Raw genomic sequence first — 461,373 nt, 5'->3', positions numbered from 1 at the left:
TCACCACCGATAATGACCACCTAGCCGATCGTTTGCGTGTACTGCGCAATCAGGGAATGCGTGCGCGCTACGAGTACGAAATGGTCGGTCAGAACTATCGGATGACGGATTTGCAGGCCAGCCTTGGGCTCCCACAACTGCGTGGGTATCTCGATCAAGTGGAACAGCGCAGGCGTAACGCGGACATGCTGGCGATGGGGTTGAAGGATGTTGCCGGTCTGCGAGTTCCGAGCGAGCTTCCGGGACGCGGCCATGTGTGGCACCAGTTCACTCTGCTCATCGACGAAGACAGTCCTGTAGATCGCAACGAACTGGCTGTTCGCTTGGCCGACAAGGGTGTCGGCAGTGGAATCTACTATCCGAGGACGGTATACGACTACGAGTGCTATCGGTCGCATCCCCGTGTTGTGATCGAAGAGACGCCGGTCGCGTCCTCGATCGCAGCGCGGTGCCTGAGCATCCCGGTGCATGCCGCTCTCGAACCCGCAGATATCGATCAGATCATCGCCTCCGTCCGCAACGCCTTGGAGGTCTGAATATGAACGCCGTTCCGAAGATTGCATTGATCGGCTCAGGCCGTATGGGTTCGCTGCACGCCAGGGTGCTCGCTCAGTCCAATGATTGTGAACTGAGTCTGCTCGTAGAACCGCGGGAACAGCAGGGCAGGGAAATCGCCGATCGTTTCGGATGCCGCTGGGCCGAAGACTTCGAAGATTTGGCCGATATCGACGCTGTCGTCGTCGCCGCGGCCACTCCGACACACTACGACATCGCGGGACGAGTGCTCGACCTCGGTAAGCCAGTTCTGGTCGAAAAGCCTTTGGCTGCAACGTATGAGCAGAGTCGCGATCTCATCGAGCGTTCCTCGGCGCAGGGAATTCCATTGATGTGTGGCCTGCTCGAACGTTTCAATCCCGCAGTCCGAACTGCAAAGGAGTTCGTGGGGGAGGTATGGCAGGTCAACGGCATCAGGCATTCGCCATTTGTCCCGCGGATAACCACCGGGGTTGCGACCGACCTGTTGATTCATGACGTCGATTTGGCCATTCACTTCGTTGGGTCGCAACCGAGCGTCGTTCGAGGCGACTTCGGGTTCTTCCATGAAACGTCCAAGGCCAACCGGTCCGAGGACTGCGCCGACACGATCCTTCGTTTCGACTCAGGAGCGATCGCAACCATCTCGGCGAGCCGTGTGAGTCAGCGTAAAATCCGCCAGATCTCGCTTCTCGAAGCCGATCGTCTGATCGAGATCGACCTACTGCGACGCGACATAACAATCTATCGCCATGTCGACGAGGAACTACCGGCAGATCGAGATGGGTACCAGCAACAGACCATTATCGAGATTCCGGCGATTCGGTACAGCGAGGAACCACTCGCCGCGCAGCTACGCAGCTTCCTCGCGTTAGTGGACGGCACCGGCGATGCCGACCGTGAGCGGGCGTCCGTTCTACCGGCTCACGGCGTTGTCGACGAGGTGACTTCATCGGCTTCGGTCCGAACCGCTTGATTCTGGCGTCGGCGCATTACCGAGTAAAGGATTGCCTGTCCCAGGGCGGCCGCCAATCCTAAAGCAGCCAAACCGATTCCGAGGGCGCGTCCCGGTGGAGCGTACGTCAAGTCCAGGGAACTCCCACCCTTGGAAGTGGACGGAAGATCTACTTGGATAAGCCCCCCAGGTGTTGCGGTGATCGGTACTTCGGTGCCGTCCACGGTTGCCGTCCATCCCGGCCAGGCCAGCAGAGCGAACGTTGCGGTGCCTGATCCGCTGTACTGCACGGTTTCGCTTGTGTCGGTGGCAGCGGAATCGTCCTCGATGGTTACATCGGGTCCGACGGCCGACAGTCGTCCATCGGGCCAGGGCAATGGGGCATTCCGCCGAGCTACGGTGACACCTCGACTCTTGTCGATCGTCCACTCGTCAGGTGAGAACGAATCGAATGCATGGTAGCCGCCATATGGCCCACTGTTCTGGACGACGACAGTTTCGAGCTTCAACGCATCGAGCCAACTCACGTCGGTTCCGGGCGCCGTGGCGTCTAGTCGCAGGACGGCATCCGGACAGGTCACTCCGCCGTAGTAGTTCAGGCAGAGGGCCTTCACGAAGTCGCCGTAGCTGATTCCGGCGTAGCTGTTTATCGCGCGTACTCCTGCGGGTTGCCAGGCATTGCCGAAAAGCAGATCGCCCCACTGGCCAGTGGGGTCGTCTGGAGAGATGTATTTCGTATCGGCAACGACGAATGTGTTACCGGTGTAGCGATTCTCGAATCGATCCTGCATGAATCCGATCTGGCGAGGGAAGCGCCAGGGCGTCACGTTGTCGTTGCCCGGAAACCATGCAACCGTTTGCAGCGACAATATGGTCAGCGTTCCAAGGACTAGCCCTCCGACAACGCCTTTCGGGTATCGACAGGCCGACAAAATAACGATTGCGGTCAAGACTGCACATACCAGAAGTGACAGCGCGTGAATCCCGAGGTCTTCTGGCACGTTCGACCAAGACAGGTAGAACTGTGCCAACAGCAGGACTGCGCTGATCAGCGCTCGGACTTTGGCGCGATCGCGATAAAGCCCAGCACTCGCAGCGACCGCGAATGCGATGACGATCGGAAGTTGCCCGTATCCGATCAATCTTGCCGGCCAACGGAAGAGCCATAAGTTGGAGGGGCCGAGTAGCAGTACGAGATAGATGCCGAAGAAAACCAGAAGCGAAGGTCCCTGGCGTGTCAAGAACTTCAGTTCGGACCACTTCAGCCAGGGGGCCAACGGGATGATGAACCACGCAAGAAAGCCGAGAGGGATAGTGGTGTAGGACGAACCGAACACCGATACGAGCGGCAAATTGCTGGGCGCGCTCAGGTTGAGCAAATCACCGAGATCTGGACGCAGGGCGCCGTCGTTGGAGACGCCGGATTGCGTTCGGACGGACACGCCGGTGGTGAATGCGAGTGGTAGATAGACGATCAGCGCCATGGCCAGTACGGCCGCACCGCTCCACACCATAGACAAAATTCGGCGGGCTCTTCCCGTGAAGATGCACTCCGTTGCCACCGCCAGGTACACAACAGCAACACCGACAGCGCCGTAAGGGTTTCCTGTCGTCATCGCCAGCAGACCGAAAACGACGGATACGAAGGGGTTTACCGTTCCACGGGCCGCTGCGCGCGTCGACCACCAAACATGGGGCAGCCACGCAAAGGCGATCAATCCCGATGCCCAGCTCGATGCGTCGAAGTACAACGTGTAACCGGCGAACGGCATTGCGAAGCCTGCAACGAATGCCATGGATTGTCGTGCGCCGAACTGCCGCGCCAGTACATAGACGCCGACGGCGAGAATTGCCATGAACTGCATCTTGACCAGAGTGATTCCGATGGCAAGGTTCGGTATGAGTGCGATGACGACGGAATCTGCCAGCAGTACTGGGTTGTACGTGCCGTACAGGGCTTCGGCGGTGATGTTCCCGCCGGCCCACATCTCCGGGATCAAGGTCGGCCACGAACCGGCAAGAAGACGTTCGCCGATGGTGTGCCACGCCGGCGCGAACGCTGCCGCACTGTCGTCCCAGTAGTAGAACCAGCGATTGGACAGCAACGGAATGGCGGCGGTGAGAGCCACGGCGAGCGCGAGAAGCATCGGTGGAGCAACCCGTTTGGTCAGGGGAAGTGCAGTGTTCACGAGACGCCTTCGTCGATGGTTGTTGCCTGGAACTGGTGCGCTTCGATGCAGCGTAGTATTTCCGCTGACCATCCAACCGTGGTGGGTTGAAGGAGTTGTTCGGTGGGTACGTCTGCACCCCTTCCCCAGGGGAAGTCTCAGCTCGATTTGTCGATCGTCATCCCCGCCCACAATTCTGGACGGGTCCTGGAAGCCACGGTCGGGCGCTTCGGCGATTACCTCACCGGGATACCGGCCGAGATCATTGTGGTGGAGAACGGATCCACCGACGACACCGCACTGATCTGCCGCCGACTGGAGCAGGAGTGGAACCATCCAACGGTCGCTCTGCGACTGTTCACCAGCGACAAAGGAATGGGCAATGCGCTTCGGGTCGGCTCGTCGAACAGTCGCGGTGCTCAGGTACTGCTCACCGCGGACGATCTTCCGTTCGGCTTCGACGATCTCGACGCGGCACGAGTACTCACCGAGAGCATGGGGCACGCGCCGCTGCTCATGATCGGGTCCAAGGGACATCCCGAGTCTGTGATCGACCGCGGACCGATGCGATCGACGATGACGCGAGGCTTCTCGATTCTTCGCCGCCTGATTCTCGGCACCCGCGCCAAAGACCCGCAGGGGACGTTCCTGATCGACGGAGACCTCCTGAGATCGCTCGTCGGTTCTCTCGCCGAACCCGGTTTTCTTTTCACTACCGAACTCGATTACGCCTTGGAGTTGGCCGGTGTTCAGCCCGTGGAGGTGCCCGTGCGGCTCTCCAATGCGCACCGCGACCAGCCGAGTCGAGTGGCCGGCGGCGATGTCCTCGCAATGGCGCGGGGGCTGCTGTCCCTTCGTGGGCGCAAGGACGAACTGAAGGCTGCGGCTACCGCTGGTTTATGAGTCCCGCGGCGCGATGAAGGTAGGACGCGTGTCCGTTGATAGCCTGGGCACCGGTCGGGCTGCGCCAATCGTGCAGCCCAGCACAGCTTTGAAAGGTAGTCGACTGTATGGAGAAGCCTGACGTGTCGCTTGTCGGACGACTGGAGGTCGGGATCGATTCCGACCTCCGATCGACAACGCCGGGATCCCTGACCGCGCAGCGCCTGCTCTTCGACGGACCGTCCCCACTGGTCAGCGCCGATATGTATGCGAATGTTGCGAAGGGAAATGCCGAGCGTTCGCGCTACGTCGCCGTACTCTCCAAGCGCACCACCGTCGACACCAACAGCTACTTCGGACGGTTTCCGGCCAGTTACTGGCAGCGTTGGACCGATGTCACCGAGGTCAGATTCGACGCTGCGGTTACCGGGGCAGGGCGCATCGACCTCGTTGCGACCGACTCGAAGGGCCGTAAGCGGACAGTGTCGAGCACCACGGTCGACACCGAAGGGCAGTCGAGTCGTCTCAGCATGGCAGTGAAGGTTCAGCAGTTTCTCGACGGCGGCGCCTTGTTCGTCCGGTTCTCCACCAGCTCGGGTGAGCTGACCGTGGAAGATGCCGATTGGTCGGTCGACGCACCGGAGAAGCTGCGTCCCACCTCGGTTGTCATCTGTACTTTCAACCGCGCCGACGACTGCGCGAACACCTTGGCCGCGATGGCGGACGATCCGATCGCGCTGAACGGAGTCGACAACGTATATGTGGTCGATCAGGGCACGGATCAGGTGCAGACACGCGCGAAGTTCCAGCGAGTTTCGGCCGAGCTCGGCGACCAACTGGTCTACATCACCCAACCCAACCTCGGTGGTGCCGGCGGATTCACCCGCGGCCTGTACGAGGTGCAAGGTAAGGGTGGGGATCCCGCGAACGTCATCTTCATGGACGATGACGTGCTGTGTGAGCCCGAGGCGCTCGTCCGGATGAATGCATTCGCGAACAAGACCGTCGAGCCCGCGATCATCGGCGCGCAGATGCTGTATCTACTGCATCCCGATCGTGTGCACGTAGGCGCCGAGGTTGCCAATTTGCAGAAGATCGAAGCCGGTCTTCACGTCAAGGACGCGATCTCGGACAAGAGCGCGCTGAAGAAGAAGCAGGACATTCGCGTCGACGCCGGTTACAACGGTTGGTGGTCGTGCCTGATCCCGTCGGAGATCGTCTCGCAGATCGGCTACCCGCTACCTTTGTTCTTCCAGTGGGACGACATCGAGTACGGCTACCGCGCTCGCGCAAACGGTTTTGCCACCGTCACCCTTCCCGGTGCTGCTGTGTGGCATGCGGACTTCGCGTGGAAGGACTGGGACGAGTGGCACCGGTACTTCAATCTCCGCAACGGTATGATCACCGCCGCGTTGCACGGAGGCCTCGACGGTAGAAAGCTTGCGCGCCAGCTGAGTACCGATCTGTTCCGCTACCTGGTCTCGATGCAGTACGGGATGGCGTTCACCTTGATCAAGGCCATCGAGGATTTCCTTGCCGGTCCGAGCAATCTTGTCGATGGCGGCATGGAAGCCGCCGGGGCGATTCGCCGTGAGCGGGCAGCATATGGGGAGACCAAGCGGCACAACGCTAATTCGGTGCCCGACGTTCGTCCAGCAGACATGTTCATCACCCCTGCAGGTCCTACTCCGAACAAGAATCTGGAATGGGCTGTGCTGGCCAAGCGGGTCCTCAATCAGTGGCGTGGGCGAGTACACCCCGGACCGGTTGCGATCTCGGCGGACGACGCACATTGGTGGCATGTGTCCCTGTTCGCACATGCAGTTGTCACAGATCGCTCGCAGGAAGGTGTCCGAGTTCGCAAGCGCGACAAGGATGCTGCCAAGACGCTGTTCAGGCGCGGAGTGCAGGCACTGCGTCGTCTGCGGACCGAAACCGCGGACGTGTCCGACGCTTACCGAATCGCAATGCCCGAACTGACGAGTCGTGAGAATTGGGCCCGGCTCTACAGCTGACGAGGTTGCCAACGACGGCTTCCGTTGGATCACCTTGACCCCTGCCGAGCAGCCCGAAATCGAGATCGTCCTGTCGCAACCTCATGCTGGTCGGTCGGCGGAACTCGGCGACGAGTTGGCGGCTCTACTGGCGAAGGGCGAGCTTCCCGGGGTGCTGCTCCGTACCGACAACCTCGATGCGACGTTGGAAAAGGTGCGGGCAGCGGGTAACGCCGAAATCCTGCAGGAACCCGCGAGTCAGCCGTGGGGTGTCCGTGACGCCGCGTTCCGTGACCCGGCAGGAAACCTCGTCCGAATTTCTCAGGCCTGATCGGCCCTGCTCGCCTGCAGCGTCGGAGCTCGCCGGATCCGCACGACCACCTGCTCGTTGTCCGCGGTGTAACCGAGGTAGTCGAATTCGGTCCCCGTGCGTGCGACGAACTCCGTCCAGGCGCGGTACTCGTGATTACGCCAGCCCGGGAAATTGAAGTACTCGTCGAAGGCAATGACGGTCCCGACTACGAGTCGGTCGGCGACCAGGTCGAGCACCGTGATCGTCGACGAGTACAAGTCTGCATCGAGGTGTAGAAACGCCAGGTTGTCGTCGTGGTGCTTCAAGAACTCGGGCAGCGATTCCTCGAACAAACCGGGCACGATTTCGGCGCCGGGGACCTGGGGCAGGTTCTCCTGCTCGAACAGGCCTTTCGGGAATCCGCTGCGCCAGGTTTCGGGTAGCCCCGAGAAGACATCGAAGCCGGCGACGATCGTCACGTCCTTCTTCGACGCGGACTCCTCGGCAATGATTTCCAGGGTGGTGCCGCTGGCTACCCCGAATTCGAGCGCCATGCCGGGGACGGACACTTCACCGAGCGCGAAGCGGAGCGTTGCGTGCGGACGGAGGAAGGTCGGCGCCTTGGGCATGACCTCCTCGGCGAACTCGGCGCTCTGCGCCGCTGCCTCGACGTCGGATGCGTACGGGATGTCACGTCGCATACGCATTTCCAGGCCGCGAATGAATGCGTGGAGGTCGTCGATCTCTCGGCGTTGACGGTCGAGGATCTCGAGAAGCTTGGCTTGCTGAGTGCCCGTCTGCTCGGCCAATTGGGCCGTCTGCTTGTCGAGAACTTCGCCGATTGTCCGCTGAATTTTCTCGCGTGCCGAATGCCGAAGTCGATCCGTCAGCTTCCGAGGTTCCGTCATGCGCACACGGTAGCCGAGGATGGCAAGTGTCACATGCCCAGGTCCACCGATTTACCGTCGGAAATGCTCCCGACGGCCGAGGCGCCGAAGCCGCAACCACTCGGCGAGACCCTTCGGGTTGTGAGTCGTCACAAGGAAGTACCAGCCGAACCGAATCCATTCCTGCGGCAGCAGCTTTCGCATTCCGGGTTGCGACATCAGGTATCCGCGATTTCGGTACGTGAAGTACCGCTTCGTCGCATCGTCCGGATACTGCGTGTGCATACGTCCGCCGAGGATCGGCTTGAATTCCGCGGAACCGTTGGGATGCACATACGCCGTCGTCAAGCAGGTGCCGAACTTCAGGCCCGAGCGCTGCAACCGTCGATGCACCTCGACCTCGTCGCCGCGGACGAACAGTCGCAGATCCGGTACCCCCACCGCATCGATGGTCGACGCCTTGAACAGCGCTCCGTTGAACAGCGAAGCTATGCCTTCGAGTAGATCGTCTTCGGGGTTCTGCGGGTCGATCAATTCCGAACGAAGACGTCGCCACGACGTTCCGCGGCGCAACGGGAACGCAAGCCGATCGGGATCGTCGATGTCGCAGACGACGGGGGAGACCTCGTCGAGGCCGTGCTTCTGGGCACAGGCGTAGAGCGTCGCCAGGACGTCGGGCCCTTCGGGTCTGCCGTCGTCGTCGGCGAGAAATACCCAATCGGCCCCGAGGGACAGCGCGTAGAGAATGCCGAGTGCGAAACCGCCGGCTCCACCGAGATTGTGATGTGACCCAAGATAGGTGGTCGGGATGTCTGACGACTCGACGAGTGTGCGGACCGCGTCCTCGTGCGCATTGTCGACAACGATCAGATGATCGAGCGGTCGGCTCTGGTGCGCCACGACGTCCAGCGACAGGGCTAGGAGCTCACGACGCTTGTGGGTGACGATCACCCCGACAATTTTCTCAGGCACTGTCGCGCTCGAGTTCCTTCAGAATCGTCGCGACGTGATCGCCTGCGTCGTCACCCTCGTAGGCCCGGACGACCTCCTCGATTCCGCCTTCCTGACGGATCTCCCCGTGATCGATCCACATCGCGCGATCGCACAGTTGGGCCAGGAATTCGTTGGAGTGGCTGGCGAACACCAGAATCCCGGAGCGCTTCACCAGCTCCTGAAGGCGGATACGGGCCTTCTTCATGAACTCGGCATCGACGGCCCCGATACCCTCGTCGAGCAGCAGAATCTCTGGGTCGATGCTGGTGACGACGCCCATCGCGACGCGCACCCGCATACCCGTCGAGTATGTCCGTAGCGGCATATCGAGGTAATCGCCGAGCTCGGTGAAATCAGCGATCTCGTCCATCTTCGCGAGCATCTGCTTGCGTGTTTGGCCGAGGAAGAGTCCGCGGATGATGATGTTCTCGTAGCCGGAGATCTCGGGGTCCATTCCGACGCCCAGATCGAACACCGGCGCGACGCGGCCACGGATCGAGGCACTGCCCCGGGTGGGCTCGTAAATGCCCGACAGCAGCCGCAAAAGCGTCGACTTGCCTGCGCCGTTGTGTCCGACGAGCCCGATCCGGTCGCCGTCCTTCAAGTTCATCGTGATGTTCTTGAGCGCCTCGACCACGACGACGTCGGAGGAGTTTCGGTCGATGGCCCCACCGGCCTTGCCGAGGAATGCCTTCTTCAACGAACGTGTCTTGGCGTCGAAGATGGGGAAGTCGACGCAAGCGTCGTGCGTGCTGATGCTGACAGACAAAGTTTCAGACCCCTAAACCCAGTAGGGCACGCGGGCCCGGTACTTCTTGAGCGCGAAGATGGCGAGCAGCCAGCCGACAATCGTGAACGCGATCACGATGTACCAGTGGTACAGCTCCTGAGTTTCGCCGAGCATAGGTGCCCGGATGATGTCGAGATAGTGAAAGAGCGGGTTGAGCTCGACGAGCTTGGCCCGCTTGGCTGCGTCGCCGCCCATCGATTCGAGGCCTGCCGTGGTCCACACGATCGGAGTCATGAAGAACAACAGCGTTACCATGCTGCCGAGAATCGGTGCGATGTCGCGGTAGCGGGTGGAGACGATGCCGAACAGAATGGACACCCACAGCGCGTTCAGCGAGATCAAGGCGAGTGCCGGAATTGCAGCCAGATCCGACCAATGGAAACCGTTCGGCGGGAAGAACACGGCGATGATGATCACGTAGATCAGCAGGTTGTGGCCCAGCAGCAGCAGTTGACGCCACACCAGCCGATAGATGTGCACACTCAGCGCGCTGGGTAGCTGCTTGATCAGCCCCTCGTTCGCGACGAACACGTCGGCACCTTCGAGGATCGACGCACTGATCAGACCCCAGATGATGAGGCCGACAGTGACGTGCGGCAGGAAAGTCTTCAGGTCGACGTCGAGAAGTACCGAATACAACAAGCCCATCGCGACGGCTTGGACGCCGGTTGCGATGGTGATCCAGAAGGGTCCGATCACCGATCGGCGGTAGCGCTGCTTGATGTCCTGCCAGCCGAGATGCAGCCACAGCTCGCGCTGGCTGAGTCCTGTCGTCAGGTCGCCGAAAGCGCGCTTGAACGTCTGTGAGTCCGAAACAGGAACGGGAACGGACACGCGCTCTCCTGCTTCGCTCTCGGAATTCTTCGGTGGGGCCGACACGACGGTCGACCCTACCCGTTTACAGGTACTGACCGGTACCGCCTCCGCCACCAGGGCCGCCCATGCCGGGGTTCAGCATTCCCCCTGCCGGTAGTGCGCCCTGACGCATCTGCTCGAGCTGGGCGCGTGCGGCCATCTGCTGAGCGAACAGTGCCGTCTGAATTCCATGGAAGAGACCTTCCAGCCACCCGACGAGCTGGGCCTGTGCGATCCGCAGTTCGGCGTCGGAGGGAATGGCGTCCTCTCCGAAGGGCAGCGCCAGGCGTTCGAGCTCGTCGCGTAGTTCAGGCGCCAAGCCCTGCTCGAGCTCGCGAATCGACGACTGATGGATGTCTTTGAGTCGGGTTCGGCTGGCGTCGTCGAGGGGCGCGAGGCGCACTTCCTCGAGTAACTGTTTGATCATCGTGCCGATGCGCATGACCTTGGCGGGTTGCTCGACCATGTCCGACAGGGGTGGCTCGGCGTCGGCCGGATCGACGTTCCGATGCGGCCCGTTTCCTGCTGCTCGTGCGGCTGCAGCGGTTGCCTCCGCGCGGCTCAGTGCGAGAGGCTCTCCATTGGGGCCGATCACGACGACATGGTCACCGGCTTCGGGATTCGAGTTCGAGTCCGATTGCGTCATAACGCTATCCTTGCGCGTTGCCAGGTATTGCGCGACGAGCGGGTCCAATTATCCTGTTTGTGGGGCGGGATCGGGGGAAACAACCGTGCGAGTCGACAGGGCGGCGGATGCGAATAAGGGATGTGGAAAACACGCTCACGAAATCGACGCTTAGAGTGTCCGGCATGGGGTACGACGTCGCACGTGTCAGAGGGTCGATTCCCTCACTGGGCGACGGCTGGATTCACCTCGATCCACAAAACGGGATGCAGATCCCCGATCGTGTGTCGACCGCGGTGTCGACGGCGTTTCGTGGAAGTGCGCCGAATCACAACTCCGGACACATGTCCTCGCGTCGGAGCGCCGGGCTCCTCGAAGCAGCCAGGCAAGCGATTGCCGACCTCGTCGGCGGTGACCCGGCAGGGGTAGTGCTCGGGCCCGATCGCGGAACGATGCTGGCGTGGCTGGCAGAGTCGCTGTCGACCCGTCTCGGGCTAGGGACCGGTCTGGTTCTCTCTCGGCTCGACGAGGAAGCGAATGTTGCGCCCTGGCTGCGTATCGCCAATCGCTACGGCGCACGCGTGAGCTGGGCCGAGGTCGAGATCGACACCTGTGAGCTACCCAGCTGGCAGTTCGAGGAGCTCATCACCGCCAGTACCCGTCTCGTAGCCGTCACCGCTGCGTCACCGATCGTCGGCTCGGCTCCCAACGTCCGGGTCGCGGCCGATCGTGTTCACGCCGTCGGCGGCCTCATCGTCGTCGATGCTGCAGGTGCGGCGCCGTACGCCCACGTCGACATCGAAGAACTCGGAGCCGACGTCCTTGCCATCAACGCTTCCGCGTGGGGTGGGCCTCAGGTCGGTGCGCTCGTGTTTCGTGATCCCAGCTTGATCGACCGCATTCCGTCGATGTCGCTCAACCCTTTTGCGAAGGGCGCCGAGAGGTTGGAGGTCAGTGGGCATCAGTACGCATTGCTCGCCGGTGTCGTCTCCTCCATCGACTATCTCGCCAACCTCGACGAGGAGGCCACCGGAACGCGACGCGAACGCCTTCAGATGTCCATCGGTTCGCTGCAGGACTACCACGACAAATTGTTCGACTACTTGATCCGGCGACTGGCAACGCTCGATCATGTGATGGTTCTCGGCGACTCTCCCAGCCGCATTCCCACGCTCAGCTTCACAGTCTCGGGAACTTCTGCCGAAAAGGTTGCCGAGCACCTCGCTCAGGCCCGAATCGGAACGGTCAGCGGAATCCACAGCGGAAGCCGGTTGCTCGACGCGTTGGGTGTCAACGACGAGGGTGGTGCCGTCACCATCGGGCTCGCTCCGTATACGACGCGATACGAGATCGATCAACTCGTCGAAGCGTTGTCCAAGCTGGCGTAGACGCCCGACCGCACGAGGTAGGTGCCGCCGGGCCTCCACTGCACGATTACTGCACTCGCAGGATCACCTTGCCGATGGTGTCTTCGGCGTCGAGCATTCGATGTCCCAGGGCCGCATCGGTAATCGGAATTTCGGCGTGGATGATGGGACTGATTTGTCCCTCGCTGATCATCGGCCACAGGCGAGCGGTCATGTCCGAGACGATGTTCGCTTTACTCGAAGGTCCGGTTTCGGGTCTGCCGCGTAATCCGGCGGCGTGGATGGTTCCGCGTTTGCCGAGGAGTGCGCCGAAGTTCAACTCACCCTTGACTCCGCCCTGCATGCCGATCGTGATGAGAGTGCCATCCATTGCGAGCGCATTCACGTTGGGCTGCAGATACTTTGCACCCATGTTGTCGAGTATCAGATCGGCACCGTGGCCGTCGGTTTCGGACCGTAACACCTCGACGAAATCCCGGTTCTTGTAGTCGATGGTGATGTCCGCACCGAGCGTTCTACAGAAGTCGAGTTTGTACGTCGAGCCGGCCGTGACTGCGACGGTGACGCCGAATGCCTTTGCTACCTGGATGGCATGCGTGCCGATGCCGCTACCTCCGCCGTGGATCAACAGGACCTGTCCGGATCGCATGCCGCCGTACATGACGAGATTCGACCAGACAGTCGACGCCACCTCGGGAAGTGCCGCTGCCGCATGCAGATCGAGTTCACCGGGAATGGGAAACAACTGGGTCGACGGCACGAGAACCTGCTCGGCATACCCGCCCCCCGCGAGTAATGCGCACACACGGTCGCCGACCTTCCAGTCGTGCACGCCTTCACCGAGCTCGGAAATCACGCCCGAACATTCGAGCCCCATAATTTCGCTCGCGCCCGGAGGCGGTGGATAGTTGCCTTGCCGCTGCATGAGATCGGCACGGTTGATCGCGGTGGCAGCGACGTCGACGACGACTTGGCCACGGCCCGGGCGCGGATCAGGGACCTCGGTCCACGCCATGACGTCGGGGGACCCGAACTCGGTCAGTGTGATTGCGTGCATGCCTTCCAGCGTAGGCGCGGCGCTGTAGTCGCATTCAACGTCCCAGCGGTGTGCAATTCCCGGCACGGTTTAGGCAAACATTGTCAGGACAAATCGGACATCAATGGCAGGGATCTACTAACCAGTAGCAGTCCTTGCCTAATATGGTCGGGTGACGGCCGAAAGATCCTTTGGTCCAGGGGGGGACCCGCAGTGGCTCGATGCTGCGGAAATGAGAGCGTGGCGCGCCTATGTAGACGGCGGCCAACGATTGATGGGGGTACTCAACAACGATTTGCAGGACGCACATGGCCTGACAATGGCGGAATACCGGATTTTGGTGATGCTGTCCGAATCACCGGACGGATCAGTACGTATGAGCGATCTCGCCGACGGCGTCCTCTCCTCGCGTAGCCGGCTGACCCACCAGATTCGCCGCATGGAAGGCGACGGGATGGTCTCGCGGAACACCTGCGCCGACGACGGCAGAGGCGTGCTTGCCGTCATCACCGACGAAGGCGCCCGCAGGCTCGCCGAAGCGGCTCCGACACATGTGTCGAGCGTCCGGAAGCATCTGGTCGATCTGCTGACACGGCGGCAGCTGACGGTGCTCGGCGACATCTTCGAGGAGGTAGACGCAGCGATGGCGGAGTCGGAGGTACAGGCGCGCTGACCGACGCGATTCGCCCCGCGGCGCACGGGGCGTTTAGTATCTTCTACGGAAGCGTGGCAGAGCGGCCCAATGCACTCGCCTTGAAAGCGAGAGACGTGTAAAAGCGTCCGGGGGTTCAAATCCCTCCGCTTCCGCCACCAAGGCCCTGATCTCACCAGTCGGTGTAGGTCAGGGCCTTTTGTCTGCCGAGAAGAGAACGGCCAGTACCGTCGCTGTTTCATCCGCGACGGATGATGTGGCGGGCCGCAGTCAGCGGGATGCTCGTCTGCATGAAACGCACCGCGGCGATGAAGCGCACTGTGGCCATGTCCGCATTCTGTGGACTCGTATTGTTCGTAGGGGCATGCAGCGACAACGACACCGAGAACGCGAACTCTACCGACGCATCGGCGAGCAGCACTCGCGAAATCGCGTCCAGTGTCGCGAGCGAGGTGCAGGGTAGCGCCTCGGCAGCGGCCAGCAGTGTCAAGGCCACCGCGTCGGCTGCGGTGGGCAACGTCCAGGACACCGCGTACCTTCAGGCGCTCGAAAGCCAGGACATCAGCTTCGGGAGCACCGAAGATCGAGTCGCGGCGGCTCGCACCGCCTGCGACGAGCTGTCCGGCGACACCAGCCTCGACGCCACCAGAGTCAAGATTGCGGAAACGACCGGACTCGACGACGCCCAGTCCCGCACGTTGATCAACATCGCCGTTCCGATCTACTGCACGACGAACGTCGGAAAGCTGACCGTCAACTGACGTCGGCTATTTATCATGCGGAAGTTCACAGATGCCGTCGAAGCCGGCGATCACAGCGCAGTGGAGGCACTCCTCGCCGAGAACGTGCGATTCACCAGCCCGGTTGCGTTCGAACCCTATGACGGTAAGGCGATTACGTCGGCCATCCTGCATGGCGTCCTCCGCGTATTCGAGAATTTTCACTACACGGAGACGATCGAGAGCGGCGATGAACGCGACCATGCGCTTATTTTCGAAGCGATGATCGACGGCAAGACGATCAACGGATGCGATTTCCTCCACCTCGACGAGAACGGCTTGATCGACGACTTCGTGGTTATGGTCCGCCCGCTGTCCGCGGCGATGGCCTTGTCCGCGGCGATGGGTGCTCAGTTTCCGCAGATTACTGCAGAGGCTGCGCAGTATCGCCTGGCGCATTAAAAGTTCACGATGCGCTGTTCGCGATCGAGAACGTTTCGGCCCATGCTTTCACCGGCACGGCGAGCTCCGCGATCAATGGTCGAGACCTACTGGTCAGCGAACTCTCGTGCTTCGTCAGCGAGGTCGTCTGAAGTGGCGTCCATGCGGGCGATCTCGCGGTCGCGAACTGTCAGGACAGCGACGATCGGCACTGCCAATGCGAGAAGTCCGAGGACGAAGACTGGAAAGATGAACGGGAACAACGCAAGTCCGACGGGTGCGGATGCGGACGTGTCGCTGACGAGTTCCACTGCGGCCATTCCGGTGTAGTGCATGCCGACTACGGCGAGGCCCATGACCGGACCGGCGATCAATCGCAGGGTGGTGGATCCCATCACCATCGTGAACCACAATGCAGCCGTGGCGCCGACAACACCGATCACGAATGAGAGCACGACGAAGAGCGAGTTGTAGTTGATCTGGCCCTGAAACTGCAAGGCTTGCATGCCCGTGTAGTGCATGACGCTGATCGCCATGCCGATGAGGAAGCCGGAGGCTAGGAGTCTCGACCAATTGAACTCGGTTCCGAGCACGTACAAGCCGGCAAAGACCACGATCACGGCAATGACAGCCGAGATGATCGTCCACGTCAGACTGTAGCGAAGGGGACTGCCGGGTACCGCAAACCCGAGCATCGCGACGAAGTGCATCAACCAGATACCTACACCACCGATGGACAATGCCCCCATGAAAAACCAGCGCATTCGCACCGCAGGACGAGTAGTCGCCATGCCGTGTCGGGCACACGCCAAACCGATGACCGATCCCGAGACTGCAACCGCGAACGCCAACCCGAGCAGCCAGAGCCCCATGGAGAAATGGTTCATTTCATCCGACATGCCAGTTCCTTAGGTTCGTTGTATTCGGTGTCAGAGGGATGCTGTCGCCGCGATACGTTCGAGTGCGTATTCGGTGATCGTGATCAAGGCCTGCTTCGACGATTCTCGGTTACGCGCGTCGATGTCGATCATCGGTACGTGGTCGGACAGCGCGAGAGCCTGACGGAGGTCATTCGTTGCATGTACGGGCGCATCGTCGAATCGGTTGACTGCCACGATGAACGGCAAACCACGGGCTTCGAAGAAGTCGACAGCAGCGAAACTGTCTTCTAGGCGGCGCGTGTCGACAAGGATGACCGCGCCGATCGCACCCGTGATGAGGTCGTCCCACATGAACCAGAATCGCCGCTGGCCGGGTGTGCCGAACAGGTAGAGAACCAGGTCATCGGCGAGTGAGATACGGCCGAAATCCATCGCGACTGTCGTTGTCTCTTTGTTCGGTGTCGAGCTGAGGTGATCGATGCCGTCGCTGGCGTCGGTCACCATCGCTTCGGTGCGCAAGGGGACGATTTCGGAGACCGTCCCGACAAGGGTGGTCTTACCTACGCCGAATCCTCCGGCGATCACGATCTTTGTCGACGTGACGCGAGACGGCGCGTCAGAGTTGCCGAAGTCCACGGAGGGTCCTTTCGATCAATTCGCGGCGCTCGACCGCAGTCGCATCGCTTCGCAGAGTGGCTTGCACTTTCAATGCCCCGCTGACTACAAGATCCGCCACCAGAACCCGAGCCACCCCGATCGGTACACCGAGATATGCTCCGATTTCCGCAATCGAGATGCGCTGCCCGCAGAGCGCAACAATCGACGAACGAATGTCTTCGGGCGCCAGGCCGCTGGCGATGACATCCTCTACAGTTGCGACGATCGCTTCGAGCGGAAGGTCGATGGACGGCTTCGTCCTACCTTCGGTGATGGCGTACGAGCGAACGAGACTCGGTTCAGGATCAGCGTGCTCGGAGTAGTTTTGTGGCATCGAAGTCAGGTATCCCGACCTGATCTAGGAGCGATGTCCATGGTCGTTCCGACTCGATCGACCAGCGTGACCATTTCGAATCCGATCTGACCGATGTCGCATCCCGCTACGGCAAGCGCTGCAAGATAGGCGCCACTTCCGACGCCCATGAGGAGGAGGTAGCCGTTTTCCATCTCGACCACCGATTGCAGAACTGCTCCGCCGTCGAACAGCCGAGACGCACCCGCGGAGAGACTGGCGAGTCCAGAGGTCACGGCCGCCAACTGGTCCGCGCGATCGAGAGGAAGGTGTGAGCTCGCCGCGCTCAACAGTCCGTCGGCAGAGACGATGATGGCGTGGCTTACTCCCGGAACGTCGCGTGCAAAACCCGACACCAACCAGTCGAGTGCGCGAGGAGTTTCTGGGGCTCCGACAGAATTCACTGTTCTCCTTCGTCATTCTGCACATGCGTTATCGAGTGCAAGGCTGTGTTGTTCTCACTGCTGATGTGCCGGCGTCCCCGGCTGAGGCCGGATTGGTAGTCACTCCACCCGCGTCTGATCGTTTCCGGGTCGACTCGCTGCCGGTGGGATCCGGAACGGGTAGAGCCATTAGTGGGCTTGACAGCCCCGGGAACCAGCCGCGCACCGCGGTCCCGGATCGGGAGCCCCGAATCGGCCATCTTGCTGGAGGGTCTGTCCGTCGACGCGTGAGCGGCAACCCATCCCTCGTCCGCTTCGGTTGTCCAGATGCTTCCGTTTGTGGCACCGGTCTTGTCGTCCGTCGGGTCGATCAGCCACTCCGACACCATCCCGGCAAAGATCGGCGATGCAGGCGGTCGAACGTCGGACCCAGCCTCGGGAGCGTTCGCGCTGAAGACGCCCGCGGGTGGTGGAGTCGGGTCCCGGGGCGGAGTCCAGTCGCGTGGTGGTGTCGTTTCGCGCGGTGGGGTCGGGTCCCGGGGTGGAGTCCAGTCGCGTGGTGGTGTCGTTTCGCGCGGTGGGGTCGGGTCCCGGGGCGGAGTCCAGTCGCGTGGTGGTGTCGTTTCGCGCGGTGGGGTCGGGTCCCGGGGCGGAGTCCAGTCGCGTGGTGGTGTCGTTTCGCGCGGTGGAGTCGGGATGCGACGCGGTGTCGAGTCGCGCGGCCGGGACGAGAAGAACGCCGCTGTGACGTTCGGGTTCGGAGCGCCGAACGGGGCTCTCGGCATAGGCCTAGCGGCGGGGAACTCGCCTGTATCCGGTTGAGCGACAGCAATTTCCGGCGTGGGTGGCGGCGGAGCTATCGGTTGGGTCGTAAAGGCATTGGCGGTACCGGGTACCCCACTGCTTCCGGGGGTACGGCGTGGGAGTCCGTTCACCATGGGAAGCGCGACGGGGCTGGCCTGCGAAGCAAACGCGGCGGGCGCAGCTGAAAAAGCTGGCGGCATGGTGGTAGCAACAGGCTGTGGAGACTGACGATGGGGTAGCCAGTTCCCCGATGCCACCGCAGCTTCGGCGTTGTGGACGCTTGCTGCCTGGTAGGGGAGTGCACCCTGACTCGATGTAGGTGCACCCGCCGCAACAGACTGGACCGGCGATGCTGCGCGAGCCTGAGAGGCAAGTGCGGCCGTCGACGTTCTGATCGCCGTGTCGCGTGACGCCTCGAGAAGTGCAATCGGCAGATGAACCATCGCAGTGATGCCACTGCGATCGGATATGCCTGCCGACGGACGTAGACGTACCGAAATACCGTATCGACTACTGATGCGACTGACGACGAACAGTCCCATGTGGCGGGCGGTGTCGGGGCTCATCTCGCCGCCGGAAGAGAGGCGTCTGTTGGCGTCGAGTAAGTCGTCCGGAGACATTCCGATACCGAGGTCGGTAATTTCTACGAGCACGGAACCGTCGTTGGTGCGTGCGGCGTCGATCGTCACCGTTGTTTCGGGCGGTGAGTAGCGCAGGGCGTTGTCGAGGAGTTCGGTGACGAGGTGCACTACGTCTGCACTTGCCTGGCCACTGACGACTGCAGACAGAATTTGTCCGAGTTCGACACGCAGGTAGTCCTCGACTCCGGAAGCTGAGGCGCGTAGAGCGTCGGCAAGAGCGATCGGTGCGGTTCGTGCGCGTCGTCCCTCGTTGCCGGAAAGGATGAGGAGATTATCGCTGTTTCGTCGCATTCGGGCGGCGATGTGATCGAGGCGGAAGAGATTCTCGAGGCGATTCGGGTCGTCTTCGTCCTTTTCGAGTTGCTCGATGAGCACGAGCTGTTGCTCGACGAGGGACTTGTTTCGACGGGAAAGCGTCTCGAACATGTCGTTGACCTGGCGGCGGAGAGTTGCCTGCTCGCCGGCCAACGTAATCGCCTGCCCATGCATGTCGTCGACTGCGCGTGCGAGTTGCCCGATCTCCTCGTGTGTCTCTACAGGTACACGAGGTATCTCGAGGTCGACTATTCGCTCGCCGGCGCGGATTCTTTCGATCGCCTCGGGGAGTCCATGGCGTGCTGCTGTGAGCGCGGCGAAACGTAGGCGCTGGATAGGTTCGACCAGCGAGCGACTGATGACGAGTGCGAGGACGAGGGCTGCGAGGACGGTGCCGACGACCAGCGCGGCATCTCGAAGCGCTGCGGATTGGGCGGCGCTGGTTTCGGCGATCACGGTGGGGACGAATCGGGCGATTGCGGCATCTGTGATGGCGTCGTACTGATCGCTACTGGCTTGGAGCCCGAGGCCGATCTCCCTGCTCAAAGGGGACGTCGAGGGCGTGGCACCGATCGCGCCGAGACGGCCCTGTGTGGACGCTTTCAGAGAGTTCAGCCCGGCCATAGGATCTTCTCCACCGGCCGTTCCGGTTGGCGGCAGCACTCCACCAGGCACGGCCAGTGGAATGAGTCCACCGAGGCTGGCAAGTTCTGCGCCGGCAGTGGAAGCGAAAATGGTTCGCATCTGCGGATCCAGGTCACCGGTGCCGTACAGAATGTGCTGATTGGCGAGCGTTCGACGGGCACCCCACAGAGGCGTCAACTCGGCACCACGCTCACGCAGAAGTGGTAGCTCGGATTTGCTCAACAGATCGGCGAACGGAATCCAGAGCTCGGTCGACACCTGGCTGTAGCGCGCGACCAGTTGGATGGGCCGCTCGGGGCTGGTTGGAACCTCGTCGATGAGCGCGCGGCTGTCCTGCATGGCCTTGTCGACCAGGTTGCTGAGCGATGCGTCGGTTCGGAACACGTTTGCCGCAACACCGAATTCCTGCAGTGCGGTTGTGGCTCGAGCGGTGGCTGTGCCGGTGTCGGCACCGGAGGAGGCCGCGACTGTCACTGCCTTGAGAGCTTGTTCCAGCCGAAGTGCCGCAGGAACGGCGAATGTGCGTTCGGCCGATGTATTGAGGTCCGCGGCGTCGGTCAGTTCGCTCTGGATCCGGAGGCCACCGAACAGGACGGCGACGAGCATCGGAACCGCGAAAACTGCGATAACCTTCCAGCCGAGGCGCCATTCGCCGATCGACCACCACGAGGTTGTCTGTGCATCGTGTTTCATGCGGTCAAATGCCTCTTCGCGTCTGCCATTGAAGTCTGTTATCCCCTGTTGGACATTGACTAACTTCCCCGACCAATCTCAGTCGTAGGAAATCGATTTGAACCGTAACAGAATGATGTCGATTTATCAGGTTTGCAGTCTTTAATGTCTGGATTTAAGCGACTGTCGCCCTGTTTGCTAACGATTTTCGGTATCGAGTGCTGGAGAAAATAGCTTTTCGATGAACCGAATCCGGCCCCCTGTGGCGCCGCGTCGATTAGCGGGTATCGAATCGAGACGAGCGGGTACTACCTGCGGATGAGCGAAGAAGCGCGACGTAACGACGGCGACAACGACGGTCCGCTCGAAGAGGAACTCGAGGAGAGCTTCGATGCCGTCGTCTCCGAAGGTGGTGAGCGTCTGCACCGAACCGTGCGCACGGTGCTGATCACAGGATTCTTCGGCGGTCTGGAAGTTGCACTGGGTGTCATGGCCTACCTAGCGGTGCTGTACGAGACCGAGAATCATCTACTGGCAGGGCTTGCGTTCGGAATCGGCCTGGTGGCGATCTTCCTGGCCCACGGTGAGTTGTTCACTGAGGACTTCCTCATGCCGATCGCGGCGTTGGTCTCCCGCAACGGCACACCTGCGCAATTGGCGAGGCTGTGGATCGGAACATTGTTGTCGAACTTGGCGGGTGGGTGGTGTGTGATGTGGCTGGTCGCGCATGCTTTCCCACAATGGCTGTCGGTGCTGTCGGAATCCGCGCACCACTTCGTCGACGCCCCGCTGAACCTGCAGTCGATCTGCCTGGCGATCCTCGGCGGCAGCACGATGACCCTGCTGACCCGCATGCAGCAGGGAACCAAATCCGACGTCGCGAAGATCATCGCGGCGATGTCGGCTGCCTTCCTGCTGGCCGGATTGCAGCTCTTTCACTCGATCCTGGACTCCCTGCTGATCTTCGGTGCCATCCACGCGGGCGCAGACATCGGCTACCGAGCATGGCTCGACTGGTTCGGCTACACAGTCGGCTTCAACATCATCGGCGGCGTCGGGCTGGTCACCGCCTTGCGTCTCGTACGAACCAAGGAACTGGTGAAGTCCGAGCGTGATCGCCATCCAGATTGATACGCGAACGGAATCAGGCACTCCGGAACGACACCGAGGGCATTCGACCGGCGTTCGGTGGGAGGCCCTCGGTGTCGTCGGCAATCCCCCTACTCGCAGCCGACACCGTCATTGTCGCGGTCCAAATGCGGACCGTATCCGTACTCGTCGCGATAGACGGGCGCAGCACCGGCGTCACGTGCCTCGGTGCAGTTCTTGTACTGGAACGTGCTGGGAGCGGGAGCGGGCGGTGCATTCTGCGGGGCCGGGGACGGGGCCGGGGCCGGAACCGGCGGGGGCGGTGGGAGGAGCGGTGCGAGCGGCGGCGGGCAGAACTGTGCCGAACCGGTGCCGCATAAGAAATCGGTGATTGGATCGGCTGCGGCAACGGCCGGGGCAGTCATCATCGCTGCGGCGAGTACGACGCTACCTAGTCCAATTCGTGCGAAGAGGGTTTTGCTGGTCATTCATAGCTCCTGGCAGAGGGGGTTGTCGGGTGTCGATCTTCTAGGTTCGGCGCTTGAACAGTCAACGAAGTCATTCGACCGAATGACGCGTGCGAGAACCCGCATACCCGCGTATGCGGAACGAGCAGGCGAAGCGTAGGGGTGAGTGATCTCACGATCGAACTGTTGCGACGCTGCTCATGCGGGTTGTTTGGAGATGTCCCAAAGAATCGACAGAACTTTTGTACGACCTCTATCACGGCTACTGTGGGCGGCACCGCAACTACAGCAGGTCCACCTACTGGTGGGTCAGGTCGAATTCGAAGTTGCTCGTGTTGCGCCCGAAGGGGTGCGGCGGAGGAGGATTGATCAGTCGAATGCACCGTCGTGTTCTGGCAGCGCTGGGAACCAGCATTGCGCTGTCGATACTGGGGACCGGTGTGGTGTCTGCTCAACCGATGCCCGGGACCGGAAGCTCCGATGGTCCCGTGACGACCTTCGGTGAGTCCTCACAGTCGTCTTCTGTTCGTATCGACCATATCGAGATGATCACACCCCGTCGTGCTGCAGTTTTCGTGCAGTCTCCATCGATGAACAAGATCGTTCAGGTTCAGGTGTTGTTGCCTGCAAGGGGCGGCCCGCGCCCTACCCTCTACATGCTCGACGGCGTCAGTGCCGGCAAAGAATCCGACTATGCCGAGAGCACGTGGACGCAGAAGACCGATATCGTGGACTTCTTCGCGGACAAGGACGTCAACGTCGTCCTCCCCATCGGTGGTTCGAGTAGTTACTACACCAACTGGAATGCCCCGGACCCCATCCTCGGCGTCAATATGTGGGAGACGTTCCTGACCTCGGAGCTACCACCGCTGATCGATGCCCGGTTCTCCGGCAACGGTACCAACGCGATTGCCGGCGTTTCCATGGGTGCTCAAGGTGCAATGGATCTGATCACCCGTCACCCCGATCTCTATACCGGTGTGGCAGGCCTGAGTGGCTGCTATGACAACTCGCAGCCGAACCTGAAGGATGCTGTTCGTGCCACTGTCGCGACCAATGGCGGTAACGCGACCAACATGTGGGGTGAGAACGACGATCCGAAGTGGGTCGAGCATGATCCGTCGCGTAACGCAGAAGCCTTGCGCGGCAAGGATGTCTATGTTTCTGTCGGCACCGGTTTGCCCGGCCCATACGAACTCGGACCGGGTGGCACGGGCATCGAGTCGGCCGCCATGGGCGGCCCGCTCGAAGCTGCCGCGCTTTACTGCACAACGTTGTTCGACACCAAACTTCGATCCATCCGCATACCGGCCAAGTTCGTCTATCGGCCTTACGGCATCCACCAGTGGCCGTATTGGCAAGACGATCTGCGCGAGTCCTGGCCGACGCTCCGCGACGCTCTGAACATCTAGGACTCGCGCGACCGGGTCAGATCGCCGAGAAGTGCGCGAGCACGTGCTCGGCAACGGCTGCGGGTTGCTCGAGCGATACCGAGTGGCCCGCAGCTTCGACGCTCCGGTAGTTGCCACCGGATGCCTCGGCGATGTTGACGTCCGAGATGGGCGGCGGGTATGCGTGATCTTCCGTGCCGGAGATCGCGAGCACCGGCACCGTGCAACCGTTCAATTCCTCGACGATTCGCGACCGGTGAATCACCTGGTAGGCAGAGTCGCCGATGCTGGGCTTCAGCTCGGCGATCCGGCCACGCCACTCCTCGACGGCGGGTGTGCCTGCGGACAAGCTGGTGTCTCCGAACATGATGTACAAAACGATGTCGATGTTCTCGCGCCCCCCGATGTCGGCCAGTTGCTCCACGAGGGGAGCGAACGCCTCCAACTGATGCTCCTCCTCAGCCGACGAGCCCATTGCGACGGCGGACAGCAGCAACTCGGGCCGCCTTGCCGCCAACCGAAGCGCGACGAATCCGCCTAGCGAGTTTCCCAGAAAATGCACGCGACCCAGTCGCAGTTCTTCGATGAAGGCAGCAGCGTCCTCGGTCAGGATGTCCACGGACACCTCGGCGCGCGGATGCGTCGAACTCTCGCCGTGGTTGCGGTGGTCGTACGCGAAGACGCGGTGCCCTGCGGACGTCAAGAGTTCGGCCAACGCGTCGAACATTCGATGATCGAAGAACAGTGAATGGCTGAGGACGACGGGGGTGCCGTCCTCCGGTCCTGATACCTCGTAAGACAGCGTCGCGCCGTTGACCTGGATCGTGTTCATGTCGGACTCCTGACCGATTCTTGCCGCCGTTGTGACCCCCGATGTGATGGAGGACACGTGTACTCTCTGCACGGTAAGGCGCATGTATGCGACGGGTCTGCCGGTGACGCGCACGGAATCGACGGCCGGACGCACGGATTCAGGCGCGAAAGGTACAACTTATGACTACCGCAGCGGATTACGTCGTGTCGACCATCGACACCACATTGTTGCCTGCCAGGGATCGGCCGGGCTTCTGGCGTGAACACGTTCGCTTCAACCATGGTGGTCTCGATTTCGCCTTCGACGAAACGATGGGTTTCAGTGGAAAGACCGTCGTGCAGCGGTCCGAAGAATTTCAACTGGTGGAGTTCAGTTCCGATGCCATCGTCTACTCGAGGAGCGCCGTAGCCGCTCGCTCCGACGACGATCGGAGCCTGCGCGTCGTGGTCCCTCGGGCGGGCACGTTTCGATGTGCGCACGGTGACGATCGCGCCATCGTGGGCCCGGGCGCCGCGGTCGCGATGTCGATGGCGGCACCGTTCTCCATCGAGCACGGTCCGGGTGCGCGAGCATGGGTGGTGAGCGTGCCGGAATCGGCCTGGCCGCGTTCGGTCGTTCCCGTGAAGCCGCGGGTTCTCGACCTTGCCTCGGGTATGGGGGCCGTGGCAGCTGCAATGACCGAGCAGCTATCGGTACAACGAGATACTCTCTCGGCGAACAGTTTTCGCGAGGTATCCGATGCGCTCACCAGGATGCTGGTCGGTGTCGCATCCGATGTGTCCCGGTGGCCGGATGTCGCGCAGGCCGCGTCGGCGCTCGTGAAAACGCAGTCCGACGACCCGACTCTTACCCCGAAAACCCTTGCTCGACGCCTCGGCTGGTCGCTGCGGCATGTGCAGGCCGTGACGCAGTCGGTGGGCACCAACCCTTCGGAGATGATCCGGACCAGTCGACTCGTCCGCGCGCGTGCTCGGCTCGACGATCCCGCCCAGTGTCACCGGACGGTCGCCGAGATCGCCCATCAGTCGGGTTTCGGCTCGGTCAGTACCTTCAACGCGGTGTTCCGTGAGGAGTTCGGGATGAGTCCTCGGCAGGCGCGGGTCATCAATGAGCCGCGGTAGCTGCGTATTTCAGGTAGGCGTCGTTCTCGTGTGGGTCGCCGATGGTGATGCGAACCCCGTCGTTTCCGTAGGCGCGCAACAGTATTCCAGCTTCTGCCGCGGCTTCGGTGTAGGGGCCGGAGAGGGCCCCGAGTGGTAGGAACACGAAGTTCGCCTCCGAAGGCGCGACGTCGTAACCCAGCTCGATCAGTGCAGTGCGAACCCGTTTGCGTTCTGCGACAAGGGTATCGGTACGGGTGAGGAGCTCGTCCTTTGCCTCGAGCGATGCCAGCGCTGCCTGCTGTGCAACGGAGCTCACCGCGAATGCGATGCGAACTTTGCTCATCGCGGTGATCACCGCCGAATCACCGACGGCATATCCCACGCGTAGTCCGGCCAGCCCGTACGCCTTGGAAAACGTGCGGAGAACGAGAACGTTGCGACGGTCGCGGGCCAATTCGACACCGTCGGTGTACTCACCCTCCGGGTTGTCGCGGGCGTACTCGAAGTAGGCCTCGTCCAGTACCACGAGGACATGCGCGGGCACCGCGTCGAGGAATCGCTCGAGTGCAGATCTGGCCACGACGGTGCCGGAAGGATTGTTCGGGTTGCAGACGAATATCACGCGGGTGCGCTCGGTGATCGCGGCGAGCATGGCGTCGAGATCATGCACGTGCGCCGCGTTCAGCGGGACCTCTACCGGCGTCGCACCGGCGACGCGCGCGATGATCGGGTACGCCTCGAAGGACCGCCACGCATACATCACCTCGTCGCCGGGGCCGCACATGATCTGGACGACTTCCTGGCACAGTGACACCGATCCGTTGCCTACTGCGATATTGGCCGGGTCGACCTTCACATGCGCGGCGACGGCGTCCACGAGGGCAGTGGCCCGGATGTCGGGGTAGCGGTTGACGGTGTCGACCGACTCGGCGATCTTCTCGCGGACCCCAGGGAGCGGACCCTGCGTCGTCTCGTTGCTGGCCAGCTTGATCGCGCCCGGGAAGTTGCGTCCGGGTACGTAGGCGGGGATTGCGTCGAGGTCGGTGCGGATGCGAGCGGTCACGGCTCACATTATGCGCCAGGTGGAGCTGATCATTTCCTGTGCGTCCGCCGGTAATCCAGCGGGGCGTGCCCCGCCACACTATTTTGGTGTCATGTCGGGAATCTTCACGGATGTGGCAGTGCTCCGAATCGACGCGGAAGACGATGAGCAACCGCCTGGGCAGCTCAAGGTGCCGCTGACGGCCATCTCCCCCGAAGGGTACGTCCGAGGCGGGATCGTAGTGCTGCACGAATCTCGCGAACTACCGGAATCGCTACTGGACTTGCTGCGCGCGCTCGCACTCGAAGGATGGCTGGCCGTCGCCCCGAACTTGTTCCATCGAGGCACCGAGGGTGATGAAGTTTTCGGCGAAAACCTGTTCTCCGATTTCGACGCAACCTTCGACTGGCTCACTTCCCGAGGTGTCTACCCGGACTGCGTCGGGGTCATCGGATTCGACGACGCCGGAACTGCGGCGCTGATCGTCGCAACGAATCGACCGATCGGTGCCGCCGTCAGCGTTGCGGCGGCGGGCATCGTAGAACCACTGAACGCCGACGCCATCGCATTGATCGAAGCCGCGCCCTCGCTCCAGGCGCCCTGGTTGGGTCTGTACGGCGAGAACGACCCCAGGACCCCACCGGAGCACATCGAGGGCCTCCGTGACGCAGCCACACGGTCGTCCGTAGCCACCAACGTCGTCAGCTACAGCGGACTACGCCACCGCGCCGACGAACCGCAGCCGTCACCCGGCAGTACCGAAGACGGTGATCCGGCGGCGGCGGCCCTGATCGAAGCTCAGGCCAGAATTTTCGATTGGTTCGACTCGTTCCTCAGGTGAACGTGATTTGACCTGGCGTTTTGCGTTCTCCTCTCAACCGTGTGTAATCTCGTTCCTCGGCGGTCCGAGAGGGCCGGCAGCCTAGGAGGCGTGCCAGAGCGGCCGAATGGGAGTCACTGCTAATGACTTGACCCTTCACCGGGTCCGGAGGTTCAAATCCTCTCGCCTCCGCCAAGCTGATCCGCAAGGACCAGCCAGTTTGACGCAGGACCGTTGATTCGTAAGGATCAACACAATTGAACATGCGCCCGTAGCTCAACGGATAGAGCACCTGACTACGGATCAGGAGGTTAGGGGTTCGAATCCCTTCGGGCGCACAAGAAATAGCCTCGTACTTGCGGAAACGCACAGTGCGAGGTTATTTTTCTGTCTTTGATTCCGAGGACCCAGGGTGTCCGTTTCGATGGGTTCCGACCGAGCGGACGTAAGCGTCTGTCATGATCGGGGGATGCTTGGACTCATTGGATTGTTACTCGTTGTGTGGCTGGTGTTCGTCATTCTCGGGTTCGTTGTCAAAGGCTTGCTCTGGTTGGCCGTCCTCGGGATCGTGTTGTTCGCAGCGACCGCGGCGTGGGGTTGGCTGAAGCGAAACACTCGCACCTGACGCTGGGCTGATTCGCTCATCGAGAATGCGGACGAGCTCAGATTGCATCCTCGGAGTGGCGAGGTGTCGATGTTGCGAGGGCAGCAACGACTTGAAGAAGATTCGCGGCACTGAAGCTTTCGGGCCTACGTACGACGTCTATCGCAGCTCCTTGGATGAGCGCGACGAGTGTGGACCGGAAAGCGTCGGGATCGAGATCGTGTTCCCGGGCGAATCGGTCGGTGACGGGGTGAATCGCGTCGGTATACAAACGGAGACCCGTGTCGATCTGGTCACGAAAATCGATGCTTCTTCGGAAGAAATAGAACTGGAAAAGTAGGTCGACTTCATCACGCTGAGTGTGGAGGCCTTCCAGTTCTGTGGTGATCATCTCGTGGAGGGCGACGTCTGCGGGAAGGTCCTCGCCGAACCCGTCTTCCGGCCCGTCCAAGGTTGTTTCGAGTAATCGAGCAAGCAGAGCGTGCAGCAATCCGTTCTTGGTTTGGTAGTAGAAGTAGACGAGGCCGCTGGAGAGATCAGCTTCCGCAGCGACAGTCCGGGCCGTGACTGTCTCCAGTCCGCCATCGAGCGCCACCAATTTTGCGGCGGCGAGGATGTCACTGCGCCGCTCGAGTTCTGACTTCTTTGCTCCGACCACTCTCGAGAGCCTAGACCTGCGCAAGTGTATGGCCAGCAGGTATGAGGTGGCCGAGAGTCACATTGCGCTCATTGACCGGTTGGTCAATACTGGAGGTATTGGTGTTGCTTCATCGCCGTCTACCGCTAGGAGAAGAATTGTGTCCCATTCCCTGAGGAACCAAACCGTCTTGGTCACCGGCGGCGGCAGTGGTATCGGCCGACTTCTTGCCCTGGGTGCTGCTGAGCGTGGGGCCCGGGTCATCGTGTGGGATCTTTCCGACGAGGCCGGCAGGAAAGTCAGCCGGGAGATCGTTGCCGCGGGTCACTCCGCCGAGGCCTACACCGTCGACGTGTCCGATCGCGATTCCGTCCAGGCAGCCGCGAAGCTAACGGGGCCTGTCGACGTTCTGATCAACAACGCGGGGATCGTCACCGGCAAGAACCTCCTCGACGCCTCCGACGAAGCCATCGAGCGAACGATCCGCGTGAACACGCTTTCCCTCTTCTGGGTCACCCGGGCCTTCCTCGGCAACATGATCGAGAACCGTCGCGGTACCGTCGTCACCGTTTCCAGTGCTGCGGGGCTTGTGGGGGTCGCCAAGCAAACCGACTACTCCGCGAGCAAGTTCGCCGCCTTCGGTTTCGCTGAATCACTCCGTGTGGAACTCTCGAAAGCCAACGCAGGTGTCAACTCGTTGGTTGTGTGTCCGTACTTCGTCAGCACCGGGATGTTCAAGGGTGTGCAGACGAAATACCCACTCCTCCTGCCGATCCTCACGCCCGAGTTCGTGGCGGAGAAGACTTTGACAGCGATCGAGAAGGGCCGGCAGGAGTTGATCATGCCCCGATTCGTGAACCTGTTGTCACCGGCTCGCGTGCTCCCGGTTCGCTGGTTCGACAAACTCATGAATCAGCTCGGCGTCAACAACACCATGGATCATTTCGTCGGCCGCGTCGAGGCGAAAAACAAGAATTGACGATCTTTGCAATGGGCAAACCAAAGCTGCAACAAGAGTGATGAGTCCCCAACTGCCCGGTCGTCTCGGATATAGGGTGATCTTGTAGCAGTGATAGGCGGAGTGTTCGACCTGAATTCGACTCACCTCACGGCCGTCTCGACGGCGGAGAATGCCGGTTCGCTGGTCGACTCCGGCCTTGTACTTTCGCCGGAATCGAGGAGTCGTAGATGTCTCACGTCATCGTCAAGGCATCGACAGTGATCACCGTCGACGCCGAACGTCCGCGCGCGGAAGCAGTTGCGGTGGACACCGAGACCGGTGTGATCATTGCGGTAGGCACCTTGGCTGACTGCCAAGGTGCCTCTCCCGATGCGACGGTCACCGACCTGGGGTCCAGCGTTCTGCTGCCTGGTTTCATCGACTCGCACAATCACCCAGGACTCTCCGGGCTTGTCACGCAGGCACCGGCCTATTGGATTGCTCCCTACGTCGGTTACCCATCATTCGCCGACGTCGAGACGCTCTTCCATAAGGCCAACGCAGAGGAGCCCGCTGGTCAGCCACTGTTGTTCAACGGTCTCGATCGAATGCTTCAAGGAGCTCCGGAGCTCGATCGGGTGCAGCTCGACGCCTATTTCCCTGATCGAGCGGTGATCGTCTTCGACAACTCGGGCCACGAGGTGTACTTCAACTCGGGCGTGATCGCCGCGCTGGGCTGGCCGAACGGCACACCCCCAGCGGATCCTGCCGGCGCGTCGTTCGGTCGCAACGAGGACGGCTCCTCGAACGGACTCGCTTACGAAAGCACGGCGATCGCACAGGTCCTGATGCCTATGTTGCCGAAGATTGTCAGTCATCCGCTGCACTCGTGCGCCCAGTGGTATGCGCTCATGGCTCGCCACGGAGTGACCGCGACCTCGGATCACTCATATTCCGATGAAAGTAAGCCCATCTTCGAGGCGCTGGCCTCGACGTCGGATTGCCCGATTCGGATTTCGCTGTATCACGTGTCGACCGAATCGACCTGTGGCGAGCCGTTCAGCTCGCCGGTCCCGGACAACATGCTGCGCAAACAGGGCATCAAGCTGTGGGCGGACGGCGCGCCCTGGGTCGGAACGATCGCGATCTCGTTTCCGTACCTCGATACCGCGACCACTCGTAATGCGCAGATCGTTCCCGGCGCCACCTACGAGACCAAGATGAACTACTCGCGAGCCCAACTGGATGCGACTCTTGCTTCCAACGCCGACAAAGGATTTCAGTTCGCGTTCCATGTCAACGGCGACGTCGCTCTCGACATCGTTCTCGACGCTTACGAGCGCGCGCTGGATGTCAACGGCCTGACCGGAACAGATCACCGATGGCGGGTGGAACACCTCGGTGCCTGCCGGGGAGACCAGTTCGAGCGCGCCGCAAATCTTGGCGTCGTGCTGTCGATGGGGCCTTACCAGTTGATCTATTGGGGAGACTTGCTGGACGGCGAGATCTTCGACAGCAAGATCGGGGCGCAGTGGCAGCGGATCGGGGACGCGTTCCGTGCAGGCGCTGTCGTGGCATTTCACAATGACGGCATGGTCAGCCCGCCCGATGTGCTGCTGAACATTCAGACCGTGATCACGCGGAGGACTCCATCCGGACAGCTACATGGCGCAGAGCAGATCATCAGTCTGGATGACGCCATCAAAGCCCAGACGATCAACGCCGCGCACGTCCTGCATCGAGACCACGAGATCGGCTCGATCGAGGTCGGAAAACTCGCGGACTTCACAGTGCTTTCGCGCGACCCCTACGAAGTGGAGGCCTCCCGGCTGACTACCGACGTGGCGGTCGAGGGGACCTGGGTGGGTGGCAAGCCGATCGACCTCGACGTATTCCTCGAGCAGGTACGCGCAACTGACCCGACCGAGCACCACGCGGCAATCGCGGGCGTGAGTGCGGGCATTCACCGCTGCTGAAGCGAGGCACCGGCTACAACCGCAACGCTCCAGTCCGCTGACCCGTTGGTGTAAGTGATCGGTGGTGACGTCTTCGAGGATCGTGTCGATCACTTCGCCGTGGCTCCGACAAGCGGTGAGAGTTGTGATGCGATCGGGTTGAGATTGAGTTTGTCCGGATCCACCTTCGGCTTGCGATCCCAGGGCTGCGGAGTTCGAGGATCCGCGAAGACGATCCGGTTAGCGCTGCGGACGCCCGTCACACTGCCCTGGGGTGTTGCACAGTTGGCCTGGAGGTTCAGCGGGTAGCTTCCTTGGGTGATGTCGAAGTTGGGATCTTTAGCTTTCTCCTCGTCGAGGACTGCCTGCGAACCCTCGTAGCCGATGGTGCACGGTGGCGGATTGTTCGTCTCCAACACAAGTCCCAGGTGAGCTGTGCCGTCATTGGGCACGATAGTTCCGGCTCCTGCAGCAAGGGAGGGTAGAAAGATCAGCAGCGGTCTGAGCGCGACGGCTTTGAGACCTGTGAGTTCGGTGACCGAGTTGATGTTCGCCAGGTCTGCCGTCAGAGCGGGACCACCTTCGGCGATCAACGCGCCAACCTGATCGCCTGCTGCAGTACCGGTCTCGATGAGCTGCCTGATGTCGGGGTCGTTGCTGCGCAGCTGGGCAGCAACCGAGTCGAGACCGGTACTGAACTGACCGATAGCAGAGGCCTGTGCGGACTGGGTGTCGAGCACAGTCCTGCTGTCCCTGATGAGTGAGAGTGTCTCTGGCAGAGCTTCGTTGGCGTTCTCGGACAGCGATCCGAGAGTATCGGCCAACATCTGCAGGTCGTCACCCCTGCCGTTCAAGGCATTACCGAGCTCACGTACGACTGTCGTCAGGTTTTTCAAAGGAACCGTTTTCACGAGCTGATCGACGCCGGCTAGAACTTTTTCGACAGGTACAGGTGTTTCGGTGTTCTCGAGCCCGATCGTGGAACCGTCGTCGAGATAAGGCCCGTCCTCGCTTGTCGGCTGCAGATCGACATATTGCTCTCCGACCATCGACCGGTTGGCGACGACCGCTTTCGCCGAATTCGGGATATTCGGTCCGTTGCTGTCGAGGAGAAGCTCCGCGTCGATTCCGTTGTGTGTCAAGGATAATTTCCCGACGGTGCCCACTGGCACCCCACGGTAGGTGACTTCCGCGTTCGTGAAAATGCCGCCGGAGTCTTCGAATTCTGCGTTGACTCGGTACTGTCCGAAACCGAGCAGGTTGTCTATCCGAACGTACTTCGCACCGACAAAGGTCGTCCCCACTGAAGTAACGACGAGCAGTGCAATGAGCTGCAGCCTGACCTGCCGAGATATCACAGAATACCTCCCGGTTGCTTTACCACTACCGACCTCCACCGAACGGTGGCCACCGTCTGGCGCTGGTCATTCAGGCGAACCCGACTGCGCTTGTACCCGTTCGAGTTCGCGCATCAGAGCAGTGACCTTCCGGTCGCGTGCCAGCTTCCATTCGAGGACGGGGTTGAGAATTCCGCGGAGCCAGAAGTACGGCAGCCAAACAGCAGGCGCGACCATCCGTGCGCCGCGAGTTCGGACGGCCTCGAGGAGTAGATCTGCCGCTCGGTCAGCGGGCAGTCTTCTGTTCAGTGGCCAGGGGAGAAGCTGACCGATTCGCTTTCCCATCGGGTCGTTGTCGAGCGTGTTTCGCGCCAGGCCGGTGTCCACCACTCCGAAGTACGCGAGCCCGGCGGAGGCTCCGAATGCCGCCAGTTCGATGCGCAGTCCGCGGCCGAGTTGTTCGACAGCGGCCTTGCTCACCATGTACGGGGCCCCACCCATGCCAGGGGTGAACGCGGCGCACGAGGACACCAAAAGCATGTGCCCGCCGCTGGCGACGATCTCATCTGCCGCAGCCCGCACGATGTTCAGCACGCCGCCGAAATTGACGGCCATCACGGAGTCGAAGACATTGCGGTCGACAGTCCGAATCGTCGCCGGTGGCGGGGTGATTCCCGCGTTGGCAACTACGATGTCGAGTGTTCCGAAGGTCTTCACCGTCCGTCGGACGCACTCCACCATCGCCTCGGAGTCGGTCACGTCCGCCGCGAGGAAGAGGACTCGTTCGGATGGATGCGCATGTGGAGGTATGTCTCGATCGACAACGACGACATACGCGCCTGCCGCTAGCAACTTCTCGACGGTCGCAGCGCCGATTCCCCGCGCTCCGCCCGTCACCAGCGCAACTTTTTCGGGAAGAGATATGTCTCCTCTCATGAGCGGCCCTCCAACCGTGTTGGATTGGTGGCCGCGGTCGGTTTTTTCGCATCGGAAGCACTTCCGATGCGGTACTCGTAGTGGCCGAGTTCGATCGTGGACATGCGGCGGGTGAAGTTACGTACGGAGCCTGGCCAGTAGGTGACATTCCGCCCCGATGGACTCAGGTAGTAACTACTGCACCCGCCGGAGTTCCATACCGAACCCGCGAGTGTGGCATCGGTGTAGTCGGCGAACTCGGTCTGCGCCTGCTTGCTTACCTCCAGCGATCGAATCTTGTTGGTGTCCATAGCCCGTAGGGCATCGAGGATGTAGTTCACCTGGGCTTCGATCGTGACCACCTGCGATGTGTAGACGACCGAATTGGGCCCGAGCAGCATGAAGAAGTTCGGGAATCCGTGCACGGTCGTACCTCGATAGGAAGACATCTCTCCCGACGGCCACACATCTGCCAACGACTGTCCATCGCGGCCCCGTATGCGGCGAAAACCCGAGTGGCCGGCGACGGTGAATCCAGTTCCCAGCACGATGGTGTCCACCTCGTGAGTTCGCCCGTCGGTGGTCACGATCCCAGCGGAAACAACCCGGGCGATACCGGCTGTTTCGACGGCGACATTGTCCCGAGACAGTGCCGGATAGAACTTGTTCGAGAACGTCGGTCGCTTGCATCCGAACGCATAGTCCGGAGTGAGCTTCCTTCGCAACACGGGATCCTTCACCTGGCGACGCAAATGCGCTCGTCCGAGCACTGTGAGGGGTGTGAGTAGCGATCGATGGTGAATGAGACCGGGTACCAGGGCTTCTTGGAACAAGTCGAACGTGCGCCGCATCGTGCGTTGCAGCAGTGGGAACTTTCGGAGCATCGATCTACCTGACTTCGAGATCGACCGGTCCGGGTGCGGCAGTATCCACGTCGGGGTCCGCTGAAACACGGTCAGATGTGCGGCTTCGGGTGCGATGCGCGGGACGAATTGCACGGCGGAGGCTCCGGTGCCGATCACTGCTAGTCGACGACCCCTCGCGGAGTGTTCGTGATTCCATTCCGCGGAGTGGAATACTGATCCCGAAAACGATTCCAGTCCAGCAATATTGGGTTTGGCGGGCTCGCTGAAGGGCCCGAGTGCGCCGACGAGTATTCGCGCCGACCAGGTTCCCGCCGACGTCGTCAAGAGCCACCTGGCCTCTTCGTCGTTCCAGGTGGCGTCAAGCACCTCGTGACCGAAGCGGATCCGGTCTCTGATGTCGAACCGGTCCGCGCAGTCGTTCAGGTAGGCTTCGATTTCGGGCTGGAGGGGATAGAGGCGTGTCCAGTCCGGATTGGGCGCGAAAGAGAACGAGTACAGCGCAGAAGGTATATCGCACTGGGCACCGGGGTAGGTATTGACGTGCCACGTTCCACCGACTGCGTCATCGCGTTCGAAGATCAGAAAATCTTTGCGCCCTTCCTGCTGAAGGCGGATCGCTGCACCGAGGCCACCGAATCCGGCCCCGATGATGGCGACATCGATGAGGATGACTGCCGGGTGGTTGGACGCCACATCATGCTCGGCGGCAGACGTATCCGAAACGGCAGAGGTCATGAGATTTTCAACTCCATTTCTTACAGATCGAGGACGACGACTTCGCCGCCGGCAGCAGCTCGCGAAACACACGGTGTGAGCGCGGTCTTCCGCTCGGTGGCATCGAGTACGCGGTCGCGATGATCGACCCGGCCTTCGACGAGTCCGACGACGCAGACCCCGCAGAAGCCCTGACGACACGAGTACGGTTGATCGGGCCTCGACCGGCGAAGTGCGTCGAGTGCAGTCTCCTGTGCGCCAACGGCAATCGTTTCACCAGAACGGTTCAAGTGGAGCGTGAAGGGTTTACCGTCGGTTACTGCGGGCGGAGCGAAAAGTTCGGCATGAAACTCCTGAATTCTGCTGTTTCGTATGGACTCGTCGCGAAGCTTTCTTGAGAGCGCCGCCGGTCCGCACACGTACATTGCGGAGTCGACCGCCGCGAGTTCGATGATCGTTTCAGGATTAGGTAGACCGTCGATATCGTCGGCCGCGAGAATCAGGCGGCCGCCCGATGTCAGAGCCAACCGACTCAGCTCGGCGACGAAAGGAAGGGTTGCGCGAGATCGTCCGTGGTAGTAAAGAGTCCATGGAACTTTGTCCACTACGGCGCGCTCGATCATAGAACGAATAGGCGTGATGCCGATTCCTGCTGCGACGAAGAGGTAATTGTCGGCCCGTGCCATCGGAAAGGCATTGCGAGGACCGCGAACTCGAACGAGATCGCCGCACTCGAGGTTGTGGATCTCGCTGGACACTCGGCCACCAGGAATTCTGCGAACACTGATTCGATAATGCTCGCCCCCAGTGGGGAGGCCGGCGAGCGAGTACTGACGCAATTCTCCCGACGGTGTGGTGATGTCGACGTGCGCGCCGGGATGCCACGTGGGGAGTGGTGCGCCGTCGCGTCGGCGGAGCAAAAGTGATCGGACGTCCTCTGTCTCCTCGACGATGTCGTCGATGATCATCTCGAACTCGTACCCAGTGCTTCTTCGTGGGCGAGCCGGGGAGAGGGCGGTGACGATCGAGGAGTCCGTCACAAGTTTGGCGTAGATCCGAGATACGGCCCCGATAGCTCTGAGTCCGACACCAGGATCGGTGACGGTGGTATCGCCCAAGTGGCTCCGGGTTTCGACCGATGTCGGCTGTTGAGTCATGTTGTCTCTGCTCACTGTTGCGTTGCCAATGCTGCGGGAGACTTGGCCAGATATTGCACAGCTTTATTGATGTCGCCCATGCCCGAGGGGTGGAAACCTGGACGGATATACAGCGCGAGCTGCACGAAGAGAAACGATAGTCCTGGAATCAATTGTTTACGTGAGGCTTTCGCGAACGCGAGAGGCCAAGGTGTGTGAAGGCGCCGACGTAGGCGGCCTTTGCCTGAGCGCGGAGTGGCAACCGGGTTCTTGTACAGATATGCCGCTGTGCTGAACCACAGAAGGGCCAGCCCGGCGCTCGCCGCGACAGCAGTCCGGGCGCGTCGAAATCCACCTCCGTCTACGTACTGGAATGCATCGAATGCGACGTTGCGGTGCTCGAGTTCTTCCGCACCGTGCCAGCGCAGCAGATCCAGCATCGTCGGATCTACTCCGAGTCGGTCGAATTCGGTGTTGTCGAGCAACCATTCACCTACGACGGCGGTGAAATGCTCTGCAGCCGCATAAATGCCCAGGCGTTCGTTCAGCCACATCTTCCCTGCTCGGCCAGTCAGGCCATGGTCACCGAAAACCACCCCTACTGCGAATCGGATGCGCCGAAGGATGGGTTCGATGTCCACTCCGTGAGCGATCAGGTAGTCGCGAAAGCTTTCGTGCGAAGACGCGTGAGTTGCTTCCTGCCCCACGAAACCGACCACTTCTTCGCGCAACCGGGGGTCGTCGATGAAGGGCAGGGCGCGCGCGAAGACATCGGCCATGGCGCGTTCACCCTCGGGCAACACCAGGTGCATCACGTTCCAGAAGTGCGTGGCGTACCACTCCCCAGGGATGTATTGAAGCGGGACGTTCGACCAATCGAATTTCACCGCGCGCGCGACGATCGCGTAGGACTCGTCGGTGTGCGCCTTGCTTGTCGTGTCGACCGCGTTGTTTCGAGACATCCGAACTCCATTTCTGCGGGTAATGTTCTCGTCGATGTTACATTGCAACAATCTGTGTTGCAATGATGCAAAAGGCGGATGGTCGACGAACAGGTGGCCGCTAAGATCGAACAATGCATCCCGACGGAGACGATGGCCCCATTCTCGATGCCGCGTTCGAGCTGTTCGGGCAGGTCGGCATCGCTCGTACAACGATCGGAGACGTCGCAAAGCGAGCCCGGATCAACCGGGTGACCGTCTACCGCCGGATCGGGTCCAAGGACGAGTTGGTGCAAGCTGTCATGGCACGCGAGTCATCACGGCTTTTTGCGTCGCTGGCGAAGTCGGCCGCGGAGCAATCTTCGCGAGAAGACCGTGTCGCACATGGTTTCGCGACGACGATCGACTCGGTCCGTACCAATCCGGTGTTGTTGAAAATGTTCGATTCCGAGAGCCCCGTGGTGTTGGAACAGCTGACTATCAATGCGTCGGCCCTGCTCGAGCCTGCTATCAGGGCCGCAACTCAGATTGCGCTAGACGAATCCGGCACGAAGACATTCGCAGTGCCTGATGCGCCGGAAATCGTTGCACGCGTCGTGCATTCGATCTTATTGACGCCTTCGGCAGGCGCTCCGCTCGAGACATACGAGGACCTGCTCACGTTTGCGCACCGCAACATCGTCCCGTTGCTCGTCGCAGAGCGCACCGCATCGAAGTCGTAGAAATCACTGCAGATCATGCGCGGTGGCGGATCCAGAGCAGGCGGTCGATCAACTGCGCCACCCAGCGTTTGCGACGCAGGGTGACCAACTCGAAGCCGGGGATGTCGAACATCTTGCTCACGCGACTTCGGGTTCGACAGAACTCTGCAAATCCTTCGTCGCCGTGCACCCTGCCGAATCCGCTGGCACCGACGCCGCCCATCGGGACCGAGCCCATTCCGGCAAACGCGATCACCGAGTTCACGGTCACCTGACCGCATACCAGTCGGACCGCAATCTCCTGTCCGCGGCGGCGCGAGAAGACCGACGCTCCGAGCGCGTATCGATGGTCGTTGGCGCGGCGGATCGCCTCGTCGAGATCGTCGACTTCGCAGACTGTGACGGTGGGACCGAATGTCTCCTCACGAACTGCCGAGCAGTCCTCGGGAGTGTCGACCAACACGGTCGGCCCGATGAACCGCGGCCCGATCGAATCGAGCCCGCCGATCAACGCCCGGCCCCCCGCTGCCGCGGCATCCTCGAGATGTCCTCGCACGATCTCGATTTGAGCGGGCATCGTCATCGGCCCGTAGGTAGCGGACGCGTCGCCACCCGGTCGAATTCGGCGCGCATGCTCGACGAGTCCGGCGATGAACTCGTCGGAGACGCTGCGCTCGACGTATACGCGCTCGACCCCGATACACGTCTGGCCACCATTGGTGAATGCGCCCCAGGCGACCGCCTCAGCGGCGGCCGCGACATCGGCGTCGGCGGCGACGATCACCGGATCCTTACCGCCACATTCCATGACGACCGGAGTGAGCGTCTCGGCGCACGTGGTCATGATCTTCGAGCCGGTGCTGGTCGAACCGGTGAACGCGATCTTGTCGACTCCGCTGCGGCACAGCGCGGCACCGGTGTCTCCGAATCCCGTGACCAGCGAGAGTACCCCGGTGGGCAACGTCGGATTTGCGTCGTGAAATGCCTGAACGTATCTGGCCCCGACAGCCGGGGTGTACTCGCTCGGTTTGAACACGACGCAGTTGCCTGCTGCCAGCGCCGAGGAGATGGCGCTGTTCGGCGCATACAGTGGGTAGTTCCACGGCCCGATGACGCCGACGACTCCGAGCGCGACCTTGTCGACCCGGGCAGAGTAGTTGGCCAACAGCAGACCGGGATTGACGCGGCGAGTCCGTAGCAGTCGCGGTGCATGGCCCTCTGCCCATGCGATGTGCTCGAGGGTCAGCACGATCTCGAGCAATGCGTCCTCGGCAGGCTTCCCGTTCTCCCGATGGATCAAATCGATGAATTCGGTTCTTCGACTCCATATTTCGTGACGCCAGGCCCTGAGATGACGAATCCGTGACCTCGGTGGGAGCGAAGACCACTCGAGCTCGACGCGACGTGCCTCTGCGACCACTGCTGCTACGCTCTCCGCCGACGCCTTGTCGAAGGTGCCGATATGGCGGTCATCGATCGGCGAGACCGAATCGAAACTGGTCGACTTCGATGTAGGGACAGTCGACCCCTGGACAGTCGAAGTCTGCCGAGTCACGGGGAGACCTCGAGCCCGGTCTTGGATTCGTGTGCAGTACGGAGTTCACGCTTCATGATCTTGCCTGCGCCGCTCATCGGTAGCGCGGTGACGAACTCGATGGTGCGCGGTGTCTTGTAACCGGCGACGTAGCTTCGGGTGTGCTCGCGGAGTTCCTCCACGGACGGTGAAAGACCCTCTGTGAGAACCACGCACGCATGGACTCGTTCGCCCCACTCCGGATCCGGCACGCCGATTACCGCGCAAGCCAATATCGCGGGATGCAGGCTGAGCGCACTTTCCACTTCGGCACTGTAGACGTTCTCACCACCGGTGATGATCATGTCCTTCAGACGATCCACCACGAACAGGAAACCATCGTCGTCGAGGTACCCTACGTCGCCGGTGTGCATCCAGCCGTCACGAATGGCGGCCGCTGTCTCCGCAGGTTTGTTCCAGTAGCCCAGCATGACATGTCCGCCGCGGACGCAAATTTCGCCGACTGCCCCGGTTTCCACGGGCCTATCGGCAGGATCGAGAATTTGAATTTCGGAGTGTGGTGCTGCCCTGCCTGCCGATCCGATACGTTCCCCCACATGATGTTCGGGCCACAGGAGGGAGGCAACGGGAGCAAGCTCGGTCATACCGTAGGCCTGGGTGAGCCGGGCCCGCGGAAGTCGAGACTGAGTGCGCTCGAGGACTCCGGCCGAGATGGGGGAGCCACCGTAGAGCACCCGGCTGAGCGAGGATGTGTCGAAGGTGCTCAGCGAAGGGTGGTCGACGAGTAGCTGGATCATCGTGGGCACCAACAAAACGTCTGTGATGGAGTGCTTTTGGATAGCTTCGAGTACGGCGGTGGGCTCGAAGAACGGAACCATCACGTGCGTTCCACCGAGCATGACCTGCCCTACCCATGCCGCAAGGTCGGCGAGGTGGAACATCGGTGCGGCGTGCAGAAGAATCGAGGCGTCGTCGAGCAATTGCCCAGTGGCGACAGTCCCCAAACCCGAGGTGACGAGGTTGGTGTGCGAGAGCATTACACCCTTGGGGAACCCAGTGGTGCCGCCGGTGTAGAACAGTCCGGCCAGTTCATCTCCGCTGCGTCGCGCATCGGAAACGGGGTCGTTGGACTCGACGAGGTTCTCGTACGAGACCATGCCTTCAGGTGTGGGGCCGTCGCCACAATGGACGATGGTCTCGAGGTTCGCACATGCTGCGCGCAGTGCAGGTGCCATGGCCGCGAAAGTGTCATCGACCAGGAGAACCTTGGTATCCGAATCGTTGAGGGCGTAGGCGACCTCGACGGGTGACCAGCGGATGTTGACCGGGTTGAGTACGGCATCGGCCCAGGGCACTGCCAGTAGGTATTCGGAGTAGCGGTCGCTGTTGAACGCCAACATGGCCACCCGGTCGCCGCTCTCGACGCCGATCGAGTGCAGTCCAGCGGCGAATCGAGCTACGCGGTCGATCTGCTCGGCAAAGGTGCGTACCCGGTCACCGATAACAGTGGCGGCTCGGTGCGGGGTTGTTACTGAGGCTCGGTGGAGGCCTTGAGTGAGATACATGGCGGAGTCCCTTGTGGCGAGAGGGGGCAAATGCCCGGAGTGAATACGGTCACATTCCCACCTTATTGGCACCGTGTCAATAGGGATGTTGTGGGGATGCCGCACAGCAATCGCAATTTGCCGAAAATAACTGTGCTGCTATAGCTCTCGGTTGTCCTCAGTGGCCATGGATTGCGCCGTTGCGAGAACGGTGACGAGGACGTCCGTCAGCAATCTCTCGACCTGCCCCCTGGTCAGGGTTCCACGGATCAGCCATTCACGGCCGGCGGCCTTGACCATTCCACCGAACACACGCACCGCCGACGTGGTGAGGATGCGATCGCCACGCCCTCCCTGGAAGGCCGTGGCGTCGAGCACGCGTTCGGCGGCGAGATCGTCCGCTTCGTCGAGGATCTGGGCGACCTGCTCGTCGACACCCGAACCGCTCGCCATGGACACCCATGCCGTGCCATGGGTCTCGATGACCCCCACCAGCCAATGCACGCTGCCTCTGGCACGTTCCTCGAGCGATCCTGTCGGCAGGTTCACGGCCTCGATCGGCGGGACGGTGACCAGGAAGCGCACGCTCTCGAGGTACAGATCGCGCTTGCCACCGATGTAGTGGTGGATGAGTCCGCGGGCAACCCCCGCGGACTCGGCGACATCGGCCATCGAGACTTCGGCATACGGCTTGTCGCCGAACAAACGAACGGCGCTGGCCAGGATTTGCGTCCGTCTTTCGTCTGGTTCCAGTCGACTCCATTTGGGTGTGTTCACAGCGGGCATAGATTTCATGATCGCATCGCGCCGACTGTGTGAGACGTCAGAGGTACCGCTCGGTGCGCGCGCGCAGTGAGGACGGCACGATGAAGCGATCACCGTAGCGTGCCCGTAGTTCGTCGGCTCGATCGACGAATCCGGCCAGACCGCCGTCGAACTGGTTGACGAATTGGAGCACCCCCCCGGTCCAAGCGGGATAACCGATTCCCATGATGGAGCCGATGTTGGCGTCCGCCACCGTACGCAGCACACCCTCGTCGAGACACGCGATCGAGTCCAGCGATTGCGCGATCAGCATTCGATCCATCATGTCCTCGAACGGAATTCCATGATCGGCGCGGAGGTAGTGCTCGACGAGACCGGGCCACAGCCCTGCTTTGGAACCGTCTTCTGCATAGTCGTAAAAACCGCGTCCCGACTTGCGCCCGGGACGCTCGAACTCATCGACCATGCGGTCGACCAGCGCGTAGGACTTCGAGCCGATCCAGTCCCGACCGTCTACGCGAGCAGCGTCGGCCATTCCCTCGCGGATGTGGCGGGAGAGTGTCAAGGAGATCTCGTCCATGAGGGCTAGGGCCCCGGACGGGTAGCCGGCCTGGAGGGCAGCCTGCTCGACGGTTGCCGGATGCACGCCCTCGGCGATCAGGGAGATCGCCTCGTCCATGAAGCGGCCGATGACTCGAGTAGTAAAGAATCCGTGACTGTCTCCGACGACAATCGGGGTCTTGCCGATCAGCCGAACGAAGTCGAACGCGCGCGCCAGCGCAGAGTCGCTGGTGTGCTCGCCCACCACGATCTCCACCAGAGGCATCTTGTCCACCGGAGAGAAGAAGTGCGTGCCGATGAAATCCGCCGTCCGCGCAACACCCTCGGATAGCGAAGTGATCGGCAGAGTTGACGTGTTGGAGCACAACAGGGCATCGACGGTGAGGTATTTGTCGACTGCCTCGAACGCATCCTGCTTGACGGCCGGATCCTCGAACACGGCTTCCACGACCAGATCGCAGCCCTCGGCATCTGCTGCATCCGCACTCGCGGTGATGAGTGAAAGGACAACGTCTGCGGCCTGCTGCGTCGTTCGGCCTTTGGCAACAGACTTGCCGAGAATCGAACGAGCGTAGTCTTTTCCGCGCTCAGCCGATTCGAGGGACACATCGCGCAGTACGACGGGCACCTTTGCCGAGGCGACGACGTATGCGATGGCTGCACCCATCATGCCTGCGCCGATCACCAAGACCTTTTCCGGCACGCGGTGCGGCTCAGCGGTGGGACGCGAAACACCCTTGTTGATCGAACCGAGATCGAAGAACATCGACTGAATCAGATTTCCTGAGACGGGTCCGCACGCGAGGGATGTGCAGTGCCTGGTCTCCACGCGCGAAGCCGAGTCGAAATCCAGTACCGACCCCTCCACAGCGGCGGCGACCACTGAAATGGGTGCCGGCATCGGTGCGCCCTTGACTTGCTTACGAACGGTAGCGGCGACAGCCGGCAACTGAGCCGCCATGCCGGACGATGCCGCCGTTCCTCCAGGTATCTTGAAACCTTTCCGGTCCCATGGCTGTGAAGCGTCAGGATTGGCGACGATCCAAGCCCGAGCCGCGGCCATCATCGCATCCTCGGTGTCGGCGACCTCGTCGACCAATCCGAGTTCGAGTGCCTGAGCGGGCCGATACCGTTGCCCTTGCCCGATCACCTGAGTCAGCGCTGGGACGATGCCGAACATTCGAACGGTCCTGGTGACGCCTCCGGCGCCGGGGAGAAGTCCGAGGGTCACTTCGGGAAGTCCGAAACGAGAGTTCCGCTTGTTCAGTGCGATTCGATAATGACAGGCGAGTGCGATTTCGTAGCCTCCGCCGAGTGCTGTGCCGTTGAGCGCGGCCACGACCGGCTTGCCCAGCTGCTCGAGACGCCGGAACTTGTCCTTGGTGAAATCGAGCGCTGCCGCTATCGCCGCGTGATCGCTCGGACCGGCGTCACGTAGCAACTCGAGATCGCCACCGGAGAAGAAAGAGTCTTTTCCCGAGGTCATGATGACGCCGTCGAAGTCGTCACGGTGTGTCTCGAGCCAGTCGATCGTCGACGCCAGCGATTGACCGAATGCGTCGTTCATGGTGTTGGTGGACTGTGTCGGATCGTCGATCGTCAGTACGAGCACTCGGTCGCTGCCGACCTCGCCGTTGATCGTGGGTGTCCGCACAGCAACAGGTGTGCTCATTGAAGTCCTTCGGGCATTGTAATGGTGGTTGATCGAAAGGTGGCGAGCTCTAAAGTCGTTCGATGATGGTGGCGACGCCCATTCCGGCGCCGATGCACAATGTCACCAGCGCGTACCTTTCACTGCGGCGTTCGAGTTCGTCGAGTGCTATGCCGGTGAGCATTGCACCGGTCGCCCCCAACGGATGTCCCATGGCGATCGCTCCGCCGTTGACGTTGATGCGGTCGTGATCGATATCGAGCTTTTTCGCGTAATTGAGTACCACTGAAGCGAACGCTTCGTTCACCTCGAACACCGCAATGTCATCGAGGGTGAGGCCGGCGGCCGCCAGTGCCTTATGGGTCGCTGGGACCGGCCCGGTGAGCATGAGTGTCGGATCGGACCCAGCAACTGCACCGGCAACCACTCGACCGCGAGGAGTCAATCCTCCTGCGCGGCCTGCCTCTTCGGAACCGACGAGGACCATTGCGGCACCGTCGACAATGCCCGAGGAGTTACCGGCGTGATGTACGTGGTCGATGCGCTCGACTTCGGTGTACTTCTGCATAGCGACCGCGTCGAAGCCCGCAAGTTCACCGATCTTCGCGAATGCCGGCTTCAACGCACCCAGGCTGGCCGTCGTGGTCTCGGGCCGCATGAGTTCGTCGTGATCGAGCATCAGCTGACCATTCGAGTCGAACACCGGGATCACTGATTTCTCGAAGTGGCCCATTGACCAGGCGTGTGCCGCCCGCTGCTGGCTTCGGACCGAGTAGGCGTCGACCTCATCGCGATCGAACCCCTCGATCGTCGCGATGAGGTCGGCGCTGACTCCCTGGGGTACGAAATAGCTTCCGTAGCTGGTCAGGGGGTCGCATGGCCATGCGCCGCCATCGGCACCCAACGGCACACGGGACATCGATTCGACTCCGCCGGCGACGATGAGTTGGTCCCATCCGGACCGGACACGTTGTGCAGCGGTGTTCACAGCTTCGAGTCCGGATCCGCAGAATCGGTTCAACTGGACTCCCGCGACGCTGTCAGGGAGGCCGGCGACCATGGCGACGGTCCGGGCGATGTCGCAGCCCTGATCGCCGATCGGGGTGACGACACCGAGAACGATGTCGTCGATCAGCGCTGGATCGAGCTGAGAATGACGAGAGAGCAAGGCAGACAATGTGTTCGCGGCTAAGTCGACCGGTTTTATGGTATGCATCGAACCGGAACTTTTGCCGCGGCCACGCGGACTTCGGACTGCGTCGTACAGGAACGCCTCCATGAGGGCGGTACCTTTCTTTTGGAATCAGAGCGAACGGGAAATGAGGTCTTTCATGACCTCGTTGGCACCGGCGTAGATTCGGGCGATGCGGCCGTCGACGAACATGCGCGCGATGGGGTACTCCTCCATGTAGCCGTAGCCTCCGAAGAGTTGCAGGCACCTGTCGACCACCTCGAACTGCCGATCCGTGGTCCAGTACTTGACCATGGCAGCAGTGGTGACGTCGAGCTCTGCGGCAACGTGTTTGGTGACGGCGTCATCGACGAAGGTACGCACGACCCGCCCGATGGTGGCGCATTCCGCGAGCTCGAATTTGGTGTTCTGAAGGTCGAACAGGGTTTTACCGAACGCATTGCGTGACTTGGTGTACTCCACTGTCTGCTGTACTGCGGCCTCGATCATCGCGGCCGCGGCTATTCCGCAGATCAGTCGCTCTTGGGGGAGTTGCTGCATGAGCTGGGCGAACCCTTTGCCCTCCGCGTCCCCCAATAGATTTGCCGCAGGAATTCGCAGGCCGTCGAACGACAGTTCGGTGGTGTCCTGGCCTTTCGTCCCGATCTTGTTCAGAATTCGTCCGCGGTGGAAGCCGGGGGTGTCGTCGGATACCTCGGCAACGAGCAAAGACAATCCTCGTGCGCCGGCTGTCGGATCTGTTTTCGCAGCGATGATGAGCAGATCGCAGTGAGCTCCATTGGAGATGAATGTTTTGGCACCGGTTACCACGTAGTCGTCGCCGTCGCGCACTGCACGGGTAGCGATTCCTTGGAGGTCGGAACCGGTTCCCGGTTCGGTCATCGCGATCGCGCCGATCCAGTCACCGGAGCAGAGCTTCGGCAACCACTGCGCCCGATTCTCTTCGGATGCATAGGCGAGGATGTAGTGCGGGACAATGCCGGTGTGAACTCCCAGTTGCATAGATGAGTCGCCGGCGCGAACCTGTTCCTCGAACAGAACCGCCTCGTGACGGAAGTCGCCGCCTCCGCCGCCGTAGGTCTCCGGTATCGACATGCCGAGCAAGCCCAGCCGTCCCGCCTCGCTGTACACCTCGCGGCTCGGGCGGCCGGCGGCAGCAAATTCCTCTCGGTGCGGTACGACCTCTTTCTCGAAAAATCCTCGAGCGAGTTGTCGCACGTCATCGAGTTCGGTGGCGAGTTCACGGCTGGTGCTGTCTGCGAGTGCAGTCATGGGCATCCCTTGGTCGGCAAACTAGCTTGTTGGCACTATGCCAACAACTTTGCTCGTGTTGAAGTGCGATGTCAAGGTGGTGTCGCAATCGGTTGAGACATCCCGTTCGACGGGTCGGTCTCGCGGATATGGGGGCATCGTCCTCGACTCGCTCGTCGAGTCAGCGGCCTGAGCGCGTGAACAGGCTGTCGTCCGTCCGAGCCTCGACGGCGAGAATCGTCAGATCGGGATCGCACTCGTACGTCGGATTTCCCGGCATCGGGCCGGTGTGGGCGCAGATGTCGCTCTGGGCGCCGAGGCGCACGGTCATCGGAGGCTCCGGAACCCACTGAGCACCTTTTCGGATGGGTCCAAACCTGTTACTGCGCGACTGATTCCGATCAGGATTGCAGTCGCCGAGCCAAGTAAGGTCCCGTGATGCTGTCCGCCGACGCGGCCACCTCGGTGGGTGTCCCCGTGGCGACCACGGTGCCGCCCTTGTCGCCACCGCCGGGTCCGAGATCGATGACCCAGTCTGCGGAGGCTATGGCGTCCAGATCGTGTTCCACCATCACGACGGTATTGCCCGTGTCGACCAGGCGGTGGAGCTGACGCATGAGCAGGGCGACGTCAGCGGGATGCAGCCCGGCGGTGGGTTCATCCAGTAGGTACAGGGCGTTGCCGCGTCGGGTGCGCTGCAATTCGTTGGCGATCTTGATGCGCTGTGCTTCGCCGCCGCTGAGCTCGGTCGCAGGCTGGCCGAGCCGCAGGTAGCCGAGCCCGATATCGAGTAGCGTCTCGAGGCTGCGGGAAACGCCGGTGATGTCGGCGAAGAACCCGGCCGCTTCGTTCACCGACATCGCCAGCACGTCGGCGATGGTTTTGTCGCGCCAGGTGACTTCGAGAGTTTCGGGGGCGTAGCGGGCGCCGTGGCAGGTGGGGCAGGGGCCGTAGGTGCCGGGAAGGAAGAGGAGCTCCACCTCGACGAAACCGTCACCCTGACACGTCGGGCAGCGTCCTTCGGGGACGTTGAAGGAGAACCGGCCGGGCGCCCAGCCGCGGGCCTTGGCCTCGTCGGTGTCGGCGAACAGTTTGCGCACGATGTCGAACATTCCGACGTAGGTGGCCAGTGTCGAGCGGGGTGTGCGGCCGATGGGGCGCTGATCCACCCGGACCAACCGGTTGAACTCCTCGAATCCGTCGACGTCGGCCACGTCGATCTCGATCTGCGCGTCGACGTCCTCATCTGCCGCAGTATCGAGTCGATGACGCGCCACCTCGAACAAGACTTGGGTGACGAGTGTCGACTTCCCAGAGCCCGACACACCCGTCACCGCGGTCAGCACCGTCAAGGGGAATTGCACGGACAACCCGTGCAGGTTATGACGGGTTACGCCGGTCAGAGTAAGCCAGCCGTGGGGCGGTCGCGCCACACGATGCAGGGACTCCGCGCGTCCGAACAGGTGGCGCCCGGTAACCGACTCCTCGATCTGCTCGAGCCCGGCCACCGGGCCGCTGTACAGCACCCGGCCACCGCCTTCGCCTGCAGCGGGTCCGATATCGACCACCCAGTCGGCCCGTCGGACCACGTCCATATCGTGCTCGACGACGAACAGAGAGTTGCCGGATTCCTTCAGCCGATCCAGGACGTCGAGCAGCGGTTCGGCATCGGCCGGATGCAGGCCGGCAGAGGGTTCGTCCAGGACGTACACCACACCGAAAAGCCCGGAACGGAGCTGGGTGGCGATCCGCAGGCGCTGAGCCTCGCCGGGGGACAGCGTCGTCGAGCTGCGCCCCAACGCCAGGTACCCCAGACCCAGTCCGAGCAGCACCTCGATCCTGGCGAGCAGGTCGGCAGTGATGCGTACCGCCACTTCCGTGGCCTCACCGGAGGAAGCCGTCGGGGTTGCGGCTGCCATCTCGGACTGTTCGGCGATGGGCCGCAACACTGCGGCAACCTCGGTCAGGGAGAGTGCGTTGATCTCGGCTATCGAGTATCCGGCGACGGTGACCGCCAATGCGTCGGTCCGCAGCCCGCTGCCCGAGCACTGTGGGCAGCGGACACTCTCGGTGAATCGCAGCGCGCGTTCGCGCATCCGCTCGCTCGTGGAGTCCGACAGGACATGCATGACGTGGCGGCGAGCGCTCCAGAACTTGCCTTCGTAACTGTGGTCGACGCGGTCGGCCTGGGGTTCGATGAACACCTTCGGTTGCTCGTCGGTGTAGAGGAGCCACGTGCGGTCCTTCGCGTGGAGCGTTCGCCACGGCGCATCGATATCGATACCCAGGCCGCTGACGATGCTACGTAAGTTCGCACCCTGCCAGGCGCCGGGCCAGGCCGCGATCGCTCCCTCTCGGATGCTCAGCGACGGGTCGGGAACCAGTAATTCAGTTGTCACGTCGTGGAAGACGCCGAGCCCGCCGCAACGCGGGCACGCACCGGCGACGGTGTTGGGGGAGAACGATTCCGCCTCGAGACGTGACGCCCCGTCCGGGTAGGTACCGGCGCGGGAATAGAGCATCCGCAGCAGGTTGGACAAGGTTGTGATGGTGCCGACACTGGAGCGTGAACTGGGCGCGCCCCGGCGTTGCTGCAGCGCCACGGCTGGAGGGAGTCCGGTGATGGAAGCAACGTGCGGTGCGCCTACTTGTTGCAGGAGCCGACGGGCGTACGGGGCCACCGACTCGAAGTAGCGTCGTTGAGCTTCGGCATACAAGGTGCTGAACGCCAGCGAAGACTTGCCTGATCCCGACACGCCCGTGAATGCGACGAACGCGTTGCGAGGGATATCGACATCTACTGCTGCCAGATTGTGCTCGGTGGCGCCGCGAACGCGCACATACTCGTCCCACGATGTGCCCGTCATCCTTCCGACACTAGTGCGGGTGGCTCGGGTCGGAAGGATTCATTCTTTACGCGGTCAACTTGCTCGACGAGGCTTAGCGTGGGTGCTTGCCATCGGGTGCGCCCGCGGGGGAGGGCGAGTGTCGTCGATGTCCGGGTCCGGGGGATAGCTGCGAGTGGGAGCATGCCCGACGTCCTGGTGAGCCATCACGCCCTTCCACCAGTCGTCCATCGAATCTGTTCTCGGCCACACGATCGGTTCCATCAACGACCCTCCGCTGCATCAGCTAATCGGGAAGTGCCGCAGCGGATTCGAGCTACTGATTGACTGCGTTATCTGCACGGTCAATACGGCTGACGGCTTGAGCGATATGAGTCCAACCTACGCCCTTAGCGCGTAGGACACCACCTCATCAGGTCCTTCTCGCTGCTACAGATTCGATCCGGCGGATTCGAGGGTGACATGCATGGCAAGAGAGCCTCCTGCGTTGTTTACGCACGTCATCGCAGGGGTGGGGAGTGACGATGACGTGCAGCGGTATCCCACGGCCGCTGCCCGACCTGATGTCGGCCGAACCGGGCTTCACCCTCGTCGAATTGGCCGAGTGGCTCGGGCCGTGTTCCACGGTTCATGCCGATGGACCTGTACAAGGTCGACGATCGCTACATTCTGAGTGTTGACCTGACCGGTGTCGATCCGGGCTCGATCGACGTCGATGTGGACCGCGTGACACTGACTCTCACCGCGCATCGAACTGCACCGGAAGCTAATGGAGTGCAGGGGATTTCCTCCGAACACTTTGCCGGTACGTTCCGCCGTCAGGTTTCACTGGGTGAGGGAATCGACGTCGAAAATATCTTGCCGACCGATGTGATCGAACAACATCGAGACGAGCCATTCGACGACGACGAATATCCCCGCACGACAAGCCGAGATCCGATGGCTGTTGCATGACTCGGCTGGCCGCGTAACTTCGAGGCAGTCAGCGAAATCGAGGGGTGCGCGCAACGGCATGGTCGCTCGACCATGCCGTTGCGTACCCCCAGTCGGCAGGGGAAGAAGTTATGGCAACCAAATTCTCAGTAGGCGACCACGTGCGTTGGAACTCCGAAGCCGGACACGTACAAGGCACGATCACGCGAGTCCACACCGAAGACGCCGACTACAAGGGGCATACCCGCCGCTGCAGCCCGGACGAGCCCCAGTACGAAATCAAGAGCGACAAGACCGACCACATGGCGATGCACAAGGGCAGCGCGTTGACGAAGATCTGATTCTCTGTAGTTTCACCTCACGTGGCGTGATGTTGTGCAGGCGACCCCCCGCTCGCCCTCCTGTGGTCTCTCATCCTTTTCTCCTTGTTGAGCGAGGAACCATCTCGCGGTCCATCGACGCAGGTGATATGAGTTCGATCGATATCCTCGGGGGCGACGCCGATGTGTCGCTCTGGTGGTTCGCTGGTCGCGACCGAAACAGAACCAATCGGATTGCATTGCTCCAGCAACTAGAACGTGTTCTAAGCTCATGTCACCCGCCTCGAGATCGCGGCGCTGTCCCTTGAAAGGAATGACGATGCAGTTCAACCTTGCCGACGTTTTCGAGACAGTCGCCGATGCCGTACCCGATCGCGTTGCACTGACCTACGAGGGCGAGAACCTCAGCTACGCCCAGTTGGACGCGGAGGCCAACAGGACCGCCCAGCTGCTCACGCAAGCCGGCATCTCCCGAGGCAACCATGTCGCACTGTTCCTCAAGAACAGCGTCGAGCACGTAGCTTCCATCCTGGGATTGCTCAAGATTCGCGCGGTCCCGATCAACGTCAACTACCGGTACACGCCCGCCGAACTCGAGTACATCTTCGTCAACTCCGATTCGGCCGCGGTGGTCGTCGAAATCTCCGAGCATCAGCGCGTCCTTGCTTCCCTCTTGGATGCGTGCCCGATGATCCGGACGGTAATCGTGGTCGGCGAGATCGCCGCCGAACTGTTGTCCGCCGCGAACGAGCACGCAGTTTCCGTGGTTTCACTCGCCGACGCTCGTGAATTGTCGCCCACAGCCGAGTTCGATTCCCGCACGGGCGACGACCTGTACCTGCTCTATACGGGAGGGACCACTGGATACCCGAAGGGTGTCATGTGGCGGCAAGACGACTTTTTCCGCAAGCCCCTTTCCGGCGGAAACCCATACGGCGAGGGGGCGCGAGAAAACCTCGCCGAGATCGCCAGTGCTGCAAAGCAATTTCCCGAACTCTCGTTCCTCATCGCAGCGCCCCTGATGCACGGTGCGGCGTTGTACTCGTTGTTCACCTTTTTCACCCTCGGCGCTCGCGTGGTCCTTCGGCGCGACTTCGATCCGCGGAAGGTCGTGGAATCGATCGAGAAAGATTCGGTGCAGGTGATCCTGATCGTCGGCGATGCTATGGGGCTGCCGTTGGTCGATGAGATGGAACGCCGAAAGGGCGAGGTCGATCTCAGCTCCCTGTTCTCGATCACTTCGGGTGGCGCGATCTGGTCCACCAGCGTTCGGGACCGCATGCTGGCGGTCAAACCGGACCTGCTGTTGCGGGACAACTTCGGCGCCTCGGAGTCTGGGAACGACGGCGCCTTCACCATCGACGAGGTCGGCACTTTGCGAATGCCACCCTCGCCGAGCATGACCCTCGTCGACGAGTCTTTGAACGAGATTGCTGCCGGCTCCGAGGAAGTGGGCTACATCGCCCGCATCGGCAACGTCCCTCTCGGCTACTACAAAGACGAGGAGAAGACCGCCCGGACGTTCCCGACACGCAGTGATGGCACGCGACTGTCGGTGCTCGGCGACATGGGCAAGGTGGAAGCAGACGGCACGATAGTCTTCCTCGGACGCGGCTCGCAATGCATCAACACCGGCGGCGAAAAGGTCTTCGCCGAGGAGGTCGAGGCTGCCCTCCACGCGCACCCGTCGATCAGCGATGCGCTCGTCGTCGCCGCACCTGACCAGCGCATGGGCCAACGGGTTGCCGCGGTGATCGCAACCTATCCCGAGTCACCCGAACTCACCCTCGACGATGTTCAGGAGCACTGCCGCAAGACGCTGGCCGGCTACAAGATCCCACGTTCGATCGTGCTGGTCGAGGAGGTCAAGCGAACCCCAGCAGGCAAAGCGGACTACCGCTGGGCGGCGACAGTGGCGACGGACGTGTCCTGACCGCATATCCGTCGAGAAGCGAAAGAGTCATCGCTGAACCACGCAACCTCGCTGTACCCGAAACGGGTGTTTCACACCCGTCACCAACCATCGGTTCACGCGCGCGTGTCCAGTGCTGAGCCGACCCCGAGGTAGTAGTCCCGAACCAGGCCCTGTTACCGAGCAGGGAGATTAGGTTGGGAAGTATGACCGATGACGTGGGAAAGCGATGGCATGACCCTGGGGGGTCCGGTGGTGTACGCCGTGCAGCCCTGTTCACCGTCTCGGTCATCGTCAGTGCGCTGGTGGTGATGGTCGGATGCATCATGTGGGCGGCCTGGGGACCGCACTCGGGTCAGTGTCGCGACGCGGCGTTTGCGGTGTGCGCCGAGCCCGAGCGAACGATTCTTCTCGTTGTGCCGTCCGCTCTGTTGCTGATCGGGGGATTGTTTGCGTTCGTTCAGACGTATCGGGTGTGGCGCAGAGGTGGAACTTGGCCGATTTGGCAGGGAGCCGGGTGGGCCCTGTTGGTCTCCATGGTCATCTACATGTCGATGTCGTTGAGCGTGTTGAGTCCGTGACGGTCGTGGTGGCCCTGAATCGAGACGGTCGACGGCAACGCCATCAAAGAAATGGTGCCGGTTTCGCCTCTACATCCGCCGGGTAGCTACCTGTCGACACCTCGACAAGGAGCCACGATGAACGAACGGCCTCAGCAGCCCGACACCACCACAACAACTTCTACGCAACCCGGGGCGCGTTCCTCTCATAGCGCAACGCGAATCCTCACCGGAGTTGCCGCTGTATTTTTGGTGATCGCGTTGGTGATATTCGTATTACAGAACACAGAAAAGGCGCACGTCGAATTTCTCGGGTTGAACCTCGATGTCGCCCAGGGTGTTTCGCTACTTCTAGCCGCGGTCGTCGGCTTTCTCATCGCAGTCCTCGGTAGTGGTGTGATGCGCCTGCGACGCCGGGTGCACAACCGCCGCTGAACCAGCCGTAGCTAGGAAGCCAGCTCTGCCATCAACGCCCGGATAGTAGGACTGTTGTCTGCGCTGATTCGCCATACTGCGTACACATCTCGCTTCGGCTCACGGTGCAACTCTCTGAAGATCAGATCCTCACCCAGCGGCGGACGCGCCAGTCGGGGGATCAATGCGAGAACATCGTGCGTGGAAACCAGTGCCAGCTGAGTGGAGAAGTCGTCGATCAGGTGACGCACATCGGGCTCATGAGGGAGGTCGGCGAAGAGGCGCCGGAACCACTCGTGGCAGAGAGTCCCGCGCGGGCTGGTCACCCACGCATAGTCGATGAGATCGGCACTGGTGAGGGGCTCGGCCGCAACTGCTAGCGGATGTGTTCTTCGCATGACCACGTCGCCGACATCCGTGTGCACCAATTGCTTGGTCATCGACGCAGGCAAAGGGCGCGGCATTCCGTCGGTGTTGTGCACGAGTGCGAGGTCGGCGGTGCCTGCCTCGACGCTGGAGAGCGCCTTTCCGGGGTCCTGCTCTTCGATGTTGATCCGAACGTCTGGATATCGTGAACCCAGCGCTGGCAAGATCGGTGCCAACAGTCCGCGCACCGCCGTCGAAAACGCAACGACTCTGAGTCGGCCATGTGGCAAACCCACCGAAACCGATAGTGCTGCCTCCGTGCATCGCTCGAGAGCTTGGAACACATCAGGAGCGGTGGCGACGAGCATTCGACCGGCAGGCGTCAGCGTCAACGTTCTTCCCGCGGGCACCATCACCGCGACGCCGAGTTGGCGTTCGAGCCGCTTGATCTGTTGTGACACCGCGGAGGCGGTGTAGCCGAGTTCCTCGGCCGCCTTCGCTATCGTTCCAACGAGTGCAACCACGTGTAGTGCACGGAGTGCACCGACATCGATCATGAAGCCAAGCTACGGTATTCCCGTAAAAAAGTATTGCTGGTTCTAGGTGGACATGACGTGCAGGATCATCGACTGTGACGATTCCTTTTCAGCCGGCCGAGCGATTCTTCGGGACCAATCTTGTGGCAATGGCTACGCCGATGAATCCCGACGGGTCGCTCAGTGCGTCGGGCACTGATGCTTTGGTCGACCACCTCCTCTCCACCGGATGCGATGGTCTCGTCGTTGCTGGCACAACCGGTGAGTCGCCCACCCTCACCGAGAGCGAGTCCGTTGCGCTCGTGCAGGCAGTTTCGGCGCGCGCATCCGGACGTGGACGGGTGATCGCCGGGGTGGGGACGTACGACACGGCGGCCACGATTCGTCGAGCCCGCGACGCCGAGCGGGCGGGTGCTGATGCTCTTCTCGTCGTGTGCCCGTACTACTCCCACCCGACTCAGGTTGGAGTGCTTGCGCATTGCCTCGCTGTCGCCGATTCCACCGAGCTGCCCGTCATGGTCTACGACGTTCCGGCGCGGACTGGTATGGCCATCGACGCAGCAACGTTGATCGAGATGTCGGCGCATCCTCGGATCCTGGCCGTCAAGGATGCCAAGGGTGATTTGTTCGAGGCAATGTCCGTCATGGAATCGACTTCCCTTGCCTACTACTGTGGACTCGACGAGCTCAACCTTGCGTACCTCGCATGTGGGGCTACCGGATTGCTCAGTGTGATCGGCAATGTCGCTGCGGCACACACCGGAAGGCTCATAGCGGCGGTCCGTGCCGGCGAGCTCGACTCGGCACGGACCATCCAGCGATCTTTGATCGGCTTGACCGAAGCGATGCTTTGCTCCGGGCAGGGCGCAGTCATGGCCAAGTCTGCGCTGGTGCACCTCGGCGTCATCGGCCATGCGACAGTTCGTCTTCCGCTAACCGATCCTCCGGTCGTCGATGTGCAACGCCTCGTCGATGCCCTCACGATCGCAGGTTGGCCCGCTGTGTCAGCTCGTCCCAGCGGGCAGAGTCGACGGGTCAGGAATACAGGTCACTGATGTCGGCTCGGTGAACTTCGTGGATGATGTTGCGCTTGAGTTTGAGTGTCGGAGTCAGTTCGCCGCTCTCCTGGGTGAAGTCGCGTTCGAGGATCGTGTACTTCTTGATCTTTTCGGGGTTGGACACTTTCTTGTTCGCCTCCGCCACTGCCGTATCGATTTCAGCGATCAAATCCGCGTTGGACACCAGCTCGGAGGTTGTCGTGGTGGGAGGAAGGCCGTTCCGCTCGACCCAAGCGGGTAGGGTTTCCGGGTCGAGTGTGATCAGTGCGCCGATGAACGGCTGCGCGTCACCGACCACGATGCACTGGCTGATCAGTGGGTGTGCGCGCATCGAATCTTCCAGGCCCGCCGGCGCGACGTTCTTGCCACCCGCGGTGACGATGATTTCCTTCTTACGACCGGTGATCGACACGAATCCCTCATGGTCGATCGAGCCGAGGTCACCGGTGTGGAACCAACCGTCGATGATCGATTCGGCAGTTGCCTTCTCGTTCTTCCAGTAGCCGGCAAATACGACCGGACCGCGAAGGAGAAGTTCGCCATCGTCGGCGATACGCGCGGTGTGGCCGTCGACCGGTTTGCCTACCGTGCCGATGCGCTGCGCATTGGAAGTGTTGATGCTGAAGGCGGCGCTCGATTCGGTGAGTCCGTATCCCTCATAGATCGGGATGCCGACGCCGCGGAAGTAGTGACCTAGGCGTGCGCCGAGCGCGGCACCACCGGAGAATGCTTGCTTGCACTCGCCACCGAGAGCTGAGCGCAGTTTCGAATAGACGAGCTTGTCGAATATGGCGTGCTTGAGCCTGAGTGCTATTCCTGGGCCGCCCTTTTCGAGGGATTCGCTGTATTCGATTGCCGTTGCTGTTGCTCTGTCGAAAATACCGGCCTTGCCGTTGTCCACGGCCTTTTGGCGCGCCGAGTTGTAGACCTTCTCGAATACGCGGGGCACCGAGAGGATGAAGGTGGGCTTGAAATCGGCGAACTGGTCGAGGAGCGTCGTCAAATCCGAGGTGTGGGCAACGGTTACTTTCGACTCGAACGCGCCGAATGAGATCGCTCGCGCGAACGCATGGGCGAGCGGCAGAAACATCAGGGTCTTCTTGCCCGGGATCATCGAATCCGGAAGCGCCAGCTGACAAACGGACGCCTGAGCATAGAAGTTGGCATGCGTCAGCTGGACACCCTTGGGGCGTCCTGTTGTGCCGGAGGTGTAGATCAGGGTCGCGGGTGAGGCTGCAGTGACCTGATTACGACGAGAGTGCAGTTCTTCGTCGGTGATTGTGCAGCCACGGTTGGCGAGCTCGTCGATCGCACCCGATTCGATGACCAGAACCTCGCGGAGGGCGTCGGCGCCGTCGGTGACTTCCTGGTGGATCTCCGCATGCTTGGTCGTCTCGACCACGAGAAGCGTTGTGGCGGAATCCTCGAGGATCCACTGCGCCTGATCGGGCGAAGATGTCTCGTAGATCGAGACTGTGCATCCGCCGGCAGTCCAGATGGCATAGTCGAAAACGACCCACTCGTAGCGGGTCGAAGAGAGGATGGCGACGCGGTCGCCGAGCTTCAGCCCCGACGCAATCAGACCCTTTGCGGTTGCGGACACTTGCTTCGCGAATTGAGCTGCGGTGACGTCGATCCATCCACCGTTCGACCGCCGCTTGAACGGCACGAATGTGGGGTCTTCCTGAGCATGGCGAAACACGGAGTCGGCCATCGACACGTCGGCCGGAATCGAGAACGACTGAGGAACTGAGAACTCACGCACTATTGACTCTCCAATGACGGCACTGTCGGCTGATTCGGTAAGAGGGGTGTCGCTGAGCTTGGGTTCATTGAATATCCAAGAAAGGCAATGCTATTCGAAAATTTTTGATAGTTGAACGTCACGCTGTCGTTACTCTTGCGACGCTTCCACCATCTGGTCACGTTCGACGACTTTGATGCGTTCGCGGCCTTCGGTTTCGCCGAGGCTGCGTTCGTGGGCGTCGAGGCGGTACCAGCCGTCCCAGGTGGTGAAGGGGACTTTCTTGTTTTCGAGGAAGTCGGTGACGGCCTGTTCGGTGGGTTCGGGGGCTGCGGTGAAGTTCGGTGCGTCTTCGAGGAGGTTGGCGACGGTTTCGTTGGCGTCGCCTTTGGTGTGGCCGATGAGGCCGACGGGTCCGCGTTTGATCCAGCCGGTGACGTAGGTGGCTGGTACGACGGTGTGGGAAGAAGCCGATTCGACTACGCGGCCTGCTTCGTTGGGGATGGTGCCGGCTTGGTCGTCGAAGGGGAGTTGGGCGATGTTTTTGGAGAGGTAGCCGACGGCGCGGTAGACCGCTTGGACGTCCCAGTCGTTGTATTTGCCGGTGCCTTTGACGTTGCCGGTGCCGTCGAGTTCGGTGCGTTCGGTGCGTAGGCCGGTGACTTTGCCGTCTTCTCCGAGGATTTCGGTGGGGGATTCGAAGAAGTGGAGGAACAGTTTGTGGGGGCGGTTGCCGACGTCGCGGATGGCCCAGTCTTGGAGGGTGTTGGCGACCATGTCGACTTGTTTGGATCCGCGGCGTGCGGCTTCGGAGCCTTCGTCGTAGTCGATGTCCTCGGGGGCGACGATGACTTCGATGTTGGTGGAGTGGTCGAGTTCGCGGAGTTCGAGGGGGGTGAATTTGGCTTGTGCGGGTCCGCGGCGTCCGAAGACGTGGACTTCGGTGGCTTTGTTGGTTTTGAGGCCTTCGTAGACGTTGGCTGGGATTTCGGTGGGGAGGAGTTCGTCGCCGGTTTTGGCGAGGACGCGTGCGACGTCGAGTGCGACGTTGCCGACGCCGAGTACGGCGACTTTTTCGGCTGTGAGGGGCCAGGTGCGGGGGACGTCGGGGTGGCCGTCGTACCAGGAGACGAAGTCGGCGGCGCCGTAGCTGCCGTCGAGGTCGATGCCGGGGATGTTGAGGTTGCGGTCGGCGTTGGCGCCGGTGGAGAAGATGACGGCGTCGTAGAAGCGGCGCATGTCGTCGAGGGTGATGTCGGTGCCGTAGTCGATGTTGCCGAGGAGGCGGACTTGTGGTTTGTCGAGGACTTTGTGGAGGGCGGTGATGATGCCTTTGATGCGGGGGTGATCTGGTGCGACGCCGTAGCGGATGAGTCCGAAGGGGGCGGGCATGCGTTCGAACAGATCGACGCTGACGCCGTTGCCGGCGATGTTGTAGTCGGACTTCATGAGTGCGTCGGCGGCGTAGATGCCTGCCGGTCCGGCGCCGACGATGGCGACGCGAAGTGGACGCAGGTCATGCCTCTCGAACGGTTCAGCTGTTGTTGCACTTACGTTTTCACTGTTCATGACGATGCTCGGTACTTTCTATCGGTGGTTCCGATCGTGCGGACTCTCAGCTGTGACGCGCCCGCTCCTCGTAGGCCTGCCGAGCAGTGATGTCGACGTCGTCGAGAAATACCTTGTCCGTGTGGAGCGCACGGTTGAGGGCTTCGCCGATCCGCCGCGGAAAGAACTTTTGACTTGCAGCGAGGGCACCGACGAGCTTGGTCACCCGCACCTTCGGTTTGGGGTTTTCGATCAGTGAGACGATCGCGCGTGCAATGTCCTCCGGCTCGGCGTTCTTGAGTCCGGGAATCCCCTTGGTGCCGGCAGTGAGCTCGGTGTTGACGAAAGATGGTAGCACTGCGGAAAACTCGATTCCGGTGCCGCGGTGCTCCACCCGAGCCGCGTCAGTGAAGCCGACGACGGCATATTTGCTGGCGCAGTAGGTGGCCAGACCCGGTGTGTAAATCTCGCCTGCAAGTGAGGCGATGTTGATTACGTGGCCACGGCCGCGCGGCAACATTCGCCGAGCCGCCAGTTTGGAACCGGTGATGACTCCGAGGACATTGATATCGAGGATCCGGCGAGTGACCGCATCGGGCTCGTCCACGATTCGGCCCGCAGGCATGATGCCGGCGTTGTTGACGAGCACGTCGATAGGTCCGAGCTTTGCTTCCACGTCGTCGAGGAAGGCCTCGAACGATTCGGTGTCCGTTACGTCGAGCTTGCTGTAGCTGAGCAGGTCGAGTTCGGTCGCGGACTCTTTCAGTTTGACGTCGTCGATGTCCCCGATCGCAACTTTTGCGCCGAGTTGGGTCAGGGCCGTGGCAGTAGCGAATCCGATTCCTCGGGCACCGCCGGTGATCGCGATGACGCGACCACGCAGAGAATTGGTCATGTTCCGTCCTTCTATGGTCGTTACAGGGACTTCGAGCGGCTTGTCACGGACAAGCGACGGCGCGGGTCACGGGCGACGAGGGCTCTCAGGACGCGGCCGACGAGTCGACCGCGGATCGGCGAGTACGGGTACCACAGCAACTCGCGCTTCAATTTGGGTCCGCGCGGTACTGTGATCGCTTGCTGCCGAGTGTATTTCCGAATTCCGTACTCTCCACCGAATCGTGCGCCGAGACCGGATTGCTTCCAGCCTCCATGTGGTAGTCCCAGCGCGAACAGGTTGGAGAAGGCGTCGTTGATGTTCACCGCGCCGGCTTCGAGTCGGCGGGCGATCTCCTCGCCGCGGGCTCGGTCCCCGCACCACACGGTTGCGGACAGTCCGTACTCGGAATCATTGGCCAAGCGCACGGCTTCATCGGCATCGGCCACCTTCACGACTGGGATCGTCGGCCCGAAGGTCTCCTCTCGGATGCAGGCCATCGACTGATCGACGTCGACGAGGACTGTCGGCTCGAAGAACGTGCCGGTGCTGCCGGCCTTGCCACCGGTCAGCGCAGTGGCGCCGCCCTCGACAGCGTCGGCGACGTGCCGCGCGACAAGGTCGCGCTGAGCCGGGGTAGCCAAGGCGCCGATGTCGATTCCATATCCATCGTCGTCGGCTCCTTGACGCAGCGAGCCCACGAGCTTCGCCAGTCTTGCGACGAAGTCGTCGTACACCGGCGCTTCGACGTAGACGCGTTCGATGGACACACACACCTGTCCGGCGTTGAACAATCCACCCCAGGCAATTCCGGCGGCTGCACGGTCCAGATCCGCATCCGCCAGCACGATGGCCGGATCCTTGCCGCCGAGTTCGAGACTGCAGGGCACCAGTCGCTCGGCAGCCCGTACCGCGATCGCTCGGCCGGTTGCGGTGGAACCGGTGAACTGCACGAAGTCCACTGAATCCACGACCGATGCACCGGTGTCACCGCGGCCGGTGAGTACCGAAAAGACTGGGGGAGCGCCGATTTCCGACCATCCCCGCGCCAGCTCTACCGCTGCCAGTGGCGTGACCTCGGATGGCTTGAGCAGCACAGCGGCACCAGCAAGCAGAGCTGGAATGATGTCCATCGCCGGCATCGCGAGCGGGAAATTCCACGGCGTGATCACACCCACCACCTGATACGGGCGGAAGGTCTTGATCAGTCGTTTGCTCATCGACAGAGGGCCATGCGGCCGCACTCGCTCGTCGGCGAGAAACTTGCCGGCGTTGTCTGCGAAATAGTTGATCAGATCGCATGCAAGCGCAGGTTCGATGGCTGCTTCTGCGCGTGGCTTGCCGGTCTCGGACTGCAGCACGTCGATGAGGTGGCGCTCATTGTCGAGGAGCCAGTCCCGCAGCTTCCGTAGCCACGTGGCTCGTCCTTCCGGGCCTAGCGCCTCCCACTCGGATTGGTGGGTGCGCAAGCTTCGGACCGTATCGGTTACTGTCGCGGCACCCTCGTCCGGGACAGATGCGACGAACCGGCCGTCTGCGGGGCAGTGCACGTCGATGCTCTCGTGGTTCGTGTGCACTGTGGTCTCCGATGTCATGCGAGCACCGCCTTCTGTGATGTAAGACATTGACTATTACGATTGCACAATTGTCACACCGATTCTTGGCCAGTTTGGCTAAATGAACCGGCAATATATGTGTTCGAAGTCCAATATGAAGGCGGTGTCGGCGTGTCCGCTGATGACATGGTCGTTGCTTGGCTCCGGGACTTCGCAGCGGAGGCGCTGGTACCGGAAACGTTGGACGGCCTCGTTGTGCGCTTCGCCGCCGCTATCGCGGCCGAGGTCCCCGAGGTTGCTGCGGACCGAGAGCTTCGAAGAGATTTGGGCATCAGCACTCGTGAGCAGGGACGCGCATTGCTTGTTTGGCTCACCGGTGAATCCTCGGAGGTGGAACCCCCGCCGGCGGCGCACGATCTTGCACGCACAATCGCTCGCCGGGGTATGCATCTGAGGGTGCTGATGCAGATCTACCGCGTTGGGCAGAAGGCGCTGCTGAAATTCGCGGCGGAGACTGCGAGTGAGCGCATCACGGACCCGGTTCTGGAACCGAAAGTTCTGATTCGATTGCTGGAGCGGGCAAGTCATTGGCTCAACGTCTCACTGGAGGTGCTCGCCGACACCTACGGGCAAGAGAGAGAACGGGGATTGAGCGGCGCGTTCGCCCGGCGGGCGGAAACCGTGCAGGCGATCATACGCGGTGAGATCGCAGACATCGGGACGGCGTCGAACCGGTTGGACTACCCGTTGCTTCGGCACAACACTGCCCTTGTGCTGTGGTTCGAAGGCTCGCAGCCGGAGCCGGCCGAAGACGGTATCGGCCTCTTGGATTCCGCTGCCCGTTCGCTCGCTGCAACAATCGGGGTTCGGCAACTGGTGACGGTGCCATCTGGATCGCGCGGTCTGTGGGCATGGATGTCCGCGGATTGCGAACCGGACCTTACTGCGCTGGCCGTCGGCGAGGATGTTCCGGCCGGCATTCGGATGGCGATCGGTAACCCCGGCGTTGGCATCGAAGGATTTCGTCAGAGTCATACGGAGGCTATTGCTGCTCAGCATGTTTCGGAGTCTCATCCTGGTCGATCCCATCTGATTCACTACGCGGACATCGAGATTCTTCACTTGCTCGAAGGTAATACTGGCGCGGCCAGGGCAATGGTGTCCCGTGAACTCCGCGGCCTCGACGGTAGCGATGCATCCTCGGAGATGCTCCGTCGTACGTTGCGCAGCTATTTGGCGGCGAATCGCAGTCCGGACGCGGCCGCGCGGTCCCTCGGCGTCCACAAGAACACCGTGCGCTACCGCATTCAGCGCGCCGAGGAGTTGCTCGGCCGTCCAATCGGACCGAACAGGCTGAAGCTGGAACTCGCGCTCGAGTACGCCGACACCTACGGGCCGGTAGTCCTGAACGAGTGACGAAGCACCCCCCGCCCGCGAGCGCATCCCCTCATCGCCGGCCCGGCGCTTTCGTAGATGCCGACGTTGAGTTCGTACAGCGCGCCGACCGAGCGCACACTGTGAAGACTGTGCGCATCGAACCCGGTCTATTCAGGAGGTCATCAGGATGAGCAAGTCCACTGTGGTAATCGTTGGGGCAGGCTCCGGCATAAGTGCAGGCATTGCCCAGAAGTTCGGCAAAAAAGGATTCACGGTTATCCTCCTTGCCAGAAATGCAGAATCACTGCAGTTGCAGGTGTCAAAACTCCAGAAGGAAAATATCGAAGCCCATGGGATCGCTGCCGACGCCTCGGTATCGGATACCTTGATCTCCGCGTTCGGCCGCATCACATCAGAATTCGGGACACCGGACGTCTTGGTCTACAACGCGGGATCCAACACGATCAGCGAACCGTCGACCTTGGAGCAAAAGGCGCTACTGAGCGACTTCACAGTCAATGTCATGGGCGGTCTGACGTCCGCGCAACAGGTCATCCCCGGGATGATCGAACGAAAGTCCGGAACCATCCTGTTCACCGGCGGCATGCTTGCGTTGAACCCCGTCCCTTCGCGAGCGTCTGCCTCGATAGGTAAAGCCGGATTGCGAAATCTGTCGTTCACCCTGGCCGAGGAACTGGCACCGCATGGCATCACTGTGGGTATCGTGACCATCGGCGGTGTAGTCCAGCCAGGCACCTTCTTCGATCCGGATTTGATTGCCGAGTCGTACTGGGAACTGTTCACCAACGGCCACCCGAAGGAAATTCTCTACACGCAAACGTAGTCGAGGCTGCTGCGCTGCTCGAGCGTCCCGCAGTTTGTCCGAAACTCGGCCAGTCCGGCCACCAGCAATCTCGTGCACCGCAGTTCTGCGCGCTGTTCGCCGCTCACTCCGGGTACGAGGGGTCATGGAACGACATATTGACAGATGCGATCACTGTGACGCAGACTACGATCATCTGACAGGACGCGCTGTCAGATAGGAACGAAGTCGAGGTTTCGTGATGTCCAAAGTCCTGGCCGCCCCACCCGCTGGCTCGAACCTGCGCCCGATCTCGGGGCGATCCGGGATCCCCGGCGTCGGGCACTCGTTCGAATACATCCGCGACCCACTGGCATTGATGCAAAAGCAATGGGACCGATACGGCGAGGTCTCGTGGTTCTCGATGGTCGGGAGGCGTTGGGTTGCGGTGCTGGGGCCGGACGCGTGCCAGGAAGTGCTGCAGAACAAGGATCGGGCATTCGCAAACGGCGACGGTTGGTCGGTGCTGATCGGCCCCTTCTTTCACGGTGGTCTGATGCTGCTCGATTCCAAGGAACATCTGCGGCACCGTCGCATCATGCAGCAGGCGTTCACCCGATCGCGGCTCGAAAAAACTGTGGACGTGCTCAATCCGGCGCTGGACTCGGCGCTCGACGCGTGGACTCCGGTAACCGGATTCCGCGCCTACACTGCCCTCAAAACCCTCACCCTCGATCTCGCCACCGAAATCTTCATGGGCGGCGCGGAAGACTCTACCGCCAGCGAAATCGCCTTGGTGAAAGAAGCTTTCGTCGATTGTGTGCAAGCGGCTACCTCGGTGGTCCGCTACCCGGTCCCGGGTACGAGGTGGAAGCGGGGGCTCGATGGCCGTCAGGTGCTCGAGGACTTCTTCCGGCACTACCTACCGGCACGTCGAGCCAGCGAAACGGACGATCTGTTCTCCGTGCTCTGTCACATCGAATCGGAGGACGGTCAACGCTTCAGCGACGACGAGGTCATCGATCACATGATCTTCCTTCTGATGGCCGCCCACGACACCTCCACGATCACCATTTCCACGATGATGCAGTACCTGGGTCAGCACCCACAGTGGCAGGAAAGATGCCGGACGGAGTCGCTCGCGTTGGGAACGTCGGCGCCCAGCTATGGCGATCTCGATGAACTGAGCAGCCTCGATCTGGTCATGAAGGAATGCCTCCGGCTTGTCTCGCCGGTGCCGGTGATGGCGCGCCGAGCAGTGCACGACACCGAAATACAGGGGCATTTCGTCCCCGCGGGAAGCTACGCAGCGGTGGTTCCACACTTCACCCATCACATGTCGCAGTACTGGCCCGAACCCGAACGGTTCGATCCCGAGCGCTTCGCGGACGATAGACGTGAAGACAAGGTGCACCGTTACGCTTGGGAGCCGTTCGGCGGCGGTGTACACAAGTGCCTCGGCATGTCGTTCGCCGGTGCCGAGATCAAAACGATCATGCATCACCTGCTGCTCCGATACGACTGGCACGTCGGCGCGGATTACGTTGCACCACTGGACTTCACCTCGTTACCGTTCCCCTCGGACGGCCAACCGATCGATCTCCGTCGACGCGAGGTATGACCTCCTGTCTTGCGAAGCAGGATAGTTCGAAAGGGTATTGCGATGGCCGACGCTGACGGATGCGGTCATCGATCCTGATCGTCCGGGTCATCGACGGCGGCTCTGAAGAATTCTATCGTTGGTACGACAATTCAATGGGTGCAACGGAGTTCAGAAAAGGACACGGTGCATCGACGTAGTGGGAGATGGCATGGAACGTACTATTTTCGAACCCGAGCACGAGCTCTTTCGGGAATCCTTCAAGAAGTTCTTGGCGCAACACGTCGCGCCATTTCACGAGAAGTGGGAAGAGCAGAATATTGTCGACCGCGACGTCTGGGTGGAAGCCGGCAAGCAAGGATTTCTCGGGATGGACGTTCCCGAGGAATTCGGTGGCGGTGGAGTCAAAGACTTCCGATACAACGTAGTCATCACGGAAGAAGCCACCAAGGGTGGTTACAGCGGTATCGGATTCATGCTCCATAACGATGTCGTCGCTCCATATCTGATCGACCTCTGCAACGAAGAGCAGAAACAGCGTTGGCTCCCGGGATTTGCATCGGGAGAACTGATCTCTGCTATTGCCATGACGGAGCCCGGAACCGGTAGCGACCTGCAAGGGATCAAGACCCGCGCAGTTCGCGACGGCGATGATTGGATTCTCAACGGCTCCAAGACTTTCATTACCAACGGCATCAACGCAGACATCGTGATCGTCGTGGCGTGCACCGATCCCGACAAAGGAGCACAGGGGTTCAGCCTCTTCGTCGTGGAACGAGGAATGCCAGGTTTCGAACGTGGCCGCAACCTCGACAAGATCGGGTTGAAGGCACAGGACACCGCAGAATTGAGCTTCACCGACGTCCGAATTCCCGCAGCCAACATGCTCGGCGACGAAGGACAGGGCTTTCTCTATCTGATGAAAAACCTGCCGCAGGAACGGTTGTCCATCGCAGTCGTAGCTGCTGCGGTCATGGAATCCGTCCTGGAGAGCACCATTCAATACTGCCGCGACCGTAAGGCTTTCGGTAAGTCGATCGGCAAGTTTCAGAACACACGATTCGTGTTGGCGGAGGAGGCCACGATGGCCACAGCCGTCCGCATCCTCGTGGACAAGTTCATCGAACAACTCAATGACGAGAAGCTGACCGTTCAAGAGGCAGCCATGGCCAAATGGTGGACAACCGAGGCGCAGGTGAAGCTGATCGACCGCTGTCTGCAACTTCACGGTGGCTACGGTTACATGAAAGAATACCCAGTAGCCAAGGCGTTCATGGATTCTCGTGTTCAGACCATCTACGGCGGCACGACCGAGATAATGAAGGAAATTATCGGACGTTCCTTGAACCTTTGATCGCATGTACGAAAAGGATGACGACTCGGCATGGAGTTCGACGAACCGCCCGACAGATTTTCGCGATGCTGCGCTCGCACGGTGGAATACTCGAATTGCTCGAAAATACCCCACCCCGCACCACTGCGAACGACTGATCAGTGACTCAGAGTCCGAGCATCTTGCAGATGATCTCGTTCATGATTTCGGTAGTTCCACCACCGATGCCCAGGACTCGGGCATCGCGGTAGTGCCGTTCGACCTCTGACTCGCGCATGCAACCGAGTCCGCCGAATAATTGGACGGCTTCGTAGACAGCGTGGTCGCAGACTTTGACCGCGTTGTTCTTGGCCATCGCTGTTTCGGCGAGCATGCCTCCGTCGTCGACCCACCGCACTGCTACCGATCGGCAGAACTCCTCGGCGGCAGTGATTTCGGTCGCCAACTCGGCGATGCGATGGCGCACGACCTGGCGGGTGGACAGTGGGCGTCCGAAGGTTTCGCGTGAGCGCACCCATTCCGTGGTCAGGTTCAGGCATCGACGGGCGGTTGCGACGGCCTGAAATGCCAACGACAGTCGCTCACCTTGGAACTGTTGGGCGATCTGTCCGAAACCCGATCCCTCGTCGCCGATAAGGTTCTGAGCCGGGACGCGCACGTTGTCGTAGAACAGTTCGGCGGTGTCCGAACACAGCCACCCCATCTTCTCCAGGCGTCGGGACACGGTGAATCCTGTTGTGGTGGTGGGGACCACGATGAGGGAGATGCCGGCGTGTCCACGATCTCCGGTCCGCACAGCGGTGGTGACGAAGTCTGCACGCGTACCGGAGGTGATGTAGAGCTTGGAGCCGTTGATGACGTAGGAGTCCCCATCGCGGGTGGCAGTGGTGGAGATGTTCGCGACGTCGGATCCGCCGCCCGGTTCGGTGATCGCCAGCGCCCCGATCATCCGTCCTTCCAACGCTGGACGCGCGAATCGGTCGATGAGATCGTCGTTGCCCGAGGACACGATATGCGGGGTTGCGATCCCGTGACTGAACAGCGCCGAGATCAGGCCCGACGAGCCCCCGGACAGAATGATCTCCTCGAGGATTGCCAGCATGTCGAGTGCATTACCGCCCGACCCGCCGACACTTTCGGGAGTCGATGCCCCGAGAAGGCCCAGCGTGGCCGCAGTGTGATGCAGTTCGCGGGGAACCTCGCCATTGCGCTCCCAGGTGGCGAGATCGGGAAGGACGTGCTTGGTGGTGAACTGTCGGGTGAGATCGCGCAATGCCTTACGGTCATCGGTGTCCCATGAATTCAATAGTGCAGCAGTCATTTTCCGCTCCAGATCGGGTCACGCTTCTCCAGGAAAGCCATGATGCCTTCCATCGTGTCGGCCGAAGTACTCAACCGTGCCAGGGCCTGTTCGGTGAGGGCCCAGCCCTCTGCCTCACTGGGGACTACCCCGTCGACGATGCCGCGGGCAACGGTCTTGCTGGCTTGCACCGCCAACGGCGCACCGCCGGCAATGGTCTCGGCGAGTGCAAGAGCGGTGGTCAGTACCTCGGCCTGCGGGACCACACGATTGACCAAGCCCCAACGCAGCGCATCCTCGGCGCTCAGTGCGTTACCGGTGAGCAGCAGTTCCAGCGCGACCGCGCGTGGGATGGCGGTGACGAGTCGAAATACTCCGCCGGCACCTGCGATCAAACCGCGCTTGACTTCCGGTAGCCCGAAGGTCGACGTGTCCGCTGCCACAACGAGATCGCTTGCGAGCGCGAGTTCTGTTCCGCCGCCGAGTGCGTTGCCGTTGACTGCAGCGATGATGGGTTTCGTGATGTGGTGTTTGACAACTCCGGCGAAACCCCAGTGTGCGGTGTCGGGCGGCGTCACCCCATCCGGTCCGGAGGTGCCGAGGGCCTTGAGATCTGCGCCGGCGCAGAACGTTGCCTCGCCAGCCCCGGTCAGCACCACCACTCGGATCTCATCGGTGGCTTGCGCCAGTTCCCACGCTTCACCGAGACCGCGGTGCACATCGGCATTGATGCTGTTGGCGGCTGCCGGTCGGTTGATGGTCACGAGCATTGTGTGACCACGTGTTTCGGTGAGTACGACTTCGGTCATAGCTGTACCTCTTCTTTCAATGAGACCGCGACCCGGCCGTCGTGGTCGGTGATCGATATTCGCGCGCCGACGAGCGAGCGAGCGCCGCCTTGCGTGTAGCGAAGCAGTTCTGCGGCGTCCTTCGAGTCGGTGTGGCCTGCGACCCGTGATCCATCGTCGGTCACCGCGATGATCAATGCCGACTTAGGGCTCTCGTCCCGCTCGAAATCGATTGTTGCGGTGACGATATCGGCATCACCAACGTAACCGTGGAGCATGGGTGGACCGGTTGCCGGTATCTCGTGAGGTTTCGGATCGCCGACGTACCCGTTGCGATGAGGATTGCGTGACAACAGCACGGTGTGCTGATGGGTGAGATAGCCACCGTTCGCATGGACCAGTGCCGGTGCGGCGACGTCGGTGCTGCGCAACAGTCGGGTGACCTCGGCGACCGCGTGGAGTGTGTAGCTGTTGAGCGGTCCACCGAAAAGGGAGTGACCGCCCAGGACGCTGGGCACGGTCGAGTGCGGAAGACCCAGAGCCTGGATCAGCAGCTTCGGCACCACGGGGAAGCAACTGTAGGCGTCGACGATTCCTAGGTCGCTACCTGTCACCTCGGCCTGTTTCAGGGTGCGGTCGACGGCGGATGTCAGTGCTGCCGATCGACCGAAGTCTTTGCGCGCGAGGACGTCTGCAGATTCGGTTGCACCGGCGCCGCCCCACAGGTAGACGATGCGGTCCTTCGCGACACCGAGTTCGAGGGCAGCGGCGAGTGAACATATGACGATTGCGGCAGCTTGATCGACGAACGGCATCGCATTCATCGTCAGTGGGTACGCGTCGCTGACCAACCGGTTCTTGGGTCCGCTGGTGGCGATGTCTTCCGATGTCCGCGCGGTGCACATCCACGCGCACGGGTGTGCGGCAGCAAGTTCGGAGAACTGTGCATACATCCGAGCCGAATACTCACGAGACTGCTGGGGGCTGTCGCCGATCTCGTAGCTGAACCGGTTCTCGAACAGTGGGTACACGCGGGTCGGCGCGAGTATCCCGGCGCGTTGCATCTCGGGGCTGCCGAGGTCGTCCGAGGTGAAGGTGGGTGGCCCCCCGGGCGCAGCAAGCCAGCCCCGAGTGGTCGGATCGGCGCCGAGCTTGATCAACGCGTTCAGTGATGCTTGGGCTTCACCGCCCACCAAGAGCGCCACCGACGAGGATCGGTCGGCGATCTCGGAGCCGATGCGATCGAGTAGAGCCGTCGGCCAGTGGCCGCCGATCGAACTGGTCCAGGTTTGCGGGGTGTCTGCGCCGATACGTTTTCCGAGCAGGCCAGGTAAATCGTCGTAGGACCAGCTCGCGGTTTTCACCGCGTAGATCGTGTCCACGCGGGAGCCGATTGTCTCGATTCCGGTGTCGGCAAGGGCTGCGATCGTTGCTTCGGAGATGAGATCCAGGGGATCCCGCGGCGAAGCGAGTGCTCCGGCCCGTCCCGAGCGAATATCGGCAACGCCGATGATCACCGGCACTGTCGTGGGGTCTGTCATAGGCGCCACGCTAATACAGACAATAATTGTCTGCAATGCTGGGTGGGTGGAGCGGGAAGTTCGGCTAGATCAGCGAGCGCAGCACGGTATCGACGATCAGTGTCGAATGTCGAAGCGAATCCGGCATTCCCGCATCCGCACGTGCCTGCGCGAACAGCGCGCGTGTGAGCACTGCACCGGTCACGAGTTCGAGCAGTAGCGTCGTCGAAGTCTCGCTCGGCAACTCGCCTCGCATCACTGCGCGCTGAACGATCTGCCTCGTGGTGACGAAGCGGCTCTGGTTGAGTGTGTCGGTGAGATGCGACAGAAGGTCGGGGTTGACCATCGCATCGAGAGTCACCCGTAGCGATACCAGTCCGGACAGTTCGGCGTAACCGTGGGTGAGTTGCTCGGAAAGTTCGATGAGGTCATCGCGAACCGTGCCGGTATCGATCGGCGTCGACAATGGAGATCGGGCCTCGAGCGCCTGTACCAACAGGTCTTCCTTGCTGTCCCAACGCCGATACAACGCCGCCCGACCGACTTTCGCCTTGCGTGCAACCGCGTCGAAAGTGAATCCGCGCCAACTGGTTTCCCAATACACCTCGAGTACCGCGTCGTAGACGCGAACCTCCATGTCCGCATCCCGAGGTCTACCGGGCCCGCGCTGACGCTCCTGAGACATTCGCCAATTGTCGCATCTGCGGACGAGCGTTTCGCTCGCATCGAACGTTCAGTACTTGCCTGCCGGCAGTTGCCGGTAGACCTCGCTCCAGATCATTTCGTGCTCGGCTGCGGTGATCTGTTGTGTTGCAAAACGGTTGTCGGCGTCGACGAGGAGATTCGCGTGTTGGCCGATGTTCTCGCGGCGAGCGAGGGAGTCGCGGTCGGGTAGATCGGTCATCGTGATCGCTACCTCTATCCGAATGTGCGTTCGCGGGGTGCCTGCCATCACGAATGCGCAGTACCCGCTGAGCACGTAGACGGTCGTCGACGCGGCGACTGCCTGAATCGGAGCGAGCTGATTGCTCAGCACCACCTCGCTGACGATCCACAACATCGCGCCCCACAAGGGCCACCCTCGCCATACGCGCAGACGTCTACGCTCGGCAAGGTTGGTGCCCGGAGGAAAAACGACGAGCCGGTGGCGGGTCATGCCGTGGCGGGCGTGCCAGGTGTCTACCGAGCCCCAGACTCTTTCGCCGTCGAGAAGGTGGCGCCAGAGGCGACGTGCGGCACTGGGTGTTGCCGACGGAGTCGCAGCGGGGTGGCGGTGGGGGTTACCCGCTGCCGACCCTCGCGTGACGGGTTCTTCATCCATGGGGTCAGGTTTACGACCGCCGTGGGACCGTTGGGCGGAAAGATACGAGACTTGTATGCCCATGCTGAAGATCTTGATGATCCGTTGACACGCAGTGCAGATGGCAACTCCGCATGTGGTCGGCATCAAGCTGGAGATGACTGCTCTATCAGCCCCGGGAGGTAGCCGGACGGTCGTATGCTGCAGAGACAATTGACGACAGTTGACCTTCGGAAACTAGTCGAAAGCAGGCAGCGTTATGGGAAGACTCCAGGGCAAGGCAGCGATAATTACCGGCGGGGCAAGCGGCATCGGTATGGCGGCCGCGCAAATGTTCGCAGCCGAGGGTGCGGCCGTCACAATCGCCGATTTGGACCAGCAGCAGGCCAGCGATGCTGCTGCCCGGATACAGGAAGCCGGCGGGCGCGCGATCGGAATCGCCGTCGACGTGATGGACGAGGAGTCCCTCGCTGACCTGGTAAATGCCTCGGTACAGGAATTCGGTCGCTTGGACGTCATGTGCAATCACGTGGGCGGTAGTAACCCGCGCAAGGATCTGGACGTGCTCCGGTTGGACTTGGAAGAGTTCGACCGCACGATGCAGTTGAACGTGCGTAGTGCGCTCCTCGGCTGCCGGCTTGCTCTGCCGCACCTGATCGATGCCGGCGGCGGCTCGATCATCAACACTGCCTCCGTCGGGGGCTTGGCTGGGGACTACGTGCAAGTGGCTTACGGCACCGCCAAGGCTGCGGTCATTCGCATGACCCAGTACGTCGCCACCGAGTACGGAGCGCAAAAAGTGCGTTGTAATGCGATCGCCCCCGGCGCGGTGATGACCCCGGCCTTGCAGAACAATCTTTCCGCTGAGGCCATCGACAAGATCCGGTCACACAACGCCCTGCCGTTCATCGGTGAACCCGAGGACATTGCCGCCGCCATGTTGTTCCTGGCCTCGGACGAGTCCCGCTACATCACCGGACAGACACTTGTCGTCGACGGTGGCATGACCAGCCATCACGCAATTGCCGAGGATCGCCGCATGCAACCTGACTGATCACTCGGACTGTGAATGCGGTTCAGTCGCAGCGAGACTCATGCAGTTACAGATTGCTCAGATGTGAGAGAGTCACGATCGATACCAGCAACCACTTGGGCTCCCGTCCTTCTGAGCGGTTCTCGGATCGCTGTCATGCGATCAGAGCAGCTTCGTCGACGCGGTGAACCTCGATTGTGCAGTCCTTCACCACGGCAGCGATGGCAGCAACTGCTACGAGAACCGGTGCGACGATGGCGACAGCGACGCCGGCCGTGACTGGAATCTCGATGATGCTCTGGTCCTGATTACTTTTCACCGCAATTTTTCGGACGTTGCCACCGTGAAGCAGTTTCTTCACCGCCGCAGTGATTTCAACCCCCCGAACCTGCAAGGTGTCTGCCGGAGAGGGAGATTCGGTAACAGTCGTGTCGGCCTGATTCTTTTCGGTCATGATTGGTATATTTCCGTTCCGGGTGGGCGAGAGGTGGCCTTGTGTGGTCACCGGTATCAGTCTGCTGTTCGAGCCATCTGAAGTTCAGGGTCTTTGTGCCTCTGCCTTCTGCTGAAAGTGTGACCGTTGGAGTGGTCGTCGAGATCAAAGCAGAATGGGGCCGGCGACATTGTCCAGATGCATGAGATGAGTGGCCTGGAGTCGATCGAGTAATCTGGATTCGATGACGAAGGGCCAGGAAAGCAAACGCGCCGTGCCTCGGGTATTCACTATCGGACACTCCACTCGCACTGCTGATGAAGTGTTCGAGATGCTGCGTGCGAACGAGGTGACCGAGCTGGTCGATGTGCGTTCGTTTCCAGGGTCGCGAAAGTATCCGCAGTGGAACCAGGACGCGATCGAGGATGCGCTGCCGGCCGAAATCGGGTACCGGTGGATCCGGGATATCGGCGGTCGTAGATATACACCGGTTGATGTGCCGAGCCCGAACGGAGGGTGGCGGGTCAAGGCATTCCGCGACTATGCGGACTACATGGAGACCGCGGAATTCCGTTCCGGGCTCGCTGAGCTGCTACGGGTCGCGCACGAGTCGATCCCGGCGATCATGTGCAGCGAGGCCGTGCCATGGCGTTGTCATCGACGGTTGATAACGGATGCGCTCATCGTTGCAGGGGCGGAGGTTTTCGACATTATGTCGATTTCATCGACCCGCCTCGCATCGATGACAGAGTTCGCGCACGTACAAGGCGAAACGATCACTTATCCAGAGTCAGCAGAGGCATGACCATCGACCTGGTGTCGGAAGTTCGAGCCGTGGTGGTGAGGATTCCGGCGGGTCACGTCGCCGCCTACGGTGAGATCGGTCGCGCACTGGGCATAGGTCCCCGGCAGGTGGGCCGGGCCGTCGGACTGCTCGACGACGGTGTGCCGTGGTGGCGGGTGGTTCACGCCGACGGTGCGCCTGCGACGTGCCATGGCGGAGCAGCGCGCGCATTGCTCGAAGCGGAAGGTGTTCCGTTCCGTGGCAACCGCGTGGATATGGCCAAGGTCGGAACGAAGTAGGCGGATCTTCCACCCCTTTTCAGGGGTGGGTGCTTATGACGCGGGTCACATAGGCTTTTTCTTCAGATTCACATCACACTTCCTGACGATGCCTCTGGAGAATGAATGCCCTCAATTACACCGGATGATGCGGTCGACCGCAGGCCGACGACCCGTTCCGCCGCACCCACCACAAGTGTTCGGAAGGTGGCGATCGCCAGCGGCATAGGAACCACAATCGAGTTCTATGACTTCTTCATTTATGGAACTGCTGCCGCACTGGTATTTCCGACAGTCTTCTTCCCAGCATTGGGTGCCACTGCGGGGACCGTCGCATCCTTCGCCACCTTTGCGGTCGCTTTCATCGCGAGGCCTGTCGGAGCTGTGGTCTTCGGACACTTCGGCGACCGTATCGGCCGAAAGAAGACGCTGATCTCGACGCTGCTTCTGATGGGCATATCCACTTTTGTAATCGGGTTGCTACCCAGCGCTGACACCATCGGAATAGCGGCTCCGATAATTCTCGTTCTGTTGCGATTCGGGCAGGGATTCGCTGTAGGTGGAGAATGGGCGGGCGCAACTCTTCTCACTGCCGAATATGCACCACCGAAAAAGCGCGGCTTCTACGCCATGTTCCCGCAGCTGGGCCCGTCAGCGGCATTCATTCTTTCGAGCGCGACATTCCTCGTAACGGGGGCTGTATTCGGTGACACCAACGCAGTCTTCCTCGACTTCGGTTGGCGTATACCGTTCCTTCTCAGTGCAGTTCTCGTGCTGATCGGGTTGTACATGCGACTGGCCATCGAAGAAACACCGGTTTTCCGTGCGAACCAAGAAGCGGAAGTTCGAACTCCTGATCGTGCTACCACCCTTCCGATCTTCGAAGCCTGGCACGTACAGAAGAAGGAGATTCTGCTTGCCGCCGGAGCGCTGGCTTCACTGTTCTCGCTCTTCTACATGGGCACCGCATATCTGACCAGTTACGGCACAAAGACCCTCGGCTTCGATCGCCCCTTCGTGTTGTGGACAGGCTTGGTAGGCGCCGTGGTCTTCGGTATCGCGATCGCACTATCTGCAACGTATTCCGACCGAGTCGGACGCCGCAGAGTGATCATGACCTCTTGTGCAGCGGCAATTCCTTGGTCGCTCGTTCTATTTCCCTTGCTCGACACGGGGAGCCCGATTGCGTATGTCGTGGCCATGTGTGTGACGCTGACGATCTTCGGTATCGCCTATGGGCCAACCGGTGCCCTTCTTCCGGAACTGTTCCAGACTCGATTCCGCTACACAGGTGCCGGACTGGGATACAACCTCGCCGGTGTTCTCGGCGGCGCAATCCCGCCGTTGCTCGCCGCCCCTCTCGCGGCACAATTCGGAAGTATTGCTATCGGTGTCATGCTGGCGCTCTTGTCGGTACTCAGCCTCGCCTGCACGAAAGCGCTCTCCGAGACGAAGGAAGTGAGCATGACCTGACCTGCGATAGGGCTAGGCAACGCTACCGTTCGACGCACCGGCCATCAGCCGTCCAGTCTTCTGTATGAAACTAACTCGAGCGGCCCCCTGAACTGCGAAATGCGCAGTTCAGGGGCTTCCTTTCGTGTATCGGCATATTCTGCTGCGCTGATAATTGTCCCTGGGCGGTGGTGACTTCTGGCCCTGCACGCATGGTTGTCGAGGCAGCGAGGATCGATAGCGTGCATCGCTCGACCGTCGAGAACGGCATTGCTTTGTGATTTACGGAGGAACCCAGGATGAAAGCTGCTGTCGTTACCGAGTTCGGTACGCCCCTCGTCGTCCAGGACATTCCTGTCCCCATCCCGGGACCCCAGCAGGTGCTCGTGAAGATTCAAACTTGCGGAGTGTGTCACACCGACATTCACGCTGCGAAAGGTGACTGGCCCGCCAAGCCAACCGTGCCTTTCGTCCCAGGGCACGAGGGTATCGGCCTCATCGAGGCCGTGGGATCACAAGTGTCCGAGGATCGAATCGGCGAGCGCGTCGCCATCGCGTGGCTGGGTTCGGCGTGCGGTGAGTGCGATTACTGCGTATCCGGGTGGGAGACCCTGTGTGAGAAACAGCAGAACAGCGGGTACTCGATCGATGGGGCGTACGCCGAATACGCAGTGGCAGATGCCCGTTACGTCACCCGCGTGCCAGATGGAATCTCCTCCTTCGACGCCGCTCCATTGACTTGCGCAGGGGTAACGACCTACAAAGCGGTCAAAGTCGGCGGGGTGTTGCCGGCTCAGCGTGTTGCGATCTTCGGCGTCGGCGGCCTGGGTCACATGGCTGTGCAATATGCCAAGATTGCCGGAGGATTCGTCACCGCAGTCGACATCGAAGACGAGAAGTTGGAACTTGCGACCGAACTCGGGGCAGACCACACCGTCAACTCGTCGTCGACGGACCCGGTCGAAGCGATCCGCGCACTCGGCGGTGCCGATGTCGCGATCGTATTGGCAGTGATTCCCGAGGTATTCGACCAAGCTTTCCGATCACTCCGTCGCGGTGGGCGGTTGGTGTGTGTGTCGATGCCTGCTCATGGAGTGTTCCCGGTGCCGATCTTCGAGACTGTGGTCGGTGGTATCTCGGTGCTCGGCTCGATCGTCGGCACCAGGAAAGATCTACGTGAAGTATTCGCCTTGCACGAGGCCGGTCGGACGAAGGTCTCTGCGGTGTCTCGCAAGCTCGACGAAGTCAACGAGTGTTTCGACGACCTGCTCGCCGGCCGTTTGACTGCGCGAGCGGTCTTCGAGTTCTGATGGTGGCCGACGCCATCTCGAGAAGTACGCGGACAATGACGAAGCGCTTCTCGCCTCGCAGAACATCGGCCGAGGTCATAACGACGGTGCAGACGCCGTAGGGTTCGGGAGGGCAAGCACGTGCAGAAACCGCGTGTGGCCACAACGAATCGAGCAGCGTGATGAACGCAGAGGACATCGGTGGTCCGGAGCGGGTAGCTGTTCGTGCACGGCACACATACCCTGACGAGCTCGACGACGATTTCAGAGCGAGTCTGGCAGACCTGGGTAAGCTCGCGATGAGCACGTTGACCCTGTCGGAGACGCTGTCCCACGTGGCAGAGTTCGCGGTGCGGGCCATCCCCGGCGCCGATGGGGCAGGGCTGACGCTTCTCCATTCGGACAAGCCTCCAACGATCGTCGCCAGCGCGGACTTCGTGCGAGTGGTCGACGGCATTCAGTACGGGCTGGGGCAAGGCCCGTGCATCACGGCCGCCTCGGAGGGCATCACAGTTCGGTCCGGTTCGCTCGACGCAGATCCTCAATGGCCAGAGTTCGGGCCCCAGGTCGGTCATCTGGGAGTTCATAGTGTGCTGTCGCTGCCGTTGATCACCCGAGCCGGTGTGCTCGGAGCGATGAATGTCTACGCCCATCAGCCGGATGCGTTCGACGACCGCTCCGTAGAACTCGGCGAACTCTTTGCAGTCCCCGCCGCCGTCTCGGTTCAGAACGCACGTGCGTTGGCCAGCGCCGTGCAACTCACCGAGCAGCTCGAAAAGGCTCTCAGCAGCCGAGCGGTGATCGATCAGGCAATCGGTATTCTGATCAGCAGAAGCGGATGCAGCGGCACTGAAGGGTACGAAAAACTTCGAACGCTCAGCCAGAACGAACACAAGAAGCTCGCTGTGGTGGCCGATACGGTGGTCGCCGAGGCGATGAAGACTGCCCGTTCGCGTCTTCGACGGAAATAAGTCCGTCGCATGGTGCTGTGAGCATCGCCCACCGAAAGAGGGTAACGTCGACGGCGCAGGTGAACCCGAGACTTGGAGTCCGACTTTGGTCTCTCACGTGCATCTCCCTAACGGAAATTTGACTCCGCAGGGTCCTGGAAGTATCGAACAGGCGATCGGGCCGCACTGGATTTTCGATGGAACTACAACGTCGGTTGATGGCCGACCTTTTCCTACTTACCGAAGCGCTCGACAGTGACACAGTCGATCTCGCACATCTGGCGCTCCGGCTGGTGTCCGACATCGACGATGCCGTGTCGTCCGTCGTCTCCGTTTCTCTCACCATCACGATCGATGGTGGACAGTTCGAGGTTGCGGCGTCGACGGAGGATGGCAATGCGTGCGGTGCTGCCTCGTCTCTACGGATCACTCTGCCGGGTTTACCGAAGACGTCTGCCGTTGCGCAACTGGTGATTCTCTCCGGGACAGCCGGTGCTTTCGTCAATCTCGCTGCGGACGTGAGCTATTCACTCGGACTGGCCGGCGACGCGATCGTCCTAGACGACCGTATTCGACACACCGACAAAAATGAGCCGGCTGCAACAGATGTTCAGCGGACGCTGACTGCGGTCAGCGTAATCAATCAGGCAGTGGGAGTGCTCATCGAGAGCGGCCGAACACCCTGCGAGGGACGCGCGGAATTGCATCGTCTTGCGCTGCAGTCGGGCTCACCGACTATCGAGATTGCCCGACGGGTCCTACGTGATGCCCTCGGATGGCATCCGCCCCGATGCTAGCGGATCGACTATGATGCATGAAAATCGATGCAGCACTGGAGGATCGAAAAGGTAGCCGCTGTCATTTGAACCGATCGGCGATGATGTGGCGCGGAAGTTGGAGCGGACTCGGATAGGCAACGAGAATTCGGTTTCCATCCGGGTCCCGTCCGTCGAGGAACTTCACTCCGCCGGCGCTGTGAATGTACGTGGACGGATAGTGTTGTCGCAATCGTTCACCGACCTGTTCGAGCTCTTTCTCGGTTGCAGTGGACCACATGACCTCTTTCACTCCGAGGGCGCCGATTGGGCGTTGCACCAGAGATCGGTCCGCGTACAGGTAGATCTGAAATCCATCCGGTGCCAACAACAGTGCCGCATCCGACTCCCGTAACGCGACGGTGCATTCGAAGACCTCGCAGTAGAACTTGGTCGAGATCTCGAGCTCGAGTACCCCCATCAACATCGACGAGACGGCCACCGAAGGAACGTTGGGTGGCACGGACCCGGCGTTGCCCGCGCTAGTGATGATCCCTCGAATGAACGACGAGCACGGGGCATCGAGCATGCTCGGCGCACTGTGCACTGACCGATCCCAACAGTAGACCGACGAACCCACCACGGCCGCGGCTTCCTACGACGAGCATGTCTGCCACTCGACTGGCGTCGAGCAGTACCTGGGCTGGAACACCTTGTACCGCACTCTGTCCGATGTCAGTCGGTGCATCGTCACCGAATGCGGCAACGATCGATTCGGCCACAATTTGCTTGGCGTCCTCATCGGGGTGAATGTCGTTGGCGAAGCCCTCACCCATGTATGTCGGATACTGCCATGCAGCCATGACATCTATGCCGATTCCCAATGCCTCCGATATCCGTCGCGCTTGCTGCAGTGCCAGGATCGAGGAGGGTGAACCGTCGACGCCCACCACGATGCGGCCTGTGGATTCAGAAGGATCCGTCTGGGGCCCGCTGGTCGGTGTTGTACTCATCTTTTGATACTGCGCGTTGGTTGCGCGTCTCGTCAGAGTCTTTTGTCCCGATATGTCAGGGACCACGTGGGACCCGAAAAGGGGTAGCGTCGACGGTGCTGAGAACTTCAGCTGGTTCGGGAAGAATTTCGCCGTCCGCCGCGGAATTGCTGGGGTATTCGGCTCCGCGGCCCGTACGAGTCGCTGATTGTCTGTAAGTCTGGATCGCCATGACGGTTTCACACAGCTCTTCTGTCGAGCGGTCACCCGTGCTCTGCGGTAAATATGCCGCGCTCGTTCATGTCTCAGGTTTCCAGTGATGAATGCGCTGGTCGTGGTGGTTGTCATTTTCATCGCGCTGATCCTGCTGCTGCTGGCGTTGTCGGTGCGGGTCGTCAAGCAGTACGAGGACGGTGTGCTCTTCCGGCTGGGTCGGGTAATCGGAGAACGTGCACCGGGCCTGAGATTCATCATTCCGTTCGTAGATGTGCTGCATAGAATTTCGTTGCGAATCGTGACGATGCCGATCCAGTCACAAGGCATCATCACCCGCGACAACGTAAGCGTCGACGTCTCGGCGGTGGCGTACTTCAAGGTGGTCGACGCGGTGAAGTCGGTCGTCGCGATCGAGAACGTCTACTCGGCGATCGACCAGATCGCACAAACCACGCTGCGCAAGGTCGTCGGCCAACACACCTTGGACGAGACCTTGTCGGAGACCGACAAGATCAACCTCGACATCCGGGCCATCCTGGACGTCACCACTATCGAATGGGGCGTGCAGGTCACCCTGGTCGAACTCAAAGACATCCAATTGCCCGACACGATGAAGCGAGCGATGGCCCGACAAGCGGAAGCCGAGCGAGAGAAGCGCGCGAAGATCATTGCCGCCGAGGGCGAATCGTTGGCTGCGGCAGCGTTGGGTGACGCGTCCGACACCATGATGGCGCATCCATTGGCGTTGCAGCTACGCAACTTGCAGACATTGGTCGAGCTCGGCGTCGACAAGAACACCACCGTCGTTTTCCCAGCACCGCTGATGTCGACGATCGCCGAGCTCGGGAGTTTCCTGGCACGGGAGGGATCGGCAGCGGTCGAGCCCGCGACGCAGGTTCCCTCTTCTGCGCCGACCGCAATGGTGCCGAACCGCAAAGCCGCGGACGAGGGTTTGCGGTGATCGCCACGGCCCACAAATTCAGTGCCGCCGCACCCACCGGTGCCGAAGTCGACCGACAGTGAAGTTCCCCATGACGAGAACAAGGACACCCATGACCGACACCGTAGTGATGCCACACGCCAACACACTGGAACCTGAACTACTGCGGAGGATGCACGCTTACTGGCGCGCGGCGAATTACCTCTCGGTCGGTCAGATCTACCTCTATGACAATCCGCTGTTGACCAGGCCGCTGGTGCTCTCGGATGTCAAACCGCTCGTTGTCGGTCACTGGGGAACGACGCCGGGGCAGAACTTCATCTATCTGCATCTGAATCGTGCAATCAACAAGTACGGCCTGGACATGTTCTACGTTGCGGGGCCCGGTCATGGTGGTCCTGCTCTCGTCGCGAACACCTATCTGGAAGGTTCTTACTCAGAGATCTATCCCGACGTGAGCCAGGATGAGGCGGGGATGAAGAAGCTGTTTACCCAATTCTCCTTTCCTGGAGGCATTTCCAGTCACGTGGCGCCGACGACTCCGGGATCGATTCACGAAGGTGGAGAACTCGGCTATTCGCTGAGCCACGCTTTCGGCGCCGCATTCGACAATCCGGATCTGATCGTGGCGTGCATCATCGGCGATGGTGAGGCCGAAACCGGTCCGCTGGCCACAGCGTGGCATTCGACCAAATTTCTCAACTCCATCAGCGATGGAGCGGTCCTGCCGATCCTGCATCTCAACGGATTCAAGATCAGCAATCCCACCCTGCTCTCGCGGATAGAACCCGAGGAACTCGATCAATTCCTTCGTGGCTGCGGGTGGGATCCACGCTACGTCGAAGGTGACGATCCGGAGGTGATGCACGAGCTCATGGCTACTGTGCTGGACGAAACGATCGAGACCATTCACGCCATCCAACACCACGCCCGAACGACGGGTAACAGCGCAAGACCGAGATGGCCGATGATCGTGCTGCGGTCGCCGAAGGGGTGGACCGGTCCGAAGTTCGTGGACGGCGTGAAGATCGAAGGGACGTTTCGGGCACACCAGGTACCACTGCTGGTCGACGAGGCGCATCCGCAGCACGTCGAGCAACTCGACGCGTGGATGCGCAGTTACGAACCTGATGAGCTCTTCGATCCGTCCGGTCGCCTTCTTCCCGAACTAGCCGAACTTGCTCCCTATGGACCGAGGCGGATGGGAGTCAACCCACACACCAACCCGGGCGTGCGCCGTGACCTCGTGATGCCCGACTACCGCACCTACGCCGTGGCCGTGACCGCGCACGGTGCAGTGAGCGCCGAAGACACCCGAGTGCTCGGGACCTTCCTGCGCGACGTGATCACCGCGAACGACGAGGCACGCAATTTCCGCATCTTCGGGCCCGACGAAACGCTGTCCAACAATCTCGGCGCTGTCTTCGAAGTCACCGACCGGCAGTGGGAAGCTCGCACCGTAGACAACGACGAAGATCTTGCGACCCAGGGGAGGGTCCTGGATTCGATGCTCAGCGAGCATCAGAGCGAGGGTTGGCTCGAGGGCTACCTGCTCACTGGACGGCACGGGCTGTTCAACTGCTACGAAGCATTCATCCACATCGTCGACTCGATGTTCAACCAGCACGCCAAATGGCTCAAAATAACTTCGGAACTACCGTGGCGGCGAAACATCGCCTCCCTGAACTATCTACTCGCTTCCCACGTCTGGCAGCAGGACCACAACGGATTCACCCATCAAGACCCCGGCTTCCTCGACCACGTCGTCAACAAGAAAGCCGACATCGTCCGGATCTATCTGCCGCCGGACGCCAACTGTCTACTGTCGGTGGCGGACCACTGCCTCCGCAGCCGCCATTACGTCAACGTGATCGTCGCGGGCAAACACCCGATGCCGCAATGGCTCACCATCGAGCAGGCCGAAGTGCACTGCACCGAAGGAATCGGCATCTGGGAATGGGCCGGCAACGACGCCGGTGACGAACCTGACATCGTATTGGCGTGCTGCGGCGACACCCCGACCCTCGAAGTGTTGGGAGCGGTGTCGATCCTGCGGGAACACCTGCCTGAGCTGAAGGTTCGGGTCGTCAACGTCGTGGACCTGATGAAGCTGCAATCCCCGAGCGAGCACCCGCATGGATTGTCCGACGGCGATTACGACTCGATGTTCACCGTCGGCAAGCACATCATCTTCGCTTTCCACGGGTACCCGTCTCTGATCCACCGACTCACCTATCGTCGTACAAATCGAAATCTTCATGTCCGTGGATACAACGAAGAAGGCAGTATCACAACCGAATTCGATATGAGGGTGCAGAACAGGCTCGACCGATTCCACCTCGTCATGGACGTCATCGACCGGCTCCCGGAACTTGGTGGCACTGCCGACTACCTCAAGCAGACGATGGCCGACAAGCTCGTCGAGCACAACCGCTACATCGATATTCATGGCCAGGACCTTCCCGAGATTCGCAACTGGATCTGGAACCCCGCGTCGTGACGAGCACAGTGGCCCGGGAGCCGGCGACTGAGATCGATCTACCGGGCATTGCGTACCTGGTGGCTGCGGCGAATGCTTTGGTCGCCGCCGACAAGGGCCTGCTGGCAATCGACGAGTCCATCCCCACCTGCAACAAAAGATTCGCTGCACTCGGGATTGCCGAGACCGAGGACAACCGACGAAGCTATCGAGAACTGATTGTCACTACGCCCGGCCTCGCCGACAGCATCAGCGGAGTCATCCTGTGTGACGAAACGATTCGCGAGAACACCTCTGGCGGTCATGCGTTCGCTACCGTCCTGGCGAATCGGGACATCGTCCCCGGTATCAAGGTGGACCGCGGTACCCACCCGCTGGCAGGCCATCCTGGCGAGAAAGTGACCGAAGGTCTCGACGGGCTGCGCGAACGTCTGGTTCGGTACGCCGAGTCGGGGGCCCGGTTCGCCAAGTGGCGGGCTGTGTTCACCATCGGCCCGGCCACGCCGAGCCGCGCATGCATAGAGGCCAATGCCCACGCACTGGCCCGTTACGCAGCTCTGTGTCAGGAAACCGGTCTCGTTCCCGTCGTGGAACCCGAAGTGCTCATGACCGGCGACCACACCGCGGCCCGATGCGGCGAGGTAACCGAAACTGTTCTGCGAGAGGTTTTTTCTCAGCTACACATGAACGGTGTCGTGGTCGAGGCCATGCTGCTCAAGATCAACATGGTCCTTCCCGGGCTCGACTGCCCAATTCAGGAGAGCGTCGAAGACGTCGCCGAGGCTACTATCTCTTGCCTGCGCCGGACCGTGCCCGCGGCGACCGCTGGAATCGTTTTTCTCTCCGGTGGCCAATCCGGTGATCTAGCGACGGCACGACTCGACGCCATCAACTCCGCAGAACTTCCGATATTGCCGTGGCCCGTCGGGTTTTCCTACGGCAGAGCAATTCAACAACCTGCCCTATCCATCTGGGACGGACAGGATGCGAATGCTGCCGCCGCACAACGCGCCCTACGTCAACGCGCTGAAAATAATCAGGACGCACGACGTGGCAAGTACACGTCCTCAACCGTCCTCACCCCGACGTGAGCGACCCGACACGATGAAACTAATCATCATTCGTCATGGTGAAACCGAGTGGACAGTACACCGAAGATACACCGGCAGTACCGATCTGGACTTGACACCGCACGGTCGTGGACAAGCTTCCGCACTGGCGCCTTTAATAGATCGCATGTTGTCCGGCCACAGTGCGCGAGCGATTTCCAGTCCCCTCGGACGTGCAACTGAGACCGCTGCCCTCGCCCTCCCCGGTTGGCCGGTCACAGTGGATCCACTCGTCTCGGAATACGATTACGGCGACTACGAGGGTCTGACGAAAACCCAGATCGACTCTCTGGCACCCAGTTGGGACATCTGGAGAGACGGTTGTGCCCACGGCGAATCCACCGAGGCTGTCGGGAAGCGGGCCGATTCCTTTCTCGATGCGCAACCAGGGACGGGCGACGAGGCGGTAGTAGTTGTCACCCACGGGCACTTTTCTCGAATTTTGGCTGCGCGGGCGTTAGGCCTGACCCCCGAGAGTGGGCGGCTGTTCGCCAGCATCACCGCGTCCATTTCAGTGATCGAGGACTACCACGGCGAGCGCTGCGTCGGGCGGTGGAATGTGGATGCGGCGCTGCTCCCCAGATGAACGGAAATACTACCCAGGAGACGTCTTTTGGGTCATGTGCGACGACGTTGCTCATGGATAGGTTCCGGGTAGAAGCAGGACAACACGACTTTCTCTGGCGGACCACCTGTCGTTTACCTGAACGCGGCAGGATCGGGATCTTCAACCGCTCGTACTACGAGGACGTCCTCATCGCTCGTGTCCATCCCGAGATCCTGCAAGGGCACGGCACACCGGAGCGTCACCGCGAGCTCGAGTCTTTTCGTAGTCAGCTCAGCAAGTGACCGGAAGTATGCGCTGGGGAAAGTACTTCCATTTACCTACGACGGAGTCGCCTGTGCACCGGCGCGCGCCCCGCCGGTTGAGTGGGCGTCGGCCGCGGCGTCGGATGAGGGATCGGTAGCTGCAAAGGTTGTCCGGCGATGACCTGGGCGGGGTGTCCGTGGTGGACGACGTCCATCGGAGCCCCGTCGGTGAGGGAGTAGCGAGCAGATCCCTGGGTGACTTCGACATACAGTCGTTGACCGCGCAGAAACAAGGTGAATGCGAGCCGGGTTATGCCCTCCGGCAGGCGAGGCCCGAATACGAGGGCGCCGTCGTCGTGGTGGCGCATCCCGCCGAGCCCGCCGACCAGCGCAATCCAGGTCCCCGCCAACGATGCAATGTGGAGGCCGTCACGGGTGTTGTGTTCGAGGTTGTCCAGGTCCATCAACGCGGCCTCGCCGAGGTAGTCATGGGCGAGACCGAGATGGCCGACCTCGGCGGCGATGACCGACTGAATGCATGCCGACAGCGAGGAGTCCCGGACAGTGATTGCCTCGTAGTAGTCGAAGTTGCGTGCTTTCTGCTCGGTTGTGAACGCGTCACCGCGCAGATACATGGCAAGCACCAGGTCGGCTTGCTTCGTGACCTTGCGACGGTAGAGATCGAAGTATGGAAAGTGAAGCAGCAGTGGATAGTTCCCGGCATCGGTGGCAGCAAAGTCCCAACTCTGATGTTCCAGGAAGCCCTCGGCTTGCGGGTGCACACCCTGCTCGTCGTCGTAGGGCACGTACATGCCATGCGCGGCGTCGCGCCAAGCCGCGGTCTCCTCGTCGTCGACGTCGAGGTCACGGGCCCGTTCGGGGTAGCGGTGGGTGGTGTCGGCAGCGGCCTGCAGGTTCTGTTGTGCCATCAGGTTGGTGTAGACGTTGTTGTCGGCGATTGCACTGTATTCATCCGGTCCGGTGACCCCGTCGATGCGGAACCTGCCCGTGTCGTCGTGATGACCGAGGCTGTGCCACAGCCGGGCGGTCTGCACCAGCAATTCCACGCCGACGGTCCGTTCGAATTCTGTGTCCCCGGTGACGCGTACATAACGGACGACCGCGTCGGCGATATCGGCAGCGATATGAAACGCAGCCGTGCCGGCCGGCCAATAGCTCGAGCATTCCTCACCTGCGATGGTGCGCCACGGAAACGCTGCGCCCCGCAGACCCAGATGAGCAGCTCGATCCAGCGCGGCAGGCAAGGTGGCGTGGCGCCAACGCAACGCGTGTGCGGCGGCGTCCGGTGAAGTGTAGGTGAGCATAGGAAGCACGAATGTTTCGGTGTCCCAGAAGGTGTGGCCGTTGTACCCGGGACCGGTGAGGCCTTTCGCCGGGATTGCTTTGCCCTCGGCGCGGGCGCCTGCTTGCAATACATGAAACATCGCGAACCGCACGGCCTGTTGGATCTCGGCGTCTCCCTCGACCTCGACATCGGCGTGGTCCCAGAAGTCGTCGAGGTAGTCGCGTTGCTCGGCGAGTAAGCCGTCCCACCCGGTGGCGGTGGCGGCGGTGAGCGCCCCAGCGACCTGAGCGCGTACCCCCGGCAACGAACGCGTACTCGACCAGCCGTAGCCGACGAACTTGACCAGGTGGAGCGGTTGTCCGGGGCTCAGGTCCGCGGTCACTGTCACGCGGGCAAGATCCGGGTAGCTCGCCACGTCCTGCTGTACTGCCGGGCCGGTCACTACGTGGTCCATCGCGCACCCGATCCGCAACTGACTGCCCCGCGTGCAGTGCAGCAGTTCGGCCCAGGCTGCGTGGGAAGAATGTGCTTCCGATTGCAGCGGTGAGTCGAGGGGCGAGGAAGCCCGTGGGTCATTGTCGTCGGTCGGCGGCATCTGCTCGTTGGCGACGAGTTCGGATTGCACGACGACTCGGGCCGGACCGTCCAGGACCTCCACGTCGTAGGCGATCGCAGCTACCGCCCGTTGCACCAGAGATACCAGACGTACCGAGGTGACCCGGATGCGGCGACCGGCCGGCGAGGTCCAGTCGACGCTGCGGCTCAGTACCCCGGCTCGCAAGTCGAGCACTTGTTCGTGAGTGTGCAATTCACCGTAGCGAATGTCGAAGGGTTCGTCGTCGATGAGTAGCCGAATGAGTTTTCCATCGGTGACGTTGATAACCGTCTGGCCGGACTCCGGGTAGCCGTATCCGGCCTCCGCATACGGCAGACGGCGTTGCTCCCACACCCCGTTCAGATAGGACCCCGGCAGACCGCTCGGTTCACCTTCGTCGAGGTTTCCGCGCCACCCGATGTGCCCGTTCGACAATGCAAACACCGACTCGGTCTGTGCCAACAAGTTGAGATCGAACGAGGTTGCGCGAATGCACCACGGGTCGACGGTGAAGGACGGATTCAGAATCATCGCCGGTCGAACAGTTCGGCCAGATCGGTCACCACGATGTCGGCCCCATGCGCACGTAGCGCGTCGGCTTGCCCGACCCGATCGACTCCTACGACGAAACCGAAGCCGCCTGCTCGACCTGCCGCCACCCCGGCGAGAGCGTCCTCGAACACCGCCGCCTGTGATGGTTCCACCTGCAGCGCATGTGCACCCGCGAGGAACGTGTCGGGTTCCGGTTTGCCTCGCAGATGGTCGCGGCGCGCGACGACTCCGTCGATGCGGGCGTCGAAAAGATCCTCGATCCCCGCCGAGGCGAGCACGTCACGGCAGTTGATGCTCGACGAGACCACTGCGCGCGCCAATCCGGCGTCACGCGCTGCGTGCACATAGCGGACTGATCCCTCGTAGGCCGTCACCCCGTCGCGGTGGATCATTCGGAGCAAAATTGTGTTCTTTCGTGCCCCCAGGCCCTGCACGGTGTACCGCTCTGGCTGCTCATCGTCGGCTCCTTCGGGCAACTCGATTCCGCGCGACTCGAGGAAGGACCGTGTCCCATCTGCACGTGGTTTGCCGTCGACGTAAGCGTCATAGTCGGAGACCCGGTCGAACGGCACGAATTCGGTATCCGACTTCTCGGCCCGATCTCGGAGATAGGCGTCGAACATCTGTTTCCATGCAGCCGCGTGCACTGTAGCTGTTTGCGTCAGCACACCGTCGAGATCGAACAGACAGCCGCGTACCTGATCCGGGAGACCCAACACGACGTCGACGCTACGCTGCCACCCGCCGCGGCAAGGAACCATCAGCACTTTAAATTCTCTTGGCAATTATTTGTATTTGGATGAGGACCGGCAAGATTCACCTCAATTTGTATCCGCGACGGCGCTACTGTTGGTGTGAGAATTCACCTCACGGCCGTCGGCTGTATGGGCATGTCGTCGGAGGTCTGTCTCGGTACGGCGGCCTGGAGCGGACTGATCGAGCGCTAAGGGAAATACAGATGACGGAGTTCACCGAAGTGGTTCACAATATTCGAGCTGGATCGTTGACTGCGGAGCAGGTCAGCACAGATTTCGACGACTTACGAAGCGCCATAGGTGAATTGGCAGGGCTGGTGGCGGGTAGCGGCGGGCTCCTCGAGTTGTTGACCGACGTCGCGGCTTTCGCAGTTCGTGCGATCCCTGGCGCGGATGGTGCTGGGGTAACACTGTTGCGCGTCGACCGGACCGACAACTTGGTCGAGGCATTGGCAGCGAGCGCTCCGTTCGTCGCCGAAATCGACAAGATTCAGTATGTGACGCTGCACGAGGGGCCCTGCATCACCGCAGCCTCGGAGCGCCGCACAGTGCGGTCGGGGTCATTGGGCGGGGAGCAGATGTGGCCGCGATTCGGTCCACGTGTGGGCAGACTGGGCGTGCACAGTGCACTGTCGCTACCGCTGTTGCTGCCTGACCGTGTGGTCGGGGCCATCAACGTCTACGCCCGAGGTAAGAATGTCTTCGGTGAGCACGCCGTCGAGCTCGGGGAACTGTTCGCCAAACCCGCGGCAGTCGCCGTCCGCAATGCCCAGATCCTCGCCCAGGCGACGACACTGGCTGCTCAGCTACAGAGCGCTCTGTCGACACGGCCGGTGATCGATCAAGCGATCGGCCTGCTTCGCGGACGCAGCGGGAGCAGTGCCGAGGACGCTTTCAGTCAACTGAGGGCGATCAGCCAGGCCGAGCATCGCAAATTGGGGGAGGTGGCCCAACACATCGTCGACGAAGCCGTTCGCCGTGCGATTGCCCGTCACCACCCGGTCTGAATCGCGATCCGCTCCGTCCAGGTCGATGGGGTGTAGCGTCAACTGTGTTGAGACACTCAGCCAGTCCGAAATGAAGGTGGCTGTCAGCCGCACCCCTCAGAGCAATCGCTCACAGCCGGACACTTCGGTGACACCGCAATTTTCGGGGATCGCCATGAATTCTTCACCGGACCTTTTCGCGCCCAATGTCTTTGGTGCCGGCAGCAGGTCAGCGCTATGACCGCGGCTGACCCGCAGACCGCGCCGCGACGGTCTGCGGACCAGCCTGCACCGGATATCGATTTCAAGTCGGTGCCGCTGGCCACCGTAAAGACGCAGCTCGGCTACTCACCGGACGGACTGAGCATTGCCGATGCTGCGAAGCGGTTGGTGCAGTACGGGCCGAACGAGATTGCTGAACACAAGACCAATCCACTGCTGAAATTCCTGAGCTACTTCTGGGGCCCGATCCCGTGGATGATCGAGATCGCCGTCATTCTGTCCGGCGCAGTCGGGCACTGGCCGGATTTCTTCATCATTCTGGTGCTGCTAGTGGCGAACGGTGTCGTCGGATACACCGAGGAACGTCAGGCAGGCAACGCGATCGACGCGCTCAAAGCCAAGTTGGCTATCACTGCGCGCGTCACCCGCGATGGTAAGTCGATTTCGGCACCGGCACGAGAGCTGGTGCCGGGTGACGTTATCCGCTTACGTCTCGGTGACATCGTTCCTGCTGATGCACGACTGCTCGATGGTGATGACATCGAGGTCGATCAGTCGGCACTGACCGGGGAGTCTCTGCCTGCTGCTGCCGCAACCGGCGACGCGGTGTTCTCGGGGTCGGTCATCCGACAAGGGGAAGCCAGTGCGTTGGTGTACGCCACCGGTAGCGGCACCTATTTCGGGAAGACCGCGGAATTGGTGCAAGACGCGCACACAGTGAGCCATTTTCAAAAGGCTGTGCTTCAGATCGGCAACTACCTGATCATTCTGGCGGTTGCGCTTGTCTCGCTCATCGTCTTGGTAGCCGTGCTGCGCGGAGACCAGATCCTCACGACTCTGCAGTTCGCGCTGGTCCTGACCGTTGCGTCGATCCCGGTGGCAATGCCGACCGTGTTGTCGGTGACGATGGCCGTAGGCGCACGGCTGCTCGCCAAGAAGCAGGCCATCGTGAGCCGATTGGTTGCCATCGAGGAACTTGCCGGTGTGGACGTGCTGTGCGCCGACAAAACAGGCACACTCACCCAGAACTCACTCACGTTGGGTGTCCCGTTCGCCGTCGATGGTGTGATTCCGGCAGCTGTCGTTCTCGATGGTGCGCTGGCCTCGCGCGCGGACAATGACGACCCCATCGACCGTGCAGTCTTGGGCGGACTCGACGATGAGACAATCTTGAACACCTTCACAGTCACTCATTTCGCACCTTTCGACCCGGTGCACAAACGCACCGAGGCTACCGTCAGCGCATCCGACGGGGCTACGTTCCGAGTCACGAAGGGCGCGCCACAGGTCATCTTGGCGCTGGCCACACCGTCTGAACAGATCACCCGAGCCGCCGACGGTGCCGTCGATGATTTCGCCGCGCACGGATTCCGGTCGCTGGGCGTGGCCCGCGCCGACAAAGACGGTGACTGGCGCTTCGTCGGAGTCCTGCCCTTGTTCGATCCTCCGCGCGAGGACGCTGCGGAAACCATCTCCACCGCTGCCGCGATGGGCGTCACCGTCAAGATGGTCACCGGCGATGCGCTGGCCATCGCCAAAGAAACTGCGTCCAAAATTGGTTTGGGCACACACATTCTAGATGCAGCGGCATTGGGTGACGTGAAGAAGAACGAATCGGCAGCGGTGACCGAATCCATCGAGACCGCAGACGGTTTCGCTCAAGTCTTTCCAGAGCACAAGTACCACATCGTCGACGTGCTACAGAAGCGTGGCCACATCGCCGGCATGACCGGGGACGGGGTCAACGACGCCCCCGCATTGAAGAAGGCGGACTGCGGCATTGCCGTCTCCGGTGCCACCGACGCCGCCCGCGCGGCCGCCGATATCGTACTGATGACTCCTGGTCTCTCGGTCATCATCGAGGCGATCAAGGAGAGCCGCAAGATCTTTCAGCGGATGAACAGCTACGCCATCTACCGCATCGCGGAGACGTTGCGGGTGCTGCTGTTCATGACCGTTGCCATCCTGGTCTTCAACTTCTATCCGGTCACCGCCATCATGATCGTGATGCTCGCGCTGCTCAACGACGGCGCCATATTGTCCATTGCCTATGACAAAGTGCACTACCGCAACGAACCCGAAGCATGGAACATGCGCATGGTGCTCGGTATTGCCACAGTTCTGGGTGTGGTTGGGCCGATCGCCGCTTTCGGATTGTTCTACCTGGGGGACCGTGTCTTCGAACTCGGCCACGCGCGCGTACAGACGTTGATGTATCTCATGCTTTCCGTCGCCGGGCACCTGACGATCTTCCTGACCCGCACCCGCGGGCCGTTCTGGTCCATTCGGCCCGCCCGCATCCTGCTGATCGCTGTCTGCGGCACCCAGGCCGTCGCGACTCTCATAGCCGTCTACGGGCTCTTCATGTCCCCTCTCGGCTGGGGATGGGCCGCGGCAGTCTGGGGTTACGCACTCCTGTGGTTCCTTGTCAGTGACCGCATCAAACTCCTTGCCTACCGAATCCTCGATCCGCGACCTCATCATCGTTGGGTGAATTCGACTGCGACGTAATTGGTGTGCTCTCGGCTTCCAATCGGGAACTGAGGGCGCTCACGGCTTCTCCTACGGATTCGAACAGGTGCTCCTCTCCGATCAGCGCGAGCAGTCCACTCCGCGCCAAACCTCTGCGCGCCGTCTTGCTGGTTCTTGCCATTGCGAAGGTGATTCCTCTCGAGCGGAGTTGATCGATCAACTGCCGCAATGAGTGCGCTCCCGTGTAGTCGATATCGGTCATCCCCATCGTGTCGAGCACGACGAGGTGCAGGGGATCATCCGCGGCGTCGATTGTGGCGGTGATCTCGGTTCGAAATTCGGTTGCGTTGGCGTACCACAGAGGTGTCGCGAACTGCACGACGAGTACCCCGGGAACCTTCCTCGCTTGTTCGGTGTAGCTCAGGGGCACCCAACTGGTTGTCGATGGGATGTGTCCCAGTACGTGAAGGTGGGGACGTGCGCTGAGGCGGGTGCGGTCCAGAATTGCCAACGCTACCGCCACGCCGATGCCGTACTCGACACCAACGAGGGCAACTGTCAGGAGAGTGACCACAGCGAGAGCGAACTCGAAACGGTCGTAGCGGGCGATATCGATCAGCTCGCGTACGTGCACGATTCGGGTGGCGATGAAGATCAGAATCGCAGCCAGGGTTGCCACCGGCAGGTTCTCGAGGAGCGCCAGAGCGGGGATCAGCAACACGAGCGCGCAGGCAGCAGCGATGCCCGCTACCTGGGTCCGTCCCGACGCCGAAACCACTGCTGCAGTTCGTGGCGGGCTCGCGTTCACCGGAAACGCACCCACCAGGCCTGCGGCGACATTGCCGGCTCCGATGCCGAGGAAGTCGCGATTGACATCCACGTCATAACCGCTCTTGTCGGCGAAAGCGCGCGTGGTCGCCGCACTCTGGCTGACGATCACCAGTGCGACGACACCGGCGATGGGCGCAAGTGTGCTCAACGCCGACCACGACACCCCGTGCAGGCCGAGATGTGGAGCGCCGTGTGCGAGCGAACCCAGCACTGCTACCCCGTGGGAAGTCAGATTCAACGCACCGACGAGGATCGTCGATCCCACCAGTGCGATCAACGCACCCGGAATCCGTCGATCCACCTGATCGGCGAGAAACACGACAGCGAAAACCCCGGCCCCGATACCCAACGTCCAGCCGTTTACCATGGCAGGATCGCTGACGATCAGTCGGATTCGGTTCAACGTCCCCCCGCTGACGGCTGGCAGGCCGAGCAGGTCGGGCAGCTGATGCACAACAATGATGATCGCGACTCCACCGAGGAACCCAGCGATGATCGGCGTCGACAGGAACTCGGCAATCCATCCGAGTCGCAGTAGGCCCACCAGGGCCACGATCACACCCACCATCACCGCGAGGATTCCCACCGACGCCACATAATCACCGGGGGCGGTCGATACCGCAGTGGCGATTCCGACGGCGAAGAGTGGGGCGATCGTCGAATCGGCCCCGATCGACATCTGCCGGTTCGATCCGAGCAACGCGAACAGGAGTGTGCCTGCAACGAACGCGTAGAAGCCCGTGATCGGCGGCATACCTGCCAGCCGTGCAGTGGCCAATTGCTCGGGCACCGCGATCGACAAAAGTGTAAGTCCCGCGAGCAGATCGCCGAGTAGCCAGGACCACCGATAATCCTGCAACGATGAAAACAATACCGGCCGTACACAACGCACCCGACGTGTCAACGCCGACTTCGGATGCATCGATGCCTCCTTGCATCGCCGTCAACTGTGGACATGAACAGCTCGAGCCGGATTGGAGTCAGCCGCGGAGTTGCATTGCTACATGGTCGAGAAGGGTTCGATACTGGAGCAGATCGATATCGCCGCGCGCATAGCGTGCAGCGAACAGCTCCTCCAACGTGCCGGGCCCATCGAGGTGCGTCGCGGTTCGGATGACAGGCGAGCGGAAGCCGAACCGCACAGTCCCGACAGCAGCTGCCACGGCAAGGGTGGCTACGAGCGCGAGCGTCATGAATTTTGTCCTTCTCGGTGACCGGGTGTCGACTTCTTATCATCATTTTGACTCAGCCTCACGGACCAGGAGAAGGGACTTTGTGCCCAAGTGTGCGGCCGAAGGTGTTCAGGCCGTGGTGCACTACAAAAGACGGCGTCAGAATGTGATGACTGCAGCGCCGGCAAAACGGCCGTGGCGGAGATCCCTCAAGGCGAACAGTGCGCGGTCGAAAGGGTAAACCGTAGTTTCGATCGTCAGGTGCGTTCTCTGGCAGCGTTCGAGGAATTGTCGAGCATCGACCCGCGTATTCGCTTCGACGCTCAGCAGTCGCTTTTCGTGGAAAAGATGCCGGTTGTAGTTCAGCCGCGGAATGTCGGTCATGTGAATGCCTGCCAGTACGACGGTTCCCCCGGAGTCGACGGCTTCCAAAGCCGTCGGAACAGCCTCACCGATAGGCGCGAAAACAATGGCGGCGTCGAGCTTCTCCGGTGGTGAATCGAAGGTGCCCTGTGCCGACGCGAGCCCCATCTTCAGTGCGAGCTGTCGGGCACCGAGGTCCCGAGTCATGACGTGCACGGTAGCGCCGTCGGCCTGCGCCAGCTGAGCGACTATGTGTGCGCTCGCGCCGAAGCCGTACAGACCGAGCTTCCCCGACGGCGGGAGTTCGGCTCGGCGCAGGGCGCTGTATCCGATGATCCCTGCGCACAGCAACGGTGCCAGTTCTTCGGTGCTGTACCCGGTCGGTAGTGCCAAGGCATAGTCGGCCGGCGCCACCGCGTATTCCGCGAACCCACCGTTGTGATCCCATCCGGTGTACAACGATGCCTTGCAAAGGTTTTCGCGACCACTCACACAAAATCGGCAGTTGCCACAGGTGTGACGCAGCCATGGAATTCCGACAATGTCACCCACGCTGAAGTCGGTCTCGGTGTTGTCTCCGACTTCTGTTATCGCGCCGACGATTTCGTGGCCGGGCACTACGTGCGGCCGATGAATTGGAAGGTCGCCTTCGACGACGTGGAGGTCGGTTCGGCACACGCCGCACGCTTGGACAGATATGAGCAACTCGCCGGACGTCGGTCGAGGCATGTGCTCATCGACCAACTGCAGGGGACTGCCGTCTACGCTGCCCTGTTCGGTGACCCGCCAGGCCTTCACTCAGCGCACCACCAGAATCGGACAGTGCGAACTGTGTACGAGCGATTGCCCGACCGAGCCGCGGATCGAACCCGCCACAGGACCGAGCCCTCGGCTCCCGACGACGACGAGACGCGCTGTTTCGGACGCCCTGCGTAACTCGTGGTCTGCCGATGCCTCGAGACAATGCAGGTGAAGCTCGACCGAGGGATGACGCTCGGAGGTAGCCGTCACACGAGACCCCAGCCAAGCAAGAGATCCCTCTTTCGGTTCCTGTACGTCTGCATCCACCGTTGTCGCCGGCCTATGGCTCCCTGATGAAACCATGTGGAGGGCCATGAGCGGAGCCTTCAAGGTGTCGGCGAACCAGAATGCGCCGAGGATTGCGCCGTGCGAAGAGTCGGAGTTGTCGACACCGACGACGACTGGCTGGGAAGTCACAGCGGGGGCGACGGCATGCGGCCGCCACACGACGACCGGGCATCGGGCGTCGGCGACTATGCGAGTTGCATGGTGGCCGAAGACGACATCTCGAACAGGACTCGAAGGATTGCCTCCGATCACGATCAAATCTGCGGTGTGCGACAGCGCGCCCAGGAACGATGCGATGGGATCGTCGGTCAGCACTGTGTCGACTGCGATGTCGGGATCGATACGATGGACTTCGTTGCGGGATGACCGGAGAAGGCGTTTGCCGAGGAGTCGTGGTTTGGATGCGCGCAGCTCTCGCGTCACCCTGTTCGCCGATTCTCGCTGTGGCAGTGCGTAAACGATCCGAATTCTTGCCTTGACGTCGTGTGCCAACCCGGCCGCCCACGCGAGTGCGCCTCGGGAGGATTCCGACCCATCGACGCCGACGACGATTTCGGTCAACACCGTGTTCGTCCAGACCGTCGTCGATGGAGGCTTGTTCGTTGCGTTCACAGGGTTCTCACGATCGCTCCGTCGACCATCGGGCACAGTGCATCGAGCATAGCCTCGCTTCTACGGTTGCGACTTCACTTCTCCACAGGTTCATCCGACAACCGGCACGAATTCCAGCAGATATCGGGCGGACCGTCGAAGGTGTCACGGGAGTGTCGGAACCGTCGGCTCGGACTCGGCCAGTGTCGCGCCGATCGAGCGCGCCCACCCATCGATCTCTTCGCGTGATCGGTCGTCTCCCTCATCGGCTCGAATGAGCCGCACTACGAGTCTCTCGAACCAGGAAAGCGTCGACAGGTCGAACTTTCCTCCGAGGACACGGTGCTCGACCGCCCACGATGCCTTGTCCATGGCTGATGGTGCCGAGGGCTTACCGGCGGCGCCGATGGGTCCGCTGGAGAACAACCACACCGGGCGTGCTTCGAGTTCGGGCTGTTGGCGCGCGACGAGAGATCGAGCACCTCGCAACCAACGGCCCATGTAGACGGCGCTGCCGATTATCACCGCATCGTATTCGGCGATGCTGTCCACGTCAGCTGCGTCGCGAACCTCCACTGTCGCCGAAACACCGGAATTCTGTAGGGCATCGGTCAGCGAGGACGAAAGCCACTGTCCGATCTCACGTGTCGAACCGTGCCGGCTCGAAGTTGCAATCAGGACGCGCATGACAGTGTTCCTTCTCCTCGAGGCCCGGACTTCGACGCTGTTGCGTCTAGAGTCTCTTGTTCGTAGGCATCACTGTGAACGTGTGTCGCTGGCGCGAATAGGGACTTCGGTCCTCGAACGATGAGTAGTTCATAGACTTCGGTGGACCCGCGCAACGGTGGGTGACGAGGTACCCGGTGCAGTAAGGACCTTGTCCTCTGTTCTTGTGAGAAGAAGCGGTCCAGGCTCGTCGATAGCACTGGATTCGACAAACGGAGAGCCTTGAAGACCGAAGACGTACCGTCTGCCTACGAGGGCAGCATCGTTGTATGCGTAGATGGGTCGGACGACGATCGTAACGCCGTCGAATGGGCAGCGAGACTTGCCCAGCACGTGCACTCTTCGATCCGACTCGTTCATGCACTTCCTGATGTCGGCAGGTGGTTCGACCCTGCAGTGCTCATCGCCGGCGCTCAGCTCGAGTTGGAACTGCGTCGGGTAGGAAGGAAATTTCTCGACGATGCGGCTCTGATCGTCCGCGACCTCGATGCCGAGATCGAGGTCGAGTGTTCTATCACCGGTGGCGCGGCGACCGACCTGATCGAGTCCATTTCGACGAATTCCAGATTGCTGATCCTCGGCGGCAGTCGAACAGGTCCGCTCCGTGATCTGATATTCGGACATTCCATCATCGAGTTGGTCAACGCAGCAGTATGCCCAGTATTGGTGTGGCGTAAAAGTCGCGACGAGAGCGCGGACCCGACTGGACCGATAGTGGTGGGTGTCGACGGGTCGCAGCCGTCCCGGCGCGCTCTGGCAGCAGCTTTCGATCTGGCACGCACCTTGGGCGCCGACCTCGTCGCAGTGCACGTGGGGGCCGTCGAGGATGCAGACGAGCTCGATTACGGGACCTCGGTGGATCGGCAGCACCAACGAGACGCTGAACGGAAGTGGCTGCAGGGCATCGCCGATCCGTACAAGAGTGAGTATCCGACTGTGGCGGTAGAGGTTCGATCGGTAGGTGCTTCGGTGGCACGTGAACTCGGCACGATGTCCGCTTCGGCTCAGGTCATCGCGGTCGGTAGTCGTGGACGAGGGCGCCTGTCGTCGGCAATTCTCGGTTCCGTGAGCCAGAGTCTGATCCACCGAGCCCAATGTCCGGTACTCGTAGTTCCGTAGTTCGATCGTTGTCAGAGGAGTAAATATGGATAAGAACGGCCCCATTGTCGTAGGTGTCGACGGCTCGAATGCTTCGTTCGATGCCGTCCGCTGGGCAACGCGTGCGGCGGAACTGCGTGGCGCATCGTTGACCCTGGTTTCTACTTACCAGATCACCGACGTCTATACGACTTTCGCCGCTATGCCACCTCAGCTCGGTCCACCGATGAGACTGGAAGTGAACAAGGGTCTGGAGTCGGCGTCGGCCATCGCCAAGGCCACCGCCAAGGATGCGGACGCTTTGTCTATAGCCACCGAAGTGGTTGTAGGCGCCGCGATTCCGACTCTGCTCGAGCGATCTGCCTCAGCGCGAATGATAGTGGTGGGTACGCGGGGAAACGGTGAGTATTTCGCAGAATTGCTCGGCTCGGTCAGTGCTGCTGTATCCGAGCGAGCGGAATGCCCCGTCGCGATCATCAGCGGTATTCCGTCATCCGGAGAGCGCGAAGGGCCCGTTGTCCTCGGTGTCGACGGATCGAGTGCCAGTAGTAGGGCAGTAGGTGCTGCCTTCGAAGAGGCATCACTTCGTGGCACCGGCCTAGTCGCCGTACACACCTGGTCCGAGGACGTTGGATTGTGGAAGATCCACTCCGACAGCGACAAAGATGCAATGTCCTCCGCGCAGGATGCAGCGGGATGGGTCGTCATGTCGGAAAGTCTCGCAGGATGGCAGGAGCAGTACCCGGACGTGCACGTAGATCGAATAGTTGAGCATGGCAGTGCCGTGAGCAAAATTCTCGAACTCTCCAAAAGTGCGCAGACCGTCGTCGTCGGATCCAGAGGAAGAGGCGGTTTCAGCGGCCTACTGTTGGGATCGACCAGTCGGTCGCTGTCGCATCGTGTCGAATGCCCGTTGATCATCGCAAGGGAACCGAAGCACGAATGAGGCGACCGACCACTGCCATCGACGACCGAAACTAAGCGCGTACCAGCATGATTGCGTGAGGTGCCGGCCCGTCCCAGCGTTCGCTTATCACCTCGAACCCTGCCTGGTTCAGGGCACGGGCCATGTCCGGCAACGGCCATCGATATGCGGTGACCACCGGATGATCGAACGGTTCGAGGCGCAGGCCCGAGAAGAACGACATGAGCATCGTGCCGTCATCTTCGAGCACCGAGCGCAGGGTTGCGAGTGCGTTCGGCAGGTGGTCGGGCCCCAGATGGATCAGCGAGTACCAGGCAAGAATGCCCGCCCACCGGTCATCCGAGCCGGCGAGGTCGTCGATTGTACCGAGCTGGAACGTTACTGCGGGGTTGGCTGTGCGGGCGATATCTACAAGTCGCTCGACAGGCTCCAGCCCGTCGATCGGGTGGCCGAGACTTGCCAGGTGGCCGGCCCAGCGACCGGTGCCGGAGCCCACGTCCAGAATCCGGCCTCTGACCGTGTCGGCCCACGGCTCGATGACGGCCCGGTCCGGGTCTGTCGTGGACACCTTCGAGCCGAGCATCTTTACGACGTTTTGTGCGTTCGCGTCGTACGCGTCCCTGACCTCATCCGTCGACATGACGACACTCAGGTTCCGGTGATGGTCCGCTCGAATTCGAGCGCCTTCGGGAAGAGGATGTTGTTCTCCTTGTGAATGTGCTCGTGCAGATCGAGCTCCATCTTCTGGAGCCCGTCGAGCATCGCCCGGTACGAGCCGCAGCCGTCTTCCGGCATCGTGTAGGCCCCCGTCACGGAGTTGATCTCCTTGAACAGGTCGCCGACCACCACGTGCTCCTGGACCAACGCCTCGATGTGGGCTGCGAGCGCTCCGGAGACACCGGGGATCCCGGTCTTTTCCATTCGAGCTATCGCGGGAAAAACAGAGCGCTCTTCCTTGGTCATATGTGGATCGAGTTCGGTAACCGCCTGGGTGTAGAGCTCGTTCACCCGGGCCAACTCGGGGTGCCGTTCGCCGTGGACCCCGTGCACCTTTTCTACGAGCGCCTGCAGCCGCGGCATCTCCTCCCACATGTACGCATGGTGGGTGTCGACGATGTCGTGGGCAAGATCAGCGGACTCCCGCGACGTGAGCGTCTTTTGGGCGCTGTCACCGGGAAGGTCGAGTGCCTTACGCACTTCCTCCAAGTCGAGGTCGGCCTCGGCCGTCGCGTCGGAGAGGGATCGGTGGCCATCGCAGCAGTAGTCGAGGCCGAATCCCTCCAAAACTCGCGCGCGGCGACTGTCCTCGACAACCAGGTCAGCCAATGTATTCGACGCCTCAATAGCCATGCGACTTACCCTAACCCGTCCCGGACAACGTGGGCTGCGAAAGTGCGTGGTGCGCTCTTACCGGTGCTTGTTGTGGGAGATCTCGACCAGGACATCATGATTGAGTTGGGAAATCATGTCCAACGGGATGCCTGCCGGGCACACCGCGGTGCACTCGCCGATCTGACTGCACCCGCCGAAGCCCTCAGCGTCGTGTCGGCGCACCATGGCCAGCGCGCGGCGACCCCGTTCGGGCTGTCCCTGGGGCAACGATCCGAGGTGGGTCAGCTTGGCGCCGAGGAACAGTGAGGCCGAACCGTTGGGACACGCGGCCACGCATGCTCCGCAACCTATGCACGCTGCGGCGTCGAAGGAGCGCTCGGCGTCCTTCCTCGATACCGGCGTCGCGTTCGCCGCTGGTGCAGATCCCGTCGGGGCGCTGATATAACCGCCCGCTTCGATGATGCGGTCCAGCGCACTCCGATCTACGACGAGATCCCGGAGGATGGGGAACGACGTTGAGCGCCACGGCTCGACGTCGATGACCTGGCCGTCGTCGAAGTGGCGCATGTAGAGCTGGCAGGTGGTGGTCAGTGCCTCGGGGCCGTGGGCCAAGCCGTTGATCACCATCGAGCACATGCCGCAGATGCCCTCGCGGCAGTCGTGATCGAAAGCAACCGGATCCCCGCCGCGGTGCGTGAGGTCCTCGTTCAGGACGTCGAGCATCTCGAGGAACGACATGTCAGCGGAGATGTCGGCCACCTCGTACGCCACCATGCCGCCGACATCGTCGCGGTTCTTCTGCCGCCACACGCGCAGCGTGATGTTCATGTGTAGCTCCTCTGCTGGACTTTGATGTTCTCGAATTCGAGGTGCTCGCGGTGCAGCACCGGAGGGGAACCGTCCCCGCCGAATTCCCACCCGGCGACGTAGGAGAACTCCTCATCCCGTCGGAGAGCTTCTCCGTCTTCGGTCTGGCTTTCGGTGCGGAAATGTGCCCCGCAGGATTCCTCGCGGTGCAGTGCATCGATACACATCAGTTCGGCGAGTTCGAAGAAGTCCGCGACCCGGCCCGCGCGCTCCAGAGCCTGGTTGAGCTCCTCGTTGGTCCCGGTGACCAACACGTCGGACCAGAAGGAATCGCGCAGCGAGCGAATCTCCCTGATCGCGCGGGTGAGCCCCTCGGCATCGCGTTCCATGCCGCAGTACTCCCACACGATGCCGCCGAGTTCGCGATGAAAGGAATCGACGGACCGGGTTCCCTTGACGGCGAGCAACCTCGCCGTGCGCTCGCGAACCGCTTGGACTGCCTCGACGACGGAAGGATGCGAGGCATCCACATCTTTGGGTAGCGGATTGCGGGCGAGGTAATCGTTGATGGTGCCGGGGAGGACGAAATAGCCGTCGGCCAGGCCCTGCATCAGGGCGCTGGCCCCCAAACGGTTGGCGCCGTGGTCGGAGAAGTTCGCCTCTCCGATGACGAAGAGCCCGGGGATCGAGCTCTGCAGGTCGTAATCCACCCACAGTCCACCCATCGTGTAGTGGATAGCCGGATAGATGCGCATCGGCACCTTGTACGGGTCCTCGTCGGTGATCTTGAAGTACATGTCGAAGAGGTTTCCGTATTTTTCCTCGATGGCAGGTTTGCCCAGGCGCTCGATGGCGTCCGCTAAATCGAGGTAGACCCCGAGTCCGTTGGGACCCACACCCCGCCCTTGATCGCATTGGTTTTTGGCGGCTCTCGATGCCACGTCGCGTGGCACGAGGTTGCCGAACGCCGGATAGGCCCGCTCCAGGTAGTAATCCCGTTCCGACTCGGGAATGTCCGCCGGCGCCCGTTCGTCTCCGGCCGCGGCCGGCACCCAGATGCGCCCGTCGTTCCGCAGAGATTCGCTCATCAGGGTGAGCTTGGACTGATGTTCGCCACTGACGGGGATGCAGGTGGGATGGATTTGCGTGTAACAGGGGTTCGCAAAATAGGCTCCCCTGCGGTGAGCACGCCAGCTGGCGGTGACGTTGCAGCCCATCGCGTTGGTGGAGAGGTAGTAGACGTTGCCGTAGCCGCCGCTGGCCAGCACGACGGCGTCTGCGAGATGCGTCTCGAACTCCCCGGAAACCATGTCGCGCACCACGACGCCGCGAGCCTTGCCGTCGATGACGATGAGGTCCAGCATCTCGTGCCGGGTGTTCAGTTCCACTGTCCCTGCGCCGATTTGACGCTCCAACGCCTGGTAGGCGCCCAGCAGCAGTTGTTGGCCGGTCTGTCCGCGCGCATAGAACGTCCGGGATACCTGCACGCCTCCGAAGGAACGGGTGTCCAACAATCCGCCGTACTCTCGGGCAAACGGAACTCCCTGGGCGACAGCCTGATCGATGATTGCCGCACTGACCTGAGCGAGCCGGTAGACGTTGGATTCGCGCGAGCGATAGTCTCCGCCCTTGACGGTGTCGTAGAACAGTCTTTGGACACTGTCGCCGTCGTTGCGGTAGTCCTTTGCGGCGTTGATTCCGCCCTGGGCAGCGATGCTGTGGGCCCGACGTGCACTGTCCTGATAGCAGAAGACCTTGACGTTGTAGCCGGCCTCGCCGAGGGTGGCCGCCGCCGATCCTCCGGCCAACCCTGTTCCGATGATCAGTACGGAAAGTTTGCGTCGGTTGGTGGGGCTGACCAGCTTGGCTTCGAAACGGCGTTTGTTCCAGCGTTCTGCGAGCGGACCGTCCGGAGACTTGGTGTCCCGTAGCGCGTCACCTTCGACAAAATATTCGTTCACGGCCCCACCCATCCGAACAGAATGCACAGCGGCGGCACCAAGAACCCACCGATGACTACGACGGTGATCAGATACGCCAGCTGATTGAGGTGGCGACGCCTACTGGCGCCGGTATTGGCGCCCAGCGAGGAAAAAGCACTCCAAATGCCATGCCGCAGATGGAAACCCAGCGCAACGAGGGCAATGACGTAGGAAAGCACCACCCACCAGATCGAAAAGCCATTGACCATACGCTCATAGGGGCTTTCCGATGCGCCGCCGGGATGGATGTAGTTCGCGGTCAGGTGCAACAGGTGGTAGACGATGAAGAGTCCGATCGTCACCCCGCCCCACCGCATGGTGAACGAGGCGTACGTGCGCTGTACGCCCCGCCTGTTCTGCGTGCTCTCGTATCTCCACCCGCCGCCCCCGGCCGTGGCCTTGCGGGATCGGTGCCACAGTACGAATGCCGCGTAAATATGGATACCGACGCTGATCAACAGGATCACTCGGAGGATCCACAGGGCTCCCGAGTACGGCAGCAGGGGTTCGAGGATCGTGCGCAGATACGCCGAATATCCGTCGAAGGCTTCTTGACCGGCGAAGACCTTCAGGTTGCCGTACATGTGGGCAATCAGGAAGAGCACCATGATCAGCCCGCCGACGGCCATGGCCGCATGCAGAACGACGGAGGAGCGCACAGTTGGGGTGCGTCCCTGTTCCAGGCCGTGCGCGATCATGACGAAAGCAGCTGACGCAGAACGTAAGGCAGGATGCCGCCGTGGATGAAGTAGGCCTCCTCTGCGGGTGTATCGATGCGCACCAGCGCGGAAATTTTTCGGCTGTGTTCGCCGTCGTCGACGCTGACGGTGACCTCCCGCGGGAGCGGATCAGCCCCCGCGATGCCAACAATCGAATAGCTTTCCTCGCCGGTCAGCCCATGAGATTCTGCGCTTTCTCCGTCGAGGAACTGGAGCGGCAGCACGCCCATACCGATGAGGTTGGATCGGTGAATCCGCTCGTAGGAGACGGCCAGGACAGCCTTGACGCCTAGCAGCGTGGTCCCCTTCGCGGCCCAGTCGCGGGAGGAGCCTGAGCCGTAATCGGATCCCGCCAGCACAATCAGCGGTACTCCTTCGGCGGCGTAGGCGGAAGCCGCGTCGAAAATGCTGTGGCGTTCACCGTCGGGCAGATGGCGGGTGACGCCGCCTTCGACCCCGGGGACGAGTTTGTTGCGTAGCCGGACGTTGGCGAAGGTGCCGCGGATCATGACGTTGTGGTTGCCGCGGCGCGAACCGTAGGAGTTGAAGTCGGCCGGGGCGACGCCCAATCCTTGAAGGTATTGGCCGGCAGGGGAATCGGACTTGATGACGCCGGCCGGGGAGATGTGGTCGGTGGTCACCGAGTCCCCGAGGTAGGCGAGCACCCGTGCGTCCTTGATGTCCGTCAGTGGCGCGGGATCGACCGGCATGTCGTCGAAGTACGGCGGACGCTGAATATAGGTGGACTCTGATTGCCACGCGAACTGATCCCCGTCGGGGATGGACATGCCGCGCCAGTTTTCGTCGCCGTGGTAGACGTCGGCGTATCCCTTGGTGAACATCGACGCTTCGAGGCTCGCGTCGACCACTTTCTTGATTTCGGCGGTTGTCGGCCAAATGTCGCGCAGGAAGACCGGCTGCCCCTGGGGGTCGTGCCCGAGCGGGTCATTGACCATGTCGGTATGCATGGTTCCGGCGAGTGCATAGGCAATGACCAAGGGCGGTGAGGCCAGGAAGTTCATCTGGACCTCGGCATGGATGCGGCCCTCGAAGTTACGGTTGCCCGATAGGACCGAAGCCACCGTGAGATCGTTCTGCGCGACCGCACTGCTGACTTCTGGGATCAGTGGCCCCGAGTTGCCGATGCAGGTAGTGCAGCCATAGCCGACCAGATTGAAACCTAGTTTCTCCAAATACGGAGTCAGTCCAGAACGTTCGTAGTAGTCGGTGACGACGCGGGACCCGGGAGCCAAGGTGGTCTTCACCCACGGCTTACTCGCGAGCCCGCGTTCGACGGCGTTCTTGGCCAGCAGTGCCGCTCCGATCATCACCGAGGGATTGGAGGTGTTGGTACAGGAGGTGATGGCGGCGATGACCACGGCGCCGTTGTCGATGCTGGCCTGTTGTCCGCCGACGATCAACTCGGCCGGGTTCGACGGCCAGTCGTCGAGATCGGGATCCTCGTCGTGGTCGTGGATTCGCGGTGGATCGTCGCGGGGAATGCGAGTGCTGATGGCCACCGGGTCACTGGCGGGAAAGGATTCTTCCCCGGCGGAGTCGAGTCCGCCGGCAACGGCGTCGTCTTGCGACAGGCCGGCCAGTAGGCGGTGAATGATTTGGGACGCCGCGGCCAGGGGGATACGGTCCTGGGGCCTTTTCGGGCCGGCGATCGACGGGGTGACCGTGGACAAGTCCAACTCCACTATCTGGCTGTATTCGGGTACGTGGTCGGGATCGTGCCACAGGCCTTGTTCGCGGGCATACGCCTCGACCAGCTGAATCTGGTGTTCCTCGCGGCCGGTCAGTCGCAGGTAGTTCAGAGTTTCGTCGTCGATCGGGAAGATGGATGCAGTCGAGCCGTACTCCGGGCTCATGTTGCCCAGGGTGGCCCGAGTAGCCAACGGGACATTGCCGACGCCGGGGCCGAAGAAGTCGACGAACTTGCCGACGACGCGGACCTTCCGCAATAGTTCGGCAACGGTGAGCACCAGGTCGGTGGCGGTGGTTCCCTCGGGGAGGTCGCCGGAGAGTTTGAGCCCCACCACCTGGGGGATCAACATGCTCATGGGCTGGCCCAGCATGGCTGCCTCGGCTTCGATCCCGCCGACGCCCCAGCCGAGCACACCGAGACCGTTGACCATCGGGGTATGAGAGTCCGTTCCTACCAACGTATCCGGGTACGCCTGGAGTCCGCGGGGCCCCTCACGGGTGAAGACCACCCGCGCCAAGTATTCGAGGTTCACCTGGTGGCAGATGCCGGTGTCCGGCGGAACAACGAGGAAGTCGTCGAAGGACTGCTGTCCCCAGCGGAGCAGTTGGTAGCGCTCCTGGTTGCGTTCGAATTCGAGTTCGGCATTCACTCCGAAGGCATCCGGGCGCGCAAACACGTCGGCGATCACCGAGTGGTCGATCACGAGTTCAGCTGGAATCAGCGGATTGATCTTTCGTGGATCGCCGCCGAGTTCGGTCATCGCGTCGCGCATGGCCACCAGATCCACTACGCACGGGACGCCGGTGAAATCCTGCATGAGCACCCGCGCCGGGGTGTACTGGATCTCGGAGTTGGCTTCGGACTTGGCGTCCCATCCGGCGAGGGCCGTGATGTGGTCGGCCGTGACCAGATGTCCATCCTCGTTCCGCAGCAGATTCTCCAGGAGGATCTTGAGGCTGTAGGGCAGGCGGTTGGCCCCTTCGATCCGGTCGATCCGGTGAATCTCGTAGGTTTTGCCGTCCACGCTCAGCTGGCCGCGGGCACCGAAACTATTGCTTGTCATGACGCTCCCTCAAGCGAAGGATCAGTCCGCTGCGGATCGCCCCGGCTCCTTAGCTGCGCGCAAGGCTTCAGTCGTCATCGGACTGACCCCGGACTGCTATGACGGCTGATGCTGGCTACAACTCAAACCTACGCACAGAACCTCTGCCCGTATAGGGAACTGAACCAACCGTCACGATGTTTCGAGCTCAGACCTTCGTTTCGCAGTTGACGCCGGTCTCGGCAGACGAAGCGGAAGCCCGTAATCGGCCAACTACCAACCGACCCGCAAGTTGCCAGATCATCGCTTTCGTTGCCTTTGTGTTGTTCGGCTTCAGATAGCTCAGCGGGGAACAGAAGGCGGTTCGAGGCAGCTTTCCGGCAAGGTCACCAGCGAACAGAAACCTGGTCGCCGGACCGGGGTGTAATTCGCGGGGACGCCCTTGTCGGTGATGATCCGACGGTAGGTCTCCACTGCGTCGGTGGGCTGACGGGCCAGTGACGGGTCAGTCTGTACGTCAACGGTGAACAGACCGAAACGTGAACGGTAAGAACCCCATTCGTAGTTGTCGGTAATGGACCAGTAGTTGTAGCCGATCACGTTGGCTCCGTCTTGGCGGGCTCGTTCGAGCCAGTAGATGTGATCGCTGAGATGGTCGGATCGGGTGTATCCGTCCTTCCGGGGCTGAGCATTGTCGGTAGGCATGCCGTTTTCGACGATGTAGATCGGCAGGTCGGGGAACTTGTCCCTGTAGTACATCAGTGCGTGGTAGAGGCCTTCGGGCTGCGTTCTGATCTTGTACAGCTGGTCGAAGAGGGCGTAGGCGGCGGTGATGTTGTCAACGGAGAGCCCGTAGTAGTAGTCGAGGCCGAGAAAGTCCATCTTGTCGCGGACGCGGTCGACGAAGGTGGAGTCGAAAAGTCCAGCGACCGTGGGGATGAAGGATAGATTGCTGCTGACCGGTGCACCGGGATCTTTGGTGTGGATCATGTCGAACGCTGCCCGGTGCACCTGGACGAGGCGGTCCATCATCTGCGGTGCCTGGGTGAGTGTGATGCCGCCGAAGGTGAGTTCTTTGATGATGTACGCGGTCGGTTCGTTGATGGTGATCCACTGCGCATCGTTGCCGGCATATCGGTCGATCACATGTGAAGCGTTGGCCAACCAGTCATCGACTGTTTTGGGGTTGGTCCAACCGCCCTGATCGGCCACCCAACCGGGGTACACCCAGTGGTCGAGAGTAATCATCGGACGCATTCCATGTGCACGGATCTGCGCTATGACGTCGTCGTAGTACGCGAGTTCTTCTTCGTCCCAGGTTCCGGAGACAGGCTGCACGCGCGCCCATTCGACACTGAAACGGAACACGGAGACACCAAGTTTCGACGCGTTCTCGATGTCCTCCGGATAGCGATGACGGAAGTCGACTGAGGTGCCGACCTTGTCGTCGACATTTTCGGAAGCTGAATATCGAGACCAGTTGCTGTCCGGGGAGGACCCCTCGGCCTGGAAGCCGGCGGTGGACACGCCCCACAGAAAGTCCTCACCGACCGACAATGGAGGGGGTGTGGCGGTGGCGGACGGTGACAGCGTGGTGGATAGCCAGGCGCCGGGTACCAACAACCAAGCCATGATCAGTGCTGTTGCGGTGAAAAGCCGTATCGAAACACGCATGGGCGCAGAGTAGTACGCGGTCAGTGGAGTGGGACCGTTTTGGTTGGCATTCGAATCCGGCCGGACCGATTGGTCATACCGTCCACAATGCGGTGTATTCGAATACCCGAACAGAATACTTCTGTATCTCCATTGCTGACCAAATTCTTAGGATTGCAGTTCAGTTCGACTGTGGCGCTGCGAGGTCAGCGTTTGTCTGGACTTCATATCGTCCAATTTGCAGTTGCTCGATGATTGTCACGTTGGCTTGGCCGCCGCCCTTGCACATGGTCTGGAGCCCGAAGCGCACCCGCCGGACCGTTCCAATTCGTGCAGAAGAGTGGTCATCAGGCGTGCGCGGGTCGCGCCGAGGGGATGTCCGAGCGCGATGGCGCCGCCATTGACATCGACTTGCGACAGATCGGCGCCAGATCATGACGATCACCGACGCTGGACGCGGACTACTCGCCGAAAGCGACCGTGTCCTCGACCGGGTCGAGGAAGACACATTCTCGGAGCTGAACGAGAAGGAGCGAGGCGAGCTCATAAGGCTCTCCACTATTTCGTTCACACAGTGAACGGAATCGAAGTAGTAAGCGGTTGTTGCGAGACCGGTTTGGATTGCACTGCCGAACCGGACAGCCTGTTTTCTGTCACACTGAGTAGGTCACTACGGATGAGGGGTCGACCCGTACATCACATCGGGCTGTAGTGACGCTACATCTCGCACGGAAGGGCTCTGCCGATTAGGTTTCCGATCGATCGATTGTGGTCTTGCCCGGGCGGTACCGGATGGACTGCGCCCGATCAGCGTTCCATCGCGCTGCCGAGCCCTGTTCGGATCGCTTTGAGTACCTGGTGCTGGTTGTTCGCGGCGTTGTGTGTCCTGGCGACGTTCAGTCCCGCTGGTGTGCCCGACGGTATTGGGCGCTACCTTGCGTTCGGTCTTGCCGGTGTCGGATCTGCGATCGGTCTCGTGTGGCTCCGCGGGCCGTGGCCGACGAAAAATTATTCACGTCTGTTCGTCGCCTATTTGGAACTGTTTACCGCTGCCGCGTTGCTGATGCTCACCGACCCGTTCGTTGCGTTGCCGTGTGCTGCGGGTTTCGCTGTGAACGGTGGTTATATCGCGGCTTTTCACAGTCCGAAGTTGATCGTTTCTCATCAGCTGTGGGCTGGAGTGATTGTCGGTGTGTTGTTCGTGCGTGCGGTGATCGAGCCTGGTGCGGATGTAGTGCTCGCGTGCGCCTACCTGGTCTTGTTAATTCTGATGTTGTTCTCGGCCCCTGTGCTTTCCTACGTTCTGATGGTCGTACTGCGGCGTGATGCATCACAGGCGTTCTTCGATCCTTTGACTGGATTGCGCAACCGCCGAGGGCTTGTCGCCGCAATCGCCGAACTCGGAGATCAGGTAGGAGTGGCGACGGTGATGGTGGTCGATCTCGATGCTTTCAAAGCCGTCAACGATCGGCACGGTCATGCCCACGGCGACCTTGTTCTGCGTGCGGCCGCGAATGCCATTCACGAGGCGTTCGATTTTCCTGCTGTCACTTCTCGCACCGGGGGAGAGGAATTCGCGGTCGTTACTCACCTCGATCCGGTGGAGGCCCTCGAGCAGGCTTACGCACTACAGTCTCGTTTTACGGAAGGGTCGGGAGTGGGGGTGACTGTCAGTATCGGGGTTGCGCATGCCGATGCGGCTACTCTCGGTGCAATGTTCGACAGCGTTTACACCAGGGCCGATATCGCGATGTATGCGGCCAAACGTGCGGGCGGCAACACCCTCCACCGCTTCGACGGCGGTGCGCACACCGCCGATGGTATGGCGGTTCCGGCAGACGGCATTGCGCTCGACTGAGCAAAGGCTACTTCTATTTCCGGGAAATCCACAGTATCCGGAAGATATTCTGCGACCCTTGAATTTTCATGTACACGACAGCGCTCGAGTTGCACACTTGTTCTCGGATCCAGCGCCGACGGTACGTTACTGAATGGGCAGGTATTAGTTTGTCCCGTTCTGCGGATTCAGCTTGAAGTCAGATCCGCGCGAGCTTTGACCAGCCCGCCGCTGTTCAAGTGAAGGCAACCAATCCGGTGGGTAGGCGAACGGTCGAAAAGATTGAGACTTTGACCAATGTGGTGTCGCTTCGACGTGATCTGGATCTTGAAATATCCGGTGATTTTTGCATTCACTGGCTATTTTTGTGAAAACTTTACGTCCACGTGACATTACTGACCGGTACTGCCCGCGCGGTCATCTCTCGGACGGTATATCTCTGCGAGGGGGTTACCGAACGAGAGGGATTTACTTGAATATTCGCGTTGGATCCAAAGATCGATTTCCACGCACCACTTCGGTGTTGTCGCGCAGAAAATTCCTTGCCGCAACAGGATTGGCTATCGGTGCAGCGGCCCTCTCGTCTTCGTGGACAACTGCCGCGGCGGCACCGCGCCGGGCTTTGGGTGACGGCGATCGGGTTGCCGCGCTCGTCATCGGGAGCGGTTACGGAGGGGCGGTAGCCGCACTCCGATTGACGCAAGCCGGGATCGACACGCACATGGTCGAGATGGGCAAGGCCTGGACCACGCCGGGATCGGACGGGAAGATCTTCTGCCCGATGCTCTCGCCGGACGGTCGGTCGACCTGGCTCCGAACTCGCACAGTGCAACCGGTTTCACACTTCTCCGGTGGTTCGGTCGACAAGAACATCAGTAAATACGTCGGTGTTCTCGATATCGAAGACTTCGGTGGAATCAAGGTCTACCAGGGTCGCGGAGTCGGTGGTGGATCGCTCGTCAACGGCGGAATGGCTGTGACGCCGAAACGCAACTACTTCGAGGAAATCCTGCCGAACGTCGACTCCAATGCGATGTACTCGACCTACTTCCCCAAGGCAAACGCCGCGCTGGGAGTGAACAACGTCGACCCAGCGTGGTTCGAATCGACCGAGTATTACAAATTTGCCAGGACAGGACGCAAAACCGCGCAGAGATCCGGCTACACAACAACATTCGTGCCCAATGTGTACGACTTCGAATACATGAAACAGGAAGCCGCCGGTCAAGTGACCAAATCGGCATTGGCATCGGAAGTCATCTATGGAAACAACGCCGGCAAGAAGTCCCTCGACAAGACTTACCTCGCCCAAGCCTCAGCGACCGGCAAACTCACCATCACCACGCTGCACGTCGTCACCGAGGTGAAGCCGGCCACCACGGGCGGTGGGTATCAGGTGGTGATGAACCAGATCGACGAGCAGGGAAATGTCACTGGCACCAAGACCGTGACAGCGGACAAGGTCTTCTTCGCAGCAGGCAGTGTCGGGACGAGCAAGCTGCTGGTGGCAATGAAAGCGCAAGGGCAACTGGCGAATTTGCCTGGAGCTGTCGGTCAGGAATGGGGCCACAACGGCAACGTGATGGTGGGCCGTGCCAACCACGCATGGGACGGGACAGGGGCCAAGCAATCTTCGATACCAGTTTTGGGTATCGACAACTGGGCCGATCCCACCGCACCGGTGTTCGCCGAGATCGCACCGTTCCCGGCCGGCGCCGAACTGTGGGTGAGTCTGTACCTGGCGATTGCCAAGAACCCCGAACGTGCACAGTTTCAATACAACTCGACAACAGGCAAGGTTGGGCTCGATTGGCAACGTTCCCAAAATCAACCGTCGATCGATATGACGAAAAAGTTGTTCGACAAGATCAACCGAAAGGAAGGCACCATCTATCGGACCGATCTCTTCGGACCCGTGCAGACGTGGGGCGATCAGCTGACGTATCACCCGCTCGGTGGCTGTGTCCTGGGCAAGGCAACCGATAACTACGGTCGGCTCCCCGAGTATCCGGGGCTCTATGTCATGGACGGTTCCCTGGTTCCCGGCAATGTCGGCGTCAATCCGTTCGTCACCATTACTGCACTGGCGGAACGGAACATCGAGAACATCATCGCTAACGATATGAACTAGCCGACTAACGCGTCGAACACACCAGGCCATCTTTCTGTCCCGGTGTGTTCGACGTGTGTTCGTCTGTTCAAGGGATCAGCATTTTTATCGACTCGATGGAGCGGAGGCGACGTGTGAGTTCTCTCTTGCCACGGATCGACCGGACGATGGAACGATCACAACAGGACAGTTGGCGCGTCCGAGCACTGATCGGCTCGCCGAACCGAGCATCATTCCGCTGAATCCGCCGCGACCATGGCTGCCTACCACCAAGAGTTGCGCTCCCTGCGCATGATCGAGAAGGGCATGCACTGGTCGGTCTCTGACCACCACACGTCGGACTGACACCGACGGGTATTGGTGCGAGTATTCGTCCAGAATCCGTGTCAAAGCATCCTCGGTAGGGGGCTTGTTCAATGGCCACTCGAGCCCGTGAACCGGGATTCCTATCGATAGATCCGCATCGGACCACGCGTGGACTGCGGTGAGTGGGGCTCTTCGCACAGCAGCCTCCTCGAACGCCAGCGCCACTGCAGCATCGCTCGCCATCGTTCCGTCGACTCCGACGACTACGGCGTCCGCGGCCTGCACCCGATCATCGTCGGGCCAAGCGCGCACGATGGTGACAGGACAGTGGGCGTGGGTGCTGAGCGCGAAACTGATCGACCCGAGCGTTCGGCGATCGGTTCCCCCGAGACCGCTGGTGCCGATGACGATCATCCTGGACGTTGCAGACAACTCCAGTAGCGTGCTCACCGCAGGTCGATCCGATAAGCATGCGTCGACGCCGATCGTTTGCGCACCAGTCATGGCTCGCCCGGCCGCCGTGAGCGCCTCGTCCAGAATCCGTCTCGTCTCGCCCCTCCATTGCGCAGTCGCGGGCTTGGGCAGGATCCGGATGCCGGTCAATCCGCCCGGCAAGGGGACCGAAGACACCACTGTGAGATCGGAATTGTGTAGTTCGGCGTCGAGCACTGCCCATCGAACTGCGTCCAGCGACGCGGATGACCCGTCGACTCCGACGACGGTCGGGAGTAAACCCATCGCGAGTCTCCTTCATCGTGGTGCTGGACCTCCATCAGACCCTGAACTGAGCAAGTGGCACGGCAGGACAACTACACCGATGTGAGGGACTTTGGTCGCCGATTTCGGTGACCGATGGTCGGTTTGGATGCGGCCTAGGTAGGTATGGTTGGACTCGAGGCGCCCATTGGGGACGCGGGTAAGGGAGCGTTGGCGTGGTCACAGTGTTTCTGGTCGATGATCACGAGATAGTGCGGCGCGGGTTGATCGACCTCATCGACTCCGATCCCGATCTCGAAGTCATCGGTGAGGCCGGCAGTTGCGCCCAAGCCCTCGCCCGCATCCCGGCATTGAAGCCCGATGTCGCTGTGCTCGACGTGCGGCTTCCCGACGGCAACGGCATCGAGTTGTGCCGCGAACTACTCGATCGGTTGCCAGACCTGAAAACCATGATGCTGACTTCGTTCACCGAGGATCAGGCGATGCTCGACGCCATCCTTGCCGGCGCGAGTGGATACGTCGTCAAGGACATCACCGGAATGGAGCTGACTCGCGCGATCAAGGATGTCGGCTCGGGGAAGTCGTTGCTCGACAATCGAGCCGCGGCCGTGCTGATGGACAAGCTGCGAGCGGGTACCGCGGAGCCAGGACCGATAGACCATCTCACCGGGCAGGAACGCACCTTGCTCGACCTCCTCGGTGAAGGTCTGACCAACAGGCAGATTGCGACCAGAATGTTTCTGGCGGAAAAGACAGTGAAGAACTACGTTTCGAGACTTCTCGCGAAGCTCGGGATGGAGCGACGCACCCAAGCCGCCGTTTATGCCTCGAAACTTGCCGATACACATCCGATATCAGGCGGCGGGAACCCCGGAGTTCGTGGTGGATGATCTGCCCCGCGCCAGCGGATCGTCGTTGCCGCAACTCCGTCTCGGTGAACTTTTGGTCGAAGTTCGGAACCGCATCGGCCGTATTGCGGACGCCAGAGCACAGGCAGACGGTCTGCTGGAGGCCATGCTGGTCATCACCTCCGACCTCGATCTCGAGGTGACTCTGCGGTCGATCGTTGAATCGGCCGTCAAACTCGTCGACGCTCGCTATGGTGCCCTCGGCGTGCGCGGGGAAGGTCACGAACTGAGCGCATTCATCAACTTCGGGATGGACGAGGACACGCGTACCCGTATCGGACCGCTACCCACCGGAGGCGGAGTGTTGGGACTGTTGATCGATCAGCCCGAAGTCCTTCGCCTGGAAGACTTGACGTCTCATCCGGATTCGGTGGGATTTCCGCCGAATCATCCATCGATGAAAACCTTTCTCGGAGTACCGATTCGAATCCGCAGCGAGATTTACGGAAACCTGTATTTGACGGAAAAGAAGGATGGAACACCTTTCACCGATGACGACGAGGTCGTTACCAAGGCGCTCGCGTCAGCAGCAGGTATTGCTATCGAAAATTCACGCTTGTACGAGGAATCACGAACTCGTCAAGCATGGATGGAAGCGACGAGAGATATCGGCACCGAACTGCTGGCCGGCGCCGAAATCGGTGACGTGTTGCAAATGGTGTCGCGAAAGGCGTTGCATCTCCTCACCGCCGACCTGGCTTTCATCGCCGTCCCGGAGGGCGTCGACGCGGACCCAGCACTCGTTACCAAGCTTGTCGTCTCGGTGAGCGAAGGGCATTGTGCCGAAAAGTTATTGGGTTCCACCATCCCCATCGAAGGGTCGAGTTCGGGCGCCGCGTTCAGGCGCCGTGCGGCATTCCGGAAGGAAGACTTCGACGACGAGTCCATCGAGATGGACCAGGAATTCGGTCCCGCTCTTATCTCTCCGTTGCGTGTCACCGGCGGTGTCAGCGGCGTGCTGGTGGTGATGCGGAAGGAAGGCGCCGGGTCGTTCAGCGATGCCGAACTCGAACTGGTCGCGAGCTTTGCGGACCAGGCCGCGCTGGCGATGCAGATGGCCGACAACGCTCGTCGGGTCCACGAACTCGATGTCCTGTCCGACCGTGATCGGATCGCCCGGGACTTGCACGACCACGTGATCCAGCGAATATTCGCTGTCGGTTTGTCGTTGCAGAGCACACTGCAACGAACCGAGTCGGACGATATTCGCCAACGGCTGACGACAACAATCGACGACTTGCAAGACACGGTTCAGGACATTCGCTCGACGATTTTCGATCTGCAAAGTTCGTCGCATTCTGCCACTCGCCTGCGCCAACGCATCGACGGCGCGGTCCTCGAACTCACCGAACATGTACCCATCCGTGCGGTCGTTCGAATGTCCGGACCATTGTCGGTTATCGAAAACTCGCTCGCTGATCACGCTGTTGCCGTCATCAGGGAGGCGGTCAGCAATGTGGTCCAGCACGCAGAGGCCGACACGGTTACCGTGACCATCTGGGTCGGGGACGACCTTCGAATCGAGGTGTCGGACAACGGTATCGGAATGCCCGACAACGCCACCGCAAGCGGTTTGGCGAACCTGAGCGCGCGAGCACTCGAGTGCGGCGGTGAGATGACGGTGGGCACGCCCGTATCCGGCGTCGGCGCCTGCATCGTCTGGGCCGCGCCATTGCCGTGACTGCTCCCTATGTGCACGGAAATACACCTTTTGCGACGTATTTCCGGCACGTGCGACGAAGTCGCCTACTTACGTCCCGAACGCTGGTGACCTCTGGCCGCTTCGTCGACCGGGAAAGCACTCGTAGCGTTCTCGGGTGGAGGCGCTGCTTGTCCGCTGCACTTCGCGGGTGGCGCGGTGCCGATGGTGAACATCGAGAGGAAACTGATGAACAGTTCGTATGCGGGTGGACCTATCGTCGTCGGAGTCGATGGATCGAGGGCGGCGCTCGACGCCGTGCGACTGGCAGTGGCGGAGGCACAAGAACGGCACTCCTCATTGCGGTTGGTCCATGTGATCAGCCCGCATCCCCAGCCTGAGACTGTGTACGGCGCTCCTGATGTGGATGGCGACTACGGTCGCACGGTACTCGGCGAGGCAGTGCACGCGGCGGCGGAGATCGACAGCAGTGTGTTGGTAGAAACTGTAGTGCTGCATGGTCAACCGGAATCAGCGATTCTTGCGGAGGCGAAATCTGCGCGTCTACTCGTGCTCGGCATAAGCCAAGGGCATGCCTTGACTGAACGAGTCCTGCGGTCGACGGTTTTCACACTCGTGGAATCGTCGGTGTGTCCGGTATTGATCGTGCGAGAGTGCAGTACTGGTTCCGATGGTGCGGTGGTGGTCGCGCTGGGAGATGCGGAGGTTCTCGAGTCCGACGTCGTTGTTGCAGAAGCTTTTCGCGAAGCTTCGAGTAGGAAAGCCGATGTCCTGGCTATCCATACTCGCTCGATCTCGGAGGTTGTCGCTCATGTGATCGGGGGAGCGAACGCTAACGTGGCTCCCGAATCGCCTATGGACGCCCGGCTGGAGTCGTTTCGCGACGACTACCCCACGGTGCGTTGCTCGACCGTCTACGCCGAGGCCGGCTCGGGATCGGAACTGGTCGCAGTGTCCGGCACCGCTAGGTTGCTTGTTGTCGGCCATGAGCGAGGACGCACGTGCGGCAGTACGCTTACCACTGTCCTTCGCCGAGCGGAATGCCCGGTGCTCGTGGTGCCGCACGCATGATTGCCAGCAGCGGTCCACGTGATCTGTTGATCTCTCCGTTGGCGGGTCAGCTCGATGCGGTGTATCGCGCAATGGCGTTGATGATGGCGGTACAAGGTGTATCCCGAGCAGCAGATCTCGTTGCTTCGCAGGCCCGTTTCCGCTGGGACCTCGCTTCGAATACGAGTCGAGGAATGATCATGTCGGAATGGTGTTCACCGACTGGGTTTCGTCTTTGGCGGTAGAGCGGCCAGGAGGCCGTTGTTCGAGCAGCGTGCGGGCGTGTTCGATTGCCTGAGGCGTGTTTTCGAAGAAGTGCCTACGTTCACTGTCCGAGGTGGTGAAGACTCCGAGTGCTTGGAGCGGTCGTGAGTGTTCCGGTTTCATACCCGAGATCAATACGGTGATGTGACGGCGTTCGAGCCTGTCGATGGCGTCTTTGAGCACGATGGCACCGGTGGCATCGATGGCGGTGACACGGGACATACGCAAGATGACCACGTGGACGTCGGAGACTTCGGCGAGCTCGAGCAGGAACCGGTGTGCCGCAGCGAAAAACAATGCACCGTCGATGCGGTAGGCGACGATGTGCTCACGCAGTAGTTCGTATTCTTCGCTTTGGTGTCCCTCGTCGTCGAGGGGAACTTGTTCGATCTTGGCCGACTTGGCGATTGCGCGCAGCGCGAGGATTGCGGCGAATGCGACGCCTACTGCGACTGCGGTAACCAGGTCGAGTGCAACCGTCACCAGAAACGTTGCTCCCATGACTGCGGTGTCCGCGCGGGTAGCGCGGGCGATGGCAATGATCGAGGCCGTCTCGACCATGCGTACCGTCGTTGCGAGGAGGACTCCGGCAAGTGCAGCCAGGGGAATTTCGGCGACCAGCGTCGACGCGAGGTAAACGATTGCGGCGAGAATGACCGCGTGGGTCAGCGCGGCAAGTCGGCTGCGAGCACCGGACCGAACGTTGACCGCGGTGCGGGCAATGGCACCGGTGGCCGGCACCCCTCCGAACAGCGGTGCGACGATGTTTGCCAGGCCCTGTCCGAACAACTCCCTGTCGGGATTGTGCCGGGTGCCTACTCCCATCGAGTCTGCCGCGGTTGCCGACAGTAGCGACTCGAGCGCGGCCAGCGCGGCGACGGCCAGTGCAGGTGCCAACAAGGAGGTGAGGTCCTCGAGGTGCAAGAAATTCAACGTCGGAGCTGAGATTCCAGATGGGATCTCACCGATGCGTGCAATATCGAGATGCAACAGTTTCGCGGCAAGCGTCACGATGGCGACCGCGACGAGTGAGATGGGAACCTTGGGCAAGGAACGTCCGCCGACGAGTATCACGAAGGCCACTGCAAGTGCCGTTACCGGCGTGAGAATCGACGGATGATCCACGAACTTGACCACTGCGTCGGCAGCGCTGCGCCACACCTTGTCGCCCTGCGCGTCGGCGATGCCGAGAGCTGCGGGGACCTGTTGGAGCGCGATCACCACAGCGATTCCGGCGGTGAATCCTTCGATGACGGGAGCGGGCATGAATCGCACAGACCGCCCGATTCCGGCGAATGCGAGGATCAACAGCACGATTCCGGCGATCAGGCCGACTGCAAGTACTCCGGATCCGCCGAACTCGTGGACGATCGGGACCAGGACGACGGTCATGGCGCCGGTAGGGCCGGACACCTGAAAGCGTGAACCGCCGAACACCGCGGCAACCGCACCTGCGATGACTGCGGTGGTCAGGCCCGCAGCGGCCCCGAGCCCGGTCGAAATTCCGAATCCTAATGCCAAGGGAAGTGCCACCAAGGCCACGATCAGGCCGGCCAGCAGGTCCGCACCGGGTGCCCGCAGCGAAGTGCTCCATTCGCTCCAGCGTGGCAATAGTTCACGGATCGACTGTCCGGCTCGATGGAGGGTGGTTGCGGGAGCATGCTTCTGTGTGGGCGACTCGGTCATAGGGTCCTCGGTACCGCGAGAGGGGGGATGAATTCTTACTTCATTACTTGCTAAGATTAGCAAGTAATGAAGACGGTGGGCCCGTGAGGTTCGACACTGCCCCGGTGTCGTGCGAGTGCTACTGCTCGGCGACCCTGGCCGTCGCGGCGATCGATTCTGCGGCAGCTGCGTCGTCGACCAGCATCTCGGCCTGCCCGGCGACCATGCCCGTCAAGATGGTCCGCGCGGTGGTCAGTAAGTCGGCGATGCGCGGTGACGTCAGGGCGTAAGAGACGGACAGTCCTTCTCGACGCGCGGCAACCAAGCCTGCTCTCCGCAGGATGGAGAGTTGCTGAGATAGATTCGCCGGCTCGATACCGACCTCGGGGAGCATTTCCGAGACGGCATGCTCGCGCTCGCTCAGAAGCTCCAAGATGCGAATGCGTGCAGGGTGACCGAGGGTTTTGAAGAAGTCGGCCTTCATTCGATACAAGGGCTCGCGTGAATGTGCCACTACGCCTCCAGTTTTTCGAGCAGGACTGTCGGGATCCCACGGTCGTGGTACTTGCGAATCTTAGCAACTAACGTGGGTGGCGACGGGATTGCATCCGTCGACCAGTCTGTTTCTTACCTCTCGATGGACCGCTGATGATCGGTACTACTGAATTTCAACCGAGTTCACCGATGAACGAGCGCGCCGCCGAATTGGTGGGTTCCTCGGTCCGGCATACCAATGTCAATTCTCTTGTGGGAGAAGGATGTACGTCGATGGCAACCGTGGTCAGGCCGGCATGGCGCCGCGCAAGAGGCTCTGGAATTATCGCGACACCGAGGCTGTGACGCACCAACCCCAACAATCGTTCCATGTCGCTGATCCGGAATGTGATGTCACGGTCGACGCCTGCATTGTCGAACAGTGCGTCGACGACGGTCTGTAAGCCGCGGCCGGCCTCGAAGTCGATGAACGGATAGTCGGCGAGCTCGGCGAGAGAAACTGAATTCCGTTGCGCCAGAGGATGTCCGTCGGCTACGGCGAGAGTCAACAACTCGGTGTAGGTCGCCAGCGCGAAAATCCCGACCTCCAGGGGTTGCGCATCCAGTGCGACGAAGGCCAGATCCAGCTTCCCTCCGACGAGTGCGTCCAGCAACTCGGCGGTGGTTCCTTCGCGCAGGGTCACTGCTACACCCGGGTGGGCGGAGTGAAATCGGCCCAGAGTGGCGGGCAAGTCGATGGCAGTGAATGTTTGGACGGTTCCGATTGCGACAGTGCCGGTTTCACCGTCGGAGATCTGACGCAGGGCATCGCGTGCATCGGCGACGTCGCCGGTGATTCTGCGGGCATATCGAAGCAGTACCGACCCGGAGGCGGTGAGAAGCACTCTGCGCGTGGTGCGTTCGAAGAGCGCGGTGCCGATCTCCTTTTCCAGTGCCCGGATCGACGAACTGAGCGCGGATTGCGAAATATGTAGCTGGGACGCCGCCCGGGTGAAATGACCTTCGGCTGCTACGGCGGTGAAGTGTTCGAGCTGTCGCAACTCCATTGAGCGATTCTATCAATGAATGAGTACGGAATAACATGTTGGACAGAACAACGAGACTTCTCGACCATGGGCACATGCACTCTGAAATGCCCACGACGACTCGGATGAACGGGCGGCTCGTCGGGATCATGGCAGTGATCTCCGGATTGGTGGTTGCCAATAGCTACTATGCCCAGCCGCTGGTGGGCGCGATCGCCGACAGCCTCGATGCTTCGATGACCCGAGTGGGCCTGGTGGTGACCGCCAGCCAAGTGGGGTATGCCATCGGGCTGGCACTTCTCGTACCGCTCGGCGACATGATCCAGCGCAGGAAGCTGATGACCTGGATGCTCGCGGTGACCTGCGCGTCCCTCGTGGTGATGGCGGTAGCACCGTCGTGGCAGGTGTTGGCATGTGCTGCGATGGTCGCGGGGGTCGGTTCTGTGGTCGGTCAGGTTCTGGTGCCATTCGCTGCCTCGCTGGCGGCCGAAGAAGAACGAGGCCGAGTCATCGGCAACGTGATGACAGGTCTGCTGCTGGGGATTCTGCTCTCACGCGTGGTAGCCGGATTGATTGCGTACGTCGCGGGCTGGAGAGCGGTCTTCGTCGTCGCAGCGATCTTGATGGTCGTCGCCGCGCTGCTGGTTCGCACGCTGCCCGTCTCGCCGCCGAGTGCGACGTCTTCGTATCGGGCGCTGCTTGCTTCTGTTGTAGAGCTCATCCGTGAAGAACCGGTGCTCCGGTGGCGTATCGGATACGGAACGCTTACGTATGCATCGTTCGGCGTGTTCTGGACGTCCATCGGATTTCTACTGTCCGGACCGGGGTACGGATGGTCCGATGCTCAGATCGGACTTTTCACCCTCGTCGGGGTGGCCGGTGCACTAGCTGCACGACTCGCAGGAACGCTGGCCGATCGCGGATATGCGCAGCGCCAGACGGGTTGGTTCGTGGCTCTCACGGCGCTCAGCTTCGTGCTGTTGGCACTCGGAGAGCACAACGTGTTTCTGCTGGCAGCGGGCGTGGCCTTGCTCGATCTCGGCATTCAGGGCACGCACATCAGTAACCAGAGCCTGTTCTATCCACTGCGGCCCGACGCCCGCAGCAGACTCAATACCGCCTACATGACGACCTATTTCATGGCGGGGTCGATCGGGAGCGCGCTGTCGGTCCTGGCCTACACCCAGGCCGGATGGACGGGGGTCTGCGTACTCGGTGCAAGCTTCCCCACGATCGGCTTCACGCTGTGGCTCGTCGAGCAGCGTAATCATCGAAACAGATGCTCTTGATGATTCACATATGCGTCGTGCCCGGATCAGGTACTCGATCCGGGCACGACTGTCGACAAGAACGCAGATGACTTCTAGTCAGATCGGTCGGAAGACTGAGTCTGCACTTGTCCCTCTGCCTTCTGCGCATGGCCTTCCGCGGAGTCGACGAACTCCTGAGAGTCGAACACCTCTCCACCGAGTGGATCGCGTCGCGCCTCGCCGGGTGAGTACTCGACGGCACCGGTGTCCGGGTGGATTCCGATCTGGTCGGACGAAAGCTGGTGGACAGCGACGACTACATGCCCCGCGCTCGGTGTAGTGAGATTCTCCCGAGACGGCGCGAGACCGGAGAAGGTCGAGGAGATTCCCGCACCACGCTTGCGGCGTACTGGACCGGCGGACTCGCTGCCCGCTGTCACCAACGCGCCATTGGACGCCTCGCCCGTCGCGGTGATTCGGACGTAGCTGGGGGTGGTGGCGACGTCGTAGTGGAAGGCCTTGAGCATCGAGATACACGCAAGAACCAGGACTATCGAGAACGGAACTGCAGTCGCGATCGACGCTGTTTGCAGAGCGGTCAGTGAACCGGAGCCGCCGACCAGGAGCAGGACTGCCGCCGCGACGCCCTCGAGAACTGCCCAGTACACCCGGGTGATCTTCGGGGTGTCGAGATCGCCACCGGTCGAAAGGATGTCGATCACCAAGGACCCCGAGTCCGAGGAGGTGACGAAGAAGAACACCACCACCAAAATTGCGAGAACGCTCGTGACCGTGGCGAGAGGGAATCCGTCGAGGAGGTGGAACAGCGTGGTGTTGGTGTCGACCTCACCGGCGGCAGTCAGCATGTCCTGGTCGTTGCGCTGACGCAGGATGCCGGCATCACCGAAGATGGTGAACCACAGCGAGCCGATGATGGTCGGCGCCAGCAGCACGCCGAACACGAACTGGCGGATGGTGCGGCCACGCGAAATACGCGCGATGAACATGCCCACGAACGGTGCCCAGCTCATCCACCAGCCCCAGTAGAAGATGGTCCACGCGCCCGCCCAGCCATCGTCGGCGAATGGGGAGGTGCGCAGCATCAACTCCGGTAGGGCTTGGACGTAGCCGCCGAGGTTCTGTACCCAGGATTGCATCAAGAACAGCGTGGGTCCGAGAATCAAAACGAACACTGCCAGGCTCGCAGCGAGCACCATGTTGATGTTGGAGAGCCATTTGAGGCCCTTCGACACTCCGGAGACGACGGAGAACGTTGCCAGTCCGGTGACGGCTGCGATGAGGATTATCGTGAGCCAGTTACTGCTCTCGATCCAGCCGAGGTACTCGAGTCCCGCCGAAATCTGCTGGACGCCGAAACCGAGGGAGGTCGCGACACCGAACATGGTCCCGACGATTGCAATGACATCGATGACGTGGCCGATGGTGCCTTCGATGCGCTTACGACCGAGCAAGGGCTCCAGGAGCCATCGAACGGAGAGCGGGCGACCCTTGCGGTATGTCATATAGGCGAGGCCCAGTCCGACGACCACGTAGATCGCCCACGCATGCAAACCCCAGTGGTACAGCGTGAGTTCCATGGCCTGGTTCGCGGCACCGTCGGTGGAACCTTCGATTCGTCCGGCTTCCGGCGGATTGACGTAGTGCGAGAGAGGCTCCGCGACGCCGTAGAACACCAGACCGATGCCCATCCCGGCGCTGAAGAGCATGGCGAACCAGGAGAGGACACCGAACTCGGGCTTCTCGTCGTCGCGTCCGAGGCGGATGTTGCCGATTCGGCTGATGCCGCAATACAGGGCGAACAAGACGAATCCGGTGGCACTGAGGATGTACCACCAGCCGACACCGTTGGTAATTGCAGTGTTGAGGGATTCGAACGCATCGGAGGCGGTACTGGCGAAGACCACCGAGAAGATGATCATTGCGAAAATTATCAGTGAGGCCGGTATGAATACCGGTTTGCGTAGGCCGCGCCATGCCGTGATCACAGAATTCATATCGAGGAAGATCCCTTGCATTGCTTGATGGATATGTAGAAAAAGTAATATCGATTCCAACTTACGGTAATGCGACCGGTGAACCCCCACCAAATCCAAGGGTCTCGTGTGCGGTCGAGCAATAGATCTGCAGCAGTGCGATGAACCGACGGGACGGTATCCGACGCCGCGCCAACCTGCCGTGAGTGGCGATTGCATCTGTTCGATTGTCGTTCGGTCGAAGTAACCGATAAACTGGCCCTCGGTGCGCCGGGAAGTCTGGTCGGCATGGTCCGACCATGCTCAAATGCTTGCCGATTCAGCCGGACGTCCCGTCAGTAGAGCGTCGTTACGGTGGCTGCGGACGCTCAACGAAAGGCTCGCCACATATGTCGTCGAACTCGCAACGGCTGCCGTTGTTCTCCCGCGGATCCTGGTCCGAAGCGGACCGTGTCGCCGCGATTCTGCGCAAGGAAACCGTCGGCGGCGTCTTGCTGCTCATCGCCGCAGTTGCGGCGTTGGCGTGGGCAAACTCGCCGTGGGCTGACGGTTACGAATCATTGATGAACGTGAAGGTCGGGCCCTCCGCGATACATCTGGATCTGACACTGTCGACTTGGGCGGCCGACGGTCTGCTCGCGATCTTCTTCTTCGTCGTCGGTCTGGAACTCAAGCGCGAATTCGTTGCCGGTGACCTTCGCGACCCTCGGCGCGCGGCATTGCCCATCGCTGCCGCGTTGGGTGGCATGATCGTTCCGATCATTATTTTCGTCGCCTTCAACCGCAATACCGGTGGTGGCGCACTGCAGGGTTGGGCGATTCCCACCGCTACAGATATCGCGTTTGCGGTCGCGATCCTCGCCGTAATCGGTACGCATCTGCCCACTGCGCTACGAACATTTCTGCTCACCCTCGCTGTGGTCGACGATCTTCTTGCGATCACCGTGATTGCGGTCTTCTATACCGACGATGTCAATTTCATTGCACTCGGCTTGGCATTGATTCCGCTGGCGTTGTTCACTTTCGCGGTTCAGAAACGGGTCCGGGCGTGGTGGATTCTCATCCCACTCGCGGTGATCACTTGGGCGATGGTGCATGAATCGGGAATCCACGCCACCGTGGCAGGCGTCCTTCTGGGGTTCGCTGTCCCGGTGGTGCGCAGTCGCGCACGCGGCGGCCCGGATGCCGGCCCCGGTCTGGCCGAATATTTCGAGCACCGAATCCGTCCGCTGTCCGCTGGAGTGGCCATACCCGTCTTCGCATTTTGCGCCGCGGGAGTCACCGTTGGAGGCTTCAGCGGTTTGACCAGCGCGCTGAGCGATCCAATTGCGCTGGGCATCATCTTCGGGTTGGTGTTGGGTAAAACTATCGGCATCTTCGGAACGACGTTCCTGCTGTCGAAATTTACGCGTGCATCACTCGACAAGTCTGTCCAGTGGATCGACATCCTGGGTATCTCGATACTCGCCGGGATCGGGTTCACGGTCTCGTTGCTGATCGGTGACCTCGCCTTCGGGCCAGGCACCGAACGTGATGATCACGTCAAGATCGGCGTTTTGGCTGGATCGATCCTGGCAGCACTGCTCGCTTCGGCGCTTTTGCGCATTCGAAACAAGGTGTACAAGCGGATTTACGAGGAAGAGACCTGCGACAACGACAACGACGGTATCCCCGACGTCTATCAATCGGACACAGTTGGTCGTGACAACTGATCGGGACGTGTGATCGCAACTCCTACTGGTAAATCTCCTGTGGCCAAGGTAGACATCGTTGCAGCGTGAACGGTATTATTCCACTGATTCGACCCTTGGGGCGTGTGACGCTGGTGTCGTTTCAGGTGAATGGACCAAGCGTGGCGCCATGATGGTGTTGCTCGTGTGTGGCGGTCTCCATGTACCGGCCCCATCAACGAGCTCATCCGGAAGGTGTTGTGAACCAAAGCAATAGCGATGTGAACGAAACGTCGGCAGGCGACAAGTTCGACGATCAGCACTACCCGGCGTACAACATCGGCACCGCCGCACAGATGTTGAATGCGACTCCCGGATTTCTACGCAGCCTCGACGAGGCCAACCTGTTGATTCCTCATAGATCCGACGGCGGTCACCGGCGATACTCTCGCTTCCAACTCAGGATTGCGTCGAGGGTCCGTGATCTGCTCGATCAGGGCACTGCGCTCGATGCCGCGTGCCGCATCGTCGTCCTCGAAGATCAGCTTGCGGCAGCTCACCGCACCAATGCCCATCTTCAGGAAGTCATCGACGGTTCGGACGAATCATCCGCCACCGAGATATGAGTCGCTTCCACCGCTGAGCACGCAGATCCGAAGTGTGCGTAAGCCATCTTGGTGCTCGGAAGACGAAGGGCCCCGGTGCACGATCGCACCGGGGCCCTGGTGGGGAATTACTACCATCTATTTCCACTTGCCTGATGACATTTGCGGTGTCCGCCCGAAAAACAAGAGCATGGGCGAACTGACGATGCAACTCCTCCCTTCTTCCAATTACCAACTAACCCTGCTTGTACTGCACCTGCGTCGGCGGTGACGTAAAAAAACTCGAACCGCCGGTCTTCTCGCGGGTAGTTCGTCCTCTCCCGCGCCTTTCGATCTCTTCTTTCGTGTACGAGAATTACTGTAAACCACTGAAACCACAATGTCTACCCCAGCGACCATAGATTTTTTCGAGTGTCCGGTCTGCCCCCATGCTCCGGTCTATCTTCGATAACTGGACCGCCGAAAACTTCGCAAGGAGAACCAGCCATGCCCATGACATCGTCTGCGCAAAACCCTGCTCACCGCGATCCTGCTTCATGACCACGCAGAGTCGGCCTCGAGTGTTGATAGTCGGCGGCGGCTTCGGTGGTCTTTACGCCGCCCGAGCATTACGTCGCAGTGACGTCGACGTCACCGTGCTGGAGCGCGGTACGTCTCATGTCTTTCAACCCCTGCTCTACCAGTGTGCGACGGGATTGGTGTCCGAAGGATCCATTTCGAGTCCACTCCGGCACCTGCTGCGCAGGCAGAAGAATGCTCACGTCGCACTCGGTGAGGCAACCACAGTCGATCCCGGGGCGCGGGTGGTGACCGCGAGCAGATTCGACGGTTCGACTTACGAGTTCGCTTACGACTATCTCGTGGTGGCTGCCGGTATGCAGCAGTCGTATCACGGGCACGACGAGTACATCCAGCACGCGCCGGGCATGAAGACGCTCGACGACGCTTTGACCGTCCGCCGTAAGCTGATTGCGGCATTCGAGATGGCGGAAGCATTGTCCACCGCAGAGGAACGGCGGCCGTGGTTGACGTTCGCCGTCGCGGGCGGGGGGCCGACGGGCGTGGAGCTGGCCGGACAGATCCGCGAACTGGCAACCAGGGCGTTGGCTGACGAGTTCAGGTCCATCGACCCAGGTGAAGCGCGGGTGCTGCTACTGCACGGTGACGATCGAGTCCTGCCCTCGTTCGACAGGAAGTTGTCCGCTGCGGCGCAGAAAACCCTGGATACCGTCGGCGTCGAAACGCACTTGGGTGTGCACGTCACCGATGTCACCGGCACCGACGTCGAAACCACGTCGAAGGCGGAGCCGAAGACGGTCACTCGTTACGACACTCGAACCGTGCTGTGGACGGCGGGCGTCGAAGCAGTTCCGTTTGCTCGGCAACTGGCGGAGGCTCTCGGTGTCGAGCAGGACCGATCGGGACGAATTGCTGTCGAGTCGGATCTATCGGTGCCGGGCCACCGCAACGTGTGGGTCGTCGGCGACTTGATGTCCTATCAGGATCTGGCGGGCGTCGCCGAGGTCGCCATGCAGGGTGGGCGTCACGTCGGTTCGCTCATCGCCACCGATTCGAGCGACCCGACTGCCTCACGACAGGCGTTCCGCTACCGAGACTTCGGCACCGCGGCCTACATCTCCCGCGGGCACGCGCTCGTTCAGGCCGGACCGCTGCGGATGTCCGGGTTCCTCGGCTGGGTGTCCTGGGGAGTCATCCACATCGCGTTTCTCTCGGGGGCCCGCAATCGCGTCGGCACGCTTATCAACTGGGCTGCAACTCTGGCGACCGGTTCTCGCCGCGAGCGAGCGATCACCTTCGGCGACCCGGAAACTGCGCGCAGGCCCTACCGCTAGCGGGGCGATAGTGAGGAGTAGTACTCCGCCTGGGCAGGGTAATAGTCGTCGAAACTCGGAAGTGGCTCCTCGTTTCGAGAGTTGACGAGCATGTCGAGGTAGTACTCCCATCCGGGACCTATTTCGCCGATCCCTTCGGTGTCGCTCAGATGTTGGATCAGCGTCACGAATGTGGTGCCTTGGGACTCGGTCAGGAGCACTTCCATGCTCCAGCTTCCGGCATCGTGGATCATCGAGACCGCCAGTCGCGACGGCGCCTCGCAGGCGTCGATGCGCATCTCGGACCAGGGTGCACCTTCCTCGAAAGCCATCTGAACACGAATCATGTTCTTTGGCAATCGTTTCCATGGGCCGAACCATAGTGCCGTGCGGTCGGATTCGGTGAGCGATGGCCAGACGTCCTCTCGGGAGGCTGCAATCGCTCGGGTCAACTCGAGATCGATACCGTCGGCCGCCCGACGGAGGATTCCGGTGGGATTCATCGGCCAATTATGCACCGTTGCCAGTTGATCGAGTGACTTCGTCGCTTGACCCTGACACTGTGACAAGGAGTGGAGTAGTCGAGTGAAGGAGGTGGCTGTCGTGAACACGACCAACCAGGGCGAGCCGCATACTCGCCTGCTCGACGCTCTTGCCGCTACCAATTCCTCGACGCGACTGCGGGCGGCCCTCTCGGCCGGAACGCTCGGTGATCCTGGCTCAGGCTTTGCTGGCGCGGTGTGCCGTCGAACCGGACTTCTTCGTTCGGGACATGCTGACGTGGGCTTTGTGCCGACTTCCGTCGGAGATCACGGTCCCGAGGTTGCTCGAGGCGCTGTCCTCGGCCACGGCGCAGGCTCGTAGCCAAGCACTGCACACTCTGTCCAAGATCGGTGATCGGACGGCATGGCCGGCCGTATCGGCACTGCTGCACGACGCGCACGACGAGGTTGCGCTCAGCGCTTGGCGAGCCGCCGTGGTCCTCGTCCCGTCGGGCGCCGAGGGTGAGCTCGCGGCCGACTTGGTCGCGGCGCTCGGACGGGGTGACCATGATATGCAGCTCAGCCTGGGCCGCGCGTTGGCAGCGCTGGGGTCGGACGCGTCGCCGGCTCTGCATGCCGCTGGAGCGAGCCGTGATCCACGTGTCCGCGCTCATGCGGCGGCGACGGAAAGGCTGGTGAACGACCCCGAGAGTAGTTTCACCCTTTTCGTCGAGATGGCCAAGCGTGTCGCGGTGACTGGACCGGATTCATAGGCGGGAGGCGTGAAAGATGTTGATAGGTGAAGTGTCCCGGCGTTCGGGAGTCAGCACCCGCATGCTGCGTCACTACGACGCCATCGGTCTGGTGCAGCCGACGGCCCGCACTTCCGGTGGATATCGCGAATACGCCACCGCCGACATTCGTCGCCTCTTCCAGGTCGAGTGCCTCAGAACGTTGGGGTTGTCTCTCAGCGATGCCAAGCGTGCACTCGATGAGCCGGACTTCGCGCCCGCCGAATTGGTGGGGGCGCTCATCGAGCACACGAAGACGCGGATCGCTGCAGAAGAGGAACTTCTCAGAAAGCTCGAAAGGGTCGACACGACTTCGCAGTGGGGTGACGTCATGGGCACCATCGCGTTGCTACGTGAGCTCGAATCGGAATCGGGCGCCCGCCGTCAGCAAGCGGTGTTGGCCCAGCACGAGCGCACGCCGCTTCCCGTCGATGCGCTCGTCGAGGCTGCCCTGTCGGAGGATGACCCGAATGTAGCTGGAGCACTGCGGTGGTCGCTCGCGAGGGGAGCAGGTGAGGGGTTGGCGGCTTTGGCCGGCGGTCTGGCGTCGGAGTCGGTCAAGGTTCGGCGCCGTGCAGCCGCCGCAATCGCGGAGATACCCACCACTGAAGCAACGGCGCTGCTGAAGACTGCACTCACCGATTGTGATGTCGCCGTGCGAGACCGGGCTGCGTTGGCCATCGGCATGCGGCGCGTCGCCGAGGCTGTTCCTGCCCTTCTCCGGATAGTGATCGAGGGACGGTCCGACGTCGAGGCTGCCGAGGTGCTGGGATTGTTGGCCGACGACCCGACCATTTCCGAAGACATCATCCGAGCGATGCAGGACAAGCTCGACGCTACGGTCGATGCCTCGATCCGTTTGCGAATTACTCAGGCGCTCGCCGAGATTCCGGGAGCCCGGGCGCGGGACCTACTCGCCGAGTTGACCCGCGACGGCGATCGGACTGTTGCCGGGACCGCGGCGGCGATCCTTCGACTCCGACTCCGACTCCGACTCCGACTCCGACTCCGACTCCGGCACTGAGGCGCAACGCCACATGACGTCTCAGGCGGTCATCGGCGATCGACGTAGATGACTTCGATGGCGTTGTTTCCGTAGCCCAACCGGTTCCACCGCGGAACGTCGGGTTGTACGTTTCCGGCGGCGTCGGTCGCTCTGACTCTCAGCGTGTGTCTCCCGATGTCGTTCGTGTCCCAGGTAAAGCTCCAGTCCTGCCAGTGGTATCCACTCGAGGTCGGTTCCAGCTGGGCCGGAAGCCAATCACCTTCTCCGGTGAGGCTGACATCGACGCGCGCGATGGGGCCTGTGCCCGACCATGCCTTGCCCCGGACTGTGTAGGGCCCGCGGCCGATGATCGAGCCCGGCGTCGGGTCTGTGATCCGGGCTCGTGGGTGCATCAGGGTTACCGCTTCGTGCGGTCGGTCCGGCCACTCGTACATGTAGTGGCCGGTCTGGAATTCGCCGGTGTAGGGCTCGGTGAGCACGTCGATCCGCTTGAGCCATTTCACCGACGCAACCGCGTACCAGTGGGGAACGATCAACCGAAACGGTGCGCCGTGGTCGGGCCTCAGAGGCTCACCGTTCATTTCGTAGGCGATGAGGATTCCCGACTCCGGGTCGGTGGCATCCGAGAGTGGGAGGGACCGCGTGAAGGTGATGTCGTCCTGATCGGTGTCGGGAAGGACCGCCTCGAGATGGTAAGGCCCGTGGTCGGCACCCTGGGCAAGGATTTCGACTCCCTGCGCCGATGGCTCGACCCTCGCCAATATCTCGTGAAGGAGCGCGCCTTTCCATCGTGCCGTGGAGACGGCGTAGTCACCCCAGGGCTCACCGGTCGGTAGCGGCCTCATCTCCAGGCGGCCGTTGCCTGCACATTCCAGCGTGACGGTGTGTTCGTGTGCCGGCATCGCGCGCAGATCGTCGAGGGTCAGGACGGTCGGATGGCTTACCGCGCCACCGATCTCCACAGTGCCGTCGTGAACGGGCAACGCGAAGTTGCTTCGCACGTAGTGGAGCTCGGTGGGAGTGATCTTGCCAGTGAGCGCCGCTGGCGGCGCCTCGGCGTTGTAGGGCGCGGGGTTGATCATCACCAACGCGGCGCGCGCCGCCTCGAGATCACGGGCTTCGGTCATGGCTCAGTCTCCTTGTGTGGTTCGAACGCGCGATCGTCTGCTCTATCTGCTCCCATAATGTCCCATGTCAGAAACCTCCGATGGGGTTTTTCTGCAGGTCAGGTGACCGTGTGGGCGTGGTACCGCTAGCGAGCCACGACACAGAACCGCGTGAGCTCGTCACTTTCGCGTCATGACTGTCGGTGGAGGCATAAAGGAACCGTAAGGATCTTCGGCGGGGTGGTTTTGTCGGCGTAGACATATCCATGAACGTCGGGCGATGTGCCCGTCGACCAGCGCGTATAAGCGTTGACCCCACTATGTCGAAGAGGCATGAACATCCATGGCTGATCTGGGCTATCTCGCCGTCACCGCCGTGGGATTCGGTGTATGTGCACTGATCCTGCGGTTGTTGGCGAACACTGCAACCTCGAAGGTGAAGACGAAGTGACCACCGACGGAATCATCAGCATCGTCCTGGTGGTCATCGCTGCTCTGACGGCGATTTACTTATTCGTCGCACTACTCGATCCAGAGAGGTTCTGATCAGATGAATGCCGCTCTGGCTGCCGGACTTCAGATTGCCTTCGTCGTGGCTGTTCTGGCTATTGCCTATGTTCCACTCGGGGACTACATGGCGAAGGTTTTCGCCACCGAACACGATACCGACGAGGAAGGTGCCGGCTCCGGCCACGCCGCAGGAGGTCGCACTGCGACACTCCAGCGGACACGCGGCGGCACGACCACGGCCTGGGCCGACCTGCGTGTCGAATCGTGGATCTATCGGATCTGCCGAATCGATCCCCGCTCACAGCAGACCTGGGTGGGCTACTCGCTGTCGCTGCTCGGCTTCTCTGCTGCGAGCGTCGTCTTTCTCTATACGCTGCAACGTATTCAGGGAGTGCTGCCGCTGAACGGCGGTTTGTCGGGAGTGAGCCCGTCGGTCGCCTTCAACACCGCTGTCTCGTTCACTACGAACACCAACTGGCAGTCGTATACCCCCGAAACGACGCTGTCGAACCTGACCCAGCCGATGGGCTTGGCTGTACAGAACTTCGTTTCTGCCGCGGTCGGTATTGCCGTCGCCATCGCCGTCATTCGCGGATTCGTACGGGTCCGTACCGGTGGGGAGATCGGCAACTTCTGGGTCGATCTTGTTCGCGCTTCGCTTCGTATCCTGCTTCCGCTGTCGTTCATCATTGCCCTGATCCTGTTGACGCAAGGCGCTATTCAGTCCTTCAGCTCGGGATTCGCCTCGACCGGTCTCGACGGTGTGACAGTGAGCAATGCGTTGGCACCGGTTGCTTCTCAGGAAGCGATCAAGGAACTCGGAACCAACGGTGGCGGAATTATGGCGGCCAACGCCGCGCACCCGTTCGAGAACCCGTCTCCCTTCTCCAACGTTGTCGAAATCATTGCGATCCTTCTCATTCCGGTCGCTTTGACGCGCACCTTCGGAACGATGGTCGGCGATCGTAAGCAGGGGCTGACGCTGCTCGCAGTCATGGCTGCACTGTTCGCAACGATGCTCACCGTCATTGCGCTCGCTGAATCCGGTGCTCGCGGCGTTGCCGCTCAGGCTGCCGGTTCGATGATGGAGGGTAAGGAAGTTCGCTTCGGAATTCCCGGATCGACCCTGTTCGCGGTAGCGACTACCGGAACATCCACGGGTGCAGTCAACTCCGCGCACGACAGTATGTCTCCGCTCGGTGGTGGCGCCGCCATCCTGAACATGTTGTTCGGTGAGATCGCGCCCGGTGGGGTGGGCACCGGCCTGTACGGACTGCTCGTGTTGGCGATCATCGCAGTGTTCGTCGGTGGACTTCTCGTCGGCCGTACTCCCGAGTTCCTCGGCAAGAAGATCGGTCAGCGTCAGATCACACTCGCTGCCTTGTCCGTTCTGGTCATGCCGGCCCTGGTGTTGGTGGGAACCTCCATCTCGGTGATTCTCTCGTCCACCACTGGCTACCAGGGGAATTCGGGCGACCCCGGAACCCCGAGCTCGATCCACGGGTTCAGTGAAGTGCTCTACGCCTACACCTCAGCCTCCAACAACAACGGCAGCGCATTCGGTGGCCTGACGGTGACCAGTGACTGGTTCCAGACTTCACTCGGCCTTGCCATGTTGCTCGGGCGATTCCTGCCGATCATCTTCGTTCTGGCGCTCGCCGGATCACTGGCTACATCGAAGCGAACCGCACCCAATACCGGCACGCTGCCGACCAACGGCCCGCTCTTCGGTGGACTGTTGCTCGGAACTGCCGTACTCGTTGCGGCACTTACCTTCTTCCCGGCCCTCGCTCTGGGCCCGATCGCAGAGGCATTGCAATGACCGTCACATCATCTCGATTGATAGACAACGAAACCGACGTCGTCGACTCGTCGACACCGGTGAAGGCCGGTTACTTCAGCCCACGGCAGATGTGGACCTCGCTCCCCGCAGCCTTCGGCAAGCTCGACCCACGACACCTTGCCCGCAATCCGGTCATGTTCGTGGTACTCATCGGATCGGTCATCACTACCGTTCTCGCAGTGAGCAACCCGTCGGTGTTCTCCTGGCTGGTCACAGCCTGGCTCTGGTTCACGCTGCTGTTCGCGAACCTGGCCGAATCCGTTGCGGAAGGTAGAGGTAAGGCGCAGGCCGCGAGCCTGCGTGCCGTCAAACGCGACACCATCGCGCGCCGACGAACATCCTCGGGAGCTATCGAAGAAGTACCGGGCACCGAATTGCGGATCGGCGACGAGGTAGTCGTCTCCGCCGGCGAGATAATCCCCGGCGACGGTGACGTCATCGAAGGCATTGCCACCGTCGACGAATCGGCGATCACCGGCGAATCCGCGCCGGTTGTGCGCGAATCGGGCGGCGACCGCTGCGCAGTGACCGGCGGAACCGGTGTGCTGTCCGACGAGATCGTCGTAAAAATCACCTCCGCTCAAGGTGAGTCGTTCGTCGACCGCATGATCGCACTCGTCGAGGGCGCATCGCGCCAGAAGACGCCGAACGAGATTGCGCTCAACATCCTGCTCGCCTCGCTCACGATCATCTTTCTTCTTGCGGTAGTCGCAATCGGTCCGATGGGCGCCTACGGCGGCGAAGCACAGGATCCGATCAAGTTGATCGCCCTGCTGGTGTGCCTCATCCCCACGACCATCGGCGCATTGCTGTCCGCTATCGGCATCGCCGGTATGGACCGCCTCGTGCAGCGCAACGTGCTGGCGATGTCCGGGCGCGCTGTCGAAGCCGCAGGCGATATCGACACACTGCTGATGGACAAGACCGGGACGATCACCTACGGCAATCGTCGCGCCACCGGGTTGCACCCAGCTCCCGGCGTCACAGCCGGAGAACTCGCAGCTGCTGCTCGCCTGTCGTCATTGGCCGACGGCACACCGGAAGGACGCAGCATCGTCGATCTCTGCACCCGCGACTACTCGTTGCCTGCGCAGGCCACCGACAGTGAGAAGACCGGCGAGTTCGTGGCGTTCACTGCACAGACGCGGATGAGTGGTATCGATCTCGACGGCGTCCAGGTCCGGAAAGGCGCAACCGACTCGGTACTCGAGTGGGTTCGCGCCAACGGCGGACCGCTGATCAACCCGGAGGTCGACGAGACGACACACACCATCGCGTCGATGGGTGCTACTCCGCTCGTCGTCGCATCCGGCCCGATCGGTGGGCCGGTACGTGCTCTGGGCGTCATCGAACTCTCCGACGTCGTGAAGCCGCATATCGCCGAACGGTTTGCACAGCTGCGTGCGATGGGCATCAGGACGGTCATGGTCACCGGTGACAATCCGTTGACAGCCAAAGCAATTGCCGACGAAGCAGGTGTGGACGACTTCCTCGCCGAAGCGACACCCGAGGACAAACTCGCACTCATCCGCAAGGAGCAAGAAGGTGGACGGCTCGTCGCCATGACGGGTGACGGCACCAATGACGCACCCGCACTTGCCCAGGCAGATGTCGGCGTAGCGATGAACACCGGCACGTCGGCGGCCAAAGAGGCCGGCAACATGGTCGATCTCGATTCCGACCCGACCAAGTTGATCGAGGTCGTCGAGATCGGCAAGCAGTTGCTGATCACCCGCGGTGCCTTGACCACGTTCTCCCTGGCCAACGATCTGGCGAAGTACTTCGCCATTCTGCCGGCCATGTTCAGCGTCGTGTATCCGCAGCTGGGTGCACTCAACATCATGGGTCTCGCGACTCCGGAGTCCGCGATCCTGTCGGCGGTCATCTTCAATGCACTGGTGATCATCGGGCTCATACCTCTGGCACTCAAAGGTGTTCGCTATGTTCCGTCGAGTGCATCGACGTTGCTCAGGCGCAACCTCCTGCTCTACGGAGTGGGTGGTGTCATTACGCCGTTCGTCGGTATTTGGCTCATCGACCTCGTTGTTCGATTCATCCCAGGGATAGGCTGACATGCGGTTCGTACAGAGGTTTTTCGGGCAGATCGCGGCAGGATTGTCGGTTCTGTTGGTATTGACGGTCATCTTGGGTATCGGTTACCCGGCGGCAGTCTGGGCAGTGAGCCGTATCGGCTCGAACTCTGCCGAGGGCTCGCCGTTGACCGACGCCAACGGTTGCGTCGTAGGTAGCAGCCTCGTCGGTGTCGACACACAGGTCGACGCCGGGCAACCGGATCCCTTCTTCCATGCCCGCGTCACCGGGTCGGTATCGGATGAGGATGCTTTCGCAACGGGTGACCCGGCAGCAGGATTGCCGACCAACCAGGGACCGAGCAGTGAGGCTCTGGCGGCATTCGTCGAGGAGCGTCGCGAGGTGATCGCCGAGCGCGAGAACGTCGACCCCGCCGCTGTTCCGGTCGATGCGTTGACCGGCTCAGGATCGGGCATCGACCCCCAGATCAGTCCGGCGTACGCGCAGATTCAGATCGAACGAGTCGCGACCGTCAACGGAATGAGTAAGGACACTGTCGCCTCGTTGGTAGCCGAGCACACCGACGGCCGCCAGTTCGGGTTCCTCGGCAGTGAGAGAGTGAACGTGGCCGAGCTCAACCTTGCGCTCGGTTTGACCGCGCCGGGCTGCGGCACACGCTAAGCATCGAGCGGACAAATGCGGTAGGACGAGGAATATGAGCAACACGGCAGGCAGGCGCGGTTCTGTTGGACCCGACCGCGGTGATCTGCGGATCTACCTCGGTGCGGCACCGGGCGTCGGGAAGACCTTCGCGATGCTCGGTGAAGCGCACCGCAGGCAGGAACGCGGCTGCGATGTGGTCGCGGGCGTGGTGGAAACCCACGGCCGCGCCCGCACTGCCGGGTTGCTCGAGGGGATCGAGCAGATCCCCCTCCGTTCGATCCAGTACCGGGGATCGACGGCACACGAACTCGACGTGGCCGCGATCATCGAACGAAACCCGAGCCTGGTACTCGTCGACGAGCTCGCCCACACGAACACGCCGGGGAGCACGCACGAGAAGCGTTGGCAGGACGTCGAGGAGCTTCTCGACGCCGGCATCGACGTCGTGTCGACGCTGAACGTGCAGCACCTGGAAAGCCTCAACGATGTGGTCGAGCAGATCACCGGGGTACCGCAGCGCGAAACCGTCCCGGACTCGGTGGTCCGCGGTGCGGAGCAGATTGAACTGGTCGACGTCGCACCGGAGGCGTTGCGGCGCCGGCTGTCCCACGGAAATATCTATGCTGCCGAGAAGGTGGATGCAGCGTTGAGCAATTACTTCCGTCAAGGAAATTTGACCGCGCTGCGTGAGCTGTCCCTGTTGTGGATAGCCGATCAGGTCGACGCGGCGTTGACGAAATACCGCAGCTCACACGACATCACCGACACGTGGGAGACGCGGGAACGTGTCGTCGTCTCGGTCACCGGCGGGCCGGAATCGGAAACCCTGCTCCGTAGGGCCAGCCGTATCGCCTCGAAGTCGAGTGCGGAACTGATGGTGCTGCACGTCATCCGTGGTGACGGTATGGCAGGTGTTTCCGCGCCACAGATGGGTAAGGTGCGCAAGCTCGCGGCCAGCCTCGGCGCCAGCATGCACAGCGTCGTCGGCGACGATGTGCCCTCCACGCTGCTCGAGTTCGCGCGCGGCGCGAACGCCACCCAGTTGGTCATCGGAACTTCGAGGCGGTCCCGCTGGGCCCGCATCATGGATGCGGGCATCGGTGCGACAGTTATTCAGCACTCGGGAAAGATCGACGTGCACATGGTCACTCACGCCGAAATCAGCCGTGGTTGGCGAATCAAGCGACTGGTGCCGACGCAGCGTCGCATACTGTCCTGGGCTGCTGCGGTCATCGTCCCCTTCCTCTCCGCGCTGACGATGCTGCTCGTGGATCCGTACCTCGACCTCGGCGGCGAGAGCGCTCTGTTCTTCATGGTCGTACTCGGAGTGGCGCTCCTCGGTGGTGTTGCGCCCGCAGCGTTGTCGGCACTGATTGCCGGCTTGCTACTCAACTACTTCTTCGCGGACCCGCGACACAGCTTCACCATCGCCGAACCCGACAACTTCGTCACCACGATAGTGCTGCTCATGATGGCAGTCGCCGTGGCATTTCTCGTCGACTCCGCAGCCCGTCGAACAGTTCAGGCGCGCAGAGCATCTCAGGAGGCCGAGTTGCTGACTCTGTTCGCCGGAACTGTTCTGCGCGGCGGCGACATCAGGACGCTGCTCGAGCGGGTCCGTGAAACGTACTCACAACGAGCGGTTTCGATCATCAGAGCAGAGGGCAGCGTCGTGGAATCCGTCGGAGAGGACCCGCCTGCCGAGCCCGACGACGCCGACACGGCAATCGAGACCGCAGACGGTACCTTCACTCTTCTTCTGTCCGGATCGAAGACCGGCGCACACGACCGCCGTGTCCTCAGCGCCGTCGCCAATCAAGCGATGGGGTTGATCAGACAATCCGAACTGGCACTCGAAGCTAGCAAAGCCGCCGGTCTCGCCGAAGCGGACCGCCTTCGGCGCGCTCTGCTCTCGGCCGTCAGCCATGACCTCCGCACGCCCCTTGCCGCAGTCAAAGCGTCCGTGTCCAGCCTGCGCAGCACCGACGTCGAATTCTCACCGGAAGACACCGCCGAACTGCTCACTACCATCGAAGAATCGACCGACCAGCTGACCGGACTGGTCGGGAACCTACTCGATTCGTCGAGACTGGCTGCTGGGGTGATCACACCGAGCTCGACGGTGGTCTATATCGAGGACTCGGTGTCCGCCGCCCTCGCCAGTTCGGCCGCCGCCGGCAGCCTCGATCGGGTGATCGTGGACGTCGATGACGTGGCTGTTGCTGCAGATGCGGGGTTGCTCGAGCGGGTGTTGGCCAATCTGATCGACAATGCGCTGCGTCACGCCCCCGGAACGCCGGTGCGGGTGGGTGCAACGTATGCGGGGAGTCGAGCTCTGATCACTGTGTCCGACAGCGGACCTGGAATCGCGAGAGGTACCGAAGAGGCAGTCTTCGAAGCGTTCCAGCGGTTGGGGGACAGTGACAACACCACGGGCGTCGGTCTGGGCCTGTCGGTTGTTCGTGGATTCGTCGAGGCAATGAAAGGCGCGGTCACCATCTCCGAGACCGCCGGTGGGGGAGTAACGATGACCGTAGAGCTGGCATCAGCGGCATCGCTGACCAATAATGCTGTGGCCCATCATATTACCGATGCAGCAGCTCGTGGATGAGGTTGTCGGTAGGACACGGGTTCTCGTCGTCGACGACGAACCGCAGATCGTGCGGGCGTTGCGCATCAATCTCTCGGCGCGGGGGTACGACGTCGTGACCGCTGACACCGGAACGGGAGCTCTGCGCGCGATTGCCTCCGAGCGCCCGGACGTGGTGGTGCTCGACCTCGGGCTACCGGGACTCGGCGGGCTCGAAGTCCTCGCCGGGTTGAGAGGGTGGAGCGATGTCCCGGTGATCGTGTTGTCCGCACGGACCGACAGCAGCGACAAGATCGAGGCGCTCGATGCAGGGGCGGACGACTACGTCACCAAACCGTTCGGGATGGACGAGTTCCTGGCCCGGTTACGGGTTGCGGTGCGGAGGAGGGTAGCCGTCAGTGGACGAGTGGACCCGATCGTCACCACCTCGACGTTCACCGTGAACCTGGCGTCGAAAACCGTTACTCGGGAGGGGCAGCGAGTACACCTCACCCGGACCGAGTGGGGGGTTCTCGAAATGCTCGCCCGCAACAACGGAAAGCTCGTCGGGCAGAAAGAGCTACTCAGAACGGTATGGGGTCCTGGTCATGATCACGGATCGAACTACCTTCGGATCTACATGTCTCAACTGCGGCGCAAGCTGGAAGTCGACCCCGCGCAACCACGCCATCTGATCACCGAAACGGGAATGGGCTACAGGCTCGTCGAATGAGGTCCATTGCCAACGGTCCGAGATCGACTACTCTGCCCCCGGTTACTGTGACGAGGAGACTCGGATAACAAGGGGTGGGCGATGAGCATCGACAGGGACAGCGGCAGAATGCCGTGGTCGGCGGAAGAATCGCCACGGCCTCGACGGGCACTTCGGCCCGTTGACGACGCGTTCTACATCCCGCCTGCGGGGTTCGAGATGACGGAACCGGGGACGATCCTTCGGACGCGTGAAGTGGACGTGGCCCTTTTCGGCCGTATTGCACAGCAGGTCGACGCCTGGCAATTGCTCTATCGCACCAACGACCTCGACGACGCTCCACAGGCGAGCGTGACCACGGTGCTGCTGCCGCGTGGAAGGAGTGTCGGCAATTCGCCGCTGCTGTCCTATCAGTGCGCGATCGATGCGGTGTCGGATTCGTGCTTTCCCTCGTACGCGCTGCAGAAGGGTGCGAAAGCGTGGGGCGCGGTCCCGCAGTTCGAATTCGTATTGATCCTCCATGCGCTCCGCCGAGGGTGGGCAGTCTCGATTCCGGATCATGAAGGTCCGCATGGACATTGGGGATCCCCCCGCGAGCCGGGGTTCTGCACGCTCGATGCGGTGCGCGCGGCCCTGAGCTTCTTGCCACTCGGACTGAGACGCGACAGTCCGGTCGGGTTGTGGGGTTACTCCGGTGGCGGCCTGGCGTCGTCGTGGGCGGCGGAGATGGCTCCCGAGTACGCGCCGGAGATCAATCTTCTCGGAGTAGCCCTCGGATCACCGGTCGGCGATCCCGCCTCGGCCTTCATCCGGCTCAATGCGAGCGTGCACGCCGGCCTACCCACGCTGGTGGTCGCGGGCCTGCGCCGTACCTACCCGGACCTCGACCGCTTCATCAGGCAACATGTCAGTCCCGCCGGTCTCGAGCTGCTCGACTCGGTGAACGAGCTCACCACCGTCTCGGCGGTGAGGAGACTTGCGCGGCACGACCTGGACGAATACATCGACATGCCCCTTGCCGACCTACTCGCCAGCCCCGAACTGCTCGACATCTTTCAAGCCATCCAGCCAGGGAAAACAGCGCCGACCGTGCCGATGCTCGTCGTCCAGGCAGTGCACGATCAGATCATCGCCGTCGACGACGTCGACGGCCAAGTCGATCGCTACCTCGACCACGGAGCGCACGTGACCTACCTTCGCGACCGGCTCAGCGAGCACTTGTCATTGCATCCGCTCTCGGCTCCGCTGACGCTCGACTGGTTGGAGGATCGATTCGCCGGACGGCCCGTGCCGCCGTCTGGAGTCACCACCGTCTGGTCGACGGCGTGCTCGCTCCGCGCAGCGTTCGGTCTCCTTGCGCTGCTGTGGTCGGCGGTGTTGGTTCTGTTCGGTCGCCGACTGTGAGTGCCCCTTCGGGATCGTTTTCGGCATGCAAAGAGGGCCCCGAGCCACTGACCGTCATGAGAGAAAGAGGGTGTCGACGAGTACGTAGCCTGCGACGGCGAACACCAGGTAGGCGAACCATTGCCGGAGCTTGTCGGCATTGACACGGTTGCTGAGGCGTCCGGCTGCAAGGGAGCCGACAATCGCGGCTGCGGCGAATATGACGGTAAGGGGCCAGTTCTCACCGAGGCCGCCTGCATGAGCGAAAAGACCTGCGGCGGAGTTCACCACGATGACCACCAGTGAGGTCCCGACGGCAACACTCATCTCGATTCCCAACAGCAGCACCAAGGCCGGGATGATGAGGAATCCTCCGCCGACGCCGAACAGTCCGGTGAGAACACCGACACCGAATCCTGTCGGGATGGACCGCGGTGCGCATCGTCGCCAGTCGACTCCGGAATTGTCGGTCCTGCAGGCAGTTCCGAGGTTGTCGTTGGTGCGCAGCATGCGTGTCCCTGCGGCGATCATGACGATTGCGAAGCCGATCATCACGGCGGTATCGGGGAGGTGCCTGCCCACGGCCGTACCTACCAGGGTGCCGATCATGCCGGTGGCGGCGAAGATTGCAGCCAGCCGCCATTCGATGAGCCGTGCCCGCATCTTGGGGATGGCGCCGGTTGCGGACGCGACGCCGATCACCAACAGTGAGGTCGGTATCGCCTCCGATAGCGGTAGGCCGAGGGCGTAGACGAGAACTGGAACAGCCAGGATCGACCCACCGCCTCCGAGGAGACCGAGCAGGATGCCGACTGCGACGCCCAGAATCAGAGCCAGGACCAGTGCCATCAGCGCTGCATTGCTGCCTGGTCGCCGAGTGTGTCGATGGTTGCGTGGAGAGTGATGCTCATGGTGGGAATCCTTCCGGCCGTCGAACTGCGGCAATGGAGTCCGGCGTTGGTAGAGCTAGCGGCGAAACAGCGAGCGGAAGATTTTGTTCCCCATCGGCACCGCCGGTTCAGGTGCACATGTGCACTGGCGAGATGCTGGAACATCTCTCATGACGTCGTCGACGTGGCGACCGCAGCCGGCCCATGTGGTCTTGCCACACTTCTGGCATTTGACGGGGTGACACATATCCGGTCCTGTCTGTCGGGTTTCCTCAAGGATGCAATATACCAGGGGGGGTATGTTGGTACCCCAGGGTATGGGTCCGGGGTCATGAAGTAGCTGTATCTGCCATGCTGCTCAGGTGCCCAAGAAGAGTGCAGGTCTACTGCCGTTTCGACGACGTGGCGACGTCCTCGAGGTGTTGATCGCGCACCCCGGGGGCCCGTTCTGGAGTCGGAAGGACCTCGGCGCCTGGTCGATCGTGAAAGGTGAGTACACCGACGAGGATCCTCGCGACGCCGCGCGACGCGAGTTCACCGAAGAGACCGGCTACGAGCCACCGGAAGAGCTGTCGATCGAGTTACCCGTCATCACTCAGCGCGGCGGCAAGATCGTGACCGTCTTCGCCGTCGAAGCAGACTTCGACCCCTCCGGCGCCGTCAGCAACACCTTCGAGATGGAGTGGCCGCCCAAGTCCGGCACGATGACTATATTTCCGGAGATCGATCGGGTCGAGTGGTTTTCGGTCGCCGAGGCCCGTTCGAAGCTCAATGCGGCGCAAGCGGTCTTACTCGACCATCTCCAGGAAAACTTGGTCGATTGACACTTGCATCCCGCCAGGGAATGGCGTCGGGCAAGTTGGTCACGAACATCGTTTGTGTCTACGCTGCGCACGCACCAAGAGGTGCTCTGTGAAGAAGGGGGAGCGATGATTCACAGTCCTGGTCCACCCACATGTTCTCGATACGCCGCCGCTGCCGCTGCCGCAGTGATGGCACTGTTGCTGACGGCCGGCTGTACTGCCGGGGCCTTGGTTGCCCAACCGGCTCCGACGACGTCGGACGTCTCCGCTGACAGCCCCGACGCACCCGAGGCAGTTGTGCCTGAACCGGTGGAACTTCCTGGTGGTGGTAGACAGCTGTTCCCCGGTCGTCGACTGGTCGCTCTCTACGGGCATCCTGGTTCCCCCGGGCTCGGTGCCCTCGGCGAGCAGGGTCCGGATGCAGCGATCGACCGGGTTCGGCACTTGGCAGCCCAATACCAAGAATTCAGCGATGTACCGGTCGTGCCGACATTCGAGCTCATCGCCACCGTCGCTCACCAAGCGCCTGGGCCGGATGGGGACTACTCCGGTGAGGCCAGTGTGGAGATGTTGCGGCCGTGGGTCGAGAAAGCGCAGCAGGCGGGCGTGTATGTGCTGTTGGATCTGCAGCCCGGTCGGGCCCGCTTCGTCGAGCAGGCAAAAATTTATGCAGAGTTGCTCGAGTTTCCCAATGTGGGACTCGCGCTCGACCCGGAATGGAAGCTCGAGCCCGGCCAGTACCCACTGCAGCGGGTGGGTAGCGTCGATGCAGTCGAAGTCGAAGAGGTGAAAGCCCTGCTCGACGGCATCGTGACTGCAGGTGATCTACCGCAGAAGCTGTTGCTACTGCACCAATTTCAACTTCAGATGGTGCGGGGTCTCGAGCGCGTCGAGCTCTCCCAACCTGGAGTTCAGGTTTTGGTGCATATGGACGGGCAAGGTGGCCCGGCGGCGAAAGAGGAAACCTGGGCTGCCGTCCGAGATGCCCTTCCTCTGGGAACACCATTGGGCTGGAAAAATTTCTACGACGAGGACACACCGATGTTCACGCCCGCGGAGACGATGCTGCGACAGCCGCAACCGCTGATGGTCTCGTACCAGTGATGATGTAGAGACCGGAATGGATATGCCCTGGCAACGGGTTCCGGTGGGCGTACACCGACGACAGGAGTCTGTATGAGTTCATCGACGTTCGTCGACGGAATCGAGGTCATGTGGAGACCCGGATGCCCGTTCTGCATGAGACTCCGCAGCTCGTTGCGCAGGCGCGGTATCGCCACCACGGACATCGACATCTGGTCGGTGCCAGGTAGTGCCGCCCGGGTGCGTGCAGCAACAGGCGGCGACGAAACTGTGCCGACGGTATTCGTCGGAAATCGTGCTCTCGTCAATCCCACTGTCGGACAGATCGTCTCGGCAGTCGAGAGCGAGCTCCCCGGTCGATCGGGGGAGCTGATACCTCGGTCGCCGAACGTTGGAATGTGGAACCGAATTTCGTCACTGTGGAAGCGGGGGTAGTTGTGAATATAGTCCACTCTGGCCCCGGGCCCACCGATCAGGTACCCGGCCCTCGTCGCCTGCGGGTGGTGCATATCCCGACTACTTTCACGCCCCGGATCTGGAAGTGACTTACCTCGTGCGGCTGGCCCAGCAGTGTGGTGGCAACCTCGCATCTTGACGGACCCGGCTGAACCGTGGGAGCGTGCTCTTTACCGAGCGATCGCTCGGTCGGAGTTTTCGAGGAGCATATCTGTGGCTATCGATCTGACCTACTCACCCCACGTCCAGGCCCTGATCGGCACAACGCGGACCTTCGTACGGGACGAAGTCCTCCCGATCGAAGATGAATTCCTCGGAAACTTCACCGACGCAGGTGGCGATGAACTGCGGATAACGATGCAACAAGCAGCGAAGAAAGCGGGCGTGTTCGCGCCCCATGCACCCGTCGAGTACGGCGGAGCTGGCCTGAACATGAGCGACCGCGCACCCCTGTTCGAAGAGGGCGGATACTCGCTCTTCGGACCCGCCGCGCTCAACATCGGTGCGCCCGACGAGGGCAACGTGCACATGTTGGCGCATATTGCCTCCGGAACACAGAAAGAACAGTTCCTGGCACCGCTGGCCGCGGGCGACGTCCGATCGGCATTCGCGATGACCGAACCCGCACCAGGTGCAGGCTCGGATCCCTCGGCGTTGCGGTCCACCGGAATCAAGGTCGACGGCGGCTGGCGCGTCGACGGGCACAAATGGTTCATCACCGGCGCCGACGGCGCCGGATTCTTCATCATCATGGCCCGCACCGCAGGTAAGCCCGGTGACCGCGGAGGAGCGACGATGTTCCTCGCTCCCGCCGACACCGAAGGTATCAAGGTCGGCCGCCACATCGGCACGCTCGACCAAGCGACGATCGGTGGCCACTGCGAGGTCTTCTTCGACAATGTCTTCGTCCCCGACGAGAACGTGCTCGGTGCTGTCGACGAGGGATTCAATTACGCGCAGGTGCGTCTCGGACCCGCCCGCATGACGCACGTCATGCGCTGGCTCGGTGCAGCCAGACGCGGACACGACATCGCTGTCGCACAGGTCGCGCAGCGTGAAGGGTTCGGCTCGGTCCTCGGCGATCTCGGTATGATCCAGAAGATGGTCGCCGACAACGAAATCGACATTGCCGCGACGCGAGCCCTGCTGGTCCAGGCTTGCTTTGCGCTCGATCAGGGCTCGACTGCCAGCAACGAGACATCGATCGCGAAGACATTTGCCGCCGAAGCCGTTTTCCGGATCGTCGACCGCAGTATCCAGATGTGCGGCGGCCTCGGAGTTTCCGACGACCTTCCCCTCGCGCGGCTCTCGCGTGAAATCCGTCCGTTTCGGGTGTACGACGGCCCGTCCGAGGTCCATCGCTGGGCGATCGCGAAGCGGGTTGTCGGTGCCGCGAGAAGAGCAGCACGAGAGGCGAACGCATGAGCGAGCCAGCAGGCATGGACACCCCCGCGCTGAAGAGGTTCCTGTCCGATAGTGGCGTCGAAGTCTCCGGTGACCTCCGTGTCGAGCTGATCAGCGGTGGCCGCTCCAACCTGACCTTCAAAGCCTACGACGACACCTCGGCGTGGGTGGTTCGACGCCCACCCACCAGCGGGTTGACGCCGTCGGCGCACGATATGGCCCGCGAGTGGGCTGTCACGAATGCGCTGCAGAGCACCGAGGTTCCAGTTGCGAAGACCGTTGCCTTCGACTCCGAAGGGGTTGCTCTCGGCGCGCCCATGACCATCGTCGACTTCGATCCAGGTCGGGTCATTCGGACGCGCGCCGATCTCGACGATCTGTCCGACGCCGACATTGCCGCCAACACAGCGGAATTGATCCGGGTGCTCGCGCTACTTCATTCGGTGGACTTCGAGGCCGTAGGACTCGGTTCGTTCGGAAAGCCGGACGGTTTCGTCGGCAGGCAGGTCAGGACGTGGGCACGGCAGTGGGAGTCGGTCAAGACGCGCGATCTCGCTGATGTCGATCGGTTGCGGGACAAGCTGCAGGCCGCGATTCCGTCCAGGTCGGCATCGAGCATCGTGCACGGTGACTATCGGGTGGACAACGTCATTCTCACCGAAGGCGACACCAGTTCCATTGCTGCCGTGGTCGACTGGGAGATGTCCACGCTGGGTGATCCGCTCACCGACGTCGCATTGATGTGCGTCTATCGTCAGCCGATTTTCGACGACGTACTCGGTGTCAGCGCGGCATGGACCAGTGATCGTTACCCGTCGGCGGACGAGTTGGCAGAACTGTATTCGCAAGCAAGTGGAGTCGAGCTGACCGACTGGAACTTCTATACAGCGCTGGCGAACTTCAAGCTCGGCGTCATCGGCGAGGGCATCACCCATCGCGCGCTGGCAGGCTCCGATACCGGTTCAGGGGCGGCAGCTGCAGCGGAAGCGACACACGAGTTCATGGCAGCAGGCTTGCGAGCGATCGAAGGGAAGAACTGATGGCCGGAAAGTCTGCTCTCGTCACCGGCGGATCGCGGGGAATCGGTCTCGGAATAGCTACCCGCTTAGCCGAATTGGGCTACTCCCTCACCATCACTGCGCGAACCAGAGAGGCACTCGACGCCGTCGAACCGACGTTGCGCGCGGCAGGTGCACCACGCGTCGTGAAGACGCGAGCCTGAGCGGGCCTCGGCGCCTGAGGTATCAGGCATTGCCACTTACGCTTGCGCCCAATTCCTTTGCTTCAATGGACCTTTCATACGAAGCAATCGTATGAAAGGTCCATTGAAGCGATCAAGGGGCGCGGAAAATCCGTCCAAAACCCACTCACTGGACTCGACCAATGCCTACCAGGACGCTCACCAGCGCGTCGACCGCAGCCGGGAACGTGTGCTCCGTCGGAGCGGAGTAGCCGACGAGGATGCCGTCCACCTTCTTGCCGGCTGCGTCGGGGTGTCGGAACCGCGAGAGTCCGTCGACGGCGACTCCGACATCGCCGGCCGCGCGGAGCACCGCCGATTCCGTGCCCGGTGGGAGCGTCACCACTAACTGCAAACCCGCGGCGATCCCCAGCGTTGCGGCATGTGGAACTCTTTCTCCGAGAGCATGGATCAGGTGGGCGCGGCGGCGCCGATAGCGCGTTCGCATCGCGCGTACATGGCGGTCGTAACCGCCGGTTGTGATCAGATCAGCCAGAGTGAGTTGGTCGATCACGCCGACGGTCGATTCGCGAACACCCTTGGCCTCGAGGACCGGATCCAGTAGTCGTTCCGGAACGACCATCCAGCCCAACCGAAGTGCGGGAGAAAGACTTTTCGACGCCGATCCCACGTACATCACTCGGTCCGGGTCGAGGCTTTGCATTGCACCGACCGGAGTTCGGTCGAACCGGAACTCGCCGTCGTAGTCGTCCTCCACCACGAGTCCGTCGGTCGTGCGTGCCCAGTCGATGGCGGCAGTGCGCCGTCGAGGATGTAGTGATGACCCAGTAGGGAACTGGTGGCTAGGAGTCAATACCACGACCTGCGCATCCGTGGTCGTGAGTTCATCGGTGGCGCAGCCGTTTCGGTCGACCGGGAGCGTGATCGTCGGGCCGTACTTCTCGTAGATCGCTCGGTGAAACGGGAGTCCGTACGATTCGACTGCGAACGGTGGGGCCGCGACCACGTCGGCAAGGATCTCTGCGGCGTGAGAAAAGCCGGCACACACCACAATCTTGCGTGGATCGGTGACTACCCCGCGCGTGCGCGACAAATAGTCGGCCAGTGCTCGACGCAACTCGATCCGGCCGTGCGGATCACCTGGACCGAATGCGTGCGTCGGTGCAGCAGTTACGGCGCGTCGAGCAGAGGCGAGCCATCGCGACCTGGGGAAGGTTGTGGGATCCGGCCTGCCGGAACGGAATTCGAACTGCGGCCGTATCTCGGCTCGGATGACAGCTCTGGCTTCTTCGTGCGGCAGTCCAGGGCGATGCGCGACGCGGGTGCCGGAGCCTTGGCGTGCCTCCAGCCATCCCTCGGAGACAAGTTCGGCGTAGGTGTCGGCTACCGTGTTTCGCGCAATCGCGAGGTCCTCGGCCAACGCCCGGTAGGACGGAAGTTTGAATCCGGATTCGAGACGACCCGAAGTGACTGCCTCGCGCAGCGCTTCGGACAGTGCTGCTTTACGAGAGCCGTCCGGAGCGAGATCCAGATGCAGGTCGACGGCAGATGGATGTCGATTGACCAGATTTTCGACCACGGAATTGAACCATACCCGCGGTCACCTGGCATCGTAGTGTTCCTGGTATGACAACACGAATCGACTTCGCATCTTCCGATCCTGCAGTCCGCAAGGCTCTGGTTGCACTCGATGCCGCCACCAGAGCGGGAATCGATCCAGCCCTGGCCGAGCTGATAAGGATCCGCGCGTCGCAGCTGAACGGGTGCGCGTACTGCCTGCACATGCACACATCTGACGCACGTAAAGCTGGGGAAAGCGAAGAGAAGTTGGCGCTGGTGGCGGTGTGGCGGGATGCGAGAAATTTCTTCGACGAGAAGGAGCAGGCGGTCTTGGCACTCACCGAATCGGTCACCTTGATCTCGCAAGGTGGTGTCCCCGACGACGTGTACGACCGCGTCGCCGAGTATTTCGACGACCACGGCATTGCCCAGTTGATCGCGCAGATCTTCACCATAAACGCGTGGAATCGCATCGGCATCACAACGCACCTTGTCCCTGGCGTCGACAACAGAACTGCCTAGCCTTCGAGCGCAGGTCAGGTCCCGCAGAATGTCCGGAAGCTCTCCGCGAACAGTTGCGGTGCAGGTTGCGCATAGTCCGAGAAGCCTTCGCGGATGTCGAACGGATGTGTCACGACGTCGAGTAGCTTCTCGAATGGCTCGAGGTCGCCGCCCGTTGCCGCGCGCAGGGCTCCGTCGACGAGATGGTTGCGTGGGATGTACAACGGATTGGTGCGGTCCATCGCCTTGGCTGAGTGGTCATGGTCGGTCAGGACGGACCACCAACGGTCGAGCCACGGCTGGCTGTGTTCGCGCGGGATCAGAGCGTCGAGGGGCTCGGGGTTGCCGCGCAGTTCGTCGGCGAGAGCGCGAAAGGTGCCGGTCCAGTCGGCGCCATGGGTTTCCATGAGCGCGAGCAGATCGTCGACCGATACCCCGTCGAGTTGCTCCTCGGTCAGGTCGAGCTTGGCCGCCATGCCCGTCGCGAAGTGGCGTTCGTACCGATCGAAAAAGGTATCGAGAATTTCCGTCACAGCCGGGATCGCTTGTTCGGGAGTAGGTCCGATGAGCGCGAGTAGCGTCTCGCCGAATCTCGCCAAGTTCCACTGCAGCACAGTGGGTTGGTTTCCGAAGGCGTAGCGGCCACCGTGGTCGATCGAACTGAACACCGCAGACCGATCGTAGGCATCGAGGAAAGCGCAGGGGCCGTAGTCGATGGTCTGGCCGGAGATCGTGGTGTTGTCGGTGTTCATTACCCCGTGTACGAATCCGGTGAGCATCCATCGCGCGACCAGGGACGCTTGTGCCTCGACGACGGCCTCGAAGAATGCCAGGTAGTCCCCGGCAAGATTCGGATAGTGACGGGCGATGGTGTAGTCGGCGAGCAGTTGCACCTGGCCTTCCTGTCGTACCGCGAACTCGAACGTTCCGACGCGAATGTGGCTGGCGGCGACTCTGGCGAGCACGGCGCCGGGCTCGGGGCCCTCGCGCATCACGTCGCGGCCGGTGGCAGTGACCGACAGTGCTCGCGTGGTGGGGACGCCCAGGGAATTCATCGCCTCGCTGATCAAGTATTCGCGCAGCATCGGTCCCGTAGCGGCCAGGCCGTCGCCGCCGCGTGAGAAAGGGGTACGGCCAGATCCTTTGAGGTGCAGATCGACCTGGCCTTGGGCGCTGCCGAGTTCACCGAGCAGCAGTGCGCGCCCGTCGCCGAGCATGGGTACGTATCCACCGAATTGATGCCCGGCGTAGGCCATCGCCACTGGGGTCGAACCCTCGGGAGCTGCTGATCCGGACAGGATGGCCACCCCGTCCTCACCGCGCAGAGCATCGACGTCGAGCTTCAACGACGCCGCCAACTCCTCGTTGAGGACGAGCAGTCTCGGCTCGGGTGCGGACGCGCCTTCCCACGGGACCGCAAGGGCCTCCAACTGGTCGGCAAAGGTGCTGGTGAGGCCTGGAATTGCGTGGAACTTCGGGTGTACGGCCATAACCGAGGGTAACTGTGCGCCGACTCCTTTTCAGGCTGGGTAGGTAACAGCCTGACCGACGACACGGACGCACACGTGATCCCCAGGGATCAGGGTGCTGGCACCGAAGCGCCGGACCGTCACCCGTTCGGTGTCTGTTCCTGTTGCGGTATCCAGGCGGATGCCGAGCAGCATCTCCGATCCGAGGTATTCGACGTCGATCACTCTTCCCGATACGCCTGTGCCGTCCGGAGTAAGTTCTATCTGCTCCGGACGCACCATAATGCGCGCGTCGCCATGAACGCCGTTCGATGTCACCGCGATGTCGCCGAGAGCGCAGCTGGCCGTGCCTTCGGTGACGAACGCTGCCAATACGACGGCGTCGCCGATGAATTGCGCGGTGGGGACGTCGATGGGCGTGGAATATATTTCGCTGGGGGTTCCGATCTGCGCAAGGCGCCCGGCGCTCATCACTGCCACGCGGTCAGCGAACGAAAGCGCCTCGGGCTGATCGTGAGTGACGAGAATCGTGGTGATTCCGGCCTTCTCCAGGACGCCGGCGACAATACGACGCGTATGCGCCCGCAATCCGGCGTCGAGCGCGGAGAACGGTTCGTCGAGCAGCATCAGTTCCGGTTCGCGGGCCAGTGCCCGAGCTAGCGCCACGCGTTGCTGCTGCCCGCCCGAGAGTTGGTCGGGCCGACGGGTAGCGAAAGATGCGTCCAGCGAGACCATTTCGAGCAGTTCGGTGATTCTGGCTGTGGTCCGGCCCCGCCGGGGCAACCCGAATCCGACGTTGGCACCGACGGTGATGTGCGGGAACAGTGCCCCGTCCTGGGCGACGTAGCCTATCGACCGTCGGTGCGCGGGTGTCCACTTTCCCCCTGCAACGACACGTCCGGCGAGTGCGATGGTTCCGGCATCCGGTCTTTCGAATCCGGCAATCAGACGAAGCAACGTCGTTTTGCCACAACCGGATGGACCGACGATCGCGGTGGTGGATCCACTCTCGACGGTGAACCCGATCTGGTCCAATACGGGCGTAGGTCCGAACCTTTTGTCGAGGCCGTGCACTTCGAGTGTGTAGGTCATAGTCCGGCTACCTTCTTCGACTGAGTGAAGAGTACGTAGGTCATGGGCAGCGACAGCACGATCATCATGAATGCGTACGGCGCCGCCCCGGCGTAATCGATTTCGCTGCTCAGTGACCAGAACTGTGTGGCCAGGGTACGAGTACCGGTCGGTGCCAGCAGCAGAGTCGCGGTCAATTCGTTGACGATTCCCAGGAACACCAACGCTCCGCCGGCCGCCGTGGCTGGGGCGGCGAGCGGCAACGTCACTCGGATGAAAGCCGACAGCGGTGAGATGCCGAGCGACTGTGCGGACTCCTCCAGACCGATGGGCGCCTGCGCGAGTCCGGCTCTCAGGTTCACCAGCGCGCGGGGCAGAAAGAGCAGTGCGTACGCCGCGATAACGACGGTGACCGTTTGATAGAGCGGCTGCAGGTAGCGGATGGACACGGTGATGAATGCCAATGCCACCACGATTCCTGGTAGCGAACTCGAGATGTACGTGCAGGCTTCGAGGATGCGACTGAGTCGCCCGCGACGGCGGATCGAAATCCAGGCGATCGGGAAGGCGAGGACGCAGGTCACAACCGCGCCGGCAACACCGAAGCCGACAGTCTGGACCACCGCGGAGCCGAGAAAATCGAGCTTCCAGACCGCGGTTCCGCCGATGACGAGCCAACGGAGGACGCTGACCACCGGTACACCGACGGACAGGACGATCAACGCCGCGAGGAACAACAGCGCGACCATCGAGTTCTTCCAACCGAGTTCGGCGGGGACTGCCCTACGCGCAGCACCAGCGCCGATGCGGGCGTACCGCGCGTTGCCCCGGACGACCGATTCGATCACCAGCAGCGTGAGACAGAGCATCACCAGGACACTGGCGAGCATCGTTGCTGCCGACCCGTTGAACGTCGACTGGTACTGATCGAAGATCGCGGTGGTGAAGGTGTCGAACCGAATGAAGACGAACGCTCCGTACTCGGCGAGCAGGTGCAGGGAGACCAACAGCGCCCCGCCGGCGATGGCCAGCCGCAACTGTGGCACCACGACTTGGAAGAACACGGCCCACGGACCGGCTCCGAGCGCGCGCGCCGACTCCTCTACCGCCGGGTCCAGCCGACGTAGCGTCGCGGCCACAGGAATGTAGACCAGCGGAAAATACGACATCGTCGCGATGAGAACGCCGCCATGCAATCCACCGAGGGATGGAACTGTGCTCACCCACGAATAACTGTTCACGAAGGCCGGTACGGCAAGTGGCGCAGCCAGCAGCACTGCCCAGACCTTGGCTCCGAACACTCGGGTGCGTTCGACGAGCCAGGCAGCCATGACGCCGATGACGATGCAGATCGGCACGGTGATGACGACGAGCAAGACCGTGTTGGTGAGTAGCTCTCCAACTCTGGGTCGGAACAACAATGACGACGCAGTATCGAAGCCCGTGTCGATACTTTCTACGATCACGTACCCGAGCGGGATGATCGATGCGGCCGCTACGACGAGCGCGGCGACGGCCAAGGGCAGCGAGATCCGGCGTCGGGATCTCCCGCGACGCAACGTATTCGACTCCCTCGGCCGTCGCCGGCCGATCAGTTCGAGATTCAGAGCAGGCCGGCTTCCGTCATCAGTTCGGAAACCTGCGGGCTGTTGAGCTTCGCCGGGTCGACCTTCGGCGCCTGCAGATCAGCCAGCGGAACGAGATCCGGGTTTGCCGCGACGTCGCTGCCCACCGTGTACTCGAACGACGTTCCGGTCTGCAGGACGTCCTGGCCCTGTTTGCCGGTGATGAACTTCAGGAACTGTTGTGCCGCATCCTGTTTCGAACTGGACTTTAGGACGCCTCCGCCGGAGACGCTGACGAATGCGCCTGGGTCCTCGTTCTTGAAGTAGTGGAGTGCGACGTTGTTGCTGTTCTCGCCGGTCTTGGCCTGATCCCCGAACCAGTAGTAGTGGTAGATGACCCCGCCCGGGATTTCACCGGCATTGACGGCCTTCATCACCGTGCTGTTGCCCTTGTAGGTGCGGACGTTGTCCTTCATCCCCGCCAGCCATTGCTGAGTGGCGTCTTCGCCTTTCAGCTCCAGCAGCGCGCTTACGATTGCCTGGAAATCGGCGCCCGACGGTGAGGCCGCCCAGCGGTCCTTCCATGCGGGATCCTGCAGATCGAGCAGAGACTTCGGCAGCTGATCCTGCTTCAGCATGTCCTTGTTGTATGCGAAGACGGTGGAACGGGCTGCGATGCCGGTCCACTTGTTGCTCGACGGACGGTATTGGCTCGGCACCTGGTCGAGGGCGTCCTGGTTCACGTCGGCGAACAGTCCGGCGTTCTCCACCAGCGTCATAGCGGGGGAGTTCTCGGTGAGGAACACATCTGCGGGTGACCGATCGCCCTCGGCTACGAGTTGGTTGCCGAGTTCGGAATCGCTGCCGTTACGCAGTTCCACTTCGATGCCGGACTCCGCAGTGAAGGCGTCGACCCACTCCTGCGTCAGCGACTCGTGCTGCGCGTTGTACACGGTGATCTTCTCGGCCGCGCCAGAGTCCGCCTCGTTGTCCGGTCCGGAATTCGAGCACCCCGACATGGTCAACACAGCGGCAGCGGCGAGTGCAACCGCAGACGTCAGTCCGTTTCGTCTTTTCATCGAATGTCCTTTGTCGGCGCAGCGGGACCTTTCCAGCCGTCTATAAAAAATGATGCCATACACAGGGTTGCCATACCTAACGACCAGGGGTGATGAACGCTGGATTCGCGATGTGGTGCGTGTCATCCGAGCGAGGTGACGCGGAGTGGCCCACGTGCCCTGGTCAGAGCCGGCTGATCACACATCGAGCGCAACATCAGCACCCCTGTCCCGGCTGCAATCGTGCATCCTGCTCAATCAAGAAACCAACTATTGCGCTAACTGATGATTGCGAGTTGTGTCGTAGGTAACAGTAAGTTGTAGTGGAGGTGAGGTCATGAACGCGAACAGCAGTGCCGACACGCTCATTCAGATCGTCACACCGGAGGGTAAGCGGACACCCCAGTCGGAGTACAGCGACGCGATCGCGGACGTCACGATCGACACCGTGCGTGAGCTGTACGAGGATCTCGTCGTGGTTCGCCGCATCGACGCCGAAGCGACAGCGTTGCAGCGTCAGGGCGAGCTCGGTCTATGGGCGCCGCTACTCGGTCAGGAAGCCGCGCAGGTGGGTTCGGCCCGCGCTCTGCACTCCGAGGACTTCGTGTTCGCCAGCTACCGTGAACACGGCGTCGCATATTGCCGGGGCGTCGACCCGACGGAGATGCTCCGATTCTGGCGCGGCTCGACACAGTCGGGCTGGAATCCCTACGACTACAACATGACAACGCCGGCCATCATCGTCGGATCTCAGGGACTGCATGCCACCGGCTACGGGCTGGGGATGAAGTTCGACGGTGCGGAAGGCGCTGTCATCACCTACTTCGGCGACGGTGCCACCAGTCAGGGCGACATCTCCGAGGCACTTGGATTCGCTGCCAGTTTCAGTGCACCGGTGGTGTTCTTCTGCCAAAACAACCAGTGGGCGATCTCGGCGCCCGTATCGGTCCAAACTCACATCACCATTGCCGAACGAGGTCGTGGATTCGGGGTCCCGGCCCTGCGTGTGGACGGAAACGATGTCCTGGCAGTGCTGGCAGCTACCCGTATCGCGTTGGCCAGGGCACGCGAAGGAAGCGGCCCGACCCTGATCGAGGCTCTGACGTATCGCATGGGTCCGCACACCACATCCGATGACCCGACGCGGTATCGCTCCGCCGCAGTCGACGACGAGTGGAAGCGTAAAGATCCGATCGAACGGATCCGGTTGCTGCTCGAGCGCGCAGGCGGCGTGGACGAGGAATTCGAAACTCGAGTCCGGGACCGCGCTGACACGACGGCCGCTCAGCTGCGAGCGGGATGTCTCGGCACGATCGAGCCGTCGCCGATGTCTCTTTTCGACCATGTCTACGCCGAACCGCATTCCCTGATAAGCGAAGAGCGGGAACACTATTCCTCCTACCTTGCCGGATTCGAAGGAGCACGGTCATGACCGCAACACTCGCCGCGCCCAGGACGCTCCCGATCGCGCCGAGGACGCTTCCGCTCGGAAAGGCGCTGAACGCCGGGTTGCGCCGAGCCATGGACGAAGATCCGAAGGTGATCCTCCTCGGTGAGGACATCGGAAAACTGGGTGGCGTCTTCAGGATCACTGAGGGGCTGCAGAAGGACTTCGGCCCGAACCGAGTGATCGACACGCCGCTTGCCGAGTCCGGAATCATCGGCATGGCAGTAGGTTTGGCCATTCGCGGTTACCGCCCGGTCTGCGAGATCCAGTTCGATGGATTCATCTATCCGGCGTTCGACCAGATCGTCTCTCAGGTGGCCAAGCTGCACTATCGAACCAGCGGCAACGTCAAGATGCCTATCACCATCCGCGTCCCCTACGGAGGTGGTATCGGTGCCGTCGAGCACCACTCGGAGTCCCCCGAGGGCTACTTCGCCCAGACCGCGGGCCTCCGTGTGGTCAGCTGCAGCAACGCGGCCGACGCCAATACGATGATTCGGCAGGCCATCGCCTCGGACGACCCGGTGCTCTTCTTCGAACCCAAACGTCGCTATTGGCAGAAGGGCGAAGTCGACGTCACGGCATCACTCGACGATGCCTATCCGCTGCACAAGGCGCGCGTCGTGCGCGCAGGCACCGACGCGACGATCGTCACGTACGGACCTCTGGTAACCACCGCACTTCAGGCAGCGGATATTGCTGCAGAGGAGGGACATTCGATCGAGATCATCGACTTGCGCTCCCTCTCCCCACTCGACATGGACACGGTCAACGCCTCGGTACGTAAAACCGGCCGACTCGTCGTGACGCACGAGGCCGCTACCTTCCTCGGTATCGGTGCGGAAGTTGCTGCGCGCGTGCAGGAACATTGTTTCTTCAGCCTCGAAGCTCCGGTACTGCGAGTCTGTGGATTCAGTACTCCGTACCCGCCGGCGAAGCTGGAGGAGCACTTCCTTCCGGATGCCGACCGGATTCTCGACGCCGTGGACCGCGCACTCGCTTTCGGACAGACCTGACATGGCGACCGTCAAGAGCTTCCTGCTTCCAGATCTCGGGGAGGGCCTCACCGAAGCCGAACTGATCACCTGGTTGGTGAAGGTCGGTGACACCATCGAACTCAATCAGGTCATCGCCGAAGTGGAAACCGTCAAGGCGTGTGTCGAACTGCCTTCCCCCTACGCGGGCGTCGTCACCGCTCTTCGTGCGGAGACAGGCACCACCGTCGAGGTCGGTACCGCGCTGATCGATATCTCCCAAGCAGCGGAGGTCGATCCTGCGCCGGAAGAACCTGCCCAACAAGAAGAGCATGTTCCCGTCCTGGTCGGATACGGGGTTGCCGGGGTAGCGCCGAGCAAACGAACGAACCGCCGACAACCCGCGCCTCCGATGGCCGATTCGGCTGCCGCCAAGCCTTTGGCGTCACCGCCGGTCCGGCACGTCGCGCAGCAGGAAGGCGTCGATCTGGCCGAGGTGCCGGCCACCGGAGCGCATGGCGATGTCACTCGTGCAGATATTGCTGACTATCTCGACGGGGCTCCCGAGAGGGTCGATGTAGGGAGGGATGAGACTCGTACTCCGATCGCGGGCGTCCGAAAGCACACGGCCGCAGCGATGGTCGCCAGTGCCTTCACGGCTCCACATGTCACCGAGTTCATCACCGTCGATGTCACGCCGACCGTCGAACTACTGGATTCGCTGCGGACCACCGATCATTTTCGCGAGGTGCGCCTGACGCCGTTGGCGATGGTTGCCAAAGCCTTGTTGGTTGCGCTGCGGGGCAATCCGAGCTTGAACTCCGAGTGGGACGAGGACCGGCAGGAAGTTGTCACCAAGCACTACGTCAATCTGGGTATCGCCGCTGCCACGCCGCGGGGCCTGATGGTGCCCAACATCAAGAACGCGCACCTGCTCGGCCTGAAGGATCTTGCATATGCACTGACCGCGTTGACCGGGACGGCAAAAGAAGGCAAGACCGGGCCCGGCGATCTCGCCGAAGGAACGATCACGATCACCAATGTCGGTGTCTTCGGAGTGGATTCAGGGACACCGATTCTGAATCCAGGTGAGGCAGCGATCTTGTGCTTCGGCGCAATCCGGCGTCAACCGTGGGAGTTCGAGGGTGAGATCGCGTTACGATCGGTGACCACGTTGAGCTTGTCGTTCGATCACCGTCTCGTCGACGGCGAACAAGGGTCGAAATTTCTTGCCGATATCGCCTCGATGCTGTCCGATCCCAGAAATTTGATCGCGTTGAGTTGAGAGCAGTGTTAGGTTCTGGGCCAGTGCGATGGACGCTCGAGCACGTCGGGAATCCTGGTTTCGGCATCACCTTTGGCGGCGTTGATCTGAAACTGTGTGAGGAACAGACTCTTTCGAAGATCCGCGCCGGAGAGGTCGGTGTCGCGTAGGTCCGCACCGATCATATCGGCGAATCGCAGATCGGACCCTCGCATATCGGCTGCGACAAGGTAGGCGCCGCGGAAGCTGGCACCGGTCAGGTCGATGCCCGTCAGCTTCTTCCCGACGAGGTCCGCCCCTCGATAGTTCCTTTTCTTGCCCTTTGCCTGTGCCCGAACCAGATCGCTGGCCGCCAGCAATACCTCGTTCACTTGTCCTCGATGTCGATCGACGTCGAGCTGGGCGAGCTCATCGGCGGACCCACCGGCCAGTGCCTCGGTGGCATGGAGCGCGCTCTGCAGTCGAGTACGAACGGGCTCTGCGGCTGGGAGGCCGACTGCCTCGGTCAAGTACCAGAGCAGTTCGTGCAGCGCACGCACGACAGGGAAGACCTCGAACATCCGACCTGCAAGAGCGGTGTCCTCGCGCCAACTTCGGCCGCCGAAGGTGTGCTGTGAAACTTTTTGCCCAGCGCCGAAGCAGTCGTACACCGTGCACCCACGGAACCCCGAGCTTCGGAGCTTCGTGTGAATTCCGCAGCGAAAGTCCTCCTGCAGATTGCGGCAGGGCTCGCCCGCATCCTTGTTCACTGCGAAGTCCGAGGATCGGGCGAACGGCAGCGCGACGCAGCAGAGACCGAAGCAGCTCGAACAGTCGGCGAGCAGGTTGGGCCGTGGGGCGGGCGGAGTCACCCGTCAACTGTCGTCCGATCCTGATGTGCCGGTCAAGTTACCCCGGCTGAGCTGGCGTAACAATTTGTAATTGTGGTCGCACAAGTGCAAGACCTCTACCGGCCGCGCACTCGAGCCGTCACCTTAGAGGTATGACCACACCAGCCACCCTGACATCAGCGCGGCCGCGGCTGTTCGACAACCTCGATCGCCCGGGACAGGTGCTCGAACACCTCGGCCCCAACTGGTTCGCATCGATCATGGGAACCGGCATCGTCGCCAATGCAGCCGCAACGCTCCCGGTGCAGGTCACCGGCCTCCACACATTTGCGCTGATCGTGTGGGCAATCGCGTCGGCGGCGTTGATTGCACTGGTAGCTGCTTTCGCGGCGCACTGGATCCTGCACGGCGGCAATGCCCGTCGATACGCGCGACACCCGGTTGCGTCACTGTTCTACGGCGCCCCACCGATGGCGTTTCTGACGGTCGGTGCCGGAACGCTCCTCGTCGGAAAGGATGTCCTTGGGCAGAGCGCGGCTTTGTCGATCGACGTGGTTCTGTGGACTGTAGGCACGCTGATGGGACTGGCGACAACCGTGTGGATTCCATGGCGGATGATCGCTGCGCGCGCCCACGCTGCGCCACTACCGGCCTGGCTGATGCCCGTCGTCCCACCCATGGTGTCTGCCTCCACCGGCGTATTTCTGTTGCAGCACATGGAAGGTCGCCCGCGATTGGTTCTTCTTGTCGCCTGTTATGCGATGTTCGCGCTGAGTCTGACCGTGGGCATGTTCACCATGGCGCTGATCGGGAGGCACCTGCTTCGCGGTGGCACTCCGCCACTTCAGGCCATGCCCACCGTGTGGATCTGCCTCGGGTTGATCGGCCAGTCCATCACCGCAGCGAACCTGCTCGGCGCCGTCTCGGCAAAGGCGTTTTCCGGTGACGATGCAGCCATCGCGTCGGGTCTGCACGTCTTCGGGATCGTCTACGGAATTGTGATGGCGGTATTCGGCGCGCTCGTGTTCGCGACGGCCACGGCATTGACCGTCAGGGCTGCGTCGCAGGGACTGACGTTCTCGCTGACCTGGTGGAGCTTCACCTTTCCCGTCGGTACCTGCGTTACGGGTGCCGCAGCTCTCGGAACAGCAACGAACAGTACCGGGCTACATCTGCTTGCCGTCGCATTGTTCGTACTCCTCGTCACCGCATGGGCAGTCGTCGCGACCAACACGGTGCGCGGATCGTTGTCAGGACGAATTTTTCTCCCTGCATGAGAGCGGGAGCTGCGTTAAAGTCGGATCGGAAGTCACACAGTCGTCAGGGCGCCGGCCACGGCCGTCCCGGAAGGCTCCTCGATGATTCGACAGGACTCGATCCATCCGTTGTTGCTACTCGACGTCGTCCACATTCTCCGTTCCGCCGGATGCGTCTACGCCGAGGACGAAGCACAGTTGCTGACCGCCGCATTCGAGGGCGCCGAACTCGAAGACCTGGTGTCCCGACGCGCGTCGGGGATCCCGCTGGAGCAGTTGCTCGGGTGGGCCGAGTTCTGTGGCATACGCGTGACCGTCGGCCCCGGCGTTTTCGTGCCTCGCCGACGCACCGAGTTGTTGGTGGAACAGGCCGCATCATTACCGATCGAGACCGTGGTCGACATCTGTTGCGGTTCGGGCGCCGTCGGAGCCGCCCTGATATCCGGGCTCCCGGGCATCGAATTGCATTGCACCGACATCGATCCGGTTGCCCTGGAGTTCGCCCGAATCAATGTCGAGTCCCTCGGTGGCCAGGTGCACCAGGGTGACTTGTATTCGGCACTACCGCTGAACCTGCGGGGCAACGTCGATGTCGTGGTGGCAAATGCGCCCTACGTTCCGACGGATGAGATCGGCTCGATGCCGTCGGAAGCGCGCGATCACGAACCGATGGTGGCCCTCGACGGCGGCGTCGACGGTCTCGCGGTGCAGCGGCGGGTGGCGGTGGACGCACCGCGCTGGCTCGTACCCGGCGGCCATCTACTGATCGAAACCAGCGCACTGCAGGCACCCGAGACGGCGAGCCTCGTTCGAGAGGCAGGCTTCGACTCACGTGTGGTGCGCTCGGACGAACTCGACGCAACGGTCGTGCTCGGAACGATTCCGGCGCGCCGCCGCTAGCGCTGCTGCCGCCTCGGCATCGGCCGGGCGGATTGTCACCACCGAACCGCTCGAACCAGAATTTCATCGAGGTTCTACGGTCAAGACATGAGCATGGAAGTCACGGCGCGGAACCAGATGTATCGGACGATGAATGCCTCCTCCCAACAGACGAAGTTCTCGGCTGAGACCGCACGCAGAATTTTGACATTCGCGCAGCCACACCGCCGCAAGCTGATCGGTTTCGTCCTGCTCAGCGTGGTCCTGGCGGCGCTGGCGGTCGCAACGCCAGTCCTCGCCGGTCGAGTCGTCAACGCAATCGTCGACGGCGAGGCGTTCGAGGTTGTCCTGCGCCTGGCATTGCTGATCGGGCTCATCGCCATCGTCGACGCAGCTATCGGGCTTTTCAGTCGGTGGTTGTCCTCGAACATCGGCGAGGGTCTCATCCTCGACCTACGTACCGCGGTATTCGACCACGTGCAGCGGATGCCGATTGCGTTCTTCACCCGCACCAGGACGGGGGCCCTCGTCAGTCGACTCAACAACGATGTCATCGGTGCGCAGAGGGCGTTCAGCGACACCCTGTCCGGGGTGGTGAGCAACCTGGTCACCCTGGTGCTGACGTTGGTCGTGATGATCGGCATTTCTTGGCAGATCACCCTGATGGCGCTGATTCTGTTGCCGGTCTTCGTGCTACCCGCACGGCGGATGGGCCGACGCCTGGCGCGTCTGCAGCGTGAGGCAGCCGATCACAACTCGGCAATGAGTACGCAGATGACCGAGCGGTTCTCCGCACCGGGAGCGACGTTGGTGAAGTTGTTCGGCCAGCCCGACATCGAATCCACCGAGTTCGCGGTACGTGCTTCCCGTGTCCGCGACATCGGCGTCCGCAGCGCGATGGTGCAGACGGTCTTCATCACGGCGTTGACGCTCGTCTCGGCACTTGCGCTCGCCGTCGTCTATGGGCTCGGCGGTTTCTACGCGCTCCGTGGTCAGCTCGACCCCGGCTCTGTGGTGGCACTGTCGCTGCTGCTGACTCGGTTGTATTCGCCGCTGACGCAGCTCGCCAGCGCCCGCGTCGAGATCATGAGTGCGCTCGTCAGCTTCGAGCGAGTTTTCGAGGTCCTCGATCTGGTTCCGTTGATCCGGGACAAGCCCGACGCGACACACGTTCCCGACGGGCCGGTGTCGGTGGAACTCGATGACGTCCGATTCGCCTACCCGTCGGCCGACAAGGTGTCTCTTGCCTCGCTCGAAGAAGTGTCCACGCTCGATTCACGCGGCGGCGAGGAAGTTCTGCACGGCGTGTCGTTCCGCGCGGAGCCCGGCCAGATGGTGGCCCTCGTCGGCACCTCGGGTGCAGGTAAGTCGACGATCGCCCAGCTGATCGCACGGCTGTACGACGTCGACAGCGGCGCAGTACGTCTCGCCGGCGTAGACGTGCGCGACCTGACCGCCGAGTCGATCCGAGGTGCAGTCGGAATGGTGACCCAGGACGGGCATCTGTTCCACGAGACCATCCGAGCGAACATCGTGTTGCCGCGGCCGGACGCGACGGACGAGGAAGTGTGGGATGCGCTGAACCGGGCCAGGTTGAGCGATCTCGTTGCTTCGCTGCCCGACGGGCTGGACACTGTCGTCGGTGAGCGTGGGTACCGGTTGTCCGGCGGTGAAAGGCAGCGACTGACGATCGCACGTCTACTCGTCGCGCGGCCGCGTGTGGTGATTCTGGACGAGGCAACTGCGTCGTTGGACTCGACGTCGGAGGTCGCCGTCCAGGCTGCGCTGAGTGAAGCGTTGGAGGGAAAGACATCGGTGGTGATCGCCCACCGACTGTCCACCATCCGTGCCGCCGACGTCATTCTGGTCGTCGAAGCAGGGCAGATCGTCCAGCGCGGTACGCATGAGGAGCTCCTCGCAGCGGGGGGACGCTACGAGGAGCTGCATCGGACCCAGTTTTCGGTGGAAGCGCAGCCTGCGGAGTGACCTAGTTTTGGGTGGAAGCGCAGCCTGCGGAGTGACCTAGTTTTGGGTGGAAGCGCAGCCTGCGGAGTGACCCAGTTTTCGGTGGAAGCGCAGCCTGCGGAGTGACCCGGGGCTCAGCAGTTGCTGGGTGCGGGGACTCCGTCGAAGCGTGCATTGATCCAGTCCAGTGCCTGCGGCAATCCGAGGACCGCTGCGGTGAGGTGGTCGTTGCTTTCCACCTGAACCTCTTGGACCTTGACGCCGGCTGCGCAGTAGCGGCCGAGAGTGTTGGTGATCGAGGAGACTGGAATCAGGGCGTCGGTCGGGCTGTGCCACTCGAAGTACGGTGCTTTCGGCACTCCTGGGTACATTTCGACGCTGTTCTCGTTGACGGCGGCGACCATTTCCGGGCTGTTGATCAGGTCGGTGGTGTTGGCGACCTGGGTCGCACTCTTACCGGCGCCCACGCGAAGGATGTCGTTGGTGCATCCGTTCTGCATTTCACGAGCCATTTGCTGTCCGAGCGGGTTGAGCTGCGCTGTGATGGGAATGCGGTTTGGGTATTCGCGTTCGAGACCGAGGGCTGCTGCGAAAGCGAGGCCGAAGACGGGATGGGGATTGAATCCGAGTTCGCGAGCCATCCGTTCGAGGTTCATCGGAGCTCCGCCTGCTGCGCTTCCGACGATGTTCAGTTCCGGTGCATAGGCAGCCTGCAATGCCGCAGCCCACGCCGTCGCCATTCCGCCGCCCGAGTATCCCGCTAGTGCCACTGGGCTCTGCGTTACCTGGAGTGGATCGAAGTGCTGTGCGGCCCGAATGCTGTCGAGGACGATCTGCCCGCCCATCTTGGCGGCGCCGTACGCACTGTTCGGTCCTAGATGATCGGCGATGTTGACGGTCCAGCCGCGCTGCAGCGCAGCGTTCAGCGCCGGTGCTTCGCGAATGACGAGGTTGGGATCGTTCGACCACAGCGCCTGTGATGGAGCGCATTCCAAACCGAGCGCATTGATGATGTGTTGGTAGGAAAGCAGGGGGCCGTTGGACGGTTTGTTCTTCGGAGCGATGACGGTGGTGACCGCCGCGATCGGCGCGCCGGTCGAATTCGTCGAACGGAATCGCAGCTGCCAGACGTCCACGTCGAAAAATCCTGCCGGCGGAGCCATCGGTCGACTCGAGATGACGTCGCCTGGGTTCTTTGCCTCCAGGTCCGGCGTCGGACCGTAGAACGCGTCCGAGATCGGCGTCGGTTGTAGTGGACCGGCCGCGGCCGGTGCAGCTGCCACCAGGGCGGAACACGCGACCAGGGCCGCTGTCACCCCGGCAACCCCCATCAATGCAATAGCGCGCATAGCGTCGTACCCTTTCGAAAAATTTTGGACTCGAACTGAGACTGGCTCATTTCGCAACCACCCGAGGGCTATATGTAAAAAAATACCCCACCCGTTACTGTCCGCCCCTCCAGGTCGCAGTGGAGAAAGTGCGTCGAAAAAGTGTTGGAGCCCCATAAAGGGTATGTCGTACGAGGCTATGGGTTGTTCTCGATGACGACCTCCGATGGCCGTTTGTCTTCGCGAATTCCACGCCAGCTCGGATGACGGAGATGCATGGAATCGGTCCATTCATAGAATCGAACCTCGGCGACGAGAGTCGGCGTGGTCCAGACGGCATCTTTTCGATCTGCGGTGGGAAGTTGCTCGGAGAATGGTGATAGTTCGGTCTCGAGCGGAGCCAGCAGCTCACTGAGATGCTCGAGTGCGCGGTCGCTGAAGCCGGTTCCGACGCGACCCAGATACTGGAGCCCCTCTGGTCCGGGAGCACCGACCAACAGTGACCCGGGCCCACCTGCGCGACGGCCGCGGCCGCGTCGCCAACCTCCGATGACCACCTCCTGGGTCCGCCAATTCTTGGTTTTGATCCATGTCTTGGCGCGTTTACCCGGCTGATAGATCGAGTCGGATCGTTTGGCGACGACACCCTCCCAGCCGCGTCGGACACTCTCGGCGAGGGCTTCTTCGGCCGTGCCGGTCAGTTGCTCCGACACGAGCACCGAGTCGAGCCCGGTCGTCAGCAATTCGAGTAGGAGTCGCCTATCGGAGTACTTCTTTTTCACCAGTGATGTGCCATCGAGATACAGCAGATCGAAGGCGATAAAGCGCACTTTTCGGCCCGAGCTGTTCTGTAGTAATTCGAAGCTTGTAATTCCGTCGGCATCGAATACCACGGCTTCACCGTCGAGAATGACATCGTGGTCTGCCAGTTCGTCGGCCATCGTAGAAAGCGTGGGAAAGCGCGCGGTGAGGTCGTTACCGGTGCGCGATACAAGCTTTATTTCTCCGTGGGCACACCGTGCGACCACGCGGAATCCATCCCACTTTCCCTCGAACGTCCAATCCCCGTCGGCAAGGTCGGTGATGTCACCCGCCGTGGCGAGCATCGGCGCGATGTCAGCCTCGAGCGGAGCAGCGTCCTTCATCAGATGCATGAGCCATTGATCGCCCTTCGTGCGGATCAGCGCATAGCGACCCTTGGCCTTGTCGCCGTGCAGGACAACGATCACCTCGTTCTCGCGCCACTTCTCCAGCTCGTAGGTTCCGCTGTCCCAAATGGACACCTCGCCGCCCCCGTACTCGCCCTTGGGGATGCTGCCCTCGAACGATGCGTATTCGAGCGGGTGGTCCTCGGTGCGTACAGCGAGGCGGTTCTTCCCTGGGTCGTCGGGAATGTTCTTCGGAACCGCCCACGAGACCAGGACGCCGTCGTGTTCGAGCCGGAAGTCGTAGTGCAGCCGGCGGGCATGGTGTTCCTGGATGACGAACGTATCGTCGTTCCCGGTCTCCTCGGTGCTCTCCGGTATCGGTTCCGGGGTCTTGGCGGCACTGCGCTTGTTCCGATATGTGGTCAGCTTGTCCGGCTCGGAGTATTCGATCGGTGGATCCAGCTCGGCGAGCAGGTCACCGTCGCGGCGGTAACGATCGAGGACTTCCTCGAAACGTAACTGCCTCAGTCCTGGCGACTCGAGTTCTTCCCACGATCGTGGGGCGGCGACGGTAGGTTCAGCCCGTCCTCGGAGCGAGTACGGCGCAACGGTCGTCTTCTTCCCGTTGTTCTGCGACCAGTCCACGAACACCCGGCCGCTACGTTTTGCCTTCGCCATCGTCGCCGTCACTCGATCGGGCGATCGATCCTCCAAGAGCGTCGCGACGCTCTTGGCCACCGTCGAGGCACCAGAGGACGTCAGCGGCTTTCCCAACGGCACATAGAGATGAATCCCCTTGCTCCCGCTGGTGACGGGAAACGCCCGGAACCCGATCTCGGCGATCATGTCGCGAATCTCGCATGCGACCTCGGCGCAGCGGTCCAGATCGACGTCGTCACCCGGGTCGAGATCGAACACCATCCTCGTGGCGGGGCCGGGTGCGTTCCCGTCGAATCGCCATTGCGGAACATGCGCCTCGATCGCGCCCTGCTGGCCGAGCCACGCGAGATCGGCAGCGCTGGAGAACAGGGGGTATGTCACGACGCGATCGGAGTGCTCGATCTCACGCCTGTCGAGCCAGTCCGGAGCGGAGGACGCAAGATTCTTCTCGAAGAACGAGGGCTGCTCGACGCCGTTCGGCCAGCGCTTCCTGGTGACCGCTCGGCCGATGACGTGCGGGAGCATGGCCGGGGCAATGCTCGTGTAGTACTCGATGACCTGGCTTTTGGTGGTGCCGGTACTCGGAAACAGCACCTTGTCGAGGTTGGTCACCGAGACCTTCCGACCTGCGATGTCGAGCGTCGCCATCCGCTCAGGCTAACGGTCGCCAGCGGGGCCGCGAGGCACTTGTGCCAAGCTCGAAGCATGGCAACAATCAGCGTCTCGGTGGAGATGCCCGAAGATCCGCAGGGCGCATGGAACAAAGCGTCGGCGCTCGACAGGTTCGACGAGTGGATGACAATTCACGGTGGTTGGTGCTCTCCGCCCCCCAAGGTGCTCGGTAAAGGCACCGAAGTGGAGTCCCTCGTCAAGGTCAAAGGCTTCAAGAACACGATCCGATGGACGTTCACCGAGTTCGATGAACCCAAGTTGATCGTGATGTCGGGAACCGGCAAAGGCGGCATCAAGATCTCGCTGACCATCCACGTCCGCAAGCATCGGAGTGGATCGAAACTGACGCTCGACGCTGACTTCGGTGGGGGGGTGCTCTTCGGCCCGGTCGGCAGTGTCGTCGCGCGGGCTCTTGGTTCCGATGTCACCAAGTCGGTGGCGAACCTCGCCGCGCTACCCGCCTAGGCCCCAGCGTTGCGGGTGCGACGCAGCCACCACAGCCCGGCAATCGGGAGAATCACCGGGATGAACACGTATCCCTGCCCGAAGTGGGACCACACTGTCGCGTCGGGGAAATCGTCGGGCTGAATGTAGCTGAGAGCGCCCACGGCCAGCACTCCGACCAGCTCGATGATGCAGGAGACCATCACCACGCGTCGCGAAGCCTCGGTTGCTCGCGCGAGCCCGACGGTCGCGATGATGTAGACCACCGCTGCCACCGCCGACAAGACATACGCGAACGGAGCTTCGTCGAAGCGCGTCGTCAGCTGGACCAGAGATCTCGATGTCGCCGCGACCGCGAAGACTGCGTAGACCGCGATGAGGAAGCGGCCGAAACCGGTACGGGTTGCTTTCTTCAGGCTGTCGTCTTGGGAAGTATCAGGCATATCCGGCCCATATCTGGCTCAGGCGCAGCACCATGGCTGCGAGGGTGAGGACGGCGACCAGCAGAACCGCTGTGCCGCCGCGAGAGCGATCTCCTAGCGACCACCACGTACCGATCGGAAGCAGTAGCAGCAAGCCGATCAGGTAGGCGCCGAAGGTGAGCCGATGAATCTCTCGATCACTGGTGAACATCGCGACAAACCCGATGATGGCCTGCGCGAAAACTACTACCTCTGTCGCTGAGATGGTCCAGAAGAGGGCACGATCCGCTCGGTTCTTCAGCAGTACCGGGCTGTTCGAAGCAAGTTTGACGAGAACCCATACGCCGACGACCAGTGACATCGCATACAACAGGCCGCTGACGGCGCCGATCATCTTTGTTCCTCTTGGTTACTGGCGAGTGGTGCGGACAGACCCCAGGCTATCGGTCCGTGGACGGCTACCGTTCCTTAGGCTGATCGTCCGTGCTTCTGCGCAGTGCATGAGGCTTGAGTTTGTGGAAACCACGCACCCGCAGGGATCTGATGGCTTTGAGGCGGAACTCGGAGTCGCCGTCGAGCATCCCGGTCATCGCGGTGTCCACCAGAATGGTTCCCGGATGTGCTGAACTGGTAAGTCTGGCAGCGATGTTGACGACCGAGCCGTACAGGTCACCGTATCGGGCGAGCACCGATCCCCATGCCAAACCGATGCGGAGTTCGGGCATGTCCTCGTGTGCATCGAACGCATGCTGGAGATCGAGAGCGATGTGAGCCGCATCTTCTGCGGTCTGCGCACTGAACATGACCTCGTCGCCGACATTCTTGATGACGGACCCGCGGCCACGGGCGATGATGTCCGTGGCGATCGACTCGAACTCCTCGAGCAGCGTCGTCAGTTCCTCGATACCGAGGCGTCGGGTCAGGCTGGTGTAGCCGACCATGTCCGCGAATCCGACGGCGAGGACGCGGCTGGTGGTTTCCTCGGTCGGGCCGGTGACGGACCGGCCTGCTGTGGCAGCCAGGTGTCGGCGCCAGGTATAGGACTGCAGTGCTTCGAGGGTGGGAACCGTTTGCGCTGCAATGGATCTCGCGTCGCGTCGGATCACGTCCAGATCGGCGGGATCCTCGCTGTCGGAATGAGAGGTGATTCGGTCGAGAATGTGGGAATTGACTACGGCCACCTGCCATTCGGCGAGCCGGGACATCGACTGCCCGAGAGTGCGCGCGATGGCGACCTCCATCTCCGGCTTGATCACCTTCTGTTCGGTGAGGCTCGTGATCAGGTGCAAAGCATCGAGATCGGCATCGGTGTACATGACCGCGGAGGGGTCGGTGTGGACCGGAAAGCCCATAGCGATCCACAGCTGCACCACCCGTTCGAGCGGAAGGCCGGACTTTTCGGCGATATCGGCTCGCGTGTACTTCCGTTCGCCACCGAGAAGAGTGTTCTCGATCTCGGTCTGCACAACCGAACTGATCTGATTTTCAGTCATATCCCAGCGTTCTGTCGAAATACGATCGGACGTCGTCGATGTAGGAGTCGAGCTTGTCCGGTTCCCAGCCTGTGGTCGGAATCGGTTCGCCGACGGTCACCTTGACGGTACCGGAATGCGCTGTGAAGTCGTTCTTCCACATCACGTCGCCGGCATTGTGGATGACGATGGGAACGATGGGGACCTTGGCCTGCATCGCCAGATGAAAGCCACCCTTCTTGAAGCGTCCCAATCTGGAGGTGGGCATCCGAGTGCCTTCGGGTGCGATCGCGACCGAGATACCCGAATGCAACTTCTCGATGGCGGGGAGCAGCGCTTCACGTGCCTTGGCCGGATCGCCTCGATCGATGTACGCGACGTCGAAAATCATTCCGAGCAGCGCAAACCGGGGATCACGCTCGAGTTCACGCTTGGCGACGGCGGTGATGTCCCGGCGCAGAATCGAGGTGACGATGAGTGAATCGGCGGCGCTTTGATGATTGAACATGAACACTGCGGGCCGCGCGGACCAGGCGTTCTCGGTACCGGTGACGTCGAGTTCGATGCCGGCGAGCGTCAAGGCGATGTCCGGTGCGACGGTGGAGGTGATGTTGGCGCCCGTCCGCCGACTGCGCGTGAGGATGCCGAGCCCGATGCCGATGCCGGCGCTGGCGATCACGGCCCCCATCGCAGCGGTGCTACGAACTACCGAAGTGAGATCGGTTCCACGTCTGGGGCTTTCCAGGCGCAATATCGGCCACCCTGCCTTCTTTGCATAACGGTCGAGCTCGGCGTCAGGATTCAACGCGACCGGCCGTCCGGCTTCGAGCAGCATCGGGACGTCCTCGCCGCCGTTCGAGTAGACGAAGCACTCTGCGAGATCGAGTTTCTCGCGCTCGGCATAGTCGGTGACAGCCTGGGCTTTTCTCGGACCCCACAACGAATCTCCGACCAGTTCACCGGTCAGAACCCCATCGGTCACAACCGGCGTCGTGCACAACAACTCGTCGAACATCATGTCTTCTCGTACCGGAATCGCCTGGTACGGAGTTGCCGAAGTGGCGATGATCAAGCGATGGCCTGCATGCCGGTGCGCTTCGACGAGAATGCGAGCCTGCGGGTAGATCATCGGTGCAATCTCGTTGCGGAACAACGTGTATGCCTGCGTCATCAGATCCTCGTCGCGGCGACCCTCCAGGCCCTTGACGGCCTTGCCCATCAAATTGTCGACAGGGGAGTTCCGCATGCGCATCTCGACGACTGCGCTCGAGATTTCCCACAGTTCGCGCACCGTCACGTCGAGGGTCTTCAGTCGTTCCAGGAACACTGCTTTCGCAGAGAAGCCGTTGATCAAGGTGCCGTCGAGATCGAAGAACGCTGCAGTGCCCGGCCCCGCAGGCGCCTCGGCGATAGCTGTCAACTGATCGGCCAGCTGAGTCATCAGCCCTCGTCTCCAGGCTCGGCGCTGTCCGGTTTGTTGCTGTTCGGTGTGTCATTTTTGGGTTTGTCGCGGCACAGCGAGCCGTCCGGTGAGTTGATCGGGTCGACCTCGTTCAGCTGTCGCCGAGCCATGTCGCGAATCAATCTGGACTTACGCGCCCACTCGTTGATCTCCCGGGCGAAGTCGCGTCGGCACTGGGCCACATTTTCCACGGCGGGATCGATGAGATTCCGGTTCTCGGCCAATTGCAAAGCGGTGTCGAACAATTCGCCCGAAATGGACTCGCTGTGGTCGAGCTGCTGCCGTAGCCGACGGGTCTGAGCGGCACCCAAGCATTGGGCTATGAAGACAGTCTTGTCGAACTCCGCATCCACCGGCAGCAGCATCAACTGATCGGCAACGACCTGGTATGCCTCCATGATCGGCTGCAGCACGCGGTGTGCGAGGTGCAAGTCCTGTGATTGGAGTTGTCGCACTGCGTAATCGGGGTCGGACAAATTGGCCCGCCAGTTCGGATCGATGAGTTCGACCTCGGTCTCGAGTCGTTCACCGAACTCCTTCTTGTCTCCGAAGAAGAATTCGAATTTCAGTAGGTCTCGCAATGCGAGTGCAGACGCCCACATCGTCTCCGGCGTCGATGCCGTTGTCTGACCCTGATCCGGCAAGGTGACCAGTTCGCCGATCGCACGCATGACGAAGTAGTGAATTGCGTTGTTGCGGAAGAATGCAGCGACCAGATGTTTGTCCTGAGCAAGATAGAACACCGGCTCGGGGCCGTCGTCGAATCTCTTGACAACACCCGCCGCGACCTGCGCGACGACAGCCGCGCGAACCACGTCGACCTCGCTGATATCGACGCCACCGGCCGTGGGCAACCCGCGCCGGTGGATGTACGACGCGAGGGGGGCGATGATGGCCCACATCTCGTGCACGTTCAAAGCCCGGTCTTCGATGCCGAGCAATGCCATCGTCACCAGCGCAGCCGGGGTGACCGGCGTCGAATTGTTGATGGCGTGTGCGACGTTGATCGCGATCCGCTGGACCGCGACGCGCTTGTCCTCGCTGGCATCGACGATGGATCGGACCGAGATCGGCTCACCGAATGTCAGGTACACGTTTCCGCGTAGTTTGCCCTGCGCGCGAATGTATCCGAGCGCCATCCGGATACCCTCGGCCTGCTTCTTCGCGCCATGTGATTCCGCGGCCATGGCACCGACCTCGTGCAAACGGTCGTAGGTAATCGAGGTCGGAACCAGATATACATCCTCGGCGTCGCTGCTGTCGAGAGCGTCGACGAGGTAGGTGAGCAACCCGAACCGCGGCGGCCGTAGTTTGCCCGTCCGGCTGCGTCCGCCCTCGATGTACCACTCCAGGTTGAATCGCTTGCTCAGCAGAAAACTCATGTACTGACGCAGCGTCCACTTATAGATTTCATCGGAGAACTTACGTTGGATGAGTACCACGCCACTGCGTTTGGCGATCGGGCCCAACGGCCAGAATCCGACGTTGATTCCGCCCATCACATGATTGAGGGGGAGTCCTTCGGCGAGCAGCGCGGGCCGCAGGACCAGTGGATCGAGATAGGAACGATGGTTCGGGAGGAAGACCAGCGGATAGTTCTTGTTGAGCTCGCGGACTTTCTGCAACTTCGTTCGATCGACATCCACGCGATATGCCCGCGAGAAGTACGCGCCGAGCGTTCCCCACATCTCCACCGCACGCCGTGTCTCGGTGGCGACCATTTCGTCCAGAATTCCGTGGACGCGCCGCTCGACGTCGGTGAGGTTCTCGCCGACCCTTTCGGCGAGTTCTTTCATCCCATCGTGGAACTTCTTCTGCTCGGTCATGTCCTCGACGACGAAGCGCGGGATCTTGTACTCGGAACCGATCACATTGCGTTCGGCGCGATCCAGCGTGAGGCTGGCCTGCCTGCGAATGAAGGAGGAGAGCGAGGTTCCACCTACCCGATCGAATCTCGCCTGCAACTCGCTGAGCGTGGCGGGCTCGCCGACCAGGACAGCCGAATGATCGGGGTCGTCAGCAGTGACCCATCGCTGCCACGCCTTGGTGGGCATGGAGTTTCCGCGCGGTGCGAATATCCGGTAGAGGATTCCTCTACGTTTCTTCTCCGTCAGCGTCACTCTCAGCGGCACTAGAAGCGGGTCTTCGGTGATGCCGCGGACAGTGTCCGCGACTTGGTGCGATGCTTCTCCCGACAGTACGACCGACGGTGTACGTTGGGCGCCTTCCTGAGTCGTCGCATCGATCCACTGATTCAACGCTTGTACCTCGAGTGTCGAGGCAGCGTCCAAGAGGTAGACCTGCTGAACGTCGTGTGACTTCTGTATCCGCGATTCGACGTCGTCCACCGAAATACTCCTGTTCCGTACCTCGTTACAGGTACGAAGGTCAGGCTACGCGGAAGCGCTGGTCGATCAGGGGGTTTCCGATCTCGCGACCCCTACTCCGACTTCACTCGAACCCGAGCAGTGCGCAAGAATTGCCGACGACTTCCCGGCTCAGTGCAGTACTGCCCGAGTTTGTGGGACAGTATTCGCAAACACTTTCGAGAGAGGCCGCTTGGATGCCACCGCGTAGACGATCGCCGAAGACCGACGCACTCACGCCCGAAAACCTGGAGACTCTCGCCGCCGCAGTCGCCGGGGGGCGGCGCGCCACCGTTTACCTGATCGAGGCAACGCCGAGCCTCGGACTCCCCGAAGGCACCTCTGCCAAGGTCGTGTCCGTCGACGGCAACACCGTCACCATCTCGCCGAAGGGCGTCAACGACGAGCTTCCGTTCGAAGCCGAGGAACTGCGGATGACGCGCAACCCTGAGTCAGGTGTCGCCAAGGCGACACCGGCGGCCACCAAGCCTGCCCCGGCGAAGGTCGAGATAGCCGAGTGGACCGAACCTGTCGCGCCGCTCAAACCGGTCAAGGCTGCTGCTGTGAAGCCGGCGCTGACACCAGTGCCGCCGCGACCAGCCACGGCTCCGAAGCCGCCTGCAGCGCGCAAAGGTAAGAAGGGCCCCGACAGCGTCAGCGTCACCATCCACGCCGGCCCGGACAACGACTGGTCGGTGACGGTCACGCACGGCGCGCGTCGTCCGGGCAAGGCACAGCCGGTTTCGCCGGAGTCGGTCTCGCGTGCCGTACGCGAACTCGGCGACGACTCGGCACGGGACGCCGTCGAGGCTGTCATTTCACACGCACGCGAGGAAGCAGCACAACGCGTAGCAGAATTGAGCCGGCAACTCGAGGTAGCACGATCCACGCTCGCTGCACTGGAGCAGAAAGCGCAGTGAAAACATATTTCCCCACGCACTCGTCCATCGGCGCTACTTATTGCTAGTGTCTGCGGACACCGCTGGAGAGGGAATACATTGTTGAAGAAGTTCATGCTGGTTGTCGTTGCGGCCGCCGCCGTTGCAGCCAGCGTCGGGGTAGGGACCGCATCTGCTGCAGCTCCGGCGGTTCTGGGAGGGGGCTCCGGAATCGTCGTGGCCAACAGTGCCGAGTGCACGCTCACCACGATCGGTAACGACGCAGCAGGTCGCCTGGTCGGAATCACCGCTGGTCACTGCGGTGGCGCGGGTGCAACAATCGCGGCTGAGGCCAACGCCGATGCCGGAGTCGTAGGACGCATCGCATTCTCCAACCCTGAGTACGACTACGCCGTCATCGAGTTCGACCGCGCCAAGGTCGTTCCAGTCAACCGCATCGGGAACGTCACCATCACCAACGTCGGCCCGCCGACGTCATTCCCCAACATCGTGTGCAAAGAGGGCCGCACCACCGGCAACACGTGCGGTATTGCGTACGGCGACATTCTGCAGTCCCAGGAGACCTGGTCTCAGCTGTGCGTCGTCGAAGGTGATTCGGGAAGTCCGGTCGTCGTGGGTACAACGCTGGTCGGCATGGTCAACGCCTACCTCGGTGTCGCCTGCTTCGGACCCGAGGTCGGTACCAACATCGATGCGATTCTTCGTCACATCAACGCAGGAAATGCAGTAGGAACCGGGTTCAGCCCGATTCCCTGACGCACCCTTGGAAACACGAGTGGGCCATCGCGACAGTCTCGACTGTCGCGATGGCCCACTCGTGTTTCGCGGCTCTCACTGCTTACCCGCCACCCCGATCGCTTCAATGGCACATTCATACGATTAGTTGGCTCGAGGTGGCCATTCAAGCGATCGGGCGGCCGCGTTCCCACCCGCCGGCCGACGAACCCGCCGGCCGGCGCGAGGGGCTAGATGAGCACGGCACCCTGGGATGCCGAGCCGACGAGTTTGGCGTACTTCGCGAGCACGCCGCGCGTGTATCGCGCAGGTAGCGGCGCCCAACCCTCCTTGCGCTTTGCGAGTTCTTCTTCGTCGACAAGCAGGTCCAGTGTGCCTTTTCCGACGTCGAGGCGGATCTGGTCGCCGTCGCGTACGAGGGCCACTGGGCCACCGTCGACGGCTTCGGGTGCGACGTGGCCGACACAGAGGCCTGTGGTGCCTCCGGAGAAGCGGCCGTCGGTGAGCAGCAGGACGTCTTTGCCGAGACCTGCGCCCTTGATGGCTCCGGTGATGGCGAGCATTTCGCGCATGCCTGGGCCGCCCTTGGGTCCTTCGTAGCGGATGACGACGACGTCACCTGCGGTGATGGTGCCGTCTTCGAGGGCGTCCATTGCGGCGCGTTCGCGTTCGAAAACCCTTGCAGTGCCGGTGAATACGTCGGAATCGAATCCGGCGGATTTGACGACGGCGCCCCCGGGGGCGAGAGAGCCCTTGAGGATGGTGATGCCGCCGGTCGGATGGATGGGCTTGTCGAGTGCGCGCAGCACCTTGCCGTCGGGATCCGGGGGCGCGATGTGAGCGAGGTTCTCCGCCACGGTCTTTCCGGTGACGGTGAGGCAGTCACCGTGCATGAGCCCCGCGTCGAGCAGCGCTTTCATGACCACTGGGACGCCACCGATGGCGTCGACGTCGGTCATGACGTGCTTGCCGAACGGCTTGACGTCGGCGAGGTGCGGAACTTTGGCGCCGACTCGGACGAAGTCGTCGAGGGTGAGTTCGACTTCTGCTTCGTGGGCGATGGCCAGTAGGTGCAGCACGGCGTTGGTCGATCCGCCGAAGGCCATGACTACAGCGATCGCGTTCTCGAATGCTTCCTTGGTCATGATGTCGCGTGAGGTGATTCCGCGGCGAAGGAGTTCGACGACGGCTTCACCACTTGCGTGGGCAAATCCGTCGCGTCGACGGTCCGGCGCGGGCGGGGATGCGCTGCCCGGCAGGGACATGCCCATGGCTTCTGCGGCACTGGCCATCGTGTTGGCGGTGTACATGCCGCCGCAGGCACCTTCGCCGGGGCAGATTGCGCGTTCGATGGTGTCGACGTCGGCGCGCGACATCAGTCCGCGTGAGCAGGCACCGACGGCTTCGAACGCGTCGATGATGGTGACTTGGTGCTCGCTGCCATCGGACAGCGTTGCGAAGCCTGGCAGTGTCGAACCGGCGTAGAGGAAGACGCTGGCAAGGTCCAGTCTTGCGGCAGCCATCAGCATGCCGGGCAGTGATTTGTCGCAACCGGCGAGAAGTACCGATCCGTCGAGCCGTTCCGCGCTGACGACGGTCTCGACGCTGTCGGCGATCACCTCGCGAGATACCAGCGAGAAGTGCATGCCTTCATGGCCCATGGAGATGCCGTCGGACACGGAGATGGTGCCGAATTCGAGCGGATAGCCGCCGGCGGCATGGACGCCGACCTTCACGGCCTTGGCGAGGCGCTCGAGCGAGAGGTTGCACGGGGTGATCTCGTTCCACGACGACGCGACGCCGATCTGAGATTTACCCCAGTCCTTGTCACCCATCCCGACGGCTCGAAGCATCCCGCGCGCAGCGGTCTTCTCCAAACCGTCCGTGACGTCTCGGCTACGGGGTTTGACGTCCGGTGACTGTTTGTCCGGTGATTGCTTGTCCGATAAGTCCTGCGGGGTCGACATGACACTCCTGACCTGTTTGCGTGGATAGGGGGCTGTTATCCAAGGGCAAGCCTAAACCTGCTGTCGCGGAGTCACCGCCGGGGACGACACGTCGCAATGCGGGAGGCAGTCGACGGATTCGGGATCGGCGCGACGCTCGCCTCTGATCATCGCCGCCGCGACGATCGCCCCGAGGACGAGCAGGCCGGCGCAGATGATCATTGCCGTGTGAAAACCGGCGGAGAATACGGCGGGGTTGTCGTAGTCCACGCCCGAGATACCGGCGAGCCCGGGCAGTGCGGCGACGGCCAACAGTTGGCTGGTTCGCGCGAGGGCATTGTTGACGCCGGAGGCGGTACCGGCCCGATCGGAGGAGACCGCGCCGATTACAGCGCCGGTGAGTGGTGCGACGAGCAACGACAGTCCGAGACCGAACACCAGGACGGCGGGAAAGACTTGGAGGAGATAGGTCGAGCCCGGTTCGATGCGCAGCATCAGCAGCAGGCCGACCGCTGCGACGAGCGGCCCGATCGTCATCGGCATCCGCGGACCGATGCGCTGGGCCAGGCGGCCGGTGCGAGAAGAGAGTGTCAGCATGAGGATAGTGATCGGCAGTGTGGCGACACCGGCTGCGATCGGCGAGTAGTTCAACGCCAGTTGCAATTGCAGTATCAGCAGGAAGAACACTCCACCCAGCGCCGCGTAGACAGCCAACGTGACGAGGTTGGCCGCGAGAAAGAGCCTGGAAGCGAAGAGGGACGGCGGAACCAGTGGGTTCTTGGTTCGCAGCTCGATGACGACGAAGACTGCGAGTGCCACGACGCCGAGGCCGACGAAGACCCACAACGATTCGATGAACCCGAAGGTTAGTAGGCCGAGCGCCAGCGCGACGACTGCGGCGCCGGGGAGGTCGAGCCGACCGTGTGCATTCGGGTCGCTGCTCTCCGGCACGTGCTTGCGCGCGACCCATACGACGACGATGGCCAGCGGAATGTTGAGCATGAACACCGAACGCCACCCGGCAATTTCGACGAGCCACCCACCGAGCAGCGGGCCGACGGCCGATGCGACGCCGCCGAGCCCGGACCACAGACCGATTGCGGCGCCGCGATCGTCGGGGTGAATCGAGGCCGAGATGAGAGCAAGACTGCCCGGAGTCAGTAGCGCGGCACCGACCCCCTGGACCAGCCGGGCAGCGATCAGCACCTCGATGTTCGGGGCGAGCCCGCACAGAATCGACGCGAGCGCGAACCAGACGGTGCCCCAGACGAACACCTTTCGACGGCCGAGCCGATCGCCCAGTGCGCCGCCCAACAGAATGAGCGACGCGAGAGTCAGCGTGTATCCGCTGATCGTCCATTGCAGCCCGGAGACGCCGGAATCGAGATCCCGAGCGATGTCCGGCAGGGCGACGTTGACGACGGTGCTGTCGAGCATCGCCAGTGAGGAACCGAGGACGGTGGCGGCGACGATCCAACGTCCTCGCGAGGACGCCAGTGGAACCGACGCTTCAGCGCTCACGTGCGAAGTCTGGCACTGATCGCTGCTCGTGACACGTGTAATTCGAGCTACAGATCCTCGACGCAGACGATGAAGTTGCGCTCGTCATAGGCGTAACCACTGGTGGCGGGATCCGCGCAGTCGTTCACCTCGGTAGTTCCGGGAAGAATTTCGACGACTCGGACCGTCTCTGTGCCGGGCGCCGCGCAGTCGGCTCGCACGGGGTCGTCACCGGAGACCTCCATGCATCCACCGATCACCCAGTCGACGTCGAGGCACAGTGCTCCCTGCTCGACGCCTCGTAAGGTTTCGTAGTAGTACTGGTCGGCGTCGCTGATGCAGTCGTCCCCGGAAGGCGCTTTCGCGATCACCGTGTAGTTGGACGAGGGGCTGCCGCATTCTGCGTTGTCGATTTCGGCATCGTCGACTGTGCCCCGAGTTCGACGCACTCGCCGATCTCTACGTCGATGTCGATGTCGATGTCTTCCTGAGCGGGAGGGGGCCTCGATGTCGTTGCTGTCGTGGGATTCGGACCGGCGTCAGTGGCCGGAATCGCCCGAGGAGTGATTTCGGAGGTACAGCCCGCAACGATCACCGTTGCACACGCCAAGGCGGCCGACACCGCGAAGAAACGGCGGGCGACGCCACGAAGTGGACGGCATGAGGTGGTCATTTTCTAAGATCCTGAATTCTTTCGAGTGAATATCGAACGCGGTCCGGTAAAAGTATCGGACGACGCGGCGAAGTGACACTCTGCCGATCTTTTTCCACGTAGTTGTCGGTGGTATGGGGCAAGATCGATCAGGTGGACCTACCTCTCGCGTGGCCTCTCCAGCCGATGCTCGCCAAGGCGGCCAAGGCAGTACCCAAGCAGCCTGCCGATGGGGACGCCGAATGGTCGTACGAGCCTAAGTGGGACGGCTTCCGCTCCATCGTCTTCCGCGACGGCGACGAGGTTGTACTCGGCTCCCGTGGTGGCAAGAATCTTGCGAGATATTTCCCCGAGTTGGTCGACGCAGTGCGCCGTGAACTGCCCGATCGGATCGTCGTCGACGGCGAGATCGTGGTGCCACGTGAGATCGACGGTCGGACGCGACTCGACTGGGATGCGCTGTCGGAGAGGATTCACCCGGCAGATAGTCGAGTGAAGATGCTGGCAGAGAAGACGCCGTCGATGTTCGTGGGCTTCGACCTTTTGGCGCTCGGCTCGACGGATATGACAGGCGAGCCGTTTCGCAGCCGTCGTGCCCAGCTTCTCGAGTCCGTCGTGGGTGGCAGGCAATGCCAGGTCACCAGTGCCACCGACGATGCGGCCACTGCCGAGGATTGGTTCGAAAGATTCGAGGGTGCAGGCCTCGATGGCGTTGTGGCCAAGAAGCTAGACGGCCTGTATCTGCCGAACAAGCGAGAGATGATCAAGGTCAAGCACGCACGGACAGCAGACTGCGCTCTCATCGGATATCGAGTTCACAAGTCGGGTAAGGGAATTGGGTCTCTGCTGCTGGGCCTGTACGACGGCGACCAGCTTCGGATGATCGGCGGTGCGTCGGCGTTCACCGACAAGCGACGGGTGGAATTGCTCGACGAGCTTGCGCCGCTGCGCGTTGGGGAGGATGTGGTCTCCGACGCGCAGGCGAACAGGTGGACGTCGAACAAGGATCGGAGCTGGGTGCCGCTTCGAGTAGAACGCGTCGTCGAAGTTGCCTACGACCAGATGGAGGGTGAGCGGCTTCGGCATGCGGCGAGATTCCTTCGGTGGCGACCGGACCGTGACCCCATGTCGTGCACGTACGAGCAGTTGGAGGTCCCGGTGCGGTACGACGTGGCCGATGTCATCGCAGGGGGTAACTGAGATGGCTGCGAAGACGCCGCCGGCGTTCGTGGACGCGGGCGGACGTGAAGTGCGTGTGTCGAGCCCTGACCGCGTCATCTACGAGGCAACCGACCGGACTCCGGCGATCACCAAGTTGGCTGTCTGCGAGTACTTCGCGGCGGTCGGTGAGCCGCTTCTACGGGCTGTCGGCGCACGGCCGATTGCGATGGAACGGTGGCCCGACGGCTTTCGTGAGGGCATGCGGCTTGCGCTCGGGCCGCAGGACAAGGAGGGTGAGGGCTTCTATCAGAAGCGGCTACCCAAAGGCGCGCCCGAATGGATCCAGACAGTGAAGGTCACGTTCCCGAGTGGCCGTACGGCAGACGAATTGTGTCCGAGTGAGTCTGCTGCGCTGGTGTGGGCCGCGCAGATGGGTACGCTGACATTTCATCCTTGGCCGGTGCGACAGCCGGACCTGGACCACCCCGACGAGCTTCGGCTCGACCTGGATCTGCAGCCTGGTACGAGCTTCGCCGATGCACAGCGGGTGGCGGAGGTGACCCGCGAGTTGTTGGCCGAGCTCGGTCTTCGTGGATACCCCAAGACGAGTGGTAGCCGGGGGATCCATATCTACGTCCGCATTCGACCCGAGTACACGTTCGAGCAGGTACGACATGCGGCTATAGGACTCGGACGCGAGCTGGAACGGCGTGACGAGGGGGTGACGACCAAGTGGTGGAAAGAGGAACGTGGCGAACGAATCTTCCTCGACTACAACCAAAACAATCGAGACCGAACCATCGCGAGCGCGTGGAGTCCTCGGGCTCGGCCGGGAGCGCCGGTGAGTACGCCTTTGACGTGGTCGCAGCTGGCCGCCGTCACCGATCCTCGTGATTACAACATCATGACCGTCCTCGGACACCTGGAGGACGGTGACCCGTGGGAGGACATGGATTCCCGGGCGTACTCGCTCGAGCCTCTTCTGGAGCTGTGGGAGACCCTGCCGGGTGGTGAGCTCAATTTTCCGCCCGACTACCCCAAGATGCCCGGTGAACCGCCACGGGTGCAGCCGTCGAAGAAAGTTGCCGAACATTGGGACGAGCAAGGCAACCGCGTCGGGTAAGTGCGGGTTATGGGACCGCTCGGGCTGCCACTACGGTTCGCCGAATCAGCTCATCGCTGGTAACACGCGGTGGGATGGGCGCTAAGATTCTATTTTTGGCCGGTCGAAAGTCGATCGGAGTTCGCGGAGGTGATTCCCATCAGTGAGCAGGTTCTCGGTACAGAGTTACCGACGCGGATGCCGTTCGATTTGGATCTGAGTCGACGACTGGCCGCGGTAGCGCGGGATTTGCGTCGTGAGCACCATGATCCGGACAAGGTTCTCGCTGCGATCACCGACTCCGCGGTCGTGAACGTGCCCGCTGCCGAATACGCCAGCATCACCACAGTGCTGCAGGGCAAGTTCGTGTACAGCGCTGCCTTGTCCGGTGATGTCGCGGCCGCGTGTGACTCCCTTCAGGAGCAGTTGGGCGAAGGTCCCTGCCTGGAGTCGGCCATCGAACAGCGCACTATTCGGATCGACGATATGGATGCCGATACCCGATGGCCGCGTTTCGCCGACGCGGCTTCCGCGCTCGGTGTCAAATCCATGATCTGTTTTCAGCTCTACGTGGAGGGGTACAACTTCGGGGCGCTCAACCTCCACTCGTCGCGGGTGCATGCGTTCGGTGTGGACGCGGAGTCGATCGGTTCTCTGTTCGCCGCGCACGCCGCAATAGCATTTTCCACTGCCCGTGAGGAACAGCAGATTCGTGCCGCCTTGACCAGTCGCGACATCATCGGGCAGGCCAAAGGCATGCTCATGGAGAGGTACAAGCTCGGCGCGCAAGAGGCGTTCGCGTTGCTTTCGAAACTGTCGCAGGAGACGAATACGAAGCTCGCCGATATCGCCAACCGTGTGGTTGCCGATGCCGAGACGAACACCAAGGCTTAGTTGCTAGAGCCCGGTTCGTTCCACGGGTAGGCGTGAAAGCAGGCTGCGCGCACAGTCGACGGTCAGTTGTGGGTCGTGACTGAGTACGTAGGAAAACCTGCGTTCCATGTCCGCGCCGGTGTCGCCGAAATCTTTTGCGGCTAGAACCGCGGAGAAGTGCGGTGACAGGACCACCACGACCCACTCGTCGCATACCGGATCGCCGAGCTCCAGATCGGCTCCGCGTACCTTCGGTGCCGGTTCAGGGCCAATGCCGAGGGCGAGCGCACCGACCAGTGCTGCCTGAGTCGCCATCACCTCCCACCGACGTGCGGTGAGTGAGGTGAAGTGCTCACGCTTCTCGAACGATCCGAGGATCACCGCGGTCTGCAGGGATTGGCTCGCAATGGATTCGAGCCCTTTGCTCATCTCGACGAGCAAACGTTTGGTCGACGGCTTGCTGTCCCGACCCGCGGCGGCAAGTTGATACGGCGAGGACCGTGGCATCGATCCGCGTTCCGGCGAGGTGCGAAAGTTCAACGGAGACAGCTTTTTCGACGGCTCTACCGGCGACCGATTCTGTTCGGTGAAATAGCGGCCCTGCCCGACGCGTGCACCCAGTGCGAGTGCGATGTGTACCGCTTCCTCGGTGTCGATGCCCTCGGCCATGACGATGGCGCCGGTTCGTTCGGTGTACGCCGCGACGGCATTGACGACGCGGGCGGTGAACAGACTCGGTTTCCGGGTGATCAGGGAGCGGTCCAGCTTGACCACATCGGGTTCGAGGAGGGGCAGCAGGGCGAGGGACTCCGGCCGGACGCCGACGTGATCGACGGCGATGGCCCAGCCGAGGCGTCGAACGTCTGCGACGGCGCGTAGGAGCTGTGCCGGCCGGCGGATGAGTGAGGTCTCGTCGAGTTGTAGGACCGCGGTGCCCGAACCTGCCTGGGCACGGTCGGGGAGGTGCGCAAGCGAATCGGGGTCGATGGCGATGAACAGTGGAACGGCTTTCAAGGAATCGGAGTCTGCGATCCGACCGACGGCGCCTTCCCATCGAACCAGGTCTAGATCGACCGTCATATTCATCGCCCGGGCGGCAGAGGCGAGCGCAGCCGGATCACCGAATGCGGAGCCTTCGGGGCCACTGACGATGGCTTCGTGGCCGATGACCTCGGAGGTCAACAGGTCGACGAGTGGGACGAAGTCTATGTGAAGGCTGCCCGGCCCGAGGATCGATTCGAGGCCCCCGCCGTCGAAACTCCTGGTCGAGGTGTCTCCGTTCATACCAAGCCCTCACGTCGTGCGACCGACTGCTTCGCGTCGCCGCGTGAAGTGGTGAAGACATCCAACACGAAGTCCTCGTCCATGTATCCCCCTAGCCGTTCGAGCTCGGCGTTCTCGCCGATCACCGCGTGAACGCGATCTCCCGTCAGAGGGTAGTCCGTCACGTGGTGGCGCCAGTGCACTGCGAGAAGTGTGCCACCCGGTTCGAGATGCGCAGCGGCAGCATCGACTGCCAGCCGAAGGTCGGGCTCGTCGAGGTAATACCCCACCTCGCTGAGCACGATCAAGTCGAACGGCTCCTCACCGGCCACAGCACTCCAGTCGTCGGTCAATGACCACTTCACGAAGTTCACTGTCGCACCATCGACGGCGGCGCGGGCAGTATTCAGCACCGAATCGACGATGTCGGTCGAGATGAGCGTCTCGCACCGCGCGCTCAGTTTCTCGGTCAGAACCCCGACCGAGCAACCGGGTTCGAGGCCGCGACGGTACTGCGCCCGGGGGAGGGCGGCGACGGTGATCGAGTACTTTCTCTCCTCGTACCAGTTGGCGCGCAACCTGAATGGGTCCGTGCCCTCGGCGTAGACGGCATCGAAGTAGTCCCCGTTCAGTGTCATCCGAAGATCACCTCGCGGGGTCGAAGCAGGCGTTCCAGTGCAAAGGGAGGTAGCACCGCTCGGTCGGCCGGATGCTCCGACAGTGGTGTAATTTGCGTCTGAAACTCCTGTACCGCAGCCTCTTTGGCTTTTCGCGCGTTTGCGTCGAGGTCGACCTCGAATGCCCGACTCCACGGCACGTCGGGATGATCAGGGTAGGCCCAGTGCCACATCCAGATCGGGTATTCGAGGATCGCGATACCGGTGCGCGACGCGGCAGTGATGCAGGCGCGGGCGGTGGCCTCGTGGTCGGGATGTCCGTCTCCGCGCCATGCCGTCAGGCACCACGTTCCTGGGCCGCCGTGCATCGAACCGATCAATGCATGCGCGAGTTCGTCCTCGTGCTCGGCAACAGCGCCGTCCTCGAACCCCAGACGGATCGGAGCGGTGCGCACCCCCAGTCGTGCCACAGCCCGCTCCGACTCGCGGGGACGCTCGGACATGAGGTCGGCGGGCGAGAGCGTCGGCGAACCGGGATGTGAGGCGCCACCATCGGTGACGGCAATCACCGTCACTTCGATTCCGGCGGCGGCAGCGATGGACATCAGCCCGCCGACGCCGAGCACCTCGTCGTCGGGGTGCGGTGCGACGACGATCAGCTTGCTGCACCGTGTGAGGTCGAGTGGGGGGAATGTGCGATCCCATGCTCGCCACTCCGACTCGGGAGTTCCCGAGTCGGAGTCGGTGTCGAACGAGTGGTTGATGTCTTCTCGGCCGCTCACCACGGATAGTCCTCCTTCGCAATGTCTTCACCCAGTGCTGCCAGATCGCGCTCGGCGTGGCTCTGCCGCAGATACACGCTCAGATCCGCGACACGCTGGGCGTGTACCGCGTCGGCGCACAGGGGGCCTGCCCCCAGTGCTCGGCCGACTCTATCGATGCACTCGCTGGCGGCGCTCTCGACGATGGCCCGCACTACCCGGGCCCGAATTCGGCCCTGCCCATCGAAATCCATTGGGTCGGAATCTATTTCGGCAGCAGCGGTAGTCAACGCACTCGAGGCGGCACCCAGTGCGGCCGCGACCGCGCCCAGATGCGCGTTCTTGTGAGCATCACCGCCGGAGCGAGCGGCCGCATGCAGGGTGTCGGCCACCGCACAAGCACTACCGAACCAGCACGATGCGACGCCGATGGCACCGTGCCAGAAACCCGGACGTTCGATGTAGGCGCCGGGGTCACCCACAGGTTTCGCCGAAGCACCGTCGAACCGCACGGAACCCGAGTCGCTGCCAGCCATTCCGACTGCATGCCATGTATGTGGGATCGGGGCGCACCAGTCCTGCGTCAGATCCACTGCGAACATCTGCGACCGATCACCGACCTTCGCCGTCACCAGGGCATCGGTACAGATGTGCGCACCCGAGCACCACGGCTTCACCCCGGTGAGCTTCCAACCATCCCGGCCATGAACGGCCTGGAGTATCGGGGTGGGCGGCTCGGCTGCCCAGACGCCCCAGATCTGTCCGCGCCTGGGTTTCGGGCCGTCGAGTTCGGCAAGGATGGCGATGGCATCTGCGTGTCCCTCGGCGAGGCGTCCGAGTACGGTGTTCTCTCTGCAAAGCATCGCCAGGGCTTGCCACCGCGCATCGGTGTTGCCTGCACCGGGCAGCGGCAGGTCAACGGACTCCTCGACAACCCATTTCCGCAGGCGTGAAGCCATGTCGGTTGTCATTGCGTCATCGCCGCTTCGAGGTTGCGCAGGTGCCCGGCAAACCCCTCGGGTGCACGGCCGTCACGCCGATTCGACGTCGACACCGGGGAATCGCATGCGTACAGCACGGGGATCGAGCTGCCCTCCACACGGTGAATCAGATCCACGTCCTCCCCGGTCGGCAACGAACGGAACCCGCCGACGGCTCGATAGACGTCTGCACGGAGAGCGAGATTGGCGCCATGCACGTGGCGGTGCCCGAGTTGGTTGCGGTAACCCGCTCGGTAGGCACGTTCGAGGCCGGCCGGCGCGGAGTCGAGATCGACGCGCACCGTGCCGGCGACAGCCTGGGCACCGCGCTGCGCATGCCGTAGGTGCGAGGCCAGCCAGTCGGGACGGCACGTGCTGTCGGCGTCGGTCGTCGCGTACCAGGTTTCGTGCAGATTCGTTCCGCTCAGCTCAGCGTGTCCTTCGGCCGCTCGAAAGCCTGCCGCGCGAGCGGACCCGACATTGCGGAAGTCGACCGAAATCACCGAGCTCTCGTCGGTACGTGCTGCCCATTCCGCAGCGATCTTCGCGGAGTTGTCGGAGCACGCGTCGAGTACCACGATGGTGCGTACTTCCACATCTTCGACGGATGCGCGGGAGCGGGCGAGGGAGGACAACGCCTGCTGCAACAGATCCTCCTCGTTGTGAACCGGCACAACGACGACGATCTGCCGAATATGAGTCGAACAGTTTTTCACGTGTGCATCCTTCGCGGTCGTCGATCGCAAGGCTAGGACAGTGAAGCGTCCGGACCTGGGCTGTCCGGCGTATTCGGCGTCCACGCATCCGACTCGACAAGTTCTGCCGCCGGTGGCTCGACGGAATGCTGATAGGGCCGATAGACCCGCCTGGGAGTGCCCGTTAGTGGCACAATCCAAACACGGGTCGGCGACTCACGAGGAAAGGTGTGGCGGTGTTCTTTCAACGTGGAGTAGCGCGGAAGATGGCGCTGTTAGCGGGCCCTGTGTCGATCGGGATTTCGGTGTCGTTGCTGACTGCCGGAACGGCGCACGGAGCCGAGCTGTCCTGCGGTGGGCAGCCCCCGGTGGAAAATGTGCTCGTCGACGGGACGAGTGCGTGCGGCGTTCGGACCGACGCCACGAGCAACGCGTTCGCCCATGCACTCGATGCAGTCGCGTTCGCTCGCGCCGACGTCGGCGGCAGCGCGGTCGGTCTGGCCCAAGGCGGTGCCGTCGCCGCTGCCGAAACAGCGTCTGGCCAGGTCGGCGCACTCGCATTCGGCCACAATGCGGTGTCGATCGTCTCGCCCGATCCCGGCGCAGTCGCGGTAGCTCTCTCGCTGGCCCCCGGCCAGACGTTCGTCGGAACTGCTTCGGAAGGCGTGCGATGTGACGCAGGGGCCGGGCTCGCATTGAACCTCACTACCGGACAGAATTGCCTTTCCGACGGCGCCACCACCTGGAGATCTGGCGTCGCTTCACCTCGGTGAGTGCTTTTTAGAATCACAAATTTTCGCTTCGACAACATATGAGGGGGATGGCAATGTCGACACAGTTCAGCACCAACGAAGAGGCATTTCTCCAGATCGGCAAGGACCTCTGGTGGGCCGTTCTGATACGCGGAATCGTGGCGATCGTCTTCGGCATCGTCGCCCTGGCCTGGCCGGATGTCACGGTGTGGGCTCTGGTCGTCGTTTTCGGCGCGTACGCGATCGTCGACGGGGTCTCGGCCATCGTCCGGGCATCTCGGGCGAGGAAGGTCGAATCGGGTTGGGTGTGGTGGATGCTCGGCGGATTCGTCTCGCTCGGTGCCGGAATTGTCGCGTTCGTATGGCCGAATATAACGGCACTCGCTGTCGTCTTCGTCATAGGAATCTGGGCGATTCTGGGGGGAATCCTGGAAATAGCAGGATCTCTACGACTACGCCGACTCGACGGCGCAACGCATTGGGTAGCGCTCATGATCGCGGGTGTTCTCGAACTCCTCTTCGGTCTGATTCTGGTGTTCTTCCCTGGTAGCGGCATCCTGGGCATCGTCTGGCTGGTCGGGGTGTTCGCGTTGCTCTTCGGCATCGCATTCGTCGTCTCGGCATTTCAGTTGCGATCGATGGCAAAGAAAGCTGGGATGATCTGAAACGTTTCGATTTCGATTCGCACAATTTCGATTCGCACAATGTCGGCCGGGTGTGTGTTAATGGCATTTGATCTGCACGCTCGGGGAAGACTAAGGATGGACCGAACAGTTATGGAATTCGCATCTAGGACATCGCGCCGATTGGCAGTCCGGCTGTCTCTGGCGACCGTGACGGCTGCAGTGGGTATGAGTGCGCTGATCGCGCCGGCTCAGGCCGCTCCACTGTGGCCCGGCGGTCCAGAGGCGCCCGCCCTCCCCTCATTCCCGGGCTCTTCGGACCCAGCCGCGCCGGTGCCTCAGCCGCAGATCCCGCGCCTGGCACCCGCGAACTTCTCCGATCCGTCGATCAGCCCGTCCGGCGGTGAGGTGGTCGGCATTGCGCAGCCGATTGCCATCCGTTTCAACGAGGCGATCGGCGATCGCGGTGCAGCCGAACGCGCAATTCACATCACGACCTCACCTGCTGTCGACGGCCACTTCTACTGGATCAACGACAGCCAGGTCCGGTGGCTACCCAACGAGTTCTATCCGGCACATACTCAGGTCACCGTCGAAGCAGCCGGTTCGCGCACCGACTTCTCTACCGGCGACTCCGTCATCACCACCGCGGACGACGCGACCCACACCATGACGATCACGCGCAACGGTGAGGTCGTCAAGACGATGCCGACCTCGATGGGCAAGGCTGGGCACGAGACGCCCAACGGCACCTACCTCGTCGGCGAGAAGTTCCGCGACATGTACATGGATTCGTCCACCTACGGCGTACCGGTCGATTCGCCCGACGGGTACCGCACCTACGTCGAGTACGCGACGCGCATCTCCTACAGCGGCATCTTCGTGCACGCCGCGCCGTGGTCGGTCGACTCGCAGGGCTACGAGGATGTCAGCCACGGCTGCCTCAACGTCAGCACCGAGGATGGACGATGGTTCTTCGAGAACTCGCAGAAGGGTGATCCCGTCGTCGTCGTCAACAGTGGCGGTGGCACTTTGAGCGGCTCCGACGGCTTGGGCGACTGGAACCGCTAGCTCTTGGCTTCGATGTTCATATCAGTTCGGAAGCAGTTCACCTTTCATTCGTTGCGGGTGAGCACAGTCCCCGTTTGTGAGTACAACGACCGAACGAGTGCTGCCCACGGCAGGCCGGAGATCATTCTTCGGTCGGCCGTGGAGCGACTACGCACTGTTCCTGATTCTGTTGGGGCCCAATCTCGTTCTGCTGGTCGTGTTCACCTACCGACCTTTGATCGAGAACTTCCAATTCTCCTTCTACGACTGGAATCTTTCCTCGCCGACGTCCACCTTCATCGGCTTGGACAACTATCGCGAGTGGTTCTCCCGTGACGACACCTGGACCATCGTCGGTAATACCGTGGTGTTCACCATCGCGGCAGTGGTCGGCAGCCTGGTGCTCGGTCTTGCGCTGGCGATGCTGCTCGATCGGCAGCTCCGCGGCCGCAACTTCGTTCGGTCCGCGATCTTCGCACCTTTCGTCATTTCGGGTGCTGCGATCGGAATTGCCTTCCAGTTCGTGTTCGATCCGAACTTCGGTCTCGCGCAGGACCTTGTGCACCGAGTCGGGCTGACCTCCCCGGACTTCTATCAGGACCCGCACTGGGCGTTGTTCATGGTGACGGTGACATATCTGTGGAAGAACCTCGGCTATGCCTTCGTCATCTACCTCGCTGCGCTGCAGGGCGTCCGCAAGGAACTCATGGAGGCGGCAGAGATCGACCGCGCCGATAGGTGGACCACCTTCCGTAAAGTTCTTCTCCCACAACTGCGTCCGACGACCTTCTTTCTTTCGATCACAGTCCTGCTCAATTCGTTGCAGGTCTTCGACATCATCAACGTCATGACGCGCGGAGGGCCGCTCGGCAACGGCACGACGACAATGGTGTTCCAGGTCTACGAAGAGACTTTCCGCAACTTCCGTGCCGGATACGGCGCAACGGTGGCGACGATCATGTTTCTCGTCCTGTTGATCATCACCCTCCTGCAGGTTCGAGTCATGGATCGAGACGATCAGCGATGACACTCACCGCGCCGTGTATCACCACCGAGACGCCGCCGCCCGTCCGAGCCCCCGACGTACAACGGAACCGGCGCCTTTCCACTGTCTTCGGCTACATCGCAATGGTGTTGGTACTCATCATGATCGGGTTACCCCTGTTCTGGATTCTCATCACCTCGTTCAAGGAGCGGGGCGATATCTATGTACAACCGGTGACGTGGTGGCCGGGTGTATTTCGTCCACAGAACTACACCGAGGCAGTGACCGAAGTGCCGTTCTTCACCTATCTGAAGAACTCGCTGATCATCACGATCGCGACGTCGTCGATCAAGTTCGTTCTCGGTGTCCTGAGCGCGTACGGGCTGGTGTTCCTCAGATTCCCGGGCAAGAATTTCGTGTTCCTGGTCATCATCGCTGCACTGATGGTGCCCAATCAGATCACGGTCATTTCCAACTATTCGCTGATCTCCGATCTGGGATGGCGTAACTCTTTTCAAGGCATCATTCTGCCGTTGGCAGGCGTGGCGTTCGGAACGTTCCTGATGCGCAATCACTTTCTGTCGCTTCCAGCCGAGATCATCGAAGCGGCGCGCATGGACGGAGCGGGACCGGTCAGGCTGCTGCTGCGTGTCGTGCTGCCATTGTCCGGACCGACCATGGTCGCTTTCGCGATCATCACGATCGTCACCGAGTGGAACGAATACCTCTGGCCGTTCCTGATGTCCGACGACTCCTCCGTCGCGCCGCTACCGGTCGGCTTGACGCTGTTGCAGAACAGCGAGGGCTACACCAACTGGGGCGCGGTCATGGCTGCCACGATCCTCACCATCCTTCCCATTCTCATCGTCTTCCTAGCCCTCCAGCGCCACATGATCAAAGGCCTCACCTCCGGTGCGGTCAAAGGCTGATTCATCTTCATCGACAGGAGCACAACATCATGGCGAATCTCAATCGACGCGGTTTCCTCACTCTCACCGGGACATTGGCCGCCGGTGCGGCGCTCGCAGCATGTAGCAGTCCCGGTACCAGCTCGTCGGGTGACTCAGCAACCGGTGACGCGAACACCATCAACTTCTGGTCGAACCATCCCGGAAAGTCTCAGGAGTTCGAGAAGGAGCTCATCTCGCGCTTCCAAGCCGAGAACCCCGGCCTGACCGTCAACTTGATCGACGGCGGCAAGAACTACGAGGAGGTGTCGCAGAAGTTCAACGCGGCACTGTCCGGCAACGATGTACCCGACGTCGTCGTCCTGTCCGATGTCTGGTGGTTCAACTACGCGCTCACCGGCGCGATCGAACCGCTCGACAAGCACTTCTCCGCGGCAGGCGTCGACTCTACCGATTACGTGGATTCGCTTCTCGCCGACTACAACTGGAACGGAAACCACTGGGCTCTACCGTACGCGCGGTCGACCCCACTGTTCTACTACAACAAGGCCGTCTGGTCGCAGGCGGGATTGCCGGACCGCGGACCCGCCACATGGGCAGAATTCGACGAATGGGGCCCACGCATCCAGGCTGTCGTCGGCGACGGCAAGCTGGCCCACGGCTTGGGCAACGCGGTGGACTACCTCGGCTGGACGTACGAAGGGCCGATCTGGACGTTCGGCGGCAGCTACTCCGAGGGCTTCGATCTGAAGTTCGGTGACGAGAAGACAATTGCCGCAGGCCAATTCCTCAAGGACATGGTCCACACCAAAAAATATGCAGCGGTTTCCAATGACATCGCCAACGACTTCGGCGCAGGCATCCTCGCCTCGACCATTGCATCGACGGGTGACTTGTCCACCATTACCAAGAGCGCGACGTTCGAGTTCGGCACGGCCTTCCTACCGTCGTCGGACGGAAAGCCGGGATGTCCGACGGGTGGAGCCGGACTCGCCATCCCGTCGAAGATCTCCGAGGAACGTAAGGTCAATGCGCTCAAATTCATCGACTTCGTGACCAACGGCGCCAACACTGCGTACTTCTCGCAGAACACCGGGTACATGCCGGTTCGTAAGTCTGCCCAGCAGGATCCGAGCGAGATTGCATTCCTCGCAGCCAACCCGAATGCGAAGACAGCCGTCGACCAGCTCGCGTTCACCCGCAGTCAGGACTACGCGCGCGTCTTCGTTCCAGGTGCCGACAAGATCATCGGTACCGGTCTCGAGCAGATCGCGCTGCAGAACGCCGACGTGGCAACCACATTCGCGAGTGTCGCCGATCAGCTCCAGCAGGTCATCGACCGCCAGATCACCCCGAACCTTCCCGCGTAATGGCAGCGGTCAAGTATGCCGGCGTCTCGCACCGATACCCGGGTGCGGAGTCGCTGGCAGTCGACAATCTCGATCTCGATATCGCCGATGGCGAATTCATCGTGCTGGTCGGGCCGTCGGGATGCGGTAAGTCGACGTCGTTGCGGATGCTCGCCGGGCTCGAATCGGTGGAGAGCGGCCGAATCGACATCGGCGGGATCGACGTCACCGGGCTCGCACCACGGGCCAGGGATGTCGCCATGGTGTTTCAGAACTACGCGCTGTACCCGAACATGACCGTCGCCGACAATATGGGTTTTGCGCTACGGAACGCGGGAATGAGCAAGGCAGACACCGCAGTGCGCGTCCATGAGGCTGCGAAGATGCTCGAGCTCGAAGCGTTGCTCGACCGTAAGCCAGGCAAGTTGTCCGGTGGTCAACGTCAGCGAGTTGCCATGGGGCGGGCAATCGTTCGTCAACCCACGGTGTTCTGCATGGACGAACCACTGTCCAACCTCGACGCCAAGCTTCGCGTCAGTACCAGGGCGCAAATCGCTGGGCTGCAGAAGCGACTCGGTACGACGACGGTCTACGTCACTCACGACCAGGTCGAGGCCATGACGATGGGTGATCGAGTTGCGGTCCTGCTCGATGGAAAACTGCAGCAGATCGCTCCACCCAGGGAGCTGTACGACAATCCGGTGAACACTTTCGTGGCAGGGTTCATCGGTTCTCCTGGAATGAATCTCGTCGATGCCCCTGTAGTCGAGGGTGCGGCGGTGATGGGGGATCTTCGCATTCCTCTTCCCCGTGGCGCTGTTCTCCGTGACACCGTGGCGCGAGTGGTACTGGGAGTTCGGCCGGAAGCGTGGCGGCTCGTGGGCGAGAACAGAGGTGCGGTGGCGTCGAGAGTCGAGTTGATCGAGGAACTCGGCGCCGAATCGTACCTGTACGCGGCGCCCGAGCCCGGCGCGAACTGCAGCACCCAGTCCGGCCGGTTCGCTGTTCGGATCGATCGGAAGCTGGACGTCCGTCTCGGCCAGACGGTGCGCCTCGTTCCGAACCTCGACGAGGTGTTCTTCTTCTGCGCTACTACCGGATCGCGCCTGTAGACGCAGGTTGCCCGAGGTTTACGGGCAGGGAGGCCCAGCCGTGCAGGACTCGGGTTTCTCGCCGGACTCCCTCACCTGCCGATCGCAGGTGAGGGAATCTGTCGAAGAGCGTTTTCAGGCCGACCTCGGACTCGGCCTTCGCCAACGACGCACCGAGACAGTAGTGCCGCCCGCCGGAGAACGATAGATGTTTGTTTGCGTTCGCGCGGGTGACGTCGAACCGATACGGGTCGTCGAAGACGTCCGGATCGCGATTGGCACCCGCCAGGACGAGGACCACCAGCCCGCCCTCGGGTACTTCGATGCCCTCGATGGTGACGTCGTGACGGGCGAGACGACCCGTGAGCTGTACCGGTGACTCCAGCCGCAACATTTCGTCGACGGCGTTGGGCCAGTGCGAGGGATCGCGGGTCAGTACCTCGAGCTGGTCTGGATGGTCGAGAAGTAGTCGAATTCCGCTCCCGAGCAGATTGACCGTCGTCTCGAATCCGGCCGCCAGTACCAGCCCGGCAGTCGAGCGGAGCTCTTCGTCGTTCAGACCGACGCCGTCCTCGGTGGCGGCAATGAGCTGGCTCATCAAATCGTCGCCTGGGTTTTTCCGCAGTTCGGCGAGATGATCGCCCAGCCAGGCATCGAAAGCTTCGAGCCCTTTCTCGACCTGGTTGAACTGTTTCCACGACAAGCCGATGTCGAGGCTCGGTGCAGCCATCTCACCGAATTCGAGGACACGCGCCCGCTCGCTGTCCGGAACGCCGAGAATGTTGCTGATCACGGCGACCGGAAGCTGTGCGCAGTACTTGTCGACGATGTCTACTTCGACGCCGCCTGCGGTGAGGTCGTCGAGTAGACGGTCCGCGGTCTCCTGCACCATCTCGCGCATCCTCGCCACCGCGCGCGGAGTGAAGACCGAGGAGACCAGCTTGCGGTAGCGCGTGTGCTCCGGAGGCTCGACGGAAAGAAGTGAAGGCGGCTTGAGCGGGTGCAGAGCGCTCGAGCGCGTGTGCTTTTCGATGAAACGCAGCGTCCGCGGGAGGTTGGCCCCGAGTTCGCTGACGCGGAAGTCGTCGGAGCGTAGGAGGTCGAACACGACGCGATGGCTGACCGAGATAGTCGAAATCCGGGTCTTCACCAGCGGTCCCGACGCGCGAATGCGCTCGAACACCTCTCGCGGATTCTCCCGTGTCGCGGGATCTGCCACGAGCATGGCCTGCGGGTCGCCCGCTTGCGCTGCTTTCCTGGCGCCGTAGCGCACGACCCCATGTGCGGCGAGCCACCTGATTCGAGCTTTCATTTACTTGCTCCCCTCCTACGCGACGCGTCCTACCAGATCTTGACGCGCTCTTCCGGGTCCAAGTACAGCGCATCTCCAGGCTGTACATCGAAGGCTTGGTGAAAACTGTCGAGATTGCGCACGACGCCGTTGCAGCGAAATTCCGGTGGTGAGTGCGGGTCTACCGCGAGTCGGCGGAGGGCTTCCTCGTCGCGCGCCTTGGTCCGCCACACCTGCGACCATCCGAAGAAGACACGCTGTAGGCCGGTCAGGCCGTCGAGTACGGGGGCTCGGTCGCCACCGAGCGCGATCTTGTACGCGGCTATGGCGATGGACAGCCCGCCGAGGTCGCCGATGTTCTCACCGATGGTGAATTCACCGTTGACGCGATGACCGGGTAGCGCCTTGGGCTCGAACTGGTTGTATTGCTCGATCAATGCGGCAGTGCGCTTGCCGAATTCGGTGCGGTCGTTGTCGGTCCACCAGTCGACCATGTTGCCGTCGCCGTCGTACTTGGCGCCCTGGTCGTCGAATCCATGGCCGATTTCATGGCCGATGACGGCACCGATGCCGCCGTAGTTTGCGGCGTCGTCTGCCGCCGCATCGAAGAACGGTGGTTGCAGAATCGCTGCGGGAAAGACAATTTCGTTCATTCCGGGGTTGTAATAAGCGTTGACCGTCTGTGGAGTCATGAACCACTCGTCGCGGTCCACGGGCCCACCGAGTTTGTCGAGTTCACGCTGATACTCCGCGACATGTCCGCGGCGGTAGTTTCCGACGAGGTCACCTGTATCGATGGAAACGGCCGAGTAGTCGCGCCAGCGATCGGGGTAGCCGATTTTCGGGGTGAACTTCTCGAGCTTTTCGAGTGCTTTCGCCCGAGTCTGCGGGCTCATCCATTCGAGGTCGGAGATGTTGCTTCGGTAAGCTTCCTGCAGATTCTTCACGAGAACCTGCATGCGTTCTTTGGCGTCCGCAGGAAAATGGCGATCGACGTACAGCTTCCCGACGGATTCACCGAGCAGATCCTGCACGAGTGACACTCCACGCTTCCACCGCTCGCGGTTTTCCTCGGTGCCGCTGAGAGTCTTTCCGTAGAAGGCGAAGTTCTCCTCGACCAGAGCTGCGGACAGTAGATTCGCTCGACCGTGGATGATGCGCCACGTCAGCCATGCCTTCCAGTCTTCGATGTCTGCCGAGACCCACAGTGCGGCGAAGGTGGACACGAACGGCGGTTGGCGAACGACGATTTCAGCGAACTGCTCGGTGGTGCCACCGAGGCCGGAAATCCATGCGGTCCAATCGAATCCGGAGTCGTTCCGAACGAGGGTGTCGAAGTCGACGAGGTTGTAGCTCTTCTCGGCATCACGACGCGCCACGACGTCCCAGTGTCCTGCAGCGAGTTTCTTCTCGAGATCGAAGACGCGCTCGGCGTCGTAGTCGACCCCGGCGAGAGTGAACATCTTCGAGATGTGCGCCACGTAGGCGCTGCGAATCTCGGCGTAGTTGTCCTCGCGGTAGTACGACTCGTCCGGCAGGCCGATTCCCGACTGGGAGAAGTGCACGAGGTAGCGCGCGGAGTCTTTGGCGTCGGTGTCGACGTAGTGGCCGATGGCCCCGCCGATGCCGGTGCGTTGCAGACCCCCGAGCACACCGGCCAGTGTCACGAGGTCGGTCGCGTCGGCGACGGCGGCGAGTTCCTCGGAGATCGGGGTGAGTCCGGCTTCTTCGACGGCATCGGCATCGAGGAAGCTCGAGTAGAGGTCGCCGATCTTTTGTGCGTCGGTGCCCACAGGTGAATTCGAGGCCGCGGACTCCTGGATGATCGCCCGCACGTCTTCTTCGGCCTTGTCGTAAAGAGTTCTGAATGCGCCGTCGACCGCACGATCGGCTGGTATGGCGTAGTCGTCGAGCCACTTGCCGTTGACATGCACGAACAGGTCGTCCTGCGGGCGCGTGTCAGGGTCTGCGTAGCTGAGGTCGATTCCGGAATTAACAACAGCAGTCATGTGATCCATCTTTACACTCTTGCGAGGAATCGGCCGATACCCGAGACCGAGCCGAGATCCGAAGCCGAACCGGAATCTCCAAAGCCTGTCGAGACCAGCGGGAATGGGTACGATATCGAAAACCACCGCGAAGTCTGATCGCGGAACGTACTTGTTTTCGTCAATTGCCGGGGGATTACGGGGTCGGCAACGGCGTGGAGGGCACAGCACCGTGACATTTCTGCGCAGATGGTGGGCTCAGCCCTGCAACTACATGCGGATGAGGAAGTATTTCGAGGCGCGAGGTGTCTTGAAGGCATACCGCATCGGAGTCGGTTTCAACTGCATCTTCTTCGGGCTCGCTGGGTTCACAAGTTTTCTGACGGCGTCTCCGCCGAGTTCGACGGTAGGCAGGGTCGTCCTCGTGTCCGCTGCCTTCTCGTCGTTCGCGGTCGGTGCGCTGTGGATGCGCGGTCCGTGGCCCAGCGAGCGGGCGAGCACACTGTTCGTCATCTACGCCGATCTCGGCACTACCGTGGCCCTGCTGTCCTACGGGTCGATACAGATGTCGTTCCCGGTATGTGTGCTTCTCGCCGCGACAGGGTTGTACGTACAGGTATTTCACAGCCCGAAGCTGCTCCTGGCGCACCTGCTCTGGTCTGCGATAACGGTGGCAGGGATGTTCGTACTCATCCTGGCGTCACCGAATCTCGATCACGGCCTCGCGTGGTCGCACCTGATCATGTTGCTGCCCGTCATGTTCACCACTCCCGTATTTATCCAATCGATACTGCTCAACCTGCGGGTCGACGCAGACGATGCGATGCTCGACCCGTTGACCGGTCTGCACAACAGACGAGGACTCGATGAGGCGATACCGCGTTTTCTCCGAGGCCGGTGTGAGGTGTCGGTCTTGGTCATCGACGTCGACCGATTCAAATCGATCAATGACCGCTTCGGACACGAAGGTGGAGACCTGGCGCTCACCCTGATCGCACGCAGAATCCGTGTCGACGAAGTGCTCGTCGCGAGGACCGGCGGCGAGGAGTTCGCGATCGTGACGACGGTGTGCGCCGAACAAGCAATCTCGGTCGCCGAATGGATGCGCACTCGCTTGCACTCGCTGCAGGATATCTGCCCACTGACGGTCAGCGTCGGCGTCGCACATTCTGCTTCTGTCGACGGCGACGGAGTGTCCACCGTGACGGATCTGCTTCGGCAAGCGGATGGGGCAATGTACGAGGCCAAACGCCTCGGCGGCAACCAAGTTGTCGTCGCTGACCCGGTAGTTGCGTATCCACCGGTGCGCGCCAGTCGCACGGGTGATTGAACCCCCAGATCGACGGCTCCGATGTGTCCATCACCGCTCTTCGCCGTGGTGACGAGCGAAGAGTCCGGCGAGGCTCACTCCGCCGGCCAGTGCGAATGCGTGACAACGGCTGACGCAGTCACGCATTCGTAGTTGTCAGTTGGGTTGGTTGGGGACAGTGACGTCGAACCTGTCCTCGATGTTCTGCTGCCACTTGTCGGCGCATCGCTGCTGCTCACGCTGGTTGTTGCCGGCATGGCTGATGCAGTCGGCGAAGTCGTTGCCTCCGCTGCTGTTGAACAGTCCGATACCGACGACGAGCAGGACGATCGACAGCGCAACCGCGACCAGACCGAGAATTATCGCGACGAGGGAGACGACCCCGTTGGTTGCGGTGCCCTTTTTGGATTTCGAACGACCGATGAATCCGAGAACCACAGCCAGCAATCCGAAGATGATGCCACCTAGGATCGTCCAGCAGAGCACGATGCCGAGGATCGCGAGCACGATCGCCACGATGCCGGCGGTATTCTGCGGCGGCGTTGGAGGCTGTGGGTAGCCACCTTGCTGCGCATAGCCACCTTGCTGCGCATAGCCACCTTGTGGTGGGTAGCCGCCTTGTGGTGGGTAATTGCCTTGTGGTGGGTAATTACCCGGTGGGTAGTTACCTGCTGGGTAGCGCCCCGGGGGTGGATCCAGTGGTGGGGGTGGGTTCTCGGATGGATTCTCAGGTGGCGGTTGGTCTGACACGGCGGAGACCTCCGATGCGTACGAGCGTGCGTGCTGGAGAGTTTAAGCGCCTTGCCTGGCCAGGCATTCGACTATTCGGAGGCCGTGATCAACCTGTCATCGACTGCGTTGCTCATCCACCCAGGCGTTTGTGCATCTCCCACACCAGTATCTCGGCAGGTGCGGTTGCTTCGATCCGTTGGCCACCAGAGGAACTCAGGCGTACGGCGTCCCCCTCGTACAATTCACCGACGCCTTCCATCTGGACTGTCCCGGCGACGACGAAAACATGAAGAAACGGCGCTTCGGGGATCGTGATCGGTCGCCCGGGCTGTAACCGTGCTGCATGCATGGCAGCCGACTTCTGGGATATGCCGATCGCGGACTGCCCGTGATGCTTCTTCATGCCGGATGCCACGGGAATCAGTCCGCCGCGCAGTAATTCGCCGTCGATCTCGAGTTGTTCGTATCCGGGTGTGATGCCGGGGGTATCCGGCATAATCCACATCTGAACGAATCGAACGGGCTCGTGGTGCTGTTCGCCGGTCAGCCGCCAGGAGTCGTTCTTTTCCGAATGCATGATCCCTTTGCCTGCGCTCATGCGTTGTGCGAGGCCGGGATAGATGACTCCGGAGTGGCCTATCGAATCCTGATGTACGAGCGAGCCCTGCACCACCCACGTCACGATTTCCATGTCGCGATGTGGGTGGGTTTCGAATCCTTCTCCGGCAGAGACGGTGTCGTCGTTGTTGACGAGCAGTAGTCCGTGATGGGTATTGTCCGGGTCGTAATGCTGCCCGAAGGAGAAGGAATGCTTCGAATTCAGCCACGCCACACGGGTTTTCGTGCGATCACCGGCGCGATGGACGTCGATGTGGGGAATGGGGGCGAAGCTTGCAGGATGTGGAGCGGACATGGACCCACTCTACGAGTCGAACGATCGACAGTCGCCAGGCTCGGATAACTTTCGCGCGACGAAAGAAAAACGATCCAGTGCATCAGGTGTGTGAGATCAGGGGGATCGGGTAGCCCTATTCGAAAGATTCGACCACACTGCGCTCGGCTCAGCTCGCGCATACCGGCGGATCCATCGTTAGAGTGAGAAAGTAGACCGAGCGAATGCGGAGGCCAGTGAACTCATCTATGACCGATTCGACGCACATCAGCACGGAAGAGTTGGAAGCTGCACTTCGGGCATGGCTTCCGAAGCAACGCTGGTACGCCGCGAAGGGTTCTCGGATCGTCTCCCTCATCGTCATCTCGCGGGTCTCTCTGGGCTCGCGTCCAGGGGTGGAGGCAGAGCACATCCTGGTCGACGTCGGACTGGATGCACCCGTGACCGAAGGGGGCCGCGTCCAGCGCTACCAGGTACCGCTCGGCTTTCGCCGCACTGTGGTCGAGAGCGCGGTACTGAAGGATCTGGCTCCCTGGCAGTTGCCGGTGCGCGAGGGTGAATTCGTGTACGACGGTTTGCGTGATCCGGAAATCATTGCGCTGTATTCCGACGCCTTGTCGGCGGCCCAGCCGATCGGCTCCCTGGAGTTCCGAAACGTGCCGGGTGACTCGGTCGAGACCGGGATGCTCGGTCGGGTGTTGGGCGCGGAACAGTCGAATACTTCAGTGGTGCTAGGTGAAGTGCTGCTGCTCAAGCTGTTTCGGCAGGTCTCCCCGGGCATCAATCCGGACATCGAACTTCATCGCGCGTTGGCGGCCACCGGATGCCGATTCGTCGCTCCGCTGCGGGCCTGGATCGAGACCGAGGCCGATGGTGAACTTTCGATGCTCGGCATGGCGCAGGACTTCGTGGCCGACGCTGCAGAGGGGTGGACCACCGCCCTGGCCAGTGTCCGTGACCTGCTGGCCAGCGACCGGAAGGTAGCAGAGCTGGATTCCGATTTCGCCGGTGAGGCATACGACCTGGGTGCTGCAGTCGCCCACGTGCACGCGGATCTGGCGAGGGAGTTGGGCACGGCCGAGCGCGCGGGCTCCTCGACGGCCGTCGAGGAGATCCTCGCTCGGGTCGAAGCTGCAGCGGAAGTGATTCCGGAGCTGGCCGATCATCTTCCAGCTGCTCGTGGGCTCATCGAAGGCGCCGAGGCAGCGGGCACGGTAACCGTGCAGCGTATCCACGGCGACCTGCATCTCGGCCAAGTCCTACGCACCGCGGCCGGTTGGTTACTCATCGACTTCGAGGGTGAGCCTGCAAAGCCACTGGAGGAGCGTAGACAGCGAGACAGTGCGCTTCGCGATGTCGCCGGAATGTTGAGATCGTTCGACTATGCGGCTCATCATCTGCTGCTGGACGATCCGGACGTGACCGAGGCGACCTACGCCAGGGCCTCGGAGTGGGCGAGAAGAAACTCGGCATCGTTCTGCGACGGTTATGCATCGGTCACCGGGTCGGACCCACGCGAGGAATCAGCGTTGCTCAGCGCTTACGAGCTGGACAAGGCTGTCTACGAGGCAGTGTACGAAGCACGTAATCGGCCCGCCTGGCTGGAACTGCCGATGCGTGCGATCAGGCGCTACGCACCGGCTCGGGCCGGGTCCTAGCCGCTTTCGTCTCCACCGCTATCGAATCGAGTCCGACAAGTCGGCTTCGATCGTGTGGTCTGCAACTTTGGCGACCTCGGCCTCGACTACTCGGTCCGTCGTTTCGATTCGCTTGTCGTGTGAATCTTCGCCCGCCCCGCACACTATGCACCGAGCGTCCCTCGGGCGCTCCCGTTCGTAATGGTGGCTGTATCTCCCGAAGCTCTGCGCCATCGTGTCGACCCTATTCTGTCCTTGTTCGCGTCGACCACATGGCGACAGTCGTCGACAGTGCCGGATCCGGACATTCAGGTCGAACGGGAGCACGGTTCATCTTTCCCCCCGCACTAACGCGGGGGGAAAGAGGCCCCTCCCATCACATACATGGGAATGGATTTCGAGGTACGTCAGCCCGCCTCAGCGAGTAAGCACTCCGAGATCCAACGGCAACTGAATGCCGGTGACGTGCCGCGCTTCGTCCGAGGCGAGCCACGCAACGGCGGCCGCGATGTCCTCCGGTTCGCTGATCGGGTCGGGCAACGAACCCATGAAAATCGGTCCGAGTGAGGGGTACTTCTCGATCAGCGCCATCATGTCGCCGGGTTGCATGCCGGTCGCGACGCCGTGCGGATGAATAGTGTTGACACGGATACCGAACTGTCCGAGCTCGTTGGCCATCGTCCGACACAGGCCGACGATGCCGTGCTTGCTCGCTGTGTAGTGCGCGAGAAAGGGCAGGCCCTTCAATCCTGCGACCGAGCTGGTCATGACGATCGATCCGCCCGTCCCCTGATCGAGCAAGATCGGAATCGCAGCCTTCGCTGTGAAGAAGGTGCCGGTGAGATTGACGTCGATAGTCTCTTTCCATTGCTCTGGGGTAATTTCCCACGACATCCCCGCCGCACAGATTCCGGCGTTGGCGATGACGACGTCGAGCCTGCCGAGCTGCTCGACCCCGTCGTTCAACGCAGCCGACAAAGCTGCGAAGTCTCGGGTGTCGGCTTGGGTGGCGACGATCCGGCGATCGAGTGCTTCGACTGCAGCCACCGTTTCCTGCAGGTTCTCCGCTGTGGACCCGTCGTAGAATGTCGACTCGAACTCGCCACAGATGTCCACCGCAATGATGTCGGCACCCTCCGATGCGAGCCTTATTGCTTCGGCCCTTCCCTGGCCGCGGGCGGCACCGGTAATGAAGGCAACCTTTCCCTCGAAGCGTCTTGGTTGATGTTCGGTCGATGTGATCATGGCTTCGGACAGTACAACTTCCAGTACTCGGTACGGGGTGGATTCGACCGACGCCGAGTACGCCCAGTACGGTAAGGGGCAACACGGGAGGTAGGGCAGTTATGGAAAGCATCGGTGCGTTCATAGGGATCGTCGTCATCGTTCTGACGATCGTTCTCGTGGTTTTCGGTTGTGTCATGTTGTTCGTGGCATCGATCAAGCCGGACCTGATGAACTTCGATCTCGATCGTCGCTCGCGCAACAAGAAAAAGAGCGATACTTCGTCCTAGTCGGGCAGTGCGGTGACTTGGGTCATAGTTAGGCCTCGAATGTTGGGTGACCGTTGTTGCAGCGGGCAGGACCGTATTGGGTCCAGAACGCCGAAACTGGAGACGATGACGTGAGCAGCACGCTGGACACGCAGCCGAGAACATGTGCCACAGAGATCAGGGCACGTTTCATGGGTGAGTCGGCCCCGGCACAATTCGTCAGATTCGTCTTCGTGGGTGTGTCCAGCAACATCGTCTACATCGGACTGTTCCTCGGATTGGCCTTTCTGGGTACCTTCGTCGCAAATATTGCCGGAATCGCGGCAAGCACAGTTCTGGCCAACGAACTCCATCGACGACATACCTTTCACGCGACGCAGCGGGTCGGCTGGTTGCAGACCCAGTGGGAGGCCGGTGGACTTGCTCTCGCCGGTCTGGCTCTCGGCACCGCAGCCCTGGCCGTAGTCCACATTGTTTTTCCCGGCTCGTCGTGGATCGTGCAGGTCGTCGCGGTCATCGCTGTGAGTGCCGCTACCGGGGCGCTTCGTTTCGTCGCGCTTCGCGGGTGGGTTTTCTGACCTACTGGTGAGTGCACCCAGCGTCGATACAACATACAGAGGGCCCGCGCAGAGATAGGCTGACCTCGCTCGATCGAGCGAGGAGGTCGCGATGGGAACATGGTTCACCGAGACGGTCGTGAACAACGGACGGCTCCCGCTGTTCTTTCTACTCGTGTCGTTCCTACTGGCATTTCTCTTCATCCGGTTCAGTGTTCGGATGATCAGGGCCGAGGTGTCCTGGTGGCCCGGCAACGTCACACCAGGTGGCATGCACATTCACCATGTGATGTTCGGACTGGTCATGGTCCTCGTCTCCGGGTTCGCGCTGGTGGCCATCGCGAACTACGAGACCCCCGTTGCCAACTGCATTCTCGCGAGCGTTTTCGGCATCGGGAGTGCATTGATGCTCGACGAGTTCGCTCTGATACTGCATCTTCGCGACGTCTACTGGGCGGAGGAAGGTCGGTCCTCGATCGACGCGGTCTTCGTGGCCGTCGCGATCTCCGGCCTCTATCTTCTCGGCGTTCACCCCATCGGATTCACCGGAGACTTCGACGTCTATCAGCAGGATCGATCGCTGATCACGCTTGCGCTGGTCCTCTTCGGGTTGGCACTTCAGCTTGGGCTCGCGGCGATCACCCTGCTCAAGGGCAAGCTGTGGACGGGATTGGTCGGCCTGTTCTTCACCCCGCTCCTCATCGTCGGTGCCATCCGGCTCGGTCGACCGTTGTCGCCGTGGGATCGGTGGCGATACGCCGACAAGCCAGGTAAACGAGCGAAAGCCTTCACCCGCGAAAAGCGGTTCCGTGAACCGGTCATCCGGGCGAAAATCATTGTTCAGGAAGCACTGTCGGGTCGTTTCGGTGTACCGATCGAGACGGCCACACCGACTGCCGCGGTTACTGTGTCCGATCAGCCAGTGCCGGTGGCCAAGGTTCCCAATCGACTCCTGACGGCAATACGGTGGAGCCACACTCGGCGACGCTTGCGGAGGACACCGACTTGGCGGCTACCGATGATCCTGGTGTCGTCGTCGATCGTGTTGGCGGCGCTCCTCGTCGACCTGGACAGCGAATTCGGCAACACCGATTCTGCGGACGGCATCGAATCGACATTCGATATCGGAGCCACTGCCACGTTGCTCGCCGTCATCGCCGGCGGCATGATCACGCTCACCGGCCTGGTGTTCACCGCCATCACCCTGGCCATGCAGTTCGGTGCCTCGCAGATTTCGGTACGTGTGGTGCCGATGCTGCAACAGGAAGCCATCATGCGATGGTCGATCGGGATGTTCCTGTCCACGTTCGTCGTCGCTGTCATCATCGCCTCGGATCTGGCGTTGTCCGGCGAGTCCACAGCACCCGTGCTGTCGACGTCCATTGCAATCCTGTTGGCATTCGTGAGTGCATTTCTCTTCATCGCGCTGGTAGCGCGCGTGGGGATGGTGCTCAATTCCTCGCGGTTGCTGCGCTGGATCGCGGCACAGAGTCGCTCGTCCATCGTGCGAACCTATCCGGGATTCACGGAAGAGATGGAACAAGGGCGGAGGGAAGTCGTCTCCGCTGCTTCGGTTCCGACGACCCCGCCCCTCATAGCGTCGAGAGATCCGCACAAGTTCGAGCCGCTGGGTAGCTCGACCACGGTACGACTCCGTCAACTCTCTCCCGACGGCCGAATTCTGTTGGCAGTCAATCTCGCCGGTATCGAGCGACTTGCCGCGGTATGGGGAGTCACTATCGAGGTGCTGCCCTATGTCGGCGAGTTCGTCGCGCAGGACGCTGCGCTGTTCGAGGTGAACGGGCCGCAGTTGCGGGTGCGCCCACATCAGTTGATGGCGTGCCTGATATTCGGTGACACGCATAGTCCGACGGTCAGTCCGGCTGCTGGGTTGCAGGCAATCGTCGACATCGCACTCAAAGCGCTCTCGCCCGCGATCAACGACCCCGGCAGGGCCGTGCAGGCCATCGACCATCTCGAAGACCTACTGTTGACGTTGGCGCCGAGAGTTCGCCTGGAAGCTTCGGACTCGGTGTCGACACGGATACGTGGAACAACCCGAACCTGGGCCGATTACGTGGCTATCTCGACCGACGAGATCCGGCACTTCAGCGCAAACTCCACTCAAGTGCAGCGTCGACTCCGCTCGCTGTTGGACACCCTGCTCGGTTACTGCCCAGTCGAGCAACATGCCCCCCTGGTGGCACGTGTGCACGCCCTGGACGCTCAGATCGCGCGCGAATGGACCGGTGAACTCGATATCGCGCTGGCATCCGTCGCCGATCCTCAGGGGCTCGGTTCGGAAAATGGTTCGGCAGGACGGACACATCCGCTGGTTCTGGGTGTACCTACCGTCGAAACGAACAAATCCGCAACGGGAGAAAAGCCCGAAAACTAAGTTATGCAAAGCTTGCATCCGTGATGACGGCGCTGTTTCGTGCAAGACCGAGGGTCTCGTCCGACGGGATCGCGCCAAATCGGCAGTCCGAAAGTGTGTCCAGCAAAAGGAGAGTCCCTCGAATGACTAGCAGCTTCCATCTACGCGCCCCGGAACCGTCGATGTTCCTACCGGAAGCCGGACGTGCACGATGACGAATGTCGATGCGCCGCAGTGGTTCTCGGACGCAGTTGCGATCAAGCCGGTCGAAAGTGACATCGAGGTGCTCGGCGCCTCGATTCACGTCCGCTCGTGGGGTGAGGAAGATCTTCCCGGCGTCGTTCTCGTCCACGGCGGTGCTGCGCACTCGGGATGGTGGGATCACATCGCACCATTTCTTGCCCGCGGCCATCGCGTCGTTGCGCTCGATCTTTCCGGCCACGGAGACTCGGCATGGCGGGAAGACTACAAAGTCGAATACTGGTCTGCCGAAGTTCTTGCGGTGGCAGAAGCGTCGAACTTCATCCACCCACCAGTGTTGATCGGACACAGTATGGGCGGTTGGGTCTGCATGGACGCCGCGAAGGGCGACGCCAGAATTGCGGGCGTCGCGGTGATCGACACCCCGCTCAGATCTCCCTCACCCGAGCAGACCGCAGCGCGAGACAAGCGAGCGTTCGGACCGCTGAAGGTCTACGCCGCTTTGGACGAAGCGTTGGTGCGGTTCCGCACTGTTCCCGACCAAGCAGACTCGTTGCCGTACGTGATGGACCACGTTGCCCGCGGCTCGGTGCGAGAGGTCGACGGCGGATGGTCGTGGAAGTTCGATCCGAGCATGTTCGGCAGCGCCCGCCCGTCACCGGAGCTGCTTCGATCGGTTCGTTGCCGGGCTGCGCTGTTCCGCGCCGAACGCGGCATGGTCACCCAGGACGTAGCGTCGGACATGTATGAAATGTTCGGCAGATCGGCGCCGGTGATCGAGATCCCGCTGGCCGGACATCACGTCATGCTGGATCAGCCGTTACCGTTGGTGTCGGGCCTGCTCACCTTGCTTGCAGATTGGGACCACTCCAGGGCACAGGTGGCCGGCGCCCAGCACATGTGAGGGCGCCCAAGTGTGGTGAGCTGGGTTTGCAACATCTAACAGAGTCTCGCGTGGACGTCCTCGCCGATAGAGAAACCGACCTACCATCACGTAGGTATTTTTCACTAGAGGAGGCATGTTTATGGCGAGGGATCTGACACAGCTGGAGCTGCTACACGAGCTGGTTCCTGTTGCGGAAGACAACGTGAACCGCCACATGTCGATGGCGAAGGAGTGGCACCCGCACGATTACGTGCCGTGGGACGAAGGCCGCAACTTCGCCGCACTCGGTGGGGTGGACTACGAACCGGAGCAGAGCACACTCTCCGAAGTAGCGCGAGCAGCGATGATCACCAACCTGCTCACCGAGGACAATCTGCCCTCGTACCACCGCGAGATCGCCGAAAACTTTTCGCAGGACGGCGCCTGGGGCACCTGGGTGGGACGGTGGACCGCCGAGGAAAACCGGCACGGCATCGTCATGCGCGATTACCTGGTGGTCACCCGCGGTGTCGATCCGGTCGCGCTCGAGCAGGCCCGGATGATTCACATGACCAACGGTTTCGCTTCACCGGCAGGCGCGCAGACCGGACTGTTGCATTCGGTCTCGTACGTCACCTTCCAGGAACTGGCCACGCGCGTCTCGCATCGCAACACCGGCAAGGTGTGCGACGACCCGATCGCCGACCGGATGCTTCAGCGCATCGCGGCGGATGAGAACCTGCACATGATGTTCTACCGCAACGTCACCGCTGCTGCCCTCGACATCGCGCCGGATCAGACGTTGGAAGCGATCTCGCATATCGTGATGAACTTCCAGATGCCCGGTGCCGGGATGCCGAACTTCCGCCGAAACGGTGTGTTGATGGCCAAGCACGGGATCTACGATCTGCGTCAGCACCTCGAGGACGTGGTGTGGCCGGTGCTGCGGAAGTGGCAGATCTTCGAACGTGAGGACTTCACCGGCGTCGGGGAATCCAAGCGTGAAGAACTGGCCGTATTCCTCGAAGACCTCGAGCGTCAGGCCACCAAGTTCGAGGAAATGCGTGATCGTTCCCTCGCACGCGAGGCCGCCAAAGCAGAGCGGAAGGCGTCCTAGGTCAACCCATCGAGGACTGGCGGCGGGGGCGGCGCTGCAGCCGCCATAATGAACGGTGACCGAATTCTGGGACCGCATCAGCGCGGTCAGTCCAAGTCCGCCGGCCTGGATCGTGCAGATCGCTGCGCTCGTGGCCGTGCTCATCGTCCTTGTTCCGCAGACATGGAGCATTGCCCGGAACGTGGTGACGATTTTCCACGAATTCGCTCACCTACTCGTGGCCTTCTTGACGGGCCGCAGGTTGATGGGTGTGCGATTGCATTCCGATACCTCGGGCGTAGCCATTTCTTCGGGCAAACCGACCGGCCTCGGGGTGATAGCGATGACGTTCGCTGGTTATGTCGGGCCTTCGCTGATCGGGCTCGGTGCAGCCTGGGTTCTGGGTACACAGCATGCGATCGCAGTGTTGTGGATCGGTGTCATCGCAATTGCACTGATGCTCATCATGATTCGCAACGTGTTCGGGTTCATCTCGCTCGTGGTGTTCGGGGCACTGTTGTTCACGGTGTCGTGGTGGGGGACCGGCGAACAACAAGTGGCCGCGGCGTACTTCATCACGCTGTTCCTGCTCGTCGCAGGCCCTCGACCGGTACTGGAACTACAACGCTCACGTAGCCGGGGACGAGCGCGGGACTCCGACGCCGATCAACTGGCCCGATTGACTTTTTTGCCCGGAATACTCTGGGTCGGACTGTTTCTCGTCGTGACGGTCGGATGCCTCATAGTCGGCGGGTGGTGGATCCTGCGCCCCGTTTAGGTCACAGGCCTCGCATTCAATCGTGATGAGGTGAGCGATTCCCTGTTTTACGGTCGACGTCCAGGACGACATCCGGTGAGTCGGGATGATACAGAATGGGACCAGTTTCTCCCTTTCGCAGCGCGCCCGCGCGCAGGGAAAGAAAGCCTCCGCCGATCAGCACGATCGTCGCAGCTCCGGCGATCCACGCCCACCCGCTGAAACCGCCGCCCAACGCGGTGAGGAGCAAACCTGCAGCAACGACCCCGGCCATCATCATGATGACACCGACTCGGTTCTCAGCAGTCTTGATCCAGCGCGGTCCGCGATCCTTCTTGTCTTCTGCCATGACTTCCGTCCTTTCAGCAGTCCGTGACGGCTCCGAAAAGCGTAGGACTTCTGCTGGGCATACCCGCTCGAGCGACGTTCACACCCTCCCACACAACCGGAGTTTCGCGATGAAATTTTCAGAGCTTCCGCTATTTCGCTAGGTAAGCTGAATCAATGGATCGACCCGCAGTAATTCTCGCTAACGACGACGCTGTCTACGACTTCTACCTCGATCATCAGCAGAACCGGCAGGTGGCCAGAATCGCGTACGCCACGCTGGCTCGACGGTTCAAGCCGCGGGTCAGTTACCCCGCCGGTGCGCGTGAAGAAATTCGTAGGCTCGTCTACGACGACACACGGTTCATCATTGCCGTCAATCATCTGACCGAGAGTGATCCGTACACCCTCGCCGCCGCCGCGTGGGCCAGTCCGCTGCGACCCGGGATCGGGCGCACTCGGGTTCTCGCGAAGGACGAGCTCTTTCAAGAATCGAAGCAGCGCAAGCGAATCGACATGATGGGCGGCATCCCGGTGTTCCGTGGAAAGAACCACGGACTTCGAGCGGTCAGCGCAGCAGGCAGCAGGATGATGGACATCAGCGCCGAGCGAATGCGACGCGGCGACGACCTTGCAGTGTTCCCCGAAGGCACCTGCAACCTCGAAGACGCCACCAAGGTTCAACACGTCGGCAGCGGAATCGGCCACATCGTGGCACGGGCCCGCAAGCTCGACGTCGAACCGGTTCTGATCTGCATCGGCCTCAGTTACGGACCCGGCTCGTCGAAGCTCAAATCTGCGAGCGTCTACATCGACGAGCCGATCACCGAACTGCCGGCCAAGCCGATCGAGATCGCGCGCGTCGTCGCTGCCAGATTGCAGAGAGCTGTCGACGGAGCGGTCGCAGCGTACTGAGCAGCAGCTCGATGTCGATAAAACCCTGTCGATAGAAAGTACCGAGATCCTCGACCATAGGAGATGCACGTGACCGATCAGATCAAGACAGCCGTCGTAACGGGAAGTGCCCGCGGAATCGGCGCCGCAGTCGCCAAGCGCCTGGCCAAGGACGGATTCGGAGTCGCAGTCGTCGACCTCGACGAGGCTGCCTGTGCCGACACCGTAGGTGCCATCCAAGCCGCCGGTGGTCAGGCCGTCGCAATCGGCGCCAACGTGGCAGAGGAAGAGTCGGTGAAGACGGCCGTCGACCGGATCGCCAACGAATTCGGCGCCCCGACCGTGCTCATCAACAATGCCGGGATCACCCGCGACAATCTTCTGTTCAAGATGACCGTCGAAGATTGGGACTCCGTACTACGGGTGCACCTCCGTGGATCCTTCCTGATGACCCGCGCGATCCAGAAGCACATGATCGACGCCAAGTGGGGTCGCATCGTCAACCTGTCGAGCACCTCGGCGCTCGGTAACCGCGGCCAGGCCAACTACTCGGCGGCCAAGGCAGGCATGCAGGGTTTCACGAAGACACTCGCCATCGAGCTCGGCAAATTCGGCGTCACCGCCAACGCCATCGCCCCCGGGTTCATCGAAACCGAAATGACCGCCGCGACGGCAGCACGCGTCGGTGTACCTTTCGAAGACTTCAAAGCGGCTGCAGCATCAGAGATTCCGGTCAATCGTGTCGGAAATCCGGAAGATATTGCCCACCTCGCATCTTTCTTCGTCAGTGAAGGTGCGGGCTTCATCTCCGGTCAGGTCGTCTATGCCGCAGGCGGTCCGAAAGACTGAGGTCGGTCGGGGATCTACCCCGGTCCGCGCGAATGGGCCACCGCAGCGTGCTGCGATGGCCCATTCGGAGTCGAGACTGGTTCAGTAAGTGTAAAAACCCATACCGCTCTTGCGTCCGAGCATTTTGGCATCCACCATGCGCTGCAACAGTGGTGGAGGCGCATAGTGCGGCTCACGGAACTCCGCGTACAGCGACTCCGCGACGGCGAGCGTGACGTCGAGGCCGACGGTGTCTGCCAGACGCAACGGACCCATGGGGTGCGCGCACCCGTTGACCATGCCTTCGTCGATGTCCTCGGCGCTCGCGAAACCGGATTCGAGCATCCGAATCGCGGACACCAGATACGGGATCAGCAGCGCGTTGACGATGAACCCGGCACGGTCACCGGAGCGAATCGTCTTCTTGCCGAGCGTGTTCGAGGCGAAGTCGGTGACGGTTGCGACCGTCTCCTCGCTGGTGACGAGGCTGACGACGATCTCTACCAGTGGTAGCACCGGCACCGGGTTGAAGAAGTGAACTCCGACGACCTTGTCCGGTCGCTGTGTCGCATTGGCCATCTTGATAACGGGTATCGACGAAGTGTTCGTCGCCAATATTCCGCTCGGCTTCACGATCGAATCCAGTTTTCCGAACAAATCCAGCTTCAGCGACTCGATCTCCGGCGCTGCCTCGACCACGAGATCGCGATCGGCGAAGTCGTTGATGTCGAGTGTCAATGTGATTGCAGCGCGGGCCTTCTCCGCTGCGTCAGCTTCGATACGGCCGGATTTCACGGCGCGGGCGAACGACTTGTCGAGGCGAGCTTCCGCCGCATCTGCCGCGGCCTGGCTCGTTTCCAGCACGACAACGGAACTGCCTGCGCGAGCACACACTTCGGCGATGCCTGCGCCCATCGTGCCGCCGCCGATGACGCCTACCAATTCGATGTTGCTCATTTGAGCAGCGCCCGGGACATCACGACGCGCTGAATCTGATTGGTGCCCTCGTAGATCTGCGTAATCTTGGCGTCACGCATCATCCGCTCGACTGGGAAGTCGGTGGTGTATCCGGCGCCGCCGAAGAGCTGCACAGCGTCGGTGGTCACCTCCATGGCAACATCGGAGGCGAAGCACTTCGCCGCAGCGGAGATGAAGCCGAGATTCTTTTCACCGCGCTCGGCGCGAGCTGCGGACGAGTAGACCATCAGGCGAGCCGCTTCGACCTTCATCGCCATATCGGCGAGCATGAACTGCACGGCCTGGAAGCTGCTGATCGACTGACCGAACTGCTTACGATCCTTGGTGTAGGCGATAGCGGCGTCGAGTGCGCCCTGCGCCAGACCGACTGCCTGCGCACCGATGGTGGGGCGGGTGTGGTCGAGGGTTTCGAGCGCTGTCTTGAAGCCGGTACCTGGATCACCGATGATGCGATCGCCGGGGATCTTGCAGTTCTCGAAGTACAGCTCAGCCGTCGGCGATCCCTTGATGCCGAGCTTCTTTTCCTTCGGTCCCACGACGAATCCCTCGTCGTCCTTGTGCACGATGAACGAGGAGATACCGTTCGCACCCTTGTCCGGGTCCGTGACGGCCATGACGGTGTACCAATCGGACTTGCCACCGTTGGTGATCCAACACTTGGAGCCGTTGAGGATCCAGCCGTCACCGTCGGCCTTTGCCCGGGTCTTCATGCTGGCTGCATCCGAACCGGCCTCACGCTCGGACAGTGCATACGACGCCATTGCGCCACCTGCGAGCGAGGGGAGGACCTGCTTCTTGAGCTCCTCGGAGCCCTTGAGAATCAGGCCCATGGTGCCGAGCTTGTTGACCGCGGGGATCAGCGAGGAAGAACCGCAGACGCGGGCAACTTCCTCGATGACGATGCAGGTCGCGATGGAGTCGGCACCCTGGCCGTCGTACGCCTCGGGTACGTGGATTGCATTGAAGCCGGAGTTGATGAGCGCAGTCAGCGCCTCGTCCGGGAAGCGCGCGTCCTCGTCCACCGCTTTGGCGTACGGAGCGATCTCCTTCTCCGAAAGGGCGCGAATTGCCGCGCGCAGTTCGTCATGCTCCGCTGGAAGTTGAAACAGATCGAAATCAGGATTACCGGCCATGGGTGCCACTCTCCTAGGGCTTGACTTACGGCACTCAGTGCCACGGATTTGTCCAGTCTACGTCACGGATGCTAACGCATCAACCCCTCGGTGGCACTCGGTGCCAAGCGTGCGCGCCCGTGACCGCTTCAATGGTCCATTCATACGATCAGATGTCTTGAACGGCACATTCAAGCGCAAGGGGGAGTCACTTCGTATGCTCCGCCAGCGCCTCGACGACCGCGGCACGCGAGGTGCCTCGCGGAAAGACTGCAACGACGATCTGCTCCGCGCTCGTGTCGAATCCGGCTCTGACCTTGCGAAGCGCTTCCTGCAGGTCATTGCTGCTGGTAGGAATGCCGTCGCGAATCATTCGTCTCAATATGTAGTTGTGAGTGGCCGTGATCGACGCCGAAAACTGGAGAATCTCCAGGTGCGAATGCTCGGGCAACGCCGTGCGTAAGTAGTCGACGAACAGCCTGTCGTAGCGAAAGACCGTCACGATCTCGCGATCGCGCAGCGCCGGGTTTTCGTGCACCACCTGGTAGCGCAGTCGTGACTGCTCTTTCCACCCGGAAAACCGTTCGAATACCAACTGGGCTGCATCGCACACGGCAGTCCAGGGGTCCGGGTGTGGCTGGCCGAGAAACGCTGCGGTCTGCTCGAGCAAAATTTCGTGGTCGGCGAAGATGACGTCGTCCTTGCCGCGGAACTGACGAAAGAACGTCCGACGCGAAATGCCCGATGCCTCGGCGATGTCGTCGACGGAGGTGGCCTCGTATCCCTGCACCGCGAACAGATCGAGTGCCGCCTTCGCCACGGAAAGGCGGAAGGCGTCGGAATCCTCGGAGTCGCGCATAGTGCAAGAACGTAGTCGAGATTCTTCCGCCGCTGCTACCGATCGCGTTGCAGTTTGTCGCGATACCGATTCGGGGTAGCTCGTGCGGAGCGGCCGGGCAAATCATCCTGACGGCACGGAGGTCGATCCACCGGAATCGTCACGAGCCCTCGGCGCTGCGATCACCGACACGGGTGGATAGACGACGTCGATGCGGTTGCCGTGGGTGTTCAGCAGCACGGCATGGTCTGCCTCGACGAATCGGGCAGTGTCGTGCGTCCTGCACTGCTGTGGAACGACACGAGGTCAGCGTCCTCGGCTCGCGAGTTGGTGAACGAACTGGACGGCTCGGACGCGTGGGCCGACGCAGTCGGGATAGTGCCGCTCGCCGCCATCACCGTCGCCAAGCTGCGCTGCTCGCCGACGACGAACCCAGGAATGCCGATCGTACTGCGGCAGTGTGCCTTCCGCATGATTGGCTGACCTGGAAGCTCGGCGGCGGAGCCAAATCTGCTGCTCTCCGTGAGCTGGCCCCGGCGATCTTCGGTGTACCCGTGCGTACCTACGAGGCAGATCCGGATCCGGCAGTCCGTGAGCGGTACGCCGAAATGCGAGGCTAGTGGCGATCTCTCAGTTGCGTTCTCTCGCTGGGGAAGTGCCTCCAACGTCGCCCGCGCCCCGCTCTTGTGGGGTGAAGCTAGTACCTTGGTGTACTCGGTTACGAATCGCTCGTTGTCGATGAGATCGCCGAACACTGCTCGGTTGGAGATGAATGCGGTCGGATCGGCCTTCTGTCTGCGCGCGAGCGGTACGAGCGAATCCTTCAACTGGTCGACGATTTCGATCGGCTGACCCTGTTCGTCGACGCCCTCGACGTACCGGGCCCAGCTCGCGACCACTGCGGTAGCCAACGTGATCGGTCCGCCGTTGTCGAGGCTGGTGTGGATGGCGGGCAACAGCCACTTGGGGATTCGGTCCGAGGATTCGGCGCACAGGCGTGCGACGGTGTCGCCGATCTCCGGGTTGGAGAAGCGTTCGATCAAGGTCTTCTTGTACTCACCCAGGTCGATGTCGGGAACCGTCTGAAGTGTAGGGGTGGCCTCGTCGTCGGATGCTTCCCCCTGTTGGAGGAGCCGGTCCGCATACATTGCTTGATGTGCACGGTGAAAACCGCCGACACCGAAGTGCACTATCCCGGCTGTGATTTCGGATCTGTCGTAGGTGGGTACCCCGATGTCTTCGATGAAGTCGGCGAGGGTGTGCGAATTGAGCTTCATACGTCGGTCTCCTCGCGCGAGGACGCACCTGCCGGACGGACGGCGCATCCGACGGCGACGATGACCCCGGCAGCTTTGTGACCTAGCACCAAAGGGCTGTTGACGGCGTGATCGCCGATGTGGCCTTCGTGGTAGTAGTGAGCATCGTATCCACAGACGCCGACCGCGGTGACCTGCACGGAACCTCGTCCGCAGCAGGAGAGGGCACCGGTCGGGTCTCCAGGCGGATCGCCTGTTGACCGCTGAGGACGCCGGCCTGCTTAGACTGTGTCACAAAGATCTTCCTGTTTCCGCTTCTCCGATCACGCCGTCTCCACTCCTGGAAGGTGTCGTGTAGATCACATCTTGATGTTAGCTATTGAGCAGAAGAGCATATTGTGAGCATCTGCTCACCGGGTTTAGGGAGTGTTCGTGACCGCAGCGGTCCCCGAGGTATCGGCAGTGCAGCGTTCGTCCAAGTCGAGCGACGACCTCCGACTCGCCCTCCGTGCCGCGTCGATGTACCACCTGGAAGGTGCGACTCAGGCCGAGATCGCGAAGAAACTTGGAATCTCGCGTCCCACCGCCGGCCGACTCGTCGCCAAGGCGCGAGCACTGGGGTTGGTGACCATCGAGATCAATGTGCCCGACGAACTCCAGGGCACCGTGCACGCCGACATCGAAGCTGACTTGGAGCGCGAATTCGGCCTCACCGAAGCGATTGTCGTTCCCGATGTCATCGACGGCACCGACACCGGGTACGGATCGTTGGGGCGGGCCGCCGCGGCGATGCTTTCGCGGCGCCTGGAGGGTACCGACGTCCTCGGGTTCACCTGGGGGCCGGAAACTGTCGCCGTCGCCCAGTCACTCGAGACGCGTGGAGCGCGATGCGACCGCGTGGTTCAACTCGACGGTTCGTCGAGTTCGGCCGACCATCGAACCGGCGTCGAATACACCCTGTGGCGGTGCGCGCAGTACCTGCAGGCGAAGCCGGTACGCCTCAACGCGCCGCTGTACGCCGATCCGGCCACGGTGACTGCGCTGCAGCAGGATTCGGTGATATCGCGCGCCCTTCAAGCTGGGAAGGAGGCTGATGTGATGATGTACGGCCTCGGTCCCGTTTCCACGTCCGCGACCCTGTTCGAAGGCAGTTTCATCGACCTGGACATTCTCGACGAACTGCGCCGCCTCGGCGCCGTCGGCGAGATAGGCGGCAGGTTCTTCGACCTCGACGGCACTCCCGCCGGGGGATCCCTGCCGGGGCGAACCGTATCGGTCGGACTCGACGCCATTCGTGACTGTGATCGGGCGATCCTGATCTCCGGTGGCAGCAAGAAGCATCAGGCGATTCTCGGTGCTCTTCGCGGAGGCTTCGCAACCGTGCTGGTGACCGATATCGAAAGTGCACGTTGGTTGATGGCGCACACGAAGGCTGACAGTGCGGCCTGCAGGAACGACCCAGAGGAAAAGGTATCCAAGTGAAAGTTCTACCGAAAGTGGCCGTCGCAGCATCGCTCGCGATCACCTTGGTGCTGTCCGGCTGCGCCGGCGCGGGATCGTTCGGCGGTGATGGTGACGGTACGACTATCACCGTGGCCATCGTCTCGAACTCGCAGATGTCCGACGCTGTTTCGCTGGCACCGGAGTTCGAGGCAGAGAACCCAGGGATCAACCTGAAGTTCGTCTCACTGTCGGAGAACGAGGCACGGGCGAAGATCACTGCCTCCGTCGCGACCGGCGGCGGAGAGTTCGACGTCGTGATGATCAGTAATTTCGAGACCCCGCAGTGGGCCGAGAGCGGTTGGCTGACCAATCTTTCGGAGTACGCGAACGAAACTCCCGGTTACGACGAGGCCGACTTCATTCCGACACTGAAGGAGTCGCTCTCCTACGAGGGCAGCATGTACTCGGTGCCGTTCTACGGTGAGTCCTCGTTCCTGATGTACCGCAAGGACCTCATGCGGGAGGCGGGTATCACGATGCCCGAGGAGCCCACCTGGCAAGAAGTCGCCGATGCCGCCGCGAAGCTCGACAATGACGATGTTTCCGGTATCTGTCTGCGTGGAAAGCAGGGCTGGGGCGAAGTTCTCGCACCTTTGGATACCGTCATCAACGCGTTCGGTGGACGTTGGTACGACGAGAACTGGAACGCACAGCTCGATAGTCCTCAGGTGGAAGAGGCCGTCCAGTTCTATGTCGACCTCGTCCGGACACACGGTCAAGCAGGCGCAGCGACCAGCGGATTCAGTGAGTGCGGTACTCAGTTCTCGCAGGGAAAGACCGCGATGTGGTACGACGCCACCTCGGCAGTATCGGTGCTCGAGGATCCCACGTCGAGCAGTGTCGTCGGCAAGATCGGGTATGCGAAGGCGCCGAGCGCAGTCAAGGGCGACAACGGCTGGCTGTACTCGTGGGCTCTCGGCATCCCGAAGACGTCGAAGAATCCGGACGAAGCGTGGAAGTTCGTGTCGTGGATGACCAGCAAGGAATACCTGAACAAGGTCGGTAGCGAATTGGGTTGGGAGCGTGTGCCTCCGGGTAGTCGCCTGTCGACCTACGAGATTCCCGAGTACAAACAAGCATCGGCTGCGTACGGCCAGGTGACTCTCGACTCGATCAATGGTGCGGACCCGAACATGCCGACCGTTGATCCGGTTCCCTACACCGGAGTTCAGTTCCTGACCATTCCGGAATTCCAGGATCTCGGAACCCGCGTCAGTCAACAGATCAGCGCTGCAGTGGCAGGACAGATCAGCGTCAAGGACGCGCTCGCTCGAGCGCAGCAATACGCCAAAGTGGTCGGTAAGACGTATCAGGAGGGCCAGGGATGACCACAACCGAAGTGTAATCGCCACAGGCTGATTCGGGAAAGTTGGTACTGAGACCGAGGGCGATCTCGACAGCGGATGGGGCGTCGTCGTGGACCTTTGCTGCCGGCCATGGTCTTTGCGATCATCGTCACCGCTCGGCGGTGCGCGCGCCGGCGTTATCGATTCGTGATTCAACGTCGACTGTTCTGTTATCTTTCCTGTTGCTCGCCCGACACCGACGCCGTGCAAGATTGGTCCCTCCACGACCCCAGAGGTGGCCACAATGTCAGGTCTGACTGATGCGCGCTCGATGCTCCCACGCGGGGCGCCACGCCTGCTCATCCTGGATTCATCCCCACCTCTCGACGTTCCCGCCCTCGATGTTTCCGAGAGCAGACACGGAAAGTGTCTCCGGATCGTCGTCAGCGGCGAAGTCGACCTTGGGACGGTTTCTCAGTTCCGGGCGGCACTCTTCAGTGCATCGAACAGGACGATCGGTGCACTCATCATCGATATTCGCGGAGTGACATTCCTGGGGGTGTCGGGGCTGTCCTGCCTCGTCGACCTGGTGCGGGGCAACATGCTGACCGCGCTGGCGATCGTCGCCACCACCCATGCGGCGCGTAGGTCCATCGAGATCATCGGCCAGGATCCCGACCTGGTGGTGTTCTCTCGACTCGGTGACGCGCTGAACTACGTGGATTCTCGAATCTGACCGGTCGCGGCACCCCTGTTCGGGGGTAGCGCATCGGGAGCTGTGAGTCATAGCGTGAGTCGAGCTAGCGAGAGACGTGCGCCACAGCAGGGAGAAACATGACGAACGTGACGGAACACGACGCCTTCAAGTCGGCTCGGGATCTACTTCTCGATGCCTACGGCGACTACGACGCGGCCGTATCGAACTTTCGGTGGCCCGATCTGGGTGAGCGGTTCAACTGGGCAATCGACTGGTTCGACGCTATCGCCCGCGGCAACGAGAAGACGGCGCTCTGGATCGTCGAAGAAGACGGTTCCGAAGCGAAGTACAGCTTCGATGCGATGTCGCACCGATCGGATCAGGTGGCTCGGTGGCTCTCCGGGCTCGGTATCGGCCGCGGGGATTCGGTGATTCTCATGCTCGGAAATCAGGTCGAGCTGTGGGATTCGATGCTCGCGGTCATGAAACTCGGCGCCGTACTGATGCCGACGACCACGGCGATCGGCTCGGCTGATCTCACCGACAGAGTCGAACGCGGCCAGGCGCGAGCCGTCATCGCGAACCCAACGGATACGTTCAAGTTCGAGGAAGTGCCCGGGGATTACCTGAAAATTGCGGTCGGAGATGCGGACGGGTGGAACGACTTTCACGCGGCCTACGACGTCGAGAGTCCTGAGCCGTTCGAGACCGTGACTGCACCGTCGGACCGTTTGCTCCTGTATTTCACCTCGGGAACGACGAGTAAGCCCAAGCTCGTCGAGCACACACAGGTGTCCTATCCGGTAGGGCATTTGAGTACGATGTACTTCCTCGGCCTGAAGCCGGGAGATGTGCACCTGAACATCAGCTCACCCGGCTGGGCGAAGCATGCGTGGAGTTGCTTCTTCGCGCCATGGATCGCCGAAGCCACCATCTTCATCTACAACTACACGCGCTTCGACGCGAGTGCCCTCCTCGACCAGATCCGTCGCGCCGAGGTCACGACGTTCTGTGCTCCACCGACTGTGTGGCGCATGCTTATTCAGGCCGATATCTCCGGCGGAGGTGGCGCGCTACGTGAAGCGATCGGCGCAGGGGAGCCGCTGAACCCCGAGGTTATCTCGAGGGTGCAGAACGAGTGGGGCCTCAACATTCGCGATGGGTTCGGTCAGACGGAAACCACTGCTCTGGTAGCGAACACCCCCGGAGCGAAACTGAAGTTCGGCGCCATGGGCCGTCCGTTGCCGGGTATCCCGGTCGTCATCATCGATCCGGTGACAGGCGAGGAGGCCGACGAAGGCGAAATCTGTCTCGATCTGGCCAAGAAGCCGTTCAACCTGATGACGGGATATCTCGGCAACCCGGCTCGCAACGAAGAAGTCATGTCCGGTGGCTACTACCACACAGGCGATGTGGCCTCCCGCGACGAAGACGGTTACATCACCTACGTCGGTCGCACCGATGACGTCTTCAAGGCCTCGGACTACAAGGTGTCACCGTTCGAGCTCGAAAGCGTGCTGATCGAGCACCCCGCCGTCGCCGAAGCTGCAGTCGTACCGGCACCCGACGAAACGCGGCTTGCAGTCCCGAAGGCGTACGTTGCCCTGGCGGCAGGTTGGGAGCCGAACGAGGAGACTGCATTTCAGATCCTGAAGTACGCACGTGAGCATCTGGCGCCGTACCTTCGGATCCGAAGGATCGAGTTCTTCGAGCTACCGAAGACCATCTCGGGCAAGATTCGACGCGTCGAACTTCGGGCTCGCGAGGACTCCGGCGAGGTGCTCTCGGCCGAGTGGCGGGACGATCAGTTCACCGGGCTGAAATAGCAGCGTCGTTGCTCGGCGAAATATCGCTCATTTCGTGGAGCGATCTGTACTCGAGACGGGCAGGGTGAACCCCCACGGTAGTTCGAGGCGGTGCCGGGCGAGGAGTTCGGAATCGCCGAGTATGTCCGCGATCGGTCCGTCCGCGACTAATGCCCCGTCGTCGAGAATGACGGCACGCGTGCACAGCTGAGCGGCATACGGCAGGTCGTGCGTGACCAGCAGCATCGTGGTGTCGAGGTCCATCAGCGTCTCGGCGAGTTCGCGACGCGCGACCGGATCGAGATTGGCGGACGGCTCGTCGAGGACGAGGATGTCCGGTTCGCAGGCGAGGACCGAGGCGAGGGCAACGCGTCGACGCTGGCCACCCGAGAGGTGCGTGGAGTTGCGGTCGGCATGTTCGCTCATCCCGACGACCTTCAGGGCTGCGGCGACGCGGGCGACGAGCGCGGGACCGGTGACACCGAAGTTGGCGGGACCGAATGCGACGTCCTGGGCGACGGTGGGCATGAACAGTTGGTCGTCGGGATCCTGGAAGACGATCCCGACGAGCCTTCTGATTTCTCGTACTGTCTTGCTGCTCAGACGGAGTCCGCTGACGTCCACGGTTCCCCGATCTGCGGTGAGGACGCCGTTGAGCTGAAGCATCAGCGTCGTCTTTCCGGCCCCGTTGGGGCCGAGTATGGCGACGCGTTCGCGGTGTGCAACCTCGAGGTTCAGTGCGGTCAATGCGGCCGTGCCGTCGGGATAGGCGAAGGACACACCGTGAAGTTTCAGGCTCATCGGACCAGCCATGCTGTCAATGAAGTTCCGAGAGCAACGACCGCCGGCGCAGAGCCCAGGAACCAGTCACGCCGAACTGCAGCGGCGGAGACCCCTGCTATCGAGTCCATCGCGGGTATTGCACCGTCGAACCCGCGGGAGGCCATGGCTAGATGTACGCGCTCACCGCGCTCGTAGGACCGGAGAAACAATCCACCGACCCCGCGGGCCGTAGCCGCGATCTGATGGAAGGCCCGCGGGTCATCGCCTCGGGCCAGGCGCGCGATCCGCATCCGATCTGCCTCGGCTGCAAGCAGTTCCACGTAGCGGAGCATCAGTACCACGATGGTCGCGATGAAGGACGGTACGCGAAGCCTGGTCAGACCGACGGGTAGTTCGCGAGGATCGGTCGTGGCGGCCAGGGTCAGGGAGACTGCAACGCCGAGAGTGCCTTTGACGATGATGCCCCATGCAGCCCATAGTCCTGATGTGGACAGTTCCATGCCGAGAACGGCAATTCTGTCCCCGCCCTCCGCGAACGGCAGCAACACCGCGAGTACGACGAATGGCAACTCGATGAGCATCCGGGGGGCGATCCAAGTCAATGGGATGGAAGCTGTTCGCCACAGGACGAGCAGGCCGATCGCGTACAGAGCGTAGGGCCACAACATTTCTCGCGGAGTCGCGACCACAGCCAGGACGGTGACGACGGCACAGCCGATCTTGACCTCGACGGGCACCTCGTGCAGCGGTGAACGTACCTCGCGATACAGCGCGATGCCCATGCCGGTTCAGTCCGCTCGACTGTGCCGCGACCGTGCGATCAGCCAGAACAGTCCTCCGGCAGCCGCGAAAGTGGCTACGACCCCGATGATTCCTGCGACACCGGTGAGCGAATCCCGGCCGCCGATGGTGTAGTCCGCCAAGGGCGTACCGGTCATCCGATGGTCGGTCGCAGACTGCGCTATGCACGATCCGGTCAGTGATTCACCGGCGGCGGTCTCGACCACCTGGCAGCCCTGCAGAGTCGTCGAGTCCAGACCGTCGGGGTGCGAACTGGCGAAGTAGGAGACGATTCCGGCGATCAGCAGAGCCGCCACCGCGAAGCCGACATAGAACCTGCGCGTCATACCGCTACCTGCTTGCGAGTGCGCAGAAGGTGCACCAGATCTGGTCGCACGCGGGCCACCGCGACAACCGTCAGCGCGGTGATGATGCCTTCACCGATGCCGATGAGAGTGTGTGTGCCGAGCATGTATGCCGCGACGGTGCCGACCGAGGTCGAGGAGGCGCCGCCGAGAGAGTACTCGACGATGAACCCGGCCGACGCCGCGACCGTGCCGCACAGCGCAGCCACGAACGCGATGGTGCCGAGGCCGGCCAGGTTCTCCCGCCGAAGGATGACGCGTCGCAATCCGACGGCAACGCCGCATCCGACGGCAACACCGATCAGTGCCATGTTGGTGATGTTTGCTCCCAACGCGCTCAATCCGCCGTCGGCGAAGAGTAGCGCTTGAACGACGAGCACTATCGACACGCAGAGGGCACCGGTGAACGGGCCGACGAGGATGGCTGCAAGCGCGCCTCCGAGCAGGTGTCCGCTGACGCCGGGGAGGATCGGGAAGTTGACCATCTGGACGGCGAAGATGAAAGCGGCGACCAGGCCGGCCATGGGCACGGTGCGCTCGTCGAGTTCCGATCGTGCCTTCCACGCACATACTCCGACACCCACGAGGGCGATGAGTCCGAACAAAAGCGAGGTCGGGAGGTCGATGATGCCGTCGCTCATGTGCATGGCGACGTTCTCGCTCGACTCTCTGTTGCCTACGATCGTGGTCATCGTGGTCATCGTGGTCATCGTGGTCATCGTGGTGGCGGGACGGGGTATGGATCCGGAACAATCACAAGGAGACACTAACCTGCAACTGTTGTCATCTGCACAGTTGTTCAGATGAATTGTCGATCAGCAGGAGTTGTCAGGCGTGGCGGTGCACTACGGCAACGGCTTCGATCATGAGTCCAGAAGTACCCGCCTGCTGGCGGCAATCGGACTCTGCGCTGTGAGGCCACCGTCGAGCACTAGAGTTTGGCCGCTCATATATCTGGACTCATCCGAGGCGAGATAGACCATGGCCCAACCGATGTCCTCGGGATCACCGATCATGTCGAGTGCATTGTGGTGACGGATGTCGGCAATCACATCGGCAGGAACGTTGTCGCGCAGCGCAGGCGTCATGATCGCACCCGGAGCCACGGAGTTGCAGCGAATGCCTTGGCGGCCGTACTGGGTAGCGATGTACTGGGTGAGGCGGATTACCGCAGCCTTGGCTGCTCCGTATGCACACTGGAGCGTGTCGCCGGCCAGACCCGCCACGGACACCGTGTTGATGATCGAGCCTCCACCGGCTTCGATCATGTGCGGCAATACCAGTCTCGAGGCGACGACAGTGCTACGGGCGTTGAGCGTCATGGTGCGGTCCCACTCGTCCAGATCCAGCCGAAGCAAGTCGAGATCCTTGCGCGGATTGCTACCACCGACATGGTTGCAGAGCACATCGATGCCACCGAATTCGCTCACGGCATGCTCGACCATCGATGCAAGGGAGTCCTCGTCCATCACATCCACCGCGGTGCCGATGGCAAGCTTTCCGGGGGTGCGGCTGTTGATGTCGTCAGCAGCGCTTACGGCCGCATCGTGGTCGAGGTCGCTGATAAGTACGTGTGCTCCCTCGGTGACCATGAGTTCGGCAGCAGCACGGCCGATTCCGCTTGCTGCTCCGGTGATCACAATCTTCTTGCCAGAGAGGCGATTCATCGCTGGTTCCTTTCGTGGAAGTGCCGAAACAGTTTCGCGTAGATGCCACTGTTTCGAGTCGGCCAAGCCCAGTCAACAGTGTTGACGAGAGGTTGTCAACACTGTTGACTAATCGGCAACTCGATCCATCGCCGCCTTGGTGTCGACGTCACATCCTGCGGTAGGTAGCCGAGTTCTCCTGCGGCGCTGATCGACCCGCGATGCGATTTCAACTCACCGGCGACAAGCCGGAGGAGTGTGGATTTTCCCGATCCGTTCGAGTCGACGAGTCCTGTTCTACCAGAGGGTAATACGAGATCGAGGCCGTCGTAGGACTTCTCGCCGTCCGGTCAGGTGAACGCGAGATCGGAAATGCGCAGGGAGTACGAAGTAGACATAAGTGCTCCAGAGGTCTGCGTGCGAGAGTGCAGGCGCGGAAAACCTCTAGAAGAGCAAGTGCCTCTCCGAATCTGTTGGCGACAAGCCAAATTTCAGGTCAGACCGAGGCGGCGGGCCTCGCAACCTTGTTTACGACGGACCCTTCTTGCGTAGGTCGTCCACGGTGGTCATGGCCTCGCGTAGTTCCCCGAGCCACTCCTGAGTGTGTTCGCCGACGAGCTTGACCGCCCACGACAGAGCGTCCGCGCGGGAGCGGGCAACGCCGGCGTCGACGAGAGTGTCGAGAACCTTGCGTTCGGGCTGGCGGAGCCTGGTCATCACCGGAACTGCGAGGTGAGTGAAGAGTACTGCTTCACCATCTACGGCGACGCCCCACGCGATCTTGCGGCCGTACCGTGCCTCCGCCTCGTCGGCGATCTTCATCCGGTCCTGCCGCGTCGTCTCGCGGAACCGAGCGATACGGCCCTCGGTGTTCGCTGCCGAAGCGTCGTCGGGTGTGGGTAGTTCGCCGATGACGACGATCTCCTCGCGGTCCACCTCGATGGTGGCCGCACCGGCGAACCACTCGTCGGGCAGTCGGCCGGCGAACCACTGCCCGGCATCTCCGGCATCGGGTGTGTCGGCTTGTTGCCAACCACCCGGGCGGCCGAACTTGTGTCCTTGGTGTCTCATGTCGCGTCCTTTGTTAGTTGTGTAAGTCTAATTACATGATTACACCGTAAATCCGATAACCGCCACAACTGAGGCATGATCATCCCCGTGCTCACTTCGAAGAGAACGGTGTCCGCCCTTGTTGCCGTCACGGCGCTGGTACTGGCCGGCTGCTCGGACGACGGTCCGCCGGAACCAAACACCACAGCCCAGCAGTTCGTCGATGCCGTCAACGATGGAAATGCCGAGGCAGCCGCCGCGCTGACGACGGATCCGGCCGCCGCGGCAGCAGCACTGACGGGCCTGTACGACGGCCTGAGTGCCGGGGGGACGGTCACGGCGACACCCGATTTCACCGTCGAGGACACCTCCGAGGAGGGTGGGACGGTCACTCTGGATGCCACGTGGCGTTTCTCGACGACGCAGGACGGTTCCGAGGAGCCGGACGGTGAACCGAAGCAGTGGCAATATGCGACAACTGCAACGGCTACCGAGACCGACCAGGGTTGGCGGATCGACTGGAACCCCGCCGTATTGGCTCCGACGCTCTCGGCCGACAGCGCCATCCGGTTCACCCCGACCGATGCGCTCGTGAGCGCCAAGGTGTTCGATCGTGCCGGGGGCGAATTGATGTCACAGCAGGTCGTGAACCTTGTGAACGTCGACGCCACCGCCGATCCTGCGGCCGTCGCAGCTCTCCTGACGCCGATCGTTCCGACGATCACGGCGCAGTCGATCGCAGCCGACGTCGCGGGTGCGCAGGGCAAGACGGTGACTCTCGTGTCGTTGCGAGCGTCCGACGTCGACCCCATTGCTGCGCAGCTCGCCGCAATGCCTGGCGTGACGCTTGCGCCGCAGGCCCGACTCCTCACCACCGATCGCGCGCTCGCGTCACCAGCGCTGAACGGGGTATCGGAGCTCTGGCAGCAACAACTCGACGCCAACAAGGGCTGGTCCGTTCAGTCGGTCAAAGCCGACGGATCCGTCGAACCGCTGGCGGGAATCGACGCCCAGCCCGCACCGGATATCGCGACGACGCTGGACTCCGCCCTTCAGATCAAAGCCGAGAACGCACTCGCGTCGTTGCCGCAGCAGGCTGCGATCGTCGCGTTGCAGCCCTCGACCGGCAACGTCCTCGCCGTCGCGCAGAACGCTGCGGCGGACGCCGAAGGCCCGATCGCGCTGACAGGTCTGTATCCGCCCGGTTCGACGTTCAAGACAGTGACGACGTCGGCGGCGCTGGAAGCAGGGACAGCGACCCCCGACACGATCCTGCCGTGCCCGGGAACCGAGAACATCGAGGGCCGCCAGATTCCGAACGAGAACAACTTCGATCTCGGTGACGTCCCGCTGCACACGGCATTTGCCCGATCGTGCAATACGACGATGGGCCGCCTCGGCGTCGGGCTTCCCGCCGATGGATTGCAGCAGACGGCACTGCAATACGGCCTCGGCGTCGACTATGTGACGCCAGGGCTGACCTCGGTCACCGGCAACGTCCCTCTCGCAGCTACGCCGGCGCAACGCGTCGAATCCGCCATCGGTCAGGGGCAGGTGACGGCGTCACCGTTCGGGATGGCTCTCGTCGCGTCGTCGATCGCGAGTGGCATGTTGAAGGCTCCGACGCTTCTCGACGGACAGCCCGGTGTAGCGAATGCGACGCCGAAACCTGTGGATCCGCAGGTAGCCGAACAGGTGAAGGCGATGATGCGCGAGACCGTCACCAATGGCACGGCCACGCAGTTGCAGGACATCCCCGGCCTACTGGGTAAAACCGGAACTGCCGAGTTCGGGCCGAACAACGAGATCGCGCACGGTTGGTTCGTCGGGATCGCGGGTGATCTTGCCTTCGCGGTCTTCGTAGCGGGTGGGCAAAGTTCGGGTCCCGCGCTCGAAGCAGCAGGTAAGCTCCTGCGGTAGCGGGCCGGCAGGCAGATACCTGGCGTGGCCCAATCGTGACCAGAGTGTATGTCTGTCGTGCTTGTTACCCTTGTGGCTACAGTGAATATTGTGACCCATGAGTTCTGGAAGGTCACTGATGCCTCGTCGTATTCGTGTCCGATATGTAGTGGCCCTCGGCGCAACGTTGGTGTTGGCCGCATCACTTGCCACGTGGACCCTCGATCGCCCTAATAGTGGAGCCGAATCCACGGTGTCCGACTTCGTCGAGGCGCTCAACGACCGCGACGTCGAAGCAGCCGCCGAGCTGACGTCGTACCCCAACGCTGCGGCATCGTCGATCTCACAGATGTTCGACGGTCTGTCCGCGGGCGGAAAATCAACCTCGCAGTTCGAACTCTCGCAATTCATCGACCTCGACCAAGACTCGGGGTTCTTCACCCTCGGCTCGGCGTGGAACTTCGGCGAGGGCAAGGATTGGCAGTACTCGACGCGCGGCAGCGCGAAGAAACTGAGCGTGGGCTGGCGGATCACCTGGGAGCCGGACATCCTTGCACCGGGCTTGGTCAGCGCAGTGCACTACACCCGAACGGACGCGCCGCCACCCCTGGTATTCGACGCTGCGCAGAACGTCCTGATGAGTGAGCGCACCATCAACGCCGTCTCTCTCGACCCTGCACAGATGCCCGACCCGGCAGCGTCCGCGGCGCGACTCGCCGACGTGATCGACGTCGTAGCGCCGTTGATCACTGCAGAATCGTTGACCTCCGAACTCACTGCCGCACCAGGTGCCCCGGTACTCGCGGTGAACCTGCGCGACGACGACTTCTCGGTTCTCGAGGACGATCTGCGTGCTATTCCCGGAGTCGTGATCTCGCAGACACCCAAACTGATCGCGGGCGATCGGCGCATCACCTCCCCGTTGCTCGATTCGATTCGCGACGCCTGGCAACTCGGCCGCGACGCGACGTCCGGTTGGGCAGTGGACGTCGTCGGTGCCGACGGAATTCCGGCGCGTCAGGTGGGGTTCCAGGGCCCTGGCGGTCCGGACCTGCATGCCACGCTCGATCCTCGGATTCAGTTGGCAGCCGAGGATGCCGTGGTGAGCGTCGGGACCTCCGCGTCGATCGTGGCCATCGTGCCGTCGACCGGTGCCATCGTCGCGGCTGCTCAGAACAGTTACGCCAACGAGCAGGGGCAGATTGCGTTCTCGGGTATGTATCCGACGGGATCGGCAACGGCAATGCTCGACGCCCTGCAGTCCGGTGAAAACCCGGGCACGCCGACTCAGCTCGGCCTCGGGGTCAACTACTCGATGCCAGGACTCGACGCCTTCGCCGGTCAGCGATCCGGACCGGGTGGGTCGATCGATCGGATCCGGTCCGTCGGAAACGAGAGGTCTGCGGAGTCGATGACGCCGTTCGGCCTGGCTCAGATGGGTGCGGCGATCTCCCGTGGAGCAGCGCCCCTTCCGTCGATCGTCGTCGGTCAGACCGCCGTCGCCGACCAGTCGACCGATTCGATTCCGCCTGAAGCCCTGGCCAGGCTCCGTAAAATGTTGGTGGACTCTGCTCATGCCGAAGGACTCGACGCGTACGCGGGATTGACAGGTTTCGCGGGTAACAGTGGCGACGATCGGTGGTTCATTGCCAACCGAGGCGACCTTGCGTTTGCCGTCTACATCGAGGACGCGGACGGAACGGACCAGGCCGTGAAGATGAGTACCCGCCTGATCCGAGGCATGGACTCCGGCATCGCCGAGTAGCCCCCCTGTGCTTCATTTCGGTCTGCTCGTGGTGGCTGGTTACTTCGCCGGCCTCGTCGGCTTCGTGACCGGGATGGCGTCGTTGGTGTCGTATCCAGCCTTACTGGCGGCCGGGTTGCCTCCGGTGAGCGCAAATGTCACCAACACGGTGGCGATGGTCGCCGTCGGTGTGGGCGCGACGACGAATGCTTCGGCCGAGCTCGCCAAGGACGGTAAGCAGCTGGTGCGCTATGCCGTCTATTCGGCAGCCGGTGGGCTGGTCGGTGCCGTCGTTCTGCTCGTTGCGCCCGCGGGATCCTTCGAGGTGGTGGTGCCGTTCCTCGTTGCGTTCGCGGCCCTCGCGCTCCTACTGCAACCGAGGATTCGAAAGCTGTCCGGAAATCGACAGTTTCCGACGCTGTATCCGTTCGCACTGTTCTTGGTTGCTGTCTACGGCGGGTACTTCGGGGCAGGTGCCGGGGTGATCTTCTTGGCGCTCGCCCTGATTGCCACATCCGAAACGATATGGCGCGCCAGCATTCTGAAGAGCTTTTTTCTGGGCGTCGCGAACCTGGTTGCGGCCGTGATCTTTGCGTTCTCCGGCCAAGTCGATTGGCTCGCTGCGCTGGCGCTGGCGATAGGGGCCTTCTGTGGTGGCTACTGTGGACCGCCCGTGGTCAAGCGCATTCCTCCGACGTTCCTGCGCATCGCTGTCGGAATTCTCGGGCTCGGGCTCGCAGCGTGGTTGATGTGGAAATAGCTGCAGGCGTTGCTATTTCACACCGCTCATCATTTTCTTGATCCACGGCGTCAGCGCAACCAGCGCCACGGCGACCGCGATGGATGCAGCTCCGACGCTGTAGAAGAACGGGTTCGGATTGTCCTGGTCGTAGTAGCCGGCGAGAGTGCCTGCCATGGCTGAACCGAGGGCAACAGAGAGGAAGAACAACGCGACCATCTGCGTGTGGAAGTTCTCCGGCGCGAGTTTGGTGGACAGTGACAGGCCGACTGGGGAGAGGAACAGCTCCGCGAAGGTGAACATCAACAAGATGCCGATCAGGGCGAGCAGTGGCATGTTGTCGCCGGCGAGGGCGGGCACGAATGCGAGGAAAGCTACGCCCATGATGCCCACGCCTGCAGCGAACTTCAGGGGCGTCGAGGGCTGACGGTTACCGAGCTTGGTCCACATTGCGGCGAAAATGCCCGCAAAGATGATGATGAACACCGGGTTGATGGACTGCACCCACGACGGCGGGAACTCCCAGCCTAAGAGATTTCGGTCCAATTCGGTGTCGGCGATGAGCGGCACTGTGGTGAATTGCTGCTGGAAAAGCGACCAGAACGCAGCACTGGCGATGAACATCGGAATGAACGAGATGACCCGACGACGTTCGATCGAGGTGATGTTCTTGCTGGACAGGATGATCGCGAAGTATCCGATAGCAGCGACGACCGTGACTCCGACGACGACGTTGGACAGGTTCGATGCTCTGATCGCCCCGAACACCGAGAGCAGGGCGATGACGGCGATTGCTGCCGCAATGATCGCGACCCACTTGGTTCGCTCGGTCGAGGGGAGCGGATTGGGGGCGACAGCGCCGATGCCGTGCAAATGCTTCCGGCCGAGCGTGTACTGGATGAGACCGAGCCCCATACCGATAGCCGCCAGCGCGAAGCCGGCATGGAATCCGATCTTGTCCCAGACCAAACCGGTGAGCAGCGGGCCGATGAACGCGCCGATGTTGATGCCCATGTAAAAGAGCGAGAAGCCGGCGTCCCGTCGAGGATCCTTCTCCTCGTACAGGTCTCCCACCAAAGACGTCGCGTTCGCTTTGAGGCCGCCGCTACCGAACGCGACGAGAATCAATCCGACACCGACCCCCAGGAACCCGGGCAGCACTGCCAGTGCGATGTGGCCGAACATGATGAGGATGGCGCTGTAGAACAGGGTGCGTTCGGAACCGAGAAGTCGATCGGCGATCCACGCGCCGAGAATCGTCGACAGGTACACGGTGCCGCCGTATGCACCGACGATCGAGGTTGCCGAGCTTTCAGGGATCCCGAGTCCGCCGTCGGACACCGAGTAGTAGAGGTAGAAGATGAGGATGCCTTGCATCCCGTAGAACGAGAAGCGCTCCCACATCTCTACACCGAACAGATTCGCCAGCGCGAATGGCTGCCCGAAGAATCTGGTGTCCTGCTTGTCCGTCACGTCGGCCATTACAGAACTGTCCCACGTGCGACGGCCCCGATGGGGCCGATGGGGTCAGTTTTTCCGGGCGGATACAACTCTTGCGAGGGCGCGCCAGCCCAGAAGGAACAGCGCCAGCACGGTCGTGGCGACGACGACGAAGCTGAAGGCAGTGCCCTGCCCGCTGATCGCCCGCAGCACCATGCCGATCGCGACGGTGGACACCCACACGATGATGCCGGTCGGGACAAGGAAGAACGCGTCGAACTTGTCGCGGTAGAGCGCCCAGGTGGCGACCCAGCCGACGACCGCACCGATCAGAAACGGCCAAGCCGTCGTGGCCAATCCAGCGAGTGCACCCGTCTCGTCGTGGCTGCGTCGACCGATGGCGCAGAAGATCAGGACCAGAACGAGATCTATGACTGCGGGAACGTACAGCGGGGCGAAACGGCCCGGTACGGCGGCGATGATCGGGTTGCGCTTGCTCACCGGTCCCACAATAGAGAACGGGCCCGCCGACTGCATGTCCGCGGGCCCGTTCCGGTGAAAGTGGCGACCTAGGCAGCAAGACCTGCTTCGATTTCGAGGGTCAGGGTGATCTTGTCGCCGACGACTGCGCCGCCGCCTTCGAGAGGCATGTCGATGGTGAGACCGAAGTCGCGACGGTTGATGGTGGTGCTGGCTTCGAAGCCGGCGACCGGACCGTTGCCCATGCCGGCGTTGACGCCGTTGAACTCGAGTGCCAGGTCGATCGACTTGGTGACGCCGTGCAGGGTGAAGTCACCTGTCACGACGAAGTCGGAACCCTTGGGCTGTACCGACGTCGAGACGAAGGTGGCGGTCGGGTACTTCTCGACCTCGAAGAAGTCGGCAGTCTTGAGGTGGCCGTCGCGCTGCGCGTTGTCGGTGGTGATGGAGGTGACGTCGATTTCGGCGGCGACGGAAGGAGTGCCGTCGGCGGCAACGGTGATGGTGCCGGTGAACGCCTGGAAGCGGCCGCGGACCTTGCTTACGACGAGATGGCGCACGGAGAAGCCGACGGTGGAGTGCGAAGGGTCGATGTTCCAGGTGCCTGCGGACAATTCTGGCAATGCGATCGCGGTGGTCATGTGAGCTCCTCTAGCGGTGGGGTTGAAGGTTCAACTTGCATAGTACACAAGCGGACCGGGGTCCGAATCTATTCCCGGATACCGAATTGAGATGCCGGTCATAGATTTCGAGCGGGAGGGAAAAGCCCGTTATCCAGACTCGGGGTCGGCGTTGTCCGCCCGCGGCGGAGCCTCCCGAGGCAGCCGGGACCCGTCGCGCAGGCCCCTGGTTTCCCGCTGTTCGACGGTTTCCCGCTGTTCGACGGCTTCCCGCTGTTCGACGGCTATGTCGTATTCGAGGTTCTCGTGCTGGTGGTTGCGGAACACGACGAGGAAAACGATCCAGCCGACGATCGCGACGAGGATGAAACTGACACCGCGATAGACGAAGGCGGCTGCGACGGCCTGTGACGCGCTGATGCTGGCCGCGCTGGTGAGGAAGGCGATCAGGGTGGCGTCGACGATGACGAGTCCACCCGGCGCGAGCGGCACGGATCCGACGGCCTTGCCTGCGGCGAAGGCGATGAGCAGACCGGAGAGTCGGGGGTCTGCGCCGACGGCGAAGCAAGCGAAGCCGAGGCAGGCGACGTCGGCGAGTCGGTGAACCGCCGACCACGACACGGTGAGCACGCCGTCCCGTGTGCCGAGTCGAACCGATTGAACTTGTTCGATGATCTCGTCGATACGCTCGGCGCCGGTATCGGTGGGCCGGTTACGGAAGTCGTTGATCTTGCGCAACGTCCACTGGGCTGTGCTGCGTATCGCCTGCGGGTGTGCGGAGATGTACCGCCCTCCCAGGACGATCAGGACGACGCCCGCAATCGGCAGTACCAGGGTGAACGTGTTGACCGATCCGCCCACCAGGAGGGCGCCGCCGACGCCGAGGACTGCGAGTCCCGCGGCCGCGATGACTCCGGAGATCGCGAGCTGCCATGAGGCGACTACTGGACTTGCGCCCCACCGTCGGGTCTCACGGTAGGTGAACGCGGTGGAGAAGACCTGTCCGGCGGGCAGCGTCAACGACATGGCAGTGCTGCCGTAGATGACCGAGACCGACTTGGACTGACGGACGCGAACTCCACCGGCTTCGAGCAGTTGCTTCTGGACGCGGCCGAACGCGCTCAGTGAGAGTGCTTGCGCAAAGACACATGCGGCGAGCCAGCCCCAATGAATCTCGGTGAGGGCCTTCCATGACTCGTGCAACCGCGGCCAGAGGTAGATTCCCTCGCCGATGAGCAGTGCGAGCAGGGCAATCCCGACGACCCATTTGAACCAGCGGAGACGATTCCGCTTCCGTGGCCCGTCGGCAACGGACTCCGGTCTTGGTTCGGCCACCTTCACAGGGTAACCACACTGCGCCCGCTGTCAGGGATGCTCGACCGGCCACGCAAGATGTGTGCGTCTACGCCGGCCGCGTAATTGAACCTGATCACCGAGTTCCCAATGCGACTGTTCCTCGTCGCTGGCGAAGTAGAGCGCGGACGTCGACGCGAGAACGCGGCCCGGTCTCAGCTTGGCCAGTTCGGTCAATCGAGACGCTTCGTTGACGGGATCTCCGATCACGGTGTACTCGAACCGCTCGGCTGCGCCGATGTTCCCGGCGACGGCCAGCCCTGCCGACACACCGATACCGATGTCGAGTCCGGTGATGTCGTTGAGGGCGAACCGCAGGTCACGAGCTGCAGCGAGCGCGGCGGTCGGCGCGTCGGGTCGGTCGAGGGGTGCGCCGAAAATGGCGAGTGCCGCATCACCCATGAACTTGTTGACGAATCCGTTGTGCTGATCGATGACGTCGACGACGACGCGGAAGAATTCGTTGAGGAGGACGACGACCTCACTGGGAGGACGCTCGGAGGCCGTTGCCGTCGACCCGACCATGTCCACGAAGAGCACCGCGACGAAGCGAGTCTCGCCTCCCAATTCGGTACCGAACTGCAATGCACGGCGCGCCACGTCTTCGCCGACGTGTGCGCCGAACAGTTCACGCAGGACGCGTCGTTCCGCGGACTCCTCCATCATGCGGTTGAAGCCGACTTGCAGTCGGCCGATCTCGCTCCCGTCGAACACGTCGACCTCGACGTCGTTCTCGCCGCGTTGGACACGCTCGATCGCCCGACGCAGTTGCCGGATCGGGTCGGAAATCTGGCTGGCCGTCAACATCGACAGGATGAACGCCTGCCCGATAGCGAGGATGCTGAGCAGGATGATCGCGATCGCGAGCGAGTTGGGGGAGAACACCAGATCGGTGGTCAGCTGGGTCACACAGAGCAAGATGATGCCGATGACGGGCATCAGGGTGCCCAGCCCCCAGGTCATCGCCATCCGGGTGCCGATACCGGGTGTCATGGTCCGGTCGAATCGACCCTCGCTCAGTGCCATCGCAGCGAGGGGGCGCAGGATCCGTTCGCCGAGCATGTAGGTGAATCCGAAAGTGACGGTGGCAGCCATGACCACTGTGACGATGACGGCGACGGCGAGCGACGGCATTTCGGCGACCGTCAGGAAGACGAAAAGAACACCCCCGAAGACCCATAGGAGGGCATGCACGATCGCTTGACGCAACGGCGCGTGCAGCGCAGTCATCTGCTCTTTACGGGTGGGTGGCCCACCCCGTAGCTGCCACCGAATGACCGTCCGCAACAGGCGGGACGCGTAATAGAGGCTGACCCCGCCTCCGAACAGCAGATAGATGCTGAAGATCCAGACATTGCGTGATCGGTCCGCGATGATCGACTCCGACTCGGCTATGGGCAGCCCATAGCGAACGAAGCCGAATACGAGCACCGCGCCGAAGAGGTTGGACAGGCCCATCGAGACCATATAGAGCGGCCAGCGACTCTTCAGTGTGAGCGAGACCGCTCGGAAAGATGCCAGCACAGGTTAAATTTACCGGGTGGGCACAGACGAGCTGCGGGCAGAAGCACCAAAGGACCCTTTCGGTGCCCGATCGCCCGCGGATTCGGTTCATCCGTTGGTGCGTATCGGAGCGGAATGGACGTGGCGTCTGCTGGTTCTGTTCGCCGGATTCCTGACTCTTTGCTACGTCGTCATCCGGCTCGAAACAGTGTTCATTCCCATCGGACTGGCGCTGCTGGCTTCGGCGATGCTGGTACCGATCGTCGATTGGATGCAGAGACGCGGAGTTCCGAGATCCGCAGCAGTCATCGTCGTCATCATTGCCAGTATCGGTGTCGTCGTCGGAATCATGACGTTCGTCGTCGAGCAATTCATCGAGGGACTACCGCAACTCGGCGATCAATTCACCGCGAGCATCAACGACATCCAGTCCTGGTTGTCCACTGGCCCACTTCATATAAGTGAAGATCAAATCCGGCAGACCAGCGACGAGGCCGTCAAGATCGTCCAGGACAATCAGGCTGCGGTCACGTCCGGCGCATTGACCACCGCGACGTTCATCGGTGAGGTATTCACCGGCGGGTTGCTGACGCTGTTCACACTGATCTTCTTCCTGTACGGCGGAGATCAGATCTGGAACTTCGTCACCAGGCTGGCCCCGATGTCGTCACGGCGTCGCATTCGCCTTGCCGGTAGCCAGGGCTTCGGCTCTTTGATCGGTTACGTTCGCGCCACCGTCGCCGTCGCCGCCGCCGACGCCGTCGGTATCGGAGCTGGGCTGGCCATTCTCGGTGTGCCATTGGCGTTGCCGCTGGCATCGTTGGTGTTCATCGGCGCGTTCATCCCTATAGTCGGAGCCTTCCTCACCGGATTCGTCGCAGTGTTCATCGCACTGGTGACAAAGGGGCTGATCACCGCGTTGATCACGCTCGGCATAGTCGTCGCAGTCATGCAACTGGAAGGTCACGTACTGCAGCCACTCCTCTTGGGACGCGCGGTACGACTGCATCCTTTGGCCGTGGTTTTCGCCATCACCTTGGGAATCCTGTTGGCAGGCATCATCGGTGGCCTGCTGGCCGTTCCAATCGTGGCAGTGCTGAACACGGCGATCCGCTCGCTGCTGGCAGACGACCCGGACGAGGTCTACGAGGAGCTGGAGGAACACGATCCGTCGGAGCCGCTGTTCCCGGCAACGGAGGACAGTCCACACCCACGCAGCCGACAACTCGACCCGGGAACTCTCGAACAGCCCGATGACTGACGCACTGACGCCACTCTGGCGCGCGTCGCAGGTGTTTCGATTCGTCACCCTGCTCTATGCGGTCAGCTATCAGGTCGCCTCGATGTCCTCTTACAACAATCCGCGACTGAGCTGGTTCTTCGTGGCCCTGATGGCGGTGTGGACCGGGATCTCGGCAGCGCTTCTCTCGAATCCGAGAATGCCGCGATGGAAGGTGGTGTTCGCCGACCAACTCGTCGTCATCGGGTTGATGGCATCGACGCGGTTGGTCGCCGATCCCCAGTGGTACAGCACTCACCAAACTCTCCCGACGACATTGTGGGCCACCAATGCGGTGATCTCGGCGGCGATTCTCTTCGGACCCAGAGGCGGAATCGCGTCGGCGATCGTGCTCGCGGCCGTAAGCGCACTGGTGCGCGATCAGGTGAACTTCGATCTGTGGACGGATGCGACAGCGCCGGTTCTGGTGTCGGTCGGGCTTGCGCTCGGGTTGGCGAGCAATACGGCCAAGCGCGCACACTCGGAATTGGAGCGGGCCATCAGGCTCGCGGCGATCACCGAAGAACGCGAACGGCTCGCCCGCCAGGTGCACGACGGCGTCCTGCAAGTGTTGGCGCTGGTTCGTCGGCGCGGGAACGAAATCGGCGGTGCTGCAGGTGAACTCGCTGACCTTGCCGGTGAGCAAGAAGTTGCGCTGCGAATGCTGATCTCCGAACAGGGGAACCCGAGCCGCGTCGATGCCGGCGATGCAGAGGTGGACCTGGGGAGTCTGCTCCGACAACAGGGCAGCACCACTGTGTCGATCTCTGCCCCGACGGATCCAGTACTCGTCCACGAACCGGTCGCCGAGGAGCTCGCTGCCGTTCTCGCGACAGCGTTGTCGAACGTGACGTTGCACGCGGGATCGGGTGCGCGCGCGTATGTTCTGCTCGAAGATGTAGCCGGCGACATCATCGTGAGTATTCGTGACGACGGCGTCGGGATAGCTGCCGGGCGCCTCGCCGAAGCTGAAGCAGAAGGCCGAATGGGTGTCTCCAAGTCGATATTGGGAAGAGTTGAGATGCTCGGCGGCACAGCAGTTCTCGACAGCGATGTCGGGACGGGGACCGAGTGGGAGATTCGAGTACCGAAGGAGTGGAAGTGATGGAGAAGCAGATTTCTGTCATGGTCGTCGACGACCACCCCATGTGGCGCGACGGGGTGGCACGCGACCTCGACGCGGCCGGATTCGACGTCGTTGCCACCGCTGACGGAGTCGGGTCCGCGGGGCGTCGCGCTCAGGCCACGCAACCGGCCGTCGTGCTGATGGACATGCACTTGACCGACGGCAACGGGGCCGATGCGACGGTCCAGGTGCTGCTCGGTTCGCCGAACAGTCGGATTCTGGTGCTGTCGGCCTCCGCTGAACGCGGTGACGTGCTCGACGCAATCAAGTCCGGTGCCAGCGGGTACCTGGTCAAGAGTGCATCGGCCGAGGAATTGTTCGACGCCGTCCGGGCCACCGCCGCCGGGCAAGCCGTATTCACTCCCGGTCTGGCCGGGCTGGTCCTCGGGGAGTATCGCCGTATCGCCAACGCCACCGCCCCCGCGGACGCGAACGACACCGAAGTGCTGCGTCCGACGCTGACCGACCGCGAGACCGAAGTGCTACGCCTCGTGGCAAAGGGGTTGAGCGCGAAGCAGATTGCGACCAAACTGACGTTGAGTCATCGCACGGTGGAAAATCACGTGCAGGCCACACTCCGCAAGCTGCAGCTAGCCAATCGTGTCGAGCTGACGCGTTACGCGATCGAACAGGGTTTGTGAGCCGCCTGCTCGGGGCAACCCCATCCCATGAGTGAGACGGACAACCCAGTGGATACGACGGTGGACCCGACCGCGAAGTCGGCAGGCCTGGATGCGGACGGTGCGCAGAGTGCGGCCGAGCGTGGGGAGGCCGTCCGCGAGTTCGACGACCACCTCGACGGATCGGGCGACAAGCCGACGTTCCCGACCCCTGATGCCGCGGAGGTCACCGACACCGAGACGGACCCGAAGACCACGACGCGAACCGAGTAGCTCAGCTCTTGACCAACTGGGTGAGGGCGATCTTGGCGATCGGAGCATACGGGAGCACCAGCCCTGGGAAGCCGTCGACCGTCAACCACGTCCGTGAACCGGCCGGATGCGACTCGACGCCGTGGGTCAGCGTCAACCCCAGCGCACGGTTTTGCCACCAGGCCTGCCACGTCCAGGTGCGGGCCGCCTCGTCGACGGCGAGCACACGGAAGTCGATCCGAATCCAGAGTGGTCCCACTACTCTGCCCGCGGTGTCGGCAACCAGCCGTTCGCCTTCGTAGTCGACGCCGCTGATCTGTGGCGCCCACGTCGACCACAGATCGGGATTCATGTAGCGCTCCCACACAATCCCTGCGGGAGCCGAGCCGGTGGCATCGATCGTGATTTCCATACTGTGGGCTGTACCCGCGAGCTGGCCCAGCGAACCTTGCAGTTCAAGGCAGGCGGTCCGCCTGGGCATTATCCTGGTGTCATGGAGGCCAGGAATCTGCGAGTATCGGATGCCGAAAAAGAACATGTCGGTGAGTTGCTGCAGCGTGCGGTGGGCCTGGGGATGTTGTCCCTCGGGGAGTTCACCGAACGTATGGACACTGCGCTTACCGCGAAGACGCGTGGTGAGCTGAACGCTGTCGTGGCGGATCTGCCCGGGATACAGATTGCCGAGGAGTATCGGCCGACGGTCCCCGTAGCCTCGGTGCCGTTTCAGCAGAGCGCCCCCACCTACGACCGGGCGCATACGGTGTCGTGGGATCGAAGTCAGGTATCGGTCGTCCGCGGCACGATGTCGACGGTGTCACGCAAAGGTCCTTGGAACGTGCCACCCCGGATGACGATCGACAGCAAACTTTCGAATGTCACGCTGGACTTCACACAGGCGGTCATGTCGACCCAGGTCGTCGAGATCATGGTGAACGACTATTGCAGCACCATATCGCTGATCCTGCCCCCGGCTGCTACCGCTGACCTCGACGGCCTCGAAACAGTCGGGGGGAGTGCGAACAACAAGGTGCGCACCGGCCCGCCGGTCGGGCCGCTGCACGTTATCGTGCGCGGAAAGGTCCGGTTCGGAACACTCACCGCCAAACATCCCCTGGGTACGTCGCTGCGGCGGATGTTCGGCAACTGAGTGTTTCTCGAGGGCCGCTCGGTAAACCCCTAGGTGACGAGGAGTAGAAATACTCAGCCGTCGCCGGGCAGCGTCCGACATGATCTGTCCATGACGAATCCGCGTAGTGCCGGTGTCGATCCGCAATTGGTGGCGAGACTGTCGGGCCAGTTCGCAGCACTGGGGGAGCACCTCCGGCAGGTTTCCGGCGAACTCGGGCAGCTGCATTCACAACTGGCAGCGCAGCAGGCACCGATGTTTCCTGCCCAGCCCCAGCAGTTTGCTCAGCCCCAGCCCCAGCCCCAGCCCCAGCCGTTTGCTCAGCCCCAGCAGTTTGCCCAGCCTCGACAGTTCCCTCGACCGCCCCAGCCTGTACCGGCCCAACCTGTACCGCCCCGGCCTGCCGCGCCGAGGAAGGAGCCATGGTGGCAGCGCGACGGTGTGATCTCTCGGCTGCTCGCGATCGCCGGTGCCGGAGTGACATTGATCGGCATCGTGATGCTGCTGGTTCTGGCAGCGCAAGCGGGGTGGTTCGGGCCGGAACTACGTGTCGGTGCGGGAGCGGCATTCTCGTCGGCGTTGGTCTACATCGGGTCTCGCATATTCGGTCGATCCGGCGGCAGGGTCGGTGGTATCGCTGTTGCGGCGACCGGAGTTGCCGGTCTTTATCTCGACGTTGTGGCCGTCACGGTGATCTACGACTGGCTCGAGCCGGCTCTCGGTTTGGCCGCGGCCTTCGGTATCGCAGCGGCTGGTATCGCGCTGGCGGTGTCGTGGCGTTCGCAGCCGATGGCGGCGTTGATTCTTACCGGAGTTGCCGTGTGTGCACCGGTGGTCAGCGGCGGAATCACGTTGTCGGTCATCGGTTTTTTCGCGGTAACGTTCATCGCGACCTTTCCCGCCCAGCTCGGACGTGACTGGCCGCTGTTGAATGTGGCGCGCACACTTCCGATCGTTGCCGCCACGTTGCTGGGAATAGCGGAGGCCTCGTCCGCTGGAGTCGGGATCGGCGATGCCGTCACACTGTTGATCGTTGCGTCCGTCGTCGCCGCATTCGGGTTGGGAAGCTCGCTCGAACTCCTTCGCCGCAACGCCGCCGACACGATGGCATCGATGATGATGGCGCTCGGTGTACTGCCGATTCTTTTGGTGGGCAACCTGTTCGAGCGGTGGACACTCGCGCTGGTCGAACTCCTGGTCGCCGTTACCTGCGCGGCAACTATCGCCTTGGCACGCTGGTTGCCGGTGCATGCCAGGATTGTGCTTTCGCTTGTCGGTGCGGCGGCGTTGTTGCAGGCCGTCGTCGTTCCGACCGCAGTGGAACTGCGTCCGCTCACGCTGTTGGCGGTCGCTGCTGCGGCACTCGTTCTCGCGCAGAAGATCTCGTCCAAGATCGCCTACTTCCTCGGCGGTGCATTCGCCGCGCTCGGGACTATCGGTTTCGTCGTCGTCGCACCCGTCGACGGCCTCATGGATGCGGACTACGCCGCCGGACATTTCGGCGTCGTGGTTGCCGGTCTGCTGTTGGTAGCGGTTGCGGCGGGCCTGGTTCTGGTTGCTGTCCAACTCGGAATCGTCGAGCAGAACGTGCAGTCCTGCTGGGTGTTCGCAGGCGTTGTCTCGCTCTACGGTCTGACGTCCGCGACGGTCGCGCTCGGAGTGGGAGCGATCGGCGGCACAACAGGTTTCATCGCGGGTCACTGTGCGGCCACCATCGGATGGATGGCAGTGGCCATGGCATTGCTGATCATGGGGCTTCGGAGTGAGAAGTACGCGCACACTGCACTATTGGCGGGTCTATCGTTGACTGCTGCTGCTGTGGCCAAGCTGTTCCTGTTCGATCTGGTTGCTCTCGACGGCCTCTTCCGTGTCGGCGCCTTCATCGTCGTCGGACTTCTGTTGCTCTTCGCGGGCACCAGGTACGCAAAGGTGTTCGCAGACCGTGAGGCCGAACAGGTATAGCAAGGTACGGACGAGCCCGCCGGCTCAGTAGGGTGCTGGCCGGCGTCGTTCGCGGGCATTTTGGGTAGCGCGGTGTTGCCGGAAGCGGCAGCGAAGCTCGCGGATTCTGGACCGAGCTTTGCCGGTGCCCGCCCGGGCGTATTCGGAACGCGAGGGGGATGCGTGTGGGGAGGCATATGTTTCTCCCACCAGGTCGGGCCGTCCGGGCAATCCTCCGGGGGCGCCGGCCGCCTTGTGCGAACACGAAGTGGCGGGGAATTCGGAGCCGAGAAGTCGGGCAGCGTTATCCGTCTAGAACCGGCGTTGCCGTCCGCAGGATCGCGCCCCCGGACAGCATGGCGCACGCCCACATTCGGGCTGTCTTCGCTTGATGACGACAAGTACATACCGGGTGCAGATTGGACCCGACCGTCCATCCGCCTGCCCGAGGATTGTCCAGATCGAACGGGACGATGTGGTCGAGTTGGCACCGAGACGACGGTGTGTCACAGCCCGGACATGTACACGTGTGGTAGGCCATTCGGATCATCGAGGCCACAGCTTTCGAAGGCCGATACGTCAACGCTCCGGGCGGTGGATTCTCGAGTCCGCCGTGCCCGTCGGGGAACACTCCTGCAACCTTCGACGGATCACGATCGATCTCGCGCAGGAGTGGATCGACGTAGCGGCGTAGGGCAGAGTCCTCCCCCCGAGGTGTGCTGGTCGTTCTGGTGTAGACCCGGTCGAGGAACCCAGAGATGTACGTGCGCTTCTTGATTCGTGCCCGCAGCGGCACTGCCTGGACGCACTGAGATTAGGGCCTGGAATCGATCACTGATAACCCGAGCCCGTCAACGGCCGGATGTGTGTTTGACTACTAGCGTCCGCGAAAGAGTTGAGGTGGGCCACATTTCGATCAGGTACATCTCCGGAGTGTCGGAGTCGGGCGTGACCAGGTCGTAGTTGCGCTCTCTGCCTTTCGCGCCGACTCGCACACGGTGCAAAGACGGCCCGGGGGGAGTCACGCCGTCTGTTCCTGGCTCCGACGGCGCGCTGTGACGTTGTACCCCGGCCGAAGTCTCGACGCTCTAGTCCTCCAGGACCGGCTCGCCGAGACCGGTTCGACGCTGGATGCGCTTCATCCATTCCGGTGCCCACCAACACTTGTCGCCGAGAAGCTTCATGGTTGCCGGGACCAGGAACATGCGGATCACCGTCGCATCGATGATGAGCGCGGCAATCATGCCGAAGGCAATGTACTTCATCATCACCAGGTCCGAGAATGCGAACGAGCCCGTCACCACGATGAGTATCAGTGCTGCCGCGGTGATGATGCGTCCGGAATGTGAAGTGCCGATTCGGATTGCGTCGGTGGTGCTTGCGCCCTTGTCTCGCGCCTCGACCATCCTCGAGAGCAGGAAGACTTCGTAGTCGGTGGACAGCCCGAAGACGATTGCCCCGATGAGCAGCAGAATCATCGCCATGATCGGACCCGGGGTGAAGTTCAACAACTCCGAACCATGTCCGTCGATGAAGATCCACGTCAGAATGCCCATCGTCGCACCCAATCCGAGCGCGGTCATGAGCACGGCCTTGATCGGCAGAATCAGCGACCCGAACGTCAGGAACATCAACAGCGTCACGATGAGGACTACCAGGATCGCGGTGAGCGGCAGTCGATCCACCAGCGCAGATATCGAGTCCTGTTCTATCGCAGGCGTTCCCGTGATCTGGACGCTTGCGCCGTCCGGAACGTCGATGCCGCGCAGATAGTCGAGCGCAGGCTGGGAATCGTTGCGGTCCTCGAGGCCTGCCTTGAAGACGATTACTCCGTCTTTGCTTGCACCGGTAGGTGTGAACTTCTCGACGAGTCCGGGAGCTTCGTTGGCTTGCTTGGTGATCTGTCCGAGGGACGCACCCTGAGCGTTCGATATCACCAGCTTGAGCGGCTCGGTGCGTTGTCCAGGGAACAGTTCGTCGAACTCAGACTGCGCCGCACGTGTCGGGTTATCGGGCGGAAGATACGTCTCGTTGATTCCGCCGAACTCGATCCTCCCCACCGGGAGGGTGAGCACCAGCAGTGCGAGCACGATCGTGACGGCAACCTTGACTGGACGACGCATCACCCAGGCGGTCAGCTTGCCCCACATGCCGTTCTCGATTTCCTCGGACGACTTGGTTTTACGCATGAACTTGAAGCCGAGCGCGTCGACGCGTGGACCGAGAACTGCAAGCAGCGCAGGTAGTACGGTCACCGCGACGAGAGCGGCCAGCGCGACGGTCGCAATGGATCCGTATGCGACGGACCGAAGGAATCCATGCGGGAACAGCAGCAGGCCACCGAGACTGGCAACGATCATCGTCGCAGAGAACGCCACGGTACGTCCCGCCGTCATCACGGTGCGGCGGACTGCATTTCGAGTCGAGTATCCGTCGCCGAGTTCCTCACGGAAGCGGGAGACGATGAAGAGTCCGTAGTCGATTGCAAGGCCGAGTCCGACCATCGACACCACTGGTGCCACGAACGTGTTGACTTCGGTGAAGTTGGTGAACAGCTTGACAATTCCGTTGGCGCTGACCACCGTCAAGGCGCCGACGACGAGGGGGAGCGCAGCTGCGACGATTCCGCCGAAGATGAAGAACAACAGCACAGCGACAGCAGGAATGGCAAGGATCTCCATTCGATGAATGTCCTCGGCCATCGTCGATTGCAAGGCCCCGGCAACCGCCTGGAGTCCCGCAACCTGGACGTCGACGCCATCGATGTAGAACGCGTCCTTGACGGCTTGGAAGTTGTTCGTCAGGGCCGTCTCGTCGTCACCCACTATCGCGATGCTGGTGACAGCGTGCCGCTTGTCCGTGGTTGCCAGCGCGGCTGCGCGGGCAGCGCCGTCCACGGTGAAGTAGGTGCCGTTGATCTTCGCGATCTGCTCAGGATGTTCTGCGACAAGCGAGTTCAGGTTGGCAGTGACCGCGGCAGTGAATTTCGGGTCGTCCACCGTCTTTCCCTCGGGAGCGGTGTAGAGGACGATGACATCGCCCTCTGTGTCACGTCCGAACGTGTCGTCGGCGAACTGAGCAGCACGCACCGATTCCGAACCGGGGTCGTCGAAGCCGCCCTGGCTCAGTCGATTCTCGAATCCGACCCCGTACGCGGCCAAGCCGAGAAGGCCGGCCACCATGACTCCGATGACCGTGAATCGCCAGCGGTGGACAAGATCTCCCCATCGGGCGAACACTCAGGTCACTCCTCGAAGTTCGGTAATGACAGCCATGCTTCCCCCATCTCGACGTACGACACCACACATCGCCCCTCGACTCGATCTGTGGTCGTGATCTTGCTTCCCGGGGGACAACGGTCGGAAAGAATGCAGCGTTCCCGGATTTCATACTGTGAGATTCCACAGCCGTGTTTTACCGTCCCGGCAGCGAGAGCGTTCCAGGGGTGCGATTCGACTGCGCTAGGACTACTTCCGACGCTCTCGTGCGAGGAGTTCGCTGACGCTCAACGCCTGCTGACCGCCCCGGTGGCGTCCGCTGTCGATATCGGCTTCCGCGGGATCAGGATTGACGGGATCGTTGATTCGACGTCGACCTTGCGACGGCGTGTCCGCGCCGACCGTCGAGTCCATGCGCTCGGGGCTGGTAGGCGTCGGCGGATCACTAGGGGTCTCGTTGCGTCGGCCAGGAGCATTTCGAGTCGTGATGTCGTAGCGCGTACGCGGCTCGCTCGGACGGGCGCCAGTGCCGCTACCAGCGGAACCGTTGGTGTGAGAGCCGTCGTCAGCGCCGTTGGTGTGAGCGCCGTTGGTGTGAGCTCCGTTGGTTGAGGAGCCGTTGGTCTGGGAGCCATTGGTGTGGGAGCCGTTGCGCGGAGATCCGTTGGTCTTGCGATCTGCGCCGGAACCGCTGTCTTGGGGGTAGTCGCGGCTCCCACCGGTTCCGGTGCGTGAGCTGTCAGCCTCACGGCCGGTCGAACTAGTGCTGTAGGAGCCGTTACGGGCACCGTTGGACACCGAGCGCTCGGCAGGCGTTGCTGTGGCCTCTTTCGGTGCTTCGGGAGACTCGGTAGGCGCACGAAGATCGGCAAGCCAGCTCTCGATCGAGCGGGAGTCCGGCGCGGCGGCCCGTACGGGCTCAGGGGTGCGGGGTGGCTGCTGCCGAACCACCGGCTGTTCCGGTGCTGCCGGCTGCTCTGGAACCACTGGCTGGCGTCGTACTGTCGGCTGGTCTGGAACCACCGGCTGGCGTCGTACTGTCGGCTGGTCTGGAACCACTGGCTGGCGTCGAATTGCCGGCTGCTCCGGAACTACCGGCTGTTGCCGAACTACCGGCTTTTGGGGCTCCGGTTGCACGACGGGGGGAGCAGCCCGAACGATCTCGGCTGCCTGAGTGTCTTCGGATGGTGCCGTCGCAGGCTTGCCCGTCGCCGAACGCCGTTCTGCTTCCTTTGCTGCATAGGTCGATCGGACGGGACCTGCGCTCGACGGCGCGATCATCGGGATCGGTTCCGTCAGAGGTTCCGCGGCTCGTGGCGCCGGCCTCATCGGCGGCTTCACGGTGGTGACCGGGCGTCCGCCGACGAGCGCGAGTTCGGGGACGTCGTCCGGCATCAGCTCGTCCTCGAGGATCGTCTCGCCGAGGCCGAGCCGCTGTTGAATTCGCTTCATCCACTGTGGCGCCCACCAGCAGTCGTCGCCGAGCAGTTTCATGGTGGCAGGGACGAGGAACATGCGGATGAGCGTCGCGTCGATGATGAGCGCGGCGATCATGCCGTAGGCGATGTACTTCATCATCACCAGGTCGGAGAACGCGAATGCCCCTGTCACGACGATGAGGATCAGGGCGGCCGCAGTGATGATTCGGCCGGTGTGCGAGGTTCCGATACGGATTGCCTCGCTGGTGCTGGCTCCCTTTTCGCGTGCTTCGACCATGCGTGAGAGGAGGAAGACTTCGTAGTCGGTGGATAGTCCGAAGACGATGGAAATGATCAACACCAACACTGGTGCCATGATCGGCCCGGGCGTGAAGTTCATGAAGCTCGCGCCGTTGCCGTCGATGAAGATCCACGTCAGGATGCCCATCGTCGCGCCCAACCCGAGCGTCGTCATGAGGACAGCCTTGATCGGCAACACCAGCGATCCGAAGGTCAAGAACATCAACAGCGTCACTACGAAGATGACCAGCAGTGCCATCAGCGGCAGGTTGTCGATGAGGGCGGCGATACTGTCCTGCTCGATCGCAGGAGTTCCCGTGACCATCACCGTGGCGCCGGCGGGGACGTCGATACTTCGCAGATAGTCGATGGCGGGTTTGGAGTCGTTTCGGTCGATGAGGCCGGCCTTGAAGACGATGACGCCGTCTTTGCTGGCGCCGTCGGGAGCGAACTTCTCGATCAGCCCGGGGGCCTCGTTGGCCTGCTTGGTGATCTGCGCGAGGGATGAGCCTTGCGCGTTGGAGATGATCAGCTTGAGCGGTTCGGTACGTAACCCTGGGAACAGTTCGTCGAACTCGCCCTGTGCTTCACGAGTGATGTTGTCGGGCGGCAGGTAGGTCTCGTTGATTCCACCGAATTTGATGTTGCCGACGGGGAGCGTCAGCAACACGAGGCCGAGCACGATCGGGATCGTCACCTTGAGCGGGTTCTGCATGACCCAGCGGGTCAGCTTGCCCCACATGCCGTTCTCGATTTCCTCGGACGACTTGGTCTTGCGCATGAACTTCAAACCCAGCGCGTCGACGCGTGGGCCGAGGATCGCGAGCATCGCAGGCAGAATCGTGATCGCTGTCAGTGCGGCGAGCGCGACGGTGGCGATCGAGCCGTAGGCAACGGATTTGAGGAAGCCCTGCGGAAAGATAAGTAGGCCACCCAACGAGGCGACGATCATCGTCGCCGAGAAGACCACGGTGCGGCCTGCGGTCATGACGGTGCGTCGGACAGCTTGGGTGGTCGAATAGCCGTCGCCGAGCTCTTCTCGGAATCTGGACACGATGAAGAGCCCGTAGTCGATCGCCAAGCCCAACCCTACGAGAGAGACCACCGGTGCGACGAAGCTGTTGACCTCGGTGAAGTTGGTGAAGACCTTGACTATTCCGTTGGCTCCGACGACCGTGAGGCCACCGACGATCAAGGGCAACGCCGCGGCTACGACGCCACCGAAGATGAAGAAGAGCAGGACCGCGACGGCGGGAATGGCGAGCAGTTCCATCCGGTGGATATCGCCGGCCATGGTCGACTGCAAGGCTCCGGCGACTGCCTGCAGACCGGTGACCTGGACGTCTACGCCGTCTATGTAGAAGACGTCCTTGATCTTTTGAAAATTGTTGGTCAGCTCGGTGTCGTTGTCACCGACTATCGCGATACTGGCGATGGCGTGGGTTCTGTCCGGGGTGGCCAGCGCCACGGCGCTGACGGCGTTGTCGACCTTGAAGTAGGTGCCGTTGATCTTGGAGATCTGGTCGGGATGTTCGCCGACGAGAGAGTTGAGGCTGTCGGTGACCTTCGCGTTGAAGTTCGGGTCGTCGACCGTTTTACCTTCGGGCGCGGTGTAGAGAACGATCACATCGCTGGACTGGTCACGCCCGAAGGTCTCGTCGGCGAGGCGAGCGGCCTGGGCGGACTCCGAACCCGGGTCGTCCCAGCCGCTCTGGCTCAGATGGTCGTTGAGATCCAATCCGTACGCTGCGAAGCCCAGAAGCCCGGCCACCATGACTCCGATGACCGTGAACCGCAAGCGGTAGACGAGATCTCCCCATCTGGCGAACACTTTAAGAAACTCCTTGACGCCCGACGAGAAGGGCGGACAGTGGTCGGAACGGCTGCAGCCATGCGCCTTCGTCCGGCAGCGAGTCGAGACTCACGCGAGGCAGAGACTCACGGAAGACTCCGGGAATGTCCTCGAGGTCGAGGAACTCCAGAGTCTCCGATGTGACCGCCCAGCTCGCGTGCTCACGGAACCCGAGCACCTGAACGGGCACACCAGTTGCGGCGATGCTCTCCAGTGGCTCACGAAAGGCCTGGCCATCCGCGGAAGCGACCATGACTCCGGCAAGCCCGCCACCGCGATTGCGAAACTCGATGTGGTCGAGCATGTCGTCGTCGACATCACTGTCCTCGTCCACCTTGGGCTTGGCGAACACCGCGAAACCCACGTTACGCAACGCTTCGACCCAGGGGCGAACGACGTCGGCACTGCCTGGGGCGATATTGGTGAAGACGGTTGCCTCGGCTTCGAGGATCCCCGAACCGTTCTCCGACAGTTCGGCGGTGCGCTGCAACAGCCATCGGCCCAGCGCATCGAACCGTGGGCGGTACGCCGCAGTCGGCCTACCTCCGAGAATTGCGCCGAGCCCCATGTCGAGGTTGGGGGCATCCCACACCAGAAGTACTCGTTTGTTGTGATGAGAATCACTTGTGTCGAGGTCGGGTATGGGAGCGAAAGCTGTATTCGAGACTTCTTCGCTGACGCTCATGGTGTGATCTTCCCCCATATCAACTCCGTCACCGAGCTGCCCACAAGTTGGGCTTTGCCCTCGAACTTGGTGACGGGTCGCTCGTGTGTCATCGGAGACTCCCAATCGAGAACGGTCAGCAACGGTTCTGCGTTCCCGGCCTCGGCGATCCATTCTGCATACTCGGCGTGATCGGTTGCGACGTGCAGAACTCCGCCCGGCTTCAACCTGTCGGCGATCATCGCGAAGGTGGGGGCCTGCAGCAGTCGGCGTTTGTGGTGGCGGACCTTGGGCCAGGGGTCCGGAAAGAACACCCGGACGCCCGTCAACGATTCCGAGGTCAGCATGTTCTCCAACACGTCCATCGCATCGCCGCGAAGTAGACGAATGTTGTCGATCTCCTCGCGCTCGATCTGTTGCAGCGTCTGAGCGAGACCGGGGCGGTAGACCTCGACCGCCATCAAGTTCACGTGCGGTTCGGCCTGAGCCATCGCGGTCGTGGCGGTACCGGTTCCGGATCCGATCTCGAGGATCGCCGGCCCGGGACGGTCGAACCACCCATCGATGTCGATGAGGTCGTCGGCGACATCGCGGCCGATCTTCGGCCACAGCGTGTCCCAGGTGGTCTGCTGCGCGGCGGTCAAAGCGCCGCGCCGGGAGCGAAAGCTCGTCACCCTCGGGTACAGCCGGGACCCTCGATTCTGGCCCTGGTTGTCCCCTGGTTCGAGGTTCGGCGTGGTGCTTCGTGCGTCGTTCACTGAACCATTGTCGCCCATCGGGACAGTGTGTGACAGATGGGTCTGGAGTTGAAGTTGAGACTTTCTGTGTAAATGCAGGCCAGCGGGTGTCTTCCGTGAAAAGTTTCCGGCGGGTCTGTGCCAGAATCGGTCGGCACGACGGGTTGGGACCCCGTCGTGAGCGCAAAGCCCGGTTACGTGCAGCAATCTCGGTGGGGGGACGTCATGAGCGGAGTGAACCAGGGCCGAATGCGCTCACTTGCGTCGAGTGTGGCCGAGCGCGATCCAGGCTCGGGCGTCGAGATGGGCCTCGCCCTCGACCGCTGCTTCGCCCGGATTCGCATTCAAGTGTCCGGCCGGGTGGGGGTGGGTAAGTCCTCGGTGCGTGCGGTGTTGACTGCATCCGCTGTTTCCGGGTTGGCCGACGCCGGTTGGGAAGAGGTCGAAATCACCGAGACCGCTGCGATGGACGTGCCGAGCGCACCAGACCCTGACCTCGACGGTGACGTAGTGGTCTATGTGCTTACGAATGGCGCCCAGAAGGCGGATGTCGACGCTGTGGCGTCGGCGTCGCACGTGGTGCCGGTACTGGCCAAGGCCGACACCGTCGACGACCTTGCGGGGTCGCTGGACCGGCTGACGTCCGCGGTCGGTATCGAAGTGCTTCCGCTGATGGGAACGATCGCCCGGACGGTGTCGGAGGGAGGGCCGAAGTCCTTCGAGATGCTTCGCCGCGCGGCCCCGCACCTTTCCTCGGACATGATGCTGACAAGGGAGAGGTTTCTGCGCGCCGATCTCCGCCCAGCGTCGGAGTCGCGAGAAGTGCCGACTGAGGTCGAGCGTGACGCACTCGTCGAGCACATCGAAATTCTCGGTGTGCGCACTGTCGTAGAGGCCCTGCGAGCCGATCCCACGATGGATGACGTGCGGATTCGGCTCCTGCTGCTCGGCGTCAGTGGCGCGGCGCGGTTCACCGACACAGTTCGGCAGAGCGTCGAGCGAGTGCGCGTCGCAAGGCAGGCCCGACTACTGCGCCGGTTGGCCGAACTTGCTGCCGAGCATCCGACGAGCGCGGAGGAACTCGAGATCTTCCTGACCTCCGACGAGGCAGTCCTGGTGATCATGCGGTCGGCGTTGGATGCGCTCGGCGAGACGGTGGAGCCAGGGGACAAGATCGAATCGGCCGCACTGTGGCTTGCCCGCTCACAGTCCACCGAAGATCCGAACTACAGCCGGGCAGCACGCGCGATCTCACGGGGGTATCTACGAATGCGAGCCCACTCGTGATCGACGTACCCGCAGACATGGACAGCGTCGTTCGCCGGTGGTATCCGATCGGGACAGACGACATCGCGAACGCACGACGCGCGGTTCCCCGGGGCGTCTATCTCTCCGGCGTCGGTGGATCGGGCGTATCTGCAGTCGAGAAGGAGTTGGCCGTCGCAGCCGACGGGGTACTCGAGTGGGCTCATGACGTCACCACTGCAGCGGTGGTGGTGTTCGTACTCGATGCGTCCGCACCGCTCGGCCGCGACGCCCTGGCCGAGCTGGCGCCCGCGTTGGAGTCGACGACGGTCGCTGTGGTGATCAACAAGATCGATGCCCACCGAGATTGGCGTGAGGTTCGGCGATCGGTGTCGGCAGTGATCAGCGAGCGCGTTCCTCGTGCTGTCGACGTGTCGCTGTGGCCCATTTCCGCTAAGCTCGCCGAGTGCAGCCGGGCCTCGTCAGATCGCGACGCGCGCGACTCGCTCGCGGACGAGTCGGGCATCGATGCGCTCGGGGCCTTCGTCTGCTCAGCGATGGTGCAGGCGGACCGCGCGGTGCGCGAGCGGAAGTACAACGCAGCAGTACGGGCGGCCGCCGCGGGTGCGCGTCGCGAGATCGTGAACAAGGCGCGGGCGGTGACGAGCGCGTCGACGACAGCAGGACTACGCGCAGAGCGGGCTCGTCTCGTGGACTCACGTGATCGCGGGCGGACCGACCGCGCTGCAACGTTGCGCAGCAGGCTTCAGTTGACCCGAGCGGAAACGATGCACGAGATCAACGAAGCGGTACGTCAATTCACCTCTGAAGCAAGAGAATCCGTCGATACTGCGAGCAGAGCGGAACTTTCGCAACTACCCGCGCATCTGACTCGGCTGCTCGAACGCGCCAGAGACGGGGTGGAATCCTCGTTGGTGAGGAGACTGCGCTCGATCGATGCCGATCTCGATTTGGGAGCGGACGTGCCCGCTGAGGTCGAGGCTCGGACCGAGATCGAGGAACCGACCTCGCGTCGCCGAAGCATGGAAGACCGCATCATGATTTTCGTCGGTGCATCCGCCGGTGTCGGGTTGGGTCGGATCGCGGTGTCGCCGTTGTCGATGGTGCCCGCGCTGGCGATTGCCGTCATTCCTGTCTCGCTGATACTCGGTGCTCTCGCTGCGTGGTGGCTGGTGCGCGCCCGCTCGCTGGTTGCCGATCGGGTGCATGTGCGCACTTGGGCGTACGAGAGGGCAGGATCGGCCAAGTCGTTGTGGGAGCAGAGTGCGCTCGCAAGAATCCTCGCTGCCGAAACCGCGTTCGCGCAGGCAGAAGGTGAAACTTCGCGTGCGATGGCGATCTCGGCCGAGACCGAACTCGGACGAGTCGAGGCTGCGCTGCGAGGTGCCGCGCAACATCGGGCGGCGGTTCTGGCCGCGTGCGACAGGGACCTTGCATCGCTGGATCGTGGAATCGAGAAGTTCGACGTGTCCGACCCGGCGAATACTCATCCGAAATCTCTCGAGCCGAGGGTGGAACCGACGCGTTCCGCGGCGCGTCTGAACAGATAGGGCGCGACAAGGCTGTTCGTACGAGACATCGAGGTGGGGACCATGGACTTTACCGACGCGTTCTTCGTAGACGCGAGTGCCGCAGCCGACCACGACGAACCGTCGGAGGCGCTCTCGACAGAGATGTTCGACGTCGACGGCGATGGGTTCGAGGAGACCCGGGTGACCCACACCGATGCAGGCGTGACCATCGCACGAGATGCGGACGCCGACGGCGTGATCGAAACGTTCACAAGTTTCGGACGTGACGGTGGTTACCAATCCTGGGAGATTTTTCGTACCGCCGACGGATCTTCGCGGTTCGAGCGCACCGATTCGGGCGAGATTTTCGATTAGTTGTAGTTGATCGTTCTTCCATGTCAATACCGATAATCGCGTCGGCGCGAATTCTCTTTTCATCAGCTGAATCGTTCTTGTGACCAATCGGACAAGACCCCGGTTCCGGAACGGCGTCACTCGGAGTTAACCTGAGACCAGGACACCCGGCGCCCGTGTTCTCGATTGACGTGACCGGTAGGATGCGGTATACGCGATTGACAATCGGGCAGCGCCCCACAGAAAGGGATGATCAGGTTTGCTTTGTACCGCTGCTCAGCCCGGCAGCGACGAAGTTGTATCTGGTTCCGGCTCACCCCAGGAGAGTTAGATGACCTCAGCGACCATTCCCGGTTTGAACGGCACTGATGCCGCACTTCCCACCCAACACAAGGAACTTCTTGCATGGGTGCAGGAAGTAGCAGAACTCACCGAGCCGGAGCGGGTGGTTTTTGCTGACGGATCCGACGAAGAGTGGGAGCGTCTCACCACGCACTTGGTGGACGCAGGCACCTTCACCCGGCTCAACGACGAAAAGAAGCCGAACTCGTTCCTCGGCAATTCCGATCCGACCGACGTTGCACGCGTCGAGTCGCGGACGTACATCTGTTCCAAGGAAGAGATCGACGCAGGCCCCACCAACAATTGGATGGACCCGTCGGAGATGCGTGAGCTGATGTCCGGGCTCTACCGCGGCTGCATGCGCGGACGCACCATGTACGTCGTCCCGTTCTGCATGGGACCGCTCGCCGCCGAGGACCCCAAGTTGGGCGTGGAGATCACCGACTCGGAGTACGTCGTCGTCTCGATGCGCGTCATGACTCGGATGGGCTCGGTAGTACTGGACAAGCTCGGCGACGACGGCTTCTTCGTCAAGGCGCTGCATTCGCTCGGCGCTCCGCTCGCCGACGGCCAGGACGACGTCCCGTGGCCGTGCAACAGCACCAAATACATCACGCATTTCCCCGAGGATCGCGAGATCTGGAGCTTCGGTTCCGGTTACGGCGGCAACGCTCTGCTGGGCAAGAAGTGCTACTCCCTGCGTATTGCGTCGGCAATGGCTCACGACGAGGGCTGGCTCGCCGAGCACATGCTGATCCTCAAGCTGATTTCGCCGGAGGACAAGGCCTACTACATCGCCGCGGCGTTCCCGTCCGCATGTGGCAAGACCAACCTCGCAATGATTCAGCCGACGATTCCGGGCTGGCGCGCCGAGACCATCGGTGACGATATCGCCTGGATGCGCTTCGGCAAGGACGGCCGTCTCTACGCCGTCAACCCCGAATTCGGCTTCTTCGGTGTCGCACCGGGAACCAACTGGGATTCCAACCCCAACGCGATGAAGACCATCGATCAGGGCAACTCGTTGTTCACCAACGTCGCACTGACCGACGACGGCGACGTGTGGTGGGAGGGCCTCGAAGGAGACCCACAGCATCTGATCGACTGGAAGGGCAACGACTGGACGCCCGAGTCCGATCAGAACGCCGCACACCCCAACTCTCGCTACTGCGTGCCCATGGCTCAGTGCCCGTCGATGGCCGCCGAGTGGGACGACCCGGAGGGTGTGCCGATTTCGGCAATCCTGTTCGGTGGGCGTCGCAAGACGACGGTTCCGCTGGTCACCGAGGCTCGCGACTGGCAGCACGGCGTGTTCATGGGTGCCACCGTCGGATCCGAGCAGACAGCAGCAGCCGAGGGCACGGTCGGAGCCATCCGCCGCGATCCGATGGCCATGCTGCCGTTCCTCGGCTACAACGTCGGTGACTACTTCCAGCACTGGATCGACCTCGGCAAGAACGCCGACGAGTCGAAGCTCCCGAAGGTGTTCTACGTCAACTGGTTCCGCCGCGGCGACGACAAGCGCTTCCTCTGGCCAGGATTCGGCGAGAACTCCCGCGTCCTGAAGTGGATCGTAGAGCGTATCGAGCACAAGGCCGAAGGCGTCGAGACGCCCATCGGAGTCGTCCCGACGGCAGCAGCACTCGACATCACGGGCCTCGACACCACAGTCGAAGACGTCGCCGAGGCACTCGCGGTGAACGTCGACGAGTGGAAGGCCGAGATCCCACTGATCGAGGAGTGGTTCGAGTTCGTCGGTGAGAAGCTTCCCACCGGTATCAAGGACGAGTTCGAAGCTCTGAAGCAGCGTCTGGGCGCATAGCTCGACAATACGAAGCGGGGCTCACCCTTCTGGGTGAGCCCCGCTTCGTTGTGTGGGTGGGTCGGCTGCGAAATTTGCTCCCCTATTCGGGATTCGAACCCCCTGTAGGCGGTTCGAATCCCAACTAGGGGAGCAAATTGTCAGACGTCGAACCCTGCCTGCGGAAATCAAGCAGTGGGCGCCACGTACCCCGGCGGCATGAGGACCGACTTGAGTTCGCAGTACGCCTCGAGGCCTTCGGGGCCGCTTTCGCGTCCGATGCCGGAGTTCTTGTAGCCACCGAATGGGGCGCTGGGATCGAAGGCGTACCAGTTGATGGCCGACGTGCCGGTGCGGATCTGCGCGGAAACCTCGACGCCGTGCTCGATGTCGGTGGTCCAGACCGATCCGGCGAGGCCGTAGGTGGAGTCGTTGGCGATCTTGATGGCTTCGTCTTCGGAGTCGTAGGGAATGACCGCGAGGACCGGACCGAAGATTTCTTCCTGGGCGATCGTCATCGAGTTGTCGACATCAGCGAAGATGGTCGGCTCGACGTACCAGCCTTTGTCCAACCCCTCCGGACGTCCGCCGCCGAGGACGAGACGGGCACCTTCTTCCTTGCCCTTCGCGATGTATGCCTCGACGCGGTCGCGCTGCTTCTCCGAGATGAGGGGGCCGAGTTGCGTTGCGGGGTCCGTCGGATCGCCCATCTTCATCCAGCCGGCTCCCGCGACCATGGCGTCGACGATCTCGTCGTAGCGCGAGCGCGGGGCGAGGATGCGAGTCTGTGCGACGCAGGCCTGCCCGCTGTTCATGAGCCCGGACAGCAGCAGCATCGGTATCGCCGACGCGATGTCCACGTCCTCGAGCAGGATTGCTGCGGACTTTCCGCCGAGTTCGAGTGAGCATCGTTTGAGTTGCTGCGCGGCGGTTGCGCCGATGCTGCGGCCGACGTCGGTGCTGCCGGTGAAGGTGACCTTGTCCACGAGTGGGTGTGCGGTGAGGTACTTGCCGGTCTCGGCGCCGCCGGGAAGGACCGAGAGCACGCCTTCCGGTAGTCCGGCCTCGGTCAGGAGATCGGCGAGGAGGTTGGCGGACAGTGGTGTTTCGGGAGCGGGCTTGAGCAGCACCGAGCAGCCGGCGAGCAAGGCGGGCGCCAACTTGTTGATCGCGAGGAACAGTGGGACGTTCCAGGCGATGACGGCAGCGACGACGCCGACGGCTTCACGGGTGATGTTGGACTGGCCGAATGCGCCGTGCCGGGTTTCCTTCCAGGGGAAGGTCTCGGCGAGCGAAACGTAGTAGTTGAGCGCAGCCAGTGCGGGAGTCTGCTGCAGCATCCCGACCATGGTGTGCGGGGCGCCCATTTCGCCCGAGATGACCTCGGTGAGCTCGGCGCTTTTTTCCTCGATCAGCTTGGCGAAGTTCGCGAGCACCTGTGCTCGTTCGGCGGGGGAGGATCGGGCCCAGGGGCCGGAGTCGAAGGCGGTGCGCGCGGCCTGTGCCGCCGCGTCGATATCGGCGGGCGCGGCTACGGGAGTACTCCCGACGCGCTCCTCGGTGGCGGGTGAGAAGACGTCGAGCGTCTCCTCGGTTGACGGTGCGGTCCAGTGCCCGCCGATGAACAGCTTGGCGAAGTCGGTCATGGAACGAGACTAGAACACGTTGCAGTAATTCGGAAGGATTCCACCGATGCGATGCGCGAGCCCGGCTGGATCAGGTGGCCGAGGCCGCAAGTGCCGCAGCCCCGGTCAACGTCCCTACCGCACCCAGTTTCGCCGGCACGATCGTGAGCCCGTCGAGGAACCTCAGCCGCGCATGCAGCGCCGCGGACTCTTGGATCGGATCCCACAGCGGTGGGCCTGCCTGCGCGAACCCTCCGCCGATGACCACGAGCTCGACATCGACCAGGGCAGCGGCCGACGCGATTGCCTGACCGAGTGCTACGCCCGCGCGCTGCAATGTCGTCACCGCGACGACGTTTCCGTTCGCGGCATCCTCGGCCAACTCGGCGCCGGTGGTGCCGGTCCAGCCTTGTTCTTGCGCCCATCCGACCGCGGACGGCCCGCTCGATACGGTCTCCACGCATCCGAGACCACCGCACGAGCAGGACGCCGTCGAACCGGGAACGACGATGTGGCCGATGTGGCCGGCATTTCCACTGCGGCCGTGCACGATCTCACCGCCCAGCACCAGACCGCCTCCGACGCCGGTGGAGACGACGACGCTGATCAGGTTGTCCACGCCCTGTGCTGCTCCGAACCGATGTTCGCCGAGTGCCGCGCACCCACCGTCACCGGCGAGACGCATCGTGGCGTCGGGAAATTTCTTGGCGATTTTCCCGGTGAGGTCGAAACCGCCCTTCCACTCGCCGATGTTGATCGGTGCGACCGTCCCGGCGACCAAGTCGACCGGCCCTGCACACGCAATGCCGATGGCGGCGATATCCGTTCCCGCTGCCACTGCGTCGAGCAATTCGGAACAGGCCTGCCACACATCGACTTTCGGGGTGGAAACGACGAGAGCCTCGCCGGGTCTACCGTCGGCGTCGACGATCGCCGCAGTGATCTTGGTGCCCCCGATGTCCAATGCCAACGCTGTCATATGTCCCAAACTACTGTCAGCGTGCGTCGGCGCGCAGGACCACGACAAGGTTGCTGGCAAGAAATTCGCGAAGTACCGGAACACGGATCATCCACCATGCCCATTTCGGGTGGTAACGCGGAAATGCGGCCAGCACAGTGCCCTGCGTAGTCTCGCGGGCCCACCGCAGTCCCTCCGATGCCCCGACGTCGAACAGGGATTCACCGAAACGATTCTTCGGTTCGCGGCCGTGCTTACGGAGGTATCTGCGGGCTGCGAACTCGCCGCCGAAGTAGTGCCAGGGACCAGTTTCGTGGCCGCCGAACGGTCCCCGCCACAGCGTGTACGACAGGACCATCAACCCACCGGGTTTGGTGACACGCAACATTTCCTCGGCCATGACCCACGGATGACGCACGTGTTCGGCGACGTTCGAGGAAAAGCACACGTCCACGCTGTTTTCGCGAAACGGCAGGGCCATTCCCGATCCGCGGACGCTGCCGTGCACGGTCAGACCGGCGGCGTGCATCTCTGTCGGATCGGGCTCGACGGGGATGTACCGAGCTCCACTGGCGCGGAAAACGTCCGCAAAATAGCCGGGTCCGCCGCCGACGTCCAGGACCACCCGATCTTCGAGACTGTCACCGGTCAGACCTCGGTACAGATCACCGATCAGTTCGACGGAATCGCGGGCCAGCGCGCTGTAGAAGATGTCGGGAGCGCTCTGCTCGTGTCCGAAATCCCGAAGCAGACTCACCGATCGGCGAAGGGTCGCGCGCTGGGCGAAGAAGCGAGTTACAGGTCGCTCGACACGGCGAGAGCTTGCGAGTCGACCCCGAGGACGTGGCACGTTGCAAAAGAGTAGGGGAATGCACCCTGTCGCGACGCTGCGGGGCGGGCGAACCGTTAAGGTGTCGGAAGTTCGTATTCGACAACGCCGTTACGGGGGACCCAGCTGTGCGCGAGGTGCTCTTGCTCTGTTGGCGCGATACGGGCCATCCCCAGGGCGGCGGCAGCGAGCGTTACCTCGAGCAGATCGGTGCCGGCCTGGCGCGACGCGGAGTGCGGGTGACGCTGCGGACGGCGTCGTATCCGGGGGCTCCGGCGCAGGAGATGGTCGACGGTATCCAGATCAGCCGCGGTGGTGGCCGACTGAGCGTGTATCCGAGGGCTCTCGCTGCGATTGCTGCCGGCCGGCTCGGGTTCGGGCCATTACGCGGGATCGACCCGGACGCTGTCGTCGACACTCAGAACGGCATTCCTTTCTTCTCTCGTCTTGTCGCGGGCGCACCGGTGACGTTGCTGGTTCACCATTGTCATCGGGAGCAGTGGCCGGTGGCGGGCCCGTTGATGGCCAAGTTCGGGTGGTGGCTCGAGAGCACGGTCTCCCCGCGCGTTCATCGGCGTAATCAGTATTTGACGGTGTCGTTGCCTTCGGCGGATGAGCTCGTTGCGCTCGGAGTCGACCGCGACCGGGTGGCTGTGGTTCGAAACGGCGCGTCCCCGGCGGCGTCGCTCGGTGGGGAGCACACCAGAACCTCGCACCCGTCGCTGTCGGTGTTGTCGCGGCTGGTCCCGCACAAGCAGATCGAGGATGCCCTCGCTGCCGTGGCCACCCTGCGACGGCAGCTCCCGGACCTGCATCTCGACGTCGTCGGTGGCGGCTGGTGGGAAGAGAACCTGCGTGAGCGTGTGCGTGAGCTCGGCATCGAAGAGGCTGTCACGTTCCACGGACACGTCGACGAAGAACGCAAACACGAACTGCTCGGCCGCTCCTGGGTGCACGTGATGCCCTCGCGTAAGGAGGGGTGGGGCCTCGCCGTCATCGAAGCTGCTCAGCACGGCGTCCCGACCGTCGGTTACCGCAGTTCGAAGGGCCTGACCGATTCGGTCATCGACGGCGTGACCGGTGTGCTGGTCGGTATCGATGGGGACGATCGTGACGTGGCCGCGCTCACCAACGCCATCGGCGAACTTCTCCTCGACGCCGATGGCCGCGCCGACCTGGGCGAGAAGGCCCGGGTGCGCGCGCTCGAGTTCTCGTGGGAGCAATGCGCGCAGGGCGTGGAGAGTGTATTGGCGGCGTCGGTGATGGGAGCCCACGTCTCCGGGCTCGTGTCATCTTCGCAGCAGGCCCCAGCAGAGTCCGCCCACCAGTAACAGCGCCCACATCAGGTGCGCGCCCACGACGATCCAATACGACACGGGCCCGACTTCGGTGGTTCCGATTGCGCCTGGAACTTGGTACAACGCAAGTTCGTCGTCGGAGTAGACGCGTTCGAGCTGCTCCAGCGTTCCCGCCGACTCGCCCAGTAGTCCGGGCGTCGTCCGCTCGACAAGGACCCAGCCGACGCCCAGCTGTGCCAGTTCGGCTGCCGATCCGCCGTCGAGCAAGATTTTTTCGACGGTGGAAGCGCGGCTGCCCTCGCCGCGTACCGACCCTCCTGCGACGATCAGTTCACCGGTCTGCAGGACGTCGAGCGGGAGCATTCGAGGCGCGGGATCGAGCACGGGCGCGTCGCCGCTGTAGGGGAAGATCCGGAAGATTCCTGCCGGCAGCACTGCAACGTCCCCGTCGCGACCCTGGAGTACTTCGGCGACGGCGTTCCACGACTTCGGATATTCGACGGGCTCGAGCTTGCCCGATACTCCCCACACCAGGTCCGGTAGTGCCAGCAGCAGCGCTGCGATGGCCGCGACGGCAGGGACCCGCGGCATACGAAATCTTGCTCCGAGCCACATGACTCCAGCGGCGGCGGCAAGCACGTAGAAGGGCATCGCAAGTGCGAGAAATTTCTGACTGTCACGCAGCAGGCCCGCACCCGGGATGTCCTGCGCTGCCCACTCACCGACGCGAAGGCCGATTCCGGTCGCACCGAGCGCGGGCGTGACTACGGCGAGGACGGCCATGGCGGCGAGGGCGGTGAAGATCGGGTTTCTGCGTCGACGCCACAGCGGTCGCAACCCGAGTGCGACGACGGCAAGCAGCACAAGTGTTCCGAGGACAGCGAAGTGCGTCGTGCGGGTAGCGGGAACTGCGTCGGAGTTCCAGATGCCTCCCAGGCCTGCCAGGCTGAGCAGTGTGCCGAGGCCGGGTTCGGCCCGGGCGGCGAAGGCGCCGACGCCTGCCGGGTCGGTTCCGAGGGTTCCGCCACCCGATACTGCAGTGGCCACCAGCCAGGGCGAGGAGGCGGCCAACGCAAGCAGGGCAGTCAGCAGTACCCGCCGGGAGCGCTGCACTCCGGAGGGCAGCGCAACGACGACGAGGGCGGTGACGGCCGCGAGGATCGCTCCCGTGGGTGTGAGCCCTGCAGCGGCGAGGCAGACTGCCAGTACTTGCCACCGTCCCGTCCGACGCAGCGTCATCGCTGCGGTCACCGTCCACGGAAGCGCGGCGTAGCCGACGAGCAGACTCCAGTGCCCCTGCAGCAATCGCTCGGCCACGTAGGGATTCCAGATGGCCAGGGTCGCGGCGGTGAGCAACGCAGGCGTCGTCGCGGTCGGCAGTAACCGGCGGACCATCACCGCGGCACCCCAACCGGCGAGCCACAGTGCCAGTGTGAGAATCGTCTTGACCACGAGTCCGCCGTCGAAAGCGATGGACAACGCTGCGACGACGCCGTCCTGGGGGACCGCACGTGCGGCGGCGTCGGTGGTGCCGAGTGCAGAATCGGTGAAGTAGGACCGAGGGGTGCTGACCGCGTCGCGAAGGAGTAGATAGCCGTTCCCCCAGAGCGGGCCCAGGACGATCATCGCCAGGATCAGGCTCCACACGGCCGGTGCCGCGGTTCGACTGCGCTGCGTCCACGACACTCTCGGCACCCTATACCGTGTTCCCATGCCGAACCGCACTGCAAGTACGTCGGCGCTCACCGGGATGACGCTGGTGACGGTTGGTTCGATGACGGCCAATGCTGCGTCGTACCTTCTGCATCTGCCCGCCAGTCGATTTCTCGGCGTCGAGGGGTACGGCGAGTTCGCGAGTCTGCTTGCGGCTCAACTCGTTCTCGCTGTCCCGGCGCTGGCATTGCAGTCCGTCGTCGCTCGTGAAGTAGCGCACGGACGTGGCACCGCCGAACTCCGAAAGCTCGGCTACCGGTGTGCCGGGGTGGTCGCGATCTTGGCGTTGGCGTTGGCGCCGGTGGTGGCCGTGGTGCTCGGTAGAGGAGTGCTCGCGACGGTGTCGGCGCTCGTCGTGGCGCCGGTGCTCGTGCTGCTGGCGACGGAACAGGGTCTGCTGCAAGGATCCGGGCAGTTCGGACGGCTCGGTGCTGTGCTTGCTGCTGCAGGGTTCGGCAAGGTGATCCCCGCCGTCGTTGTGCTCGCAGTGGGCGGTGGGCCCGGAATTGTGTTGGCCGCCAGCGCCGTCGGGACAGCAGTGGTCGCTGTCGGAGCGAGGATCGCAAGTGCGGCACGAGAGGGCGATGCGGTACGTTCCACGCTGACCGTCGGCACGGTACTGCGGGCATCGCAGGTGCAGCTGGCGCTCATCGGCCTCTCTGCGCTCGATCTGGTGATAGCGGCCGCGGTGTTGAGTGCGGAGCAGGCAGGTTTGTATGCGCTCGGCGCAGTGGCTACCAAAGCTGCGTTCTGGCTTCCGCAGGCCGTGGGAGTGGTTCTCTATCCGCGGATGGCGAATCCAGCAGAATCTGCGAAAGCCGTCCGATCGGCATTGGCAGTCGTGGCCGCGATCGGGGCCGTGTTGGTTCTCGGCGCTGCGCTGGCGGCGCCGCTGCTGCCGTCGATCGCCGGTGAGGCGTATGCGCCTGTGCAGAGCTACCTTTGGATCTTCGCGCTGCAGGGTGCATGCCTGGCGTTGTTGCAGAGCGGACTGTTGTGGGCGATCGCCGGTGAGCGGACACAGCTCGCCATCGTCGCATGGATCGGTTTGGCCGTCGAAGTGATGCTGCTGTTCTTCGTCGCCACGACGCCGCTGCAGTTCGTCATCGTCGCGGCGTCGGTTGCTGCCGTCTGTGCCGCGGTGGTCAGCGGATTCGCCCTGAGCAGTTCAAGCAGTTGAGCTCGTGAAACAAAAAAGCGGAAGCACAGCCGGGAGGCCGTACTTCCGCTCATCTGCGGTGAAAGCTCTTACTCTTTCGAGAGGTTGGTACGCGGGATGACCTCGGTCTGATCCGTCGTCCAGTCACGATTGCGGGGCTCGGTGGGAGCGGCGCCGCCACCGTCGGTGTGCTGCGGTCCACCGGTGCGTGCAGGCTGACGGGGTCCACCGTTACGGAGTCCGAGAAGGACGCCGGCGATCAGTGCGATGACACCGAGGATGCCGAGAACGATCGGGACTGTGCGTCCGACCAACGACAGCTTGTCCATACCGTCCTTGGCCTGCTGGATCTGGTATTCGACGGTGTTCTCGTCGAACTCGATCGGCGCCTTCAGAACCTCGACCTCGGCGGTGCCTGCAGTGCGCGAGTAGTACTGGTGAATATCCTCGGCGCCCTTGACGACGACACCGGTTTTGGGCTCGACATAGAGGGTTCTCGTGTTCTCGTACCAGCGAGTCATCGTGACCGGTGCATCTCCACCTTCGACGCCCCAGGTGGAGGCAGGCAGCGTGACCTTGTTGGTGGGGAGGTTCACTACCGAGGACAAGTCGACGGGGCCGACCTGCTGCTCGAACTTGTAGACCGTGGTGCCGTTGATCTCGGTCTCTTCGACGAAGTCGATGTCCTTGGATTCACGGGCATTTACGTCGAAGTACGGGTAGCTCTTCTGTTCGGTGTTAAACGGGAACTTGTACTGCAGACCGGTGTGCGGAACTTCTTCTGCAGGCTTGCCGGACTGCAACTGGATGGTCCCGACCGGGTTCTCGACGGGCATCGAGCTGACGCGGTCGAGGGTCACACGGTCGACGCTTGCGGTGAGCAGACCGCTCTCGCCCTGCTTGTCGCTGCGGATCAGAGTCTGCCCGGCCTGCACCGTGATCTCGTCTGCGCCCGAAGGATCTTCGACGGTGACGAAGCGCTGCGATACCAACGGAACGTTCTGGTCGACGACGGCGCGACCTGCTGCCAGTGATGCAGAATTGAGTACGCTGCCCGTTCCGGTCGAGATCGTGGTGACCTCTAGATCTAGTGGCGTTTTTTCCAGACGTGACACCGTGTACGTCGGAATCAAGATGGCCGCTACCAACAGGAAAGCGCCCAAACCGATGAGTACAAGGGCAACGATCCGGCTCGGCCCTGAGCGCTCCGCCATGTGAGAATCTCCTTAGTCGTTTTCTCGGCGTGCCATTTTCCACCCCCGACAGATCGAGGTGTGTAATTCCCCCGACCTGGAGTGTCCGATTGGACCGCCACGTCGGTGGTGAGAGTAACAGTGATGCGACATTGCGGGCGCGGGCACGCCCGACGACCGTCGACTTTCGCGCTCGGGTCACCTGGAATGATTCACTGGTCCGATCATGAGCACAACGACCGAAACCCTCTCGCGAGCCGTCGTGCCGCTGCGCGGGTTCATCCCCTCGCTCGAGGGGATGCGCGCGTTGGCAGCCATCGGCATCATCGTCACGCACGTCGCGTTCCAGACCGGTGCTGCGAGTTCGCCAGTCATGGGACGGATCTGGGGCCGGTTCGATCTCACGGTCGCCATATTCTTCGCCCTGTCGGGATTCCTGCTGTGGCGTCCACATGCCGCGCAGGCGCGTGGGGTCGGTCGTGCACAGTCTGCGAGCCGGTACTTCTACTCTCGTGTCCTTCGCATCGTGCCCGCGTACTGGGTGGTGGTAGTGCTTGTTCTGCTCTTCCTGCCCGGTGCAGGCGGTGACTACCGCGTCTGGTTGGCCAACTTGTCGCTGACGCAGGTATTCGTACCTCTCACGTTGACCGAGGGCATGACGCAGATGTGGAGTCTGTCCGTGGAAGTGGCGTTCTATCTGCTGCTTCCGCTTGCGGCCTTCGTGATGGTGAAGCTCAGGGGTTCGGCGGCACGACTTCGGGTCCCAGTGCTCGCTGTGGTTTCGGCGATCAGTCTGAGTTGGGCATTCCTGCCGATCGCGACAGCACCGAACACTCATCACGACAACTGGCTTCCCGGCTACATTCCGTGGTTTGCCGCGGGAATGGTGCTCGCCGAAATTTCTGTCGGACCCATCACCTGGGTACATCGGTTGTGCTCGCATCGGCGGATCGTCGGTGCCATTGCTCTGCTCGCCTTCGCATTGTCCGCGACGCCGCTCGCTGGACCGCAGGGGCTCGTTCGGCCCGAGCCGTGGCAGTACGAAGTGAAGATCGTGCTCGGCGCGGTACTCGCCTTCGCGCTCTTGGCCCCACTCGTGCTCGCCGACGACCATCGGCATCACCGCGTTCTGGAGCATCCAGTGATGCTGGCGTTGGGCCGCTGGTCCTACGGCATCTTCATCTGGCATCTGGCGGTGCTTGCCATGGTGTTCCCGGTCTTCGGCGTCGCGCCGTTCCAGGGCCATTTCTGGCTCGTCCTGTGCGTGACGGTGGCACTGTCGATTCCCGTCGCAGCCGCGAGTTATGCGCTGGTGGAGGATCCGATGCGGAAGCGGTTCAGTCGTTCTCGGCCGTGACTGCCACGGCGAGCGCCAGTACCGCGACGAGGGCGGTGAACTGCACCAGGTAGGCGTGCCCGATATAGCCCTCCGGTGATCGCCACGGCCCGCGTGAGAGCAGTGCCATGGCTGTCAAGGTGCCGATGCCCGCGGTGGACACCAGCACCCGAGCTGCGACGGTGGTGCCGTACCGCCGTTGGAGTGCCACGGTGCCGATCCAGAGGGCGACCGCCACGACGGCTCCGGTGATGCCGGCGATGACGATCGCGGCGGCAGTGAGTGCGATCGCGCTTACCTTCGACCGGTTCCAGGGTCGTGGCGGCACACTCGTGCGGCGTGGGCTCGCGCGGAAAGCGAAGAATGTCAACGGGATCAGGAGGAGCAGTCCGCCGAAGATGCCCAGTCGGTACCACGTGTTGCTCGGGTAGTCGAGCGCGACGGTTCCGTCGACACCTGCCGGGATCACCCATCCTTGCTGCCAACCGTTCACGGTGATCGGTGTCAATACCGTGCCGTCGGAAGATGTTGCGTGCCAACCGGAATTGTTGCTCTCCGGTACGACGAGAAGCTGATCGGTGTCGCGGCCCGATACCTCGATTTCGCGATGGTCCGACGTCCAGGCGGTCGTGTCGGCGCTTACGGGAGCAGAACTTCTCGCGCTCGTAGCGGGAACGGGCATGGTGCGTAATCGCATTCCGTCGACGAAGAATGCAGCACCCGGATCGACGACGACATCCTGCTCGCCCGCCGGGAGGGCAATCGGGTTGAGTGCGTCGGTCTGCACCGGGAATATCCCCTCGCACAGCGTCGCATTCAGCGGTTCGCCCGATCGGAATGTATCCACCGTTGCAGTCACCGATGCACGCACGGTCTGTCCGGCGATCGAGATGATCGGGCCACGGTCGCAGCCGACGGTCACCACCCGGTTTGCGTCGAGTGCCCCGCCCAACACCGTGCCACCGGACAGTACTTTCACCTCGGACAGACCGGGAGGCGAGGGCAGTACGAAACCGAGAGAGTTCTTGTCCAACACGTCGTCCCAGGCGACGATCGAGATGACTATCCGGTCGGTTACTCGCGGCGCCAGTTCGATCGTGGTGGGGCCGTCCATGTCGCGGACCATCGGCCCATCACCCAGGTTCACCGCCACCCTCGTCGGGTGAGCAGGTAGATCGCCCAGGCTGGGGGACAGGGTGAGGCCGTCGACCAGCGTGGGTTCCGGCAGGTTCACCGTCAGGGTGGGCTGCGTACCCGCCTGCTTCTCGATGCTCTTGGTGGGCGCAGTCCATGAGGTCCTGTCATCACCGTCGGTGGCGGCGAATGCGGAGCCGTGCAGGTCGCCGACGTCCGAGGCAGCGGTGGCCACTGGGCGACCGGGCTGCGAGAGAAGCGATTCGAGTTCGGGGCTCTGCCTAGTTCGTAGCGTCAACTCGGGCAGTACCGCTGTGCCCATAGGTACCGAAAGGGTGCGGGAGAAGCGCCCGAGTTCCTCTGGTGGGAGAGATAATCCGCTGCTGCAACGGATTCGGTCCGTGGTCTCGATGCATCCGTTACGACCGGGGAATTCTTGGCTCAGTTCCCAACCCTGTACGTCTGCGTCAGCAGTGACGGGCGGAAGTACCGCGCGGTGCACGATCGATACCTGCTGTGGCGCATCACGATCGGAGAAGTCATCGATGGAGAGTTCGCTGATCCCGAACTGGCTTCCGCTGGTACCGTCCACCGTCGACTTGGCGGTGATGCGCACCCATGGCGTCGAACCACCAGGCAGTGACACCGTCAGCGGCGCTCCGGGCTTGTCGATTCGCGCCGCGGTACTGCCGTTGGGAGTGGTGATCTCGAGCCACTTGACCGGATCCCCGATAGTCCCCGGGCTGGTGCGTAGATGCAGCAACCCTTGGTTGACAGGAGTGTCGAAGTCGAGTTGAAGCCATTGTCCCAGTGCATTTTCGATACCGTTGGATACCCAACTCGTTGCCAGATCACCGTCGACGACTGCCGCGACGCCGCTGCCAGGGGCTGTTCCACCGATCTGCGTCGAATCCGAGGCCGAACTCGATGCGGTGATGCGAGCGCCCTCCCATTCGCCGTCGACCGTAGCGGCGCCGTACACCGGGTAATCGGGTACGGCATTGAGCGATCTTCGTGGTTCCTCGCTCGAACGCAGCGCGGAGCTGTGGTAATCGACCTGGCCGAAGTCGGTCTCCCGATTCATCGGAGTGTCGGTCACGGTGACCTTGTCCACCGGTATCCCAGCCGCCACCGCGTCGGAGGCCAGGATGAGGGGCCCGGCGGGTACCGGGTCCGAGGCGCCGTTACGGCGCTGCGCGTTCAGGCGCAATGCCGACTCCGGGCCGCCCTGCACGAAAGGAACTCGATCCAGGTCCACCGTGTACGGACCGGATGCCGGTAGAGCTGTTGGGTTTTCGACCTCGTAAATCTCGACGGCGGGGTACGGCGGCCGCAGATCGCCGTCGATGGTGATGCCTTCCACGGTGCCCGGGGCGATGTCCTCACCGAACCGGGCGACACGCGTCAGGCCCGGTGAGCCGTCGAGAGCCCGGTGGACCTGCACCGGTCGCGTGGAGCGTGAGGTCTCCGGGTCCAGATCGTTACGGACGACCACGAAGCTGATTCCCTGGCCCAGAAGGGTGTCGGCAAGTCCGGCGGATGGACGGCCGTCCGCGATGAGGCGCTGCACCGAATCGAGTGCGCGGATAGCTCCGGGCGGGGTCAGTGGGACTGCGTCGCGTACCGCCCACGGCGTCGTGGCAAGGGCCTGGAGTGGTTCGTCACGGGTCAGGCCCCAGGTCTGGAGGGCAAACGGTGCACCGGGGACAACGAGGGCGCGCTGAGCGTCCGATCCGTCGGGGGAGGATCCCGATGCGTGCTCGGTGAGCCAGTCGGCCGCGTCGTGCCAGTACTCGGGGATGGCTTCGTACGCGCCGCGGGGCGCGAGTTTGCCGGTCCAGGCGAGTGAGGTGGAAAAGGTCAATCCGACCAGAACCAGTCCGGCGACGGCGACCATCTTGTCTCGTTCTGGATGGGCTATTGCCGCTCGCCATCGGGTAACAGGTACCGATCCGGGGAGCGGCACCTTGGCGAGGAGATGAGCGAGCCCGAGCACCAACGGTATTCGGATGAGGGGCTCCAACTTGTGCACGTTGCGCAGTGGGGCGCCCGCGGTGTCGAGGAACAGGCGCACGGTATCGGCGAAGGGGGAACTCAGATCACCGACGTAGCCGGCCGTGAGCCCTACTATGCCGACCAGCAGTATTACTGTCAGGCGTCCGCGGGCCGGCATCGTGCGCATCGCGAGGCCGGCTACTCCGGCGGCAGCGATGACACCGGTAGCGATGACCGCCGCCGGTTGGGTGACCAGGATGGCACCCGCCACGCGCTCGGGGGAGACGAACGGTGTCCAACTGCTGGTACCGCGGAGGATCTCGGCGAGCGAGGCCCACTGCGTCGTGGTTCCGGAGGATTCGATGTAGTCGAGGAACGGTGGGCTCACGCGTCCGAGAAGGAGTAGCGGAACGATCCACCACAGGGTGGCGAGGACACCGAAACCTACCCACCAGGCGGTGAATACGGCCCACGCCCGGTTCGGCCGGTGGCACAGCAACCAGACCACGGCGACGAGGCACGCGGCGGCTGTCGCGACGGCGTTGACGGCGCCCATCAATGCTACGGCGCATGCGGATTGCGCCGCGAGGGTTCGGGGTCCGCTCCACCGGCCGCCCGATTGCGTTGCGTCGGAGTCGCTTCGGTTGAACGCGCGCACCACCGGAATCAATACCCACGGCGCCAACATCATCGGCATCGTCTCGGACGAGATCGACGCGAGAGTGGTGATGACACGTGGGGACAGAGCGAATGCGAATGCAGCGATGAGCCGTGAGCTACGAGAGCCGATTCCCAGTGCTTCGGCCAGTCGAACGATTCCCCAGAATCCGGCGATCAACAGCAGTGCCCACCAGATGCGCTGGGTTACCCAAGGCGGAATCGCAAGAATGTCACCGAGCGCAAAGAATGCGCCATGTGGGAAGAAGTATCCGTAAGCCTGGTTCTGAACCTGACCGAGGGGTGCTTGGCTCGTCCACTGGTGTGAAGCGCGCGCAAGAAATCCCAGCGGATTCTGGGAAAGATCGTATTTCGTATCCGCGACCGTGTAGCCGGGGACCTGCAGGAACGAAACGAGAAACGCTAGAGCGGAGACCCCGAGCAGCCACTTACGTCCGAATCGCTCGGACGAGATCGTTCCGGCAGTGTCAGCGGCTGCCGTACTCAACCTGGTTGAGCAACGAAGAGTCGGCGTTGCCGGTGCGGTCGATCTCGGGACGAGTGTTGTCCGATGCTGCCGCAGTCACCCCTAACACGACACCGACGCCCAATACAGCGCCGACTACTGCAGCAACAATTCCCGGGACAGCAAACTTCATCTCGGACTCCACTTTCGTCGGCAGGTATCAATGACGGCGACTTTCCCCCGTGCGCGGCTAAAGGTATCACCCGACGGCCATGGGACTGTGACGCACTCGCGGTTACTTGCCGGGTGGAACTATGAGAACCGGCCGATGACTGTGGCGCAGCACATGCTCTGCCACCGAACTCTGGAGCAGCGAACGAAGGCCCGTGGTGCCGCGGGTTCCGGTGACGATGATGTCCACGTCGAGATCGTCGGCTTTCTCCACGATGGCGCTCCAGATGGCCGTCGTGCATTCGGCGCAGTGCCCCTCCACTTCGAGTCCGGCTTCACCGGCTAGTCGAACGCCCTCCTCGTTGATGGCTTTCGCGTCGGTCAGTGCCACATCCTCGGTTTCGTCGTCGGCTACCCATTCGGGTTGCATGACACCGGAGAGTCCGGACATGCGTGCCGCTTGCCTAACCATCGGCTCCCACGCGGTGACGACGATGGCCCGCTTCGTCACGAGAAAGCGGCCGGCGTAATCGATGGCTCGTTTGGCGTTGTCAGAGCCGTCGTACGCGATGAGTATCAGATCTGCAGGCATCCTTCTCCTCCTGGTGAGCTCGTGTTCGAAGGCTATCGCGTCGAGGTCGCCGATCGCGGCGCTACGGCCACCTCGGCTACCGTAAAGAACCATGATGAAGTTCCGCTCGCCCGTGCCCATCGCCGTGTTGGTGCTGGGGGTCGGTTTCACCGCCGGTTGCGGGAGCACCGCAGAACCGGATCCCGTAGCTGCACCGTCTGTCGCAGCAGCACCGTCCGCGACTTCGGTGTCGACGGAGGCTACGACGCCTGCGCCGCCACCTGATCGTTGTGCGGCGTTCGTCGGGTCGTTGACCGAGCGGCAGCGTCTCGCTCAACTACTGACGGTCGGGGTCACCGGCACCGACGACGCGGTGAACATCGTGGCCACGGAGCAGGTCGGCGGCATTTTCATCGGTAGCTGGACGGATTCGCAGACGCTGGCGAACCGTGAGGTGCCCCGGATTGCTGCTGCCGCTGCCGTGCCGCCGATGGTGACCATCGACGAAGAGGGCGGTCGCGTGTCACGGGTGGAGGATCTGCTGGGAAGTGATCCATCCGCACGCGAGACTGCTCGGACGATGTCGGTGGACGAGACCTATTCCATGGCGCTCGAACGGGGGCGTGGTCTGAAGGATCTCGGCGTCACCGTCGATTACGCACCGGTGGTCGATGTCAGTAGTCAGCCGGACGACTCGGTGATCGGCGATCGGTCGTATTCTTCCGATCCGAACGAGGTGATCGCGTATGCGGGCGCCTACGCCCAGGGCCTTCGTGATGCCGGAATCATGCCTGTACTCAAGCACTTCCCCGGGCATGGGTCCGGTTCCGGCGACTCGCACACCGGTGAAGTCACGACGCCTCCGCTCGATCAGCTTCGGCAGTCCGATCTCGTTCCGTACACCGTACTGTCGCAGACCGGCGTCGGCATCATGGTCGGCCATTTGGATGTTCCGGGACTGACCGCTTCTGGTGTGCCCGCGAGTATCAGTCCGGCAGCGATGGCACTGCTGCGCGACGGTGTCGGTTACGGTGCGAGCCCGTTCGAGGGGCCGATTTTCACCGACGATCTTTCCGGCATGGCTGCGATCACCGACAGGCTCGGTATCGTGGCGGCCGTCGAGGCGGCGCTGGTCGCAGGCGCTGACATCGCGCTGTGGCTGACCACCGACGACGTCCCTCAGGTGCTGGACAATCTGGAGAATGCGGTTGCCGCGGGAAGATTGCCTGCACCGCAGGTCGACGCATCTGCAGCCACGGTCGCACGGTTCAAGGGCGCCTGCTAGCTTCACGGGAGAAGCGACGCAGCCATTCTTACCGTGGAGTAAGATCAGTGGTTCTACCTTTGTTTGTTCGACCCTGCTTCGACCTTGGTTTGGAGGGCACATGGCTGGCGGCACCAAGCGATTGCCCCGCGCCGTCCGTGAGCAGCAGATGCTCGACGCGGCAGTGGATGTCTTCTCCGACAACGGCTTCCATGAAACTTCGATGGACGCGATTGCGAAGAGGGCCGCGATTTCGAAGCCCATGCTCTACCTCTACTACGGCTCCAAAGACGAACTGTTCGCCGCGTGTATCCATCGCGAAGGCGTCAAATTCGTCGAGGCGATGACTCCGGCCGCGGATCCGACGCTGACACCTCGCGAGCAACTGCGTCGCGCATTGCTCGGGTTTCTCGGTTTCGTCGGTGATCACCGAAAGTCGTGGATGGTGCTCTACCGGCAGGCGATCGGTCAGACTGCTTTCGCCTCGCAGGTTCAGACCAGCCGAGATCGACTCATCGAACTTACGGCGGGTCTGCTGGAGATGAGTACGAAGGACCCGGACGAGGGCCAGAACTACACGCTGATGGCAGTGGCGTTGGTGGGCGCGGGTGAGGCAGTGGCCGATCGTGTCGCCGGCGGTGAGATCGAGGTCGACGCGGCTGCCGATCTGCTCGAGAACCTCGCATGGCGGGGTCTGGCAGGTAAGAAGTCCGCTACCAACGTGTAGACCCCTCGCTTGGGTATGAAACAGCCCCTACGTGCGCTCACGTAGGGGCTGTTTCGGTTACCGCAGTGTCGCGGTGAGGTGCGGGTAGCCTTTTTTGGGGTTCAGTAGCGAGAGGTCCCAACCGGTGCCGACGGATTCGGCGTACAGGTTCATGGTTGCGGGCAGCACGATCGGCTTGCCGAAGCGCACGCTGTAGGTGACCCCCTCGGGAATCCGGCCCTCGATGATCTGCAATGCCGCAGCGGCGCTCCACATTCCATGCGCGATGGTCTTCGGGAATCCGAATGCCTTTGCGCCGAGCGTGGATACGTGAATCGGATTGCGATCACCCGATATCGCTGCATACTTGCTGATCGTCTTCTGATCGACTCGAAGGGTGCGGTTCGGAGGCGGTGGTACCTCATCGGCGGGCGGGGCTTCACGGAGCTCGCCGGACAGTGATGTCTTTTGCAGGCTCAGGAAGCTCGAGGTCTGCCTCCAGACGAGTTCGCGTCCGACGCTTACTTCGCTGATCAGGTCGACCAGCAGACCCTTGCGGTGCTCGCGCAGGTTCTCCGCGTGCACTCGAACGTCCAGTGGCTCCGAGACGGAGATCGGACGAAACGCCTCGATGACGTTCTCCGCATGCACCGAACCGATCGCCGCGAACGGAAAGCCCTTGGACACCATCAATTTCATGACCGTCGGGAAGACGAGCGTGAACGGATACGTGATGGGCAGGATGTCACCGAAGCGTAATCCGGTGGCCTTGCAGTAACCGGCGAGATTGTCGGGATCTACTCGCAGGCCGCGGAGCTCGAACTCGGTGGACGGCACCGAAGACGACTTCGACCCGAGAAACGGCAACACGCCACGCGCCGCCGCGGTGTAGATTTCCGAAATCTTGGGTTGCTCCGAGAGCTTGACGACGCTCATGCGCCGAGAAGGCTCTGACCGCAGACGCGGACGATCTGCCCGGTGACGGCGTTCGACGCGGGAGAAGCGAAGTACGACACCAGTTCTGCGACGTCGACGGTCTGCCCGCCCTGGAGAAGCGAGCTCATCCGTCGTCCGGCCTCGCGGGTGGCGAAGGGGATGGCGGCGGTCATCGCGGTTTCGATGAATCCGGGTGCGACCGCGTTGATGGTGATCGACTTGGCGGCGAGAACGGGGGCCGAAGCCTGAACGAGGCCGATGACGCCAGCCTTGGACGTGCCGTAGTTGGTCTGGCCGCGGTTACCGGCGATGCCTGCGATGGAGGAGACGTCGACTACGCGTCCGCCTTCCTTGAGTGCGCCGACCTTCACCAGGTGATCGGTGATGCGCTGTGGCGCAGCCAGATTCACGCCGATGACGGAGTTCCAGCGACTCTCGTCCATGTTGGCCAGCGTCTTGTCGCGGGTGATGCCGGCGTTGTGGACGATGATGTCGGCGCCGCCGTGACGCTCGAGCAGGTGCTTGGCGAGCACCTCGGCGGCGTCGGGTGCAGTGACATCGAGTGCCAGGGAGGTGCCGCCGACCTTGTTGGCGGTCTCGGACAGTGCCTCACCGGCGGCGGGGATGTCTGCTGCGATGACGTGTGCGCCGTCGCGCGCCAGCACCTCGGCGATGGTGGCGCCGATGCCGCGGGCTGCGCCGGTGACTACTGCGACCTTGCCGGCCAGCGGCTTGTCCCAGGATGCGGGTGCGGTGGAATCGGCGTCGCCGACGACAAAAACCTGGCCGTCGACGAAGGCCGACTTGGCGGACAGTAGGAAGCGCAGGGTGGATTCGAGTCCGGAAAGCCCGGTCGATGCGTCGGGGGAGATGTAGACCAGCTGAGCCGTCGCGCCGCGTTTGACCTCTTTGCCGACGCTGCGGGTGAAGCCTTCGAGGGCGCGCTGGGCGATGTGCTCGTCGACGTTTGCCGTCTTCTCCGGTGTCGTACCGATGACCACGACGCGCGCGGAGGGCGCGAGGTTGCGGATGACGGGCTGGAAGAACTGGAAGAGCTGCTCGAGTTCGGCGACGTTGCCGATGCCGGTGGCGTCGAAGACCAGCGCGCCGTACTTGGCGTCGTTCGCCTGTGCCTGTGGGTAGTCGGAGAGGAGTTGGCGCAGTGGCTCGACCAGTCGGCCGTTGCCGCCGATGAGGACGGGTCCTGCCAGGGGCGGTTCGCCTGCCTTGTACCGACGCAGCTTCTCGGGCTGCGGCAGACCTGCCTGCTTGGCGATGAAGGCTCCAGGCGCGGACGCCAAGAACGTTGAGTAGAGGTCTGGGGCTCCCTTGGAGGCTGCCACTTGTCCTACCTTTCACTTGGCGCCTTCGCAGTCCCGCGTGCACGCTCGATGATGGGCGCACGCACGGGCGCGAAGCGCACGACCGGGTGTCGACAACCAACTTACTCGCCAGTAAGGTGAAACTCCACCAAGGCCTTTTTCTTACCGGATGTCGGGAGACCACAAGTGACAAGCAAGCAACTACGACCGGTCGCAATCGTCGGTGGCAACCGCATTCCGTTTGCTCGCTCGGACAAGAAATATGCGCGGGCGTCCAACCAGGACATGCTCACCGCAACTATCGACGGCCTGGTCAGCAGGTTCAATCTGCAAGGCGAGCGTCTCGGCCTCGTAGCTGCGGGCGCGGTACTCAAGCACAGCCGGGACTTCAATCTCACTCGCGAAACCGTTCTCGGTAGCGCGCTGAGTCCGTATACCCCCGCCTACGACCTGCAACAGGCATGCGGGACGGGTCTGCAGACCATCGTGGCCGTCGGTGATGCCATCGCGGCCGGGCGCATCGATTCCGGTATCGGCGGCGGCGTCGACACCACCTCCGATGCACCCATCGCGGTCGGCGACGACCTGCGCGAGTTCTTGCTTTCACTCAACCGCGCGAAGTCGGCCACCGATCGACTCAAGTTGCTCGGCAATGTTCGACCGTCGATGCTGGGGATCGAGATCCCTCGCAACGGGGAGCCGCGTACCGGTATGTCCATGGGTGACCATGCGGCGATCACGGCGAAGGAATTCGGCATCCGCCGCGAGGACCAGGACGAACTGTCCGCCGCGAGCCACCAGAACATGGCTGCCGCCTACGAACGTGGCTTTTTCGACGACCTGGTGACGCCGTTCCTCGGCCTCACGCGCGATGACAACCTGCGGCCGGGATCGACCGTGGAGAAGCTCTCCACGCTGAAGCCGGTCTTCGGGACCAAGCTGGGCGACGCGACCATGACGGCCGGCAACTCGACGCCTCTTACCGATGGCGCTTCGGCGGCGTTGCTGTCGACGGACGAGTGGGCCGCCGAGCGCAACTTGCCCGTGCTCGCCCACCTGGTGGATTCGGAAACTGCTGCCGTGGACTACATCCACGGAAACGGTTCGTACACCGATGGCCTTTTGATGGCCCCGACGTACGCAATTCCGCGACTACTGGCCCGTAACGGGCTTACACTTCAAGACTTCGATTACTACGAGATTCACGAGGCGTTCGCATCCGTCGTGCTCGCGACGCTGCAGGCGTTCGAGAGCGAGGAGTATTGCAAGGAGCGTCTGGGCTTGGACGGCGCGCTCGGTTCCATCGACCGCAGCAAGCTCAACGTCAACGGGTCCTCGCTCGCGGCGGGTCACCCGTTCGCTGCTACCGGTGGTCGTATCGTCGCCTCGCTGGCCAAGATGCTCGCGGAGAAGGGTTCGGGCCGTGGCCTGATCTCCATCTGTGCCGCTGGTGGGCAAGGCGTCACCGCAATCATCGAGCGCTGAACAAGCACTCGATCAACGGGGGAACGATCGGCAGATCCGTCACACGAGGGGTTGACGGATCTGCCGATCGTCACAGCTCGTATTACTGTGATCTACCAAAATCGTCAGATCGAAGAGCTGACCGGTCGTGTTCTCTCCGATCCTCAGAATCGGCTGCTGTCGACGTTGTTACTGGTGAAGACCGGGCACTGGTGAAGACCCCGCGTTGATTCAAGTGAATGATCCGGAGAAGTTTTCAAGCACGTTTGTAACGCTTCACAAAGATTGCCGATACTCGTAATGGCTCCGTACTGCTGCCCGACCCCCGACCCGGCAGCGGTGCGGAGCCACCTACGTCTCGATCGAGGTGGCTCGACATCTCTGCGTCGATAGCGGATGCGTAAGCTCGGGCACGACAGTCGATCGAAATCGGTGGGGGTTGTGGGAGGGCTTGAACGTGAGCATCGGTGGAGACGGCACAGAACCGCACGAGCGTCGGGAGCCTCCGGTGCCTGAGGGCCCGGTCCCTGAAGGTCCAGTAGAGCACACACAGCCCGAAGAGGTACTGCCGTACGACGCGGTCACCGAGGCTATGACCGTTGTACCTCCTGAGAGCGCCGTACCTCCTGAGAGCGCCGTACCTCCTGAGAGCGCCGTACCTCCCGAGCAGACTGCTACGAATCAGCTTTCGAGGCACGAAGAGCCGGCGACGGAAGCGTATTCAGCGGTTCCGCCGAGGCTTGCGGAGCCAGTTTCCCCCCCGAGGCCACCTGATTTCGAAGAACCGCCCACCGACACCACAGCTGCACCCGATCCTGCCGGCGCTGGGCCGGTCGGCTCGGATCAGAAGCCTCCGTGGGTGAAGGCTGCAGTCTTGGCGGGCGCTGCGGTGGCGATCTTGGCTGTCTTCTACACCGCGGACTGGCTGTCTTCGAGCGGCGCAGTTCCGCGCGGAGTCACCGTTGCCGGAGTCGACGTCGGAAGCCTCTCGCACGACGACGCAGAGGCGAAGTTACGTTCGGAGCTCGGCGCACGCGTCGAACAGCCCGTTGCTGTCGAGGCCGGAGATCTGGACCTCGAGTTCGTACCGGCCGCCGCAGGGCTGGGTGTCGATTGGAACGCGACGCTCGATCGCGCGGGGTCGCAGCCGATCAATCCGTTCACTCGGATCGGTTCGTTCTTCGGTCATCGCGAGATCGGCGTGCAGTCGACGGTCGATGCTGCCGCGCTCGATGCGACCGTGGAGTCGATTCGTGCGCAGACCGACCGCGCTCCGGTGGAAGGTGACATCGTCTTCGAGAGTGCGACGGCGGTCGGGGTAGCGCCTGCTCCTGGGCTGGCACTCGACGTCGTCGGTGCGCGCGAGGCAATGCAGAAGCGTTGGGCTTTCGGGGATGTCGCAGTACCTGTAGAGACCGCTGATGTGACGGTGCATCAGGACGAGGTCGATCGTGTGCTCACCCAGATCGCCGAGCCTGCGGTGTCCGCGCCGGTGGTGTTCACCGGCAAGAACTCTGCAGCCGCAGTGCTGGCACCGGAGGTCGTCGGCCAGGTCGTGTCCTTCGAGCCGGCAGAGGATGGGTCGCTCGCGGCGCGGTACGACAACGACGCAGCGATCCGTATTCTCGCGCCGCAGTTGGCCGCTACCGAGACAGTCGCGAAGGACGCGTCGTTCGTTTTGGGCTCAGGCGCGCCGACCATAGTGCCCGGTGTCGTCGGCGACATGGTGCAGTGGCCGGTGACGCTCGAGCAGTTGCCGACCTTGTTGGCCTCCGCGGACGCTCGAACCACCGCGGCCGTGTACGCGCCCGCGCCACCGGCACTGACAACCGAAGGCGCGCAGGCGCTCGGTATCAAGGAAGTTGTCGCCGAGTACACCACCGGCGGTTTCGAGTATGCGTCCGGAGTCAATATCAGGCTCACCGCCGATATCGTCAACGGTGCGTTGGTGAAGCCGGGAGCTACGTTCTCGCTCAACGGGTACACCGGACCACGCGGAACGGCGCAGGGTTTCGTCGAGTCGGGGATCATCGACAACGGGAGACCGGACCGGGCTGTCGGCGGTGGCATCAGCCAGTTCGCGACGACGCTCTACAACGCGGCGTACTTCGGCGGAATGGACGACGCCGGGCACACCGAACACAGTTACTACATCAGCAGATATCCCGAGGCCCGCGAGGCGACGGTGTTCGAGGGTGCCATCGACCTGAAGTTCACCAATCCGAGCAAGACCGGCATCGTCATCGAGTCGTTCGGTACGGGTTCGGATGTGACGGTTCGGCTTTGGGGCACGAAGACGGTAGAGGTCGAGTCGAGCACCGGGCCGCGGACCAACCCGACCTCGCCCAACACGGTCACGCTCCCTGCCGGTGATCAGTGCGTACCGTCCGGTGGCGGACCGGGATTCACGGCGAGCAATACCAAGGTGATCACCGATATTGCGTCGGGCAAAGAGATCTCGCGGGATACTCGCACGGTCAAGTACGATCCGATTCCGATCGTGAAATGCCAGTCACGCGAACCTGATCCGAAGCCTGCGGACGCTCCGCCGCCTGCGCCCGCACCTCCGGCAGCAGAGCCGGCTGCGCCTCCTGCCGCCGAACCGGCCGTGGTCCCTCCTGCCGATCCTCCGGCAGCCGAGTCGGAGGATCAGCCGGCCGCTTCGACGGAGGACAGTGACAGCTAGTCCCTCTCGCAGCTAGTGCTGTTGCAGCTGTTACCGAAGCGTCGTGTGTTTCGGCGCGACATCGTCGCCGGAGGATGCGCCGCGGAGGCGTCGTGACACCCACGGCGCCGCGAAGGACTTCACCCATTCGGCATTCTCACGCCGCTTGTCAGCAGGCGCGATGGGTGCGCGTGGCTCCAGTGGTTCGAGTTCGATCGAATGCGGGACACCGAGGTGATCGAGAACCTCGGATGCCATTCTGACGTGTCCGCGCGTGGACATGTGGAGACGATCCGTGTCCCACATCCGGGTGTCGTCGTAGCCGTCGAGGCGCCAGAAGTCGACGAGTTCGACTCCTCGACGGTCGGCTACTTCCCGCAGAAGTTCGTTGTAGATCGCAGTGCGTCCACGCAGTGTGCGGAACAGGGGTGCCCAGCCCGCGTCGTATCCGGTGAAGGCGACGACTCGCGCGCCGGTGGCGACGAGGTCTGCCAGTGCCGAGTCGTATCTGGCGACGATGGCGTCGATGTCGACTTTGGGTCGCATCAGGTCGTTGCCGCCGGCGTAGATGGTGACGAGGTCGGGTGCGGCGTCGACGGCGATGCCGACTTGGTTTTCGATCACCTGGTCGACCAATTTGCCGCGCACCGCGAGATTGGCGTAGCGGAATTCCGGGTTCATGGCGCCGAGCTGTTCGGCGACGCGGTCGGCCCAGCCCTTGACTCCGTTCGTGCTGGTGGGATCGGCATCGCCGACGCCCTCGGTGAACGAGTCCCCGAGCGCTACGTAGCTGTCGATTCTCGACACGACATCAACCTCCGTGAGTGCTGCTAACTAGTTACTCGACAGTACGACACCGTCGCGGTGCATTTCATTCCCCATGATTCGTGCGCAGGACTCTCGTCTACCGAAACTCGTAACGTGGACTACGGGGTGTGCTGGCAGGATGACCGAACGTAAGGTCAGATGTCACCACCTGATCACGCTGCTCAGACCAGAACGGATATCTCATGCCTCTCGCCACCACCGAACTCGACAACGGTGCCCTTCGCGCCGCTTTCGGTCAGTTCCCCAGCGGTGTCGTCGCGCTGTGCGCCGAAATCGACGGCGCTCCCGTCGGCATGGCCGCGAGCAGCTTCGTCGCTGTGTCGATGGACCCACCGCTCGTGGCGTTCTGCGTGCAGAACACGTCGACGACGTGGCCGAGGTTCGCTGTCTCGAAGCGCATCGGCATCAGTGTGTTGGGTGAAGCGCACGACGGCGCAGCGCGGACATTGGCTGCCAAGACGGGTAACCGGTTCGAGGGTCTGGAAGTGACGACGACCGAGGACGGCGCAGTCTTCATCGGCGGAGCGAGTATGTGGCTCGACGCCACCGTCACCGAACAAGTACCCGCAGGCGATCATGCGATCGTGCTGATGCGGATCAACGAACTCGAAATCAGAGATGTTGCACCCATCGTGTTCCACAGCAGCAAGTTCCGCCGCCTCGCAGCCGAAGAAGGGTAGCGAGCGCACAGAAAACAACGGCCGCATCCCGGTGAGGGATGCGGCCGTTGTGCGTACGGGGTCGAATCAGAATGCAGCTTCGTCGAGCTCCATGACGTCCAAGTCCGTGTTGGCGAGGATGCCCCGGGTAGCGGTCAGCTGGGGCAGGATGTTCTTGGCGAAGAAGGACGCGACTGCGACCTTGCCCTCGTAGAACGACTTTTCCTTGCCCTCTGCGCCGTTGTCGAGTGCCTTGATGGCAATTTCGGACTGACGCAGCAGCAGCCAGCCGATGAGCAGGTCGCCGAAGCCCATGAGGAACCGGACGGATGCGAGGCCGACTTTGTACAGCTCGGTCGGCTGCTCCTGAGCTCCCATGAGCTGCTGGGTCATCGTGGTGACGATGGCCTGCACGTCTTCGAGTGCGGTGGCGAGAAGCGCGCGCTCGGCCTTGAGTCGACCGTTGCCTGCTTCGCTGTCGATGAACGACTTGATCTGGCCGGCGATGTGAGCCAGCGCGACGCCACGGTCACGGGCGATCTTGCGGAAGAAGAAGTCCTGCGCCTGAATGGCCGTCGTGCCCTCGTACAGCGAGTCGATCTTCGAGTCGCGGATGTACTGCTCGATCGGGTAGTCCTGCAGGAACCCTGATCCGCCGAGCGTCTGGAGACTCTCCGCCAGCTGGCTGTAGGCGATTTCGGATCCGACGCCCTTGACGATCGGGAGCAGCAGGTCGTTGACGCGGTAGGCGATGTCGTCGTCTGCGTCGGATACCTGCTTGGCGGTGATCGGGTCCTGGTGTGCCGCGGTGAAGAGGTATACCGCGCGCAGGCCCTCGGCGTATGCCTTCTGGGTGATCAGGCTGCGACGAACGTCTGGGTGGTGCGTGATGGTGACGCGGGGTGCTGCCTTGTTCGTCATCTGCGTCAGATCGGCGCCCTGGACACGCTCCTTGGCGTAGTCCAGCGCGTTGAGGTAGCCGGTGGACAGGGTGGCGATCGCCTTGGTGCCGACCATCATTCGAGCGTGCTCGATGACGTCGAACATCTGCGCGATGCCCTTGTGGACCTCGCCGACGAGCCAGCCCTTGGCTGGGATGTCGTGGCCACCGAAGGTGAGCTCGCAGGTGGTGGAGACCTTGAGGCCCATTTTGTGCTCGACGCCGGTGACGAATACGCCGTTGCGCTCGCCGAGTTCGCCGGTCTCGAAGTCGAAGTGCGTGTTCGGTACGTAGAACAGGCTCAAGCCCTTGGTGCCTGGTCCGGCACCTTCCGGACGAGCGAGAACCAGGTGCATGGTGTTCTCGAAGAGATCATCGGAAACGGCCGAGGTGATGAACCGCTTGACGCCTTCGATGTGCCAGGAGCCGTCTTCCTGCTTGATGGCCTTGGTGCGGCCTGCGCCGACGTCGGATCCGGCGTCGGGCTCGGTGAGCACCATCGTGGCGCCCCACTTGCGCTCGACGATGACCTTCGCCCATTCCTTCTGCTCATCGGTGCCGTTGTTGTAGAGCACGTTGGCGAATCCTGGTCCCGCGGAGTACATGAACGCGGCAGGGTTGGCGCCGAGTAGCAGCTCGTTGAGTGCCCAGCCGAGAGTGCGAGGCGCGGGGATGCCACCGACCTCTTCGTCGAGGCCGACACGCCACCACTCGCCGTCGTACAGCGCCTTGAACGACTTCTTGAAAGCCTCTGGCAGCTTGACGGTGTGAGTGTCGGGGTCGAACACAGGCGGGTTGCGGTCGGAATCGGCGAAGGACTCCGCTACCGGTCCTTCTGCCAGGCGTACGACCTCGCGAAGCATGTCGCGGGCTGCCTCGCCGTCGAGGTCGCCGAAGTTGTCTCCTGCGAGGGATTCGTCGAGCCCGAACAGCTCGAAGAGGTTGAACTCGAGATCCCGGAGGTTGCTCTTGTAATGTCCCATGTTCGTTCTCTCCAAATTTGGTGGTGCGGTCTCGGGTAAGTACCGCCCAAGTTAGCTACTCGTCGGTAACATAACTGGATATTACCCCCGTTCATTCCCGCTGCCAAGGGCGGACCTACTCGCGAGTAGTAAAGCGTCGATCGCGGCGCCCTGATCTGTCTGTCGATAGAGGTTCTCGGCCCGGTGAACAACACCAAGGCCATCGATGTCCGACGCCAGTTCTTCTGGTGTGTACAGGATTTCGAGTTCCTGGGGTCCGCCGACGCCTTCGGTGAGGTTCAGTGAGTGATGACCGAGAATCATGAGGATTCCGTCAGGTTTCAGAGCCCTGATCGCGTTGTGAATCGCAGTTCGGCGCTGTTCTGGAGGTAGATGAAGGTAAAGAACGAGCACCAAGTCATAGTCGGGTTCAGCTGAAAGTTTGGTCACATCGGCGTGGACCCAGGTAAGGCGATCTCGAACCGACTTGGGCGAATTCTGCGCGATTCTACGTCCCTTGGTGAGGGCGACCGAAGAAAAATCGATCGCAGTCACGTCCCAACCCCGCGTGGCGAGCCATAGCGCATTTCGGCCCTCACCCGCCGCAAGATCCAAAGCGCATCCGCGCGGGAGGGTCGTCACATAGTCGACCACCGCGGCGTTGGGCGGCGTTCCATAGACCAATTCTTTGGCCGCATACTTTTCGTCCCACGCTGCTGCATCCATTGTGGGAATGATAAGCGAGTTACAACGTGGTGCGTAGGAGTAGAACGTTGTAGTTCTGATGCACCGTGGCAAGGAAGTACAGGTCAGGGCCTGTCGACCAGGGATGAATGTAGGGAGCATAGGCACTGTGAAGCTGATTGGTGTCGACGAGCACCTCGGGTGGACTCCACGGGCCGACCGGCGAGGGCGAGCGTCGCATGACGATCGAATCGGAGGGGTCCGTGGTCAGCATCAAGTATTGGCCGAGGTGCTGGTTGTACGCGATGGACAGCTCGCCGACGCTGTCGACGATGGGGGCCGCGAGCGCGGGGTCGCCCGTCTTCCAGTCGTTACCGGTCCAATATTCGTATGCGGCGAGGTTCAGGATGTCCTTTTCGAGCACGCGTGAGACATAGCCGAGGTTGCCGCGGCCGGGAGGCGTGCCGTACTCGTAGACGAACCCGCCATCTTTCAGGAAGGCGTTCTGTTGGAAGTTGCGGCTTCCACCGTCGCTCGGACGCTGGGTCTCCGGGTGGACGGTCCAGTTCTCGCCGTTGTCACCGGACACTGCGATCGAGGAGTAGTTGGTTTCCCAGTGTCCGGGCTGACCCCAGTCCTTGACCGACATCAAGGTCATGAACTGATTCTGGCCTAGTGCAACGCCGGCAGTGGGAATGCGGCTGATCTCGACGAAGGGGATCTTGGGACTCGGTATGAGCTCTTTGGCCTGTCCGAGCGGGTCCTTGACGATGCTGTCGAAGCTCATGCCGTCAGCCAAGTTGCCGTCGTGGCTTCGCATGAGCGAGTTGCTGCGCCAGGACCACAGGCTTCCCTGCAGGAGGTTGGGTATTCCGAGTCCTGCCGTATCGCCGAAAGCGGTCAGGATCTCGCCGTTGCCGTTGTCCCACATGATTCCGAGGTCGGTGCCCAGCATGTTGACATGCTGCGTTTCGTTCGTGCTGGACATTCCGGTGGCCTGCGCGACGGCCACGGTGCGTCCGGTGAGCTGCGGAAGGCCGAAGACGCCGTTCAGTCCGGGAATCGGATTGACGATGTTCGGATTGGCCGCTGCCGGACCGGCGATCACAAGAGTTGTGACCACAACAGCAACAGCGACCGACGTGAAACGTTTCACTAGCCCCCCGGCTTTCATTCGAGTTCTTCACATACCGCGGGAAGCATAACTCGAGGTTTAACCTGTCGGGGCGACTGTTTTGTTCTTTCGGAAAAGCAAATGTATTGATCAGCGCAGGAGAAGCGAGCGCGAAGTTCGTTACTGTCGGGGGAATCAGTCGTGCGGGACGGACTCGTCGACTTCTGCGGGATCCCAGTGCAAAGTCGATCCGAGTTCCTCGGAATCGGCACGACGCGCGACGCGGCCCAGCACGACGGCAACCGCCAACGCGACCACCAACCAGACGGCTATACCGATGAGAATTCCAAGCACATGGTCTTTCTAGCACCGAAATCTGAGAATGCGCCGAGAAACTAAGCTTTTCGATTGTTGCAATGCGATCGACGGCGGTCACGGATTGGTCACGGATTGATAGCGGATACGTTTCTAAGGGTGAACGACCTGCCCGATCGCCCCTCGGAAGCGACTGCCGCCCAGGCACTGAGCTGCGACGATAGCGAGGTCCGAGGCATGGTCGACGTCACGCAGAATCGGTAGTGACGCGATGTCCGCGCCGAGTGCTTCGAGAGCGCTGCGAGTATCGGCGCCCGTGCTGGGACTGGACATGGTTACCTCGAGGAGCCCCCGGGCGAGCGCGGGATCTGCGATACCCAACCCCCACCAACCGCCGTCCTCGGCCATGCCGAGCACCGATCGCCCCGGCTCGGTGAGGTGCGTTGCCGCCTCGTTCAGTAGTTCGGCCGTCACTTGGGGGGTGTCCATCCCGATCTGAAAGACGGGATTGCCCGACACCGCAGCGTCCTCGTGCGCGTAACGCAACCGCTCGGCAAAACCGTCGCCCCGCTGCGGAATCACGATGTACGACGCCAGTGCCGCGGCTATTTCTGCGTGTCGGCTCGCCTGGGCGAGGTCCCCGGTCATGGCGACGATGCGCTCGTCGAAGTCGGCGGCGGATACGGCGTCGAGAGTGTCGAGCAGGGCGGCGGCAGCGATGTCGGCGGCTATGTCCTCGCCGACGGTTTTCGCGAGCCGGGTTTTCGCGAGCCCGGGTACGGGAGCTTTGGCGACGATGAGGGCAGTTACTTTCACGAGAGCACCTTCCAGAAGTCCCGCACTGCGACGACGGTTCCTTTGACCGAGCCGGACACCTTCGAGGTCCCTGCTGTCCGTGGACTGTAGGAGACGTCGTGTTCGACGACCGTCCAGCCGGCTTTCGAGGCGAGGACGAGTAGTTGCAGCGGGTAGCCGGACCGGCGGTCGGTCACGTCGAGGTCGAGAAGTGCTTGGCGTCGTACTGCGCGGATGGCGCCGAGGTCGTGGACGGGCAGCTTGTACTTGGTTCGAAGCCGAAGGGCCAGGACGGCATTGCCGATTCGAGCGTGGATCGGTGAGTTTCCGCGGACGGTCTTGCGTCGACCTACGGCGAGATCCGCTTGTTCGAGAGCGGTGACCAGCAGGGGTAGCTCACGCGGATCCATCGAGCCGTCGCCGTCGAGAACGCACACGACTTCGGTTTCGGCGGCCAGAACTCCGGCATGTACGGCCGATCCGTAACCAGGCACGGACTCCTTTACGACGGCGGCGCCGTTCGCTCGAGCAACCTCGGCGGTGTCGTCCACGGAATTGTTGTCGACGACGATGACGCGGTAGCCCGCGGGCATGTCGGCGAGGACGCCGGGGAGGGAGCCTTCCTCGTTCATGCAGGGAATCACGACGGTGACATCGGTCGGCTCAAACACGCGGGGCACCGTTGCCTTCGGCGTCACGAAGAGGGGCGGTTGCGAACTCGCGCAGACCGTCGAACGGTGAGATTGCGGCGTCGAATCCGATTGCGGTGCGGGCCGATTCGGGGCTGGCCACCACGTGCCGTACGTCCCCGGAGCGATACTGTCCGGTCACTTCGGGTGCTGGGCCTGAGCAGGCCTGGGACAGTGTGGTTGCGACTTCGCCGATGGTGATCGGATGACCCGAGGACACATTGAGTGCAGTGAATCCGGGCAGAGCGGCCGCGATGGACAGTACGTTCGCCGCGGCGACGTCGGAGACGTGCACGAAGTCGCGCGCCTGCAATCCGTCCTCGTACACCTGTGGTGGGCGCCCGGCTTCGAGTGAGGATCGGAACATCGCTGCGACGCCGGAGTACGGCGTGTTGCGTGGCATGTTCGGTCCGTAGACGTTGTGGTAGCGAAGCGCGGTCACCGAGCCGCCGGTGGCGAGGGACCAGGCAAGTGCGTAGTTTTCCTGCGCAAGTTTGCTCGCGGCGTAGGTGCTTCGTGGCTGCAACGCCGAATCCTCTTTCACCAGAGCCCAATCCAGAATATCTCCGGTGTTCGGGTCGGTGTTGTCGAAGCGGCCTTCGTCGAGATCGGCGCGCGTGCGCGGACCGGGCACCACCGTCTCGCCCGCAGCGTTGGTGTATCGCCCCTCGCCGTAGACGACCATCGAGGACGCCAGCACCAACCGGGTGCAGCCCGCTTCGGCCATTGCCGAGAGCAGCACGGCGGTGCCGAAATCGTTGTGGCTTGCGTACGCGGGTGCGTCCGCGGCGTCGACGCCTGCACCGACGACGGCAGCCTGGTGACACACGGCATCGACTCCGGTCAGCATGTCCACGAGCGAGTCGTGATCACGGACGTCGATCCTCTCGATACCCGGGATCGGTCGATCGCTCCCGTGCGCGGAGGGAAGAAATGCGTCGATCGCGACGACGTCGTAGCTGGGTCGGAGTGCGCCGAGAATGTGTCCGCCGATGAATCCGGCTGCCCCGGTGAGCAATATGCGGGTCATGGCAGCTCGATCGGAAGTTCGACGCCCTCGTGCACGCGGCACGATTCGCATGGGCCCATCAGAGCGGCGCTGACAGCCGATCGGACCAAGGCCTTCAGTGGTTCGATGTTCTTCTGGAATTCGGCGAACACGTCCACTGCTCGAACACCCTGCCCTGCCTCGATCCCCGCGTCGAGGTCGGTCACGAGAGCGATCGGGGCGTAACACAATTCGAGTTCGCGGGCCAGTACCGCCTCGGGATGTCCGGTCATGTTCACCAGTGCCCACCCCTGCCGGGCATACCACTGGCTCTCGGCGCGGGTAGAGAATCGAGGGCCCTCGACGACCACCATCGTGCCGCCGTCGACAGTGCCGGGCTGCAGCGCCGCGGTGCGTAGGTCGGCGCAGTACGGATCGGCGAATTCGACGTGGACTCCGCCGTTGTCGAAGTAGGTCTGCGGGCGCCCGCTCGTGCGATCGACTAGTTGGTCGGGAATCACCACCGTTCCGGGCCCGTATTCGGGGAGCAGGCTCCCGACGGCACACGGGGCGAAGATGCGCTGCACTCCGAGCATGCGCAGGGCCCACATGTTGGCGCGGTAGGGCAGCGTGTGCGGGGAGTACTCGTGATGAGCTCCGTGGCGCGGAAGGAATGCGACCGTGCGACCGTCGACGTCGCCGATCGTGATGGGCCCGCTCGTCGCACCGTACGGCGTGTCGATCGTGACCGACTGCGCGTCTTGCCCGAAGAACGAGTAGAAACCGCTACCGCCGATGACCGCGATGTCGGCTCGGTGCGAAGTTGTTGTCGGCGTTGATGTCATTGATTCATTTCCGTCCTCGGTATGCTGAGCCCATCGATGTTCGAGATTTCCACGTGGATCGCAACGTTAGGTGAACGCTATCCGGTACTGGAGAGAAGCTATCGCGGCTGTCCTCGCCGTTGCGCTCGTCGCAGTGGCATTCGTGGTCCCGTATCTGGACAACGAGCTGATCACGCCGATCATCAACCGTACTCCGCAGCAGGTTCGTGATTTCGCCGACGCCGCACCGCTTTTCGGCTTCCGCGAGCTTCACCTCGGCTGGGGCACTCCGTTCGCGATTCTCATCGCGATCGGGGGCGTTCTGTGGGGCCCGGAGATTGCACGCAGACTGTCGTGGCGGATGCTGCTTCCGCTGACCTGGGGGGTGTCGCTGGCGTGGACGATGGCGCTGGCCATGGTCGACGGCTGGCGACGCGGGTTCTCGACGCGTTTGTCCTCCACCGACGAGTATCTCCACGAAGTCCCCGACATCACCGATATCCCGGCGACGCTGCAAGGTTTCTCCGAACGCATTCTCGATTACCAGGCCGACTCGTGGACGACGCATGTGTCCGGCCATCCGCCGGGCGCGCTGCTGACGTTCGTGTGGCTCGATCGACTCGGGCTCAGTGGCGGTGCGTGGGCGGCATGGTTGTGCGTTCTCGTCGGCACCAGCGCCGCTATGGCGCTCATCGTGACCGTCCGTGCTCTCGGTGACGAGACGATGGCGCGTCGTGCAGCCCCGTTCGTGGCGCTTGCTCCCGCAGCTGTCTGGATCGCGGTATCTGCCGACGCGTTCTACGCCGGCGTGGTGGCCTGGGGTATTGCGTTGCTCGCACTCTCGACGCAGAAGAACCGCTGGCCTGTATCGCTTGCCGCGGGTGTACTTCTCGGATTCGGTGTCTATCTCAATTACGGCCTCGGGTTGATGGCACTCCCAGCCGTGGCGGTGCTTGTCGCCAGACGCGCGTTGTGGCCGGCCGTGTGGTCGCTTCTCGGCGCTCTCGCGGGCGCGCTCGTGGTGGCGGCGATCTTCACCGCCTACGGTTTCTGGTGGTTCGACGGCTACGAACTCGTCCAGGAGCGTTACTACCAGGGCATCGCGACGGATCGGCCGTTCGAGTACTGGGGTTGGGCCAACTTCGCGGCGTTGTTCTGTGCGCTCGGGATTGCCGTTCCTGCTGCGTTTCCGCGCATCTTCACTCGGGTGCAGCCGCTCAATCTTCTGGTCATCGCCGGGCTTGCGGCAGTGGTGATGGCAGACCTGAGTCAGCTGAGCAAGGCCGAAACCGAGCGCATCTGGCTGCCGTTCGCCATGTGGATGCTCCTGGCGCCCGCAGTGCTTCCGCAACGCACGCACCGGTTCTGGTTGGGATTGCAGGTGCTCGTGGCACTTGCAATCAACCATCTGCTCTTCACCAACTGGTGATGCGCTGCGCGGGCGGTTAAGCACGCTCCAGCCGTGCGAAGAACCGTCCGTGGATCGGTGCGATATCGACGACGGCGAGGCCGGCGGAATGGGCGATGGCATAGGTTGCGTTGGCGCTGACGCTCGCCCACGCGAACCAGTCACCCACCATCGTGTCGGTCTCCCACCGAACTGTCTGTGGTTGTACTTCGGCGGCACCGGGCGCGTGGACCTCGGCGATGACGGCGCCGTCCGGTCGAATGAGCTCTGCTGCTCGGCGAAGTAACCGGACCGGGTCGCCGCCGATGCCGATGTTGCCGTCGGCCAGCAGGACACAGGCCCAGTCACCGGCATTGGGTAGGGGCTCGAACAGATCGCGAAGTACCGCCCGTCCACCGCGCCCGACAGTCAGATCGACGGCCTTCTTCGAGGTGTCGACGCCGAGCGCGGAGATGCCGCGTCGTGCCAGGCCCTCGGTGAGTCGACCGGGCCCACAGCCGAGATCGAGGGTGGGGCCGTTGCAGTGGCCGATCATCCGGCCGTCGGCTATTCGGTCTTCGGTGCTCGATGCCGGACCGCCCATCCAGCGCGCAGTCGGTAGCGGTTCGCGGGTTCCGTCCGAGTGCCCCATCCAACAGGGCAGGCCACAGGAGGCTCTTCTGAACAGTTCGTCCGCCGTCACTCTCACGTCGCTCTCCTGATCGAGGTCTGTGCGATACGGATCGCGTACGCCAGTGCGCTGACCCCGAACAGCACCGCTGTCAGTACCAGCCAACGACCGAGATAGGGCTCCTGCGTCAATCCGGTTGCTGTAGTAAATGTTTCGGATCCTTGCTGAATGATTCCGGGAAAGAACAGGACGAAAGTCAGCGCCGTGCCCATGAGCGGGATACGGATGTAGTTGAGCGGGGATACGCGCCAGGTGAGTGCAGGAGCTCGTCCGCGCATCGCGTCGAGTCCGGCAGTGAGCGAGCGGTCGGCGAGCGAATACAGGGGAAAGAGAAGGAGGTCGTGGACGACGATGGCACCGGCGAACCACACTGCAATCGACTGCCACCAGACGTTCCGATTCCAGAACGTCGCTATGCCTGCCACGTAGACCACGTACCCCACCAGCGCCAACGCGAAACACACTGCAAGTAGGTGCAGGGGGCGGGTGCCGTAGACGCGGGTGAACGCTGCCATCACGCGCTCCGGAATTCGATTGCCTTCACCCATTTGGTGTTGTGCACTCCTGGCATGGCCGGGACGATGATCCGTGCGGGGTACCCATGGTCGGGGGAGAGGTCGACGCCATTGACCTGCAGTGCGAGCAGTGAATCGGCGTCGAGGACCTGGTTGGACTGCAGTGTGGCCTGACGGAAAGGCCCATTCTCCTCGAGCGAGGTGACCTGCGCCGACCGAAGATCCTCGACGCCGGCTGCGGAAGCGAGGTCGCGTAACCGGACGCCGGTCCACCTCTGAACCGTCGACCATCCCTCGACGCAGGCGATGGGCAGATCGGCGGTGTGTTGCTCCATCCGCAGGAGGGCGTCTCTGGTGAATGTCACCGCGCTCGCACCTCCGGTCAGTTCGAGGGTCCAGCTCGCGCCCGTGGTGTCCTCGGTGATGCGGGCTGCGGAGGCTGTGCGGTTGATCTGGAAATCGTTGGGTCCATCCCCGTACGACCGACCACGGGGCAGGAGTATCGCGGTGTTGCGGAGGAACCCACCGGTGGTCTGCCCAACGGTGAGGACTGCGACGAACAGTGCGCCGCCGCCGACGAGGGCAAGGGCGCCGCGCCTGCTGATCGTGGGATCGGTGGGGTTCTCGGCGATGAGGTCGGATCCGTTGGTATCGACTTCCTGCTCGGTTTGCTTGTCCGCGAGGACCTGGATGAGCGAGCGGGAGCGAAGAGTACGAAACATCAACGGCGTCTTGATGATCGCGTGCGATACGAAGCCGGCGATGAAGATCCATGCGCCCCAGTAGTGGGCGGTGTAGAAGCTGAAGCCGAAGATGTAGTCGTACTGGATGTTGAGAACTCCGGTCACGATCTCGAATAGAATCCCGCCGACGAGCGCGAGCAGGGAAAGCCGTTCCAGTGCTTCGGAAACCGAGCGGATCGGCGGTATCACGAACAGCTTGGGTATGACCGACCACAGTTTTGCCAACACGATCGGAACCAGGATCAATCCGAGGCCGACGTGCAGACCTTGGGTGAGGCGGTACAGCCACGATGGGTTGGTCGGCCAGTCGAAGTAAGGGAGCCGCAGCCAACCGACGTCGGTAGGAAGGGCCTGGCCGAATTGTGGACCGTATGCCATGTAGGACGCCAACCCGGTGAGGATGACGATGGGCAAACCGGCAAGCAGTACTGCGCCGAAGATCGAAGTGAGCCAGGGGCCTCTGAGCGGACTACGAAACCGTCCGCGCGAGGCCGCCATATGCGGTGACCTCGCGCGGACGGTTTCGTCGGTCATTTACGCAGTTGCGACGGTGATGGTTGCAACGCCCACGAGCAGGCCGGGGGTGACAGCATCGGTCTTGAACGTGTCGTTCAGCAGGCCGGCGGCGGTCTCGGAGATCTTGACCTCGGTGCCCTGCAGAATGGCCGTGTTGTTCGGGCCGGTTGCCAACGGCTTCAGGGTGCGGCCGTCGAGGTCGAAGAGCACTGCATCTTCTGCGGCGACCTTGCCGTTGACCGTGACGGTTCCGGTGAGAACCGAGGTACCCGGATCGATGTCGAAGTCGGTGAGATCGACGACGGTCTCACCTGCGGTCAGGGACAGTCCGCTGCCGTTGTGCATGATCTCGCCCTGGACGTAGGGATCGACCGTGCCCGGCTCCCAGTACTTGACGCTGCCGCCGGTGATCGGGAAAATAACGGATCCGTCTACGAGAGTTGCAGTTCCGACAACTCCGGGGGTGAGGCCCAGGGTCGTCAGGGCGCCGGTGAAGCCTGGATCGAGAGCTACAGCGGTGCTGACACCTTTGCTGAGGTCATCGACCTCGGCGGCCGGCGCCGGCATTGCCTCGGTGGTCGCGGCAGCCGAAGCTGACGTGGTGCTCGAGGTGCTCGATGAGTCGTCACTCGAGCATGCAGCGAGTGGCACCAAGGTCATTGCGCCGATTGCGGTGGCGGCCATAACTTTACGGATCGAGATCATGTGAGGATCTACCTTTCGTTGGCTCAAGTGTTGAGCGTTGTAGGTAATTCGCCGCAGGGTCCGTTCCGGATGGGTCCGATCTTAGTCCGGTACGTAGTGCTGGCATGCGGAACCGTTGAAATCTCGTATGCGGGCTTCCCGACCCGGACCGAACAGTTTGGCAAATCACCTTGGTAGGCAAATGTTCTCACGAACGAACACGGAAATATGGGCAGAATGTCTGATCCGAACATTCGTAGTAGGCCCGAGTCGAGTTCGATACGTGACCGTTGCCGGACCGTTACCTGAGGCCACGTAACCGGAAGTCCGGTTTGGTTAGTACCGTGAATTTTGCTCCACTTTCGCTCCAACCGGGCGGGTTTCCGTCGATTCCGAGCGAAAGTGGAGCAAAATTCACGCATGCCACAGGAGACTCGTGATGTCACCGACCTGAAGTCCGCACTGCGTACCCTCGTTCCGCCCGTAGTGCTCGATGTTCGCTGGGCGCTGGGAGATTCGGACGGCCGCCAGCACTATCGCGACGCACATATCCCGGGCGCGGTGTTCGTCGACCTGGAAAACGAACTCGCCGAACCCCCCTCCCCCGAGGGTAGGCACCCGTTGCCATCCATCGAGAGGCTCCAGGCGGCTGCGCGACGCTGGGGGGTCACCACCGGCGTACCCGTCGTCGTCTACGACAACACCGGTAATCTCGCTGCGGCGCGAGCGTGGTGGCTGTTGAAGTGGGCCGGCTTCGACGAGGTAACCCTGCTCGACGGCGGTCTGGCTGCCTGGATCGCGGAAGGCAACGACACCTCCGCGGGCGAGGAGGTCGCGTCGGAGCCAGGAGATGTCCAGCTCAGCGTGGGACACCTGCCGACGCTCACGACCGAGGAAGCAGCCGCACTCGCGGAGTCCGGAACGCTGCTCGACGCGCGGGCCGCCGAACGGTACTCGGGCGAGTTCGAGCCGGTGGATCCGCGCGCCGGCCACATCCCCGGCGCGATCAGTGCTCCGACCAGCGCCAACCTCGACGCGGACGGGCGATTCCTGACGGCGGAGGCGCTCCGCGAACGGTTCGGCGGGGTGAAGCCGCAGGTCGGGGTGTACTGCGGGTCGGGCATCACGGCCGCCCATCAGGTGGCTGCGCTGGCTATCGCCGGGATAGATGCCGCCCTCTATCCCGGGTCGTGGTCACAATGGTCAGGCGCTCCGGCTCGTCCGGTAGCGACGGGTATGTGACCCGTCCCCTCATCGCAGTATCAGGTCCGCGGCTTTCTCACCGATCAGCACGCTCGGCGCGTGCGTGTGGCCGCGGATGATCGTCGGCATGATCGACGCGTCCGCGACCCGTAGGTTGTCGACGCCACGGACCCGGAGATCCGGGGTGACGACGCTCGAGCTGTCGTTGCCCATTCGGCAGGTGCTCACCGGGTGGTAGAGGGTGTGCGCGTTCTGCTCCAGGGCTTCGGTCAGCAGGTCCTGGGTCGAGATGTCTGCTTTCACGCGTGGTCGGACGATGTCTCCGAGCAATCTTTGGAGGGAGGGTTGCGAGGCAATAGTCGTGCAGGCCCGTAGTCCCTCGATTATCGCGCGCCGATCGGTGCCGTCGGGATCGCTGAGGTAGCGGGGTTCGATGACGGCTTTGGCCAGTGGGTCGGCGGAACGAAGACTGATCTCGCCGCGGCTCACCGGTTTGAGCAGCACTGCTCCGATGACGGCGGCGTGGGCGTCCGGCGCGATGAGTCCCTCGTCGAAGAACGGGGCGGGGGCATAGATGATTTCGACGTCGGGGAACGGTACTTCGTCTCGACTCTTGATGAATCCGTAGGCTTCGGCGACGTTCGAGGTGAGCATGCCGCGTCGGCGAGTCAAGTAGTTGACGAGTTGCGGGATTTTCTCGGCGTGGAACAGTGAATCGGATTCGGTCTTCCAGCCGATGAGCGCGCACAGGTGGTCGGTCAGGTTTTTACCGACCTCCGGGGCGTGGTGCTGTACGGCGATGCCGTGTGCGGCCAGTTGCGCTGTGTCGCCGATACCCGAGAGCATCAGCAATTGTGGCGTGTTGATTGCACCCCCGGCGAGAATGACTTCCTTGGCGGCGCGGACGGTGTGGGTGATCGCGTCCTTGGTGTATTCGACGCCGACGGCGGCGGACCCTTCGAAGACGACGCGCGTTGCGTGTGCTTCGGTGAGGATGGTCAGGTTGGGCCGCTTGCGAATCGGTGCGAGGTACGCGTCGGCAGTGCTCCAGCGGGCACCGCGTTTCTGGTTGACCATGGTCTGCGAGAAGCCCTTGGGCTCAGCGCGATTGGCGGTTTCGACGGCGTATCCCGCTTCCTGGACGGCGTCGAGGAAGGATGTGGTCGAGGCGCGGGGACTGCGCTGGTTGGACACGATCAGCGGCCCACCGGTGCCCGCGTCGAGTTCCTTTGTGGCTTCGATGCTTTCGATCTTCCGGAAGTACGGTACGACGTTCTCGAACGACCACGAGGAGTCCGACAGGGTGGCCCACTCGTCGTAGTCGGCGGCGAACCCGCGGACCCACATCATCGCGTTCATCGAGGAAGACCCGCCGAGCATCTTGCCGCGGGGCCAGTAGATGCTGCGGTCCCGCAGTTCTGGCTGCGGTTCGGTGTCGTAGTTCCAATCCACGTCACTGCGGAACAGTTTGGAGAAGGCCGCGGGGATGTGGGCGAATTTGTTCTTGTCTTCCGGGCCCGCTTCGAGTGCCACGACGGTGTTGCGCGGGTCGGCGCTAAGCCGATTGGCGAGTACTGCCCCGGAGGATCCGGCACCGACTATTACGTAGTCGACGATAGCTGGTTGTGACATAGAGGAATGTACCTTTGTCTCTAGCCGCGCAACGCGGAGGCGAAGATGGCCGGAAGCTTTGCCCAGGACGGCTTTCCGGCGAATCCCGTCAACAGTCGACCGGTGGTCGCGGCCGTCCGGTTGTTGACGAACCATGGCGGCTTGGGGGAGATCGACCATTCGCCGTTGATCAGCGAGCGAGGAGATGGACGGAAAGGTCCGCGCACGACGGTGCGTTCGGCACCGTCGATCAGCAGTGCGTTGTGGACGATGCCGATTCCGCTCTGGACGTCGTCGATCGTGTGGCCCGGGAACGCGCCCCACGATGCGGCGGCGGTGAGGAATCCGACTCCGGTCCAGGCGTTCACTGCGATCGTGCCGTAGTTCAGTTCGGCCAGCATCGAGTCGAACTTCGCGCCCAGTCGATCGATGGTTTTGGGGTGGGCGATGATGTTGACCCCCAGGGTGCCGACGAATTTGTCGTTGACGGTGATCACTGCCTTTGCGGCGAATTGATCTCCGTCGTAGGGGAGTTCGATGACGCCGAGAACTGGTGCGAAGTACTCGGTCTCCAGCAGTGACGATTCTTTTCCTGGGTCGATGTCGTCGATCAGGACGCGTCCGCCGGAGAGCCGCGAGGCCTTCGGATAGTTCTCCAGGGCGCCCGCTACACGAGTGTCGCTGCCGGGGTAGTACGCGCGACGGGAAGGTGCCGAGTCGAGTGCCTTGCGGAGTGCGGCGAGGAACTGGTCCCGCTGGCTCCAGTTGGAGGACAGTACGACCACCTGTGATGCGATGCAGTTGTAGCCACTGTTGTGCAGGCGTTGTGTGGCAACGTGTTCGGCCTGAAATTCGATGTCGGCTGCGCTCCACTCACCGGGGAGAACGATGGTCGGTGAGACACCGCCGAGTTCGCTCGTCATCGGCTTGGTCAGTATCGGATCGTTGGCGGCTTTGCGTTCGACGCCGGTCTGTCCTGGCCCGAAGACGATGGCGTCGTGGGTGATCGAGCTACCGGTCATGTGCACGTGATCGACCAGGTCGTGGTTGACCAGGTAGGTGCCCGCCTCGGCTCCACCGGTGAGCAAGCGGACGACGCCGGCGTCGATCAGCGGCCGAAGGACTTTTCTCAGCACCGGAAGCAACGGGTCGGTGATCGGGTTGAGTTTGAGCGCGACGACGCGGTTGTGGGCGAAGAGTTCGTACAGTGTGTCCAGCGGCGCGATGGACATGATGTTGCCGGCGCCGAGCACGACGCCGATGCCCTTGGTGTGCGCGGGATCGCGTTGGGCCAGGCCTGCGGTGCGTTTTGCGGTATCGGCGTCGATTCCCGGTTTCAGCCACACATCGGCGCTGAATCCGTTGAGCAGCAGCGAGTCGAAGATGCTCAGCGGCAATACCTGGACCGTGGTGCGTCCGCCGGGTGCGGAACCGAAGTGTGCCTGGGCGAGCGGGCTGGTGCCCGATTCCAGGGCAGCCAGAGTGTGCGCGAGGGTGGATGCGCCGCTGACGAATGCGTAGGGACCGGAGATCCATTCCTCACCGACGAGAGACGACGACGGGTCGAGGCCCTTGATCGAGCACGCGGCGGTGACCCACTCGGCGCCGTGCGAGACGGTCAGGTCTCGCACTTGCTCGAGCAGCGCCCGACGTGCTGCCAATGTCAGGGTCGCCCACTTCTTCTCGCCTGCGCTCAACTCTTCGAGTGCGGCGTCGACCAGGCGGTGCGTCTCGTCTTCGGGGGTGAGCGCGATGTGCAGGTCGGGTTCGATTCGATCGGTCAAGGGGTTGGCTCTTCTCTTTGTTCGGGGTGCGCGTACGTCCACTTCTGATGTGATTGTCGTCTCATTCGACCGTGAGCGCTATAGGCCCGCGCTCTCCAAGTCGGTCACATGGTTGTGCGATGGCACAACCAAGGGCAGGGGGGCGGCGCTACGCTTCGACCATGGCAACCAGTACTCCGACCACTGTGCTCGTGTCGACCGACCTCGCTGCGCCACTCCTCGACTCGACGGAGATGCTGGCCGAAACGTTGGTCCACCGCATACTCGACGCCGAGCACGGATACCTCGAGGCCTCGCTGTTGACCGAGGACGAGTTGCGCAGCGCCTGCCGGGAGAATCTGCGCGCGATGATCGGTTGCCTGGCCGGTCACGGCGCACCGGATCTGTCTTCGGCGCACGCGACGGGGCGATTGAAGGCCGAACAGGGTGTCCCGCTCGCCGCGTTGCTGCACGCGTATCGGCTGGGCGGTCGACTCATCTGGGAAGAGTTGATGAATCGGTCCGACGGAGAACCCTCGCGAGCCCTGCTCGGGATGGCAGCGCAGGTCTGGGCGCTCGTCGACGTCTGTTCCGACGCTGCGGCGGAGGCGTATCGCTCGACGGTGGACACACTGTCCGAGCAGGATGCGGAATCCCGACGGCGGCTCGTGCGGGCACTGTTCGGTGATCATGTCTCGAACCCGGCCGCCGTGGCCGACGCGGTGCGGACCTTCCGAATTCCCGATCGTGGATCGTTCGTCATCGTCTCCGCGGGCTCACGTGATGTCGGACTGTCGACGCGGGGCATCGGTGCGGTGTGGGACTCCGAAGTCGACGGCACCCTGGGGTTGCTGTTCGCGACGTCCGATGCTCTCCTCGAGGAGGTTCTGGGCAGTATCGACAACGGCGTCACCGATGCGGCCATCGGGGTCAGTGCCGGATTCTCGTCACCGGCTGGAATGCCGACGGCCGTCGAGCAGGCCAGGTTGGCGCGGACCTGTGCCCGCGTGGATGGCAGTGCGCTGACCCGCTTCGACGCGGTTCCGGTGGCATTGATGCTGGCTCGGCATCCGGACAGTGCGCAGGCGGCTACCCGGCAGATCCTCGGCCGCCTGCTCGACCTTCCCGACGGGGAGCGAGACAGCCTGCTGGCGACTCTGGATGCGTGGTTCGACTCCAAAGGTTCGACCAGCGAGGCCGCGTCGCGGTTGCATTACCACCGCAACACAGTGCTGTATCGCTTGCGGAGGATCGGCGAGCTGACAGGTCGCGACTTTCTGGACCCGATTCAGTGCTCGGAACTGTACGTAGGCCTGCGTGCCTATCAGTTGTCGGCCGCGAATCTCAGCGGTGTTCGGTGATTTGTTGGTTGCTCGCGATGACGACGTCGAGAATTCCGGCACCGAGTGGGACGGGGCCACAGGGTGCGACGATCCCGGCGGACGGGTCGAGGGCGGCGAGGACGAGCCCGATGGCGGTCGGATCGTAGGTGAAGGTGAAGTGCGCGACGTTGTCCTGCGGGCAGACGTCCTGGATCACGATGTTGGTGGCACCAGGGTCCCGAAGCAGCGCATTGGTATAAGGCTGGATCGTCTCGTCGACTCGTGTGGCGATGCTGGTGTAGGCGACTCCGGGCACGGTATCGCCGCCGGCATTGAGTTGGTTCAGAAACTCCGAACCCTGCAGCAGTTCGACGAGCGCCGGACCGAACCTACCGGCGACGAGTGTCGTTCCACCCGGAACTGCTTGCAGCACAGGGGAGGTGCCGTATGCAGTGCCGCCGTAGGTAGGTGAGGCGATGCCGATCCATTTGTCCACCACTTCGGCCCCGCCCAGGCGGTTGGTGTAGTAGCGGGTGACCGCAGCGCCCTGGGAGTATCCGATGAGGTTCACCGAAGTTGCGCCCGTCGATGCCAGTACCGAGTCGGTGAACTCTTTCAGTTGTTCTGCGCTGCCGGCGATGTCGCTGAAGCCGTAGCTCGTTCCGTCCGGTGACGCGCCGTAGTTCAACGCGTAGGCGCAGTAGCCTGCCGCTTTCAGTACCGGCCCGAGACCGGCCCAGTCGGAGTACACCGTGGCGTCGGTGCCAGGGACCAGGATCACCGGTTCCGAATGCTCGGATGTCGGAACGCATTCGGGATCGTTGACGCCCGGAGGAACAGCGTCGGGATTCGCCTTGGAGTATCTGATCGCATCAGCGTGGTTGGATTGCGCGGGTCCCGGTGTCGTCGGGATTCCCGGCGCACCCGACGCGACTCCCATTCCCAAAGCAGTGCAGACGCCCATGACACATACGGCGCTGAAGCCCAGCGTAAGTCGGAATTTCATGCCACACCTCGACCTCGGTTACGTCCCTTCTGGATGCTATGCCCAATTGAGTGTTATGTCCCAGTCAGTGGAGCTGTGCGGTGTGATGATTCACAAACGTGACAACCCTCAGGAGATTCGGCTCGCTTTGATCCAGTCGACACTCATCGTTTGCGGGAACGGCGTCGAGGCGGGGACCTTGCCGACCCAGTTGTTGCCGACTGCCACGTTGAGAAGCACGTAGTGCGGGAAGGCGCCCGAGAACGGAGTCCAGTTGCCGCCCTTCGCTTCGTACTGGGCCTTGGTCAGTGAATACTTGGCCACCCCGTCGATGAACCAGGTGATCCTGTCGGTCAGCCAGTCGACGCGGTAGGTGTGAAAAGCGTCGGACAGAGGAGTGGTGTCGCCGCCGGACTTGACGTCCACCGAAGAATTGCTGCGCGATGGACCATGCAGATTGAAAGACGGGCCATTGGTTCCCGGAATTTCTACGACGTCGATTTCACCCTGACGCGGCCAATCGTATTCATGTCCCGGTTCCAATCCCAATAACCAGAATGCCGGAAGTAAACCGGCGGCTCTTGGCATCTTTATGGATGCTTCTATTCGAACTGGCGGGGTTACGGATTGTTTCCCGAAGCTTACGACGCGTGCGCTCGTGATGTTGTCGGGTGCGCGCACCCCGTCGGGTGGATTCTCGCGTCGAGCGGTGATCTGCAGGGCGCCGTTGCTCATCGACGCGTTGGACGTCGAGTTGGTGTAGTACTGCTGCTCACCGGAACTTGCACCCCACCTGCCGGTTTGGAATGTCCACTTGCTGGCATCGACGGCTCCGGTTCCGTTGAACGCGTCTTCCCACAGGACTCCGCCTTGTACCGGTGGTGCGGGAGGAGGAGTGGTTGTGGTCGGAACCGGTGCAGTCGGGCTGGGGGTAGGGGTGGGAGTGGGGGCAGGGGGCGCCCCGGGTGTCCACATCAATGCGGACAGCAACAATGCAATCCAGTTCATGCTCTATTCCTGTCATGGCAATTGTCGGGGGAAACAACAAGCACGTCAGAAGGTTTAGCACGAAGGACTCGATATCAACGTGGTGAATGGGAAAACAGAAGAAATACGTGATTCATGGGATATTGTCCGTAGATCTTCCGGACGAAAATTTTGTTTATCGAACCGAAATCAGGTTTTATCCTGTTTGGGTTGTTGTCGCAAATGAGCCGGTGACGGGAATCGAACCCGCCTCTCAACCTTGGGAAGGTCGCATTCTACCAATGAACTACACCGGCTTGGCGGCCCTGAGACCACGCGAGGACACTGTATCAGCCGCCGTCGGCAGTCAGAACTGGATGGGCCCGCTGTGTCCAGTACCCACCTCCCCAATTCCGGTGCGAGGTTGGTCGCTTCGGCGAAGGGGATGAAAGCGCTCGGCGGTAGGAGCCCGCGCACCGGGTGTTGCCATCGGACGAGAGCTTCCACCGCGGTGATCTTTCCGCTGCCGAGGTCGACTTCGGGTTGGTAGTACAGAACGAGGGCGTCTCCTTCGATCGCGTCACGCAGGTGCACTTCCACGTCGCTTCGCAGTTCGCTCTGTGTTCGCACCGATTCGGTGAAGTGTCCGATGTTGTCGGTACTGCCGATCTTCGCGATGAGCGCAGCCTGGTCTGCGCACCGTAAGGCACGTTCGGCCGTGATGCGACCGGGTTGGGCCATCATGATGCCGATCCGGACGCGGCGGCGCAGATCTGCGAGGGACATGTCCATCCCGTCGATTGCCTTCAGTATCGCTTCGGCTGCCGAGTTGGCGATGAATTCATCTGTCGGGCCTGCGAGTACGGCGACGAATTCGTCGCCCCCCAACCGGGCGATCACATCCTCGGATCCTAGTTCTTCGCGCACGATGTCGGCGACGTCGCGGATGTATTCGTCGCCGGTCAGATGGCCGAGGAAGTCGTTCAACGACCTCAGCTGGTCGATTCGTCGCCCGCCGAGTGTCCGTAGAAATCGTTGCGTGCTTTGAGTCGATCCAGATCGAGAAACAGCAGAACGACAGGTCCGGCGCCGGAGGAAAGGCGACGGAGAAGGTCATCGGTGAACCGTCTCCGATTCGCCAGCCCGGTCAGGGCGTCGCTTTCGGCGGCGAGGTGCAGCGACTCCTCCGACCACGTGCGGTCGTAGCTTTCGATGAGGCCGACCCATCCGATCGACTTCTCTTGGACGAGAGGAACTACCGCCATGGACATGACGGTGTATCCGAAGGCCGCCTCGATCCGCCGGCGATAGTCCCCATCGTCGACTGGTCGGTGGAACACCCGGGGTGCACCAGATGCTCGCACGCGGCGTAGATCGCGTCGGAGTCGGCAAAATAGACGATACCGAGTGGATCGGGCTCGGGCGCATCGAGACTTCGTATGTCGCGCATTCCCATTCCCACTGACCTCGAACTTCCGCCCCATCCGAAGTTGATCTTGAAAATTGTTGCGGGTAAGTACCGTCGTTCGACAAGATGAAGTGACGAAAGCGGCGGGTGCGACACACGGCCACCGCCGAACCGCAGCGGTGGGCGCGATAGCCTGCGGGGTGTGCTGCTCTCCGACCGCGATATCCGTACCGAAGTGTCCACCGGCAACTTTGCGATCGAGCCGTTCGACGACTCGATGGTTCAACCGTCGAGCGTCGATGTACGCCTCGACAAGCTCTTCCGCGTGTTCAACAACACTCGATACACCCATATCGATCCGTCGAAGCAGCAGGACGAGCTGACCACGTTGGTAGAACCCGCCGAGGGTGAGCCGTTCGTGTTGCATCCCGGAGAATTCGTGCTCGGCTCGACCCTCGAGCTGACGACCTTTCCCGACTATCTGGCGGGACGGCTCGAAGGCAAGAGCTCGCTCGGTCGCCTCGGGTTGCTGACGCACTCGACGGCCGGATTCATCGACCCGGGTTTCAGCGGCCACATCACTCTGGAGCTGTCCAACGTGGCGAACCTCCCGATCACGCTCTGGCCCGGCATGAAAATCGGCCAGTTGTGCTTGTTCCGGTTGTCCAGCCCGGCCGAGCACCCGTACGGCAGTGCGACGACCGGTTCGAAGTACCAGGGACAACGAGGCCCGACGCCGTCGAAGGCGTACCTGAACTTCGTCCAGTCACCTGTCGACTGATTCGGTGTGTCCGGCACACTGACGGACATGGCTTCGATACAGACCGAGCGCGAGGACAAATACGATGTCCCCTCGGACTTCGTACTTCCCTCGTTGACCGACCTGATCCCGAAGGGCGGAGCGATCGAGATATCGGAGGTGGAGCTGATCAGTAGCTACTTCGACACACCCGATCTCGATCTACTCCGACGCGGCATCACGTTGCGGCGTCGGCGCGGAGACACCGACACGGGCTGGCACGTGAAAGTCCCCGCCGACAAGGCACGCACCGAAATCCGGCTGCCACTCGGTAGCGGTGAAGACGCGCAGGTCCCCGAAGAGCTCGCGAGCGTGCTCGCAGGCGTCGCCCTGGGGAAACCGTTGGTCCCCGTTGCCACCCTGACCTCGAAGCGTCGACGGCATGTATTTACTGCCTCGGACGGATCCGTGCTCGCCGAACTCGCCGACGATTCGGTCGACGTCCAAGCAGAAGGCATCCCCGACCACCGATGGCGCGAGCTGGAAGTGGAATTGGGTGCGGCGGGGTCGGAAGCGACGTTGAAGCGTTTCGGTAAGGCGCTGCTCACCGCTGGGGCTCAGTGCGGCGCGCACCCGTCGAAGCTGCATCGCGCGTTGGCTGTGAACTTGGAGAAGAAGCTCGGGGTCCTGGCGACATACCTCGACGAGCAGGCGCAGGCCATCTTCGCCGGCGATGTCTACCTGCGTCGGGGACTCGACCCGATCCATTCCACGCGCGTCGCGATCCGACGCTACCGGAGCACGCTGCGTGTATTCGGTGCCTTGTTCGACGAGGGCGCAGCGTCGATTCTGGATTCCGAGTTAGCTTGGTATGCAGGACTTCTCGGTGAGGTCAGGGACAGGCAAGTGCTGCGTGCCCGCTTGTCCGACGCGGTGCACAAGCTGCCGCCGGAGCTGGTTCTGGGCCCGGTTGCCGCGCGCATCGAGAATGATCTGTTGGCCGAACAGGTTCGCCACCGAGGCATCATCGCGACGGAGCTGGACGGGGATCGTTACCGGGCCCTGCTGACGAGTCTCGGTAACCTCTCGCGAGCATTCCCGGCAGCGGTCGGGGCAGAGGACGTCGACGCCGATGAACTCGATCGACTTGCACGCAAGGCCGGACGTAAGGTGCGCAGGCGCGTCGCCGCAGCAGTAGCCGGGGGCGACGACGTAGCACTGCACGGGGCCCGCAAGGCAGGAAAACGCGCCAGGTATGCCGCCGAGTTGATCTTCCCGATCGTCGGGAAGAAGGACGCGACGGCTCGGATCGAGCGATACAAGGCGGTCCAGGAAGTGCTCGGTGAGCATCAGGACGCGGTCGTCGCTTCGCAGAAGCTGCTCGAACTCGGACGGAAGGCGGGGGTGACTCCGGGGGAGAACGGCTTCACCTTCGGTGTGCTCTATGCCCAGGAGGTCGCGGCGGCCGAGGCTGCTCGGGCCGAAGTGTCGAAAATTGATGTGTGAACAGCTAACGAAAAACCGGAAGGCGACTGTATTCTTAGCCACAAAACCTTTCGAGTAATAGAAATGTTCGGGGTAAACGGGAAGGGGGGAAGTCTGTCGTGCGTATAGCTCTCGGGGTGCATGTCAGTACCTTCGAGGTGACGGCTTCCCTGGTCGACGCAGATCTGCCCGAGCTCGGGCCGGTAGCTACCCGCGTCGTGTCCGTTGAAGCGGTGCCCGACGGTATCGGCCAGGCTGTTGCCACAGCACTGGGATCGACCAGGATTCAAGCCCTGCAGAGCGGTCTCACGGTCACCGGTGCTGCCGTCGTCTGCGAGAACGCGATGCAGTGCCAGATGGTCATCGACGCGGTCGCTGCGTCCGAGGCGCAACCGCTGATCGTCGTCGACATCTTCGATTCCCACCTCGTCGACGGACTACCACCCGAAGTCGCTGCAGCCCTGCTGGTCGGAGTATTGGATCCGGTGAGTCCGGCCCGACGCACCGTGGCGTCGTCCGGTCCTCGTCGCGGGATCTGGCAGGTCGCTGCGGTCGGAGCGTTGATGTTGGCGGCGCTCGGGGGTGTCAGCGCGCTGGCGATGGCGGTGGACCCTGCGGTGGACAGCAGAACGGTCATCCCCGCAGACTCGATCGATACGGCGGACACTCCGTACTCGACGTCAACTCCGACGAGAGACGATTCGGCCCCTCCGGCAGAGGTGCCGCAGGCAGCCCAGAATCCTGTGATGAACCCTGCTGTCAAGCCCGAATTCGTGCCGCCCGTTGGTGTTTCGCAACCCTCGGCCGCAGGCGCCGAACGCCCGCGGCCGAATCTTCCGCCGGCTGCGACCATCGCGCCTACCCCCGCACCTATCACCACACCGGTGGTCACGCCGACATCGCCCGGGGGCGGCGTCGAACCGACCGACGTGGAACAGCCGCCGGTGGAGACGTCGGTCGAGCCCACCCCGGAGCCCACGACCACCACGATCGCGCCCCCATCGACGACGCTGGAGGAGCCCGAAACGCCTCCGGAGTAACAGCGCAGGCGCCCGAAACATACTCCAAGAATCTTCGAAGGTATCGAAGCCTACCCACGGACTGATTTCACGGCTATGGTCTCTACATCTGGTCGGTCATAGTGGAGTCGAGGAAGCCATGAAAACGGTGCTTGGGGTGTCAGTGGGCTCTTCGGCCGCCCGGGCTACAGCTCTCGATACAGCGGACGATTCGGTGCGCTCGGTCAACGTTGCGCGGTTGTTCGAGCCATCCGAGCACGTAGCCGCCGCTCTCGGCCTGCTGGATTCCATGGCGAAGGTGCAGGATGTGGATGCCGCGGATACCGTTCTCGCTGTCCCGGACGATCCAGCGAGCAGGTCCCTGACCTCGGCGTATTCGATGCACAAGGCCGATCGGTTCACGGTCGTCTCCGAACTCGGCGCTCAGCTGAGGTTCCTCCGCGGCAGCGGACAGCTCGAGGGCCTGCGGACGGTCGCACTCTGCGACGTCGGTGCTTCGGGGACCACGGTATCGATCGCTGATCCCGTCACCGGTCAGGTTTTCAGTTCGGAGCGAACAACTCGATTCGGTGGATCCGTGTGCGACGAGGCAGTGCGCAACTATCTACTCGCCACCTACGGCGCCGACGAACTGGTATCCGCCTCGGCGCTCGACAGTCTCGGTGTCGCCATTCGATTCGCGCGTGAGCAGCTGTCGAGCCTGCGCGTGGCGGAGGTGACCGGACCATTCGTCGGCGGTCCGGTTCGGCTGTGGCGCAGCTCTTTCGACGACATCGTCGACCGCTCGGTTCGATCGATCGAGGACTGGACTGCCAGTGCCATCGTCGACGCACCGAAATCGGTCAACGCACTGGTCATGGTCGGTGGTTGTGCACATATCCCTTCGCTTCGCCGCGTCTTTCGCCGCGATCTGCGGCTGCCGGTACTCGTGCCCGATATGCCGGAATCACTGACCGCGCACGGGGCGGCGTTGCTGGCCGCCGATGCCTCGCGGGCACGCTCTCGTCGCCCACTGACAGCAGTGACGCGCATTCCCCCGGCGACGCCGTTCGAACCGGACAGTTACGACGTCGTTCCCCGGCATCGCACTGCCTGACGCCGGCTGTGAACTGCCACAAGGTCGCGGTCCTGCATGTACTAGCGGCGCTCGGCCCGGTATGTTGCGAGAAATGACTGGAAAAACTTCTGAGAATTTCGATCCAGCGGAGCATGTCCGTGCAATGGTGGGCCTGCACTACCGGGCGAGCGACTTCTACGAGGTGGGACGCGAGAAGGTCCGTGAGTACGCTCGCGCAGTTCAGGATTTCAACCCGGTGCACTGGGACTCCGACGCAGCCAAAGCGCTCGGCTACAGCGGGTTGGCAGCGCCGCTGACCTTCATCTCCCTGGTCGGCACCCTTGCACAGCGTCGGTTGCTCGAGAAGATCGCGGTCGGATTCGACCTGGGGCAGATGCTGCAAACCGATCAGGTCCTCGAATTCCACCAGCCGATCGTCGCTGGCGATCAGCTGTACTGCGACGTCTCCCTCGACTCCTACAAGGAGGTCATGGGCAAGGACATGATGGTCACCAAAAACATCGTGTCCAATCAGCGCAACGAGCTCGTGCAGACCACGTACACGACGCTACTGATCGGCCGCGATGGAGATGTCGACTCCGGCATCGTCGAGGCAGCGGAGAATCTGGTGATGCACGGCGCTACGCCGTCGACTGCTCGCGAGAACGCCACCACGCACCAGGAAGAGGAGCAGGTGGAGCATCCACCGCTCGTGCTGGTCGACCATCGCCCGGCGCCTTCGGTGAAGTTCGAAGACGTCACGGTCGGAGATATGTTGCCAGAGAAGGTCTTTCGCCTAACTCGTGGCGATCTGGTGAACTATGCGGGTGTTGCGGGGGATGCCAACCCGATCCACTGGAGCGATGGGTTCGCCAAGCTCGTCGACCTGAAAAATGTTCTGGCACATGGAATGTTGACGATGGGTCTCGGCGGCGGCTACATCACGTCATGGTTGGGCGATCCAGGTGCGGTCAAGGACTACACGGTCCGCTTCACCGCACCCATTCCCGTCGATCCACATCGCGCCGCAGAAATTCTGTTCGCGGGCAAGATCAAATCGCTCGACGCGGACAGTCGTACGGCAGTGATCTCGCTGGGCGCGACCTTCGAGGGCAAGCGCATCTTCGGGCACCGGGCGACGGCCACCGTTCAACTGGCGTGATATGAAACTTGCGCGGCCGGTCGGTACCTCCCCGGCCGCGCAAGCATGCGGGCCGATCATCACGCGAGCCTGCAGGAGCTTTGTTACATATTGCCCGTTTGTGAACGGTCGATCCGGGCATCTACCCGTTATGAAGGTCGGGGTAATAGTCAGCGCCATTGCGGCGGTCATCGGCTCGTTCATCGGCTCGGGTGCATGGATCGGCACTCCCATCGCGGAGGCCGCAGGCGGCGCGCTCAGCGCCACGTCGACGCTCGTCGCGCCTGCTGGGACTGCATTCTCGATCTGGACGGTCATCTACTTCGGATTCTTCGCGTACGCGGTGTGGCAGGCGCTGCCCGGGCGAAGCGAGCGCCACCTTTCCCTCCGACTGCCGATTGCGGTGTCCATGCTGCTCAACGCCGCATGGATCCTGACGATTCAGCTCGGATTGCTGTGGCTGAGCGTGTTCGTCATCGCAGCGCTGCTCGCGGTCCTCGCCCGCGTGTTCGTCCTCCTCCAGCAGCAGCGCCCCGAGAACTGGCTGGACGCGGTGATCACGGACGGAACGATGGGCCTCTACCTCGGCTGGGTATGCGTGGCGACCATCGCGAACGTGACGGCGTGGCTCGTCGATCTCGGCGTGACCGGCGGTGCCACCTTTTGGGCAGCGGCCGTCCTGGTCGTTGCAGCGTTGGTGGCCGTCGGGTTGGCTACGTACTCTTCGGGTGCTCTCGCGCCGGCTATCGGGATCGTCTGGGGATTGATGTGGATTGCGCAGGGCAGGCTCGCGGGCGACCTCATCAACGCCACCGTCGGATGGACTGCAGCGATCGCAGCATTGGTGGTGGGAATCTACACCGCTGTCATCCGCGCGTCATAGGTACTTTGTGCACAGCAGGATCTACGAAGCGTGGGCTTTCGACCGCCAGGCCGGGACGTTCCCGGTGGCGGCTATCTCGGCCGCGACGTCCCGCAGCTTGCGGTTGGTGTGTGAGGACGCCACGACCAGCATGTCGAACGCGGCGTCCCGGGTGAGCTTGTATCGGCTCATGACTATCCCGACGGCGATCCCGATTTCGCGGTTGGTGTCCACCGCCATCGACAGTTGATCGTTGCGGTCGTCTGCGCCGGCATTCTTCAGTGCCACTGCCGCATGGTCGGCGTAGATGGAGCAGTCGTAGAGGATCTCTTCGGTGAAGAAGTCCTTATGGGCGCTGTAGAAGCCCATGACACCCAACTCGACTCCGCCGAGGATCAGATAGAAGCTCGCGGTCGACCGGATAGACGTCTGCTCGGTCATCAGCTCTCGATACTGCACCCACCGCGGATCGTTCTCCACGTCGTTGTTCACGATGGTGCCTTTGGTGGCGATGACGGCTTTGGTGGCGGACTGGCCAGTGCGATCGGCGATCTTGGCGGCTGCGGCGATCGTTGCTTGATCGCTGGCCGCAATGATCCGCAGCCGACCGTTGTCGCGAAGGGTGGTCACCGCGGCGCCGCTGCAACCCAAGGTCGTGACCGCGAGGTCGACGACGCGCTGTGCCGTCGGGCCTGTTCCGGGGTGTTGCGCCAGGTCCCAGGACAGCGACGCAAATCGGTATCCGGCGTGCTCCGAATCGATGGTGTTCATGTCCAGCCGCCTCCCTGATACATCAGAACGTCCCTCGCTCTGCGAGTGATACCCCTCGTGAACTTCGCGCAACACATTCTGCCACCGAGTCGACCGGAGGACGACACGAACAGGACTCTTGCCTGTCACATCGAACTGACAGACATCGAATCGTCGGAATCCAACCAGCTGCACACTGCGGATCCCGAGGCCGTCCTGCGTGGCGTCGGCGCGCTGCACCGCCTCGCGGAGCGCGTCGAGACCTTGCACGTCGACGAGGTACGACGTGTGGGATGGCCGGTGGGAACAGATAGGTGACGCCCTCGGCGTCACCCGCCGATCGGTGCTCGCACAACACGGAAGGTGAGGGGACCATGTTCGAACGGTTCACCCAATCCTTCAGGGGTGCAGTCGAAAACGTACGGTACGAGGCGGTGCGCCGCGGGGACCGGCGGATCGGCACCGATCACCTGTTGCTCGCACTCCGGCAGGACGAGTCGTTGAGTCGGGTCGTCGGCGTGGACAACGAAACCGCTCGTGCGGCCGCCGACCGACTGGACCGCGCCGCCGCGTCGGGCTCGACGTGGACGAGGTGTCACCCATTGTTCAGCCCAGTCTCGGCAAGCGCATGTCGATCGCTGCGGGCGCCAAAACAGTGTTCACGCAATCTCTTTCCAACGCTGCAGCCGAGAACGCGCGAGGCATTGCCTCGCGACACCTGATGCTCGCTCGGGCGAGCAGTGAAGGAGGGTGGTTCACGCTTGATCATCGAATTGCGCTGTGCAGCAATAGGGTACCTATGTCACTTTGGGCAGATCGAAATGTGTACTTGCTCATGGGCTTCATTCACGAGGCGGGCGATCGACGTTTCGAACGACTCCAGTCGACCCCTTGCTTCACCTGCAGGGAACCGGAATGATGCACACGGGTAGCGCAATCCTCGGACCGGATAATCCGGTCGGTGTGTGCCAGCGGTCATACACTCGTATCGGAATGAACCGAATCTCGCCGGTGTTGGTAGTACGTTGATGGACAAAGAGTTTCGCCGGAAGATTGCATCCGTGTCGGATCTGTCGAACTTTCGATGCTCGGCCTCGAATCGAGAATCTGGCGTATGTTGAGAGGTGGCCGAACTCCGCAGGGGAGCTAGCGCGTGTGCCACACCCTCTCCAGCGGTGAATCTGTGACCTTGCTTCGGTGAACGATGACGAATGAACTGCAGAGGAGACCATCAGATGACCGACATCACCAACGTGACGGTATTGGGGACAGGCGTTCTAGGTTCGCAGATTGCGTATCAGACTGCGTACCATGGATTTTCGGTAGTCGCATATGACATCGACGATGCGGCGCTGGGCAAGGCGAAGGTGCAGTTCGACAAGCTGGTCAAGGTGTACACGCAGCAAGTCGAAGGCGCGGCCGACGGCAAGGCAGCGGCCGCGCTGGAGCGGATCACTCTGTCGTCGAACCTCGAGGAAGCTGTACAGGCCGCAGACCTGGTCATCGAGGCCGTTCCCGAGAATCTCGACATCAAGCGCGATACCTACACCAAGATCGGCGGTTTCGCCCCCGAGCACACGATCTTCGCGACGAACTCTTCGACACTGCTTCCCAGCGACTTCATGGACTCCACCGGTCGTCCGGAGAAGTTCCTCGCGCTGCACTTCGCCAACCAGATCTGGGTCCGCAACACCGCCGAGGTGATGGGCACGTCGAAGACCGACCCCGCTGTCTACCGGACAGTCGTCGACTTCGCATCCGCAATCGGCATGGTCCCGATCGAGCTGAAGAAGGAACAGCCCGGCTACGTGCTCAATTCCCTACTCGTACCGTTTCTCGACGCAGCCGGACTCCTCCTCGTCGACGGAGTCGCCGATCCGGCAATGATCGACAAGACCTGGCGCATCGCCACCGGCGCGCCGCTCGGCCCATGCCAGATCTACGACATCATCGGACTCACTACGCCGTACAACATCGCCTCTCAGGGCAACGAAGACCAGCGACGGTTGGCTGCTTTCCTGAAGGAGAATTACATCGACAAGGGAAAGCTGGGCATCTCCACCGGGGAAGGCCTGTACAAGTACCCGAAGAGCTGACCTGCTTCGCGCGGCCGGCTGGGGGCAGTTGTGGTCGCCCCGTGATCGCTTGAATCGCGCTCTGAAGCTGTCTGATCGTATGAGTGGACCATTGAAGCGGTGGGGGCGGGATCAGCACAACAATACCGAACAATCCCCGCGAACAGTGACAGCCGGAATCGATAATTTTCGGCGTTCTATGCCGATTCGAGGCGCCCGGCCTACCAAGTGGGCAGGCCAGGCGCGTCGGAATCTAGCTGGCGTTTGCTGTTTCGTATGCTTCGACGATGTCGGCGGGAATGCGTCCGCGGTCGTTGATCTCGTAGCCGCTGTCCGATGCCCACTGGCGAATAGCGCGGGTTTGAGCGGGGTCACGTTTGGTCGTAGGCGCCGATGAAGATGCGGCCTTAGGGGCGACGCCGGCCGACGCTACTTTGCGCTTGCGGCCGCCGACGCGGGTTGCGTGTCCGACGTACAGTTCGAGACGCTTGCGGAATTCGTTGGCGTTCTTGGTTTTCAGGTCGATGACGTAGTCGACGCCGTCGAGGGAGAATTCGATCGATTCGCCTTCGCCTTCGTCGATTGCTGTGCCGTCGATGTCGTCGACCAATTCATAGATTACTTGCTTCGCCACGGTGCGAGATCCCTTCGAGGTGTGTATTCCTCCCGAGAGTAGCGAATAAATGCGCTTGGTGCGAAAACTGAGAATGGACCGATATGCCCGTTTCTGCGGGCGTAAAAGAGTGCATGATGTTCAATCGCTGAGTATCGAGCTATTCCCCAGAGCATTCACTAGTTAGAATTACCAGAGTTGCTGATTAGTTGTTGTTGTCGCCCACAGAAATACGCAGACGCGGGCTCAGAATTGCTGCACGAACCGGTACCAATCGCCATCGTATTTTTCGTATCCGATGTCTCCGTCGCGACGCGGTTCACCGAGGTAGGGCGCGCCGTCGGGTAGGTAGGCCAAGCCGATCGAGTCGATGAGGCCGCCCACGATGAAGAACAGGCATCCGCTGTCGGTGGGGCGGACCGAACGGACCGCGTATGCCCCGATTCGGCGGCTATCCGTGGATTTTGTGCAGTCCTGGGCGACGGTTTCCAGTGCGCCCTTCGATAGCGCGAATGCGCCTTTCGACGGTACGGATAACAAGACGAGTGCGGCTGTGACGATGACGATGGCAGGTGCAACTGCGGTCCATCGCAGCGAATGGTATTTGAACCACCCGATCAGTGCGAGTACGAGCCATAGTGCGCCCAGGAACAGTAAGACGGCAGAGGCCAGTGCGTAGACGGGGAAGAGGACGACTGGCGGCGTGAAGGTGGAGATGATCACTGCGCACACCACTGTTACCAGTATTGTGAGGGCTCCCGTCAGCCACTTCCAGACGGTCAAGCCAGCGCGAGGAATAGCTTCTCGAGTTCGGCCTCGGTCATCGGTTCGGTATTGCCGGCGGTCTCGCCGGTGATGCATTCGCGCAGACCGGTGGCGACGATTTTGAAGCCGGCTTTGTCGAGTGCGCGGGAGACGGCGGCGAGTTGGGTGACAACGTCTTTGCAGTCGCGTCCGTTTTCGATCATGCCGATCACGCCGGCGAGTTGGCCATGTGCGCGTCGCAGTCGGTTGAGTACCAATGCGATGCTGTCTTGGTCGCCGTTCATGTCGGACTCCTTCGGATTGTGCTGGGTGTTCCCCCATGGTACCCCTGGGGGCATAGAAGACGGCGCTGACTTCCTCTGAGCAGCAGCGATCAGGCGTCATTGCTCCGGCCGGGCGCGAAGGTGTGCGCGCTCACCTTGCTGGCCGAAGAGGATGATCAGTTCGGCAGATGCGTCGTCTGCGGTAGAAAACCAGTGTGGGACATGGGTATCGAACTCGGCTGCTTCGCCGGGGACGAGGGCCAGGTCTTGGTCTCCGAGTACGAGTCGGACTCGTCCGTTGAGTACGTAGAGCCATTCGTACCCTTCGTGTGAGGAAGGTATCGGCGTATCACCGAACCGTGCCGCCGGGATGATGAGTTTGTGTGCCTGCACTCCTCCGGCGCGGCGGGTGAGCGGTAGCCATGTCATCCCGTACCGGGTCACCGGCTGTAGATGAACCCGCGGGTCGCCTGTCAACGGGCCGCCGATCAGTTCGTCTACCTGCATCCGGTACGTCCTCGCCAGGGCGAGTAATTGTTCGAGGGTCGGTTGACGCTGCCCCGACTCCAGTCGAGACAGTGTGCTCTCGGAGATGCCGGTGGCGGCGGAGAGATCGGCCAGTGTGGTCTCGCGTTGTTTGCGCAGGACCCGTAGCCGGGGCCCGACTGCGCTGATGGTCTGCTCCAGGTAGGTGCTCATGTCGGAGTTCATGCCGCCATCTTGACAGATCAGCAAGACAACTTGTTCCCGAAGATGTGGGCAGTTCATATTTACACAATGAACGGACAAGACATGAACAATCGATCCCGCACCTGGGATGTTGCAGTGATCGGTGGTGGTGCTGCCGGGTTGAGCGCAGCGGTGACACTGGCGCGTTCCCGACGCTCGGTGATCGTCGTCGACGCCGGACGCCCCCGCAACGCGCCCGCCGAGGGAGTGCACAATTTCTTGACTCGGGACGGCATCTCCGCGACGGAGTTGACTGCTGTCGGTCGAGACGAACTGACGTCCTACGGCGGTACGGTGATCTCCGGACGTGCTGTTGCTGCCCAGCGCACCGAGACTGGCTTCACAGTCGATGTGGCCGACGGGCAGAAGGTGAACGCCCGGAAGCTTCTGGTCGCCAGCGGACTCACCGACACACTCCCCGATATCGCTGGTCTGCGCGAGCGGTGGGGGCGTGACGTGCTGCACTGCCCGTACTGCCATGGATGGGAAGTGCGGGACCAGGCCATCGGAGTTCTCGGCACCGGGCCGGGCGCCGTGCATCAGGCTTTGATGTTCCGTCAGCTCAGTGACGATGTCACTTTGTTTTTGCACACAGCTCCGGAACCGACCGAGCAGCAGTGGGAAGTGCTCGCCGCCCGCGGAATCTCGGTGATCGACGGCCTCGTCGCCGGTGTCCTCGTCGACGACGATCGCATGACGGGTGTCAGGTTGGGCTCGGGCGACTCATTCGCCTGCCAAGCCTTGGTAGTTGCGCCGCTCTTCTCCGCGCACTCCGAGGTGCTCGAGTCACTCGAGCTGAATCCAACCGAACAGAGGGCGGGTGAGGCGCTCCTCGGCTCCGTATTCGCCGCAGATCCGAGCGGAGCCACCCAGGTTCCTGGCGTCTGGGTGGCCGGAAATGTCGCCGATATGTATGCCGGAGTGATCAATTCGGCAGCGGCAGGATTCACCGCAGCGGCGGCGATCAATGCGAGCCTCCTCGACGAGGACGTGCGACGCGTCGTCGACGAGACGCGAACTGCGCCGACGGCACCTGATGTGTTCTCCGCCGCGGCAGCAACTCTGGGCGCCCGACGTCATAGATTTCCCACCGAATCGAAGGTACGACAGTGACGACACATGAAGTTGGCTCCACCATCCCACGCCCCGCGTCCGAGTCTTTTTGGGAACCTCACTACCAGAGGAACATTCGACCATGGAGCGGTCTACCCAATGCCGTGCTCGCCGATATCACTGCCGACCTGACTCCGGGATCGGTATTGGACATCGGCTGCGGCGAAGGCGGGGACGCACTCTGGCTCGCAGGCAGGGGATGGACGGTCACGGCGGTCGACGTGTCCGCCACTGTCCTCGAACGCGCCCGCTCCCAGGCCGCAGAGCAGGGCCTCACCGCCAACGTGACCTTTGAGAAATGCGACGTATCGCAGTCCCTGCCAGGCGGATCGTTCGATCTGGTGTCCGCGCAGTACTTCCACACCCCGATCGACATCCCCAGGGAACAGGTCCTTCGCCGAGCGGCAGAGAGCGTCGCAACGCAGGGTCTGCTTCTGATCGTCGATCATGCCTCCACGGCCCCCTGGTCCTGGAACCAGGACCCCGACGTTCGGTTCCCGACACCACAGGACACCCTGAAAATGCTCGACCTCGACGACGATCACTGGCAGCCGATACGCGTGAAAGCAGCACAGCGAACCGCATCGGGGCCAGACGGGCAGACTGCCACGGTGACCGACAACGTCATCGCGCTGCGCCGCACAGATCGTTAGCTGTTGTGCCTGTGTCCTAGTACGCAGACGGGGGCGACCAGGATGAACCCGGCCGCCCCCGTCGGTTGGATCAGGAGTTCTTGCCGCCGAGAGCGGAGATCGCTGCCTGCAGCTTGGTCGTCGCTTCCTGTGCGACGGAGGACAGTTCGGTTTCGCCGGTGACCTCGACCATGATGGCGGGGTTCATTGCCTCGACGAGGAACGATCCTGCGGTGGTGGTGTCGGCGCGGACGAGGACGTTGCAAGGGAGCAGCAGTCCGATCTGGGGCATGACGCCGACCGCGCGGTGCGCGAGGTTCGGGTTGCAGGCGCCGAGGATCAGGTACTGCTCCATGTCTTCGCCGAGCTTGGCTTTCAGGGTGGCCTGCATATCGATTTCGGTGAGGACGCCGAAGCCTTGCGCGGAGAGTGCTTCTTTGGTTTGGGCGACGGCGGTGTCGAAGTCGGTATCGGTCAATGTGGTCGATAGTGCAATGTTCATAAGTGGGTCCTTTCGGTTGTGAGTGGCACTGTTGAAGGCTTACCCGTTACGTAGACTGGGCACGCCGGTTTTGGAAAGAAGCAGGCTCGCCGGGCACCATCCGACTGCAGCGTAGAGGCCCAGGTTTGCTGCGGCGAAGGCGCTCAGGAACCGCCAGCGTGGGGAGCTGGTTTCGCCGAGGACCAGACCGGTTGCGGCGACGGCGGCCGCGAGGGCGGGAACGGTGCGTTCGATGGGCCAGCCCGAGAACTTGTCGATCATTTTTTCTACTCTCCGATCTTCTGTAGAAAAATGTCAGTGGGAAAAGCTGATGGACGGCAGAACCTTGCGGAGCCATGCCGGTGACCACCAGGCCGCGTGGCCGGTCAGGCGCAGCATCACCGGGAGCAGGATGAGCCTGATCAGTACCGCGTCGAGTAGGACTGCGACACCGAGAATGATGCCCATTTCTTTCGGCGGTAGCGGATCGGAGAGCGCGAAGGTGAAGAACACCGCGACCATCACCGCTGCTGCCGCGAGGATGACGCGACCGGAATGGGCGAGGCCGTCGACCTGGGCGATCTTGGCGTCACCGGACTTCTCGTAGTGTTCTTTCGCGGTGGCGAGGAGGAAGACGGTGTAGTCCATGGCGATGGCGAAGATCATCGCGAAGAAGAACACCGGTCCCCAGCCGTCGAGGAAGCCCTGTGGGGTGAAGCCGAGCAAGGATGCGCCGTGGCCGTCCTGGAAGATCAGCTTCGCGACACCGAATGCGGCGGCGGTGGACAGCAGACTGACGACAGTTCCGAGGACTGCGATCAACGGAGCTTGCAGTGCGACGAGCAGCAGAATGAAGCCGAGGACGAGGATGATGCCGATCACCAGCGGTAGGTAGTCGTTCAGGGCCTGCTGCAGGTCCAGGTTCTCTGCCGGTGCGCCGCCGACCAGTGCAGACTCCGGAAGCTCGGCGCGGAGGTCGGCGAGTATGGTGCCCATCGCTTCGTCCGAAGGATCGACCGTCGGAAGTGCTTGTAGGAGTGAGTATCCCGAACCGTCCATGGCGGGTTGGGGTGGGGTGACCATGGCGATTCCGTCGACGCCTGCTGCCGCTGACGCGGTTTGCTGGGCATCGGCGTCGGCGACGACTATCTGTAGTGCGCCGGGTGCTCCGTCGCCGAACTGTGTCTGGACCAGTTCGTAGCCTTGGCGGACGGGTGCGTCCTCGGGGACGACGGCGATGGACGGCATCGCAACCTTGAGCCCCAGGACGGGCAATGCGAGTGCGATCAAGATGCCGACTGAGACGACTGCGAACGGCCATGGGTGCTTGTGGAGCAGTTCGCCCCAGGCCGCGAACTTCGGTGAGCGGTGCGTTTGGCGTTTGGCGTAGGGCAGTGATGCGGCGTTGACCTTGTTGCCGAGGGCGCCGAGCGTCGCCGGCAGCAATGTCAGGGTGGCGACGAGGACGAAGAACACTGCGAGCATGATTCCGACGGCCATCGTCCGCACCGCGGGGGCAGGGACGAGTAGGACGGCGGTGAGGCTGACCAGCACGGTCAGGCCGGAGAGCACCACTGCTTTACCGGCGGTGTCCATGGTTTCGGCGACCGCGGCCCGCGGATCGGACTTGCGTAGGGCGTCACGGAACCGGGCGACGATGAAGAGGGCGTAGTCGATTCCGAGGGCGAGCGCGAACATCATTGCGAAGTTCATCGCCCACACCGAGATCGGCGTGACCTGATTCAGCAGCACGAGCCCGCCTGCGGAGGCGACGAGTCCGGCGACGGTCAGCAGCAACGGGAGGCCTGCGGCGACGAGGGAGCCGAACGCGAGAACCATGATCGCCAAAGTGACTGGCCAGGAGATCAACTCGGCCTGGATCATGGCGTCGTGGTTGGCCTTGTTGAAGTCCGACCACAGTGCGGACGATCCGGTGGGGTAGACCTCGATGCCGTCACCGGATAGTGCGGTCAGGTCGCCTTTGACATCGTCGACGGCTTTGACCATCTCGTCGGTGCTTGCATTGGCGCCTGCGATGACGATGCCGGTGTGCTGGTCGGGGCTGATCGTCATGCCTGGTTGTGGGGCGATGATCTCGCCGAACCGGGCGTCGCCGTCGAAGACTTCGGTGACCGCGGCGAGTGTCTGCTGCACGGCGGGGTCGTCGATCGTCGCGGTGTCGGAGTGCACCACGACCTGCACTGCGGCCGAGGAGTTCCCGCCGAAGTGTTCTTGTGCGAGTTCGCGGACCTGGACGGATTCGGATCCGTTGGCCTGCCATCCGGCGCCGGCGAGCGAGGTGAAGACCGATGGTGCCGCGGACCCGAGAGCGACGAGAGCGATGAGCCAGACCCCGAACACCCACTTGCGACGGGTGACCATGGTGCTACCCAGTCGGCCGAGTATGCCGGGTTTGCGGTGCTGTTGTTTTTCCGATTCACGGCGTGAATCCGGAACGGTGTCCGACTCGGACATCAGCTACTCCTATACGGGTGGGGGTATGCGATCAGCAGCGGTCAGCGGCGGCTCTGTCGTTCCACTGTCGCACATACCTAGGGGGGTATGCAAGTACCCCCGGGGGTACCCCACTCGAAGTCAGCCGACGGCGCCCCGCACTGCGGACCGCCCAGAGGCGAAGGCAGCATCGATCTCCTCCAGCGGATGACGCTCGCCGACGGCAGCAGCCAGTAGATGCGCCGCCGGTGTGCGCTGCAAGAACTCCACGGCCTCGACGAGGTCGGACGGCGCGTAATTGTGACTTCCGGAGACGGTGACGAGGTTGCGGACCAAAAATTCTGGATCGAACGCCACAGCTGAACTGGGAAACACCGATCCCACCAACACGATCCGCCCACCCAGCCCCACCACTTCGAGTGCAGCGGCGACAGAAGACGAGCTCCCGGACAGTTCGAAGATGGCATCCGCTCCGCGGCCGATGTCGGCCAACTCTTCCGGCGCACACACCGCTGTCGCCCCGATCTCCGAGGCTGCTGCTCGACGGGCCGGGTTCGGATCGCAGGCGAGCACCGACGTCGCCCCACGGTCGAGGGCGTAGGCCACCGCCGTCAGCCCGAGCATGCCGCAGCCGAGGACCACCACGGCGTCACCCGCGGCGAGCCCGATCCGCCGTGCCGCGCAGACGACGGTGGCCGTGGCACACCCTGCCGGGGCGAGGAGCGCTGCGGGCAGGTCTTCCGGGACGACGACGGCGCGCGTCCCGGCGAGAAGGTGTATGTGAGTTGCGAAGCCGCCGTTGAGAATCCACCGGTCGCTGATTGCTGCATGCCCGTACTTGCGGAGGTCGACGCACTTCTGCGGCACACCGCGCACACATCGCCTGCAGGCGCCGCAGGCCGTGCCGACGGTCCACACCACCCGATCTCCGACGGCGACGGTCGCGCCCGTGCCGATGTCGACCACGCGTCCGACGCTTTCGTGCCCGAGGACAGTGGGGACCGGTGTGCTGCGATGCCCAGCGACGGTGTGCAGGTCGCTTCCGCACACCGTCGACAGTTCGATCTCGACGAGGACCTCACCATCGGCCAAGTCCGGAAACGGCACCTGTTGTAGGGAAAATGCGCTCCCCGACCACACTGCCGCGAGAGCGGTCATGCCCCGAGGCGCTTGCGCACTGCACCGCTGAGCAGGTCGACGGCGACGACGAGCACCAGAACCATCAGGATGTAGGTCATCATTTCATCGAAACGGAACAGTGAAATCGACTGGTTGATGAGGAATCCGATACCACCTGCGCCGACCAGTCCGAGGACGAGCGAGGACCGGACGTTGACGTCGAGCCGGTAGAGCAACAGGCCGACGAACTGCGGAACAACCGTCGGTAGGACTACATGGACAGCTACCTGCGTGCTCGACGCTCCGGCGACACGTAGTGCGTCGATGGGCCCCTGGTCGATTTCTTCCATCGCCTCGGACCACAGCTTGGCCATCACTCCGGTGTTGTGCAGGATGATCGCCAGCACGCCTGCGAACGGACCGAGCCCGACGGCGGTGACGAAGATGAGCGCAAACACGATGTCGGGAACCGCGCGCAGGAACGACATGACGGCGCGAGCGGCCTGATATGCGAACGGGTTTCGGTTCGTCGACCGCGATCCGAGTACGGCGAACAGAATCGAGAACGGGATGGAGAACGTCGTGCCGACGAGTCCGATCGCCAGAGTGACCAGGCATGCCTCGATGCCCGGTTGCACGACGGTCGTCCACGAAAAGTCCGGTGGGAAAGCAGAACCGAGGAACGAGGCGATGCCCTGCCACCCGCTGATGAGGGCGGTTGCGGATACATCGGTTTCCTCCACCGCCCAGATGTGCACCGCGATCAAACCGACGACGAGGGCCGCGCCCCCGATCATGCCCATTCGGCGGCGCGGGTGAGGCGGTACCTCGAGACGACGAACATCGAGAGTGGTCATTGTTCAACTCTTTCGGAGGAGCTGTAGAGCGCGGCGACGGTGTCGTCGTCCAGGTCGTAGGCTGCGCAGGAGAAGGAGATCCGGCCCTGATCGAGCCCGATTATGCGATGGCAGTGCCGTCGCGCAAGATCGGGTTGATGCAGCACGGCGGCGACGGCGATGCCGTCGGAGGCCAAGGATTGCAGCAGCGTCATGACCTGTTCGGCCGAGGCTGGGTCGAGGGCCGAGACTGGCTCGTCGGCGAGGAGGACGGGCGCTCGTTGGCACAGTGCACGGGCGATGGCGACGCGTTGTTGTTGGCCGCCGGAGAGTCGGTCGGCGCGGTCGTGTGCTCGGTCGGCGAGCCCGACGCGGTCGAGGCATCCCATCGCCTCCTCCCGCAGGGCGCGAGGGAATGCGAGGGTGGACCACGACCGGCGGAGCGACAATCTGCCGAGGGCGCCCGCGCAGACGTTATCGAGGACCGATCTTCGACCGACGAGATGAATCTGCTGAAACACCATGGCTGCCTTCCGGGCAGGGCCTTGGGTCAGCGCGGATTCGCCGCCGATTTCGATGCTGCCGCCGTCCACCGAGGTGAGGCCTACGACGCATCGCAGCATCGTCGACTTGCCGGATCCGTTGGCGCCGAGGATGCCCACCAGTTCCCCGGCGTGCACGTCGAGGTCGACGCCGTGCAGGACGGTACGGTCACCGAAGGAAGTTCGGAGCGCGCGGATCGACAATGCGGGAGCGTTACGCTCGAAAGCAACTGCGCCGCAAACTGTTTCGGACAACAAGTCGGTGGTCACTCCGCATCCTTGGAGGTGAGTCCGAGGGCGTCGGCGAGGTCGAACAGCGGCTGATACGTGCTCTTGTCGACGGGCAGGAGTTGTCCGGCCGGGTCGACGTCGAGCAAAGCGCCCGCCTCGGCGACGGCGTCGGGCGGCAGGTCCACCAGGGCGTCGGCGACGGCTTTCTGGAATTCCTCGCTGGTACTGCCTGCGACGGTGATGGGGTCGTTGGGGATCGGGTCGGAGGTCCACACTTGCCGGAACTTCGAGGTGTCGAACTGGCCTTCCCCGGTGGAGGTCGCCAGCTGTTGGGAGTTGATCTCGGCGGCGTCGACCTTGCCGTTGGCCAATGCCAGTAGTGCCTCGGGGTGGCCGCCGGCATAGGTGATCTTGACATCGTCGTCCTGCATTCCGCTCTGGCGCAATGCCATCCGGGGAAGTGCGTCACCCGAGGTCGATCCGGGCTCGGAGAGGGCAAGAGTACGTCCGCGAAGGTCGTCGATCGAGTCGATGTCGGAGTCCTTGGGCACCCAGACCCCGGCCGTGTAGGTGGAGAGCTGACCGTCGGCCGTCCCGAAGGAGGCGAGCGCGCGGGCATCGGCCTCCTGGCTCGCGAAAACGTAACCGAGCGGACCGAAGACACCGAGCTCGAGTTGTCCGTTGCGCATGGCGAGGACCTCGGCGGAGTAACTGTCCACCACGGTCACTTCTACCGGGCAGTTCAGCTTCTCCGACAAAGCTTCGCCGACGACCTGGAACGCCGGGGTCAGTTTGGCGGGATCCTCGAAAGGCTCCACACCGAAGCGGATCTTCCCACCTGGGCAGGTGGGAGTGCTTGCAGCGGTGTCGGAACTGTCGCCACAGGCGGTGAGGGTGAGGGTGAGCGCGGCGATCACGAGGGCCGCGTGGCGGGGCTTGAACATCGGTTCTCCTGATGGGGTGAAGGTCAGAACGAGTCGAGGACGGTGGGTGCGAGGCCGAGCGCGGTGGTCATGCCGATTCCGGAGGTCACCGACACCACCCGGACGTTCGAGGAGGGGGCGGCGGTGAGGAAGTCGGTGCGGTCACTGGAGGCGTAGACCCCACGCCACCGGCGCAGGACGGTCAACGGCGCCCCGAACAGTGATGCGCCCTCGCGCAGGAGTAGCTCGGCGTTGCGTTCGTCGTCGAACGGGGTGTGGGTGCGTGCGTAATGGTGGGTGTCACCGAGGACGATGGCACCGTCGGGGCGTTGAGTGAGCATGAGATTCATGACGGTGTCGAGCAATTCGGGTGAATCTTCCTTCATTCGTGCGCGTACCGCCGCGGCAGAAGGCATGGCCGCGAGCCCGTCGTAACGCAGCATCGACAGTCCGGTGAGCACGGCCGCGTCGATGACGACGTCGTCGGGTGGGGCGACTTCGAGCATCTGGAGGCGGCAGCGTTGAACGTTCCATTCGGCGGCAATGTCGGGGAAGAGTCGGTCGACGTCGTGGCCGACGGCGTGAACCATGTTCTGCCCGTGGATCTCACCGCGCGAGGTGTGCACCGCGTTCGTGTCGATACCGGTTACGTATGTGTTCCAGAAGAATTCGACGCCTTCCGCCGCCAGCCACGCCGCGATCGCCGGCACCGCCTCGCGAGGATCGACGCGGAGGTCGAGAGGCAGGTGCGCGGCGCCGATGCCGCTGAACGGACCGGTAGCGGCGCCGAGGGTCACCTGTTCGGATCCACGTTCGGCTGAGAATTCTTCGAGTACAGCCAGCTCGTCCGGTGCACGGGCGAGAACGAGGGTGCCGCATTCACGTACCTCGAAGCCGGCTTTGCGTCCGAGCATCAGCCAGCGTTCGCGTGCGGACAGCGCGAATGTCAGGGCGTCCCCGGATTGTGCTGTGGCGCAGACGTGTCCGAAGTTTCGGATGGACGCGCCGACGGCGTGGTCGTCTCGTTCGACGACGGCCACGGACATACCGCGCAGGACTGCGTCGACGGCATGGGCAAGGCCGACGATGCCGGCGCCGACGACGACGAGGTCGAATCGGTGGTGGGGGGTTCGGTCGATCATCACCTGGGCAACAGTTCCCGTTCTATGAGCAAGCGTCAACGGTTCGGAGTCAGTTGTTCGAACAAGTTCACCAGGCGTTCATGTCCGTTGTGCAGCATTGTTTCTGCCAGGTTCGGGTGGTTAGACTGCGCAGCATCAAAGTTGTTCAATCATGTTGGAGGCCAGCCTCAATGTCACTTCCGCTGCATTCCCGCGTCGCCGACGCTCTCCGTGCACAGATCGTCGACGGCGCCCTGCCCGTCGGTGCCCCCATGCCCTCGGAGGCAACGTTGTGCACGACATTCGAGGCCTCACGCGGGACAGTGCGGGCCGCGCTGGCCGCGCTACGTAACGAGGGATTGATCGCCGGTGGCCGTGGACGTCCACCGGTGGTGTGCGACACGGCCGTCGGGCAATCGTTCGAGACGTTCATGTCGTTCACCGCGTGGGCGAAGGCGATCGGACGAACCCCAGGTCAGCGCACCCTCGAGATAGCGCGCCGCGCAGCGACTCCGCTGGCCGCAGCCTCGCTCGGCCTGGATTCGGGCACTGCCGTCGTCGACGTGCTCAGGCTCCGGACGCTCGACGGTATGCCCGCGATGCTCGAGCGCTCCAGCTTCATCGAATCCGTCGGACGCACCCTGTTCGACTTCGACCCCGACTCCGGTTCCATCTACGCATACCTGATCGGTCAAGGCGTCGACCTTCACGAAGGCCGGCACACCATCGATGCCGTCGCCGCCACCGACGTCGACGCGGCGCACCTCGACATCGACCCAGGGGCGCCCCTGCTACGCGAAAGACGGAGAGCGGTAGACCTTTCCGGTACTCCACTCGAATACGCCGACGACCGTTACCGACCCGACCGGGTCGCATTCACCATCGACAACACCCGATCCGCGCACGACCTGCGCATCGTCAAGGAGATTTCGTGACCATTGCACGCTCGTTCGACCTCGCCAGCCTCGATATGGCCGGTACCACCGTGGACGAGGGAGGGCTCGTGTACGAGGTGCTCTCGCGGACCGTCGCCGACGCAGCCGGCTGCCCGCTACCGGCCGAACTGCTGGCCAAGTGGAAGGGGACCAGCAAACTCGAAGCGATCGCCGGTCTACTCGACGGGCTGGGCGCGTCCACCGATCCGAAGTTCGTCCACGAAGTGTTCGAGGACTTTCGCGCGAGCCTCATCGCCGCCTACCGGCAGACCCCGCCGAAACCGGTGGCAGGCGTGCCGGAGGCGCTGCGTGCATTGCGCGCGCAGGGCGTGAAAGTGGCACTGCAGACCGGGTATTCCGCGGATATCGCCGACGCCATCCTCACCGGGATGGGCTGGACCGTCGGGGAGGGGGAGGAAGACACGGTCGACGCGCTCGTCACCTCGGACCTCGTTGCGGCGAGCCGGCCCGCGCCTTACTTGATTTTCCGCAGCATGGAGGCAACCGGAGTCACCGATGTTCGACGCGTCCTGGTGGCCGGGGACACGCCCAATGATGTTCTCGCCGGGCACAATGCGGGCTCCGGCATTGTCGTCGGAGTGCTCAGTGGTTCGTTCGGCGAGGACGTGCTCAGGAAGTCGCCGCTCACGCACGTGTTGCCGAGCCTCGCCACTGTCGGTGAATTGCTCTAGTAGACAAAAAGAACGGAGCGCCGAGTGGCGCTCCGTTCTTTTCGTACTGGTTACTTCTGGAGTTGCGCGACGATTTTCTCGGCAACTTCGGTGCTCGACTGCGGGTTCTGGCCGGTGACGACGGTGCCGTCGACGACGGAGAACGGTCCCCACGCAGGCCCGACCTTCAGATCGGCGCCAGCGGCCCGGAGTCGGTCCTCCAGCAGCCACGGTGCCTTGTCGGCCAAGCCTGCCTGGCGCTCTTCGTCGTTGGTGAACCCGGACATCACTCGTCCGGCGAATGCCCATTCGCCGTCGGGCTTCGTTGCGGAGAGCAGGGCAGCGGGGCCGTGGCAGACCGAGCCGATGACCTTTCCGGCGTCGAGCATCGTGATGAGCAGCTTGCCGAGAACCGGGGAGACAGCGAGGTCTTCCATCGGGCCGTGCCCGCCCGGGATGTACACCGCTGCATAGTCATCGGCCGAGACATCTTCGAGCTTCAGCGGTGCTGCGAGCTGGTCGTCGAGCGCGTCCAGTGCGGCGCGCTGGCGAGCGGATTCGTCTGCGCCACCGGTCGACTCGGGGGCGAGGCTGGTTTCGTCGACCGTCGGGCGGACGCCGCCGGGAGTGGCAATGGTGAAGGGGATGCCGGCGTCTTTGAAAACAGACAGCGGGCTCAGCAGTTCCTCAGCCCAGAATCCCGTCGGATGGAGGGTTCCGTCGTTGAGGGTCCAGTGGTCCGAGCCGGTGACGACGATCAGTACTGAGGTCATGGTTGTACTTCCGTTCTTGGTTGGCTTGATGTGGTCTTCAACGTCCGGTGACTGTCGACCATTCCCCGGCGAGGGAAGTCGCCCGTTCCTGTTCGATTTCCAGGGAGTCCCGGGTATCGACACGTGAGCCCGGGCGGGGCAGGCCGACGGCGACGATGACGGCGCTGAGTGTGAGTCCGACGGCGCCGATGACGAAGGCAATGACGTACGAGGACTCCTTCGGCAGCCCGATGGGGAGCAGCTGACTGCTGAGGAGGGTGATGACCACCGCACTGGCCAGCGAACTGCCGACCGAGCGGGCGATGGAGTTGACGCTGTTCGCGACGCCGGTTTGGTCGGGGCGGACCTCGTCGACGATGAGGGCGGGCATCGCTGCGTAGCCGAGACTGACAGCGCTGTTGATGAACAGCACTCCGAGGATGAGCTGCCAGCTTGCGGTGTGGAGAACGGCGATGAACGCGAAGCCGACAGCGCCGACCAGGGACGCGAGGGTCAAGGTGGAGCGGCCACCGAAACGGTGCACGAGGCGTCCACCGATCGGTGCGACGACCACTCCGGCCAACGCGCCGGGCAGAAGGTAGACACTGCTGGCGGCGAGGACGCTGGCCGAGAAGCCGTAGCCGACCTCCGATGGGGTCTGCACGAACCCGGAGACGCCGAGGAACGAGACGAACATCGCGACTCCGATGAGGAGTCCGGCGGCGTTCGTAATCATGAACGGGCGGTTGGCCAGGAGTGATGGCAGCACCAGAGGCTCGTCGACGCGGCGTTCGAGGACAATCCAGAGCGCGAAAACGATCACCGATGCGACGAGGCAGCCGATGGTGGCGGGCGAGGCCCAGCCCCACTCGTGACCCTGTGAGAGTGGGAGCAGCAGCAGTATCAATCCGGCACCGAGCACGCCGCCGCCGAGCCAGTCGATTCCGCCACCGCCCGCGGGGCGATGCTTGGGGACAGTGACCGCCGCCAGCACCAAGGACACCAGGGTGACGGCGAGGGAGAGCCAGAAGATGCGGTGGTAGTCGCCGCCGTCGCGGGTCAGTAGCCCGGTGAGAACCAATCCGATGCCGCCACCGATGCCGAGAGTGCCGCTGACCACGGCCATCGCGCCGGTGAGCCGCTGCGCGGGTAGTTCGTCACGCAGCACCCCGATAGCGAGTGGGAAAAGGCCGAACGACGCGCCCTGCAGAATCCGCGCGAGGATCAGCAGCGGTAGCGAGGTGGTCAGCGCCGCCAGCAGGGAACCCGCGGCGACGACGATCAGGATCCCCAGGAGCACCGGGCGTCGGCCGCGTACATCACCGAGCCGTCCGAGTATCGGGGTCAGGACGGCCGCGGCCAGCAGGTTCGCGGTCACCGTCCAGCCGACGGCGGAGGAAGATGCGTTCAAAGCTTTGCCGATGTCTGCCAGTACCGGGATAACCACGGTTTGGAGCAGCGCGACGACCATCACGGTGACTGCGAGCGCCGGGATCAGTACTCGACTGTCCTGCTTTTCGGTGGTGCTCATTGGTCTCCTCGTCTTCGTGCAGGCGGCGCGGTGTCGCTGCACCCGGAAAACAGTAGTCCACAACTATGTTGCGGACAACTGATATGACTGTGAGCTGCGCCATGCCCTCGGGCGGTAGCGTCCGGTGACCGACTTCGACAGATGGGGGACGATAGATGCGTTTTGTGACGGCTGGCGACTTCACGGCGGAGCAGGCTTGGGGCGCGCAACTGCTCGCATCGGTGGACAATGCCACTGTCCGCCTGCATTGGACCGACAGTGCGTAGGTCTGGCACGTCAACGATGGCACCGAAGTGTTCGTCGTCGTCGACGGCATCGTGGACATGCACTACCGGGACTCGGCGGGCGAGCACGTCGAAAGGCTCGTCCCCGGAACGATGTGCGTGGCCGAGGTCGGTGACGAGCACAAGGCGGTGCCGGTCGGGGAAGCTCGGATCCTGGTCATCGAGCAGGCGGGGTCGATCTGACGGCTACTGCTCTTGTTTTTCGCGCTCGGACTCTGAGTGGGTGGGGCGCAGCAGCTCCTGGTGTCGATGTGGTGTGGCCGGGCGGCGGGTCTGGCCCAGCGCTGATGTCAATGTTGTTCTACATGGCGGGTTTTCGTCTTCGGTGGTAGCTGGGTCGTGGTTTTCGGTGCGGGTCGACATCGGCTGGCGGGGTGACGACGGGGTGGCCGTCGTCGCCGAATGCGATTTCCCATCCGTCGTTGTGGATGGCGCGGTGGCATTCACTGCAGACGAGGGCGAGGTTGTTGACGTCGGTGGGGCCGCCGTTTCGCCAGAAGACTACGTGGTGGAGCAGGCACCAGTCGGCGGGGCGCCCGCACATGACGCAGCAGCGGTCTCGGAGGATGACGGCGGTGCGTTGGGAGGTTGTGCCGAGCCGGACCGACCTACCCATTGCTAGGGGAATTCCGTTGTGGTCGATGATGATCGGCGTCAGGTCGGCGTCGCAGCTCAGGAGCTCAGCGAGGTTTTTACTGATGGGCCCGGTCCACCCGAGGCGGAAAGGCCAGTCGGGGCTGTCGGGACCTGGCAATTCGGCGCCTGGGGCGCTGGAATCCGGGCTGTCGGAAACGGCTGCAGCATTCCCACCCATTTTTGCTTGTGCTTCGGGGCTGAGGAGGTCCCGCAGGTTGACGGTGACGTTCACCTGCGGCCGCGACGTACCGTGCTCGGAGGCGTTCCCGGTGAGGTGTGCGTCGAGTAGCTCGGAGAGCGCGTCGGCCTGGCGTTTCGATGGACTCCGGGTGTCGAGGGTGGCGTCGGGTTCCGGTTGCGGCTTCGACAGCGGTGAGAGGACCGCCCGCAGCTTTTCGGCGAGGATTTTGTCGACGTCCCCTATTAAGGTGGTGCGCCCGTCGGATTGGAGGTAGAGGTCGAACCTGTTGAGCGCTGGGTTCTCCGATGCCGGTAGCGGAGGCGGACCCTCGGGCACACCGTCGGCGCCCACTTTCTCTTCGAGCTTCTCTTCGTATTGGTCTTCGGGTTCGACTGTCTCACCGAGCTTTTCCTGCTCCCGGCGTTCGTCTTCGCGTCGTTGGCGTTCGCGCTGGGCTTCGTCGTAGCGGGCGCGGGCGTCGTGAGCAACGGCGTGGGCGAGTTCGTGTGCCCGCTTCTGTACCTTCGCTGCGGTCGCGTCGAATGCGACGCCGAGTAGGTCGTCGACGATGTCGGCGATTCGGGTGCTGCCGAGCGTTGGATCGGCGGTGCGGATGTGGGTGTAGCCGTCGTAAATTTCTCTGACGTGGGCGACGTGGATGTCGCCGTCGGTGAGGGCCTTCGATACTGCGGGCCAGTGGGTGAGCCAGTTGGCGGTGTCGAATTGTCGGGCGGCGTTTCCGTCGGCGACGCGGGTTCCGGAGGCGAGCCACCGCGTCGGCGTCGAGTATTTGAGGGCGACGTTGAGGCCGCGTCGGGAGAATTCGGCGAGGAGTGCGTATTTCTGTGCAGCGAAGTTGTTTTCGGCGTGGGTGATGTCGCTGATGCCGGACACGATCTCCTGATCGGAGAGTGCGTCTGCGCTGCGAAAGTCCCCCAACTCGTGCATACGAAAAAAGATACAACGCCCTACCGACAAACTTTGTGGCTGCGGTTTCAGATGGTGATGGCGATCTTCCCGCAGACACCTCCGGATTGCAGTTCGTCCAGGGCTGCGGGCACTGAATCGAGCGGATAGGTGCGGTGTATGTGGGGGATGATGTTGTGGCGTTCGATGATGTCGGAGAGACGCTCCAGCTCCTCGCGCCTGGTGCGCGCTGTCACCACTGCGTAGCGCTGCTGTCTCGGGAGCATGCGGACGGCGTTGAACAGGGACTTCTCGAAGCCTCCGGTCCAGGGTCCGCCGGTTTCGTTCCCGACGAAGGCTGCTGTTCCGTCGTCGGCGAGGATTCGGCGGAGCTGCGGTAGCGGTGTGCCGCCGGCGATGTCGAGGATGGCGTCGTATTTGTGTTGGGCTGTGGTGTAGTCCTCGCGTTGGTAGTCGATGACGTGCTGTGCGCCCCAACTGGTTACGGATTCGGCTTTTGCGCTACTGCAGACGGCGGTCACTTCGGCGCCCCTGGCGACGGCGAGCGCGACGGCGTAGCTGCCGACCCCGCCGGAGGCTCCGATGATCAGCAGGCGCGTGCCTGGTTCGACGCGGGCGGCGTCGAGCGCTTGGAGTGCGGTGAGCCCGGATTCGGCGAGGACGGCAACGTGGGCGTCGTCGAGGCCGGTGGGTGCGGGTGCGAGGGCCTTTGCGTCGGCGATGGCGTATTCGGCGAGTGAGCCTTTCGCGATGCCGAATACTTGTTGTCCCACATGGAAATCGGTGACGCCTTTGCCCATGGCGACGATGTCTCCGGTGACGTCGAGGCCGGGGATGCGTCGGCGCGGGGTGCGGAGTCCGGTGAAGGGGCGCATCACTCGGGGGAGGCCGGTGAGGAGGTGGACGGTGCCGCGGGAGATGCCGGCGCCTCGTACTTGCACGAGTATCTGGCCGGGTCCGGCCGTGGGGATGGCGGTTTCGCCGACGACGAGTGATTCGCTCGTCCCGTAGTGCGGCTGCAGTATCGCGCGCATCGTGTGTGCTTGATCCATCAGCTGACCTCCGGAAGGTTGATAACGTACAAAGTACGTTACTCTGGAATGATGGTAAAGGCACGCGCTCCACGAAATTCGCTGACGCGAGAACGCGTCGTGGCCTGCGCTGTAACTCTGGCGGATCGTGACGGCGTACCGGCGCTGACGATGAGGGCTCTCGCCGACGAACTCGGGGTTCGCCCCATGGCGATCTACAACCACGTCGCCAACAAGGAGGACATCCTCGACGCGATCGTCGATCACGTTTTCGGCGAGGTCTACCTGCCTGTGGCGGACGGGGTGTGGAGTGAAGAGTTGGCGAGGAGGTCGCGGTCTCTTCGCCTCGCGCTCGGTCGGCACCCGTGGGCGACTGCGTTGATGGAGACGCGGGTGAGCCCGGGTGAGGCGACGTTGACCAATCATGAAGCTGTGCTGGATGTGCTTCTGTCGAATGGCTTTTCGCTGTCCGCGGCTGCGCACACGTACGCGGTGGTCGATGCGTTCGTCTATGGGTTCGCGTTGCAGGAGAGCATGCTCGCGAGCATCGACATACCAAGCTCGGCGCAGGCGATTCGGGACGCGATGGATCTGACGAAATTCCCGCGGATGGCACAGTTCGCCGGCGAGCACGTGATGCAGCCGGGTTATTCGTTCGCGGATTCCTTCGAAGTTGGCCTCGCGATGGTCATCGATGGCGCGGGTGCGCTTCGGTTGCCCAGCAACGAACATCGATAAACCGACATCGACCCAGTGCCGTTCTGCATGTTCGCGGGTCGGATCGCTGCCGCCAGCAGAGCGGCCGAACCACGCACGTGAAGGCTAGATCTTGTTGAACATGAAAGGTATTGACGACATTAGTAGGTTCAGCGCCTGCACTGGTCGACCTGGCACCTGGAGATCAGTAATCGAGAGGCGCTCCCTGCTCTGTTAATCGTTGAGTGAGGAGCTCTTCAAGGCGCCTCCACGCGGGGCTGTCGATGCCTTGATGGCCGGTAAGGATCTCGAGGGTCGATGGGGGCACTTTGTCGAAATCGGGAAGGTCGGAGACGAGCGTCATGTGCTCAGCGAGTCGTGCTGCTGCGTTTGCGATTTGAAGGAGTCGGGGGTCGTTGGGATTCCAGTCGATTGCGTCGTCGTATCCGCGGAGCACCGTGATGTACTCCGCATCGCTCAGCAACGCGGTACGTGTGGGAAGGATAGCTCGGGTGATGTCGGGGGCGATGGCGTAGCTCAGGATCCAGCCGTCGCGGATTGCGTTCACGTGACGGACGGACAGGCCGATTGCCCGGAGTTGTTCCATGTAGTCGATGGCTTCGGCCGGGAGGCATAGCCGCTCGGGCCGGTCGAGGTGCTGTAGTCGGGTCCGACGTTGCTGGAGCTGGCGGATGCGGCCGCGTAGTTCAGTATCGATCTGGTCTATGTGTTCGGTGGCGGTATCGGCGTCGGCGGATAGAACCCGGGGGATGCGGGCAAGCGGGACGCCAGCCTGAGCGAGGGTGATGATGCGCGTCAGGTCGATGATCGCTTGCGCGTCGTAGCGTCGGTAACCGGAGGCGTCCCGTTCCGGTTCAGGCAGCAGCCCCTTGGCGTGGTAGACACGGATGGCCTTCGTCGTCACGCCTGCGTAGGTAGCGAGTTTCCCGATGGTGATCATCGATCATTCTGTACTTGACCCTGCCCCAAGGGCAAGGTTGCACACTATGTTCATGACTGATCACGATGCCGATGAGACGATCCTCCGTGCGCTCGCCGACGAAGGCAACGAGACCGCGCTGGATCGGCTCGCCGAACTCGCGGATGCCCGAAACGACGTGGATGCACTGAACGAACTGCTCGATGAGGGCAGCGAGCTTGCCGGGACCTTGCTGACCCGTCGCGCGGTCGAGAGCCGCGACTTGCGCGAGCTGCAACGACTGTCCGACGCCGACAGTCCGAACGCCGGCGCGGAGTTGGAACGACTCCTCGGTGACGGACGTTAGCTATGACCGACCGCGTGCCCAGGCCCACCCCTGCAGCGCATCGGACCGGTGCGGATGTATTCGCTTTCCTGGCTCATAGCTGTAGCACCTCCGGTATTCCCGTCAATGTACGTACTCCTCCGGGGCAGTAGTCGTCGACGGTCGAATGCCTGGGATGATGGTCGGATGGCACAGCGGACGATGCGGTACGAGTTCAGTAGTGGACTCTGATTAGGATCCGTGAGCTACCGCGCCACCCGATCAATTGGGTTGCAGGTGCGCTCCTCCTGGCCGCGTCAGTGGTGTTCGCCGATTATAATTTCCAGGACGAAAGTTATCGGGAAGTTTTCTGGCAGTGGCACCGAGGGCCTCCTCTGATTGCGTTGGCCCTGGGAGGCTTGATTTGTGAAGTGCTGTATTTGATCGGCAGGATGCGTCGAACGAGAGCGCTCATCTTGCTGCCCTCGGCGATATATCAGCTCAGAGATGTGCTGTTCTTCCTGTACGCCCCGGATCCGACTTGGCTGCCAGGAATTGCCAGCGGCATGCTGATCGTTGTCGCTGCAATTGTTGCGCTCGAGAAGCGAGGCCCGGAGATGTTGTCCGGGTCCACTTCGCCTGCCGGATGACGTGGAACCAGAACTTCATTCGGACAATGGCGGTGCGAGTAGCGTTCCACCTAATTGACGGGTGTGCAGTACTCGAACCGAGCGATATCCCATGATGGCGATGCTGGTTCAAATGATTTGAACCAGCTCAGTCGAACCGCTCGCAGATATGGTGGTTTGATGACGAAGCTCCAGGCCCTGGATGAGTGGGTAGCTGGGAAATTGACCGGCGAGCCTGCATCGCGGAAGCCACCTGGCTCAGTCTTCATGGCGATTGTCTCCGCCGCCGTCATGGTGTGGATCTGTCTGCAGCGCAACTGGTGGCCTTCCCCCTTCGGGGTGTTCGCCTGGCTGGACCCCCTGCTGGTCACCCTCGCCCTGCTTTTCCTTTTCCTCGCTTTAGGCGTGTTTTGGGCGATTCGCACTCTCTACGTTCTCTTGGCTGATCGGCGATGGTCCTGGTGGATCCTTCCTGCGCCAATCGTCGTAGGCGTAGGTATGACCGCATCGGCGCTGCTACCACCGCAATCGATTCTCGGTGATCGAGCCGAATTTGAAGCTGCCGCCGCGGATCTGCTGCGAACGCCCGGAACTACTCGCGAGGATTTCGAAATTGGGCCGTTCGACATAGGGTTCGCTCAGGCAACCCCGCAGGGCGAAGTCTACTTTCACGACGAGGGCAGCATGTTGCTCACCACTGTGGGATGGGTGTACTCACCCGACGGTGTACCCACCGGATTCGATGACTTCACCGCAACACATTTGGACGGTCCGTGGTACGAATTCACCGCCACCTGGCGAGACTGACGAGCACAATTGCAAACCCCGAGAATCGCCTAGTCGAAGTCGACTCTGCGCGTGTCGCAGTTCGGCGCGACTCGGATCGAGAACGACTTAATGATGAGGCTTTCTCCGAGCGTGCAGTCATCTTCTGATGATTTTGCGTGCAGAAGTGCACTTCACAAACGGTCATCCAGGTTCGGGTTATCGGAAGTTGAAACGGGGGAGGAGAGACTCCGAATTGGGGACGGTCACCGACCTGGTGGCCTCCGCTCCTGTCTGCAGTGTTCATAGAAGTCGAAGCGGGGCTCCCACTCGGGGCGGCAAAACTTGTTCGCACTGCTCGACCGCGGCATGTCCGGCCGCCGGCGACAGCGAGGGGACGCAGACTCTTCAGCGATCACCGGGGTACCACAACGGAAATGATTTCGAAGAAAATTTGCCTTTGATGTCTTTCACCATCGGCTGTGACGGTGGGGCCAATGTGTGTTCGCCTGCGCCTGGTGTTTCGTCTTGACGTACGGAGAGGTTGCCAGCTCCCAGCCGACCGATCATGACTGCGTCACTTCCGTAAATATGGGCGGGTGCCGATGGAGCCTGTTCCGCCCACACCTGAAGCAGATACCGCTCTACAGGCTCTGTGGTGTCACCGTGGGCGCGTCCCGAGTCGCGGCCCAGTGCGTGCAACCTGATCCGCACGTGTCCGACGACGTCTGTCACAAGAACCTCGGGCTCGGAATCGTTGATATTGCCCATCCACAGCGAAGACGACGGGAAGTGTGGATCTTCTGATGCGAGATTGTGCAGACTGCGCTCGGAGATGACGTCCCAGCACTGATCATCAACCGGTGCGGATCCTGTCCACTCCTCGACGGTGACTCTGACTGGTCCGTAGGTTGCACCGGTAGCTACGTGGATTGCCCCGTTTCGAACGTCCGTCAGTGCGTCGGAGGTCAACCTCCAAGGATCCTCATCCGCAGTGTCCGGGCGGATCCGAAATTGTCCTTCAGCGGTCTGGACGATCGCCGACCTGTCGCGAATCAAGGTAGCCATGGCGCCAGTATGCTGCCTACCGTCGCGAATCGATGCCTTCGATTGACGCCGTTGTTTCCGACTTGGCTTACACCGCCTGAACACGCCTTGGTTTGGCTACCTGCCATTACGGTCTCGGCAGAGAACTGTCTGACATACGTGGCGCAACGCGGCTACAGCCCCAGTTCGTCCTCATCCCTCTCTTCTAGCGAGCCCCGTTCGGGGTCTCACCAGTCATCCTGCGACGTCCGTGGGAGTTCTTCCGAATAACCCCAGCCCGCGGCGCTGATAACGGGCGTAGCCTGTCGTTATCGATCGCTAGCTCCATCGGAGGGGCCCTGCTGTGACTACCGAGGACGAGCTCGATCGACTACTCCGAGACCGAATCGATTTCAATCGGTCCGACCTCATATCTGCCTTTCGCGCCCTACATCCGCAGCGGCCTGGCTCGGCTCGACTGACCGCCGCCGAGGCATACTTACTCGATTCCTTTGGCCTGACCGAGGATCTCGAGTCCTACGACGAGAATGCCGCCGACGTAATCGCTAATATGGCTCGGCTCTACAGCACGGCGTACTCACCCGCAGAGGTGGCGAAAGGGTTGAACGTCAGCGATTCTCGATTGAGACAGCGCCGCCTGCATCACACGCTGTGGGCGATCGACGACGGTGGCACGTGGGTCTACCCCGCAATTCAGTTCGAACTCGCCGAGAGCCGGAGAGACCCCGAGGAACTCGTCCTCAAGCACGTCCGCGCGCTCGATCAGGTGCTGCCACATTTGCTGCGCCGAAAGCTGCATCCCGCCGCTGTGGCCGGCTTCCTCACAACACCCCGGCCGGAGCTACTCTTCGATGGGAAGCCGAGATCGGTCAGGGAATGGTTGTTGGCCGGAGAGCCGGTCGACTCGGTGCTGCAGCTTGTCGAGGTTGGCGACTGGGCAGGTTCGTGACGTCGAATCCAAATTCGACGCTGCCAGATTCTGCCTCTCCACAAGTGCTGCGCGAGTTAGGGATTCAAGACCGTGAACTGCGGGTGATCACGGCCGAGGAAGTGTGGTGGCGGGTTCATAGGACCGACGGCGACCACGTGCTGGCCTGGAGCTCATTGCGCACCTTCGGGCCACTGCTGCGCTTCGACCCGCACGCCCTACCTCTCGGCTATGACCCGATCGGTCGCGGTGTCTGGTACGGCGCATCAACTCCGGAAGTTGGATCCGCAACGTCGCAGTCGGCGGCGAGGTCCCCCCGCCACCTCGACACTGACCATCAACAGCGAAGGTCGCCGCCGCAAAATAGTGGTGGCTACCTTCGACACGTGCGGTGTCGGTGCCCAACGCAATACTTGCCGGCATGCAAATCCGAAACATTGATTTCATGGCCGTGGTCCGATGGTTGCCTTCGATGTGGTCGCTTTCTGGGTGACAGAAACATATATCGCACCAAGGGTGAGTGAGATTGCGGCAACCCCTGCGGCTACCGATGCGGCGTGGTCGGTGACGGGCACCAGCGCCACCGGGATGGCAAGGCCGACGCTGGCACCGAGTTGTTGCAGGGTGCTCCCTATAGCTCCAGCGACGCCAGCATGAGGACCTGCGTTCTCGTTCATGGAACTGTTTGCAGTCGGCATCACACGCGAGGTGCCGAACCCCATGATGCCGAGGGCAAATAGCATGGTGAACAGGCTCATCGGGACCAATGCCAAGACTGCCTGCCCTGAGCCGATCAAACTTAAGCCGATACTGGTTGCGTTCGCAGATGAGCCGAGCAGTCCTCTGCGTCCTACGAACAATCCAATTTGGATAGTCGCTGGGTAGACAAGGAAGAACGCGCCTGCTGCGAGGGGTGAGAAACCGAGATCTCGCTGGAGCGTTCCGCTGACTCAAACGAAGGTCGCGATAGTAGCCACTGCCCAGAGGAAATGCGCAAGGTAGGCGCTCGCCCTGGCTCTATCGGTGAACAGTACGACTGGAATCAATGGAGTGCTGGAGGCCCGATCCAGGACCGAGAACACGACGATCACGATCAGCCCTGCCAGTGCGAACACAAGGGCCTCGGTCGGGTTGTCGGTCACAGTCAACGCTTGCAGCAGGGCACCTGCACCTGCGGCAAGAATCAACCCCCGCCATGCTCCTCTCAGATGGCCCGGGGACCTTTCGGGAAAGTCCCTCGCATAGACCGAAAAGATCAGTGCTACAACAACGAACAACACGTTGATGTACATGCACCATCGCCATCCGGCGGACTCGGTCAGGATCCCGCCGAGCAGGACACCGACAGCGGTTCCACTACCCATGATCATTCCGAAGATGCCGTAGGCCCGGTGGCGATCAGCACCGGGGAAGGCAGCTGACAATCGTGCCATCGCTGCCGGGGTCAGCACAGCGGCACCGACACCCTGAACTACCCGGGCGGCTATGAGAACTCCCGCATTGTCCGCGCTTCCCCCACCGCTGAGGCAACCGCGAAAACGACCAGTCCGCACGTCATCATTTGTGTGTAACCCAAGGCTTGAGCAATGCGACCTCCGGTGATCATCAGCGATCCCGCTGTGAGCACATACCCCGCCAGTACCCAAGTAGCTCCGGCACTCGAAAGCTCGAGGTCGGGAATCGCGCTCGGGCGTGCGAGCACGAGGATGGTGGCATCGACCGCAACCATCAATTGAGCCGTGGCAACGCATGCAAGCACCTGCCACGGTCTTGGTCTCTCGTTCATCAAGGCTCTTTATGTTGGTGTCACCAACGAACGGTAGGCTGTTGGTATCACCAACGCAAGGGGTATTTGATGGCCTATCAACCACCGCGCCGACTGCTGCAGACTCCCAGTTGGCTGATGACACAGACCGCGGTCACCGCTGCTCGAGCCTCACGAGAGATGTTCGATGCGGTGGGTGCGGGCCGCTACCATTACGCAATTCTGTGCGCACTCGACGAATTCGGGCCATGCAGTCAAGCTGATGTCGGCAAGCACTTGCGCATGGATCGCAAAGACGTAGCAGACAGAATCGCTGAGTTGGAGGATGCTCAAAGTGTCACCCGTAAAGCCGATCCCGAGGATCCTCGCCGCAATCTAGTCCGCATCACCGATGCAGGGCGACGGCGAATGATCGAAATACATGACCGCTTGTCCATCGCGCAGGATGAGCTGCTCAAAGACCTCACCCCTCGAGAGCGAGCGAAGTTGGTTCACCTGTTGCAGGTCGTTCTCGGTCACCGAACAGAGTCTTCGACCAAGGACGACTGATTGCTCAGCCAATTCAGCTGCACTAGGCAGTCACGATCTACATCTGCACAGATTTCTCGATAAGTTCTGCGCGGTAGTCGGGAGGACACCCGCTACCTCGACGAATTGACTGCAGTGTGGCCCTATCACCCGATCTTCACCAACAGAAACGTTTCCGGCGACGACCGTCACGTCCGCCGCGCACTCCATGCTGCTGGAACCGTCACAGGCTGTTTGCACGCGAAATGTCGCTGGATGACGCATCCTATCGATCCGTGTGACATCGCCTGAATGCCGACAACCACGGAAACGTTAGGCGGGCCAGCGGTCGAAATGCCCCGGACAAGACCCGGCACGACTTGCCGGTCCGCAACCGATGTAAAGCAAGTCGGATCCACTGGGGTTAGGTGAAGGCGTTGACGTCGGTGAGGGATGCGGAGAGGGGCCAAAGTCGGGCGGCATCGTCGGGGTCGATCGCCCACGGCTTGACGCCTCCAAGGAGCATGTCATTGTCGATGGCCATAGAGGCGATGTCGCAGTCTTGGCAGTATGCCCCGGAAAACGCTTCCAGGCCTGGAGCGGTCGCCGCCCAGACAGCTGTCGCTGCACCCTGCTCCGGAGTCTTGAACCCGTCGACCTGACGCCCACTTGGATCGATCCAGCCGAGCTCGATTTGTTCCTCTTCAGGGATGTGGCGTTGCAGCGGAGTCAGGATGCTGCCGGGATGAATCGAGAACGCGCTGATTCCTCGCGGGGCACCGACTGCTGCGAGGTGCAGGGCCATCAGCGCGTTGGCAGTCTTGGACTGCGCGTACGCCGCCCAACGGTCATAGCCACCAGTGAAGTGCATATCTTCCCACCGGATGCCGGAGAGAAAGTGCCCGGAGGAGGAGAACAACACGATGCGGGCCCGAACGGGAGTGAGTGCTGGCACAAGCCGGTTGACCAGGGCATAGTGCCCGAGGTGGTTGGTCGCGAAGTGAGCCTCCCAGCCCTCCCCGACACGCGTTTCCGGGCAGGCCATGATGCCGGCGGCACCGAACACGAGATCGAGGCGACGCCCCGATTCCAGATAGCGATCCGCGAACCGCTCTACGCTCGCGAGGTCCGCGAGGTCGAGTTCGTGGACCTCAACCGAGGGAATCCCAGCGACCGCCTTGGTGGCAGTGTCGACCCGGCGCGCCGCGACCACCACTGTTGCCCCCGCGTTAGCGAGCGCGCGGGTCGTCTCGAGGCCGAGCCCGGATGCACCGCCAGTCACCAGCGCGACCAAGCCGGAAAGATCGACACCGCCAAGCACATCCGCTGCGGTACTGCGGGCGTCGAATTGAGAGCCGATGGGGTGCTGTTGAACGGAATGTGTCATGTCCGCTGACGCTATGACCTAGAGCAGGCTCTAGGTCAAGGCTCTAGGCTCAAGTAATGGAGTCCATCGCCGGCGAGCTGTCAATCGGGGATGTTGCAACCGTGACGGGCTTGAGCGTTCACGCACTCCGATTCTTCGAACGCGAGGGACTGCTGCTTCGTGATATCCCCAGGAGCGGGACCCGTCATCGGGTATATGCGCCGGCCGATGTGGAGTGGCTGAAGTTGTGCAACCGTTTTCGTGCCTCGGGGATGCCGCTGGCGACCATCCGGACGTTTGCAGATCTTGTCCGGGCAGGGCCTGGCAATGAAGCCGAGCGTCTCGCGGTGCTCCAGAACCATGAGCAGCAAATGCAAGATCGGATCGCCTCGTTGTACACCGATCTCCAGGTCATCCATGAAAAGGTGATCGCGTACGAGCGTCATGTTCAGGACGGGACCACTGACGGCGTGTGGGACCCCACGCAACCCCCTGCGGTGAAAGCGTAGACCGCCCGATCGTCGGACGATGCCCTGTCCATCCTGATTGCGCCCCTCGACTCGTACTCGTCGAACTGTGCATTCCCCGAAGCAGACCGGTACACCATCCGAACCCGAGTAGTTCTGTGAAGCGCCACGTCAGAGACGGACCTTTAACTCAGTGCTGGGAATCGATTCGCTGTGTCCACCGAGAACTGTCCAGATCCAACGAATCCTCCTGGCGGCGAGATTGATTCCGCATACACATCGATGACGCGAATGGATCAGTCGATGATTACTCCTCGCGAGATTCGGGCACGTACGCGGTGCAGGCTCGGTGTCGATTCGTTCCAGGTCACCGTTATCCTCCAAGGGCGTGGTGACCCGATCTTCTAGGCTGACCCGCTTTGTTGTCGGGGATGTGTTGACCTGTCGAGACCAAGATCGTTTACGGTTGAGCGCTCTCGGCGATGCGCTGGGACAGTTCGACTAGGCGGTTGGAGAATCCCCATTCGTTGTCGTACCAGGCGAAGACCTTGACCTGATCCCCTATGGCTTGAGTGAGCGGGGCGTCAAAGATTGCGGAGTGAGGGTTGCCGACAATATCGGCCGACACCAGCGGTGCTTCTGAGTAGGCGAGATATGTCGACATTTCCGGGGCGGCGGCAGCACTGCGGAAGGCCGTGTTCACTTCGTCGGCGGTCACCGGTCGGCTGAGTTTGGCGGTCAGGTCAGTGATTGATCCGATAGGCACAGGAACACGGAGCGAAAGGCCAGTGAGCTTTCCATCCAGCTCGGGGATAATCCGCCCGATGGTACTGGCAGCACCGGAGGATGTCGGGATCGTGGACAGTGCAGCAGCGCGCGCTCGACGCAGGTCCGTGTGCGGAGCGTCTTGGAGGCGTTGGTCGCTGGTGTAAGCGTGAATCGTTGTCATCAAACCGGATTCGATGCCGAAGGCTTCGTGTAGCACCTTCGCCATAGGCGCGAGGCAGTTTGTCGTGCAGGAGCCATTCGAGAAGACATTTCCCGCCAAGTCGACAGTGTCGTCGTTTACTCCGAGGACGATTGCGGGAACGTCGCTGTCGGCGGGTGCCGTAATGATGACCTTCTTGGCTCCTGCGGTCAGGTGTTGCCGAGCACTAGCGGTGCCCGTGAAGCGGCCAGTGGATTCAATGACGACGTCCACGTTGTCATCACCCCAGGGGATACGGGCCGGCTCGCGTTCGGAGGTGACGCGGATCCGAGCACCATTGACGACGATCGTGTTTCCATCGACGTGAACACCGGCCAGGTGTCCAGAAAACGAATCCCATTCGAGGAGCGACGCGAGGGTTGCCGCATCGGCGATGTCGTTGATTGCAACAACCCTGATGTCGGCGTTGCTGAGTAGTGCGGCGCGGAGGTAGCTGCGGCCAATTCGGCCAAAACCGTTGATCCCGATGCGAGCTGTCATTCTGTCTCCTTGTTGATCATGATTCGGTGGTGATAGCCAGTTGGGCGGCGTCGAGCAGCGAAAGTGCGCCCCTGATTGCTGCGTCCATAGGGCCTTGCTCGCCCTTGGCGCGAGCCAGCACATAACCGCCCTGGATTACGGCGGACAGCGTTCGGGCAAGGTCGCTTGGGTCGATGCTTGTCGGTAGTTCGCCTGCGGCGATCGCGGCGGCGATCGTTTGTTCCCACCGATCGAGCATCGTGTCGAAAGCATCAGCGACGATCGCGATCAGTTCCGCGTCAGCGACGACTTGTGGGTCTTGGGTCATCCGTCCCACCCGGCACCCCAACGTTCCTGGGCGCGGCAAAGAGAGATACTGCTTCATCCGTTCCAGCGGGGCGCCCCCTTCTTCGAGCGCGGCGGATGCGGCCGTCAGATCACCGGCAATGGTCGATAGTGCCTCGACTGCGAGTTGGTGCTTTCCGCTGAAGTGGTGATACATGCTGCCCTGGCCGACACCGGCACGAGCCATCACGTCACGTGGACTGGTTGCCGCATAACCGCGCTCCCACAGCAGATCCGCCATCGCATCCGTCAGTTGGTCTCGAGAAGTCATGCAGGCAATGTAACAACTGGTATGTACGGGGCGAAACTGCCCCCTCGGGGGATAGGCGGTTCGGTATCCCGATGCGTATCGACGCTGCTCTTCGACGAGTATGTCCGGGGCCCGCCCGGCCTCGTATTTGCATTGTGCGCCCTACATCCGCGGCGGCCTGGCTCGGTTCGATTGACCGCCGCCGAGGCGCACTTCCTCGATTCCTTTGTGCGCTCAGAAGGCCGAGCCGGACAGTGGTGCCGCTCGATCGCAGGGGACCGGCCGCGGATTCTCGGGATCGAGAGCATTGAGCACGAAGTAGGCCGCTCGCCGGGATCCGGCGATGCCGGCGTGCTCGGTGTAGTCGACGTCGCATCCGTCCTGGACGAGGATGTTGTGAACGTTCTCGCCACCGGACTGCAGGGCCGAGGAGTACGGGACGACGAGTTCGTCGTACTTCGTTGCGATGTTGGTGTACTCGATCTCGGGGTAGTAGTAGCCGCCCTCCCGGATCGCCCGCATGAACGAGGAGTCGGGATCGAGTTGCCCGCACGCATGGCAGATCGGTAAGTCCTCGGTTTTGATCCCGAGTTGCCGGGCCTGTTCGAAAATGACGTCCATTCCCGCCACGGTGGTGCCGTTCCATGCGGGTGCGATGGAGACGTATTTGTCGATCTTGTCGCGGCCGCCCAGGTACTTCGCGTAGTAGGCAGGCAGGATCGTGCCCTGGGAGTGGCCGACGACGTCCACCTTGGATGCGCCGGTAGCGGTGAGAACTCCGTCGACGAAGGTGGCGAACTCACTGGCGCTGTCCTCCATTCGTTCCATGCCCCCGACGGCGGTAGCGGGCCAGGGCAATCCCTTCGGCGCACCGTAGGTGAGCGCAAAGACGCAGTATCCCTCGTTCTTCAGCAGCGGGACGTACGTCCCCCAGTTGGTCTGTTGCGCCCCGCCGGTTCCGTGAGCGAGCACTACTGGGTTGGGGTGTTCTTCGGACGGCACGCATCCGTAGTCGTTGGATCCGGGTAAGGAACCTCCGGGGTTGGTCAGCTCCGGCACGATGCCGCCGAAGAAGTTGTACGACACCGGGAGGTCCGCCGCCGAGGCCTGGCCGGTTGCGGTGAACAGCAACGCAACTACCGAGCCGAGCGCCGCAATCAGTTTCCTCTGCATGCCGAGAACCTAGCCAATGCTTGATTGCCCGTGGGCCTGATTGGACAAAAAACGGCAGGCTCATCGACCCGCGTGAGGAGAACTGCTCGAGGTACTTCTACTCATTGGGACAGTCAGGTATTGAAACCAATTGAACAGCAACGGGTCTCAACTTCCCGCAGTGGGGACATGAACTCCCCGGGTCGATCCAATTTCGGCTCAGCGTGGGGCAAGGTTTCGCAAGGCCAGACCGAGAATGCGCGGCAGGTCGTCGACTCCGTAGCCTGTCCCGGATTCGCCTGTCCGGTCGGTAATCAGGTGGTTGGACATTGCCAGCCCGTGCAACAGGACCCAGAGCAGCGGGCCGACGTCCCGGGCGTCGCCGGTGATGAGAATGTTGCTCCGCTGCGCCTCGACGACCAGTTCATGGAAATAGCTGGTGAAGTCGGTAGCGGCCTCTTTCAGCACCCGGCTCGGCTTGAACGCGTAGTCGCCTCCGAACTCGAGTCGGTAATGGTTCGGGTATTCCCAGGCGACACGGACGTAGGCAAGGCAGGCGCGGAACAGCGAGGTGGAAGCTGTCGCGGGGTCCGCTACTGCGCGCTGCATCTCCGCTTTCAAGAACGTCAGGTTCTCGGCGGCCACCGTACTGAGCAGATCGTCTTTGTCTTGGAAGTGGCGGTACGGCGCGGTCCGCGACACATCGGCGGCCGCGCCGACTGCTCGCAGTGTGACGTGAGCGGGCCCGCCCCGTGCCAAGAGGTCGCTGGCCGCGGCTATCAAGGTGCTGCGCGTGTCTCGGGTCTGTTCTTGCACCTCCTCAGGATATGAGGTTGTTGACGCTGTCAACGAGTCGCTGCTAGGTTGACGTTGTCAACTTGATGCTCGGTGGCGTTGGTTGCCCTGGTCAGGTGGTGGCCAGTCACTGTGCTTGTCCTACCGGGGGTTCAATGACATCGACAGCGCAGACGCATCTCCTCGAACTACTCCGCACGGATGTCGCGACCTGGAATTCCCTCCGAGTCCGTGGCCTGAAGAGCGCCAGTCTCGTCGACGCCGATCTGGCAGGGGTGAACCTGGCGGGTGCAAACTTGTCGGGCGTGGACCTCACCGGTGCCGACCTGTCTGGAGCCGATCTCACCGACGCCACCCTCGCCGGCGCCGATCTGACGTCCGCCGAATTCGTCGGCACTGATCTGGCGAGGGCCGATCTCACTGGAGTGACCGCTCACGACGCCAACTTCACCGGCGCTTACCTCACGCGGGCTTGTTTGAGGGATGCAGACCTGACGTTGGCATATCTGACGTCAACCTTTCTCGGGCACGCGAATCTCGCCGGAGCGGATCTCTCTTGCGCGTACATGACCGGCGCGTACCTCGCTGACGCTGACCTGACCGGCGCCATCCTGATTGGTACCTATCTAGGCAAGGTCAACCTGACCGGCGCGAAAATCGGCACTGCTGTCCTGACCGGTGCAGATCTCACTGAGGCAACGATGCCGGACGGCACCTCGACCGACTGACGGCGATCGGCAATCGGTACAGAACTCGATTCGCCAGCAGCCGTCCGAGCGAACCGTGCGGTCAGGCCCAGCACTCTGAGCGTCGACGTCAGAAACGACACACCATCCATTGGTCCCCGCCATGCTCGATGACCGACTGAACGGAACCGGCCCACCCAGGTCACCGATCCAACGCTGCGCTCGCAGCTTGCACGAGCCGAACAGTCGAGAGTTTGCACCTCATACGCTCGGGGTTGCTTCCCTCATTGAGATCCGCATTCCATACAACGGCACGTCAACGGATGAACTCGCAGTGGATCGTGAAATAGCGTTCGGGCCTTGACTAGTGCCGGAATGCAAACGGACGTTTCTATGCTCGATGCTCACGCGTCATCCAAGAAACGGTCACAGGTATGTGAAGCCTTCTGATTACACGCGATGCGAACAGGTTCATCAGGGCAATCGACGTAGATTCGGACGATGACCGACGTGCGTTACACCGATTACGCATGGATCCGAGATGATCCATTTCTGTTCGACGAGGGATTCTGTTTGACGATCTGCACTTCAGCGACCATCGACGACGTAGCGGCAGTGCTACCGGCGGTGACCGCATCGAGCAGCGGCGATTACGAAGCCCTCACCGAATTCGCGTATGACCACGGTTTCGATCTGATCGGTGGTCTCCTTCAAGTCGATGATGCCGTCGTTTTCTACGAGCCCTACGGCTATCTTGGTGATGATGCCAAGCTGTCACTATCGGTTGGGCGGTCGGTGGTCAGCATCGATGCAAACCCTGCCGTCAGCTACTTCAAGTTCTTCCGAGACGGGTCGACGGTCACAACGTTCGAGAAGATGTTTGCAGACTCACGTAGCGGCGAGGACCCCGATGCACTTCTTCCGCTCATGGAACGGATCGGTGGCTTTCACCTCGGCCGAAAACCTGATGAGATGCTGCCGGAGATCGTCACCTATCACCAGGCAGCGTTCGCGCTGGCCGAGGCGATAACCGTTGTACGACTGAATCATTCGTTGCTGAGTCAGTCGCAGTACCGCATCTGTCAGTTCACCTGATCAGCAGTAGACCTTCGAGCTCATGCATTTCGCCGAGGGTGTCGACCGGGCCTAGCTCCAGGGTGTACACGTCGTAGTTCGCGGTGTCGGACATGGAGCCGACTGTAGGTCCTGTATTGCGACAAATTGTCCGGGGACTGCTGCGTGTTGGGCTGGTGCCTCTTCGAGTGGAAAGCTGTCCAGATGATGACAGAAATTTCCCAGGACGATTTTGCGTGGGTCGAGGAGGACGACCGCTTCGATATGGGTTTGTGTTTCACGCTGGTGCATTCCGCTGACCCGGAGGCTGTGCTCGAGGTGTTCAATTCCGTGAACCCGAGGAAGGTGCGCCGGGCGGCGGGGATGAGTGACGACGAGTGGATGGATTCGCTCGGTGATGATGATCTGGCGCAGCGATTTGCGGGTGTGGCCGGTGGCTGGGTGTGGGTGCTCGAGGAATTCGCGATCAATGCGGTGTTGTCGCCTCTGCCGGAGCGGTTGTCCGATGCGTTCGGTACCAGCATCACTGTGCAGTGGGATGTGAATTTGCTGTCGACGTTCGTGTACGCCGTCGACGGCGGCATCGAGCGGCATTTCGAGTTGGGGCGGGTGGCGGACCCCTCGGATCGCTCGGCTCCCGAGGGTTACCTGGATGAAGAGGACGAGATCGATTGGGAGGAATGGATGTCGGGCGGTTTGTGTATGCAGGCGCGGCTCGCGGGAGTGATTGCTCTGACGGCTGATCCGATCGAACCTTTGATCACCGAGACCTGCGGTGGGGCATAGGTCGCGTAGCACCTCTTGTGCCACAGGGGAATAGCCATCTCCGACTATGCGACGCTCGGGGGTGGTGTACCGGCAATATCGGGATCGCCGGCAGCGAGGTACCGATCGGCACCTCGCTGCCTCGACCAGAACCTGCCGATGGGGGCCGGCCGGCGGCGCTGTGGCAGACCGGGCCGTTCGACCCATCATTGGGCAAGTTCAGGAGGTCACCGTAACGGTGTGGTGCAGCCCCACTTCCGATGCCGCTGTCACTCTGCGGACGAACCCCTCCGCGTCTTCGATGCAAGCCTCGGGTGCGACGATTCCGCGTCGGGTCAGTCGTCCCTCGATCAGCTCGACGAGGGCAGCCGCAGCGGGAACTGCGGTGATGGTGCCCGCGCTATTTCGGCTACTCGGGTAAAGAATGTGGCCTTCGATCGCGATCCGAGTGGGCACTCCGTCTTTCTCTCCGTCGACGGCCACCTGCCAGGCGCTGCCGGGGAGTTGGTCGGTCACCTCTATACCTAGGTGCCGTTGGCCTTCCGGCGTTGTCATGTAGCGGGCGAGGAATTCCCGCGGTGAGATCGGTAGCCCGTCAGAGACTTTGCCGCTGAGCATGCCCAGCCTGTCGAGGTCTTTCCAGATTTGCACGCCCTCTGGCTCGAACCAGGCGAACCGCACCACCGCGTTGCGCAGTCCAGCGATGTAGCGCCCCAGCGTGACACCCTCGGGGTGGCCCATGTAACCGAAGTCGTGAGTGCCGAATGGCTCGGCCATCGTGAACGTCTGCGGTGAGTCCCACGCCGGCACGTCACGTTCTGCGCCGTCCAGGTACTGCGATACGTTGCCGGACATGGAGTGCAGCATGTGGTCGTTCAGCGTGTAGCCGAGGTCCACCCGGTATGGCACTCCGATCACGACATTGACGGTGTGTGCGGACGTCAACTCGTCCACGGCCCAGCGCGCGGCCAGGTTCGTCACTCCCGGTGAGGACCCCATGCCGGTCAATACCGTCAAACCGGCCGCTCGTGCCGCTTCGTCCAGTTCCGAGTTGTTGATCAGCTTCTGCGTGACGTCGAACTCGTCGCACACGTCTACATAGTGGGCACGCGCGGCCACCGCCGCACGCACGATGTTCATGCCGAAGCGATAGAACGGGCCGACGGCGTTGAAGACGATGTCCGCGCCGGCAATCACCGCGTCGATGCTCGCGGTGTCGGCGGCATCGAAGCCCGCCGCGACCGCGGTCATCGACTCGGACTGCACATCGGCTACGACTTCTCTTGCTAGCGACTCGTCACGGTCGGCGACGACCATCTCGTCGACGACGCCCGACTTGGCAAGCTCACGGGCGACTTCCCCACCCACGCTCCCTGCGCTGAGGATCACGACCTTCATGCTTCGTTCTCCCACGCTCGGTGCAGCAGAATGATGTTGTCGACCGAGCGCTCCGCGCCCTGCACTCGCTCATCCCAAACCACACGGATTTGTGCAGGTGCCCACACCAGGTACGGCACCGTCTCGTTGACCTGCGTCTGTATCTTGTCGATGATGTCCTGGCTGGCTTCCTCTGACTGCGAGTTCAGCAGTTCCTCCAGGAGCGCATCCATTTTGGGGTCCGCGTAGCCGCTCGCATTGTCGCCGGAGTCGCTGCCCAATCCGTCGTACAGGCGAAGGTAGGGCGCTTCGTCGACAAGGTTCATGCCGCCTCGGGCGATATCGAAATCATTGACTATGTAGAGCTTTCGGATCAGATCGCTCACGCTGCTGGCCCGGTCGATCGTGACATCGAAGCCGACTGGGCCCAGCATCGCCTGTGCGGCCAGCGCACCCGCCTCGGCCGTCGGTTCTGCAGTGGTCACATAGGTCAGTTTTCCGTCGTAGCCATCGGCTTTCGCCTCGTCCAGCAGTGCACGGGCCGCGTCGGGGTCTACCACGAGTGGATCGACGTCGCTGTGCCACGGAGAGCCCTCAGGGAACATCGCCGCGCCCACTGGACTGTCGTTGTTTCCGCCGAAGGTGCGCTGGTCGATGATCGCCGGGTCGATGGCCAGAGCAATAGCCTGGCGTACTCGGATGTCCTGGCCCGGTCGGCCTTCCCGCTGATTGATGAACGCGACCGCCCCCTGCCCTTGAAGGTCACGGTAGCCAGCCCAGCCGTCCTGTTCGACCTGCGCGATCGCGTCGGGGTTGCGAAACATGAAGGCCATGTCCAGCTCGCCGCTGCGTAGCGAGTCGAGTTGCATGTTGGCGCTGGTGGTCGGAACGAACCGGACCTTGTCCAGATTGGGGCGGCCGGCGTGGTAATCCTCGCGCGCGGTGAGGACCAGTGCCTCGTCTGGAGCGTAATTCTGCACCGTGAAGGGCCCGGCCCCGATCGGTGTAAATCTGTCGCCGTTCACAGAGGACTCGGCGACGATCATGCCGGCCCCGGTGGCGAGCAGCACTGGAAAGTCCTGCCACGGTTGGTTGAGCTGAAATTCCACGGTGCGGTCATCGGCGGTATCGACAGACTTGACCACGTGGTTCCAGGTCTGCGAGCCACTGGCGTAGCTGGCGCCGAACCGATCCATGCTCCATTCCACGGCTGCCGCGTCGAGCGGGCTGCCGTCGCTGAACGTCGCGTCTTCCGGCAGCGTCATCCGCCATTGCATGCCGTCGTCGTCGACATCGAGCGTTTCGGCGAGTTGAGGGACGAATTTCCCGTCGCGGCTGTCGCGCTTGACCAGCACGTCATATATCGCGGCCATTTCTGTGCCGCCTGTGGACCCTGCAGCCTGTGTCTCGGCGGGGTCCAGCGTGCGGGGAAACGAGTAGGAGCCGAAGGTCAGCTCGCCACCGGCCACCGCGTTCGACGAGTCTGCGACCTCGGCGACATATCCGATGGAACCGCTGTCGTCGTTGCCGGTGCCCGAACTGGCGCATGAGGTCAGCACCAAAGCGCCACCCAGCGCCGCTGCGAGAACCGGCGTCAACCGAGCCGCTGGCCCCCGTTTTATCTGTTTCGTCATCTCACGCCTCTCCGACCTGGCCCGTGTGGTCCAGGTCACTAAGGCGACAGTAGGCGACTTAACACCCTTAAAGCAACAGTTGTTGCTTTAAGGGTGTTGGCAGTGTTTCTGATCGGCCTACGGGGTTGGCGCGAACGCCCTCGCGGTCGCCTCCGCAATGGCCTCCACTGTGGCGCTGGTGGCAGGCTTTTTGCCGAAAGTTGTGCTCAGTAGGAGTGGCCCGACGATCATCTGCAGCACGAAGCGGGCGTTGACGTCCTCACCTACTTCGCCGCGCGCCTTCGCGCGGGCAACCATCTCCGACAGGTCGCGCAGGATCGGGTTCCAGTGGGCGCGCTGGATCTCCGCTACCTCGGAATCGACGTCGGACGCGAGCACCGCGTTCAGTGCGATCTCCACCGGGTTGGCAAAAAAATTAGCGAACTCTCGGGTGAGGGCCTGCACATCGGTGACCCAGGATCCGGTGTCCGGGGCGACGAGTAGTGCCGTGTGCAGCGTGAGGGCCTCTTCGACCAATGCCACGCGGGTCGGCCACCATCGGTAGACGGTCGACCTGTGGATGTTCGCTCGCTGCGCGACGTCCGCGCCTGAGAATGTGGTGTTGCCCTCGCGGAGCATCTCCAGCACCGTCGCGGCGACCGTGGTCCGCACGACCTCGCTTCGTCCACCCGAGCGCACGCGTTGGGTTCGGGGTTCATCGCTCGTCATGTTGGGATCGTATCTGCCGAACAAATGCCTTAAAGCGACAACTGTTGCTTTAGTGGGGAATGTCTGGTTGTGTGCATCTAGCCGCAAATTAGACACTCAGGAGTGCTCATGACCGATCTTCCCCGTATTCACGCCTCCGGGCCCATGCAGGACATCACCGACGCGCTGCAAGAGCATGGTGCCGTGATCGTCGAAGACCTGCTGGATCAGGATCTGCTGCGGCGCTTCAACGAGGAGCTGGATGTACACCTGAACGAAAGCGCTCAGGGCGACGAGCGAGGCTTCGTCAATGCGGGGGTGGCGGCCTTCTTCGGCGACCGCACCGAGCATCTGGCCGGGCTGGCTGCCAAGTCCGAAGTGTTCGCCACCGAGGTGCTTACCCACCCGATCTATCGCGCGGTCTGCGACGAGGTGCTTTTGCCCAACTGCGCGACTTATCAGCTCAACCTTGCCCACGTGCTCAACCGCGGACCCGGCGGCACCCCGCAGCCGCTTCATCGAGACGAGGACGTGTGGGTTCACTTGGCCAAACCGCGGCCGACCATCATGTTGGCCTCGGTGCTGGCCCTGCGTGACTTCACCGCGGACAACGGTGCCACCCGCGTGATCCCGGGCAGTCACCTGTGGGACGTGCAACGCCGGCCGACCGACGCCGAGGCCATCCCCGCGGTGATGAAGGCGGGCTCGGGCATCATCTATCTCGGTTCCACAATCCACGCCGCCGGCGCCAACACTACGGCCGACCAGTGGCGCCGGGGGATGCACATCAGTTACAGCGTCGGTTGGCTGCGAACCGAGGAGAACCAGTACCTGTCGATCCCGTTGGAACAGGTTCGCACCCTGCCGCGCGAGTCTCAGAATATTCTGGGATTCGGCGTGCATGATGCGATCGCGCAGCGCGGGGGCTATCTCGGCACCGTGGACCTTGCCGACCCTGTCGAGCTGATCGCCGCCGGCAAACTGTAGGCGCTACGCCAGGCTCTGTGCCCTGGGGCGCAGGGCTTCAGCGACGTCGGTCCGTGCCCGCCCGCGGACCGCGGGCGGATCACCGAGACCTGCGGTGGGGCATAGCTGTCGGATAGGTTCGACAAATGTCCTTTGACGCACGTGCGGTTGCGCTCGGCCTCGTCGCGGTGCTCGGGCTTGTACTTCTGATCGCGGTGGTCGTTCTCGAGTTGTGGTTTTTCGTGCTGTGGGCGGCGGTGTTGTTGGCTGTGCAGCTCGCAGCGTTTGCCGTGTACGCCTTGATTTACGGACGTATCGAGCCACCGGAGGGGAGTGCATCCGTCGTCGCGTTGGGCTGCGGGTTAGGTCCGGGCGGCAGCGTCACTCCATTGCTGGCGAGCCGGTTGGATCGTGCGCTCGGGGTGTACAACGGTCAGCTCGACGCCGGCAGCTGGCCGGCTCTGATCGTGTCGGGTGGGCAGGGGACCGACGAGTCGGTGGCCGAGGCCACTGCGATGAAGCAGTACCTCGCTGCGCGGGGCGTCGCGGAGGCGAAGGTCTTTGCGGAGACGGAGTCGCGGAATACCCGCGAGAATCTCGTGTACAGCAAGGAGTTACTCGACTCGGCGGGTCTGACATCCGAGCCGATGATTGTCGTTACCAGCGACTTTCATGTGCTGAGAACAGCAGGGCTCACCCGCGATCTGGGTATCAACGCTCATGTGACGGGGGCCAGAGCTGCCCGGACCTACTCGCGAAAGGCTTTCCTACGCGAATTCGCGGCTGTGCTGCAGCGCTATTGGAAAGTCAACGCCGTTTTGCTCGTTGGCATACTCGCCTTCGTGGTCTTCCTACAGAACGTCAACGGATGAATGGGAAACGCGCACTCGCGCACGTGACGCTCTTGGCGGGGGCGTTCGTGGCGGCGTTGACGCTGACGACAACGGTCTCGCACAACTTCGCGTTCTTCTCCGGCGGTGACCGCCTCGATGTCTTCTTCGACAGTGCCGCGTCGGGGGCGACGCTCGGTGCGATTGTTGCGGTGGTGATCGCAACCGTCGTTTCGCGCACCCGGAGTTCTGGTGCGGCAGCGGGATTCGGCATCGTGCTGCTTGGGGTCGTATCGCTGCTGCAACCGGCAGGGGAACTGCAACTGCGGGCGCTTGCGGCGGGGCTGATTCTCGGCGGCGTCGCGGCACTGACCGGCATTCGGGAGCGTCGAACATTGCAGTGCGCTCTGGTGGTCGGCGTGGTCTCCGGGGCGGTCATGGCGGGCCCGTTGGAAAGCGAAGGCATGTCGCGCCGTTACGCCGACTACCTCGAACCTGCTGCACCGCAGACATATCTAACGGTCGCGCTCGGTGTGTTCGCTGTCTTGTTGGCTGTGTCGGCGTGGATGAAAGCGTTCGAAAAAGAACCCGTATCCGTGGACAACAAGAGTCGAGTCCTGTTGGTGGGGATCGTGATTCCTGTAGCAGGGTTGGTGCTGTACTGGCTGTTCCAGCGGTCTGTGTGGAGCCTCGGGACCGGCGAGGCCATGCAGAATCGGTGGTTGCTCGGGCTGGTAGTGATCCCGCTACTGGTGGGCGCGGCGTTCGCCCTTCCTGCTGCGTCAGGGGCTGTCGTTCTCGCCGCGTTGGCGTATCTGGGTGCCGGCTCCACCGGTTCGTTCGAGATGTCGACAGCGCTCGTGTTCGTGGCACTGTTGGTGGCAGGCTCGGTGGTCGGGTGGCGATGGCGTTCACCGATGACGGGTTTCGCGCTCCTGGCGGTGGTAGCTGCTACGGGATTGTTCACCGATCCACCGCTCGACTGGATCAACATGGGCGCCAACGTTTTCGTGCTTCCCTTCGCCGTCGGCTTGCTCTACGCATCGCTGCTACCGACGGATGCACCCGCTGCAACGATGTCGGTGACGACGCCGATCGCGGTGTCGATCCCGATCGTCGCCGAGTTCGGGTGGACGGCCTACACCCCGCTCAGCACGATTGAACCGAAGTTCTCCCCGACCACCTGGATGTGGACGTCCACTGCTGTGTCCGTCGGCTCGGTCCTGGCGGCGGGTGCGGCATTCGTGGTTCTGCGGCACACTCGCCGAGGAAGTTACGAGGCGCCATCGGGGTAGCTCCCCGGCGGCGCCTCACCATGCCCTCTTGACAAACTTTCCTACATATCAGTTTTCCTACATATCAACCGAGGCGGCTCATTCGAACCGCAGGTCGGCGAAGGACGGCGTTGTATCGGCGTCCCACACATGTTAGAAGGATTGTTCGACCAGTGGCCACAGGTGCTGTTCTCCGTCGTACACCGAGTTCACGACGTCGGCCCCGTCACCAAAGACCACGAATTCGTGGGGGATGACTCGTCCCGCCGCGTCTCGTCGCCCCTCCGGGTCCGGAAATCGCACAGCGACGACTTGTCCGTTTCGGCGCCACGCCGCGGGTTCGTCCGCGAGTTCGGCGAATGCACGCTCGTATTCTGGAAGCGGGCGAGTCCGTTGAACAGGCCGTGTTCGATGGCAGCGAGTATTTGTTCTCGGTGCCCGGCGATGCGACGTTGCAGTGTGACGAACGATTCGATACGGCTGCGCCGTGCCCACTGAATCCAGCGTTCGAGTGCGTCGGCGGCCTGGTCGACGGGGAGCTCCGGTGTCGTGGTCGACGACGACGGTGAGGTACTTGTGGCCGCGTTTGTACGAGATCTCGTCGATCCCGATTCGTGTCAGGCCAGGCGGCAATTGTTCTGGTCGTGTTGTCGGTGTTCCAAGCTGGACAGAGTTATTTTTAAGAGCAGGCCCGCTACTCCCGCGACGATCCAGTTATCCCGATCGACAATTTCGGAGTACTCGTTCTGTGTGTCCTGGCCGCTGTCTTGATCGCCGCCGGGCCGTCACGGCCGGTCCGTCAACGTGGCATCGTCTGATTGCTGGACTTGCGCGAGGCGGCCAGCTGGTGGAAGACCGCCAGCACGAGCGCCGGTACCGTCACCGGGGCAGCGCTTGCCAGCGGCGACCACAACGATGGCGTCGACATGCCCGCGTTGTAGAAGCCCACTGCCGTCAGGACCAGCATGGTTCCTGCAGCGACCCATGACATCGAAGACCTGCAGACGACCGCGGCGACCAGAAAAAGCGCAATAGGGATCGCCAGCACGAGGACGAGCGGGAATCGGAAGTAGTCGAGTAGCGGCTGTTCACAGCTTTCTGGAGCCATCGTCAAGCCGAGTTCGCAGTTGGTATTTGGAGCATCGGCCAGTCGGTGGCCCTTACGCCCAGCGCTACGGCGATTACTGCGAGCACGGCCCACGCGACTCGAATACCTGGCATCGCGTAATCGTCTCACGAGCGACTGTGGCTCCTCTAGCTCAATCCCTTTTGACCAGATCCCCGATACGTCCGACGCATCCTGGCACGGCGCATCCGAAGCAGCCGGTCATACATCGGCGAGGAAAAGCGCCATCATCAGCCCAGATCTATCGGAGGAGTCCGTGGTCTCGAAAATGTGATCGAGCAAAGCCTCTACCGGAACTGGCTTCGGGATTTCGTCATACTTGTCGCTGACCCTTCCGAGCTTCAACAGATCGCTGTTGTTGACGCAATCCAGAATTAACCTGACATCCGAGCGATCTGCATCCCCCGAGCTCGTCCCCATAAGCAGCAATACATCCGCGATCGAGAGCCAGTCGTCGATCTCTAGAATCCCGTGAAGGACCTTGCTGACCAGGTCGTCATAGCGCGACATGCATTTTCCCATCCTCGGATACAGAACGTTGTTCGATTCTAGTTGTGAGAAGCGACCGCCACCCGGCCGGGAACTGGCTCGATGTCACGTAACCCACGCAACGCTCACTGGAGGTAATTAGTGGCCGTCCGCGGGGGCTACGCCGTGGCCGCGCTCCAGGGTTCGGATCCTGTTGGTTTTCCGAGCCATCACGGTTGGGTCGCTGATCGCGCCTGAGCGGCCACACGCCCTCCCCCGTCTAGGTTTTGGCTTGTCGAAGGTCAAAACTGAAGAACGGAGAACGGCGTGCAGAACGCTAGCTTATGGCGCACTGTGTTGGGCGTCGAGAACGTCGAATTCGACGACGACACACAATCGATCGTGGCGCATGCAAGGCCTGCAAGTGCGACCAGGGGTCGATGTGGAGCTTGCGGTTCGAGGGCCTCCTGGTATGACCGTGGGCAAGGTCGACGGCAGTGGCGCGGCCTGGATGTGGGAACCGTTCAAATCTTCCTGGAGGGAGATGCTCCGCGGGTTGATTGCCGCATCCACGGGCCGACGGTGCGCCAGGCCCCGTGGGCTCGTCATGGTGCCGGGCATACGCGCTCGTTCGATCAGCAGGTCGCCTGGTTGGCCACACAGTGCTCCAAGAAGGCAATCACCGAGCTGATGCGGATCGCCTGGCGCACAGTGGGATCGATCATCGCTCGGGTGTGGGCCGACACCGCCGCCGGTATCGACGCGATAGCATGCCTGACACGAATCGGGATCGACGAGATCTCGTACAAACGCGGCCACAAGTACCTCACCGTCGTCGTCGACCACGACACCGGAGCTCCCCGTCGACCAGGCCGCCGACGCACTCGAACGCTGGATTCAGTGGGCACGGCGCAGCCGTATCGAATCGTTCGTCACACTGCAACGTCGCATTGGCGGCCACCGCGAACAGATCCTTGCTGCTATCGAACACGGCTTGTCCAACGGACTCGTCGAATCCATGAACACCAAGATCCGACTCCTCACTCGCATCGCTTTCGGATTTGTCCGTCCAGAGGCACTCATCTCCCTGGCGATGCTCACTCTCGGAGGACACCGACCTTCACTACCGGGCCGCCGAGGACCCCACACATCAGTCACAAGGGCCGATTTCCTTGACACTCGGCTATGTTTCGATGTGGGAAGCAAGCCAACGAATATCGTTGCGTCACAGTCGCGGCAACGCGAGGCCGACGATTTGAGGTTCGACGGTAGGACCAACCAGCGCAGACAGGAGCGCCACATGACGACTGCTGCATTGTTTGTTCTCGCAACGCCTGTGGTGTTGGTTGCGTTTCTGGCGGTTCTCACCGGCCTCGGTGAATACCGCCGCACCGGTAAATGGGCCTTGGCGGTGCTGGCCGTTCCATGCTTTCCATTGTTTTGGGTTGCTTGGTATGTCCGTGACGACCTCGGAAGCGCTTCGCGCTGACCGCGGTGGGCCGCTGTTAGTGAGGTGCCAGTTCGAGACGCCATCGGCGGTTGTCATTGGTGAAGCCGCTAACCGGGCCCAGGCGAACAGTGCATGGCCAGTACGTGGCCGCGGGTGTCTGTGTCGGAGTGTGCATCATCAGAACACTGGGCCGTCGGTGACTGAGGAGCATTTCACGAAGCCTGTGACGGTGACATCGGTGGTCGAGTCGGGTTCGATCGAGCGTGTTGTTGCCGAGAATCCCGCGCCGACAATCTCGGTGTCGACGACTTGAATGTCGAGCTGGTCCAAGGCAGTCAGGTCATGGTGGACGCCCTCGCGGTCGACGTACTGCAGCGACATGTAGTCCGTCTTTTCTCCTGCCTCGTTTGAGATGTGGGTGGGGCCGAACAGGAGTTTGAGCGAGAAGTCCTCGCCTGGTCTGGCGCTGCCTTCGTCGAATATGGCGAAGTCGCTGGTGGCGGCTGAAAAGGCGCGGGAGGATCCGTCGGAGTTGGTGGTGCACTGTGTTTCGGTTCCGGCCGGAAGGCTTGCGGCCCCGAACCAACCTGATTCGAACTGGATGTAGCTGCCCTGGCCGTCACTGCGCGGGGTAGTGGGAGCCGGGCGCAGGTCCACCTGGGCGTGACTCTCGTCCGGTCCTGTACTGCAGCCAACCGCTGCGGCGAGCAACAATGCCGTGATGAGTATCGGACTAACCCTGCCGGATGCGTGCACGTGCTGCCTCCCGATGGTTGATAGACACGGACAGGCTAGCGGTATGAGGTACGGACGTCAGTGACGCGGTGCCGGGCCGGCGGTAAGCGGCAGGCGGTCGTCCTGCGCGTGCTGAAGGCGGTCGGTGGTAATTGCAGTGAACGTTCCAGATTTCGACAGCGGTGCGTCGTTGCTGTTCACGGGAGTAGCGCACCTCCTCGGCGAGGATATGGCTGTAGCGTTCGACTTCCCGTGGGCACACCAACCGCAGCCGTCGGGGATTCTCCCGACTTTCTTGATGTCGACGTGCATCATCTGACCGGGTGGTTTCGCGAAGATCCCGATGGCGTCGGCGCGCAGTTCGAACGTAATTCGTGAGGCCGACCATTTTCGGGTTCACCGCATGGATTCGATCTCGGCCACGACCTGTGACGCTGTGGCGGGAGATGCCCATTTCGGCGGCCACGTGGGCGATCGGGCGACCCGGGCAGCGCGGAATCGAGGGTTGACTTGGAGTGCACTCCAAGACGTACTGTCGCATTCATGAGTGCACCGGCACGGCAAACATCGATCGGCCGACCTGAGGGCATCGGAATTGCCGAGATGGCGGAATGCTCTGGGCTGACCCAGGACACGCTTCGGTGGTACGAGCGAGAGGGATTGACTCCTGACATTCCCCGATCGGCAAATGGTCGACGCGTTTTCACGCCGAGGATGGTCTCCTTGCTGAATCTGCTTGTTCGCCTTCGGTCGACGGGTATGCCGACTGCTGATATGCGCGATTTTGTGAGGCTCATCGACGGCGGTCCGGCGACGCATCGTCAGCGGGTCGCTATTCTCTCCGCGCACCGCGCGCGTATCGCGGAGCGTCAACGGCACCTCACCGATGCCAGCAACGCTTTGGAGTCGAAAATTTCACACTACGAACTCCTCATCTCGGAGGGGCTGGACTGCGAGGGAGCCGCAGTCCCCAATCCAGCAGACAACGACCAGTAAGTGGGTACACACATGTCAATTCCAACTCGTAGAATCCCCGCACTCGACCGTGACGTCAGTGCCATCGGACTCGGCTGCATGGGCATCAACTGGGCCTATGCGCGCGACGACGCGGATTCGGCCCGCACAGGTTCGGAGATTCTTGCCCACGCACTCGCGTCGGGTATCGATTTCTTCGATACCAGTGACGCTTACGCCGCCGGGGAGAACGAAAAAATTGTCGGCGACGCTGTGGCTGACGCCGACGTCGTCATCGCGACGAAGGCGGGCCTGATCGGTTCCATGGACAGTGGGAAGCCGACACTGACACGTAACGGCCGCCCGGATCACCTTCGGAAGGCGTGCGATGACAGTCTGCGGCGCCTCGGAATCGACACTATCGATCTTTACTACCTGCACCGCGTCGATGATCAGGTGCCGATCGAGGAATCGTGGGGAGCGCTGTCCGATCTTGTTGCTGCAGGCAAAGTTCGAGCGTTGGGTTTGAGTGAAGTCACCGTCGAGCAAGCCGCGGCGGCGCATGGTATCCACCCGGTGGCCGCTGTTCAGTCCGAATTATCGGTATGGACCCGAGACGCATTGGGGCAGGGCAATACTCCTGATGGTGCCGCTGTCGGGAACATCGTCGACTGGACTCGTGACCGCGACGCGGTGTTCGTCGCTTTCTCACCGCTGGGGCGCGGGTTCCTGACCGGGAGTCTCGATACTGCGGCCCTGCCGTCGAGCGATTTCAGGACTACGCTTCCCAGGTTCACCGGTTCGGCGGCGCAACAAAACCAAGCGATTGTCGACGCCCTCGCGTCAGTCGCCGATCGCCACGCCACGACGCCGGCAGCTATCGCGTTGGCATGGGTGTTGGCGCAGGGGCAGCATGTCATCCCGATCCCGGGAACGACGAAGGCGACTCATCTCGACGCCAATTTCTCTGCTGCGCAGCTTACTTTGACGGCGGAGGATCTCGGGATCCTCGACGGTGCACCTGCCGCGGTCGGCCCACGCTACTGAGATGAAGCTGGGACGAGGTAAGGGGACAGGGTGGGACATTTGTCCGTCCACGTCGGTGACACCGCGAGGTAACAGATACCCCTTGCCTCCCGCGAAAGCCGCTTCGTCCGTCCGTCAACGTGGACGTGTCCTGTGTTCCCATACATCCGAAGTCGATACTGACCACCGGAGTGCCGAGAGGCTTCTTGGCGTTATGTATCGCTTTGCCAGGGTCATTCAGATGGGCGAATCCTACCGTCGTTGTAGCATCCGTATCCCGGACAAACGCGGCATGAGCCGTGCTCTTTCGATCAAGGGATTGCCCAGTTGCCTCAACGACGTGAACACATTTCGAAAGCCTTTGCGGGTGGGTGCGAATGGTTCGAGACCGACCTCTACACCCGCACACTCGACAGATACTCGACTGAATCGGAACTGGAGATCGAGCATCTGCTCAACATGATGGATATAGCGGAAGATCCGGGCGGCCTACCCAACAACCAGTACGACGCCCCTATCGGGTGGCTGAGCAAGATCAGTCGGCACAACCCGCCATGGCTGGCCGAAATCAAATCGGCGGGACCAGAAGAACCCGACGGAGGCCACCGTGAATACCGTCTGTACTTCGGTGAGGCCCCATCTGATCAACACGCCTTGCTCGCAGCCCTCATCGAGTTCAAGCACACGAGCTGGTCGAACAACAAACAGAAGACCGCCCAGACGAAGCACATCAAGGCTGCGCTCGAATCCATCGCCAGATGGTGCTCCTGGAAAAGATGCGACTACCGGCACCGTTTGGACAGCCTCTGACGTGGCGTTCAATACCCGGTGTTGCGATTTTTGCATCAACCCAGGAGGCTGAGAACATGGCACGCACACCTCGACGACAAACGCGAAGCGCCGTACTGGCGCGACGCCTCTCCAATACGGAGCTTTCGTTCAAGCTGCAGCTGGTCAAAATTCGCAACGACCGCGGCCTGACACAAACCGACGTCGCAGAGAAGATGGGCGTCGACAAGAGCGCCGTCTCGCGCTTTGAGCGAATCGACGCCAACCCGCGTCTGGCCACGATCCGCGCGTACGCACTCGCCATCGATGCAATCTTTGAGATGACAGCGACCGAAAACGAGCCCGAAATCCACGTATTCGGCGTCGGAAAGCCCTCCGTATCGCGCCCCAACGCGAACGACGCCTATCGAATCCTGGTTCTACACAGCAATAAGAGCGCACAGTCACCTCCGGCCATCGTCTTTGGCGGCACGAAGCACAGCAATCTCAGTTTCGGCGAAGCCGGAGTTGCCGACCGTCGACAGGGTGCACTCGTAACCAGACTCACGCCCACGGACGCAGAGGACATGCACCATGTTTAGCTCGCTCTTCTTTTCCGCGCACGTCACGGTCACAGACGGATTGGTCAATGTCCTCGAAGGCGGAGTCAGCCGCGCAACCCGACCGGTCTTCCCAAGTCATCTAGGCCTCTACCTTGTCGCCGTTCTCGACGCCAATGGCAAGCCGGACGTCGAGGTCAAGATTCGACTCGTCGACGCAGATGAGCCGAATACGGTTATCACCGAACTGTTCGCCGTGGCCGAACTACAGCAAACACCCGGAGACGACTACGACCCTCGAACGATGTCCAACCCGCTCGTCGTCGACCTGACCAACGCTGTCATACCGAAGCCAGGCACGTACCGCGTAGAGACGTTCACAGACGGCGAGCCATCTCTGTCGATCTATCTACAGGTCGTACCCACACCGTCGAACGTCCCTGTGCCTGCCTGAGCGCCCCTTCTTTATCTCCTATGAGCCAGTCCGAATCGGCCACCGTACGAGTCGGTGAGTGCACCGACTCCGGCATTCTGGACGACGAGTAGTGTTGCCGTTGTTCGCATTCAGGCTCGACTGGGTCGAGCGGCGGGTGGTACTCTCTCACGAGATCGTGCACTTGGAACGCGGAATCTTCCACTCACCGAGACGGTCCATCTACATGCGCTGCTGGACGTCAGGTTTCAGGGAAGTGGGAGGAGCCGATTGATGACAACATCCAATGCGGCCAACGCTTCTACTTCTCTGCCCTCGTCGTAGAGCATCGTCAGCGCAAGACCGTCACTGGTTGCGATCAATGCATCGGCCACAGTTGAAGTTTCGATGTCTGCAGAAACGGCGCCTTGTCGTCGCTCCTCCTCGAGATACTCGGTGAGTGCTGCACGGATGTCGTTGTCGACTGCAATGGCGGCTGCGGAGTAGGGGCGATGTCCGATCGCGCGGACTGAAAACTCCGCCCAAATTCGGGCTTCGGCTCTTCTTTCGGCGTCGAGCGGGAGCGTGGCGAGTAACCAACTCCGCACGACGTCGACAAGGGTGCCGGTGCGATCGACAGACTGGAGCCTGGCTTCCACTCGTTCGCCCACGAGTTGTAGTGCGAATTCGAGCATGTCGTCTTTGGTGCGGAAGTACTTCTGGATTGCCCCGACGGAGCAGTCGGCGCGTTCAGCGACTGCTCGGATGTTTGTTCCGGCGAGGCCTTCGTCGGCGATCAATTCCAGCAGCACGTTTCCGACATGTCGCCGTCGCTCGCTGGGGTTGTAGGTCGGGGGCACAACAGCCAGCATAGAATACAAACGTATTCTATGCTGGCTGTTGTCAGTGTCGATCGAATGGAGTCCGAAACATGTCCGACTACCTGCCAACTCGTCGAGCCACCGACGCGGAGCGCCTCGATGCAACTCTCCACCTCACGGATGCGCTGGCCAGAGGTGCTTTGAGCGGCGAAGAGTACAATGATCGGATCGAAGACGTGAACAGCGCTCAATCGATCGACCAAGTTGCAGCCACGCTGGTCGATCTGCCTCCTTTGCTGCCAGCCACCACCGCGAGCGAAAAACGTAAACGGGATGATCTGCGCGAGTGGCTCAGAGAGTGGCAGTACTGGCTCGGCGGTTCGGTGCTGATGGTGGGCATCTGGGGAGTGCAAAGCCTGATGGACGGATCTGTGATCAAGTTCTGGCCGGGACTTCCGATTGGAATTTGGGCGCTCGTGCTCATCGCGTGCGTGTTCTGGCCGAGCGAGGACCACGAAACTAGCTGACCAGGGCGCATGTTACGAATGCACCGCGTCGATCGCGTTCGCTGAGATGGGGGTTGCGTCGTAGGTTCTACATTTGTGTAACCACGCCTCCAGGCGCGGTCCTCCGATCCGATGGCGTTGTCCGCGAACCACTATGCGGCAGCGATGCCTTCGCTGCCGCATAGTGAAGAGCCCGCCGGTGACGAATGTGTCTCTTCTGCTGGGTTCAAGTGAGAGCGGCGTACACGACGATGTTGTCGTCGTAACTCGCGGCATCACTGTCGAACGCACCGCCGCAAGTGATCAATCTGAGACCGGCATAATCGATATCTCCGTACACCGATGCCGTCGGAAACTCGGCTTTGGGATACTGCTCGATGTCCGAGACGGTGAAGGTCAGCACGCTGTCATCCTGACGGCTGACGATGACACTGTCCCCGCTGTTCAGTTCGCGTAGACGATAGAAAATCCCAGGGTCTCCGCCCCAATCCACGTGCCCGGCGACGATGGAGGGGCCCATCTCACCCGGGGTAGGTGAACCGTCGTACCAGCCGCCGGGGAATCCACCCGACGGCACCTCCATGGTGCCGTCGGCCTGCAGCCCCAATCCGATGAGGTCGGAATCGACACCGATTGCCGGAATCTCGATCCGCACCGGCGTCGACGCCGAGAGCGGCGCGACAGCAACCGCCGTATCGATGGCCTGCGCATCTTCCGAAGGTGCGAGCGATGGTGCGGCCGGTTGAGGTGTGGCTGACGAAGCTGAACTGGGGGACTCGGCCAGCGATAGCGGCTGGTTGACCGTCGACGTATCGGTATCTGTCGACGCGCCGCATCCGGTGATAAGCGCTATCGCCAGTGCAACCGCAGTGACGAGCCCTCCCACCGCGCCCCGATGTCGAGGCGCGGTGGGACGATCGTTGTATCCCGAGTGGCGGTGGGAGAACATCAGCTGCCGTTGATGTTTCGGTTCTGGCGCCGAGCGACTATCAGTCCGGCTCCACCGACGAGTACCGCCGCAGCCGTCCACATCGGTGCCGATTGACGCGCATCGCTCTGTTGAGCGGTACTGCCGTCACCGGTATCGACTCCACCGTTGGGGATCTGCGTGATCTGGCCACCGGGTGCATTGGTGCTCGGGCCACCGTTGGGTCCACTGTTAGGGGCTGGAGCTTGCGGTGCACCAGGTGTTCCTGGCGCGTTGGGTGTCCCCGGTGCGTTCGGAACGCCGGGAGCATTGGGTGTGCCGGGAGCATTGGGTACGCCCGGAGCATTGGGGGCTCCTGGCACGTTGGGTACGCCTGGCACGTTGGGTACGCCTGGCACATTCGGTACACCCGGCACATTCGGTGCTCCGGGGATCGGCGGAATCGTGATCACCGGTGGGACACCGGGAATCGAAGGTAGGCCGGGAATTGTGGGGATGTCGATGACCACCGGAGGCGTGGCTGTTGTGGTGGTGGTGATCGGCGGTGTGGTGGTTGTGGTGGTAATCGGGGGTGTGGTTGTGGTGGTCGTGATCGGGGGTGTGGTTGTTGTAGTGGTGGGCGGCACGGTTGTCGTAGTTGTGGGTGGCACGGTGGTGGTTGTGGTCGGTGGCGTGGTGGTTGTAGTCGGCGGCGTGGAACACGTCGGACGTGTGATGACGTTGGTGTCCAGTGCGACTTGACCATTGCGTGCCAGGACCCGGCCGGCAACCGTGGCTCCGGTTTGCAGGGTGATCGAGGTGAGCGCCATGATGGTACCGACGAACGTGGTGGTGGTGCCCAGTATGGCGGAGCTGCTGACCTGCCAGAACACGTTGCAGGGGTTAGCGCCGCCGATAAGGTTGACCGTGCTGTTCGGCGCGGTGATCAACGTCGAACCTGCTTGAAAGATGAAGACGGCGGCCGGATCTGATTGGGCGTCAAGGGTTACAGTCCCGGTCAGTCCGAGCGCAGAGTCCGCTTTGTACACCCCGGGAGCAAGGGTTTGTCCACCGAGGTCGGTCGAGACCAACGTTGGTGGTGTCCGCCCTGCAGCGTCGTTGTAGGCGGTGGTCAGGTCCGCCTGTGCTTGCAGTGCTTCGGCGTCCGCAGAGTGAATGACCCCGTTGTTGACCAGGCCCGGGGGGAATCCGGTGACGGCGGTGCCGGGGCTGACTCCGAGATCGCCCGAGACGACCGATGGGCCTGTGTTGGTGACCGTAGTGCCGGCTAGCACCGCATAGCTTTCCGCAGTTCCCAAGCCGACCGGCGCGGTGGCTGCACCTGCCGTTGCATTGGGGAGTATCAGTAGTGCAGCGGTGCCCAATGCGAGAATGCCGACCGACGGCATGGCGAGAAATCGGATTCGTCTTGGGGAATGCGGGCTCGGTGCAGATTGTGGTTGTGGCATATGTGTGGTCCTTTTGGGCGGCGGCGTTTGTAGACGCACCCCGGCGTCCCCCGACGCAGCCGGATATGTGCGTTAAATGAGCCCCCGCGGCCGGCGATGGTTCGCCACCCCGTGTGTATGGGGTGATGATCGTCGCGGTTCCGCGTGCGCTGACCTGCAGCGGCACGAGTCCGACCCTGATCGAGTCCGAAACGCGCCTGATGGAAAAGATTGCGCAGAACTAAGCGCTTTGTCAGTTGAAGGACTTCTGCTTGAGTTTCAATGTGACGCGTATGTCACATTAGCTGCAATGCCCAGAATTGAACTCAGAATGCAAATTAATTAAAAGGATTGTTTCAATTGAAGTATTCAGTCAAATGGATGTTTGCGTTGCGTGTTCGAAATGCTGCATACCGAAACGTCTGGACCCGAAGTCCGAGCCAACAACATGTTCGAACGCAGGTTTCGACTGCGCGGGCATCGCGAAGTCGCGCGTCCACATCGACACAAGGTCAGGTTGGACACCCTGCCGATGCGAGCATCAGCCTCGTGATCGGAAGTGATCCGATGTCGGTGTACCGATAAGCATCGAGCAAGGTTGTCGGTCCTACCGACGCCGTCGAACTAGCGGCGGCCTTGGCCGCCGATGAAGTCGCACCGTGGTACCAACCCATCGTCGACCTCGACACTGGGTCCGTTGTCGCGTCGAAGCGTTGGCCCGCTGGAATCATCCCAGCCGGGTGTCCTGGGCCCCGCCAGTTTCATCGCAGTTGCCGAGACGAGCGAATTGATCATCGACCTCGATCTCGCCGTACTCAGCGCTGGTGTGGTGGGCCTGAAGTCTCGGGTGGTCAGCTACTTTCGTGGTCCGCGTACTGCCACTCTCGTAGATCAACCCGATTATGTTGTCGCTAGAGGTGGTGACTGGTAGCAAAGGAGGCAGGTCGATCGACTGGGCGCTGGTCACGCTTGTATCCGTCGTTGTTCTGTAGTGACGTCCGGAATTTCGCCGCGTCGTGGACCGGGTTTCGCGTTTCTCTTCGCGCCGGCCCAGAGACTTCCCGGCGCGAGTGGTTCATTCATACGAATGAATGTTTTCAGTGTGTCATTCAAGCGATTGTGGGAAAAGAATGCGCCGCGTAAAGCCCCCTCGCAATAAATGATCATAAGTATTGATATTGCGCATCATTCGGCCCGAATGCCCGTTTTGTAACGTTAGTGAGCTGTCTCACTAACGTGGATACCGTGCTGAATTTTTCAGATTTACTTGCTTTACTGCCTATGCAGTAATTCTCCGGTGCGCCACCCTGGCGGTGACTGGGTGTGATGGCGAATGCCAAGGGGAGGCGCGATGTCGGTCGCGGCTAGTGGGATACGTCGATGACGTCGGAGCGTACATCTCGCGTCCAGGCAGTCGACGAAGAGGCTCTTCGTATGCGGATCTCCCGAAGTGTCCGTGCTCCTAGGCAATTCACCCTTGCCGGTCGTTTTCTGCTCACTGCGGGGACGACGGCTATCGCGTTCGCACCAGTGATTTCTGCTAACTTTTTTGCAGTGGTCGACGGTGCGCCCACGCTCTATCTGGTTCTGTTGCCGATGTGGGTGGTGATGATCGGGTACGGAGTCGGTCAGGTCAGCCAGGGGCGTGTCATCGATGACAAAGAATTGGACTGGATCGCAGCGCTGGTGATATGCGTGGTGGCGATTGGATGCGCGTATATGGCGATTCCTCGATTATTGGCGAGTGCGACGCTGTGGCATATCGAGCTCGTGCCGATTTTCGCGGTGGTCTTCTGCGGATGCATTCTCAATTTCGGTATCAGACGGGCGTTTCGCGGCTGGCGCGTACTTCTGTTCACGGCGTTCTGCTTCCCGGGGACGGTAGTGCTCACTGCTGCGTACTTCGGCGGCACCCCCATGGTGTTCAGCCTCGTCGTCGCTGGTCTCAATGCTCTTGCCGTGTGGTTTGCGATGGTGCGTCGGCCGGTGCGCTGGAGGTTGTCGTGCGCTGTGGCGGTGTGCACCGTTCTCGGCGCGGTGGCGTTGACACCGCTGTCGAGTACCGCGGGTCTGGTGGTTCCGTCCATCGTGACGTCGTCCTGTGCGGCCGCGTACGCGTTCTTTCGTCCCGGCGTTCATTCGTCGGCGGCGTATTTGGATTTGCCTCAGCGGTCGTTGATTTCGGTGTTCGTGCTGGGTCTGGTGGCCTTGCTTGCGCTTGCGGTTCTTCCCGCTCCTGCTTCGAGGGTGCGCGAATCGGGCATGGCGACCGCCCCGACCGATTGGCTCGACAGCCTTGCGGATTCGAACAGTTTCACCGTGAGTGAGCAGGAACGGTTCGATTGGGGGCCGGCAATTCTGGGCCCCGGCGGCTCGGTAGTCCGGTACGAGTTGGACGTCGCCGGAGATCCTGAGCGAGTGATGTTTCTCGACGTGTTCACCGCCCGATCAGCGGGTGTTCTCTCCAGCTTCCGAGGTTCGATCTGGTACGCGTCGAATCCGCCGGCCCGTGTGAAGGAGAGGTTCGCCGAGTTGGATCATGGTGTCGTAGTTACGGGTTCGCAGAACGGCTCCGATCAGGTCAGCACTCCGGATGAGCCACTGTGGGCAGCGTTGGCGTGGACGTGGAAGACACAGTCCGCCGACGAGAGCAAGGTGTTCCAGCGCGTGTATCTGATGATGTCGAAGCGTGCGGATGATCCACGCAACGTTCCTCGGCCGGAGATGCCTACGTTCGAGGGAACCGTACTGGGACCGATCGACTGGTTGGCTCGCCAACAGGGCAGCGCCGACTGGGATTCGGACCAGGAGAAGTACATGGACGCCCTGGTGGGCACGCTCGACTCGATCCTGTCGAGCGGTTCCGTCGATGACTGATTACACCCAAGCGTTGCCTGCGCAATGGTCAGCGGCAGTGACATTCACACGTGGCCAGGTGATCGGGCTGCTCGCGTGTGCGTTGGTGCTGTCGACGTCACTGGTGTTGGCGACCGACAAGACACTCACCGTCGTCGTCGTCGTCGTCAACCTCTATTACCTGGCGTCCACTATCGACAAGACGTACCTGCTGCATCTCGGTATGACCAAGAGCGTTGCCGTGCGCGTATCCGACGCGAGGGCTCTGTCTGTCCCCGATGACGAGTTACCCCATTACACAGTTCTGCTTCCGGTATTCGACGAACCCGAGATCGTTCGGACGCTGATGGACGGCGTCGGCCGGTTGAACTACCCGCGCGAGAAGTTGGACATTTTGTTGCTGCTCGAAGCAGACGACTCTGCCACTATCGAGGCGTTCGAGGAAGGACGGATGGACGGGGTCACTCCGGTATTGGTGCCACCGAGCGAGCCCCGAACGAAACCGAAGGCCTGCAACTACGGGATGTCGCTCGGGTTGGAACGCAGTGAGTATGCCACCATCTACGACGCCGAGGACATTCCTGATCCGCTTCAATTACGCAGAGCGGCAGTCATGTTCGCCGAGTCGCCGCCCGAAGTGGCATGCATTCAGGCTCGTCTCGGTTACTTCAACGAGAAGCAAAATATATTGACCAAGTGGTTCGCCATGGAGTACGACCAGTGGTTCACCTACATGCTTCCCGCACTTGCTCGACGCGGATGCGTCATCCCGCTCGGTGGGACGTCGAATCACTTCAGGAGCAGTGTGTGGCGAGAGCTGGGTGGATGGGACTCCTTCAATGTGACCGAGGATGCCGACTTGGGAGTCCGCTTGGCGCGCCACGGTTACCGGACGGCACTGATGGACTCGGTGACGCTCGAGGAAGCAAACAGTGATCCGGTCAATTGGATCCGCCAGCGTTCGCGGTGGTACAAGGGCTACTTGCAGACCTTTCTGGTGCACTTTCGCTCCCCGCGGAAACTGGTGCGGGAGATAGGTCCTGTTGCGACCCTGCGGTTTGCGAACACCACGCTGGGGATGCCGTTGAGCAACGTGATCAACTTGATCTTCTGGTGCAGCGTCTTGTTCTGGTACGTCGGGCATCCGGCGATCCTGGAGACGCTCCTACCCGGCGCGATCTACTACATCTCGCTGCTGCTCTTCACCCTGGGGAACGTCGTCACCCTGATGTTGGGGCTGGTCTCTACGCGGGCAACCGAGAAACCGTATCTTCTCCTCGCCGCGCTGACCGTGCCCGCGTACTGGGTTATGCAGGGTCTCGCGGCGGTCAAGGGGCTATTTCAACTCTTCTTCCGTGCTTCGTATTGGGAAAAAACTGTTCATGGCCTGTCGAACAATGGTGAGGGAAACAAGTGAACGCGATCTTTGGTCGAGTGAGAGTGGCCTGCTCAGGGCTCGTTGTAGGGCTGGTGCTTTCGCTGTCGACGGTGGGATTCGCGTCGACCGTCGATGCCCAGCCCTCCGGGTCGATCGAGGATCAGGACGGTGAGTCATTGGTTCTGAATTGGCCGTCGTTGGGTCTCGGATCCGAGATCGTCTTCGACGCCGCTGACGTGGAACAGGCTGTGCAGGTGCCCGTTCCGGCTGGGAGCTCGATGCTCGCCTTGACCGGTCAGTTGCGCTCTCCCGTCGAACTCGGACGGGGATATCTCGAGGTCACCTCGGCTGACGGTCGTTTTCTCGGTTCCGCGGACATTCCGGATATCGAGTCGGGTCAGCGTGTGACTCCGTTCTCGATAGATCTCGCGGGTGCGGCCGTCGATGTAGCTGCCGGTGTGGCGACACTGCGGATGACCGTCAGGCCGCTCGACCGTTCGAGTGCGGTGTGTGGTGCGCCGCAACGGCTGACCGCGGCGGACCTTGCGGTCAGTTTCACTGCTGCAGAACAGGTCCCGGAAACCGTCGATGAGTTCCTTCCCTCGGTGCTCGATGCGGTGGAGGTGTTCGTGGACCCGGAACCGACGACTGCCGAGAGAGAGAGTGTGTTGACTCTGGCTGCAGCCTTGGTGCATCGGTACGGCTCCATTCCCGTGCAGATTTCGGTACTGCCGTTGAGCCGGACAGCGCCCGTCCCTGCCGGTGGTAGTGGGCTGACCCGCTCGGTCGTGGTGCGTGAATCCGCCGAGGCTGCGGCCAGTATCGCCGACGCCGGCGCGGGGTCCGTTCTCGTTCTCAGCGGAACCGGTGCGTCGCTGGCCGATCAGGTCGGGGTGTTCACTGCCGGCCTCGACCGAATTGTTCAGGTCCGGTCCGCAACGGTGACCAATCTGGAAGCCGATGAGATTCTGGGTACCGATACGTTGACCTTCGAGCAGCTCGGCGCCGTCGCATCGACGTCGGTTCTCGGCTCTTCGCAACTGTTTTCGGGCTTCGACTCCAGTTCCTTCGGGCTGACTCAGCCCGGCAGCATGGAGGTGCATCTGATGGCCGATTACACCCCGGTGTCCGACGCCACCGCCACTGCCACCATTTCTGCGGGCGGGCAGGTGATGCATGCGCAAGAGCTGGATTCGTCCGGCCGAGTGGACACGACGTTCTCCGTCGCCGGCGGGGCAATAGCCCGCACCGTCGGTCTGAATGTCGCCCTGACCTACAGCCCGAATGCCGGGTGCTCGCAGTTCACTGCTCCGATCCAGTTTGCGATCGACCCGGAGTCGACGGTCACGGTGTCCGGTAGTAGCGGCGGCACCGGCGGCTTCAAATCCCTTCCCACCAGCCTCATGCCCACCTTCCAGGTCGCGTTCGACGAGCAGGACCCCGAAGCGAACGGCGTGCTGGGATTGTCCTACGCAACACGCGTGGTGACGTCGATGCAGACCACCGCGAATACGACCATGAGGCCGATAGTTGCACCGATGGACGAGGTCGTCGGGAGCGGCATGGGAGCGCTGCTCGTTGCCGATGCGGACTCGCTCGGCGCTGCGGGGATATCGGCGCCGCTGTCCGTCGCCGATGGGGCGGTGAAGATCTCGACCGATCAAGGCCTGACCATGGACGTCGACGGCGGAATCGGGTCTCTGCAGGTTTTTGCGGAAGGCGAGCGGACCGTCGTAGCAATCACGACGACGGGGGAGTGGTCGCTGGTCGGGGCGGTCCTCGACCGAGCTACTGCCGGTGGAAGTTGGGCGGATCTGTCCGGTGACGTCGTCGCTGCTGGTGTCGGCGGTGAGGCTGCGCCGATGACAGTGGTGAGCGATGGACCGGCAGGGGCAGTGTCAGGGCCGGAGCGCGGGTGGGTGACGTGGCTCTGGATCGGAGCGTCGGCTTTGGTTGTCGCTGCGGCCGTGATGGTGGCCGGGTTGTGGATGGATCGACGTCGTAAACGAGCGGCGTCCCGGTAGTGACGGTGACGGACGCTCGGCGATCCGAGACCCCGATCATCGCTGAACCTGCACGGCACGAGCGTGTCTGGACCTATGCACTGTTCCTCCCGTGTGCGGTGCTCTACAGCGTCGTCGGCTACCTGCTGGCTTCGACATACAACCTGATCGACGGCGACGGTCCTTCCCGAGTGGCCAATGCGGGCTACACAATTTTCAGTCGTGACCCGCATCTGGGTGCTATCGGGTTCGTGTGGAATCCGCTCCCCAGCGTCGTCGAGATCCCGTTGCTGTTGCTGACTCCGGTGTGGCCGGAAATGAAGACGCTGGGTTTGGCCGGGGTGGTGCAGAGTGCGGTATTCATGGCGCTCGCGGTGGTGGCCGTTCGACGTATTGCGTTGGACCGGAACGTGCCTCGGGTATGGAGATGGCTCGCCGTGGCCACCTTCGCGCTCAATCCCATGATCATCGAGTACGGCGCGACGGGGTTGAGCGAGGCCGCGTTCATCTTCTTCGTCGTCGTTGCTGTTCGACGCCTGCTGTTGTGGATGACTACTCACGACGTGCTCGATTTGGCGTGGGCGGGTTTCGCGATCGGACTGAGCTATCTGGTGCGTTACGACGCGCTCAGCGTGGCGGCAGCAGCAGTCGTAGGAGTATTTCTGGTGACCTGGTTGCGCTATCGGGGTACCGCCGGAAACAAGGGGGCTCTGGGGACAGCGCTGCACGACGGGGTGATCGTGGGGTTGCCCGCGGCGGCAGCGTTCGTGGTCTGGGCAGTTGCCGGGTGGGTCTTGACCGGGGAGGCGATTTCGCAGATCACCTCCCCCTACGGAAATTCCTCGCAGGTAGCGGTGGCTGCGGTGAACCAAGGCGGAAGCGGTGTAGACCTGGCCGCTGCCGGTGGCGAGATTCTCGCTCGAATCTTCGGCATGCAGCCATTGCTGCTCGTGGTGTTGGCTATTGCAGCTGTTGTCGCACAACGACAACGACGACTCGACTCGTTCGTCCCTACCGCCTTGTTCGGTGCGGTGATCATCTTTCAGGCCGCTGCTCAGATCACAGGTACCACCTTCGGGTGGTTCAGGTTCTACATCTTCGTCATTCCGCTTGTGGTCATCACGATTTTGACATGGTGGTCACCGGTAACAGTGAGCGCGCGCGGGGCGTCGGGATGGGCTCGGCATCTGCCCGGTGTGGCCATGCTCGCCGTCGCGGTGACGTCCATTCCGGTCACCTGGATATCGATGTTGAACCCGGCAGTGGGGAATCAGAGTGTGCAGTTCGGCTTGCGGTCGATCGTGTCGCCTTCGACGCATCCGATGGACCAGGAGTACTACTTCCAACTGTTCCAGGACGACCGGGCGATCGCCGAGTGGCTGGATCGGCAGAATCTGCCAGAAGGATCGGTGCTTTCGGATAGCTTCCAGAGTTGGGGAATCTGGCTATCGTCGAACCGCCCGGACCAATTTGTGATCACCAGCGACTTCGACTTCTTCGAGGTTCTCAACGACCCCGCAGTGAGCGGCATCCGGTACATCTTGGTCTCCGATCCCGTGGCGGACGGAGGCATGGATGCCATCAACACTCGGTATCCCACTTTGTGGGGCGACGGCGCGGGAATCAGTACTCGCGAGATGAGCGTGGTGGGCCCGGGCGGCATGATCCGCTGGCGAATCTATTCGGTGAACGCAGCCGGCGGTTGACGGTCGGCGAAGTGGTCCACGCATGCGGCTTGGATCTGGCGAACAAGAACTACGGTCAACGGTGCCACAGCGATCAACGCCACCCAAGCGAGCGGCGACAAGTCCGATAGAGGGTGCGTTGCCAAAACGAGTACGGCCAACACGAGCGCACCGGCGAGCAGGGGTACGACCCGTCGAGAGTGGAGCAGGACGCCGGCTACCGAGCTGTTGATACCCCATCGGTGCGGTACGGCAGTTGCGTCGCTGTTCGTATCCATCGCGAATATCTCCTGGACTGTTAAGTGTTCCCAAAAGATACCCTGAGGTTGTTTAGACTTCAAACACAGGCGAAAAGACGCTGTCTGATCGGTCTCGATGCTGGGGCGCGGTTTCCGTTTGCCGGTGAAGGCATCTGGGTGTCGGATGGGCTTCGGTAGTACCCCTGAATCGCCTCACCGCCAGGCAAGGGATCTACGAGTGGGGGTGGAGAATCGGAGCGGTGTCCAGCCGTCCAAAGTCAACGGTCGCATGGTTTCTGGAGAATAAGTCGGTCGAATGACTTGGTTCAAGGCTGAATCAGCGGCATGATGACTTCTTATGTACAAAGTCCGCAGACGTAGCGTCTTCCTCAGGCCCCGCATGATCGACGTCTACATTGGGCTCGCCGGTGGCGGGATCGTAGCGGCCGGCATGCTCGCAATGAGCCTGCGCTGAACCGAGTCCTTGAAGGGGCCGTGCAGGTCAGGTGGAACCCGCTCGACTTGCAACGGCAATGAAGTGTGAGCGTTCGGCCGTCAGAGGGGTCGTCGAAGATCAGTGTGTCCGTGTATAGAAGCCCCGGTGCACGTATCTCTGCAGTTCATTGATGCCTCAACCCCTGTGATGTCGTGACCGTGTTGACCACTGCCTGCGCGCTGCTCGTTGTTGGTTAACGTGGACGGATTACACCCCTTTCGCAAAAGGTCGGTTGAATCCCTCGCCGATCACGTGCTGGAAGTGCTGATGCCGTCTGGGACCCCTCGCGCTGCGCCCACTCGTCACAACTCCTACGCCGCCGCGACTAAACAGGGGATTTGATCGATTGCACGATTGTTGCAATCGAACTGAACGGATATGTGTCGACAATGCTTTCCTTGGCCGATTTCTGGAGCCATCCCGGGTACGTCAGGCGGTAGTCATGTCTACGATCGCGCTGCAGTGAGTGGTTACACGGCAAACCATGGGTATTGGGAGAAACCTTTTCTGAGTATGTGACTTTTATTACATGTAAATACTGGGACTGAATTTTTAACCGAATTCATTCAATTGAACGACGGCTGAAACCTGTGAGATGCCCGGTTGTGTTATCGATTCTGACCCGTTGCCCCGCTGGTGATCTCGCGGTAACACACGGTGTCGGTTGCGTAGCGCCTGGCCAATTGGAAGTGGTCGTTCCGGCGCGCACTTTGTCACACCGGGCCCTTAGTATGTGCGAGAGCAATAGCTAGTCGTTGACGACATGCGCTCGAATTCGCGTTCACACTGATCGCGATTCACATTCGGCCTCAGAAATAGGAAGACTCCACCATGCGAATTACCGTGTTCGGAACCGGCTATCTCGGTGCGACCCATGCGGCGTGTATGGCGGAGTTGGGGCATGAGGTCCTTGGTGTCGACGTCGACCCTGCCAAGCTTGCCAAGCTCGAGGCCGGCGAGGTGCCGTTCTATGAGCCTGGGCTCGAAGAGGTTCTCCAGCGCAACATCGCGGCAGGGCGTCTGAAGTTCACCTCCTCCTACGAAGAGGCTGCTGAGTTCGCCGAGGTCCACTTCCTTGGTGTCGGCACACCGCAGAAGAAGGGTGAGTTCGCTGCCGACATGATTTATGTCGACGCGGTCATCGAGCAGCTCGCGCCACTGCTCACCAAGCCTGCAGTCATCTTCGGTAAGTCGACGGTCCCGGTCGGGACCGCTGCCAGGCTCGCGACACGAGCCCGTGAACTCGCGCCGGCGGGCGAAGAGGTCGAGGTGGCGTGGAACCCGGAGTTCCTCCGTGAGGGCTACGCAGTCAAGGACACCCTGCATCCAGACCGTCTGGTGCTGGGCGTGGACAAGGCGCGGCTCGGACGCGCTGAGGAATTGGCGCGTGAGGTGTATGCGCAGCTGCTCGAGGAGCAGATTCCTTTCCTTGTCACCGACCTGGCGACGGCCGAGCTGGTCAAGGCCTCGGCCAACGCCTTCCTTGCTACCAAGATTTCATTCATCAACGCGATCGCCGAGGTCTGCGAAGCCTCAGGTGCCGATGTGACAGTGCTGGCAGATGCCATCGGTCATGATGACCGCATCGGCCGTAAGTTCCTCAACGCCGGCATCGGTTTCGGTGGCGGTTGTTTACCCAAGGATATCCGCGCTTTCATGGCCAGAGCCGGTGAATTGGGTGCTGACCAGGCGTTGACGTTCTTGCGCGAGGTCGACAACATCAACATGCGTCGACGCACCCGCATGGTCGAGCTGGCTCGAGAAGCCTGCGGGTCCCTGCTAGGAGCAAGGGTCGCGGTGCTCGGGGCCGCTTTCAAGCCTGATTCCGACGACGTGCGCGACTCCCCGGCCCTCAATGTCGCTGGTCAGATCCAGCTACAGGGTGCTGCGGTCAACGTGTACGACCCGAAGGCGATGGACAACTCACGAGCCCTGTTTCCGACACTCGGTTACAGCACCTCAGCGCTCGAAGCGTGCGAAGGCGCAGACGTGGTGTTGGTGTTGACGGAGTGGAAAGAGTTCAAGGCGCTGAAGCCCAAGGATCTCGACAGTGTGGTTCGGGCGAAAACCTTGATTGATGGACGAAACTGCCTCGACCCGGTGGAGTGGCGCAATGCTGGATGGACCTACCGCGGGCTTGGGCGCCCGTAAAGCGAAACCCGCATTGTTTATAGCGATTTAACAGTCGCGATAATATCTATCGGGGGCCAAAAGATCTTATGTCGTTCAATTGAATGAATCGGCGACGGTCTCTCGTTTGCACCATCTGGAAACGGGCATAGTGACCGTTAATAAAACGTTCAGCGCCACAATCAATGTTTCGCATAATAGAAAATTTATACATGAGGTGTGGGTTGACTGCCTGTTTCCTTCGCGTCGTGCAGGATGTTGCACAGTGCAGGGAAGCCGATTTTGATGCTGCAATCTGTTTGTCACACTGCAGGATTGCTGGTCAGGGCAGACCGTTCGCGTGGGTGTAACAACGCCCAGTGCGCGTTCGATTAGTGGTGTGTACGGGCTTCTAGACTCGCTACGCTCGCGCTCTGAGTAGTGGGTATGGTAAGCCAATTAGACCGCGTAATTAAACTGTGATTTGACTCACTTGAAGAGTTGATTTTCAGGCAACGTGCGAAAATTTGAATGCGCGAGTAGATCGGGTTGCAGTAAGTGCCTTCATGTCATTGCGTATATGAATCGTCGGGGTTCGCAGGCAATCGTTGACAGTCGTCCCCAAGGCTGTCGAAGTACCGTTAGGAGGGGAGTCGGTGGCAACGCTGGGATCAGTGCAGCAGACTTCGCACACAGGATCGCTGGGCAAGCAGGCGTGGATGGTACGCCGATTGACCTCTCGCCGTGTGTGGGAGCACCAGTACATTGACAGACTCCGAGTTACCGACATCCTTGTTGTCATAGCTGCCGTTGCGCTGGCACAGTTGATCCGGTTCGGTGAACTTCAGAACGCCACGACAGCAATGCTGAGCTACACGGGAGTCTCCGTCGGTCTCGCGGGCCTCTGGATTGCATTTCTCGCCATTTTCCGCACCCGATCGACGAGAGTGATCGGAAATGGTGCCGAGGAATACCGCCGAATCGTTTCGGCCACCTTCCGACTCTTCGGTGTCATCGCGATCCTGTCTCTCCTCTTCAAGATTGACATCGCGCGGCTCTATCTCGCCATCGCGTTCCCGGTAGGACTGTTGTGTCTTCTGGTCAGCCGCTGGGTCTGGCGTAAGGGAGTCGCCGCAAAGCGTGCCAAGGGCAAGTACCAGACCGCCGTGCTGATCGTCGGTAGCCGCAAGGCCGCAGTCTCGATGGCCAAGCAATTCGAGCGTTCTCCTGCGGCGGGCTACAGCGTGGTCGGTATGTGTCTGCCGGGCTTCGAACCCAAGCGTGATGCCGCGATCGTTGATGGCTACGAGATTCCAGTGCTTGGGGATGAGCACAGCGTCATTGAGGCGATAGAGGCTTCAGGCGCAGACACTGTTGCCGTAACTGCTACTGAGCACCTTGGTACTAAAGGCATCCGCAAGATGGTGTGGGACCTGGAGAAGAAGAACGTCGACCTCGTGGTCGCTCCCGGTGTTGTCGACGTTGCGGGCCCACGATTGGTCATGCGACCGGTCGCCGGATTCCCGCTTATTCACGTGGAGAAGCCCCAGTACAACGGCGCGACTCGTTTCAGCAAGACCGCGTTCGACTTTATCTTCGCCACAGTGGTCCTTGTTTTGATCGCGCCGATTTTGTTGGCGACGGCAATTGCAGTGAAGGCAACGAGCCGTGGGCCGGTGTTCTACAAGTCGGAGCGAATGGGTATGAACGGCAGACCTTTCCCGATGATCAAGTTTCGCAGCATGGTTCAGAATGCTGACACACAGGTGGATACGCTACTCGCCCAGAACGAGAGTTCTGGCGGTGTGTTGTTCAAGATGCGTGAGGATCCCCGCGTCACCAAGGTCGGCAAGTTCATGAGGAAGTTCAGCATCGATGAACTGCCACAGTTCTTGAACGTGCTCCGGCGTGAGATGAGCGTGGTTGGCCCTCGGCCGCCGCTTCGTCGCGAAGTGGAAACCTATGACGGAGAGGTTCGCCGCCGACTGCTGGTTAAGCCGGGCATCACTGGGCTTTGGCAGGTAAGTGGTCGATCCGACCTTTCCTGGGAAGAGACTGTGCGACTTGATCTTTCTTATGTAGAAAACTGGTCGATGGTGGGTGACCTGCTCATCATTGCGAAGACAGTGAAAGCCGTGGCAGGAAGTGATGGCGCGTACTAGTCGGGAGCATTCTTGTTTTGTCGGGGAAGAGCTATGTCCGAACATCTGAATCCAATTCAGAATCAACGCCTTTATGGAGAATAATATGAAACGCGCTCTAATTACGGGAATTACCGGCCAAGACGGTTCCTACCTCGCCGAATTGCTGCTCAGCAAAGGCTACGAGGTTCATGGGCTCATTCGTCGATCTTCCACGTTTAACACATCTCGTATCGATCATCTCTACCAGGACCCGCACGACAAGGACGCCAGGCTCTTCCTCCATTATGGCGACCTGAGCGATGGTGCTCGCCTTGTGACACTGCTAACGGAAATTCAGCCAGACGAGGTATACAACCTCGGCGCACAATCTCACGTGCGGGTGAGCTTCGACGAGCCCGAGCACACCGGCAACACCACCGGAATCGGGTCGATCCGATTGCTCGAAGCAGTACGGCTAGCTGGTCTACAATGCCGTTTCTACCAGGCATCTAGTTCTGAAATGTTCGGCGCCACTCCGCCTCCGCAGAGTGAAGAGACGCCGTTCTACCCACGCTCGCCCTACGGCGCGGCCAAGGTCTATGCGTATTGGGTGACCAAAAACTACCGCGAAGCTTATGGAATATTCGCGGTGAACGGAATCCTTTTCAACCATGAGTCACCCCGACGTGGCGAAACCTTTGTCACCCGCAAGATAACCCGCGCTGTTGCGCGGATAAAAGCAGGCATAGAAGAGCACGTATACATGGGCAACCTTGACGCCATACGTGACTGGGGCTACGCCCCGGAGTACGCAGAGGGCATGTGGCGGATGCTCCAGGCCGATGAACCAGATGATTTTGTCCTTGCGACAGGCGGCAGATTTTCTGTGAAGGATTTCCTTGTTGTGGCCTTTGAGCATGCCGGCCTCGACTGGGAGAAGCACGTAAAATTCGATGATCGCTACCTACGTCCGACCGAAGTCGATGCCCTGGTTGGCGACGCAGGTAAAGCTGAGGCCAAGCTCGGATGGAAGGCGACAGTCCACACACCAGAGCTCGCGAGAATAATGGTTGATGCAGACATCGCGGCTCTCGAACACGAGGGAAGGCCGTGGATCGACCGACCCGCTCTGCCGGATTGGGCGTCAGTGGTATGAAAGATCTTTACGTACCGAGACCGTTAGATCGCGGCGAGCCGTTCTATGTAGCTGGGCACCGCGGACTGGTCGGATCTGCAATTTGGCGTCACCTCAAGGAATCGGGCTTCAGTAACCTCCTTGGGAAGTCTTCGTCTGAGTTAGATCTTAAGGACCGTAGCGCAGTCTTCGACTTTTTCGCAGACGCCAGGCCTACGACCGTGGTCCTTGCCGCAGCTAAGGTCGGAGGAATATTTGCAAATAGTAAGTATCCCGTCGACTTTTTATCGGAAAACCTTCAAATTCAAGTAAATGTCCTCGATGCCGCTCTGGCTCAAAGAGTCGAACGCGTATTGTTTCTTGGCTCCTCTTGTATTTATCCCAAATTGTCTCCGCAGCCGATTAAAGAGGAATATTTACTCACCGGACATTTGGAGCCGACTAATGACGCCTACGCAATCGCAAAAATCGCAGGCATTCTTCAGGTGCAGTCAGTGCGTAAGCAATACGGAATGCCTTGGATTTCTGCGATGCCTACGAACCTCTACGGCCCCGGCGACAATTTCTCTCCCGAAACTTCACACGTCCTTCCCGCGTTGATCAGACGTTACGACGAGTCTCATCAATCCGGCATCGACAAGGTAATTAACTGGGGGACTGGATCGCCACGGCGAGAGTTTCTTCATGTCGATGATATGGCCGCGGCATGCATACATCTACTTGAAAATTATGATGGCCCAGAACAGGTCAATATCGGCACAGGGAGGGACGCCACGATTAAACAGATCGCGGGGATGGTTGCCGAAGCTGTCGGCTACGGCGGGGAGACTGTCTGGGATGACACAAAGCCCGACGGCACGCCTCAGAAACTTCTTGACGTATCGAAACTAAGGCATGCGGGTTGGGAATCCAAGATACACCTTAAGCAAGGCATCGAATCTACGGTCGATTGGTACAGGTCCCATCAAAGTGCTATCCGAACGTAACCTGCAGTAACTTCTTAGTGCCACTACCGCGACGGTTGGTTGACACAAAAATGAAGAAAGAGAACGCCCATTTATGTATTCCACAGACGCACCCTCTGACCGAAGGGCCCGTTGGGCGTCAGTCGACCTTTCTCAATCGTCTCCCAGGTATCTGGTGGGCACAGTTGCAGCGGTATATATGCTCGCAACGACCAAGTGGGGTTCATATATAGGGGCGGCTCCGGTTTTCATTACAGACCTATTGGTGCTTACCGCTGTTTGGAGAATATGTACGATACGAAAATATCCTCTAAGGCCAGCGTATATACGCCTAACCCCCGTCCAGGTTATATTACTCTTGTCTCTACCGGCATGGGCCACTATTCGGCTCATAGCGAGTGAATCGTACAAATTTAATACGTTTCGCGACTTCGCCCCATACCTATACGCAGGGCTAGGTCTCATAGCAGCCGTCAGCATGGCACGGTCTGACAGACAACAGCGAGATAGAACTGCACACCTAATCTGGGTAGCGTTGTTAGTTCATTTGTCGTGGGTTTCTCTGGCCGTCGTCGCTCCAAACCTGCCTGACATGTTACCGAGTATAAGTAGCGGAGTTAGGCTGTTTCAGCCTAGAGAGGATATAGACAGTGCGATTCTAGGTGTAACCACATGTGTAGCAATATATCGTTGGGCCCGAACTCGCAGACTAATATATTTCGTGGTCGGTGGGATTTCTTTGATTGATGTCATGCTGATATCCTCTCGCGCGGGCCTCATTGCTACAGTGCTGTGCGGCCTAATTATAGTCTGGATAATAAGGAAGAATGCTTCAGAATCGATAGTGATTGCACTCGCCGCTCTACTTACTCCAGTTGTAGCAATTCTCTCATTCGATACCCTCTTGAAACTTCCGGCGGTATCGCGACTAGTCTCAACCTTTTGGCCTGCCCTAGCAAGCCCTACCCGCGAGGGATATGCCAGCGCTCAAGGAACTACCGAGGCACGGCAAAACGCTTGGTCCGCGGTTGTAGCATATACAGCCGAGAAGTGGGACAGATCGGTGTTTGGCACGGGCTTTGGCAGCGACTTTATGAGAGACTCGGGCGCTGCGAGGCTCTTGCTCGGGCCGCTGGCAGCAGACTCGGGCGTCCGTAGTCCGCACAACTACTTCATAGGAACCTACGCCCGCCTGGGTTTTGTGGGGCTTGCGATTATCGTCGCACTGGTTGTTGTCGCTCTGGTAGTTATTTTTCTTAAGCGCCGTGAAATTCTATCGGAGGAACTTGGAGTACTGGCTTCTGCAGTCGTGATCGCGGTGATTCCTACTGCAGCTTTTGGAGTGACGCTGGAATCTCCGTTCGGAGCAATACCGTTCTTTTGGTCGGTCGGAATACTGATTGGGTATCTCAGGATAAATTCATCGGATCAGACCGCAATCCTAGATCAAGATGACCACTCCCCTAAGGGCGCGACTTGAAAATACTGATGCTGCACAATGACTATCAGCAAGTAGGAGGCGAGACGCATAGCGTCGGGTCGGAGGTTGCAGCGCTCAGGGAACGCGGGCACGAAGTTAAGTTGCTTACTGTTTCAAATACTGAACTAAAGCAACTCGGCAAGCTCCGCGGTCTACAACGAGCCACGACCCCCAAATTCTCATTCGAACTAGTTCGGGGTGCTATCGATCAGTTTCAGCCCGATCTGGTTCACGCCCAGAACCTTTTCCCACTGCTAGGAGCAGGGGCAATCGATGCGCTGCACCATGCGAGTGTCCCTTGGTTTAGAACACTAAGGAATTTTCGAAAACGGTGCCTGTCAGCCAATCTATTTCGTGATGGCAAGATATGCACATCGTGTCAGACAGCGGGCAGTGCTTTTCCGGGCGTAATTCGAGGGTGTTACAGGAATTCAAGTCTACAGTCCGGGGTGGCACTAGTTTATGGTCGTCACGAAATGATGGCTGAACTTCGATACCCTCCACGCGCTTACATCGCCGTTAGTTCAGCAGTCGGTACCGAGCTATCCCATTCGTTGGTTCCTGGAATACCTGTTGTTGTCAAGCCAAATGCAGTCCAGGCGCATAACGGTACGAATCTCCAGCGGTCTGGGATTCTTTATGTAGGGCGTTTAGAGGCACATAAGGGCGTTGACATCCTTTTGTCCATGATTGAATCGATGCCAGAAACTACATTCACCGTAGTAGGAGAGGGGCCTGAAAGCGAGGTGTTTGCGTCCGTACAGGCGAGGTCGGGAAATGTCGTTTGGCACAAACGCCTTGACAATTCGCGAGTCCTGGAACTGATGTCCGCGTCGAGGATTGTAATTGCACCGTCTAAATGGATCGAACCATTCGGCCGAGTTGCAGTGGAGGCGCTCAGCATGGGTGCTCTCCCAATAGTGGGAGATCGTGGGGGGCTTGCGGAGATAGCTGCCATGGTGAACGCTCGATACTCGCTCTCGACGGACCGTTTCGAAGTGTGGGTAGAAACTGCTTCTGAAGTATTGTCGATGGATGCACATGACTTCAGTGCACTTTCCGCGCACTGTCGAAATGTATATGTTAGTAATTACACTACCGCGATAAATGGCTCACAGCTTGAGGACATATATAAACGATTTGCGGACACTGATGACAGATAAAACACACACGCTCATTCGTGGAAGAAAGCTAGTTGGGAACGCAGCGTACTTATTGTTTGGGCAAGTCATGTCCATGCTATCGCCGGCCCTTACTGCAATCTTCGTGGCTCGTAAAATGAGCGTAGATGATTTTGCAACGCTTAGCTATGTCCTAGCTCTAGTGGCAATGGCAACCGCAGTGATGACAGCCGGACTCTCTGGCCTTGCGATTCGAGAAATAACCGCTCAAAATCTAAAGAGTCAGTACTCGGCCAGCGCCAGTATGCGGTCGATCGTATTCCTTCGCGAGACGTTTGCTTGCATTGGTATGATCGGTGTTATTTCGATTTCATTTCTTGGAGGGTTTGGCGGAGATGCTGCTGTTTTGACCGCTGTCGCAGCAATCAGCCTCTTATTCAGAGCATCTGACGCCCTAGAATTCTGGTATCAAGCACACGAAAAAGTTGCGTCCTTCGTACTACTGAGAGGATCAATACTAGCGATTATGATCGGGATTCGCATAGTCCTGATCTATTTGGGCGTCAACTTGCTAACAATCATGTGGAGCATAGTAGCTGAGTCGCTGTTGCTGTCCGTCATTTCATGGATCTACAACAGGCGTTCAAGCTTAAGGGTCTACTGGAAAAGCGTAGGCGGTTCTTCTACCTTAGACCTCTTAAAAATGTCGTGGCTTCTTTTGCTATCGGGATTGCTTACGCAGATGAACATGCGCTTGGGTGTGGTTCTTCTTGAGCACTTTAGCGATAAAAGTGAAGTAGCACGATTTGCGGCCGCCTCTCGTTTGACCGAATTCGCGTTCGTTTTGCCAGTTGTGGTGACGACGGCAAGCTTCCCCCGACTTTTGAAAACAAGAGCTACGTACGGACCTAGATCCAAACAATATTTGTCCGAAGTCGATCGATCATTGCGGCTAGCGTTTTCTGCGGGTTTAGTGTTGTGTGTTGTCGGTGTATTGCTGGCGCCGATCCTAATACCGATAGTCTACGGCGATGGTTATAATTCTTCTGTTCCGGTCCTGCAGCTCACTGTCGTAACTTTACCTTTCATATTCATGGGTGCGGTGCTTAGTAAGTGGTTGGTTGCGGAGAATCTCTTGATGCTATCGACATGGAGGAATGCACTTGCGTTGGTCGTTAATATCGTTCTTATCGCCATTTTTGCACCAAAGTATGGTGCACTGGGTGCCGGCTTTGCCTACTTGTGGTCGTATATCTTTGCGAACTATATTAGCTTCTTCTTTACCCGCCGGTCGCGCGAGATGGCTTCGGCAATGACATATGCGATGGTTTATCCCGTAGTTTTTCCAGTGCGTAGGGTTCTGCGCAGTTGGGCCCGTTCACGAGTAATGGAGGAACGTAAATGAAACAGATACTTCTAACAGGCGTGAATTTTCAGAATCAAGGCGCCTATATGATGTTGGTTGCTGCGGCAGATGAAATTCGCCGGCGAAATATCGGCCAACCTGTTATCGATATTCGCTGGGGTTCCAGGGTTCAGAAACGAAGCGAGGGATTAGGCACACTTATTTCGATCGACGAGTTGCTGGCTTTCCGCTCGCTTATGGCTGATCGTCTGCCTTTCGGGTTGCGTAGTAAGCTTCCTTTTCACACTTACAAAGATATCGATGGTGTTGTTGATGCTTCAGGATTCGCATTTGGTGATCAGTGGTCGCATGCTCGTTTAGACGCTCGAGCCAATAGGTTTCGATTCTTTGCCGATCGTGGCGTCCCAGTTGTTATTTTGCCACAAGCATTTGGTCCGCTACACAGGACCAAGTCGGCTGCAGAGACGGTTCTGGGATCGTCAAAATTGATTTACGCGCGCGATCCCGAGTCCTTTGCGTATCTCCAAGAACTTGACTCGTTTTCGACGGCGAATGTGAAGGTTTCATCAGATTTCACGGTCACCCTAAAAGGAAGGCGGCCTAAGGCGGTGCCACAGGACTGGGGTTCGTCGATCGTGATAGTGCCAAATACCAATATTGTTTCGAGGGGCGACGGTGGTCGCTATCTGGACGTTTTAGCGAAGATTATCCAGGATGCGAATTCAATCAATAGGCCAGTTATTGGCCTAGTCCACGACACAGGTAAGGATCGCGAAATATTCTCTGCACTCGCCGAGCGTGGACTTTCCCTGTCGGTGATAGATGGTTTTGACGGCCTGGAGTCAAAATGGATACTTGGTTCCGCAAAACTTGTAGTTAGTGGTCGTTTCCACGCAACGGTAAGCGCACTATCTCAGGGTGTGCCCACTGTGATACATGGCTGGAGTCACAAGTATGAACACTTAGCTAAGGATTTTGGTGTTCCCGAACTACTGGCGTCGCCATATGACTTGCAAGAGACTGTTACGGCTGTCGCTATAGCTGAGTCGGCTAGTGATATAAATGAAAGACTCTTGGCAAGAAAGCAAGTTCTTGCTGCTGGTGTTGTTCGCATGTGGGATGAAGTAGACGAAACGCTCCGGATGTGATGGCAGTGATTGAAGGGAATTGTAATGCTTAAAAACTGGCTTTCGCTCACACGAGATTTCGTGCGGGGAAATGGAGGTATGGCTGGATGGGCATACCGTGTAGTTACCATCTGGTCGTTTGGTCGTGAAATAGCGTCCTTCCGTGCCGGTCAAGTTCATCATATGGAGCAGCGAAAAGAATCTGCCGAACTGTATTCCCTCCGGCGGCATATTCATATGATCGAAAAGGGTCTTGTGATGCGACCGAGGAGGCCGGTATTTGCTGAGGCTTACATTGAAGAGACCGTCGCCGCATTTGATCATCTAGCTTTGAGTGAATTTGACAATTCCTCGGAGGAGTTCAATTGGTTTGTGTCAGTCTTGGCGTCCTATTTTTCGGCGGTGTCATCTGATTCAAGTCTGCCTATTTCACGGGCGCGGAAGACCTTCGAGGCCCGTTTCGACGAGTCCGCCCTCGACAGGTTCGTGGACTCCCGGTCATCTCCGTTTTCAGTTGGAAGTATATCGGTCTCGACTATCGACCCAATTGATTTTCAGCGGCTACTTTTCGCCCGTAGCTCCGTGCGGTGGTTTCTAGATAAGACGGTTCCGCGGGAAGCGCTTGACCGTGCAAGTTTTGCAGCTTCTGAATCGCCGTCTGCTTGTAATCGCCAGCCGTATCGTATTGTGTTGCTCGATGACCGAGAACTCGTTTCAGTAGTTTCGAAGATACCCGGTGGTACGGCTGGGTATTCTGAGAATATCCCGTGCCTTGCAGTGTTTATCGGCGATTTATCTGCGTTCTCCGAGGAACGTGATCGTCACCTTATTTACATAGATGCGTCTCTCGCTGCTATGTCATTTATCCTGGCGCTTGAAGTTGAAGGTTTGGCTACTTGCTGCATAAATTGGCCGGACGTAGCGTTTCGCGACTCTCAGCTTAGGGAGGCGTTAAATATTAAAGCCTACGAGTCCGCGATAATGTTGGTTGCAATTGGGTACGCGGACCCTCTAGGCGAGGTGCCCTCATCGCGAAAACGTCCATTGGGTCTCATTCGTCAGTATAACGATATCCGATCGTCGAACTAGCCTTACTTTTACTCATTTGGATTGGGAGCGTTATCGTGTCTGAATTTTATAAGCCATTGCTAGAGAGAATACCAGTGGGTAAGGTTGCATTCGACCAATTTAATATGGAGTCGGCCGCAAACTTGGTCAAGGAGCTTGCGATCGCGAAGGTTGGGGTGGCTATTCGGCTATCGAACGCATATTGCGTAGCAATGGCTGCATCAGACCCTGAGTATTGCGCTTTACTGAATGGTCCGGGAATCAACCTAGCTGATGGGTCACCGGTCGCATGGCTGCTAAAGCGTGTATCGATTAATCCCGCAGCTGTTGGTAGGGTCAGGGGGCCGTCGCTGTTTGTTAAGATTTTAGATGAGGGAAGGGCGGTAGGGCTCCGTCATTATTTCTTGGGCTCCACTGAGGATAATCTCCAGAGAATCGAAACTAGGTCGACGATTGAGTTACCTGGAATCAGTATTGCGGGTTCGTATTCACCGCCATTCGGTCCGTTGAACCAAGCATTCTATGACACGTGTGTTTCGAAAGTTCGCAAATCCGGCGCCAATATTCTTTGGGTCGGTCTAGGCTCTCCTAAGCAAGATTACGCTTGTGCAATTTTGGCGTATGAACTCGGCATCCCGTGTCTAGGAGTTGGTGCAGCCTTCGATTTTTATGCAGGAACTGTTCGGGAGGCGCCTGTATTTCTCCAACGGTATGGACTGGAATGGATTTATCGGTTGGCATCGGAGCCGCGGAGGCTCTGGCGTAGATATGTTTTTGGAAACGTCCAATTTGGTATTTCCGTTCTGAGGGAGTTTCGACGTAGCGAAAAATGATTTGAATTTTCTTTTTTGTTGGGGGGGGGTGTCTTGATGCCCTTATTCACCGACTGCTTGTCGAGGTGCGTGGGTAGCGTGCTCTTTGTACTGTTCTCTAGTCATCAGTTCCTGGAAGGGATGTTCTGACTGACGTATCGGGGCCACCGTTTTCATCAACGAATCTATAGTCATGAAGTAGGTCTGCGCGTACAGTGCGCGACATTTTGGTTGACTTTGTTGCAGCCCTCCTTATGCAGTGCACTTCGGTGAGGATCGCGATCAATGCTCGCCCAGTCTGGTGGGTTGTAATGCCAGCGGTTTATTCAGCTAGCGGTGAACGTCGATAGTGGCCAATCGGTGATTTTAGTCCCTGGGCGCATGCAGGATGTAGCGTTTTTCCGCATCAATAGCCAGGCTAAACTCTGACGGCAAGGGCGCCCTCAAGCCAGCTGCTGAGGAATGCCTTAGCCACCTTGGTTCGCATCTAGATGATGATTTTCCAGTATAAAAAACTTGCTTGCAATGAGTGTTTCGGTTAACGATCGCACGGTTCAGTAAGGCATGATGAGTATCATGGCTAAACTTTTACCCAGACGTTCACGATTTCTCGCACCTCGAGAAAAGTTTCTTGCGTTACTGGGTGTAGTCGCATTCACCATTGTGGCGATCGTGGCCACTGTCTTGTACGGCAACCAGCGAGCGAACGAGGTGCAAGCAACTGTCTCAGCGCCTTATGTCGCCCCGGTTGATCCGAACCGGCCGATGTTCACTCTGCCTGAGAATCCTCGGTTGCTAGTTTTGGGGGATGCTTACACATTGGGCGTTAACGCGCAGCCGCGGTCAGAGGGATTTGCCCAAGTTGTCTCCCGCAGACTTGGTTGGCCTAGCGAGATCGATGGTATAGGTGGGACGGGCTTTACGTGGGGCGGCGGGCCGGATGGTATGGATGGGAAAGACTTCATAAGCCGCATAAATCGTCGTGGAGCATCAAGCGATTTCGTGCCGAACGTACTTCTGATTCAAGGTGGCCAGAGCGACCACCTAGCCGCACCGGATTTCCTGAAGGCAAGAGTTGCGGAAACCATTAATGCGGCGCGGACAACGTGGCCCGGTGTGCAAATCATCGTCATGGGCCCATCGCGGCCAATGCCTGGTGGTGAACTCCTGAATCGCGTATCCACCCCAATTGGTGAAACTGCCCTGGAATCGCAGGTTCCTTTCATAAATCCGCTAGGTGCAAAGTGGTTTACGGATGAAAACAGTCAGCAGTATTATGGAGATTCGGACGGTTCGCTTCTGAATGCTAAGGGGCATGCCTACGTCGCTGGTCGAGTTCTCGATTCGCTACAAATAATAGGAGTCCGTAACTTTTAGCACTTAGATCGTGTCAGCTTTCGGTCATTTCGGTTCTCGCCTTTGACGAGGTCTGCATTGGTTTGATGATCGGGCAGTCGCTGAGGAACCGTCAGCCACACGAACGTTCCCAGCAAGGAGATGCTCGACGGTATCGCGCAAGGCTGGCCGACCGTGCTGGCAAACCTCAAGTTCTACTTGGAAACTGGGACGACGCTGCCGAGCGAGGTCTGGCAGATGCAGAACGGAACTGAACTCGCCGCCACCGAGAGCTAGGGAGAGGGAAGATCCCATGAGCTCCGATTTCGCAACCCTCCACCCCGGCCTCGAAGCGCGATGAACTGCCATAAGGCAAAGCATCCGCACAATGACGGGACCACCGACGTGATGCGCCGGTGGTCCGAGGGTTGATCGAGCGCAGCGTCCACGGGCGCTCGAGACTCACACTGAGATCGGCTCTTTCGCTGCCATGATCAGTTGAGACCTTGTAATCGTTAGGTGCCCGGATTGAACGGATTGATGCCGTTCTGGAGTTGATAGAAGAATCCCCAAACCGCGTAGTAAACCGGGTACAGCCAGTTGGGCACCCACTCAGGCGTAACCGGACCACTGCCGGGACTTGCATTGGCTACACCCGAAGTGACGAACAAGATCAACGGCACCGAAACCGCAACTGTGGCAACTCTCAACTTGTTCATGCTGGAGCTATCGCGCAGAACGAGTGCACGTTACAAGACTGAACCGACCCGGCTCCGCCGGTGCTGTCAAAGGACAAGAGACGCTTGACGTGAGCTGTCGGATGAAACGATCGATGCCGCAACCACCTTCACCTGCAGTGCTAAGGGCACAATTCCTGTCGAGTCTGGTTCCAGAACGGGAACAGCTGCGCACTGGTGGCGTCAGGGTGATCGCGCTGAGCGAGATCGTTGAAGTCCAGGACGGTTGTTCCTGCGGTGCGGGCAACCCCGCACGCCTGCAAACTCAGTTTCGCGGAATCCACGAACCCGATGTCGGCGGCGTAGGGCCCCAGCACGCCCGAGTCGACGAAGGATTCGAGTCCGTTCCCCCACATGTTGTACTCGGTTTGAAGGTCGAAGTCGCACGGCTGCCCGAACAACGAGCTGCACGTCGTCGGCTGACCTTGGATCACGAACGATTCATCGGCGAGGGTGGGCGATGTGGTGTCCCGGGATGAATTGATCACCGCGAGCAAGACGATGAAGAGCACCGCGAAGAAGCAGACGAAGATCAGCACGTTCAGGATTCGTTTCATCCGCAATCACCCGTCCTACCGTGGACATTTCGAGACCGAGTCTTCATCCTGCCGGATCGGGGCTCTGGCGCGTGTGGCAACCGTCAATCCAGCGTCTCGGCGTGCACCCGCGGCCAGTTCTCGGGCCAGTGTCCCGGCTCTGGCACTACGGCGAAATATGCGGCGGTTGCCATATCGAGCAGATTGACGATGAAAGAGTCCAGGTCGAGCCTCCCTGGGGCGTCCGCTGGCATTCTGGTGCGCGCAGCGAATGAGGCGATGACAAATTTGGTGATCAGCCGGACACGTTCGTCGAGCACATCTGGGGGGACGCTGGGAAGGCTGCGACGGATCTGGTTCATGGCGCTGGCGCTCGACGGGATGTAGCGCGATTCCGGCATGCTGCCAGGCTCTTCGTAAACGCGGGCCATGATTTGGATGAAGCGGCGGCCACGTTCCGAGCTGAGCTTCTCCGCGTAGGGGATGGAGAGGGCGGCGATCGCGTCCCGGACGGCGGCGGGCGAGGACTGATCGCCGCTGCATAGCTGTTGGGTGCACTCGTCCACCCGCTGCCGGACATCCGCCATGTGTGCAGCCACGATCTGCTCGAGCAGCCCTTCGCGGGACCCGAAATAGTAGTGCACCGCAGAGTCGTTCCGTACGCCCGCGAGCGTGTTCAGCTCGCGCAGACGCACACCATTCGGACGATTGTCCGCAAACAGAGTCTCGCCCGCCCGCATCAGTCGCTCACGCGCCGAATCAGGCTCGGCACTCAGTGGATGAATGCTCATGGTTGACAGCCTAACGAACTCCGTTACTATGACCTACATCACCCAGTTAACGAAACTCGTTAACGTATCCGGATTAGTTCGGGTCGGTGCCTGGTGCGCACCGATCGGTCTACCAATCTGCCCGTGAGGATTCGATATGAACCTGCCGAAGGGGATCGACGTCACCGATCCCGCGCTGTACAACAACGGGATTCCCCACGAGCTTTTCGCTGAGTTGAGGAAGAACCATCCGGTGTGGTGGAACGAGCAGCCCAGTGGTATCGGCGGCTTCGAGGACGAGGGCTACTGGGTTGTCTCCACTCACGCCCTGGTTCAAGAGGTGTCCCGGGACAGTGACCTGTACTCCTCGTGGGAGAACACCGCCATCGCTCGCTACTCCGACCATGTCCCACGCGCAGCCATCGATGCCAATCGCGGAATCATGCTGAATATGGATGCGCCGGAGCACACTGCGCTGCGGAAGATCATCTCCCGGGGCTTCACCCCCCGAGCTATCGCCAAGCTGCGCGATGCGCTGTCCGCCCGCGCCAACAAGATCGTTGCCGACGCACTGACTGATGGCACTGGAGAGTTCGTCGCAGATATCGCGGCCGAGCTTCCGCTGCAAGCGATCACAGAACTCATCGGAATTCCTCAGGAGCAGCGCCACAAGGTCTTCGAATGGTCCAACATCATGACCGGCCGCGATGATCCGGACATCATCGGCGATCCCGTCGCCGCGATCGGCCAGGTCATGCAGTACTCGATGGGTCTGGCGGCGGACCGGCGGGAATGCCCGGCAGAGGACATCGCGACCGCGCTGGTCCGCGCGCAGGACGAGGACGGTGCGCTCACCGACTTGGAATTCGGCTACTTCGTGGTGCTGCTGATGGTCGCGGGCAGCGAGACCACCCGAAACGCCATCACCCACGGCATGATGGCTTTTCAGGACAACCCCGAGCAGTGGGAGACGTTCCGCCGCGAGCGGCCCAAAACTGCCATCGACGAGATCATTCGGTGGTCCAGCCCCGTGTTTTCCTTCCAGCGCACCGCCACCCGGGATACCGAGTTGGGTGGGCAGTCCATCGGCAAGGGCGATCGCCTACTGATGCTCTATGCCTCGGCCAACTACGACGAGACCGTGTTCGAAGATCCCCACACCTTCGATATCGGCCGCGACCCGAATCCGCACCTGGGTTTCGGTGGCACCGGCGCGCACTACTGCATCGGTGCAAACCTCGCCCGGATGGAGATCGAGTTGATCTACGACGCTATCGCCGAACAGATGCCGGATATCAGCGTGATCGGGCCCCCGAGCCGGCTGAACTCCTCGTTCATCAACAGTGTGAAATCGCTGCCGGTGAGCTACGGGACATGCCCGGTGCAGCCGCGATGACCGCGACACACGAACGCACGGCAGTAGTCACCGGCTGCGCAACAGGAATTGGTGCCGCCACCGCAGCGAAGTTGGCCGCGTCGGGAGTACGAGTGATCGGCGTCGATATTGCCTACGCTGATGCGTCCTCGATGCCAGGGGTCGCCACTCTGATCCAGGCCGACCTGTCGACGCGGGACGGTGTGTGCGAGGTTGCCGATGCCATCACCGAGCCAATCGACGTTCTGGTCAACAACGCGGGGGTCGCTGCAACCCGCCCGTGGCGGCAGGTGCTTGCGGTCAACGCACTGGCACCGCGGGATCTGACGCGGTTGCTGCTACCCAAGTTTCGTGAGTCGGCCGCAGTGGTCACCACGGCATCCCAGGCCGGTTTCGCCTGGCGGTCCAACTATGCGCGCGTCAAAGCATTTCTGGCGCAAGAGGATTGGGATCAGGCATATGCACTGTTCGACTCCCACCCGGACATTCAAGGCGCGTGCTACCAAATATCGAAGGAAGCCGCAGTGGTGAATATGCTCGCTACCGCCACCGAAAACCGTGCCATCGGGCTGCGGGCCAACACCGTCTCACCGGGCACCGTGCAAACCCCGCTGCTGGAGGATTTCACCGAGGCAATGGGTGCCGACGCGATCGCCGGGGCCCGAGACTGGTCCGGCCGCCATGCAGATCCAGGCGAGATCGCAGACGCCATCGTGTTCTTGTCCTCACCGTCCGCCAGCTGGATCAACGGCGTGGACCTACCCGTCGACGGCGGCTACGGCGCGCAGATCTTCACCCTGATGAACCCCTTGGGAGGCAACACATGACACAGGAAATCGGATCCGTCTTGACCTCGGTCAACCCGGCCACCCTCGAGGTCGTGGCTGAGACCACCATCTCGACCCCGGTCGAGATCGAGAAAACAATCGCCGCGGCAACCGCCGCCCTGCCCACGTGGCGACGCAGCCTTCCCGCCCGGCAGGACCTGGCTCGACTCATCACCGAGCAAATCCACGCACACGCCGACGCGTTGGCCGAGTTGCTTACCCGCGAGCAAGGGAAACCGCTGGCCGAGGCCAAGCAGGAGATCTGGATCGCCGCCGAGGCTTTCCGCGCGGCCGCGGATGTGGAGTGGGAGACCAGCCGGACCCAGCAGGTGCTCGGTGGGCACCACGCCACCGTGGTGCACGCCCCGTACGGCGTCATCGCCGCGATCGTGCCCTGGAACTTTCCTATCTACTTGGCAGCAGCCAAGATTGCACCGGCGTTGATTGCCGGAAACACCGTCATCGTCAAGCCGGGGGAGACAGTATCGAGGGTGGTCACCGAGTTCGTCGAGATTCTGTCCTCCGTCCTTCCCGAGGGTGTGATCGGGTTGGTGGCCGGCGGGCCCAGCGTCGGGCAGGCATTGGTGACGGACCGCAGGGTGCGCAAGGTTTCGTTCACCGGATCGACGCAGATCGGCCGGGAGATCATCCGTCAGTCCGCGGAAGCCGTTACGCCACTGACGCTCGAACTCGGAGGCAACGACCCCGCGATCCTGCTCGCGGATGCCGACATTGCTCAGGCAGCAGAGCGACTGGCTGCAGGGGCGTTCATGAATGCGGGCCAAATGTGCATCGCACCCAAGCGCGTCTACGTTCCGCGCGCACAGCACAGTGATTTCACCGAAGCACTCGCAGTACACGTGCGGCAGCGTGTCGTCGGCGACGGCCTGGAATCCGGCACCACCATGGGTCCGCTCCACACCCGGGCGCAGCGCGACTTCGTCGAGAAGCTGATCGCGGACGCGATCGCGGGTGGGGCGCGCGTGGTCACAGGCGGTCCGTCCGCTGCGAAAAGTGAACTGCCCGGCCACTTCCTGGCACCCACTGTGTTGACGGACCTCGGTGACGATGCCGATGTAGTCAGGCTCGAGCAATTCGGTCCAGTGCTGCCGATCATCGCCTACGACAACCTGGACGAAGTCCTCACGCGCATCGACGGCCAGGAGTTCGGTCTCGGTGCGTCGGTGTGGTCCGCCGACACCGACCGGGCCTGGCAGGTGGCCGAGGGAATCGAGGCCGGCACCGTGTGGATCAACAAGCACAACGCCCTCGATGTGAACGTGCCGTTCGGCGGGGTCAAGGCCAGCGGCTTCGGCCGCGAGGGTGGCCGTGCCGGCATCGACGATTTCCTCATCACCCGTGTCATCAATTGATCGAACGACCGCTATCGAACGTCTAGTCGTTCTTACCTCGAAATGGAGCACTCTTCATGGCTGTTGAAAATATGTCCAGCGACGCTGCCCAGGATCTCGAAGATGCGTATGTGTACGCCTACCCCTTGGTGCTGATGGACACCATCCGCGCGATGGTGACCAACACCGAGACCCCCACCGCAGATCGCGCGCCGCTCAACCAGTTGTTCCACTCCCGAGATTTGGCGACCCCCGCCCTCCACAGCCTCACCCGGCCCAACGTGGACACGTTGTACTCCCAGGCCTACCTTGACCTGGGAGAAGAGCCGTACCTGCTGTTCAAGCCGGAAACTGACCGGTACTGCTCGATTCAACCGTTCGATGGCTACTCGAACACCCCGGCGGTGCTCGGCACCGGGGGCGTCGGCGGAAACGACGCAGTCACCTACGCACTGATCGGTCCACGATTCGACGGTGCGTTGCCGGAAAATGTCATCCCTGTCCCGGTGTCGACCGACTTCGTCTGGCTGCTCCTGCGCGTCCGGTGCTACGGGCCCGAGGACCTCGCGGAGCCGCGCAAAATCCAAGACTCGATGGACCTGTATCCGCTCTCGCAGCACGGCGAAGAACACACCTACCCACGCGGGAGTTACACGCCCGATCTCGACTATGTACCCGTCCAACATCTTCAGAAGATGGACGCAAGCGAGTACTTCGATCGCTTCAACAGGCTGGCAGCCGGCAACCCGGGTGCCCCAGAAGATCAGCCGGCCCTGGACGGATTCGCCGCATTGGGCATCGGAGCCGGATTGACATTCGATCTGGCCGCCCTTCCGGAATCCGTCCGAGAACGAGCCGGTCAGCTGCCTGGTTTCATGGGCGGTAGCAAGGTCAACGAGAGCCGCCGAGTCACGGCGATCGATGGTTGGATCTACCTGGACGAGTCCATCGGAAATTTCGGGACCAAATACCTCTACCGCGCCAGAATTGCGCACGGCGGATTCGCCAACCCCGTCGATGTCACGGCCTATCCGTCGACGCAGGTGGACTCGGGCGGAGAGCCGCTCACCGGCACAAAGACCTACAATCTTCATTTCGAGCCCGGCCAGTTGCCGCCATACGGTGACTGGGGCTGGTGGTCCCTCACCGCCTACTCCGCATCCGGACAGTTGTTCGACAATGAACTCGATCGCTATGCACTCGATGACAGTCAGGATCTGACGGCCAACGATGATGGCTCACTGGATCTTTGGATCAGTGCCACAAATCCGGGGCACGGTCGTGAGCGCAACTGGCTGCCCGTCCGCCCCGAGAATTTCGGAATCACCCTCCGCATCTACTTCCCACACGTCAGCGTCAACACTCATGACTGGATGCCGCCCAAGGTGACGGTAGTTCCCAGCACCGAGCCGCGAGCGATATAGCAATGAATCGAATCATTCCGTGGCGCGGAGACAGGCTGCCACACTTGAATACTGGGGGACCGGTGACTGAACGCAGAATTTCCAGTACGCCTCGACTGAGCGGTGCTTTCGTGCTCGCGGCAGCGACCGCACTCTTGTTGAGTTCATGCGCGTCGAGTGAAGAGTCGGCTACCGGCGACGCGTTGGCCGGCGTGAGCGGGCCGGTCGGAACCCAGACTGATGCCGGCGAACCCGTAAGCGGTGGCACCTTGTCGTTCGGCTCGCTGGCACTGCCCGCAACCCTGGACCCCGCACGCACCATGGCGACCGGTTCGACCGGTGGCACCGAGATGGCAGCAATCTACGACGTGCTCGTGCGCTTCGACGGTCAAGGCGGCGAGTTCGAACCTCAACTCGCCGAGGACCTCACCGTCAGCGAAGATGGTAAGACGTGGACGTTGACCTTGCGGGACGGGGTGACCTTCAGCAACGGCGAAAGCCTTGACGCCGAAGCGGTTCGGTGGAGCATCGATCGGTACGTCGCCAATCGTGGTCCCGACTCTCAGCTGTGGAAGAACGCTGTCTCGTCGATATCGGCACCCGACGACTCGACCGTGATCTTCGAACTGTCCACTCCCTGGGCCACATTCCCGAATATGTTGGCCATGGGCCCGGGCATGATAGTGGCCGCGCAGTCCGATGGAGCGGAGAACTTCACCCCGATCGGGGCCGGACCCTTCGTGCTGGAATCGAACAAGCCGAACGAGCAGATTCAGCTCGAACGACGCGAGGGCTATTGGGGTGGTGACGCGAAACTCGACGGCATACGTTTCCTCCCCTCGGCAGGCGGCCAACAACAGTTGGACATGTTCAACACCGGCCAGCTGGAGATGTTCTTCACCGTCGAGGCCGGCATCGTCGCTGACGTCGTCGAAGCGGGTAACCCCGGCTATCTGAATGTGATGAATGCCGGCAACGACGTGTTGATCAACAACGCCGAAGGCCGCCCCGGGTCGGACCTGAGGGTGCGGCAGGCACTGATCAAAGCCGTCGACCCGGTCGCATTCGACGAGCGGACTCAGGACGGGATCGGCCGTCCGAGCGTCGCGTTGTTCTCGGAGGCGTCGCGCTGGAACACAGGCGCCCCGGCCTCGAAGTACGACCCCGAAGGTGCTCGCTCGCTGCTGGCAGAAGCCAAAGCAGACGGCTACGACGGCAAGATCACGTTCACAACGCGCCAAGCACCAGAGGCGCAGGCCAGGGCACTTGCGATCCAGGCGATGCTCAACTCCGTCGGATTCGACGCAGAGGTCGAGTTCTTGAACTCCACCAGCGACATCATCCGAGTGATCAACGTCGAGAAGAACTACGACCTGGGCCAGTCCGCCCTCAGCATCCGCGATTCGGCCCCGTTCCTCAAGCTCTACTCCGTCTTCCACAGCAACTCGACGGGGAATGCCTCCGGGTACTCGAATCCAGCAATGGACGAGTTGCTGGGCACACTGCAAAAGGCAGGTACACCGGAGGAAATTCAATCAGCCATCGATGATATCGAGTCGCTGGCCACCGACACGGTACCTACTCTGCCGCTGGCAGCGCAGGACAATCTGGTGGTCTGGCAACCCGAAGTTCAGGGCGCATCCCATAGTTTCGCCGACATCATGCTTCTCGACGAAGTCTGGCTCTCCTGAGTATCAGCGCCTAGGTGGACACTCAGAGCTTTCCCGCGGCGATCAGTTCGACCGGATCGGAAAGATCGACCGTGCCGAGGTAGCCGCCGCGCTGCGCGACCGCATCATGCACGCCGAATCCCAAAAGATTCTGCGACTCGCGCGGCAAGGCGCGCACCTGCTCCATCGGTATCGACAAGACCTGGTTCTCCTCGGTTCGCAGCCACCCCACGCAGTAGCTGATGTGCAACCCGCGACGCCACTGATCGGCGGTGGTGTTCGCGCCGGCAGCGTGGAAGGTCGAACCAAGGTAGATGATCCCCGAGCCTGCCTTCATCACCGCTGGAATCGCCTCGGCCTCAGTCGGTTGGCGCTGCGGATCCCACAAGTGACTGCCCGGGATCACCCGGGTGGCACCGTTCTCCGCAGTGAAGTCACGCAGCGCCACCACGGACGCCAACTGAAGGGTCGGCCGCGGCTTGGGTACATGGACCCAGACGGCTTCGTCGCGGTGGAGATATTGGGCAGTCCCCCCGGGGCCGCGATTGAGTACCTGGCCGAGATTGAGCTGATAGGCCGCGCAGTTCGGTAGCAACACCGCGTCGCACACTCCACGATAAATCGGGTGGGTGAGCACCTCGGTGGCAAAAACCGTGGACTTTGCTGCCAGCCCAGCCAAGTGCTCAGTGTGTTCACCGAAAAAGTCCGCCACCACGGCATTGACGAACCCACGCTCCGCACCCTGCGCTCTCTCGCTCAGGTGGTAGTCGAGTTCGGCATTGAAACGGGTGAGGAGGTCCTGGTCCAGCAGGTCTTCGACAATCACGACGCCATGCTCTTGCAGAGCGTCGGTGATTGACTGCATCGACTCCGAGGCGTGAAGGCGGGGCGGCTGCGTCATGATCGGCACTCCTTAGATATACGAGACATTCAAGTAGCGTGCACCAGAATTGTTGGGCCGGTGCAGTAATCGGCTCAGGGATTTCCGGCAGTGGACCCGATGGGGCTCTGCTTCGGCATCAGTGCGTTGAGGTAGAACTCGACGCATTCGACCGAGAGGTCGGCCAGTGTGTACTCGGCGGTGGGGCGGAACCATCGCCCGGTAAGCCACAGGCCATCTTTGATCAATTCGTATGCAACGTTCGGGGCGATCGATCGCCGGTAGACGCCTTCACTGATTCCGCGTTGGAGCGAGGCTATCCACAGTTTGTGGTTGCTTGCCGCCAGTGACCGGATCTGCTCGTGGCCGTCGAGTTGCCGGATGGTGCTCTCTTCGTTGCGGCAAATTTGTGGCGAGTGTGGATCCTCGTCGATCAGTGTCAGAGACCTACGAATCAGCTCACCGAGTTCGAGCTCCGGAGGCAGTGACCGGTCGACAACCCGATGGAATTCGGTATTCATCGCCCGTAAGTGGCCGATGACGATCTCCTCCAGGAGTGACTCCTTCGAGGGCACATATTGGTAGAGGCTGCTGGGAAGGATGCCGATGCTGCTTGCGATCATGCGCATCGACGTACCTGCCATGCCGTTCTCTGCGAACAGCTTCGTTGCCGTGTGCAGCACCTGCCGTTTCCGCTGCTCGGCATTGACTGTGGCATTCGTCGGCATGATCCCCCATTACCTGTCGAGTACCCCGAAAGACTGGCCATGATCGCTGCCGTGCTGCCAGTTGGTCGGGTCTTGCTGCGTAGGCCACTGTGGCCTGATCGGGCGGCACAGTGGGGTCATCCACGTCGCCGCAGTTGCAGCTTATCGACCTTGCCGGAGGTGTTGCGGGGGAGTGCATCGACGACCTCGATGTAGTGGGGGATCTTGAACTTCGCCAGCAGCGCGTTGCATTGTGCGCGTAGCCGTTCGTCGATGCTCGCGTCGCTGATGGAGGTGCAGACAAAAGCTTTGCCTACTTCACCCATACGGGTGTCGTGCACGCCGATCACCGCGCACTCGCGAACGCCGGGGACAGCAAGAATGGCCTGCTCTACTTCCGCGGGATAGACGTTGAAGCCGCCGGTTATGAACATGTCCTTGATGCGGTCGGTGATGGCGATGTTGCCGTCGGGGCTGATCGTGGCGATGTCGCCGGTGTGCAGCCAGCCCTCGCTGTCGATTGCTGCAGCGGTCGCGTGCGGGTCGTCGAGATACGAGCGCATCACCAGGCGGCCGCGAACAAGCAGTTCACCGGTGTGGTCGAGTTTGACCTGCATTCCGTCGATCGGACGTCCACACGTGGTGGCTACCGTGTGCGGTGAATCCTCGGGGCGGGTGGAGCACACGTAACCACTGGTCTCGGTCAAACCGTAAGCGGTGAGGACGATGTCGACGCCGAGTTGGTCCTGTAAGCGTTCGACGAGTGTGACCGGCACTGTTGTCGCGCCGGTGACAGCCACCCGAAGGTGTGTCAGGTCCCGAGTGCGGTGCAGTTCGGTGTCGAGTATCGACTGGAAGATCGTGGGAGCACCGGAGAGGACGGAGACGCGGTGTTTTTCGGCAAGGCCGATCACGTTGTCGACGCGGAACACGGACTGCGGCACCATGCGTACCCCGTGATAGAGACAGGCGATGAAGCCGGCCTTGTATCCGAAAGTGTGGAAAAAGGGACTCAGCAGCATGTAGCAATCCTCGGGCGCCAAGGTGGCGATCGTGCCCCAGGTACGGCCGACGTGCACCGTCTGATCGTGGGTGGCGAGGACTCCCTTGCTCTTTCCCGTTGTGCCAGAAGTGAAAAGGATGTCGGCGATGTCGTCGGTGTGGACCCGCTTGGAGGCTGCGTCGGCGGCGGCCAGCAGCGCGGGCGTGGCGGTGTCGAGAAAATCCAACCAGCTGGTGGACAAAGCGCTCGACTGCACAGGCGCCTCATAGGGGACCTCGATGACTGTTTTCACTGATCCCGGAGCGCCGTCACACTGTGCGAGAAGCTCTGGCAGACGGCGCTTCCCGAGGAAATCACCGACAATTATGAGTGTCCCAGCACTGGAGCGGACAATGATGTCCAATGCCTCGCTATCGGTGTATCGAGTATTGATCGGGACCACGATCGCACCGATGTACTGGGCGCCGAGTGCGCCGATGATCCAGTGATGCGTGTTGGGCGCCCAAATGGCAACGCAGTCGCCATGGCGGACACCGCGCCCATGCAGTGCGGCCGCGAAGTGCCGGACCGAGTCGAGGAGACCGTCCCAGGTCAACTGCATCGGCCAGGCGGTCTGCTCATCCGATATCGCGACCCGTTCACCCCAAGTCTGGGCTGCTGCGCGCAGCAAGCTCGGAGTTGTCGTCCGTTCCAAAGCCTCCATGTTGTTCTCCTGTCGCGTAGTTGGGCCCGCCAGCGGGGACGGCATGTGGCTCTTATGCCGAACCATCGACGGCGATGAACCGTGGAAAAATGAACGTAGCAAATGCTTGTTCATAATTGGAAGGGTCGAGAATTTCTGATGCTCGGACTCGACCAAATATCCTAGGCAGTTGTTTTACCTGGTTTTATCCCTCTTTATCAACCCCGTGCAGCTTCCGTGCGTCGACGAAGTGGGTCCTTGACGTGACCGCCGCCATATCGCTATCGTTCCCACCAAGCGAATGCTTGGTTTATGTTCTTGTCCAATACGCGCTGGCTATATGGACGCCACAAAGATCACTCCTCGATGTCGGCTACCGGCCGGTCAGAGGTTGCGATTTCGCGGCATCCAGAGGCAAGTCTTGGCCCTATGGGCCTGCAAAAGGAGTGGATCCTGATGGATAGCAATGAGGTTGCCGGGCGCGTTCATGATCGTCCGAACGACACGTCGAAGACGCAGCTACGCAAGGTTGCACTGTCGTCTCTGTTGGGCACAGCCCTCGAGTACTACGATTTCCTGCTGTACAGCACGATGGCCGCCCTCGTGTTCGGTGACGTGTTCTTCCCGGGGGAATCGCAGGCGGTATCCACCATCGCTGCTTTCGGCACCCTGGCCGTGGGTTACCTTGCGCGTCCGCTGGGCGGAATCCTGTTCGGGCACTTCGGTGATCGGTTCGGCCGCAAGCACATCCTCATCGTCACGATGGCACTCATGGGCGTGGCGAGCTTCCTCATCGGACTGTTGCCTAGCTACGCCGCGATCGGCGTCACGGCCCCGATTCTGCTCATCGTCCTGCGAATCTTGCAAGGTGTAGCAGTCGGCGGCGAATGGGGCGGTGCCGCACTGATGGTCGTCGAACATTCCGATTCCGAGAATCGCGGAAAATGGGCCGGCATAATGAACTTGGGCTCACCGCTCGGGTTCTTGATGTCGACGGTCGCCGTAGCGCTGGTGACTTTGCTGCCCGACGAGAGCCTGCAATCGTGGGGCTGGCGTATCCCGTTCCTGTTCAGTGCACTGCTCGTCGTCGTAGGCCTCTACGTCCGGTCGCGGGTCACGGAAAGCCCAGTATTCCAACAAGCAGCGGAACGCGCCGAAACCGAAAAGCCCGAACGCACCCCACTGAGCCGACTGATCCGCAGTCCTCGCCCCGTACTGCTGGCATGTGCTGCGGGTATTGCTCCCTTCGCGCTCACCGCGCTCATGACCTCACACATCATCGCGTATGCGACGGGCATCGGCTACGACAAGTCGGAAGTGATCCGGGTACTGATACTCCTGTCCGTGGTCGCGCTTGTCGCCATCCCACTGGCATCCACGCTGTCCGACCGAATCGGCCGTCGTACGGTCGTGTTCATCGGCGCTACAGGCGCAATCATCTTTGCGTTCCCGCTCTACATGCTGATCAACACCGGCTCCATCGCACTGATGGCGGGTGGCCTGGTCATCGCGCAAATCTTCCAGAACATGATGTTCGCACCCCTGGTGCCGCTGCTGTCGGAGATGTTCGGTACCACCGTCCGCTACACGGGCGCTTCCCTCGGATACCAGGGCGCCAGCCTCATCGGCGCAGGCTTCACCCCACTGATCGCCAGCGTCCTGCTCGCTGGCTTCGGCGGCTCCAGCGTCCCGCTGAGCCTGATCATCGTCATCACCGCGGGCATATCGATCGCGGCACTGACCATGATCAAAGAGACCCGAGGGCGCGACCTCACCACGATCGACGTCGAACCAAGCTTGGCTCGCCCACACAGTGACATCAGCGCACAGTGACCTCAGTCGGTAGTGAGGCCGACGAATTGCGTTGGTCCACAGCGGTAGAAACGCAGGCTTGACGAATCGCTTTCGAGAAGAATAGAGGTGCTACGAGATGCAAGGAATTGGTACTGCATATTTGGTCGACGCCGTCCGGACACCGGTGGGAAGGCGGCTCGGTGGGCTTCAGGGCTGTCATTCGGCAGATCTTGGAGCACATGTTCTCAAGGAGCTGATGTCGAGAACGGGGATCGACCCAGGCGCCGTGGACAACGTGATATTCGGATGTGCCGATGCAGTGGGACCACAAGCAGGCAATGTCGCGAGGACCGCTTGGCTCTCGGCTGGGCTCCCTGAACATGTTCTGGCCGTCACCGTGGACCGTCAGTGCGGCTCCTCCCAACAGGCCCTCCATTTCGCGGCGGCTGCGGTTCTCTCCGGGACCGCAGAACTCGTTGTCGCCGGCGGAGTTCAGAACATGAGTGCCATTCCGATCGGTGCAGCGATGCTGGCTGGACAACAATACGGCTTCGACGATCCCTTCCTGGGCTCGACAGGTTGGGTCCAGCGGTACGGCACTGATCCGATTGGCCAAATCCGCGCCGCTGAGATGATTGCGGAAAAATGGAACATCACGCGACCTCAGATGGAGGCCTACGCCGTGGAAAGCCACACGCGTGCCATCCGCGCAAGAGACGAGGGTAGATTCGCGCGAGAAATTGTGCCGGTCGGAGATGTGACGGCAGATGAGGGTCCGCGCACACCGAACTGGGAGAAAATTCGCTCGCTCCCCCCTGTTGCCGAGGGAGGCCTGATAACGGCGGCGGTCTCGAGTCAGCTCTCCGACGCTTCTGCGGCGCTACTCGTTGCGAGCGAGTCGGCGGTCAACCGGTACGGACTTACGCCACGTGCTCGTATCCATCACATGTCCGGTCGCGGTGCGGACCCGGTAATGATGTTGACAGCGCCGATTCCTGCCACTGAACACGCTTTGCGACTTACTGGCCTGACACTCGATGACATCGACCTCGTCGAAATTAATGAGGCCTTCGCCTCGGTCGTTCTTGCATGGCAGAAAGAAACTGGGGCCGATCTGTCGAAAGTCAATGTCAATGGTGGTGCGATCGCGCTGGGGCATCCACTCGGCGCGACCGGCGCACGCTTGATGACCACCCTTCTCCACGAATTGGAACGCACCGGCGGACGCTTCGGCCTCCAGACCATGTGTGAGGGCGGCGGTCAAGCCAACGTGACAATCATAGAAAGACTGTGAGACAAGCGATTCCACGAATAGGCAATTGGTCCGCGTACTCGATCTAGCGTCACAGAACGATTCGACGAGGACCTGGCATCCTCATTTGCCCGGATCCGGGGACAGATGGCGCTTCAAAAAAAGCACTGGATCGACTCGAATGCTTCAATGGGGTGACAGCGGTCACTCTGGGAGCTAAGTTGACACACGTCAACAAGTTTCGACACCTGTCAGGAGTACGCATGTCCCCCTCATCCGAGACGGCCAAGACCACGGTGGTGATCGGTGCCGCCTCCGGTCTCGGTGCCGCGATCGCCGAGCATCTGCGTTTACATGGCCACCACGTCATCGGCGCCGATCTGGTGAGTAGTGAGTCGATACTCCCGGTGGACGTCGCCGACGAGGCAACGGTGCAGGCCCTGTTCGAGAAAATCATTGTCGAACGCGGCTCGTTCACCGGCGTGGTGAACTGTGCCGGCACGAGCACTCTGTCGCCCGTGGTCGACCACGATTCGGCCGAGTTTCGGCGCATTCTGGACATCTCTTTGGTCGGCGCATTTCATGTGCTCAAGCACGCCGGAAGCCGCGTTGCCGAGGGCGGATCGTTGGTCACCCTGGCCTCGCTCAACGGGACCCAACCCGGATCGGGGCTGGCGGCCTACTGCACGGCCAAGGCCGGGCTCCTGATGCTCTCGAAGGTGACGGCTCTGGAGTTGGCTCCGCGGCAGATCCGGGTCAACACGGTCTCTCCCGGTCTCGTTGTCACGCCGTTGACCTCGCCGGCCATGGAGATCCCCGGTGTGCGTGAGGACTACGTCGAGAACACGCCGCTGGGACGCTCGGGGACGGGACTGGAGATCGCGGCCGCGTGTGAGTACCTGCTGTCCGACGGTGCGGCGTGGACAACCGGCGAGGACATGCAGGTCAATGGTGGTGCGCACTTGAAGCGCTACCCGGACCTGCTGGGTCTCATCGAGAAGGCCTTCGGATGAGCCGCACTGGGTCTGCGGGCGCGGACGGCGCCAATCCCTACCGGGGCCGTTTTGTCGGGCGCGCCGCGCTGGTGACCGGGGCAGGGTCCGGCATCGGGGTGGCGTTGGCCGCAGCGCTGGTCAAGGCCGGCGCGTATGTCGTCTGTACCGACCTCGACCAGGTGGCTGCGCGACGCATTGCCGCGGCACTGGGGCCGCGGGCTCGTGCCGAGGCGCTTGACGTCACCGACCCCGAGCAGGTGCTGGCAGCCGTGGACCGGGTGGTCGCCGAGCACGGTCGGATCGACCTGATCTTCAACAACGCCGGCATCAACTTCGGCGGCGAGGCCGAGCACCTGACCCTGGACCAGTGGAATCAGATCATCGACGTGAACCTGCGTGGGGTGGTGCATGGTATCCATGCGGCCTACCCGAAGATGATCGCCCAGGGCCATGGTCACATCGTCAATACGGCCTCGGCTGGTGGCCTGATGGCAGCCGGTCTGATCACCAGCTACGTCGCCACGAAGCACGCAGTGGTCGGACTCTCGCTCGCGCTGCGTACCGAGGCGGCGGCCAAGGGCGTGGGTGTCACCGTTATCTGTCCGGGGGCGGTCGATACCCCGATCTTGGACAAGGGTTCGATCGACGACTTCGTGGGCCGTGACTACTACCTCAAGGGTCAGCGCATCAAGACCCCGTACTCGCCGGCGAAGCTGGCCGATGAGGTGCTGGCGGCCGTCGCCGGCAATATGGCGATCCTGGTCACGCCGCGCTCGGCTCGCCTGGCATGGCGGTTCAACCGGCTCGCGCCGGGACTGATGCAACGCTCGTCGATCTTATTCGTGGCTCGACAGCGCAAGTGGCAGGCTCAGCGAGCCCGCAAGGCGGGCAAGACTGCCGCTCGCTGACCACCGATGGTATCGGCGGATTTTGCGCTGTGCCGCAATGCCTCAGTTCGCTCCAGGGGTCAGGTGGCGCGTCAAGAAAAGCACCGCATGTTCGACGGCCGGTCCGTGGAACGGCTTGCCCGGGAACAGGTCGAAGTGGTCTCCCGGGTAGTGACGGACCTCGGCGCGGCCCGCGAAGGCTGCCAGTGCCGCCGCTCGCGGCGGCGCTGACCGGTCGAAGTCGGCGATCTGGACCAGCAGCGGGACCTTGATCTTCGAGGCGGCCTGGGCCGGGGCCCTGGTGCCGAGTTCCAGACCGACGTCGGCGCGTACTTCGTTGCGCCAGGACGGACCTGCGATCGAGTGGAAGTCCTCGTAGGCGCCGGACAGGGTGAGCGCACCGGGCTGCCCCGGCTTGCCGACGACCGGCATCATCGTGGGTTTGCCCATGGTGGCCTTGACCCGCGCAGCAATTCCGGTCGCCGTGGCCTTGAGCAGGTTCAACGGGCCATGCGCGGTGAGGGCGTGCCGCATGGCGGCCAGACCGTCGACCATCGGCACCACAGCGATGACGGCCGCAACGTCGCCGCGGTCAGCGGCCACCTGGAGTACGTGGCCACCGGCCAACGAGACGCCCCACAGGACGATCCGCTGCGGATCGACGCCGGGGAGCTGCGAGGCAGCGTCGACCGCCGCCTGCCAGTCCTCGACCTGACCGGCCAAGGACACGGTCTGGCGCTCGTCGCCGCCACTGGTGCCGAAACCGCGGTAGTCGAAGGTGAAAGCGTCCAAGCCCGCTGCGGCGAACGCCTCGGCAAAGCCGTCGAGGCCCGAGTCCCGGGTGCCGCCCAAGCCGTGCGCCAACACGACGACCGGGCGGCCTGACGCCGTTGCCAACGCGTCACTGCGAGCCGGAAAGTGGGTGCCCTCGCAGCGTGTACCCGCCACGGTGAAGCCGACGACACGCGTTGCTGCGGTGGGCAGGGTTTCGGTCATGGTGGTGTAGTTCTCATTCATGCCTGGCTCCAAAGGTGTTGAACGCGAGTCGAAGTGCATGCGATTGCGACTCAGGAAAGGGGATGGGTGCCGTAGATGGAGCGCACCCAAATGCTGGTGACCACCTCGACATGCAGGTCGTGATCGGGGCGCGAGCCCACCACTCGACGTTCCATGTTGCGGTCGTTGACGTCCAGTAGAACCGCCGCCAACGTTCGTGCGTCGACTCCGTCCGGCGCCCGGCCGGCAGCGCGTTCGGCTTCGATCATCTCGGCCACGGACTCCTCGAACGAGACCCGGTCCGCCTCCCACATCGTGCGGATGGACGGGTTGGTGGCTCGGGCCTCCAACACGGCACGGTAGAGATGCTCGTGCCGCTCGGTGACGGTGAACAGATGCGACACGGCTTTACCGATGCGCTCGGTCGGGTCGCGTGAGACGTCGGTCAACCAGACACCGGCCTCGGCCGCCTCCTCGTAGAAAACTTCCATCAAAGCGCCGACCGCAGCGGCCTTGTTCTCGAAGTAGAAGTAGAACGCCGAGCGGGTGACCCCGGCTCGACGGGACAGGTCGGCCACATTGATCGACTCGACACTGTCCACCTCTCGCAACGAATCATCGAGTGCCGCGAGCAGCGCAGTGCGGCGCGCGTCTCCTTTCGACAGGCTCCTTTGAGCAGCGATCCGAGCGTTCATCGAGAAATCCGAGCCCGGCCGGACGGCAGTTCCTTCGTCCGCAATTGGTGCTCGTAGACGAAGTAGTCCAATTGCTGAGTGTGACGCGCAGTCGGAAGCATGTGCCCCAGATACAGAGCCTCGTCCTCGGCAATGACCCGCTTCATCTCTGCGACCGAAGGTAACGAGTACTGGCCGACCAGGTAGGCGCCGAGGATTCTGGTCTGGGCCTCCACGAACGGGAACAGAGTCGGGGTGGACTGGGCGAACCCGATGAAGGCCAGGTCGTCGACGCCGGGGGAGAACATCCGCTTGTACAGGCTGATGTGATTGTCCTTGGCCGAGAAGAACTCCGGGTCGAAGAACGGGAACGTGATGTTGTAACCGGTGGCGTAGATGATCACGTCGAAGTCGGCACTGGTGCCGTCCTCGAAATGCACGGTCTTCCCGTCCAGACGCTTCAGATTGCCCTTGGCGGTCAGATCGCCCGATCCCAGCCGCAGCGGCAATTCCACCGACTGGGTTGGGTGTGCCTCCATGAACTTGTGGTTCGGCTCCGGCAATCCCATGTCCGAGGGATATCCGTTCTGCATGGGCGCCACCTTGGAGATGACCTTGCGTTGCCACTTCAGTGGGATGTGCGGCGAGGTCTTGAAACCCATGTCCGCGGGCTTTCCCCTGATGTACTTGGGTACGATCCACGCACTCGAGCGAGTGGAGATCACGACCTCGTTGTCGAGGGTGCGGCTGGACAGTTCGACGGCGATGTCAGCAGCCGAATTGCCGATGCCGACCACCAGAATTCGCTTGCCGCGCAGGTGCAATGGCTGTTCTGGGTCGATGTAGTGGTGCGAGTGAAAGCTTTCTCCGGTGAATTCGCCGTCGAACTCCGGCAACCGAGCGTCCCAGTGGTGACCATTGCCGACCACCAGAAAGTCGAACTCACGAGTCGAGCCGTCCTGCAGGTCCAGTTCCCATCCGCCACCGGGCTTGCGACGCGCACTGCGGACGCCGTTGGAGAATTCGATGTTCTTCTTCAGGTCGAAGGCCTCGGCGTAATCCTCCAGGTACTCCTTGACCAGCGTGTGGTGTGGGAAGTCCGGGTAGCTCTCGGGCATCGGGAAGTCCCGGAACGACAGCTGGTATTTGGAGGTGTCGATATGCAAAGACTTGTAGGCGCTCGACATGCCGTTCGGGTTGCCGAAGGCCCAGTTGCCACCGATGCGATCGGACATTTCGAAGCAGGTGTGCGGAACGCCGTAGTCGTCGAGCATCTTGCTGGCGGTGAGTCCGGAGATCCCTGCGCCGATGATCGCAGTGGTGGGTCTGACGAACGTGGTGGTCATAAGTGACTCGCTAACTGGAGGGGGTGACAGCGGTCACGTTATGCGCTAATTTGACACACGTCAAGAAGTTTTCACGACCGTCGAATGTGTGGGTCGAGCGGCAAGAGTCCGGTGGATGGTCCGCGTCGCCTGATGCAAGAATCGGAGAATCGCATATGGCGTCGAACGCACGAATCCTGGATGAACTGGGCTACTACCTGCTGGCAGGTGCCGGTAGTGACGGGCCCGCAACCCTGATGGACGAGGCCCGACTCGGCGAGGACATGGGATTCGGGACCGCCTGGATCTCCGAACGCTGGAATGTGAAGGAAGCGTCGTCACTGTCCGGCGCTGCGTGCGCGGTCACCAACCGAATGCGCATCGGTACCGCAGCAACCAATCACAACACGCGGCACCCACTGATCACCGCATCATGGGCGACGACTCTGCACCGACTCTCGGGTGGGAGGTTCACGCTCGGGATCGGACGCGGCATAGCAGCAATGGGCAGCGCATTCGGGGTGCCGTCGGTGACCACGGCGATGATGGAGGACTGGGCCCAGATCACCCGAAGGTTGTGGCACGGTGAAGTTATTCTGAATCACGATGGGCCACTGGGTAAATGGCCGGTATTGTTTCTGGATCCCGATTTCGACGAAGATGTTCGCTTGGCGATAGTCGCGTTCGGCCCCAACACTCTGAAATTGGGCGGCCGAGAATTCGACGACGTCATTCTGCATACCTACTTCACTCCCGAGACACTTCAACGTGCGGTGAAGACGGTGAAGACGGCGGCTGAGCAGGCCGGCCGAGACCCGGACAGTGTCAGGGTGTGGTCGTGCTTGGCGACGGTAGGCGATCACTTGCCCGAGGAATTACGGGTGAAGAAGACCGTTGCTAGGTTGGCGACGTACCTGCAGGGCTACGGAGATCTTCTGGTGAAGACCAACAACTGGGATCCTGCTGTGCTGCAACGTTTCCGAGCCGACTCGGTGGTGACCTCTATCGCCGGGGGTATCGACAGCAAAGCCACGACGGATCAGCTGGAACACATCGCAACGCTGTTACCCGAGGAGTGGCTGGAACCATCGGCGACCGGTACGGCAAGGCAGTGCGTCGACCGTATACGCGAGGAGTTCGACTACGGCGCAGATGCGGTAATCCTGCATGGCGCAACTCCGCAGGAGCTGGCGCCGATCGTCGAGGTCTATCGCGAAACCTGCTGATGAACGAGCTATGCCGGCTCGATGGGGTGAACCATCGGCCGGCATAGCCCGCGCAATCTACAGCTCCGGGGCCGTCAGTGCTCCACTATCAGCATTGGGGAAGATCGATGCTGATAGTGGGAGTGTCCACCAACGGCTGGACCGGAACCGTAGCTTCACCGGAAACGGAAGGCTCTTCCAGTTCCCAAGTAACGGTGGAGGATTCACCGGGCGGGATCGTGACGTACGCAGCCTGGACGGGTCGACCCAGCTCGGTACCCTTCTGGACCGAGAAGGCGTTGACGCCGTCGACCTTCATGCCGGTGATCTTGGCGCCCTGCGTTCCGTACAGGTAGGCGATCGACTCGTTGGTGCCGTACGGGACACCGGGCTGGAAAGTGCTGGCCACGTACTGGGTCAGCCCGTCCGAGTTCACGGTGTTGGTCAGTGTCGCGGTCACCGTCGACTTACGAGTCGGGCCGGTGCAAGATTCCGCGGTGTAGGAGATATCGCGAGTCAGGTAATAGTCGAGCTTGTTTCCGCCTGCGTTGTTGACGATCACGTTGGCATACGGTGCAGGATCGTCCGGGATCGCATGGCCGACCTTCGTTCCCGCCAGGATTTCCTGCTCGGCGGGATCTGCGCTCCACACCGAAATGCGACCCTCACTGCCTGCCCGGCCGACCGCGTCGAGCAACTTGCGAGTCGGAGCGACACCCGTCGTCATCTTCGACACGACAGCCTGCGAGATTTCCTGCAGGTAGTTCTTGCGGGCGAGCTGATCTTCGCCGAAGCGAGCGTATGCAGTGGACAACGTCACCTCGACCACGTTGTCACCGGAAATGACCTCTCCGTCGGCGAGCGTGACCGGGCCGGTCGCGTCGAGGATGTAGCCGAGTGCGACTGGATCGGTAGCGATCGCGCCGTCGAGCTTTTCACCGGTCTGCTCGGCCCACATCGAAGTCCAGATCTGGCCCGCGTACGGAAAGTGCGGGCTCGCATTGGAATTGCGGAAGTCGGTCGTGGTGTTACGCGGACCCCACAGTGCGGTGTACTCGGGGCCGAGATCGATCGGCTGCTCCGCGAACTCCAGCTCGCGGTTACTGCCGAGGGTGTCGACCCGGGCAGTTCCGTTGTCGGCGCGCACAATTCCGAATCCACCGAGTAGACCGCCGGTGCCGCGTGCCTCGGCATTGGTCTGGAAGGCAAGGAAGTAGGAGCGGGGACCGTCGGCGCCCATCATGGAAGGAACGATGCGGCTGGCCGTGTAGGTATTGGTCAGCAACCCCGACACGTCGTGGGTCTGATTCTCGAGCTGCACACGGGCGTCGTCGACGACACCGAGATAGGCAGGCGCCTCGATCGCCCGAGCCTGCGCATAGAGGTCCTGGGCCGCGGCGGATGTCTCCGCGAGGATCGGCTCTGCCTCGGTGAGCGACTGCAAGTTCACCCGGCCGCCGCCCTCGATCACGTTGTCGGGGGAGATGCTTGCGCTCGCCTGCGCCGCGGGCTCGAGAACATCGACCGCGAGACCCTGCACCACATCGGTGATCTCGACGATCGTTTCGAGGGGACTGCCGAAGAACGGGATAGCTGCAGCGATCGTGAACGGCAGCGAGGACGCAGCGTTCTGCGCCTTGTGCGCGGACTCGCTCGCCTCGGCGGCAGCGGCCTGCGCCCCCGACACATCGCCGTCGAGCAGTGCATTCTTGGCGGAGGTCGCGGCGTCCCGCGTCGTCTCCAAATTGGACTTCGCCGTCAAGGCCTCGTACGCCAGCCATGCCAGGAAGGCGAGAACGACGACCAGAACGATGCCGACACCCAACAGGACGGGGCGCTTGTTCTTGCGCGACGGCGGGCGGGTGTCGGTGCCAGAGGTCATGTCGACGGGGCTCCTGTTGCTTGGGATGGTTCGAGTGAAGGGCGCGGTTATTGCGAAAAGGAGATATTCACGCCCGTGGGAAGACTAGTGCGTCGACGTCGGTAGTGGGTATTGAGGTCGTGGGTATTGAGGTAGTGGGTAATTCGATTGAATGATCGTCGATGTCGGCAATTAATACGATCGTGTAAAGAACCGACTCGAGTGCTCCGAGATTGTAACGTGATGGTCGGTTACTCGCGATAACATTCTGTCGGTCTCGGGGAGGCCGTCTCGTTCGGAGAAGGGAGTCGGGAGAGTGATCCGCTGTAGTTCGGGAGGGTCCGGTTCGGACCCCTCGATACCACAACAGGGCGGATCGGCGGGGCCCACGCGGCTCGATCCGGTGCAATCTGCGACCAAGATCATATTCGACAGGGTGGTGGCCGCCACAATCCTGATAGTGCTGGCGCCGGTATTCCTCGGATGCGTGATTCTGACCAGTGGCGCCGAGGGTGAGCCCACGTTCGCGTCCACGACGAGGATCGGTCGTCGAGGCATCCGTTTCCAGCTCCTGAGCTTCAGGACGCCTCCTGAGCAGCGGCTGGGCGTGCTGCTGACGAAGCTGGGCATGGATCATCTGCCCGAGCTGATCAACGTTCTTCGGGGTGACATGAGCATGGTCGGGCCGCGACCCGCCACGGATCGGCCCGGCATTCCCGATGTGGAAGTACCCGCCGACTGCCGTCCAGGAATCACCGGACTGTGGGTGCTGGCGCCCCGCGCGGACATCTCCGGACCGGACGCGGCGATGCTAGATCGCAATTATGTGGACTCGTGGTCGCTCGCCCGCGACATCCGCATCCTGTACCGGACAGTCGCCGCAGTACGGTACGGCCCCTGAACTTCATTAAATATTCAGGGAAATAACCAGAAACAAGCGGAATGGCGCTTTTCAATATGACTCACCTAGTTTTCACCGAAATGCACTGTGTCCGCAACGGTTAATATCACGGAAGTCGCATTGGACGAGTAGAGCAAAATACCTCCGGTCCACTAGTTTGTAATTGGGCGCTACTGATCGACGTTGCTTCAGCAACGTTCTTCCGGAGTGAAGATTGTGCCGCCGGCGCAAAGGACTGTGAGGAGGGGTAGCCGAAGTGTCGTCAGTGAAAGGTGCCCCCAGCGGGATCGACTTGTTCCCGCTGTCGCCCGCCCAGCTCAATATCTACTTCGCCCAGAAGCTGGCGCCGGGGGTTCCGTTCACCATCGCCCAGTTCGTCGAGATCCGTGGCGAGATCGACCCCGCCACATTGATCCGGGCAACCGACATCGCCTGCCGCGAGCTCGAATCGCCTGGCGTGCGCTTGGGTGAAGACGACGGGCAGCCGTATCAATGGTTCGACCTCAACGTTCCCTACGCCATGATCTACCGCGACCTTCGCGAGGAGAGCGACCCCGTCGGCTACGCCCACCGCTACATGGACGAGCAATACCGAAAGCCCGTCGACTTGGTCCGCGATCAGCTGATCGCCTCGGAGATCATGCAGGTCGGCGACGCACATTATTTCTGGTACAGCCGAGCCCACCACGTGGTCATGGACGGCTTGGGTGCAATCTCCGTTCAGGAGCGTACCGCCGCCGCGTACACGGCCCTGCTGACCGGCGCCGACGTCCCCAAGACCCGCGCCGTCGGTGTCCGGGCGATCTACGACTACGAAACCGCCTACGTCGGTTCCACGCGCTATGAAGCCGACCGCGAATACTGGGTCGGCCGGCTCGCCGGTCACGCCGATGCGCCACGTCTTGCAGGCACCTCGCATTCCGGTGCGGCGGCGCCCAGCGCCGTCTCGATCAGCGTCGGCGCAGTGCTCGACGACGCGCTCACCGGCGCAATGGCCGCGCTCGCCCAGCGCTACAACTCTTCCGACGTCCCGGTCGTGCTCGCGACGTTCGCGTTGTACCTCGCGCGGATGACCGGTACCGACGACGTCATGCTCAGCCTCCCCGTCTCGGGCCGCGCGACCACCAAACTGCGCGACTCCTCCGGGATGATGTCCAACATCGTGCCGCTGCGCATCGGCGTGGACCCGGACGTCACCATCGAGGAACTACTGCGTCGCATCCAGGTCGAGCTCACCGGCGCGCTGCGGCATCAGCGGTTCCGCGTCGAGGACATGCAGCGTGAAACCGACGGCGGGTTCGAGGGCAGTACCTCCGCCGGCCGCGGAGCTTTCGGTCCGACCGTGAACATCATGATGTACGACAGCACAATCAGGCTCGGCGACGTCATCGGCGAATATCGTGTGCTCTCCAGTGGTCCGATCGACGACATGATGGTCAACGTCTACCCAGGGGTCGCCGGCGCCAGCACCCGCGTCGACTTCCTCGGTAACCCCGCGATCTATAGCACCGAGGAACTGAGCACACACCATCAGCGGTTCCTCGAGCTGCTGCGTACCGTTCTCGCGGCACCGGACGGGTCGCCGCTCGCGGACCTGACCGTGCTCTCGCGCGCCGAAGAGAAAGCGCTGCTCGCCGAGGACTCGCAGGGGCCGCCGCCTGTTCTGCTGCCCGAGTTGCTCCGGGAGTCCGGCGTTGTCCGCTACGCCGGGCAGGAGCTCACGGGCGTCGAATTCATCTCTCGTGCAGAGCATATCGCGGGACAGCTTTCGCCTTTCCTTACCTCACCCGAGACGCGGATCGCGATCGCGCTGGACCGCTCGATGCACTCCGTACTGGCGCTGTGGTCGGTATCGGTGGCGGGCGCATCGTTCGTGCCCGTCGATCCGCACGATCCGACCGACCGGTTGACCTCCATGCTCGGCAGCACCGGAGTGCGCGTCGGCATCACCGAGCGCGCACTGCTCGGCACGCTCCCCGGCACAGTCGAGTGGCTGGCCATCGAAGACCTCCTCGACGCCGAACCCCTGCCCTTTCAGGCTCGCCGGGTTCACCTCGACAACGAGGCGTATGTCATCCATACCTCCGGTTCGACCGGAAAGCCCAAGGCCGTCAGCGTCGGTCATCGCGGGCTCGCGCAGCTCGCCACAGCGGTGGTGGATCGATACTCGGTCTCACCGGACTCGCGGGTACTGCACCTGGCGTCGCCGGTGTTCGACGCGTCCATCCAGGAAATCCTGGGCGCTTTCGCTGCCGGTGCCACGCTGGTCATCGCACCCGCCGACGTGTACGCGGGCCCGGCGCTCGCCGACCTCCTGGCCGAAGAACGCATCACGCACCTCATTACCTCTCCGACTGTCCTCGCGACGCTCGATCCTTTGGACATCAAAGGCCTCGAGGTATTCGACGTCGGCGGTGAAGCATGCCCGCCCGCGCTACGCGACCGGTTCGCCGACGCCGGCCCCGACATGCTCGACGCCTACGGCCCGACCGAGGCAACCGTCCTCGCTACGCTCTCCGCACCCATGACCGTCGGAAAACGGATCACCATCGGTGGCCCGCTGCCCGGAGTCCGCGCGCTCGTACTCGACAGCCGGTTGCGCCCCGCCCCGTACGGCGGCATCGGCGAGCTCTATCTCGGCGGTGACTCTCTCGCGCGAGGATACGACGGGCAACCCGGCGTCACCGCGAGCCGTTTCGTGGCCGATCCGGCTGCGCCCAGTCGAAGGCTCTATCGCACAGGAGATCTGGTGCGATGGTCAATTTCCGGTACGTCACTCGAATACCTGGGCCGCGCCGATCAGCAGCTCCAGCTACACGGCCGTCGGGTCGAACTCGGCGAAATCGAATCGGTCGCACTGCAACTGGCGGGTGTCGACGCCGTTGCCGTCGACGTTCGTGAAGACCACCTCGTCGCGTATGTCGTCGGCGAGACCGCAGACTTGAGTGCGCACCTGCGCGGCGCGCTTCCGGCGTGGATGGTTCCGGACCGCATCGTCGAACTCGATGCGTTACCCCTCTCGGTGAGCGGCAAGCTCGACCGCCGGGCACTACCAGACCCGGCACCGACGACGATCACCGAATACGTTGCCCCGCAGACCGATACCGAACGCGCCGTCGCCGCCGTGTTCGCCGAGGTGCTGGACGTACCGACCGTCGGCCGCACCCACTCGTTCTTCGAGCTCGGTGGTGACTCCCTGAGCGCCACACGAGTCGTGGCCAGGCTCGGCTCCGCGGTCACGCTGCCCGTCCTGTTCGACGCACCGACCGTCGCCGCGATCGCGGTTGCCATCGATTCGGCGCTCGATCAGCGAGATTCGCTCGATCTGCTCGACACCGTGATGCCCGAGCGGGTGCCGCTGTCCTACTCGCAGCAGCGGATGTGGTTCCTCAACCAGTTCGATTCGGCCTCGCCCGCATACAACATGCCGGTGGCCGTGCAGTTGCCTTCGGGTGGAGACCCGAGCCTCGTCATCGCTGCGCTGCGTGACGTGCTCGAACGGCACGAGTCGCTGCGCACCTACTTCCCCGACGACGGCAACGGCCCACGCCAGGTAGTGCTGCCCACGGCAGGTGTTCTGCCCGAGATCCGCACCAGCGAAGTAGGACCCGGCGAACTCGAAAACGCGATCGCCGAACTGGCATCGAAGGGTTTCGACGTCGCTGCCGAGGTCCCCATCCGCGCCTCGCTACTCGCCGTCTCCTCGCACGAGGGTTCGCCCGAGGCGACGGTTGTCGTCATCGTCATGCATCACATCTCGGTCGACGGGTGGTCGATCGATCCTCTCGTCCGCGACTTCACCGTCGCGTACGCCGCACGCACCGCCGGGCATGCCCCCACATGGCCGCGACTGCAAGCCCAGTACAGCCAGTACGCGGTGTGGAACAGAGCTGTCGTCGACGCCGCCGCGGAAGGTCAATTGCGTTATTGGACAACCGCACTCGATGCTCTGGATCGGCCCAGTGCGGGGCTGCCGACCGATCGTCCGCGCCCGGCCGTGCAGTCGATGCAGACAGCAGGCGTCCCCGTCGCGATCGGCACCGAAGTACACGCCCAGATTCGCGCTCTCGCGCTCGGTGAGAACGCGACGACGTTCATGGTCGTCCATGCCGCACTTGCCCTGACTCTGAGTCGCTTCAGCGATTGCGACCGCACCGTCCTGGGTTCACCCTCGGCCGGTCGCGGGCACGCAGCGCTCGACGACATGGTCGGAATGTTCGTCGGCACCGTGCCGTTGGCGGTCGAGGTGGACCGCGACGGCACCTTCACCGAACTCCTCGAGAGTGTTCGGCACGCAGATCTCGACGCGTTCGCCCACTCCGACCTGCCGTTCGAGCGGATCGTCGACGCACTGAGTACGGATCGATCCCTCGACCGCCACCCACTGTTCCAAGTGATGCTGGCATTCGACAATGCCCGCCACCAGTCGATCGAGGACCTCCCGGTCACTGTGTTGCCCATCTCCACCCACACCTCCGAATTCGACCTCAACGTCGTCGTCACCGAAACCACCGACGGCATCGCGGGCGACATCGAATACGCGAAAGACCTGTACGACCGGGCGACCGTCGAGCGCTTCGCCGCAGCATTCGTCAGCATCCTCGAAGCAGTCGTGGAGAACCCCGCCGTCGTGGTGGGAGATATCGAACTCGGCTCTCGCCCTGCGCAACCCGACCATGTTGCAACGGGAACTCTGCTGGATGTGCTGGCAATCGAGACTCCCGATCACAGTGCACTGGACGGTGAATCGACGCTGACCTACCGCGAACTGGACAGCCGATCCAACCGGATGGCGCGCCTGCTGATCGACCGAGGTGCTGTACCGGAGACCACTGTGGCACTCTCGCTCGCACGATCCGCGGAGTACATCGTGGCCCTGTGGGCAGTGGTGAAGTCCGGCGCTGCGTTCCTGCCGGTCGATCCGAGCTACCCGGCGCTGCGACGCGAGCAGATCCTCACCGGCACCCACCTGGGCTTCGGCGGTGTCGAAGCGGGCGTGCTGTGGCTTGATGAATCGGCCGCCGAGGCTTTCGACGACAGCCCCCTGGTCGACGCCGACCGCGCTGCGACGCTACTCCCTGCCCACCCCGCCTACGTCGTCCATACCTCGGGATCCACCGGGATGCCGAAGCCTGTGACGGTGACGCATGCGGCTGTGTATGCACTGGCGCAGCAAGTAGTTTCGCGCTACGACGTCACCGCTTCCTCGCGGGTGCTGCACGGGTACTCGACGAACTTCGACGCCGCCGTGCTGGAATTGGTGCTGGCTTTCGGAGCAGGCGCCACCATGGTCATCGCACCCACCGGGATACTCGACGGGGACGAGATGGGCCGGTTCCTCACCGCCCACTCCGTCACCCACTACCTGTCCACACCCGCCGTGCTCGCGACCGTCCCCCCGGTTGCCGGTGTCACCACCGTGGCCGTCGGCGGAGACGTACTCGGAAGCGCAGTGGTCGACGCCTGGGCACCCGGACGGCGAATGCTCAACGCGTACGGCCCTTCCGAGGCCACCATCGTCGCCACGCTGACCGACCCACTCGACGCCGGAGACCGCATCACCATCGGCACACCGCTGCCGCACGTGTATGCACTCGTGCTCGACACCCGCCTACAGCCGGTCCCGGTCGGTGGCGTCGGCGAGCTGTACCTCGGTGGCATCTCGATTGCGCGCGGATACCGTGCCCGCCCCGCACTGACCGCGGAACGCTTCGTCGCAGGCCCCGGTGGCCAGCGGCTCTATCGGACAGGCGATCTCGTACTCCGCCAGGAGTCCGGCGTCCTCGACTACCGTGGACGCGGCGACTCCCAAGTCCAATTGCGTGGGGTGCGCGTCGAACTCGGCGACATCGAATCCGCCCTCACCGCACATCCTTCGGTCCAGGGCGCGGTCGCCGACGTCCGCGACGGCCGAATCGTGGCCTGGGTCGCCTGGGCGGTCGGCGCCGACGAGCGCGAACTCACGCCCTGGATGTTGGAACGGCTTCCGCTGTCGATGGTGCCGGCCGTGATCGTCGCAGTCGATCGCATCCCCGTCACCGCCAACGGCAAAGTCGACCTCTCCGCACTGGTCGCGCCTGCCCCGGCAGCCGGAGACCTCTCGGCAGCCCGAACGCTCGCCGAGGAAGTCATCCTCGGAATCTTCGCCGACGCCCTCGACGTCGTCGATCCGTCCGCGGACGCCAATTTCTTCGTGCTCGGCGGTGATTCGCTGAGTGCCACGCGCGCAACCTCACGCATCGGCGCCGCGTTGGGCACCCACGTTCCGGTTCGGACACTGTTCGAAGCGCCGAACGCCCGCGCCCTCGCTGCGGCGATCGACATGCTGTCGGAGGCGTACATCAGCCCGCCCGCGCTCGCGCATCGGGCGCAGGCCCGTGATCACGGCGCCCTCTCTCCCGCCGAGCGACGGGTGTGGTTGCAGAATCGCTTCGACCCCAGCTCTGCTGCCTACAACATTGCGTTCGCACTGCCGCTGCCCGCGGACACCGACCTCGCAGTTCTCCGGGCCGCGATCATCGACGTGCTCGAACGTCACCTCCCGCTGCGCACCGTCTACCCGTCCACCCCGGACGGCCCGGTCGCCATGCTGCTCGACGCCGAGATCGTCGTCTCCTCGATCGACGATCGCCACGCCGACGCGAAACTGCTCGCCGAAACCGGATTCGACCTGACCGTCGAGCCACCCGTGCGGTTCAACGTCGTACACAATCTCGTTCAGGATGTCGGACAGGACGGCGTATGCAGCGGCGGCGAGATGGCGTTGGTGGTCGTCGCCCATCACATCGCCGTCGACGGGCTCTCGCTCGCCCCGCTCGCGCGTGACGTCTCCACCGCTCTGGCCGCCAGACAGGCCGGCGTGCAACCCGAGTTCACCACGCTGACAGTCGATTACGCCGACTACCGCCTGTGGCAGCAGGACGTGCTGGACTCGGTCGCAGCCGAACAGCTCGCCTACTGGCGGCGCACCCTCGCCGGGCTGCCTGACTACCTCGAGCTGCCGACCGGCACCCCGAACCCCTTTCAGAACCCGGCACCCATCGCGTTCGAACTCGACGCTGCCACGCTCGCCGACCTCCGCGGACTCGCGAACCGCGTGGGCGCAACACTGTTCGTGGTGATCCACGCCGCGTTGGCCGCCGTGCTCGCCGAAGCCAGCGGCACCACCGACATCGCCATCGGCACCCCGGTATCGGGACGCTCCGAACCCGCACTCGACGACCTGGTCGGCATGTTCGTCGGCACCATCGTGCTCCGAACCGACGTGGCACCGAACAAGACATTCGAGCAGTTCGTCACCGACGTCCGCGACCGCGACCTCGACGCATTCGCGCACTCGGCCGTCCCCTTCGACTGGGTCGTCGAGGCCGTGGAACCAACCAGAGCCATCGACTCCCACCCACTGTTCCAGGTGCTCCTCGCCGTCGGCGCGCTGGAGATCCCGACCTTCGAACTCGGCACCGGTGAAGTATCACCGCAGCGAATCGACATCTCCGAGAACCAGTTCGACCTCGAATTCGTCATCGAGCACACCGTCGACGGATTGCGCGGACAACTCGGCTACTCCGGCGACCGCTTCGAACGATCCGTGTGCATCGCCCTTGCCGAACGCCTGGAATCGGTACTCCGACTCGTCGCGGCACGCCCGGACATCGAACTCGGCAGCCTCGACTTCCTCGCCGCCCGCCCGGACGTCGTCTCGCACACCGACGGTGCCGAAGACCGCTACACCCTCGGCACCCTCGTGCGCCGGGCCGCCGAGACCTGGCCGGACGCAACAGTCGTCGTCGACAACGGCGAATCACTGACGTACGCCGAACTGGACCGGCGCTCGAATGTGCTGATGGACAACATCATCGCCGAAGGTGCGGGGCCGGGAACTCTGGTTGCCGTCGCGCTGCCGCGGTCCGCCGATCTCGTAGCGGCACTGTGGGCCGTCGCCAAGAGCGGTGCCGGCTACCTGCCGATCGACCCGAACCATCCGGCCACACGCATCGAGGAAATCCTCGAACACGCCCAGCCCGTCACCGGCATCACCAGGGCCGCCCTCGCTCCCGTCGGAGGACGATGGGTGACGGTCGACGGCCTGGCGAGTTCCCCCGAGCCGGCCCTGCTTCGCTCGTATTTCGAAGACACCGCATATTTCGAAGACACCGCGTATCTCGACGACACCGCCTACGTCATCTACACCTCGGGTTCGACGGGCGCCCCCAAGGGCGTGCGGGTGACACACCGAGGCATCGCGGATCTGGTGCAAAGCCAACGCGATACGTTCGGAGTCGAGACCGAATCTCGAGTACTGCAGTTCGCGTCCCCAGGTTTCGACGCCTCGATCTTCGAAATGCTCCTCGCCTTCGGCGTCGGCGCTGCCGTGGTCGTCGTGCCCGCCGAGGTCTATGCGGGCCGTGAACTCGAAACGTTCATCACCAGCACCGCCGTCACACACGTGTGCCTGACCCCGACCGTCCTGCAGATCACCGACCCGGCAGCGACACCGACCGTCGACGTCGTCATCATGGCCGGCGAAGCAGCCAATGCCGAACTGGTGCAACGCTGGTCGCACAGCAGCACCGTGTTCAACGCCTACGGACCGACCGAGGCCACGGTCATGGGAACCTGTACGCCCGCACTGAAAAACCCCGCCGCGGTGACCATCGGCGGACCGGTGCGCGGGTTCGACGCCGTCGTTCTCGACGCACGGCTGCGGCCCGTACCGGACAACGTGGTGGGCGAGCTGTACCTCGGCGGCCCAGGGCTGGCCGAAGGGTACCTGTCCCAGCCCGGACTCACCGCGAGCCGCTTCGTACCGAACATGCTGGGCGACAAGAGCAAGCGCCTCTACCGAACCGGCGACCTCGTCCGGTGGGTGGAGCACCGGAACGCACGCGAACTCGAGTACCTCGGACGCGTCGACTCGCAGGTCAAGATCCGTGGCCATCGCGTCGAACTCGCGGAGGTGGAAGCTGCACTGCTGCGGCATCCCGACGTCGAACAGGCCTGTGTGGTCGGGCACGATCACTCGTTAGCGGCCTACATTGCCGGTGACACCGATGCCGGCGTAGTCCGCGAATTCCTCACGCGCACAATCCCGGCCTACATGGTTCCCAGTTCGGTCACCGTTGTGGACACACTGCCGATGTCGATCTCCGGAAAGGTCGACGCGCGAGCACTACCCGAGCCCACGCTGGCGACCGTCGTGCATCTTGCGCCGTCGACGCCGCTGGAGTGGAGCGTACGGGCCTCGTTCGCGGAGGTTCTCGAGATCGACGCCGACCGTATCGGCGTCGACGACAACTTCTTCGACCTCGGCGGACACTCACTGTCGGTGGTGCGCGTGATCGACAACCTCGGCGACGAACTCGGACGGCCGGTTCCGGTCAGCTGGCTGTTGACGCACCCGACAGCGGCGTCGTTGGCGGCGAAGCTGGACGGGCTCGGCGACGCCGGCGACGACGTCTTCGATGTCGTACTGCCACTGCGGGTCGAAGGCGAACGAGAGCCACTGTTCTGCATCCACCCCGCCATCGGCATCGCGTGGAGCTACCTGTCCTTGCTCTCGGTCACCGACCGACCGCTCTACGGACTCCAGGTTCCCGGCATCGCCAGCGGTGAACCCTCGCCTGCCTCGATCGACGCGTTCGCGGCCCGATACGTGCGGGAGATCCGCGCAGTTCAGCCCACCGGCCCCTACCACCTACTCGGGTGGTCCCTCGGTGGAGTGATCGCGCATGCCGTCGCGACCGTCCTGCAGAGCTCGGGGGAGGAAGTCGCGTCACTCGCACTGCTCGACCCGCAGCTGAGCGTGCCTACCGACGTCCCTGCCGATGCCGTCGACTTCGGTGTCGAGGATCTGGCGCGCCAACTGGGAGTCACCGGGTCCTCGTTCGAGGATATCGTGACGCAATTGCGTTACACACGAAGCGAACTCGGATTCCTTACCAGCGACCATCTCCGCAGAATGTATGCCCCGGTAGTGGCAGCTCCGCGGTGGGTGGCAGCACACCGACCCCGAATATACGACGGTGACGTCGTGTACTTTGCGGCCCGTGGATCACACGGTTCGCAGCAATGGGAACAGTACGTCGGCGGCCATCTCTCGGTCGTCCGCATCGATGCTGAACACGAAGACCTGCTGGGTGAAGCAAGCGCCCACACCATAGGCCGAGCAATCGGCACCACCTCGGTCGCGGAAGGCGTGGCGTGACGAACCGATCCAGCACTGTCAAGAAGCTCGAGCCTTATGTCGACAATGTGCAGGCACATTACGACCTGTCCGACGAGTTCTTCGAGCTGTTCCTCGACCCGAGCATGACCTACAGCTGTGCATACTTCGAGCACGAAGATATGACGCTCGAGCAAGCACAACTGGCGAAAATCGATCTCGCGCTGGACAAGCTGGACTTGCAGCCCGGGATGCGACTGCTCGACGTCGGATGCGGTTGGGGCTCGTTGGCCAAGCGTGCCGTCGAGAAGTACGACGTCGACGTCATCGGTTTGACGTTGAGTCGGAACCAATACGACCACGCGCGTAAAACTGTGACGGACCTGTCGAGTGAGCGCACGGTGGACATCCGTTTGCAGGGCTGGGAAGAGTTCGACGAGCCCGTCGACCGCATCGTCAGCATCGGCGCATTCGAACACTTTCGGCGTCAGCGATATTCGGCGTTCTTCGACAAGTGCCGCTCGGTCCTACCCGCCGACGGCCGGATGCTGCTGCACACCATCGTGATGCGTCCGCTCGCGGAAGTCATCGCCAGCGGTGTGGAGTTCACCCGCGACGACGCACACTTCGTGCGTTTCATCATGCGCGAGATATTTCCTGGCGGACAGTTGGCGTTGTCGGACATGGTGACCAAGAAGTCCACCGAGGCCGGATTCAGCGTGGAGCGCGAGCATGCGCTCGGACCGCACTACGCACGCACACTGGACGAATGGACCGAGCGGCTCGTCGCCGCACGACCGCACGCCATCGCCCTGTCGTCGGAAGAGAACTACGACAGGTACATCCACTACCTCACCGGATGCTCATCCCGCTTCAAGGACGGGCGCATCGACGTCGTGCAATTCACTCTTGCGCCGGAAGTGGTGCCCGTACGAACCGAGTGAGCCTGCGTACCAAGACATGAAGCCATAAAATTTATAGCTCGACCGAAAATATTAGGGAGCCAAGTGGAAATCCAGGACTACCTCCAGATCCTGCGAACGCGGTGGATGATCATCGTCGTCACCGTTGCCGTCGCCATCCTGGGCGCACTAGCGGCCTCACTTCTCACCACGCCGACTTACCAGTCGTGCAGTCGAGTCTTCGTCTCCACCTCCGGTGGGTCGACAGTGAGCGAAAGCTATCAGGGCAACCTCTTCGCGCAGCAGCGCGTTGCGTCGTACTCCGAGCTCGTCAAGGGTGAAACGTTGGCAGCCCGCACAATCGACGAACTCGGCTTGACCGGCATCACACCTGCCGAGTTGGCGGCCAAGGTCACCGCCACGTCGACCCCCGACACCGTTCTGCTCGATCCGTGCGTCGTGGACACCAACCCCGGAACCGCACGCGATATCGCGAACTCACTCGGCAACCAGCTGACAGTCCTCGTCCGTGAGCTCGAAACTCCCGAAGACGGCGGTGCGCCTGCCTCGAGCGTCCGAGTGGTCGAGCAAGCTCAAGAATCTGCTTCACCGATCAGCCCGAAGACGACCCGTAACCTCGCCCTCGGAGCCGCAGTGGGTCTGCTCCTCGGTATCGCGCTTGCAGTCCTTCGTGATCGGCTCGACAACACCATCAAGACTCGCAAGAAGCTCGAAGCTGCCGCCAACACAGCACTTGTCGGCACCATCCCCTACGACAAGGCATTCAAAGAATCCTCGATCGTCTCCTTCGGGGCAACACACTCGGTGAGCGCCGAAGGCTTCCGTGAACTTCGTACCAACCTGCAGTTCCTCGAGGTCGATCATCCGCCACGCGTCATCGTCGTCACCAGTGCGGTACCCGCCGAGGGCAAGACGACCGTCGCGGTCAACCTCGCACTCGCGCTCGCCGAAGCAGGCCACCGCGTCGTCCTCGTCGAAGGCGATCTACGACGCCCCCGCGTGTCGAAGTACCTCGGGCTCATCGGCTCGGTCGGCCTGTCGACCGTCCTCGCCGGGCAAGCAGACATCTCCGATGTCCTCCAGCCCAGCAGCTACGAGGGACTCGACGTCCTCGCATCGGGACCATTGCCGCCGAACCCGTCGGAACTGCTCGGATCGGAAGCTTCACGCCGCGTCATCGAAGAACTGCGTAAGAGCTTCGACTACGTGATCATCGACGGTGCACCACTTCTGCCGGTCACCGACTCCGCACTGCTCACCACACACAGTGACGGCGCGCTGATCGTCGCCCGCTTCGGTCACACCAGCGAAAGCGAAGTGTCCCGGGCCGTCGGTAATCTCGAGACCATCGGCGCCCACGTTCTCGGCGCGGTCTTCACGATGATGCCCCTCACCCGCAAGGGCGGCGACGGCTACTCGTACTACTACGAGACCGACAAGACCATCGCACGCCAGACACCGAGCCCAGTCACTCCGGGAACAGTCTCTGCGCAGTGGTCAGCACCCGAAGGGCCAAGTGTGCCCGTCTCGACGCAGAAGGCCGAAGTCTCGGCTCCCGCCACCGTCACTTCGGGCCGGCGGCACCGAGAATGAGACGTGCGATGGCCGCAGGAGCGGTGGCTGCTGCGGCCATCGCGTTCGGCACAGGAGCATTCGTCGGGCCGAGCGCCCTCGCAGCGCCAGGGGCGATCGTCGGGCCGGGGACGGGATACGTCACCACCGGCGGCCTGGACGACCTGACCGCATGCTCCTTCGCTGCAGTCGGATACGACGCGTCGGGAACCCTCGTCGGCCTGACGGCGGGACACTGCATCCTCTCGCCCGGCTTGCCGGTGACGCTCATCGGTAATCCCGGTGCCGGGCCGGTCGGGACTACCGTCGCCTCGCACTGGGGTCCCGACTACGGAGTCATCGCACTCGACCCCGCAAAAGTGATCCCGGTGTCCTCGGTAGGCGGCGTCACCGTCACCGGCATCGGACGAGCAGTCCCGGGCCAACTCGTCTGCAAATCCGGCGTAGCCAGCGGCGTCACCTGCGGCACCATCCGGGAAGTTCGCGGGTCAGACCTCGTCACCGATACCACGACAGTGTGGGCGGACTCAGGAAGCGCGCTGGTCAGCGGGACAACCCTCGTCGGCATCGCCAGCCACGCCGATGGAGTGCCCCTACTGAGCCCCACGGTCTACGCCTCGGCTATCGACTCGGTGAACATGCTCGGTGCGCGCGGCGGAACAGGCGCAGGCTTCCGGCCCATCGGTTCCTGAGCCCGCAGTACATGTGGTGCTGGGCATGGTGTTCCAGTTGCGCCCGATATGCGCGGGATTCCGCCCGTAGAAGGCGCAATTGGAACACCACGCTCACCTGCGGGGTACCTCGGCCTTCATCAGGGCTACGAAGTCCGCCGAGTGGTCGAGACAGAGACTGATCTGTCCGACCGAACCGGCCTGTCGATACTTGGGGATGAGCGCAGGCAGCTGTGCGTCGACCTGGCCGCGGAGCGTGACGTCGACCGAGGTGCCATTCGCGTTGGGGAGAAATAGGCGCCCGTCGCGAATGGTCGGTGTGGTCTCGGAGAATCGGCGAACCAATACGACGGAAGCAATGTCGTTGCGGCACAGTGAGAGAACCGTAGACCCCGACTGACGCAACACGAGGCGTGTGTCGGTTACGTAGTGCGGATGCACACGATGAATTGCTATCGATCCCAACAGCGCCACCAAAGACCAGATGGACACGACCGCGAGAAGTAGCCGGAGCCATGGCCACGGCAGGACCAGGTGTAGGACCACTAGTTCGACAAGGGTTGCCACTCCGAAAGCGGTGGGTATCGCGAGGGTGCCCTGGTGTGCAACGAGCGCAAGCCCGTGCTGCGGAACATCGGTGCGTCCCCGAACCCACCTCCATAACGACAAGTAAGCGCGCATCATCGATCCTCATGCGGTACGGCTGTCCACCGTCGTTGAACTCGAGCGACGACCTCCCGCTGCGCAGGGTCTTCAATGATGTCCTCGAGTGTCATCGCCGGGCGGTTATCGGATGAATCCTCCGGCGCTCCCGCGAACCCGTCGGGGTAGAGCGAAATCAGGCTCTGGGCAACATGATCGATCTCGACTTCCGCCGACGCAGGATCACGTCCCTCCAACCGGGTCCATTCCGACATTGCCGTCAGATAGCTGCTTCGGCGTGTGTCGTCAGCAAGCATGGATACATACGAGGACAGCAAGTCATCCGGTGCGCGACCCGATATGGCAAGCAATTCGAGCATGTCGCGTTCACGTCGAAGGCTTGCGGCCAAACCCGAATCTGTGGAGTTGTCGATCGCGCTGTCGAGAGCTTCGGCGAGATCGGCTGGGAGTGCAGACAACTCAGTTCCCGATTCGGCACGTTCGAGCATCACGACCAGTCGGGCATGTCGGGCGGCGAGCTTGGCCTGTTCAGCTTCGATCCCGGCGATCAAGGCAGTCAGATCCGCGACGGCGTCACTCTTGTCCTCGCGGCCGACACTGACCGACAGCACCGACTCCACGGACCCGAGCGGTACCCCGGCGTCGGCGAGCCATCGAATCCTCATCAATCGGATCAGGTCGTCGAGGCGGTACTCGCGGTAGCCATTCGGTAGTCGCGGGGGTTCCTTCATCAACCCCAGTCGGTGGTAGTGCCGCACGGTCCGTGGGGTGGTCTCGGCGGCATCCGCCAACTGACTGATTCTCACGCACTCAGTGTCAACTATGACGCTGCGTCAAGGTCAAGGGTTCCGCGGCCGCAATCCCTGAGGGCGCGCTACAAGATCCGGTGCTGTGAGCGATTCGAGGACGGGCGGGATCGGTCGGCGTCGACGAACATCTGGAGGAACGACGTCGGCCGGGACTCTTCGTTGCTCGATGAGGCGCTACCGATGTCGAGGGTGCGGGGGAGATCGTGATCTGCCATGTTGGCTCGCTCCTGTTCGCTTGAGTGTGACTGTCTATCGGGGGACTGCTGGTGACGGCAGATGGTCGACGAGAAGTGCAGCAGCGCCTAATGATTCGATGACCATTCGTGCCGGGCGGGTAGGTGCGAAGACACGCACACTGCTGTCGGACGCCAATGCAGAAGTGATGACAGCACTGACCGCACCGGAGTACATGAACGACACCGCGGACAGGTCGATCAGGACATCCGCGCCCGACGCGGTGAGCCGGGCGAGGTTGTGGGTCAAAGCGGTTCGCGATGACATGTCGAGATCGCCGGACACTCGAAGTACGGCGTAAGAGGGCGAGTAGGACTCCACTTCGATCGCGTACCGCGCATCCTGAACTATCGAATCGGAGTCGCGTTCTTTGAATACCAGGCGGGCGATGTCGGTAACAGTCATCTTTCGGCACCTTCCCTCGACGTTGTGCGTGCTCTGCACAAGCCTGTCAGGGCAAGATCTCTACGCTGGAACCTCGCAGTCACGATACAGCAACCGAGATATAACGAACCGGTAACGACGTGCTGTTCGTGGCGACTGAAATGCGCCGACATCCGGAGTTTCCGGTCAGCCGATGGACTGTCCGTACACACGCTCGACGTCGACGACGAGGAGAACTCGACGGTCGGAGACCATCGTCGCGCGGTACTCCTTCCAATCCGGATGCTCACCGGAGGCAGCTCGGTAGTAGTCGACCAAGGCGTCCACCTCTTCGCCGTGCGGATCGGTTCCCGGGCCAACCAACGTTGCGGTGCCCTCGGCAGTCGCCCACGACCGTCCGTCCGAACTCGTCACCTCCAGCGTTGCTCGCGCATCGCGGCGCAGATTGTTGGTCTTGGCGCGACCATCCGTCACCGAGATGCGCATTACACCGGACGCCCGATCGTAGAACGGCGTGACCGGCGACAGCTGTGGCCGACCGTCGGACTTGATCGTGGCCAGTACCCCGAGCCTGCTCGACGCGAGGAGTTCGTGCGGATCGAACTGCGCTTCGGTCATGAACGAACCCCCATCTGGTGTGGACTTATCTGGTTTGGACTTATCGATGCTTCGAGCGTAGACCGCCGAGCTGCAGCGCGCTTCAGCTTTCCCGAACGGTCGACCCACGGGAGAGTACTCGACTCAGGGACAGTGCGGCCGTACGCACCGCAGGGGCGAGCAGCTCGGGCCTGAACTGCGCCTTGGGTACGGACACCGACAGTGCTGCAACCGGTTTGCCTGCCATCGTGACAGGTGCTGCCACGCAACATCCACCGATCGCGGACTCTTCGCGCTCGGATGCGACCCCGGTTCGTCGCACCGAATCTATCTCGAGGGCAAGCCTTTTGGGGTCGGTAATCGAATTCGGAGTACACCGCCGAAGCGGCTGGGCAAGCACCTCTGCCACCACGTCCGGATCCTCGGAAGCGAGCAACGCCTTACCCACCGCCGTACATGTCAACGGCAACCGTCCGCCGGTGTGCGAAGGAAACGGCATCGCCGAGCGGCCGTGAATCTTCTCGACGTAGACCGCGTCGAACCGATCTCGGACGGCGAGGTGAACGGTCTGCTCGGTCACGGCGAAGAGGTCCTGCATGAACGGGAGCGCCGCCGATCGAAGACTGTGCTTGATGGCAACACGCTCGCCGAGTTCGAACAACGCCATACCGAGCTCGAACTTGCTCCCGGTGCGCGTGAGCCAGCCGAGATTCGCCAGGCTCACCAGCACGCGGTGGGTGGTGGACCTGGGTAGACCGGTCCGAGCGCAGACCTCGGCGAGAGTGAGTGCCGTTCCGCCGGGAAACGAGTCCAGCACCAGAGCCGACCTTTCCAACAATGACGAACTGTCCCGTTCCATGGGACAGATCCTATGCACCGGCGAGGAGCGTGGATAACGTCTACACCAACATCGGACACGCGAAGGCGGGCAGTATATGAGCACGAAAGTTGCGGTCATCGGATCGGGCAACATCGGTACCGACCTGGTGATCAAGTTGAAAAGGATCGCCAAGAACGTCGAAATTGCCGTATTGGTCGGCATCGACCCTAATTCCGACGGACTGGCTCGCGCCAGGCGGTTGGGAGTCTCCACCGTCGACTCGGGCGTGCAGGGATTGATCGATCACCCCGAGTTCGCCGAGATCGAAATCATCTTCGACTCCACGTCCGCCCAGGCACACGTCGCCAACGAGGCAGCACTGCGGCCCTACGGTAAGCGCCTGATCGACCTGACGCCGGCAGCAATCGGCCCGTTCGTGGTGCCCGCAGTCAACCTCGACGAGCACCTCGACGCACCCATCGTGAACATGGTGACGTGTGGCGGACAGGCGACCATCCCGATCGTCGCCGCGATTTCCTCGGTCACGGACGTGCACTACGCGGAGATCGTCGCCTCGATCGCGTCGAAGTCCGCCGGACCCGGCACGCGAGCGAACATCGACGAGTTCACCGAAACCACCTCGGAAGCAATCGAGAAGGTCGGCGGAGCTGCACACGGCAAGGCGATCATCGTCCTCAACCCCGCCGAGCCGCCGCTGATCATGCGCGACACGGTGCTGGCACTGGTATCGAACCCCGATCAGGACAAGATCCGTCAGTCGATCCTGGACATGGTCGCGAAGGTTTCGGCCTATGTGCCCGGCTACCGGCTCAAGCAGGAAGTCCAGTTCACTCAGCTCGACGACGCAGAATCCGTCGCGACCCTCACCGGTGGCGTCGAAAAGGGCCCGGGCCTGTGGAAGGTGTCGGTGTTCCTCGAGGTCGAAGGCGCCGCTCATTACCTGCCCGCATACGCGGGAAATCTGGACATCATGACCTCCGCTGCTCTTCAGGTCGCGGAGAAGCTGGCTGAGAACAAGACTCTGGAGGCTGCACGATGACTCGCCCCAACGCCATCGACGGCGCCGCGCTCTACATCCAAGATGTGACGCTGCGCGACGGGATGCACGCGATGCGTCACCGGATCACCCCGGAAAACGTCGCCCGGATCGCAAGCGCCCTGGACAGTGCAGGCGTCGACGCCATCGAGGTCACCCACGGTGACGGTCTCGCCGGCCACAGCCTCACCTACGGGCCGGGCAGCAACACCGACTGGGAATGGATCGAGGCCGCCGCCGAGGTTGTCCATCGCGCAAAGCTGACGACGCTGCTGCTGCCAGGCGTGGGCACGGTGAAGGAACTCGAGCATGCATTCAAGCTCGGAGTCACCTCCGTCCGCGTTGCGACACACTGCACCGAGGCCGACGTGTCGGCACAGCACATCGGCAAGGCACGCGAACTGGGCATGGACGTGTCCGGCTTCCTGATGATGTCGCATCTCGCTGAGCCGGCGAAGCTCGCCGAGCAGGCCAAGCTGATGGAATCCTATGGCGCGCATTGCGTTTACGTCACCGACTCCGGTGGCCGTCTGACGATGGACGGTGTACGCCAGCGAGTGCGCGCATACCGCGACGTCCTCGACCCGGAAACCCAGATCGGCATCCACGCCCACCAGAACCTGTCGCTGTCGGTAGCGAACTCGGTTGTGGCGGTTGAGGAAGGCGTCATGCGTGTCGACGCTTCGCTCGCCGGTCACGGCGCCGGTGCAGGCAACTGCCCGATCGAGCCGTTCGTCGCCGTCGCAGATCTGAACGGCTGGAAGCACGGCTGCGATCTGTTCGGCTTGCAGGATGCTGCAGACGACATCGTGCGTCCGTTGCAGGACCGGCCGGTCCAGGTCGACCGCGAGACGTTGACCCTCGGCTACGCGGGCGTCTACTCGAGCTTCCTGCGCCACGCCGAGTCCGCTGCCAAGCAGTACGGACTCGACACCCGCGCGATCCTGCTCGCCGTCGGCGAACGTGGACTCGTCGGCGGTCAGGAAGACCTGATCACCGATATCGCACTGGATTTGGCTGCCGCTCGCAAGTAGTCACGCAACAAGTACCCCGGGTGTGGTCTGCTACGACAGGGACCGTACCCGGGGTTTCTGCTTTTTCGGTCAGGTGGTGATCACGTGCCTGACGATCGTGTGTACGAGGTCCTCGATCGAGATGTCGGGATCGAAGGCTCGTTGAACCCCGATCCCCAGGCAAAGGCCCACGACGATGTCGGCAGACTTCTCGGGAGTGTCCGCCAACTCGACGTCGAGTCTGCGAGCGAAGTCTGCCAGCATGTACGCCGCTGCGGCGCGAAGCTGGCGGTTGGACTCCCTGATCTCTTCCTCGATCACAGGACTGACGCGGCCACGGGCGCCGAACTCCATTTCCAGTAGCGCCCACCGGCGGTCGCCGAAGGCGTGCTCGCACCACTGACGAACGGCCGACTCGAACGTGTCGATGCTGGTGATGTTTCCCGAGAGTTGAACAGCTTCGGTCAGCTTGTGTGCGCGGATCCCGCGAATGACGTCGCGGCAGAGCTCGTCTTTTCCGCCGAAGTTCGAATACACGGCGCCCTTCGAGTATCCGGCTTCCTCCGCGATCCGGTCTACGGAGGTATCCGCGTAGCCACGGTCGAGGAAGTGCTCGGTTGCGACGTCCAGCAGGGCCGCCCGCGTTCTTTCCCGAGACTCCTCGCGGGTCAGTCGCGCCATGCCGCAGCCTCCTTCGATTGACTTTCGGATACCAATGGTATTTCAATGCTCATGGTACTTGAACCGTCTCGAAGCTGAGGAGCGCATGCAAATGACCCACACTCTCGACGGTGTGTACGACGCCGTCATCGTCGGCGCAGGTATGTCCGGCATCGCCGCCTACCGAGCGCTGCATGAGGAGGGCGTGCAGAACATTCTGATCATCGAACGCGCCGCCGAGTTCGGAGGCACCTGGCGCGAGAACACCTACCCCGGATGCGAATGCGACGTGCCGTCGCCGATCTACTCGTACACCGATGCGCACAACGCCGACTGGTCGAAACTCTATGCAAACCAACAGGAAATTCAGCGCTACCTCGTCGCCACCGCCGACCGCTGGGGCGTCCGCGACTCCGTGCGGTTCGGCGTCACCTTCCTCGGTGCGCACTGGGACGACGCGAACGGCAAGTGGAAGATCCGAACCGACACCGGGGATGTAACAGCAACTCTCGCGATCGGCGCAGCCGGACCATGGAGCACACCGTCCGTTCCCGATCTCCCCGGGGCAGCCGACTTCGGCGGAGTCACCTTCCACTCCGCACGCTGGCGGCACGACGTCGACCTGACCGGCAAACGCATCGTGGTCATCGGAACCGGCGCATCCGCAGTGCAATTCGTGCCCGAGATCGTCGACGCCGCCGAACACGTGACGATCTACCAGCGCACGCCGCAGTGGGTACTCCCGAAGCCGAACTACCGGCAGCCCACAGCATTCCGTTGGCTACTGCGCCACAGTCCCGCAGTTTCTCGCATTCAGCGTGCCGTCATCTACCGCATCCTCGAACTCGTCGCGTTCGGAACTCGGCACAGCAGAGCCATGAAAATAGCCCACGTCATCGGCCGGTGGCAGATCAAACGTCAGATCGGCGACACCGAGCTTCGCGAAATCGTTACGCCTACGTATGTTTTCGGATGTAAACGTCCACTGTTCGCCAACACCTGGTATCCGACACTCGACCGCGCCGACGTCACAGTGCGCCCGAGCGGCGTCACCCGCCTCACCGAAACCGGAGTCATCGGGACCGACGGGATCGAAGTGCCGGCCGACATCATCATCTACGGTACCGGCTTCCACATCACCGATATGCCTCTGGCAGAACAAGTATTCGACGCAGCCGGGCTGAGCTTGAGCGAACATTGGCGCGGCAGCCCCAAGGCCTACCTCGGAACCACCACCCACGGCTTCCCCAACTTCGCGATTCTCCTTGGCCCGGGACTGGGGACCCTGGCGTCCGCCTTCACCGTCACCGAAACGCAGCTGGGACTGATCCGATCGCTCGTGCGCACCACCCGCGAGGTCGGCGCGGAAGTATTCGACACCCGCGCCGACGCCGAACAGACCTACAACGACGACCGAACGCACGCCCTGGCCACCACCGTCTACAACATCGGCGGCTGCACCAGCTACTTCATCGACAAAACCGGCACCAACAGCTTCAGCTGGCCCTGGTCGACCGACACCATGCGGCGACGCCTGCGCACCGCCGACCCCGCCGCATACGAGTTCACCAGGTAGATCCGATGTGGGACGAGGACACAGCCGGAGTCATGCCACTGCCGTCGGGACGCCTGATTCGGGGGAGGGGGCTGCGCACAGCGCTGCCGGTCGGACCACAACCCGAGTTCGGTATCTACCTGACGGGTCGTGATCCGAGACCGTTCGATTGGCCGAGCCGGTGGGTTCGATGGCCCGACTTCTGGCTACCGCTCGACCGAACACAGTGTGCTGCAGCGCTCGAAGAAGCACTCCGCAGAGCGGAGAACGAGCGGGTCGAGATTGCCTGCGGCGGCGGTTACGGCCGAACGGGGACGGCGCTCGCATGTGCCGTCGTGCTCGACGGAATCCCGAACGTCGACGCCGTCCGATACGTGCGTGATCACTACTCACACCGGGCCGTCGAAACTCCTTGGCAGCGAAAGTTCGTCGCACGTTGGCGGTGACGCTGGGTGTCAGTCGCGAACCAGGCGCCGAAGATCGGACCGAACTGCGCGATAAACAGTGACGAGATCGGCGGACTCGTCACCGCCGTCGACCACTTCCGCCCAGCGGTCGACCGCGATTCGGAGGGTCAATGCAGCCGTCTCGATGAGTAGGCGAGCGGTGGAAGGTACGTTCAGTTTCGTCGACACCTTCTCGGTCAGACAGGCCAGCATCACCGCGTCGGCGGCGTAGGCAGCGGATCGCACCTGAGCGTCCGACAGGACGAGTCGTCGAACCCGCAGCAATCGTTCAGTGCTGTCCTCGGACGCCGTGACGAATCGAACGACAGAGCGTTCGTAGATGTTCTCGATCGCGGCGAGTGTGACGCGCTCCGATGCCGAAGACTCGAGCCATTCGGTGAACTCGGCCTCGAACTCGATATCGGCAATCAATACCGATTCCTCTTTGTTTGCAAATGACCGGAAGAAGGTACTTGGCGACACCCCGGCTCGACGGGCGATGTCGTCCACCGTCGTCGATGCAGCACCGTGGAGTTCGAACAAGTCCAGGGCAGCCTCCGATATCTCACGTCGGGTTTCCCTACGCCGTCTTTCGCGCAGGTCGGGGACGGCGCTGATGGCAGGACCGGTCTGATGTACGGCCACTGGCCACCTCCTTGTCGTTCCCACTTCAACTTACCAGCGAATATCGAATTGACAGTCACTGTCATGCTGCGTGAAACTATCGACAATCGTCGAATCAACCGGAGAGTTCCACCATGCAGACACAAGACACCGTCCCCGAGGAAGAGCTGTCCTCGGCGAGCAAGATGCTGATCAGCGTCTTGGTTGTCGCTTCCTTCGTGATGATTCTCAACGAGACGATCATGAGCGTCGCCCTTCCGAGGCTCATGATCGACCTGACCATCACCGCCACTACCGCTCAGTGGTTGACCACCGGGTTCATGCTCACCATGGCAGTGGTCATCCCGACGACGGGGTACCTGTTCCAGCGTTTCACTCTGCGGCAGATGTTCATCAGCGCGATGACCCTGTTCAGCGCAGGAACACTACTGGCAGCCGTGGCACCAGGATTCGAAATCCTGTTGGCGGGCAGGGTGATTCAGGCCGGCGGCACCGCCATCATGCTCCCGTTGCTGATCACCACCGTGCTCAGCATCGTCCCGGTGCACAAGCGCGGCAAGATGATGGGTGTCATCTCGATCGTCATCGCCGTCGCACCCGCTGTCGGTCCCACTATTTCCGGCATCATCCTCGACTCGTTCGCGTGGCGCGTGATGTTCTGGCTCGTACTGCCGATCGCCCTCGTGGCCTTCGGTGTCGGAGTCAGACTGGTGAAAAATGTCGGCGCGACCAGCAAACCCCCGTTCGACGCCATATCGGTTGTGCTGTCCGCGTTCGCATTCGGCGGAATCATCTACGGCCTCGCCGGTATCGGCCATTCCTCCGAGGGCCCGTCCGTACCGGTATGGATACCGCTCGTCGTCGGTTTCGTCGCACTGGTCGTCTTTGTGCTCCGACAGATAGCGCGCCAGAAGGAAGGGCGGGCACTTCTCGACCTGCGGCCGTTCTCCACGCCCGCGTTCAGTATCGGCCTCGGGCTGCTGGCGATCAGCCTGATGACCCTGTTCGGCGCACTGATTCTGCTGCCGATATATCTACAGAATGTACGCGGACTCGACACTCTCACAACAGGTCTCATGCTGCTGCCAGGCGGTCTGATGATGGGCGTTCTGGCACCGTTCGTCGGCCGAGCATTCGATCGAATCGGGGCTCGGCCACTCGTGGTACCCGGCACCATCGTCGTCAGCGCAGCGTTGTGGCTCATGACCCTGCTCGACGCGGAGTCCTCGCTCGCGATGGCCATCGGCATCCACGTTCTGCTGTCGGCCGGGCTCGCGCTGATCATGACGCCGCTCATGACGTCATCGCTTGGATCACTGCCCAGGGATCTGTATTCGCACGGCAGCGCGATCCTCAACACCGTGCAGCAACTGGCCGGCGCCGCGGGTACCGCACTCTTCGTGACAATCATGTCGAATACCGCCGCATCGAGAATTGCCGGCGGCGCCGACGGAATCAGTGCCAGCGAGTCCGGCGTCCAAGCCGCATTCGTCTGCGGCGGCGTAGTATCGCTCGTCGCGGTCGCAGCGTCCTTCTTCGTCCGGCAGACGTCACAGGAGTCGTCCGATGCCGAACCGGTTGCCGCTCACTGAAACCGGTTCGGCATCGGCTCGACACCGATAGGGCTTACGCCGGTGGCTGACTGAGCGAGAACCCGCACTTATCGGTCGCATACTTGTTGACCCGATCGCTGGCCGCCATTGCATCCTGCGCGGTGTCGGCGTCCATCGACGTCGTCGACTTCTCGGTGAAAGCCTCGTACGTCGGCGCATCGGCAGCAGTGCTCGTGGCGACGACGCTGGCATCCTTGAGCTTGGCGAGATCAGGTGAGACATCGGGATCGTCGGCGTTGATCGCCGGGTCGTAATGCTCGCTCAGGCCGTCCGCGTAGGTCTTCAACGAGGCCTGCATCGCAGGCCAATCGCTCGGATCTCCGGCCAGGGTGCTCATCGAGGACGTTTCGAAGTCCGCGATGTCCTGCAGTTGTGCGCAGATATCTACCTCGGGGGCAGCCTCTGCGCTGTCGTCCGATCCGCAACCGGCCAGCCCCACGGCGACAGCGGCAGCAATGCACAGGACGGGTAAGGACGAAAGCTTCATGCGGGTATGTCTCCAAACGGATCGGGGCGTAGGTCCGCATAACCGTCACAGGAGAGGGTGCCTCTTGTCGAGTCGGGCATCCACTTGTTGGGAAATGTCACCACGCCGGATTGAGTACGAGTCGATTCGAACGTATGGTCGAACAATGGCTGCGCGTAGATCGAGAGGAGGTGCAGATTCGCGTCGACCGTTCGAGGTGCTCACCCCGTCGGTCAAGGTTTTGATCGACCTGGCGATTCTCTATCCGCAGCCACCGCACCATCACGGCAACTACACCGCGGAGGGGTTCGACGTCAGAAAAGTGGTGCCCGGCGACTTGACAGAATGGTCGATGACCGTCGACGGAGACTGGATCGGCAGAGTCACCTACGAGCTGATGTCGAAGGATCGTAGCGAGACGGTCACGCACTGGGTGCCGAGTCGGGTACTGAAACCGTTGCACTGAACCGGACGGATACTGTGCTCATCCCTACCTCGACCGAATGCCTCCCAGTAGAGTGCTCGCGGGCGCGTACCCGGGCCCGTCGAATCTGCCAGGGAGTGCATCGATGACATTCGTTCGAGTAGGCGTCATAGCGCGTAACAGTGTGATGATCGCGCTCGTGTTTGCCGCCGGTACCTACCTATCGGCATGCGGTCAGGACAACGACTCCTCGTCGACGGCGTCGGAGAGTGCTTCGGAAAGTGCTGGAGCGCAACCGGATACCGATGCGGTGACATTCGAGCAGTTCGAGGCGACCGAGGTCAGCGGACACGCGCTCGTGCCAGGCACCTCGATCACGATCTCGATGGCGTCCACCGGTGGTGCCGCCGCATTCAATTCTGGATGCAACACACTCTTCGGAACCCTGAACAGTGAGGCCGGAGTGGTGAACGGCCCCGGCGCCGAGGCGTCGAACGGTCCGATGGGATCGACGATGATGGCGTGCGACGATGCGCTGATGGAGCAGGACCGCTGGCTGCAGGAATTCCTCGACTCCACACCCGTATGGATACTGGGCGAAGACACCGTGACGTTGAGTTCGCCGGCCGGGTCGATCACCGCCACTCGCGTCGAGGGCTGATCCGCGCCAGGTAGTTTCCCCCGGCAGCGCAGAGGGTTTGGGGGCCGCTCGTTGGGGTATACGCTCCATTCGCGGTAGCCGACGGTCGGCTACGGGAGGGGTTCATCATGCGGTTCGTCACTCTGATCGTCCTGGTATGGCTCGTGGTCGGAGGTATCGCAGTATTCCAACGCGGATACGTCTCCAGTGCACCCGAGAACTGCGCAGGTGTCGGCACGATCGCTCTCACCGTTGTCGCAGGGCCGCTCAACTACGCAGGCGTCAACCCGAAGGTCACGGACTGCAACCTGCCGCAGCCGAGCCAGTAGGACATTCGCGCGGTCGGTTGCCGTTCTCGGCGGCCGATCGGCGCGTGAATGGTCCATTGAAGCGGTCGGTTGGCCGTTTTCGGCCACCCACCCATCGCTTCAATGTGACATTCATACGATCTGATGTCTTCGGTGGTCCATTCAAGCGGGGAGGTGTCCGCCTACCGCATGAACGGTCCATTCAAGCGGTCGGCCGGCCAGTCGAGACGTCCGCCCACCGGGTGACGTTCGTCGCTGAAAATGCACCGGTCGGGCTCACTGATTAGGCTCGAGATGTGATTCGCCGGAGCCCCTTGGTCATTGTTGCCATCATGCTCCCGGTTCTGCTGGTCTCGCTGATCGGATTCGGCGGCTATCTGACGTTCACGAGAGCCGCGATCGACCCGGTGACCCCCGCCGACGCGATCATCGTCCTGGGCGGGGAGCACGACGGCCGAGAGGCGTACGGCGTGTCGCTGGCCGAGCAAGGTGTTGCCGACACCGTGGTGCTGTCGGATCCTTACGGTTCCAAGGACCCGGTCATGAAGAAATACTGCGACAAGAAGACGGCCGAGTACACCGTGCTGTGTGTCGATCCCATCCCCGGCACAACTCGTGGGGAAGCCATCTTCACCCAACAGCTTGCGCAGGAGCGAGGCTGGAAGCATGTCATCGTCGTGAGCTGGCGCTACCATCTTCCGCGCGCTCGCTTCATCTTCGGGCAATGTTTCGACGGCGATGTCACCATGCGTCCGGTCCCACGCACCTACGGTTTTTCGCTCGTGCAATGGGAATACACCTACCTGTATCAGCTTGCGGGCTTCGTCAAAGCCGGCGTGCAGGGTGGATGCGAGGACGTCTGAGCGTGTCAGAGTTTGCGATAGAGCGTGACACCGGACTTCCACAGCAGGAACCCGAGCATCGCGCAGGCGATCGCACCCACGACATTGGCGGTGAGAAACAGTGCCGCCACTCGAAACCGTCGTCGACGCGCGTACCCGACCGTCAGCAGAGCAACCGAGGACATCGGCGCCAGCGAGGCGAGGAAGCCGAAGCCTGCGAGGCCGAGGACCCACTGCGGGGGCGTCGCGGCCGCTACGAGTCCGAGCACTCCGCAGGAGAGCATTGTCAGCAGGAGAACCCGTCGACTGTCGGTGACCGAGTCGGTGATCACGTAATGCGCGAGAGCTCCGCACGCGCCACCGATGGCGACGAGGAGCAGCACAGTCATCTGACGGACTCGTGGGGGCGAGTGATGAGCGCGCCGATACCGAGTGCTGCGACGGCCACGATGGGTGTCACCACGATGTAGACGACCGAGTTCCAAGCATCGTCATGCGTAACCCCCTGCAGCGCATAGAAGCTGAACGTGGTGAAACCGCAGGACGTCCCGATGACGAGGGGCCGCAGGATCGGTGCTGCGCGGCCCGACAGATAACCCAACGCGGCACCGAGGAGTAGGCACCCGACCACGTTGATCGAAAACGTGCTCAGTAGAAGCCATCGGGCGGACTCGCGCCGATCCCAGATTTCGTAGCGGACGATCGCCCCGAGTGCACCGCCGACGGCGACCGCGGCGGTGGCGGGAAATCTGTCGTAGCTCATCGCATTTCACCCTAGTGCGAATCGGCAGCGACGCCAGGTGAGAGAGCATCCGGCGTCGAGAATCACACCCGGTGAGGGAACTTGCGACCCTCGGGTATGTTTGTCCACTGTGACGCTTGACGAGTCAGGGCGCGGCCCTCAACATTTCGACGTGGCTGTTCAGTGGCGTGGCACTGCGGCCATCGTTACGGTCTCCGGTGAGCTCGATTTGGTGACCGCACCGCAGCTGACCGAATCGGTCGAGTTGGTCTGCGGGAAGCAACCGACGGCGCTCGTCATCGATCTCTCCAAGGTCGGATTCCTTGCTTCGGCAGGAATGTCGCTGCTGGCCTCCACACATCAGAAACTCGGTGACTCGGCAGGGTTTGCCGTGGTCGCGGATGGCCCAGCCACGGGCCGGCCACTGACACTGGTCGGGCTCGATCAGCTATTCGGAATCTTCGCGACGGTAGAGGAGGCGCTCGATGCGCTTCAGGTGGGTAAATCCTGACGCTTTGGGTATGACGGAGCAATGATGGCAATTGTGTTCGGTGGGAGCGACCCTACGGTCCCTCCTGCCACCGGACCGAACTCCAGCCCACCACTCGAGCACATCATGTACCTCGACTTCGACGGGGAAGCTGCCGTGGCAGATCGAGCGTCTGCACTTCGGATCGCGCTGAACCAGTGGCTGACCGGTCTCGACGTGGACCCCAACCGTGTCTACGACGTGGTGTTGGCTACCTACGAGGCGCTGGCCAATTCCGTCGAGCATGCGTACGCCGGAGCATCGGTACCGGGGACTCTGGACCTGCATGCGCAGTTCGTCCCGTCGACAGGTTCCATCGAAGTGGTCATCTGCGACCACGGTGAGTGGGCCGTCCATGCGCCCGATGCCACCCGCGGACGGGGTGTCCCCCTGATGCATGCGCTCGCGGACACCACGGCCGTGACGTCCGATCACGACGGCACAACTGTCCGCCTCAGCTGGGACGCACCTGTTTCTGTTTGACCGGAGTGGCACTACCCGACTTCGGTCAATGCCATGACACGCCCATTGTGAAGTAGCACAATCGCCCCATCGGGACATAGTCCGAGGGCGGAGGCGCAAGTGAATGCTTCGCAGGTGCCCGGTGCCGTGGTTGCGGACCGGTATCGATTGCTGCAGCGTCGCCCTTCCATCGGCTGGGGCGCCCGCTGGCGTGCCAAAGATCTGACATCCGGTCGTGACTTTTCCTTATCGCTGTTCCGGATCGCGGTAGTTCAGTCCCATGACCCGCGCCCCGACGCGATCGAAAGATTCATCGAGACCGCGCGTGCGCACGGACGGCGAAGGGAAGGACAATTCGACGTCCTGGAAACGACGTCGTACGTCGCCGTGATCGAGGAGCTGGGGTCTCGCCGTCCGTTCGCTCCACCGACCGAGGCGCCACCCGACGCCGACGCCGCAGGGCCACGTCGACAGTTGACGTGGGTACTCGCTGCAGGCGCAGCGGTCGCGGCCTTCGGCCTGCTGGGGTGGTTACTGTCCACCACGTTGCTGGCGAACAACCTCGGCGACGTATCCAACGTGGCTGCGGCACCGGAACTGCCGTCGGCGCTGCCCACCAAGGCGCCGCCGACACCGATTCTGCCGGTCGGCGCCGAGGTGTGGTCCGCGGTGCGCAGCCCGGACAACCCAGAAGATGCCCGACTGGCCATCGATGCGAATCCGGCGACCGCATGGTCCACGGACAACTACCGAAGCCCCTTCGGCACGACCGACAATGGAATCGGGCTCCTGGTGAACTTCGCTTATCAGGTGGACTTCGGCGCGGTCTGGATTTCGACCCCGGTGGCCGGGACGACCGTGGAAATCCGGACGCCACCGGAACCGAACGGCACGCTGAGCTCGACGCGCGTCCTCGGGTCCGCGGTCACGGGACGCGGCATAACGACCATCCCCACCGAGGTGGTTCCGGGTACACGTGCAGTGTTGGTGTGGGTGGCCGAGCTTGCGCCTGATACATCCGGATTTGCGTCCGAGATATCGGAAATCGGATTCACGCCCGCCTGAGGGCGAAGGTGGAACTCCTCAGCGCGTCGGTGTGGTCACTTTCGAGGAGGTTGCGGGTTGCTGATCGCTGGTCCTGCGGCGAGGCGCCCTCGTCGACGACGATTCGGTAGTACCCGCCCCGGGTGTCGCCTTTGCCGTCGTCGCGCCTGAGGGTGTGGTTTCTGGGGGAGTGGTGGTGGTCGTAGTGGGCTTGGGCGTCGTGGGGACCGCCACCTCCCACGTCGGCGACGGCGGGACGAGGACGCCGGCGGAGGGGGCGGCGCGCGCAGCGGAGCTCAGGTCCGATCGCAGGGCCGGGGGCTGCACCGTGGTGGTCGTATCGGCGAACGCTCCGCCCAGCGCGCCGATGGTCAGTCCGACGGCTACTGCGACACCTGCGATTGCCACCGCCGATACCGCGATGACTTTGTCGCGCATGTAGATCAACCCTCACTCCGGTTCCCGCCGGCCAAGTTACCGCGGAAATGACCTGCGAACGCTACCGCAGAAAGAGTGAGTGGTGCTCAGCCGGCAGTGGCATCACCGCGTGCTGCGGTACGGCGGCCTCCACCGAATCGGTGCTCCCATTCGCCGCCTACGAGACGGTGACCTTGCCACCGCCGCCCGCGGAGGGCCTTACGGTGCACGGTCGTCACGCGGACGGCCCACGTCATCGCTTTGCTGTCGGTCGGAAGCTCGGCTTCGGCGAGTACTTCGTCCTCGGTTCTGACCTGATACATCGGCATGTGTCACATCTTGCATCATGCGACGACAAATTTCTCACTTGAAAAATACCGGACCGCACGTTTGACCGTTATTGCGTATCCAGTGGTCAAGCTGACAGTCCGAGTGGGATCCAAACGGACCGCGGGTCATATCAACCGAAGTATTTCGGGCAGAGTATCGGCTATTTGTTGTCCGATTTCCTCGTACATCTGGTGCGCCCGCTTGTACGGATCCTCGATGTCCAAGGTCGAGACCGAGTGTTTCGCACGGGCGTTGGCGATCTGGTCGAGCGAGGTGGCTTCGGAAGACCGCACCAGCTCTGCGGCCTCGAGCAACGTGAAAGTCCGGCGCAACCCACGAGGGGCGATGCCCAGCACGGCGTCCCGGTGGCGGCTGGTCATGGTGAGGATCAGGTCCGCTTCCTCCGCCATTCGAGGGGAGATGCGTCGCGCGACGAATCCTTCGTCGTCCCCGCCCAGTTGACGCAGCACGGTGGCCGCGGACTGGTCCATGGGGTGACCGGTCAGCCCGTGGGTACCTGCACTGGAGGCGGTCAACGCCAACCCCCTTTCGGCGGCGTACGCCACGGCCAGACGTTCGGCGGTGGGGGAACGGCAGATGTTGCCTGTACAAACGAAGAGGATATGCACGGGGCCTACGTTACGGCGATCGCCATCGAGCAACGGCCGCGCTACAGTATTGCCGAGTGGGGGCACCGGGAGTGGATCTTTTTATCTCTTTCTTCGGCGAGTCCCAGTGGCGTGCGTTCGATACGTGCGCCTCCAAGTGAGGCAGGTCATGACTGAGGTTCTCGGTGTTTCGGTGGGGTCGAGTGCCGTCCGGATGGCTCGTCCCGACTTGCGGCTGTACTCGGCCGACAGGCCGACAGGCAGGCAAGGGCTCGATTTCTACAGTGACACGGTCGATGCCTACTGGCAGGACTGCGCGGAAGACGTAGCCGCCGAGTCGATCGGTGTGCTCCTCTCGCAGCGCAACGGAAACCCTGAAGTCGAGGCGACCGGCGTCGCCTACCGCGATCAGCAGCAGTTCGGTGAGATTCAGCAGGCGATGGCGAACCAGCGTCTCTACAACTACCGGCTGGTCCCCGAGGCCAGAGCGGCTCTGACCTACCTGGAAGCGTCGGGCGAGCTGGCCAACTTCGGCACGATCGGGCTGTACGACCTGGGAAGCTCCGGTCTGACCATCAGCGTGATCGATCGCGCGAGCGGTGAAGTACTGCTGGCCGAACGCACCACCGACATTAGCGGTGACGATTTCGATCGGCTCATCTGCGACAACCAACTATCCAGGCGCGGGGCGGAGCCACCTCCCGTGCTCGGTATCGCGGAGTTCACCAGCCGGTGCCGTATCGCGAAGGAGCAACTTTCCGTCAACGGCGCAGTCTGCCTTCCCGGTGACAGCGGCGTCATCCTCATCTCCAGGGAGGCGTTCGAGGCGCTCGTCACGGTCCCCATCGAGTACTCGGCGCGGTTGCTTCGGGATGTGCTGACCCGATCACCGCAGTACGTAGACGCCGTGTTCCTGATCGGCGGTGGCGCTCGCATTCCGTTGGTCGAGACCATCATCAGGTCGTGGACCGGACTGCCAGTGGTGACACCTCACGATCCCGAGTCCGTCGCAGCCAAGGGAGCAGCCCTGCTCGCGACGCCGGTGGAGAACCTGGCCACCGAGGCCGCATCGTCTTTGGCCCTCACCGGTGCCCCCGAATGGCTGAGCCCGGAGCCCGTCGACAGACCTGCGACGTCCACCCGAAAGGTTCGCGGCGCGGCGCTCGTTGCGGGCGGGTTGGCAGTCATTGCCGCGCTCGGTCTCACGCTCGGGTACGGCAATTCCGACAACTCGACGAGTGCGCCCACGGACACCGTCGAACCTACGACGACCGTGCCGTCGACGACACGCCCCGCGCCGTCCACAACGACGGTGCCCCGGCCGACACCTCAGCCGGTGGTTCCGGTCCCGGAGCCGGTCGAGACCTACGAGGCACCACAATACGAAGACCCGACGCCGGTGCCTGCGCCTGCGCCGGCACCCGAACCTCCGCCTCTGATCCCGGGTCTGCCGGGTCTGAAGCTTCCACAGTTTCAGATACCTCCGCCGCCGGTGTTCGAGCTGCCGCGGTTCTAGTTCACGCGCCCGGCAGTCGAAGCCGGGCGGACACCGCGAGGTGGTCGGAGTCGGGGATCGGGACGGGGTGCACCTCGAGTGCATCAACGGTATCGCTCGTCACCACGTGGTCGAGCTGCGCCAGCGGACGGTCCGCTGGGAAAGTGCGGAACAATCCGGAACCCGCCCGTTCGGCGGCGTCGACGAAGCCCGAGCTCGCCAGATCGCGGAACTGTCGATGGTCGCCTGTGGCGTTGAAGTCCCCGGCCACCAGCACTGTTCCCGGGTAGGACTCCATCAAGGTGCGCATACGGGCGAGGTCTTTTGCCCACTGCACGGTGTCGCGAGGTGTTGCAGGCGACATGGCATGAAACGCCACCACGGTCGCCGCGACGCCGTCGATGATGGTGTTCGCCTGGACCGGCACGAACCCGAAGTCGGACAGTCGCGTGCCGTCGGTGAGAGGAGTCCTGCTCCACAAACCGGTGCCGTCCGAGACGGGGAGAGCGGCGGTGAAGCTGTAGGGCAGCAGATCGTCGATCCCAGCGCGGGTGAGGGCGTCGACCTCGGCGGGGGTGAGTTCTTGCACGGAGAGAAGATCGGCATTGCTCGTACGGATCTCGTCGACGATCGCAGCAGCATCGGCATCACCGTGCGCGACATTGATCGTCAGGACCGTGATGTCCTGCCCGGTGGCGGTCGCGGTGTCTGCGATGAACCGGGGGATCTGGACTCCGACGAGGAGGATCGCGAGTGTCACTGCGGTGACCAGGCCGACGCGTGAGCGCGTCACGGCGAACAGGATCGCTGCCACGGCGGCGAAGACCGCGAAGTAGGGGGCTCCGACCACGAGCGCCACGAGCATGATCTGCGTCACGCCCAGTTGGCGTACGGCCAGCATCGCGATGGTGAAAACCAGAATCGCCCATGCAACTACAAGTGCCGACCCACGTAAGACGCGTCGCACTGTGGCGCCTCCGGTTCCAAGAGCCGCACGCGGCAATAGTTGACTGAAACATTGACTAGACTCACGCCCATGGCCAGCTCAGACGCGGTATGCAAGTGTCGCCACCAGCAGACTGCGCATCAGCATTACCGCAAGGGAAGCGACTGCTCGCTCTGTGATTGCAGCCGTTTCCGTCGGCCCGTTGTGTCACGTCTTATCAGTCGGGCCAACCGCCAGCTTCAGCGCCTCAAATAATTGTACAGTCTTTAATTGGACGCTAAACAGACCGATTGTTTAGTATTGAGCTCTCGATCCAGGCAAAATGGGCAATTCGGCTTTGGCCTTGAGCTCGTCATCCAGGCAGGAGGCACAGTGGCGTCAGACAGTTCGGTCATCCCCAGTTATGTCGACGCGGTCGCTTCGGACGGCACGGGCACTGCTGAGGCAGTGCGTCGGTCTTTCACCGAACTACGCCTGCTGAGCCTTGCCCCCTCTACGTACGCGACGCATTCCATTCACTCCCATGACCGGATATGGACCGAAACCAACTGCTATGTCGATCTGTGGATCGAGCTCCTTCATTCGTTGGGCGCCGATCCCATTCCCGCGTTGGCATTCGTGTTGAGCGCCGACTGCGACGGTCGGCAGTGGGACTTCGTCAAGATGCAGTCAGAGGATCTCCGTGTGCTCTACGGCATCGACGTGCACGAGATGAACGTGTGGCGTCCGGTCCTCGACCACATCCGCGAGGGGCTCGAGGACGGGGTGCTGAACACCGTGGAGGTCGACGGCTTCTGGTTGCCCGATACCTCGGGCACCAGTTACCGCAACAACCACACCAAAACCACCATAGTTCCGAACTCGCTCGACGAGACCGAGAAGGTGCTCGGCTACTTCCACAACCGCGGTTACTTCGAGCTTTCGGGCGCAGATTTCGACGGCGTGTTCAATCTCGCCCCCACTCCGCATCCCGAGGTCCTGCTTCCGTACGTCGAGCAGATCAGGCTCGGCCACAACACCATCGTGAGCGGTGCCGGTGACCGCGATCTCGATCTCGCGCGTGCGCACTTCGCGCGGAGGCCGTCGAACAACCCCGTCGACGCGCTTGCTCGACGCGTCATCGCCGATATCCCACTGGTCCAGCGGTCCGGCCCCGACGCATTCCATCTGTGGTCGTTCGGTCTGCTCCGTCAGTGTGGCGCGAGCGCTGAACTCGCGGCAGACCTCTGCGGGTACCTCGAGGCCCGCGGTGTGGTCGGTATCGGCGCGGCCGTGCCTCATTTTCTGCAGGTGGCTCAGGGCGCGAAAGCCGTTCAGTTCCGCATGGCCCGCGCCGCGCGCGGGCGTGCGGTGTCACTCGAAGAGCCACTCGCGGAGATGACCGCGAGCTGGAGTACGGCGATGGATGTCATCTCGATCGCGCTGTGAGTGCAAGATAGCTGGGTGAGCAGAGGACTCGAGGACTTTCTGGACGGCGCCGAGTGGCACCTGACTGCAACGGAACCGGGATCGTGTCTGCATCCTGATGAGTTCGGTGAGGACGCCGAGCGGCGGGTAGCCCTGGTGCCGGGCACCGTCGCCTCGGTGGTGGACCGGCCGGATCTCGACGCGTTCGACTGGTGGTTCACCACCTCGGTGTCCGTGCCCAGCGGCATCGCTACGACGCTGACGTTCGAGGGCATCGCGACGAGGGCAACGATCTGGGTCGACGGCGCGGAGGCTGCCCAGGTCCGATCCATGTTCGTACCGACGACCCTCGACATCCCGGCCGGTACCTCCGCCGTCGAGATAGCGGTGCGTGTCGACTCGATGGACGTCGTCCTCGGCAGTAGAAAGCCACGAGGACGCTGGCGATCCTCGCTGGTGGACAAGCAGGGCCTGCGGCACGAACGCACCACCTTGCTCGGTCGCGCTCCCGTGTACGGACCGGTTCCTGCCCCGATCGGCTTGTGGCGCCCGGTGACGCTACGGCCACGATCGCGTGCGCGACACTGCCGGTTCCACACCACGGTCGAGGGCAAGAACGGGGTTCTGCGAGTCCGTGCAGATCTGGACGAGACGGTCTCGACTGTCACCGTCGACATCGGTGAGCAGCAGTTCTCCTTCGCCGTGGACTCCACGAACTTCGATGTGTCCGTCACTATCCCGGATGTCCGCCTTTGGTGGCCGCACACGCACGGTGAGCCGGTCCAGTATCCGGTGACGGTGACCGTCGACGACGATCCTGTGCGCAGTGCAATGGTCGGCTTTCGCCGAACCGAGTTGCTTCGGCATGGGCGGTCGGTGGAGCTGAGCGTCAATGGTGTTCGGGTTTTCGCCCGCGGCGGTTGTTGGACTCCTCTCGATCCGACACGCCTGTGGATCGAGGAAGGCCTCTTGCATGCGGAGTTGGTGCGTATGCGCGACGCGGGACTGAACATGATCCGCCTTGTCGGCACGCTGGTGTACGAGCAACGTCAATTCTGGTCCCTCTGCAGCGAATTGGGCATCATGGTGTGGCAGGATGCCATGTTCGCCACCACCGATCCGCCGCAGGACCCTGAGTTCGTCGAGGTCGTCGAACGCGAACTCGAAGCACTGTTCGCGAGCATCGGAGGCAACCCGGCGTTGGCCGTCGTCAGTGGTGGCAGTGAGACGCAGCAACAGCCCGCGATGCTGGGGATCGCCGCTGCCGATCAACAGATTCCGTTGCTGGACAGCGTGATTCCCGAGGTTCTCGAGAACTGCCTCGCCGGCACCGCCTATGTCACCTCCAGCCCGTCGTCGACATCCGGTGAACTGCACACCCACGTCGGTGATGGAATCGCGCACTACTTCGGTGTCGGAGGTTATCTGCGACCGATCGCCGACGTACGTACGGCACGTGTACGTTTCGCTGCCGAATGCCTGGCGTTCTCGATCCCACCGGAGCGGCGAGCGGTGGATCGAATGTTCGGCTCCGCCAATGTTGCCGGTCATCATCCCGAGTGGAAGTCCGCGGTGCCACGCGACCGCGGATCGTCCTGGGACTTCGAGGATGTCCGAGATCACTACGTTCGAAGCATCTTCGCTGTCGACCCCCACCTCGTCCGTCGAACCGATGCCGAACTCTATCTCGATTACGGCCGCGCAGCCGTGTGTGAAGCAGTCACCGCATCCTATTCGCATTGGCGCAGAACCGGATCCGAGTGTGGTGGCGCATTGGTGCTGACCCTTCGCGACCTGGTCCCGGGAGCCGGTTGGGGACTCCTGGACTCCGCAGGAGATCCGAAAGCTCCGTGGTACAGCCTGGCGCGTATCAGCAGCCCCATCGCGGTGTTCCTCGTCGACGACGGTCTCGACGGTCTGAGCATCGAGATGGTCGACGACACAGCGGAACCACTGCTGGGGACTCTTCGGGTGTCGCTGCACGGCGCGGCGGGCCGAATCGGTGAGCCCTATGAGCAGTCGATCGAACTAGCGGGACACAGTTCGGCGACGCTTTCATTGGATCGGGTCATCGGGACGTTCGCCGACGTCAATCACGCGTATCGATTCGGGACCCAGACGTACTCTTCGGTGGTGGCGGAGTTGGTCGACCTCGCAGGCGTTCGAGTCGCCGAGGCCACTCACCTCATCGGTGAGACGCAAGTTAGACAGAACGATGTGGGTCTGTCCGCGCGGGTCGAGTCAGTGGAGCCAGGTCGGTGGTCGCTGACCGTGTCGACGGACTCGGCTGCACAGTACGTATGCATCGACGTCGGCGGATTCGACACCAGTGACTCGTGGTTCCACCTCGCTGCAGGGGCGAGCCGAGCGGTGACCCTGACCGGCAGGGGACCGAAGCCGGCAGGGCACGTGCGCGCGCTCAATTCGGTGAAGCGAGCACAGATCCGCTAACCAGAGATACGGCTCAATCGTCCACGTGCATAACCGAATCCGGCTGCACCGAGGCTGGTGACGACAGCGAGGGCGCCCCACAAGCGGGCGGGGTTTCCCTGTGCCGCCGCAACGGTTTCGCGTCCGACTGCCCGTGGCAGAATTTTGGCCGTGTACGAACGCTCGGAAGACAAGGCGTCCCCTGGGCCGATGAGGCGAGCGATGGCAGCTTTGGAGACTCCCTCGGCGTAGCTGCGTGAGAGGAGATAGCGAGGCCGCGTACGGTCGGCACTGACATTGTGGTCGACGGCAATGGACGGGTCGAAGAGGATCTGCGCTTCGGGGTGAGTCTGACGGAGCCTGATGCACAGTTCGGTCTCTTCGCAGCCCAAGGGGATACGCCCGATGCGGCCGATCCCGGAGACGAAGCCGCCCAGCTCCACGATCGGTGCGCGACGGAAAGACATATTGGCGCCCATGAGGTTACGAACCGTCGAGGTTGTCGTGGGCTGGCCTCGGTAGGTACAGCCCACGATCCAATCCAGTTCACCAGGTTCTCCCGCGACCGCGGTCGGCAGGAATGCCGGGCGTGAACTGGGCCAGACCGGGTGCGCGGACCCTCCTACCGCGTAGACGGTGGGGTCCGCGTAGTGCGCCGAAATCGATGCGATCCACTCGGTCGAGCGTGGTGCTGCGTCGTCGTCGAGGAACACCACGATGTCACCTGACGCGAGGTCCAAGGAGGTATTGCGGGCCCCGGACAGACCACGCGGATGCGTGTTTTCGACAACATTCACGGCCGAACTACGAGGCAGAAACTCCGCTCGCGCACGCTCGAACAATTGCTCGTTGTGATCGATGACGACAAGTAGTTCCGTCGCAGCCGTGGACTGACCCAACACGGCATCGACTGCCGCACTGAGATCGTCCCAGCGATCGAGCGTGTAGGCGCAGACGACGACCGAGGAGGTGAGCTCGCTCACGCCGATTTCTTGTGCAGCGGAATCGAATTCATCTCTTCGAAGACCTCGAAGGCCTCGAACTCCAGATCCATGTCGGTACGTGCATCGTTGGTGCTGCGGCCCGGACGCGGGATGGACTGCTTGGCAAGTCGGCGTGCACGTAGGCGTTCGGTGAACAGCGTGCGGAGTACGCGGAACCCGTCGGAGAACGTGCGGAGGTTGGACTGGCCGTAGATCCGAGCCAGCTCGATGCTCGGCACTTCCTGGATTCGAACGTCGGCCTCGGCGAAACGGCAATTGATGATGGTCTCGATCTCGAAGCCATCGCCCCAGAGCATCTCGCCCTCGGCGTGCTCCTGCTCGAGCGCCGGAAGGTCCAGCACCGGCACCAGATCGCGCCAGAATGCGTTGTAGCCGTAGCACAAATCGGAGAACTTGGTCCCGAAGAGTGTGTTCGCAACCAGGTGCAAGCCACCGTTACCTGCGCGACGCAGGGGAGTGATGTCGTGGCTTCCACCGCCCGCGGTGAAGCGGCTGCCCTTCGCGAAATCGGCTCCGGCGAGGAGTGCGTCGACGAAGCGTGGGATCTCGTCGGCGTTGGCGGAGCCGTCGGCGTCGAACATCACGATGATGTCGCCGGTTGCGGCTTCGAATCCGCAGGCAAGAGCGTTGCCCTTGCCCTTGCGGGTCTGCTTGATGATGCGGATGTCTCCGCGAATCTCACGAGCGGCATCGATGGTCCCGTCGACGGAACCGCCGTCGACCAACACGAGTTCGTAATCATGCGAAAGCAGCGGCAGAACGTGCCTCAGATTTGCAGCCTCGTTGAGGGTGGGGATCACGATGCTGATGCGCGGGTTCATGGAGTTCATTCCCATTCCAAACAGGTATTGGTGCGTTGACCGACTTGGGCTTGAAACTTCTGCGGCGCGACCCCCGGCGGATCCCGCAGACTGGACAATCACGCGTTCGGTTCTTCGAACGCGACATCCTGTTTTCGGCCTGCATATACCTTAAAAGATGCTTTGAGATTGTCAAGCTGCACGTAAACATTCCGCAAAGCCGGTTATGAGACGTTGCTCATACCGTTTGAATGTTTAATCCACTGGCCGCTCGAAGACGAGGGTGTCAGCGTCCTGGGACCGCAATGACCAGGCAGGGTTTGCCCGCAACCACCGCTCGAAAGTCTCCGCAGCACCATCCTTCATGAAGCCGTAATACTTCATCGACTCGAGCGACTGTCGGGTCAAAATTACGTACGACGGCGTGTCGCGTTGCGACGCGTCCCAATCGAAAGCTTTCAGTTGCTCGGTCGTCGGGAAGTCGAGCATGTATTCGGGGCCGTAATAGTTCAACGGTGCGTCGAACAACTCGTTCGCCTCGGCCTGCGCGACATACTTTGCCGTCGACCTGATCGGGTAGCCGGCGGGATAGAGCAAGGTGAACGTCGAACCCGCGGGCGCTTGCGCGACCAGGTCCCGCGTTTGGTCGACCTGCGCACGATTCTCGATGATCAACGGCCACAAGCCGAAGTAACCCTGTAACCCGAAGGTCGCTGCGCCGACGGTTCCCAGAACCGCAGCTGTCATCGCGGCGCGGGTGCCTACTCTGCCAAGGGTGGAACGGGCCGCCGACGGCTCCATGTCGAGGGCGGCGAGCAGCATCGGGGCGATCAGCAATGCGCAACCGGGAATGGCGTACAGATATACCCGGAAGATCGCTTCGCCGCCGTAGCTTTGACCGGCGAGCAGCGCGATCGAGCCGAAGGCCATGACCATCGGCGCCCAGAACGTCTTCTTGGTGCGCCAGGCGTACACGATCGATGCCATTGCCAGCGCAAAGACACCCGCCGACAAGGCCCGGCACACCAGGGAGGTCACCTGCTTGCCCAGGATTCCCGGCGCCTGAACATTGCTCGCTGCGTTCTCCACCGGATCGAAACCGGAGAGCAGCCCGTACGGGGCGACGATGGACAACCGGGGATAGAGATAACCCAGAAGAATGATCGCCAGCGGAAACATGAGCCACCACGGCTTGGCTCGCCGCGTGACGAGCAGAACCCCGGTGACTGCGAACAGCCAGTACGGGGTCAGTTGGTGCGTGGGTACCAATGCCGCGAACGGGATGATGGCAAGAAGCCCTGCAACCCGCAATTGCATCGAGGCGAGCAGTAACACCATGAAGCCCACGGCAAGAACGAAACCGAGTGCCTGCGGGGCGTAGTAGTCCTGGCCGACCCAGTTCACCAACTCCGCGATCATCGCCGCGGTGACCGCGACGCGTCGCCGGAGCTTCAGAACCCGGGCGAGCGAATAGACGAACACCGCAGTCAGGACGTGAATCATCGGTGCGAAGACGTGCGCGAGGGAGAGGATTCCGAAGTTGGCGACCTGACCGAACCACGCCGTGACCACGAAGAAGCTCGGCCACTGCGAGTAGATGTCGATCCCGTTGGGCGGCAACGCCCCGAACGCCAAAATGTATTCGGTGACGGCGACGTGCTTGTACGTCCACTCGTACACCGGAGCATCGGTCACGAGCGTGACCGTCACGCGCTGCACGAGAATGGCCACGCCGATAGCAGCAACAGCGATACGCAGTTGATGACGACGAACCGCCGTCAGAAACGCGACGACCACCAGAGCCATACAGATGACCAGGATGGGGCCGGTGCCAGCGGACAGTAGCCCGAACTGTGAGTAGCCGGCACTCTCGAGCCCCGGCAGGGCAGGCAGCCACAGCACCACGGCCAGTGCCAGCAAGAGGCCGGCGACGTTGTGGCGGAGAAATTCTCGATCCCACAGGATCTCGGTGGCACCCAATACACGTCTGCGGATCGACTGACGGGAGAAACTCTGCCGTGCCCAGTCTCGCCACCCCTGTATATCCGGCAATTCACTGTTCCTGCGATACCAAAGTGCCGAGGATCCGAGTTGAACCAACGCCACGATCGCGGTGATCCAACGAGGTGACCACTGGTAACCCCACATGGCTGCCGTCGTGACGAGGACGAAGGACGCAAGACTCAGGATGGGAACTGCGGCAAGCCGAGCCCGCGGTGGAATGTAGATCCAGGTCAGAATGGCCGATCCGGGCCCGGTGAACACGGTCACCGCGAGAAGAGCAGCACGAATCGGGGCGGGTAGCGGTGCCATCGCCAGCAACGCGGTGACGGCGGCAATAACTGCTACGTCGGCGAATCGGATGCCAGGGCGCGGCGACGTCGACGCTCGATAGGCGGAGTCGCGGACATCAGTCGAGGACAGGGACACGGCTCACCGCCGACAACGGTGTACGGACGCGGCCCTCGCGTCGACTCCGACGCAATGCACCCGGACCTTTGGCGATGGACAGCAACTCCATCCGGCCTATTCCGTCCGGCAGATCCGCGGCGAGATCGTCAGGGGGAGAAGCGACCTTGCTCATCTTCACCGACAAGCGGACGGCACTACCCAGCTTTCGCACCGCGACGCGTGCCGCGAGGGTTGCGGACCGTCGATCCGTCGCCACCGTCGTCAACCATGCCCCCAGCCCGAGCCCGTACCCGCGAGCCTGGACCGCGAGTGCGTCCGAATCCGCGCGATGACGATGCCACACGATCGACGCAGGCTCGTAGACCAATTGGTCCCCTGCCATGAGCACGCGGAAGAACATGTCGAGGTCCTCACCACCATTGGTCGGGGACCCGACGCCCAATGCTTCGTCGAATCCGCCGAGATCGAACATACGGTCGCGGGAGACGGCGAAATTCGCGCCCGTGCCGTACATACCGACCTGGAACGGGAACAGCGGAACGTCCGCAGGAGGATGCGCGAGGTCGTAGATCCGAGGCGTCACCGAACTGGCCCAGCCGACGCGGCGATCGAAGTAGGCCTGCGCATGAGTTCGGATCTCCCCGCTCGGGACGATCCCCGATACGCACGTCACCCGACTGCCGCGTCGGAATCCGCGGGCAATGCTGCGAAGCCACAACGAGTCGACGGCCACGTCGTCGTCGGTGAACGCCACGACGGAGTGGCGGGCGGCACGCAGACCGGTATTTCGTGCACGGGACAACCCCGCGATGGGCTCGGACACGACACGAACCCGTGGATCTGCCAATGATCGAACGTAATCGACGGTCGCGTTCGTCGGCGACGCATTGTCGACGACGACGACCTCGAAGTCCGGGTAGTCCACCGCCAGCACCGATGCCAACGCCCCGCGCAGATGATCGATCCGATCGCGCGTGCAGATCACGACGGAGACAGCAGGCGTGAGCGTGTGCAGAGCCGAGACTGCAGCGGGAGATTCTCCGGGATCTACGACGTCGAGTGTGCGCACGCGCTCGATGAGAGTGTCTACGCAGACGCAGCCGTCCAGGATCGGAAGCTCCACGAAGCCCATCGGGTCCATGCCGTGCCGAACGAGAAGCCGTGCACGTGAATACCCCTCCGCATCCGACAGGGACAGGGACTCGGGCAGTTCGTGCTCGATGTCGACGTCGCCGATCCAGAGTGCGCCGTCCCATTCCGGCGACTGCAATCTTTCGAGTGCGGGGTTCAACACGGGGGAGATCCTTTCGATACAGCCATGGTGGTGCAGAAGAGCTTCAGTCGGTTCGGTAACGAACCCAGTCGATGGACATCGTTGCGGGAAACTTCGTCTGTGCAGTGGTCGGTCCCGGCCAGTCTCCTGCGACCGCAACGTTGAACAGGAGATAGAACGGCTTGTCGAATACCCAGTATTCGTCACCGCCGGTCAGATCGGCGGGTGTGATCGTAGAGAGAACGGTCTCGTCCATGCCCGTGACGACCTTGCCCGGCGACCGTTCGACCCAATAGGTGTGAAAGTCCTCGGACAGCGGTTCGATTGGAATTCCCGACGTGCCCGACTTCTGACTGTTCAGGCTGTCGGCCTGCGGGGCATGGATACCGGAGTGGTAGTTGTCGGCGTCATTGAGCGTCTCGATCACGTCGATTTCTCCCGCGATCGGCCACCCGACGGAATCGATATCGGTGCCCAGCAGCCAGAACGCCGGATGGAGTCCCTGGCCCGCAGGCATTTTGATGCGAGCCTCGACGCGACCGTAGGTGAACTCGAATGTGTCCTTCGTCGTCACCCGCGCCGAGGTGTAGCCGCCGGCAGTGTCCAACGCGGAGATGTCGAGGTTGCCCGATCCGTCCTGAGCCGAGTTGTCCGTCGAGTCGGTGTAGTCCTGTTTCTCGTTGTTTCCCCATCCGGTTCGGCCGGTGTCGTAACTCCATTTGCTCGGGTCGAGAGCGCTACCCCGAGCGGCGTCGAACTGGTCGTAGACAGTGAACTCGCTGCCATCTTCGCTCGCGCTGGCATCTCCCTTGTCCTCGCTCGGCTGCACCCACATTTCTCGATAGGCGACCGTGCCGGACGCTGCCACCGTTGCCGCAACTACCGCGGTGCTCAGTAGACGAGACCAGAGTTTGCTCTTCGGCGGCGGAGTCGAGCCCGGTGACGGGAGCCTGGAACACTCGACGGTCATCGGGTCTACCTGTTGCGTCATCGTTTTCCGAAAGGATTCGATATAGCAGCGGAGGACACGATCTTCATGCGGCGAGCCGTCGAGCGATGCGCTACCGCCAATATCACCGTCCCGGCAAGGATGGAATAGACCACGATTCGCTCGACGGCGCCGATCCCGATTCCGACACTGTGACCGCCGATGTACAACAAAGTCGCGGTGAGAGCGATCCCGCCGAGAGTCGTCACAGTGATACCGATCGTGCGGCGGAGCGAGCGGTGACCACCGGCGACGATCAACCCGAGACTTCCGACGACGAAGAACACGGTCGCGCCGAACGAGTGCGCGCCGTAATTCAGGCCCTGGTTCACTACCCCCGCAACAATGCCGCCGAATCCGGCCACGCACAGGAGAATACCGCCGCGGACGTCGACGACACCGGTGACCATCCATGCCGTCGACGCGACGACAAGGGAAAGACCGAACAGCGCGATGGACACGTTCATCAACGGATACAGCGAGCTGCACGGCCAATTGCCGGTCGGTCCACAGAACGCGACACCGAGTTCACTGACGAAGTTGGTGCGGTAGCTGTAGAGCCCGCGCCAGGATGCGGCAACGACGAATTCGACGAGAAGAATCTGCAGCACCGCCAGACCTGCCCAATAACCGATCCTGGCCCACAACGATGCGTCGGGGCCCGCCGTCGGCTTGCCCTGCAGCGCTGCGCGGGCTTGTCGAAGCTGAGTACTCATGGTGGTCACTCCTGGCCGCTGAGCATAGCGATGGGATCGGACAATGCGACGTCCAAGGCGGACTGGACGGTCTCGACGTCGAAGACATTGCCGTGGAACGACGCCGACACCTGGAAAGTATCGCGGACGTGCATGGACGTGATCACCACGGAGTCGGGGAGCGCAGGTTCACTGAGCGGATAGAACCGGCTCTTCTCAGGTTCCGCGGTCCACGCGATGCCGTCCAACTGCCGTATCCGTCCGAGGTCGGAGAACGTCAGCCGTGCGTCGGCGTTCGCCGGAACGGTATCGACCGCAGTGGCAGGTAACACTGAGCGGGTTCGCAGATACGACAGTGCGCTCAACGCCCCTCCCGCGAGCGGACGTCCGTTTACGATCGCGTGGGCGACGGCACTGTGGACCGCACGTGGAGATGCAGGATCGAGGCCGTGAAAGTCGATTCCGACCGCGAAGTTCCCCAGCACCAGATCGCTTTTCGGAAGATAGCGCCTGCAATCGAACAGGAAGGTCAGTGACTGTGCAACAGAAATGCCCTGTGCAGCAATTGCATTCGCGACAGCACCGCACAGCATCGACGCCACCGACAGGTCGGGGGCTTTGCGATCACGCCACGCGCGAAGTGCCGTCGGAGTGCCTGCCCGCGACGTCGCCGTTGCCACTGCGGGTGACCGTGTCCACGGTATGGGTCTCGGCACTGCAGTGGTCTCTGCGCTGGTCGACGTCGAAGCAGAGCGTGAGGCACGTAGCCGTCCGGACAGAACAGCGCCGACCTTGCATGGATTACGAACAGCCCAGCCGGTGAACGCCCGTGGCAGAGGGCTTTTCACAACGGGTGCCGTTGCCCAGGTGGGGAGAGGAGGATTCTCGGAAGGATCGGCCAGGTAGGCGTAGAGCTCCACCGGAAGCAACGCATCGCTCAATCCATGCGACAGATCCAGCAGGAGGTACTCACCGGCAAGGCGGCCTCGCAAAGGGACGCCGGTGGACACTGTCGACGAAAGTTCGACGAGGGCATCGGCGATGCCCGCTGCCGTGATCGGCGGCGCGGATTCCACCTCGGCGCAGACTGCGTCGGGTTCGTAGGCCCACTGCTGCGTCGACGGCGTGACCCGCAGGCCCAGTCGGGCAGCAGGGCCCGCCGAGGCCAGCTTGCGAAGCCGCGCTCGGACACGTTCGATGCCACCGAAATCTGCGGGCCCGAGCCCGCCGATCAGTCGGGAATCCGACCGCAACATGTCCAGTGCAGTTGCCTTGTACGTGATCGTGTTTCGGCTCACGGCGCACCCCTCTCCGGTGCCGGCCGACGATAGGGGGCGTGGATACGACCAGGGTCGAAGATGCGAGGCCTGGAATCGATGTGATGCGCACCGCTGGTGCTGTACTCGCGGGCGTAATCACCGTTCACGAACTGCTGCGGCAGTTCGGCCATGCCTGTCGGGTACGGGCGTGGCCCGGGCGGCGTTGGAGGAAGAGGATCCTCCGGGGGAGGCGGGCCGTCACGATGCGCCAACAGCCTGATCCATCGAATCAGCGGCACGATCAACACGAGTGCGCCGAACCCCTCGGCCGCCAGGTATGCCCAGCCGACAGCGGCGATGCCGAGTGAGGACGACAAGCTCAGCGAACCGATGATGATGATCGACGTCGCGATCACCTGCACCACGACAGCCAACCGCATCTTTCGTTGGACACGCGCAAGACCGTCGTAGAGCGATCCCACTACCGAGAGCGGAATGGTGAACGCAGCAAGTTGGACGATGATCGTGCCGTTCTCGCGGTACTCCGCCCCCACGATCCCCAACCCGAACGGTGCAATGAACGCGAGGAAGAGCGAACCACCCAACGCCACGACGGCGACCATCGTCATGAAACGTTTGGTCAATCGCGAGAATTGATCCGGGTGTGCGGCGACCTCGGCGACGAACGGACCTACGAGGACGCTGATCAGGATGTACAAGGCACTGACTATCGACCAGGTCAACGAGAAATACGCGTTGCTCTCGGTGCCCAACGTGGCCACGACGATCATCGGGATCAGCAGTGGAGCAAGCGAACCGAGTGCAGTGATGCCGTAGGCGGAGCCGAAGTACGACCACAACTCTCGGCGCGGCGGAAGATTGGGTTCCAACTGATATCGCGGCTCGGTTCGCAGCGCGCGCAGGATGTGGCGAAGAACGACAACCGACGCGATGACCGCGGGGATGGCCCATGCCGCGATGATCGACGTGCTCCGAGCCGTCGCGAACAAAGCGAGGAGCAAACCGAATTTCACGACGGCATGAAAGACGTTCTTCGCCGCTGCCCAGCGTGCGACTCCGAGTCCGGACGACGTCTGATCTTGCAGCGCGAACACCGCGAGTACCGCAACGAACAGTGGGAAAGTGACTATCTCGGCGGTGCTGGTGAACATCTTGTCGACCGGCGCGACGAGCAGGAACACGCACCCGAGGATGAACGCGAACACAGTGATCGTCAGGTAACCGCGCACGACGAAAGACCGTGCCAGTCGGCCGGAATCGGGCAGAAACCGCTCGTACATCGACCCGAGGCTCAGGTTGGACAATGTCGAGAGCATGACGGCCGAGGTGATCACCGCGGAGGCGCTGCCGACCTCGGCCACCGGGTACAAGCGGCCGGCTGCAGCCCAGAACAGCAATCCGAGGCCACCTGTTATTACGGTGGACAGCATCAACGCCAGAGAATTCAGTGCCAGGTTGCGGTCGGAACTTTTCCCGTTTGCGGCTTCGTCGAGTACCTGCGGGTCGGCCGAGTCCAAGGCCTCGACACGGTAGGGGATCTGGGCCTGGCTGACCTTCTGGATCGGCATCGTGTGAGACATGAGGCCCATGTCCCAACGAACCGGTTCGAGTGGATACCACTCGAACCGCTCGAGATTGTGGTGTCGCGGTGGTGCGATCTTCGGTGCGCGGTGCTTCACAGAGGTTGCCACCGCACGGGTACAGGCGGCGCAGGCAAGCCGATCTCCATGTCGAAGGCCTCGTTCACCGCATCGACGAGTTCTCGGCGAACCGTTTCCCGCAGATCGCGGCTGTACAGCGAGTGATCGCCGGCCTCGAAGGACTTGACCGTCGTCGAGCCGGATCGGGTGTCGGACCGCTTACGCAGTCGACGCATTCCCTCCGGGCCGCGGTTGTCCACGAACCATGCAGTGTCCGTCGGAGACAGAAGGACAGTGGTTCGCACGTTCTTCGACTCCAACCTGCGTAGAGAAATCTCCGGAACCTGGATGAGACCGCGTAACCCGAACCACAACCACGCGCGATACGGCATCGAAGGCTGCAGGCCGTTCTTCACGCGCACGCCGACATGGTGCAGACGATCCAATGCGGACGCGACAAAGCCTTTGTCCTCGTGCACCATCGAGGAACGCTTGACGAATTCGAGCCGTTTGGTGGTCCAGTCGAGGCTGTTCAACAGGACCGCGGAATTCACGCCGAGTTCGGCTGCCGCAAAGCTGGAGTACCAAGAACCCGAGCACATCCCGGACACCATGACGTTGCGCGGTCCGGCTCCTGATTGCTGCACTGCCGTCAGTGCATCTTCGTTGCCTTCTTCGCTGTAGAGCTCGGTGATCTCGTCGTCCGACACCGGGCCACTTTCGCCGGTGCCGCGGCGATCGAATCGGAGGACCGAAACACCTTGTGCAGCAAGGTAACGGGCAATCTCGACCCACAGCCGGACAGGTCCGACTCGGTGTTCGTTCGCGGTCGGGTAGAGAACGAGGGTCGGTCCGCCCGTCGCGCACGACGGGGAGGTGGTCCTGATGGCGAACAGGGCGTTCGGCCCGAGGGATTGCGTCGTCTCGACCACGGTGCTTTCGCCGCTGCCGAACTCGGCGTGAGCACGCAGTGGCACTGATACCGGTGCATCACTGCCGTCGAAACGGTCCGAGAGCCAACGAGTCAGATGGGTGATGTCCTCGGTAGGCAGCACCACCTCGAAATCCGAAGGTTCGAGAAACAGTTCGTGATCGGACAGGGTGTGCTCTTCGGCGTTCTGCTTCTCCACCAGGGTCCGCAGGGGCTTGGCGTCAGCGCGTTCCGGGCGGGTGGCGACAAGGACCGGGCACGGGATCGGTTCGAGCTTGGAGATGTCGATAGCCGCGAGGTCCGCGGCCACACCCGGGTGCAGCACGGCACCGATGATCGACACCCGAGCGTCCTCCTCGGAGTCCTGCGTGACACTGACCGAATATAGGGCACGCTGCTCGCGCAGGTAGGAGCGACCACGGACGACGGGGTCCCACAAAGCAACTGCGGTCAGTGGACCGGCCTGCGAGAACGCCGCAGCACTCAGTAGTGCGCCGGCGCGCAATCCGACGAGCGCCACCGCGTCGACCCCGCTCGAGCGCACGAACCCGGCGGCTGTGACGATGCTGCGGGTCCACCTCGAGACGATGTCTTCCGAGTCCTGATCGCCGGCGGAATCTCCGGTGCCGAAGTAGTCGAACCGAAGTACGAGCAGACCCGAATCGCACAGCTTCTGCGCAAGCAGAGTCAAGCCGCGGTAGGAGTCGACCTGCTCCTTACCCAATGGCGGACAAAGGATTACACCGCCCCGTGCGCGCCCACCTGCAGGTACATGCACGGTTCCGAACAAGCTTTCCGATTCGGGGCCGAACCACGTCGAGTACTTTCCGCCGGCAGTATGCGGATTCACGTCGACATCAGAGGTGTCCATGTTCCGCTCTGCCGTACTTCGGGTGCTCACAGGACGATCCCCTCGTTGTTGGTGGTCGTTCGCTCAGCGGGAAATGGAAGCGGGCCACTTTCGACTGTCGAGGCCGTGGGTGCGCAACATCGCCAGTGCGATGCGCTCCATACCGAAGCCGACACACGCGCTGTGTGCGGGTTCGCCGTCGACCGTGGAAATTCCGAACGTGTGACCGAAGTGGTCACGGTGGCAATTGCACGAGACCACCGCGGTGCCGTCGTCGAGATCTCCGTAGAGTTTGACGACGAGTTCGGTCTTGAGGTTCTCGTTGCGCTGGTTCGCAGCCAACATGCGGCCTGCGCGTCCGAAGAACGGGTCGTTGGCGATGACGGCTTCGGCTTCGAGGCCGAGGTCGGCAAGCACCTCCATGCCTCGCACCACCCAGCGTTCGCGATGTGCGATGGCCTCGTCCGGAGTGCCGACACGAACGTACTCGTGCATCCGAAATGCTTGCATCCGTGCGGGATCCACCGCCGGCTCGTGCCGGAAGCAGTAGCCGTAGATGTCGAGCAACCGACCGTCTTCCGGCAGTACGCCCGTCATCATCGAGTACGACGGGTGGCATGCGGCCGAAACGAGCATGGTGCCTGCGGACTCGAGGTGGTGATCCCAGTCCTTGCCTTCGGCACGGTCCGCGAGCAACGAGGCATGGGCCTTGTTGTCACCGTCGAAGGTGTTGATGGCACCGGTCAGGTTGGGAAACGAGGCGATGTAATCGGTGCGCTCGAATGCTTCCCGCGGGAAAACCGGGGGGAAGCGGAATCGTGGAGCCGAGAATCCGTGCTCGGATCGTCCCGCGGCGTCGACGACCTCGTCGATTCTGTCGATGATGTCCTCGAACTCACCCGAGCGGCCGTAGAGACCCTCCACCGAGCTGGGGACGAGTAGTTCGGCGGCAACGAGTTCCTCGCGGAATCGTGCTCGCGCCGAATCGAGTTCGGAAATCTCGGTGGGGTTCGCGTGTGCAGTCATTCAGTTACCTTTGTAGACGAGCGCAAGTTGGGAGTTGTGCCCGAGAATGCGTTCGTTGCTGACCATGATGGCGGAGCCGTGCGCGTCCCGCAGGTGACGGCCGATGCTCATGTCGGAGTCCTGTCGGTAGCCGGAAATACCGCAGATCTGCAACGCTTTGCCGACGATGTCGATGACGAGTGACGACGCAGTCACCTTGAGGTTGTTGATCCGCACCGCGAATCCGATAGCACCGAGATCTCCGGGGGAGTCCGCGATGGCCTCGTACTTTGCTGCCGCGCCGAATACCGCGTCGACGAGCTGCTCGTGTACGACATACAGCTCGGCGAGCCGAAGTGCGCTCGGCGGGGTGACTCCCGGCGTGCGACTGGCAGCCTTGCGAACGGACTTGCGCGCCTTGGTGACTGCCGCATCAGCGATGCCCAGCCACGCGGCACTCCAGAGCACATGCGCGGCAGGCAGCATCGTCTGCGCCGAGATATCGCCGTAGCTGTCACCGAGAATGCTCGACGTCGTGGCAGTTGCTTCGAGTTGGAAACCGGGGCTGCAGGTTCCACGGAACCCGAGGGTGTCCCAATCGCCGGTGCGTTCGAGCACGACGTCCGGCTTCTCGCAGACGACCAACACCTGATCGCTCGGGGGGCTGTCCACCGAGCGACGAGCCGTCGCGAGGACGAACTGTGCGTATTCGCCATAGGAGATCACCGGTGCGGTTTTCGACAACGTGATCCGATCGCCGTCGTATTCGACCGCGCACCCGCTGGTTCGCACGTCGCCACCGATGTTGATCTCAGTGGTCGCCGAGGCCACCAGCGGACGTTCGAGAACGAAGCGACGCAGCAACGATTCCATTGCGTCGGACTTGCCGTGCCGGACGATGCTCAGTACCTGGGACTGATGCATCACGAAGATCATTGCCGAAGAGGCGCATTCTGCGCCCAGTGACCGTGCGATATGAGCGAGTTGGGTAAGGGAAAGACCGCCGCCACCGAAGTGCACGGGAATGCCTGCCTCGAGGAGGCCTGCTTGGCGAATCGCCTCCATGGACTCGGTCGGGAATCGTGCATCACGATCGACCTCATCGGCGAACGAACGCACCGTGGTCAGTACCTCGGACATGTTCGAGATATCGATGGCGTCCCGGTAAGCGGTGGTCATAGCCCTCAGTCCGTGAGTTGTGCGACGGCTGTGGCGATGGACTCGATGCTGGCGAACGTGGCCTTCTGCAGCATGGCATCGGGGAATTCGATATCGAACTCGTCCTCGAGCGCGATCATGACGTTGACGCTGGCATGCGAGGTGAGGCCACTGTCGTAGAGATCGGCCGCGTCCTCGATGTCCGAAGCTGGTAGTGGAAGCTTCCCGAATTTGTCCAGAACTTCGCGAACCCTGGCCACATCTGCAGCATTGAGTGTCTCCATACGAACCTCCACTGAATCTCGTAACTTTCCGAGACCGGACGGCCTCGTACTGACTGTCGGTTTGCAACACGTCGATGTTTGCAACCCAGCTGTCTCCCCAGACCTTCCCAAACAATATAGTAGATTGTTTTGAAGCGTCGGTATGAATTGTTCGGCTGCTCTTGGATCGGTTTCCTACCAGCAGGTTTCCCTGGGATTCGGATTTCAATCGAGATGAGCATCACGGCTGTGTGGGACCTTGTCCCGCCCGTATGCGCCCGAGGTAGGTGGGGTGACGAAGTACAGTGAGGGCTTCGTCGGGCCAATAAATGAAGGAACTCAGTGCCGGTGAGTGGAGTCTGCGGCATAGCCGTGGAGCCGAGTGTCGTCCGGATCTCTTACCTCAGAGACGGGCGCCGCATCGAGGATTCGATAGACGCCGAAGGAGCCCATTGGCTCCTGAACGGCAAGCTTGCCGACTGCGGACCGTTCGACGATGTCGTACTCACCGGACGCGATTCGGACGTAGTGGCCTCACTCCTGGACTCGATCGACAGTAGTGAAACCTCCACCATTCGAATGGTCGACGAGGGATCGGCGGTGCTCGCCTACGCGCGCTCGATCGGCAGGCTCGCGACTGCGCGGGCATTGCTGGTGCTCGACCTCGGAACGAACGGTACGACCGCGCTCACGTTGGATGTGGCAGCAGGCGACGTCACCCGAACTCGACGCACTCCGATCCTTTCCGGTGACGCACTCGACCGGGTAGTCGAAAAAATCGTCATGACCAAGAAGATCCTTCCCCCCGCAGAAGGCCCGGAAGGCGAGCGCGAATACCGCGTGTTCTTCCGCGACCTGAAAGAGATGCTCAGCACGGTTGCGGGTGTCCGCGCGCCGAACAACGGGCCGTTGCTGATCAGTCGCAACGAATTCGACGACGCCGCAGCCCCCCTTATCCTTCAAGCGCTCGCATGGGCGGCCCCATCGCCCCCGGATGCGGTGTTGCTCATCGGTGGTGGCTCGCACATGCCGATCGTGCGGTCACTCGTCGAACGCAGGTGGGTCGTCGACGTCGTCGTTCCGGATTCACCGATGTCGGTCATTGCGGAAGGTGCAGCGCTGGAGGCCGCACCGATCGCTCCGATGATGACTCTCGCGACGCTGCTGGCGGAGCATCATGCGAGCACGCCTCCCGTCGAAGTTTCCGAGCCCGCTGTAGTTCCCGAACCGGCTGTAGTTCCCGAACCGGCTGTAGTTCCCGAACCGGCCGAGGCGGAAGCTGCGACGCAGGAGCCGAGGACATCGGACGCGGAAACTGCCCAGGCGGCGACGGAGACAGCGCCGATGCAAACGATCCCGGTGGCGCTCGCCCCTGTAGCGGCAGCGCCTGTGGGCGAGCCCCTCGAGCGTGCGGTCCCAGTTGAGACGGTCACTGCTGAGGCGGCCCCGAACTGGGCAGCCTCGAACTGGGCGGGTCCGATCGAGGCCTCACCGGCATCGGTCCCCGCGTCGCGAAGTCCCCGTCGTATGCAGTGGTCGGCAAGGGACGCCTGCTGGCTGGGGGCAGTAGCCACGGTGGTTCTGCTGGTCTGGGTGATCGTCGCGGTACGAGGCAGTACAGCCCCTCCTCCCGGGATCGGGATAGATCCCGGCTCGATCCCCGCCGGAAATTCCTCGGTTGCCGAGAGTGTGCCTGCGCAGCCGGAATCGATCCCGGTGCCCGAGCCGGAGCCGGTGCCAGAGCCGGTGGACGCCTTTGATCCCGTCGAACCAGGCACCGAACCGGATACCGGCAACATCGAGTACATCGAGGACGATTTCTACTACGACGACGGCTATGTGGTCGAAGACGACTCGGATGTGAATTGACCCCAGCGCTGACGGGGCCACGCCGCACTTCAGCCACACACCCGGTAGCGTGACCTGATGGGGCGAGTATCGGAGTCCGACCGTCTACCGCGAAGCGAGGCAAGAGAGATGACTGTGTTGTTGGGGGTGTCCATGGGCGCCCACGCCGTGCGTATGGCTCAGCCACGCAACGGGACGGCCAATGCTCACGTCTCGTCTACCCGTTTGCTCGAAGCCCCTCAGCAGTTGTTCTTCCACAATCAAGTCATCGACACGGTCGACGATCACGTGGAGTACCTTGCCGCCGAGTCGATCAGCGCGCTGGCCGCCGAGTCCGAGCCGTCGATGACCACCGGCGTCGCGTACCGGGATGCCCATCAGGCAGATACCCTGCACCGCGCTCTGGAGAATCAGCACCTGCAGAACTACCGCCTCGTGCCCGAGGTCGAGGCGGTTCTCGAATACCTCGTCGTCAGCGGTGAAGCTGCGGGCTTCTCGACCGTCGCATTGTTCGACCTGGGAAGTTCGGGTCTGAACGTCAGCGTCGTGAACCTGGCGTCCCGTCGAGTCGTCGTCACACAACGCTCCAGTGCGTTCAGCGGAGATCTCATCGACGAATTCCTTCGTGACAATCAGCTCGCACGCCTCGGCAAGCCGAGCGATGCCGCCGACATGGACCTGTTCGAGCGTCGGTGTCGTGTGGCCAAGGAACGGCTGTCGAGCA

General features: G+C 62.0%; 419 protein-coding genes, 4 tRNA genes and 13 pseudogenes (2 of these 436 only partly in view). 213 read left to right on the top strand and 223 right to left on the bottom strand.

Annotated features, from left to right (window positions below):
• Both E5720_RS09400 and E5720_RS09395 read left to right on the top strand, forming a co-directional pair.
• Positions 1–536 carry the final stretch of a DegT/DnrJ/EryC1/StrS family aminotransferase gene (locus E5720_RS09400; protein WP_136170445.1) on the top strand. It extends 565 nt beyond the left edge of the window, so 536 of the gene's 1,101 nt are visible here — the last part of the coding sequence; its start codon lies off the left edge, out of view; the stop codon is at positions 534–536.
• 2 nt (positions 537–538) lie between these two features.
• On the top strand, positions 539–1,510 hold the full coding sequence (locus E5720_RS09395; RefSeq protein ID WP_136170444.1) for a Gfo/Idh/MocA family oxidoreductase: 972 nt from the start codon (positions 539–541) through the stop codon (positions 1,508–1,510).
• Here the strand turns inward: E5720_RS09395 and E5720_RS09390 are convergent.
• Positions 1,459–3,678 carry a hypothetical protein gene (locus E5720_RS09390; RefSeq protein WP_136170443.1) on the bottom strand — a complete coding sequence of 740 codons (2,220 nt, stop codon included), beginning with the start codon at positions 3,676–3,678 and terminating at the stop codon, positions 1,459–1,461. The genes E5720_RS09395 and E5720_RS09390 overlap by 52 nt on opposite strands.
• A 102-nt stretch (positions 3,679–3,780) precedes the next feature.
• Here E5720_RS09390 and E5720_RS09385 point away from each other — a divergent pair, with 102 nt between their 5' ends.
• From E5720_RS09385 to E5720_RS09375, 3 genes are all read left to right on the top strand, one after another.
• Positions 3,781–4,560, top strand: coding sequence for a glycosyltransferase (locus E5720_RS09385; protein ID WP_136170442.1), 780 nt, complete (start codon positions 3,781–3,783; stop codon positions 4,558–4,560).
• A 107-nt stretch (positions 4,561–4,667) separates the two neighbouring features.
• The gene (locus tag E5720_RS09380; RefSeq protein ID WP_136170441.1) at positions 4,668–6,554 is read left to right on the top strand and encodes a glycosyltransferase; all 1,887 of its coding nucleotides are present in this window, start codon (positions 4,668–4,670) and stop codon (positions 6,552–6,554) included.
• A complete protein-coding gene (locus E5720_RS09375) occupies positions 6,526–6,864 on the top strand; it encodes a VOC family protein (protein WP_136170440.1) in 339 nt (112 codons plus the stop codon). The genes E5720_RS09380 and E5720_RS09375 overlap by 29 nt, the downstream gene beginning before the upstream one ends.
• On the opposite strand, the gene E5720_RS09370 is transcribed toward E5720_RS09375, so the two are convergent.
• The 5 genes from E5720_RS09370 to E5720_RS09350 form a co-directional block, all read right to left on the bottom strand.
• The gene (locus E5720_RS09370) at positions 6,855–7,733 is read right to left on the bottom strand and encodes a TylF/MycF/NovP-related O-methyltransferase (protein ID WP_136170439.1); all 879 of its coding nucleotides are present in this window, start codon (positions 7,731–7,733) and stop codon (positions 6,855–6,857) included. The two genes, E5720_RS09375 and E5720_RS09370, sit on opposite strands and share 10 nt — an antisense overlap.
• 51 nt (positions 7,734–7,784) lie before the next feature.
• Complete coding sequence (locus tag E5720_RS09365; protein ID WP_136170438.1) at positions 7,785–8,684, bottom strand: glycosyltransferase family 2 protein; 900 nt, start codon at positions 8,682–8,684, stop codon at positions 7,785–7,787.
• Entirely contained in the window at positions 8,677–9,474 is a 798-nt protein-coding gene (locus E5720_RS09360; protein ID WP_136170437.1) for an ABC transporter ATP-binding protein, read from the bottom strand. The genes E5720_RS09365 and E5720_RS09360 overlap by 8 nt, the downstream gene beginning before the upstream one ends.
• 12 nt (positions 9,475–9,486) lie before the next feature.
• Positions 9,487–10,329: an ABC transporter permease gene (locus tag E5720_RS09355; protein WP_247596242.1), complete on the bottom strand. Its 843-nt coding sequence runs from the start codon at positions 10,327–10,329 to the stop codon at positions 9,487–9,489.
• Positions 10,330–10,393: 64 nt separating this feature from the next.
• Positions 10,394–10,996, bottom strand: coding sequence for a bacterial proteasome activator family protein (locus E5720_RS09350; protein WP_136170435.1), 603 nt, complete (start codon positions 10,994–10,996; stop codon positions 10,394–10,396).
• A gap of 164 nt (positions 10,997–11,160) precedes the next feature.
• Between E5720_RS09350 and E5720_RS09345 the strand changes: the two genes are divergently transcribed.
• A complete protein-coding gene (locus E5720_RS09345; RefSeq protein ID WP_136170434.1) occupies positions 11,161–12,363 on the top strand; it encodes a cysteine desulfurase-like protein in 1,203 nt (400 codons plus the stop codon).
• Between the two features lie 46 nt (positions 12,364–12,409).
• Here the strand turns inward: E5720_RS09345 and E5720_RS09340 are convergent, their stop codons facing one another.
• Complete coding sequence (locus E5720_RS09340) at positions 12,410–13,399, bottom strand: NAD(P)H-quinone oxidoreductase (RefSeq protein ID WP_136170433.1); 990 nt, start codon at positions 13,397–13,399, stop codon at positions 12,410–12,412.
• Positions 13,400–13,610: 211 nt separating this feature from the next.
• Between E5720_RS09340 and E5720_RS09335 the strand changes: the two genes are divergently transcribed.
• From E5720_RS09335 to E5720_RS09320, 4 genes are all read left to right on the top strand, one after another.
• Entirely contained in the window at positions 13,611–14,051 is a 441-nt protein-coding gene (locus E5720_RS09335) for a MarR family transcriptional regulator (RefSeq protein ID WP_168708323.1), read from the top strand.
• Between the two features lie 47 nt (positions 14,052–14,098).
• Positions 14,099–14,188, top strand: a tRNA-Ser gene (locus tag E5720_RS09330).
• 132 nt (positions 14,189–14,320) lie between these two features.
• Positions 14,321–14,791, top strand: coding sequence for a DUF732 domain-containing protein (locus E5720_RS09325; protein ID WP_247596241.1), 471 nt, complete (start codon positions 14,321–14,323; stop codon positions 14,789–14,791).
• A 15-nt stretch (positions 14,792–14,806) separates the two neighbouring features.
• A complete protein-coding gene (locus E5720_RS09320; RefSeq protein ID WP_136170432.1) occupies positions 14,807–15,211 on the top strand; it encodes a nuclear transport factor 2 family protein in 405 nt (134 codons plus the stop codon).
• Positions 15,212–15,297: 86 nt separating this feature from the next.
• Here E5720_RS09320 and E5720_RS09315 read toward each other — a convergent pair whose 3' ends face one another.
• Genes E5720_RS09315 through E5720_RS09295 form a run of 5 tightly spaced genes read right to left on the bottom strand, consistent with a single transcriptional unit; the run spans position 15,298 to position 20,561 of the window.
• Positions 15,298–16,089, bottom strand: a complete 792-nt coding sequence (locus tag E5720_RS09315) for an MHYT domain-containing protein (protein ID WP_136170431.1) — start codon at positions 16,087–16,089, stop codon at positions 15,298–15,300.
• A 30-nt stretch (positions 16,090–16,119) separates the two neighbouring features.
• A complete protein-coding gene (locus E5720_RS09310) occupies positions 16,120–16,707 on the bottom strand; it encodes an ATP/GTP-binding protein (protein WP_136170430.1) in 588 nt (195 codons plus the stop codon).
• Entirely contained in the window at positions 16,688–17,062 is a 375-nt protein-coding gene (locus E5720_RS09305) for a DUF742 domain-containing protein (protein ID WP_136170429.1), read from the bottom strand. The genes E5720_RS09310 and E5720_RS09305 overlap by 20 nt, the downstream gene beginning before the upstream one ends.
• A 5-nt stretch (positions 17,063–17,067) precedes the next feature.
• Positions 17,068–17,484 (bottom strand): roadblock/LC7 domain-containing protein, encoded by a 417-nt coding sequence (locus E5720_RS09300; protein WP_136170428.1) that lies wholly within the window; start codon positions 17,482–17,484, stop codon positions 17,068–17,070.
• Positions 17,481–20,561 carry an ATP-binding protein gene (locus E5720_RS09295; protein WP_136170427.1) on the bottom strand — a complete coding sequence of 1,027 codons (3,081 nt, stop codon included), beginning with the start codon at positions 20,559–20,561 and terminating at the stop codon, positions 17,481–17,483. The genes E5720_RS09300 and E5720_RS09295 overlap by 4 nt, the downstream gene beginning before the upstream one ends.
• 297 nt (positions 20,562–20,858) lie before the next feature.
• On the opposite strand from E5720_RS09295, the gene E5720_RS09290 reads away from it, so the two are divergent.
• Positions 20,859–21,671: a formate/nitrite transporter family protein gene (locus E5720_RS09290; RefSeq protein ID WP_136170426.1), complete on the top strand. Its 813-nt coding sequence runs from the start codon at positions 20,859–20,861 to the stop codon at positions 21,669–21,671.
• A gap of 89 nt (positions 21,672–21,760) precedes the next feature.
• Here the strand turns inward: E5720_RS09290 and E5720_RS09285 are convergent, their stop codons facing one another.
• Positions 21,761–22,117 (bottom strand): excalibur calcium-binding domain-containing protein, encoded by a 357-nt coding sequence (locus E5720_RS09285; protein ID WP_136170425.1) that lies wholly within the window; start codon positions 22,115–22,117, stop codon positions 21,761–21,763.
• A gap of 356 nt (positions 22,118–22,473) precedes the next feature.
• Here E5720_RS09285 and E5720_RS09280 point away from each other — a divergent pair, with 356 nt between their 5' ends.
• Positions 22,474–23,508, top strand: a complete 1,035-nt coding sequence (locus tag E5720_RS09280; protein ID WP_136170424.1) for an alpha/beta hydrolase family protein — start codon at positions 22,474–22,476, stop codon at positions 23,506–23,508.
• 16 nt (positions 23,509–23,524) lie between these two features.
• On the opposite strand, the gene E5720_RS09275 is transcribed toward E5720_RS09280, so the two are convergent.
• Positions 23,525–24,319: an alpha/beta fold hydrolase gene (locus tag E5720_RS09275; protein ID WP_136170423.1), complete on the bottom strand. Its 795-nt coding sequence runs from the start codon at positions 24,317–24,319 to the stop codon at positions 23,525–23,527.
• Positions 24,320–24,480: 161 nt separating this feature from the next.
• On the opposite strand from E5720_RS09275, the gene E5720_RS09270 reads away from it, so the two are divergent.
• A complete protein-coding gene (locus E5720_RS09270; RefSeq protein WP_136170422.1) occupies positions 24,481–25,422 on the top strand; it encodes an AraC family transcriptional regulator in 942 nt (313 codons plus the stop codon).
• On the opposite strand, the gene hisC is transcribed toward E5720_RS09270, so the two are convergent.
• Entirely contained in the window at positions 25,406–26,467 is a 1,062-nt protein-coding gene (gene hisC, locus E5720_RS09265; protein ID WP_136170421.1) for a histidinol-phosphate transaminase, read from the bottom strand. The genes E5720_RS09270 and hisC overlap by 17 nt on opposite strands.
• A 91-nt stretch (positions 26,468–26,558) precedes the next feature.
• Here hisC and E5720_RS09260 point away from each other — a divergent pair, with 91 nt between their 5' ends.
• From E5720_RS09260 to E5720_RS21665, 4 genes are all read left to right on the top strand, one after another.
• Positions 26,559–27,287, top strand: coding sequence for a dienelactone hydrolase family protein (locus E5720_RS09260; protein WP_136170420.1), 729 nt, complete (start codon positions 26,559–26,561; stop codon positions 27,285–27,287).
• A gap of 84 nt (positions 27,288–27,371) precedes the next feature.
• Positions 27,372–27,461 (top strand) — tRNA-Ser (locus E5720_RS09255).
• A 70-nt stretch (positions 27,462–27,531) separates the two neighbouring features.
• Positions 27,532–27,604, top strand: a tRNA-Arg gene (locus E5720_RS09250).
• A gap of 131 nt (positions 27,605–27,735) precedes the next feature.
• Positions 27,736–27,891, top strand: coding sequence for a hypothetical protein (locus E5720_RS21665; protein WP_168708322.1), 156 nt, complete (start codon positions 27,736–27,738; stop codon positions 27,889–27,891).
• A gap of 37 nt (positions 27,892–27,928) precedes the next feature.
• Here the strand turns inward: E5720_RS21665 and E5720_RS09245 are convergent, their stop codons facing one another.
• Positions 27,929–28,528 carry a TetR family transcriptional regulator gene (locus tag E5720_RS09245; RefSeq protein ID WP_168708321.1) on the bottom strand — a complete coding sequence of 200 codons (600 nt, stop codon included), beginning with the start codon at positions 28,526–28,528 and terminating at the stop codon, positions 27,929–27,931.
• A gap of 139 nt (positions 28,529–28,667) precedes the next feature.
• Here E5720_RS09245 and E5720_RS09240 point away from each other — a divergent pair, with 139 nt between their 5' ends.
• Together E5720_RS09240 and E5720_RS09235 are read left to right on the top strand one after the other, a co-directional pair.
• Entirely contained in the window at positions 28,668–29,486 is an 819-nt protein-coding gene (locus E5720_RS09240) for an SDR family oxidoreductase (RefSeq protein WP_136170418.1), read from the top strand.
• A 209-nt stretch (positions 29,487–29,695) separates the two neighbouring features.
• A complete protein-coding gene (locus E5720_RS09235) occupies positions 29,696–31,423 on the top strand; it encodes an amidohydrolase (protein ID WP_136170417.1) in 1,728 nt (575 codons plus the stop codon).
• Positions 31,424–31,512: 89 nt separating this feature from the next.
• On the opposite strand, the gene E5720_RS09230 is transcribed toward E5720_RS09235, so the two are convergent.
• From E5720_RS09230 to E5720_RS09210, 5 genes are all read right to left on the bottom strand, one after another.
• Positions 31,513–32,760 (bottom strand): MCE family protein, encoded by a 1,248-nt coding sequence (locus tag E5720_RS09230; protein ID WP_136170416.1) that lies wholly within the window; start codon positions 32,758–32,760, stop codon positions 31,513–31,515.
• Positions 32,761–32,826: 66 nt separating this feature from the next.
• Positions 32,827–33,675, bottom strand: a complete 849-nt coding sequence (locus E5720_RS09225) for an SDR family NAD(P)-dependent oxidoreductase (RefSeq protein ID WP_136170415.1) — start codon at positions 33,673–33,675, stop codon at positions 32,827–32,829.
• Positions 33,672–35,255, bottom strand: a complete 1,584-nt coding sequence (locus tag E5720_RS09220) for an NAD(P)/FAD-dependent oxidoreductase (protein ID WP_136170414.1) — start codon at positions 35,253–35,255, stop codon at positions 33,672–33,674. The genes E5720_RS09225 and E5720_RS09220 overlap by 4 nt, the downstream gene beginning before the upstream one ends.
• A gap of 20 nt (positions 35,256–35,275) precedes the next feature.
• Positions 35,276–36,391, bottom strand: a complete 1,116-nt coding sequence (locus E5720_RS09215) for a PDR/VanB family oxidoreductase (RefSeq protein WP_136170413.1) — start codon at positions 36,389–36,391, stop codon at positions 35,276–35,278.
• An 11-nt stretch (positions 36,392–36,402) separates the two neighbouring features.
• Positions 36,403–37,332 (bottom strand): metal-dependent hydrolase, encoded by a 930-nt coding sequence (locus E5720_RS09210; RefSeq protein WP_136170412.1) that lies wholly within the window; start codon positions 37,330–37,332, stop codon positions 36,403–36,405.
• 113 nt (positions 37,333–37,445) lie between these two features.
• On the opposite strand from E5720_RS09210, the gene E5720_RS09205 reads away from it, so the two are divergent.
• Entirely contained in the window at positions 37,446–38,033 is a 588-nt protein-coding gene (locus tag E5720_RS09205; RefSeq protein WP_136170411.1) for a TetR/AcrR family transcriptional regulator, read from the top strand.
• Positions 38,034–38,046: 13 nt separating this feature from the next.
• On the opposite strand, the gene E5720_RS09200 is transcribed toward E5720_RS09205, so the two are convergent.
• The 8 genes from E5720_RS09200 to uvrA all read right to left on the bottom strand — a co-directional run bounded on the left by E5720_RS09200 (position 38,047) and on the right by uvrA (position 49,377).
• The gene (locus E5720_RS09200; protein ID WP_136170410.1) at positions 38,047–39,567 is read right to left on the bottom strand and encodes an aldehyde dehydrogenase family protein; all 1,521 of its coding nucleotides are present in this window, start codon (positions 39,565–39,567) and stop codon (positions 38,047–38,049) included.
• Positions 39,564–41,111 carry a long-chain fatty acid--CoA ligase gene (locus E5720_RS09195; RefSeq protein WP_136170409.1) on the bottom strand — a complete coding sequence of 516 codons (1,548 nt, stop codon included), beginning with the start codon at positions 41,109–41,111 and terminating at the stop codon, positions 39,564–39,566. The genes E5720_RS09200 and E5720_RS09195 overlap by 4 nt, the downstream gene beginning before the upstream one ends.
• 138 nt (positions 41,112–41,249) lie before the next feature.
• Positions 41,250–41,876, bottom strand: coding sequence for a TetR/AcrR family transcriptional regulator (locus E5720_RS09190; RefSeq protein WP_136170408.1), 627 nt, complete (start codon positions 41,874–41,876; stop codon positions 41,250–41,252).
• Between the two features lie 37 nt (positions 41,877–41,913).
• A complete protein-coding gene (locus E5720_RS09185; protein ID WP_136170407.1) occupies positions 41,914–44,088 on the bottom strand; it encodes a 3-hydroxyacyl-CoA dehydrogenase NAD-binding domain-containing protein in 2,175 nt (724 codons plus the stop codon).
• Between the two features lie 49 nt (positions 44,089–44,137).
• The gene (locus E5720_RS09180) at positions 44,138–45,346 is read right to left on the bottom strand and encodes an acetyl-CoA C-acetyltransferase (RefSeq protein WP_136170406.1); all 1,209 of its coding nucleotides are present in this window, start codon (positions 45,344–45,346) and stop codon (positions 44,138–44,140) included.
• A 24-nt stretch (positions 45,347–45,370) separates the two neighbouring features.
• Positions 45,371–46,531 carry an acyl-CoA dehydrogenase family protein gene (locus E5720_RS09175; protein WP_136170405.1) on the bottom strand — a complete coding sequence of 387 codons (1,161 nt, stop codon included), beginning with the start codon at positions 46,529–46,531 and terminating at the stop codon, positions 45,371–45,373.
• Between the two features lie 160 nt (positions 46,532–46,691).
• Positions 46,692–46,841, bottom strand: coding sequence for a hypothetical protein (locus E5720_RS21660; RefSeq protein WP_168708319.1), 150 nt, complete (start codon positions 46,839–46,841; stop codon positions 46,692–46,694).
• 70 nt (positions 46,842–46,911) lie between these two features.
• Positions 46,912–49,377 (bottom strand): excinuclease ABC subunit UvrA, encoded by a 2,466-nt coding sequence (gene uvrA / locus E5720_RS09170; protein ID WP_136170404.1) that lies wholly within the window; start codon positions 49,375–49,377, stop codon positions 46,912–46,914.
• Positions 49,378–49,959: 582 nt separating this feature from the next.
• Between uvrA and E5720_RS09165 the strand changes: the two are divergent.
• The 5 genes and pseudogenes from E5720_RS09165 to E5720_RS09145 all read left to right on the top strand — a co-directional run.
• Positions 49,960–50,208: pseudogene (locus E5720_RS09165) on the top strand (Hsp20/alpha crystallin family protein); the annotation flags it as partial.
• A gap of 212 nt (positions 50,209–50,420) precedes the next feature.
• Positions 50,421–50,630, top strand: coding sequence for a DUF2945 domain-containing protein (locus tag E5720_RS09160; protein WP_136170402.1), 210 nt, complete (start codon positions 50,421–50,423; stop codon positions 50,628–50,630).
• Between the two features lie 298 nt (positions 50,631–50,928).
• Positions 50,929–52,542 carry an AMP-binding protein gene (locus E5720_RS09155; protein WP_136170401.1) on the top strand — a complete coding sequence of 538 codons (1,614 nt, stop codon included), beginning with the start codon at positions 50,929–50,931 and terminating at the stop codon, positions 52,540–52,542.
• Positions 52,543–52,727: 185 nt separating this feature from the next.
• A complete protein-coding gene (locus tag E5720_RS09150) occupies positions 52,728–53,102 on the top strand; it encodes a hypothetical protein (protein WP_136170400.1) in 375 nt (124 codons plus the stop codon).
• 117 nt (positions 53,103–53,219) lie between these two features.
• On the top strand, positions 53,220–53,516 hold the full coding sequence (locus E5720_RS09145) for a lipopolysaccharide assembly protein LapA domain-containing protein (RefSeq protein ID WP_168708318.1): 297 nt from the start codon (positions 53,220–53,222) through the stop codon (positions 53,514–53,516).
• An 11-nt stretch (positions 53,517–53,527) separates the two neighbouring features.
• Here E5720_RS09145 and E5720_RS09140 read toward each other — a convergent pair whose 3' ends face one another.
• Positions 53,528–54,418 (bottom strand): LysR family transcriptional regulator, encoded by an 891-nt coding sequence (locus E5720_RS09140; RefSeq protein WP_136170398.1) that lies wholly within the window; start codon positions 54,416–54,418, stop codon positions 53,528–53,530.
• Between the two features lie 74 nt (positions 54,419–54,492).
• Between E5720_RS09140 and dapA the strand changes: the two genes are divergently transcribed.
• Positions 54,493–55,452: a 4-hydroxy-tetrahydrodipicolinate synthase gene (dapA, locus tag E5720_RS09135; protein ID WP_247596240.1), complete on the top strand. Its 960-nt coding sequence runs from the start codon at positions 54,493–54,495 to the stop codon at positions 55,450–55,452.
• Here dapA and E5720_RS09130 read toward each other — a convergent pair.
• The 4 genes from E5720_RS09130 to E5720_RS09115 all read right to left on the bottom strand — a co-directional run bounded on the left by E5720_RS09130 (position 55,433) and on the right by E5720_RS09115 (position 61,216).
• On the bottom strand, positions 55,433–57,220 hold the full coding sequence (locus E5720_RS09130) for a long-chain fatty acid--CoA ligase (RefSeq protein ID WP_136170397.1): 1,788 nt from the start codon (positions 57,218–57,220) through the stop codon (positions 55,433–55,435). The two genes, dapA and E5720_RS09130, sit on opposite strands and share 20 nt — an antisense overlap.
• Positions 57,221–57,349: 129 nt before the next feature.
• Complete coding sequence (locus tag E5720_RS09125) at positions 57,350–58,768, bottom strand: FAD-dependent oxidoreductase (protein WP_136170396.1); 1,419 nt, start codon at positions 58,766–58,768, stop codon at positions 57,350–57,352.
• A gap of 46 nt (positions 58,769–58,814) precedes the next feature.
• Positions 58,815–59,642: an SDR family oxidoreductase gene (locus tag E5720_RS09120; protein ID WP_136170395.1), complete on the bottom strand. Its 828-nt coding sequence runs from the start codon at positions 59,640–59,642 to the stop codon at positions 58,815–58,817.
• Positions 59,643–59,662: 20 nt separating this feature from the next.
• Positions 59,663–61,216 (bottom strand): aldehyde dehydrogenase family protein, encoded by a 1,554-nt coding sequence (locus E5720_RS09115; RefSeq protein WP_136170394.1) that lies wholly within the window; start codon positions 61,214–61,216, stop codon positions 59,663–59,665.
• 132 nt (positions 61,217–61,348) lie between these two features.
• Here E5720_RS09115 and E5720_RS09110 point away from each other — a divergent pair, with 132 nt between their 5' ends.
• The 4 genes from E5720_RS09110 (at position 61,349) to E5720_RS09095 (ending at position 66,310) form a co-directional block, all read left to right on the top strand.
• Entirely contained in the window at positions 61,349–62,593 is a 1,245-nt protein-coding gene (locus E5720_RS09110) for a PucR family transcriptional regulator (protein WP_136170393.1), read from the top strand.
• A 148-nt stretch (positions 62,594–62,741) separates the two neighbouring features.
• Complete coding sequence (locus E5720_RS09105; RefSeq protein ID WP_136170392.1) at positions 62,742–63,398, top strand: SDR family NAD(P)-dependent oxidoreductase; 657 nt, start codon at positions 62,742–62,744, stop codon at positions 63,396–63,398.
• 220 nt (positions 63,399–63,618) lie between these two features.
• Positions 63,619–64,977, top strand: a complete 1,359-nt coding sequence (locus tag E5720_RS09100) for a cytochrome P450 (protein ID WP_136170391.1) — start codon at positions 63,619–63,621, stop codon at positions 64,975–64,977.
• A 190-nt stretch (positions 64,978–65,167) separates the two neighbouring features.
• Positions 65,168–66,310, top strand: a complete 1,143-nt coding sequence (locus E5720_RS09095) for an acyl-CoA dehydrogenase family protein (protein ID WP_136170390.1) — start codon at positions 65,168–65,170, stop codon at positions 66,308–66,310.
• A gap of 145 nt (positions 66,311–66,455) precedes the next feature.
• Here E5720_RS09095 and E5720_RS09090 read toward each other — a convergent pair whose 3' ends face one another.
• The 5 genes from E5720_RS09090 to E5720_RS09070 form a co-directional block, all read right to left on the bottom strand.
• Positions 66,456–67,610, bottom strand: coding sequence for an acyl-CoA dehydrogenase family protein (locus E5720_RS09090; RefSeq protein ID WP_136170389.1), 1,155 nt, complete (start codon positions 67,608–67,610; stop codon positions 66,456–66,458).
• Positions 67,607–68,398 (bottom strand): enoyl-CoA hydratase-related protein, encoded by a 792-nt coding sequence (locus E5720_RS09085; protein WP_136170388.1) that lies wholly within the window; start codon positions 68,396–68,398, stop codon positions 67,607–67,609. Before E5720_RS09085 ends, E5720_RS09090 begins: the two co-directional genes overlap by 4 nt.
• Positions 68,395–69,918: an acetyl-CoA acetyltransferase gene (locus E5720_RS09080; protein ID WP_136170387.1), complete on the bottom strand. Its 1,524-nt coding sequence runs from the start codon at positions 69,916–69,918 to the stop codon at positions 68,395–68,397. The genes E5720_RS09085 and E5720_RS09080 overlap by 4 nt, the downstream gene beginning before the upstream one ends.
• 64 nt (positions 69,919–69,982) lie before the next feature.
• Positions 69,983–70,582, bottom strand: coding sequence for a TetR/AcrR family transcriptional regulator (locus tag E5720_RS09075; RefSeq protein WP_136170386.1), 600 nt, complete (start codon positions 70,580–70,582; stop codon positions 69,983–69,985).
• A gap of 48 nt (positions 70,583–70,630) precedes the next feature.
• A complete protein-coding gene (locus tag E5720_RS09070) occupies positions 70,631–71,218 on the bottom strand; it encodes a DUF6611 family protein (RefSeq protein WP_136170385.1) in 588 nt (195 codons plus the stop codon).
• Between the two features lie 238 nt (positions 71,219–71,456).
• On the opposite strand from E5720_RS09070, the gene E5720_RS09065 reads away from it, so the two are divergent.
• Positions 71,457–72,251: an SDR family oxidoreductase gene (locus tag E5720_RS09065; protein WP_136170384.1), complete on the top strand. Its 795-nt coding sequence runs from the start codon at positions 71,457–71,459 to the stop codon at positions 72,249–72,251.
• A 133-nt stretch (positions 72,252–72,384) separates the two neighbouring features.
• On the opposite strand, the gene E5720_RS09060 is transcribed toward E5720_RS09065, so the two are convergent.
• Positions 72,385–72,684 carry a DUF4342 domain-containing protein gene (locus E5720_RS09060; protein WP_136170383.1) on the bottom strand — a complete coding sequence of 100 codons (300 nt, stop codon included), beginning with the start codon at positions 72,682–72,684 and terminating at the stop codon, positions 72,385–72,387.
• 223 nt (positions 72,685–72,907) lie between these two features.
• Between E5720_RS09060 and E5720_RS09055 the strand changes: the two genes are divergently transcribed.
• From E5720_RS09055 to E5720_RS09030, 6 genes are all read left to right on the top strand, one after another.
• Complete coding sequence (locus E5720_RS09055) at positions 72,908–73,468, top strand: DUF488 domain-containing protein (protein ID WP_136170382.1); 561 nt, start codon at positions 72,908–72,910, stop codon at positions 73,466–73,468.
• Positions 73,465–73,746 (top strand): MGMT family protein, encoded by a 282-nt coding sequence (locus E5720_RS22275; RefSeq protein ID WP_084344910.1) that lies wholly within the window; start codon positions 73,465–73,467, stop codon positions 73,744–73,746. Before E5720_RS09055 ends, E5720_RS22275 begins: the two co-directional genes overlap by 4 nt.
• A 105-nt stretch (positions 73,747–73,851) precedes the next feature.
• Positions 73,852–75,198, top strand: a complete 1,347-nt coding sequence (locus tag E5720_RS09045; RefSeq protein ID WP_136170381.1) for an MFS transporter — start codon at positions 73,852–73,854, stop codon at positions 75,196–75,198.
• Positions 75,199–75,476: 278 nt separating this feature from the next.
• Positions 75,477–76,487, top strand: a complete 1,011-nt coding sequence (locus E5720_RS09040) for a zinc-dependent alcohol dehydrogenase (protein ID WP_136170380.1) — start codon at positions 75,477–75,479, stop codon at positions 76,485–76,487.
• 161 nt (positions 76,488–76,648) lie between these two features.
• Positions 76,649–77,437, top strand: a complete 789-nt coding sequence (locus E5720_RS09035) for a GAF and ANTAR domain-containing protein (protein WP_084344914.1) — start codon at positions 76,649–76,651, stop codon at positions 77,435–77,437.
• A gap of 176 nt (positions 77,438–77,613) precedes the next feature.
• Positions 77,614–78,213 carry a hypothetical protein gene (locus E5720_RS09030; protein WP_084344916.1) on the top strand — a complete coding sequence of 200 codons (600 nt, stop codon included), beginning with the start codon at positions 77,614–77,616 and terminating at the stop codon, positions 78,211–78,213.
• 61 nt (positions 78,214–78,274) lie between these two features.
• Here E5720_RS09030 and E5720_RS09025 read toward each other — a convergent pair whose 3' ends face one another.
• Together E5720_RS09025 and E5720_RS09020 are read right to left on the bottom strand one after the other, a co-directional pair.
• Positions 78,275–78,673: a VOC family protein gene (locus E5720_RS09025; protein ID WP_247596239.1), complete on the bottom strand. Its 399-nt coding sequence runs from the start codon at positions 78,671–78,673 to the stop codon at positions 78,275–78,277.
• 40 nt (positions 78,674–78,713) lie between these two features.
• Positions 78,714–79,184: a universal stress protein gene (locus E5720_RS09020; protein WP_136170379.1), complete on the bottom strand. Its 471-nt coding sequence runs from the start codon at positions 79,182–79,184 to the stop codon at positions 78,714–78,716.
• A 298-nt stretch (positions 79,185–79,482) separates the two neighbouring features.
• On the opposite strand from E5720_RS09020, the gene E5720_RS09015 reads away from it, so the two are divergent.
• The 5 genes and pseudogenes from E5720_RS09015 to E5720_RS21985 form a co-directional block, all read left to right on the top strand.
• Positions 79,483–80,340: a slipin family protein gene (locus tag E5720_RS09015; protein ID WP_084344920.1), complete on the top strand. Its 858-nt coding sequence runs from the start codon at positions 79,483–79,485 to the stop codon at positions 80,338–80,340.
• 109 nt (positions 80,341–80,449) lie between these two features.
• The gene (locus tag E5720_RS09010; RefSeq protein WP_210730036.1) at positions 80,450–82,819 is read left to right on the top strand and encodes a phosphoketolase family protein; all 2,370 of its coding nucleotides are present in this window, start codon (positions 80,450–80,452) and stop codon (positions 82,817–82,819) included.
• Positions 82,816–83,889 (top strand): class I fructose-bisphosphate aldolase, encoded by a 1,074-nt coding sequence (locus E5720_RS09005; protein WP_210729983.1) that lies wholly within the window; start codon positions 82,816–82,818, stop codon positions 83,887–83,889. Before E5720_RS09010 ends, E5720_RS09005 begins: the two co-directional genes overlap by 4 nt.
• Complete coding sequence (locus tag E5720_RS09000; RefSeq protein WP_348769850.1) at positions 83,783–84,493, top strand: histidine phosphatase family protein; 711 nt, start codon at positions 83,783–83,785, stop codon at positions 84,491–84,493. Before E5720_RS09005 ends, E5720_RS09000 begins: the two co-directional genes overlap by 107 nt.
• 80 nt (positions 84,494–84,573) lie before the next feature.
• Positions 84,574–84,690: pseudogene (locus E5720_RS21985) on the top strand (polyphosphate kinase 2 family protein); the annotation flags it as partial.
• A 98-nt stretch (positions 84,691–84,788) separates the two neighbouring features.
• On the opposite strand, the gene E5720_RS08990 reads toward E5720_RS21985, so the two are convergent.
• Both E5720_RS08990 and E5720_RS08985 read right to left on the bottom strand, forming a co-directional pair.
• A complete protein-coding gene (locus E5720_RS08990) occupies positions 84,789–87,149 on the bottom strand; it encodes a glycosyl hydrolase family 65 protein (RefSeq protein WP_136170376.1) in 2,361 nt (786 codons plus the stop codon).
• Positions 87,146–87,931, bottom strand: a complete 786-nt coding sequence (locus tag E5720_RS08985) for a beta-phosphoglucomutase family hydrolase (RefSeq protein WP_136172544.1) — start codon at positions 87,929–87,931, stop codon at positions 87,146–87,148. The genes E5720_RS08990 and E5720_RS08985 overlap by 4 nt, the downstream gene beginning before the upstream one ends.
• 197 nt (positions 87,932–88,128) lie before the next feature.
• Here E5720_RS08985 and E5720_RS08980 point away from each other — a divergent pair, with 197 nt between their 5' ends.
• Both E5720_RS08980 and E5720_RS08975 read left to right on the top strand, forming a co-directional pair.
• On the top strand, positions 88,129–88,932 hold the full coding sequence (locus E5720_RS08980) for a GAF and ANTAR domain-containing protein (RefSeq protein WP_136170375.1): 804 nt from the start codon (positions 88,129–88,131) through the stop codon (positions 88,930–88,932).
• Positions 88,933–89,148: 216 nt separating this feature from the next.
• A complete protein-coding gene (locus E5720_RS08975; protein ID WP_136170374.1) occupies positions 89,149–91,644 on the top strand; it encodes a plasma-membrane proton-efflux P-type ATPase in 2,496 nt (831 codons plus the stop codon).
• On the opposite strand, the gene E5720_RS08970 is transcribed toward E5720_RS08975, so the two are convergent.
• The 5 genes from E5720_RS08970 to E5720_RS08950 form a co-directional block, all read right to left on the bottom strand.
• Complete coding sequence (locus tag E5720_RS08970; protein ID WP_136170373.1) at positions 91,574–93,358, bottom strand: SulP family inorganic anion transporter; 1,785 nt, start codon at positions 93,356–93,358, stop codon at positions 91,574–91,576. The two genes, E5720_RS08975 and E5720_RS08970, sit on opposite strands and share 71 nt — an antisense overlap.
• A 58-nt stretch (positions 93,359–93,416) precedes the next feature.
• The gene (locus tag E5720_RS08965; RefSeq protein ID WP_084344934.1) at positions 93,417–93,629 is read right to left on the bottom strand and encodes a hypothetical protein; all 213 of its coding nucleotides are present in this window, start codon (positions 93,627–93,629) and stop codon (positions 93,417–93,419) included.
• 138 nt (positions 93,630–93,767) lie between these two features.
• On the bottom strand, positions 93,768–94,769 hold the full coding sequence (locus tag E5720_RS08960; RefSeq protein WP_136170372.1) for a zinc-binding alcohol dehydrogenase family protein: 1,002 nt from the start codon (positions 94,767–94,769) through the stop codon (positions 93,768–93,770).
• Positions 94,770–95,672, bottom strand: a complete 903-nt coding sequence (locus tag E5720_RS08955; protein ID WP_168708317.1) for a universal stress protein — start codon at positions 95,670–95,672, stop codon at positions 94,770–94,772.
• Positions 95,673–95,816: 144 nt separating this feature from the next.
• Positions 95,817–96,338, bottom strand: coding sequence for a flavodoxin domain-containing protein (locus E5720_RS08950; RefSeq protein ID WP_136170371.1), 522 nt, complete (start codon positions 96,336–96,338; stop codon positions 95,817–95,819).
• 261 nt (positions 96,339–96,599) lie between these two features.
• On the opposite strand from E5720_RS08950, the gene E5720_RS08945 reads away from it, so the two are divergent.
• Entirely contained in the window at positions 96,600–97,496 is an 897-nt protein-coding gene (locus E5720_RS08945) for a universal stress protein (RefSeq protein WP_136170370.1), read from the top strand.
• 25 nt (positions 97,497–97,521) lie between these two features.
• Positions 97,522–98,421 carry a universal stress protein gene (locus E5720_RS08940; RefSeq protein WP_136170369.1) on the top strand — a complete coding sequence of 300 codons (900 nt, stop codon included), beginning with the start codon at positions 97,522–97,524 and terminating at the stop codon, positions 98,419–98,421.
• Positions 98,422–98,452: 31 nt separating this feature from the next.
• Here E5720_RS08940 and E5720_RS08935 read toward each other — a convergent pair whose 3' ends face one another.
• The 8 genes and pseudogenes from E5720_RS08935 to E5720_RS08900 form a co-directional block, all read right to left on the bottom strand.
• Positions 98,453–99,040 carry a class I SAM-dependent methyltransferase gene (locus E5720_RS08935; protein ID WP_136170368.1) on the bottom strand — a complete coding sequence of 196 codons (588 nt, stop codon included), beginning with the start codon at positions 99,038–99,040 and terminating at the stop codon, positions 98,453–98,455.
• A gap of 8 nt (positions 99,041–99,048) precedes the next feature.
• Positions 99,049–99,750 carry an iron-sulfur cluster repair di-iron protein gene (gene ric, locus E5720_RS08930; protein WP_136170367.1) on the bottom strand — a complete coding sequence of 234 codons (702 nt, stop codon included), beginning with the start codon at positions 99,748–99,750 and terminating at the stop codon, positions 99,049–99,051.
• 57 nt (positions 99,751–99,807) lie between these two features.
• Positions 99,808–100,560, bottom strand: coding sequence for a succinate dehydrogenase/fumarate reductase iron-sulfur subunit (locus E5720_RS08925; RefSeq protein WP_136170366.1), 753 nt, complete (start codon positions 100,558–100,560; stop codon positions 99,808–99,810).
• Complete coding sequence (locus E5720_RS08920; RefSeq protein WP_136170365.1) at positions 100,557–102,512, bottom strand: fumarate reductase/succinate dehydrogenase flavoprotein subunit; 1,956 nt, start codon at positions 102,510–102,512, stop codon at positions 100,557–100,559. Before E5720_RS08920 ends, E5720_RS08925 begins: the two co-directional genes overlap by 4 nt.
• The gene (locus tag E5720_RS08915) at positions 102,497–103,180 is read right to left on the bottom strand and encodes a succinate dehydrogenase cytochrome b subunit (protein WP_247596238.1); all 684 of its coding nucleotides are present in this window, start codon (positions 103,178–103,180) and stop codon (positions 102,497–102,499) included. Before E5720_RS08915 ends, E5720_RS08920 begins: the two co-directional genes overlap by 16 nt.
• A 35-nt stretch (positions 103,181–103,215) precedes the next feature.
• Complete coding sequence (locus E5720_RS08910; protein WP_136170364.1) at positions 103,216–106,014, bottom strand: aconitate hydratase; 2,799 nt, start codon at positions 106,012–106,014, stop codon at positions 103,216–103,218.
• A gap of 321 nt (positions 106,015–106,335) precedes the next feature.
• Positions 106,336–107,667: a family 1 glycosylhydrolase gene (locus tag E5720_RS08905; RefSeq protein ID WP_168708316.1), complete on the bottom strand. Its 1,332-nt coding sequence runs from the start codon at positions 107,665–107,667 to the stop codon at positions 106,336–106,338.
• 160 nt (positions 107,668–107,827) lie between these two features.
• Positions 107,828–108,072, bottom strand: a pseudogene (locus E5720_RS08900) (hypothetical protein); the annotation flags it as partial.
• A gap of 8 nt (positions 108,073–108,080) precedes the next feature.
• Here E5720_RS08900 and E5720_RS21650 point away from each other — a divergent pair.
• The 3 genes from E5720_RS21650 to E5720_RS08890 all read left to right on the top strand — a co-directional run bounded on the left by E5720_RS21650 (position 108,081) and on the right by E5720_RS08890 (position 111,614).
• The gene (locus E5720_RS21650) at positions 108,081–108,224 is read left to right on the top strand and encodes a hypothetical protein (protein ID WP_168708315.1); all 144 of its coding nucleotides are present in this window, start codon (positions 108,081–108,083) and stop codon (positions 108,222–108,224) included.
• Positions 108,225–108,412: 188 nt separating this feature from the next.
• Complete coding sequence (locus E5720_RS08895) at positions 108,413–109,504, top strand: GGDEF domain-containing protein (protein WP_247596237.1); 1,092 nt, start codon at positions 108,413–108,415, stop codon at positions 109,502–109,504.
• 541 nt (positions 109,505–110,045) lie between these two features.
• Positions 110,046–111,614, top strand: a complete 1,569-nt coding sequence (locus E5720_RS08890; protein ID WP_210730035.1) for a GMC oxidoreductase — start codon at positions 110,046–110,048, stop codon at positions 111,612–111,614.
• 84 nt (positions 111,615–111,698) lie between these two features.
• Here the strand turns inward: E5720_RS08890 and E5720_RS08885 are convergent, their stop codons facing one another.
• Positions 111,699–112,637 (bottom strand): universal stress protein, encoded by a 939-nt coding sequence (locus tag E5720_RS08885; RefSeq protein WP_136170361.1) that lies wholly within the window; start codon positions 112,635–112,637, stop codon positions 111,699–111,701.
• A gap of 194 nt (positions 112,638–112,831) precedes the next feature.
• On the opposite strand from E5720_RS08885, the gene E5720_RS08880 reads away from it, so the two are divergent.
• The 3 genes from E5720_RS08880 to E5720_RS08870 all read left to right on the top strand — a co-directional run bounded on the left by E5720_RS08880 (position 112,832) and on the right by E5720_RS08870 (position 116,255).
• Positions 112,832–113,506, top strand: a complete 675-nt coding sequence (locus tag E5720_RS08880; protein ID WP_136170360.1) for a response regulator transcription factor — start codon at positions 112,832–112,834, stop codon at positions 113,504–113,506.
• A complete protein-coding gene (locus E5720_RS08875) occupies positions 113,499–115,205 on the top strand; it encodes a GAF domain-containing sensor histidine kinase (RefSeq protein WP_247596236.1) in 1,707 nt (568 codons plus the stop codon). Before E5720_RS08880 ends, E5720_RS08875 begins: the two co-directional genes overlap by 8 nt.
• 207 nt (positions 115,206–115,412) lie before the next feature.
• Positions 115,413–116,255 carry a universal stress protein gene (locus E5720_RS08870; protein WP_168708314.1) on the top strand — a complete coding sequence of 281 codons (843 nt, stop codon included), beginning with the start codon at positions 115,413–115,415 and terminating at the stop codon, positions 116,253–116,255.
• Positions 116,256–116,432: 177 nt separating this feature from the next.
• Here the strand turns inward: E5720_RS08870 and E5720_RS08865 are convergent, their stop codons facing one another.
• From E5720_RS08865 to E5720_RS08855, 3 genes are all read right to left on the bottom strand, one after another.
• A complete protein-coding gene (locus E5720_RS08865; RefSeq protein WP_136170357.1) occupies positions 116,433–118,184 on the bottom strand; it encodes a SulP family inorganic anion transporter in 1,752 nt (583 codons plus the stop codon).
• A gap of 118 nt (positions 118,185–118,302) precedes the next feature.
• The gene (locus E5720_RS08860; RefSeq protein WP_136172542.1) at positions 118,303–118,647 is read right to left on the bottom strand and encodes a metalloregulator ArsR/SmtB family transcription factor; all 345 of its coding nucleotides are present in this window, start codon (positions 118,645–118,647) and stop codon (positions 118,303–118,305) included.
• Between the two features lie 184 nt (positions 118,648–118,831).
• Positions 118,832–119,704 (bottom strand): LysR family transcriptional regulator, encoded by an 873-nt coding sequence (locus tag E5720_RS08855; RefSeq protein ID WP_136170356.1) that lies wholly within the window; start codon positions 119,702–119,704, stop codon positions 118,832–118,834.
• 74 nt (positions 119,705–119,778) lie between these two features.
• Between E5720_RS08855 and E5720_RS08850 the strand changes: the two genes are divergently transcribed.
• Positions 119,779–120,972, top strand: coding sequence for an MFS transporter (locus tag E5720_RS08850; RefSeq protein WP_247596235.1), 1,194 nt, complete (start codon positions 119,779–119,781; stop codon positions 120,970–120,972).
• A gap of 74 nt (positions 120,973–121,046) precedes the next feature.
• Here the strand turns inward: E5720_RS08850 and E5720_RS08845 are convergent, their stop codons facing one another.
• The gene (locus E5720_RS08845; protein WP_136170355.1) at positions 121,047–122,948 is read right to left on the bottom strand and encodes a BCCT family transporter; all 1,902 of its coding nucleotides are present in this window, start codon (positions 122,946–122,948) and stop codon (positions 121,047–121,049) included.
• 368 nt (positions 122,949–123,316) lie between these two features.
• Here E5720_RS08845 and nhaA point away from each other — a divergent pair, with 368 nt between their 5' ends.
• The 3 genes from nhaA to E5720_RS08830 all read left to right on the top strand — a co-directional run bounded on the left by nhaA (position 123,317) and on the right by E5720_RS08830 (position 127,055).
• Positions 123,317–124,639 (top strand): Na+/H+ antiporter NhaA, encoded by a 1,323-nt coding sequence (nhaA, locus tag E5720_RS08840; RefSeq protein ID WP_136170354.1) that lies wholly within the window; start codon positions 123,317–123,319, stop codon positions 124,637–124,639.
• A 296-nt stretch (positions 124,640–124,935) separates the two neighbouring features.
• Entirely contained in the window at positions 124,936–125,223 is a 288-nt protein-coding gene (locus E5720_RS08835) for a MerR family transcriptional regulator (RefSeq protein ID WP_247596301.1), read from the top strand.
• Between the two features lie 515 nt (positions 125,224–125,738).
• Positions 125,739–127,055: an NAD(P)/FAD-dependent oxidoreductase gene (locus E5720_RS08830; RefSeq protein WP_136170353.1), complete on the top strand. Its 1,317-nt coding sequence runs from the start codon at positions 125,739–125,741 to the stop codon at positions 127,053–127,055.
• Here the strand turns inward: E5720_RS08830 and E5720_RS08825 are convergent.
• Positions 127,052–127,537 carry an SRPBCC domain-containing protein gene (locus tag E5720_RS08825; protein ID WP_136170352.1) on the bottom strand — a complete coding sequence of 162 codons (486 nt, stop codon included), beginning with the start codon at positions 127,535–127,537 and terminating at the stop codon, positions 127,052–127,054. The two genes, E5720_RS08830 and E5720_RS08825, sit on opposite strands and share 4 nt — an antisense overlap.
• 100 nt (positions 127,538–127,637) lie before the next feature.
• Between E5720_RS08825 and E5720_RS08820 the strand changes: the two are divergent.
• Together E5720_RS08820 and E5720_RS08815 are read left to right on the top strand one after the other, a co-directional pair.
• Positions 127,638–128,289, top strand: a pseudogene (locus E5720_RS08820) (HEAT repeat domain-containing protein).
• Between the two features lie 16 nt (positions 128,290–128,305).
• Positions 128,306–129,331 (top strand): MerR family transcriptional regulator, encoded by a 1,026-nt coding sequence (locus E5720_RS08815; protein ID WP_136170351.1) that lies wholly within the window; start codon positions 128,306–128,308, stop codon positions 129,329–129,331.
• A gap of 29 nt (positions 129,332–129,360) precedes the next feature.
• Here E5720_RS08815 and E5720_RS08810 read toward each other — a convergent pair whose 3' ends face one another.
• A complete protein-coding gene (locus E5720_RS08810; protein WP_136170350.1) occupies positions 129,361–130,440 on the bottom strand; it encodes a sulfite oxidase in 1,080 nt (359 codons plus the stop codon).
• Positions 130,441–130,866: 426 nt separating this feature from the next.
• Between E5720_RS08810 and kdpF the strand changes: the two genes are divergently transcribed.
• The 7 genes from kdpF (at position 130,867) to E5720_RS08775 (ending at position 140,151) form a co-directional block, all read left to right on the top strand.
• Positions 130,867–130,965: a K(+)-transporting ATPase subunit F gene (gene kdpF / locus E5720_RS08805; RefSeq protein WP_125458724.1), complete on the top strand. Its 99-nt coding sequence runs from the start codon at positions 130,867–130,869 to the stop codon at positions 130,963–130,965.
• 4 nt (positions 130,966–130,969) lie between these two features.
• Positions 130,970–132,751, top strand: coding sequence for a potassium-transporting ATPase subunit KdpA (gene kdpA / locus E5720_RS08800; protein WP_136170349.1), 1,782 nt, complete (start codon positions 130,970–130,972; stop codon positions 132,749–132,751).
• Positions 132,748–134,844: a potassium-transporting ATPase subunit KdpB gene (kdpB, locus tag E5720_RS08795; RefSeq protein ID WP_136170348.1), complete on the top strand. Its 2,097-nt coding sequence runs from the start codon at positions 132,748–132,750 to the stop codon at positions 134,842–134,844. Before kdpA ends, kdpB begins: the two co-directional genes overlap by 4 nt.
• Position 134,845: 1 nt before the next feature.
• Positions 134,846–135,484, top strand: a complete 639-nt coding sequence (locus tag E5720_RS08790; RefSeq protein ID WP_136170347.1) for a potassium-transporting ATPase subunit C — start codon at positions 134,846–134,848, stop codon at positions 135,482–135,484.
• A gap of 34 nt (positions 135,485–135,518) precedes the next feature.
• Positions 135,519–138,077: a sensor histidine kinase KdpD gene (locus E5720_RS08785; RefSeq protein ID WP_136170346.1), complete on the top strand. Its 2,559-nt coding sequence runs from the start codon at positions 135,519–135,521 to the stop codon at positions 138,075–138,077.
• Positions 138,058–138,768, top strand: coding sequence for a response regulator (locus tag E5720_RS08780; protein ID WP_136170345.1), 711 nt, complete (start codon positions 138,058–138,060; stop codon positions 138,766–138,768). Before E5720_RS08785 ends, E5720_RS08780 begins: the two co-directional genes overlap by 20 nt.
• A gap of 81 nt (positions 138,769–138,849) precedes the next feature.
• Positions 138,850–140,151 carry a lipase family protein gene (locus tag E5720_RS08775; protein WP_136170344.1) on the top strand — a complete coding sequence of 434 codons (1,302 nt, stop codon included), beginning with the start codon at positions 138,850–138,852 and terminating at the stop codon, positions 140,149–140,151.
• Between the two features lie 54 nt (positions 140,152–140,205).
• On the opposite strand, the gene E5720_RS08770 is transcribed toward E5720_RS08775, so the two are convergent.
• Positions 140,206–140,979, bottom strand: a complete 774-nt coding sequence (locus tag E5720_RS08770) for a sulfite exporter TauE/SafE family protein (RefSeq protein ID WP_136170343.1) — start codon at positions 140,977–140,979, stop codon at positions 140,206–140,208.
• A 403-nt stretch (positions 140,980–141,382) separates the two neighbouring features.
• Here E5720_RS08770 and E5720_RS08765 point away from each other — a divergent pair, with 403 nt between their 5' ends.
• From E5720_RS08765 to E5720_RS08740, 6 genes and pseudogenes are all read left to right on the top strand, one after another.
• Entirely contained in the window at positions 141,383–141,844 is a 462-nt protein-coding gene (locus E5720_RS08765) for an NUDIX domain-containing protein (RefSeq protein ID WP_136170342.1), read from the top strand.
• A 105-nt stretch (positions 141,845–141,949) separates the two neighbouring features.
• Positions 141,950–142,927, top strand: a complete 978-nt coding sequence (locus tag E5720_RS08760; RefSeq protein ID WP_136170341.1) for a hypothetical protein — start codon at positions 141,950–141,952, stop codon at positions 142,925–142,927.
• A gap of 72 nt (positions 142,928–142,999) precedes the next feature.
• Positions 143,000–143,341, top strand: coding sequence for a glutaredoxin domain-containing protein (locus E5720_RS08755; protein WP_136170340.1), 342 nt, complete (start codon positions 143,000–143,002; stop codon positions 143,339–143,341).
• Positions 143,342–143,575: 234 nt separating this feature from the next.
• Positions 143,576–144,787, top strand: coding sequence for an acyl-CoA dehydrogenase family protein (locus E5720_RS08750; protein ID WP_136170339.1), 1,212 nt, complete (start codon positions 143,576–143,578; stop codon positions 144,785–144,787).
• Positions 144,784–145,806 (top strand): phosphotransferase family protein, encoded by a 1,023-nt coding sequence (locus E5720_RS08745; RefSeq protein WP_136170338.1) that lies wholly within the window; start codon positions 144,784–144,786, stop codon positions 145,804–145,806. The genes E5720_RS08750 and E5720_RS08745 overlap by 4 nt, the downstream gene beginning before the upstream one ends.
• Positions 145,806–145,973 (top strand): annotated as a pseudogene (locus E5720_RS08740) (SDR family NAD(P)-dependent oxidoreductase); the annotation flags it as partial. The gene E5720_RS08745 and the pseudogene E5720_RS08740, both read left to right, overlap by 1 nt.
• A gap of 160 nt (positions 145,974–146,133) precedes the next feature.
• Here the strand turns inward: E5720_RS08740 and E5720_RS08735 are convergent.
• Positions 146,134–147,546, bottom strand: a complete 1,413-nt coding sequence (locus tag E5720_RS08735) for a PLP-dependent aminotransferase family protein (protein WP_136170337.1) — start codon at positions 147,544–147,546, stop codon at positions 146,134–146,136.
• Between the two features lie 47 nt (positions 147,547–147,593).
• On the opposite strand from E5720_RS08735, the gene E5720_RS08730 reads away from it, so the two are divergent.
• Positions 147,594–148,049 (top strand): carboxymuconolactone decarboxylase family protein, encoded by a 456-nt coding sequence (locus E5720_RS08730; protein WP_136170336.1) that lies wholly within the window; start codon positions 147,594–147,596, stop codon positions 148,047–148,049.
• Positions 148,050–148,063: 14 nt separating this feature from the next.
• Here E5720_RS08730 and E5720_RS08725 read toward each other — a convergent pair whose 3' ends face one another.
• The 4 genes from E5720_RS08725 to E5720_RS08710 form a co-directional block, all read right to left on the bottom strand.
• Positions 148,064–149,518, bottom strand: coding sequence for a protein adenylyltransferase SelO (locus E5720_RS08725; RefSeq protein ID WP_136170335.1), 1,455 nt, complete (start codon positions 149,516–149,518; stop codon positions 148,064–148,066).
• A gap of 30 nt (positions 149,519–149,548) precedes the next feature.
• Positions 149,549–150,589, bottom strand: a complete 1,041-nt coding sequence (locus tag E5720_RS08720) for an ABC transporter ATP-binding protein (RefSeq protein WP_136170334.1) — start codon at positions 150,587–150,589, stop codon at positions 149,549–149,551.
• Positions 150,586–152,100, bottom strand: a complete 1,515-nt coding sequence (locus E5720_RS08715) for an iron ABC transporter permease (protein ID WP_210730034.1) — start codon at positions 152,098–152,100, stop codon at positions 150,586–150,588. The genes E5720_RS08720 and E5720_RS08715 overlap by 4 nt, the downstream gene beginning before the upstream one ends.
• 71 nt (positions 152,101–152,171) lie before the next feature.
• On the bottom strand, positions 152,172–153,212 hold the full coding sequence (locus tag E5720_RS08710) for an iron ABC transporter substrate-binding protein (protein ID WP_136170332.1): 1,041 nt from the start codon (positions 153,210–153,212) through the stop codon (positions 152,172–152,174).
• A 316-nt stretch (positions 153,213–153,528) separates the two neighbouring features.
• Here E5720_RS08710 and pdhA point away from each other — a divergent pair, with 316 nt between their 5' ends.
• Genes pdhA through E5720_RS08695 form a run of 3 tightly spaced genes read left to right on the top strand, consistent with a single transcriptional unit; the run spans position 153,529 to position 156,897 of the window.
• Entirely contained in the window at positions 153,529–154,623 is a 1,095-nt protein-coding gene (gene pdhA, locus E5720_RS08705) for a pyruvate dehydrogenase (acetyl-transferring) E1 component subunit alpha (protein WP_136170331.1), read from the top strand.
• Positions 154,620–155,654 carry an alpha-ketoacid dehydrogenase subunit beta gene (locus E5720_RS08700; RefSeq protein WP_136170330.1) on the top strand — a complete coding sequence of 345 codons (1,035 nt, stop codon included), beginning with the start codon at positions 154,620–154,622 and terminating at the stop codon, positions 155,652–155,654. Before pdhA ends, E5720_RS08700 begins: the two co-directional genes overlap by 4 nt.
• Before the next feature lies 1 nt (position 155,655).
• A complete protein-coding gene (locus E5720_RS08695) occupies positions 155,656–156,897 on the top strand; it encodes a dihydrolipoamide acetyltransferase family protein (RefSeq protein ID WP_136170329.1) in 1,242 nt (413 codons plus the stop codon).
• Positions 156,898–156,905: 8 nt separating this feature from the next.
• Here E5720_RS08695 and E5720_RS08690 read toward each other — a convergent pair whose 3' ends face one another.
• Positions 156,906–157,727 (bottom strand): pentapeptide repeat-containing protein, encoded by an 822-nt coding sequence (locus E5720_RS08690; RefSeq protein ID WP_136170328.1) that lies wholly within the window; start codon positions 157,725–157,727, stop codon positions 156,906–156,908.
• Between the two features lie 131 nt (positions 157,728–157,858).
• On the opposite strand from E5720_RS08690, the gene E5720_RS08685 reads away from it, so the two are divergent.
• The 3 genes from E5720_RS08685 (at position 157,859) to E5720_RS08675 (ending at position 161,827) form a co-directional block, all read left to right on the top strand.
• Positions 157,859–158,983, top strand: a complete 1,125-nt coding sequence (locus tag E5720_RS08685; protein WP_136170327.1) for a TDT family transporter — start codon at positions 157,859–157,861, stop codon at positions 158,981–158,983.
• An 81-nt stretch (positions 158,984–159,064) separates the two neighbouring features.
• The gene (locus E5720_RS08680) at positions 159,065–159,862 is read left to right on the top strand and encodes a putative protein N(5)-glutamine methyltransferase (protein ID WP_136170326.1); all 798 of its coding nucleotides are present in this window, start codon (positions 159,065–159,067) and stop codon (positions 159,860–159,862) included.
• A gap of 87 nt (positions 159,863–159,949) precedes the next feature.
• A complete protein-coding gene (locus E5720_RS08675) occupies positions 159,950–161,827 on the top strand; it encodes an ABC transporter ATP-binding protein (RefSeq protein ID WP_136170325.1) in 1,878 nt (625 codons plus the stop codon).
• A gap of 113 nt (positions 161,828–161,940) precedes the next feature.
• Here the strand turns inward: E5720_RS08675 and E5720_RS08670 are convergent, their stop codons facing one another.
• Both E5720_RS08670 and E5720_RS08665 read right to left on the bottom strand, forming a co-directional pair.
• On the bottom strand, positions 161,941–163,155 hold the full coding sequence (locus E5720_RS08670; protein WP_136170324.1) for a lipase family protein: 1,215 nt from the start codon (positions 163,153–163,155) through the stop codon (positions 161,941–161,943).
• A gap of 176 nt (positions 163,156–163,331) precedes the next feature.
• Positions 163,332–165,590, bottom strand: coding sequence for an ATP-dependent DNA ligase (locus E5720_RS08665; RefSeq protein WP_136170323.1), 2,259 nt, complete (start codon positions 165,588–165,590; stop codon positions 163,332–163,334).
• Positions 165,591–165,647: 57 nt separating this feature from the next.
• On the opposite strand from E5720_RS08665, the gene E5720_RS08660 reads away from it, so the two are divergent.
• Complete coding sequence (locus E5720_RS08660; protein WP_136170322.1) at positions 165,648–166,079, top strand: SRPBCC family protein; 432 nt, start codon at positions 165,648–165,650, stop codon at positions 166,077–166,079.
• On the opposite strand, the gene E5720_RS08655 is transcribed toward E5720_RS08660, so the two are convergent.
• The 5 genes from E5720_RS08655 to E5720_RS08635 all read right to left on the bottom strand — a co-directional run bounded on the left by E5720_RS08655 (position 166,076) and on the right by E5720_RS08635 (position 171,762).
• The gene (locus tag E5720_RS08655) at positions 166,076–166,501 is read right to left on the bottom strand and encodes a hypothetical protein (RefSeq protein WP_136170321.1); all 426 of its coding nucleotides are present in this window, start codon (positions 166,499–166,501) and stop codon (positions 166,076–166,078) included. The two genes, E5720_RS08660 and E5720_RS08655, sit on opposite strands and share 4 nt — an antisense overlap.
• Entirely contained in the window at positions 166,494–166,874 is a 381-nt protein-coding gene (locus tag E5720_RS08650) for a hypothetical protein (protein WP_136170320.1), read from the bottom strand. The genes E5720_RS08655 and E5720_RS08650 overlap by 8 nt, the downstream gene beginning before the upstream one ends.
• A gap of 64 nt (positions 166,875–166,938) precedes the next feature.
• Positions 166,939–167,973 carry an adenylate/guanylate cyclase domain-containing protein gene (locus E5720_RS08645; RefSeq protein WP_136170319.1) on the bottom strand — a complete coding sequence of 345 codons (1,035 nt, stop codon included), beginning with the start codon at positions 167,971–167,973 and terminating at the stop codon, positions 166,939–166,941.
• Positions 167,966–169,393 carry an HAD-IB family hydrolase gene (locus tag E5720_RS08640; protein ID WP_136170318.1) on the bottom strand — a complete coding sequence of 476 codons (1,428 nt, stop codon included), beginning with the start codon at positions 169,391–169,393 and terminating at the stop codon, positions 167,966–167,968. The genes E5720_RS08645 and E5720_RS08640 overlap by 8 nt, the downstream gene beginning before the upstream one ends.
• Complete coding sequence (locus E5720_RS08635) at positions 169,393–171,762, bottom strand: glycerol-3-phosphate 1-O-acyltransferase (RefSeq protein ID WP_136170317.1); 2,370 nt, start codon at positions 171,760–171,762, stop codon at positions 169,393–169,395. Before E5720_RS08635 ends, E5720_RS08640 begins: the two co-directional genes overlap by 1 nt.
• A gap of 215 nt (positions 171,763–171,977) precedes the next feature.
• On the opposite strand from E5720_RS08635, the gene E5720_RS08630 reads away from it, so the two are divergent.
• Positions 171,978–172,700 carry a DUF6319 family protein gene (locus E5720_RS08630; protein WP_136170316.1) on the top strand — a complete coding sequence of 241 codons (723 nt, stop codon included), beginning with the start codon at positions 171,978–171,980 and terminating at the stop codon, positions 172,698–172,700.
• A gap of 78 nt (positions 172,701–172,778) precedes the next feature.
• Positions 172,779–173,435, top strand: coding sequence for a serine protease (locus E5720_RS08625; RefSeq protein ID WP_136170315.1), 657 nt, complete (start codon positions 172,779–172,781; stop codon positions 173,433–173,435).
• A gap of 209 nt (positions 173,436–173,644) precedes the next feature.
• Here E5720_RS08625 and ilvD read toward each other — a convergent pair whose 3' ends face one another.
• The 3 genes from ilvD to E5720_RS21980 are packed head-to-tail and all read right to left on the bottom strand — an operon-like array spanning position 173,645 to position 177,309.
• Positions 173,645–175,381, bottom strand: a complete 1,737-nt coding sequence (ilvD, locus tag E5720_RS08620; protein WP_136170314.1) for a dihydroxy-acid dehydratase — start codon at positions 175,379–175,381, stop codon at positions 173,645–173,647.
• Positions 175,382–175,432: 51 nt separating this feature from the next.
• Positions 175,433–176,881, bottom strand: a complete 1,449-nt coding sequence (locus E5720_RS08615) for an MFS transporter (RefSeq protein ID WP_136170313.1) — start codon at positions 176,879–176,881, stop codon at positions 175,433–175,435.
• 47 nt (positions 176,882–176,928) lie between these two features.
• Positions 176,929–177,309, bottom strand: a complete 381-nt coding sequence (locus E5720_RS21980) for a hypothetical protein (protein WP_247596234.1) — start codon at positions 177,307–177,309, stop codon at positions 176,929–176,931.
• 356 nt (positions 177,310–177,665) lie between these two features.
• Between E5720_RS21980 and E5720_RS08605 the strand changes: the two genes are divergently transcribed.
• From E5720_RS08605 to E5720_RS08595, 3 genes are all read left to right on the top strand, one after another.
• The gene (locus E5720_RS08605) at positions 177,666–178,712 is read left to right on the top strand and encodes an ATP-dependent DNA ligase (protein ID WP_136170312.1); all 1,047 of its coding nucleotides are present in this window, start codon (positions 177,666–177,668) and stop codon (positions 178,710–178,712) included.
• 1 nt (position 178,713) lies between these two features.
• The gene (locus E5720_RS08600; RefSeq protein WP_136170311.1) at positions 178,714–179,796 is read left to right on the top strand and encodes a DNA polymerase domain-containing protein; all 1,083 of its coding nucleotides are present in this window, start codon (positions 178,714–178,716) and stop codon (positions 179,794–179,796) included.
• 129 nt (positions 179,797–179,925) lie between these two features.
• Positions 179,926–180,669 carry a GAF and ANTAR domain-containing protein gene (locus tag E5720_RS08595; protein ID WP_247596233.1) on the top strand — a complete coding sequence of 248 codons (744 nt, stop codon included), beginning with the start codon at positions 179,926–179,928 and terminating at the stop codon, positions 180,667–180,669.
• A gap of 3 nt (positions 180,670–180,672) precedes the next feature.
• On the opposite strand, the gene E5720_RS08590 is transcribed toward E5720_RS08595, so the two are convergent.
• From E5720_RS08590 to E5720_RS08570, 5 genes are read right to left on the bottom strand one after another with little or no spacing between them, the layout of a single operon-like run.
• Positions 180,673–181,932 carry an EAL domain-containing protein gene (locus E5720_RS08590; RefSeq protein ID WP_136170310.1) on the bottom strand — a complete coding sequence of 420 codons (1,260 nt, stop codon included), beginning with the start codon at positions 181,930–181,932 and terminating at the stop codon, positions 180,673–180,675.
• Positions 181,929–182,549, bottom strand: coding sequence for an SAM-dependent methyltransferase (locus E5720_RS08585; RefSeq protein ID WP_136170309.1), 621 nt, complete (start codon positions 182,547–182,549; stop codon positions 181,929–181,931). The genes E5720_RS08590 and E5720_RS08585 overlap by 4 nt, the downstream gene beginning before the upstream one ends.
• Entirely contained in the window at positions 182,546–183,310 is a 765-nt protein-coding gene (locus tag E5720_RS08580) for a PIG-L deacetylase family protein (protein ID WP_247596232.1), read from the bottom strand. The genes E5720_RS08585 and E5720_RS08580 overlap by 4 nt, the downstream gene beginning before the upstream one ends.
• Entirely contained in the window at positions 183,307–184,260 is a 954-nt protein-coding gene (locus tag E5720_RS08575; protein ID WP_136170307.1) for an acyl-CoA/acyl-ACP dehydrogenase, read from the bottom strand. Before E5720_RS08575 ends, E5720_RS08580 begins: the two co-directional genes overlap by 4 nt.
• Positions 184,257–184,985, bottom strand: a complete 729-nt coding sequence (locus E5720_RS08570) for a glycosyltransferase (RefSeq protein ID WP_136170306.1) — start codon at positions 184,983–184,985, stop codon at positions 184,257–184,259. The genes E5720_RS08575 and E5720_RS08570 overlap by 4 nt, the downstream gene beginning before the upstream one ends.
• A 245-nt stretch (positions 184,986–185,230) precedes the next feature.
• Here E5720_RS08570 and E5720_RS08565 point away from each other — a divergent pair, with 245 nt between their 5' ends.
• The 7 genes from E5720_RS08565 (at position 185,231) to ugpC (ending at position 191,743) form a co-directional block, all read left to right on the top strand.
• Complete coding sequence (locus tag E5720_RS08565; RefSeq protein ID WP_136170305.1) at positions 185,231–185,737, top strand: DUF6764 family protein; 507 nt, start codon at positions 185,231–185,233, stop codon at positions 185,735–185,737.
• A gap of 53 nt (positions 185,738–185,790) precedes the next feature.
• On the top strand, positions 185,791–186,381 hold the full coding sequence (locus E5720_RS08560; protein ID WP_210729981.1) for an HdeD family acid-resistance protein: 591 nt from the start codon (positions 185,791–185,793) through the stop codon (positions 186,379–186,381).
• 96 nt (positions 186,382–186,477) lie between these two features.
• Positions 186,478–187,410: a L,D-transpeptidase gene (locus E5720_RS08555; RefSeq protein ID WP_136170303.1), complete on the top strand. Its 933-nt coding sequence runs from the start codon at positions 186,478–186,480 to the stop codon at positions 187,408–187,410.
• A 76-nt stretch (positions 187,411–187,486) separates the two neighbouring features.
• A complete protein-coding gene (locus tag E5720_RS08550) occupies positions 187,487–188,416 on the top strand; it encodes a sugar ABC transporter permease (RefSeq protein ID WP_210729980.1) in 930 nt (309 codons plus the stop codon).
• The gene (locus tag E5720_RS08545) at positions 188,413–189,303 is read left to right on the top strand and encodes a carbohydrate ABC transporter permease (RefSeq protein WP_136170302.1); all 891 of its coding nucleotides are present in this window, start codon (positions 188,413–188,415) and stop codon (positions 189,301–189,303) included. Before E5720_RS08550 ends, E5720_RS08545 begins: the two co-directional genes overlap by 4 nt.
• Positions 189,304–189,332: 29 nt before the next feature.
• Positions 189,333–190,652 carry an ABC transporter substrate-binding protein gene (locus tag E5720_RS08540; protein WP_136170301.1) on the top strand — a complete coding sequence of 440 codons (1,320 nt, stop codon included), beginning with the start codon at positions 189,333–189,335 and terminating at the stop codon, positions 190,650–190,652.
• Entirely contained in the window at positions 190,652–191,743 is a 1,092-nt protein-coding gene (ugpC, locus tag E5720_RS08535; RefSeq protein ID WP_136170300.1) for a sn-glycerol-3-phosphate ABC transporter ATP-binding protein UgpC, read from the top strand. Before E5720_RS08540 ends, ugpC begins: the two co-directional genes overlap by 1 nt.
• On the opposite strand, the gene E5720_RS08530 is transcribed toward ugpC, so the two are convergent.
• Together E5720_RS08530 and E5720_RS08525 are read right to left on the bottom strand one after the other, a co-directional pair.
• Positions 191,724–193,034, bottom strand: a complete 1,311-nt coding sequence (locus E5720_RS08530) for a cytochrome P450 (protein WP_136170299.1) — start codon at positions 193,032–193,034, stop codon at positions 191,724–191,726. The genes ugpC and E5720_RS08530 overlap by 20 nt on opposite strands.
• 29 nt (positions 193,035–193,063) lie before the next feature.
• A complete protein-coding gene (locus E5720_RS08525; RefSeq protein WP_136170298.1) occupies positions 193,064–195,022 on the bottom strand; it encodes a M13 family metallopeptidase in 1,959 nt (652 codons plus the stop codon).
• 211 nt (positions 195,023–195,233) lie between these two features.
• On the opposite strand from E5720_RS08525, the gene E5720_RS08520 reads away from it, so the two are divergent.
• On the top strand, positions 195,234–196,331 hold the full coding sequence (locus tag E5720_RS08520; RefSeq protein WP_247596231.1) for a GGDEF domain-containing protein: 1,098 nt from the start codon (positions 195,234–195,236) through the stop codon (positions 196,329–196,331).
• A gap of 135 nt (positions 196,332–196,466) precedes the next feature.
• On the opposite strand, the gene E5720_RS08515 is transcribed toward E5720_RS08520, so the two are convergent.
• A complete protein-coding gene (locus E5720_RS08515; protein ID WP_136170296.1) occupies positions 196,467–197,060 on the bottom strand; it encodes a DUF4190 domain-containing protein in 594 nt (197 codons plus the stop codon).
• A gap of 112 nt (positions 197,061–197,172) precedes the next feature.
• Positions 197,173–197,955, bottom strand: coding sequence for a pirin-like bicupin family protein (locus tag E5720_RS08510; protein WP_136170295.1), 783 nt, complete (start codon positions 197,953–197,955; stop codon positions 197,173–197,175).
• Between the two features lie 227 nt (positions 197,956–198,182).
• Between E5720_RS08510 and E5720_RS08505 the strand changes: the two genes are divergently transcribed.
• Positions 198,183–199,592 (top strand): hypothetical protein, encoded by a 1,410-nt coding sequence (locus tag E5720_RS08505; protein ID WP_136170294.1) that lies wholly within the window; start codon positions 198,183–198,185, stop codon positions 199,590–199,592.
• Between the two features lie 396 nt (positions 199,593–199,988).
• Here E5720_RS08505 and E5720_RS08500 read toward each other — a convergent pair whose 3' ends face one another.
• A complete protein-coding gene (locus E5720_RS08500) occupies positions 199,989–200,816 on the bottom strand; it encodes a mycofactocin-coupled SDR family oxidoreductase (RefSeq protein ID WP_136170293.1) in 828 nt (275 codons plus the stop codon).
• A gap of 101 nt (positions 200,817–200,917) precedes the next feature.
• Here E5720_RS08500 and E5720_RS21645 point away from each other — a divergent pair, with 101 nt between their 5' ends.
• The 6 genes from E5720_RS21645 to E5720_RS08475 all read left to right on the top strand — a co-directional run bounded on the left by E5720_RS21645 (position 200,918) and on the right by E5720_RS08475 (position 206,938).
• Positions 200,918–201,085, top strand: coding sequence for a hypothetical protein (locus tag E5720_RS21645; protein ID WP_168708313.1), 168 nt, complete (start codon positions 200,918–200,920; stop codon positions 201,083–201,085).
• A gap of 110 nt (positions 201,086–201,195) precedes the next feature.
• Complete coding sequence (locus E5720_RS08495; protein WP_247596230.1) at positions 201,196–201,642, top strand: GtrA family protein; 447 nt, start codon at positions 201,196–201,198, stop codon at positions 201,640–201,642.
• Positions 201,643–201,733: 91 nt separating this feature from the next.
• A complete protein-coding gene (locus tag E5720_RS08490; RefSeq protein WP_136170292.1) occupies positions 201,734–204,019 on the top strand; it encodes a DUF2254 family protein in 2,286 nt (761 codons plus the stop codon).
• Between the two features lie 190 nt (positions 204,020–204,209).
• A complete protein-coding gene (locus tag E5720_RS08485; protein ID WP_136170291.1) occupies positions 204,210–205,103 on the top strand; it encodes an alpha/beta hydrolase in 894 nt (297 codons plus the stop codon).
• Between the two features lie 121 nt (positions 205,104–205,224).
• Positions 205,225–206,181 carry an acyl-ACP desaturase gene (locus E5720_RS08480; RefSeq protein ID WP_084347263.1) on the top strand — a complete coding sequence of 319 codons (957 nt, stop codon included), beginning with the start codon at positions 205,225–205,227 and terminating at the stop codon, positions 206,179–206,181.
• A 55-nt stretch (positions 206,182–206,236) separates the two neighbouring features.
• Positions 206,237–206,938 carry a M50 family metallopeptidase gene (locus tag E5720_RS08475; protein ID WP_136170290.1) on the top strand — a complete coding sequence of 234 codons (702 nt, stop codon included), beginning with the start codon at positions 206,237–206,239 and terminating at the stop codon, positions 206,936–206,938.
• A gap of 16 nt (positions 206,939–206,954) precedes the next feature.
• Here E5720_RS08475 and E5720_RS08470 read toward each other — a convergent pair whose 3' ends face one another.
• Complete coding sequence (locus E5720_RS08470; RefSeq protein WP_136170289.1) at positions 206,955–207,266, bottom strand: hypothetical protein; 312 nt, start codon at positions 207,264–207,266, stop codon at positions 206,955–206,957.
• A 155-nt stretch (positions 207,267–207,421) separates the two neighbouring features.
• On the opposite strand from E5720_RS08470, the gene E5720_RS08465 reads away from it, so the two are divergent.
• On the top strand, positions 207,422–208,159 hold the full coding sequence (locus E5720_RS08465) for a 1-acyl-sn-glycerol-3-phosphate acyltransferase (RefSeq protein ID WP_136170288.1): 738 nt from the start codon (positions 207,422–207,424) through the stop codon (positions 208,157–208,159).
• Between the two features lie 69 nt (positions 208,160–208,228).
• Positions 208,229–208,987, top strand: a complete 759-nt coding sequence (gene fabG / locus E5720_RS08460) for a 3-oxoacyl-ACP reductase FabG (protein WP_210729979.1) — start codon at positions 208,229–208,231, stop codon at positions 208,985–208,987.
• An 81-nt stretch (positions 208,988–209,068) separates the two neighbouring features.
• Here the strand turns inward: fabG and E5720_RS08455 are convergent, their stop codons facing one another.
• From E5720_RS08455 to E5720_RS08445, 3 genes are all read right to left on the bottom strand, one after another.
• On the bottom strand, positions 209,069–209,914 hold the full coding sequence (locus E5720_RS08455) for a 3-hydroxybutyryl-CoA dehydrogenase (RefSeq protein ID WP_281727923.1): 846 nt from the start codon (positions 209,912–209,914) through the stop codon (positions 209,069–209,071).
• 5 nt (positions 209,915–209,919) lie between these two features.
• Positions 209,920–211,086, bottom strand: coding sequence for an acyl-CoA dehydrogenase (locus E5720_RS08450; RefSeq protein WP_210729978.1), 1,167 nt, complete (start codon positions 211,084–211,086; stop codon positions 209,920–209,922).
• Between the two features lie 178 nt (positions 211,087–211,264).
• A complete protein-coding gene (locus E5720_RS08445; protein ID WP_136170284.1) occupies positions 211,265–211,915 on the bottom strand; it encodes a TetR family transcriptional regulator in 651 nt (216 codons plus the stop codon).
• Here E5720_RS08445 and E5720_RS08440 point away from each other — a divergent pair.
• Positions 211,914–212,388, top strand: a pseudogene (locus tag E5720_RS08440) (FGGY family carbohydrate kinase); the annotation flags it as partial. The gene E5720_RS08445 and the pseudogene E5720_RS08440 sit on opposite strands and share 2 nt — an antisense overlap.
• A 159-nt stretch (positions 212,389–212,547) precedes the next feature.
• Here E5720_RS08440 and E5720_RS08435 read toward each other — a convergent pair.
• Together E5720_RS08435 and E5720_RS08430 are read right to left on the bottom strand one after the other, a co-directional pair.
• A pseudogene (locus E5720_RS08435) lies at positions 212,548–213,090 on the bottom strand (mannitol dehydrogenase family protein); the annotation flags it as partial.
• Positions 213,091–213,167: 77 nt separating this feature from the next.
• Entirely contained in the window at positions 213,168–213,350 is a 183-nt protein-coding gene (locus E5720_RS08430; RefSeq protein ID WP_247596229.1) for an alcohol dehydrogenase catalytic domain-containing protein, read from the bottom strand.
• A gap of 232 nt (positions 213,351–213,582) precedes the next feature.
• Here E5720_RS08430 and E5720_RS08425 point away from each other — a divergent pair, with 232 nt between their 5' ends.
• The 4 genes from E5720_RS08425 to E5720_RS08410 all read left to right on the top strand — a co-directional run bounded on the left by E5720_RS08425 (position 213,583) and on the right by E5720_RS08410 (position 218,462).
• Positions 213,583–214,632 (top strand): sugar-binding transcriptional regulator, encoded by a 1,050-nt coding sequence (locus E5720_RS08425; protein ID WP_247596228.1) that lies wholly within the window; start codon positions 213,583–213,585, stop codon positions 214,630–214,632.
• 14 nt (positions 214,633–214,646) lie between these two features.
• Positions 214,647–215,981: a sugar ABC transporter substrate-binding protein gene (locus E5720_RS08420; protein ID WP_136172535.1), complete on the top strand. Its 1,335-nt coding sequence runs from the start codon at positions 214,647–214,649 to the stop codon at positions 215,979–215,981.
• A gap of 262 nt (positions 215,982–216,243) precedes the next feature.
• Positions 216,244–216,675, top strand: coding sequence for an STAS domain-containing protein (locus tag E5720_RS08415; RefSeq protein WP_136170283.1), 432 nt, complete (start codon positions 216,244–216,246; stop codon positions 216,673–216,675).
• Between the two features lie 98 nt (positions 216,676–216,773).
• Positions 216,774–218,462, top strand: coding sequence for an AMP-binding protein (locus tag E5720_RS08410; RefSeq protein WP_136170282.1), 1,689 nt, complete (start codon positions 216,774–216,776; stop codon positions 218,460–218,462).
• Positions 218,463–218,489: 27 nt separating this feature from the next.
• On the opposite strand, the gene E5720_RS08405 is transcribed toward E5720_RS08410, so the two are convergent.
• From E5720_RS08405 to E5720_RS08375, 7 genes and pseudogenes are all read right to left on the bottom strand, one after another.
• Positions 218,490–219,254, bottom strand: a complete 765-nt coding sequence (locus E5720_RS08405) for an ABC transporter ATP-binding protein (RefSeq protein WP_168708312.1) — start codon at positions 219,252–219,254, stop codon at positions 218,490–218,492.
• Positions 219,239–220,006, bottom strand: coding sequence for a cobalt ECF transporter T component CbiQ (gene cbiQ, locus E5720_RS08400; RefSeq protein WP_136170280.1), 768 nt, complete (start codon positions 220,004–220,006; stop codon positions 219,239–219,241). Before cbiQ ends, E5720_RS08405 begins: the two co-directional genes overlap by 16 nt.
• A gap of 6 nt (positions 220,007–220,012) precedes the next feature.
• On the bottom strand, positions 220,013–220,351 hold the full coding sequence (locus tag E5720_RS08395; protein ID WP_136170279.1) for a PDGLE domain-containing protein: 339 nt from the start codon (positions 220,349–220,351) through the stop codon (positions 220,013–220,015).
• Complete coding sequence (locus E5720_RS08390) at positions 220,348–221,016, bottom strand: energy-coupling factor ABC transporter permease (RefSeq protein WP_136172534.1); 669 nt, start codon at positions 221,014–221,016, stop codon at positions 220,348–220,350. Before E5720_RS08390 ends, E5720_RS08395 begins: the two co-directional genes overlap by 4 nt.
• Before the next feature lie 216 nt (positions 221,017–221,232).
• Entirely contained in the window at positions 221,233–222,036 is an 804-nt protein-coding gene (locus E5720_RS08385; RefSeq protein WP_136170278.1) for an SDR family NAD(P)-dependent oxidoreductase, read from the bottom strand.
• Between the two features lie 146 nt (positions 222,037–222,182).
• Positions 222,183–222,413 (bottom strand): annotated as a pseudogene (locus E5720_RS08380) (ATP-binding cassette domain-containing protein); the annotation flags it as partial.
• A gap of 130 nt (positions 222,414–222,543) precedes the next feature.
• Positions 222,544–223,086, bottom strand: coding sequence for a hypothetical protein (locus E5720_RS08375; protein ID WP_136170277.1), 543 nt, complete (start codon positions 223,084–223,086; stop codon positions 222,544–222,546).
• 75 nt (positions 223,087–223,161) lie between these two features.
• Between E5720_RS08375 and E5720_RS08370 the strand changes: the two genes are divergently transcribed.
• The 3 genes from E5720_RS08370 (at position 223,162) to E5720_RS08360 (ending at position 227,468) form a co-directional block, all read left to right on the top strand.
• A complete protein-coding gene (locus E5720_RS08370) occupies positions 223,162–224,985 on the top strand; it encodes a penicillin-binding transpeptidase domain-containing protein (RefSeq protein WP_136170276.1) in 1,824 nt (607 codons plus the stop codon).
• Positions 224,986–225,082: 97 nt separating this feature from the next.
• Positions 225,083–226,729 (top strand): NTF2-like N-terminal transpeptidase domain-containing protein, encoded by a 1,647-nt coding sequence (locus E5720_RS08365; protein WP_210729977.1) that lies wholly within the window; start codon positions 225,083–225,085, stop codon positions 226,727–226,729.
• 7 nt (positions 226,730–226,736) lie between these two features.
• Positions 226,737–227,468 (top strand): sulfite exporter TauE/SafE family protein, encoded by a 732-nt coding sequence (locus tag E5720_RS08360; protein ID WP_136170275.1) that lies wholly within the window; start codon positions 226,737–226,739, stop codon positions 227,466–227,468.
• Between the two features lie 12 nt (positions 227,469–227,480).
• On the opposite strand, the gene E5720_RS08355 is transcribed toward E5720_RS08360, so the two are convergent.
• The 5 genes from E5720_RS08355 to E5720_RS08335 all read right to left on the bottom strand — a co-directional run bounded on the left by E5720_RS08355 (position 227,481) and on the right by E5720_RS08335 (position 232,807).
• Complete coding sequence (locus E5720_RS08355) at positions 227,481–228,929, bottom strand: peptide MFS transporter (protein ID WP_136170274.1); 1,449 nt, start codon at positions 228,927–228,929, stop codon at positions 227,481–227,483.
• Between the two features lie 45 nt (positions 228,930–228,974).
• The gene (locus E5720_RS08350; RefSeq protein ID WP_247596299.1) at positions 228,975–229,337 is read right to left on the bottom strand and encodes a DUF3054 domain-containing protein; all 363 of its coding nucleotides are present in this window, start codon (positions 229,335–229,337) and stop codon (positions 228,975–228,977) included.
• 119 nt (positions 229,338–229,456) lie between these two features.
• Complete coding sequence (locus E5720_RS08345) at positions 229,457–230,008, bottom strand: YceI family protein (protein WP_136170272.1); 552 nt, start codon at positions 230,006–230,008, stop codon at positions 229,457–229,459.
• A gap of 129 nt (positions 230,009–230,137) precedes the next feature.
• Positions 230,138–231,322 (bottom strand): YbhN family protein, encoded by a 1,185-nt coding sequence (locus tag E5720_RS08340; protein ID WP_210729976.1) that lies wholly within the window; start codon positions 231,320–231,322, stop codon positions 230,138–230,140.
• A gap of 30 nt (positions 231,323–231,352) precedes the next feature.
• Positions 231,353–232,807, bottom strand: a complete 1,455-nt coding sequence (locus E5720_RS08335; RefSeq protein WP_136172532.1) for an adenylate/guanylate cyclase domain-containing protein — start codon at positions 232,805–232,807, stop codon at positions 231,353–231,355.
• Between the two features lie 88 nt (positions 232,808–232,895).
• On the opposite strand from E5720_RS08335, the gene E5720_RS08330 reads away from it, so the two are divergent.
• The 4 genes from E5720_RS08330 to E5720_RS08315 are packed head-to-tail and all read left to right on the top strand — an operon-like array spanning position 232,896 to position 236,141.
• Positions 232,896–234,104: an AI-2E family transporter gene (locus tag E5720_RS08330; RefSeq protein ID WP_136172531.1), complete on the top strand. Its 1,209-nt coding sequence runs from the start codon at positions 232,896–232,898 to the stop codon at positions 234,102–234,104.
• The gene (locus tag E5720_RS08325) at positions 234,097–235,227 is read left to right on the top strand and encodes a DUF5931 domain-containing protein (RefSeq protein WP_136170270.1); all 1,131 of its coding nucleotides are present in this window, start codon (positions 234,097–234,099) and stop codon (positions 235,225–235,227) included. The genes E5720_RS08330 and E5720_RS08325 overlap by 8 nt, the downstream gene beginning before the upstream one ends.
• A complete protein-coding gene (locus E5720_RS08320) occupies positions 235,227–235,889 on the top strand; it encodes a response regulator transcription factor (RefSeq protein WP_210729975.1) in 663 nt (220 codons plus the stop codon). Before E5720_RS08325 ends, E5720_RS08320 begins: the two co-directional genes overlap by 1 nt.
• A 27-nt stretch (positions 235,890–235,916) precedes the next feature.
• Positions 235,917–236,141, top strand: coding sequence for an autophagy-related protein 2 (locus E5720_RS08315; RefSeq protein ID WP_136170268.1), 225 nt, complete (start codon positions 235,917–235,919; stop codon positions 236,139–236,141).
• Position 236,142: 1 nt separating this feature from the next.
• Here the strand turns inward: E5720_RS08315 and E5720_RS08310 are convergent, their stop codons facing one another.
• Positions 236,143–236,532 carry an SRPBCC family protein gene (locus tag E5720_RS08310; protein WP_136170267.1) on the bottom strand — a complete coding sequence of 130 codons (390 nt, stop codon included), beginning with the start codon at positions 236,530–236,532 and terminating at the stop codon, positions 236,143–236,145.
• A gap of 81 nt (positions 236,533–236,613) precedes the next feature.
• On the opposite strand from E5720_RS08310, the gene E5720_RS08305 reads away from it, so the two are divergent.
• Together E5720_RS08305 and E5720_RS08300 are read left to right on the top strand one after the other, a co-directional pair.
• Entirely contained in the window at positions 236,614–237,267 is a 654-nt protein-coding gene (locus tag E5720_RS08305) for a DUF1707 domain-containing protein (protein ID WP_136170266.1), read from the top strand.
• 90 nt (positions 237,268–237,357) lie between these two features.
• Positions 237,358–239,208 carry a DUF2339 domain-containing protein gene (locus tag E5720_RS08300; protein ID WP_210729974.1) on the top strand — a complete coding sequence of 617 codons (1,851 nt, stop codon included), beginning with the start codon at positions 237,358–237,360 and terminating at the stop codon, positions 239,206–239,208.
• Positions 239,209–239,491: 283 nt separating this feature from the next.
• On the opposite strand, the gene E5720_RS08295 is transcribed toward E5720_RS08300, so the two are convergent.
• The 5 genes from E5720_RS08295 to trmB form a co-directional block, all read right to left on the bottom strand.
• Positions 239,492–239,983, bottom strand: coding sequence for an HNH endonuclease signature motif containing protein (locus tag E5720_RS08295; protein ID WP_136170265.1), 492 nt, complete (start codon positions 239,981–239,983; stop codon positions 239,492–239,494).
• A gap of 292 nt (positions 239,984–240,275) precedes the next feature.
• Positions 240,276–242,426, bottom strand: coding sequence for an MMPL family transporter (locus E5720_RS08290; protein ID WP_136170264.1), 2,151 nt, complete (start codon positions 242,424–242,426; stop codon positions 240,276–240,278).
• A gap of 228 nt (positions 242,427–242,654) precedes the next feature.
• Entirely contained in the window at positions 242,655–245,954 is a 3,300-nt protein-coding gene (locus E5720_RS08285; protein WP_136170263.1) for an MMPL family transporter, read from the bottom strand.
• A 1-nt stretch (position 245,955) separates the two neighbouring features.
• Positions 245,956–246,660 carry an NYN domain-containing protein gene (locus tag E5720_RS08280; RefSeq protein ID WP_136170262.1) on the bottom strand — a complete coding sequence of 235 codons (705 nt, stop codon included), beginning with the start codon at positions 246,658–246,660 and terminating at the stop codon, positions 245,956–245,958.
• Entirely contained in the window at positions 246,657–247,415 is a 759-nt protein-coding gene (gene trmB / locus E5720_RS08275; RefSeq protein WP_136170261.1) for a tRNA (guanosine(46)-N7)-methyltransferase TrmB, read from the bottom strand. Before trmB ends, E5720_RS08280 begins: the two co-directional genes overlap by 4 nt.
• A gap of 138 nt (positions 247,416–247,553) precedes the next feature.
• On the opposite strand from trmB, the gene E5720_RS08270 reads away from it, so the two are divergent.
• From E5720_RS08270 to E5720_RS08255, 4 genes are all read left to right on the top strand, one after another.
• A complete protein-coding gene (locus E5720_RS08270; protein WP_136170260.1) occupies positions 247,554–248,663 on the top strand; it encodes a hypothetical protein in 1,110 nt (369 codons plus the stop codon).
• The gene (locus E5720_RS08265; protein ID WP_136170259.1) at positions 248,660–250,192 is read left to right on the top strand and encodes a hypothetical protein; all 1,533 of its coding nucleotides are present in this window, start codon (positions 248,660–248,662) and stop codon (positions 250,190–250,192) included. The genes E5720_RS08270 and E5720_RS08265 overlap by 4 nt, the downstream gene beginning before the upstream one ends.
• Positions 250,193–250,234: 42 nt before the next feature.
• Positions 250,235–250,528, top strand: coding sequence for a DUF6802 family protein (locus E5720_RS08260; RefSeq protein WP_136170258.1), 294 nt, complete (start codon positions 250,235–250,237; stop codon positions 250,526–250,528).
• 310 nt (positions 250,529–250,838) lie between these two features.
• Positions 250,839–252,671 (top strand): phosphoenolpyruvate carboxykinase (GTP), encoded by a 1,833-nt coding sequence (locus E5720_RS08255; protein WP_136170257.1) that lies wholly within the window; start codon positions 250,839–250,841, stop codon positions 252,669–252,671.
• A gap of 167 nt (positions 252,672–252,838) precedes the next feature.
• Here E5720_RS08255 and E5720_RS08250 read toward each other — a convergent pair whose 3' ends face one another.
• From E5720_RS08250 to E5720_RS08240, 3 genes are all read right to left on the bottom strand, one after another.
• The gene (locus E5720_RS08250) at positions 252,839–254,296 is read right to left on the bottom strand and encodes an aldehyde dehydrogenase (RefSeq protein WP_136170256.1); all 1,458 of its coding nucleotides are present in this window, start codon (positions 254,294–254,296) and stop codon (positions 252,839–252,841) included.
• A 70-nt stretch (positions 254,297–254,366) separates the two neighbouring features.
• The gene (locus E5720_RS08245) at positions 254,367–255,254 is read right to left on the bottom strand and encodes an ROK family protein (RefSeq protein WP_136170255.1); all 888 of its coding nucleotides are present in this window, start codon (positions 255,252–255,254) and stop codon (positions 254,367–254,369) included.
• A 16-nt stretch (positions 255,255–255,270) separates the two neighbouring features.
• Complete coding sequence (locus tag E5720_RS08240) at positions 255,271–255,990, bottom strand: class I SAM-dependent methyltransferase (protein WP_247596227.1); 720 nt, start codon at positions 255,988–255,990, stop codon at positions 255,271–255,273.
• A 200-nt stretch (positions 255,991–256,190) separates the two neighbouring features.
• Between E5720_RS08240 and E5720_RS08235 the strand changes: the two genes are divergently transcribed.
• A complete protein-coding gene (locus tag E5720_RS08235) occupies positions 256,191–257,393 on the top strand; it encodes a glycosyltransferase family 4 protein (protein ID WP_136170253.1) in 1,203 nt (400 codons plus the stop codon).
• Here the strand turns inward: E5720_RS08235 and E5720_RS08230 are convergent.
• Positions 257,352–259,046, bottom strand: a complete 1,695-nt coding sequence (locus tag E5720_RS08230; RefSeq protein ID WP_136170252.1) for a hypothetical protein — start codon at positions 259,044–259,046, stop codon at positions 257,352–257,354. The genes E5720_RS08235 and E5720_RS08230 overlap by 42 nt on opposite strands.
• 25 nt (positions 259,047–259,071) lie before the next feature.
• Here E5720_RS08230 and E5720_RS08225 point away from each other — a divergent pair, with 25 nt between their 5' ends.
• Positions 259,072–260,253, top strand: a complete 1,182-nt coding sequence (locus E5720_RS08225) for a polysaccharide biosynthesis protein (protein ID WP_210729973.1) — start codon at positions 259,072–259,074, stop codon at positions 260,251–260,253.
• A gap of 68 nt (positions 260,254–260,321) precedes the next feature.
• On the opposite strand, the gene E5720_RS08220 is transcribed toward E5720_RS08225, so the two are convergent.
• Complete coding sequence (locus E5720_RS08220) at positions 260,322–261,446, bottom strand: DUF3068 domain-containing protein (RefSeq protein ID WP_136170251.1); 1,125 nt, start codon at positions 261,444–261,446, stop codon at positions 260,322–260,324.
• A 205-nt stretch (positions 261,447–261,651) separates the two neighbouring features.
• Between E5720_RS08220 and E5720_RS08215 the strand changes: the two genes are divergently transcribed.
• The gene (locus E5720_RS08215) at positions 261,652–262,782 is read left to right on the top strand and encodes an acyltransferase (protein ID WP_136170250.1); all 1,131 of its coding nucleotides are present in this window, start codon (positions 261,652–261,654) and stop codon (positions 262,780–262,782) included.
• Here E5720_RS08215 and E5720_RS08210 read toward each other — a convergent pair.
• The 3 genes from E5720_RS08210 to E5720_RS08200 form a co-directional block, all read right to left on the bottom strand.
• Positions 262,763–267,055, bottom strand: a complete 4,293-nt coding sequence (locus tag E5720_RS08210; RefSeq protein ID WP_136170249.1) for an alpha-(1->3)-arabinofuranosyltransferase — start codon at positions 267,053–267,055, stop codon at positions 262,763–262,765. The two genes, E5720_RS08215 and E5720_RS08210, sit on opposite strands and share 20 nt — an antisense overlap.
• A complete protein-coding gene (locus E5720_RS08205; RefSeq protein WP_136170248.1) occupies positions 267,036–267,206 on the bottom strand; it encodes a DUF2613 domain-containing protein in 171 nt (56 codons plus the stop codon). Before E5720_RS08205 ends, E5720_RS08210 begins: the two co-directional genes overlap by 20 nt.
• A 102-nt stretch (positions 267,207–267,308) precedes the next feature.
• On the bottom strand, positions 267,309–267,776 hold the full coding sequence (locus E5720_RS08200) for a universal stress protein (RefSeq protein WP_136172528.1): 468 nt from the start codon (positions 267,774–267,776) through the stop codon (positions 267,309–267,311).
• Positions 267,777–267,870: 94 nt separating this feature from the next.
• Here E5720_RS08200 and E5720_RS08195 point away from each other — a divergent pair, with 94 nt between their 5' ends.
• Together E5720_RS08195 and E5720_RS08190 are read left to right on the top strand one after the other, a co-directional pair.
• Complete coding sequence (locus E5720_RS08195) at positions 267,871–269,040, top strand: glycoside hydrolase family 3 N-terminal domain-containing protein (protein ID WP_210730032.1); 1,170 nt, start codon at positions 267,871–267,873, stop codon at positions 269,038–269,040.
• 100 nt (positions 269,041–269,140) lie between these two features.
• Positions 269,141–269,746: a TetR/AcrR family transcriptional regulator gene (locus tag E5720_RS08190; protein WP_136170246.1), complete on the top strand. Its 606-nt coding sequence runs from the start codon at positions 269,141–269,143 to the stop codon at positions 269,744–269,746.
• A 57-nt stretch (positions 269,747–269,803) separates the two neighbouring features.
• On the opposite strand, the gene E5720_RS08185 is transcribed toward E5720_RS08190, so the two are convergent.
• The gene (locus tag E5720_RS08185; protein WP_136170245.1) at positions 269,804–270,661 is read right to left on the bottom strand and encodes a MaoC/PaaZ C-terminal domain-containing protein; all 858 of its coding nucleotides are present in this window, start codon (positions 270,659–270,661) and stop codon (positions 269,804–269,806) included.
• Positions 270,658–272,004 (bottom strand): 3-oxoacyl-ACP reductase, encoded by a 1,347-nt coding sequence (locus E5720_RS08180; RefSeq protein WP_136170244.1) that lies wholly within the window; start codon positions 272,002–272,004, stop codon positions 270,658–270,660. Before E5720_RS08180 ends, E5720_RS08185 begins: the two co-directional genes overlap by 4 nt.
• 165 nt (positions 272,005–272,169) lie before the next feature.
• On the opposite strand from E5720_RS08180, the gene E5720_RS08175 reads away from it, so the two are divergent.
• Positions 272,170–273,468 carry an acetyl-CoA C-acetyltransferase gene (locus E5720_RS08175; protein WP_136170243.1) on the top strand — a complete coding sequence of 433 codons (1,299 nt, stop codon included), beginning with the start codon at positions 272,170–272,172 and terminating at the stop codon, positions 273,466–273,468.
• An 838-nt stretch (positions 273,469–274,306) separates the two neighbouring features.
• Positions 274,307–276,133, top strand: coding sequence for a VanW family protein (locus tag E5720_RS08170; protein ID WP_247596226.1), 1,827 nt, complete (start codon positions 274,307–274,309; stop codon positions 276,131–276,133).
• A 30-nt stretch (positions 276,134–276,163) separates the two neighbouring features.
• Here E5720_RS08170 and E5720_RS08165 read toward each other — a convergent pair whose 3' ends face one another.
• Positions 276,164–276,919: an SGNH/GDSL hydrolase family protein gene (locus E5720_RS08165; RefSeq protein ID WP_136170242.1), complete on the bottom strand. Its 756-nt coding sequence runs from the start codon at positions 276,917–276,919 to the stop codon at positions 276,164–276,166.
• Positions 276,920–277,122: 203 nt separating this feature from the next.
• Here E5720_RS08165 and E5720_RS08160 point away from each other — a divergent pair, with 203 nt between their 5' ends.
• A complete protein-coding gene (locus E5720_RS08160; protein WP_136170241.1) occupies positions 277,123–277,620 on the top strand; it encodes a flavin reductase family protein in 498 nt (165 codons plus the stop codon).
• Positions 277,621–277,686: 66 nt separating this feature from the next.
• Here E5720_RS08160 and E5720_RS08155 read toward each other — a convergent pair whose 3' ends face one another.
• From E5720_RS08155 to E5720_RS08125, 8 genes are all read right to left on the bottom strand, one after another.
• Positions 277,687–279,522 carry an acyl-CoA dehydrogenase gene (locus E5720_RS08155; RefSeq protein ID WP_136170240.1) on the bottom strand — a complete coding sequence of 612 codons (1,836 nt, stop codon included), beginning with the start codon at positions 279,520–279,522 and terminating at the stop codon, positions 277,687–277,689.
• 81 nt (positions 279,523–279,603) lie between these two features.
• Positions 279,604–280,227, bottom strand: a complete 624-nt coding sequence (locus E5720_RS08150; RefSeq protein ID WP_136170239.1) for a class I SAM-dependent methyltransferase — start codon at positions 280,225–280,227, stop codon at positions 279,604–279,606.
• Positions 280,228–280,246: 19 nt separating this feature from the next.
• Positions 280,247–281,359 (bottom strand): DUF4185 domain-containing protein, encoded by a 1,113-nt coding sequence (locus tag E5720_RS08145; RefSeq protein ID WP_136170238.1) that lies wholly within the window; start codon positions 281,357–281,359, stop codon positions 280,247–280,249.
• Between the two features lie 135 nt (positions 281,360–281,494).
• Complete coding sequence (locus tag E5720_RS21640; protein ID WP_168708311.1) at positions 281,495–281,653, bottom strand: hypothetical protein; 159 nt, start codon at positions 281,651–281,653, stop codon at positions 281,495–281,497.
• 114 nt (positions 281,654–281,767) lie between these two features.
• Positions 281,768–282,430, bottom strand: a complete 663-nt coding sequence (locus tag E5720_RS08140) for a DUF2064 domain-containing protein (RefSeq protein WP_136170237.1) — start codon at positions 282,428–282,430, stop codon at positions 281,768–281,770.
• Positions 282,427–283,041 (bottom strand): glycosyltransferase family 2 protein, encoded by a 615-nt coding sequence (locus E5720_RS08135; RefSeq protein WP_247596298.1) that lies wholly within the window; start codon positions 283,039–283,041, stop codon positions 282,427–282,429. The genes E5720_RS08140 and E5720_RS08135 overlap by 4 nt, the downstream gene beginning before the upstream one ends.
• A 31-nt stretch (positions 283,042–283,072) precedes the next feature.
• Positions 283,073–284,128 carry an NAD-dependent epimerase/dehydratase family protein gene (locus E5720_RS08130; protein WP_136170235.1) on the bottom strand — a complete coding sequence of 352 codons (1,056 nt, stop codon included), beginning with the start codon at positions 284,126–284,128 and terminating at the stop codon, positions 283,073–283,075.
• Complete coding sequence (locus E5720_RS08125) at positions 284,125–284,931, bottom strand: S-methyl-5'-thioadenosine phosphorylase (RefSeq protein ID WP_136170234.1); 807 nt, start codon at positions 284,929–284,931, stop codon at positions 284,125–284,127. The genes E5720_RS08130 and E5720_RS08125 overlap by 4 nt, the downstream gene beginning before the upstream one ends.
• Positions 284,932–285,001: 70 nt before the next feature.
• Between E5720_RS08125 and E5720_RS08120 the strand changes: the two genes are divergently transcribed.
• Complete coding sequence (locus E5720_RS08120) at positions 285,002–286,339, top strand: hypothetical protein (protein WP_136170233.1); 1,338 nt, start codon at positions 285,002–285,004, stop codon at positions 286,337–286,339.
• 16 nt (positions 286,340–286,355) lie between these two features.
• Here the strand turns inward: E5720_RS08120 and E5720_RS08115 are convergent, their stop codons facing one another.
• From E5720_RS08115 to E5720_RS08100, 4 genes are read right to left on the bottom strand one after another with little or no spacing between them, the layout of a single operon-like run.
• The gene (locus E5720_RS08115) at positions 286,356–287,006 is read right to left on the bottom strand and encodes a methyltransferase domain-containing protein (protein ID WP_136170232.1); all 651 of its coding nucleotides are present in this window, start codon (positions 287,004–287,006) and stop codon (positions 286,356–286,358) included.
• A complete protein-coding gene (locus E5720_RS08110) occupies positions 287,003–287,503 on the bottom strand; it encodes a hypothetical protein (RefSeq protein ID WP_136172526.1) in 501 nt (166 codons plus the stop codon). Before E5720_RS08110 ends, E5720_RS08115 begins: the two co-directional genes overlap by 4 nt.
• Positions 287,503–288,780: a molybdopterin-dependent oxidoreductase gene (locus tag E5720_RS08105; protein WP_136170231.1), complete on the bottom strand. Its 1,278-nt coding sequence runs from the start codon at positions 288,778–288,780 to the stop codon at positions 287,503–287,505. The genes E5720_RS08110 and E5720_RS08105 overlap by 1 nt, the downstream gene beginning before the upstream one ends.
• Entirely contained in the window at positions 288,781–289,467 is a 687-nt protein-coding gene (locus E5720_RS08100; protein WP_136170230.1) for a hypothetical protein, read from the bottom strand.
• Between the two features lie 399 nt (positions 289,468–289,866).
• On the opposite strand from E5720_RS08100, the gene E5720_RS08095 reads away from it, so the two are divergent.
• On the top strand, positions 289,867–290,688 hold the full coding sequence (locus tag E5720_RS08095) for a sulfurtransferase (protein WP_136170229.1): 822 nt from the start codon (positions 289,867–289,869) through the stop codon (positions 290,686–290,688).
• 9 nt (positions 290,689–290,697) lie between these two features.
• Here the strand turns inward: E5720_RS08095 and E5720_RS08090 are convergent, their stop codons facing one another.
• Positions 290,698–292,281 (bottom strand): GMC family oxidoreductase N-terminal domain-containing protein, encoded by a 1,584-nt coding sequence (locus E5720_RS08090; RefSeq protein ID WP_136170228.1) that lies wholly within the window; start codon positions 292,279–292,281, stop codon positions 290,698–290,700.
• Between the two features lie 20 nt (positions 292,282–292,301).
• On the bottom strand, positions 292,302–294,014 hold the full coding sequence (locus E5720_RS08085) for an aldehyde dehydrogenase family protein (RefSeq protein ID WP_136172525.1): 1,713 nt from the start codon (positions 294,012–294,014) through the stop codon (positions 292,302–292,304).
• A 191-nt stretch (positions 294,015–294,205) separates the two neighbouring features.
• Here E5720_RS08085 and E5720_RS08080 point away from each other — a divergent pair, with 191 nt between their 5' ends.
• Positions 294,206–295,384 (top strand): PucR family transcriptional regulator, encoded by a 1,179-nt coding sequence (locus tag E5720_RS08080; RefSeq protein ID WP_136170227.1) that lies wholly within the window; start codon positions 294,206–294,208, stop codon positions 295,382–295,384.
• Here the strand turns inward: E5720_RS08080 and E5720_RS08075 are convergent.
• From E5720_RS08075 to E5720_RS08065, 3 genes are all read right to left on the bottom strand, one after another.
• Positions 295,368–296,351 carry a lipase gene (locus tag E5720_RS08075; protein WP_247596225.1) on the bottom strand — a complete coding sequence of 328 codons (984 nt, stop codon included), beginning with the start codon at positions 296,349–296,351 and terminating at the stop codon, positions 295,368–295,370. The genes E5720_RS08080 and E5720_RS08075 overlap by 17 nt on opposite strands.
• Positions 296,352–296,459: 108 nt before the next feature.
• On the bottom strand, positions 296,460–297,338 hold the full coding sequence (locus E5720_RS08070; RefSeq protein WP_247596224.1) for a glycoside hydrolase family 16 protein: 879 nt from the start codon (positions 297,336–297,338) through the stop codon (positions 296,460–296,462).
• Positions 297,339–297,542: 204 nt separating this feature from the next.
• Positions 297,543–297,613 (bottom strand) — tRNA-Gly (locus tag E5720_RS08065).
• A gap of 163 nt (positions 297,614–297,776) precedes the next feature.
• Between E5720_RS08065 and E5720_RS08060 the strand changes: the two genes are divergently transcribed.
• Complete coding sequence (locus E5720_RS08060; RefSeq protein ID WP_136170225.1) at positions 297,777–298,001, top strand: hypothetical protein; 225 nt, start codon at positions 297,777–297,779, stop codon at positions 297,999–298,001.
• 287 nt (positions 298,002–298,288) lie between these two features.
• Here the strand turns inward: E5720_RS08060 and E5720_RS21635 are convergent, their stop codons facing one another.
• Complete coding sequence (locus tag E5720_RS21635; protein ID WP_168708310.1) at positions 298,289–298,561, bottom strand: GGDEF domain-containing protein; 273 nt, start codon at positions 298,559–298,561, stop codon at positions 298,289–298,291.
• On the bottom strand, positions 298,552–298,746 hold the full coding sequence (locus E5720_RS21630) for a hypothetical protein (RefSeq protein WP_168708309.1): 195 nt from the start codon (positions 298,744–298,746) through the stop codon (positions 298,552–298,554). Before E5720_RS21630 ends, E5720_RS21635 begins: the two co-directional genes overlap by 10 nt.
• A 160-nt stretch (positions 298,747–298,906) precedes the next feature.
• On the opposite strand from E5720_RS21630, the gene dcd reads away from it, so the two are divergent.
• The 6 genes from dcd (at position 298,907) to E5720_RS08020 (ending at position 305,028) form a co-directional block, all read left to right on the top strand.
• Positions 298,907–299,485 carry a dCTP deaminase gene (gene dcd / locus E5720_RS08045; protein WP_136170223.1) on the top strand — a complete coding sequence of 193 codons (579 nt, stop codon included), beginning with the start codon at positions 298,907–298,909 and terminating at the stop codon, positions 299,483–299,485.
• A gap of 27 nt (positions 299,486–299,512) precedes the next feature.
• Positions 299,513–300,949: a CYTH and CHAD domain-containing protein gene (locus tag E5720_RS08040; protein ID WP_136170222.1), complete on the top strand. Its 1,437-nt coding sequence runs from the start codon at positions 299,513–299,515 to the stop codon at positions 300,947–300,949.
• A 98-nt stretch (positions 300,950–301,047) separates the two neighbouring features.
• Positions 301,048–301,968: a hypothetical protein gene (locus E5720_RS08035; protein ID WP_136170221.1), complete on the top strand. Its 921-nt coding sequence runs from the start codon at positions 301,048–301,050 to the stop codon at positions 301,966–301,968.
• Between the two features lie 118 nt (positions 301,969–302,086).
• Positions 302,087–303,043, top strand: coding sequence for an Hsp70 family protein (locus tag E5720_RS08030; protein ID WP_136170220.1), 957 nt, complete (start codon positions 302,087–302,089; stop codon positions 303,041–303,043).
• A gap of 73 nt (positions 303,044–303,116) precedes the next feature.
• Positions 303,117–304,166 (top strand): fused (3R)-hydroxyacyl-ACP dehydratase subunits HadA/HadB, encoded by a 1,050-nt coding sequence (locus E5720_RS08025; RefSeq protein WP_136170219.1) that lies wholly within the window; start codon positions 303,117–303,119, stop codon positions 304,164–304,166.
• A 130-nt stretch (positions 304,167–304,296) separates the two neighbouring features.
• The gene (locus tag E5720_RS08020) at positions 304,297–305,028 is read left to right on the top strand and encodes a TspO/MBR family protein (RefSeq protein ID WP_136170218.1); all 732 of its coding nucleotides are present in this window, start codon (positions 304,297–304,299) and stop codon (positions 305,026–305,028) included.
• A 21-nt stretch (positions 305,029–305,049) separates the two neighbouring features.
• Here the strand turns inward: E5720_RS08020 and E5720_RS08015 are convergent, their stop codons facing one another.
• Positions 305,050–305,778 (bottom strand): GAF and ANTAR domain-containing protein, encoded by a 729-nt coding sequence (locus E5720_RS08015; protein WP_136170217.1) that lies wholly within the window; start codon positions 305,776–305,778, stop codon positions 305,050–305,052.
• A 57-nt stretch (positions 305,779–305,835) separates the two neighbouring features.
• Here E5720_RS08015 and E5720_RS21795 point away from each other — a divergent pair, with 57 nt between their 5' ends.
• On the top strand, positions 305,836–306,075 hold the full coding sequence (locus tag E5720_RS21795) for a hypothetical protein (protein ID WP_210729972.1): 240 nt from the start codon (positions 305,836–305,838) through the stop codon (positions 306,073–306,075).
• An 11-nt stretch (positions 306,076–306,086) separates the two neighbouring features.
• On the opposite strand, the gene E5720_RS21975 is transcribed toward E5720_RS21795, so the two are convergent.
• Positions 306,087–306,356 (bottom strand): hypothetical protein, encoded by a 270-nt coding sequence (locus E5720_RS21975; RefSeq protein WP_247596223.1) that lies wholly within the window; start codon positions 306,354–306,356, stop codon positions 306,087–306,089.
• Between the two features lie 636 nt (positions 306,357–306,992).
• Between E5720_RS21975 and E5720_RS08000 the strand changes: the two genes are divergently transcribed.
• Entirely contained in the window at positions 306,993–307,853 is an 861-nt protein-coding gene (locus E5720_RS08000; protein ID WP_136170215.1) for a 3-hydroxyacyl-CoA dehydrogenase, read from the top strand.
• A gap of 232 nt (positions 307,854–308,085) precedes the next feature.
• Here the strand turns inward: E5720_RS08000 and E5720_RS07995 are convergent, their stop codons facing one another.
• The 4 genes from E5720_RS07995 to E5720_RS07980 all read right to left on the bottom strand — a co-directional run bounded on the left by E5720_RS07995 (position 308,086) and on the right by E5720_RS07980 (position 310,172).
• Positions 308,086–308,466, bottom strand: a complete 381-nt coding sequence (locus tag E5720_RS07995; protein WP_136170214.1) for an Lsr2 family protein — start codon at positions 308,464–308,466, stop codon at positions 308,086–308,088.
• A gap of 225 nt (positions 308,467–308,691) precedes the next feature.
• The gene (locus E5720_RS07990; protein ID WP_247596222.1) at positions 308,692–309,168 is read right to left on the bottom strand and encodes a hypothetical protein; all 477 of its coding nucleotides are present in this window, start codon (positions 309,166–309,168) and stop codon (positions 308,692–308,694) included.
• Positions 309,169–309,224: 56 nt separating this feature from the next.
• On the bottom strand, positions 309,225–309,494 hold the full coding sequence (locus E5720_RS07985; RefSeq protein ID WP_136170213.1) for a metal-sensitive transcriptional regulator: 270 nt from the start codon (positions 309,492–309,494) through the stop codon (positions 309,225–309,227).
• A 96-nt stretch (positions 309,495–309,590) separates the two neighbouring features.
• Positions 309,591–310,172: an XRE family transcriptional regulator gene (locus E5720_RS07980; protein ID WP_136170212.1), complete on the bottom strand. Its 582-nt coding sequence runs from the start codon at positions 310,170–310,172 to the stop codon at positions 309,591–309,593.
• A 93-nt stretch (positions 310,173–310,265) separates the two neighbouring features.
• Here E5720_RS07980 and E5720_RS07975 point away from each other — a divergent pair, with 93 nt between their 5' ends.
• Both E5720_RS07975 and E5720_RS07970 read left to right on the top strand, forming a co-directional pair.
• The gene (locus E5720_RS07975; protein ID WP_136170211.1) at positions 310,266–311,315 is read left to right on the top strand and encodes an NAD(P)/FAD-dependent oxidoreductase; all 1,050 of its coding nucleotides are present in this window, start codon (positions 310,266–310,268) and stop codon (positions 311,313–311,315) included.
• Positions 311,312–311,968: a class I SAM-dependent methyltransferase gene (locus E5720_RS07970; protein WP_247596221.1), complete on the top strand. Its 657-nt coding sequence runs from the start codon at positions 311,312–311,314 to the stop codon at positions 311,966–311,968. The genes E5720_RS07975 and E5720_RS07970 overlap by 4 nt, the downstream gene beginning before the upstream one ends.
• Positions 311,969–312,038: 70 nt before the next feature.
• Here the strand turns inward: E5720_RS07970 and E5720_RS07965 are convergent, their stop codons facing one another.
• The 8 genes from E5720_RS07965 to E5720_RS07930 form a co-directional block, all read right to left on the bottom strand.
• Positions 312,039–312,449: a DUF302 domain-containing protein gene (locus E5720_RS07965; RefSeq protein ID WP_136170210.1), complete on the bottom strand. Its 411-nt coding sequence runs from the start codon at positions 312,447–312,449 to the stop codon at positions 312,039–312,041.
• Positions 312,450–312,488: 39 nt separating this feature from the next.
• Entirely contained in the window at positions 312,489–312,710 is a 222-nt protein-coding gene (locus E5720_RS07960; protein ID WP_136170209.1) for a YgaP-like transmembrane domain, read from the bottom strand.
• A gap of 33 nt (positions 312,711–312,743) precedes the next feature.
• Positions 312,744–314,903 (bottom strand): MMPL family transporter, encoded by a 2,160-nt coding sequence (locus E5720_RS07955; protein ID WP_136170208.1) that lies wholly within the window; start codon positions 314,901–314,903, stop codon positions 312,744–312,746.
• Between the two features lie 120 nt (positions 314,904–315,023).
• Entirely contained in the window at positions 315,024–316,040 is a 1,017-nt protein-coding gene (locus E5720_RS07950; protein WP_136170207.1) for a zinc-binding dehydrogenase, read from the bottom strand.
• Positions 316,037–316,858, bottom strand: a complete 822-nt coding sequence (phnE, locus tag E5720_RS07945; RefSeq protein WP_136170206.1) for a phosphonate ABC transporter, permease protein PhnE — start codon at positions 316,856–316,858, stop codon at positions 316,037–316,039. Before phnE ends, E5720_RS07950 begins: the two co-directional genes overlap by 4 nt.
• On the bottom strand, positions 316,855–317,649 hold the full coding sequence (locus E5720_RS07940; RefSeq protein ID WP_210729971.1) for an ATP-binding cassette domain-containing protein: 795 nt from the start codon (positions 317,647–317,649) through the stop codon (positions 316,855–316,857). The genes phnE and E5720_RS07940 overlap by 4 nt, the downstream gene beginning before the upstream one ends.
• On the bottom strand, positions 317,646–318,554 hold the full coding sequence (locus E5720_RS07935; RefSeq protein WP_136170205.1) for a phosphate/phosphite/phosphonate ABC transporter substrate-binding protein: 909 nt from the start codon (positions 318,552–318,554) through the stop codon (positions 317,646–317,648). The genes E5720_RS07940 and E5720_RS07935 overlap by 4 nt, the downstream gene beginning before the upstream one ends.
• Before the next feature lie 23 nt (positions 318,555–318,577).
• Positions 318,578–319,675, bottom strand: a complete 1,098-nt coding sequence (locus E5720_RS07930; protein ID WP_136172520.1) for a TIGR03364 family FAD-dependent oxidoreductase — start codon at positions 319,673–319,675, stop codon at positions 318,578–318,580.
• 170 nt (positions 319,676–319,845) lie between these two features.
• Between E5720_RS07930 and E5720_RS07925 the strand changes: the two genes are divergently transcribed.
• Both E5720_RS07925 and E5720_RS07920 read left to right on the top strand, forming a co-directional pair.
• Entirely contained in the window at positions 319,846–320,589 is a 744-nt protein-coding gene (locus E5720_RS07925; RefSeq protein ID WP_136170204.1) for a GntR family transcriptional regulator, read from the top strand.
• Positions 320,586–321,281: a phosphonatase-like hydrolase gene (locus E5720_RS07920; RefSeq protein WP_247596220.1), complete on the top strand. Its 696-nt coding sequence runs from the start codon at positions 320,586–320,588 to the stop codon at positions 321,279–321,281. The genes E5720_RS07925 and E5720_RS07920 overlap by 4 nt, the downstream gene beginning before the upstream one ends.
• Before the next feature lie 50 nt (positions 321,282–321,331).
• Here E5720_RS07920 and E5720_RS07915 read toward each other — a convergent pair whose 3' ends face one another.
• Positions 321,332–322,033 carry a type 1 glutamine amidotransferase domain-containing protein gene (locus tag E5720_RS07915; RefSeq protein ID WP_136170203.1) on the bottom strand — a complete coding sequence of 234 codons (702 nt, stop codon included), beginning with the start codon at positions 322,031–322,033 and terminating at the stop codon, positions 321,332–321,334.
• A 37-nt stretch (positions 322,034–322,070) separates the two neighbouring features.
• Positions 322,071–323,543 (bottom strand): MFS transporter, encoded by a 1,473-nt coding sequence (locus E5720_RS07910; protein ID WP_136170202.1) that lies wholly within the window; start codon positions 323,541–323,543, stop codon positions 322,071–322,073.
• 293 nt (positions 323,544–323,836) lie between these two features.
• On the opposite strand from E5720_RS07910, the gene E5720_RS21970 reads away from it, so the two are divergent.
• Positions 323,837–324,010: a hypothetical protein gene (locus E5720_RS21970; protein WP_247596219.1), complete on the top strand. Its 174-nt coding sequence runs from the start codon at positions 323,837–323,839 to the stop codon at positions 324,008–324,010.
• A gap of 118 nt (positions 324,011–324,128) precedes the next feature.
• Here E5720_RS21970 and E5720_RS07900 read toward each other — a convergent pair whose 3' ends face one another.
• Both E5720_RS07900 and E5720_RS07895 read right to left on the bottom strand, forming a co-directional pair.
• Positions 324,129–325,592: an HNH endonuclease signature motif containing protein gene (locus E5720_RS07900; RefSeq protein WP_136170201.1), complete on the bottom strand. Its 1,464-nt coding sequence runs from the start codon at positions 325,590–325,592 to the stop codon at positions 324,129–324,131.
• Positions 325,593–325,639: 47 nt separating this feature from the next.
• Positions 325,640–326,623 carry an NAD(P)-dependent alcohol dehydrogenase gene (locus E5720_RS07895; RefSeq protein WP_136170200.1) on the bottom strand — a complete coding sequence of 328 codons (984 nt, stop codon included), beginning with the start codon at positions 326,621–326,623 and terminating at the stop codon, positions 325,640–325,642.
• Positions 326,624–326,671: 48 nt separating this feature from the next.
• Between E5720_RS07895 and E5720_RS07890 the strand changes: the two genes are divergently transcribed.
• Complete coding sequence (locus E5720_RS07890) at positions 326,672–327,340, top strand: TetR/AcrR family transcriptional regulator C-terminal domain-containing protein (RefSeq protein WP_210729970.1); 669 nt, start codon at positions 326,672–326,674, stop codon at positions 327,338–327,340.
• A 163-nt stretch (positions 327,341–327,503) separates the two neighbouring features.
• Here E5720_RS07890 and E5720_RS07885 read toward each other — a convergent pair whose 3' ends face one another.
• Complete coding sequence (locus E5720_RS07885; RefSeq protein ID WP_136170199.1) at positions 327,504–328,259, bottom strand: MerR family transcriptional regulator; 756 nt, start codon at positions 328,257–328,259, stop codon at positions 327,504–327,506.
• 52 nt (positions 328,260–328,311) lie between these two features.
• Here E5720_RS07885 and E5720_RS07880 point away from each other — a divergent pair, with 52 nt between their 5' ends.
• The 3 genes from E5720_RS07880 to E5720_RS07870 all read left to right on the top strand — a co-directional run bounded on the left by E5720_RS07880 (position 328,312) and on the right by E5720_RS07870 (position 329,978).
• On the top strand, positions 328,312–328,584 hold the full coding sequence (locus tag E5720_RS07880) for a hypothetical protein (RefSeq protein ID WP_136170198.1): 273 nt from the start codon (positions 328,312–328,314) through the stop codon (positions 328,582–328,584).
• 410 nt (positions 328,585–328,994) lie between these two features.
• Complete coding sequence (locus E5720_RS07875) at positions 328,995–329,192, top strand: hypothetical protein (protein WP_136170197.1); 198 nt, start codon at positions 328,995–328,997, stop codon at positions 329,190–329,192.
• A gap of 159 nt (positions 329,193–329,351) precedes the next feature.
• The gene (locus tag E5720_RS07870) at positions 329,352–329,978 is read left to right on the top strand and encodes a DUF1109 domain-containing protein (RefSeq protein WP_136170196.1); all 627 of its coding nucleotides are present in this window, start codon (positions 329,352–329,354) and stop codon (positions 329,976–329,978) included.
• 366 nt (positions 329,979–330,344) lie between these two features.
• On the opposite strand, the gene E5720_RS07865 is transcribed toward E5720_RS07870, so the two are convergent.
• On the bottom strand, positions 330,345–331,004 hold the full coding sequence (locus E5720_RS07865) for a hypothetical protein (protein ID WP_136170195.1): 660 nt from the start codon (positions 331,002–331,004) through the stop codon (positions 330,345–330,347).
• Between the two features lie 322 nt (positions 331,005–331,326).
• Here E5720_RS07865 and E5720_RS07860 point away from each other — a divergent pair, with 322 nt between their 5' ends.
• Both E5720_RS07860 and E5720_RS21965 read left to right on the top strand, forming a co-directional pair.
• Positions 331,327–331,932, top strand: coding sequence for a DNA-binding protein (locus tag E5720_RS07860; protein ID WP_136170194.1), 606 nt, complete (start codon positions 331,327–331,329; stop codon positions 331,930–331,932).
• Positions 331,917–332,186: pseudogene (locus E5720_RS21965) on the top strand (RES domain-containing protein); the annotation flags it as partial. The gene E5720_RS07860 and the pseudogene E5720_RS21965, both read left to right, overlap by 16 nt.
• 168 nt (positions 332,187–332,354) lie before the next feature.
• Here E5720_RS21965 and E5720_RS21625 read toward each other — a convergent pair.
• From E5720_RS21625 to E5720_RS21620, 3 genes are all read right to left on the bottom strand, one after another.
• Positions 332,355–332,654: an MFS transporter gene (locus E5720_RS21625; protein WP_168708307.1), complete on the bottom strand. Its 300-nt coding sequence runs from the start codon at positions 332,652–332,654 to the stop codon at positions 332,355–332,357.
• Between the two features lie 207 nt (positions 332,655–332,861).
• A complete protein-coding gene (locus tag E5720_RS07850; protein WP_247596218.1) occupies positions 332,862–333,362 on the bottom strand; it encodes an MFS transporter in 501 nt (166 codons plus the stop codon).
• Between the two features lie 32 nt (positions 333,363–333,394).
• A complete protein-coding gene (locus E5720_RS21620; protein ID WP_168708305.1) occupies positions 333,395–333,697 on the bottom strand; it encodes an MFS transporter in 303 nt (100 codons plus the stop codon).
• Between the two features lie 69 nt (positions 333,698–333,766).
• Between E5720_RS21620 and E5720_RS07845 the strand changes: the two genes are divergently transcribed.
• Complete coding sequence (locus E5720_RS07845; RefSeq protein WP_136170192.1) at positions 333,767–334,225, top strand: MarR family winged helix-turn-helix transcriptional regulator; 459 nt, start codon at positions 333,767–333,769, stop codon at positions 334,223–334,225.
• Between the two features lie 382 nt (positions 334,226–334,607).
• Here E5720_RS07845 and E5720_RS07840 read toward each other — a convergent pair whose 3' ends face one another.
• On the bottom strand, positions 334,608–335,570 hold the full coding sequence (locus tag E5720_RS07840) for an oxidoreductase (RefSeq protein ID WP_136170191.1): 963 nt from the start codon (positions 335,568–335,570) through the stop codon (positions 334,608–334,610).
• Positions 335,571–335,626: 56 nt separating this feature from the next.
• Between E5720_RS07840 and E5720_RS07835 the strand changes: the two genes are divergently transcribed.
• Positions 335,627–336,058 carry a MerR family transcriptional regulator gene (locus tag E5720_RS07835; RefSeq protein WP_136170190.1) on the top strand — a complete coding sequence of 144 codons (432 nt, stop codon included), beginning with the start codon at positions 335,627–335,629 and terminating at the stop codon, positions 336,056–336,058.
• 418 nt (positions 336,059–336,476) lie between these two features.
• Here E5720_RS07835 and gap read toward each other — a convergent pair whose 3' ends face one another.
• The 4 genes from gap to E5720_RS07815 all read right to left on the bottom strand — a co-directional run bounded on the left by gap (position 336,477) and on the right by E5720_RS07815 (position 340,026).
• Entirely contained in the window at positions 336,477–337,484 is a 1,008-nt protein-coding gene (gene gap / locus E5720_RS07830) for a type I glyceraldehyde-3-phosphate dehydrogenase (protein WP_136170189.1), read from the bottom strand.
• Between the two features lie 16 nt (positions 337,485–337,500).
• Complete coding sequence (locus E5720_RS07825; protein WP_136170188.1) at positions 337,501–338,079, bottom strand: TetR/AcrR family transcriptional regulator; 579 nt, start codon at positions 338,077–338,079, stop codon at positions 337,501–337,503.
• A 213-nt stretch (positions 338,080–338,292) separates the two neighbouring features.
• Positions 338,293–339,231, bottom strand: coding sequence for an alpha/beta fold hydrolase (locus E5720_RS07820; RefSeq protein ID WP_136170187.1), 939 nt, complete (start codon positions 339,229–339,231; stop codon positions 338,293–338,295).
• 198 nt (positions 339,232–339,429) lie between these two features.
• Positions 339,430–340,026, bottom strand: coding sequence for a TetR/AcrR family transcriptional regulator (locus tag E5720_RS07815; protein WP_168708304.1), 597 nt, complete (start codon positions 340,024–340,026; stop codon positions 339,430–339,432).
• Positions 340,027–340,160: 134 nt separating this feature from the next.
• Here E5720_RS07815 and E5720_RS07810 point away from each other — a divergent pair, with 134 nt between their 5' ends.
• The 3 genes from E5720_RS07810 to E5720_RS07800 all read left to right on the top strand — a co-directional run bounded on the left by E5720_RS07810 (position 340,161) and on the right by E5720_RS07800 (position 342,551).
• A complete protein-coding gene (locus E5720_RS07810; protein ID WP_136170185.1) occupies positions 340,161–340,733 on the top strand; it encodes a pentapeptide repeat-containing protein in 573 nt (190 codons plus the stop codon).
• 459 nt (positions 340,734–341,192) lie between these two features.
• On the top strand, positions 341,193–341,786 hold the full coding sequence (locus E5720_RS07805) for a DUF6461 domain-containing protein (RefSeq protein ID WP_136170184.1): 594 nt from the start codon (positions 341,193–341,195) through the stop codon (positions 341,784–341,786).
• A 183-nt stretch (positions 341,787–341,969) separates the two neighbouring features.
• Positions 341,970–342,551 (top strand): DUF6461 domain-containing protein, encoded by a 582-nt coding sequence (locus E5720_RS07800; protein ID WP_136170183.1) that lies wholly within the window; start codon positions 341,970–341,972, stop codon positions 342,549–342,551.
• A 198-nt stretch (positions 342,552–342,749) separates the two neighbouring features.
• Here the strand turns inward: E5720_RS07800 and E5720_RS07795 are convergent, their stop codons facing one another.
• The 3 genes from E5720_RS07795 to E5720_RS07785 all read right to left on the bottom strand — a co-directional run bounded on the left by E5720_RS07795 (position 342,750) and on the right by E5720_RS07785 (position 346,249).
• Entirely contained in the window at positions 342,750–343,928 is a 1,179-nt protein-coding gene (locus E5720_RS07795; protein WP_136170182.1) for a saccharopine dehydrogenase NADP-binding domain-containing protein, read from the bottom strand.
• Positions 343,925–345,541 (bottom strand): ABC transporter substrate-binding protein, encoded by a 1,617-nt coding sequence (locus E5720_RS07790; RefSeq protein ID WP_136170181.1) that lies wholly within the window; start codon positions 345,539–345,541, stop codon positions 343,925–343,927. The genes E5720_RS07795 and E5720_RS07790 overlap by 4 nt, the downstream gene beginning before the upstream one ends.
• A 117-nt stretch (positions 345,542–345,658) precedes the next feature.
• Positions 345,659–346,249: a TetR/AcrR family transcriptional regulator C-terminal ligand-binding domain-containing protein gene (locus E5720_RS07785; RefSeq protein ID WP_136170180.1), complete on the bottom strand. Its 591-nt coding sequence runs from the start codon at positions 346,247–346,249 to the stop codon at positions 345,659–345,661.
• 108 nt (positions 346,250–346,357) lie between these two features.
• On the opposite strand from E5720_RS07785, the gene E5720_RS07780 reads away from it, so the two are divergent.
• From E5720_RS07780 to E5720_RS07770, 3 genes are all read left to right on the top strand, one after another.
• Entirely contained in the window at positions 346,358–347,215 is an 858-nt protein-coding gene (locus E5720_RS07780; RefSeq protein ID WP_136170179.1) for a phytanoyl-CoA dioxygenase family protein, read from the top strand.
• 125 nt (positions 347,216–347,340) lie between these two features.
• A complete protein-coding gene (locus E5720_RS07775) occupies positions 347,341–348,066 on the top strand; it encodes a YdcF family protein (RefSeq protein WP_136170178.1) in 726 nt (241 codons plus the stop codon).
• Positions 348,063–349,319, top strand: coding sequence for a hypothetical protein (locus E5720_RS07770; RefSeq protein WP_136170177.1), 1,257 nt, complete (start codon positions 348,063–348,065; stop codon positions 349,317–349,319). Before E5720_RS07775 ends, E5720_RS07770 begins: the two co-directional genes overlap by 4 nt.
• A 368-nt stretch (positions 349,320–349,687) precedes the next feature.
• Here E5720_RS07770 and E5720_RS07765 read toward each other — a convergent pair.
• The 4 genes and pseudogenes from E5720_RS07765 to E5720_RS07750 all read right to left on the bottom strand — a co-directional run.
• A pseudogene (locus E5720_RS07765) lies at positions 349,688–349,840 on the bottom strand (transposase); the annotation flags it as partial.
• Positions 349,839–349,919 (bottom strand): annotated as a pseudogene (locus tag E5720_RS07760) (hypothetical protein); the annotation flags it as partial. The pseudogenes E5720_RS07760 and E5720_RS07765, both read right to left, overlap by 2 nt.
• A gap of 178 nt (positions 349,920–350,097) precedes the next feature.
• The gene (locus tag E5720_RS07755; protein ID WP_136170176.1) at positions 350,098–350,535 is read right to left on the bottom strand and encodes a hypothetical protein; all 438 of its coding nucleotides are present in this window, start codon (positions 350,533–350,535) and stop codon (positions 350,098–350,100) included.
• A 90-nt stretch (positions 350,536–350,625) separates the two neighbouring features.
• The gene (locus E5720_RS07750) at positions 350,626–350,934 is read right to left on the bottom strand and encodes a hypothetical protein (RefSeq protein WP_084347420.1); all 309 of its coding nucleotides are present in this window, start codon (positions 350,932–350,934) and stop codon (positions 350,626–350,628) included.
• Between the two features lie 285 nt (positions 350,935–351,219).
• Between E5720_RS07750 and E5720_RS07745 the strand changes: the two are divergent.
• A pseudogene (locus E5720_RS07745) lies at positions 351,220–352,030 on the top strand (transposase); the annotation flags it as partial.
• A 162-nt stretch (positions 352,031–352,192) separates the two neighbouring features.
• Positions 352,193–352,381: a hypothetical protein gene (locus E5720_RS21615; protein ID WP_143542160.1), complete on the top strand. Its 189-nt coding sequence runs from the start codon at positions 352,193–352,195 to the stop codon at positions 352,379–352,381.
• Between the two features lie 138 nt (positions 352,382–352,519).
• Here the strand turns inward: E5720_RS21615 and E5720_RS07740 are convergent, their stop codons facing one another.
• Both E5720_RS07740 and E5720_RS21960 read right to left on the bottom strand, forming a co-directional pair.
• The gene (locus E5720_RS07740; RefSeq protein WP_136170175.1) at positions 352,520–353,098 is read right to left on the bottom strand and encodes a hypothetical protein; all 579 of its coding nucleotides are present in this window, start codon (positions 353,096–353,098) and stop codon (positions 352,520–352,522) included.
• An 85-nt stretch (positions 353,099–353,183) separates the two neighbouring features.
• Positions 353,184–353,618, bottom strand: a pseudogene (locus tag E5720_RS21960) (hypothetical protein); the annotation flags it as partial.
• A gap of 2 nt (positions 353,619–353,620) precedes the next feature.
• On the opposite strand from E5720_RS21960, the gene E5720_RS07730 reads away from it, so the two are divergent.
• The 5 genes from E5720_RS07730 (at position 353,621) to E5720_RS07710 (ending at position 356,839) form a co-directional block, all read left to right on the top strand.
• Positions 353,621–354,073, top strand: coding sequence for a MerR family transcriptional regulator (locus E5720_RS07730; RefSeq protein WP_136170174.1), 453 nt, complete (start codon positions 353,621–353,623; stop codon positions 354,071–354,073).
• Positions 354,074–354,085: 12 nt separating this feature from the next.
• Positions 354,086–355,078 (top strand): aldo/keto reductase, encoded by a 993-nt coding sequence (locus E5720_RS07725; protein ID WP_136170173.1) that lies wholly within the window; start codon positions 354,086–354,088, stop codon positions 355,076–355,078.
• 306 nt (positions 355,079–355,384) lie between these two features.
• Positions 355,385–355,867: a hypothetical protein gene (locus tag E5720_RS07720; protein ID WP_136170172.1), complete on the top strand. Its 483-nt coding sequence runs from the start codon at positions 355,385–355,387 to the stop codon at positions 355,865–355,867.
• A gap of 56 nt (positions 355,868–355,923) precedes the next feature.
• The gene (locus E5720_RS07715; RefSeq protein ID WP_136170171.1) at positions 355,924–356,427 is read left to right on the top strand and encodes a helix-turn-helix transcriptional regulator; all 504 of its coding nucleotides are present in this window, start codon (positions 355,924–355,926) and stop codon (positions 356,425–356,427) included.
• Complete coding sequence (locus E5720_RS07710; protein ID WP_084347435.1) at positions 356,420–356,839, top strand: hypothetical protein; 420 nt, start codon at positions 356,420–356,422, stop codon at positions 356,837–356,839. Before E5720_RS07715 ends, E5720_RS07710 begins: the two co-directional genes overlap by 8 nt.
• Before the next feature lie 227 nt (positions 356,840–357,066).
• Here the strand turns inward: E5720_RS07710 and E5720_RS07705 are convergent, their stop codons facing one another.
• The gene (locus E5720_RS07705) at positions 357,067–357,657 is read right to left on the bottom strand and encodes a TetR/AcrR family transcriptional regulator (RefSeq protein WP_168708303.1); all 591 of its coding nucleotides are present in this window, start codon (positions 357,655–357,657) and stop codon (positions 357,067–357,069) included.
• Positions 357,658–357,728: 71 nt separating this feature from the next.
• On the opposite strand from E5720_RS07705, the gene E5720_RS07700 reads away from it, so the two are divergent.
• Positions 357,729–358,145 (top strand): DUF1707 domain-containing protein, encoded by a 417-nt coding sequence (locus E5720_RS07700; RefSeq protein ID WP_136170169.1) that lies wholly within the window; start codon positions 357,729–357,731, stop codon positions 358,143–358,145.
• Positions 358,146–358,350: 205 nt separating this feature from the next.
• Here E5720_RS07700 and E5720_RS07695 read toward each other — a convergent pair whose 3' ends face one another.
• The gene (locus E5720_RS07695; RefSeq protein ID WP_136170168.1) at positions 358,351–359,073 is read right to left on the bottom strand and encodes a class F sortase; all 723 of its coding nucleotides are present in this window, start codon (positions 359,071–359,073) and stop codon (positions 358,351–358,353) included.
• Positions 359,073–360,500, bottom strand: coding sequence for an ice-binding family protein (locus E5720_RS22270; RefSeq protein ID WP_281727914.1), 1,428 nt, complete (start codon positions 360,498–360,500; stop codon positions 359,073–359,075). The genes E5720_RS07695 and E5720_RS22270 overlap by 1 nt, the downstream gene beginning before the upstream one ends.
• Positions 360,501–361,176: 676 nt before the next feature.
• On the opposite strand from E5720_RS22270, the gene E5720_RS07685 reads away from it, so the two are divergent.
• The 5 genes from E5720_RS07685 (at position 361,177) to E5720_RS07665 (ending at position 368,422) form a co-directional block, all read left to right on the top strand.
• Positions 361,177–361,410 carry a hypothetical protein gene (locus E5720_RS07685; RefSeq protein ID WP_136170167.1) on the top strand — a complete coding sequence of 78 codons (234 nt, stop codon included), beginning with the start codon at positions 361,177–361,179 and terminating at the stop codon, positions 361,408–361,410.
• Between the two features lie 449 nt (positions 361,411–361,859).
• Positions 361,860–363,356 carry a hypothetical protein gene (locus tag E5720_RS07680; RefSeq protein ID WP_136170166.1) on the top strand — a complete coding sequence of 499 codons (1,497 nt, stop codon included), beginning with the start codon at positions 361,860–361,862 and terminating at the stop codon, positions 363,354–363,356.
• On the top strand, positions 363,349–364,752 hold the full coding sequence (locus E5720_RS07675) for a glycosyltransferase family 2 protein (protein ID WP_136170165.1): 1,404 nt from the start codon (positions 363,349–363,351) through the stop codon (positions 364,750–364,752). Before E5720_RS07680 ends, E5720_RS07675 begins: the two co-directional genes overlap by 8 nt.
• Entirely contained in the window at positions 364,749–366,737 is a 1,989-nt protein-coding gene (locus tag E5720_RS07670) for a hypothetical protein (RefSeq protein WP_136170164.1), read from the top strand. Before E5720_RS07675 ends, E5720_RS07670 begins: the two co-directional genes overlap by 4 nt.
• Entirely contained in the window at positions 366,737–368,422 is a 1,686-nt protein-coding gene (locus E5720_RS07665) for a hypothetical protein (RefSeq protein ID WP_136176621.1), read from the top strand. Before E5720_RS07670 ends, E5720_RS07665 begins: the two co-directional genes overlap by 1 nt.
• Here E5720_RS07665 and E5720_RS07660 read toward each other — a convergent pair.
• Positions 368,395–368,679 carry a hypothetical protein gene (locus E5720_RS07660; protein WP_136170162.1) on the bottom strand — a complete coding sequence of 95 codons (285 nt, stop codon included), beginning with the start codon at positions 368,677–368,679 and terminating at the stop codon, positions 368,395–368,397. The genes E5720_RS07665 and E5720_RS07660 overlap by 28 nt on opposite strands.
• Positions 368,680–369,967: 1,288 nt before the next feature.
• Here E5720_RS07660 and E5720_RS07655 point away from each other — a divergent pair.
• The 10 genes from E5720_RS07655 to E5720_RS22265 all read left to right on the top strand — a co-directional run bounded on the left by E5720_RS07655 (position 369,968) and on the right by E5720_RS22265 (position 384,074).
• Positions 369,968–371,287: a UDP-glucose/GDP-mannose dehydrogenase family protein gene (locus tag E5720_RS07655; protein WP_136170161.1), complete on the top strand. Its 1,320-nt coding sequence runs from the start codon at positions 369,968–369,970 to the stop codon at positions 371,285–371,287.
• Positions 371,288–371,964: 677 nt separating this feature from the next.
• Positions 371,965–373,407: a sugar transferase gene (locus E5720_RS07650; RefSeq protein WP_136172516.1), complete on the top strand. Its 1,443-nt coding sequence runs from the start codon at positions 371,965–371,967 to the stop codon at positions 373,405–373,407.
• 85 nt (positions 373,408–373,492) lie between these two features.
• Positions 373,493–374,524, top strand: a complete 1,032-nt coding sequence (gmd, locus tag E5720_RS07645; RefSeq protein WP_136170160.1) for a GDP-mannose 4,6-dehydratase — start codon at positions 373,493–373,495, stop codon at positions 374,522–374,524.
• Positions 374,521–375,489 carry a GDP-L-fucose synthase gene (locus E5720_RS07640; RefSeq protein WP_136170159.1) on the top strand — a complete coding sequence of 323 codons (969 nt, stop codon included), beginning with the start codon at positions 374,521–374,523 and terminating at the stop codon, positions 375,487–375,489. Before gmd ends, E5720_RS07640 begins: the two co-directional genes overlap by 4 nt.
• A gap of 700 nt (positions 375,490–376,189) precedes the next feature.
• Complete coding sequence (locus tag E5720_RS21610; protein ID WP_168708302.1) at positions 376,190–376,948, top strand: O-antigen ligase family protein; 759 nt, start codon at positions 376,190–376,192, stop codon at positions 376,946–376,948.
• Between the two features lie 1,152 nt (positions 376,949–378,100).
• Entirely contained in the window at positions 378,101–379,474 is a 1,374-nt protein-coding gene (locus tag E5720_RS07625; protein WP_168708301.1) for a flippase, read from the top strand.
• Positions 379,471–380,583: a polysaccharide pyruvyl transferase family protein gene (locus tag E5720_RS07620; RefSeq protein WP_136170155.1), complete on the top strand. Its 1,113-nt coding sequence runs from the start codon at positions 379,471–379,473 to the stop codon at positions 380,581–380,583. The genes E5720_RS07625 and E5720_RS07620 overlap by 4 nt, the downstream gene beginning before the upstream one ends.
• Before the next feature lie 78 nt (positions 380,584–380,661).
• On the top strand, positions 380,662–381,651 hold the full coding sequence (locus E5720_RS07615; RefSeq protein ID WP_168708300.1) for a nitroreductase family protein: 990 nt from the start codon (positions 380,662–380,664) through the stop codon (positions 381,649–381,651).
• A gap of 1,463 nt (positions 381,652–383,114) precedes the next feature.
• Positions 383,115–383,819 (top strand): SGNH/GDSL hydrolase family protein, encoded by a 705-nt coding sequence (locus E5720_RS07605; protein ID WP_168708299.1) that lies wholly within the window; start codon positions 383,115–383,117, stop codon positions 383,817–383,819.
• Positions 383,820–383,939: 120 nt separating this feature from the next.
• The gene (locus tag E5720_RS22265; RefSeq protein WP_281727915.1) at positions 383,940–384,074 is read left to right on the top strand and encodes a hypothetical protein; all 135 of its coding nucleotides are present in this window, start codon (positions 383,940–383,942) and stop codon (positions 384,072–384,074) included.
• 218 nt (positions 384,075–384,292) lie between these two features.
• Here the strand turns inward: E5720_RS22265 and E5720_RS07600 are convergent, their stop codons facing one another.
• The 3 genes from E5720_RS07600 to E5720_RS07590 form a co-directional block, all read right to left on the bottom strand.
• Positions 384,293–384,496 carry a hypothetical protein gene (locus E5720_RS07600; RefSeq protein WP_136170151.1) on the bottom strand — a complete coding sequence of 68 codons (204 nt, stop codon included), beginning with the start codon at positions 384,494–384,496 and terminating at the stop codon, positions 384,293–384,295.
• Between the two features lie 140 nt (positions 384,497–384,636).
• Positions 384,637–385,071 (bottom strand): hypothetical protein, encoded by a 435-nt coding sequence (locus E5720_RS07595; protein WP_136170150.1) that lies wholly within the window; start codon positions 385,069–385,071, stop codon positions 384,637–384,639.
• 83 nt (positions 385,072–385,154) lie between these two features.
• Positions 385,155–385,841: a TetR/AcrR family transcriptional regulator gene (locus tag E5720_RS07590; protein ID WP_247596217.1), complete on the bottom strand. Its 687-nt coding sequence runs from the start codon at positions 385,839–385,841 to the stop codon at positions 385,155–385,157.
• Between the two features lie 136 nt (positions 385,842–385,977).
• Between E5720_RS07590 and E5720_RS07585 the strand changes: the two genes are divergently transcribed.
• From E5720_RS07585 to E5720_RS07565, 5 genes are all read left to right on the top strand, one after another.
• Positions 385,978–387,216 (top strand): cytochrome P450, encoded by a 1,239-nt coding sequence (locus E5720_RS07585; protein ID WP_136170149.1) that lies wholly within the window; start codon positions 385,978–385,980, stop codon positions 387,214–387,216.
• Positions 387,213–388,022 (top strand): SDR family oxidoreductase, encoded by an 810-nt coding sequence (locus tag E5720_RS07580; protein WP_168708298.1) that lies wholly within the window; start codon positions 387,213–387,215, stop codon positions 388,020–388,022. Before E5720_RS07585 ends, E5720_RS07580 begins: the two co-directional genes overlap by 4 nt.
• Complete coding sequence (locus E5720_RS07575) at positions 388,019–389,395, top strand: aldehyde dehydrogenase family protein (RefSeq protein WP_136170147.1); 1,377 nt, start codon at positions 388,019–388,021, stop codon at positions 389,393–389,395. The genes E5720_RS07580 and E5720_RS07575 overlap by 4 nt, the downstream gene beginning before the upstream one ends.
• A gap of 56 nt (positions 389,396–389,451) precedes the next feature.
• A complete protein-coding gene (locus tag E5720_RS07570; protein ID WP_136170146.1) occupies positions 389,452–390,798 on the top strand; it encodes a DUF1214 domain-containing protein in 1,347 nt (448 codons plus the stop codon).
• 62 nt (positions 390,799–390,860) lie between these two features.
• A complete protein-coding gene (locus tag E5720_RS07565; protein ID WP_168708297.1) occupies positions 390,861–392,468 on the top strand; it encodes an ABC transporter substrate-binding protein in 1,608 nt (535 codons plus the stop codon).
• A 22-nt stretch (positions 392,469–392,490) separates the two neighbouring features.
• On the opposite strand, the gene E5720_RS07560 is transcribed toward E5720_RS07565, so the two are convergent.
• From E5720_RS07560 to E5720_RS07550, 3 genes are all read right to left on the bottom strand, one after another.
• Positions 392,491–393,348: a phytanoyl-CoA dioxygenase family protein gene (locus E5720_RS07560; RefSeq protein WP_136170144.1), complete on the bottom strand. Its 858-nt coding sequence runs from the start codon at positions 393,346–393,348 to the stop codon at positions 392,491–392,493.
• Positions 393,349–393,422: 74 nt separating this feature from the next.
• Positions 393,423–394,055: a TetR/AcrR family transcriptional regulator gene (locus tag E5720_RS07555; RefSeq protein WP_136170143.1), complete on the bottom strand. Its 633-nt coding sequence runs from the start codon at positions 394,053–394,055 to the stop codon at positions 393,423–393,425.
• Positions 394,056–394,171: 116 nt separating this feature from the next.
• The gene (locus tag E5720_RS07550; RefSeq protein ID WP_136170142.1) at positions 394,172–395,740 is read right to left on the bottom strand and encodes an AMP-binding protein; all 1,569 of its coding nucleotides are present in this window, start codon (positions 395,738–395,740) and stop codon (positions 394,172–394,174) included.
• A 435-nt stretch (positions 395,741–396,175) separates the two neighbouring features.
• Here E5720_RS07550 and E5720_RS07545 point away from each other — a divergent pair, with 435 nt between their 5' ends.
• The 4 genes from E5720_RS07545 (at position 396,176) to E5720_RS07530 (ending at position 400,668) form a co-directional block, all read left to right on the top strand.
• A complete protein-coding gene (locus E5720_RS07545) occupies positions 396,176–397,552 on the top strand; it encodes an MFS transporter (RefSeq protein ID WP_136170141.1) in 1,377 nt (458 codons plus the stop codon).
• Positions 397,553–397,658: 106 nt separating this feature from the next.
• Positions 397,659–398,807 carry an acetyl-CoA C-acetyltransferase gene (locus E5720_RS07540; RefSeq protein WP_136172515.1) on the top strand — a complete coding sequence of 383 codons (1,149 nt, stop codon included), beginning with the start codon at positions 397,659–397,661 and terminating at the stop codon, positions 398,805–398,807.
• 221 nt (positions 398,808–399,028) lie between these two features.
• Positions 399,029–399,778 (top strand): SDR family oxidoreductase, encoded by a 750-nt coding sequence (locus E5720_RS07535; RefSeq protein ID WP_136170140.1) that lies wholly within the window; start codon positions 399,029–399,031, stop codon positions 399,776–399,778.
• Positions 399,775–400,668, top strand: coding sequence for an SDR family NAD(P)-dependent oxidoreductase (locus E5720_RS07530; RefSeq protein ID WP_136170139.1), 894 nt, complete (start codon positions 399,775–399,777; stop codon positions 400,666–400,668). Before E5720_RS07535 ends, E5720_RS07530 begins: the two co-directional genes overlap by 4 nt.
• Before the next feature lie 42 nt (positions 400,669–400,710).
• On the opposite strand, the gene E5720_RS07525 is transcribed toward E5720_RS07530, so the two are convergent.
• Genes E5720_RS07525 through E5720_RS07515 form a run of 3 tightly spaced genes read right to left on the bottom strand, consistent with a single transcriptional unit; the run spans position 400,711 to position 403,663 of the window.
• Positions 400,711–401,664, bottom strand: a complete 954-nt coding sequence (locus E5720_RS07525; RefSeq protein ID WP_247596216.1) for an alpha/beta hydrolase — start codon at positions 401,662–401,664, stop codon at positions 400,711–400,713.
• A gap of 50 nt (positions 401,665–401,714) precedes the next feature.
• The gene (locus tag E5720_RS07520; protein WP_136170138.1) at positions 401,715–402,338 is read right to left on the bottom strand and encodes a TetR/AcrR family transcriptional regulator; all 624 of its coding nucleotides are present in this window, start codon (positions 402,336–402,338) and stop codon (positions 401,715–401,717) included.
• Positions 402,335–403,663, bottom strand: coding sequence for an NAD(P)-binding domain-containing protein (locus E5720_RS07515; RefSeq protein WP_136170137.1), 1,329 nt, complete (start codon positions 403,661–403,663; stop codon positions 402,335–402,337). Before E5720_RS07515 ends, E5720_RS07520 begins: the two co-directional genes overlap by 4 nt.
• A gap of 155 nt (positions 403,664–403,818) precedes the next feature.
• On the opposite strand from E5720_RS07515, the gene E5720_RS07510 reads away from it, so the two are divergent.
• Positions 403,819–404,868 (top strand): TIGR03857 family LLM class F420-dependent oxidoreductase, encoded by a 1,050-nt coding sequence (locus E5720_RS07510; RefSeq protein ID WP_136170136.1) that lies wholly within the window; start codon positions 403,819–403,821, stop codon positions 404,866–404,868.
• A gap of 88 nt (positions 404,869–404,956) precedes the next feature.
• On the opposite strand, the gene E5720_RS07505 is transcribed toward E5720_RS07510, so the two are convergent.
• A complete protein-coding gene (locus E5720_RS07505; protein ID WP_136170135.1) occupies positions 404,957–406,729 on the bottom strand; it encodes a DUF4012 domain-containing protein in 1,773 nt (590 codons plus the stop codon).
• Positions 406,730–407,147: 418 nt separating this feature from the next.
• Between E5720_RS07505 and E5720_RS07500 the strand changes: the two genes are divergently transcribed.
• From E5720_RS07500 to E5720_RS07480, 5 genes are all read left to right on the top strand, one after another.
• Positions 407,148–407,609, top strand: a complete 462-nt coding sequence (locus E5720_RS07500; RefSeq protein ID WP_168708296.1) for a sugar transferase — start codon at positions 407,148–407,150, stop codon at positions 407,607–407,609.
• A 256-nt stretch (positions 407,610–407,865) separates the two neighbouring features.
• Entirely contained in the window at positions 407,866–417,813 is a 9,948-nt protein-coding gene (locus tag E5720_RS07495; protein WP_247596215.1) for a non-ribosomal peptide synthetase, read from the top strand.
• Positions 417,810–418,715 (top strand): cyclopropane mycolic acid synthase family methyltransferase, encoded by a 906-nt coding sequence (locus E5720_RS07490; RefSeq protein ID WP_136170133.1) that lies wholly within the window; start codon positions 417,810–417,812, stop codon positions 418,713–418,715. Before E5720_RS07495 ends, E5720_RS07490 begins: the two co-directional genes overlap by 4 nt.
• A gap of 63 nt (positions 418,716–418,778) precedes the next feature.
• The gene (locus tag E5720_RS07485; RefSeq protein ID WP_136170132.1) at positions 418,779–420,287 is read left to right on the top strand and encodes a polysaccharide biosynthesis tyrosine autokinase; all 1,509 of its coding nucleotides are present in this window, start codon (positions 418,779–418,781) and stop codon (positions 420,285–420,287) included.
• A gap of 8 nt (positions 420,288–420,295) precedes the next feature.
• The gene (locus E5720_RS07480; protein WP_247596214.1) at positions 420,296–420,958 is read left to right on the top strand and encodes a S1 family peptidase; all 663 of its coding nucleotides are present in this window, start codon (positions 420,296–420,298) and stop codon (positions 420,956–420,958) included.
• 93 nt (positions 420,959–421,051) lie between these two features.
• Here E5720_RS07480 and E5720_RS07475 read toward each other — a convergent pair whose 3' ends face one another.
• From E5720_RS07475 to E5720_RS07455, 6 genes are all read right to left on the bottom strand, one after another.
• Positions 421,052–421,621 (bottom strand): hypothetical protein, encoded by a 570-nt coding sequence (locus tag E5720_RS07475; RefSeq protein ID WP_136170131.1) that lies wholly within the window; start codon positions 421,619–421,621, stop codon positions 421,052–421,054.
• Positions 421,618–422,406 (bottom strand): MerR family transcriptional regulator, encoded by a 789-nt coding sequence (locus E5720_RS07470; protein ID WP_247596213.1) that lies wholly within the window; start codon positions 422,404–422,406, stop codon positions 421,618–421,620. The genes E5720_RS07475 and E5720_RS07470 overlap by 4 nt, the downstream gene beginning before the upstream one ends.
• Before the next feature lie 68 nt (positions 422,407–422,474).
• Complete coding sequence (locus E5720_RS21605) at positions 422,475–422,624, bottom strand: hypothetical protein (RefSeq protein WP_168708295.1); 150 nt, start codon at positions 422,622–422,624, stop codon at positions 422,475–422,477.
• Positions 422,625–422,658: 34 nt separating this feature from the next.
• A complete protein-coding gene (locus tag E5720_RS07465) occupies positions 422,659–423,048 on the bottom strand; it encodes an STAS domain-containing protein (RefSeq protein WP_136170129.1) in 390 nt (129 codons plus the stop codon).
• Positions 423,049–423,213: 165 nt separating this feature from the next.
• Positions 423,214–423,645 carry a PPOX class F420-dependent oxidoreductase gene (locus tag E5720_RS07460; protein WP_136170128.1) on the bottom strand — a complete coding sequence of 144 codons (432 nt, stop codon included), beginning with the start codon at positions 423,643–423,645 and terminating at the stop codon, positions 423,214–423,216.
• A gap of 82 nt (positions 423,646–423,727) precedes the next feature.
• Positions 423,728–424,483: an IclR family transcriptional regulator gene (locus E5720_RS07455; protein WP_136170127.1), complete on the bottom strand. Its 756-nt coding sequence runs from the start codon at positions 424,481–424,483 to the stop codon at positions 423,728–423,730.
• A 76-nt stretch (positions 424,484–424,559) separates the two neighbouring features.
• Here E5720_RS07455 and E5720_RS07450 point away from each other — a divergent pair, with 76 nt between their 5' ends.
• Both E5720_RS07450 and dmpG read left to right on the top strand, forming a co-directional pair.
• Positions 424,560–425,504, top strand: coding sequence for an acetaldehyde dehydrogenase (acetylating) (locus E5720_RS07450; RefSeq protein ID WP_136170126.1), 945 nt, complete (start codon positions 424,560–424,562; stop codon positions 425,502–425,504).
• The gene (gene dmpG, locus E5720_RS07445) at positions 425,501–426,535 is read left to right on the top strand and encodes a 4-hydroxy-2-oxovalerate aldolase (RefSeq protein WP_136170125.1); all 1,035 of its coding nucleotides are present in this window, start codon (positions 425,501–425,503) and stop codon (positions 426,533–426,535) included. Before E5720_RS07450 ends, dmpG begins: the two co-directional genes overlap by 4 nt.
• 69 nt (positions 426,536–426,604) lie before the next feature.
• Here the strand turns inward: dmpG and E5720_RS07440 are convergent, their stop codons facing one another.
• Positions 426,605–427,195: a TetR/AcrR family transcriptional regulator gene (locus E5720_RS07440; protein ID WP_136170124.1), complete on the bottom strand. Its 591-nt coding sequence runs from the start codon at positions 427,193–427,195 to the stop codon at positions 426,605–426,607.
• Positions 427,196–427,286: 91 nt separating this feature from the next.
• Here E5720_RS07440 and E5720_RS07435 point away from each other — a divergent pair, with 91 nt between their 5' ends.
• Complete coding sequence (locus tag E5720_RS07435) at positions 427,287–428,750, top strand: NAD(P)/FAD-dependent oxidoreductase (RefSeq protein WP_136170123.1); 1,464 nt, start codon at positions 427,287–427,289, stop codon at positions 428,748–428,750.
• A gap of 5 nt (positions 428,751–428,755) precedes the next feature.
• Entirely contained in the window at positions 428,756–429,175 is a 420-nt protein-coding gene (locus tag E5720_RS07430) for a protein-tyrosine phosphatase family protein (protein WP_136170122.1), read from the top strand.
• A 9-nt stretch (positions 429,176–429,184) separates the two neighbouring features.
• On the opposite strand, the gene E5720_RS07425 is transcribed toward E5720_RS07430, so the two are convergent.
• Positions 429,185–429,820, bottom strand: coding sequence for a helix-turn-helix domain-containing protein (locus E5720_RS07425; RefSeq protein WP_136170121.1), 636 nt, complete (start codon positions 429,818–429,820; stop codon positions 429,185–429,187).
• A gap of 113 nt (positions 429,821–429,933) precedes the next feature.
• Here E5720_RS07425 and E5720_RS07420 point away from each other — a divergent pair, with 113 nt between their 5' ends.
• Entirely contained in the window at positions 429,934–431,391 is a 1,458-nt protein-coding gene (locus E5720_RS07420) for an MDR family MFS transporter (protein ID WP_136170120.1), read from the top strand.
• Between the two features lie 34 nt (positions 431,392–431,425).
• Here E5720_RS07420 and E5720_RS07415 read toward each other — a convergent pair whose 3' ends face one another.
• Positions 431,426–431,899: a hypothetical protein gene (locus E5720_RS07415; RefSeq protein WP_136170119.1), complete on the bottom strand. Its 474-nt coding sequence runs from the start codon at positions 431,897–431,899 to the stop codon at positions 431,426–431,428.
• 145 nt (positions 431,900–432,044) lie between these two features.
• Between E5720_RS07415 and E5720_RS07410 the strand changes: the two genes are divergently transcribed.
• The 4 genes from E5720_RS07410 to E5720_RS07395 all read left to right on the top strand — a co-directional run bounded on the left by E5720_RS07410 (position 432,045) and on the right by E5720_RS07395 (position 434,113).
• Entirely contained in the window at positions 432,045–432,344 is a 300-nt protein-coding gene (locus tag E5720_RS07410) for a hypothetical protein (RefSeq protein WP_136170118.1), read from the top strand.
• 103 nt (positions 432,345–432,447) lie between these two features.
• Positions 432,448–432,963, top strand: a complete 516-nt coding sequence (locus E5720_RS07405; protein WP_168708294.1) for an META domain-containing protein — start codon at positions 432,448–432,450, stop codon at positions 432,961–432,963.
• Positions 432,964–433,070: 107 nt separating this feature from the next.
• Complete coding sequence (locus E5720_RS07400; RefSeq protein ID WP_136170116.1) at positions 433,071–433,271, top strand: hypothetical protein; 201 nt, start codon at positions 433,071–433,073, stop codon at positions 433,269–433,271.
• A gap of 275 nt (positions 433,272–433,546) precedes the next feature.
• On the top strand, positions 433,547–434,113 hold the full coding sequence (locus E5720_RS07395) for a YdcF family protein (protein WP_247596212.1): 567 nt from the start codon (positions 433,547–433,549) through the stop codon (positions 434,111–434,113).
• A 5-nt stretch (positions 434,114–434,118) separates the two neighbouring features.
• On the opposite strand, the gene E5720_RS07390 is transcribed toward E5720_RS07395, so the two are convergent.
• Both E5720_RS07390 and E5720_RS07385 read right to left on the bottom strand, forming a co-directional pair.
• Positions 434,119–434,481, bottom strand: coding sequence for a CrcB family protein (locus E5720_RS07390; protein ID WP_136170115.1), 363 nt, complete (start codon positions 434,479–434,481; stop codon positions 434,119–434,121).
• Complete coding sequence (locus tag E5720_RS07385) at positions 434,478–434,855, bottom strand: CrcB family protein (RefSeq protein WP_136170114.1); 378 nt, start codon at positions 434,853–434,855, stop codon at positions 434,478–434,480. The genes E5720_RS07390 and E5720_RS07385 overlap by 4 nt, the downstream gene beginning before the upstream one ends.
• A 151-nt stretch (positions 434,856–435,006) precedes the next feature.
• Between E5720_RS07385 and E5720_RS07380 the strand changes: the two genes are divergently transcribed.
• The 3 genes from E5720_RS07380 (at position 435,007) to E5720_RS07370 (ending at position 436,890) form a co-directional block, all read left to right on the top strand.
• Positions 435,007–435,345: an STAS domain-containing protein gene (locus E5720_RS07380; protein WP_247596211.1), complete on the top strand. Its 339-nt coding sequence runs from the start codon at positions 435,007–435,009 to the stop codon at positions 435,343–435,345.
• Between the two features lie 21 nt (positions 435,346–435,366).
• A complete protein-coding gene (locus E5720_RS07375; protein WP_247596210.1) occupies positions 435,367–435,846 on the top strand; it encodes an ATP-binding protein in 480 nt (159 codons plus the stop codon).
• A 99-nt stretch (positions 435,847–435,945) separates the two neighbouring features.
• Positions 435,946–436,890 (top strand): hypothetical protein, encoded by a 945-nt coding sequence (locus E5720_RS07370; protein WP_136170112.1) that lies wholly within the window; start codon positions 435,946–435,948, stop codon positions 436,888–436,890.
• A gap of 18 nt (positions 436,891–436,908) precedes the next feature.
• Here E5720_RS07370 and E5720_RS07365 read toward each other — a convergent pair whose 3' ends face one another.
• The 3 genes from E5720_RS07365 to E5720_RS07355 form a co-directional block, all read right to left on the bottom strand.
• Positions 436,909–437,307 (bottom strand): hypothetical protein, encoded by a 399-nt coding sequence (locus E5720_RS07365; RefSeq protein ID WP_247596209.1) that lies wholly within the window; start codon positions 437,305–437,307, stop codon positions 436,909–436,911.
• Positions 437,308–437,393: 86 nt separating this feature from the next.
• Complete coding sequence (locus tag E5720_RS07360) at positions 437,394–437,615, bottom strand: hypothetical protein (RefSeq protein WP_136170111.1); 222 nt, start codon at positions 437,613–437,615, stop codon at positions 437,394–437,396.
• A gap of 126 nt (positions 437,616–437,741) precedes the next feature.
• A complete protein-coding gene (locus E5720_RS07355; RefSeq protein ID WP_136170110.1) occupies positions 437,742–438,245 on the bottom strand; it encodes a low molecular weight phosphatase family protein in 504 nt (167 codons plus the stop codon).
• A 148-nt stretch (positions 438,246–438,393) separates the two neighbouring features.
• On the opposite strand from E5720_RS07355, the gene E5720_RS07350 reads away from it, so the two are divergent.
• The gene (locus tag E5720_RS07350; RefSeq protein ID WP_247596208.1) at positions 438,394–439,740 is read left to right on the top strand and encodes an Hsp70 family protein; all 1,347 of its coding nucleotides are present in this window, start codon (positions 438,394–438,396) and stop codon (positions 439,738–439,740) included.
• 1 nt (position 439,741) lies between these two features.
• On the opposite strand, the gene E5720_RS07345 is transcribed toward E5720_RS07350, so the two are convergent.
• Positions 439,742–440,686 carry an endonuclease/exonuclease/phosphatase family protein gene (locus E5720_RS07345; RefSeq protein ID WP_136170109.1) on the bottom strand — a complete coding sequence of 315 codons (945 nt, stop codon included), beginning with the start codon at positions 440,684–440,686 and terminating at the stop codon, positions 439,742–439,744.
• A gap of 351 nt (positions 440,687–441,037) precedes the next feature.
• On the opposite strand from E5720_RS07345, the gene E5720_RS07340 reads away from it, so the two are divergent.
• Entirely contained in the window at positions 441,038–442,093 is a 1,056-nt protein-coding gene (locus E5720_RS07340) for a DUF1839 family protein (protein ID WP_247596207.1), read from the top strand.
• A gap of 15 nt (positions 442,094–442,108) precedes the next feature.
• Complete coding sequence (locus E5720_RS07335; protein WP_136170108.1) at positions 442,109–444,523, top strand: glycoside hydrolase family 2 protein; 2,415 nt, start codon at positions 442,109–442,111, stop codon at positions 444,521–444,523.
• Here the strand turns inward: E5720_RS07335 and E5720_RS07330 are convergent.
• From E5720_RS07330 to E5720_RS07275, 12 genes are all read right to left on the bottom strand, one after another.
• Entirely contained in the window at positions 444,520–445,485 is a 966-nt protein-coding gene (locus E5720_RS07330) for a glycosyltransferase family 2 protein (protein ID WP_136170107.1), read from the bottom strand. The two genes, E5720_RS07335 and E5720_RS07330, sit on opposite strands and share 4 nt — an antisense overlap.
• The gene (locus tag E5720_RS07325) at positions 445,482–446,336 is read right to left on the bottom strand and encodes a glycosyltransferase family 2 protein (protein ID WP_136170106.1); all 855 of its coding nucleotides are present in this window, start codon (positions 446,334–446,336) and stop codon (positions 445,482–445,484) included. Before E5720_RS07325 ends, E5720_RS07330 begins: the two co-directional genes overlap by 4 nt.
• A 225-nt stretch (positions 446,337–446,561) precedes the next feature.
• Entirely contained in the window at positions 446,562–448,736 is a 2,175-nt protein-coding gene (locus E5720_RS07320; RefSeq protein ID WP_136170105.1) for a hypothetical protein, read from the bottom strand.
• Positions 448,717–450,012 carry a glycosyltransferase gene (locus tag E5720_RS07315; protein WP_247596206.1) on the bottom strand — a complete coding sequence of 432 codons (1,296 nt, stop codon included), beginning with the start codon at positions 450,010–450,012 and terminating at the stop codon, positions 448,717–448,719. Before E5720_RS07315 ends, E5720_RS07320 begins: the two co-directional genes overlap by 20 nt.
• A gap of 43 nt (positions 450,013–450,055) precedes the next feature.
• Positions 450,056–450,982 (bottom strand): glycoside hydrolase family 16 protein, encoded by a 927-nt coding sequence (locus E5720_RS07310; RefSeq protein ID WP_247596205.1) that lies wholly within the window; start codon positions 450,980–450,982, stop codon positions 450,056–450,058.
• Positions 450,979–451,695, bottom strand: a complete 717-nt coding sequence (locus tag E5720_RS07305; RefSeq protein WP_136170104.1) for a hypothetical protein — start codon at positions 451,693–451,695, stop codon at positions 450,979–450,981. Before E5720_RS07305 ends, E5720_RS07310 begins: the two co-directional genes overlap by 4 nt.
• A gap of 5 nt (positions 451,696–451,700) precedes the next feature.
• Entirely contained in the window at positions 451,701–452,972 is a 1,272-nt protein-coding gene (locus E5720_RS07300) for a hypothetical protein (RefSeq protein WP_136170103.1), read from the bottom strand.
• Positions 452,969–454,633 carry a lipopolysaccharide biosynthesis protein gene (locus E5720_RS07295; protein ID WP_136170102.1) on the bottom strand — a complete coding sequence of 555 codons (1,665 nt, stop codon included), beginning with the start codon at positions 454,631–454,633 and terminating at the stop codon, positions 452,969–452,971. Before E5720_RS07295 ends, E5720_RS07300 begins: the two co-directional genes overlap by 4 nt.
• Positions 454,630–456,426: an alpha/beta fold hydrolase gene (locus E5720_RS07290; RefSeq protein WP_136170101.1), complete on the bottom strand. Its 1,797-nt coding sequence runs from the start codon at positions 456,424–456,426 to the stop codon at positions 454,630–454,632. Before E5720_RS07290 ends, E5720_RS07295 begins: the two co-directional genes overlap by 4 nt.
• A gap of 33 nt (positions 456,427–456,459) precedes the next feature.
• Positions 456,460–457,401, bottom strand: a complete 942-nt coding sequence (locus tag E5720_RS07285) for an amino acid--[acyl-carrier-protein] ligase (RefSeq protein WP_136170100.1) — start codon at positions 457,399–457,401, stop codon at positions 456,460–456,462.
• On the bottom strand, positions 457,402–458,559 hold the full coding sequence (locus E5720_RS07280; protein ID WP_136170099.1) for an acyl-CoA dehydrogenase family protein: 1,158 nt from the start codon (positions 458,557–458,559) through the stop codon (positions 457,402–457,404).
• A gap of 5 nt (positions 458,560–458,564) precedes the next feature.
• Positions 458,565–458,822, bottom strand: coding sequence for an acyl carrier protein (locus E5720_RS07275; protein WP_136170098.1), 258 nt, complete (start codon positions 458,820–458,822; stop codon positions 458,565–458,567).
• Between the two features lie 327 nt (positions 458,823–459,149).
• Here E5720_RS07275 and E5720_RS07270 point away from each other — a divergent pair, with 327 nt between their 5' ends.
• The gene (locus tag E5720_RS07270; RefSeq protein ID WP_136170097.1) at positions 459,150–460,670 is read left to right on the top strand and encodes a hypothetical protein; all 1,521 of its coding nucleotides are present in this window, start codon (positions 459,150–459,152) and stop codon (positions 460,668–460,670) included.
• A 108-nt stretch (positions 460,671–460,778) separates the two neighbouring features.
• Positions 460,779–461,373, top strand: the start of a protein-coding gene (locus tag E5720_RS07265; RefSeq protein WP_136170096.1) for an Hsp70 family protein. Its footprint extends 1,010 nt past the window's final position; the window shows 595 of its 1,605 coding nt (coding positions 1–595); it begins with the start codon at positions 460,779–460,781; its stop codon lies off the right edge, out of view.

This window comes from Rhodococcus sp. PAMC28707, from assembly GCF_004795915.1.
Lineage (GTDB): Bacteria > Actinomycetota > Actinomycetes > Mycobacteriales > Mycobacteriaceae > Rhodococcoides.
This window is presented reverse-complemented; position numbering and strand designations above follow the sequence as displayed.

What these genes read in the sequence shown, in the direction of transcription:
- E5720_RS09000 (WP_348769850.1), top strand. Translation starts at nt 83,783, where the DNA reads ATGCGAATGCTGCCGCCGCACAACGCGCCCTACGTCAACGCGCTGAAA.
- E5720_RS07555 (WP_136170143.1), bottom strand. Translation starts at nt 394,055, where the DNA reads ATGCCGACGAATGCCACAGTCAATGCCGAGCAGCGGAAACGGCAGGTG.
- E5720_RS07420 (WP_136170120.1), top strand. Translation starts at nt 429,934, where the DNA reads ATGCAGACACAAGACACCGTCCCCGAGGAAGAGCTGTCCTCGGCGAGC.
- E5720_RS08505 (WP_136170294.1), top strand. Translation starts at nt 198,183, where the DNA reads ATGACCGATTCGACGCACATCAGCACGGAAGAGTTGGAAGCTGCACTT.
- E5720_RS09290 (WP_136170426.1), top strand. Translation starts at nt 20,859, where the DNA reads ATGAGCGAAGAAGCGCGACGTAACGACGGCGACAACGACGGTCCGCTC.
- E5720_RS07800 (WP_136170183.1), top strand. Translation starts at nt 341,970, where the DNA reads ATGATGACAGAAATTTCCCAGGACGATTTTGCGTGGGTCGAGGAGGAC.
- E5720_RS08125 (WP_136170234.1), bottom strand. Translation starts at nt 284,931, where the DNA reads ATGACATCAACGCCGACAACAACTTCGCACCGAGCCGACATCGCGGTC.
- E5720_RS07750 (WP_084347420.1), bottom strand. Translation starts at nt 350,934, where the DNA reads ATGTCGCGCTATGACGACCTGGTCAGCAAGGTCCTTCACGGGATTCTA.
- E5720_RS08680 (WP_136170326.1), top strand. Translation starts at nt 159,065, where the DNA reads ATGATTCGACAGGACTCGATCCATCCGTTGTTGCTACTCGACGTCGTC.
- E5720_RS07285 (WP_136170100.1), bottom strand. Translation starts at nt 457,401, where the DNA reads ATGACTGCACACGCGAACCCCACCGAGATTTCCGAACTCGATTCGGCG.
- E5720_RS08910 (WP_136170364.1), bottom strand. Translation starts at nt 106,014, where the DNA reads ATGACAAGCAATAGTTTCGGTGCCCGCGGCCAGCTGAGCGTGGACGGC.
- E5720_RS09280 (WP_136170424.1), top strand. Translation starts at nt 22,474, where the DNA reads ATGCACCGTCGTGTTCTGGCAGCGCTGGGAACCAGCATTGCGCTGTCG.
- E5720_RS07775 (WP_136170178.1), top strand. Translation starts at nt 347,341, where the DNA reads ATGTCCTTTGACGCACGTGCGGTTGCGCTCGGCCTCGTCGCGGTGCTC.
- E5720_RS08250 (WP_136170256.1), bottom strand. Translation starts at nt 254,296, where the DNA reads ATGACCGACTTCGCCAAGCTGTTCATCGGCGGGCACTGGACCGCACCG.
- E5720_RS07810 (WP_136170185.1), top strand. Translation starts at nt 340,161, where the DNA reads ATGACATCGACAGCGCAGACGCATCTCCTCGAACTACTCCGCACGGAT.
- E5720_RS07885 (WP_136170199.1), bottom strand. Translation starts at nt 328,259, where the DNA reads ATGATCACCATCGGGAAACTCGCTACCTACGCAGGCGTGACGACGAAG.
- trmB (WP_136170261.1), bottom strand. Translation starts at nt 247,415, where the DNA reads ATGGGCGACAATGGTTCAGTGAACGACGCACGAAGCACCACGCCGAAC.
- E5720_RS09285 (WP_136170425.1), bottom strand. Translation starts at nt 22,117, where the DNA reads ATGACCAGCAAAACCCTCTTCGCACGAATTGGACTAGGTAGCGTCGTA.
- E5720_RS09185 (WP_136170407.1), bottom strand. Translation starts at nt 44,088, where the DNA reads ATGAGCACACCTGTTGCTGTGCGGACACCCACGATCAACGGCGAGGTC.
- E5720_RS09090 (WP_136170389.1), bottom strand. Translation starts at nt 67,610, where the DNA reads ATGACTGCTGCACTATTGAATTCATGGGACACCGATGACCGTAAGGCA.
- cbiQ (WP_136170280.1), bottom strand. Translation starts at nt 220,006, where the DNA reads ATGGGCATCGCGCTGTATCGCGAGGTACGTTCACCGCTGCACGAGGTG.
- E5720_RS08675 (WP_136170325.1), top strand. Translation starts at nt 159,950, where the DNA reads ATGAGCATGGAAGTCACGGCGCGGAACCAGATGTATCGGACGATGAAT.
- E5720_RS08000 (WP_136170215.1), top strand. Translation starts at nt 306,993, where the DNA reads ATGACCGACATCACCAACGTGACGGTATTGGGGACAGGCGTTCTAGGT.
- E5720_RS08190 (WP_136170246.1), top strand. Translation starts at nt 269,141, where the DNA reads ATGGCTGGCGGCACCAAGCGATTGCCCCGCGCCGTCCGTGAGCAGCAG.
- E5720_RS08355 (WP_136170274.1), bottom strand. Translation starts at nt 228,929, where the DNA reads ATGGCCGACGTGACGGACAAGCAGGACACCAGATTCTTCGGGCAGCCA.
- E5720_RS21605 (WP_168708295.1), bottom strand. Translation starts at nt 422,624, where the DNA reads ATGGCAGATCACGATCTCCCCCGCACCCTCGACATCGGTAGCGCCTCA.
- E5720_RS08730 (WP_136170336.1), top strand. Translation starts at nt 147,594, where the DNA reads ATGACAACACGAATCGACTTCGCATCTTCCGATCCTGCAGTCCGCAAG.
- E5720_RS07985 (WP_136170213.1), bottom strand. Translation starts at nt 309,494, where the DNA reads ATGAACGGCGACCAAGACAGCATCGCATTGGTACTCAACCGACTGCGA.
- E5720_RS07895 (WP_136170200.1), bottom strand. Translation starts at nt 326,623, where the DNA reads ATGGATCAAGCACACACGATGCGCGCGATACTGCAGCCGCACTACGGG.
- E5720_RS07700 (WP_136170169.1), top strand. Translation starts at nt 357,729, where the DNA reads ATGTCCGACTACCTGCCAACTCGTCGAGCCACCGACGCGGAGCGCCTC.
- E5720_RS09035 (WP_084344914.1), top strand. Translation starts at nt 76,649, where the DNA reads ATGAACGCAGAGGACATCGGTGGTCCGGAGCGGGTAGCTGTTCGTGCA.
- E5720_RS07325 (WP_136170106.1), bottom strand. Translation starts at nt 446,336, where the DNA reads ATGAACTCCATGAACCCGCGCATCAGCATCGTGATCCCCACCCTCAAC.
- E5720_RS07870 (WP_136170196.1), top strand. Translation starts at nt 329,352, where the DNA reads ATGACGAAGCTCCAGGCCCTGGATGAGTGGGTAGCTGGGAAATTGACC.
- E5720_RS07935 (WP_136170205.1), bottom strand. Translation starts at nt 318,554, where the DNA reads ATGTTCAAGCCCCGCCACGCGGCCCTCGTGATCGCCGCGCTCACCCTC.
- E5720_RS08745 (WP_136170338.1), top strand. Translation starts at nt 144,784, where the DNA reads ATGAGCGAGCCAGCAGGCATGGACACCCCCGCGCTGAAGAGGTTCCTG.
- E5720_RS07715 (WP_136170171.1), top strand. Translation starts at nt 355,924, where the DNA reads ATGGCACGCACACCTCGACGACAAACGCGAAGCGCCGTACTGGCGCGA.
- E5720_RS08155 (WP_136170240.1), bottom strand. Translation starts at nt 279,522, where the DNA reads ATGGGACATTACAAGAGCAACCTCCGGGATCTCGAGTTCAACCTCTTC.
- E5720_RS07925 (WP_136170204.1), top strand. Translation starts at nt 319,846, where the DNA reads ATGTCACTTCCGCTGCATTCCCGCGTCGCCGACGCTCTCCGTGCACAG.
- E5720_RS21630 (WP_168708309.1), bottom strand. Translation starts at nt 298,746, where the DNA reads ATGCGCGACATACGAAGTCTCGATGCGCCCGAGCCCGATCCACTCGGT.
- E5720_RS08160 (WP_136170241.1), top strand. Translation starts at nt 277,123, where the DNA reads ATGCCTCTCGCCACCACCGAACTCGACAACGGTGCCCTTCGCGCCGCT.
- E5720_RS07360 (WP_136170111.1), bottom strand. Translation starts at nt 437,615, where the DNA reads ATGCCGATGTATCAGGTCAGAACCGAGGACGAAGTACTCGCCGAAGCC.
- E5720_RS21645 (WP_168708313.1), top strand. Translation starts at nt 200,918, where the DNA reads ATGGAAAGCATCGGTGCGTTCATAGGGATCGTCGTCATCGTTCTGACG.
- E5720_RS08215 (WP_136170250.1), top strand. Translation starts at nt 261,652, where the DNA reads ATGAGCACAACGACCGAAACCCTCTCGCGAGCCGTCGTGCCGCTGCGC.
- E5720_RS07930 (WP_136172520.1), bottom strand. Translation starts at nt 319,675, where the DNA reads ATGATCGACCGAACCCCCCACCACCGATTCGACCTCGTCGTCGTCGGC.
- uvrA (WP_136170404.1), bottom strand. Translation starts at nt 49,377, where the DNA reads ATGACGGGCACATCGTGGGACGAGTATGTGCGCGTTCGCGGCGCCACC.
- E5720_RS22275 (WP_084344910.1), top strand. Translation starts at nt 73,465, where the DNA reads ATGACCATCGACCTGGTGTCGGAAGTTCGAGCCGTGGTGGTGAGGATT.
- E5720_RS08585 (WP_136170309.1), bottom strand. Translation starts at nt 182,549, where the DNA reads ATGACACTGAACGGGGACTACTTCGATGCCGTCTACGCCGAGGGCACG.
- E5720_RS07975 (WP_136170211.1), top strand. Translation starts at nt 310,266, where the DNA reads ATGAACAATCGATCCCGCACCTGGGATGTTGCAGTGATCGGTGGTGGT.
- E5720_RS09010 (WP_210730036.1), top strand. Translation starts at nt 80,450, where the DNA reads ATGCCACACGCCAACACACTGGAACCTGAACTACTGCGGAGGATGCAC.
- E5720_RS07580 (WP_168708298.1), top strand. Translation starts at nt 387,213, where the DNA reads ATGACCGCGACACACGAACGCACGGCAGTAGTCACCGGCTGCGCAACA.
- E5720_RS08510 (WP_136170295.1), bottom strand. Translation starts at nt 197,955, where the DNA reads ATGTCCGCTCCACATCCTGCAAGCTTCGCCCCCATTCCCCACATCGAC.
- E5720_RS07675 (WP_136170165.1), top strand. Translation starts at nt 363,349, where the DNA reads ATGACTGATTACACCCAAGCGTTGCCTGCGCAATGGTCAGCGGCAGTG.
- E5720_RS08490 (WP_136170292.1), top strand. Translation starts at nt 201,734, where the DNA reads ATGGGAACATGGTTCACCGAGACGGTCGTGAACAACGGACGGCTCCCG.
- E5720_RS09125 (WP_136170396.1), bottom strand. Translation starts at nt 58,768, where the DNA reads ATGAACAGTGAAAACGTAAGTGCAACAACAGCTGAACCGTTCGAGAGG.
- E5720_RS08375 (WP_136170277.1), bottom strand. Translation starts at nt 223,086, where the DNA reads ATGAGACACCAAGGACACAAGTTCGGCCGCCCGGGTGGTTGGCAACAA.
- E5720_RS07455 (WP_136170127.1), bottom strand. Translation starts at nt 424,483, where the DNA reads ATGGAACGGGACAGTTCGTCATTGTTGGAAAGGTCGGCTCTGGTGCTG.
- E5720_RS09045 (WP_136170381.1), top strand. Translation starts at nt 73,852, where the DNA reads ATGCCCTCAATTACACCGGATGATGCGGTCGACCGCAGGCCGACGACC.
- E5720_RS09095 (WP_136170390.1), top strand. Translation starts at nt 65,168, where the DNA reads ATGGAACGTACTATTTTCGAACCCGAGCACGAGCTCTTTCGGGAATCC.
- E5720_RS07615 (WP_168708300.1), top strand. Translation starts at nt 380,662, where the DNA reads ATGGCTGGATGGGCATACCGTGTAGTTACCATCTGGTCGTTTGGTCGT.
- E5720_RS09060 (WP_136170383.1), bottom strand. Translation starts at nt 72,684, where the DNA reads ATGACCGAAAAGAATCAGGCCGACACGACTGTTACCGAATCTCCCTCT.
- E5720_RS08770 (WP_136170343.1), bottom strand. Translation starts at nt 140,979, where the DNA reads ATGGCACTGGTCCTGGCTCTGATTCTGGGCGTCGCAGTCGGCATCCTG.
- E5720_RS07415 (WP_136170119.1), bottom strand. Translation starts at nt 431,899, where the DNA reads ATGAAGCTTTCGTCCTTACCCGTCCTGTGCATTGCTGCCGCTGTCGCC.
- E5720_RS21635 (WP_168708310.1), bottom strand. Translation starts at nt 298,561, where the DNA reads ATGGCGGTAGTTCCTCTCGTCCAAGAGAAGTCGATCGGATGGGTCGGC.
- E5720_RS09195 (WP_136170409.1), bottom strand. Translation starts at nt 41,111, where the DNA reads ATGTATCTCACTCAAGGCCTCCACCGAGCCTCAGTAACAACCCCGCAC.
- E5720_RS07730 (WP_136170174.1), top strand. Translation starts at nt 353,621, where the DNA reads ATGAGTGCACCGGCACGGCAAACATCGATCGGCCGACCTGAGGGCATC.
- E5720_RS09380 (WP_136170441.1), top strand. Translation starts at nt 4,668, where the DNA reads ATGGAGAAGCCTGACGTGTCGCTTGTCGGACGACTGGAGGTCGGGATC.
- E5720_RS09055 (WP_136170382.1), top strand. Translation starts at nt 72,908, where the DNA reads ATGACGAAGGGCCAGGAAAGCAAACGCGCCGTGCCTCGGGTATTCACT.
- E5720_RS07680 (WP_136170166.1), top strand. Translation starts at nt 361,860, where the DNA reads ATGACGTCGGAGCGTACATCTCGCGTCCAGGCAGTCGACGAAGAGGCT.
- E5720_RS08130 (WP_136170235.1), bottom strand. Translation starts at nt 284,128, where the DNA reads ATGACCCGCATATTGCTCACCGGGGCAGCCGGATTCATCGGCGGACAC.
- E5720_RS08590 (WP_136170310.1), bottom strand. Translation starts at nt 181,932, where the DNA reads ATGAACGGAGACACCTCGACCAGGAGTTTCGACGGCGGGGGCCTCGAA.
- E5720_RS08855 (WP_136170356.1), bottom strand. Translation starts at nt 119,704, where the DNA reads ATGGAGTTGCGACAGCTCGAACACTTCACCGCCGTAGCAGCCGAAGGT.
- E5720_RS09305 (WP_136170429.1), bottom strand. Translation starts at nt 17,062, where the DNA reads ATGCCACAAAACTACTCCGAGCACGCTGATCCTGAACCGAGTCTCGTT.
- E5720_RS09150 (WP_136170400.1), top strand. Translation starts at nt 52,728, where the DNA reads ATGACCGATGACGTGGGAAAGCGATGGCATGACCCTGGGGGGTCCGGT.
- E5720_RS07595 (WP_136170150.1), bottom strand. Translation starts at nt 385,071, where the DNA reads ATGAAACGAATCCTGAACGTGCTGATCTTCGTCTGCTTCTTCGCGGTG.
- E5720_RS07560 (WP_136170144.1), bottom strand. Translation starts at nt 393,348, where the DNA reads ATGACGCAGCCGCCCCGCCTTCACGCCTCGGAGTCGATGCAGTCAATC.
- E5720_RS09220 (WP_136170414.1), bottom strand. Translation starts at nt 35,255, where the DNA reads ATGACCTCTGCCGTTTCGGATACGTCTGCCGCCGAGCATGATGTGGCG.
- E5720_RS07725 (WP_136170173.1), top strand. Translation starts at nt 354,086, where the DNA reads ATGTCAATTCCAACTCGTAGAATCCCCGCACTCGACCGTGACGTCAGT.
- E5720_RS07525 (WP_247596216.1), bottom strand. Translation starts at nt 401,664, where the DNA reads ATGAATGAGAACTACACCACCATGACCGAAACCCTGCCCACCGCAGCA.
- E5720_RS08710 (WP_136170332.1), bottom strand. Translation starts at nt 153,212, where the DNA reads ATGAAAAGACGAAACGGACTGACGTCTGCGGTTGCACTCGCCGCTGCC.
- E5720_RS07840 (WP_136170191.1), bottom strand. Translation starts at nt 335,570, where the DNA reads ATGACACATTCCGTTCAACAGCACCCCATCGGCTCTCAATTCGACGCC.
- E5720_RS08650 (WP_136170320.1), bottom strand. Translation starts at nt 166,874, where the DNA reads ATGATCGGCGCCGTCAGCGGCCTGTTGTATGCGATGTCACTGGTCGTC.
- E5720_RS09315 (WP_136170431.1), bottom strand. Translation starts at nt 16,089, where the DNA reads ATGTCGGATGAAATGAACCATTTCTCCATGGGGCTCTGGCTGCTCGGG.
- E5720_RS09205 (WP_136170411.1), top strand. Translation starts at nt 37,446, where the DNA reads ATGCATCCCGACGGAGACGATGGCCCCATTCTCGATGCCGCGTTCGAG.
- E5720_RS07520 (WP_136170138.1), bottom strand. Translation starts at nt 402,338, where the DNA reads ATGAACGCTCGGATCGCTGCTCAAAGGAGCCTGTCGAAAGGAGACGCG.
- E5720_RS09075 (WP_136170386.1), bottom strand. Translation starts at nt 70,582, where the DNA reads ATGTCTCAGGAGCGTCAGCGCGGGCCCGGTAGACCTCGGGATGCGGAC.
- E5720_RS07385 (WP_136170114.1), bottom strand. Translation starts at nt 434,855, where the DNA reads ATGAGCTACGACAGATTTCCCGCCACCGCCGCGGTCGCCGTCGGCGGT.
- E5720_RS08390 (WP_136172534.1), bottom strand. Translation starts at nt 221,016, where the DNA reads ATGCACATGAGCGACGGCATCATCGACCTCCCGACCTCGCTTTTGTTC.
- E5720_RS07655 (WP_136170161.1), top strand. Translation starts at nt 369,968, where the DNA reads ATGCGAATTACCGTGTTCGGAACCGGCTATCTCGGTGCGACCCATGCG.
- E5720_RS08830 (WP_136170353.1), top strand. Translation starts at nt 125,739, where the DNA reads ATGACCACGCAGAGTCGGCCTCGAGTGTTGATAGTCGGCGGCGGCTTC.
- E5720_RS07825 (WP_136170188.1), bottom strand. Translation starts at nt 338,079, where the DNA reads ATGACTTCTCGAGACCAACTGACGGATGCGATGGCGGATCTGCTGTGG.
- E5720_RS08860 (WP_136172542.1), bottom strand. Translation starts at nt 118,647, where the DNA reads ATGAAGGCCGACTTCTTCAAAACCCTCGGTCACCCTGCACGCATTCGC.
- E5720_RS07915 (WP_136170203.1), bottom strand. Translation starts at nt 322,033, where the DNA reads ATGACCTCAGTACTGATCGTCGTCACCGGCTCGGACCACTGGACCCTC.
- E5720_RS09260 (WP_136170420.1), top strand. Translation starts at nt 26,559, where the DNA reads ATGTCGGGAATCTTCACGGATGTGGCAGTGCTCCGAATCGACGCGGAA.
- E5720_RS08485 (WP_136170291.1), top strand. Translation starts at nt 204,210, where the DNA reads ATGACGAATGTCGATGCGCCGCAGTGGTTCTCGGACGCAGTTGCGATC.
- E5720_RS07980 (WP_136170212.1), bottom strand. Translation starts at nt 310,172, where the DNA reads ATGAGCACCTACCTGGAGCAGACCATCAGCGCAGTCGGGCCCCGGCTA.
- E5720_RS08990 (WP_136170376.1), bottom strand. Translation starts at nt 87,149, where the DNA reads ATGATTCTGAATCCGTCCTTCACCGTCGACCCGTGGTGCATTCGCGCA.
- E5720_RS09210 (WP_136170412.1), bottom strand. Translation starts at nt 37,332, where the DNA reads ATGTCTCGAAACAACGCGGTCGACACGACAAGCAAGGCGCACACCGAC.
- E5720_RS08685 (WP_136170327.1), top strand. Translation starts at nt 157,859, where the DNA reads ATGACCACACCAGCCACCCTGACATCAGCGCGGCCGCGGCTGTTCGAC.
- E5720_RS08385 (WP_136170278.1), bottom strand. Translation starts at nt 222,036, where the DNA reads ATGAATCGCCTCTCTGGCAAGAAGATTGTGATCACCGGAGCAGCAAGC.
- E5720_RS08090 (WP_136170228.1), bottom strand. Translation starts at nt 292,281, where the DNA reads ATGTCACAACCAGCTATCGTCGACTACGTAATAGTCGGTGCCGGATCC.
- E5720_RS08575 (WP_136170307.1), bottom strand. Translation starts at nt 184,260, where the DNA reads ATGACAACCGACATGGCTTCACGCCTGCGGAAATGGGTTGTCGAGGAG.
- E5720_RS08335 (WP_136172532.1), bottom strand. Translation starts at nt 232,807, where the DNA reads ATGGTCTCGATGGGCCTGTCCAACCTCTTCGGCGCGGTGCTCGTATTC.
- gmd (WP_136170160.1), top strand. Translation starts at nt 373,493, where the DNA reads ATGAAACGCGCTCTAATTACGGGAATTACCGGCCAAGACGGTTCCTAC.
- E5720_RS07790 (WP_136170181.1), bottom strand. Translation starts at nt 345,541, where the DNA reads ATGACGAAACAGATAAAACGGGGGCCAGCGGCTCGGTTGACGCCGGTT.
- E5720_RS09115 (WP_136170394.1), bottom strand. Translation starts at nt 61,216, where the DNA reads ATGACATCGGAGACCACAGTGCACACGAACCACGAGAGCATCGACGTG.
- E5720_RS08075 (WP_247596225.1), bottom strand. Translation starts at nt 296,351, where the DNA reads ATGAAATTCCGACTTACGCTGGGCTTCAGCGCCGTATGTGTCATGGGC.
- E5720_RS09180 (WP_136170406.1), bottom strand. Translation starts at nt 45,346, where the DNA reads ATGGAGGCGTTCCTGTACGACGCAGTCCGAAGTCCGCGTGGCCGCGGC.
- E5720_RS08245 (WP_136170255.1), bottom strand. Translation starts at nt 255,254, where the DNA reads ATGACAGCGTTGGCATTGGACATCGGGGGCACCAAGATCACTGCGGCG.
- E5720_RS09190 (WP_136170408.1), bottom strand. Translation starts at nt 41,876, where the DNA reads ATGCCCGCTGTGAACACACCCAAATGGAGTCGACTGGAACCAGACGAA.
- E5720_RS08370 (WP_136170276.1), top strand. Translation starts at nt 223,162, where the DNA reads ATGATCATCCCCGTGCTCACTTCGAAGAGAACGGTGTCCGCCCTTGTT.
- E5720_RS08280 (WP_136170262.1), bottom strand. Translation starts at nt 246,660, where the DNA reads ATGAGCGTCAGCGAAGAAGTCTCGAATACAGCTTTCGCTCCCATACCC.
- E5720_RS09140 (WP_136170398.1), bottom strand. Translation starts at nt 54,418, where the DNA reads ATGATCGATGTCGGTGCACTCCGTGCACTACACGTGGTTGCACTCGTT.
- E5720_RS09235 (WP_136170417.1), top strand. Translation starts at nt 29,696, where the DNA reads ATGTCTCACGTCATCGTCAAGGCATCGACAGTGATCACCGTCGACGCC.
- E5720_RS08415 (WP_136170283.1), top strand. Translation starts at nt 216,244, where the DNA reads ATGTCAGGTCTGACTGATGCGCGCTCGATGCTCCCACGCGGGGCGCCA.
- ric (WP_136170367.1), bottom strand. Translation starts at nt 99,750, where the DNA reads ATGGCTATTGAGGCGTCGAATACATTGGCTGACCTGGTTGTCGAGGAC.
- E5720_RS09040 (WP_136170380.1), top strand. Translation starts at nt 75,477, where the DNA reads ATGAAAGCTGCTGTCGTTACCGAGTTCGGTACGCCCCTCGTCGTCCAG.
- E5720_RS08975 (WP_136170374.1), top strand. Translation starts at nt 89,149, where the DNA reads ATGACCGCGGCTGACCCGCAGACCGCGCCGCGACGGTCTGCGGACCAG.
- E5720_RS07625 (WP_168708301.1), top strand. Translation starts at nt 378,101, where the DNA reads ATGACAGATAAAACACACACGCTCATTCGTGGAAGAAAGCTAGTTGGG.
- E5720_RS08040 (WP_136170222.1), top strand. Translation starts at nt 299,513, where the DNA reads ATGGCTTCGATACAGACCGAGCGCGAGGACAAATACGATGTCCCCTCG.
- E5720_RS08500 (WP_136170293.1), bottom strand. Translation starts at nt 200,816, where the DNA reads ATGATCACATCGACCGAACATCAACCAAGACGCTTCGAGGGAAAGGTT.
- E5720_RS22265 (WP_281727915.1), top strand. Translation starts at nt 383,940, where the DNA reads ATGCTCGACGGTATCGCGCAAGGCTGGCCGACCGTGCTGGCAAACCTC.
- E5720_RS07430 (WP_136170122.1), top strand. Translation starts at nt 428,756, where the DNA reads ATGTGGGACGAGGACACAGCCGGAGTCATGCCACTGCCGTCGGGACGC.
- E5720_RS07620 (WP_136170155.1), top strand. Translation starts at nt 379,471, where the DNA reads ATGAAACAGATACTTCTAACAGGCGTGAATTTTCAGAATCAAGGCGCC.
- E5720_RS08150 (WP_136170239.1), bottom strand. Translation starts at nt 280,227, where the DNA reads ATGGATGCAGCAGCGTGGGACGAAAAGTATGCGGCCAAAGAATTGGTC.
- E5720_RS21665 (WP_168708322.1), top strand. Translation starts at nt 27,736, where the DNA reads ATGCTTGGACTCATTGGATTGTTACTCGTTGTGTGGCTGGTGTTCGTC.
- E5720_RS09325 (WP_247596241.1), top strand. Translation starts at nt 14,321, where the DNA reads ATGAAACGCACCGCGGCGATGAAGCGCACTGTGGCCATGTCCGCATTC.
- E5720_RS08775 (WP_136170344.1), top strand. Translation starts at nt 138,850, where the DNA reads ATGAGCATCGACAGGGACAGCGGCAGAATGCCGTGGTCGGCGGAAGAA.
- E5720_RS07590 (WP_247596217.1), bottom strand. Translation starts at nt 385,841, where the DNA reads ATGAGCATTCATCCACTGAGTGCCGAGCCTGATTCGGCGCGTGAGCGA.
- E5720_RS08815 (WP_136170351.1), top strand. Translation starts at nt 128,306, where the DNA reads ATGTTGATAGGTGAAGTGTCCCGGCGTTCGGGAGTCAGCACCCGCATG.
- E5720_RS08970 (WP_136170373.1), bottom strand. Translation starts at nt 93,358, where the DNA reads ATGCATCCGAAGTCGGCGTTGACACGTCGGGTGCGTTGTGTACGGCCG.
- E5720_RS08145 (WP_136170238.1), bottom strand. Translation starts at nt 281,359, where the DNA reads ATGAAAGCCGGGGGGCTAGTGAAACGTTTCACGTCGGTCGCTGTTGCT.
- E5720_RS08020 (WP_136170218.1), top strand. Translation starts at nt 304,297, where the DNA reads ATGAAGGTCGGGGTAATAGTCAGCGCCATTGCGGCGGTCATCGGCTCG.
- E5720_RS08545 (WP_136170302.1), top strand. Translation starts at nt 188,413, where the DNA reads ATGACACTCACCGCGCCGTGTATCACCACCGAGACGCCGCCGCCCGTC.
- E5720_RS08810 (WP_136170350.1), bottom strand. Translation starts at nt 130,440, where the DNA reads ATGACCGAAGCCCGTGATCTCGAGGCGGCGCGCGCCGCGTTGGTGATG.
- E5720_RS07770 (WP_136170177.1), top strand. Translation starts at nt 348,063, where the DNA reads ATGAATGGGAAACGCGCACTCGCGCACGTGACGCTCTTGGCGGGGGCG.
- E5720_RS09070 (WP_136170385.1), bottom strand. Translation starts at nt 71,218, where the DNA reads ATGGATGAAGAACCCGTCACGCGAGGGTCGGCAGCGGGTAACCCCCAC.
- E5720_RS08560 (WP_210729981.1), top strand. Translation starts at nt 185,791, where the DNA reads ATGTCGACACAGTTCAGCACCAACGAAGAGGCATTTCTCCAGATCGGC.
- E5720_RS07515 (WP_136170137.1), bottom strand. Translation starts at nt 403,663, where the DNA reads ATGACCACCACGTTCGTCAGACCCACCACTGCGATCATCGGCGCAGGG.
- E5720_RS07650 (WP_136172516.1), top strand. Translation starts at nt 371,965, where the DNA reads ATGGTACGCCGATTGACCTCTCGCCGTGTGTGGGAGCACCAGTACATT.
- E5720_RS08185 (WP_136170245.1), bottom strand. Translation starts at nt 270,661, where the DNA reads ATGAGCGTCGTCAAGCTCTCGGAGCAACCCAAGATTTCGGAAATCTAC.
- E5720_RS09145 (WP_168708318.1), top strand. Translation starts at nt 53,220, where the DNA reads ATGAACGAACGGCCTCAGCAGCCCGACACCACCACAACAACTTCTACG.
- gap (WP_136170189.1), bottom strand. Translation starts at nt 337,484, where the DNA reads ATGACAGCTCGCATCGGGATCAACGGTTTTGGCCGAATTGGCCGCAGC.
- E5720_RS09270 (WP_136170422.1), top strand. Translation starts at nt 24,481, where the DNA reads ATGACTACCGCAGCGGATTACGTCGTGTCGACCATCGACACCACATTG.
- E5720_RS08220 (WP_136170251.1), bottom strand. Translation starts at nt 261,446, where the DNA reads ATGGCGGAGCGCTCAGGGCCGAGCCGGATCGTTGCCCTTGTACTCATC.
- E5720_RS09295 (WP_136170427.1), bottom strand. Translation starts at nt 20,561, where the DNA reads ATGAAACACGATGCACAGACAACCTCGTGGTGGTCGATCGGCGAATGG.
- E5720_RS07795 (WP_136170182.1), bottom strand. Translation starts at nt 343,928, where the DNA reads ATGAAGGTCGTGATCCTCAGCGCAGGGAGCGTGGGTGGGGAAGTCGCC.
- E5720_RS08865 (WP_136170357.1), bottom strand. Translation starts at nt 118,184, where the DNA reads ATGACCGAGTCGCCCACACAGAAGCATGCTCCCGCAACCACCCTCCAT.
- E5720_RS07880 (WP_136170198.1), top strand. Translation starts at nt 328,312, where the DNA reads ATGACTGATCACGATGCCGATGAGACGATCCTCCGTGCGCTCGCCGAC.
- E5720_RS08345 (WP_136170272.1), bottom strand. Translation starts at nt 230,008, where the DNA reads ATGACCACCGCGATCGCATTGCCAGAATTGTCCGCAGGCACCTGGAAC.
- E5720_RS07530 (WP_136170139.1), top strand. Translation starts at nt 399,775, where the DNA reads ATGAGCCGCACTGGGTCTGCGGGCGCGGACGGCGCCAATCCCTACCGG.
- E5720_RS07805 (WP_136170184.1), top strand. Translation starts at nt 341,193, where the DNA reads ATGACCGACGTGCGTTACACCGATTACGCATGGATCCGAGATGATCCA.
- E5720_RS08925 (WP_136170366.1), bottom strand. Translation starts at nt 100,560, where the DNA reads ATGAACATCACGCTGCGCGTGTGGCGGCAGAAGAACCGCGACGATGTC.
- E5720_RS07440 (WP_136170124.1), bottom strand. Translation starts at nt 427,195, where the DNA reads ATGGCGCGACTGACCCGCGAGGAGTCTCGGGAAAGAACGCGGGCGGCC.
- E5720_RS09225 (WP_136170415.1), bottom strand. Translation starts at nt 33,675, where the DNA reads ATGAGAGGAGACATATCTCTTCCCGAAAAAGTTGCGCTGGTGACGGGC.
- E5720_RS08695 (WP_136170329.1), top strand. Translation starts at nt 155,656, where the DNA reads ATGGCGACCGTCAAGAGCTTCCTGCTTCCAGATCTCGGGGAGGGCCTC.
- E5720_RS08720 (WP_136170334.1), bottom strand. Translation starts at nt 150,589, where the DNA reads ATGACCTACACACTCGAAGTGCACGGCCTCGACAAAAGGTTCGGACCT.
- E5720_RS08630 (WP_136170316.1), top strand. Translation starts at nt 171,978, where the DNA reads ATGCCACCGCGTAGACGATCGCCGAAGACCGACGCACTCACGCCCGAA.
- E5720_RS08260 (WP_136170258.1), top strand. Translation starts at nt 250,235, where the DNA reads ATGGACTTTACCGACGCGTTCTTCGTAGACGCGAGTGCCGCAGCCGAC.
- dmpG (WP_136170125.1), top strand. Translation starts at nt 425,501, where the DNA reads ATGACTCGCCCCAACGCCATCGACGGCGCCGCGCTCTACATCCAAGAT.
- E5720_RS08105 (WP_136170231.1), bottom strand. Translation starts at nt 288,780, where the DNA reads ATGACCGACGAAACCGTCCGCGCGAGGTCACCGCATATGGCGGCCTCG.
- E5720_RS07400 (WP_136170116.1), top strand. Translation starts at nt 433,071, where the DNA reads ATGCGGTTCGTCACTCTGATCGTCCTGGTATGGCTCGTGGTCGGAGGT.
- E5720_RS09395 (WP_136170444.1), top strand. Translation starts at nt 539, where the DNA reads ATGAACGCCGTTCCGAAGATTGCATTGATCGGCTCAGGCCGTATGGGT.
- E5720_RS07475 (WP_136170131.1), bottom strand. Translation starts at nt 421,621, where the DNA reads ATGATGCGCGCTTACTTGTCGTTATGGAGGTGGGTTCGGGGACGCACC.
- E5720_RS21625 (WP_168708307.1), bottom strand. Translation starts at nt 332,654, where the DNA reads ATGCTATTTGCCCTCGGCATCATGGGGTTCGGCACCTCGCGTGTGATG.
- E5720_RS07875 (WP_136170197.1), top strand. Translation starts at nt 328,995, where the DNA reads ATGCGTCGAACGAGAGCGCTCATCTTGCTGCCCTCGGCGATATATCAG.
- E5720_RS08790 (WP_136170347.1), top strand. Translation starts at nt 134,846, where the DNA reads ATGCGGTTCGTACAGAGGTTTTTCGGGCAGATCGCGGCAGGATTGTCG.
- E5720_RS08480 (WP_084347263.1), top strand. Translation starts at nt 205,225, where the DNA reads ATGGCGAGGGATCTGACACAGCTGGAGCTGCTACACGAGCTGGTTCCT.
- E5720_RS08110 (WP_136172526.1), bottom strand. Translation starts at nt 287,503, where the DNA reads ATGGCAGCGTTCACCCGCGTCTACGGCACCCGCCCCCTGCACCTACTT.
- E5720_RS08195 (WP_210730032.1), top strand. Translation starts at nt 267,871, where the DNA reads ATGAAGTTCCGCTCGCCCGTGCCCATCGCCGTGTTGGTGCTGGGGGTC.
- E5720_RS09370 (WP_136170439.1), bottom strand. Translation starts at nt 7,733, where the DNA reads ATGACGGAACCTCGGAAGCTGACGGATCGACTTCGGCATTCGGCACGC.
- E5720_RS08255 (WP_136170257.1), top strand. Translation starts at nt 250,839, where the DNA reads ATGACCTCAGCGACCATTCCCGGTTTGAACGGCACTGATGCCGCACTT.
- E5720_RS09030 (WP_084344916.1), top strand. Translation starts at nt 77,614, where the DNA reads ATGGAACTACAACGTCGGTTGATGGCCGACCTTTTCCTACTTACCGAA.
- E5720_RS08655 (WP_136170321.1), bottom strand. Translation starts at nt 166,501, where the DNA reads ATGCCTGATACTTCCCAAGACGACAGCCTGAAGAAAGCAACCCGTACC.
- E5720_RS07365 (WP_247596209.1), bottom strand. Translation starts at nt 437,307, where the DNA reads ATGCGCGACAAAGTCATCGCGGTATCGGCGGTGGCAATCGCAGGTGTC.
- E5720_RS08445 (WP_136170284.1), bottom strand. Translation starts at nt 211,915, where the DNA reads ATGCGCGACTCCGAGGATTCCGACGCCTTCCGCCTTTCCGTGGCGAAG.
- E5720_RS08030 (WP_136170220.1), top strand. Translation starts at nt 302,087, where the DNA reads ATGAAAACGGTGCTTGGGGTGTCAGTGGGCTCTTCGGCCGCCCGGGCT.
- E5720_RS07350 (WP_247596208.1), top strand. Translation starts at nt 438,394, where the DNA reads ATGACTGAGGTTCTCGGTGTTTCGGTGGGGTCGAGTGCCGTCCGGATG.
- E5720_RS08870 (WP_168708314.1), top strand. Translation starts at nt 115,413, where the DNA reads ATGAACAGTTCGTATGCGGGTGGACCTATCGTCGTCGGAGTCGATGGA.
- E5720_RS07550 (WP_136170142.1), bottom strand. Translation starts at nt 395,740, where the DNA reads ATGGAGGCTTTGGAACGGACGACAACTCCGAGCTTGCTGCGCGCAGCA.
- E5720_RS09155 (WP_136170401.1), top strand. Translation starts at nt 50,929, where the DNA reads ATGCAGTTCAACCTTGCCGACGTTTTCGAGACAGTCGCCGATGCCGTA.
- E5720_RS07820 (WP_136170187.1), bottom strand. Translation starts at nt 339,231, where the DNA reads ATGCAGAGGAAACTGATTGCGGCGCTCGGCTCGGTAGTTGCGTTGCTG.
- E5720_RS08600 (WP_136170311.1), top strand. Translation starts at nt 178,714, where the DNA reads ATGGCTGCGAAGACGCCGCCGGCGTTCGTGGACGCGGGCGGACGTGAA.
- E5720_RS08540 (WP_136170301.1), top strand. Translation starts at nt 189,333, where the DNA reads ATGGCGAATCTCAATCGACGCGGTTTCCTCACTCTCACCGGGACATTG.
- E5720_RS21650 (WP_168708315.1), top strand. Translation starts at nt 108,081, where the DNA reads ATGACGATCACCGACGCTGGACGCGGACTACTCGCCGAAAGCGACCGT.
- kdpA (WP_136170349.1), top strand. Translation starts at nt 130,970, where the DNA reads ATGAATGCCGCTCTGGCTGCCGGACTTCAGATTGCCTTCGTCGTGGCT.
- E5720_RS07785 (WP_136170180.1), bottom strand. Translation starts at nt 346,249, where the DNA reads ATGACGAGCGATGAACCCCGAACCCAACGCGTGCGCTCGGGTGGACGA.
- E5720_RS08135 (WP_247596298.1), bottom strand. Translation starts at nt 283,041, where the DNA reads ATGAACGAGGAAGGCTCCCTCCCCGGCGTCCTCGCCGACATGCCCGCG.
- E5720_RS08645 (WP_136170319.1), bottom strand. Translation starts at nt 167,973, where the DNA reads ATGACTGAAAATCAGATCAGTTCGGTTGTGCAGACCGAGATCGAGAAC.
- E5720_RS07780 (WP_136170179.1), top strand. Translation starts at nt 346,358, where the DNA reads ATGACCGATCTTCCCCGTATTCACGCCTCCGGGCCCATGCAGGACATC.
- E5720_RS07965 (WP_136170210.1), bottom strand. Translation starts at nt 312,449, where the DNA reads ATGAACATTGCACTATCGACCACATTGACCGATACCGACTTCGACACC.
- E5720_RS08365 (WP_210729977.1), top strand. Translation starts at nt 225,083, where the DNA reads ATGAGTTCTGGAAGGTCACTGATGCCTCGTCGTATTCGTGTCCGATAT.
- E5720_RS08825 (WP_136170352.1), bottom strand. Translation starts at nt 127,537, where the DNA reads ATGAATCCCACCGGAATCCTCCGTCGGGCGGCCGACGGTATCGATCTC.
- E5720_RS08700 (WP_136170330.1), top strand. Translation starts at nt 154,620, where the DNA reads ATGACCGCAACACTCGCCGCGCCCAGGACGCTCCCGATCGCGCCGAGG.
- E5720_RS08315 (WP_136170268.1), top strand. Translation starts at nt 235,917, where the DNA reads ATGAGTGAGACGGACAACCCAGTGGATACGACGGTGGACCCGACCGCG.
- E5720_RS09340 (WP_136170433.1), bottom strand. Translation starts at nt 13,399, where the DNA reads ATGCACGCAATCACACTGACCGAGTTCGGGTCCCCCGACGTCATGGCG.
- E5720_RS08300 (WP_210729974.1), top strand. Translation starts at nt 237,358, where the DNA reads ATGACGAATCCGCGTAGTGCCGGTGTCGATCCGCAATTGGTGGCGAGA.
- E5720_RS08410 (WP_136170282.1), top strand. Translation starts at nt 216,774, where the DNA reads ATGACGAACGTGACGGAACACGACGCCTTCAAGTCGGCTCGGGATCTA.
- E5720_RS08665 (WP_136170323.1), bottom strand. Translation starts at nt 165,590, where the DNA reads ATGGCGACGCTCGACATCGCAGGTCGGAAGGTCTCGGTGACCAACCTC.
- E5720_RS08920 (WP_136170365.1), bottom strand. Translation starts at nt 102,512, where the DNA reads ATGGGTGGGGCCGTGAACGAATATTTTGTCGAAGGTGACGCGCTACGG.
- E5720_RS08670 (WP_136170324.1), bottom strand. Translation starts at nt 163,155, where the DNA reads ATGCGCGCTATTGCATTGATGGGGGTTGCCGGGGTGACAGCGGCCCTG.
- E5720_RS08640 (WP_136170318.1), bottom strand. Translation starts at nt 169,393, where the DNA reads ATGACTCAGCTGGCCGATCAGTTGACAGCTATCGCCGAGGCGCCTGCG.
- E5720_RS08780 (WP_136170345.1), top strand. Translation starts at nt 138,058, where the DNA reads ATGCAGCAGCTCGTGGATGAGGTTGTCGGTAGGACACGGGTTCTCGTC.
- E5720_RS07410 (WP_136170118.1), top strand. Translation starts at nt 432,045, where the DNA reads ATGGCTGCGCGTAGATCGAGAGGAGGTGCAGATTCGCGTCGACCGTTC.
- E5720_RS07660 (WP_136170162.1), bottom strand. Translation starts at nt 368,679, where the DNA reads ATGGATACGAACAGCGACGCAACTGCCGTACCGCACCGATGGGGTATC.
- E5720_RS07575 (WP_136170147.1), top strand. Translation starts at nt 388,019, where the DNA reads ATGACACAGGAAATCGGATCCGTCTTGACCTCGGTCAACCCGGCCACC.
- E5720_RS09335 (WP_168708323.1), top strand. Translation starts at nt 13,611, where the DNA reads ATGAGAGCGTGGCGCGCCTATGTAGACGGCGGCCAACGATTGATGGGG.
- E5720_RS08845 (WP_136170355.1), bottom strand. Translation starts at nt 122,948, where the DNA reads ATGAATTCTGTGATCACGGCATGGCGCGGCCTACGCAAACCGGTATTC.
- E5720_RS08405 (WP_168708312.1), bottom strand. Translation starts at nt 219,254, where the DNA reads ATGGCTGGTCCGATGAGCCTGAAACTTCACGGTGTGTCCTTCGCCTAT.
- E5720_RS08310 (WP_136170267.1), bottom strand. Translation starts at nt 236,532, where the DNA reads ATGGAAATCACGATCGATGCCACCGGCTCGGCTCCCGCAGGGATTGTG.
- E5720_RS07460 (WP_136170128.1), bottom strand. Translation starts at nt 423,645, where the DNA reads ATGACCGAAGCGCAGTTCGATCCGCACGAACTCCTCGCGTCGAGCAGG.
- E5720_RS07505 (WP_136170135.1), bottom strand. Translation starts at nt 406,729, where the DNA reads ATGACCTCTGGCACCGACACCCGCCCGCCGTCGCGCAAGAACAAGCGC.
- E5720_RS07950 (WP_136170207.1), bottom strand. Translation starts at nt 316,040, where the DNA reads ATGACCGCTCTCGCGGCAGTGTGGTCGGGGAGCGCATTTTCCCTACAA.
- ugpC (WP_136170300.1), top strand. Translation starts at nt 190,652, where the DNA reads ATGGCAGCGGTCAAGTATGCCGGCGTCTCGCACCGATACCCGGGTGCG.
- pdhA (WP_136170331.1), top strand. Translation starts at nt 153,529, where the DNA reads ATGAACGCGAACAGCAGTGCCGACACGCTCATTCAGATCGTCACACCG.
- E5720_RS07695 (WP_136170168.1), bottom strand. Translation starts at nt 359,073, where the DNA reads ATGTTCTCCCACCGCCACTCGGGATACAACGATCGTCCCACCGCGCCT.
- E5720_RS07310 (WP_247596205.1), bottom strand. Translation starts at nt 450,982, where the DNA reads ATGACGCAACAGGTAGACCCGATGACCGTCGAGTGTTCCAGGCTCCCG.
- E5720_RS07480 (WP_247596214.1), top strand. Translation starts at nt 420,296, where the DNA reads ATGGCCGCAGGAGCGGTGGCTGCTGCGGCCATCGCGTTCGGCACAGGA.
- E5720_RS09085 (WP_136170388.1), bottom strand. Translation starts at nt 68,398, where the DNA reads ATGACCGAAGTCGTACTCACCGAAACACGTGGTCACACAATGCTCGTG.
- E5720_RS08080 (WP_136170227.1), top strand. Translation starts at nt 294,206, where the DNA reads ATGGCAACCAGTACTCCGACCACTGTGCTCGTGTCGACCGACCTCGCT.
- ilvD (WP_136170314.1), bottom strand. Translation starts at nt 175,381, where the DNA reads ATGTCGACCCCGCAGGACTTATCGGACAAGCAATCACCGGACAAACAG.
- E5720_RS09160 (WP_136170402.1), top strand. Translation starts at nt 50,421, where the DNA reads ATGGCAACCAAATTCTCAGTAGGCGACCACGTGCGTTGGAACTCCGAA.
- E5720_RS08785 (WP_136170346.1), top strand. Translation starts at nt 135,519, where the DNA reads ATGAGCAACACGGCAGGCAGGCGCGGTTCTGTTGGACCCGACCGCGGT.
- E5720_RS09350 (WP_136170435.1), bottom strand. Translation starts at nt 10,996, where the DNA reads ATGACGCAATCGGACTCGAACTCGAATCCCGAAGCCGGTGACCATGTC.
- E5720_RS08205 (WP_136170248.1), bottom strand. Translation starts at nt 267,206, where the DNA reads ATGAAGTTTGCTGTCCCGGGAATTGTTGCTGCAGTAGTCGGCGCTGTA.
- nhaA (WP_136170354.1), top strand. Translation starts at nt 123,317, where the DNA reads ATGTCGTCGAACTCGCAACGGCTGCCGTTGTTCTCCCGCGGATCCTGG.
- E5720_RS07960 (WP_136170209.1), bottom strand. Translation starts at nt 312,710, where the DNA reads ATGATCGACAAGTTCTCGGGCTGGCCCATCGAACGCACCGTTCCCGCC.
- E5720_RS08725 (WP_136170335.1), bottom strand. Translation starts at nt 149,518, where the DNA reads ATGGCCGTACACCCGAAGTTCCACGCAATTCCAGGCCTCACCAGCACC.
- E5720_RS07465 (WP_136170129.1), bottom strand. Translation starts at nt 423,048, where the DNA reads ATGACTGTTACCGACATCGCCCGCCTGGTATTCAAAGAACGCGACTCC.
- E5720_RS08200 (WP_136172528.1), bottom strand. Translation starts at nt 267,776, where the DNA reads ATGCCTGCAGATCTGATACTCATCGCGTACGACGGCTCTGACAACGCC.
- E5720_RS08465 (WP_136170288.1), top strand. Translation starts at nt 207,422, where the DNA reads ATGGATCGACCCGCAGTAATTCTCGCTAACGACGACGCTGTCTACGAC.
- E5720_RS09080 (WP_136170387.1), bottom strand. Translation starts at nt 69,918, where the DNA reads ATGACAGACCCCACGACAGTGCCGGTGATCATCGGCGTTGCCGATATT.
- E5720_RS07865 (WP_136170195.1), bottom strand. Translation starts at nt 331,004, where the DNA reads ATGGCTACCTTGATTCGCGACAGGTCGGCGATCGTCCAGACCGCTGAA.
- E5720_RS08325 (WP_136170270.1), top strand. Translation starts at nt 234,097, where the DNA reads ATGACTGACGCACTGACGCCACTCTGGCGCGCGTCGCAGGTGTTTCGA.
- E5720_RS07835 (WP_136170190.1), top strand. Translation starts at nt 335,627, where the DNA reads ATGGAGTCCATCGCCGGCGAGCTGTCAATCGGGGATGTTGCAACCGTG.
- E5720_RS08305 (WP_136170266.1), top strand. Translation starts at nt 236,614, where the DNA reads ATGGAGGCCAGGAATCTGCGAGTATCGGATGCCGAAAAAGAACATGTC.
- E5720_RS09345 (WP_136170434.1), top strand. Translation starts at nt 11,161, where the DNA reads ATGGGGTACGACGTCGCACGTGTCAGAGGGTCGATTCCCTCACTGGGC.
- E5720_RS07450 (WP_136170126.1), top strand. Translation starts at nt 424,560, where the DNA reads ATGAGCACGAAAGTTGCGGTCATCGGATCGGGCAACATCGGTACCGAC.
- E5720_RS07305 (WP_136170104.1), bottom strand. Translation starts at nt 451,695, where the DNA reads ATGAGTACTCAGCTTCGACAAGCCCGCGCAGCGCTGCAGGGCAAGCCG.
- E5720_RS08070 (WP_247596224.1), bottom strand. Translation starts at nt 297,338, where the DNA reads ATGAACTGGATTGCATTGTTGCTGTCCGCATTGATGTGGACACCCGGG.
- E5720_RS07510 (WP_136170136.1), top strand. Translation starts at nt 403,819, where the DNA reads ATGGCGTCGAACGCACGAATCCTGGATGAACTGGGCTACTACCTGCTG.
- E5720_RS09275 (WP_136170423.1), bottom strand. Translation starts at nt 24,319, where the DNA reads ATGAACACGATCCAGGTCAACGGCGCGACGCTGTCTTACGAGGTATCA.
- E5720_RS08100 (WP_136170230.1), bottom strand. Translation starts at nt 289,467, where the DNA reads ATGATCTCGATCCGTAAAGTTATGGCCGCCACCGCAATCGGCGCAATG.
- E5720_RS08950 (WP_136170371.1), bottom strand. Translation starts at nt 96,338, where the DNA reads ATGCGCGTCCTGATTGCAACTTCGAGCCGGCACGGTTCGACACGTGAG.
- E5720_RS07535 (WP_136170140.1), top strand. Translation starts at nt 399,029, where the DNA reads ATGTCCCCCTCATCCGAGACGGCCAAGACCACGGTGGTGATCGGTGCC.
- E5720_RS21615 (WP_143542160.1), top strand. Translation starts at nt 352,193, where the DNA reads ATGACGACTGCTGCATTGTTTGTTCTCGCAACGCCTGTGGTGTTGGTT.
- E5720_RS09065 (WP_136170384.1), top strand. Translation starts at nt 71,457, where the DNA reads ATGGGAAGACTCCAGGGCAAGGCAGCGATAATTACCGGCGGGGCAAGC.
- E5720_RS08525 (WP_136170298.1), bottom strand. Translation starts at nt 195,022, where the DNA reads ATGACTGCTGTTGTTAATTCCGGAATCGACCTCAGCTACGCAGACCCT.
- E5720_RS08885 (WP_136170361.1), bottom strand. Translation starts at nt 112,637, where the DNA reads ATGGGTTTACTCCCGACCGTCGTCGGAGTCGACGGGTCATCCGCGTCG.
- E5720_RS07600 (WP_136170151.1), bottom strand. Translation starts at nt 384,496, where the DNA reads ATGAACAAGTTGAGAGTTGCCACAGTTGCGGTTTCGGTGCCGTTGATC.
- E5720_RS07275 (WP_136170098.1), bottom strand. Translation starts at nt 458,822, where the DNA reads ATGGAGACACTCAATGCTGCAGATGTGGCCAGGGTTCGCGAAGTTCTG.
- E5720_RS09175 (WP_136170405.1), bottom strand. Translation starts at nt 46,531, where the DNA reads ATGACTGCACTCGCAGACAGCACCAGCCGTGAACTCGCCACCGAACTC.
- E5720_RS08225 (WP_210729973.1), top strand. Translation starts at nt 259,072, where the DNA reads ATGCCGAACCGCACTGCAAGTACGTCGGCGCTCACCGGGATGACGCTG.
- E5720_RS07845 (WP_136170192.1), top strand. Translation starts at nt 333,767, where the DNA reads ATGGCCTATCAACCACCGCGCCGACTGCTGCAGACTCCCAGTTGGCTG.
- E5720_RS07890 (WP_210729970.1), top strand. Translation starts at nt 326,672, where the DNA reads ATGATGGTAAAGGCACGCGCTCCACGAAATTCGCTGACGCGAGAACGC.
- E5720_RS21620 (WP_168708305.1), bottom strand. Translation starts at nt 333,697, where the DNA reads ATGAACGAGAGACCAAGACCGTGGCAGGTGCTTGCATGCGTTGCCACG.
- E5720_RS09015 (WP_084344920.1), top strand. Translation starts at nt 79,483, where the DNA reads ATGAATGCGCTGGTCGTGGTGGTTGTCATTTTCATCGCGCTGATCCTG.
- E5720_RS08980 (WP_136170375.1), top strand. Translation starts at nt 88,129, where the DNA reads ATGACGGAGTTCACCGAAGTGGTTCACAATATTCGAGCTGGATCGTTG.
- E5720_RS07585 (WP_136170149.1), top strand. Translation starts at nt 385,978, where the DNA reads ATGAACCTGCCGAAGGGGATCGACGTCACCGATCCCGCGCTGTACAAC.
- E5720_RS09100 (WP_136170391.1), top strand. Translation starts at nt 63,619, where the DNA reads ATGTCCAAAGTCCTGGCCGCCCCACCCGCTGGCTCGAACCTGCGCCCG.
- E5720_RS07375 (WP_247596210.1), top strand. Translation starts at nt 435,367, where the DNA reads ATGATGGCAATTGTGTTCGGTGGGAGCGACCCTACGGTCCCTCCTGCC.
- E5720_RS07390 (WP_136170115.1), bottom strand. Translation starts at nt 434,481, where the DNA reads ATGACTGTGCTGCTCCTCGTCGCCATCGGTGGCGCGTGCGGAGCTCTC.
- E5720_RS09020 (WP_136170379.1), bottom strand. Translation starts at nt 79,184, where the DNA reads ATGAGTACAACACCGACCAGCGGGCCCCAGACGGATCCTTCTGAATCC.
- E5720_RS08940 (WP_136170369.1), top strand. Translation starts at nt 97,522, where the DNA reads ATGGATAAGAACGGCCCCATTGTCGTAGGTGTCGACGGCTCGAATGCT.
- E5720_RS08660 (WP_136170322.1), top strand. Translation starts at nt 165,648, where the DNA reads ATGGCAACAATCAGCGTCTCGGTGGAGATGCCCGAAGATCCGCAGGGC.
- E5720_RS09120 (WP_136170395.1), bottom strand. Translation starts at nt 59,642, where the DNA reads ATGACCAATTCTCTGCGTGGTCGCGTCATCGCGATCACCGGCGGTGCC.
- E5720_RS08015 (WP_136170217.1), bottom strand. Translation starts at nt 305,778, where the DNA reads ATGAACACCATCGATTCGGAGCACGCCGGATACCGATTTGCGTCGCTG.
- E5720_RS09320 (WP_136170432.1), top strand. Translation starts at nt 14,807, where the DNA reads ATGCGGAAGTTCACAGATGCCGTCGAAGCCGGCGATCACAGCGCAGTG.
- E5720_RS08905 (WP_168708316.1), bottom strand. Translation starts at nt 107,667, where the DNA reads ATGCGTGTTTCGATACGGCTTTTCACCGCAACAGCACTGATCATGGCT.
- E5720_RS07405 (WP_168708294.1), top strand. Translation starts at nt 432,448, where the DNA reads ATGACATTCGTTCGAGTAGGCGTCATAGCGCGTAACAGTGTGATGATC.
- E5720_RS08565 (WP_136170305.1), top strand. Translation starts at nt 185,231, where the DNA reads ATGGCGCTGTTAGCGGGCCCTGTGTCGATCGGGATTTCGGTGTCGTTG.
- E5720_RS07640 (WP_136170159.1), top strand. Translation starts at nt 374,521, where the DNA reads ATGAAAGATCTTTACGTACCGAGACCGTTAGATCGCGGCGAGCCGTTC.
- E5720_RS22270 (WP_281727914.1), bottom strand. Translation starts at nt 360,500, where the DNA reads ATGCCACAACCACAATCTGCACCGAGCCCGCATTCCCCAAGACGAATC.
- E5720_RS08935 (WP_136170368.1), bottom strand. Translation starts at nt 99,040, where the DNA reads ATGTCGACGGATGAGGTCAGGGACGCGTACGACGCGAACGCACAAAAC.
- E5720_RS07280 (WP_136170099.1), bottom strand. Translation starts at nt 458,559, where the DNA reads ATGACCACCGCTTACCGGGACGCCATCGATATCTCGAACATGTCCGAG.
- E5720_RS08850 (WP_247596235.1), top strand. Translation starts at nt 119,779, where the DNA reads ATGCACTCTGAAATGCCCACGACGACTCGGATGAACGGGCGGCTCGTC.
- E5720_RS08395 (WP_136170279.1), bottom strand. Translation starts at nt 220,351, where the DNA reads ATGACGCGCAGGTTCTATGTCGGCTTCGCGGTGGCGGCTCTGCTGATC.
- E5720_RS08095 (WP_136170229.1), top strand. Translation starts at nt 289,867, where the DNA reads ATGCCACAGGAGACTCGTGATGTCACCGACCTGAAGTCCGCACTGCGT.
- E5720_RS07900 (WP_136170201.1), bottom strand. Translation starts at nt 325,592, where the DNA reads ATGCACGAGTTGGGGGACTTTCGCAGCGCAGACGCACTCTCCGATCAG.
- E5720_RS08025 (WP_136170219.1), top strand. Translation starts at nt 303,117, where the DNA reads ATGACTGGAAAAACTTCTGAGAATTTCGATCCAGCGGAGCATGTCCGT.
- E5720_RS08965 (WP_084344934.1), bottom strand. Translation starts at nt 93,629, where the DNA reads ATGACGCTCGCGCTCGTAGCCACCCTTGCCGTGGCAGCTGCTGTCGGG.
- E5720_RS08760 (WP_136170341.1), top strand. Translation starts at nt 141,950, where the DNA reads ATGATTCACAGTCCTGGTCCACCCACATGTTCTCGATACGCCGCCGCT.
- E5720_RS07435 (WP_136170123.1), top strand. Translation starts at nt 427,287, where the DNA reads ATGACCCACACTCTCGACGGTGTGTACGACGCCGTCATCGTCGGCGCA.
- E5720_RS07710 (WP_084347435.1), top strand. Translation starts at nt 356,420, where the DNA reads ATGTTTAGCTCGCTCTTCTTTTCCGCGCACGTCACGGTCACAGACGGA.
- E5720_RS08530 (WP_136170299.1), bottom strand. Translation starts at nt 193,034, where the DNA reads ATGAAAGCTCGAATCAGGTGGCTCGCCGCACATGGGGTCGTGCGCTAC.
- E5720_RS07955 (WP_136170208.1), bottom strand. Translation starts at nt 314,903, where the DNA reads ATGTCCGAGTCGGACACCGTTCCGGATTCACGCCGTGAATCGGAAAAA.
- kdpB (WP_136170348.1), top strand. Translation starts at nt 132,748, where the DNA reads ATGACCGTCACATCATCTCGATTGATAGACAACGAAACCGACGTCGTC.
- E5720_RS09105 (WP_136170392.1), top strand. Translation starts at nt 62,742, where the DNA reads ATGAGCAAGTCCACTGTGGTAATCGTTGGGGCAGGCTCCGGCATAAGT.
- phnE (WP_136170206.1), bottom strand. Translation starts at nt 316,858, where the DNA reads ATGACCACTCTCGATGTTCGTCGTCTCGAGGTACCGCCTCACCCGCGC.
- E5720_RS08985 (WP_136172544.1), bottom strand. Translation starts at nt 87,931, where the DNA reads ATGGTTCCTTGCCGCGGCGGGTGGCAGCGTAGCGTCGACGTCGTGTTG.
- E5720_RS09215 (WP_136170413.1), bottom strand. Translation starts at nt 36,391, where the DNA reads ATGACTCAACAGCCGACATCGGTCGAAACCCGGAGCCACTTGGGCGAT.
- E5720_RS08755 (WP_136170340.1), top strand. Translation starts at nt 143,000, where the DNA reads ATGAGTTCATCGACGTTCGTCGACGGAATCGAGGTCATGTGGAGACCC.
- E5720_RS08320 (WP_210729975.1), top strand. Translation starts at nt 235,227, where the DNA reads ATGGAGAAGCAGATTTCTGTCATGGTCGTCGACGACCACCCCATGTGG.
- E5720_RS07910 (WP_136170202.1), bottom strand. Translation starts at nt 323,543, where the DNA reads ATGAGCACCACCGAAAAGCAGGACAGTCGAGTACTGATCCCGGCGCTC.
- E5720_RS08470 (WP_136170289.1), bottom strand. Translation starts at nt 207,266, where the DNA reads ATGGCAGAAGACAAGAAGGATCGCGGACCGCGCTGGATCAAGACTGCT.
- E5720_RS08555 (WP_136170303.1), top strand. Translation starts at nt 186,478, where the DNA reads ATGGACCGAACAGTTATGGAATTCGCATCTAGGACATCGCGCCGATTG.
- E5720_RS07545 (WP_136170141.1), top strand. Translation starts at nt 396,176, where the DNA reads ATGGATAGCAATGAGGTTGCCGGGCGCGTTCATGATCGTCCGAACGAC.
- E5720_RS21660 (WP_168708319.1), bottom strand. Translation starts at nt 46,841, where the DNA reads ATGACCGTGCGCCTCGGCGCCCAGAGCGACATCTGCGCCCACACCGGC.
- E5720_RS07570 (WP_136170146.1), top strand. Translation starts at nt 389,452, where the DNA reads ATGGCTGTTGAAAATATGTCCAGCGACGCTGCCCAGGATCTCGAAGAT.